Origin of the sequence: Nonomuraea fuscirosea (assembly GCF_035917475.1) — a bacterium.
Lineage (GTDB): Bacteria > Actinomycetota > Actinomycetes > Streptosporangiales > Streptosporangiaceae > Nonomuraea > Nonomuraea fuscirosea.
In genome coordinates this window covers 1,082,893-1,539,789 of the sequence record NZ_CP109074.1, presented here as the reverse complement: position 1 = coordinate 1,539,789, position 456,897 = coordinate 1,082,893, and the positions used below count along the sequence as shown (strand labels likewise).

The window sequence follows — 456,897 nt, the reverse complement described above, 5'->3', positions numbered from 1 at the left end:
GTCTCGACGAGCCGGTGCGCGGTCGGGCCGTACCCGACGACGACGATCCTGTTCACACGGAGATCCCTTCCTGCTCGCACAGCCAGCCGACGATGCCCTCCACGGCGTCGCGGCAGGTACCGCATCCGGTCGTGGCCCTGGTCGCGGCCGCCACTCCGGCCACGTCCCGCGCCCCGGCCTCCCAGCACGCCCTGATCTGGCCCTTGGTCACGTTGTTGCACCGGCAGATCGTGGCCGCGTCGGGCATGAGCGTCGGGCTGTCGGTCACGGGCGCCGACGACAGCCCGGGGAACAGCAGCCCGGCCCGGTCGCCCGGCACCGGACCGCCACGGTCGAAGAGCTGGGTGAGCGTGCCGACGGCGTCGCTCTCGCCCAGCAGGATCGCGCCGACCAGGCGGCCGTCGCGGATGACGAGCTTGCGGTAGGTGCCGCGGGCCCGGTGGCTGAAGCGCACCACCTCGGCGTGCTCCTCGCCGAGATGCGTCTCGCCCATCGCGGCCAGCTCGACGCTCTTGGCCTTGAGCCGGGTGACCAGCCGGGAGCCCCGGTAGCGGGCCTTGCCGCCGGTGATGACCTCGGCAGCCACCACGGCCTGCTCCCAGGCGGGGGCGACCAGGCCGTACACCGTGCCGTCGTGCTCGGCGCACTCGCCGATGGCGAAGATCGACGGGTCGTCGGTGCGCATCTCGTCGTCCACGACGACGCCGCGCCGCACCTCCAGCCCGGCGTCGGCGGCCTGTTTCGTGACGGGGCGCACGCCGCAGGCGAGCACGACCAGGTCGGCCTCGACCAGCTCGCCGTCGTCGAGCCGGACGCCGCCCTCCTCCACCTGGGAGGCGCTGACGCCGGTACGGATCCCCACACCGAGCCCGGCCAGCGTCTCCCCCAGCACGACGCCGGCCTCGCTGTCGAGCTGGCGTTCCATGAGGTGCCCGGCCAGGTGCAGCAGCGTGACGGGCAGACCGCGCCCGGCCAGGCCGCGGGCGGCCTCGATGCCGAGCAGGCCGCCGCCGACGACCACGGCCCCGCGGGCGTGCTCGGCCGCGGCCATGATCCGCTCGCAGTCCTCCAGCGTGCGGAACGGGATCGCCCGCTCCACGCCGGGGATCGGCGGCACGATGGCGTCGCTGCCGGTGGCCAGGACCAGCAGGTCGTACGGCTCGCGCCGGCCGTCCTCGGTCACGACGTGCCTGGTCTCCCTGTCGATCCAGGCGACCGCGCTGCCGAAGGCGGCCTCCACGTCGTGGGCCTCGTACCAGGCGGGGTCGACCAGCCGGACCTGCTCCGGCCTGGAGCTGCCGGCCAGCACGTTCGACAGCAGAATGCGGTTGTAGGGCCGGCACGTCTCCGCGCCGAACACGGTGATCTTCATGTGCGGGTCTCGGGCGCGTACCTCGCTGATCAGCCGCGACCCGGCCATCCCGTTGCCCACGACGACGAGCCTCATGAGTCCCTCTCCACCCTGACGGCGCTGACCTTGAACTCCGGCATCCTCGACGTCGGGTCCAGGGCCGGATTGGTGAGCCGGTTGGCGCCCTCCCAGTGGAAGGGCATGAACACGGTGTCCCTCCTGATCGCGTCGCTGATCCTGGCCACGGCCTTGGCCTCGCCGCGCCTGCTGCTGACGCGCACGACGTCGCCGGGGCCGATGCCGAGCTGCTCGGCCAGGTCGGGGTGCAGCTCGACGTACGGCTCCGGCGCGGCCCGGACGAGCGGCGCGATCCTGCGGGTCTGCGCGCCGCTCTGGTAGTGGGCCAGCACCCGGCCGGTGCTCAGGTAGAGGGGGTAGTCCGCGTCGATCTCCTCGGCGGGCGGCCGGTGCTGGACGGGCACGAACCTGGCCCGGCCGTCCGGGGTGGCGAAGGAGTCGAGGAACGGCCGCGGCGTGCCCGGGTGATCCAGAGTGGGACAGGGCCAGAAGACGCCGGTCTCGGCCGTGATGCGCTCGTACGTGATGCCGGAGTAGTCGGCCGGGCCGCCGGCGCTGGCGCGGCGCAGCTCGTCGAAGACCTTGACCGGCTCGGTCTCGAAGCGGTGGCCGAGCCGTGCGGCGAGGGCGGAGATGACGTCCAGGTCGCTCCTGACGCCCTCGGGCGGCGCGACCGCCCGCTGCCGCAGCAGGACGCGGCCCTCCAGGTTCGTCATGGTGCCGCCCTCCTCCGCCCACTGGGTCACGGGGAAGACCACGTCGGCCAGCGCCGCGGTCTCCGACATGACGAAGTCGCAGGTCACCAGCAGGTCGAGGGCGGCGATGCGCTCGGCCACGTGCTCGGAGGCAGGCGCGGAGATGATCGGGTTCGATCCGAACAGCAGCAGCGCGCGCGGCCCCTCCCTGGTGCCGAGGGCGTCGAGCAGCTCGTACGCCGACCGCCCGGGCCCCGGGATGTCCTCGGCCGCGATCCCCCACACCTCGGCCATGTGCGCCCTGGCGGCCGGGTCGTCGATCTTGCGATAGCCGGGCAGCTGGTCGGCCTTCTGCCCGTGCTCCCTGCCGCCCTGCCCGTTGCCCTGCCCGGTCACGCACCCGTACCCGGAGCCGGGCCGGCCGGGCAGCCCGAGCGCGAGGGCCAGGTTGATGTACGCGGTGACGGTGTCGGTGCCCTTGGCGTGCTGCTCGGCGCCGCGCCCGGTCAGGATGTACGCCTTGTCCACCGCCGCCATGGCCCTGACCGCCTGCCGCATCTGGTGCACGGGCACGCCGGTGATCCGCTCGACCCGCTCGGGCCACCAGGCGGACAGCGAGGTGCGCACCTCCTCGAACCCGGAGGTCCTGGCGCCGACATACGCCTCGTCCACCAGGTCGTCGGCGACGGCCAGGTGCAGCAGGCCCAGGGCCAGCGCCAGATCGGTGCCGGGAGCGGGCTGCAGGTGCAGCCAGGCCAGCTTGGCGGTCTGGGTGCGGCGCGGGTCGATGACGATCACCCGCGGGCCGGTCACGTGACGGACGAAGGGCGGCATGGTCTCGGCCACGTTCGCCCCGGCCAGCAGGACGACGTCGGCCTCGGCCAGGTCGGTGATCGGGAACGGCATTCCCCGGTCCATGCCGAACGCCCTGATGGAGGCGGCGGCGGCCGAGGACATGCAGAACCGGCCGTTGTAGTCGATCTGGCTGGTGCCGAGCGCGACCCGGGCGAACTTGCCCAGCGAGTACGCCTTCTCGTTCGTCAGCCCGCCCCCGCCGAACACGGCCACGGCGTCGGGGCCGTGTTCGGTGCGGATGGCGGACAGCCGGTCCGCCACGTAGTCGAGGGCGACGTCCCAGGCCACCGGCTCGCCGTGCAGAAGGGGCGTGGTCAGGCGCTCGCCGTTGGTGAGCAGCTCGCCCGCCGTCCACCCCTTCTGGCACAGCGCGCCCGAGGCGTTGGCCGGAATGTCGGTCCTGGGGGTGATGGCCACCCCCGGGCCGATCTCCATGCCGCACTGCAGCGCGCAGTACGGGCAGTGGGTCGCCGTCACGTCAGACCCTGGCATGGGCGAGGCTCGCCACCACGTTGACGCCGACCTTGCGGGTGTAGCACCACCAGGTCAGGGCGAAGCAGGACACGTAGAAGACGCCGAAGGCGAGGAAGGCGGGGGCCGGGGTGCCGGCCGCGGCGAACGCCATCCCGAACGCCCGGTTGATCAGGAACCCGCCGAGGGCTCCGACCGCCGAGATGATGCCGATGGCGGCCGAGGCCTGGCGCTTGCCGTACAGCAGCGCCTCCTCGCCCTCGCCGCGTTCGGCCACCGCCTTGGCCTGGAAGATCGCCGGGATCATCCGGTACGTGGAGCCGTTCCCGATGCCGGAGGTGAGGAAGAGCACCTGGAAGGCCAGGAAGAACAGCCAGAAGTTGCCCGACGTGCTGGCCGCCCAGACCAGCAGCACGCCGCCGCCCATCGCGGCGAAGTTCCACAGCGTGACGGGCGCGCCGCCGAGCCGGTCGGCCAGCCAGCCGCCGACGGGCCTGATCAGCGAGCCGATCAGCGGTCCTGCGAAGGCCACCGCGGCGAACGGCGCGCCGGGGAACAGGCTCGCGCTGAGCAGCGGGAAGGCGGTGGAGTAGCCGATGAACGAGCCGAAGGTGCCGATGTAGAGGAACGACATGATCCAGGTCTGGGCCTTGCCCGCGACCGAGAGCTGTTCGCGCGGGTCGGCCTTGGCGCTGGTCAGGTTGTCCATGAAGAACCAGGCGCAGATCGCGGCCACGAGGACGAACGGCACCCAGAACCAGCCGGCCGCGGCCAGCCCGAGCGAGCCGATCACCAGCGGCATGACGAGCTGGACCGAGCTGACGCCGATGTTGCCGCCGGCCGCGTTCAGCCCGAGCGCGACGCCCTGCTTGCCGCGCGGGTAGAAGTAGGTGATGTTGGCCATGCTGGAGGCGAAGTTCCCGCCGCCGAACCCGGCCAGCGCCGCGATCACCAGGAACAGCCAGTACGGCGTGCCCGGGTTCCCCACCGCCACGCCGAGCAGCACGGCGGGGATGAGCAGCAGCAGGGCGCTGACCACGGTGAAGTTCCGGCCGCCGAACCTGGCCGGGCCGAAGGTGTAGGGGACCCGCAGCACCGAGCCGATCAGGTTGGGCAGGGCGACCAGCCAGAAGAGCTGGTCGGTGGTGAACTCGTACGACCCCAGCTTGGTCGCCACGATGCTCCACAGGGTCCACACGGTGAAGCCGAGGTGTTCGGCAACGATGGAGAAGATCAGGTTGCGCCGTGCCACGCGCTTGCCTGAACTCTCCCAGAAGGCTGGGTCATCGGGATGCCACTCGGCGATCCAGCGCGCCATCGACCTCTCCTACGCTCGGCGTCCGGATTCACCACTGTAGGAAGGGCTCGTTACGCACTTTGACCCTGCGTGGCCGTGAGTTCGTTACGGGTGATTCACCGCGGTAACAAGCTCCGCACAAGCGTCACGTACGAAACATGCCGGTAATGATCGGTTACCTGGCCCTGCCTGGGGTAACAGCACTCACAGCAAGGGGGGAAACATGATCAAAAAGCTGCATCAGATGGGCGTGCGATCCGGACACATGTACACCGCGGGGCTGGCGTCCATCGCTCTGTCCTTCGGAACCTGGTTCATGTCCAAGAACACCGAGCGGGCCGGGCTCGACCGGGCCGACCGCTGGGGGATCTTCATCGGGGAGTGGGCGCCCACGTTCTTCGCCCTCGGCGTCGCGCTGCGGATCGAGGAGACGCATCGCGACATGCAGGAAGGCGAGATGGGCGTGTTCGAGCAGGCTGAGAGCACGCGGAGCCGGTCCCACGCCGGCGTTTGAGCGGACGCGTCACGCGGGCCACGCCGTCATGCGTGACCCGCGTGACGCGCGTCCGGGCGTGAAGCCGGACGCGCGTCTGTACGGAAGTCTCAGTCGCGGAGAGTGGCGAGGCGGCGCAGCGGCTCGTCGGTCAGCCGGTAGCGGTACCAGTCGTCCTGGTTGACCGCGCCGAGCTTCTCGTAGAAGCCGATGGCCGGGTTCCAGTCCAGCACCGACCACTCCAGCCGCTGGTAGCCGCGCTCGGCGCAGATCTCGGCAAGACGCCGCATGAGGGCGACGCCGTGGCCGCCGCCCCGGCGCTCGGGGCGTACGTACAGATCCTCCATGTAGATGCCGTGCACGCCGCGCCAGGTGGAGTAGGTGAGGAACCACAGCGTGAAGCCGGCCACCTCGCCGTCCTGCTCGGCGATGTGGGCGAAGGCGGCGGGATTGTCGCGGAAGAGCGTGTCGCGCAGTTGCTCCTCGGTCACGCGCACCTCGTGGGCGGCCTTCTCGTAGGTGGCTAGCTCCCGGATCATGCTGATGATCTCGGGGACGTCGGCGGGTGTGGCAGGACGAATCATGACGTTCAGCGTACGGGCCCTCGAAACGTGCACGGTTTCTTAGAACAGTATTCGGCGGGCCATGCCGACGCTCAATAAGGATGACCGACAGGGGAGCGGAATCGTGAGCGTTGCGGAAGGGCTTGGCGTGCGCCCGCCTTCGAGTGCGGAGCTCAGGCTGTCCCTCGTGCTGGGCGAGCGGGCGTTGTACGTGAACGGGGACCTGCGCACCGCGCGGCGCTGGTTCGACGCGGCCTACCGGCAGGCGCAGGCGTGCGGGGACCCGCCCGCGCTGGCCCGGGCGGCACTGGGGCTGGGCGGGATCTGGGTGCGCGAGCACCGGACGGCGGCCGAGTCGGAGATGGTGCGCGCCCGACAGCGGCACGCGCTGTCGCTGATCGACCCCGGATCCACGCTCGCGCTGCGGCTGCGGGTACGGATGTGCGGCGAGGACGACTACCGCGGCGGCGCCCACGACGAGATCCTGCGCCTGCTGGAGCAGGCCAGGGGCGCGGGAGACGCGGAGATGCTGGCCGAGGCGCTGAGCCTGGCGCACCACTGCCTGCTGGGCCCCGAGCACGGGCGGCTGCGCAAGGAGCTGGCCGCCGAGCTGATCGGCCAGGCCGCCGTCACCCGGCGCAGGGGCGACCTGCTGATGGGGCTCATGTGGCGCACGGCCGATCTGTACCTGGCCGCCGACCCGCACGCGGAGCGCTGCCTGGAGGAGCTGCGCGGCCTGCTGGAGGAGCAGCCGCACCTGGCGGTCGGCTACGTGGCCGCCGCGATGCGGGTCATGCTCGCCATCAGGGCGGGCCGCTTCGAGGAGGCGGAGCGGCTGGCCGGCGAGTGCTACGAGCTCGGCGAGACGGCCGGCGACATGGACGCGACCGGCTGGTACGGCGGCCAGCTCGCCGCCGTCCGCTGGTACCAGGGCCGCGTCGCCGAGCTGCTGCCCGCCATGAACGACCTGGTCAGCTCCCCCACGCTCAGCCCCATCGACAACTCCTACCTGGCCGGGCTGGCGCTGGCCGCGGCCGTCTCCGGCGACCGCCGCCAGGCGGCCGGCCACCTCGCCCGGCTGCGCGGCCGGGATCTGGGCGACCTGCCGAGCTCCAGCACGTGGCTGCTGTCGATGTACTGCGTCGTCGAGACCGCGCACCTGCTCGGGGACGCCGGCACGGCCGCCCGCGCGTACACGCTGCTGAGCCCGTACGCGCACCTGCCGATGGTGGCCAGCCTCGGCGTGGCCTGCTTCGGCTCGACGCAGCACTCGCTGGGCATGGCCGCGCTCACCCAGGGCGACCTCGACCTCGCCGTACGGCACCTGCGCGCGGCCGTGCACGACAATCTGGCGCTGAGCCACTGGCCGGCCGCCACGCTGTCGCGCTGCCGGCTCGGGCAGACGCTGGCCCTGCGTGACGGCCCCGCGAGCGAGGCGGCTCGGGCGGAGCAGGCGGCCGCCGCGCGGGAGGCCAGGGAGCTGGGCATGGTGCTGCCCGCCGCCGGGCGGGCGGGCGGCGCAGGCGGCCCGTGCCGGTTACGCCGTCACGGACGGCACTGGCAGGTCGAGCTGGGCGGACGGATGGCGCTCGTCGAGCACAGCGTCGGCATGGGATACCTGGCCACGCTGGCCGGCAACCCCGGGCGCGAGATCCCGGCCGCCGACCTGGCGGCGGGCGCGTGCCGGCCGGCCGGCCAGGGCGATTCGGCCCAGCCGATGCTCGACGACCTGGCCAGGGACACCTACCGGCAGCGGCTGGCCGGGCTGCAGGCCGAGATCGACGAGCTGGAGTCCATGCACGACCTCGAACGCGCGGCGGCGGTGCGGCTGGAGCGCGAGTGGCTGATCAGCGAGCTGGCGGCGGCGACCGGCATCGGCGGGCGGGCGCGGCCGTTCGCGGACGGCGACGAGCGCGCCAGGATCGCCGTCGGCAAGGCGATCAGGCGGGCGCTGGCCCGGATCGAGGCCGTGGACGCGGTGCTCGGCGAGGAGCTGCGCGCCTGCGTGCAGACGGGGGTGCGCTGCTCGTACCGGCCGCGGTGATCCCCCGGCCGCATCGCGGATGGAACGCCGGTGGAACGGGATGGCACGCCTGAGGGGAGGGGCCACGTTCCGACACTCACTGGGGGATCATCCATGCGTCATCCGCAAGGGCTCAATGTCGCGATCACGCTCGACCGCGACCTGCCGGAGCCGCTGCAGGAGCAGCTCGCCGCCCAGCTCCGCGCGGCCATCCAGCACGGGCGGCTGGCCGCCGGCGCCCGGCTGCCGTCCACCCGCACCCTGGCCGCCGTACTCGGGACCTCGCGCGGCGTGGCCCTGACGGCGTACCAGAGACTGCTGGCCGAGGGGTACGTGAGCGGCCGCCACGGCTCCGGCACCTACGTCTCGCGCCCCACCGGCCGCCCGCCGGTCCGCGAGCCCGAGCGTTCCACCGAGACGGCCATCGACCTGCGCGCCGGCCTGCCCAGCACGCAGGGTTTCCCGCTGGCGGAGTGGCGGGCGGCCTGGCGGCGGGCCGGTGAGCGCGCCCCGCACCTCGGCGAGCCGCCCGCCGCCGGGCTGCCCGCGCTGCGCGCCGCGATCGGCGCCCACCTGCGCGACACGCGCGGCCTGGTGCTCGACGGCCACGACGTGATCGTCACCGCCGGGGCCGCCGACGCGCTCGCGCTGGCCGTACGCGCGCGGGGCGGGCCCGATCCCGTCATCGCCCTGGAGGATCCCGCGCCGCCCTGGCTCAGGGCCGAGCTCGCCCGGCTCGGCACCGTGCTGCCCCTTCCCGCGGACGGCTCCGGCGCCCGCCCCGACCTGATTCCGCGCTCCTGCGACGTCGTGGTGGTCCTGCCGGACCGGGGCGTCCCGTACGGCACCCGCCTGCCGCTCGAACGCCGCCGCGCCCTGGCCGGGTGGGCCCGCGACAGCGGCGGGCTGGTGCTGGAGCCGGCCTTCGACGGCCGGTTCGCCGGCGGGCCGGCGCTCGGGGATCCGTGGTCGACCACCATGACGGGCTCGTTCCGCGATCTCCTCCCGCCGGCGCTGCGGCTGTCGTTCGCGGTGCTGCCGCGCCGGCCGGCCGGAGAGGTGGAGCGGGACCTGAGCGCGGTGCGTTCGCGGCGGCCGGCGGTCACGTGCCAGCTCGCGCTCACGGAGCTGCTGGTTTCGGGCTTCGTTGCCAGGCGGGCGGAGCAGCTGTCCCTCCTGTACGGCGCCAAGCGGGCGCTCGTCCGGCAGGCGCTCGGGGCGTACCCGGGCACCCGCCTGCTGGGCACGCACTCCGGCGCCTCGGCCGCGCTCCTGCTGCCGTCCGCCGTCCCGGCCGAGTCGGTGGTCCGGCTGCTGCGGGCGCGCCGGGTCCACGTGGCCGAGCTGGCCGCGTTCCATCATCCCGGCCGCGTGCCCCGCAACGGGATCGCCTTCTGGTTCGGGCACCTGGACGGTGTCACGCTGCGCCGGGCCGTGCACACGATCGCGCGCACGCTCGACGATCATCGGCTGGCCCGCCGCACCGCCGCCTGACCGCGTCCTGGTCGGCCCGGGTACGTGGCAGCGCCCGCGATCCGCGACACTGGTGCTGCTCACGTACGAGAAAGGGTGACGACCATGGAACAGCGCGTGTTGGGACGTACCGGACGCCAGGTCGGCGTGGTCGGCCTCGGCGCCTGGCAGCTGGGCGCGGACTGGGGCCAGATGACCGAGGACGAGGCGCTCGCCACGCTCGAGACGGCGGTGGACGGGGGCGTCACCCTCATCGACACCGCCGACGTGTACGGCGACGGACGCAGTGAGCGCCTCATCGGCCGCTTCATCGAGGACCGGCAGGGACTGTTCGTGGCCACCAAGATGGGCCGCAGGATGGACCAGGTTCCGGAGAACTATGTGCTGGCCAACTTCCGGGCCTGGAACGAGCGTTCCCGCCGCAACCTGGGCATGGACACGCTCGACCTGGTCCAGCTGCACTGCCCGCCGAGCTCCGTGTTCTCCTCCGACGAGGTCTACGACGCCCTGGACACGCTGGTGTCGGAGAAGAAGATCGCCGCGTACGGCGTGAGCGTGGAGACCTGCGAGGAGGCGCTGACCGCCATCGCCCGGCCCGGAGTGGCGACGGTGCAGATCATCCTCAACGCGTTCCGACTCAAGCCGCTGGAGCGGGTCATCCCGGCCGCGCGGGCCGCCGGGGTGGGCATCATCGCCCGCGTTCCGCTGGCCAGCGGGCTGCTGTCGGGCAAGTACGACGAGCACACCACGTTCGCCGACAACGACCACCGCACCTACAACCGGCACGGCGAGGCGTTCGACGTCGGGGAGACCTTCTCCGGCGTCGACTTCGCCACCGGCCTGGAGGCGGTGCGCCGGCTGGCGCCGCTGGTGCCCGAGGGCCTCACGATGGCCCAGTTCGCGCTGCGCTGGGTGCTCGACCAGGAGGGCGTCTCGGTGGTGATCCCCGGCGCGCGCAACCGGGGCCAGGCCGCCGGCAACACCTCGGCCGCCTCGGTGCCGCCGCTGGACGCCGCCACGCTCGACGCGGTGCGCGACGTCTACGACGAGCTCATCCGGCCGCAGGTGCACGACCGCTGGTAGCCCATTGACGCCGCCGCCCACTTTTAGGAAACTTTCCTAAGCATTCTCGCTCGCTCCACCCATCCCCCATGAGGAGCCACCATGCACGCGAGAAGAAGGTGGGCGGCCGGCGCCGCCTCGGCCACCCTGACCACCGCCCTGCTCATCGCGGCCTCCCCCGCCGCCTCCGCCACCCCCACCGGATGCACGGCCCAGTTCGCCACCGAGACGCGCGGGGCGTACAGCCTGTGCACCTCGGGCACCGGCGAGCACCGGATCCGCGTCCTGCAGCGCCACTTCCTGCCGGAGGTCGGGCTCATCCCGATCGAGGGCCCGTGGCAGCCCGTCGGCACGGTGTCCTACACGGGCATCACGCCGCACACGACGGTCAGCATGTGGGTGGAGACCCGGGGCTGACCCGCACTGATCAAGATCCGGCCGCACTGATCGAGATCCGGCCGCACTGATTGAGATCCGGCCCGGACCAGCAGAGGCACCGTCAAGCGGCGGCAGGTCTGGTGGCCTCTCGGCCACCGCCACCCATCTCGCTGTCCGGGCCGGACCGTCCACCGGGGATCGCGACCCCCGGGGATGCGTACCTCCACATTCGCCTTACTGGCGCGCTCAGGCAAGAGGGAACAGGGGTCGCTGCACGGCGGGGTCGGTCGTTCACGGCGGAGGTCTCGTGCGGCGGAGGTCTCGTGCGGCGAAGGTCGCTTTACGGAAGTGCCCGCCGCGCTCATGATGAGGCCACGCGCGCGTCCTGGGGCACTTCCATGGTGGATGCGCCGCGCAACGGGTTCCTCTTCGCGGGCGTGCACAGCGCGCGTCCGCCCCTTTCCGAGGAGAAGCATGTTACGCATCCCGCGCCACGGCCGCGCGGCCATCGCCGCCGCCATCGCCGCCCTCGCCGCCCTCACCCTGACCGCCGCAGTCCCCGCCTCCGCCGCGGCGCCTCCCGGGGAGTTCACGCTCTACTCCAGCACCACCTACACCAACCCGGTCAAGCAGATCGTGTACGACGAGTGCGCACCGTTCATCGGCTCACTCCTCGGCCGGACCGTGGGCTCCTTCACCAACGCCCCGCTGCCGGACTGCCAGATCGTGCTGCACGCGCTGAACGGCGACTTCGTGCTCTGCGCGGGCCGGGGCGTGGTGCCGCCCGGGTTGCGGCAGGTGTACCTGTACTCGATCCGCTCGGGCACCTCCGTGGCCTGTCCGGTCTAGCGGCGGCGGGCGTTCCCTGCGATTCTGCAACCGGTTGCCGGCCGTTTCCTGGGTGGATGTACGACATGCACCTAGATCACTGCAACGGGTTGGCTTATGCTCCGGGTGTTCCGAGCCGGTAGGGAGCCCTTCGTGTCCGACCCCTCCACGCCCGACCCGCCTTCGCACCCACCTCCTCCAGCAGAGCCGCCTCCATTCTGGGCACCCGGGATCAGTCGCCGTGACGCCATGCGCACCGTGGCCGGCTCCGCCTTCGCCACTCCGCTCCTCTTCACTGGGGCCGCACCTGCCATCGCTCCCGACCCCTGGGCCCGCGCCAACCGGATAGCCGCCCGCGTACGAGGCCCGAAGTTCCCCCACCGTCGTTTCGACATCAGGAGCTACGGCGCCGTCGGGGACGGGGTGACGGACTGCACGGCGGCCATCCGTACCGCGATCAGAGCCTGCCACCAGGCGGGCGGCGGCCACGTGGACGTGCCGGAGGGACGCTTCCGCACCGGTGCCGTCCACCTGCTGAGCAACGTGGACCTGCACGTCACCGCCGGGGCCACGCTGCTGTTCAGCACCGATCCGAAGGCGTACCTGCCGCTGGTCCTGACCAGGTTCGAGGGCGTCGAACTGCTCAACTACTCCTCGCTGATCTACGCGTACGGTCAGCGGAACATCGCCGTGACCGGGTCGGGTGTGCTCGACGGGCAGGCCGGCCCCGACCACTGGTGGCCGTGGAAGGGCTCAAGCGACTACGGCTGGGAGCCCGGCGAACCACGCCAGGCGGAGGCGAGAGCGGCCCTGTTCGCCCAGGCCGAGCAGGGGGTGCCGGTTGCGCGGCGGACGTACGGGGAGGGCGGCTGTCTGCGCCCGTCCTTCATCCAGCCCTACCGCTGCCGGAACGTGCTCATCGACGGCGTCACGATCATCAACTCACCGATGTGGGAGATCCATCCGACCCTGTCGGAGAACGTCCTGGTACGGAACGTCACGGTCTCCAGCCACGGCCCCAACAACGACGGCTGCAACCCCGAGTCCAGCCGGCTGGTCGTCGTGCGCGGCTGCACGTTCGACACCGGCGACGACTGCATCGCGATCAAGTCGGGCCGCAACGCCGACGGCCGCCGGGTGAACGTGCCCAGCGAGCACATCCTGGTCGAGAACTGCACCTTCCGCGACGGGCACGGCGGGATGACGATCGGCAGCGAGATGTCCGGCGGCGTACGCGAGGTCTTCATCAGGGACTGCGCGATGTCCAGCCCGAATCTCGACATCGCGCTGCGCTTCAAGACGAACTCCGTGCGCGGCGGCTTCGTCGAGGGCTTCCACGCCAGGGACCTGGAGATCGGCGAGGTCGGCGGCGCGGTCATCGACATCGACTACTACTACGAAGAGGGGCCTGGACACGGGTTCAACCCGACGGTGAGCGGCATCGACGTACGAAATGTGACCGTACGCACCGCCAAACGCGCACTCAACCTGCGCGGCTACCCGGAGGCGCCGATCCGCGACATCACCCTTACCGACGTGGACTTCGGCACCACCGCCACCGCGAACGTCATCGAGAACGTCGAGAACCTCATCCTCAAGAACGTCACCGCCAACGGCGCCCCCGTCACAACCTGACGCCGCCCCCGTCACGACCTGACGCCCGCCCCGGTCACGACCTGACACCCGTTCCCGTCACGTCCTGACGCCCGCCCTGTCCCGATCTGCCCCCGCCGCCATCCCTACAACCCTACAATCCGTACAATCCGGAGGTCCCTACCCGCACGACGAAAGCGACCTCCAGCATGGCCGTCATCCACCACACGACCCTCACCCCGACCAAGCTGGAACTGCTCACCACCTGGCTCCCCACCCGGCCGTGGTACCGCGGCGGCCCGGCCGGCCCCGAGTTGGCCAAGGGCGGCGGCTTCCGGCTGGACGACCCCGAGGGCGCGGTCGGCATCGAGTTCATGGTGGTCAACGACGTCTCGGACGGGCGGGCGACGGCGTACCTGGTGCCGCTCACGTACCGCGGGGCTCCGCTCGACGAGGCCGGCCACGCGCTCATCGGCACCGCCGAGCACGGGGTGCTGGGCCGGCGCTGGATCTACGACGGCTGCCACGACCCCGTGCTGATCGCCGAACTGACGGCCCTGATCGAAGGCCGCGCCCAACCCCAGGACCAGAACACCACCGACGCCCCCGCCCCCCACATCACCCGCTCCTACACCGCCACCTCGACAGCAGCTCAGCCGAGCGACCCCACCACAGAAGCTCAGGCGAGCGCCACCACGGCACAGACCCCGGCGAACAGCACCTCAACACACGCCTCCGCGAGCGGCACCACAACACAGGTCCCGGCGAGCGGCACCACGGACGACGCGGAGGGCACCATCCTCCCCGGCCCGCCCGGCACAACCCTCCGCCTGCACCGCGTCCTCCACGCCGCCACCCCTCTCCCACCGGAAGCGACCGGCCACGTCTCCGGCGCCTGGTCGAAGCCGGACGGCACCCAGACCCACGGCCCGTTCCTCACCGTGCACCCACACGCCTGACCCCGGCGGCACCGCCGGCGAAACGGGGCGACTCCGGGAACGATCCCGCGCCCTGCACCGTCGAACAGGCCCCCGCCCTCGGCAGCGAGCCCACCACCGGAAAGACCTTGCGCAGACCCAGGGCGGACCTAGGGAAGACAGACCTAGCGCTGCTTGAGGCGGGCGGCTTCCTTGCGGGCCTCGGCCTGGATGCCCCGCTCACGCTCCAGCCATTCCGGCTGCTCCGCCTTCAACTGCTCGATCTCGGCGGTGGTGAGCGGCTCGGTGATTCCACCCCTGGCCAGTCCGGAGATGGAGACACCCAGCTTCGCGGCGACGACCTGCTTGGGGTGCGGGCCGTTGCGGCGCAGGTCGGCGAGCCAGGAGGGCGGCGCCGACTGCAACGCGTTCAGCTCGTCCCTGGAGACGACACCCGCCCGGAACTCCTCGGGAGTGGCGGCCAGCAGCACCCCCAGCTTCTTGGCCGCGGTCTCGGGCTTCATCGTCTGGACGGTCTTCGGCTTGGACGAGGTCATGGCGTCGAGGGTAGCCAGTCAGAAGGGGTTTCATGACATCGATACCCTGACCCCATGACTGATGGGGAGACCGGCACCGAGTTCCGCCTGGCCTACGCGCCCGGGGTGACCCCCGCGAAATGGGTCAACGTCTGGACCGAGCGGATACCCGACATCCCCCTCACTCTCACCACGGCCCCCGCCGCCGACCTGGTACCCCTCCTGCGCGAGGGTGCCGCCGACGCCGCCTTCGTCCGCCTCCCGATCGACCGCGACGGCCTGAGCGTCATCCCCCTGTACGTGGAGACCACGGTGGTCGTCGTCCCCAAGGACCACGCGATAGCCGCCGTAGACGAGCTCACCCTCGCCGACCTGGCCGACGAAGACATCTTCCACCCCCTGGACGACACCCTGGAATGGCCGTCGTTCCCAGGCCACCCCGCCTTCACCCGCCCACCCACCACAGCCAACGCCATCGAACTGGTGGCCTCCGGCACCGGCCTCCTCCTGGTCCCCCAATCCCTGGGCCGCCTCCACCACCGCCGCGACCTCACATACCGCCCCGTCCAGGACGCCCCCCAATCCCAGATAGCCCTGGCCTGGCCCGCAGAAGCCACCACCGACCAGGTGGAAGACTTCATCGGCATAGTCCGAGGCCGAACCCCCAACAGCTCCCGAGGCCGAACCCAACCCACCCCCAAGACCAACACCAAAACCCCCAAACCCCAACAGGCCACCCGCAAGCCCACTCCCCGCCGCACCCCACCCCCTCGCCACAACCGCAAGGGCCGCCAGGGCCGCTGACCCACTTCCCTCCCCCGCGACGACCACCGGAGCAAACCACCGAGCAACAGAACACCACAACACGGACGGCAGAACGCTCACACCACGTGCGGCAGACTGCTCACGAAAGCAGCGGCAAACCGCTCACAAACCGCCCTCGACCCGCGAATACCCGCGGCCTCGTGACGCAGACTCCTCAGCCTCGTGTCGATGTCAGTAGCAGCGCCAGTCCCAGTCCCAGTTGTGAGAGTCGTACGCCTCAACGATGACCCGGCGCCCACCAGCAGAGTTCACCTCTCCGAAATACACCGAGATCATCGCCTTATGCTCGGCCCCAGCAATCGCGGCACCCCGATAATGGCGACGGAATTCCTCCGGCGAGAGCGAGGTCTCCAGCGTGATACGAACCCGATAGTCGCAATAGGAGCCGCTACCTCCCACAAGGTTCTTCCCAAAGGTCACATCCCGATCCTGCAGAAACGCTTCCCGGCTACCAGGCGGAAGCGGATAGGCGGCCACCCGCTCGTAAAAGGCCTCCAGCCGGGCGTCATCACGCCACACCGGATTCATGACCAGCACAAACAACCCGACCAGCGGAATGACCACCAACACGGCCACCACCACCCACACGACCCGCACCACGCCTCCTGCCGCATCAGAACGCTCTTCCGCATGACCCCACCCTTCGGCTACCGCTTCTCCGCCCTGTGGCGTTTGAGCAGCGTCGTGAGTCTGCCGGGATCACGTGCGCCGTTCAGCTCGTCGAGCACTTCGTCCGGGCACAACTCGTAGAGGTCACCCCACCAGCGGCGCGCCTTGTTGTCCCAGATCCGGTATCCACCGGAAACACCCCTGGCGACATAGCGCCTTCTCCCCATAACCCGGCACCGTGCCAGCTACCAGATCAAAGCGCAAGAACGAAGATCAGCCGCGCTGCTCGGTGGGCCGGAGTGAGAAAGACGCCTTGAACCTGCGACCGCCCCTGACCACGTTCGATCGGCCGCCACACCGTGCTTCACCGCCTGCGGCATCACCGTACGCCGGGTCCCGCCGACAACGGCAGCTGCTACCGCTCCCACCTACGGCGCGACACGCCGCACACAGCCGGCATCACCCCCCAAGCGCACCCGCCCCTACCGCCCCCAGACCAACGACAAGGTCGAACGCTTCCACCGCACCCTGACCGAGGAATGGGCCTACGCCCGCCCATATGCCTCAGAAGCCGAACGTCACGCCGCCTTGCCGGCCTGGCCGCACCTGTACAACCATCACTGCGGACACACCGCCCTGGTCGGCCAACCACCCGCCAACCGCGTCACCAACCTCACGGGACAGAACAGCTAGGCGATGGGGAGGCTGCGTCCGCACGAGGCGCGGCGCTGAGGCCGGCGAGTTCCCCCTGGCATGTTGGCAGCGACGGTCGGAGCCTCACGGCCCGTGCTGCCGCCGCCTAGGACCGGCCCCCATATCGCAAAGCAATGTTCGATGAGGCCCATCCCGAAGTGGGCAAACGGCGTGCCGCTGCAGACCCCTACCGCAAATGTAACCAGGATGCAGGCAAATGTAACCGGCTCGTGGTTACATTTGCTCATGAGCCAGCACTGAGCGAATTGGTGGCACGTCTCCGAACGTCCGGGGGCGATGACGACGACGTCGAGGTCAAGTCGGCAGCAGGAGGACTGCCACAGTCGCTGGGCTCGACGCTGAGTGCGCTCGCGAACCATCCAGGCGGTGGGACGATCATCCTCGGCCTCGATGAAGCCACCGGCTTCCGTCCAGTGCACTTGCCAGACCCGCAAGCTCTCAAGCAAGGCCTTGCTCACAAGGCTCGCTCGTTCTCACCTCCTGTCCAGCTCACGATCAGTGACGCTGAAGTGGACGAGATACCGGTCATCGTCGCCAGAGTTCATGAATGTGATCCGTCGGCCAAGCCGTGTCGGATCACAGCCTCGGGCACGGCGTACATGCGGGGGTACGACGGAGATTTCCCGCTATCGGACCTGGAAGAGCAGGCATTCCTTGCCGCCCGGAAGCCGCCGCTCTTCGACCGGCAGCCCGTCACTGGCGCGACCCGCGAGGACCTGGACAACGACCTCGTCACAACGTACCTACGTTCGGTCCGCGAACAGGATCCCCATGGACTGGGCCGTTTCCTTGACGATGCAGAGCTGCTCCGGCGCGCCGGAGTGACTCAGCCGGACGGCACTCCAACCGTCGCGGGGCTGTTGGCTCTGGGGGTTCATCCGCAAGAGTGGTTTCCACGCTTCGTCATCCAGGCTTCGGCCGAGCCGTTGCCGACCGATCCCGCGGGATCGCGGGCTCGGAACCAGACTACGATCACGGGCGCGATTCCACGGATGTTGGAGGAGGCCCTGAGCTGGGCCCATCGAACCTTTGACACCAGTGTCGTATCAGCACCGGACGGTACCGTTCGTGATCAACCGGCCTTTCCATACATCGCATTTCGCGAAATCATCGCGAACGCTCTCCTCCATCGCGATCTCGATCATTGGTCGGCAGGTATGGCAGTCGAGGTGCGGCTCCGGCGTGATCGGCTGATCGTTTCCAACCCGGGCGGCCTGTACGGCATCACGGTCGATCGGCTCGGCCGGGATGCCGTCACCTCCGCTCGTAACGCGCGGCTTATCGCGATCTGCCAACACGCCCGCACACCGGGAACAGGCGCGCGAGTGGTCGAGGCGTTGGCGACCGGCATCCCAATCGTCAGCGATGCGCTGGCCGAGGCCGGACTTCCCCCCGCGCACTACATCGACGCCGCCATCCGGTTCACCGTCGTTCTCAGGCAGCAGGCGGTTGCCGTCATCCACTCGGGCGATGATCTGAACGAGACGGAACTACGCGTCTACGATGCCTTGGCCACCGGCACCCGCACTGTCGCGGAACTGAAGCAAGAACTACAGCTGTCCGCACCCAACATTCGATAGGCACTCCGCGAACTGAGATCGAGAAGGCTCGTCGAGCAACTAGGAGGCAGGGGACGGCCGACGACCTACCGGAAACTCTCGGAGTGACCAGAAGGCGGGGCCTGCGAGCCGGAGGGAGCCCCGAAGCTTCTGGACGCGTACGTCGCCAGGTGATGACCGGGGCAGCGATAATGTCTTGGCGTCACCCACTCTCGCGGGCATCATGGCGCCATGCCGGTGTTCATCGACCCGAGCAGCACATTGCTGACGTCGTTCCTGGCCGCGGTGGCCGAGTTTCGCGCCGACCAGGACTATCCGGTTCCCTGGTTCGTCGACGACGTCGACCCGAAGGCCCTGGTGGATCCGGCGGTCTTCGAGGCGTACACCGCGCGCGTGGTCGACGAGCGGAACCCATCGGGTACGCGCCCCGGATTCGTGCCGATGACCACCCTGTGGTGGGTCGACGGCGAGCGATTCCTGGGCAGACTGGCCATCCGTCACCGGCTCACGCCGGCGCTGGAGCGGTTCGGCGGCCACATCGGCTATGACGTCCGCCCCGGCGCCCGCCGCCAGGGCCACGCGACGGCCATGCTCGCCGCCGCGCTACCGATCGCCCGGTCCCTGGGCATCTCCGAGGCTTTGGTCATGTGCGACAGGACCAACATCGCCTCCCAACGAGTCATCGAAGCCAACGGCGGGCAGTTGCTGGACGTCACCGAGCAGAAACGTCGCTATCGGGTTGCGACCACGAGGTCCGATCCTCACCACCCCCGCTAAGGGCGCGGGATCGGCTGTGAGCTCCACTAACGTACCCGTTCAGATACTCATAGTCATGGCGTGCAGGCGCAGACTAGGGCTCGCGCGGAACGCATCGGGGGCCGAGGACTGCGCCGCGCATGATGAGGAGGTACGCAGATGAGCGATGCCGAAGTCGCGCGCGAAGTGCTGGGCGTCTATAAGGACTTACAGGTCGCCAACCCCCACCTCGGCCAATCGTCACACAGAACTTGAACCGGCCGCTGACAAGACTCGGGGATCGTCCAGCAGGCGGAGTCCGCCAGCGTCGTCCTCTGCCAGCCGCTCAACGCTGAAGCGCCGGCCGCGCAGTTCGCTGGCGGGCAGCCCGGCCGGCTGGGCGATCCGAGCCGCGGGCACATGTGGGCACATTCAACAGCGCCATGGCCGGGTGCAACGGTGTGACGAGCACGGCGAGGTCGCCGACGGTGATGATGACGCAAGCCCCGGGCCTGGTTTCCGCCCACAAGGGCGACCTCCAGCATGACGCCTCACTGCGACGAGGTCGCTGCACAGCGCACGGGCGGGTGTGTCATGGTCCCGGCCAGCGCCGCCGGTGACCGTCGCGACACACGTAGGTCTGACCGTTGGAAGCGATGCCGGCGGTTGTCTCGACCTCGACGATGATGGATAAGGAGGGTGGGATCACGGGATTCTGATGCTCCGAGACGTATCCGGGAGCGGTTCCATACCCACCCTCCCTGAGTTGCGGGCACTGACGGCTCTCCGACCAACTCCAACAACCCAAAGGTTAGATCTTGTGACTTCAGCGCCACAAGAGACGCGCACTGGCCTGCCCCGTTTCCATGATCGGAGACGGGGCCGATGTCGCAGGTGGGCGGTACTGGGTTCGAACCAGTGACCCCTCGCTTGTAAGGCGAGTGCTCTACCGCTGAGCTAACCGCCCCTGATCGGCACTACACCTTACGACACCAACGGCCTCGACCGCACATCCACGACCCAGCCGGGTCCCAGCTCAGGCCGTCCCGCGGCGCGCCAGCCCAGGAGGGCCGCCCCGAGCATGCCGGCGTCCACCCCGAGGGCGGCGGGGATCAGCGGGGGTGCGTCGCGGAAGGCGAGGCGTTTGATCAGGCGGGTGCGTACCGGGTCGAAGAGGGCCGGGCCGGCTTCGGCGAGGCCGCCGCCGAGGACGATGACCGACGGGTCCAGCAGCAGTGTGTACGTGGCCAGCGCCAGTGACAGGGCCTCCACGGCCTCGTCCCAGACCTCTATGGCGATCGGGTCGTCCGAGGAGACCACCTCTTCGGCCTTCACGCCCTCCAGGCCGGCTCGCTGGCTGTAGCGGCGTCCTACCGAGGCCGCCGACGCGTACGTCTCCAGGCAGCCGAACTGGCCGCACGCGCACTCTTCCCCGTCCGGGAAGACCGGGGTGTGGCCGATTTCGCCGGCCCAGCCCGAGGAGCCGCCGTACGGTTCGCCGTTGATGATCGTGGCGCCGGCGATGCCCGTTCCGATGGGCAGGAAGAGGAAGTCGGACAGGCCGCGGCCCGCGCCGAGGATGCTTTCCGCGAGTCCGCCCGTGCGTACGTCGTGGCCGAGCATCACCGGGATGTCCAGGGCGGTGAAGTCGGTGGCGGGGACGTCGCGCCAGCCCAGGTTGGCCGCGTACAGGGCGGCGTTCTCCGACACCAGGCCGGGCACGGCCAGCCCGACGCCGGCCGGGATGCCGTCGCCCGAGTCGGCGAGGTGGCCGATGAAGTCGGAGATGGCGGTGACGACCGCCTCAGGGCCCTCCGTCCGGGGGGTGGGGCGCCGCTCGCTCAGCAGCACCGCGCCGGACTCGCTGACCAGGCCGCCCTTCATGGACGTGCCACCGACGTCGAGCGCGACGACGAACGAACTCATTGCGGACACGAAAGACGACGATAGCGCAGCTCAGTAAATGTCCGGGAAAGGGTGGTGGCTGGGTTCACGTCCAGGTTCAGCGTCATGAGGTCCTCGGCAGGGTTCAGGGTGCATGTTCCGGGTGCCCGTGCGCGGGTTCTCGTCCCGGATGCACGCAGGCGGATCTCAGGTCTCCGTACGTGCGTAGGTCCCGGATGCCTGCTTGTGCGTAGCCGACGCATCGCCCGCTGTCGCGCGCTCCCGTACCCACATGCCCCCAGTCGCCCTCACAGCGCCGCACGGCCCGCGTGAGGCAGGCAAAGGCCGGGAGTGGGTCGCAGGACCCCTAGGCCCGTCCCAGGACCCGGTTGAGCGCTGCCTCGACCTCCGCCGAGAGTCCCGGCGGCGCCGTCACCGGAGCAGGACCGAGGGTTTCCGAGGAGCGCGCCATCCGCACCGCCCCGCAGGAGCGGCATTCCACCTCTCCCAGCCGGCAGATGAGCGCCGTGGACCCGCACGTGGAGCAGGTGTCGAGGTCGAGGTCGTGCAGCCGTTGACAGTCCGGGCAGATCAGCACCTGAGACTCGTGGCGCACCCCGCGCTGCCACGGGCTGGCGCCGCGCACCGGGTCCGTCTGCCTGGCCCCGCAGCGGTAGCAGGGCATCCTTCCCTCCGAGGTCAAGAAATGTCGGCGAGTGCCTTGATGTAGTCGGCGACGTCACGTGCCGCGGAGATCGGATTGACCACCGACCACCGGATCACGCCCTCGCCGTCGATGATGAAGGTCCCCCGGCGAGCGAGCCCCTTCGCCTCATCGAACACACCGTACGCCCGCGCGACCTGTCCGTGTGGCCAGAAATCGGAGAGCAGCGCGAAGGTGTAACCCTCGCGATCCGCCCAGGCACGATGCGTGAAGACGGAGTCGACGGACACGGTGAGCACCCGCGCCCCGGCGATCGGCTGATCGCGCAGGGCGGACAGCTCACCGTGACAGATCCCGCTGAATGCGAGCGGGTAGAAGACCAGCACGACGTTTTCGTCCCGGAACTGAGACAGGCTCACCGGGGTGCCGTGCTGGTCCTGCAGCTCGAAATCCGGAGCGAGGGCGCCGACCTCGGCAGGATGCGCGTTCACAGGCACCATCCTGCCGTACGGCGGGCGCCTCGGGCTCCTACCGGCGGCTGCCCTTCGGCGGGACGAGCCTGGTCCCTGACCAGTCGGGTGCGGCGGAGATGCTGCTGGTCTGCGAGAGACCCGCGGTCGTGGAATCCTCCCCGATGTCGCTCGGCTCCACGTGACCGTCGCGACCGGCCTTGGGAGTCAGCAGCCAGATCTGGCCACCGTCGGCGAGTACTCGCATGGCGCTGGTGAGGACGTCGAACAGGTCCCCGTCGCCGTCGCGCCACCACAGCAGCACGGCGTCGACGACGTCGTAGCTGTCCTCATCCAGCAGCTCGTTGCCGGTCAGGGTCTCGATCGACGAACGAAGCTCGTCGTCGACGTCCTCGTCCCAACCGATCTCCTGCACCACCTGACCCGGCTTGAGGCCGAGTCGTTCGGCCAGGCCGCGCTCGCCCTGCGCCTGACCCGCGGTCGCGCTCACGTTTATCCCTCCTGCTTGAGTGGCCCCGCTTATGCGGTTTATCGCTTCGGCACAGTCCACACGCTGTGACCCTCAGTCGTCAACGGTCGCCACGGGTACGGCCGTAGTCGGCCAGAATCAATCAGACAAAAACGACAGGCGAACCTGGCGTTGCGGGTTGTCGACGTTCAGGTCGACGAGTGCGACGGATTGCCATGTGCCCAGTGCCATTCGCCCGCCCAGCACGGGGATCGTGGCGTACGGCGGGATCACCGCGGGCATCACGTGCGACCTTCCGTGGCCGCGCGAACCGTGGGCGTGAGCCCAGCGATCGTCGGCGGGAAGAAGGTCACGCAGCGCCGCCAGCAGATCGTCGTCGCTGCCCGAGCCCAGTTCGAGCAGGGCCACGCCGGCCGTGGCGTGCGGCACGAAGACGTGCAGCAATCCGTCCTCGCCCTGGGCGCGGACGAATTCCTCGCATTGTGGCGTGATGTTGTGCACCGTCTCTCGTGAACCGGTGGTCACGGAGATGATTTCTGATCTCACGGGCAAATCCTACTGAGGCATGACCACGGCATCAGGGCCTGGAAACACCAGCCCCGTGTGCCCGTCGTCGAACCGCACCACGTATGGAGGCCCGCCGTCCGTGCCCTGGACCTCCGTGATTACTCCGCTCCGGTCCCTTTCGCCGACGGCATTGCCATGCATCAGGAGCCGGTCGCCTACCGTCGCATTCATATCTCCCACATTGGTACGCCGAAGGCCGGAGGAAAAGAGGACAGCACAAGTTTTGCCCCCGCCGGAGGAGAAGGGGAAAAGATGGCCGGATCGTTACGCTGCCCGGAGGTCACGTTTCGGCCGCGGGGCAGGAGACGGCGGCCGGCCGGGTACGTGCCCGGTCCGCGCCCCGGAAGCCGGGAGAGCGTGAGAGCGCGAGACGGGTGGCGACGACACCGGAGCGCTCGCCCGGGAAGCGGTGCGGGTGTCCGTCGTGCGGCCGAGAGCCGGCCGGTGACACTGCTGGAGGCGGCCGAGCAGGCCATCCGGGCTCGTACGGCGCGGCACGTCATCGGGCGTGACAGCAGGACATGACAGGAGGACGTGACAGGAGGCGGCAGGATGGCGGGGTCGCACCCTCTCCCACATCCCGGCCGGCGTCGGCGTGGCAGGCAGGAAACCACGCTCCACAGCGGAGTCCAGGGCCCGTTCGACCAGGCCCGACAGGCCCGCGCAGCCTGGGCGCGGGACAGGGCGGCTAGACTCGCCCGCCGCGGGTGAGAACCATCGTCCGCGCGGAGATCAAGGCTACGGAGGATACATCTCGGACGGCATGCGGATATGAGCGAAATTTCGTTCGTTTTCCCGTCTTGTTAAATTGCTCCCGCGATGTAACCTTTGGTGGCGATTCGTCCTACCATCGGTGGTCTAGGCCATCGGTACGCCCCCTGCCAGCAGGGACACTCTGGTTACCGGCTAGTAGAGATGCGTTTTCTACGGCTAGCGACCAGGATGGAAGACGACCCAGACCAGACATCAGTCCATCTCGGAAGGCGAGACCCAGTGGCTTCCGGACGCCAGCGATTCTCGATCATCAGCGACGGCCTACCCAGCCAGCTGCCTGATGTCGACCCCAGCGAGACCAACGAGTGGCTCGAGTCTCTCGACAACGTCGTCAAGACCGAGGGCCGCACCAGAGCCCGCTACCTCATGCTGCGCATGCTGGAGCGGGCCCGCGAGCACCAGGTCGGCGTGCCGGGCCTGCGCAGCACCGACTACATCAACACGATCCCGCCGGAGCGCGAGCCCTGGTTCCCCGGTGACGAGCACGTCGAACGCCGCATCCGCGCCTACATCCGCTGGAACGCGGCCATCATGGTGTCCCGGGCCAACGCCCGCACCAACGTCGGCGGCCACATCGCGACCTACGCCTCGGCCGCCTCGCTCTACGAGGTGGGCTTCAACCACTTCTTCCGCGGCAAGGACCACGGCGAGTCGGGCGACCAGGTCTTCTTCCAGGGCCACGCGGCCCCGGGCATCTACGCGCGCGCCTTCCTGGAGGGCCGGCTCAACGAGGCCCAGCTCGACGCGTTCCGGCAGGAGCTGTCGCAGGGCTTCCACGGCCTGCCCTCCTACCCGCACCCGCGGCTCATGCCCGACTTCTGGGAGTTCCCGACGGTCTCCATGGGCCTGGGCCCCATTGGCGCGATCTACCAGGCGCGGTTCAACCGTTATCTGCTCAACCGGCAGATCAAGGACACGAGCCGCAGCCACGTGTGGGCCTTCCTCGGCGACGGCGAGATGGACGAGCCCGAGTCGCTCGGCGCGATCGGCCTGGCCGCCCGCGAGGAGCTCGACAACCTGACGTTCGTGATCAACTGCAACCTGCAGCGGCTGGACGGCCCGGTACGCGGCAACGGCAAGATCATCCAGGAGCTGGAGTCGTACTTCCGCGGCGCCGGCTGGAACGTGATCAAGGTCGTGTGGGGCCGCGACTGGGACCCGCTGCTCGCGGCCGACGTCGACGGCGTGCTCGTCAACCAGATGAACACGACGCCCGACGGCCAGTTCCAGACCTACTCGGTCGAGTCCGGCGGCTACATCCGCGACAACTTCTTCGGCGGCGACCCACGCCTGCGCAAGATGGTCGAGCACCTCACCGACGACGACATCCGCAAGCTGTCGCGCGGCGGCCACGACTACCGCAAGGTCTACGCGGCCTTCAAGGCGGCCCGCGAGCACGTCGGCCAGCCGACGGTGATCCTCGCCCAGACCATCAAGGGCTGGACGCTGGGCAAGGACTTCGAGGCGCGCAACGCCACGCACCAGATGAAGAAGCTGACCAAGGCCGAGCTCAAGGAGTTCCGCGACCGGCTCTACCTGCCGATCCCGGACTCGGCGCTCGAAGGCGACCTGCCGCCGTACTTCCACCCGGGCGAGAACGACCCCGAGATCCAGTACATGAAGGAGCGCCGCGCCGCTCTCGGCGGCGTGCTGCCCAAGCGTGTCCTTCGCGCCAAGCCGGTCAAACTGCCCGGCGACGAGGTCTACGGCACCTTCAGCAAGGGCTCGGGCAAGCAGCAGGTCGCCACCACCATGGCGTTCGTCCGGCTGCTGAAGGACCTCATGCGCGACAAGGAGATCGGCCACCGGTTCGTGCCGATCATCCCCGACGAGGCGCGCACGTTCGGTCTCGACGCCATGTTCCCGACGGCCAAGATCTACTCGCCCCACGGGCAGACGTACGAGGCCGTCGACAGGGAGCTGCTGCTGTCGTACAAGGAGGCCACGCAGGGGCAGATCCTGCACGAGGGCATCAGCGAGTCGGGCTCGATGGCCTCGACGATCGCGGCCGGCACCTCCTACGCCACGCACGGCGAGCACATGATCCCGATCTACATCTTCTACTCGATGTTCGGGTGGCAGCGCACCGGCGACCAGATGTGGCAGATGGGCGACCAGATGGGGCGCGGCTTCCTGCTGGGCGCCACCGCGGGCCGCACCACGCTCAACGGCGAGGGCCTGCAGCACGAGGACGGTCACACGCCGCTCATCGCCTCGACCAACCCGGCGGCGGTCTCCTACGACCCGTCCTGGGCCTTCGAGGTCGCCCATATCGTCAAGGACGGTCTGCGCCGGATGTACGGCGACCGGCCCGAGGACGTCTTCTACTACCTGACCGTCTACAACGAGCCCTACCTGCAGCCGGCCCAGCCAGCGGACATCGATGTGCAGGGCCTGCTCAAGGGCCTGTACAAGTTCGCCGACGGCCCCGAGACGCAGGGCCCGAAGGCCAACATCCTGTCCTCCGGCGTGGCGGGCCCGTGGGCCATGGAGGCGCAGCGGCTGCTGGCGGAAGACTGGGGCGTCTCGGCCGACGTCTGGTCGGCGACGTCGTGGTCGGAGCTGCGCCGCGACGCCCTGGCGGCGGAGGAGTACAACCTGCTCAACCCCGACGCCGAGCGGCGCGTGCCCTACGTGACCGAGGTGCTGTCCGGGGCGCGGGGCCCGTTCGTGGGCGTCAGCGACTACATGAAGGCGGTCCAGGACCAGATCGCGCAGTGGGTGCCGGGTGACTGGTCCTCGCTGGGCACCGACGGTTTCGGTCTGTCCGACACGCGTTCGGCGCTGCGCCGCCACTTCCACGTGGACGCGGCCTCGATCACGCTGGCCGTGCTGACCAGCCTGGTCAAGCGGGGCGAGCTCGACGGCGAGGTGCTGCGCGAGGCCATCGCCCGCTACCACCTCAAGAACGGCGTCACCGAGGCGGGCGGCGCCGAGAGCAACGACACCCAGTCGATGGGGATCTGAGTCGTCCGCCGACGGCGCTCCCGCGAATTTCTTCGCGGGAGCGCCGTCATATTCGGCCGTCCGCGCCGTTGGGCCTGTGAGGCGGCACGTTCAGGAGGGGTACGTGCCGCCTCACCCCTATATGGTGCGGGGTCACGTATTGTGGGCACTACTTCCCCCTGAAGACTTGTGAGGGGAAGTTCGTCATGCGTCGCGTCATAGCCGCCACCCTGCTTCTGGCGGCCGCCGGCTGCTCCACCGCACCGGCCGAGCCCGCCACCGACTCCACGGCGGATCCCAGCAAGATCAGCTGGGGGCCCTGTACCGACATCCAGCGCCCGGACGGCGAGCCGCCGGCCAAGCAGGACGCCTCCGTACGGTGCGGCAAGCTCGCGGTCCCCCTCGACTACGCCAAGCCCGACGGCGAGAAGATCGACCTGGCGCTCATCAAGCTGCCGGCCACCGGCAAGGAGAAGAAGCTGGGCTCGGTGGTGTTCAACTTCGGCGGTCCGGGCGCCTCCGGCGTCGACACGCTGGACCAGGCCGCCAAGGCCCTCACCGTGCTGCGCGCCCGCTACGACCTGGTCAGCTTCGACCCGCGCGGCGTCGAGCGCAGCTCCGGCGTGCGCTGCGGCGACGGCGCCGAGATGGACCGCTTCACCTCGCTCGACACACTGCCGCCGAACGAGACCACGCACAAGGCTCTGGAGGCGGCCAACAAGCAGTTCGCCGACCTCTGCCAGCGCGAGTCCGGCAAGATCCTGCCCTACATCGGCACCGCGAACGCCTCGCGCGACATGGACCGCATCCGCGCCGCCCTGGGCGAGCCCAAGCTCAACTACGTCGGCATGTCGTACGGCACCCAGCTCGGCGGCGTCTACGCCACCCAGTTCCCCAAGAACGTGGGCCGCATGGTGCTCGACGCGCCGCTCGACCCCACGGTGACGTTCGAGCAGCGCACGATCGCGCAGACGCGCGGGTTCCAGAAGGCGTACGAGAGCTTCCTGCGCTCCTGCGTCAAGAACACCTGCGACCTCGGCAAGGACCAGGCCGCCGCGGACGCGAACGTCGGCAGGCTGATGAACCAGCTCACCACCAAGCCGCTGCAGGTCAACGGCCGCGAGCTCACCCAGGGCCTGGCCGCGACCGGCGTGGCCGCCGCGCTCTACTCCGAGCTGACCTGGCCGTTCCTGGAGCAGGCGCTCAGTGAGGCGCTGCAGGGCCGGGGCGAGGCCCTGATGTACCTGGCCGACTCCTACACCGGGCGCGCCCAGGACGGCACCTACTCCACGCAGATGACCAGCTTCCCTGCCATCACCTGCGTGGACTCCGCCGAGCGCCCCGACCCGGCCGCGCTGCGGCGCACCGAGGCGGCCGCGCTGAAGATCTCGCCGCTGTTCGGCAGCGAGGGCTCGGGCGGGCTGTGCCGGGTCTGGCCGGCCAAGGGCAGCGACGAGGCCAGGCACGTCGACGCCACCGGGTCCGCGCCGATCCTGGTCGTGGGCGGCAAGGGCGACCCGGCCACGCCGTACGAGTGGGCGCCGAAGCTGACGGCCCAGCTCAAGACCGCGACGCTGGTCACGTACGAGGGCGAGGGGCACGGGGCGTACCTGTCGGGCAGCAAGTGCATCCAGGGGCTGGTGGACTCGTTCCTGATCGACGGCAAGGTCCCGAGCAAGGGCACGAGCTGCCCGGCGGCCTAGTCTTGGCCGGGTGACGGACTACAGAGCACAGATCCAGTCGGAGACCGAGCGCCTCGCGTCCCTGGCCGGCGACCTGTCCGTCCCGGTGCCCACGTGCCCGGGATGGACGCTCGCCGAGCTGGTCACGCACGTCGGGCAGCTGCATCGCTGGGCCACGCACGTGCTGCGTGACCAGGTGCGGGAGCGCATCTGGTCGCGGCAGGTGCCCAGCGGGCTGGCCGAGGGCGCCAGCGGCGACGCGGCCTGGCTCACGGTCGGCGCCGCCGAGTTGCTGAGGACGCTGGAGAGCACCGACCCGGCCACCGAGGTGTGGTCGTGGGGGCCGGAGCAGCGGGCGTCGTGGTGGCCGCGCCGGATGTTCTTCGAGCTGGTGGTGCACCGGGCCGACGCCGAGCTCGCGCTCGGCATCGACCCGGAGATCCCGGCGGGAACCGCGGTCGACGGCGTCGAGGAACTCCTGCACAACCTGTCGTACGCCGCGTGGGTCACCCGGCGACTGGCCGGGACCGGCCTGGAGGGGGCCACGATCCACCTCCATGCCGACGACGTGGACGGCGAGTGGACCATCACGCAGGGTCCCGCCGGGAAGATCGAGTGGGCGCGCGGGCACGCCAAGGGTGACACCGCCGTCCGGGGGCCGGTGCGCGACCTGCTGCTCCTGCTCTACGGCCGCCGCTCCCCCGACGCCCTCACCGTGTACGGGGACCGCGAGCTCCTGGAGCGCTGGCTGTCCGCGGCCGCCCTCTGACCGCACCCTCGCTCCACGCCGCCCTGAATCACGCGCATCACGTCACTGCCCCAGATCACCGCCTCCACATCGCCGGCCCAGATCGCCGGCGCGATCCGGCCCAGATAGTCGGCTCGCGCCGGCGCGATCCGGTGAGGCCCTGGACGCGCCGCCGCTCGGCGATCGGCGGCGTGTCCAGGGCGCGGGTGAGCCACCTCCGGGACGTGATCCCGGACGCGGCCCTCTCGCCTGCCGGGGTGTTCGCGGGGAAGGCGCCAGTTCCCGGCCGGCGAGACAGGTCGTTCACCTGCGGCAGAAGACTCCGATGCCGCCGCGTGGCAAGTCGGCCGGGCGGCCGGTGCCGGCTCCGTCGTCGAGCACCGTATGGTCCATCGTCGTCTCCTCATTTCTCGAACAAGTCAACGATCTAACGCGTTGGCGACAACCCTATGTCGGTGTTTTCGAATCTTTAATCGAGCATCGTGCCGTGCACGACCATCTCGGGCACCTCGGCGGCGAAGCCTTCGAGCGGCCGGTCGGGGCAGCGTTCGGCGGTGACGGTGGCGGCGGCGATGCGATCGAGCCGGAAGACGCGGACGTCGTCGCGCAGCCGGCACCACGCCACGAGATACCAGAACCCGCCCCGGCCGCCCAGGAACACCCCCGGCTCCACGTCGCGCGAGGTCAGCGCGCCCTTGGCGTCGGCGTAGTCGAGCCTGAGCACCCGGCGGCGCAGCAGCGCCTCCTCGATGGCGCGCGAGATGCCCTCGCCGCCCAGCGGCCTGATCTGGTCGGCGCCCTGCTCGGGCACCAGCTTGACCAGTTGCACCCGCCGGGCCAGCTCTCTGGCCAGATCTCCCTCGGGGCCCGGCATCGCGGCCACCACCTTGCGTAACGCGCTGCGCGCCTGCCGGCCGAACGGCTGGTCGCCGGCCCGGCTGAGCGCCACCGCGATGGCCACCGCCTCGGCCGGGCTGAAGTTGAGCGGCGGAAGCGACATCTTCTTGTCGATCGCGTATCCGCCCTTGCGCCCCGGCTCGGCGTAGATGGGCACGCCCGACTCCTGCAACGCGGTGATGTCGCGCTCGATCGTGCGCACGCTCACCTCGAACCGCGCGGCGAGCTCGCGGGCGGAGCGGTGGCGGGGCGCGATGGCGCGCAGGTCCTCGACGAGCGCGTAGAGCCGGTCGGTACGGTTCACAGCCGAGACGCTACGCGGCGCCACCGACAATCGCGGGCCGCCCGGCACCCCGGGAACAGCCCCGTAACCCCGTGGCCACAGGGATCTCACGCTCCGGCGAGCGCTCAGAGCCGCTTTCTGGAGCGCGCGATCCGCCCCGCCTTTCCCTCAGCGCAACGACGGCCCATTTTTCCACGCGAACAGGAGCCTGGCCGGTCAGCCCGCCTCGCCCTTCCCCGTCCACCTGACCAGCCGGTCGAGCGGCCAGGTGTTGACGATCCGGTCCGCCTCGATGCCGCACCGGGCGGCCCGCTCGCACCCGTACCGCTGCCAGTCGAGCTGCCCGGGCGCGTGCGCGTCGGAGTCGATCGCGAACACGCACCCCATCTCGTACGCCAGCCGCATCAGCCGCTTGGGCGGGTCCAGCCGGTCCGGCCTGGAGTTGATCTCGACCGCGACCCCGAACCGCCGGCACGCCTCGAAGACCAGCTCCGCCTCGAACTCCGACTCAGGCCGCTTCGTGCCCCGCTTCCCCCCGGCCTGCACGACCCGCCCGGTGCAGTGCCCCAGCACGTCGACCAGGGGGTTCGCCACGGCGGTGACCATCCGCCTGGTCATCTCCTCGCCGCCCATCCGCAGCTTGGAGTGCACGCTGGCCACCACCACGTCGAGCCGTTCCAGCAGGTCGGGCCGCTGGTCCAGCGAGCCGTCCAGGTTGACGTCCACCTCGATCCCGGTGAGGATCCGGAACGGCGCCAGCCGTTCGTTCAGTTTGGCCACCACGTCGAGCTGCCGTTCCAACCGCTCGGCCGGCAGGCCCCTGGCCACGGTCAGGCGCGGCGAATGGTCGGTCAGCGCCCAGTACTCGTGCCCGAGCGCCATCGCCGCCTCGGCCATCTCCTCGATCGGCGAGCCTCCGTCGGACCAGTCGGAGTGGCTGTGCAGGTCGCCCTTGAGCGCGGTACGCAGCGCCGCCGTCTCCTCGTCCAGCTCCACCCCGGAGGTGGCCCGCATACGCCGCAAATACGTTGGAACCTCACCGGCGAGAGCTTCGTTGACCACCAGTGCGGTGACCTTGCCGATGCCCGGGAGGTCGCCGAGCCCGCCCGTGCGGGCCAGCCGCCCGAGCTCGTCCTCAGGCAGGTCGGCGACGACCGCCGCGGCCCGGCGGAAGGCACGCACGCGATAACCGGGCTCTCCGGCGCGCTCCAGCAGGAAGGCGATCTCGCGCAGGGCATCAACCGGATCCATGCGCTGATTCTTACCCAAACCGATGACAACAGGCAGGCAGTACGGATTGAACGCGTACGAGAGCCCCCGATAGGCTGTTCGGCCGACGAAAGCAGGAGCTAGATGGCACCACCGCCCCGCGAAGAGGCGTCCCCGCGTAAATCGTCCAAGGCCGTTCCGCTGGCCGTGCTCGGCGTCCTCTCCCTGACGCTGGTCGGCATCTGGGCGATCTCCGAGTCCGACGACGACGAGGTCACCGCGGACTGCGTCATGCTCGTAGACGACGACTTCTCCACGACCACGACCCCCACTCCCACGCCGACCCCCGCCCTGACCGCCACCGGATCCCCGACCGAATCCCCGACCGGCACCCCCACGCCGACCGCCACCACCTCCGCGCCCCCGTCCGGCAGCTACCAGGTCGTCGACGACGACTACTGCGACGACGACTCCCATCGCTACTACGGCGGTGGCCACTCCCGCGGCGCGTACGTCTGGTACTACGGCGGCACGAGGATCGGCAACCGCGTCCACCGCGGCACCACCTTCCGCCCGTCCGACGTCAACATCAGCAGCCGCACGGGCAAGTCCATCCAGCGCGGCGGGTTCGGCAGCCGCACGAGCAGCGGGAGCTGACGTGCGCCGCGAGCACCACCCGGCCAGGGACGACTGGGAGAAGACGATCGAGGGCCAGGGCCTGGCCTACCACCGGGCCGCCCATCCCGCCGGGCTGAGCCGGCCCTACTGGGACGAGTCCGTGCACTACGTCTTCTCGATGGAGGAGGTCGAGTCGCTGGAGGAGCAGGTCGAGGAGCTCCACCGCATGTGTCTCGACACCGTCGAGCACGTCGTCTCCACCGGGCGCTTCGCCGACTTCGCCCTGCCCGAATGGGTGTGGGAGGACGTGACGCGCTCGTGGGAGCGCCGCGACCCCCACGTCTACGCCCGCTTCGACCTGCGCTACGACGGCACGGGCCCGGCCAAGCTGCTGGAGTACAACGCCGACACGCCGACGGCGCTGGTGGAGTCGTCCGTCGTGCAGTGGTTCTGGCTGCAGGACGTCTTCCCCGGCGGCGACCAGTGGAACTCGGTGCACGAACGCCTCGTCGACCGCTGGCGCGCGCTGTCCCTGCCGTCCGGCCCGACCTATTTCGCCTTCACCAACATGGACGAGACGGGCGAGGAGGCCATGACGGTCGCCTACCTCCAGGAGACCGCCGAGCAGGCCGGCCTGCCGACGATGGCCATCGCCATGGAGGACATCGGCTGGGACTCGCTCAACCGCCGCTTCGCCGACCTCGGCGGGCAGATGATCCGCTCGGTGTTCAAGCTCTATCCGTGGGAGTGGATGCTGGACGACGACTTCGGCCGCCACGCCGTACGCCACTCCACCTGGATCGAGCCCCTCTGGAAGACGCTGCTGTCCAACAAGGCGCTGCTGGCGATCCTGTGGGAGCGCAACCCGGGTCATCCCAACCTGCTGCCCGCCTACCTCAACGGTCCGCGCGAGCTGACCTCCTACATCGCCAAGCCGCTGCTCGGCAGGGAGGGCGCCTCGATGCGCATCGTCACTCCGGACTCGACGCACCAGACGCCCGGCTCCTACGGTCAGGAGGGCTACGTGTTCCAGGGGTTCGAGGCCCTGCCCGTGTTCGAGGGGCAGCGGCCGGTGCTCGGCGCCTGGGTGGTCGCCGACGAGTCCGCCGGGCTCGGCATCAGGGAGACCACCGGGCTCATCACCGACGACACCTCCTCCTTCGTCCCCCATCGCATCGCCGACTGACGTCCACCCCCATGCTCACCTCCCGTGATTGGAACCCGACGTGACCCTTCTCGAAACCCTCGCCCGCGGCGCGGGAGCCATCGCCGCCTACGCCGCCGTCGGCGTGATCCTGATGATCGTCGGCTTCTACGTGATCGACTGGGCGACGCCCGGCAAGCTGAGCGAGGTCATCCGCACCGAGCGCAACCCCAACGCCACCCTGCTGGCCACCTCCGCCCTGGCCGCCGTGGGCCTGATCGTGGCCGCCTCCATCTGGGCCTCGGGCGGCCGGCTGGCCGAGGGCCTGGCGGGCACCGCGGTGTTCGGCCTGGTCGGCATCGTCGTCCAGACGGTGGCGATGCTGCTGTTCGACCGGGTCGTCGGCATCTCCGTACGCGATCTGGTCCAGGAGCGTGAGCTGCAGCCGGGCGCCCGGCTGCTGGCGGTGACCCATGTCGCGATCGGCCTGATCACCGCCGTGGCCGTGATCTAGCCCTGATCCAGACCGGCGATAACCGCCGTTCCGGTCAGCCTGAGGGACCTGGCACTCTAGAGGGCGTGACAGACCGGACCAGGGAGGACACCACGCGCAGGCTCGAGCGGGCCATGGGCTCGCTCGGCACGGCGGCAATGGCCCGCATGGACGAGCAGCTGCCGTGGTTCCGCGCCCTCAGCGCCGAGGACCGGTCGTGGGTGGGGCTCGTGGCGCAGGCCGGGATCGCCGCGTTCGTCGAGTGGTTCCAGCAGGCGGGCAAGGACACCCCCAGCATCGAGTTCTTCGGCACCGCGCCGCGTGAGCTCAAGCGGTCGATCTCGCTGCAGCAAACCGTGGACATCGTCAGGGTCGTCGTCGAGGTGGTCGAGGCGCAGGCTCACGAGCTGGCCGCCCCCGGCGGCGAGGAGCAGCTGCAGCAGGCCATGTTGCGCTACACGCGTGACGTGGCCTTCGCCGCCGCCCACGTCTACGCCCGCGAGGCCGAGGCCAGAGGCTCGTGGGACGCCCGGCTGGAGGCGCTGATCGTGGACGCCCTCGTCCGCGGCGAGGTGGACGACGGGCTGCACTCCTGGGCCGCCGCGCTCGGCTGGACCTCCTCCCCCGTGGTCGTCATCGCCGGCCACGCCCCCGACGACGACCCTCGCGCGGTCATCGACGGGCTGCGCGAGAAGGGCCGCCGTATCGGCATGGACCTGCTGGCGGGGGTGCAGGCCGACCGGCTGATCGTGATCGTCGGCGGCGCCGGCAGCGTCAACGACGCGGCCAGGCAGGTCGTGGCCCGCTTCGGCGTCGGGCCGATCGTGATCGGTCCCGAGGTGCCCGACCTGCACGCCGCCGCCAGGTCGGCCAGGGCCGCGCTCGCCGGGCTCAAGGCGTCCTGCGGCTGGCCGGACGCGCCCAGGCCGGTGCACGCCGAGGACCTGCTGGCCGAACGGGCGCTCGACGGCGACCTCGACGCCAGGGAGCAGCTCATCGAGAACGTCTACCTGCCGCTGGCGGGCACGCCGCTGCTCGACACGCTGGCCACGTACCTGGAGCAGGGCACCTCGCTGGAGGCGACGGCGCGGCTGTTGTTCGTGCACCCCAACACCGTGCGCTACCGGCTCAAGAAGATCACCGAGCTGACCGGCTACCAGCCGACCGAGGGCAGGTCCGCCTTCACCCTGCAGGTGGGCCTCATCCTGGGCCGGCTCTCGGAAAGTGCCGTAACCTGGCGTGCTCTAACGTAATGCCGCCGAAATCCCCACTGTAGGGTTCCTACAAATCACCCCGGACAAAGTTCGTACGGATCTCCATCCGCGTGTCGGAGTTCTACAGGGCAAGGTGGATTTTGTGCTTGTACTCGTCGCCCCGGGCCAAGGTGCCCAAACACCGGGCTTCCTGACACCCTGGCTTGAGCTGCCCGGTCTGGCCGACAGACTCGGCGCCTGGTCGGAGGTCGTCGGGCTCGATCTGGTCTCCTACGGCACCACGGCCGACGCCGACGAGATCCGCGACACCGCCGTCGCGCAGCCCCTGCTCGTGGCCGCCGCGCTGGCCTCCGCGGAGGCCCTCGGCGCGGCCCCCGACGTGCTGGCCGGCCACAGCGTCGGCGAGTTCGCCGCCGCCGCCCTGGCCGGTGTGATCACGCCGGAGCAGGCGCTCGGCCTGGTCCGCGACCGCGCCCAGGCCATGGCCAAGGCCGCCGCCGTCACCGAGACCGGGATGACCGCCGTGCTCGGCGGCGTCGAGGAAGAGGTGCTGGCCGCCCTGGACAAGCACGGCCTGACCCCCGCCAACATCAACGGCGCCGGTCAGATCGTGGCGGGCGGCACGCTGGAGCAGCTGGCGGCGTTCAAGGAAGAACCGCCCGCCCGCGCCCGCCTCATCCCGCTGTCCGTCGCGGGCGCCTTCCACACCTCCCACATGGCTCCGGCCGTGGAGAGCCTGCGCGAGGCCGCCGCCGGCGTCGTGCCCGCCGACCCGGCGATCACGCTGCTGTCCAATGCCGACGGGCAGGCGGTCGCCGCCGGCGCCGACTTCGTCCAGCGGCTGGTCAAGCAGGTCAGCAGCCCCGTCCGGTGGGACGCCTGCATGGAGACCATGGCCGGGCTCGGCGTCACGAGGATGATCGAGCTGCTGCCCGGCGGCACGCTGACCGGTCTGGCCAGGCGCGGTCTGCGCGGGGTCCAGACCGTGGCGCTGAAGACCCCAGACGACCTCGACGCGGCCAGGGAGCTGATCAAGTGAAGATGCCCGACATCGCCCCCGGCAGCAAGGTGCTGGCCCTCGGCCACTACCAGCCCGCCAACGTGGTCACCAACGACGACCTGGCCAAGACCATCGACACCAACGACGAGTGGATCCAGTCACGGGTCGGCATCAAGGAGCGCCGGATCGCCCCCGACGGCGAGTCGGTCGAGGACATGGCCGCCATCGCCGGAGGCAAGGCGCTGGCCGCCAGCGGCCTGTCCCCCGACGACATCGACCTGGTCATCGTGGCCACCTGCACGCTCGAGACGCAGATCCCCAACGCCGCCGCCGTCGTGGCGCACCGCATGGGCATCAACTCCCCCGGCGCGTTCGACGTCAACGCGGCCTGCGCCGGGTTCTGCTACGCCCTCGGCACCGCCAACGCGGCCGTGCGCGCGGGAGCGGCCAGAAACGCGCTGGTCATCGGCGCGGAGAAGCTGTCGCAGTGGATCGACTGGACCGACAGGTCGACCGCGGTGATCTTCGCCGACGGCGCCGGAGCCGCCGTGGTCGGCCCGTCCGATACGCCCGGCATCGGCCCCGTGGTCTGGGGCAGTTCCGGTGACAAGGCCGACGCGATCAGCATCAAGGACCGCAACGACCACCTCTACCAGGAGGGCCAGACGGTCTTCCGGTGGGCGACCACCGCGCTGCACCCGGTGGCGCTCGAAGCCTGCTCCAGGGCGGGCGTCGACCCGGCCGAGCTGGCCGCCTTCGTGCCGCACCAGGCCAACCTGCGCATCATCGAGTCCATCGCCCGTAAACTGGGCGCCGACAAGGCCGTCATCGCCCGTGACATCGTCACCGCGGGCAACACCTCGGCCGCCTCCATCCCGCTGGCGCTCTCGCGCATGCTGGAGCGTGGCGAGGTTCGCTCGGGTGACCTGGCACTGGTGCTCGGTTTCGGCGCGGGTCTGACCTACGCCGGTCAAGTGATCGAGATTCCCTAGAATCCGCTCGCTTCTTCATGCTTGCGCGGCGCCGTCCGCGCAGAACCCAGAAAACCAAAGGAGAACTAGCGACATGGCTGCCACCGAGCAGGACATCCTCGAGGGCCTCGGCAAGATCATCAACGAGATCACGGGCATTCCGGCCTCCGAGGTGACCCCCGAGAAGAACTTCGTGGACGACCTCGACATCGACTCCCTGTCCATGGTCGAGATCGCCGTGGCCGCCCAGGACGAGTTCGGCGTCGAGATCCCCGACGACCAGCTCAAGAACCTGAAGACGGTCAAGGACGTCCTCACCTACATCCAGAACTGAGCGACGCGGGTCCCGTCCACCACAACTGACCATCTAGCAAGGAGCGCGAAAACGTGAGTGCGAACCGGGTACGTGTCGTCGTCACCGGGCTTGGCGCGACGACGCCCGTCGGTGGAGACGTCACCTCGACCTGGACGGCGCTCCTAGCCGGTCAGTCGGGTGTCGAGACCCTCACCACGGACTGGATCGACACCGTCCCCGTGAAGTTCGCGGGGACGGCCGCGGTCGATCCGGCCGGGGTGTTGCCCCGGCCCGAGGCCCGCCGGCTCGACCGCAGCGAACAGTTCGCCCTGGTCGCCTCCAGGGAGGCCTGGCAGGACGCCGGCGCCCCCGAGGTGGCGCCGGAGCGGCTGGGCGTCGTGGTCTCCAGCGGCATCGGCGGCATCTCGACGACGCTCACGGCGTACGACACCTATCGCGAGCGCGGCTGGAACCGGCTCTCGCCCTTCACCGTGCCGATGCTCATGCCCAACGGCCCGGCCGCCTGGATCGGTCTCGACCTGGGCGCCCAGGCGGGTGTGCACGCCACGGTGTCGGCGTGCGCGTCCGGCGCCGAGGCCATCGGCTACGCGATGGACATGATCAGGGCCGGTCGCGCCGACGTCGTCGTCGCCGGCGGCACCGAGGCCGCCATCCACGGCCTCAACATGGCGGCCTTCGCCGCCGCGCGGGCCATGTCGCAGCGCAACGACGACCCGCAGGGCGCCTCACGCCCGTGGGACCGCGACCGCGACGGCTTCGTCCTCGGCGAGGGCGCCGGCATCGTGGTCCTGGAGTCGGAAGAGCACGCCAGGGCGCGCGGCGCGCGCGTCTACGCCTACTGCTCGGGCATCGGCTACTCCGCCGACGCCCACCACATCACCCAGCCCGAGCCCGAGGGCCGGGGCCAGATCATGGCGATGACGCAGGCGCTCACCGACGCCGACATCACCGGGCTCGACGTCAAGCACGTCAACGCGCACGCCACCTCGACTCCCGCCGGTGACGTCGGCGAGGTGCAGGCGGTGGCCAAGGCCATCGGCAACCACCCGCTGGTCACCTCGACCAAGTCCATGACCGGCCACCTGCTCGGCGGCGCGGGCGGCATCGAGTCCGTCTTCACGATCAAGGCTCTGCAGGAGCGGATCGTCCCGCGCACGATCAACATCGACAACCTCGACGACGGCATCGACGTGGACCTCGTCTACGGCGCGAACCGCACGCTGCCGGCGGGCGATATCGCCGCGGTCAACAACTCGTTCGGATTCGGCGGGCACAACGTGGCCGTCGTGTTTAAGGGGGCATGAATGACCGTGCTCGACAATCGGGTGGTGAGCGACGGCTCCGAACAGGAGCCCCTCGATCCCCGGCATCCAGTCGTCCGCATGACGGCGCTCCTCGACGAGGGCTCGCTGCGGCTGATCACTCCTGAGGACAAGAGCGGCGTCATGGCCGCCATGGGCCGGGTCGAGGGCGTTCCCGTCGTCGTCTTCTGCAGCGACGCCCGCTTCCAGGGCGGCGCGATGGGCAGCGAGGGCTGCGAGCACATCGTGCACGCCTACGACGTGGCGGTCCGCGAGCGGGTGCCGGTCATCGGCATCTGGCACTCCGGCGGCGCGCGCATCCCCGAGGGCGTCGAGTCGCTGCACGCGGTCGGCCGCGTCTTCGCCGCCATGACCAAGGCGTCCGGCGTGGTGCCGCAGATCTCCGTGGTCGTCGGCCCCGCCGCCGGCGGCGCCGCCTACGGGCCCGCGCTCACCGACCTGGTCATCCTGGCCGACTCCGGCCGCATCTTCGTCACCGGTCCCGACGTCGTGCGCAGCGTCACCGGCGAGAACGTCGACAGCGCCTCCCTGGGCGGCCCCGAGCCGCACAGCAAGCGCAGCGGCGTCGTGCACATCGTGACCAAGTCCGAGACCGACGCCTTCGTCCGGGCCCGCCAGCTCGCCACGCTGCTCGGCCACCAGGGCCGGGTGCGCACGGGCAAGGTGGAGGAGGTCGACTTCTCCACTCTGCTGCCCGAGTCCGCGCGCCGGGCATACGACGTCAAGCCGCTGGTCAACGGCCTGCTCGACGAGCCCGGTCTTGAGCTGCACCCCAAGTGGGCGCCCAACATCGTGACCACGCTCGGCCGTCTCGGCGGCCGGACGGTCGGCGTCATCGCCAACAACCCGATGCGACTGGGCGGCTGCCTCGACGCCACGTCCGCCGAGAAAGCTGCCCGCTTCGTACGTATGTGTGACGCTTTCGGGGTGCCGTTGGTTGTCCTGGTGGACGTTCCCGGTTATCTGCCGGGCGTCGGGCAGGAGCACGACGGCGTGGTCCGGCGCGGGGCCAAGCTGCTGCACGCCTTCGCCGAGGCGTCGGTGCCGCGGGTCACGCTGGTCACGCGCAAGGCGTACGGCGGGGCGTACATCGCGATGAACTCCCGCGCCCTCGGCGCGACCAAGGTGTTCGCCTGGCCGACCACCGAGGTGGCGGTCATGGGCGCGGTGGCCGCGGTGCGCATCCTCAAGCGGCGCGAACTCGCCGCCGCGTCCGAGGACGAGCGGGCCGAACTGGAGCAGCGCCTGGCCGAGGAGCACACCAAGCTCGCCGGCGGCCTGGAGCGGGCGCAGGAGCTGGGGGTCATCGACGAGGTGATCAAGCCCGCGGAGACCCGCGGCGCCATCGCCAAGGTCCTCGCCCAGGCCACCCCCGCCAGGGGCGCCCACGGGAACATCCCGCTGTAACACGTCTTACACCGCTCGGGCCCGCACCTGTTCACCAGGTGCGGGCCCTTCGGCTGTCGGGGCACGGTCTTTCGGGCGTGGACGGTCGGACTCGGGAGGTCGGGGACGGTCCAGTGGGCGGCCGGGTGCCACGCGGCGCGGCGGCCTCGACCGGGACGCCCAGCGTGGAGCAGCGGCCTCGACCGGGACGCCCGGCGTGGAGCGGCGGCAGGCCAGGTCAGACGGCCGCGTGCAGCCAGCGGACCGGTGCGCCGTCGCCGGCGTACCGGAACGGCTCAAGCTCCTCGTCCCATGGTCTGCCGAGCATCTTGTCCAGCTCGTCCTCCAGCACGCACCGCCCCTGCGCCGCCGTCATCATCGCGGCGCGGAGCCGGTCCTCGGGGATCATGATGTCGCCGGCGACGCCGATGACCGCCGTGAAGGCGCCGAGCGTCGGCGTGTAGGCATGCCGGGAGCCGTCGACGCCCGGTGAGGCGTCCTCGGTGATCTCGAATCTCAGGCGCTGCCAGCCCATGAGGGAGGAGGCGATGGCCGCCGCGATGCCGGCGCGCCCCTCCCACTCCGCCTGTGCGCGCACGACGTTGGGCGCGGCGGGCTGCGGAGTCCACGTCAGGTCTACGGGCACGCCAAGGACACCCGCGACTGCCCATTCGATGTGAGGGCACAGCGCGGGCTGAGCCGAGTGGACGTAAAGGACGCCACGAGCAGACACCGGACCTCCCGTTTCGGTACGAGGTGCGCCTTCCCCAACGGCCTCGTATCGGGATGATCACAAGTGACTAGGGAGAGACTACCGTCGGTCGCAATCCGACACCAGAGGGGGGCCATACCAAGTTGGTGCGGGAGTGGCGGGTGACAGTTCGCCCACGGCGGAAAGATACCCGCTCATGGAAATCCAATCTGTCGGCGAGGCGTACATCCGCCCAGGTCAGGTCCTGACCGACCGGACCTCCCTCGCCGCCGTGTCCCGCTGGACCCAGGCGGTCTCGGAGGCGGACGGAGTCTGCGTCGTCCATCTGACTCCCGGCGCCGACCCCTGCGAGGTCACCGCCGAACTCCGCGACCAGGGCCTGCGGGCCTCCCCCAACCACGTCCTGCGCGGCCAGCCCCTGTTCTTCGGCGGCCCCGCGTCCCGGCCCTTCCCCACCGAGCCGATCGGCCACAGACGGGCCAGATCCCGCTCCGACGTCGTCGTGGGCCTGCTGGACACCGGCGTGGCCAAGCATCCGTGGTGGTCCGGCAGCGACTGGTACGCCCGCCTCTCCCCCGAGGACGCGGACGCCGCCGAGGGCTCGCAGGCGGGACACGGCACGTTTCTCGCGGGCCTGCTGACCCGCCTGGCGCCCGGCGCGTCGCTGAGCGTGCGCCGGGTGCTGGACAGCGACGGCCTCGGCGACGAGGCGAGCATCGTGCGCGCCCTCAACCGCCTGCGTGAGCGCCCCCCGCAGGTGCTCAACCTCTCCTTCGGCGGCCACACCTTCGACGACCGGCCGCCGCCCCTCCTGTCGGACGCCATCGCCGGCCTGACGAACACGGTGACCGTGGCCTGCGCCGGCAACACCGCCTCCGACCGGCCGTTCTGGCCCGCCGCGCTGCCGTTCGTGGTCGGCGTGGCGGCCGTGGACGCCGGCGAACGGCACCGGGCGCCCTACTCCGGGTACGGCACCTGGGTGGACGCGTGCGCCAGGGGCGACTGGCTGACCAGCAGCTTCCTGGACACCGGCGAGTACGGCGGTTACGCGGCGTGGAGCGGCACGTCGTTCGCCACGGCGCTGGTCGCCGGGACCATCGCCGACGCCGCCGCCCGCGAGCCCGCCAAGGAGTGGATCAGGCGTGTCCTCGACTCCGGGGAGACCCGCGAAATTGCCGATCTGGGGGTTCTCTTCCCGGCGAGTCTGTAGAGTTTACGCACAGTCCCCGGTCAATCACGAGGAGGCATGATCGCCTTTCCGTGCCGGTGGAAAGGAGGCCGTATGCGTGATCCCCGCGAGCCGGCGGAGCTGCTGACGGCCGCCGCCGACGGCGACAGTTCGGCCTGGGACGAGCTCGAACACCGCTTCGGGCCACGCATGTGGGCGGTGGCCCGCGCGTGCGGCCTGGGCCCGGCGGACGCGGCGGACGCCGTCCAGGGCGCCTGGCTCCGCCTGCTCCAGCATCTCCACGACCTGCGGGATCCGGCGAGGGTGGGCGGCTGGCTCGCCACGACCGTGCGCCGCGAGGCCCTGCTGATGCTGCGCAAGGAACGGCTGGGCGCCTCGTCGTTCGAGGTCGCCGACGATCCCGACCCCGCCGCGGCCGTCCTGGAGGCGGACGGCCGCCGCACGCTCTGGCAGTCGGTCTCCGCGCTGCACGAACCCTGCCGCTCCCTCCTCCAGCTGGTCGCCATCGATCTGGGAAACCAGCAGGTGGCGGCCCGGCTCGGACTGCCCACGGGCAGCGTCGGCCCGACCAAGGCCCGTTGCCTGGAAAAACTGCGCACCCTGCTCTCACTACAGGAGACAGCGCAATGATCAACGACGAATACTTTCTCGCGGCCCTCCGGCTGAGCTCGGGCAACGACCCGATCCCCGGCCAGGTGTCCGCGGCCGCCCGCGACGCCTATCGGCTCCGGGTCCCGCGGGCGGTGACCGCCGCCTACGCCGAGTCCGCCACGATCCGCAGCGTCCGCGACGACGACAGCTCCCATCTGGTGCGCTTCGTCGCGGCCGGGCTCACCTTCGACCTGGAGGTGACCGAGGGCGACGGGCTCATCGACGTGGCCGGGCACATCTCCCCCTACCCGGGAGAGGGGGCGCTCGTCGACGTGAGATCACCGCACATGACCCTCACCCGGCGCATCGGCGACACCGGCCACTTCGTCGCCACCGGGCTGCCGCCCGGCTGGCTCAGCATCGTGTGCCACCGGCCCGGTCACGCGCCCATCCAGACGGCCTGGGTACGCATCCGTCCCTGCCCCTGATCCGTTGATCCATCGCCGTACGGCCGGGGAGGCCGCGCCCCTTCTCCCGGTCGTCTTCCGACCGAGACCGACATGAGCGCGTCACGGCACGAACAGGCCCCGTCAGGCGACCTCCCTCCGCTCGTCACGGCGGCGGAGGCCGCGATGACGCGGTCGCTGGTCGATCCCGACCACGCCCTGCGCGCGGCCCGCGTCGTCCTGGCGGCCGCCCGCCGTACCGGATGTGCGGAGGCGGTGGCCGTGGCCCTGCGGGCGATGGCGCTGGCCTCCCGCGAGCTGGGCGACCTCGCCGCCGCCGAGCAGCACCTCCGCGCGGCCATCGGCACCCGCGGCGCCCCGCCGCACCGGATCGCGCAGGCCCGGCTGTCCCTCGTCACCGTACGCACCGAGCGCGGCCATCCGCTGCAGGCCCTCCGTGTGGCCGCCCTGGCCTGGGCCTACCTGCCCCCGCTGGATCGGGCCAAGCTGGACACCCAGCGCGCCGTGGCCCTCGGGCACCTCGGCCGCCACGAGGAGGCCATCGCCGCCTGCGACCGCGCGCTGCGCGCCCTCGTGGACGCGCCCGGCACGATCGACGACCGCAGGTTCCTGGCGGGCGGGCTGCTCAACCGCGGGCTCATCCACTCCTACCGGGGCGACTGGGACGCCGCCCTGCGTGACCTGTCCGCCTGCCTGCGCATCGCCCACCAGGCCGGGCTGGCGCACCTGGCCCGCCTGTCCGCGGCCAACCTGCCCTTCCTCGCGGTCCGCCGGGGCGACCTGGCGGCGGCGTTCAAGCACTACCGCGAGGCCGAGGACACCCTGCTCGGCTTCCCCGAGCGGCTGGCCACCATGCGGGCCGACTTCGCCGGGGCATTGCTCGCCGCGCACCTGCCGGGCGAGGCCAGGGCCATGCTGAGCCTGGCCGTACCCGACCTGGAGGCGTCGGACGCCCACGTGGCGCTGGCCGAGGCGCGGCTGAAGCTGGCCCAGGTGGAGCTGCTGACCGGAGACCCGCACCGGGCCAGGCAGGTGGCCGAGCAGGCCGCCCGCGAGCTGGCCGGCCAGGAGCGGACGTCGTGGCTGCCGCTGGCCGCCGAGGTCGTCCTGCGCGCCCGGCTGGCTCTCGAACCCGTCACCCCCGAGCTGGTCGCCGAGCTGATCGCGTGCGCGGACGAGCAGGAGGCAGGGCTCACCCACCGGGCCGGAGCGGCGGCGCTGCGGCTGGCGGCGGCCGAGGCGGCGCTCACCGTCGGCGACCAGGTGACGGCCCGCGCGCAGCTGGACCGGCTCACGCGCGACGCCGTGCGCGAGCGCCGGACGCCCGCCGGCAGCCGGCCGGCCTCGCTCGCGTCCGAGCCGGAGGCGCGGCGGCTCGGGCAGGCGGCGCAGATCCCCGTCCAGGTGCGCCAGCACGCGCTCGCCCTGCGGGCGGCGCTGCGGGAGGACGTCGCCGGGGCCTTCCGGGCGGTCCGCGACGGGCTGGCGGAGGTGAGCGGGCGGGTGGAGGCGTTCGAGGACCCGTCGCTGCGCGCCCATGCGGCCAGGGCCGGGGAGCGGCTGGCGGCCTACGGGCTGGAGCTGGCGGTCCGCGACGGGTGCGCCGAGGAGGTGTTCGAGTGGGCCGAGCGGTGGCGGGCCGTGGCCGCTCCCGCGCACGCCCGCGCCCTGACCGACCCCGGCCTCGTCCGCGCCGAGCTGGGGGACGGCGCCCTGGTCGAGTACGTGGCCGACCGGGACGCGCTGCTGGCCGTGGTCGTGACCGCCGAACGCCTGGCGCTGCGCCGGCTGGGCGGCGTGCACCAGGTCAAGGAGGCGATCGTGCGGTTGCGCTACGCCCTGCGCCGGCATGGCTGCCCCGGCGACGTGGAGGCCGCGGCCACGGAGCTCGAACGGCTGGTGCTGCTGCCTCTGGCGGCCGAGCTGGGTGACCGGCCGCTGGTGGTGGTGCCGGTGGGCGCGCTGCACACACTGCCGTGGGCCGCGCTGCCCTGCCTGCGTGAGCGGCCGGTCAACGTGGCGTCCGGGGCGACCGCCTGGCTGCGGGCCCGCTGGTCGCGCGGCCCGCGCCCGGACGCCTCGCCGCTGGTGTCGGCCGCGGCCGGGCCCGCGCTGGCCCACGCGCAGGGCGAGGTCGCGCACGTGCTGGGCTGCCATCCCCGCGCTCGGCAGGTGCCGGGACGCGTCGCGCCGGTGCTGGAGGCGCTGGCGACTGCCGACGTGGTGCACCTGGCGGCGCACGGCATGTTCCACGCGCGCAGCCCGCTGGTGTCGGGGATCACCCTGGAGGACGGGTCACTGATGGCGTACGACCTGCTGGACCTCACGCGCTCGGCCGGGCTCGTGGTGCTGTCGGCCTGCAACTCCGGGATGTCGCGTACGCCGATGGAGGGGACGCCGCTCGGGTTGCCCGGGACGTTCCTAGCCAAAGGGGCGTCCTGTGTGATCGCCGGGATGGTGCCCGTGGGGGACGAGACGGCCAGGGCGATGATGAGCGCGTTCCACGAGCTGCTGGCGGCGGGGCAGCCGCCGGACGCGGCACTGGCGTGCGCGGCGGCGAAGACCGGCGAGTACGGCTTCACCTGCTTCGGCGCCGGCGACCAGCCCCTCTACTGAGGATCGCGGTGGGAGTGGTCAGCCGGTGGCGACGGGGCGGGTGGGGTCGGCTACCCAGTTGGACCACGAGCCCACGTACAGGGCCGCGGGCAGCCCCGCCACCTCCATCGCGAGCACCTCGTGCGCGGCGGTCACCCCGGAGCCGCAGTAGGCCCCGGCCTCGACGCCCGCCTCGGCACCCAGCGCGGCGAAGCGGGCCCTGAGCGACTCGGGGTCGAGGAAGCGGCCGTCGGGGCCGACGTTGTCCGTGGTGGGGGCGCTGACCGCGCCGGGGACGTGGCCGGCGACCGGATCGACCGGCTCCACCTCGCCCCGGTAACGCTCGCCTGCCCTGGCGTCCAGCAGCACACCCCGCCGGGCCAGCGCCGACGCCTCGTCGGCCGTCAGTGCCGGCATGCCTCCCGGCCGCGCGGTGAAGTCGCCCTCCTCCGGCTGCGGGATCTCCTTCGTGACCGGCAGCCCGGCCTCGATCCAGGCGGGCAGGCCGCCGTCGAGCACGCGTACGTCCGAGTGCCCGAAGTAACGCAGCGCCCACCAGGCCCTGGCCGCGACGGCGGAGCCTGCGTCGTCGTACACCACGACCGGCCGCCCGTCCGAGACGCCCAGCCGCCGCATCGCGCGCTGGAACGCGGCCGCCCCCGGCAGCGGGTGCCGCCCGCCGGGCCCGGGAGGGGCGGCGAGGTCGGTGTCGAGGTCGCAGTAGACGGCGCCGTCGATGTGACCCTCACGGTAGAACTGCTCCCCGGGCGGGCCGCCGAGCCGCCAGCGGACGTCGAGCACCGTCGCGCCGTCGAGCGCGGCGAGTCCGGCCGGGGTGATCAGCGGGCTGGTCACGTGCGTACCTCCAGGAGCGGGACGTGCTGTTCGGCCGCCGTCAGCGAGCCGTGGTAACCGGTGAACAGGGCCTCGAAGGGGTGGGCCGCGGGAGCGGTGAGCGCCAGGCCGCCGTAGGGCACGGCCACGACGTCGCCGATGCGTCCGAGCCACGCCTCGTGCACGCGGGGCCCGAACCAGCCCGACTCGACCGCCTCCTGCCTGGACACCACCCATGCCTTGCCGCCCAGGATCTCACGCCAGGCCTCCAGCACCCGTGCGGCGGCGCCCTGGTGGGTGTAGACGTGTCGCGCCCTGGCCTCGCCGCCGAGCATCGTCACGCCCTCGGCCAGCTCGGGGGTGCCCTCCACGTCGATCTTCTCGGTGGCGTTGACCATGCCGTGGTCGGCGGTGACGTAGAGGGTGGCGCCCGGCGGGAGCCCTTCGGCCAGGCGCCGCGCCATGTCGTCGACGATTTCGAGCTGGCGCAGCCACTCCTCGCCGCCCCACCCGACCATGTGGCCGGTGGCGTCGAGGTCTCCGTAGTAGACGGTGACGTGTGCGGGGCGCCGCTCGCGCAGCGCCTCCAGGGTGCGGGCGACGCGGTCGTCCACGGAGTCGGCGGCCAGGTAGCGTACGCCGCGGAAGACGGCGCCGGTCAGGCCGGTGCGCTCGTACTCGGCGGGGGCGACATAGGCGGGCTCGACCCCGGCCCTGGCGGCGCGCTGGTAGATCGTCGTCGCCGGCTGCCACTCCTCCGGGTCCATGACCAGGCCGTCGGGCAGCTTCCAGCGCAGGCAGTTGAACAGGTGGCCCGCGCCCGGCACCGCCAGCAGCATCCCCACCATGCCGTGCTCACCCGGCGTCAGCCCCGTGCCCAGGGTGCACAGGCTCGTGACGGTCGTGGCGGGGAAACCGGCGGTCAGCGTCCTGCTCGGCAGGCCGGACAGGAACGGCGCGGTCTCGGGGTGGGCCTGGAGCAGCTCGGCTCCCAGGCCGTCGACCAGGAACAGGCACACCCGGTCGGTGGGCTCCAGGGCCAGCGCGTTGCGCTCGCGCAGACCGAGAGCGGCCATCAGCGAGCCCGGCACATCCGCCAGCGACCCGCCGCCGTAACCCGGCACCAGCATGCCCCTCAGCATAGCCCTCCGTGATCGCCACCCCACCGCCGCGATCGTCGGGGTGCGGCCCGCTCCCGGCCGGGCCCGCGCGGGTGCATGCGGCAGGCGCGCCGCACATGGCTCCCCGTGCCGTCAGCAGCACGGAGCCACAGCAGGTCCACGCCGCGATCACCGCTCCGGGCAGCGCGTCACAGTCTCCGGGACGTCGTATGGCGGGATGCCGAGCGTGGGACGTCGTCGTCAGGCCCCTCGTCAGGCCAGGGCGGATGCCCCGGGGCGTCGCGGGCATCGGACAAGCGGCGGCGCAGGTGCGGGCATCCAGTCGGAACGGTCCCGGCGTGTCGCGGGCATAGGGGCGGGGCGGCCCTGAACGTCGCAGGACGTCGGACGGTCCGGGCAGCGGCTGGGGTGCGGGTTGCGGGGCTCGGGTGGGTGGCCGTTCGTCGCGGGTGCGGGCGGGGTACGCGGCGGCGCGGGCGGTCGTGGCGGGGTGGCGGGCGGGCCTCAAGGGCGGTGGCCGCGTCCGGGGAGAGAGGGAGGGGGCTGGGGTCAGGAGGCGGCGCGGGCGGTGGCCTCGGACAGGGCCTTGGCGAAGGCGAGGACGTGGGTGACCGCCTCGGGGCCGTCGGCCGCCTCGCTGACCCTGAGCGACAGGTCGTCGGCGGTGATGGCGCCCGTGTAGCCGTGGTCGGCCTCGCAGTTTTCGTCGCCGCACGTGGCCGGCTCGAGGTCCACGTGGGAGATGGCGCCCCAGCCGATGGTGAGCGTCACCTCCGTGGGAGGGACGCCGGGGACGTAGGAGGCGGGGTCGGGCACGACGCGGGTGACGGCGACCGACTGGACGCGGCTCAGCCGCACGGCCTCGGTGGTGGTGGAGGCGTGGGAGGCCGAGACGCCCTCGACCGCCGGGTGCTCGTCGGTGTGGCAGACCAGCAGCCGGGTCGCCGTCAGCACCAGCACGGTGACGTGCCGGCGCACCTCCATCGCGGGATCGAAGGTCGCCTCGTGGTGCACCACGAACGCCGTCACGGCCTCCTTGCCCAGCGCGGATTCGACCGCATCGGTGACGAGGTCGGGGTAGTAGCCGCTGCGCTCTATCGCTTCACGCAGGCCCGCGGCTGAGACTCGGGTTTCCCTCATGGGTCCATCCTGCCAGGGCCGGGCAGCACACTCACCCGCCGGACATAACGCTCTATAACACCTTCTGCCGGTGCATCACCGGGCACAGGGTCACCGTCATTCGCTGAGGCAGCCGGGGCATTCGCTGAGGGCGAATCAGGAGAGCCTGCGGGGGCCGCCGTCCAGCCGGGGGCCCGCCGGGGTGCGCAGGGTGGCGCGGGCGCCGAGGATCATGGCGTCCGACTCGCCCACGAGCACCTGGTCCAGGTCGAGGCGGGACACCTCGGGCAGGTCGTGGGCCAGGCGGCCGACGCGTACGAGGACCTCTTCAAGGGCGTCCACGGCCACGGGCGGGTAGCCGTACTCGCCGAACAGCAGCGGCGCGGCGCGTACGGACCGGACCAGCGCGGAGGCGTCCTCGCCGGTCAGCGGGGCCAGCCGGAAGCCCTGGTCGAGCAGGAGCCGCGCGGTCACCTCGCCGAGCCCGAACGACACCACGGGCCCGAACGCGGGATCCTCGATCATGCCCACCACCGTCGGCACGGCGGGCTGCGGCGCCATCCGCTGGACGGCCAGCTCCACCCGCTCGCCGGACAGCTCGGCGTAGGCGTGGCGCACCATCTCGGGGCCGGTCAGCCCCAGGCGCACGGTCCCGGCCCGGCGCGAGGCCCCTGGATCGGCCACCTTGACCACCACGGGCCAGCCCAGGCGTTCGGCGGCGGCCACCGCCTCCTCCGGCGAGCCCACCACCTCGGCGGGCCACACGGTCAGGCCGTAGCAGGACAGCAGCTCGGCGGCGTCGACCTCGACGGGCGGCCCGGCCTCCGCGAACCCGCCGGAGACGACCTCGTTCCCGGCCGGGTCGCCGGCGGACAGGGCCTGGTGGACCAGGGCCTTGGCGCGGGCCGTGTCGATCCCGTCCAGCTCGGGCGGCGGCGCCGCGGGCTGGGCGCGCCACGTCGCGTAGCGGACCACGTACGCCAGGGCTCTGACGGCCTCCTCCGGCGCCGCGTACGACGGGATGGAGCCCCGTGCGGGCGTGGACCCCGTACCGGAGGCTCCTGACACGCGCAGGGCCGGATGCATCCCCAGATGACCCCTGAACGTGGTGAGCACCGGTTTGCCCGCGTCCTCGGCGGCCCGCAGCAGCTCGGCCGCCACCGCCTCGGCCCGGCCGGGGATGGGCGGCATGTCGATCACGACGGCCGCGTCCACGTCGGGCGAGGCCAGCTCACCGGCCAGCGCCGCGCCGAACTCGGCCGGCCCGGCGGCGGGCCCCAGGTTGACCGGCGGGCGCGGTTCGAGTCCTGCGGCCAGGCAGGCGTCGGCGGCCAGCAGGCCGAGCGCGTCGGAGTTGGTGACGAGCGCGACCCTCGGCCCCGCGGGCAGCGGCTGGTAGGCCAGCAGCTGACCCACGTCGAAGAGCTGGATGAGGTCGTCCACCCTGATCAGCCCCGCCTGGTCGAACAGCGAGCCGACCGCGGAGTCCGGCAGGCCGAGCTCCTCGGCCGAGTGACCGGAGGGGGTGCCGCCGCTCTTGACCACCACGACGGGCTTGCGGCGGGAGATGCGCCTGGCCAGCCGGGTGAACTTGCGCGGGTTTCCGAGCGACTCCAGGTAGAGCAGGATGACCTCGGTGGAGTCGTCCTCCTCCCAGTACTGCAGCAGGTCGTTGCCCGAGACGTCGGCCCTGTTGCCGGCCGAGACGAACGTCGAGATGCCCATGCCGCGCTGCGCCACCCGCTGCAGGAGCGCGGTGCCGAGCGCGCCGGACTGGCTGAAGAAGCCCACCCTGCCCCGGCCCGGCACGGTGGCGGCGAGGGTGGCGTTGAGCCGGACGGACGGGTCGGTGTTGGCGATGCCGAGGCAGTTGGGGCCCACGACGCGCAGGCCGTAGGAGCGGGCGATGCGGGCCAGTTCGTCCTGGCGGGCGCGTCCTCGCGCGCCCGTCTCGCCGAACCCGGAGGAGACCACGACCAGGCCGTGCACGCCCTTCTCCGCGCACTCCTTGACGACGTCGATCACGCCTTCGGCGGGCACCGCGACGACGGCCAGGTCGACCTCGCCGTCGATGGCGCCCACGCTCGGGTACGCCCGGACGCCCGCCACCGCCCGCACCTGCCGGTGCACGGGGTAGACGGGGCCGGTGAAGTCGGCGGCCAGGAGGTTGCGCAGCACGGTCTGGCCCACGCCGCCCGGCTCGCGCGAGGCGCCGATGACCGCGACCGAGCCTGGGGTGAGCAGCCTGGCGATCGAACGGGACTCGGCCCGGTGCTCGCGCGCGGTCGTCACCTCGGCGGAGGTGTCGGTGGGGGTCAGGTCGAGCGTCATGCGGACGACGCCGTCCTCGAACTGGCTCTGGGCCGTGTAGCCGGCCTGGCGCAGCAGCCCCGTCATGCGCATGTTGGCGGGCAGCACGTCGGCGACGAAGCGCTCGATGCCGCGCTCGCGGGCCGTGGCGGCCAGGTGTTCGAGCAGGACGGAGGCCACTCCCCTGCCCTGGTGGGCGTCCTCGACGAGGAAGGCCACCTCGGCCTCGCCGGGGCCGGTCCTGTCGTAGCGGATCACGGCCACCATCTCGGTGCCGAGCGTGGCGATCAGCGCGACCCGGTTGACGTAGTCGACGTTCGTGAAGCGCTCGACTTCCCTGTCGGACAGCCGGGGCCTGGGCCCGAAGAAGCGAAAATAGATCGACTCGTCCGACAGTCTGGAGTAGAACGAGCGGAGACGGTCGGCGTCGGCGGGCCTGATCGGGCGGACATGCGCGGTGCCGCCGTCCGCGAGAACGACGTCGGCTTCCCAGTGGGCCGGATATTGTGCCTCCACAACCACGAGCGTAAACCTGCATCCCACATGACAAGACCGGGGGCGCGGTTGGGCAACGCTTGTGCATCGAAGGCGACCCCGTGTCAGGCGTACGCCCCACGGGCAGCCCGGAAGCTGTTAGTTTTGCCGTGGCGTTTCAGCCGTTGGCCAGGCTCGTTCCGAAGGCAGCAAGGTGGTGACATCATGACGCGGGTCGTCGTGGTGGGCGATCTCATGACCGACGCGGTCGCTCGCGCCCGTTATGCACTCGCCCGGGCGAGCGACACCCCGGCGATCGTGACGATGCACGGCGGCGGCTCAGGGGCGAACATCTCGTCCTGGCTCGCCGTGGAGGGCGCCGAGGTGGCCTTCATCGGCCGCAGGGGCGCCGACATCACGGGTCGTAACCGCGACATGGAGCTGATGGGCTACGGCGTCGACGCCCGGCTCGTCATGGATCCTGAGCGTCCGACCGGCACCTGCGTGGTGCTCGTCACGCACAAGGGTGAGCGCACCATGCTGTCCGACCCCGGTGCCAACGCCGCCCTGTCGCCCGAGGACCTGCCGCGTGACCTGTTCACGCAGGGCACCCATCTGCATCTGTCGGGCTACACGCTGATCAACGAGGGCTCGCGTGACGCCGGTCTCGCCGCGCTCGACATGGCCAGGCACAGCGGCATGTCGATCTCGGTCGACTGCGCCTCGTCCGCGCCGCTGGACCGTACGGGGGCCGAGCCGTTCCTCGAATGGACCAACGGGGCCAAGCTGCTGTTCGCCAACATCGACCAGGCGAAGGTGCTGACCGGCCGCGACGACGCCGAGTCGGCCGCCAAGGTGCTCACCGCGTGGTTCCCACAGGTCGTGATCAAGATGACCGCCGAGGGCGCGTTGTGGTACAGCAACGGCCGCCCCGACCCGGTGCGGGTGGCCGCCGAGCCGGTCGACAAGATCGTCGACGGCACGGGCGCGGGTGACGCGTTCTGCGCCGGCTTCCTGCCGCCGTGGCTGGAGGGCAAGCCACCGCACGAGGCGCTGGCCTCCGGCAACCGGCTCGCGGCCAAGGCGATCATGCATCTGGGCGCTCGACCGCCGTTCTGACGGTCTTCGCCGGCGCTGTCGTGGAGAGACATCCGCATAGCGTGTAGACGAGGAGCGTGACAACCGGCGTGCGTCCGTTACGTACCGGCGATCCGTCTTCCATCGGGCCCTACCGGCTGACCGGCTTCCTCGGCGAAGGCGGGCAGGGCAGCGTCTACCTGGCCACCTCGCCGACGTCCGGCGAGCCGGTCGCGGTCAAGCTGCTGCACGCCAGGTTCACCGAGGACGAGCGGGCGGTGCGCCGCTTCCTGCGCGAGGCCGACTCGGTGCGGCGGGTGGCCGAGTTCTGCACGGCGCGGGTGCTGGACGTGGCGGAGGCCGACGGGCAGCCGTACATCGTCGGTGAATACGTGGACGGGCCCTCCCTGCAGCGCCAGGTGAGCAAAGAAGGGCCCCTGCGCGGGCAGGCGCTGATCCGGCTGGCCGTCGCGACCGCCACCGCGCTGACCGCGATCCACCGGGCCGGGGTGGTGCACCGCGACTTCAAACCGGGCAACGTGCTGCTCGGGCCCGACGGGCCCCGGGTGATCGACTTCGGCATCGCGCGGGCGCTGGACGTGAGCCAGAGCATGACGACGAGCGTGGTCGGGACGCCGGCGTTCATGGCGCCCGAGCAGTTCCTCGGGGACGCTCAGCCGGCCAGCGACGTGTTCGCGTGGGCGGGGACGATGGTGTTCGCGGCGACGGGGCGGGGGGCGTTCGGGTTCGGGGCGCTGCCCGTGGTGATGCACCGGATCCTGAACGGGGAGCCCGACCTGTCGGGGGTGCCCGAGGCGCTGGCGCCGTTGTTGTGGGCGTGTCTGGCCAAGGATCATCATCGGCGGCCTACGGCCGATCAGCTCATGCGCGAGCTCATCCGCTCCTCCGGCGGGTCACCGGACGTCCACGGCTCCGGTGGGGTGCCGGGCGCCCACGGCTTCGATGGGTTGCCGGGCTCCCACGCGCCGGCGCCGCCGGGTGGGGCGGCGGGCAGCGGTTTCGCCACGCCCGGGGGGACGCGGCGGCTCGCCGATCCCACCGCCTTCACGGCCGTCCCCTTACCCGGCCAGGACTTACCCGGTCAGAACATACCTGGTCAGGCCTCACCAAGCCGGGACTCACCGCACCAAGGCTTACCGGGTCAGGGACTACCCGGCCAGGGCTCACCGGCCGACGGTGGCGTACCCGACCGGGGAGGAGAGGCGCCGGGACAGGGCGACGCCTCGTTCAGCGGGCCGGGGCAGGGATGGGCGGGACCTGGTTCCGGTGGTGGGCCGGGGCAAGGGTCGGCGGTGCCTGGTTCCGGTGGCGGGCCGGGGCAGGGGTGGGCGGATGCTGGTTTCGGTGGTGGGGCGGGGCGGGAGTGGACGGGGCCTACCGCACCGGGTTGGCGGGGGCGGCGGGGGTTGCTGATCACGGCCGGGGCGGCGGCGACGGCGGTCGTGGTGGGGCTCGTCGCCTGGATGGTCGTGCAGTTCAACGACCGGACCGCCGTCACAGCGACGACGACGCCCGCCCCGGTCGCCTACGGGAGCGCGCTCACCTCCGTCGTACGCCCGTCCGGCAAGAAGGGCGGCACCGTGCGCCTGGCGTCGGCGGCCGGCCTGGACTCCACGGACCCGGCCGACATGTACACGACGCAGGCGTGGAACATGGTCCGCCTCTACGGCCGCGCGCTGACGATGTTCAAACCGGTCCCGGGCGCGGCGGGGACGCAGATCGTGCCCGACCTGGCCGAATCGCTGGGCAAGCCGAGTGACGGCGGCAAGACCTGGACCTACACGCTCCGGCGGGGCCTGAAGTTCGCGGACGGGACGCCGATCACCTCGGCCGACGTCGCGTACGCGGTGCTGCGCAGCATGGACTCCGGTTTCGAGCAGGGCACCAGCTACTTCGACCTCATGCTCGACCTGCCCGCCGGCTACGAGGGCCCCTACAAGTCGCCTGCCGCCGTCACCACGTCCGCGATCGAGACGCCGGACGATCGCACGATCATTTTCCATCTGAAGGAGCCGTTCGCCACGTTCGACCACGTCGTCCAATTGCCCGAGACGATCCCGGTGCCGAAGGCGAAGGACACGCGCGGCGGTTACGCGCTCAACGTGGTCGCGTCGGGCCCGTACCGGTTCGCCCGGGTCGCGGAGAACTCCGTCGTCCTGGAGCGCAATCCCCACTGGTCAGCCGACACCGATCCCAACCGCACGGCGCTGCCCGACCGCTTCGAGCTCACGTACGGGATGGACGCGGCCCAGGCGGCCGGCCGGCTCAAGGCGGGAGAGGCCGAGGTGGGGCCGGTCCTGCCGGACGGCGAGATCGCGGCGGTGCTCGGCGACCCCGCGCGCAAGGCCCAGGCCGACGCGCCGATCACGACCGTGCGCGTGCTGGCGATCAACCCCCAGGTGCCGCCGTTCGACCGGCCCGACTGCCGTCGCGCGGTGGTGCGCGCGCTGGATCTGAAGGCCGTGCGGGCGGCCGACCTGCCGCTGACGGACGAGGTGCCCACGTCGCTGGTGCCGCCCACCGTGCCGGGGCAGCACGCCGCCGTCCCCGGGCTGACGCCGGACGGCGACCCCGCCGCCGCCCGTCAGGACCTGGCGAAGTGCGGCAGACCCGGCGGATTCCCGGCCAAGTACGTCTACCGCGATCTGCCCCAGGAGGCGGCGGTGGCGCAGGCGGTCAGGACCGCGCTGGGCGAGGTGGGCATCGACGTGTCGGTGGAGGCGGCGCCGGTCCCCGAGTTCCACCAGTCCAAGGGCGGCAGCCCGGAGTACCTGAGGAAGAATCAGGTGGGGCTCATCGCCAAGTCGTGGATCTACGACTGGCCCGACCCGTACTCGTTCCTGCCCGAGATGGTGGACAGCAGGCGGATCAGGGAGAAGGACTACTCGTTCAACGTCAGCGTCCGGCTGCCGACCGTGGACGCGGTCCTGGACCGGGCGACGAGCCGGCTCGACCCGAGGATCAGGGCCGCGCTGTGGGCGGAGGCCGAGCGGCGGGTGGCCGGTGAGGCGGTGCTGGCGCCGCTGACCTGGCGCCGATCGCTGCTCCTGCGCGGCGCCGGAGCCACCGACCTCCACGTCAGCCCGATCTACGCCGACTACGACCTGACCACCATCGGCGTCACCACCGGCTCCTGACGCCCAGCCCCGCACAGCGCCCGGGACCGCACGACGCTCAGCGCGGCACGTGACGCCGCGGCGCTCAGCGCGGCACGTGACGCCGCGATGCCCGCCCGCCGTGGGACGGCGCGCCGTGGGACGAGGTCAGCTGGTGACCGCGAGCGCCAGGGGCAGGACGGCGGGGGCGCCGGCGTGCCGGACGAGGGCCGCCGCCAGTGTCATCGTCCAGCCTGTGTCGACCCGGTCGTCCACCAGCAGGACCGGCCCGCCGCAACCGGCGATCGCCGCGCTCAGGTCCTTCGGCATGGCCAGCGTGCCCCTGATCGCCTGCACCCGCTTGGCGCTGTTGAACTGCTGCCCCGGCGACCCGGCCCGGTAGCCCAGCTCGCCCAGGTAGGTCAGCCGCCCGACCTGCGCCAGCCGCTCGGCGAACCCGCGCACGAGCTTCGGCCGCGTCGCCGACGGCACGTTGACCACGGCGACCGGGCGCTCCCGCCAGTCCCAGGCCGACAGGACCTTGATCACGGCGGCGAACATGTCGTCGCCCACCGGCTGGTCCTCCCCGCCGAACAGCTCCCGCAGCCGGTTGCCCCACCCGATGTCGGTCAGCCGCCCGAGCGCCCTGCCGGGCTCCGCGCCCAGCTCGGGCTTGATCCGCCCGGACAGGTCGGACAGCCCGGTCGGCCACTGCCTGCGGGCCTCGATCTCGACGCCGGGCCTGCTCAGGCGTTCGCGGGCGGTCTCGACGGCCTGGGCGGCGATCTCCGGGGAGCGGTGACGGCCGGTGCAGTTGTCGCAGCGCCCGCACGGTGTCGCGCTGTCGTCGTCGAGATGCCGGCGCAGGTACTGCTCCCGGCACTCGGTCGTGGTCAGGTAGGCGAGCATGGCCTGCTGCTCGGCCCCGCGCTCGGCGGCGATGCGGGCGTAGCGCTCGCCGTCGTAGGCCCACTCCTGCCCGGTGGCCTCCCAGCCGCCCTTGACCCGGCGGACGGCGCCGTCGACGTCGAGCACCTTGAGCATCATCTCCAGGCGGCTGCGGCTCAGGTCGACGGCGGTTTCGAGGGCGGGGGTGGACATGACGCCACGCTCTTCGAGGGTCTGCAACGTGGTGCGGACGACGGCCTCGGGCGGGAACGCGAGCGAGGCGAAATAGGCCCAGATGTCGCGGTCTTCGGTGCCGGGCAGCAGGATCACCTCGGCCCGTTCGACGCCGCGCCCGGCCCGGCCGACCTGCTGGTAGTAGGCGACGGGCGACTGCGGCGCGCCCACGTGGATCACGAAGCCCAGGTCGGGCTTGTCGAAGCCCATCCCGAGCGCGCTCGTGGCCACCAGCGCCTTGATCCGGTTGCCGAGCAGCGCGTCCTCGGCGGCCAGCCGCTCGGCCGGCTCGGTCTGGCCGGAGTAGGCGGCCACCTCGAGCCCCTGATCACGCAGGTAGCCGGCGATCTCGTGGGCCGCCGCGACGGTGAGGGTGTAGACGATGCCGGAGCCGGGCAGCTCGCGCAGCGTCTGGGCCAGCCAGGCCAGCCGCTGCTCGGCGCTCGGCAGGCGGACGACGCTCAGGTGCAGGCTCTCGCGCTCCAGCGGCCCGCGCAGGACGAGCGTGTCGTCGCCGTCGGGCCGCAGCTCGGCGGGCAGGCGCAGCTGCTCGGCGACGTCGCGGGTGACGCGCGCGTTGGCGGTGGCGGTGGTGGCCAGCACCGGGATGCCCGGCGGCAGGTCCGCGAACAGCGTGGACAGCCTGCGGTAGTCGGGCCGGAAGTCGTGACCCCAGTCGGAGATGCAGTGGGCCTCGTCGACCACGACGAGCCCGGCGCTCTCGGCCAGCTCGGGCAGGACGTTGTCACGGAAGTCGGGGTTGTTGAGCCGCTCGGGGCTGACCAGCAGCACGTCGACCATGCCCTCGGCGACCTGGCCGTAGATCTCCTCCCAGGCCTCGGGATTGGCGGAGTTGATCGTGACGGCGCTGATGCCGGCCCGCTCGGCGGCGGCGATCTGGTTGCGCATGAGCGCCAGCAGCGGCGAGACGATGACCGTGGGACCCTCGCCGAGCTCGCGCAGGAGCGCGGTGGCGACGAAGTAGACGGCCGACTTGCCCCAGCCGGTGCGCTGCACGACGAGCACCCTGCGGCGGCCGAGCACGAGGGCCTCGATGGCGGCCCACTGGTCGTCGCGGAGGACGGCGTGCTCACCGGCCAGCGCCCGCAGGCGCTCCTCGGCCTCTTCCCGCAGCATCGCGGCATCGGGGGCTTCAATCATGCCCTCTTTGTTACCAGCTCCCCCCGACCAAATGCTCCTCAACTGATGTCGCCGTCGCAGCTTTCTCTCCGCGATGGCGGCTACGACCACCTTCATCCTTTACGGCTGCGCGGCCCCGGCCCCACCCGCCGCCCGTGGCCGGGCCCCGTCCAGGGGAACGCTCCTCCGGTTCACGGGGCGGGCCGCCGTGACGTGCGCCCTGTGGGCCTCCCGCGTGGTGAACCGACGGCCACGCGCACAGGCAGCCATGCGCACGGCGTCCGCGTGGTGACCTGGTCACCACGCGGATGGTCCACGTTGCGCACGTGACGGCGGCCCGCCCTGTGCGGGGTCAGCGGGCGTTCTCCTGGAGGTCCTCAGCCACGTGCGGTGGGTGGCGGTGCCGCCGGCGTGCCGTAAAAGATGATGGTTTGTTCAGATCTTGTCGGCATGCTCAGGGAAAGCGTTGATCGTCACCCTGTGCATGCGGCGGCGCTCGGTGTAGTCCGCGACCGCGTAGTGCTGGGTGGGCCGGTTGTCCCAGAAGGCGAGCGTTCCCGGACGCCAGCGCAGCCGGAGCTGGAACTCGGGCGAGCGGATGTGGTCGATCAGGAACGGCAGCAGCGCCTCGTTCTCCCGGTCGCTCAGCCCGACGAGGCGGGTCGTGGAGGCGCGGTTGACGAACAGCGCCTTGCGGCCGGTCTCGGCGTGCACCCGCACCACGGGACGGACGATGGGCGGCCATTTCGCCTGGATCTCGGCCAGATCGAACGGATGCCCCTTCGAGATCGCCTTCTTCATCGACATCGTGATGTCGTGCTCGGCCGTCAGTTCGTCGCACAGCCGCTGGATGGGCGGCGAGAGCGTCTCGTAGGCCAGGTGGGTGTTGGCCCAGCACGTGTCACCGCCCACAGAGGGCAGCTGGACGCAGCGCAGCAGCGAGCCCATCGGCGGCGTCGGCTCGAAGGTGTTGTCGCTGTGCCATTCGTCCCCGCCCTCACCCTTCGGGGAGGTCTGGTCGAGGACGTGGATGGGGCTGTTCGAGTCCTTCTTGAAGGCCGGGTGGTTCAGCGTGCCGAAGTTGAGGGCGAACTGCAGGTGCTGCTCGTCGTCGATGTGCTGGTCGCGGAAGAACAGCACGTGGTGCTTGAGCCACCCCTCCCGCAGGGTGACGACCTCCTCCTGCGACAGCGGCTTGCGCAGATCGACCCCGGTGACCTCGGCGCCGATGTGCTTGGTCACGGGATGGAACTCGATCATGACGCCTCCGTAATCAGGGGGATCCCATGAGCAGAACGGTAAGACCAAGCAATTGCTTGGTCAAGCTCACCGCGCCGGATCGAACACGTTTGCGATAAACGGCGGATGGCCGCTAGGATCCGTACGTGACCAGCGGGCCGTATCCTTCAAGACAGACAGATCGTTACGGTTCTCCCCGTCTCAGCCGGCCGAGGCGTGAGCGACACTGTGGATACGCCACTGGAGCCCTGGCTCGTGCCATCATCTCCAGGGGCGGACACGTCGCGATCCCTGCCGGTCCGTGGCCGCACGCGCTTCTGTCGACGCCCCACACGCCGATCTGACGCTTGTCCAGCGGGCTGACGGCTACGGTTACTGCTCGAGTACAGAAGGAGGATGCGCTTCCCCTCGGCGCGACGGCCGAGGCAGCCGCGCAGCACAAGATGGCCCGACGCACGACTGCACCCCCACCTGAGGATTTCGAGGAGCGGATCGTCGACATCGACGTCTCCTCCGAGATGCGCGCGAGCTACCTCGAGTACGCCTACTCGGTGATCTATCAGCGCGCCCTGCCCGACGCGCGCGACGGCCTCAAGCCGGTGCAGCGGCGCATCCTCTACTCGATGAGTGAGATGGGCCTGCGCCCCGACCGCGGCCACGTCAAGTCCTCACGCGTCGTCGGCGACGTGATGGGCAAGCTGCATCCCCACGGCGACAGCGCGATCTACGACGCCCTGGTGCGCCTGGCGCAGCCGTTCTCGATGCGCCTGCCGCTGGTCGACGGCCACGGCAACTTCGGCTCGCCCGACGACCTGCCCGCCGCCATGCGTTACACCGAGGCCAGGCTGGCCCCGGCGGCGATGCTCATGGTCGACTCGCTCGACGAGGACACCGTCGACTTCAAGCCCAACTACGACGGCCAGGAGACCGAGCCGGTCGTCATGCCGTCGGCGTTCCCCAACCTGCTGGTCAACGGCACCAGCGGCATCGCGGTCGGCATGGCCACCAATATGGCGCCGCACAACCTCACCGAGGTCGTGGCCGCCGCCCGCCACCTGATCAAGAAGCCGGACGCCACGCTCGACGAGCTGATGAAATACGTCCCCGGCCCCGACCTGCCCACGGGCGGCTCGATCATCGGGCTGCAGGGGGTGCGCGACGCCTACGAGAGCGGGCGTGGCACGTTCCGCATGCGCGCCAAGTGCGAGGTCGAGCAGATCACGCCGCGGCGCAAGGGCATCATCGTCACCGAGCTCCCCTACAACGTCGGCCCCGAGCGCGTGGTCACCAAGATCAAGGAGCTGGTGACCAGCAAGAAGCTCCAGGGCATCGCCGACCTCAAGGACCTCACCGACCGGCACAAGGGCCTGCGGCTGGTCATCGAGATCAAGAACGGCTTCATCCCCGAGGCGGTGCTGGAGGAGCTCTACCGGCTGACGCCGATGGAGGAGACGTTCGGCATCAACAACGTCACCCTGGTCGACGGCGAGCCGCGCACGCTCGGGCTGCGCGAGCTGCTGCAGGTCTACGTGGACCACCGGCTGGAGGTCGTGCGCCGCAGGTCGGAGTTCCGGCGCCGCAAGCGCGAGGAGCGCCTGCACCTGGTCGACGGCCTGATCATCGCGCTGCTCAACATCGACGAGGTCATCCAGGTCATCCGTTCCTCCGACGACTCCGCGCAGGCGCGGGGCCGGCTGATGGAGGTGTTCGACCTGACCGACATCCAGGCCGCCTACATCCTCGACACGCCGCTGCGCCGCCTGACCCGCTTCGACAAGCTGGAGCTCGACCGTGAGAAGGAGACGCTGAGCGACGAGATCGCCAAGCTCACCGAGATCCTCTCCTCCGAGACCAAGCTGCGCTCGGTCGTCTCGGGCGAGCTGGCCGAGGTGGCCAAGAAGTACGGCACGCCGCGCCGCACCGTCCTGCTGGAGGCGCCCGGCATCGCCCGCACCCCGGTGACGTCGCTGCAGGTGGCCGACGACCCGTGCCTGGCCATGCTCTCCTCCACCGGGCTGCTGGCCCGCACCCCCGACGCCACCCCGCTGCCCGGCGAGGGCGACAGGACCGCCCACGACGTGCTGGTCAGCGTCGTGCGCACGTCCGTGCGCGGGGAGGTCGGCGTGGTCACCTCGCAGGGCCGGCTGATCCGCGTCCAGGTCGTCGACCTGCCGACGCTGCCGCCCTCGGCCAATCCGCCGTCGTTGTCGGGCGGGCATCCGGTGTCCGAATACGTCTCCCTGCAGCCCGACGAGAAGGTCATCGGGCTAGGCTCCCTCGATCCCGACGGGCCCGGCCTGGCGCTCGGCACCGCGCAGGGCGTGGTCAAACGGGTGGTGCCCGACTATCCGGCCAACCGCGACGACTTCGAGGTGATCACCCTCAAGGAGGGCGACAGCGTGGTGGGGGCCGTCGAGCTGGTGTCCGAGGCCCACGACCTGGTGTTCATCTCCTCCGACGCCCAGCTGCTGCGCTTCTCCGCCGCCGTCGTACGACCCCAGGGCCGGCCCGCGGGCGGCATGGCCGGCATCCGGCTCGACGACGGCGCCCGGGTGATCTGGTTCGGCGTGGTCGACCCTGAGCAGCCCGCGCAGGTGGTCACCGTCGCCGGCTCCTCCACGGCGCTGCCCGGCACCCAGGTGGGCGGCGGCAAGGTGTCCGACTACGCCGAGTTCCCCGCCAAGGGGCGGGCCACCGGCGGCGTCCGGGCCCAGCGCTTCCTCAAGGGCGAGGACGAGCTGCTGCTGGCCTGGGCCGGCCCGGCTCCGGCCAAGGCGGTCTCGGCGGTGGGGAAGCCGGTGCCGCTGCCGGAGGAGATCGGCCGCCGCGACGGCTCCGGCGTCCGGCTCACCCACACCATCGGCGCGATCGGCGGCGCCCTCGCCTCCGGCCCCGAAGCCCTGCCCGGCGGGGCGTCGCCGGAGGTGACCGGCGCGGACGAGTCATCCGGCGACGAATGACCTTCCCCGCCGACCACGGCATCGACAACTGACCACGCCTACCCGCGGGTCCGGCGCGAACCCATCAGGCGCCCGGACCCGCACGAGGTCGAACTGAAAAGTCCTGATCCGCAGGCGGCTGTACCCGAACGTTTCAGGACCGTAGCCGGCGGGACTCGACAGGACCCCGCCGAGTCGTCGCACCCGACGGACCGCACTCACTGACCGGCGGGTAGTCCCCACTCCAGGTGGCTCATCGAGCGATGGCCGACCCCGCGCGAAGGCGGGGCCGGCCACTCCCCCGGGCCAGGAGCAGTCCCCTTCGCCCAGCCCGGTGGTCCAGGTCAGATCGGTCCGGCGCCCCGGAGCAGGCCGGCCGAAGAGCCCGCTCGGACCAGCCCGGTGGTCCAGGTCGAACCGGTCCCGTGGTGCGGGTCAGTCCCGGCAGAGGCAGAACGGGTGGCCGGCCGGGTCGAGGAAGACGCGGAAGTCGTCATCCTCGCTGGGCTGGTGCGCGTGCTTGGTCGCGCCGATCTTGATCACCTGAGCCTCGGCCTCGTCCAGGTCGTCGACCGTCACGTCGAGGTGGAACTGCTGCGGGCGGTCCGGGTCCGGCCAGGCGGGCGGCTGGTGGTCGGGCGCGAGCTGGAAGGCCAGCCGCTTGGGCGGGCCGCCGTCGCTGACCACGACCCAGTCGTCCTCCACCGAGGTGACCGGCCAGCCCAGCAAGGTGGCGTAGAACTCCGCCAGAGCCCGTGGATCCGGACAGTCCACCACGACCGTTCGGAACTCCGCGATACCGCCCATTACCGTGAACCTCTCTCAGACGAGAATGGATGCCATGGCTGCCAACTCGTTCATGGTCCCGCTCGGCACTCCCGCGCCCGCCTTCGACCTGACCGCCATCAACGGCGGCAGTGTCTCGCTCGAAGACCTCAAGGGTTCTCCCGCCACGCTCGTGGCGTTCCTGTCGAACCACTGCCCGTATGTGCGGCACATCGAAGCCGGCCTCGGCGCGCTGGCCGGCGACTACGGCGCCAGATTGTCGATCGTGGCCATCTGCAGCAATGACAGCGTGAACTACCCCGATGACGACCCGACACACCTGGCCGAGCAGGCGGCACGGGCGGGCTTCTCCTTCCCGTATCTGCTGGACGACACCCAGGACGTGGCCAAGGCCTACCGGGCGGCCTGCACACCCGACTTCTTCCTCTACGACGGGTTCTTCCGGCTCGCCTACCGCGGCGAGTTCGACGGCTCCAGGCCGGGCAACGACGTGCCGGTGACCGGCGAGTCGCTGCGGGCCGCCATCGACGCCCTGCTCAACGGCGAGCCGATGCCGGAGCGGCAGCGCCCGTCCCTCGGCTGCGGCATCAAGTGGAAGCCGGGTAACGAACCCAGCTGAATCGGTGATCTCCATTCACCTCATCACGCACCGCCACGTTCCCTATGATCATGGAGACGAGTCCCGGGCTGGTCGCCGACGACGCGAATGGAGACCGAGATGGTCGCACGATGGACCGCGTTACCCGCCCTGGCCGCGGTGAGCCTGCTCGCCGCCGACTGCGTCAATCCAGGCGCGGAGGGTCCCTCGTCGAGCGCCTCGGCCGCCGCGACTTCGCCGGAGGCGTCCGCCGCGGCCAAGCGGATCGGCTTCTTCGGCTTCGCCAAGGCCAACTCCTTCTCGGCCGCCACGTTCGCCGGCGTCGAGGAGTACGCGAAGGCGAACGGCGCCACCGCGGAGTTCCTCGACCCGAACTTCGACGCCCAGGCCCAGGTCCGCCAGCTCCAGGACGCCGTGACGGCCAAGCGGTTCGAGGTGTTCGTCGTCCAGGCCAACGACGGGGCGGCCGTGGTGCCGGCGATCCGCTCCGCCGTGCAGGCCGGGATCACCGTCGTCGTGCACTTCACCCCCGTCGGCACCCGCTACGACACCGCCGATCCCCAGGTGGACGGCACGATCACGCTCATCGACGTGCCCACGCTGAACGGCGAGGGCCTGGCCGAGCTGGCGATCCAGGCGTGCGCGAGCAAGAAACTGGATCCCTGCGAGGTCGGCTACCTGGAGGGGCTCAAGGCGCTGCCGCTGGACAACGCCCGCACCCAGGCCGCCGTGGCCAAGCTCAAGGCCGCGCCGGGCGTCGAGCTCAAGGCCCAGCTCGAAGGCGGTTACACGCAGGAGAGCGGGCGCAAGGCGATGCAGGACGTGCTGCAGAAGAACCCCGGCATCGACGTGATCATCGGCGCTTCGCAGGCCGTTCTCGGGGCCGAGGCGGTGGCGAAGGGCAAGGACATCTCGTACGTCGCCAACGGCGCCTCCCGCCAGACCGTCAAGGCGGTGCAGGAGGGGCGCTGGTTCGGCGCGTACTACCTGCCGGTGAAGACCCTCGGCGCCAAGGCCGCGGAGCTGGGGCTCCGTAAGGCGCGCGGCGAGCAGGTCCCCGGCACGAACCTCGCGACGGACGTCCAGCCCGGCACCAGCATGGGGACCAAGGACGCGCTGGCCCAGGTGAGCGGCGAATACGACGAATGACGGCCAGGTCGCTGCGGGACCACGGGATCGTCCTGGCGGTCGCGGTCCTGGTGGTGGCGCTCTCCCTGGCCACCGACACGTTCCTGAGCCCGGGGAACCTGGTCAACCTGCTGGATCAGGCCGTGGTCGTCGGCCTGCTGGCGTGCGGGATGACGGTGTGCGTGATCTGCGGCGTCTTCGACCTGTCCGCCAGTGCCGTGCTCGCCGTGAGCGCCATCGTGGCGGTGCTCGTCACCGAGCGGGCCGGCGTGCCCGCCGGGTACGCCGCCGCCGTGGTGACCGGCGGCCTGCTCGGCACCCTGAACGGCGTGGTCGTGGTGCTGTCACGGGTGCACTCGTTCATCGCCACGCTCGCGCTCAGCATCGTGCACCGCGGCCTGGCGCTCGTCATCACCGGCGGCGCGATCGTCTATCCGGGCGCGGCGCGGCTGGAGTCGTTTCAGTCGCTGAGCTGGCCCACCGTGCTGGGCGGCATCACCGCCTCCTCCCTGCTGCTGGTGACGGTGGCCGTGGTCACGTCGCTGCTGCTGGCCCGCACCACGTTCGGCCGCCGCGTGTACGCCGTGGGCGGCAACCCCACGGCGGCCTGGCTGTCGGGGATCGGCGTGCGTTCGGTCCAGGTGGGCGCGTTCGCGATCAGCGGCCTGTGCGCCGGGCTGGCGGGGCTGGTGCTGGCGGCGCGCGGCGGCTCGGCGCAGCCGGACATGGGCACGCTGCTGGAGCTGACGGCCATCGCGGCGACGGTGATCGGCGGCACGAGCATCCTCGGCGGGCAGGGGGCGATCTGGCGCGGCATGGTGGGCGTGCTGATCCTCACGTTGATCGGCAACGGCTTCAACCTGCTCGGCTGGAACTCCACCTACCGGCCGGTCGTCGAGGGCCTGCTCATCCTGGCCGCCGTGAGCGTCGATCATGCTCTGCGAGCTCGCCGATCTTAACGAAAGATCGAAAACTGGGTCACATGAGCGTTACGATCTGTTCTGAGCAGTTTGCGGTGTGGATCTGAAGGGCCGGCATGACCAACCCCTCGCGCGTTCCCGTGGGCATCAACCCCAGTGTTCCCAACGCGGCGCGCATGTACGACTACTACCTCGGCGGCAAGGACAATTTCGCGGCCGACCGCGAGGCAGCCGAGAAGATCATGGCCTTGGGCCCCAGCAGGGACATCTGCCTGGCCAACCGGCGCTTTCTGGGCCGGGCCGTCCGCCACATCGCCGGACTGGGCATCGACCAGTTCATCGACCTCGGCACCGGCCTGCCCAACCAGAACAACGTGCACGAGGTCGCCCGCACCGTCCACCCCGACGCGCACGTCCTGTATGTGGACTACGACCCGGTGGTGATCGTCCACGGCCGCGCCCTGCTGGCCGGCACGGACGCGAACATCACCATGCTGGGCGCCGACGTACGCAAACCCGGCTCGATCCTCGACGCCCCCGAGACCAAGCGGCTGATCGACTTCACCCGGCCGGTCGGCGTGGTCTTCCTCGGGGTGCTGCACTGCCTGACCGACCGCGAGGACCCGTGGGACGTGGTGGCGACCTTCCGCGAACGCCTGGCCCCCGGCAGCGCCCTGATCGTCTCCCACCTCACCGACGACGCCCACCCAGAAGTGGGAGAGGCGGCGCGGAAGGTGTACGACGACGTGGACGCGCCCCTGATCCACCGCGGCCGGGAGCAGGTCGCCCGCATGTTCGACGGCTTCGACCTGGTGGAGCCGGGCGTGACGCACGTGGCCGACTGGCGCCCCGAGGAGGCGTGGGAGAAGGAGCTCGCGGGCAGCGAGTGGTGGTACGTGGGCGTCGGCCTCAAACCGTAGAACCCCGGCCGGAGCGCCCTGGCGCCTCCGTAGGGGCTTTCGAGGATCGCCCGAGCTCAGGTCGCGGCGGTGATGGCGGCGGGCAGGGCGAGCAGCAGTTCGTGCGGCTCGCCACCCTCCCAGAGCCGGATCAGCTTGGTCCCGGCCTCCCCCGGATCGAACTGCTCGCACCCCAGCGGACCGAAGCAACCGGCCTCGTCCAGCATGAGGATCAGCGGATCGTCGTCGGGGAGGCTCGCCGCGTAGGCGGCGGTGTCGAGCAGTGCCAGGGCGCACTTGGCGTTGCGGCCGTCGTCCCTGGACTCCACACGGTCGAGGCGGCGCCGGGCCTGGCCCCGGAGATACGCGGCTAGCGATTCTGACCTGCTCACGACTAACCTTCTCTGGTCACGTACATACGGCTACGACATCATCACTCATGGTGAGTGCTTATCGGGGGACGTTCGCGAAGTTCAGCCAGTCGCCACCCCGGAAGGGGCCGACTACGAGCCGTACGGGAGTATTTGTGCCATGAGTGCGTTCGACGACGTGTACAGCGCAAACGCGAAGTTCGCCGAGAGTTTCGGGAGCTCTGGTCTCACCGGCCGTGCGGCACGCGGATTGGCCGTCGTGACCTGCATGGACTCACGCATCGACCCCCTGGGCCTGCTCGGCCTGCGGCCCGGGGACGCCAAGATCCTGCGCAACGCCGGTGCGAGGGTGACGGACGACGTGCTGCGCACCCTGGTGCTCGCCGTCTACGTGCTCGGGGTGAACCGGGTGCTCATCATGCCGCACACGGACTGCGGCATGACCAAGGTGACGGATTCGGAGGTGCACGCGCTGACCCGCGACCACGGGGTGGACACCAGGAGCCTGGAGTTCCACACGGTGCCCGACCAGAACGAGGCGCTGAAGCACGACCTCACCCGCATCCGCACCACCCCGTTCCTGCCCCCGGGCATGCCGGTGGCCGGCGGCATCTACGACGTCCACACCGGCCGCCTGACCCCGTCCCCCCACTGACCGCGCCCGACCGCGCGGACTCGCGGACTCGCGGACTCGCGGACTCGCGGACTCGCGGACTCGCGGACTCGCGGACTCGCGGACTCGCGGACTCGCGGACTCGCGGACTCGCGGACTCGCGGACTCGCGGACTCGCGGACTCGCGGCTGAGGATGCCAGGCGGCTCCGCCCCTCGCGCAGGGCCGTTCCCTCGCCCGTACAGGCGCTTCCGTCCACCACCCCGGCGGCCGATCCGGCCGCCGGGGCCACTGAAGCCAGGACGCGCACCCCAACAAGGTCAGATGCACCCCAGAAGGCCCTCAAAGCCCACAGGAGAGCCCGGGAGGCCCTGGACCGCCCCAGAACTCCCTCCAGCCCCGACCGGCCGCCTGAGCCCCGCCAGGGGCGCATCTCCTGAGAACACGCCCGAACGACCCGGCGACGAGCCCGCAGCCAGGAGCGGCTCAGGCATCCGACGCCGATCATCGGACACCTGGCGGAGACGAAATACGCCGCGCACCCCGCCGGGTGTCAGACGCCCGAGCAGCAGAGGTCAGGCGTCGATGTGGTCGCGGTCCACCTCGGCCGCGCTGTTGACGATGAACTCCCTGCGCGGCGCGACCTCGCTGCCCATCAGCAGGCTGAAGATGCCCTCGGCCCCTTCGGCGTCCTCGATCCTGACCCGGCGCAGGATGCGGTGGCGCGGGTCCATGGTCGTCTCGGCCAGCTGGTCGGCGTCCATCTCGCCCAGACCCTTGTAACGCTGCACCGGGTCCTTCCACCGCTTGCCGCGCCGTTCGAGATCCCGCAGCGTCTTGTGCAGCTCGGCGTCGGAGTAGCAGTAGATGTACTTCTCCTTGCCCCGCCCCGGGTTGGTCAGCTCGATCCGGTGCAGCGGCGGCACGGCCGCGAACACCCGCCCGGCCTCGACCATCGGCCGCATGTAGCGGTGGAAGAGGGTCAGCAGCAGGCAGCGGATGTGGGCGCCGTCGACGTCGGCGTCGGCCATCAGGATGACCTTGCCGTAGCGAGCCGAATCGATGTCGAACGAGCGCCCCGACCCGGCTCCGACCACCTGGATGATGGCGGCGCACTCGGCGTTCTTGAGCATGTCGCTCACGGACGCCTTCTGGACGTTGAGGATCTTGCCGCGGATCGGCAGCAGGGCCTGGAACTCCGAGTCGCGGGCCAGCTTGGCCGTGCCGAGCGCGGAGTCGCCCTCGACGATGAACAGCTCACTGCGGTCGACGCCGTCGCTGCGGCAGTCGACCAGCTTGGCCGGCAGCGCCGAGCTCTCCAGAGCGGTCTTGCGGCGCTGGTTGTCGCGGTGCTCGCGGGCCGCGATGCGGGCCTTCGCGGCGGCCACGATCTTCTCCAGCACGGCGCGCAGCGGCTGCTTGTAGCCGCGCGGCGGGTTGGCGAACAGCTCCTTGAGCTCGCGCGAGACCACGTGGGAGACAATGCGGGTGGCCGCGGAGGTGCCGAGCACCTCCTTGGTCTGGCCCTCGAACTGCGGCTCAGGCACCCTGACCGTCACGACGCCGGTCAGGCCCTCGGAGATGTCGTCCTTGGTGACGGGGTCGTCACCGTTTTTCAGCAGGCGGGTCTCACGCAGCAGCTCGTTGATCGTACGGACGAGACCGCGCTCGAAACCGGTCAGGTGGGTGCCGCCCTTGTGCGTGGCGATGACGTTGACGAACGAGCGCACGGTGGACTCGTAGCCCTTGCCCCAGCGCACCGCCACGTCGACGCTCAGCTCGCGCTCGACCTCGGTGGGCGTCATGTGGCCCTGGTCGTCGAGGACGGGCACGGTCTCGCGGAAGTGACCGAGGCCCTGCAGCCGCAGCACGTCGCAGACCGGCTCGTCGCGGGCCAGGAACTCGGTGAACTCGGAGATGCCGCCGTCGAAGCGGAACTCCTCCTCGATGCGCTCCTCGTGCCGGCTGTCGACGACCGCCAGGGTCAAGCCGGGCACCAGGAAGGCCGTCTGCCGCAGGCGCACGTGGATCTCGTCGAGCGAGACCTCGGCGTCGGGCAGGAAGATCTGCCGGTCGGCCCAGAACCGCACCCGCGTGCCGGTGGGGTTGGCAGGGCGCTTGGCGCCGATGCGCAGGCCGGACTTCTTCTTGAACTTGGCCGTGGGCCCCTCGCCGTCGAAGATCCCGGGGACGCCGCGGCGGAAGCTCATCTCGTGGACCACGCCGTCGCGGTCGACCTCGACGTCGACCCTGGCGGACAGGGCGTTGACCACGGAGGCGCCCACGCCGTGCAGGCCGCCGGAGGCGCCGTAGGAGCCGCCGCCGAACTTGCCGCCCGCGTGCAGCTTCGTGTAGACGAGCTCGACGCCCGCCAGACCGGACTTCGGCTCGATGTCGACGGGAATGCCCCGCCCGTTGTCGCGCACCTCGATGGACCCGTCGGCGTAGAGCTCGACCTCGATCCTGTCGCAGTGCCCCGCGAGCGCCTCGTCGACGCCGTTGTCCACGATCTCCCAGAGGCAGTGCATGAGCCCGCGACTGTCGGTGGACCCGATGTACATGCCGGGTCGCTTGCGAACGGCCTCGAGGCCCTCAAGCACCGACAGGTGACGAGCCGTGTAACCCGCCTCCACTAGCGTCACTCCAGCTCCTCCGGTCTAGGCATCGAACATGTGTGCGTAGCCTACCGTTCTTCCCCTACGCGCGCGTACAAGCTTGCCACGGTGGCACGTTTGGTGTTACCAACCGGCTGATCGTCATTACTTTCGGACACATTCTGCTCTGGGCGTAGCGAGGGGGCGGTTGGGAACGTCCACGTCCGGTTAGATGTTGTTCCAAGTGACTGACGCCAGATCCTCGCTTCGGCGGGGGTGACCCGAAAGGCGATACGTGACTGGAGCTCTCGCCCCCGTTAAGCCGCTGACGGCCCTCGACCGCTGCGACCGCTGCGGCGCCCAGGCCTACATTCGCGCAACCCTACCCGTGGGTGGGGAGTTGCTGTTCTGCGCTCACCATGGGCGTCAGCACATCGCAGCGTTGCGTGAAAAGGGCGCCGACATCCTGGACGAGTCGGCTCGACTCAGCGAAACCCCTTCAATTGCCCCCAGCGACGAGCGCTGACAACGCCCGTCGTGTGAGATAACCACATATCGCGTGACAGAACGGCGACCCCGGCACGTCCGGGGTCGCCGTTCTGCGTTCAAACCCCTGGTGGCGCCGGCGGTTTCCTAGACCTGGGACGCCGTACGGGCTCTTCCCAGGCATGGGACGCCGTGCGGGACTCTTCCTAGACCTGGGACGCCGTACGGGCTCTTCCCAGGCATGGGACGCCGTGCGGGCTCGCTGCCGCCTGCCCCATGCGGGTCGTCGGCCGGATCCGTGAGAGGGCGCGGACCAGGGCCAATAAGCTAGTGAGCTGTGCTGATCCTGCTGCCGCCGTCCGAAGGCAAGGCGTCCGAGGGCTCCGGCCCGCCCGTCGGCGAGCTGTCCTTCCCCGCCCTCGACCGGTCCCGCCGGCGGGTGATGAACGCGCTCGTCCGCGCCTCCAAGCGCCGCGACGCCCTCGACGTGCTGGGGCTGACCCCCGGGCTGGCCGGCGAACTGGCCAGGAACGTCGGCCTGAAGACCGCCCCGACACTGCCCGCGGCCGAGCTCTACACCGGCGTGCTCTACGACAACCTCGCCTTGGCCACCCTCTCCTCGGACGCCAGAAGACGGGCGGAGGAGTCGCTGGTGATCTTCTCCGGTCTGTGGGGTGTGGTGAAGATCACAGATCTCATTCCGCCGTACCGGCTCTCGATGGGCGTCAATCTGCCGCCTCTGGGCGGACTCGCGGCCTTCTGGCGCCCGCAGGTGACCAAGCAACTCGACCGCGTCCCCGGCCTGGTGGTGGATCTCCGGTCGAGCACGTACGCGGGAGCCTGGCAGCCCGGTGACCGTTCTGTGACGGTACGAGTGTTCCGCGACGGCAAGGTCATCAGCCACATGGCCAAGGCGACCCGGGGCGAGATCGCCCGAGCGCTGCTTTCCCAGGACACAGACCCCACCACGCCGGAAGACCTCACCAAACTCCTCGACGACCTCGGCCACACCGTCACCCTCACCACCCCCACCCGCCCAACCCGCCCCTGGACCCTCGACGTCCACCTCTCCCCCTGACCAGCGGGAAGCCAAGGTCCAGAGACGCGGGGGCCGGAAGGGCCGGGCGGGGTCGTGAGGGGTGCGAGCAGCGCGACGGAGACCACGCATCCGGTGACAGGATGCCGAGTACGGCAGGTCCTTGGACGGCCCTCGGTGGAGCGGCGCGGTTCCCGATCCGTTCGGTGCGGTTCACCCAGGTCGGCGATAGGCGGCACCTTCGGCGTGCCGCTGCTCGACGGGACATCCCCCTGCTGAATGAGAGGCCGAGCGCGCACGGCGAAGGGTCGGCCGCACTGAGGCGCAACCCGCGATCGCCGTGACGTGGGACTTTCGCACGGCCGTGCGCGGAAGCGGAAAGACGAACGCCCCGCCGGGAAGGATCCCGGCGGGGCGTGCCGTTGCGTGCAGGTCAGCCAGAAGCCGACCGGTGACCGTGTCTCAGTCCAGGTAGTCGCGCAGGACCTGGGACCGGGACGGGTGGCGCAGCTTGGACATGGTCTTCGACTCGATCTGGCGGATGCGCTCACGGGTCACCCCGTAAACCTTGCCGATCTCGTCGAGCGTCTTCGGCTGGCCGTCGGTGAGTCCGAAGCGCATCGACACGACGCCCGCCTCCCGCTCCGACAAGGTGTCGAGAACGGAGTGCAGCTGCTCCTGGAGCAGCGTGAAGCTGACGGCGTCGGCCGGGACGATGGCCTCGGAGTCCTCGATGAGGTCGCCGAACTCGCTGTCGCCCTCCTCACCCAGCGGGGTGTGCAGGGAGATGGGCTCGCGCCCGTACTTCTGGACCTCGACGACCTTCTCGGGCGTCATGTCCAGCTCGCGGGCCAGCTCTTCCGGCGTGGGCTCGCGGCCCAGGTCCTGCAGCATCTGCCGCTGGACGCGGGCCAGCTTGTTGATCACTTCGACCATGTGGACCGGGATGCGGATGGTCCGCGCCTGGTCGGCCATGGCGCGGGTGATCGCCTGCCGGATCCACCACGTGGCGTAGGTGGAGAACTTGTAACCCTTGGTGTAGTCGAACTTCTCCACGGCCCTGATGAGGCCCAGGTTGCCTTCCTGGATCAGGTCGAGGAAGAGCATGCCGCGGCCGGTGTAGCGCTTGGCCAGCGAGACCACGAGCCGGAGGTTGGCCTCCAGCAGGTGGTTCTTGGCGCGCCGGCCGTCTTCGGCGATCCATTCGAGCTCGGCCTTGACGTCGACGGGCAGCCCGTCGGTCTCGCCGCCGCCCAGCTGCTCCTCGGCGAACAGGCCCGCCTCGATGCGCTTGGCGAGCTCGACCTCCTGCTCGGCGTTGAGCAGGGGGACCTTGCCGATCTGCTTGAGGTAGTCCTTGACCGGGTCGGCGGTGGCACCGGCGGCGGCGACCTGCGCGACCGGGGCGTCATCGTCGTCGTCGGAGAGGATGAGGACCTCGTCCTCGGTCTTCTCCTTCGTGACGGCCTCGGCGGCGACCTTGGGCTCGTCGGTCTCGGTCTCGGTGTCGTCGTCGGAGTCACCCTCGGAGTCGGCCTCGGCGACGATCTCCTCGTCGTCGACCTCGATGTCCTCGAGGTCCTCCAGCTCCACGTCGCCGTCGAGCTCGAGATCCTCGTCGTCGTCCGACTCGCCCCGCGGGGCGTCGGGTGCCTTCTTGGTCTCGGCAGGCCCAGCGTTCTTCTGCTCGGCCTTCTTGGCGGCGGCGGGTGCCGCGGCCTTCTTGGCCGCGGGGGCGGCCTTCTTGGCAGGGGCCGCCTTCTTGGCGGCCGGCTCGGCTTCAGCGGTGCCCACGACCGCGGTCACGGTCTCGGGCTGCTGCTCTTTGGCGGCCGCCGCCGTCTTGGTCTTGACGGGGGCGGCGGTGCGGCGCTTTGCTGGACCACGAGACTTCTTCGGCGCAGCCGAATCCGCGGCGGTCACCACCACGGTCACGCCCTCTTTGCTGAGGTTCCGCAAGAACGCGGCGGCGTGCGACATGGGGATGTCCGCCTCCTCGAAGGCCTGACGAACATCCTCAGACTCGAGGAAACCCTGCGAGCGCCCACGCTCGAGCAGTCGCTGAATGACGGGCTCGTTCAGCTCTTGTGGCTTCGAGCGAGTCGAACTTGCAGGCGACACGAACACCTCTCGAACGAACGCGTGGCGACAATGGACCCAGATGCCCGCTGGGGGGCTGTTGCCTCTCTCGGAGATCGGTGAGGCCGTGCGGACCGCGACGGACCTGCACAGCATTGTGGCACGACCCCGCACTCCATACGGCCACCTCCCGGCGGTTGAACTCCACCCTAGGCCGACCGAGACAGTAGTGCGTACGTAAGCGGGGCACTGATACCCGAAAGCAACCGTTATGACTGTTTCATTCAGTCACTCTTCGTGGCTGGTGGGACGTGGATTGCGAGCGCGGTAACGTCATCATCCTGTTCATATCCAGACAACATCCGGTCAACCAGGAAATCCAGCAGCATGTGCGGACTACTGACGACCTCAGGCGGCGCTTCGGTCACAACACTGCATATCTCTGCGAGACCGGCATCCAGCCCGCGCTTCCTGTTCTCCACGAGCCCGTCGGAGTAGAGCACGGCGGTATGGCCGGGCGGCACCACGAACCGGAACTGCCTGCGGCTGGTCGGCCAGCCTAGCGGAGTGCCCGGCTCGGCGTCGCACAGGATCGCCGTGCCCTGGGGCGAAACCAGCACGGGTGGCGGATGGCCGGCCATGGCCAGCGTGCCCTCACCGGTGACGGGCTCGACGACCATGTAGGCCAGGGTCGTGACCTGCTCTTCCTCTTCCGTGGCCTCGAAGACCCGGTCGAGGCCGGTGAGCACGGCCGCGGGCGGCGGGTTGGTCAGCGCCAGCGCCCGCATGGCGTTGCGGATGCGGCCCATGCCGGCGGCGGCCTTGACGCCCTTGCCCATGACGTCGCCGACGACGGCCGCGACCCGCCCGTCCTGGAGCACGAACGCGTCGTACCAGTCGCCGCCGACCTGGACGTGGCGGCTGCCCGAGCGGAAGCGCTGGGCCAGCACCAGGCCCTTGACCACCGGCAGGCGGTCGGGCAGCAGGCTGCGCTGCAGCGTCTCGGCCGTGCGGTGCTCACGCTCGAACAGGGTGGCCCGCTCGACCGCCAGCGCGCACTGGCCGGCCAGCGCCTCCAGGAAGACGCCGTCCTCCTGGGAGATCTTCTGCGGGCGCGTGAAGGAGAACCGCAGCGCTCCCAGGGCGCGTCCCGCGGCGAGCAGCGGCAGGCCCACCCAGGCGCGCTCGTCGCCGTGGGCCAGGAACCCGGCCAGGACCTCCTCGTCGCCGCCCGCTTCGAGCAGCTGGGCCTTCAGCGACTCGGGGGACTCGGCGAACACGGGCCGGCGGCTGTTGACCGCCATGGTCATCACGTTGGAGTGGGACAGCGGGATCTCGTCGCCGGTGGCGCCGGACGCCTCCAGGATGCCCTCGCCGTTGATCAGCTTGAGCGCGGCGCGGTCGGTGTCGAGCAGCGCGACCGCCGAGCGGTCGGCGGCCAGGGCGGTGCGGCCGACATCGATGATCACCTGCACCACCTGCTCGACCGTGAGCGCCTCGGCCAGCATGGCGGTGGCGCCCTGGAGCCGGGCGGTGCGCAGGGCGGCGGCGCCGAGCTGGTCGGTCAGCCTGCCGCGCATCTCCTCGGCCTCGCGCTGCGGGGTCACGTCGGTGTTGGCGCCGACCCACTCGACCACCCGGCCGTGGCGGATGATCGGCACCGCGCGCACCTCGAAGTGGCGGTAACCGCTGGCACGGGTGCGCACGCGGTAGTTCCACTCGAACATGGTGCGGCCGCGCAGCGCCTCGCGCCACGCCTCCTCGGTCTGCTGGCGCTCCTCGGGGTGGACGACCTCCAGCCAGCCGCTGGCCAGGTATTCCTCCAGGCCCTGGCCGGTGATGGCACGCCACTGCGGGGCGTCCTCGACGACCGCTCCGGTGGGCGAGGTGATCCAGACGAGCTGGGACTGCGCCTCCACCAGCGAGCGGTAGCGCTCCTCGCTGCGGCGCAGCGCCTCTTCGGTCTGACGGCTCTCGGTCACGTCAAGTCCCACCAAGGCGATGGCGCGCAGCTCGCCGGCATCGTCGTGAACCGGCGAGAACGACAGCGACCAGTGCCGGGTGTCGCCCTCCGCGGACCGGACGCGCACGCGGCCCTCGGTGACCGGCGCGTCGCTCTCGATGACGGCCTGCACGGCGTGAGTGATGATCTGGCTGAGGTCGGCGGCCAGCACCTCGACGGGCGGCCGGCCGACCATGCGGTCCGCGGGCACGTTGACGACATCGCTGAACACGTCGTTGACCCGCTGGATGCGGCTGTCGGCGTCGAAGAAGGCGAAGGCGAACTCCGCCTCCGACAGCATGCCCTTGAAGAGGGCGGAGTCCGAGACGTCCACATCCGACTCCCGGGGACGGGGAACGGAGGTCTCGGCGCTCATGGTCCGCACCTCCGTCGCGTGCCAGGGTCTCCCACGCGGCACATCTCCATAACTGTGTATCGGCGTAGCGCAGCTCCGGGCGACCGGATTCTGCAGTACATCATCGACGATGGGCATGTACGGACGGAAGCCCCCGCCGCGGCCCGGTCGCCTTTAGGGTCTACGCATCCTGTCAAAGTCGCTCCACATTGCGCAGCAAGATCAGGTTACAGCGCCCAATTGCCGGGCCCGTTTCCCGGGCCGCGGGGGCGGCCCCCGGCACGGCTACTGGGCCTTGGCGGTGCGCTTGGCCTCCTGTTTGGCCTCCCGCACGCGGGCCAGGGAGTCGCCGTCGACCACGTCGGCGACCGATCGGTGTGAGCCCTCCTCGCCATAGGCTCCCGCCGCCTCACGCCAGCCTGACGGCTGGACCCCCAACTGCTTGCCCAGCAATGCCAAAAAGATCTGGGCCTTCTGCTCACCGTATCCCGGCAGGGCCCTGAGTCGTTTCAACAACTCTTGACCGTCAGCGGCATCGTTCCATATCCGCTCGGGACGCCCGTCATAGTGTTCGACGAGATGGGCCGCGAGCTGCTGCACCCGGCCGGCCATGGACTTGGGGTAGCGGTGCACGGCCGGCTTGTCGGCCAGGAGGGCGACGAACGCCTCGGGATCGTAGGAGGCGATCTCCTCGGCCGTGAGGTCGTGGCCGAGCCGCTGGGAGATGGTGTAAGGCCCCGTGAACGCCCATTCCATGGGGATCTGCTGATCGAGCAGCATGCCGACGAGCAGGGCGAGCGGGCTGCGGCCGAGGAGCTCGTCTGCCTCGCTCCGCTGGGCGAGCTGGATGCGCATGGAGACAGCTTCGCATGAAAGGGCGCCGGGTGAAGTGAACACAGTCGTCGCGGAGCCTTGACACACGGCGGCAAAAAGGTGGAATGAGAGCGCAAGTCGCCCTGCATGCATTCCTGGGGGTTTGCCCCCCGGTCTCCAGAGGAATCTCACATCTATGCTCGCTCTGGCCACACGGTTCCTGCGGGAACCGGTCAGTCTCAGGCTGGCCGAAGAGTTCCTTACCGTACCCGTGGACACGATCGACCGCTGTGTGGCCGACGTGTGCGCGTGCGCGCAGCATCTGGGCATCTCAGCGACGCCCGAGATCGTGGAACGCATCGCCCGCGAGCACCTGCTCGCGATCGTGAACTCCGCGCCTCCGCCCCGGGGCATCCGCTAGCGCGCCCGGGGAGGTCAGGCCGGCGGCGTACGGAGCGCCCATACCGGCCTGCCCCGGCGAAAACGCCGCTCCCGATAACATCGGGGTCACCGGGCCGAGTTCTACGCACCGTTTGCGCCTGGAATACGAGAGAGTGAGGGTGTGCGCCGACACCGACGAGATCCCCGGGAGAGCACCCCGCCAGACGACGTGTTCAAGGAGATGGTGCAGGCGGCCCGCGAACTGCTGGCCGTACGCACCCCGCTCGACGCGGAGCTGATGGTCTCCGACATGATCGGGGCCTGGTGGGGCAGGCGGGTCCGCGGCGGCGACGTCGAGCAGGTGCTCGGGGAGGGGCTGGTCGACTACGCGGCCAAGGCCGGCACGCCGGCCTCGCTGACGCTGCTGATCTGCCTGGCGTATCTGGGCAACGCCCGCCAGGGCGCCAAGGCCGAGGGCGCGGCGCTGGCCATGATGGAGTCGGGGGTGGCGCGGCCGGGCTGGGCCGACCGGGTGGGCGCGGTGAAGCCGGCCGGCTGCTACGTCTCCCGCGACGCCTACGGCGACGAGGACACGGTGATCTGCACCTTCGCCTACCGCTGGAACGACAGCGAGCAGCCGATCGACCGGCACGCGCTGGTGATGGTGGTCGACTACAACATGAGCGGCATGGCGCGCGACGCCTGGGTGTCCTCCCACGTCGACAAGCTGCTGGAGCAGGCCAGGGCCGAGGCGGCGGGCAACCCGCTGCTGCTGTTCGAGGAGATCCAGCCCGAGCAGGCCAGGGCGCTGCTGGAGTCGGCGATGAAGGCCACCAGGGAGCCGAAGACGCCGCCGCCGGTGAGCGACAGCTACAGCGCCTACCACGCCTTCGCACGTTCCAGGCTCAAGGCGCTGCCTCCCGGCCGCAAGCGGCCGGCGCCGCTGCACATCGAGGCCCCCTACAGCAGGGAGCGGCGGGCCATGCTGGCGGCGGAGTTCCTCGCCTCCGACGCGGCCGAGCACCTGTCCGACCCGTCGGCGGCCTCGCGCTGCGCCGACCACATCATCGACTACGGCTGCGAGCAGGACTTCAACCGCCCGCTGCGGGTGAGCCCGACCAAGTGCCGCACGTTCCTGCTCGACTGGCTGCCGCGCAAGGTGATGCTGAGCGTGGCCGAGCAGGAGGCGATGCCGCACGCGCTGTCGGCGTGGGTACGCTTCGCCGCGGCCCGCACGCAGCTGCCCGAGCAGGGGCTCAAGGCCACGCTGGACGCGGTGTGGGAGGCGATCGGGAAGTTCCCCGAGGCGTACCGGGATCCGACGTCGTTCGGGCTCGACCGGCCGCTGCTGGAGCGGCTGCTGCCGGACGGCGACCTGTCGGCGCTGGCCAGGCGGGCCTTCGCCTTCCCCTATCTCCAGGGCACGCACAACGGGATCGAGCTCGACCGGCTCAACCCGGCCGACCAGGCCGACCGGCGTACGTTACTCGAGATCGACCACGGCGGGGCGATCGACCAGGAGCACCTCGCCTGGCACGAGGAGATCGCCACCCGCCTGTGGGACGGCGATCCGCCGCAGCTCTGGGAGGCCGCGCAGCGCCTGCTCGACCTCGGGCACGACCGTCACGACGTGCTCCACGTGCTGATCGAGATCGCGGAGCGGATCGGCGGCGACCCCGAGGAGCTGGCGGCGGCGCTGGACGACATCGCCGACATCCCCGACGAGATCTGACGGCGGAGCCGCGAGCACGAGGGAAAACGTTCCATGTCGATGTACAGCAGGACCGGGCGGGGCCGTTATCTGGCGTCGGAGCACACGCAGGGCCCGTGGGACCCGCGCACCCAGCACATGGGGCCCGTCACCGCCCTGATCGCGCACGAGCTGGAGCAGACCGCCCCGCGACCGGGGCTGGAACCGTCCAGGCTGGTGGTGGACGTGTTCGCGCCGGTGCCCGTGGCCGAACTGGAGGTCACGACCGGCGTGGTGCGCGACGGCAAGCGGGTGCAGTGCCTGTCGGCGAGCGTGTCGTCGGGCGGGCGCGAGTACGTCAGGGCGAGCGCGTGGCGCATCCGCGCGGCCGAGACGTCGTCCACGCCGGTCCAGGCTCCGCCCGCGCCGGTGCCGCCCCCGTCCGCCGAGCACGCCGGCTCCTGGCTCGGCTCCGGCTTCGGCTACGGCAGGGCGATGGACTGGCGTTTCGTCGCCGGCGGCCCGATGGCGCCCGGGCCGGCCACGGTGTGGGGCAGGCTGACGATGCCGCTGGTCGAGGGCGAGGAGCCGACGCCGGTCGAGCGGGTGGCGGTGTTCGCCGACAGCGGCAACGGCGTCAGCATGGCCCTCGACTTCGGCACCCACCTGTTCGTGAACGTGGACCTGACGATCTCGCTGTTCCGCGCGCCGGCCGGTGAGTGGGTGTGCATGGACGCCGCCACCGTGATCGGCCCGTCGGGCCGCGGGCTGACCCGGTCCACCCTGTACGACGCCGGCGGCGAGATCGGCACCGCCACGCAGACGCTCTTCGTCGCGCCGAGGTAGCCGATGGCGCCATGATGGTGCCATGGTGATCGACCTCAACGCGGACCTGGGCGAGGGTTTCGGCATCTGGCGGCTCGGCGACGACCTCGCGCTGCTCGACATCGTCACGAGCGCCAACGTGGCCTGCGGCTTCCACGCGGGCGACCCCGTGACCATCAGGCGCACGTGCGCGGCGGCCGTCGACCGCGGCGTGGCCATCGGGGCGCAGGTGTCCTATCGCGACCTGGCCCACTTCGGGCGCAGGGAGATGGACGTCGAGGAGGAGGAGCTGTGCGCCGAGGTGCTCTATCAGCTCGCCGCCGTGGACGGCATCGCCAGGGCGATGGGCGGGCGGGTCTCCTACGTCAAGCCCCACGGCGCGCTCTACAACCGGATCTGCCGTGACGAGGCGCAGGCGGCGGCGGTGATCGACGCGGTGGCCGACTACGACCCCTCGCTGCCGGTGCTGACGCTGCCGGGGTCGGTGGTGCACAAGGTGGCGGCGGCCGAGGGCGTGCCGACGGTGAGCGAGGCGTTCGCCGACCGGGCCTACACGCCCCGGGGCGCTCTGGTGCCGCGGCGCGAGCCGGGCGCGGTCGTCCACGACGCCGCCGCGGTGGCCGCCAGGGCGCGTCAGATGGTCGTGGAGGGCTCTGTGACGGCCGCTGACGGCAGTTCCGTCCCGATTTCTGCCCGTTCCATCTGCGTGCACGGCGACACGCCTGACGCGGTCAGGCTGGCGCAGGGGGTACGGGACGAACTGCTCGCGGCCGGAGTGGTTCTGCAGGCGTTCACGTGATCCGCGCGGCCGGCGAGCACGGGCTGCTCGTGGAGACCGGCTCGCTGGAGCTGTCGCACCGGCTCGACGCGGCGCTGCGGGCGGAGCGGCCCGAGGGCGTGGTGGAGATCGTTCCAGGCCCCGAGACGGTGCTCGTGGTGGCTCCCGGGGTGGATCAGGCCAGGTTGCTGGCGCGGGTGGAGGAGCTCGCGGGGCGGGAACGGGCCAAGGCGGCCGGCGGCGCGGACGAGGAGCAGCCGCTGGTCACGATTCCCGTGGTCTATGACGGAGCGGATCTCGATTCCGTGGCGGCGCTGGCGGGTATCTCCGCCGACGAGGTGGTGGCCCGGCACACCGGGCGGGAGCTGGTGGTGGGGTGGCTCGGGTTCGCGCCGGGGTTCGCCTATCTCACCGGGCTGGATCCGGTGCTGGAGACGCCCAGGCTGGACACGCCGCGCACGTCGGTGCCCGCCGGGTCGGTGGCGGTGGCGGGGCCGTACTCCGCGGTCTACCCGTCGGCCTCCCCCGGCGGATGGCGGCTGCTCGGGCGCACCGCCACACGGGTGTGGGACGTCACGGCCGCGCCGCCCTCACTGTTCCAGCCGGGCATGCGCGTGCGGTTCGAGCCGGCATGATCGAGGTTTTGGCGCCCGGCCCGTACGCGACCGTGCAGGATCTCGGCCGGCCCGGGCTCGCCCACCTGGGGGTGCCGTGCTCGGGAGCGGCCGACGCGCCGAGCCTGCGGCTGGCCAACCGGCTGGTCGGCAACCCCGAGGGGCTGGCGGCGATCGAGCTGACGTTCGGCGCGGCGCGCCTGCGGTTCCTGGACGCGGCGTGGGTGGCGCTGGCGGGGGCGCCGCTGGTGTCGGGGGCGGACCTGGGCGTGCCGATCTGGGTGCCTGCGGGCGGCGAGCTGCGGCTGGGCCCGACCGCGTGGGGGTTGCGCACGTATCTGGCGGTACGCGGCGGCATCGTGGTGAAACCGGTGCTGGGCAGCCGGTCCACCGACTCGCTGTCGGGGCTGGGGCCCGAGCCGCTGCGGGCGGGCACGCTGCTGCCGGTCGGACCGCCGTCCGGGGTCATCTCCGTGGACCTCGCGCCGCCGCCGGGGCCGCGGCCCGCCGTGCTGCGGGTGCTGCCTGGGCCGCGCGAGGACTGGTTCGCGCCGGAGGCGGTGGCCGCGCTGTGCGGGGGGACGTACACGGTGAGCCAGGACAGCAACCGCGTCGGCGTGCGCCTGCGCGGGCCCGAGCTGGTCCGGGTCAGGGAGGGCGAGCTGCCCAGCGAGGGGATGGTGACGGGGGCCGTGCAGGTGCCGCCGAGCGGGCAGCCGATCGTCTTCCTCGCCGACCATCCCCCGACGGGCGGCTATCCGGTGATCGCCGTGGTGCGCGGCGCCGACCTGCCCGTCGCCGCCCAGCTGCGGCCGGGCGACGAGGTGCGGTTCACAGCTCGAACAGGCCGGTGACGCGGGTGCGGTTCACGGTTCGACCTGGCCGCCGACGCAGGCGGGGTTCACAGCTCGACCTGGCCGCTGACGCAGGTGCGGACGTCGCCGCCGACCCACACCTCGCCCTCGTCGTCGGCGGAGACGCGGACGCGGCCGGCCCGGCCGATCACGGTGCCCTGGGCCGCGAGGTACGGCGCCTCGGCCCGGCCGGTACGCAGCAGCCACTGCGCCAGCGAGGCGTTCAGGCTGCCCGTCACCGGGTCCTCCACCATGCTGCCCTGAGCGGGGAAGAACGCCCGCACCTCGAACGCGACCGGCGAGCCCGCCGGGTACGGCCCCACCACGCCCACGTCGTGCGGCACCGTCTCCGGGCGCAGCGCCAGCACCTGTTCGGCGTCCTTGAGCAGCAGCCCGACCCAGCCGGGCCCGTTGTCGGCCCATTCCGCCGCCACGACGTCGTCGCGCGTGATCCCGAGCGAGGCGACGATCCGGTCCAGGAACTCCTCCTCCACCGGGCCCGAGCGGATCAGCGGCGGTGCCTGGAAGGCGAGCCCCGCGTCCGTGGCCGCGATCCGGACGAGCCCGGCACCGCACTCCTGCACGACCCGGCCCTCGGTGCGCGGCCGGCCGCCGGACTCCAGCCAGGCGTGACAGGAGCCCAGCGTCGGGTGTCCGGCGAAGGGCAGCTCGGCCTCGACGGTGAAGATCCGCACGCGGTAGTCGGCCTCCGGCGTGGCCGGCGGCAGCAGGAAGGTGGTCTCGGACAGGTTCGTCCAGCGGGCGAAGCGCCGCATCTCCTCCGTGCTCAGCCCTTCGCCGTCCACCACGACCGCGAGCGGGTTGCCGGTGTACGGGCCCGAGGCGAACACATCGACTTGCGTGAATCTGCGCAACATACCCAGGAGTCTCCCAGGAAGGTCTTTTCCCGGTGACATGCCGCCCCCAGACTGGTCGGTGTGGCGGATTTCGATGTGGTGGTCCTGGGTTCCGGACCAGGTGGGCAGAAGGCGGCCATCGCGGCCGCGAAACTTGGCCGGCGCGTGGCGGTCATCGAGAAACGGAACATGATCGGCGGCGTCTGCATCAACACGGGCACGATCCCGTCGAAGACGCTGCGTGAGGCGGTCCTGTATCTCACGGGGCTGAACCAGCGGGAGCTGTACGGCGCCAGCTACCGCGTCAAGGACGAGATCACGGTCACCGACCTGGGGATGCGCACCCAGCACGTGATCGGCCGGGAGATCCAGGTCATCCGCAGCCAGCTCGCCCGCAACCACGTGACGGTGCTGCAGGGCACCGGCCGCTTCCTGGACCCGCACACCATCGGGATCATCCACGACGAGGGCAAGACCGAGGAAACGAAGATCACCGCCGAGAAGGTCGTGATCGCCACGGGCACGTCGCCCGCGCGGCCGTCCAGCGTCGAGTTCGACGACAGGACCGTGATCGACTCCGACGCCATCCTGCACCTCGACCGCGTCCCCGAGACGATGGTCGTGGTGGGGGCCGGGGTCATCGGCATCGAGTACGCCTCCATGTTCGCCGCCCTCGGCACCAAGGTGACGGTGGTGGAGCGGCGCGACCGCATGCTCGAGTTCTGCGACCTGGAGATCGTGGAGGCGCTGAAGTACCACCTGCGCGACCTCGCGGTGACCTTCAGGTTCGGCGAGAACGTGGCGGCCGTCGAGCGCCGCCCGCGCGGGGCGCTGACCCTGCTGGAGAGCGGCAAGAAGATCCCCGCCGACTGCGTCATGTACTCGGCCGGCCGCCAGGGCAAGACCTCCGAGCTGTGCCTGGACGCGGCCGGCCTGGCCGCCGACGACCGGGGCCGGATCAAGGTGGACGAGAACTACGCCACCGAGGTGCCGCACATCTACGCCGTCGGCGACGTGATCGGCTTCCCCGCGCTGGCGGCCACGTCGATGGAGCAGGGGCGGCTGGCCGCCCAGCACGCGTGCGGCGAGCCGGGCGGCGACCTGAACGAGCTGCCGCCCATCGGCATCTACACGATTCCCGAGATCAGCTTCGTCGGCCGGTCCGAGGACGAGCTGACCAGGGACAAGGTGCCGTTCGAGGTGGGCATCTCGCGTTACCGGGAGCTGGCCAGGGGGCAGATCATCGGCGACTCGTACGGGATGCTCAAGCTCCTGGTGTGCTCGGAGACGCGGCGGCTGCTCGGCGTGCACGTGTTCGGGACGGGGGCGACGGAGCTGGTGCACATCGGGCAGACCGTCATGGGGTGCGGGGGGACGGTCGACTACCTGGTCAACGCGGTGTTCAACTATCCGACGCTGGCGGAGTCGTACAAGGTGGCGGCGCTGGACGCGATGAACAAGATGCGGACGATCGCCCGGCTCACCGCGGAGATGTGAGCCGGGCGGTTCACCTCAGGTGAGCGTCCACTTCTGGTTGGCGGCGCCCGTGCAGGTCCAGAGCTGCAGGCGGGTGCCGTCGGCGGAGGTGTTGCCGGTGACGTCGGCGCACTTGCCCGCGGCCGGGTTGACCAGGTCGCGGCCGGCGGTGGCGGTCCACTGCTGGTTGGGCGCGCCCGTGCAGGACCACAGTTGCAGCCGGCTGCCGTCGGCGGTGCCGTGGTCGACGACGTCGAGGCACTTGCCCAGGGCGCGCAGCGTGCCGTCGCCGGGGCGGGTCCAGCGCTGGGCGGCGGTCCCGTTGCAGGTGTAGAGCTGTACGGCGGCGCCGTCGGCGCTGCTGCCGCCGGCCACGTCCATGCACTTGCCGGCCAGCCCGGTCACCTGGCCGCCGCCCCCGCCGGGGTTCTCGCCCGGCGTGCCGTTCCAGGCGAAGGTGGCGGTGGTGCGGGCGGGCAGCGCGTACGTGAAGGACTGGCCGCCCCAGTTCACCCGGACGGACTGGGCCGAGCCGCCGCCGTTGTGGGCGATGAGGGCCTTGGAGCCGTCGGGGTTGCGGTAGGCCACGTTCTGGACGGTCGCGTTGGCGGTCGAGCCGATCCGGTACGCCCCCGGCCGGACGAACTTGGTCAGGTGGCCGGTCGTGTAGTACTCGATCGTGTAGTCCACCTGACCGGCCCGCGGCCCGCCCTCCTGCACGGTGATCAGGCCGGTGCAGGTGCCGCAGCCGCCGTTGTGCGGGCCCATGTTCTGGTTGAGCGCGAGGCTCCACTTGACCAGGCTGCCGCTCCAGTTGCGGGCGTAGGACACGATGTCGGCCATGTCGTCGTTGTGCTGGTTGCCGACCCAGGTGCCGCCCGAGTGCTCGGTGCTGAACTGGCGTACCGACGGGTACTGGTCGTGCACCTGCGTGCCGACGGCCGGGTCACCGAAGTAGCCGTGCCAGGCGATGCCGCCGAACAGCGGATCGTTCCGCACCGCCGGGTCGGCCAGGATCGGGCCGCCGATCTGGGCGTAGTCGCCGTAGTTCCAGTCGTGGACGAGCACCTTGGTGGTGATCCCGGCCGCGCGGAAGGCCGGGTAGACGAAGTTCTTGGTGAGCTCGATCAGGCCGGAGGCGTTCCACGACATGCCGGGGTAGTTCATCGCGGGCGGGTTGGCGGCCTGGCAGCAGTTGGGCTCGTTCTGCAGCGAGACGTAGTCGACCTTGACGCCGGCGGCCTGGTAGCTCTGCACGTACTTGACCAGGTACTGGGCGTACGTGCCGTAGTGCTCGAACTTCAGCCAGCCCATCTGGTCCATCCGGCCGTTGTCCTTCATCCAGCCGGGCGCGCTCCACGGCACGCCCTTGACCCGCAGCGCCGGGTTGAGCTGCTTGGCCTGGACGGTGAGCAGGCGGACGCCGGTGTCGTAGCCGTTGGCGCCGAAGTCATCGAGGTCGCAGCAGGTGTCGTCGAGGGAGACCATGCCGGGCCTGGACAGGTCGGAGGCGCCGATCGGGTTCCGGACGAAGGACAGGCCGATGCCGTCCGCGGGCGAGAACAGCCTGCGCATCACCTCGTCCCTGGTGGCCGCGCTGATCGCGCCGCCGCGCAGCAGGTGCGCGGTCGTGTCCGTGATCGACGCCCCACCGCCCTCGAACTGCTGGTACGTGCTGCTCTCGTCGACGGTGACGCTGTGCCCCGAGCCGCCCGGCGGCCCGAAGGCGATCGGGGACTGCTGCTGGAGGCCACGGGTGACGGCCCGGCCGCCGGAGTCGGAGGTGGTGGTGAGCCAGACGTTCACGGGTTCGCCCGCGGCGAGTGCCGGAGCGGGCGCCGCCAGGCACAGGGCGGCGGCGCAGGCGAGCGCGAGGAGGATCCTGGACACGGCGAGTCCCTTCAGGGCGGGGGGTGATGCCCTTGAAACAAATGAAACAAACTCGTAAAGCGGCTTGCACTGAGCAGAAGAGCACGAGTCAGATCGGCCAGTCAACCGATGTAACAGATGAAACAGATCAGCCGCGGACCGGCCCCGTCGAGCCCCTGACGACCAGCTCGGCGCCGAGCGAGACGTGCAACGCCTCCAGCGTGTGCCTGCTGAGCAGCCTCATCAGCAGCGTGACTCCCATCCGGCCCATCTCCTGCAGCGGCTGGCGCACCGTGGTCAGGGCCGGCGAGGTCGCCCGGCTGACGTCGATGTCGTCGAAGCCCGCCACCGACAGGTCCCCCGGCACGCTCAGCCCGCGCTCGGCCGCCGCCCGCAGCGCGCCGACCGCCGTCTTGTCGTTGAACGCCACCAGCGCCGTCGGCCGCTCGGGCAGGTCGAGCAGCTCGCCGGCCGCCAGGTGACCCTGCTCGATGTTCGGCTCCGGCACGTGGCGCAGCAGCTCGGGGGCCTGCAGCACGCCCGCGTCGGCCAGGGAGGCGGTGTAGCCGGCCAGCCTGGCCTCGCTGGGCAGCCACGTCACCGGGCCGCCGATGATCCCGATCCGGCGGTGGCCCAGCCCCGTCACGTGGGCCATCAGCTTGCGCCCGCCGGCGAAGTGGGCGGCCGACACGGCGGCGATGTCTCTGGGCGGCGGGGTCCGCGGGTCGATCACGACGAAGGGGAAGCCGCGGTCGCGCAGGCGGACGAGGGCGTCGCCGGGCTCGGGCGGCAGGATCAGGATCGCTCCCGCGACGCCAGGCCGGTCGGGCAGGCCGGGCAGCACCGCGCTCTCCTGCGCCGCCTCCCCCGCGCCCAGGATCATCTCCCTGCCGTGCAACTCGATGGTCTCGCCCACCGAGGAGACGATCAGCCCGAAATAGTCGGTCAGCACGTACGGGCAGCGTACGTAGACGGCGCCGCCGTGGACCGGGCCGTGGGCGTCCGGCGCCGCGCGCGGCCGAGGCGCCTGGTCCCCCAGACGGCCGACGGCGCGCAGCACCAGCTCGCGGGTGTGCGGCGCCACGTTGGCCTGGCCGTTGAGCACGCGCGAGACGGTGGCGATGGACAGGCCGGTCTCGGCGGCGACGTCACGCACCGTCGCGCGCGCCCTGCCTTCCCTGGCCGCCATGCACGCTCCCCGCTCGGCTGTGCGGCCAGGATATTCACCGGGCCGAGCCGATCTCCACCCCGCGATGCCGCCGCCGGCCGCGCGGGCCGGCGGATCGCCTGAGCGCACCACCCGCCGGCTCCCGGCGGGAATCGGCGGGAGTCCGGCGCGGTCAGTCGGCGGTGGTGCGGCGGCCGCGGGCCGGGGGTTTCTTGCGGCCCGCCACCAGCGTGTCGCCGGGCGCGGGCGACGGCGACGACGACGGCGACGGCTCCTCGCCGCGCTTGGTGTCCGCCGATCGCGCACGGGGCCGGGGATGCGGGGCCGTGTCCTCGGACGCCTTGGACGCCTTGGACGACTCGGTCTCCTTGCTTGAGGACTCGGACGCGGGGCTCGCGGCCTCGGCCTTCTCGGAGGAGTCGCCGGGTTTGTCGGGGTCGCGCAGTGAGGCGATGACCTGGTCGGCCTCCGAGTCGGCGGCGAACTCGTCCGCCGCCTCCGATTCCCTCCGCCGGATCACCACCATGTGATCGACCGAGACCCGCCCCGCGCCGACCACGGCGAGCAGCAGGGACGCGGCGCCGAGCAGGATGAGCTCGTTCAGGCTGATGGGGTTGAGCGGCGGGGCCACCACGAAGACCGCCAGCGCCTCGGCGAAGAGGATCAGCCCGGTGACGGAGACGGCCAGCCCGGCGATGAGCAGCGCGCCGCCGATGAGCTCGGTGAGCATGGTGACCGTGGCCCACGCGCCGGGGGCGGGGGCACCCTGCTGCGAGAACTTCGCGCCGGTGGTGATGAGACCGTCTTCGAGCTTGGTCCAGCCGTTGGCGAAGAAGATACCGCCCACACCGATGCGGGCGACTAAAGCGGCAAGATCACGAAGGACCTGTTTCACGGTAGTTGTCTGCCCTAATCGGGACATGGCACACCTCAATCACGGCTGAGCAGCATGGCCACCGCGACGGCGGTCAGGCTGAGCAGGACGACGCTCACGACCACTGTCGTGTGCAGGGCGTTGACGAAGGCCCACCGGGCGGCGTCGAGCAGCGCGCCGCCCGCGTTGCCGCCGATCTGGTCCGCGACGTGGGCGGCCGAGGCCAGCGACTGCCTGGCCTGGTCCATGCCGCCCTCTGAGACGCCGGGTACGGCGGGCAGGCCGGGCGCGTACACGATCGTGGTGATGGTGCCGAGCACGGCGACGCCCAGGCCGGCACCCAGTTCGTACGCGGTCTCCTCGATGGCCGCGGCCCCGCCCGCCTGGGCCTCGGGAGCCGAGGCCATGATCGTGTCGGAGGCGGCGAGCAAGGCCACCTGGACCCCGAAGCCGATCCCGACGAAGCAGACCGCCAGCATCACCGGATGCCCCTCGACCCCCCAGGTCAGGGTGGGCGTCAGGGCGAGCGCGACGAGCGCGAGGCCGCCGCTCATGGTGGCCCGCATGCCGACCCTGGGCAGGATGTGGGCGGCGGCGAGGCCGCCGGAGACGGCGGAGATGACCAGGGGCAACATCCGCAGCGCGGCCCGCACGGGGCTGTCGCCTAGGACGAGTTGCAGGTATTGGGCGAGCATGAGCTGCAGCCCCACCAGCGCGAACACGCCGAGCAGCACGCCCGCGACCCCGGTCGTGAACTCGCGCCGCCGGAAGAGCCCGATCTCCAGGAACGGCGCGGGCAGCCGGGTCTGCCGCCGGACGAAGGCGACCAGCAGCCCCAGCCCGCCCGCGAAGACCAGCACCGAGGCCCAGAGCGGCAGCAGGCTGCCCGAGCCCGCCTCCTTGAGGCCGAAGGCCAGCGCCAGGATGCCGAACACCGACAGCGCGGCGCTGACCGCGTCCCACGGCCGGTCGCGGCGTCCGCGCGACTCGGGCAGCAGGCGTCTGGCCGCGGGCAGCAGCACGAGCAGGATCGGCACGTTGATCAGGAAGACCGCGCCCCACCAGAAGCCGACGAGCACGCCGCCGACGAGCGGCCCGATCGCCGCGCCGGCCGCCGCGACCGCGCTCCAGACGCCCAGGGCGATGGCCCGCTCGCGTCTGTCGGTGAACACCTGGCGGATCAGCGAGAGGGTGGCGGGCATGATCATCGCGCCGCCGACGCCGAGCAGGGCCCTGGCCAGGATCAGCGTCAGCGGGGTCGGGGCGCACGCGGCGGCGGCCGAGGCCACGCCGAACAGCACGAAGCCCCACAGGACCAGGCGTTTTCGCCCGTATCTGTCGCCGAGCGTGCCGAACATGATCAGCAGCGGCGCGACCACCAGCGAGTAGATGTCGATGATCCAGAGCAGTTGCACCGCGGAGGGCTCCAGCGCCGCCGTGAGCGCGGGCACCGCGATGTGCAGGACTGTGGCGTCGACCGTGATCAGCAGCAGCGCCAGGCAGAGCAGCACGAGGATGGACCAGCGGCGGTCCTGGTGCTGTCGGTCTGCGGTCCGTACGAGGGGTGCGGCCTGCGTGACGGTCATGGCCCTCCTTGCAGGCCGATCCGTTGTCCAGGGCCCGCACGTGCTGTGGTCGGTGGCGTCGGAAGCCGCGGCTCGGCGCCCGCTCCTCCCGAGCTCTGCCGCCTGACTCCGGCGCTCCGGCTTGCGTGGCAGCTTAGGCCATGCCAGGGACTTGTCATAGCGGTATCGGTCGATCCACGGTCCCCCGCACCTCTCTAGAGAGATACAGCCATATGTCGGTATCTATCCAACGATCACGCGCCAGCCGATCATGGGACGTGTGGGGACCGACGCACGCGGCACCAAAGGCGATCTTCCCGACCGGTCCTCACGCGAATGGTGCGACGAGGCCCTGACCAGGCTCGACGCCGGGCGTCCCGAGTCCGCGCTGGAGGCGGCGCGGCGGGCGGCCGAGCTCGACCCGGTCGCCGAGTGGCCGCAGCGGCTGATCAGCCTGGCCCACGAGCGGCTGGGCCGCGACGCCGACGCGGTGCCCGCAGCCGAGCGGGCCGTGGACCTGGCCGGCGGCTCATGGCCCGCCCGGCTGCGGCTGGCGGGGGCGCTGCGCCGCGTGCCCGGCCGGTGGAGGGAGGCGGCCGGGCACGCGGCGCTGGCCAGGAAGTTCGCGCCGGAACGGGCCGGGCCCCAGGTCATGCTGGGCGACCTGGCCCTGCTGCGGGGCGAGCACGGGGCGGCCGAGCGGGCCTACCGGGCCGCGCTCGCCATCGACCCCGACGATCCGCAGGCCCGCGTCAACCTCGCGCTGGCGCTGCTGCGCTTCGACCCGCCGCGGCCGCATCACGACCCGGCCTGGCCCGTCGACCCGCGCGAGACGGGGCGGGCCAGGCGCGCGCTCGAGGTCTGGTCGCGTCAGGTCCGCCTGCTGGTTGCCGTGGCCACGATCGTGATCGCCGGGGCCGCGCTGCTGCTCGACCGGGGCGCGCAGGCGCGGCTCTGCGGCCTCGCCGTGCTCGTGCTGCTGGTGCCGCTGACGGTCAGGCAGGCGCGGCGGGTGGGTCTGTGGGCGTACGCGGGGGCGATGCTCGGGCGGGACCCGTGGCTTGGCGCCTCCGTGGCATCGGCCGCGCTGTCGGCACTGGCCTTCGCCGGCTGGCTGCTGCTGGGTTCCGTGCACGTGCTGCCGGCCTCGCTCGACCCGGTCTGGGCCGGGCTCGCGGGCATCGCCGTGCTCGGCTGGCCCGCGCTGACCGCGCTGCGCGCCCTGGCCGAGGCCTGGCGCGGCCACCCCCTGCGCGCGCTCGCGGAGACCGAGCGTGCGGGGGAGACGTCGCGGGAGGCGTCGCGGGAGGCGGGGCGGGAGGCCGAGCGGGTGGCGGGGCGGGTGGCGGGGCGGAACGCCGGGGTGGCGTTGTGGCTCGTGCTCGGCAGGACGTGGTCGGTGCTGGTGGCGCTGCTGGCCGTGGCGCTCGCGGTGCGGCCGGGTCTGGCGGTGGCCGCCGTGGTGCTGCCGTACCCGCTGGTGCGCGGCTACCTGCGCGCTCGCAGGCGCGGCGATCGGTGGCTGGCCGCCGCGACCTGGCTCGTCGTGCTGGCGGCCGGCGCGGGCGCGGCCGGCGGGCTGCTCGGGTCGGCCTGGGCCTGGCGGGCCGGTACGGCAGCGCTCGGGGCGGCGGCGGTGGTGTTCGTCGCGCGGGCCCTGCACGCGTGGTGGCGCGGCGGCCCGGGCCCGTGGCGTTCGTCGCTGCTCATGTGCGACCTGCCCATGGGCGCGGAGCCGTCGGTCGCGCTGGACTCTGAGGTGCGCCAGACCTTCTCCTACGCCCGCAGCATCGTCCTGGCCTACGGCGACGCGTACGGCCCCCGCGTCGCCGGGGCGGTGGCCTCGGTGACCTCGTCGGGCGAGCTGCGCCTGATCGCCGAGACCGAGGCGTGGCAGGCCATCGAGGACGACCCCCGGGTGGCGGTGTTCGCCTCCGACCCGCTGCAGCGGCGGTTCTGGGTCGAGGTGCGCGGGATCGCCCTGGCCGACTCCGACGTCATGCGCGTCACGCCGAAGCAGGTGCTGGTGGGCGAGTTCCCCGGCCGCCACCAACGCCGCTGACGGGCCGGAGTCCGCGGACCCGTCACTGGACGCGGCCTCATCCCCCGGTAGAACATTGTTCTATGGACATCCTGCGCACACCGGAAGAGCGCTTCGCGGACCTGCCCGGCTTCCCCTACGAACCCCGCCACGCCGAGGTCGCCGGCGGCCTGCGCATGGCGTACGTGGAGGCGGGCCCCCAGGACGGCCCGCCCGTCGTGCTGCTGCACGGCGAGCCGAGCTGGTCGTTCCTCTACCGGCACGTCATGAGCGAGCTGGCCGCGGCCGGGCTGCGCGCGATCGCGCCCGACCTGATCGGCTTCGGCCGCTCGGACAAACCCGCCGACCAGGCCGCGCACACCTACGGCGCGCACGTCGAGTGGACCCGTTCCCTGCTCTTCGACGCGCTCGGGCTGAAGGACGTGACCATGGTCGGCCAGGACTGGGGCGGCCTCATCGGGCTGCGGATCGCCGCCGAGCACCCCGCGAACATCGCCAGGATCGTGGCCGCCAACACGGGCTTGCCGACGGGTGACATTCCCATGCCCGACGTCTGGCACCGGTTCAGGGACACGGTGCGCAAGGCGCCGGCGCTGGACGTCGCCCGGCTGGTCCAGGCCGGCTGCCGGGCGAAGCTGCCGCCCGAGGTGCTGGCGGCCTACGACGCGCCGTTCCCGGACGAGTCGTACAAGGCGGGACCGCGCGCCATGCCGGGCCTCGTGCCGACCACGCCCGACGACCCGGCCGCGCCCGCCAACCGCGCTGCCTGGACGATCCTCACCACACTCGACCGGCCGTTCCTGGTGGCTTTCTCCGACGGAGATCCGATCACGGGAGGCATGGGGCCCGTTCTGCGGAAGAACATGCGCGGGGCGGCTGGCCTGCGACATCCCGTGATCAAGGGCGCCGGCCACTTCCTCCAGGAGGACGCGGGCGCGGAACTCGGCCGTCAGATAGCCGTTTTCGTGACCTCCGCCTAGCGTGTCAGGACCGCCCAATAGTCGGTCTGGTGCGGTATAACCGGGGGCGGACCGGGGAGGCGTGATGCGTGAGTCCGACAGGGCCCAGGCCGCGGGGCGGGCCGCGGTGCGGGATCTGTTCGAGAAGGTTCGGCAGCGTTATTTCCAGATTCCCCCGGCCGCGCGCCGGGTGCTCTACGTGGTCGCGCTCGTGGCCGCCATGGGCCTGGGCGCAGCACTCGGGTGGGACCTGCTCCAGACCTTCCCCCTCGTGCTGCTGCTGCTCGCGTTCGTCGCGCTGACCATGCGCTATCCCAGGGCCGCCGCCACCGCGCTGGTGGTGGCGGGCTGGGCGGTGCTGGCGCTGATCACGTTCAGCGCGCTGTTCCTCCCCGGCGCGCCGACCGTGCACCTCATGGTCTTCCTCGCCCTGCCCGTCGCCGGGGCGGCCCACCTCATCCGCTGGGTGACGCCGTGGGTGACCACGCTGATGGCGCTGGCCCCGGCCGGGCTGCTGGCCGCCGCACTCTCGCAGGTCTCCGACCGCATCGCCGTCTGGGTGGCCGTCGCCGCCGCCGCGGCCGTCCTCGTCCACCGTTTCCTGCTCGCCCGCAGGGTCAAGGCCGCCAGCGCCGCGGCCGAGGCGCAGCAGGTGCGGGTCAGGGTGCGCGAGGGCAGGCCCGACGCGCCCGGCGACAAGCAGGGCGCGCCGCCGCAGATCTCGGTCGAGGAGGCGCTCGCCGAGCTGGAGGCCATGATCGGGCTGGTGCCGGTCAAGGAGCAGGTGCGCTCCATCGCCGCCTCCATCGAGGCCGGCCGGCTGCGCGCCGAGGCCGGCTACACCACCGGCAGGCCCACCAGGCACTTCGTCTTCGTCGGCCCGCCCGGCACCGGCAAGACCAGCGTGGCCCGCGCGCTGGCCAAGATCTTCTACGCGTTCGGCCTGCTGGAGACCCCCTATGTGGTCGAGGCGCAGCGGGCCGACCTGGTGGGCGAGTTCCTGGGCGCGACCGCGATCAAGACCAACGAGCTGGTGGACCGGGCGCTCGGCGGCGTGCTCTTCATCGACGAGGCGTACGGGCTGGTCAACTCCTCCGACGGGCAGCCCGACCGGTTCGGCGCCGAGGCCGTGCAGACCCTGCTCAAGCGGGCCGAGGACGACCGCGACCGGGTCATCATCATCCTGGCCGGCTACGAGCAGGAGATGGGCGCGTTCCTGTCCAGCAACCCCGGCCTGGCCAGCAGGTTCGCCACCCGGGTGCGCTTTCCCGGCTACTCCCCCGCCGAGCTGGTCGAGGTCACCGAGCTGCTGCAGCGGCGCAGGGGCGACACGATGGACGCCGAGACCAAGCGGGTGCTGCTCGGCCTCTTCGACGACGTGCACCGCCGCGGCCTGATCGACGAGCTGGGCAACGCCCGGTTCGCCCGCAGCCTGGTCGAGGCCGCCGCGCAGGCCCGCGACGTGCGCGTGGTGGGCGCGGGCGGCACGCCGAGCACGCACGACCTGGTGACGACCACCACGCCCGACGTGACCAAGGCGTTCGACGAGCTGACCGCCCGCTTCCGCGGCTACGTGGCCACGCCCACGCTGGAGGAGGCGCTGGCCGACCTGGACAAGATGGCCGGCCTGGCGCCGGTCAAGCGGCAGGTGCACGCCATCGCCGCCCAGCTCCAGGTGGCCAGGATGCGGCAGGAGCGCGGGCTGCCCACCCCGCAGCAGATGCGCCACTTCGTCTTCCTCGGCCCGCCCGGCACCGGCAAGACCACGGTGGCCCGGGTGCTCGGCCGCATCTTCGCCGCGCTCGGCCTGCTGGCCAGGCCCGACGTGGTCGAGGCGCACCGGGCCGACCTGGTCGGCCAGCATCTCGGCTCGACCGCGATCAAGACCAACGAGCTGGTGGACCGGGCGCTCGGCGGCGTGCTCTTCATCGACGAGGCCTACAGCCTGGTCAACCCCGGCTACCAGGGCGGCGACGCGTTCGGCGCCGAGGCCGTGCAGACCCTGCTCAAGCGGGCCGAGGACGACCGCGACCGGCTCGTCATCGTGCTGGCCGGATACGAGCGCGAGATGGACGCGTTCCTGTCCAGCAACCCCGGCCTGGCCAGCCGGTTCAACCAGCGGGTGGGCTTCCCCAGCTACTCGCCCGGCGAGCTGTCGCAGATCGCGGTGCTGCTGGCGGAGAAGGCCGGCGACACCTTCGACGACGAGGCGCTGCGGCGCCTGGACGAGGTCTTCACCTGGGTCTGCGACGACCGGCTGATCGACGGCCTGGGCAACGGCCGCTTCGCCAGGTCCCTGTTCGAGCGGGCTGCCATGCGGCGTGACGTGCGCCTGGCCGCCCACGCCTCGCGCGGCGGGTCCGCCAGCTCGGCCGACCTGACCACGATCACCAGCGAGGACGTGCGCACCGCCGTGGACGAGCTGTCCGGCCGCTGACCTTCTTTGCCGCTTCCGTGCGCGGAGGCGCTCGCCTGGTGTAGCTATATGACTACGATAAGCCACGGGACGGTGGCGGTCGGTGTAGCCGCGCTGCGTACGTGCGGGGTGCGCGCAGGAGGTGGGGCGATGGCGGGGTTCCTGGCCCGCAGACTGCTCAACTACGCCGTGCTCGTCGTGCTGGCGGCCAGCCTCGCCTACCTGGTGGCGGCTACGGCTCTCGACCCGCGCTCCAACTACGCCGACCGCACGCCGAAGCCGCCGCCCGCCGCGGTCGACGCCCAGCTCGACGCGCTCAACCTCAACGACAGGACGCCGCTGCTGCAGCGGTACGCCACCTGGGCCGGCGGCGTGCTGCGCGGCGACTTCGGCAAGACGGTCGCGGGCGCGCCGGTCGACGAGGAGCTCAAGCGCCGGATGGGCGTGACGTTCCGGCTGGTCATCCTGGGCCTGCTCTGCGGCAGCCTGCTGGGCGTGTTCGTGGGGGCGCTGGCGGCGGTGCGGCAGTACGGCTGGTTCGACCGGCTCTCGGCCGGGCTGTCGTTCCTGGTGCTGGCCGTGCCGGTGGTCGTGCTGGCCAACATGCTGATCCTGCTGGCGGCGTGGGCCAACCAGAACGTGTTCGGCCGCCAGCTGCTGCTGGTCAGCGGCGAGTACAGCGACGGGCTGGCCACCGGATGGTGGGGCCAGGTGGTGGACCGGCTGCAACACCTCGTGCTGCCGACGATCTCGCTGTCGGTGGGGCTGATCGCGGTCTTCAGCCGCTACCAGCGCAACATGATGCTCGACGTGCTCGGGGCCGACTTCGTCCGCACGGCCAGGGCCAAGGGGCTCAGCCGGCGCCGGGCGCTGACCCGGCACGCGCTGCGCACCGCGATGATCCCGGTCGTCACCTACTTCGCGTTCACGTTCGGGGCGCTGCTGACCGGGGCGACGTTCACGGAGAAGATCTTCGGCTGGCACGGCCTGGGCGAGCAGCTGATCGACTCGATCTTCGGCAACGACGTCAACACCGTCGCCGCCATCTCCCTGCTGGCCGCCGTCGCCGTGCTGCTCGCCGCGCTGGCCGCCGACCTGCTGCACGCCGCGCTCGACCCGAGGGTCCGGGCCTGATGACGCTGTCCGAGGAGGAGCTGGCCGAGGACCTGTCCACCGGCGCGCCGGTCAGGGCGCCGTCGCGGGCTCGGACGGTGGCCGGGCGCTTCTTCCGCTCCCCGCAGGGGGTGATCGGGTTCGCGGTGCTCGCGCTGATGTTCCTGCTGGCCTTCGCGGGGCCGCTGGTCAGCCCGTGGACCTACACCGACAAGGACTTCACCGCGTTCATGCGGCCGCCGTCGTCGCGGCACTGGTTCGGAACGCTCCAAACGGGCTCCGACGTCTTCGCGGTGACGCTGCGCGGCATGCAGAAGTCGCTGGTCGTCGGGCTGCTGGCGGCGCTGGTGTCCACCGCGCTGGCGGCGGTCGTGGGGGCGTTCGCCGGCTACTTCCTGGGCTGGACCGACCGGGTGCTGAGCTGGGTGACGGACCTGCTGCTGGTGCTGCCGGCGTTCCTGGTCCTGGCGATCCTGTCGCCGCTGTTCGGCTCGGGGCAGTGGCCGCTGTTCGTGATCATGCTGGCGCTGTTCCTGTGGATGGTCACCTCCAAGATCGTGCGGGGGATGGCGATCTCGCTGCGCGAGCGGGAGTTCGTGCAGGCCGCCCGCTACATGGGCGTGCCGCCGGTGCGGATCGTCTTCCGCCACGTGATCCCCAACCTGTCGTCGCTGCTGATCGTGGACGCCACGCTCAACGTCAGCAGCGCGATCCTGACCGAGACCTCGCTGTCGTACTTCGGGTTCGGCATCCAGCCGCCCGACGTGTCGTTCGGGACGCTGATCGCCGAGGGCTCGATGACGGCCGTGTACGCGCCGTGGACGTTCTGGTTCGTGGCCGGGCTGCTGGTGATCACCGTGCTCGCGGTCAACCTCGTCGGCGACGCGCTGCGGGACGCTTTCGACCCGACCTCGGCGAGGGGGTCGCGATGAGCCCGGCCCGCGGGGCCGCGGCGAGGCCGGTCCGCGGTGAAGGAGACGTGGCCGGCCCGGTGCTCGAGGTCAGCGACCTGACCGTGTCGTTCGGCGGCGTACGCGCGGTGCGCGGGGTGAGCTATTCCGTACGTCCCGGCGAGGTCCTCGGCATCGTCGGCGAGTCGGGCTCCGGCAAGTCGGTCACCTCGGCCGCCGTGATGGGGCTGCTGCCGCCGGGGGCGCGCGTCACCGGCTCGGTGCGCCTGCACGGCCAGGAGCTGATCGGTGCCCCCGACCGGCGGCTGAACGCCGTCCGCGGCAAGTCGATGTCGATGGTGTTCCAGGACCCGCTCTCGGCGCTCACCCCCGTCTACCGGGTGGGCGACCAGATCGCCGAGGCCGTCCGCGTGCACCAGCGGATCAGCAGGGAGAACGCCCTGGTCAAGGCCGTCGAGCTGCTCGACCTCGTCGGCATCCCCCACCCCTCCGAGCGGGCGCTGGCCTTCCCGCACGAGTTCTCCGGCGGCATGCGCCAGCGCGTGGTGATCGCGATGGCCATCGCCAACGACCCCGACGTGATCATCTGTGACGAGCCGACCACGGCGCTCGACGTCACCATCCAGGCGCAGGTGCTGGAGGTGCTGAAGCGGGCGCAGGCCAAGACCGGGGCGGCGATCATCATGATCACGCACGATCTCGGCGTGGTGGCCGGGTTCGCGGACCGGGTGCTGGTGATGTACGCCGGCCGGCCGGTCGAGGTGGGCGACGTGGACGACATCTACTACCGGACACGGATGCCGTACACGGTGGGCCTGCTCGGCTCGATCCCGCGGGTCGACCGGGGCGCGCGGCAGCCGCTCGAACCCATCGAGGGCAACCCGCCCTCGCCCGCCGCGCTGCCGCCCGGGTGCCCGTTCGCGCCACGCTGCCCGATGCGGATCGACCCGTGCGAAGCGGCCGAGCCGCCGCTGGCGGAGGTCGGCGGCGGGCATCGGGCCGCGTGCATCCGCTGGGAGGAGGTGCGGCCGCGCGGTCCTGCCGTGCCTGAGGATCCCGGCGGGCTTCCGCCCCTGCGGGTGCGCGGTGAGCGGACGGTGCTGGAGGTCAGCAACCTCGTCAAGGAATATCCGCTGCTCAGGGGCGCGGTGTTCAAGCGCAGGGTCGGCACCGTGCACGCGGTGGCCGGCGTCAGCTTCGACCTGCGGCAGGGCGAGACGCTGGGGCTGGTCGGCGAGTCGGGCAGCGGCAAGACGACCACGCTGACGCAGATCCTGGAGCTGACCGCGCCGCAGGGGGGCAGCGTCGTCGTGCTCGGCCACGACACCGCCCGCCTGCGCCGCTCCGAGCGCACGGAGATCAGGCGCGACATGCAGGTCGTCTTCCAGGACCCGCTCGCGGCGCTCGACCCGCGGATGACCGTGCACGACATCCTGGCCGAGCCGCTGCGCACGCACGGACGGCCCGGCTCCGCGCGGCGGGTGCGCGAGCTGCTCGCCCTGGTCGGGCTCGACCCCTCCCACGCCGCCCGCTATCCGCAGGACTTCTCCGGCGGGCAGCGGCAGCGCATCGGCATCGCGCGGGCGCTCGCGCTGGAGCCCAGGCTGCTGGTGCTGGACGAGCCGGTCTCGGCGCTCGACGTGTCGATCCAGGCCGGGGTGATCAACCTGCTCGACGCGCTCAGGGCCAGGCTGGGGCTGTCCTACCTGTTCGTGGCGCACGACCTGGCCGTGGTCCGGCACATCGCCGACCGGGTGGCGGTCATGTACCTGGGCAGGATCGCCGAGATCGGCCAGGTCGACGCCGTCTACGGCGCCCCCGCGCATCCGTACACGCAGGCGCTGCTGTCGGCGATCCCGCTGCCCGATCCGGTACGCGAGCGCTCCCGCGCGCGGATCCTGCTCGAAGGCGACCTGCCCAGCCCGGCCCACCCTCCGACGGGCTGCCGATTCCGCACCCGATGCCCCAAGTTCCGTGCCGAGCTCACCGACGCCGAACGCGAGCTGTGCGTCGGCGTCGAGCCCGAGGTGCGGCCGCTGGGGGCGGACCAGGGGGCGGCCTGCCACTACGCAGACAGGCGCGAAGTCGTCTAGACCTCGCTCGATCCAGGAGGAAATCCGCTCGATGAAAGCATCACGTCTAGTCGTGTCCGCCGCGGTGACGGGCTCGCTGCTGCTGGCGGGCTGCGGGAACGTCCGGGGAGGCGATTCCGGGCTCCGGGACAGCCCTGGGGACGAGCGTACGATCAGGGCCTTCGACATCAACCCGCAGCCGCGCGAGAACGTCAAGGACGGCGGGACGCTGCGCTGGGGCATCAACGAGTTCCCCACGCAGTGGAACAGGAACCAGGTCGACGGCAACCTGGCGATGGCGGCCGTGATCAGCAACGCGCTGCTGCCCGCGCCGTTCGTGTCCAACGAGAAGGCCGAGATCTCGATCGACCGCGACTACGTGCTCAGCGCCGAGGTGAGCGACCAGCGGCCCAAGCAGGTGGTGACGTACACGCTCAACCCGAAGGCGAAGTGGTCGGACGGGAAGCCGATCACGTGGGCCGACTACGAGGCGCAGTGGCGGGCGCTGAACGGGCGCGATCCGGCCTTCCGCATCGCCTCCTCCACCGGCTACCAGGACATCGAGAAGGTGGCGCGGGGCAAGGACGACTTCGAGGTGGTGGTGACGTTCGGCAAGCCGTTCGGTGACTGGCAGGCGCTGTTCGGGCCGCTGCTGCCGGCCGCGACCAACCGCAGCGCGCAGGCATTCAACAACGCCTGGGTGAACAAGATCCCGATCACGGCGGGGCCGTTCAAGTTCGGCGGCTTCGACCAGACGGCCAAGACGATCACGCTGGTACGGGACGACGCCTGGTGGGGTAACCGCGCCAAACTGGACAAGATCATCTATCGCGCGTCGGAGCAGGACTCGCTGATCGGCGCGTTCGGCAACGGCGAGCTCGACATCATCGACGTGGGCCCGTCCGCGCCCGGTTACGCCCGCGCCAAGTCCACCGTGGGCGCCCAGGTGCGTCAGGCCGCCGGGCCCGACTTCCGCCACTTCACCTTCAACGGCGCCAGTGAGCTGCTCAAGGACCGCAACGTCCGCCAGGCCGTGCAGCTCGGCATCAACCGCCAGGCCATCGCCCAGTCCGACCTCCAGGGCCTCGACTGGCCGATCGCGCTGCTGAACAACCACTTCTTCATGAACACCCAGGAGGGCTACCAGGACAACGCCGGAGCCCTCGGCGCCTACAACCCCGAGCGGGCCAAGCAGCTGCTGGACGCGGCCGGCTGGAAGCTCAGCGGAACCGTCAGGCAGAAGCACGGCAAGCCGCTCGACCTGCGCTTCGTGGTGCCGTCGGGGGTGCAGATCAGCAAGGCCGAGGGTGAGCTGGCGCAGAGCATGCTCGCCCAGATCGGGGTCAAGCTCACCATCAAGGCCGTGCCCAGCGACGACTTCTTCAGCAAGTACGTCATCCCCGGCAACTTCGACATCACGCCCTTCGCCTACATCGGCACGCCCTTCCCCGTGTCCAGCAGCTACGCGATCTACGCCAACGCGGAGGACGGCAAGTCCTGGAACGCGAACTTCGGCCGTACCGGCTCGGCCGAGATCGACCAGGCCATGAGCCGGGCCGCGCAGAGCCTCGACCCCGTCAGGGCCCGCGCGGCGACGAACGCGGCCGACGCGCTGATCTGGAAGGAGGTCAACGTGCTCCCGCTGTACCAGCGGCCGCAGAACGTGGCCGTACGGGAGACGCTGGCCAACGTGGGCGCCCGCGGCTTCTTCGACCTCCAGTACGAGGACATCGGCTTCACCGGCTGAGCGCCGGGCGGGAGGCGGCAGGCGGGGTGTCAGGACGGGGTGCCGGCCATGATGCGGTCGACGAGGCCGCTGTCGCCTTCCTGGCGGGCGCAGTGCGCGCAGCAGTACCAGTGCTCGCCCGCCTGCACGCCGTGCCCGATGACCTTCGTGCCGCAGTGCTCGCAGATGGGCGCCATGGCCTCGATCGCGCACTGGAAGCAGTCGAAGGTGTGCACCGCTCCCTGCGCGTGCACCTCGAACGCCATGTCATAGTCGTTGCCGCAGGTCTCGCAGACAGCCATGATGATCCCCTCACACAGTCGATCCGCCCGAGGGGATACCCGATTCCGGGGTTGTTTTGCCCCAAGAAAGGTCCATTTTCCGCCACCTGTCCGGGTCAGCGGCGCTCGACGGCGGAGCGGGCCGCCAGCGGCAGGCCCAGGAGGCCAAGCGCGGCCAGCGCGGCGGGCAGGCCGAGTACGCCGCTCAGCCCGGCCACGAGCAGCGGGCTGAGCACGAAACCCGTGTAGGAGAGGGTGGACACCCCCCACACCATCGTGCCGCTGGGGTCGTCGGCCGCGGCGCGGCTGAGCAGGGCGGGGACCATCGGGCCGAGGGCCAGCCCGGTCAGCGCGAACCCGGCCAGCGAGACCGCGACACCACCGCCGAGCCCCGCCAGGGCGATCCCGGTGCCGCCCCCGAGCCCGGCCACCAGGCAGAGCACCCTGAGCGACGTCCTGGGCAGCGCCTGGACGATCAGCCGGCCCGCCGTCAGCGCCGCCATGTAGACCGAGGGGGCGGCGCTGGCGACCAGCGGCGTGGCGCCCCGGTGCTCCTCCAGGAGCAGGACCGACCACTGCTCGACCGAGTTCTCGATGATCAGGACGCAGGCGGCCAGCGCCCCCAGCACGATGACCGCGCCCCACAGTTTCCGCCGCTCCGTCCCGGTAGCGGATGGTTCCGGCAGGCCGCGGCCCAGGGGCAGCGCGAGCGGGGTCAGCGCGGTGGCGGCCACCAGCAGGGCGACGACGACCAGCACCGTGCCGACGCCGAGGCCGTACGAGCGGGCCAGGCCGGTGAGCGGGGCCGCCGCGATGACCGCGACCGGGAAGGCGGCGTGCACCGGCTGGAAGAGCCGGCGGCCGCTCTCCCGCTCGGTGCGGCCCGTGGCCAGGTTCAGCGCGATGTCGAGGGCGCCGCTGAACGCTCCGACCAGCAGCAGCGCCAGCGCGAGCTGCCAGGCGGTGCCGGCCAGGCCGATGGCGGCGACGGCGAGCGCGAACAGGCCCGTGGCCGTCATCAGGGCGACCCGTTCCCTGCCTCTGGCCAGCCGACCGGTCAGCGCCATCGCGGGCAGGGCCCCGACCGGCACGGCGCTGAGCGCCAGCCCCAGCTCGCCCGCCGAGATCCCCAGCTCCAGCTTGACGGCGGGCAGCAGGGCCGACCACGACCCCCAGAACACCCCCCACACCGCACAGACCGCGATCAGCGGCATTTACCCGCACCCCTTGATATTTCGGTCAAGTCGCAGTAAAGATCGTCCTTGCCCTTATTACCCCCTTTGAAGGGACGCTCGTGCTCCTCCGTACGGTCATCGCGGCCAGCCTGGTCGCCGCCGGGATCGCCGCCACCCCCTCCGCCGCGTACGCCGCCTCGGCCGCGTACAGCCCGGAAAGGGTCTGTGGCAAGGGCTTCCACCGGGTCAAGGACGGCCACCGGGCGATGCGGACCTCCAGAGGGGCCGTGTTCGGGCACGTGTACCTGATGTACAGCAAGCGCAGCGGCAAGAACTGCGTCGCCGCGATCAAGACGAGGTACACCGGCACCCGTACCCTCACCGGCGCCTCCATAGAGGTCAGGGGCGGCGGCCGGAGCGAGGACCAGCAGAGGTACCGCTACTACGCCGAGACCGGGCACATCCAGGGCGCCTGGAAGTGCGTGCGCTACGCCGGCTGGACCCGCGATCCGCGTGGCCGCGTCGAGGCGTCGGGCGGGCGCGCGAACTGGGGCAACTGCCGAGGCTGATCAGGGGTAGGGGTCTTGGGACGAACCTTTTTCGCCGGAGCCGTCACAACGGGACGCGCTGCTTTGTCCTAGCTGGCATCGACGAGAATACGGAGGTTCCCATGAGTCAGAGGCTCGACGTCTCCAAGCACGTTCCCGAGATCTACCGCCACTTCTTCGCGGTGGAGAAGCTGCTGCACGACAGCGAGGTGCCCGCCGCCACCCTGGGGCTGGTCAAGCTGCGGGCCAGCCAGATCAACGGCTGCGCCTACTGCGTCGACATGCACAGCAAGGACATGAAGAAGGCCGGCGAGAGCGACGAGCGGCTGTGGATGGTGGCGGCGTGGCGGGAGGCCACGGTGTTCACCCCGGCCGAGCGCGCCGCGCTGGCGCTGACGGAGGAGGCGACCAGGATCGCCGACCGTGCCCTCGTGCCGGACGACGTCTGGCGCCGCGCGGCCGAGTTCTACAGCGAGGAGCAGCTCGCGGTGCTGGTCGTGGCCATCGCGATGATCAACACGTGGAACCGGATCAACGTGACCGCGCGGGTCTCGCCGCCGGTGTGAACCTCACCGAGTCCGCAGAAATACATTGAGTGGACGCCCGGGCCCGGTTAGGTTGACGCGCATGGCGGGTGCCGACCGCCCGCCATGCCGTCGCCCGGACGGCGCGCCGAGAAGGGCGCGGTGCGGAAGGGGGAATCCACATGAAGCGCGTCAGAATCAGGAAGTCGGCCGCGAGACGGCGGCATCGGCTGACGGTCGAGCTGGATCTGCGTTCGCCGTCGGGCCGCAGACTTCCCTACTGAGGTGCTCCTTACACCGAACTTACGGGGGTATCTGTAGATAACATAGGTAACAAGAACATCACGGGGGCGCACGATGAAGAGGCTTGTGGCAGTGCCGCCACACATCGCCAGGCACAAGATCCGCGACATCCGCTCAGTGGATCGCCGCAGGCAACCCGCCGATCCCGCGACGGCCGAGCCGGTGGTCGATCTGCGCGCCTACGCGGGCAGGAACGTCATCCGCTTCCCCGGCGGCCCCACTCCGGCCGCCTGAGGACGCGCCGAAGCAGCAGGCGGGGTCAGCGGTACAGGCGCTTGCCGTACGCCTCGCCGTAGTAGGTTTCGAGCTCTTCGAGGCTCTCTTCCACCTTCTGCACTTCCTTGATCAGCTTGGCCTGGGACGGCAGCGTGTCGGTGGTCCAGCTGTCCGGCTTCCACAGGGACGAGCGCAGGAACGCCTTGGCGCAGTGGAAGAAGATCTGCTCGATCTCGACCACCAGCGCCAGGTGCGGCCGGTGCCCCTTGACGATCATCTCGTCGAAGAACGGCGCCTCGCGCACGAGCCGGGCCCGGCCGTTGACGCGCAGCGTCTCGTTGCGGCCGGGAATCAGAAAGATCACCCCGACGTGCGGGTTCTTCAGCACGTTGACGAATCCGTCCGCCCTGCGGTTGCCGGGACGGTCCGGGATCGCGATCGTGGTGTCATCGATGACGTGCACGAACCCGGCCGGGTCACCCTTGGGCGAGACGTCGCAGGAGCCGTCGGCGCCGGACGTGGCGATGAGGCAGAACGGCGAGGCCGCCAGCCACTCACGGTCGCGCTCGTGCAGGCGGGGCCGATCCTTCGTCGCGGCCCTCGGCATGACCTCGCCGAGCAGCTCGCGCAACTCGGCCTCCGACTCGATCTCCGCCCAGCTCATGCGATCTCCATTCGGGGTGTTTCACCTATCTTGTCAGGATCGGAGCCAGCAGCCGATGGGGTTTTCGCAGGGCGAGACTCACCTGGTCCCGCCGCGTGTCGTCGCACAGCCCGGGGCCGGGACGCACCTCGACCTCCTCGATCGGCACGCTCCTGCGGCAGGTGGCGCAGAACGACACGGCGTCGAGCCTGGTGTCGCAGGGCGCGTGGTGGAACAGCCGGCGCGGGCCCTTCCCGGCGAGGTGACGTTCGCCCCACTGGCCCAGTGACAGCACGGGGATCCAGAGCTCGCGGCCGACCGGCGTCAGCACATATTCGTCGCGCGGGGGCGCGTCCTGGTAGCGGCGTCGTTCGAGCAGGCCGGCCGCGACGAGCGCCGACAGCCGCTGGGACAGGACGGCCTTGGGGATGTCGAGGTGGGCCTGGAAGTCGGCGAAGCGGCGCACGCCGTACATGGCGTCGCGGACCACCAGCAGCGTCCACCGCTCGCCGATCACTTCCAGGGCACTGGCCAGTGAGCAGTCCTGGCCGTCGTAGTTCTTGCCGAGCGCCATGGACCCCATGCTAGTTCATTCATTGAACCGTGGTAGCGTGCGCGGCATGAGTTCAATGACCGAACCGACGACGGCGCCCGCGCGCACGCTAGCCGTGGCCTCGTCGGCGCCGCTGCTGGTGCTGACCTGTTTCACGCTGCCGATGGTGACGCTGCCGCAGATCTCCCGCTCGCTCGGTGCCGGTCCGACGGGTCCCGTGTGGATCCTGGGCTCGATCGCGCTCGGGCTCTCCTCGCTGCTGTTGGTCGCCGGCGGTCTGGCCGACGACTACGGGCGCAGGCGGGTGCTGCTGGCGGGCACGGGCGTGCTGGCCGCCGCGAGCGTGGCGGCGGCGTTGAGCGCGAACGTCGCCGTGTTCGTGGCGGCCAGGCTGGTGCAGGGCGGGGCGAGCGCGGCGATGCTGGCCGCCAGCCTCGGGATCGTGGGGCACGCCTATCCGGCGGGGCCCGAACGGGTGCGGGCCACCGGGCGGTACGGGGCCATGATCGGGCTCGGCACGCTGGCCGGGCCGCTGGTGGCGGGGCTGGGGGCCTCGGTGATGAGCTGGCGGGCGACGTACTGGCTGATGGGGTTGTGCGCGCTGCTGCTGGCGCTCGCCTCGGCGCGGGTGCTGGAGGAGTCGGGCTCGGCGGCGCCGCGCCGGTTCGACCTGCCGGGGGTGGTGCTGCTCAGCCTGGGCGTGGCGGCGCTGGTCGCGGGGGTGACCGAGGGACGGACGGGGTGGTCGCGGCCGGTCGTGCTGGGGGCGTTCGTCCTGGCCGCGGCGCTGCTCGCGGCCTTCGTGGCGGTGGAACGGCGGCGGCCGGAGCCGCTGCTCGACCTGCGGCTGTTCGGGCGGCCGGAGTTCCTGGTGGCGACCGGGGGCGCGCTGGTCGTGGGGGCGGCCGTGGTCGGGCTGCTCGGCTACCTGCCGACCGTGCTGGAGGCGGCCCACGGGCTGACGCCGCTGGAGACGGGGCTGCTGCTGGGTGTCTGGGCGGCGGTGTCGTTCGTGTCGTCGCTGCTGACCAGGCACGTACGGCTGGGCACGGCCACGCGGCTGGCCCTCGGGCTCGGGCTCAGCGCGGCCGGGTTCACCGGGCTGGTGGCGACCGGCGCGTCACTGTCACTGCCGCCGGTCGTCGCCGGGCTGGTGGTGAGCGGCGTGGGGTCGGGGCTGATCAACTCCTCGATCACGCATCTGGCCATCGAGAGCGTGCCCGCGCACCGGGTCTCCATGGGGTCGGGGGCGAACAACACCGCCCGGTACGTCGGCTCCTCACTGGGGGCGGCCGGGGTGGCGGCGGTCGTCGGGGGCTTTGGGCTGGCGCAGGGCACGGCCATCGCGGTGGCGGCCTGCGCGACGCTCACAGCCGTAGCGGCCCTCGCCGCCCTGCTCGTCCGTTCCCAGGGCTAGGGCCGGTACGGAGTTGAGATCAGAGGATTCTCCCGCGCTACGGTTTCAGTCCTGACAAGCCGACCCTGGATCCCTGACGTGTGTCTTTATCCTTGAGGGGAACTCTGAGCAGCTTCTGAAGACCGAGGAGATCTACCGGCTGCTCCAGTTCCCAGTCGTCGTCGGGGCTGGGAAGCGCCTGTTCCCGGACGGATCGACGCCCGCGACGTTCACGACCGTGGACGAGAATGCGCGCGTGCTGCCCGGCGGCGTCGTCTCGCTGACCTCAAGCCCGCAAGTCTCGGGGCGATCTCCGCGGGTGCTTACACCGTGGACGAGGGGCGCTCGGCGACGGTCCTCGGCTGACACCGGTGTCCGCCCGGCTTCGGGATGCTGATCGCCGGCCAGAGCGAAGGGCTACCAGGGCCGGAACCCCCGTGTAGCCGGATCCCCTTGGATCTCGACTCCGTACCGGCCCGGGGCCCTCACCAGCGGCGGGACTGGGCCATCGCGCCGAGGAGGGCGTCGCGTTCCAGCGCGAACTTGCGCGGATCCATCCCCTGACGCTCGGCCCGCAGGTGCAGCAGGGTCAGCTCGGTCGCCGCCTGCTGGTAGTCGCCCATCGCCCGGCCGAGCCCCACTCCCCTGGCCCACTTGCGGGCCGCCTTGCGCGCGGGCAGCGTGGTCAGCATCCGGACGTCGGCGTCGGTGACCAGCCCGGTCTGCTGGTAGGCGGGCAGGTAGTAGGCCATCCTGGCGACGAGGTGACGGCGTTCGACGACGGTCACCACGATCAGCAGCACCAGCGCCGCCATGATCACCAGGTAGGCGCCACCCAGCCAGGACAGCGAGTTGGTGGTGGCGGCGCCGTTCCACAGCCCGTGCAGGAAGACCGCGCCGCAGTAACCGAGCGGGATCGCGGCGTACCTGAACGCCGTGCGCCGGGTCAGCGCGTACGCGACGCCGAGCCCGATCATGGAGGTGTAGATCGGATGGCCGAGCGGGTCGATCAGCCCGCGCAGCACGAAGAGCTGGACCGCGCCGCTCGCGCCGTCCTCCCCGAACGCGAGCAGGTAGTAGCCCACGTTCTCCACGGCCGCGAAGCCGAGGCCGGCCATGGAGGCGTAGACGATGCCGTCGGTCAGGCCGTCGATCTCGATCCGGCGGCGGAGCAGGAGCAGCAGGGCCGAGCCCTTCAGCGCCTCCTCGATCACCGGCGCCAGCACGACGGTGCCGATGTTCTCGACCGCGGACGACGCGTAGCCGGCCCGCAGGAACAACTGCTGGCCGGCCAGCGTCAGCGCGATCCCCGCCACGATGGCCACCCCCGCGCCCCACGCGAAGGCGAAGGCGAGGTTGAGCTTCGGCTCGGGTTCGAGCCGGTCGAGCGAGAGCACGGCCGCGAGCAGCACCGGCAGGGGCGCCACGGCCAGCAACGCGGACAGGCCGAACCCGACGGGACCCCCGGCGAGCAACATGACGGCCAGCACGATCAGGGCGAGGACGCCGGAGACGACCAGTCCGATCAGCAGGGCTTTACTGGGACGCTGGACGAGCAACGGAGCAGTCATGGTGGTGCCTCTTTTCCCCTTGGCTCCGCCCACTATGCGTGCCGCGCATCTACAGCCGCTTAACGATCGCTTGATTCGCGGTAGTACGGATCCGCCACCACGGGCTCACCCTCGGTGTAGGCGTAGACCTCCCGGCCGGAGACGAACACCTTCAGCGCCCGGCTCATGACGTCCAGCGGATCGCCGGACCAGATGACCACGTCACCGTCGAGCCCCGGCCGCAGCGCGCCGACCCGGTCGTCCAGGCCCATGATCCGGGCCGGGTTCACGGTGATCGAGCGCAGGGCCTCGTCGCGGTCGAGCCCCTCCTTGACCGCGAGCGTGGCCTGGTGGACGAGGAAGTGGATGGGCACCACGGGATGGTCGGTGGTGATCGCCAGCTCGACCCCGGCACGCGCCAGGATGCCCGGGTTGCGCAGGCTGCGCTGCCGCAGCTCCACCTTCGACCGGCTGGTGAACAGCGGGCCGATGATCACCGGAATGTTCCGCTCGGCCAGCGTGTCGGCCAGCAGGTGCCCCTCCGTGCCGTGGTTGATCACCAGGCGGTAGCCGAACTCGCCGGCCAGCCTGAGCGCGGTGGCGATGTCGTCGGCGCGGTGGGTGTGCTGGCACCACGGCAGCTCGCCGTCCAGCACGCGGACCAGGACCTCCAGCGTGCCGTCACGGTCGAACGGCTTGCCCTCGGACTCGGCGGCCGACCTCTTCGCCTTGTAGTCCTGCGCCTTCATGAACGCGTCGCGGATCACGGCGGCCACGCCCTGGCGGGTGGAGGGCAGCTTCTTCTGGTCACCGTACACGCGCTTGGGGTTCTCGCCGAGCGCGCTCTTGACGCTCACCGGCTCGCGCAGCAGCATCTCGTCCACGGACCTGCCCCAGCACTTGATCGCGACCGTCTGGCCGCCGATCGGGTTGCCGGAGCCCGGTTTGATCACGGCGGTCGTCACGCCGCCCGAGAGCGCGTCGCCGAAGGCCAGGTCGGCCGGGTTGATGGCGTCCAGCGCGCGCAGGCGGGCGCCGTTGGGGTCGGTCATCTCGTTGGTGTCCTGGCCGGCCCAGCCCTCGGCCTCCTCGTAGACGCCGAGGTGGCCGTGGGCCTCGACGAAGCCGGGCAGCACCCAGCCGCCCGCGGCGTCGACGACCGTGGTTCCCTCGGGGACGGCCACGTCCCGGCCGACCGCGGTGATCTTCCCGTCCTGGATGAGGACGGTCCCGCCGTCGATGGGGTCGCCGTCGACGGGTACGACATATCCGCTGGTAATGGCAAGATTCATGACTCGTAACCTATCGGGGAGCGGGTAGCGGCCTACCATGACCTCACATCTGTACCGCCGATGGCTGCTCGAACTCTGGAACGGCGACTTCGGCCTGGCCCGCGAACTGGTCACCCCGTCCTTCGCCGGCCACTGGCCCGGCATGGAGGTGTCCGGGCCGGAAGGGCTGGTCGAGGCGCTGGAGCAGGCGCACGCGCCGTTCACCGACGTCAAGGTCAGCCTGGACGTGGGACCGATCGTGGACGGCGACCTGGTGTCGGCGCGGTGGACCTTCGCGGGGACGTACCGGGGCGGTCTGCCCGGGGCCACGGCGGCGGAGGGGACCAGGATCGCGTTCAGCGGTCACGACATCCTGCGGGCCGAGGACGGCAGGTTCGCCGAGTACTGGGTGATCTCCGATGCCCAGACCTTCATGCGACAGCTCGGTATAGGTTGATATTTCCTGATTTCTGAGCACGAGGGTGGTGCATGTCCTCCGAGATCCACGGCCCCGGCGCGGGCCCGGCCTCACGACCGCTGGGGGACGGGGAGCTGACGGGCCTGCTGGCCAAGCAGCAGTTCGGCGCGCTGTCCACCAACAAGGGCGGCGGGGACCCGCAGCTGTCCACCGTGCTCTACACCTGGGACCCCGAGCAGCGCGTCGTGCGGATCTCCACCATGGCCGACCGGCTCAAAGTCCGCCAGTTGCACGAGGACCCGCGTTGCGCGCTCTACGTGGCCAGCGACGACTTCTGGTCGTACGCCGTGGCGGAGGGCCTGGCGGAGCTGTCGCCGGTGACCGCCGAACCGGGTGACGAGGTGGGCCTCGAACTGCTGTCCATGCGGCCGTCCTTCGCCGCGCCCGCCGACGCGCAGACGTTCCTGCGGCAGATGGTGGCGGACCGGCGGCTGGTGATCAGGCTCCGAGTCTCGAACCTGTACGGCACCGCTCTGTCCGGCCTGCCCGATCAGCCCGGCCTGCCCGACCTTCCTGGCCTGTCGGGCTTTTCCGGCGGGTGAGGCCGCGGCGGGCGCCGTCGTCCGCCTGATCACCGGCTTTCCACCTCGGCCCGGCGGCGGCGCCGCGTGTCGAATGCTCACCCGCACGGCATCCCAGGGCTACTCTTCTCTCAACTTCACGTCACGAGACGGTGTCATCGTCGAGTCGTTGTCTCTCCCCAGTTGAGGAGACCCATGTTCAGGCGACTCGCCGTCACCGTCTCGACCTGCCTCGCCCTGCTGACCACCGCCACCGCCCTGCCCGCCCAGGCGGACACCACCACGGGCGCCCCCGTCGTCGTGGCCCACCGCGGCGCGTCGGCCTACGCCCCCGAGAACACCATCGCCGCCTTCGAGCTGGCCGCCGAGATGGGCGCCGACATGTTCGAGCTCGACGTCCAGGAGACCAAGGACCACGAGCTGGTCCTGATGCACGACACGACCCTGACCAGGACGACCGACGCCGAACAGGTCTTCCCCGGCTCCTCCCCCTGGAACGTCGGCGACCTCACCCTCGCCCAGATCCGCCGCCTGGACGCCGGTTCGTGGCGGTCCAGCGAGTACGACGGCGAGCGCGTCCCCACCCTCGCCGAGGCCCTGCGCGCGATGAGCGGCTCCGGGCTGGGGCTGCTGCTCGAAGTCAAGTCACCCGGGCTCTACCCCGGCATCGAGGCCCGCATCGCCGACGAACTGCGGCGTTCCCCCTGGTGGCTGGAGCCGGGCCGGCTGGTGGTGCAGTCGTTCGACTGGGACGCGATGCGCACCTTCGCCCGGCTGCTGCCCGAGGCGCCGATCGGGCTGCTCGGCACGCCGTCCGCCGGGCAACTGCCCGCCCTGGCGACGTTCGCCGACCACATCCACCCGCCGTACGCCACACTCACGGCCGCGTACGTGCGCCGCGTCCACTCCCTCGGCATGAACGTCCTCACCTGGACCGTCGACAACCCCGCGGCCATGCGCCTCATGCTCTCCCACGGGGTGGACGGCATCATCACCAACAAGCCGGACGTCCTCTACGACCTGATCAGCGCCTGACCCGGCCTGGCCCGGTCCCACGCCTGCCGCAGCGCCACCCAGAACACCACCGCGTACCCGGCGAACATCCCCAGCAGCAGCACCATCAACGCCCGTTCCGGCAGCCCGGTCGCATCCATGGCGTAGTCGATCACGGCCACGTAGTCGCGTTCGGTCCAGTGCCAGATCACGTACACGAAGAGCTGCGACAACGGGCTCACCGCGAACGCGGTCACGGCCACCGTCACGAGCAGCCGGACCCGATCACCTCCGCGCCGGAGCGCCAGCAGCCCGATCGCCGTCCACGCCACGACCTGGGTGGCCAGCACACCGGAGACGGCGACCAGCACGTTGCCCCACGGGTCCGGCGCGTTCCTGTGGTAGTCGACGCAGCAGTCCAGCCCGACGATCATGTCCTCGTCGCCGATCAGCCAGGCCACCGCCACCATCGCCAGCCGGTGCACCCCGTACAGCAGCGCTCAGGACAGCACGGCGTACACCGCGATTCGCCTCATGAACCGGAGCATGACCCGGCACGCTCCTCCCGATCCACCCACTGTCCGCTCCCGGACATCCCCCTCATCCCGCAACACCCGAACGGCTCCCAGCGCCGGCCGCCATGTACGCCCGAGTCGCCTGGCGCGATGATCATGTCCGATTTCCGCCAGCCACGACGACCTGCCACCGGCGATGCTGGCCTGATAGGGAAAGAATCAGGCCCTCACCTCGCGGAACGAAAGGAGGCGGCACGATGACCCTGACCGGACACAGGACGCACACGGTGGTGGACAGCCCCGTCGGCCCGCTCACCCTCGTCGCGGTCGACGGCACCCTCTCGGGCCTCTACATGCGCCGCCAGCGCCACCGCCCGCCCGAGGAGACCTTCGGCGTACCGGACCCGGAGCCGTTCACCGAGGTCGCGGCCCAGCTCCGGGCCTACTTCGACGGCCGCCTGACCAGCTTCGACCTGCCCCTGGTCTTCGCCGGCACCCCGTTCCAGCGCCAGGTCTGGACGGCCCTGCGGGACATCCCGTACGGCGAGACGATCAGCTACGCCGAACTCGCCACCCGAATCGGCCGCCCGACCGCGTCCCGCGCCGTGGGCCTGGCCAACGGCAAGAACCCGATCGGCATCATCGTCCCCTGCCACCGCGTCATCGGCTCCACCGGCGACCTCACCGGCTACGGCGGCGGCCTCCCGACCAAACGCCACCTCCTCACCTTCGAAGCCGCCACCCTCGGCTCCGCCCTCTTCTGAGCTACCCCTCCTGAACCGCCCAGCCATTCGCGCAGCTGATCGTCATCACTGAGGCTGATCAGCTGCACGAGCCCCCAGTTCTCGCGGTGATGGGGAACGTCGAGCAATACTCGGTGGCTGCGGGATTCGGCGTCGTTGATCGGGTGCCGGCACGCAGTGCGAGGGCGGTGGCTCGGTTCGCGGGGAAGTACGCCTCGACTGCGATCTCTTCGAGTGTGACGTCGAAGGCGGCGCCGAAGGTGGTGATCGTGTTGAAGAAGCTCAGCTCGGCCCCGCCATGGCGGATCCGGATGGGCAGGGCGATGTCAGCCGGATCCGGCGGCTCGACCGTGTGCGGAGCACCGTAGGAGACCAGTTCCGCGTACAGATCGCTCAGCTGGGGATTCCCGGTCCGCTGCACCTGCCGTGCCAGCCGTGGCAGCAGGAATCCGCGCACCTGTTCCAGGTTGAGCAGACGGGACGCGAACCCGTCGGGGTGCAGGCCCAGGCGCATCATGTTGACCGGTGGTTCGAGCAGTTCGGGGGCGACACCGTCCAGGAACACGTCCGCGGCGGAGTTGGCGAGGAGCAGATTCCAGCAGTGATCCACCACCAGGGCCGGATTCGGCTCGTGCCCCCGCAGGATCTGCTGGAGGGCTTCGCGCGCCGCGGTCAGATCGGGGTCGTCCAGCGGGCGCGTCCGGAAGACCGGCGCGTGCCCGGCGGCGACCAGGAGCCGGTTGCGCTCTCGCAGCGGCACCTGCAGGTGCTCCGCCAGGTGCAATACCATGGGCCGGCTGGGAATCGTCCGCCCGGTCTCGACGAAGCTGACGTGCCGGCTGGAGATCCCCGCCTGGATGGCCAGATCGAGCTGGCTCAACTGCCGTCGATGACGCCATTCGCGGAGAAGCTCACCGACGGGCCGATCTGCTGACATGGAACGGTTCTATCCCCGCCCGGAGTCCCGTGGCGATTACAGGGCAGGTAATCGACGGCGGCAACCCGGACGTGCGACGGTCGCCGACATGACAGACACCAACGAGACGGAACGCAACAGAAGGCGCGTTCTCGACGGCTTCACCGAGTTCGCCAACGGCAATGTCGACATTCTGCGCACCCTGCTGCGGGAGGACTTCATCGAGCACAGCCCAGGCAACCCCTCCGGCCGGGACGCGTTCGTCGGCTTCATCGCGCACGCCCCGCTCGCGTCCGCGAGGCTGGAGCTCAAGCGCGTGATCGCCGACGGACCGTACGTGGTCCTGCACTACCTCATGGCCCTGCCGGGCGACGAGCGGGGGACCGCTGTCGTCGACATCTGGCGGCTGGAGGACGGACTGATCGCCGAGCACTGGGACGTCGTCCAGCCCGTGCCGGACGCCGCGGAGATCCCCCACGGGATGTTCTGAACCCGGCCCAACGCCGCCGGGCCAAGTCGTCCTTTAAGCGAGGTCCGCACGAGGGCGTAGTCCGTCGAGGATGACGTCGAGCAGGTGGCGGGCTCTGGCGTCCCACTCGTCCTGCTCCAGGCGGGTCAGATAGCCGAGGAGCAGAATGACGTCACGGGCGTCGGCGTCGGAGCGGACGACCCCACCGCCCTTGCCGGCGTCGAGGAGCAGGGTCAGCGCGTCACCGATGGGGCCGAGGCTGTGCGCGGACAGGTCGCGCCAGACTGAGGCCTCGATCGCGGCGAAGACCCCGCGTTTGATCCGCGCGTACTCGACCACCCGGTCGAACCAGCGGGCCAGCGCGGTGAGCGGATCATGCTCGGCGAGCAGCGCAGGAGCCGCCGCCACGAGCTCACCGACGTCCTCTCGGTAGACCTCGACGAGGAGATCCTCGCGGGTCGGGAAGTGACGGTAGAGCGTGCCCTGGCCGACTCCCGCCTGTTTGGCGATCGCGTTGAGCTTGATCTCGTCCGCGTCCGCGATGGCCGCTCGTGCGGCTTGGATGATCCGCGCGCGGTTGTCGGCGGCGTCGGCGCGGCGGCGGGTGGAGTCCATGTTTCCTCTGCTCGTTCCTCTATGCGGACACGTGTCCGGTAAGCTGCCAAGCATGCGGACACGTGTCCACTTTAATGGAGGGATTCCCATGACAGCCATCGACGGCAAGGTCGTCGCCATCACCGGAGCGAGCAGCGGCATCGGCGAAGCCACCGCGCGCCTGCTCGCCGAGCGAGGTGCGGCCGTCGTCCTCGGCGCCCGGCGGACCCAGCGCCTCGACGAGCTCGCCCAGGACATCCGCGAGCGCGGCGGACGCGCCATCGGCTGTGCCACGGACGTCCTCCGGCGGCAGGACCTCGAACGACTCGTCGGCGCGGCCGTGGCGGAGTTCGGCCGGCTCGACGTGCTGGTGGGCAACGCGGGCATCGCCAAGATCGGGCCCGTGGCCGACCTCGACGTCGACGGCTGGTCGGCCATGATCGACGTCAATCTCCGCGGCGTGCTCAACGGCATCGCCGCCGCCCTGCCGGTGTTCCGCCGCCAGGGCCACGGCCATCTGGTGACCACGGTGTCGACCGCCGGTCTGACGATCACTCCCACGATGGCGATCTACGCCGCGACCAAGAACGCCGTCCGTACCCTGCTGGAGGGTCTGCGGCAGGAATCGACCGACGGTGTGCTGCGCACCACGGCCGTGTCGCCGGGCTTCGTCCGCACCGAACTCGCCGGCTCGATCGACGACGCTCAGGTCCGCGAGCAGATCGTGCGCAACATGGGGGAGATCGGCATCGCGCCGGAGGCCGTCGCCCGCGCCATCGCCTTCGCCGTCGAACAGCCCCACGACGTCGAGATCGGCGACATCACCATCCGCCCGACCGTCCAGAACTGACCATGACGAGAGCGGCGGTGCCGATCCACTCGGCCCCGCCGCTCTCAACAGCTCTCGACAGCTCTCGACAGCTCTCGACAGCTCTCAACAGCAGAGACTCACACCTGAAAGGCGCTCAGCCTCAGCTGCAGCCGCTGGTCGAGCCGCAGCCCTCGCAGACGTAGCAGCTGCCGGCCGGTCGCATCTTCGTGCCGCACGTCATGCACAGCGGCGCGTCCGCCGTGAAGCGCTGGTGGCTCTCCAGGGTCAGCTCCTTGACCGGCTGCTCCTCCGTCTTCGGCTGGGCGGCCTCGATCGGCGCCGACTGGGCCAGGGTCTCCCGGTCCATCGTCTCCTGCAGCGCCGCCGGGTCCTCGCCGCGCTGCTGCGCGGCGCGTTCGGCCGCCGAGAAGATGCCCAGCGCCGCCCGCTCGTCGTAGGGCAGGTGGTCGAGCGCCAGGCGGCGGAAGATGTAGTCCATCACCGAGGTGGCCATCCGGATGTCCGGGTCGTCGGTCATCCCGGCCGGCTCGAAGCGCATGTTGACGAACTTGCTCATGTACGTCTCCAGCGGCACCCCGTACTGGAGCCCTATCGAGATCGCCACCGAGAAGGCGTCCATGACGCCCGCGAGCGTCGAGCCCTGCTTGGACATCTTGAGGAAGACCTCACCGAGCCCGTCGTCGGGGTAGGACGAGGCGGTCATGTAGCCCTTGGCGCCGCCGACCGTGAAGCGGGTGGTCATGCTCGGCCGCTGGTTGGGCATGCGCCGCCGGGTCGGCCGGTTGACCTCGATGACCTTGACCTCGGGCTCCTGCGCCTGCTTGGCCTCCTGCTTCTTGGAGCCGTCGCCGGCCGACAGGGGCTGGCCCACCTTGCAGTTGTCGCGGTAGACGGCCAGCGCCTTGAGGCCGAGCTTCCAGCCCTCCAGGTAGACCTGCTCGATGTCGTCGATGGTGGCCGACTCGGGCAGGTTGACCGTCTTGGAGATGGCCCCGGACAGGAACGGCTGCGTGGCCGCCATCATGCGCACGTGGCCCATGGGCGCGATGGCCCGCTCGCCCATCGCGCAGTCGAACACCTCGTAGTGCTCCCTGCGCAGGCCGGGCGCGTCGACGACGTGGCTGTGCTCGCCGATGTACTCGACGACGGCCTCGATCTGCTCCTGCTGGTAGCCGAGCTGCTTGAGCGCGCGCGGGATCGTCTGGTTGACGATCTGCATGGACCCGCCGCCGACGAGCTTCTTGAACTTGACCAGCGCCAGGTCCGGCTCGATGCCGGTGGTGTCGCAGTCCATCATCAGGCCGATCGTGCCGGTGGGCGCGAGCAGGCTGGCCTGGGCGTTGCGGTAGCCGTTCTTCTCGCCCAGCTTGAGGCACTCCGACCACTGCCGCGACGCCTCGTTGTGGATCTTCGCGTCCATGGTGCCGACCGTGCGCAGGTCGTCGTTGGCCGCGGCGTGCTTGCGCATGACGCGCTTGTGCGGCTCGGCGTTCCTGGCATATCCGTCGTACGGGCCCACGACCGCGGCCAGCTCGGCGCTGCGCCGGTAGGACACACCGGTCATCAGGGACGTGATCGCCGCCGCGACGGCCCGGCCGCCGTCGGAGTCGTACGCGTGCCCGGTCGCCATGAGCAGCGCGCCCAGGTTCGCGTAGCCGATGCCGAGCTGCCGGTACGCCCGCGACGTCTCACCGATCTTCTCGGTCGGGAAGTCGGCGAACGTGATCGAGATGTCCATCGCGGTGATGATCAGCTCGGTCAGCTTGACGAAGTCGGCGACGTTGAAGGTGTTGTCGTCCTTGAGGAACTTCAGCAGGTTGATGCTGGCCAGGTTGCAGGAGGAGTTGTCCAGATGGACGTACTCGCTGCACGGGTTGCTGGCCGTGATCCGCCCCGTCTCGGGGGTGGTGTGCCAGTCGTTGATCGTGTCGTCGTACTGGACACCCGGGTCGGCGCACTCCCAGGCGGCCTTGGCCATCTTGCGGAACAGGTCCTTGGCGTCGACCTTCTCGATGACCTCGCCGGTCAGGCGGGCCCGCAGGCCGAAGTCGCCGCCCTGCTCCACCGCGCGCATGAACTCGTCGGACACGCGGACGGAGTTGTTGGCGTTCTGGTACTGGACGCTGACGATGTCCTTGCCGCCGAGGTCCATGTCGAACCCGGCGTCCCGCAGCGCGCGGACCTTGTCCTCCTCGCGCGCCTTGGTCTCGATGAACTCCTCGATGTCGGGGTGGTCGACGTCGAGCACGACCATCTTGGCCGCCCGGCGCGTGGCGCCGCCCGACTTGATCGTCCCGGCCGAGGCGTCGGCGCCGCGCATGAACGACACCGGCCCGCTGGCCGTGCCGCCGCTGCTGAGCAACTCCTTCGACGAACGGATCCGCGACAGGTTGACCCCCGACCCGGAGCCGCCCTTGAAGATCACGCCCTCTTCCTTGTACCACTCCAGGATCGACTCCATCTGGTCGTCCACGGAGAGGATGAAACACGCGCTGACCTGCTGCGGCGACTGCGTGCCCACGTTGAACCAGACCGGCGAGTTGAACGCGAACACCTGGTGCGCCAGCGCGTACTTCAACTCGTGGTCGAAGATCTCGGCATCCTCGTCACCGGCGAAGTAGCCGTTCTCGACGCCGGTCCTGGTGTAGACGCCGACGACCCGGTCGATCAGCTGCTTCAGGCTCCACTCGCGCTGCGGCGTGCCCACGGCGCCGCGGAAGTACTTGGTCGTCACGATGTTGGCCGCGTTGACCGACCAGGACTCGGGGAACTCGACACCCCGCTGCTCAAAGTTGACCGACCCGTCGCGCCAGTTCGTCATGACGACGTCGCGGCGCTCCCACTGGATCTCGTCATACGGGTGCACACCGGGCTTGGTGAAGATCCTCTTCATCTTCAGTCCCTTACGCGGACGCTTACCCCCGCGCGCGACTGAACCGCTGGCCGTCTCCGTCATGACTCCCCCTTCTCCGCCTTCAACTGTGAGATCTCGGCCTCGAAGTCCGCCAGGCTCTCGAAACCGCGATATACCGATGCGAACCGCAGGTAGGCCACCTCGTCCAGCTCCCGCAGCGGGCCCAGGATGGCCAGGCCCACCTCGTTGGAGGGGATCTCGGCCGCGCCCTTGGCCCTGATGGCCTCCTCCACCCGCTGCCCGAGCTGCGCCAGCGAATCCTCGCTGACCGGCCTGCCCTGGCACGCCCGCCGCACGCCCGCGACGACCTTGTCCCGCGAGAACGGTTCCGTGACTCCGCTGCGCTTGCTCACCATGAGCAGTACGGTCTCCTGCGTGGTGAACCTGCGCCCGCATTCGGGACAGGTGCGCCTACGCCGGATGGCCGCGCCGTCGTCCGTGGAGCGGCTGTCGATGACCCTGGTGTCAGGGTGGCGACAGAACGGACAGTGCACGCTTTTCGCCTCCAAGACCTGCGGCCACCACCCGCGCCCTCACCCGCCATGACGGGACGCTCGCGCACACTCCACGGGTGCCCATGGAGCGGTCACAGAAACACAAGGTGTGGTGAACTACATCGGTGTAACTACTAGATGTTGTGGTCCAACCGTAGAAGCGAGCGACCATGAACGCAAGTTGAGCCGGCCCTTCCCGCCGAAGTCGCTGATCAGCCCACTGACCCCATCCGCCCCGGGCGTGTCGGCCGGCCGTAGGTGATCTTCTCGCAGGTGAGGCGTCACATCGGTTGCTCCGGGCCTCGTTCGTGAACAAACCTCACAACGGTACCGAACGACACCTCCACCGCTTCCGCCCCGCCTCATGAGCCTCCCTCACACTTCTCTCCCGTACGTACGCGCGCCACGCCCCGCGTCCCGCGCCGGACGGGCCTTACGTACAACCCCTCCCACCTGCGCTCTCATCCCTCCGCCGGCCGCATTCCTCAGGCCTTCTCCAGCCACTCCCAGAGCATTCGTTCGCGGTCGGCGTCGTACGACTCCGCGGACGAGCGCATGACCCTGGTGCGGTGGACGTAGGAGCCGGTGGACGCCTTCGTCACCCCGAGCACGACGTCGGCCAGCTTGCGCCCCGCGACCGGCCGGGTGTCGACGAGGGGCGTCACTTCGAGGACCGGGATGAGCCACTTCATCACGAACTGCAGCGAACCGCCTGCCTCCCGGGCGAGCCCCGTACCCGTCACGAGGCTCGGGTTGTAGGCCACGATGTCGACGCCCTCGGGGAGCCGCCTGGCCCACTCGTGCACGAGATGGATGCCGCCGAGCTTGCTGGTCGTGTACGCCCGGCGGCCACCGGAACGAACCCGCTCAGAACGGCCGAACGCGCCGGGCCGGGAGAGGATCGCCGGGTCCTGCCAGTGGGGCGCGGGCATGGTGGCGCCGGTGTGCCGGAGGTCGCCGTAGTGGGCGTCGCTGACGGAGACCACGATGCGCGCGGGCGCCTGGAGATGCGGGTGCAGCCGCCTGAGCAGCAGGTGGGTGGCGAGGACGTTGACGGCGAAGGTCAGCTCGTACCCGTCGGCGCTGGTGTGCAGGGCGTCGGACAGGTGCACGCCGGCGTTGCACACGACGCCCCGCAGCGGGGGGAGCGCGCCCGCGTCCACGAGGTCCTCCACCTGCGCGGCGGCGGCCTCGACACTCGCCTTGGCGGCGAGGTCCACGTGGATCGCGGAGACGTGCGGGGAGACGGCCCGCAGCCATGGCAGTACGTGGGCGGCTGAGGCTTCCCTGGCGAGCACCACCAGGTGCGTCTCCGGGCTGCGGCGCAGGATCTCCGCTGCCGCTTCGAGGCCGATGCCTCTGGTCGCGCCGGTCATGACTATGGTGCGGGTGGCTGTGGTCATGTGCTGACTCCATGGTCGTACGAAGGCCGAAATATCGGCACTCGCACGACTCTGCGAGGCCCCGTACGGGCGGGGAAGACCTCGCCGTGCCTGGTACCGGGAGGGCCACGCAGGCGAGCCCGCACGGTCGGCGCCCCACGGCACAATGGTGGACATGCCGCACACCGCCCGGCCCGAACTCGGGGAGTATCTGCGTCGCCGGCGCGCGGCGCTGACGCCCCCCGACCGGCCGGGCATCGCGCGCACCTCACACCGGCGCGTCCCGGGGCTACGCCGCCAGGAGTTGTCCGAGATCGCGGGGATCTCGGTCGAGTACTACACCCGCCTCGAACAGGGCCGAGCACCGCGCCCGTCGCGCGAGGTCCTCACGGCACTCGCGCGAGCGTTCACGCTGACCGACGCCGAACGCGCCCACCTGTTCCGGCTCGCCGGCGAACTGCCTCCAGAACCCCTCTCCCCGGACAGCGAGATCCGCCCCGGGCTCCTCCGCCTGCTGCGCACCCTCGACGACACCATGCCCATCACCGTCCATGACGGACGCCTGGACCTGCTCGCCCACAACGCCGCCGCCGCCGACCTCCTCGGGCCGCTCTCCTGCACCGGTCGCTACGGACGCAACATCGTCTACCAGTGCTTCACGGCCCCGGCGGTCCCCGACGTGCTCGGCGACGACGGTGCCGGGCAACTCGCCCGTGCGGCCACCGCTGAGCTCCGTGCCGCGCTCAGCCGCTACCCGGGCGATGAGTACCTCCAGTCCCTGCACGCGGAACTGTCCGAGACCAGTGCGGCCTTCCGCGATCACTGGGAACGAGGCGAAGTCGGATCATTCCGCTCCCTGACCAAACGCCTCCACCATCCGGCCCGTGGCTGGCTGACCTTCGACAGCGAAGTCCTCCACGACCCGGAAAGAGACCACTGGATCATGCTCTACACACCCCGCGAACCCGCCTGACCTCACCCGACGCATCCGATCCCCAGCCGTGACCAGGTCGCGCAACCCAGACCACCAGACCACCGGGATCAAGCGACCAGGCGACCAGGCGACCAGGCGACCAGGCGCAGGTAATCGGAGGTCAGCCCGCGCTGCCGCGACTGCCCAGATCAGTCGGCCGGATCAGACCACCGGTCTGAGAGCGCCCGGAGTCAGGTGCTCGGATCAGCCGGACGAGGACCAGGCCGCCAGGCTGAGGCCACTCAGAGTCAGGCGGCCGCGATCGGACGGTCGCGACAAGTCATCAGGCTGGAAGCCACCCCGGCTCGGGGCCGCGCACTGCCGCGATCACCGCAATGACCGCAATCCGCGCAAGGCCACAATCCGAGCATTCCGTGCGATGCCTGCGATGCCTGCGATGCCTGCGATGCCTGCGATGCCTGCGATGCCTGCGATGCCTGCGATGCCTGCGATGCCTGCGATGCCTGCGATGCCTGCGATGCCTGCGATGCCTGCGATGCCTGCGATCGTGACCATACCCGTGAGTGCGTAGTGTCTGCGATCCTGGCCATACCCTGTGCCGCGGTGATGCCCGCGATCACCGTAAGGCGGCGGTGTCGTTCGGGACGTACAGCCGGCTGCCGGGTCGGATGAGGGAGTCGGGCAGGCCGTTCAGCCGCTTGATCTCCTCCACCAGGGCGGTGGGAGCGTCCCCCTCGGAGAGTGCGTCAGCGATTTCCCCCAAAGTGTCCCCCTCGTGAACCTCCACCCACGGCAGCCCGGCCTGCCCGGTCACCACGACCTGGACGTCCGCGTGCCCCACCGCCCGCGTACCTAGCCAGAACCCCCCGAGCGCCAGCAGCGCCACCACGATCACCAGCACGACCCGCCCCCGCCGCGTCAACCGCACAGGAGCAGCACCGTTCCGAGTCGGCGGCACAGGAGCAGCACCGTTTCGCGTCGGCCGCGCCGGCACAGCACCGATCCGGCGCAACCGCACCGTGGCAGCACCATCCCGGTTCGGCCGAAGAGACCCCCGGCCCTCGCCACCACGCCCCTCGGCACCCTGCCCCTCGGCACCCTGCCCCTCGGCACCGCGCCACCCGGAAACACTGCGCAGCCCTCCGTTGTCGCGCCGCCTCCCCTCGGCGCCGGGCTTCCTCCCGCCGATGCGCCGCACTTCGGCACCGGCAGGCCGACCGGAAGGGCCGTTCGGACGCGATGCGTCGCCCACCCGGGAGGACGCGCCTCTCCGCCGCAGGAGACGACCACCCGCCCGGAAGAGCAGGCCACCCCGTGCAGCGGCGGCCTCGTCCTGCCGTGAGGTCGAGCCGGTCCGCCACCGTCCACCGGCAGCCGGTGATCGCTTCGTGGCGGATGGCTGCTTGCCGCTGATCGTGGATCTGCTCCCCTCGACAGCGACCGGACCGCGCCCCACCCCTCGTTTACGCCCTACCGCCGATTTACGCCCCACCGCTGGTTCGCGCCCCATCCCAGGCTCGTCGGCTTCCCCCTGCCTGCGGGCAGCACCAAGCTTGTCGGCTCCCCCTTGCTTGCGGGCAGTCCCGGACTTGCGCCCCGCCCCCAACCAGCGGGCCGTCCTAGAGTCGCGGGCCGTCTCAGACCCACCGGCCGTCTCAGACTCGCGAACCACCCCTGGCCCGCGGGCCATCCCCGGCTTTCGTACTGCATCAGACTTTCGGGCTGCCTCAGACTTTCGGACCGCTTCAGGCTTGCGGGTCGACACGGTGTCGTCCGTGCCGTCCGGCGTGTCGCTCCCCCGCCCCCTTCGCGTCCTGACACTCACGGGCGGCACCGTGTCGTCGGAGTCGCCCCCTGTACGCGGAGGCGGGACGAGGCGCAAATGGGATCTTCCCCCACCAGTCGCGCGGGGCCCCAACCTCTTACCGGAATTCGCTCGGACACCGGCCTTCACCCGCGTATTGTCTCCCCGTCGATCCTTACTCTGCGTGGCATCGGCTATCAGTGTGAGCTGGTTGGCATCTTCGCTGGTCGTGTCCGTATTCGTGGGCGTTCGCATGGATGACCTCCTGCCGTGTGGCCTGAGGAAAAGGCCAAATAAAGATCAGCAAATCGAACACGGTGTCGATCGAACTCCCGTACGATGTTGTACACCACACTGGCGACTTTTTCGAGGAAGACTCGAACAATTGTTTGAAGATGATCTTCAACAGCGATACGGTCGCTGTGTGCGACATCAGGACCACGGACCGGGAGGTTCGCCGGTAAGGCGGGCCACCAGGCGAGGAGGAGGAAGAGCATGACCGAGCGGGATGGCACAAACGGGGTCAGCGACCTCGCGGTGCGCCGGCGAGACTCCCTGGGGCTGACCCCCAGGCAGCGCAAGATCCTGGAAGTGATCCGAGACTCGGTGCAGCAGCGCGGATATCCGCCGTCCATGCGCGAGATCGGCGAGGCGGTGCAGCTGACGAGCACGTCCAGCGTGTCGCACCAGCTGACGGCGTTGCAGCGCAAGGGTTACCTGCGGCGCGACCCGCACCGGCCGCGCGCGCTGGAGGTCCGCCTGCCGGGCGAGCCCGTGCTGTGGGTCGACCCCGACGCCGGCGACGAGGAGCCGACGGTCAACCGCCCCACCGCCGCCTATGTCCCGCTCGTGGGCCGTATCGCCGCCGGTGGGCCGATCCTGGCCGAGGAGAGCGTCGAAGACGTCTTCGCGCTGCCGAAGCAGCTCGTCGGCGAGGGCACGCTGTTCCTGCTGCAGGTCACGGGTGACTCGATGATCGAGGCCGCCATCGCCGACGGCGACTGGGTGGTGGTCCGGCAGCAGCCGGTGGCCGAGAGCGGCGACATCGTGGCGGCCATGATCGAGGGCGAGGCCACGGTCAAGACCTTCAAGCGCAAGGACGGGCACGTCTGGCTCGTCCCCCACAACCCCAACTACGAGCCGATCCCGGGCGACGAGGCCAGCGTCCTGGGCAAGGTCGTAGCGGTCCTGCGCCGGCTCTAGCCAGCTAGTGAGGCGTGGCCGGGCGAGTGTCTCGTTCGTTCCACGTCACACCGCCTGGGCTCCGGGATCCGCAGGCTGAAAGGCATGCGTCCCGTTCGTCCCAGGTCAGGCTCCTGAGGTTCAGAGCCACTGGCCGAAGGGCGCAAGTGTCCTGTTCTTCCTGTGTCGCACCGCCTGCGGCGGCAGAAGTCGCAGGCCGCAAGACGTGCGTCCCGTCGCCGCCACCGCGCCGACGGTCGCACCGCATGATTGATCGATGAGGTACGCCGCATCCGCGCCTCCAGGGGCGTTCGGTGCTGCTTGCCTGGTCACCGGCTGACGGGTCCGTCGCCGCTCCTACGCCGACAGCCACGGCGTGGGGGCGGCAGGCCATCTGTCTCGGGCATCCCCGACATACGACCGTAGATCGCTCCCGACGTCCTCCTCCTCCCGGCGAGCGGCAGGGTCACCTCGGGGTGCCCGGCGACAGCGCGTAACGAAAATGGCCGGAATGACGGTGGCCAACGGTGCTGCCCGGACCGGCGCCGGGGCAAGGCAGGGGACGGGCCGCCCCACGCACCGCCAAGGCCCTCCGGATGATCAGCCGCAGCTGCTCGCACCCAAGGACGCGCATCGCCGACGAGGTGCGCGCGGCTCTCGACGGCAAAGGGTCTACGCGTCCGAAGGACGTCGCTGGGTGCGACTGTCCACCTGTTCGACATCCGGGGTGCTCGTGGCCGGGGCGCCAGCCGATGCGGCTGATCATCCGGAGGACCTTGGCGGTGCAGGTAGCCCGTTCCCCGTGCCGGCGGATGTGGCTGCTCATTCGTAGAGCATCGGGAAGTTGAGCTGCGCGTCGCAAGGAGACCAGTCCGTGCGACTGATTGCCCCAAGGCTTCGGCGATGGGGCCGGGCTCTAGGCGCAAGTGGGTGTGGTCGCTCGTTCAGAGGACCGTCGGCGGGGTGGGGCGGCCCGTCACCTCGGGGCCCGTGGATACGGCTGCTTAGCGTAGAGCAGCGGTACGTTGAGTGCGCGTCGCAGGCGGGCCAGTCCAAGGCGACTGATCGTCCGTGAAGCGGTGGCGGGGTGGGGCGCTGTCTTGGTGCAGTGGGGGTGGAGTGGTGTCTGGGTGCGTGTTGGGGTTGGTGCTTGTTTGGGTGGGTCAGGGGGTGCGGTAGAGCTTGTGGGCTGCGGTGATGGTGTGGTCGGCGAAGGTCAGGACGTCTTTTCTGCGTTCGAACGGGGAGCCGTACAGCGAGCGGCGCGGGGTGCCGAAGTGGTCGCCGAGGCCGGCGACTACGCTCGCCACGGTCGGCGTTGCCGTGTCTTCCTCGCGGAGGCGTAGTGCCTCGTTCAGCACGCGGTGCCAGCGTTCTGGGAAGACTTGCAGGGCGTGGCGGCCGGCCTCCGTTTTCGAGGTGATTTCGCCGGTCGCCAGCGTGTAGTGCAGGCGGGATACGCCGGTTACCATCCAGACGGTGCCGTAGCCGCCGAGGCAGGTGAGGCCCCACGGGGAGAGGGGGCGGGCGGCGCGGGTGACCAGGCGGCGCCAGTAGAGGTCGAGGTTGCGGTCGGTCCAGGCGGCCAGGGCGCTGGGATCGTTCCAGATCTTCAGTTCCTCCGGCTTGGGGCCCCGGCAGGTCAGGCCGTGGCGGGCGAGGGTGTGCCAGGTGACGGGGTTGGGGGTGCCTCGCCGGTCGAGCCGCCCAGCGCGGGCCTGGGGGCGTTCACCCAGGTCGGAGGGGTTGTGGCCGAGGTCGTCCCAGGTGAGGTAGACGCCTTCGAGGGGGTGGGCGCCGAGTTTGGTGTGGATGCGCTCCAGCACCCCGGCCGGTGGCGGGTCGGCCGTCACCGCCACGAAGTCGACGTCGCTCGTGCCGGGCCGGTAGTCGCCCAGCGCCGCCGAGCCCTCCAGATAGAGGCCCTCCACCAGACCGGGAGCCTCCGCGTCGGCCAAGATGAGATACGTCTCAACTATCGCGTCGATCTTCGGGTGGGGCATCATGGCCGCCCAGCCTGCCACAATCCGCCGCACCGCCTCATCACAATCACGAATCCTAGAATGGCTGAGTGAAGGACGTATATCCCCCCATAGACCTTAAATCCACTCATGATGGTCTTAAGTGGTCGGCGGTCGAGCCTGGAGTGATCCCTGCCTGGGTCGCCGACATGGACCTGCCCACCGCCCCCGCCGTCACCGAGGCCCTGCTGCGCCGCGCCGCCGGCGACCTCGGCTATCCGAGCTGGCTGGTGGACCCGAACGCCGGCCCGCTGGCCGAGGCCTTCGCCGAGCGCATGGCCGCCCGCTACGACTGGCGTCCGGACACCGCCCACGTACGTCCGTTCAGCGACCTCAACCAGGCCGTCCAGGCGATCCTGCAGGTCTGGACCAAGCCGGGAGACGGGGTCGCCGTGCACGCCCCGCTCTACCATCCGTTCCTGGACACGCTGCAGATCATGGAACGCCCGCTGCGCCCGATCCAGATGGAGCCGGACGGCGCCACGTGGCGCTTCGAGCTGCCCGACCTGTCGGACTGCCGGGTGCTGCTGCTGGTGAACCCGCACAACCCCACCGGCCGGGTGTTCACCCACGCTGAGCTGACCGCGCTGGCCGAGAGCGCCGAACGCCACGACCTGCTCGTCATCGCGGACGAGATCCACGCCGACCTGGTCTACGAACCGCACCGGCACATCCCGTTCGCCATGATCCTGCCCGAGCGCACCGTCACGCTCACCTCCGCCACGAAGGCGTTCAACCTGGGCGGCATCCGATGCTCGGTGGCCCACCTCGGGCATCCTGGCCTGCGCGCGGCCATGGACGCGCAGCCCCCGTTCGTGTACGGCTCCCCGAGCGTCTTCGGCGTCGAGGCGACGGTGGCGGCCTGGCGGCACGGGGACGACTGGCTGGCCGAGACCGTGGCCCTGCTCGACCGGCACCGGCACACCCTCGCACGGCGCCTGCCCGCCGCGTTCGGCTACCGCGTCCCGGAGGCGACGTACCTGGCCTGGCTGGAGGTGGGGCGGCCGGGCATGGCGGAAGTGATCGAGCGAGAGGCCAGGGTCCGGCTGAACGACGGCGCGCCGTTCGGCCCCGGTGGCGAGCACTGTGTACGGCTCAACTTCGCCACCACCGAGGCCATCCTGGACGAGATCCTCAACCGGTTGACCCACATCGGCTGATCCGCGTCATTCGACCGTCAGCATCGCCCGGCAGGCATCGTCTGATCCGCATCCTCGGGCGCGCATGGCCTGATCCGCATCCTCGGGTGCGCGTTGCCTGACGCGCATGGCCTGACGCGCATGGCCTGACGCGCGTCGCCTGATGCCTGGCCCTGGCGATCCGGGCCGGTCCGGGACCCGCCCGGCCCGGTTCGTTCGGGTCCGGGCGGGTCTGCGGCCGACGCGGGGTCAGGTCAGTGGAGGCAGGTCCGGCGGGGTGGCCGCCGGGTGTTCGTCGAGGGCCGCGAGCGCGAGCTCGATCGCCTTGTCGAGCTGCGGGTCCCGCTCCGCCACCCGGTCCTGCGGCGTCATCACCACCTCGACGTCGGGATCGACGCCGTGGTTCTCCACGCCCCAGCCGGGCCCTTCGAGCCAGAACGAGTACCGCGGCTGGGTGACCACGGTCCCGTCCACCAGCGTGTACCGGTTGTCGATGCCGATCACGCCGCCCCACGTCCGTACGCCGACCAGCGGCCCGATCCCGCGATTCTTGATGCCGGCGCTGACGATGTCGCCGTCGGAGCCCGCGAACTCGTCGGCGATCGTCACCACCGGCCCGCGCGGCGAGTCCTCCGGGTAGCGCATCGGCTTGTATCCGCGCGGCAGCGCCCAGCCGGTGACCCGGCGGGACAGTTTCTCCAGCACCAGCTCGGACAGGTGCCCGCCGCCGTTCTCGCGCACGTCCACGACGAGCCCTTCGCAGGCCATCTCGGTACGCAGGTCGCGGTGGAACTGCGCCCACCCGCTGGCCACCATGTCCGGAACGTGCAGATATCCCAGCCGGCCGCCCGACGCCTGCCTGACGTGGGCCCGCCGGCCCTCCACCCACTCGTGGTAACGCAGCTGCGACTCGTCGGCGATCGGGGTGACGACGACGCGGCGCACGTCACCGCCGGAGCCGGGCCGGACGGTCAGCTCGGTGGGCCGGTCCGCGGTGCCGGCCAGCTGGGCCAGCGGCCCGCGTACCGGATCGACCGGGCGGCCGCCGACCGCGATGATCGCGTCGCCGGGGCGGACGGCGACGCCGGGGGCGAGCAGCGGCGAGCGGGCGGCGTGGTCGGACGACTCGCCCGGCAGGATGCGGGCGACGCGCCAGACGCCGTCGTCGTCCCTGGCCAGGTCGGCACCGAGGAGACCCTGGCGGCGTCTCGGGTCGGAGCCGCCACCGGTGGCGTACGCGTAGGCGTGGGAGGTGCCGAGTTCGCCCTGCGCCTCCCAGAGCAGGTCGATCAGCTCGGCGCGGGAGCCGATGCGCTCGACCATCGGCTCGTAGCGGTCGAGCACGGCCTGCCAGTCGACGCCGTTCATGTCGGCGCGCCAGTAGTGGTCGCGCATGAGCCGGCCCGCCTCGCGGTAGGCCTGCCGCCACTCGGCCACGGGCTCGATCCGCACGGCGATGCGGTCGAGGTCGATGGTGACGACGTCGTCGCCCTCGCTCGCGGGCCGGGTCTGCAGGCCGTTCTTGCCGTGGGTGACGAGCCTGGAGCCGTCGCCGCTGACCTCGAACGAGCGCACCTCCTTGCCCAGCTCGGACTTGGAGCGCTTCTTGAGGTCGTAGCGTTCGAGGACGATGTCGGGGCTCTGCTCGCTGCCGTCGCCGAGGCGCCCGGCGATCGGGAAACGCAGCCAGAGCAGCGCGTCCTTCGCCGCGCGCAGGTTGCCGTAGTGGCCGGCCTGCACGGGCACGGGCACCACGCGCGCGAAGATCCCGTCGGGGTCGACCTCGGTGCGCGGCGGCTCGTCGTCCTTCTTCTCCCCCTTCGCGGGCTTGTCGTCCTCACCGTTGAACCCGCGCCCCTGGAGCGAGGGGTCGAACGGGGACGGCGTGGCGGCCTGCAGCGGCACGATGTACGGCTTGTCCCCGTATGCGAAGGCCAGGTCGAAGGCGTGCGCGTCGTAGACGGGATCGAACGTCCGCACCGACAGGAAGGCCAGGTGCTTGCCGTCCTTGGTGAAGACGGGGTCGTGGTCCACGAAGCGGGGCGGGGTCACCTCGATCACCGAGGTGCCGTCCACCCGTCCCATCTTGATCTGCGTCAGGCGTACGTCGTGCGGATGTTCCCAGGCCAGCCAGCCGGAGTCGGGCGAGAACGTCAGGCCGCCCACGTCGCCCTGCTCGGTCCTGTCCAGCTCGCGGATGTTCTCGCTGTCCAGGTCGATGACGAGCAGCCGCCCGTCGTGCGTGGCGGCGGCCACGTGCTTGCCGTCGGGGGCGGCGGCCAGTTCCAGCACCCGCCCGAGCCGGCCGGCGGCCAGCGTGCGGACCTCGCCGCCCGGGGTGCCGATCTCCAGGCCGTCCTCGCCGGTGGCGTCGGACACCCACACGGCCTTGCCGTCGGCGTCGAGCACCTGCGGCAGCCGTACGCGCACGCCCGGCTCGGCCCGCAGCGCACCCGCGGGCCCGTCGCGGTGGGTGACCCAGTGCACGGTGCCGCGGATCTCCACGGCGCTGGCGCGCCCGGTCGCGTCCGGCGCGTACGCCCCCACCCGCAGCGGCGCCGGCCGCCTGGCGCGTCCCGGCCGCGGCCCGCCGAGCGTCACGTCCAGCCGGTACGGCTCCGCGTCCAGGCTCTCCATCAGCCACAGGTCGCCAGCGTGACTGTAGACGACCCGCTCGCCGTCGCTGGTGGCGTGCCTGGCGTAGAACTCCTCGTGGGAGCTGTGCCGGCGCACGTCGGACCCGTCGGGCAGGCAGGAGTAGACGTTGCCGACGCCGTCCACGTCGGACAGGTAGACGATCCGGTCGCCCGACCAGCTCACCGACCAGTACTGCGCCGCGCTGTCGGCGAACAGGCGGGTGAACTCGCCGTCCCCTTCAGCGTCCACCCAGATCTTGGCGGCCGTGCCGCCCCGGTACCGCTTCCACTGCGAGGGCTCGCGCCAGATCGACGACACGGTGACGACCCGCGCACCGCCACCGGCCTCGCTCGCGGTGCCACTCCCGGTCCCGGCCCCAGCTCCGGCACCGTCGATGGGCCCGTCGATGGGCCCGTCGATGCTCACGTCGCTCACCCACCCGTACGGCAACCGCGTGGCGGGCCCGCCGTCGAGCGGCACCGCGTACGCCCACCGCCGGGTGTCGGAGCTCTGCCCGGTCGCGCTGACGGCGAGCACCCGCCCGTCCGCCGTCCATCCGCGGACCGAGGTCGAGCCGCCGCCCCAGTGCGTCAGCCGCTCGCCCTCCCCGCCGTCGATCTCGGCCGCGAACACCTCGGCGGCGCCCTCCCTGGAACCGGTCCACGCGATGCGCGCGCCGTCGGGCGAGAACCTCGGGTACGACACGGAGACGCGGTCGGCGGTGAAGCGCCACGCTCTTCCTCCGGTCAGCGGGGCGAGCCAGACGTCGTCGTCGGCGACGAAAGTGACCAGGTCACCGTGCAGGTGTGGGTATCTCAGGTATGCGCCATTTGTCACAGCTGCACACTAGTGCGCGCGGTCAAGCCCGGCCTATGAATTCTTCCGCCAGCGGACGTCCCCCGCACCTGGAAGCAGCACATCGGAGGTATGGAGTGGTATGTGATTGGATGCCGGATTTTCGGAGAGAGGAGGAACCATGAGGATCTTCGCTCGCGCCCACCAGCTGCCGCCGCGTCTGGCCGCCGCGGCCATCATCCTGGACTCCGGCCTGGGCAAGGCCCACGCGGACGAGCAGGGCGCCGCGGCCACGCACGGCATGGCGACGACCACGTATCCCTTCCTCGGCCGCATGGAGCCGGCCGCGTTCGTCCGGCTGCTGTCGAGGTCCGAGATCGCCCTCGGCGTGGCGCTGGCGACGCCGTTCGTGCCGTCGCTGCTGGCCGGGGCGGCGCTGACCGGCTTCGCGGCGGGACTGCTCGGCCTCTATCTGCGGACGCCGGGGATGCGACAGGAGGGCAGCCTGCGCCCGGCCCCGCAGGGCCTGGCCGTCGCCAAGGACGTCTGGCTGCTCGGCATCGGCCTCGGCCTGGTGATCGAGGAGCTGCGCGAGCGCGACCATCATTGATCTCCGGTCCCTCGACGCTAGTCCACACAAACCCTGGGTAGCCGGGACCCATGGTACAAATCGGCTACACCTTGATGTCCGAGCAGACCCCGGCCCGCGAGCTGGTCGACTACGCCGCCGCGGCCGAACGGACCGGCTTCGACTACGCGGTCATCTCCGACCACTACTTTCCCTGGCTGGAGGAGATGGGGCACTCGCCCTACTGCTGGTCGGTGCTGGGCGCCGCGGCGCAGGTGACTGAGCGGCTGCCGCTCATGACGTACGTGACCTGCCCCATCATGCGTTACCACCCGGCCGTGGTGGCGCAGAAGGCGGCCACGATGGGGGTGCTCAGCAAGGGCAGGTTCACCCTGGGGCTGGGCGCGGGCGAGAACCTCAACGAGCACGTCATCGGCGAGGGCTGGCCGCCCGTGGACACGCGGCACCGGATGTTCGCCGAGGCGGTGCAGATCATCAGGGAGCTGTTCAGCGGCGAGTACATCACCCGGCAGGGCGAGTTCTACGACGTGGACTCGGCCAAGCTGTACGACCTGCCGGAGCGGCCCGTGCCCATCGGCATCGCCGCCTCCGGCGGGCAGTCGGCCGAGCTGGCCGCCGAGTTCGGGGACGTGCTGGTCGTCAACGAGCCGATGCCGGCGGTGGTGCGGCAGTTCAAGGCGGCCGGCGGGGAGGGCAAGCCGATCTACGGGCAGCTGCCGATCGCGTACGACACCGACCGAGACGCCGCAGTGCGGCGCGCCCACGAGCTGTGGCGCTGGTCGGCCGTCGGCGGCTGGAAGGTGATGGCGGAGCTGCCAGGACCGGTGAACTTCGCCGCGGCCGCCGGCACCGTCCGCCCCGAGGACGTGGCGGAGAGCGTACCGTGCGGCGACGACGTGAGCGCCGTGGTGGAGGGCGTCAGGAAGTTCGCCGATGCGGGTTACACGCACGTGGCGCTGGTGCAGATCGGGCACGACCAGCAGCAGCCGTTCTTCGACTGGGCGGAGAAGGAGCTGCTGCCGGCCCTGCGCGAGCTGTGACCGGCCCGACGACCAGGGCCGGCGTACCGGGCCGCCGTCCCGGACGGACGTCCCGGACGGACGACCCGGACGGGTGACTAGGGGACGATGTTGACCAGCTTGGGCGCGCGGACGATCACCTTGCGCGGCATGCCGGTCAGGTAGGGCGAGACCTTGTCCGAGGCCAGCGCCAGCGCGCGCAGCTCGTCCTCGGCGATGCCGGGCGGCACCTCCAGGCGGTCGCGCACCTTGCCCGCCACCTGCACCACGCAGGTGACCGACTCCTGCACCAGCAGCGCGGGGTCGGCCACCGGCCAGCCGCCGAAGGCGACGGGCCCGGTGCGGCCCAGCCGCTCCCAGCCCTCCTCGGCGGTGTAGGGGGCCACCAGCGACAGCATGATCGCCAGCGCCTCGGCGGCCTCGCGCACCGCCGGGTCGGCCGGGCCGGGGCCCGAGTCGATGGCCTTGCGCGCGGCCGAGGTCAGCTCCATCATGCGGGCCACCGCCACGTTGAAGCGGTAGGAGTCGACCAGCTTGGTGACCTCGTCGATGGTGTGGTGGGTCACCTTGCGCAGCTCGGTGTCGCCGCTCTCGAACGCCACCCCGGGCTCGCTGGCGACCTCGGACATCACCCGCAGCGCGCGGGCCAGGAACTTCTGCGAGGCGGCCGGCGACAGGTCGGCCCAGTCGATGTCGTCCTCCGGCGGCCCGGCGAAGATCATGGTCAGCCGGACGGCGTCGACGCCGAAGTCGTCGATCTGCCGGCCCAGGTCCACGCCGTTGCCCAGGGACTTCGACATGGCCTTGCCGCCGTTGATCACCTGGCCCTGGTTGAGCATGCGCACGAACGGCTCGGTGAAGTCCACCATGCCCATGTCGTGCAGGACCTTGGTGAAGAAGCGGGAGTAGAGCAGGTGCAGCACCGCGTGCTCGATGCCGCCGACGTACTGGTCGATCGGGCCCCACTTGCGCACCTGCTCGGGGTCGAACGGGCCATCGGTGTAGCCGGGCGAGCAGTAACGCAGGAAGTACCAGGACGAGTCGACGAACGTGTCCATCGTGTCGGTGTCGCGCCTGGCCGGGCCGGAGCACTTGGGGCACGCGACGTTGACCCAGTCGGTGGCGCTGGCCAGCGGGGAGACGCCCTTCGGCGCCAGCGCCTCGCCGCGCATGTCGGGCAGCGTGACCGGCAGCTGCTCGTCGGGTACGGGCACCTCGCCGCAGTCGGGGCAGTGGATGATCGGGATCGGCGTGCCCCAGAAACGCTGGCGGGACAGCAGCCAGTCGCGCAGCCGGAAGTTCACCGCGCCGGTGCCCCTGCCGTCGACCTCCAGCACCTCGATGATCTTCGCGATCGCCTCGGTCTTGGTCAGGCCGTCCAGCGGCCCGGAGTTGACCAGCGTGCCCTCGCCCGGCGTGGCCTCGCCGGTCTCACCGGGGTCGGCCAGGCCGGTGTGCACGACGACCTTGACCGGCAGGTCGAACTTGCGGGCGAAGTCGAGGTCGCGCTGGTCGTGGGCGGGCACGGCCATGATGGCGCCGTGGCCGTAGTCGGACAGCACGTAGTCGGCGGCCCAGACCTGGATGCGCTCGCCGTTGACCGGGTTGATCGCCCACCGGCCCAGGAAGACGCCGGTCTTCTCCTTGTCGGTGGCCAGCCGCTCGATGTCGCTCAGCTTGGCGACCTCGGCGCGGTAGGCCTCGAACGCCGGGCGCTGCTCGTCGGTGACGATCTCGTCGGCCAGCGCGGCGTCGGCGGCGACGACGAAGAACGTGGCGCCGTAGAGCGTGTCGGGGCGCGTGGTGTAGACGTGGACCGGCTCGTCGCGGCCCTCGATCTCGAACAGCACGTCGGCGCCCTCGGAGCGGCCGATCCAGTTGCGCTGCATGGTCAGCAGCCGCTCGGGCCAGGCGTCCAGCTGGCTCATGTCGTCCAGCAGCCGCTGCGCGTAGTCAGTGATCTTGAAATACCACTGCGTCAGCTCGCGGCGGACGACGTCGGCGCCGCAGCGCTCGCACTTGCCCGCCACGACCTGCTCGTTGGCCAGCACGGTCTGGTCGTTGGGGCACCAGTTGACCAGGCCGCCCTTGCGGTAGGCCAGCCCCCGCTCGAAGAAGCGGATGAACAGCCACTGGTTCCAGCGGTAGTAGTCGGGGTCGCTGGTGTGCAGGCGGCGCGACCAGTCGAAGGCGATGCCGTAGCGGCGGAAGGAGTTGGCCTGCGTCTCGATGTTGGCGTAGGTCCACTCGGCCGGATGGGCGTTGCGCTTGATCGCGGCATTCTCGGCGGGCAGGCCGAAGGAGTCCCAGCCGATCGGGTGCAGGACGTTGTAGCCCTTCTGCATCCAGTAGCGCGCGACGACGTCGCCGATGGCGAACACCTCGCCATGGCCCATGTGCAGGTCGCCGGACGGGTAGGGGAACATGTCGAGCATGTAGCGGCGCTCGCGGAGGTCCGCGGCGTCCTCGCTCGCCCGGTAGGGTTCCTGCTCCTCCCATCGCTGCTGCCACTTGGCCTGCAGCGCCTGCGGGTCGTACTCACTCACGGCTAGTGTCCTTCTGGCTTGACTCGGACCCAATAAGAAAACCCCCCGTGCACACAACGAGGGGTGGAGCCGCGACGGCGGACTCTTCTAGGGCCGTCGCGGCCCGCTAAGAAGCAGGGTCGCGGAACGCACGTGTCAAGCCTAGCGCACCTCTTCGGCTGAATGCAGACACTCGATCGAGGTCCCGGGGCACAATGGATCCTTCAGGCCCGGCGAGACCTGATGGTGATGTATCCGTTGTGACCTCATTCGTCCCAGAAGAATAGCCTTGTCGAAGTGGTGTACCCAGCTGAGCCCCATGGACCGGACGGCGACCTGCCGATGCAGGATCCGCCGACCGATCCTCATGGCTTCGCTCGTTTCGCTGCGGAACCACCTTCATCTCCTGGAAAATCCCATGAGATCATGCGTGAGACGTCAAATCCGGATATAACGGGACATCCGGACACAACCTCGGGAGGGCCGGCAGTAATGGCAACGGAGAATTCCGGACCTCACCTGCCATCCTCCTGGCCTGAGGCACCACGCCGTGAGGCGTCCTCCTGGCCCGAGTCCCCCTCCGAGGTGCCGGCGTCCTGGCCCGACAGTTCGCGGGCCGGCCATCCCGAGCCGTCCTGGCCGGAGCCGCCGCGCAAGGACGCGTCCTGGCCCGACCCGCCCGGCGCCGGGCGCGGGGAGCAGGCCGGCGGGCCGCCGTCGTGGCAGGACTCCCCGAACGGAACGGCGCCCTCCTGGCCCGAACCGCCCCGCCAGGACACCGGCCGCGCTCCCCTCCCGTACGAGCCGGGCCGGCACGAGGGCTCCCAGCAGGACGTGCCGATGTCGTGGCCGGAGGCGTCCCCGCAGGACGCGCCCGGCTCCTGGTCGGGCAACTCCTCGCCGGACGTACGAAGCTCCTGGCCGGACGCGCCGCCGCAGAGCACGGCGGGCCCGGCCGCCTGGCCCGAGGTGTCGTCGAAGGGCATGCCGTCGCCCTCGTCCCCGCCCGGCGGTCCGGCGGTCCCCGACCCGGTGCCCGCGTGGGCGCAGCCGCCCACCCCCTCCCCCGACGCCTGGTCGAACCTGTCCAGCCCCGCCCCGTGGCCGGCCGAGCGCTCCGCGCCCGCCGCCGAGCGCACGACGCAGTACGGCTCCCAGAACGGCCCGGCCGACGCGCCGCCCCGGCCGCAGGTGCATCCGGCCGACGAGCGCACGGTCACCTACGGCCAGCACACGGAGAACCTGCTGAACGAGCGCGCCGTGCCGTCCGCCCCCGGCGACCGCGTGGTCCACCCGGCCTCCCCCGGCGACCGGGTCGTCCACCCCGCCCCGTCCCATCCCGGCGGCGGCCAGCCCGGTGGTCAACACGGTGGTCAACACGGCGGCCAACACGGCGGCGGCCAGAACGGCGGCGGCCCCGGTGGAAATCATCAGGGCGGAAACCACCAAGGCGGTGGCCAGCACGGCCCAGGTCAGCACGGCCCGGGTCAGCACGGCGGCGGTCAGCACGGCGGTGGCCGTGGCGAAGGGCCTCCCGGCGAGGACCAGTCCGCCCGTCCCGGTCACAAGCTCAGCCGCGACCCCTCCGACCCCGAGAACCGCTTCGTCACGGCCGGCCAGATCAGCGGCTCGCGCACCCCTCCGCCCGAGCGCCAGCAGGAGCTCTGGAACACCGTCTTCGGCGACAACTACCAGGCCATGGGCGAGCACGACGCGCTGGACGACGAGGACGCGGGCCGGCCGGTCTGGGTCTTCGCGCTCGGTGGCTCGGTGGCGGTGGCGCTGGTGGTCGCGCTGCTGTGGGCGTTCCTGTGGGGCCCGCTGGCCGGCGAGGACGCCTCCAGCGCCGGCGTGGCCCAGAAGCCGACGGCCGCCCCGAGCAGCCCCAAGAGCACCAAGACCTCGTCCTCGATCGGCGCGCTGCCGAAGTACCCGGGCAAGGCCTCCCCGGTGATCGGCCGCGTCCCCGACGCGGCGGCCGGGATCTCGATGCCGCGCCTGGGCGGCACCTGGCAGCTGGACCAGCGCGCGACGGTCAAGGCCACCTACGGCTTCGACACCCGCCAGTACGTCCAGGTCGCCCCCGAGCGGTACGCCACGGTCATGTCGGGCCCGCTGTCGGCGCGGATGGCCTCGTACTACGAGCGGGACAACCTGGAGCCGGCCATCAGGCAGGTCGTGCTGAACGCGCGCAAGCGCTTCTTCCCGGCGGACAACAAGGTGCGCAAGATCGCCCAGCAGGCGATCAAGGTGGGCGACCAGACGGGCCGGCTGATCGCCTACCAGCTGACGTCGGGCACGGAGAAGGCCACACTTGTGACGATCGCCGTGAACACCGGCGCGGACGTCCCCGCGATCGTCTACATGTCGATCCCGTCGACCAGCAAGCAGCTGCTGCCCGACATCCGCACGGTGATGAACCAGATCAGGCTGAACACGCAGTCGTGACCCGCTGACGGGTGCTCAGAAGGTGCACTCCATGTGCTTGATCCCGTTGATGAAGCTGGAGTGCAGCCGGTCGGGCTTGCCGCCTTCGACGTTGGGGACGCGGCGCAGCAGCTCGCGGAACATCACCGTGATCTCCCTCCGGGCCAGGTGGGCGCCCAGGCAGAAGTGGGGCCCGGGGCCGCCGTAGCCGACGTGCGGGTTGGGGTGGCGGGTGATGTCGAAGCGCAGCGGGTCGTCGAACACGGCGGCGTCCCTGTTGGCCGCCCAGTAGAACAGCACGGCCTTCTGGCCCTTGCGGTAGAGGTGGCCGTTCATCTCGAAGTCCCTGGTGAGCTTGCGGCGCATGAAGTTCACCGGGGAGGCCAGCCGGACGATCTCCTCGACCGCGCCGGGCGCGCGGCCGTCGAGGTCCTCCAGCCACAGGGCGCGCTGGTCGGGGTTCTTGGTGAGCAGGCGCAGGCCGTAGGAGATGGCGTTCCTGGTGGTCTCGTTGCCGGCCACGACGAGCAGGATGAAGAACGAGCCCAGCTCCTGCATGGTCAGCCGCTCGCCGTCGATGTTGGCGTTGACCAGGGACGACGTCAGGTCGGTGGTGGGGTGGTCGGCGCGGTGGGCGGCCAGGTCCTGGACCAGCTGCTGCAGCTCCACGCCCGCGTTGAGCAGGCGCTCGGCGATCTGGTCGAGGTCGCCGCCGGTGTACTCGGGGTCGAAGCCGCCGAGGATGATGTTGGAGCGGTCGAAGACGTAGCCGTAGTCGCGCTCGGAGATGCCCATCATGTCGCAGATGATCTTCAGGGGCAGACGGGCTGCCACCTCGGTGACGAAGTCGCAGCCGGGCCCCTTGGCCAGCAGGTCGTCCACGATGGTGACGGCCGCGGCCTCGACGTCCGCCTCGAACTGTTTGATCATCTTGGGGGTGAAGGCCCTGGAGACGATCCGGCGCAGCCGGGCGTGACGGGGGTCGTCCATGTTGATCATCGAGCCGAAGTACTCGGCGAACTCCGCGGGCATGTCGGGGATGTTCGTCGCCCCGCCGTCGCCCGAGCAGAACACCTCGGGGTTGCGGCTGGCTTCGAGGATGTCGGCATGCCTGACCAAGGCGTAGTAGCCGGGGCCCTTGGGCGCGTACGACATCTCCATCTCCTCGAAGAAGGCGGGGGTGTCGCGGGCGCGCAGCCGCTCGAACGCGTCCTCGCGCTCGCTCATGGGCTTGGCCCAGAAGTCGCGGTCCGACAGGTCGAAGTCCAGGACGCTCATGTGCCAATCATGGGAAAAGCGGGCACTTACGTCAATGGTTTTGACGTACACCGTACGTACGCGGCCGGGAAGGGTACGACTCCCGGCCGCGCGAGCGGCGTACGAGAAAGGGCGGGTCAGGCCGCCGGGCCGAGCCAGTCGAGGATGAGTCGGTTGACCTCGCGCGGTCGTTCCAGCTGCAGGAAGTGCCCGGCGCCCGGCACCACCTCGGTCCGCGAGCCTTCGGGCAGGTGGCTCAGCGCGTCCTTGGTCAGGTCGGCGCTCAGGCAGCCGTCATCGGCGCCGTGCAGGTAGAGGACGGGCCCGGCGACCCCGCCCTCGACGGCCGGATAGCGGCCCGAGGGCGGCGTGGTGCCGAGCATGGCCCGGTAGTAGCCGATGGCCGCGGCGAGGTTCGCGGGGGCGCCGATGCTGCGGCGGACGAACTCCAGGTCCTCGCTCGCGTCGTACCCCGGCGACCAGTCGCGCCACAGGTTGTCGATGAAGCCGGGGGCCGCGGCGGCCGACTCGGCCAGCGCCGTCTGGAAGAGGAAGATGTAGAACGAGCGCTTGAGCTGCTCGTACTCGAAGAAGCCACTCGCCAGCGAGCCCGGCGGCGGCACCGCGAGCGTCACGGCGCGGCGGAAGCGGCCGGCGGTGGCGTAGGTGGGGAAGGCGCCCCAGTCGTGGCCGATGACGACGGCGTCGTCGCCGCCGCCCAGCTCCTCGTGCAGCGCGCGTACGTCGGCGACCAGCGCCGCGTCCTCGTAGGCGCCGTCGGCCGGGACTTCGGTGGGAGCGTAACCCCGCATGAAGGGCGCGACCGCGCGATAGCCGTGCTCGGCCAGGGCGGGCATCAGGTGCCGCCAGGTGTGCGCGGTGTCGGGAAAGCCGTGCAGGCACAGCGCCAGCGGCCCCTCGCCCAAAGACAGATACGCGAACTCCACACCATTGGCGTGGATAGTCCTGATCTCCATGACTGCGAAACCTAGCACGACGGCCGCGCTCCGACCGGGCGCTCAGAAGGTGTAACGCAGGTGCTTGATCCCGTTGATGAAGTTGGACAGCAGGAACTCGGGCTCCCCCACGGCCCTGATGCCGGGCAGGCGGGTGAACAGCTCGCGGAACATCACGGTCATCTCCCTGCGCGCCAGGTGGGCGCCCAGGCAGTAGTGGGGCCCTGGGCCGCCGAAGCCGACGTGCGGGTTGGGGTCGCGGGTGATGTCGAAGCGCTCGGGGTCGGTGAACACCGCCTCGTCGCGGTTGGCCGAGTTGTAGAAGAGCAGCACCTTGTCGCCCTTCCTGTACGCGGTGCCGTTCAGCTCGTGGTCGCGGGTCAGCGTACGGCGGAACTGGATCACCGGCGTGGCGTAGCGGACGATCTCGTCGCAGGCCCCGACGATGCGGCCGTCGAAGTCGGCCAGCAGCAGCTCGCGCTGGCCGGGATGGTCGGTGAGCAGCTTGAGCCCGTGCGCGATCGCGTTGCGGGTCGTCTCGCTGCCCGCCACCACCAGCAGGATGAAAAACGAGCCGAGCTCCTGGGACGACAGCCGCTCCTCGCCGTTGACCAGGAGGCTGACCAGGTCGCCGGTGGGCCTGCGGCGCCGTTCGTCGCCCAGGCGGGCGGCCAGGCGGTTGAGCGAGAAGCCGGCGTGCAGCAGCTTGGCCAGGCCGCGGGCGACGTTGACGCGGCTGAAGTCGGGCGACAGGCCGGTGTACTCGGGGTCGGCGTTGCCGAGGATGACGTTGGTCCGCCGCAACACCATGTCATGAAATTTCGCAGGAATGCCCATCATGTCGCAGATGACCCGTACCGGCAGCCGCGCCGCCACCTGCGTGACGAAGTCGCCTGGACCCTCGGCGGCCGCCCGGTCCACGATCTCGGCGGCGGCCCGCGCCAGGTCCTCCTCCATCTTCGACAGGACCCGCGGCGTGAACGCGCGCGAGACGATCCGGCGCAGCCGCGCGTGCCTTGGGTCGTCCATGTTGATCATCGACCCGAAGTAGACGCTCAGCCAGCGCGGCATGTCGGGGATGCTGTTGGAGCACGGCTCGCTGCTGAACACGGCCGCGTTCCTGCTGGCCTCGGTCACGTCGGCGTGGCGGACCAGGGCGTAGTAGCCCGGCCCGCCGCCGACGAACGGCACGGCCTGCTCCGGCACGAAGGCCGGGCGCTCCAGCTCGCGCAGCTTGCGGAAGGCCTCCATGCGCTCGGCCTGCGGCCGTCCCCAGAACGGGATCTGCGACAGGTCGAGGTCCACGGGCAGCGTCATACCGTCGAGCCTACGCAAGTGACCACTTACGTCAAGCGTCGCCACCCTTGATCAGGTCGGCTCCCTTCTCGCCGATCATGACGGCGGGGGCGTGGGTGTGGCCGCGGTTCAGGGTCGGCATGACGGAGGCGTCCACGACCCTGAGCCCCTCGACGCCGCGCACACGCAGCGCCGGGTCCACCACGGAGCCGTCGTCTGTGCCCATCCGGCAGGTGCCGACCGGGTGGTACAGGGTCTCGCCGCGCTCGCGTACCCACCGGGCCAGCTCCTCGTCGGTCTCCGGCGCCCAGTAGGGCGCCATCGGCCCGCCCGCGAACGGCTTCATCGCCTCGGTGGCGAACACCCGCTTGGCCGTCTTCAGCCCCGCGACCAGCCGTCTGACGTCGGCCTCCGCGCCGAGGTAGGCGGGGTCGATGACCACGTCCGCGCCGTTCAGCCCGACCCGGCCGCGGCTCTCCGGCTGCAGCAGCACCACCCCGACGGTGAGCCCGTGACCGGACGGAGGCGTGAGCCCGTGGTCGATGAACGGCCCCGGCGCGAAGATCAGCTCGATGTCGGGAGCGGGCTCGCCGTCCGAGGTCCTGATGAACGCCACCGCCTCGCCCACGTTCGTGGTCAGCATGCCGGAGCGGGTGACGAGGTAACGCAGCAGGTTGCCGATCGACTCGGCCCCGGTCAGGGTCACCGGTCTGGCGCACTCGACGAACACGCCGCTGGACAGGTGGTCCTGGAGGTTCTTGCCGACCTCGGGCAGCTCGTGCACGAGCGGCACCCCGGCGTCGCGCAACTCGTCGGCCGCGCCCACGCCCGAGCGCATCAGCAGGTACGGCGAGCCGATCGCGCCCGCGGCCAGGACGACCTCCCGCCTGGCTCTGACCTGGGTGCCGCCGCCGTACTCGATGCCCGTCGCCCGCCTGCCGTCGAACGTCACCCGGTCCACCGCGGCGCCGGTGAGGACGGTCAGGTTGGGCCGCGAGGCGGCCGGGCGCAGGTAGGCGTCGGCCGAGCTCCATCTCCTGCCGCGGTTCTGGGTGACGGGGGTCGGGCAGTAACCCTCGTTCGAGCGGCCGTTCAGCTCGCCCAGGCGGGTCATCCCCAGCTCCGCGCACGCCTGGAGGAAGGCGGCCGTCGTGACGTTGGGGCTGCGCAGCTCGGAGACGTAGACGGGGCCGTCGGTGCCGTAGACGCCCCCCTCGTTGCTGCCGACGCGGCGCTCGGCCCTGGTGAAGTAGGGCAGGACGTCGTCGTAGGCCCAGCCGGGGATGTCCCACTGGTCGTAGTCGAGCTGGCAGCCGCGTACGTACATCTGGGCATTGAGCGACGACGAGCCGCCGAGCACGCGACCTCGGGGCCAGTAGAGCTCGCGCCCGGACATCTCGCCCTGCTTGGCGGTGGTGAAGTCCCAGTCGTACTCGGTCTTGAACAGCTTGGCGAAACCGGCCGGCATGCGGATCTCGAGCTTGTCGTCCTTGCCGCCGGCCTCGACCAGGGCCACCGAAACACCGGGATCCTCCGACAGCCGGGCGGCCAGCACACAGCCGGCCGACCCCGCCCCGACGATCACGTAGTCGTACTCCATGACCCCTCCTGGGGAAGTAACGTCCCCCTTGCTTACAAGAAGGCCGCACGCGCGTCCATATCCAGTTGTGACCTGAGTTACCTACCAGTCGGTATGTCCCGCCTGCGAAGATGGCGCCGAAGCCGTTCTAGAGGGAGGAAGGCGTCATGCTGAATCTGTCGATCGTCCTGGAGGACAGCGCCAGAAACACCCCCGACCGCACCGCCGTCGCCTTCGGCGACATGCGGCTGCCGTACTCCATGATCGACGCTGTCGCCAACCAGGTCGCCAGCCTGCTGATCTCGCGCGGGATCACCAAGGGGGACAAGGTCGCGCTGGCCTGCCCCAACCTGCCCTACTTCCCGTTCGTCTACTTCGGCATCCTGAAGGCCGGGGCCACGGTGGTGCCGCTCAACGTGCTGCTGCAGTCACGCGAGATCGCCTACCACCTCGACGACAGCGACGCCAAGGCGCTGTTCTGCTTCGAGGGCACGCCGGAACTGCCGCTCGGCGAGCGGGGCCGGGCGGGCTTCGAGGCGGCGGAGGGGTGCGAGCACTTCTTCGTGCTGCCCGCGACGCCGCTGGCCACCGAGTCCGAGCACGGCGAGTCGATCTGGGCCGCCCTGGGCGGCATGCCGGCGGAGTTCGAGACCGTGCAGACGGCCCCCGACGACACCGCGGTCATCCTCTACACCTCGGGCACCACGGGCCAGCCCAAGGGCGCCGAGCTGAGCCACCAGAACATGCTGCTCAACGCCATGGCCAGCGACAAGATGTTCCCCTCGGACGAGGAGCAGGGCGACACCTACCTCGCGGTGCTGCCGCTGTTCCACTCCTTCGGCCAGACCGTCGTGATGAACACCGGCTTCCTGCGCGGCGCCACGGTGGTGCTGATGCCGCGCTTCGACCCGGGCGAGGCGCTGGCGCTCATGGTCAAGGAGAAGGTGACGTTCTTCGCCGGGGTGCCCACGATGTACTGGGGCATGCTCACCAAGATCCACGCGGACGGCGCGGAGGTGCCCACGTCGCTGCGGGTGGCGGTGGCCGGTGGCGCGTCCTCGCCGGTCGAGGTGCTCAAGGACTTCGAGAAGACCTTCGGCATCGGCATCCTGGAGGGGTACGGGCTCTCCGAGACCGCGCCTGTCGCCAGCTTCAACCAGCTCGGCCGGCCCACCAAGCCCGGCACCATCGGCACGCCGATCTGGGGCGTGGAGATGAAGCTGGTCGACGGCGACTGGAAGACCGTCGAGGGCGAGGGACCCGGCGAGATCGCCATCAGGGGTCACAACATCATGAAGGGCTACTACGGCCGCGCCGAGGCGACGGCCGAGGTGATGAAGGACGGCTGGTTCCGTACGGGCGACATCGCCACGCGCGACGCCGACGGCTACTACTCCATCGTCGACCGGGCCAAGGACATGATCATCCGGGGCGGGTTCAACGTCTACCCGCGCGAGATCGAAGAGGTCCTGATCAGCCACGAAGCCGTGTCGCTCGCCGCCGTCGTCGGCGTCGCGCACGAGTCGCACGGCGAGGAGGTCAAGGCGTACGTCATCCGCACGCCCGGCTCCACGATCACCGAGGACGAGCTGATCGCCTGGGCCAAGGAGAACATGGCGGCCTACAAGTACCCGCGGGTGATCGAGTTCCGCGACTCCCTGCCGATGACCGCCACCGGCAAGATCCTCAAGCGCGAGCTGCGGTAGCCGTCCCGCACCCGAGGCGCGGACCTCTCCGCGCCTCGGCGTGCCTCCAGGCCGGCCCCGTTTGTCGGCGTGCTCGGCCGGGCCGTGGTTCGGTAGCTTGGCTTCCATGCGGGATCGGCCGGACGACTTCGACGAGGGGCTGCTGCGGCCCGCGCTGGCCGCGTGGGGCATCGAGGCCGCCACGCTCGACTACGCGCCGGTCGGGTTCGGCGACTTCCACTGGATCGCGGGCGGCCGGGGCGGGCGGCGCTGGTTCGTCACGGTCGCGGACGTGCGGCGGCAGACCTTCGACGGGCTGCGCCTGGCCATGGAGACGGCGGCCGCGCTGCGCGAGGAGGCGGGGCTCGGGTTCGTGGTGGCGCCGCTGCGCGCCGGTGACGGCACCACTCTGCGCCGGCTCGACGCCCGCCGCTACGCGATGAGCGTGTTCCCGTACGAGGAGGGCCAGGCGGGCGACTTCGGCGACGAGCCGCCGGCCGACGAACGCGCGCTGATCATCGACCTGCTGGCGGAGCTGCACCGCACGCCGCCGCCGCTGCCGACCCCGGCCCGCCCGCTGGAGCCGGCCGGGCGGGCCGCGCTGGAGCAGGCGCTCGGCGACCCGTCCCTGCCCTGGCTGGGCGGCCCGTACGCGCGCCCGGCCCAGGAGCTGATCGCCGAGTACGCGGCCGTGCTGCGGCGCAGGCTGGCGGAGTTCGACCGCAGGGCGGCCGAGCCGGGCGAGCCGGTGGTGACGCACGGGGAGCCGCATCCCGGCAACCTGCTGCGGGCGCCGGGCGAGCGGCTGCTGCTGGTCGACTGGGACACGGTCGGGATGGCCCCGCCGGAGCGTGACCTGTGGCTGGTGGCCAGGGACGCGAGTGACCTGGCCCGCTACGCCGACGCGACCGGCCGCCGCCCCGACGCCGGCGCCCTCGCGCTCTACCGGCTGCGCTGGGCGCTCGACGACGTGGCCGAGTTCGTGGAGTGGTTCCGCTCGCCGCACGCGCGCACTCCGGACGCCGAGCAGTCCTGGGCCGCCCTGACCGGAACGCTCAAGCAGCTCGCGGACGACGACGCGGCCGGGCCGTGACGGCCGCCTCCCGCCTCGGTCAGCCGGAAACTTTCATTCCTGATCGCCGCGTCACGGCAGCTCACGACCGCCCGGCCGGTCCCCCCGCTCACGCGACATTGCGGTCCCGAAATTTTCGCTGGACACTCGCAATATTTCGGCCGCCGAGCGAGAGGACCTCGATGAAGCTGAGAGCACGCATCGCGAGCGCGGTGATCGCCGCCGCGGCGCTCGTGACCGCCGGCCTGATCACCGCGACCCCGGCCGCGTCGGCCCAGCTCACGGAGGTGACCGGCTTCGGCGCCAACCCCACGGGCCTGCGCATGCACCTGTACGTCCCCGACGGCGTCCCCGCCCGCCCGGCGCTGCTGGTGGCCGTCCACTACTGCACCGGCTCCGGCCCCGCCTTCTACTCGGGCACGGAGTTCGCCTCGCTCGCCGACCGGCACAAGTTCGTCGTCATCTACCCGTCCGCGACCAGGAGCGGCTCCTGCTACGACGTCTCCTCGCCGCAGGCGCTGCGGCACGACGGCGGCAGCGACCCGGTGGGGATCGTCTCCATGGTCAGGTACGTGCAGGAGCGCTACAACGCCGACCCCGCCCGCACGTTCGTGACCGGGGCCTCCTCCGGCGGCATGATGACCAACGTCCTGGTGGGCGCCTACCCCGACGTGTTCAAGGCCGGGGCGGCGTTCATGGGCGTGCCCTTCGCCTGCTTCGCCACCACCGACGGCTCCAGCTGGAACAGCGCCTGCGCGAACGGCCAGATCGTCAGGACCCCGCAGCAGTGGGGCGACCTCGTACGAGCGGCGTACCCCGGCTACGGCGGCGCCCGCCCGCGCATGCAGATCTGGCACGGCACCGAGGACGCCACGCTGCGCTACCCGAACTTCCAGGAGCAGATCAAGCAGTGGACGAACGTCCACGGCGTGAGCCAGACCCCCAGCCTCAGCGACCAGCCGCGGGCCGGCTGGGCCAGGACCCGCTACGGCGGCACGGGGACGATGGCCCCGGTCGAGGCGATCAGCCTGGCGGGCGTGGGGCACAGCCTGCCGCAGGGCGGCATGGCCGCCGCGGTCATCGACTTCTTCGGCCTGTCGGACGGCGGCTCCGACCCCACCACGTCACCGACCGTCACGCCGACGCAGCCGGTGGGACAGTGCGCGGTCACGTACACGATGAACACCTGGAACACCGGCTTCACCGCCGAGGTCAAGATCGTGAACACCGGCACGGCCCCGCTCTCCTCGTGGAACCTGGCCTTCACCCTGCCGGCCGGCCAGACCGTCACCTCGGCCTGGAACGCCACGCTGTCACCGTCCAGCGGCCAGGTGACGGCGCGCAACGCCCCCTACAACGGCTCCGTCGCGCCGGGGGCGTCGGCCTCGTTCGGCTTCCAGGCCACCCACGGCGGAGGCACCGGCAAGCCGGCCGCCTTCACCCTGAACGGCACCGCCTGCACCACGACCTGACCGCACGCGGCCCGGCGCCGTCACCCGCAGGGCCGCGTCCGGAAGAGGACTCACCTTTCCCCGCCGGCCGAGAAGGGCTGAGCCGCCGGGGCGGCGGCGCCGGTTCTCCGCGGTCAGCAGGGGCTCTCGTAGAAGTCCTGGTAGCCGCTGCGGACGCCCCACATGTCCACCGACCCGTCGCAGCCCTCGTACTTCTCCCCGACCACGGTGGTGCGGGTGGAGTCGCTGTAGAAGACGGTGGCGCAGGCGTGGTTGTGCTTGCAGGCGCGGGCGTCGGCGGGACCTGTGGTGACGACGGTGACGGCGGCCACGGCGAGGACGGTGGCGGGCAGGAGGCGGCGGATCATGGGTTCCTCCGGAGGGGGGTGAGGAGCGTTGCTCCGATCGTCTGCTCCCGCGGCCGATCGATCAAGAGCCGTGCGAGGGGCCTGGCCGGGCCAGGCCCCTCGCGCACCTCAGGAGGTGACAGGTTCGATCCACACGTTGCGGAAGCGCGGGTTCTCCCCCGGGTCGCCGTGGTCCTGGAGGCGGATGCCGGCGGACGCCGCGTTCTCCGGGATGCTGTCGCCGGTGCCGCCGTCGACGGCGACGTCGTCGTGCACCACCGTCCCGTTCCAGACGACCGTCACCCTGGCGTCGTCGACCTTGACGCCCGCGCTGGTGAACCGGGCCGCGCGGAAGGTGATGTCGTACGTCTGCCAGGTGCCCGGCGCGGTGGCCATGTTGCGGTCGGGCGCGCGCTTGGAGTAGATCGAGCCCGCCTCGTCGGCCGCCGGCGTGGTGTCACCGTGCGACTCCAGCACCTGGACCTCGTAGCGTTCCTGCAGGAAGACGCCGCTGTTGCCGCGCTGCTGGCCGGTCACCTCGGGCGGGTAGTCCGGCTCGTACCACTCGGCGTGCAGGGTGAAGTCGCCGAACGTGCGCCTGGTGCGGATGTCGCCGCCGTACGACTCCATCGAGCCGTTCGCGACCGGCCACGCCGCCGCCCCGCCGGCCCGTCTCTCCCACGCCGCCAGGCTGGAGCCGTCGAACAGGGTGATCCGCTCCCCCTTCGACACCGTGAGGTGGTCGAGCCCGACGTCGCCTCCGTCGCCGGAGTCGTAGCGGTAGACGACGGTGTTCGTCCCGCGCTTCAACGGCAGCGCCTCGGTCTGCACCTCCCAGGCGTCCCGGCCGCCGGTGGCCGCCAGCCGTACCTGCCTGATCTTCTTGCCGTTGACGTGCACGCTCACCGACGTGCCCGCCTCGGCCGCGTAACGCAGGCCGGCGTTGTACGTGCCGGCCGAGCCGGTCCGGACGGAGAACGACGTGCTCGCGCCCTCCTTGGTGTACCCGTCCACGAAGCCCGTGCCGGTGAAGCCCCGGTGGGCGGTGCTGACCGCGGCGCCGCCGCGCAGCGTGGCCCGCTCCGCCTCCAGCACCGGGCTCGCGGCCACGGTGATCGCGTCCAGGTTGACGTTGCCCGTGTCGCCGGTGTCGTAGCGGTAGGCGACGGTGTTGACGCCCGCCTTCAGCACCAGCGGCTCGACCCGGGTGGCCCACAGGTCCCACGTGCCCGTCGACGGCAGCGCCACCTGCCTGACCTTGGCGCCGTTGACGTACACGCTCAGCGACTTGGTGCCGGGCGCGGGGTCGGGGCCGTTGGAGTAACGCAGGCCCACGGGGTACGTGCCGGCCTGCTCCACCTGTACGGCGAACCGTGTCGTGGCGCCCGCGTTCCAGTAGCCGTCCACGAAACCGGACCCCGAGTACGTGGGGTGGTCGGTGTTCAGCTTCGCGCCGCCGCTCTGCGCCGCGCTCTCCGCCTCGTACACGGTGTCGGTGATCTCGCCACCGGGCAGCGAGTTGAGCGTGTACCACGCCTCCGTGCTCCACAGCGGCTCCCCTGAGGCCGAGCTGAACGGGCGCGGCGAGCGCAGGTGCACCACCCGCCCCGGCTTCAGGCCGGCCACCTTCAGCGTGACCTTGCGGCCGGACGCCTTCGCCGAGGTGACGGTCAGCGGCTCCTCGTCCACCTTCGGACCGCCGTACGTGACGGCCGGGACGTAGCGCCACTGGGTGAGCTGGTAGCGGCCGGCCAGCGACGCGATCGTCTCCGCCGACAGCGGCTGGGTGTACTCCAGCTCGAAGCCGCCCTCGATCGCCCGCATCTTCAGGAAGTCGAACGCCTTCTCCTCGCCGGGCGTCAGCTTCTGCAGGCCGTAGGTGAGCTTGCCCGGCTGGCCCCAGTTGCCGCCCGCGCCGAGGCCGCCGGCGTAGATGGCGCCGTCGGGGCCCAGGCTGATCCGGTTGACGCCCGCCTCAAGGCCCTGGGTGAACCGGAACACCGCGCCCTGGTAGGCGCCGTTCACCTTCTCCAGGTAGGCCCGCTGGATCCCGCCGTACGTGACGTCGCCGAACAGGAGTTGCCCCGCGAACCTGCCCTGCTTCATCAGCAGCGGCGTGCTGGGCGAGTTGGCGATCTCGTTGTGCGGCAGCCACAACACCGGCGGGGTCACCACGCCGGCGTCGAACGGGCCCTCCGGCGTCGTGTAGTGGTTGAAGAAGCGGCCCTGCTCGACGTGCACCAGTTTCGAGGCCGGCAGCCAGCCGCCCTGGTTGTCCAGCACGAACAGGTCGTCGTCCGGCCCCCAGCCGATGCCGTTCGGCGTGCGCAGGCCGCCCGCGAGATACTCGACCTTCCCGGTCGCCTTGCTGACCTTGACGGTCACGCCCCGGTCGCGGGCCGGCTGCGGGACGGTGGTGGCGCCGCCGTAGTCGATGGCCACCGACAGGTTGAGGTAGAAGTGGCCGCCCCGGTAGAGCAGGCCGAAGGCGAACTCGTGGAAGTTGCCGCCGAAGGGCCAGGTCGCGACCGTTCTGAGGGAGTCGGTGACCTCGTCGCCGTTCGTGTCGTTCAGCTCCACCAGGCGGGACTTCTCCGACACGTACAGCTTGCCGTCCACGTACGCGATGCCCATGGGCTCCTGCAGCCCTTCGGCGATCTTCTTGGCGGTCACCTTCGCCGGGGAGGTCGTGCCGGTCACGCCGCTCAGCAGGTACACCTCGCCGAGCCGGTTCTCCGAGCCGCCCCAGGTGGTGACCGCCAGCCGGCCGCCGGGCAGCCAGGCCATCGCGGTCACCTGCGGCTCGAACCCGGCCGGCCGCAGGTCGGTGAGGGTGTAGTCGGGGTGCACCGCCTGCAGCGGCAGGCCGTCGCCCGGGGAGTCGGCGCCGCTCTCGCACTCCTTGCGGCCGGGGGCGGTCACCCGCACGACGTCCGCGTCCGTGCTCAGCGCCTCGGTCGGCACGAGCGTGAACGCCTGGGCGCCGGGCGGTTTCCACTCCAGCCTGAGCTGCTGGCCGTACAGGTGCTCGAAGTGGTCGATGCGCAGAGCGTGGTAACCGGCGGTCAGCGTGATCGTGCCGTCCACCGCGATCGGCCCGTGCCGGCCGTCGTTGACGATCACGACGGTGTCGCCGATCCGCAGCCGGGAGCCGTCGTCGCTGATGAGCCGGAACTCGTAGGTGCCGGCGGCGGGGACGGAGAGGTTGCCGGTGACCTCGGTGACGAACAGGTCGGTGAGGCCGAAGTCGGCGTCGGACGTCCAGTCGATGGCGGGCATCAGCTTGTCCACGTTGGGCGTCTGTCCCGGCTTGAGCGTGCACATCGTGGACAGCTCGACCTGGACGTCGTACGTGCGCAGGGTGACGCCCGGCACCTGCGGCGGCACGTCGGCGTGCGCGCGGGCGGGGACGGTCAGGAAGGAGAGTGCGATGATCAGCGACGCGGATAAGAGGGGTAATCTCCGCATGACTAAGCCCATCTCGGTGCGGGCGCCCTGGTGCGGCGCGGGTGGGGGGGCGGCATCGCCGGGCCGGCCGTCGGCGGATGCCGGGTCACATGAGTCGGAGAGCAAGGGGGTAACGCTGCTCTGCGCCGTAATATAAGGCGAAATTTCCGACTTGCCCATACCCTTTCGCCGAAAATCGATGAAAGTCAGGATGCGCCAGGGCGGAAGGCGAGCAGCGCCGGCGGAGAGCGCCGTCGCACGAAAGTACGCGCGGGCCCGCACAAAGCAGACGGCGCGGCGGGCGGGGGCGAACCCCCTTGCCTGCCGCGCCGTGCCGGATCCGTCAGGGCCAGTCGATCGAAGGCCGCAGCGGGACGCCGGAGCGCCCGTTCTGGTCGAGCTTGACGCCCAGCACCTGGTGCAGCTGGACCTTGTTGCGCTCGAAGCCGACGATGCAGCCGGCCATGTAGAGGGCCCACACGCGGGCCGTGCCCATGCCGACCTCCTGCACCGCGTCGTCCCAGTTGGCGTCGAGGTTGTCGCACCAGTGGCGCAGCGTCCTGGCGTAGTGCTCGCGCAGGTTCTCCTCGTGGCGGATCTCGAAGCCGAGGTCCTCCATCTGCCTGATCAGGTAACCCACCGACTCGAGCTCCCCGTCGGGGAAGACGTAGCGGTTGATGAAGCCGCCCTTGTTGAACGTCTTCTCCTTGCCCGTCGGACGGGTGATGCAGTGGTTGAGCAGGCGCCCGCCGGTCTTGAGCTTGCCGTACAGGAACTCGAAGTACGACGGCAGGTTGTCCTTGCCGATGTGCTCGGTCAGGCCGATGGAGCTGACCGCGTCGAAGCCGCTCTCCTGGACGTCGCGGTAGTCCATGAACCGGACCTCGGCCAGGTCCTGCAGGCCCGCGTCGGCGATGGCCTTCTGCGCCCACTCCGCCTGCTGGCGGCTCAAGGTGACGCCGAGGGCCTTGACGCCGTAGTGCTGCGCCGCGTGCATGACCATGCCGCCCCAGCCGCAGCCCACGTCGAGCAGGCGCATGCCGGGCTCCAGGCCGAGCTTGCGCGCCACCAGGTCGAACTTGGCGAACTGGGCCTCTTCCAGGGTGGCGTCCTCGCCCGGGTAGCAGGCGCACGTGTAGGCCATCGACGGGCCGAGCACCCACCGGTAGAAGCGGTTGGAGACGTCGTAGTGGTGGTGGATGGCCTCGGCGTCGCGCTGCTTGGCGTGCCTGGAGCCCAGCCGGGCCAGCGCGCTCTGGCGCATCTCCTGCGGGGGCGGCGGCACGCGCATGAGCAGCGGCTTGACGCCCAGCGCACGGACCGCGGCCACCTTCTCGGAGGTGGTCAGGTCGTTGGTGGTGATGTTCCACATGCGGTCCAGCAGCGTGTACAGGTCGCCCTGGACGTCGAGGTGGCCGGACACGTACGCCCTGGCCAGGCCGAGCTCACCCGGTGCGTGGGCCAGGTAGGCCACCGCTATCGGGGACTTGACCTCGATCCCCAGGTCGGCGCCGTCCGGCCCCGCCTTGCTCCCGTCGTAGGCCGTGAACGCGATGTTCGCGTCGCGGCCGACGATCTTTTCAAAGATGGATGCCAGAGCCATCTGCTCACCTTCCCCGTACACACTTTTCGTACAGGTCCAGCAGGCGACCGTTCGGGTCGTAATCCCGCTTGACCGGCCAATAGGCGTCGCCGTTGTACAGCTGCCAGAACCGCTCACGGGCGTAGAACGAGGTCGAGTAGAGCGACTTGTGGCCGTCGAGCTCGTGCACGGAGTGCTCGATCAGCCGGTTGTAATACCCGTCGAACTGCCCCCGTGGCAGCGGCACCATTCCCCAGAAACCGAAATTGACGTAGAGCTTGCCCGGCTCCAGCGGGTAGAGCGGCCACCGGGTGGCCGCCCGCAGCGGGCACATCCACACCGGGGTCATGCCCACCTTGTCGTGGAAGAACTCCAGGAACTCCGCCCCGCGTTCGACCGGGACCTCCACGTCCTGGATCACCGACTCGCTCACCGGCAGGCCGCGCCACCGGTCGACGCGGGCAGTCAGGCCGTGCTTGCGGTCGAGCGCCACCAGGCGGCGGTAGACGTCGGAGCGCATCCAGCGGCGCGGCATGAGCGAGCGCACCACCGGCTGCTGCACCCCGAACGCGCGCGAGCACCAGAACCAGTCGGTGTCCCAGCGCCACAGGTAGTCGCGCACGGTCAGCCAGTCGCGGCTGCGCTGCCTGATCGACTGGTAGTAGATCCGCATCCCGGTGTAGTCGGAGACGTAGGGAGCGCGGTCGGCGAAGCGGCCGAGCGTGATGTACATCTCGCCCGGCTCGAAGAAGACGCCGTCGATGAAGTCGACGCTCTCCCCGTCGTGGACCATGCTGTCGCTGATCTCCTGCATGGCCAGCATGCACTTGCCCGCGTCGGTGAACTTCAGGTGGGTCACGTGCACGTACGGCTGGACCTTGCGCAGTTTGATCCTGATCCGCAGGGCGTAGCCGAGCGTGCCGTAGGAGTTGGGGAACGCGCGGAACAGCTCGCGGTGCTCGTTGTCCGCACGGGCCACCACCACGCGCCCGTCGCCGGTGAGGATCTCGAGTTCCTCCACCGACTCGTGCGGCAGCCCGTCCCTGAAGCTGGTGGACTCGATGCCGAGCCCGGTCACCGCGCCGCCCAGCGTGATCGTCTTGAGCTGCGGCACCACGTACGGCATGAGCCCGTGCGGCAGCGTGGCGTCCACCAGGTGCTCGTACGTGGTCATGCCCTGGACCTCGGCCGTCATGGTCTCAGGGTCGACGCTGATGACCTCGTCGAGGTCTCTGGCCGAGAGCTTGGCCGTCCTGCCGCCGTCGCGGAACCTGAACAGGTTGGACGTGGACTTGGCCAGGCGGGGCGCGGCGTCGCCGGGAATCTCGGCGTACGACTGCCGGATCTGCTCTACTGCCCGTCGGTGTGTCGACATCTTCGTCGTCACGAGAGCACCCCCTTGAGCTGGTAGAGATCGTCCGTAAGACGGTATCTCCCAAGGCCGGATCGGGCCAGACCGGGGTCGTTAAAGACACGAAAACTGTTCATCGTGCCAGGTGAATCCCCTACGTAACAGGCGATTGGGTAAACTTTCTCAAGATCACCGGCGTTACGCCGTTGACCACGCTGTCCACCTCGCGCCCTTCGACCGCGGCGGCCAGGTTCTCCACGGTGACGGTGAGCAGCCGGCCGCTGGCCTCGGGGGTGACGCCCGCCGCGTGCGGGGAGAGCAGGACGTTCGGCAGGTCGCGCAGCGGATCGCCGGCCGGCAGCGGCTCCACGTCGAACACGTCGAGGGCGGCCCCGTCCAGATGACCCTCGCGCAGAGCCGTGACGAGCGCGCCCTGGTCCACCACGCCGCCCCTGGCCGCGTTGACGAGCAGGGCGCCCCGCTTCATGCGCGCGGGGTCGACCAGCCCTCTGGTCTCGTCCGACAGCGCGATCACGACGACCACGACGTCACTGCCGGCGACGAGCGTGTCCAGGTCGGTGTAGCCGGGGTCCGCGCGCGGGGTGCGCGTCCAGTAGGAGACCTCGCAGCCGAGCGCGCGGAACAGCCGGGCGCAGCTGACGCCGATCGGGCCGTAGCCGACGATCCCGACCCGCCGCCCGTGCAGCTCGCGCGGCTGCAGCCCCTGCTGCGGCCATTCCCCCGCGCGTACGGCCGCGTCCGCGACCCCCAGCTTGCGCGCCAGCGACATGGCGGCGGCCAGGCACCACTCGGAGACGGCCACCGCGCTGACCCCCGGCGTGTTGGCCAGGGGCACGCCCGCGGCGGTCAGGGCGGCGAGGTCGTGGCCGTCCACGCCCACCGACGGCTGCTGCACGAACGCCAGCCGGGGCGCCGCCCCGACCGCCTCGGCGTCCAGGACGAGCGTGCCCGTCCAGTCGCCGAGCACGATCTCGGCCTCCGGCAGCGCCGCGAGGAGCGCCGCACGGTCACGGGCGGCCGGCACGCGTACGGCCACCCGGTCGCCGAGCGGGGCCAGCAGCCGGCGGATGAGCTCCTCGGGGAGGGGCGGCAGGGCGAGCAGGTTCCAGGGACTCATGCCCTCACAGTAAAGCTGGCGATCACCTGGCGCATCAGGGCCCTGCTGCGCACCCACTGCCCCTCGGCGACCGTCCACGACAGCAGGTAGGCGGCGTCCCCCGTCGAGACGACCCGCCGGATCTCGTGGTAGCGGGTGCCGGGCCGGGCCCAGCGCGCGTCGCTCGTCTCGCCCGCGATCCAGGTGAACTCCCACTCCACGGCCTTGACGCCCTGGTGCGAGACGTACCTGCGGCCGCGGTTGATCACGGTCTGGGCCTCGGCCTTGAGCCGCTCCTCCGAGTCGCGCATGACCTGGTTGGCGTCGCGGTTGGCGTAGAAGGCCTCGACCCCGAAGTGGGCGTTGCCGTCTCTGCGGGTCCATCCGGTGTAGCCCTCGCCGAGCGCTCCGCGCCAGCCGATCGGCCGCATGATCGACCAGCCGTCCCTGGACCGCCACGCCCGCACGGCCGGGGCGAGCCTGGTCACGCTCGGCGACGGGGTCGCGGACGGCGTCGCGCTCGGCGTCGGCGCCGCGGTGGGCGTGAGCGGGCTGGTCGCCGCGGCCGGCTGCGTGGTGGCGCGCGGCGCGCCCTCGGCGGGCGAGGCGGTCCTGAAGTAGGCCACCGTGCCGCCGGTGACGACGAGCACCACCGTGGCGGCCGCCGCGAGCAGCGCCCGGCCGGGGCCGGAGCCCTTCTTGCGCTCCCTGGGCGAGTCGAGGTCGGCGCTGGCGGGCTTGGCGGCGAGGATGGCCGCGAGCAGCCGGTCCGCCTCCTCGGCGCCCACCCGGTCCTGGGGCTCCTTGCGGAGCAGGCCCTTCAGGATCGGGTGCATGATCGGCGGGATCCTGCGGTAGTCGGGCTCCTCGGTGAGCAGCGCGTTGAGCGTGGCCATGGCGTCACCGCGCTCGAACGGGGACCGGCCGACCATGCACGCGTACAGCGTGGCGCCCAGCGACCACAGGTCGGACTCGGGGCCGGCGTTCTCGGCGCGGACCCGTTCCGGCGCCAGGAAGCTCGGCGAGCCCGTGACCATGCCGGTCCTCGTCAGCGACGCGTCACCCTCGACGGTGGCGATGCCGAAGTCCATGAGCACGGCCCGGCCGTCGTCGGACAGCAGGATGTTGCTCGGCTTCACGTCGCGGTGCAGGATGCCGGCCTCGTGGGCGGCCCGCAGCGCGGACAGCACCTGCCGGCCCACGCTCGCCGCCTCGCGCACCGGCAGCGCTCCGGTCGTCAGCACGACCTGCTCGACCGAGGGGTGGCTCACCAGCTCCATCACGATCCACGGCCGGCCGCCCTCCTCGACGACGTCGTAGACCGCCACGACCGACGGGTGATTGAGCTTCGCCGCGGTGCGCGCCTCGCGGGCGGTGCGCAGCAGGTGACGCTCCTGGTCGCCCGGCGACAGCCCGTCGGGCAGCAGCACCTCCTTGATCGCCACCTGCCGGTTCAGCAGTGTGTCGCGGCCTTCCCAGACCACGCCCATCCCCCCGCGACCCAGTTCGCGCAGTAACTGGTAGCGCCCTGCGATGAGCCGGTTGCCATCCGAAACCATGTCCTACCCCTGTAGCGGCGCACGCGCCTGCTGCAGACGGACGCTGAACGCGACCGCCTGTAGACCACCCGAACAGTGGGCAAGTTTCCCATACCTCCCGGGACTTCGCGGGAAGGTCGGAAAGGCCGCTTGCACCAGATCACCGAATGTTGTTCTACTGAGGCAGGGTCTGCAACGAGGAGAGTCCGATGCCTGAGGTTCGCCAGGGTCCCCTGTCCGGTGTGCGAGTGCTGGAGCTCGCCGGGCTCGCTCCTGGGCCGTTCGCGGGGATGATGCTAGCCGATCACGGCGCCGAAGTCCTGCGAGTCGACCGGGTCGGAGCGGTTTCCGACCGCCCTCGCGCCGACGTCATGGACCGCGGCAAGCACACGATCGGACTGGATCTGAAGTCCCCCGAGGGCGTGGCCGCGCTCAAGGAGCTGGCCCGCCACGCCGACGTGGTGATCGAGGTGTTCCGGCCCGGGGTGGCGGAACGGCTCGGCATCGGGCCCGCCGACCTGCACGCGGTGAACGAACGGCTCGTCTACGGCCGGATGACCGGCTGGGGCCAGGACGGCCCGCTCGCCTCGACGGCCGGGCACGACATCGACTACATCGCCGTCTCCGGCGTGCTGTCCATGCTGGGGCACGAGGGCGAGCGGCCGACGCCGCCGATGAACATCCTCGGCGACTTCGCCGGCGGCGGGCTCATGCTCGCGTACGGGGTGCTGCTCGCCCTGTTCGAACGGGAGCGCACCGGCGTCGGACGGGTGATCGACGCGGCCATGGTGGACGGGGCGGCGATCCTGTTCTCCATGTTCTACCAGGCGGTGCAGAGCGGCCACTGGGGCCCGCGCGGCACGAACCTGCTCGACACCGGCGCGCCGCAGTACGACACGTACGAGACGGCCGACGGCGAGCACATGGCCGTGGGCGCGCTGGAGCCGCAGTTCTGGGAGGCGATGGTCGGCCTGATGGGCCTGACCGATCTGCCCGACAGGAACGACCGGGCCCAGTGGCCGGCACTGCGGGCACGCCTGACCGAGGAGTTCAGGAAGCGCACGCGGGCCGAGTGGGAGGCCCTCTTCGACGGCTCGGACGCCTGCGTCTCGCCCGTGCTGTCCATGGCCGAGGCCGCCGCCCATCCGCACAACGTCGCCCGGGGCTCGTTCGTCCAGGTGGGCGGCGTGACCCATCCGGTGCCCGCGCCGCGGCTGCTCGGGACGCCCGGCCAGGACCTCTCCCCCGCCACCCGCCTGACCGACCTGTCGGACTGGGGTCTGCCTCGGGAGGAGGCGGACAAACTCCGCGACATGGGGGTGCTCGCCTGAGCCGCCTCCGGTCAGGGCGTGATGCCTGGTCGGCTTCGCGGGCCTTCGTCAGGGGCGCGGCGCCGCGCCCCGTAGCGCCGGGTAGTCCTTGAGCACGATCGAGTCGTGCAGGCGCACACCCTTGCTCGTCGCCTGCACCATGGCCCTGGTCAGGGCGACCGGCAGGCGGTTGACCAGCCGTACGCCCCGGTTGAGCGCCCACAGCTCGAAGCGCCCGCCGGGCACGAGGCGGCGCGCGGCGTTGACCGCGAACGTCCGGCTGCGGCGCACGTACTCGCCGAGCTCGGCCTCGTAGGCGGGAAAGGCCCGCGTGTGGTCGCCGTCGTAGGCGGCCAGCTCGCCCGCCAGCACGTACGCCCCCACCACCGCCAGGCTCGTGCTGCCCCCGACCGCGGGCCCCGGGCAGTAACCGGCGTCGCCCACCAGCGTCACCCGGCCCCGTGACCAGGTGTCGAGGTGGAGCTGGGTGATCGAGTCGAAGTAGAAGGCGGGCGAGCGGTCCAGCTCGGCCAGGATCCTGGGCACCTCCCAGCCGGCGTCGCCGAAGTGCTCGCGCAGCAGCTCCTTCTGCCTGGCGACGTCCCTGTGGTGGTAGTCGAGCGGGCGCGGCGTCCGGAACAGGAACACCGCCCGCGCGTCGTCCAGGTGCCCCGCCCCGTATATGGCGGCCGTCCTGTCCACTCCCATGACGCCCTCGACCCTGCCGTCCAGCCCCAGATGGTTGGGCACCGACGCGACGGCCAGGTAGGCGCCGATCCAGGTGGTGAAGTCCGACTCGGGGCCGAACACCAGGCGGCGCACGTTGGAGTGCAGGCCGTCGGCGCCGATCACCAGGTCGTAGGCGGCCGGCGCGGCGCGTTCGAACATCACCTCGCCCTCCGGCGTGATCGAGGTGATCGAGTCGCCGAAGACGTAGTGGACGTCGTCGCGGGTGAGGTCGTGGAAGATCTCGCTCAGGTCGTCGCGCATGATCTCGACGTGCCGGTCGGAGACGGCCCCCATGATCCGCCTGAACTCCAGCTCGGCCGGTCGCGCGCCGCTCTCGGTGTGCATGGTGAGCGTGTGCGTGCCGGTCGCCCCCGCCATGATCGGCTCCAGCACGCCCATCCGTTCCACGATGTCCATCGCCGGCCGGAACAGGTCGACCGCGTGCCCGCCCGTCTTGCGCGGGGCGGGCGCGCGCTCGACGACGGTGACGTCGAAGCCGGCCCGTACGAGCCAGTACGCCAGCACCGGCCCCGCCACGCTCGCTCCCGAGATCAGGATCCTCATCACCCCTCCTTACCTACCGTTAAGTAAGACGGTAGCACGCGTGCTTACTTAACGGAAGGTAAGCACTAAGGTGGGCTGCATGCCCGGTGACACCAAGGGCCGCATCCTGGCGGTCGCCCGCGAACTGTTCGTCGAGCAGGGCGTGCAGAACACCAGCCTGCGTCAGATCTCCGAACGGCTGGGCATCACCAAGCCCGCGCTCTACTACCACTTCGCCTCACGCGACGACCTGGTGCGCAGCATCGTGCAGCCGCTGATCGAGGACATCGAACGGTTCGTCCGCGGCCGCGAGCCGGCCGGCGATCCCCGGGAGTTGCTCGGCGACTACTTCGACCTGATGTGGCGGCACCGCGAGGTGATCGTCATGATGGTGCGCGACCTGTCCACGCTGAGCCACCTCGACCTGGGCGCGCGCATGTTCGCGTGGCGCCGGCAGATCGTCGCCCTGCTGCTCGGGCCCGACCTCACGCGGGAGCAGCACATCAGGGCGACGGTGGCGCTGGGCGGCATGTCGGACTGCGCGGCTGAATACGCGGAACTGCCGCTGGAGGAGGTCAAGCCGACGGCCGTCGAAGCGGCGGCCGTCGCTCTCGGCATCTGACCGGGTCCGGCACCCGGCCGGCCCGGCCGCCGGCCGGCTCTCCCGGCCGGCCGGCGGGGCTCTCGGTCAGACGGCGATGTAGAGGTCGACGCCGTCGCGGTGGTGCACTTCGAGGTCGGTCGTGAACGCGCGCGAGGGCGTCCCGCCCGACTCGGTGTGCTTCCACACCTGCTGCCACGACTCGACCAGCGCCTGCGGCATCGGGCCGCGCACCTCCAGCTTCAGCACCTGGCCGGCCGGCACCCGCACGGCCACCATGCCCTCGGGCAGCCGCGGCGCCGTGCGCACGCCCGTGCCGACGATCTGCGTGTACGAGCCGTGGTGATCGCTCTCGTAGTCGGTCAGCACCGCGTAGAGGTTCTCGTCCACGCGTCCTGGCACGTGAGCGAAGGCCCCCGGCACCCCCGCGCGCTGCCAGAGCCCGGGCAGCCTGGCCCGGGCCGGATCCATCTCGTCGGCGTTGCTCGTCCGTACAGCGAAGCCGACCACGATCAGTTCGGCCCGTTCGGTGACGTTCACAGACCCTCCCCCTCCCCCAAAAGTGTCCCGGCCGATCATAAGCCCCCGAGAAAGGGGGAAACCCCTTGTTGACCTGTCCGCACATAAGATGGATGAACGTGAAATTTCTCAACGACCTAGAGCCGCAATACGACCTGACCTACAGCGACGTGTTCATGGTTCCTTCACGTTCGGCGGTGGGTTCCCGGCTCGCAGTCGACCTGTCGACGAACGACGGCACCGGCACCACCATCCCCCTCGTCGTGGCCAACATGACCGCCGTGGCCGGCCGCCGCATGGCCGAGACCGTGGCGCGCCGCGGCGGCATCACCGTGATCCCCCAGGACATCCCCCTGGACGTCGTGGCCGACGTCGTCGACTGGGTCAAGAAGCGCGACCTCGTCCACGACACGCCGCTCACCCTGACCCCGCACGACACCGTCGGCGAGGCCCTGCAACTGCTGCCCAAGCGCGCCCACAACGCGATCATCGTGGTCGACTGGGAGAACCGGCCGGTGGGCGTCGTGACCGAGGCCGACTGCCAGGGCGTCGACATGTACACCCAGCTCGCGCAGGTCATGTCCAGCGAGCTGCTCACGCTGCCCGCCGGGCTCGACCCGCGCGGGGCCTTCGACCGCCTGCACGAGGGCCGGCACCGGCTGGCGCCCATCGTGGACGAGGAGGGGCGGCTGGTCGGGATCCTCACCCGTACCGGCGCCCTGCGCGCCACCCTCTACCAGCCCGCCCTGGACGCCCAGGGACGCCTGCGCATCGCCGCCGCCGTCGGCGTGAACGGCGACGTGGCCGCCAAGGCCAAGGAACTCCTCGAAGCGGGCGTCGACTGCCTGGTCGTCGACACCGCGCACGGCCACCAGGAGAAGATGATCAGCGCCCTGCGCGCCGTCACCGCCCTGGACCCCGGCGTGCCCGTCGCGGCCGGCAACGTGGTCACCGCCTCCGGCGTGCGCGACCTGGTCGACGCCGGGGCCGACATCCTCAAGGTCGGCGTCGGGCCCGGTGCCATGTGCACCACCCGGATGATGACCGGCGTCGGGCGTCCCCAGTTCTCGGCCGTGCTGGAGTGCGCCGCCGAGGCCCGCCGCCTGGGCCGGCACGCGTGGGCGGACGGCGGCGTGCGCCATCCGCGCGACGTGGCCCTCGCCCTGGCCGCCGGGGCCTCCAACGTGATGATCGGCTCGTGGTTCGCGGGCACGTACGAGTCGCCTGGCGACACCCACACCGACGCCTCGGGGCGCAAGTACAAGGAGAACTTCGGCATGGCCTCGGCGCGGGCCGTGCGGCTGCGGACGGCCGAGGACTCGGCGTTCGAGCGGGCCAGGAAGGCGCTGTTCGAGGAGGGCATCTCGACGTCCAGGATGTATCTCGACCCGAAGCGGCCCAGCGTGGAGGACCAGATCGACGCCATCGTGGCCGGGCTGCGGTCGTCGTGCACGTACGCCGGGGCGTCGAACCTGGAGGAGTTCCACGCGCAGGCGGTCGTGGGGATCCAGAGCTCGTCGGGCTACACGGAGGGCATGCCGCTGCACCAGAGCTGGTGACCGGACCGCCTGCCCTGGGGACCGCCGGCCTTGGGGACCGCCTGCCCTCGGAACCGCGGGCCTGGGGCGGCGCGGGCCGGCCGGGCGGGGCTCGCGGCCGGTCTCATGCGCGGCGGGCTCGGGTCAGGTTCTGCGCCAGCCGCCCGCCGCGTTGATGCCGCCGTCCACGTGCAGCGTCGTCCCCGTCACGAACCTGGCCAGGTCGCCGGCCAGGAACACGGCCGCCGCCGCGGCGTCGCCGGGATCGCCCAGGTGGCCCAGCGGCGGCACGCGTACCGGCTCGAAAGGCAGCGAGCCGGCCAGCATGCGCGCCCGCACGCCCGACTCCCCCTCCGTCCGGATCGCGTCGGGCGCGATCGCGTTCACCCTGATGCCCCTGGGGGCCAGCTCCAGCGCCAGCGACTTCGTCAGGCTCTCCAGACCGGCCTTCATCGCCGCGTACACCGCGAACCCCGGCGCCGCCTGGTGCGCCTCGCTCGACGTCACGTTGATGATCGACGCGCCCGGCGGCATCAACGGCAGCAACCGCCGGATCATGCCGGTGACCTGGGTGAAGTTCTCCTCGATCAGGATCTGCTCGCCGCGCGCCGAGGTCTCGGCGAAGCCGGCGTGGAAGGTGCCGCCCGCGTTGTTGACCAGCACGTCCACGCGGCCCCAGCGCTCGCGTACGGCCTGGGCGAAGACCTCCACCGCCACGTGGTCGCGCACGTCGAGCGTCATGGCCAGCTCGGCCTCCGGCTTGTCGCGGTCGCAGACCGCGACGTGGGCGCCGAGAGCCGCGAACGCCCTCGCCGTCGCCAGCCCGATGCCTCTGGCCGCTCCGGTGACGACGGCCACGCGGCCGGTGAGCAGGATCGTGTCGGGCGAAAGGGCGGCCATGAACGACGACCATATCCCGACCGCATAGAGTCGTCGGGTCCGTTCTCATCGACAACAATCGTCAACAGGAGCACTTCGTGGCACTCGAAAAGCCCGAGATCGACTTCCCGGGGGGCAACCCGCCCGCCGACCTGGAGATCGAGGACCTGACCGTGGGCGACGGCGCCGAGGCCAAGCCCGGTCAGACCGTCCGCGTCCATTACGTGGGCGTCTCGTTCTCGTCCGGGGAGGAGTTCGACGCGTCGTGGAACCGCGGCCAGCCGTTCGAATTCCAGCTGGGCGCCGGACGCGTCATCGGGGGCTGGGACAAGGGCGTCGCGGGCATGAAGGTCGGCGGCCGGCGCAAGCTCGTCATCCCGCCGCACCTCGGCTACGGCACCCGTGGCGCCCCGCCGCGCATCAAGCCGAACGAGACGCTCATCTTCGTCGTCGACCTGCTCGGCCTGAGCTGACGCCCCGTTCGCCACAGGCGGTGTGACGTCCGACCGACGTTGCATCGCTGCACGCGGCGCGACGTGAACCGGCGTTTCATCGCTCCACGCGGCGCGACGTGAACCGGAGTTCCGTCGCCCTGTGCGGTGCGGCGTGCCCGGCGCCGGTCGGTCTCCACGATCCGGCGCCGGCGCGGCCGATCACCCAGCTTGCTTCGCGCCCGATTTCGCCCGCTGGTTCGAGACACTCCGCGGGTATGCCGATATCGGGTAGGGAAATGTCACCTGCGTGAGGCACCATAGGCGTGTGCTTCTGATCGACGTGGTGCGGGTTTCGGAGGCGGTGACGCGCACGTCCGCCAGGCTCGGCAAGATCGGCCACCTGGCGGAGCTGCTGGGCAGAGTCGGCCCTGACGAGGCGGAGATCGCCATCTCCTACCTTTCGGGCGAGCTGCCGCAGCGGCAGGTCGGTGTGGGCTGGCGCACGCTGGAGGACATCCCCCAGCCCAAGCTGGCCGCCACCGCCACGCTCACGGCGGTCGACGAGCTGCTCAGCCGGATCAAAGCCGTCTCAGGCCAGGGCTCGCAGGCGGCCCGCAAGGCCCTGGTGGCCGAGCTGTTCGCCGGCCTCACCAGCCAGGAGCAGCAGTTCATGCGCCGGCTGCTGCACGGCGAGCTGCGGCAGGGCGCGCTCGACGGCGTCATGATCGAGGCCGTGGCCAAGGCGTCCGGCGCGCCGTCCGCCGACGTGCGGCGGGCGCTCACCCTGCGCGGCTGGCTCCCGGCCGTGGGGGCGGCGGCGCTGGGCGGCGGCGTCGAGGCGCTGCGCGCGTTCCGGCTGGAGGTGGGGCGGGCGGTCTCGCCGATGCTGGCGGGCAGCGCGCCCAACGTGGCCGCCGCCCTGGAGAAGGCCGGCCCGCCGGCGGCGCTGGAGTGGAAGCTCGACGGCGTACGCGTGCAGGCCCACCGCTGCGGCCCTTCGACCGTGACGGTCTTCACCCGTACGCTCGACGACATCACCGCGCAGGTCCCCGAGCTGGTCGAGGCGGTGCTCGCCATGCCCTCCGACGATCTGGTCCTCGACGGCGAGGTGATCGCGCTGCGGCCCGACGGCCGGCCGCACCCGTTCCAGGTGACGGCGAGCCGCGTCTCCAGCAAGACCGGCGTCGAGCGGCTGCGCGAGCGGACGCCGCTCAGCGTGTTCTTCTTCGACGCGCTGCGCGTCGACGGGGCCGACCTGCTCGACCTGCCCTACTCTCAGCGCCAGGAGGCCCTGGCCGGCGCGGTCCCGCCGGGTCTGCTGACGCCGCGGCTGGTGACGGGGGACGTGGCGGAGGCGGAGAAGTTCTTCACCGACGTGGTCAGGGCGGGCCACGAGGGCCTGGTCGTCAAGTCCCTCGCCTCCCCCTACGCGGCCGGGCGGCGGGGAGCGGGCTGGATCAAGGTCAAGCCGCGCCACACGCTCGACCTCGTGGTCCTGGCCGCCGAATGGGGCCACGGCCGGCGCGAGGGCAAGCTGTCCAACCTGCATCTGGGCGCGCGCGACCCTGAGGGCGGGTTCGTGATGCTCGGCAAGACCTTCAAGGGCCTGACGGACGAGCTGCTGGCCTGGCAGACCGAGCGCTTCCTCGAGCTCGCCGAGGGCCCGACGGACGAGTGGACGGTCACCCTGCGGCCCGAGCTCGTCGTGGAGATCGCCTTCGACGGGGTGCAACGCTCGCCCCGCTATCCGGGCGGCATGGCTCTGCGCTTCGCCCGCGTGCTCCGCTACCGGCCTGACAAGCGCGTCGAGGACGCCGACACGGTCGACACGGTGCGCTCCCTCATGCTGTAACCGGCGACCGCCTGTCACGGGCCGCCACTTCCGCTCCCCCACGTCCCCGCCTCTGCCGCGTGCACCGAGTTGTGGTGTTCTCCTGATGCGCGAAGATCCTTGGCCTACGCTTGGCGATCTGGGCACTCTTATGGCATAAGTGAGATATTTCACGGAACATCCCATTAAGTTGCCTTTACCTGGCGTTTGTCGCATATGTTCGTGCTCGCCGCGCGGGGCCTCGCCCCGCCGATGGATCGGCCGCCGCGACGCCCTCGCTCCCCCACGGTCCGGCCTTTCCTCGTCCTTTCCCCTACCTAGGACCGTGGTTTACCTTGGGCCAGCACTCCCGCACGCCGTCCCCCGACGCCCGCAAGCCGTCCGCGAGCAAGCGCCGCTGGACCACCGTCGCGGTCGGCGCCGCCGTCGTGGCGGCCGCCTCGACCACCGCCTGGGCGGCCATCGGCGACGACGACTCCGCCAAGCGGGCGGCGACGACCCCGAACCCGCCCTCCGCCGCCCCCAGCAGCACCAAGGCGGACTCCGTACCCAAGCCGGCGAACCAGGGCTCTCCGCACCAGCCGCCGGCCACGTCGCGGCCGAAGAGCACCCGTTCCCCGCGACCGGCTGAGACCCCGCGCGCGACCGGACCCTCGGCCTCGGCGCGGGGGACGGGCGCTCGGGAGCGGACGGCCAAGACCGTCGAGAACGAGGCGAAGAAGCCGAAGTTCCGCGTGCTCTCGTCCGGCAGGTGCGGCGCCTCGTACTACGGCGACCCTCAAATGACGGCGAGCGGCGAGCGCTTCAACCCCGCCGCCATGACCGCCGCGCACAAGACGCTGCCGCTGGGCAGCAAGGTACGCGTCACGAACCCGCACAGCGGCGAATCGGTGACCGTGCGCATCAACGACCGGGGCCCGTACGTCGGCGGTCGCTGCCTCGACCTGTCCAGGGCCGCGTTCGCCGCCATCGGCAACGTCAGCTCCGGGGTCATGCGGGTGAAGTACGAGGTCCTGGCCCACTGACGGCCCGACAGGCGACCCCTCCTCACCGACATATGCGGCACCACCGCCGCCAGGGTCGTCTCAGCAGCGGCCTGCTTCTGCGGCCTGCTTCTGCGGCCTGCTTCGCTCAGGGCCGATCGGGGCTGCCGGCTTCGGCTCGGGTCAGATCGAAGCGGCCGGCTTCGATGAAGGCTTGGGCGAACGCCGACGGGGCCTCCTGCGGCAGGTTGTGGCCGACGTGCCCACTTCGTGGGAAACGCGCTTCGGGCGGCAATGGGTGGTACATGTTCTACTTCGGCACCGAGCGCGGCAGGAACACCATGGAGGACAGGACCAGGCGCGACGACCTGGCGCGCCACCTCTGGCATCCCGTCTCGCCGACCTGGGACTTCGACGACGCCACCTTCGAGCGCACCGCCGCCGCCTTCGACAACCCCGACCACGTCGCCGTCGTGCTGCACTACTACCGCCGGCGGCTGAGCCTCGCCGACGGCGAACGCTGGTATGACCGGTACGAGGAACTGCTCGCCGCACGTCCGGTCGTCACCGTTCCGACCATCGCCCTGGACGGAGGGAGCGACCCGTTCACGGACCCGCCCGGCGACGGCTCCGCGTGGCGGGACGGAATCACCGGCGAGTACGAGCACCGTCTGCTGAAGGACGCCTCGCCCGGAGCGTGGTTCCGTGGAGTGAGCGTGCTCTGCCCGTGCCGCGACCCCGCCAAGGGTGTGCACGCCCTTCCCGGGTGCCTCTGTCCCCCGCACTGCCGTTCTGCACGGCCGATCCGTACTAGGGGGCCGTGCGCACCTACGGGCGCAGTGCCTACGCGGTGGGCGTGGCCGTCGTGAGCGGTGCCGTGTCGAGCAGGACGGAGGCGGCGGCGCGGGCGGTGGTGGCGGCCGAGGGATCGTGGTCCAGACTCGCGGACTGCGCCGCGCCGTCGTACAGCAGGAGGAGCTGGCGGGCCAGTGTGTCGGGGTCGGCGTATCCGGCCGCGGTGAGCAGCCCGGCGAACAGGTCACGGAGCCAGGCGCGGTAGTCCTCGGCGACCTTGCGGACGGCGCTGTTCTCCGGCGCCTCCGAGGTCGCCCGCGCGAAGGCGCAGCCGTTGTACCGAGAGTCCGTGAAGGTCTGGCCCAGCGCGTCGAAGACGCCGAGCACCTGCTCGCGCGGGGCACGGAAGCGTGTCAGCGTACGGGCGACCCGGGCCCCCGAATACGGCCGTACGGGCTCATGCGGGCGAAGACACCCGCGACATGAGCCCGTACGGCATGCGTCGTAGCCGGCCTGGGCTCGCTCCTCAACCGGTTCGACCAGGTATCTCAACCGGCCCGGCCGTGCGCCTCCACCGACAGGTCCCTCGTACGCTGGGCCGCCGGCCAAAGGATCCCTGTCACGACCTGCACCACCGCACCGTCGCTATGCCTGTCACGACGCGCACCACCGCACCGCCGCCTCGCGTGGTCGTGCCGGCGCGCCGCAGGGCGGTGCGACTTGCGGCACAGCCGAGAGGAAGCCATCTCCCGGCCAGGACCCCGCGGTGAGCGTCCGCTCAACCGGGGACCCGCTGCACCTGGTAGTGATCAGCCGCCGCTGAAGGCGAATGCGTTGTCGTCGGCCCAGTCGGCGAAGGTGAGTGCGGGGCGGCCGAGAAGGTCCTGCACGGTCGTGGTGGTGGGCCCGGAACGGGCGGCGTAGTCGGCCAGGGAGCCGAGCAGGCGGGCCGGAACCTCCTCGGGCAGCCCTTGCGCGAGCATGCCCTGCCGTACCTGCTCGGGCGGAAGCTCCTGGAAAGACAGCGTCCTTCCCGTGGCGGCGCCGATGAGGCGTACCTTCTCGTACTGGTCGAGCGACTGGGGTCCGGTCAGCGTGTACACCTTTCCCGCGTGAGCGCTGCTGCGGAGTGCCTGCACGGCGACCGCCGCGATGTCGGTTTCGTGGATCGGGGACGTGGCCGCTTTGCCGTACGCGCCGCGTACCACGTCACCGGCCCTGAGCTGGGGCGCCCAGGCCAGAGCGTTGGCGGCGAAGTCGGCCAGGCGCAGCACCGTCCAGTCGAGGCCGGAACCGGTGACGAGGTCCTCGGCGAGCTTGAACTGGGCGGCGAAGCGGGCCTCCCCGGCCGGATGCTCCACAGTGGTGGCCGACAGCAGCACCACGCGCCGCACACCCTGCCCGGCGGCCAGCTTCAGCAGGTCGCCGAGGCCGGGCCCGGTGGCGCGCGGGCTGATCTGGACGGCTTCCACACCTTCCAGCGCCGCCTCGATCCACTGAGGACGGAACAGGTCTCCGCTGACGGCTTTCACACCCTCAGGGAACCGGGACTCGGCGCCACCGCGGGTGACCGCGGCGACGGGGACGCCGTCGTCGAGCAGTTGCTTCATCACCTGGCGTCCCACGACGCCGTTGGCTCCGGTGATCAGGATCATGGCGATTGTCACTTTCAGTCGATAGGTAAACACAGCACCAGGTCGGCGGCCCTGGACACAGAAGAAGACTCATGACCGCAGCTGCAGACCGTCCGCCCGACGGCCCCGGCAGGAGCGGAATCTTAAGCCGTCCTCGGATCGGAAGACGGTCCCATCACTGCAGATACAGGCCGACCATCCGAACGTCCCGACCACCCCCGGCAGAACCCGAACGGCCTGACCACCCTGCACCCGGAAGACGACCCTATGCCCGCAGATGCAGACCCGGCCATCCGGTGGCCCTGCCGATCGCCGGCAAGACCGGAATGACCTTGCCCCCCGTACACGCACAAGACGACCCCATCCCTGCCGGCGCAGACCGGCCATCCGGCGAGTCCGCCGATCGCCAGCAGGACAGAAGCGGTCCTGCCGTCCCGGGCAGCGAGCCCGGTACCCATGTCGTCGATCGCGGGCCGGAGGGCGCACCGTGACGGAGCGGTTGCCTGCGGAACCACCGGTGAGACACTCGCTCGAACCCCACAGATCTCCCCACCATCTTGGCGACGACCCGTACACGGCCGATCCCTGCCACCGGCGGCAGTGGCCCGGTGAGCAACCAGGTGGTCCCTCACCCCGCTGGCGCTGTGGAACGCACGCGCCGCGGGCCACGACGCCGAGCAGGTCATCCCGTGAGCTCGTCGCACATCGTCACCGGCGAACCCACCCTCGACGATCACGACTCGCGTTCGGTGCGTCATGGTCTTTCTCCTCGTCCGTTTTCAACGGCACTCCATATGGTGGCTTTGCCACCAATCCGGATCAACGAGGCATTTCGCATTGCTGCGGTAAGCGCGACTTACCGGTAGAAGGCGGACGTGGAACTTTCGCGACATCGAGATCTTCCTGACGCTCGCCGAAGAACTGCACTTCGGGCGAACCGCCGAGCGGCTGCCCCTCACTCACGCGCGAGTGAGCCAAGTGATCAAGAAGCAGGAACGGGCGATCGGCTCCGACCTCTTCTACCGGACCAGCCGCAGGGTACGACTGACGCCGATCGGCGAGCAGCTGGGAACGATCTCCGGCCGGTCTACCGGGAACTGCACGAGAGCCTGCGGCGAGCCGGCCTCGCCGTCAAGGGTTCTCCGCGACGGTACGGCGGACGTCCTGGTCGCCTGGCTGCCCGTCGAGGAGCCCGATCTCATCGTGGGGCCGGTCCTGTTCACCGACCCCCGGGTGCTCGCCGTCTCCGTGGACCACGAACTGGCCACCCGCCCGGCCGCCTCGATCGAGATGCTCGCCGACTTCCAGCACACCGACGCGCCGCAGGTGCCCGACTACTGGGCGGACGGGTTCGTTCCCCCACACACCCCGCGCGGCCACCGGATCGTCCGCGGCCCGCTCGTCACCCACATGGAAGACCTGCTCTCCCTGGTCAGCCTCGGTGAGGTGGTCAACGCCCTGCCCGCCCACTCGGCCCGCTACTGGAACCGCCCGGACATCACCTGGTTGCCCTTCGCCGACTTCGAACCTCTGTCCCATGGTCTGCTGTGGCGCGCCGAGAGCGAGAACGCCGCCATCCGCGCACTCGCCCAGACCGTACGAGACTTCGGCCCGCTCCACCTGTGACCATCACCCGACCAGGCGACACGCTCGAAGGCGAACCATGCCTAGGGCGGGCACGGGACATGGACGGCGCCGAGGCCGACCGTCTCGGTACCGAGGTGGCCTGCAAGACGACGCGCTGGGATGAGCCGGAGCCCAGAGCTGCTCTCAGCCGGCCTGGCCCAAGACCACGGTGCGGGACCCGGAAGTGAAGTCGCCGAAGGACTGTCGCCAGAACTCCCCAGGCCAGTAGTACGTCACCCGGCCCTCGACAGGCCGATAGCAGGCCGTGTAGAGCGTTCTCGACCCTTGCTCGTCGACGGGTCGATACAGCGGCGGCTTCAGCATCGCCGCCACGTCCGCCCCCGCGGCGCGAACGGCGCGCAGCCGCTCCCGCGTCCGCATGGCCCGCTCCTGCTCGTCGGTCACCGGCAGGTGCTGGTGATTGGCGGCGCAGGCATCCGGCGCCAGCGTCGGCGACATGTCCGGCCCGACGAACACCGTCACCGCCTTCGCGGGGTCGACCAGGGTGAGGTTCTGGGGTACGGCGACCGGCAGGGCCCGCAGCCTGCCGACCGCCTCATCAACGGTGTCGCCCGTCTCCAGCAGGTAGCGCACCACGATCAGAATGGCGAAGCCACGTCCGTAGACGGAACGTCCGCCCCAGGTGAGCGAGACCGCGAGACCGGCGTCGTTCATCCCGTCCAGCAAGCCCCACAGCATGTCCTGCATCCCGATCACGGGCCGCAGGAAGCGGGAGGACACGATGGTGCCCTCGCACTGATCGGGCGGGAAATCATAGTTGCGGAGCAGAGTGCCATTCCTGCCGATCTGAGTGCAGGCCGGGGAAAACGGCCGCAGCGCCGCGTGAGTGAGAAACGCTTCCGGCCCGGGCCGATCGAGTTGCCCGGCCAGACGCTCCAGAACCGGGACCAGCTCCGGCATATGCGCACGAAACAACGCCCGAACGCGCTCCGCGCCCTCTGAAGTCCGACCCTCCGCAGTCAGTAAACCCTCCAGGTCCTGCCACAGAGCCCGCGCGTGAGCAGCCCACCGCCCGTCGCCACCATCGCCGACCTCGATCGCCTGAAACGTCTTACGCTGTTGCCGCACGACTGCCACTCCTTGCGAGAATCAGACGAAGTGACGGCAACCTAGCCAATTGTGCAGAAGATTCACCAGGTGACCACGCCCTCAACGACGCAATTGGCGACCAACCCACATCACCCCAGACCCACCTTGATCAACAGCTGATCCGCGTCACCCCAGAGCCGCCACCACCGGTCAACACCGATCCGCATCATCCCCGATCCATCACCGGAACTCGTCATCGCCATCCACCCGCATCCATATGCGGCGCGGACGACGCTCTGCCACCCGAACGTGGGTCGATGTCCCACGACCGACCAGCGCCCGGTAAGAGGAGCAGCCTTGAGGTGGCGCGGCGAAGCGTGAAGAAGGGGTTGCGCCGCGGAACCGCTCGCAACCCCCTCTCCGCCGGGTCAGGTCACTTCACGAGGCGGATCGTCATCGGGTAGCGGTAGTTGCCGTCCGAGAGGGCCGAGACGCCGGCGACGACCGAGAGCACGACGGCCACGACCCAGATGACCGGAACGAGCAGGGTTCCGATGATGGTCAACGGCAGCAGGATCGAAGCGCCGACGACCGTGATCTGGAAGTTGAGCGCCTCGACAGCCTGCGCGCGGATGTACGGCGAGGTCTTGCCGCCGGTGAGCATCAGGAGCAGCGGCCCGAGAATCGGGAAGCCGACGATGGGCAGCATGTGCGCCAGAGCGGCGCCGAGACGCTCGTTGCTCTCCGTCGTACCCTGAGGCCGGGTCGGGGTCGGCGCCGGAGCGACCCGGGGAACGGGCGCCGTGCCGTACAACTCCTTCATGATGGGCATCAGGTCACCGTGAGTGCGCGCGGTCATGGCGCGCTCCAACCGGTCGTCGAACTCGAGCTCGTCGAGGCGGCCCTCCGCGTAGGCGGTCTTGACGTGCTCGACCACGTGTTCACGGTCCTGGTGGGTGACGCGCAGATGAGCTGGCGGCACCTGTCCCGGCCCGGGGGTCTTGGGTACCCCAGCCATAATCGCCATGCCTCTCCTTAGAGAATCGAGCTGTCTCCTCACATACTGCGTCCGCCGAACCTTCGATGCCATCAGGAGAATCCCCGATCTGTCCCCTAGATCATCCCCGACGCGAGGGCTCCAGACGGTATAAAAAGGATTCATGAGATGGCGAGACCGCTACGGCATTCGTCGACTGCGCGGCCGCAAGATCGCGAAGTTCGACCGCGAGGCGACAGACGCCGACATCGAGGCTCTCATCGCCTTCGCCCGTTCGCGGCGTGGTGTCGAGTTTTATGTCGAGCCAGAAACTTTCGCCACCGACACGACCGCTGTGGCGGTGGCCGACGACGGCGAGTGGACCCGGCGCAGGGTGGGTTCGCCCGCAGTGATTCGCAAGGTGGCCCGCGACCTTGCCCTTCCGGTGTACGACGTGCAGCTCACGGGTTACCCGCAGCGCATGCGCGCCTACAACGAACGCCGTAAGAAGGAAGAAGGCAGTCTCTAGGCGGCTCCTTTTCTCTCTTCGGCGTACGTGAGCCGGTCTGGGTGAGGTCGTCAGCACAGGGGTGCCCCAACCCCTGTGCTTCCTTCGTTCTCTTCCTCCCTCGGCTCCAGCTCCGCTCCTCGCTCACCCTGTGACGTCGAAGCCTGCGCCGATTAGCGACTCACTTCGGCCTGTGGTGGGACGCGGCCTTCTCCTGACTCTGCGTTGCGCTCCGGCGATGCGGAGATCTACGCCGGTCAACACCTCGTCCTCGTTCCGTCGTGGCCGCGGCCTCCCCTCAGCTCTGGCCTCCGCTTCGGCGATGCGGAGGTCCTGGCCGGTCAGCACCTCCTCTGCGTTCCGTTGCGTGCTCGGCCTCTCCTCGGCTTCGCTCTTCGCTTCGGTGGTGCGGAGTCGCTCCTTCCTGGGCCTGTGCGGGTGGAGAGGGCCGGCGTTGGACCGGGTGGGCTATTGGAGGGTGGTGGGGGGTGGGTCCTCGTCGTCCAGGAGGTTGACCAGGGGGAGCAACCAGACGGCGGTGGCGGGGCCCATGGTGGCGTCGAGTTCTGCCGGGGTCGGGAGGCGGCCTCGGAGGATGGCCGGGGAGAGCAGGTTCTGCAGGGCGTGCATGAGCAGGTTGGCCATCGAGTAGGTCGGGTCGCAGGCGAGGGCGCGTTCGAGGGCGATGGTGGCCTGAACGTTGTTACCCTCCCGCCAGGCCGCTATGGCCAGCAGGGACGCGGCCGGTGGCACGAAGCGGGGCTCCAGCCGGCGGGTCAGGTCTTTCCAGAGCGGGGCGTGGGAGTCCTCCATGAGGGTCCAGCCCTCATCGCGCACCCGCATGATGACCAGGTCCAGGCCGAGTTTCGCCGCCTCCACATCGTCCAGACGGCCGCCCTCGGTGTGGGTCTTCAGCGCGGCCCGGACCCGTGCCAGGCCGTCGGAGACGAACTGCCCGGCGAAGGCGTCCAGGTCGGTGGCGGCCATCAACCGGGCACGGAAGTCCGCGATCGCTTCGGCCGTGGCCCGGCGCATCGCCATCCGTACCGGACCGGTGATGGGAGCCAGGGTGCGTTCCAGGGATTCGCGGTCCGGGAGGGCGACCAGGCCGCGGACGGTGGCTTCGGCCGCTATCTGGCTGGTGGAGGGGTCGTACGGGGTGCCTTCCGCCGGGCAGCACGTCGCCAGGTCGCAGACGTACGACCAATAGCGGCCCTCGTGGGCTCGCAGCGCCTCGCCCACCCGCACCCCTGACTTGGCCGCGAGCAGCCTGGCTTCGTCGGCAGCCGGGGTGACCAGCTCCCCCGGGCCGTAGCCGATCACGACGATCTCCGTGACGCCCTCGCGTTCGAAGAGGGGTGCCATGGCGTCGAGAGTTCCCGGCGGGAACGGCAGGCCCCACCTGGCCACCATCTTGGCCTGACCGCGTGCGAGGCCCACGACGATGAGACTGCTGGTGGGGTGGAAGCCGACCAGGTAGGGCACGGCGGCCAGGACGTCGGTCGGGCTTCTCAGGGTGAGACAGGCTTCGGTGTCGAAGGTCGAGAAGTCGTGTGGGAGATCGGGAGCGGGATTTGTGTCAGGGGTGAAGGGGTGTGGGTCCTTGCGATGGCGCCCGGGCTGATGGAGATGGTGATGCTGGTGGTGGTCGATGGCAGGCCCGTTGTCGGGATCACCTCCCGGGTTGGCACCATGGCTGCGGCTTCCTAGGGGGTAGGGGGCACCGGCAGTGTTGCCTTGAGTGCCCCGGCCGAGTTCACCACCGGTTCCGCTCTGAGCGAGAGGAGCGGAGCCGGCGGTACGGCTGCCTTGGGCGACAGGACTGGGGCCACCGGGACTACCGCCCTGGGCGACTGGACCAAGGTCGCTGACGGTATCGCCGCGAGCGACAAGGTTGGTGCGGTGGTCGGCAGTTCCGCCATGGGCGAGAGGGCTGGGGCCGCCGACTGGGCTGCCGTCGACGTCGGCCGCCGGGTTGGCGACAGGGCTGGGGGTGGCACTGCGGGCACTGGGGCGGGGACCGCTCTCAAGATCCGGGTTGCCCGTGGGACTGCGGTCGTCGACAGAACCTTTCGGGGTGATGAAGCTGGGGTTGTCGACAGGGCCGCCATAAGCGGTTGAGCCGATCGTGGATACGGAGCCGCCATGGACGGAGCTGCTGCCATGTGCGGGGGCGCCATGGATGGGGCCGCTATGGACGGGGTTGCCATGGACGGGGTTGCCATGGACGGGGTTGCCATGGACGGGGTTGCCATGGACGGAACTGCTATGGACGGAACTGCTATGGACGGAACTGCTATGGACGGGGTTGGTCCTGGAGACGGGACTTATGGGGGCCGGGACGGGCGCAGGTGTGCAGGCGTGGGTTGGGGTGAGGGCTGGGTGGTTGGTCGTCATGGGCCCTGAGGATGCCGTGGATGGGTTGGACGGCGATGGGCCGAACGCGGTTCTGTGGATGACGGAGGGCTGTCCACAGCCGACATGTGCTCATCGTTACGACTCGACCGATGGAGGGCACCAGATGGGCCTCCCCTGAGCCGGATTGGGCCGGTTCAAGCCGGGCCGGTTCAAGCCGGGCCAGTCCAAGCCGGGCCAGTCCAAGCCGGGCCAGTCCAAGCCAGGCCAGTCCAAGCCAGGCCAGTTCAAGCGAGCCCGTTTCAGGCCAGCCCCGGGTGGGTGGGTTCGGGGCGGATCGGTGGGGGCGGGGGTGGGGTGAGGCGGGTTCGTACGAGGAGGGCGGCGCCTGCTACGGCGGCCGGCATGGCTATGACGGCCACGAACGGCACCAGGAACAGCAGGAACACCGCCACCCCGAACCCCAGCGCACTGGCCTTGTTCCTCCTCAGGAGCGCGAAGCGTTGTTTGCGGGCCAGGCCGCGGCGTTCCATGGCCAGCGTGGTGAGCTCGACCGTCAGGAAGAAGCCGGACACGGCGGCCCCGAGCACCGGCACCACCGTCTGTCCCACCACCGGGACGAATCCCAGCAGGAACAGCGGAATGGTGAACATCAGCACGTAGAGGAGCGTGACCAGGCTGTCTCTGATCGAGCGCGGCAGCGTACGCCACCACGGCAGGTCGTCCTCCGTCTCCAGCGGATCCACCGCGGCCGACAGCTTCTCGTAGAACGGCTCTCCGATCGCCAGCGTGAGCGCCGCGAACGTGATCACCGCCAGCGCCAGCCCGCCGAGGAAGAGCAGGATGCCCACCAGCGTGCGGAACAGGTCGCGCCAGCCCCACGTGTCCGCGAACGGCGTCAGGAACTCGGCCAGGTCGGACGCGTTGGTGCCGAGGAAGATCAGCGCCACCACGTAGACGGCGAACGCGATCAACGCCGGAATCAGCCCGAACAGCCACCACCGGGTGTTCTTGGCGACCCACCCGACCCCTTGGAGGAAGAAGCCGATGCCGGCCGTGAAGTCCCGCACTGATCGCATGACCGGCAGGCTAGCGCCAGAACGACGTCACCGCGTAGCCCAGTTCGGCGAACAGATCGCGCACCAGGGGAAGCGAGATGCCGAGCACGTTTCCGTGGTCGCCCTCGATGCCCTCGACGAACCAGCCGCCCCGCCCATCGATGCTGAACGCCCCGGCCAGGTTGAGCGGCTCGTCGCTGGCGACGTAGGCCGCGATCTCGTCCTCGGACGGCTGGCCGAAGTGCACGACCGTGGTGGCCACCTCGGCCACCTGCCGCCCGCCTGGCACGTCGATCACGCAGTGGCCGGTGACGAGGCGGCCCGTGCGGCCGCGCATCAGCCGCCAGCGCTCCACGGCCTCCTCGCGGGTGCCTGGCTTGCCGTACGGGCGCCCGTCGAGCTCCAGGATCGAGTCGCAGCCGATGACCAGCCCCTCTTCGAGCCCGCTCGCGACCGCCTCCGCCTTGGCCTTGGCCAGCACCAGGCTGAGCGCGGCGGGAGAATGGGCGGAGAAGGAGTCCTCGTCGACCCCGCTGACGATCACCTTCGGGTCGAGACCGGCGCTGCGGAGGAGGGCCAGGCGGGCGGAGGAAGCTGAGGCCAGAACGATCACCGGCACAGCCTACCGGTCACCAGTCGGGGCTCGCCGTGCCCGGTGCCGCCCCACGCTCGCCTCCGCCGGCGGCAGGTGTCACGCCGTGCCCGGTCCCGGAGGTTCTGGAGGTGCGGCTGGGGGGTGGTACTTCATGTTCCGTCCTGTACGGCTCGTACGGACCCGCCTGCCGGGGCACACCCCCGCCCAAGATGTCGCCCAGGAGCCCGTCCAGCAGTTCGCCCAGCCCGCCGGGCACCGAGGACCGTTCGCGGTCGAGGTCGTCGGCCAGGGCGACGGGGTCCATGTCGCGGCCGGCGGCGCGACCGGCCAGCAGCGACATGATCATGGGGGCGATGAGGGGCATGAGCTTCATGATGGTCCCCGAGTCGACCCCGGCCAGCCGGGCGAGCCCGGACGCGGCCTGCTCGGTCCCCTGACCGCCCAGTACGTGGCCGAGGATGCTGTGCCCGTCTCTCGTCAGCGAGGCCACGTCACCGTTGAAGGGGTCGGCGTCCATGTGGTCGTCCAGCGCCCCGAGCAGCGCGTCGGCCCCGTCCGGATGCTCGGCGTTGCGGGCCAGGCCGCCGACGATCGTGCCCGACACGGCCTCGATGACCTTGCGGGCCGTGAGGGTGTCGGAGCCGAGCATCCCGGCGATCTGTTCCAGTCCTGAGTCCCCGAGTCCGGCGAGAAGCTCGTCATACAGTGTCACGACGGTCCCCCGATCACAGTTGTCTCGGGTGACCTGCCCCTGGAGGACCACGACCAACGTCCGGATTGTCCTAATTCTCGGAAAAGCCGCGGCCCTGACCGCCGGAAGCGTCCGACGGCCAGGGCCAGGGATCGAGGTGGATCGGGTGGGTTGGGCCGGCTGGGCTGAGGGTCAGCGCTGGTGCTGGGGCTGAGGTCCGGTGGAGGGCCGCTGCCCGGCCTCCGCCGACGGCCCGGAATCGGACGACTCAGACAGCCCGGAGGACGGCCCGGAGGACTGCTCAGAGGACGGCTCAGACAGCCCGGAGGAAGGCTCAGGCTCAGCCGGCCCGGACGCTCCTGAAGGTGACTCGGGCTCAGCCGCAGCAGAGCCCACCGAAGCGACCGGCTCCGACTCCAGGGTCGTCGCCGGGACGCCGTCGATCGGCGCGGCCGGGTGAGCCTGGGTGAAGGCCGTCGGGCGGGCCTCGACGGCCGCCGGCCGCCGGTCGACGGAGCCGCTGGAGCCGGCCGGCGTGGCCAGCCCGGCCGCCGCGTACGCCCCCGCCTCGTCCAGCGTCTCGTGCTCCAGCAGCGCCGCCACGATCGCGTCCAGCTTGTCGCGGTTGTCGCCGAGGACCTGGAGCGCGCGCTCGTAGCACTCGTCCACGATCCGCCGCGCCTCCTCGTCGACCGTGGCGAGCGTGGCGGGCGAGGCCTGCGGCTGCTGGCCGTCGTTGGGCAGGATGGTCAGCGGGCCGACCTTCTCCGACATGCCCCACCGGCCGACCATGCCGCGGGCGATCATGGTGACCTGTTCGAGGTCGTTCTCGGCGCCGGTGGTGATGACGCCGAAGACGACCTGCTCGGCCGCCATGCCGCCGAGCGCGCCGGTGATGCGGCCGCGCAGATACTGCTCGTCGTAGGCGTAGCGGTCGGTGTCGGGGGTGGAGAGGGTGACGCCGAGTGCCCGGCCGCGCGGGATGATGGAGATCTTCCTGACCGGGTCGGCGCCGGGCTGGAGCATGCCGAGCAGCGCGTGGCCGGCCTCGTGGAAGGCGGTGCGGGTGCGCTCCTCCTCCGGCATGACGATGCTGCGGGCCGCGCCGAGCTGCAACTTCTCCAGCGCGTCGGCGAAGTCGGCCATCGTGACCTTCTCCTTGCCGCGCTTGGCGGCGAGGAGGGCGGCCTCGTTGACCAGGTTGGCCAGGTCGGCGCCGGTCATGCCGGGTGTGGTCTTGGCGAGCTGGTCGAGGCTGACCTTGTCGTCCATGGGCACGCCGCGCGTGTGGACGGCCAGGATCGCCGTACGGCCGGCCGCGTCGGGCAGGCCCACCTGGACAGTGCGGTCGAAGCGGCCGGGACGCAGCAGTGCGGGGTCGAGGATCTCGGGCCGGTTGGTGGCCCCGATGACGATCACGCCCTCGGCGCCGGAGAAGCCGTCCATCTCGGTGAGGATCTGGTTGAGCGTCTGCTCGCGCTCGTCGTGGCCGCCGATGCCGCCCGCGCCGCCGCGGGCCCGGCCGATGGCGTCGATCTCGTCGATGAAGACGATCGACGGCGCCACCTTGCGCGCCTCCTCGAACAGGTCGCGCACCCGTGAGGCGCCGACGCCCACGATCATCTCGATGAACTCGGAGGCGCTGGCCGAGAAGTAGGGCACCTTGGCCTCACCGGCGACCGCCCTGGCCAGCAGCGTCTTGCCGGTGCCGGGAGGGCCGGCGAGCAGCACGCCCTTGGGCAGCTTGGCGCCGAGCCTGCGGTATTTGTCGGGGTCCTTGAGGTAGTCGACGATCTCGACGAGCTCGTTCTCGACCTCGTCGATGCCGGCGACGTCCTCGAACGTGACCCGCACCTGCCCGGCCTCGACCGGCTTGGCCGCCTTGGACTTGCCGAGCCCGCCGAGGCCGCCGCCCATCATGCTGGCGCCACGGCGCATGATCCAGATCCACAGACCGGCCAGCAGCAGCACGGGCAGCAGCGACAGCAGCAGGTTGGAGAAGAAGCCGCGGGTGATCGGCTTGCTGGTGATCACGACCTGGCCGGTGGACAGCTGCTGGTCGAGCTGGTCGGTGTTGGCGAAGGCGGGGATCTCGGTGGCGAAGCGCGTGTAGGAGGCGCCTCCGTCGGGGTTCTTCACCGCCGAACGCAGGTCGCCCTCGACCGACAGGCCCTCGGCGTAGATGTCCTTGACGTTCTTGGCGTTCACCTGGTGGGTGAACTCGGTGTACGAGATCGTCTCGACCGATCCGCTGTCGACGAACGACGACACGATGAAGAAGCCCGCGTACACCACGAGCAACGTGACGACGAAGCGCCACCAGTTGATCTTCGGCCGGCCACCGGGCGTGCCCGGCAGCCCTTCGGAGCGCCAGGGCGGCTTGCCTTTGCCCTTGTCCTTCTCCGGAGCCTGCGGCGGTCCAGAGCGTTCCACGGCGTCACTCCCCCACATCGCCGCATACATGATCTTCTAGCCTAGAACACGTACCCCTGAGGCCACGCGGCCGATGTCGCCCCACTGCTTTCGCTGCGCATCCGGCACTGTGACGAACGCAAGTCCCGGCTTGCTCATTCCCCCATCCATGATCACGACGGCGGCGCGCGAGCTGTGCTTCCCGTACGTGACGCGGTAGAGGAGCATCCAGCCGCGCTTGACCGGCTGCGAGGCCAGCCAGGTGATCTTCGAGCCGTGGGGGTGGTGGTTGAGCGTCCAGCGGGCGGCCAGCAGGGCGGTGTCGCGCGGGGACTTCTGCTCCAGGATCGGCAGCGGGCAGGTGACGAGCATGCCGCGCATGTCCGCGCCGCGCTTCCTGGGCAGCACCTGCTTGGTGGTGAACGGCGCCGCCCCGTGCGCCTTCCACGGGCCGGACAGCCGCGGCACCGCGAGCCCGGTCCGCGCGTCCTTGACGAAGCGCTTGCCCGGGGAGCGCAGGGGGATGCGCTTGACGCCGCGGGTGAGCTTGGGGACGCGGGGGTCGGCGTACAGGGCCTCCATGGCCGTGTAACCGGGCGCCAGCGACGCGCCGGGGGACGGCGTCGGCTGCTGCCGCGCGGGAGCGGCGCTGGGAGACGGCCCCGCCGACGGTTCCGCGATCGGTTCCGCCGAAGGCTCGGAAGAGGGTCCCGCGGACGGTTCCTGCGACGGTGCGGAGCCGGACGAGGGCGGTGCGGCCGGCGGCGCGGTGACCGGCCCCGCCGCGACCTCGTCCGGCTCCGACGGGAGCACCATGACCAGCGCAGCGACTACCGCCGCTACGGCGGTGGCCATGGCCAGCCCCCGGTACACGTCCCGCATCCGCAGATCGCCGATGCGGGAGCGTTTGGGCGGAGAGGCAGGGATCCCATGCCTTGCGGCCGTTGTCACTCCGGAACCCTTGATCTCATCTTCCCCATGGAGCACGACGGGAGCGTACGACATATCCCGCCATCGCGTCCGGGAAGCGACCGAAGTGCAATCATGGCGTGGTGGAACAGGTGGAGTTGCGATTCGACCATGCTTCGCAAGTGGCCCAAACGCACACGAATCTCTCAGCGATCCGCCAGAGTTCCACCGGACTCTGGGTCGCCGGCGACGAGACGGCCACCTTCGAACACCTCACGTGGACCGGCGACCACTACGGCGCCCAGCGCACGTTCCGCCTGGCCGACTACGTCAGCCTGCCCGCCGGTCCCGAGGACGAGGCCGACATCGAGGGCCTGGCCAGGGCGGACGGCCATCTGTGGCTGGCCGGATCGCACAGCCTCAAGCGCAGGCGGGTCAAGTCGAAGGACCCGGCCAAGGCCGCCGACCGGCTCGCCACCGTGATCCGCGAGGAGAACCGCTTCATCCTCGTCCGCCTGCCGCTGGACGAGAGCACCGGGACGCCCCTGCCCGGCGCGATCCTCTCCGGCCGGGACAACCTCGCCGAGGCGCTCCGGGACGATCGGCACCTCGCGCCGTTCCTGGCGCTGCCGGGCAAGGACAACGGCCTCGACGTCGAGGGCATCGCCGTCATGGGAGACCGCGTCTATCTCGGGCTGCGGGGTCCGGTGCTGCGGGGCTGGGCGGTGGTGCTGGAGCTGCGGATCGAGGACGCGGCCAGGGGACGGCTGCGGCTGCGCGAGCCGTACCGCAAGCACTTCCTGGACCTGGGCGGGCTGGGCGTGCGGGACATGTGCCCGGACGGGGAGTCGCTGCTGCTGCTCGCCGGGCCCACCATGAACCTCGACGGGCCGGTACGCGTCGTACGGTGGCGGCCGGACGACGCACAGGACGACGCACAGGACGACCGGCGGAAGGACGGGCGGCGGGGCGGCGAACGGACGGGCGTGGTGCCGGAGGGCGAGCTGGAGGCCGTCGCCGACCTCCCCTACGGCGCCGGCTGCGACCACCCCGAGGGGCTGGTGCGGCTGGCGGACGGGCGGCTCATGGTCGTGTACGACAGCCCGTCGCCCGCGCGGATCACCCCGGCGGGCGGCGTGCTGGCCGACGTCTTCACCCTGCGCCCGTAGCGCCGGGATCGCGTCGCTCAAGACGCTCCCGTACGGCCGCGTTCATTCCGCTTGAGACGGGCCGGCAGGCCGCGTTCAGGCGCCGCCGCTGGAGACGCGGCCGTAGAGCCAGGGCCCGTCCGCGACGAACGTGCACGAACCCGGCTCGATCTCCGTGAACCCGGCGTCGCGCACCACCGGTAGCCCCGCCGCCACCAGGGAGTCGAAGTCCTCCTGTGTGCCGGCCGTGCGCACGGACACCGCCAGCCCGCGCTCGCGCCACGCGGCCCGCTCGCCCGCGTCGCTGGCCCACCAGGCGAGCTGGGCGGCGTGCCCGGCCTGGGCCATGGCCTTGCCCGCGGACATCTCCAGCGCCGGGTTGGCCCACAGGATCGGCGGCTCGGCGGGCCCGGGCGCGGCGGTGTCGGTCAGCTCGGTGCCGGAGACCTGCAGCCTGGCCAGGTCGCGCGGCCAGTCGTCGAGCGGCACGGGCGGGTGCACGCGCACCTCGGCCGTACGGTGCTCGATCGTGCGGCCGGGCAGCGCGAGCGCCCTGCGCCACTCGGCGCCCCTGGCCCGGCGCACGACCTTGCGGATCTTGCCGGTGGACTGCCAGGCGTGCAGCTCACCGGTCCACTCCCCCGAGTCGTCGAGGAGGCTCAGCACGGCCATGGCGGCGGCCTCCAGCGCGTCGGTGCGCTCCGGCGGGCCCTGGCGCGGCCCGACGCGCGGTCCCGTCGCGAGGCCGGTGTCCGGTCCCGGGGTCAGGCCGGCGTTCGGGTCGGTGTCGGGTGACGTGTGGCGTGCGGCGCGCTCGATCCTGACGACGAGGGGCAGCACGTAGAGCTCGGCGTTCATCGTCTCCTAGCATGCCCGATGGCCAGGGACATGCCGGCGGCGAGGAGGCAGAGGGCGCCGGAGACGTACCAGGCGAGGTCGTACGCGCCCAGGTGATCGCGGGTGAGCCCGGCGCCGACGGCGGCGAAGGCGGCCCCGACCTGGTGCGAGCCGAACACCCAGCCGAACACCACGGCCCCGTCGGCCCCGTAGATCCGCCGGCACAGCGCCACGGTGGGCGGCACGGTGGCCACCCAGTCCAGGCCGTAGAAGATGATGAAGATCAGCATGCTGGGCTCGGCGGTGGCCGCGAACAGGCCGGGCAGCACCATCAGCGACAGCCCGCGCAGGCCGTAGTAGACGCCGAGGAGCACCTTCGGGTCGATCCTGTCGCTCAGCCAGCCGGACGCGACCGTGCCCGCGATGTCGAAGATGCCGATCACGGCCAGCAGCCCCGCGGCGACGGGCTCGGTCATGCCGTGGTCGTGGGCGGCGGGGATGAAGTGGGTGCCGACGAGGCCGTTCGTACTGGCTCCGCAGATCGCGAAGCCGCCCGCAAGCAGCCAGAACGGGCGCGTCCGCGCGGCGGAGACGAGCACGGAGACGGCCCGCACCGCCGCGTTGACCTTCGCGGGCGGCTCGGCGCGCACCGCGTCGGGATCGGCGCCGAGCGCCGTCGTGCCGACGTCCTCGGGCCGGTCGCGCAGCAGCCACCACACGAACGGCACCACGGCCAGCGCCGCGGCGGCCACGGTGAGCGAGGCGAAGCGCCAGCCGGGACCCTGCGCGAGCTGGGCCAGCACGGGCAGGAAGACGAGCTGCCCGGTGGCGCCGGCCGCGGTGAGCACGCCGGTGACGAGGCCGCGGTGGCGGACGAACCAGCGGTCCACCACCGTCGCGGCGAACACCAGCGCCATCGACCCCGTGCCGAGCCCCACCAGCACGCCCCAGAAGAGCAGCAGCTGCCAGCTCGCCGTCATCAGCACCGTCAGCCCGCTGCCCGCGGCGATCAGCAGCAGGGCCACGGCGACCACGCGGCGCATGCCGAAGCGGTCCATGAGCGCGGCGGCGAAGGGGGCGGTCAGGCCGTAGAGCACCAGGTTGATCGAGACGGCGAGGGAGATCGTCCCCGCCGTCCAGCCGAACTCCTCCTGCAGCGGCGTGATCAGCACGCCCGGCGTGGCGCGGAATCCGGCGGAGCCCAGGATGGCCACGAAGGCGACGGCGGCCACGTACCAGGCTCGGTGGAGACGCCGCGTGGGGGTGGTGCTCAGGGTCATCCGTCAATCCTGAGATATCCCCCTATGGGGCCACGAGTGGCCGGAAAGCCAATATGTGCAACAATCCGGCCATGGTGCATCGCGTCGCGGTCGTCGTGCTCAACCATTTCGCCCCGCTCGACCTCGGCGTGCCCGGCCAGGTGTTCTGGGCGGCGGAGACGGCGTCGGGCGAGAAGCTGTACGAGGTGGTGACGTGCTCGGAGGGCCGCGTGCCGGTCCGGTGCGGCGCGGGCTACAGCGTGCTGCCCGACCACGACCTCGACGTCCTCGACAGCGCGGACACGGTCCTCGTGCCCGGCATCCACGCCGGCCGGGCGCTGCGCGACGGCACGATCTCGGACACGCTGCGGCGGGCGCTGCAGGGGCGGCCGCGGACGATGTCGATCTGCACGGGCTCGTACGTGCTGGCGGCGGCGGGCCTGCTCGACGGCCGCCCGGCCACCACGCACTGGCGCGAGGCGGCTCGCTTCGCCCGCCTGTTCCCCCAGGTCAAGCTGGATCCCGACGTGCTGTTCGTGGACGACGGCGACGTGCTGACCTCGGCGGGCGTCGCCTCCGGCATGGACCTGTGCCTGCACGTGATCAGGCGCGACCACGGCAGCGAGGTGGCCAACAGGACGGCGCGGCGCTGCGTGATGCCGCCGTGGCGGGAGGGCGGCCAGGCCCAGTACATCGACCGGCCGCTCCCGTACGGCGACGGCGGCGGCACGGCGGCCACCCGCGACTGGATGCTCGCCCACCTCGACACCCCGCTCGACCTCAACGCGCTGGCCGGGCACGCCAGGATGAGCGTGCGCACGTTCACCAGGCGCTTTCGCGAGGAGACCGGCATGAGCCCGGCCAGGTGGCTGAACGGGCAGCGGGTGCAGCACGCCAGACGGCTGCTGGAGACGACGGACCTCGGCGTGGAGGAGGTGTCCAGGCGGGCGGGCTTCCGCTCGGCGGTCTCGCTGCGCCAGCACCTGCACGCGGCCGTCGGGGTGGCGCCGCTCGCCTACCGCCATACCTTCCGGCGCACCTGATCGGCCGCTCACCGCATGACCCCCCGGCGCCCTCCGGCGCGGCTCGTAGACTTCGCGAAGGCAGAGCCACCGGGAGGGCGGCAGATGACCGAGGCGGACCGCGCACCAGACGGGATCGACCCCACCGTGCCCAGCGTCGCCCGCATGTACGACTACTACCTCGGCGGCCGGGACAACTTCGCGGCCGACCGCAGCGCCGCCGAGCAGATGATCGAGCTCGGCCGCAGGATGGGCAACGACACCCGGCGGATCGCCCTGGCCAACCGCGCCTTCCTCGGCCGCGCGGTGCGTTCGATCGCCGAGACGGGCGTGCGCCAGTTCATCGACATCGGCGCCGGGCTGCCCACCCAGGACAACGTGCACCAGGTGGCCGCGCGGCACCTCCCCGGCTCCCGCGTCGTCTACGTGGACAACGACACGATCGTGCTCGCCCACGCCCGCGCACTGCTGGCCAGGCAGCCGGACGTCATCGCGCTGGAGGGCGACCTGAGGGACCCCGACGCGATCTTCGACGATCCGCTCGTCACGGGGCATCTCGACCTGTCCGAGCCGTACGCGGTCCTCATGGTGGCGGTGCTGCACTTCGTCACCGACGACGCCGAGGCGGCCAGGATCGTCGCCCGCGTGCGCAAGCGGCTGCCGCCGGGCTCCTACCTGGTGCTCTCCCATCTCTACGCGGGTGACGTGACCGAGGAGGAGGTGCGGGCGGGCCAGCAGGTGTACGCCGCCACCGACTCGGGCGGGCTGGCCAGGCGCGGTTACGACACGATCGCGTCCTACTTCGGGGAGCTGGAGCTGGTCGGGCCCGGCGTCGTGCCGGTGGCCGACTGGACGCCGGACGGCCCGCCCGGCAAGGCGTACAACCTGGTCAGATCGGGCATCCTCGCCGGAGTCGCCCGCGTCTGACCGCTCCTCGCCCGGGTGGCCCGCTCACGCAGGTTCGAGCGCCTCGCCGAACCAGGTGCGCAGGGCCTCCTCCAGCGTCTCGTCCGGCCGGCCCGCCCAGGCCACATAACCGTCGGGCCGCACCAGCACCGCCTCGGCCGCGCCGGCCGGCGCGGAATCCAACGCGTCGCCCCGCACAGGGTCCGGGACGACGTCGACGCGGCCGTGGCGGACGCGCAGGCCGCCGGTCGCGTCGAGCAGCACCGGCCGCGCCCGCTCGGCGGCGCCGGCGGGCAGGTCGGCCAGGAACCGTCCCACCAGCGGATGCGACGGCGCCGGCATCGGATAGACCAGATCGGCGCCGGCCATCAGCGCGGCGAGCCGGCGACGGGCGGGCTCGTCCTCCAGCAGCTCGCCGAACACCTCCCGCAGCGCCGTGATCTCCGGCCCGGGCGCGGTCAGCGCGAGCTGGGCCTGGGAGTGCGTGGCGACCCGCAGCGCGGCCGGCCGGCGTTCGGCGTCGTAGGTGTCCAGCAGACCGTCGGGCGCCCACCCGCGTACGGCGGCGGCCAGCTTCCAGCCCAGGTTGGCGGCGTCCTGCATACCCAGGTTGAGGCCCGGCGCGCCCATGGCCGAGTGCACGTGGGCGGCGTCGCCGGCCACGAACACCCGGCCGGCCCGGTAGCGGTCGGCCACCCGGGTCTCGCGGCCGTTCAGCCGGCGCAGCAGGTGCGGCCCCGGCCCCCGAGGCAGCGCCAGCGGCAGGTCCGCGCCGATCACGCGGGCGAGGCTCTCGCGCAGCTCCGCGACCGTCATCGGGGTCTCGTCGCCGGGCGCGCCGGTGTCGCGCTCCATCGAGGCGATCGTCAGCACACCGTCCCCGGCCGGCATCATCACGTACGCGCCGCGCTCGGTCCTGTGCCAGGCGTACAGGACGAACGTGCCCGCGCCCGGGACCTCCAGCTCCACCCCCTCGGCGCTGATCGTCGCGCCCGGGACGGTGACGTGCCCGGTGCGGCTGACGACGTCGTTCGCGCTCACGCCGGGGAAGCCGATGCCGGCGTGCTTCCTGACCATGCTGTGCGCGCCGTCGCAGCCCACCAGGTAGCGGGTGCGCAGCTCGTAGGGCCCGTCCGGCCCGGTCAGCGCCACGGTCACACCGTCGCCGTCCTGGCCGAAGCCGGTCAGCTCGTGGCCGCGCCTGATCTCGGCCCCCAGCTCCAGCGCCCGCCGTTCGAGCAGTTCCTCCAGGGCGGGCTGCTTGATGCCCATCGCGTGCAGCGGGTTGTCGTCGAGCCCGGTCAGGTCGAGCGGCATCGCGCCGAAGACGAACCTCGGCACGGGCGACTCCTGGTCGGTCAGGCCGCGGCCGCGCAGCAGCCGGACGACCTGGCCGACGATGCCGTTGGCCCTGGGCCGGTCGCTGCGGGCCGGCAGGCGTTCGATCACCAGGGGCCGCACTCCGGCCAGGCTCAGCTCGCAGGCCAGCATCAGGCCGTTGGGGCCTGCGCCGGCGATCACGACGTCCATGAATCGTCTCCTTCTCGGGTGGGGTCGGGCAGCCCTGAGGCCAGGGCGCGCAGGCAGTCGCGCAGCAGCGGAACCAGCGGCACCGGCGGGTCAGAGCGCAGCCAGTGGGCCACGCCGGCCTGCACGGCGGCGGCCGCGGTGACGGCGACCAGGGACGGATAAAGATCGCGGCCGGGATCGATGCCGGTGCGCTCGCCGACGGCCGCGGCCAGCTCGCCGCTGACCGCGAACGCCACCCGCACCGACTCCGCGCGCAGCGCCGGCTCGTCGTTGAGCATGCGGATGGCGGCCAGCAGCTCGGGCGACGGGGGCGTGTCCGTGGTGCCCGCGTGCTCGGCCCACGGCCGCACCATGGCCTCCGTCAGCGCGTCCCACAGCGGCTCGTCCGGCGGTCGGGCACGCAGCGCGGCCACGGAGGCGCGGACGCGGTCGGTGTGGCGGGCGGTGATGGCCTCGTACTTGCTGGCGAAGTAGTTGTTGTACGTCCTGGGCGAGACCCCGGCCGCGGCCGCGATGTCCTCGACCCGCACGTTCTCCAGCCCTCGCTCCAGGGCCAGCCGGAGCGCGGCCGTCATCAGCGCGTCACGGGTGGCCCGTTTCTTGCGCTCCCTCAGTCCGGTCACGGCCCGAGCCTACCGCTAAAGTTGCGTGTCACGCAATTTTTCGGACCACGCAGTATTTTCTCACGGCAGGAGGTCTGGTCAGGCGTTAGGTTGAAGGGGTGTCCCATCTCAGCCTGGATTTCGTCAGCACGGTCAGGGCCGACCGTTCCGGCCTGGTCGACCTCCTGTCGGACGCGGCCGGCCTGACGGCCTGGGCCCGCGAGCACGCGGCCGAGCTGGGCCTGGAGCCCGGCTTCACCGCCTCGGACGAGCTGCGGGACCAGGTCGTACGCCTGCGTCAGGCCGTCCGCGCCCTGTTCGCCAGGGCCGTGACCCCGGAGCCGCCGAGCCGGGCGGACGCGCCGGAGCTGCCCGGGTTCGAGGAGTCGCTGACCCTGGTCAACGCCACCGCCCTGGCGGCCCCCACGGCCGCGCAACTGTTTTGGAACGGAGCACCTTCCCTCGTCGTCACCTCCGCCCCGGGCACGGACGAGCCGGCCCGCCTGCGCGGACGGCTGGCCACGGCGGCCGTGGAGTTCCTCGCCGGCCCGGACCGGGCCCTGCTGCGCACCTGCCGCGCGCCGCGTTGCGTGCTGTATTTCGTCAAGGAGCATCCGCGCCAGGAGTGGTGCTCGACGGCCTGCGGCAACCGCGCCCGCGCGGCCCGGCACTACCGGGAGCACCGAAGCTAACCCCCTTCTAACGCCATAGACGCATTTTTGCCGTTATAGTCCTTCTAACGGCAAAACAGCGCTGCATGCGTTAGAGAGGTGGATTATGTCCTTCCAGACCGGGCATATCGGGCTCAACGTCACCGACGTCGAGGCGTCCACGGAGTTCTACCGGCGCGTCTTCGGGTTCACGGTCGCCCGCGAGTCCGAGGAGGACGGCCGCCGCTACGCGTTCCTGGCCCAGGACGGCACGCTGACGCTGACCCTGTGGCAGCAGAGCGAGGGCCGCTTCGCCACCGCCCGCCCGGGGCTGCACCACCTGTCGTTCCAGGTGGCGGACCTGGAGGCGGTCCGGCGGGCCGAGCAGGTGCTCAGGGAACTGGGCGCGGTCGTGCACCACGGAGGCGTCGTGCCGCACGGAGAGGGCACTGCCTCGGGCGGCGTCTTCTTCGAGGACCCCGACGGCATCCGGCTGGAGATCTTCGCCCCGGACGGCGCCGGCGACCGTCCCGCGCCCACGACCGGCGCGCCGACCTGCGGATTCTTCTAATGCGCGAACACCCGGGCGAGGTCGCGGTGCAGCGGCGCAACGGCGTCGCGCACGATCGCGGCAGTTCGCGGACCAGGCCGGAGGTCCCCGAGGTCGCGGCCGCGTTCCTGAGGCGGCAGCGCATGATCGTGCTCGGCGCCGCCGACGATCTCGGGCGGCCGTGGGCGGGCGTGCTGACGGGCCCCGCCGGGTTCGCCACGGCCGAGGGCGACCGCACGATCGTGCTGCGCGCCCTGCCCGGCGCGGGCGATCCCCTGCACGGGCTGTTCGAAGCCGAGCGCGATGTCGGCCTGCTGGCCATCGAGCCGCACACGCGGCGCAGGATGCGGGTGAACGGCGTCGCCGTACGGGCCGGGGACACGCTCGTCGTCCGGACCGAGCAGGTCTACGCCAACTGCCCGAAGTACATCCAGACCCGCGAACCCACCTCGCCTCCGGGCACGCCGGTCATCCTCGGTCACGGCACCTCCCTCGACCAGAGGCACTCGGACCTGATCGCGGCGGCCGACACGTTCTTCATCGCCACGCGCGCCGAGGGCTTCGGCGCGGACGTGTCACACCGGGGCGGCGGCCCCGGCTTCGTCCGGGTCACCGGACCGCGCTCGCTGGAGTTCCCCGACTATCCGGGCAACAACATGTACATGACTCTGGGCAACCTGGAGCTGGATCCGGCGGCCGGGCTGCTCTTCCCCGACTGGGAGCGCGGCGGGACGCTGCAGCTCACCGGGCGGGCGCGGGTGGAATGGGGCCCGCGGCCGGTGGTGCGGTTCGAGCTGGACGCGTACGCCCATCGCGAGGGGACCCTGCCCGCCGGCTGGACCGCCCCCGGCTACCACCGCTTCAACCCGGCCGTCTAGCGCGGCAGGTGCTTCTCGAACCAGTGATGGGCGTACGGCTCATCATTGAACGCCGCCACCTCCTCGTAACCGGCCGCCCGGTAGAGGGCGACGGCCTCGGTGAGCGCGCGGTTGGTCTCCAGCCGCACCGTACGCGCGCCGTGGCCGGCCGCCCGCGCCTCCGCCTCCGCCAGCAGGCGCCGCCCGAGACCGAGCCTGCGGGCCGTCGGATCCACCCACATCCGCTTGATCTCCGCCCACCCCGAGCCGGCGCCGGCGGCAGGGTGCAGCTTCACTGCGACGCACCCGACCGGCTCGGCGTGCAGCATGGCGACCAGGAACATCCCGGCGGGCAGCCGCATCTCCTCGTCACCGGCCGGGATGCCGCGCGCGGGATCGAAACCGTCGTCGAAGCGGCGGGCCAGCTCGGCGAAGTAGGCCCGCAGGCAGTGACGGGAGTGGGGATGACGGGGGTCGAGCACCTTCACCTCGACCATGGAGGCGACCAGCAGCCGCTCGACCTCCGACATCGCGGCCACCAGCCGCTCGCGCTGGTGGCCGGACAGGGGCCGCAGGATCGACGCGGCCGCCTCGTCGGAGCGCCGGTCGAGCTCGGCCCGCTCGGCGTGCCCGGCGGCGGTGAGGCGGGCCGTGCGGACGCGCCCGTCGGGGCCCGCACTGTCGACCACCACCAGCCCGTCGGCCTCCAGCGAGCGCAGCAGCCGGCTCATGTATCCCGAGTCGAGCTCCAGCCGGGCCCGCAGCGCGCGGATCTCGCTGCCTTCCGCCCCGATCTCCCACAACACCCGTGCCTGGCCGAGGGCCCGCCCCCTGGCCAGGAATCCGTCGTTGAGCGCCCCTATCCGCTGGGTCACGGTCCGCTGGAAGCGGCGGACCCGTCCGATCGCCGTGTCGTCCATTATCTGACCCTAGTCAGTCGGCTGGTTCACAGGAGCGGATCCGCGACGGGGACCGCGCTGTAGTCCTCGCCCGCGACGGGGCGGATCTCCTTCCAGTGCACCCAGCGCGCGCTCGCGTCGTGCCGGGCCCGCGGCGGCCACAGCAGGTATCCCCACCGCGCCCCCTGGGCGTCGTCGCCCCAGGCGAGCAGGTAGCGCTCCGCGCCGTCGCGGATCGCCGGGGCGTGCTCGACGACGGGCGGGCGCCAGATCTCGGGCAGTTCCACAGGGTTCATGCCTTCTATTATACGAACAAAGGTTCGAGAGATCCATCATCTCGGGAGATCCGTCGGGTCTCCGGACACGCGAAAGGCCGCCCCCACCTGGTGGGAGCGGCCTTCGCCGAGAGAGTGGAGCTATGGGGATTCGAACCCCAGACCTCCTCCATGCCATGGAGGCGCGCTACCAACTGCGCCATAGCCCCTCGTGCCTGTCAAAAGTGTAGCCGACTCCGGGACTCCCGGCGCACACTCGCGGATCGGGCTCCGGCCGGCGAAGCGCGGCCCGCGCGGCGGTCAGGACCGACGGGCGCCGGCGCGGCGGACGGGACGGGCGCGCGGCCCGGTCCGGGCCGCGCGCTCCCCTCAGCGGATCGACTTCGCCCGGTCGATCAGCGTGGCCAGTTCCGCCACCATCGGGTCCTCCGACGTGGCGGCCAGCCGGGTGGCGTGCTCGCCGAGCGCGGACAGGTCCATGCCGAACGCCTCCTTGTCGCGCATGTAGCCGGCGAACGCGGCCACCACCACGTCGACCTGCAGCCGTACCGGCGCCTTGTCCCAGACGGAGGCGGCCAGGTCTCCCGAGCGCAGCGACTCGCTCGCCTCGGAGGCGGCCCTGGTGTCGGGGTCCTGCCAGCGCACGGTGGCCTGGGCGAGCTGGCCGTCGGCGCCGGGCTTGAGCTTGAGCGCGTAGAGGGCGGTGACGGAGTGGCCGGGGCCGATCTCGCCGCCGTCGCGGCTGTCGTCGCGGAACTCCTCCGCCGACAGCGCCCGGTTCTCGTAGCCGACGAGCCGGTAGCTCTCCACCACGGCCTGGTTGAAGACCACCTGGGCCTTCGCGTCGCGTGCCCGGAGTTCGATGTTCGCGGGCAGCTGGGTGGTGAAGATCTTCTCGGCCTCCTCCTCGGAACTGACGTACACGGCCATGCCGTCGCCGTTGTCGGCGAGCTGCTCCATCAGCTCGTCGCCGTACTCCCGGCCGACGCCGACCGTCAGCAGCGTGACCTGCTTGGCCGCGTGCTCCTTGACCCGGTCGAGCAGGGCCTGCCACTGGGTGCTGCCCTGGTTGGCCAGGCCGTCGGAGAGCACGATCACCCGGTTGGTGGCGGCCGTCCTGAACGCCTTGGCCGCCTCCTGGTAGCCGGTGACCAGGCCGGCCTCCAAATTGGTGCCGCCGGCCACGGCGAGCTCGTTCACCGCGCGGCGCAGCTCGTCCCTGGCGGTCAGCGGCGTCATCGAGGCCAGCAGGCTCGCCTCGTCGCTGAAGGAGACGATCGAGACCTGGTCGCCGGGCGCGAGCTGGTCGAGCAGCTTCAGCAGGGCGGACTTGACCAGGTCGAGCCGGCCGGCCTCGGCCATCGAGCCGGAGACGTCCACCACGAACGTGAGGTTGGCGGGCCGCCGCTCGGCCGCCTGGCTCGCGCGGGTCTGCAGCCCGACCCGCAGGACGGCCTCGTCACGTGAGGGCAGCCTGGCGCCGTCGACGTGCACGGTGAACCCGTCGTCGGGCGGCTGCGCGTAGTCCTGCCTGAAGGCGTTGACCCATTCCTCGGGGCGGATCTCGGCGGGCGCGGGCCAGCGTCCCTCCTTGAGGGTACGGCGGGCGTAGCCGTACGAGGCGGTGTCCACGTCCAGGGCGAACGTGGAGATCTGCGCCGCGGTCGTGTCCTTCTCGGAGTCCTCCCGCGCGGCCTGGTCCTGCTGCTCCTGCCGCGATGAGGCGCTGGGCACGGAACGCCGCCTCTCGTCGGCCTGGGCGGGAGCGGCCTCTCCGCTGGTGCTGCCCGCGCCGCCACCGCAGGCCGCCAGACCGAGCAGGGCGACCAGGCCGGCGCCGACCATCAATGGGCGAAATCTCATGTCAACCACCTCCGAGTCGTACGACGGAATGGGGTTCGAGGTGGCCGGGTCGGTGACATAAGCGAGCACAAACCGCGATCAACGCGTGATCACTTGTGACAAATGGGGCAATTGGGATAAGCATCTCTATGTGCGTGTCTATCTCGGGCTGGCCGCGAAAGGGGGGGAAATCCCCGCGGGCGTTTTGGACCGGGCCCGTTCCTTGATCGAATTCGCTTTTCCGGTGCCGCCCGAAGTCATCCGCGGGCGTGAATGGCACGGCCGCGGCGTCTCCTTGTTCGCCTGGACCAACGAGCCGGACGACTCCCGGCGGCCGCCGCTGCTCACCGAGCACGACGGCCGGATCATCGGGCTGAACGGCCACCTGGCCGGCCCCGCCGACGTGACCCGGCTGCCCGATGACTCGGTGGGCGGCTGCTTCTCGGCCTGGACCGCCCGCGACGGCGAGCTGTCGGCGAGCACCGCGATCAACCGGGTCTGTCCCGTCTTCCACACCGATACCCCCGACCTGCACGTGGCCGGCAGCCGGGCCCTGCTCGTGCACCTGGCGGCCCGGGAGGACGACCGGGTGGAGCACGACGTGCTCGCCCTCCAGACGATGGTCAGGCAGGGGTTCTTCCTGTCGGACGAGACGCCGTACAAGGGGGTCTCGGCGCTGCGGCCGAGCTCACGCCTGCTGGTACGGGACGGCGCCCGCACCGTCACCGAGACCCCGCTGCCCCGGGCGGAGCCCGTGCCCGCGTCGGCGCGGCGCAGGCGGGCGGCGATCGGCGAGCTGGCCGAGGCGCTGCTGGCCACCGTGGAGCCGCTGCGCGACCTGGCCGAGCCGGTGAACCTGGCGCTGACCGGCGGGCGCGACACCCGGGTGCTGGCGGCGCTGCTGCACGCGGCGCGGGTGCCGTTCCGGGTGACGACCAACGGGCTCGACACGCATCCCGACGTGATCATCGCACGCATGATCGCGGCCAGGCTGGGCGTGGAGCACACGGTCATCGCACCGCCGCAGACCGCGGCGAAGGACGCGGTGCTGGTGGAGCATCCGCTGAGCCGGGCGTGGGAGACGCTGCGCACGTGTGAGGGGATGACCTCGGCGTACGAGACGATCGTGAGTTATCTCCCCTACTCCGGCAAGCCCACCATGTCGGGGCAGAGCGGCGAGACGTTGCGGGCCGGCAGCCTGAACCTGCTGCAGACCGACCTCGGCGACCAGGCACTGCGGCGGCGCATCGAGACGACCTTCGGCAAGGACGCCAAGCTCTTCACCCCCGAGGCCAACGAGCACGCCCGTGAGCTCGCCCGGCCGTGGCTGGCCCGTACGGACCGGCTGGAGGCGCTTGATCACCTTTACATCTGGTACAAAGTCGGCCGCTGGCAGGCGAGCGCGCGGGCGGGTTCGCTGCGGCGCGGTGATCCGGTGCGGCCGTTCCTGGACAATCGGGTGGTGCGTGCGGCGCTGAGCCTTGATCAAGGCTGGCGGCTCTCCGAAGAAGTGATTTATACCCTCATATTGCGGCTGGCCCCGAAATTGCGGGACGTGCCGATCGAGGGAAAACCGTGGCGATTCGCCGCGCAGCGGGCCCCCTCGCGGTGGCGGAGACGCCTGCCCGAGCACCTGCCCACCGCCAGGACCGCGGGCGGGTGGAGCTGGCGGACCAGCCCCGGCCCCGCGCTCACGGACCTGCTGCGCGAGCAGGTGCTCGGCAGTCTCGACGCGCTCGCGCCGATCGTGAACCCCGACGAGGTGCGCGCGCTGTTCGCCGGCCCGGTCGTGGCCAAACCCGCCCTGGCCTGGCATCTCTACACGGTCAGCACGCTGCTGACCGGCCTCTATCCGGGCAAGCCGCCCGAGAACCTGCCGCGGATCACGGTTTCCAGGCCGGATCCCGCCCGATGAGCCCCAGGAACCGGTCCAGCGGGGGTGCGTCGTCCGGCACCGCCACCTCCGCGCCGAACGCGCCGCGCTCGCGGCCCGTGGGCGCCATCCGCGCGGAGAAGGCGAGCACCACGGCGGCCGTCTCCTCGTCCACCGCGTACGGCAGCCCGGTCGCCCGGGACAGGTCCCAGCCGTGCGCGACGAGGTCGGTCAGCGCCATGTTCGCGAGCACGACCTTCGGCAGCCCGCCCATGGCCTCGCTCGTGCCCTCCCAGGCCTCGGGGCGCTCGTAGACGGCCAGCATGCGCTCGACCCGCTCGGGGAAGTCCCCGGTGTACTCCTTCGGCGGCGTGAACGGGCCGCCGGCCGCCACGGACTCGAACAGGGAGGCGCCCCACTCCAGGTGGTTGAGCAGGTCCTTGACGTCGTATTCGGCGCAGGGCGTGGGCAGCCCCAGGTGCTCGTCGCCGACCTTGCGTACGAGTGCGGAGGTGCGGCCGGCCGCCTGTCTCATGAGGGGGAGGATGTCGGTCATGGCCCTAGCCTGCCAGGGCCGCGTTCTCCACGCGTACGCGGACGGAGAGCAGCGCCGCGTTCGCCGCCGTGAACGCGAGCGCGGTCAGCCAGGCCGAGTGCACCAGGGGCAGCGCGATCCCCTCCGCGACCACGGCCACGTAGTTGGGATGCCGCAGCCACCGGTACGGCCCCCGGTCCACCAGCGGCAGCCCCGGCACCACGACCACGCGCGTGTTCCACTGCCTGCCCAGCGTGCCGATGCACCACCAGCGCAGGCCCTGGGCGAGCACGACGACGGCGAGCATGGGCCAGCCGAGCGCGGGCACGAAGGGACGCCCGAGCAGCCACACCTCGGCCGGTGCGGCGATGAGCAGCGCCACGTGGGCCGCGACGATCCAGGGATAGTGCCGCCCGCCGTGCTCGACGCCGCCCCTGGCCTTCGCCCAGGCCAGGTTGCGCCGGGCCACGACCAGCTCGGCCAGCCGTTCGAGCACGACCGCGCCGATCAGGACCAGGTAGGCCGTCACCAGTGCAGCAGGAGCAGTTCGGCGGAGAACCCGGGCCCCAGCGCCATCAGCAGGGCGGGGGTGCCGGGCCGGCCCCGCGTCTCCTGGAGGACGTGCAGCACCGAGACCGAGGACAGGTTGCCGTGCTCGCGCAGCGAGCGCCAGGTGACGTCCAGGGCCTTGGGCTCCAGGTTCAGCGTCTGGAGGATCTTGTCGATGACCTTCGGGCCGCCGGGGTGACAGACCCAGCTCGCGACCTGCTCGGGGGTCAGGCCGTAGTCGGCCAGGAAGGCCTTGATGTCGGCGGCCAGCACCTGCTCCACGAAGTCGGTCAGGTCCGCGTCGAGCACGATGCGGAAGCCGTGGTCGCCGACCTCCCAGCCCATGAGGTGCTCGGTGCCGGGATAGAGGCGGCTGCGGGTGGCCACGACCTCGGGGCCGCGCCCGCGCCCGGTCGCCACGACGGCCGCCGCGCCGTCGCCGAACAGGCCGCTGGCCACCAGGTTGGCGATCGAGGTGTCGTCGCGCTGGATCGTCAGCGAGCACAGCTCCACGCACACCAGCACGGCGACGTGGTCGGGCCAGCCGCGCAGGTAGTCGTGCAGCCGGGCCAGCCCGGACGCGCCCGCCGCGCAGCCCAGCCCGAAGACCGGCACCCGTTTCACGTCGGGCCGCAGTCCCATCCGCTGGGCCAGCCTGGCGTCGAGCGAGGGCGTGGCCAGGCCGGTGGTGGAGCAGAACAGCAGGTGATCAACCTTTTCCGGAGCGATGTCCGCCTTGCGCAGCGCGCCCGCCATGGCCTGCTCGCCGAGTTCCAGGGCCAGCTCGACGTAGGTGTCGTTGGCCCGGCCGAAGGAGTCGAGCTTGGCGTAGTCGGCCAGCGGCAGCGCCAGGTTGCGGCCCTCCACCCCGGTGGCCGCGTGGAAGCGCCGCAGCAGTTCCTCGTCACAGCTGGTCAGCCGGGAGAACGCCTCGGTGATCTCCGCCTGCTCATAGCGGTGATCAGGCAAAACGGTCTGTACTCCCGAGATATGCATACTCCTCTCCTGCCGCTGAGAGGGCCCGGCTAACCTGCGTGCGCGCCGCCGCCCTGTCCGGCCAGGCCACACCGTGCCACCGCGTCGTTCTCGTGGCGGCGGCAGGGCTTCAGCGGGTGAGCCGCCAGAGCGAGGTCACCTCGGCGGCGCGGGCCGCGTGCAGCGGGTCGGCCGTGTCGGCGGGCCGGTTGTGCCGCGGGGCGACGTCCAGGCGGGCGGCCACTCGCAGCCCCGCCCGGTCGAACTCCGCCAGCAGCTCCGCCCGGGTGCGCAGCCCGAGATGCTCGGCCAGGTCGGACAGGATCAGCCAGCCCTCGCCGGCCGGCTCCAGGTGCTCGGCCAGCCCGCCCAGGAAGCCGCGCAACATCCGCCCGCCGGGGTCGTAGACGGCGTGGTCGAGGGGTGAGGCGGGCTTGGCGGGCAGCCAGGGCGGGTTGCACACGACGAGCGGTGCGCGTCCCGGCGGGAACAGGTCGGCCCGCACGACCTCCACCTGCTCGGTGAGCCCCAGCCGGGCGACGTTGTCACCCGCGCACGCGACGGCACGGGGGTCGAGATCGGTGGCCACGACGTGGCGGACGCCGCGCCCGGCCAGCACGGCCGCCAGCACGCCGGTGCCGGTGCCGACGTCGAAGGCCAGCCGGTCGTCCTCCGGCAGCGGCGCCTGGGCGACCAGATCGACGTATTCGCCCCTGATCGGGGAGAAGACTCCGTGGTGGGGGTGGATGCGGGCGCCCAGCGCGGGAACGGGCACGCCCTTCCTGCGCCACTCGTGCGCGCCGATCAGGCCGAGCAGCTCGCGGAGCTGGCCGGCTCCCGGCGGGGCGCCGGGGCCGTACACCTCGGCGCAGGCCGCGCGGACGTCGGGCGCCCTGCGCAACGGCACGACGTTGTCCTCGGCGTAGGGGATGAGCAGCATGCCGAGCGTGCGGGCGCGCTGGGACCTGGCGTGGCGGTGGGCGGGGAAGCCGCCGGCGGGATCGGCCGGCTTGCAGCGGCGGCCCATGGCGCTCAGCAGCCGGCGGGCGTTGTGGAAATCTCCGCGCCACAGCAGCGCGGTGCCCTCGCAGGCGAGCCGGTAGGCGGTGGCGGCGCGCATCCGGTCGTCGGCCACGACGACGCGCCCGGGAGGGGCGACCCCCGACGCCGTACGCCAGACCGCCGACCGTTCCTGCCCCGCCTCGCTCCACCGGATCATGGCAACCGACCGTTTCACGGGCCGCGCGGTCGCGGCCACCTCTTTTACGGTAGGAGCCCCGCGGCCAGCGCGCGAATGCCCTTGGCGTACGTGTCGCGGCCGGTCAGCTCCTCCCACCGGCCGCCCACCTGGCCCAGCCGGGGGAACCGCCCGGCGTCGATCTCGGTGAACACCCGCTGCCTGAAGGTGCTCCCGCCCTGCTCGCGCCGCTTGCGCGCGGCCGCCCGCGCGCCGATCTCGCCGCTTGTGTAGTGCCAGACGATCCGGTACGCGTCCACCGCGTCCTCGAGCGTCAGCCCGCCGCGCATCGCCGCGTCGATGATCTGGTCCGGGTACCACAGCGCCCCGACCGCGAGCAGGTCGTCGGCCCGTAGCACGTCCACGGCCCACGGATGGCGGGCCAGCGCGTCACGCATGGCCGTGGCCGCGGTCACCAGGCGCTCGCCCGGGTCGTCGGGCAGCTCGGGCCGGGGGGTGGCGGCGGCGTGGTCGTCGAGCAGCAGCACGAGCAGCTCGTCCTTGTCGCGGACGTGGTGGTAGATCGCCATGGCCGTGGTGCCGAGTTCTCCGGCCAGCCGGCGCATGGTCAGCGCGTCCACCCCGTCCGCCTCGATCACCCGCAGCGCGGCGGCCACGATGTCGGCCCTGGTGATCTTCGGCGGTCGTCCCGTTCGCGTCGGCATCCTGCCATGCTACTTTTTATACATGTATAAAAACTCATGGGTCGTGGCGGTCCTCGCGTTCGCGGTGGCCGTGGGTTCCCTTCAGATGACCGTGGTCGTGCCGCTGCTGCCGGGTCTCGAACAGCAGTGGCACCTCTCGTCCACCACCGCCTCCTGGGCGCTCACCGCCGGGTTGCTGTCCGGAGCCGTGTCCATCCCGCTGCTGTCGCGACTCGGCGACATGTACGGCAGGCGCGCCGTCTCGCTGGTCGCCCTCGGCCTGCTCGTCGTGGGATCGGTGCTCAGCGCCGTGGCCGGCACGCTGCCCCTGCTCATCGCCGGCCGGGTGCTCCAGGGCGCCGCCGCTCCCCTGCTCGCCCTGGCCATCGGCCTGGTCAGGCAGATCGTGCCCGCGCACCGCCTGCCGGGCGCCATCGGCGTGCTCAGCGCGACCATCGGCGTCGGCAGCGGCGGTGGCGTCATCCTGGCGGGCCTGGTCGACGGCGACCACCGGGCGGTGTTCTGGCTGCTGACCGGGCTCGGGCTGCTGAGCTTCGCCCTGGTCGCGGTCGTCGTGCGGGAGGAGCCCGCGCGCGGGGCCGGGCGGCCCGACCTGGCGGGTGCGGCGCTGGTCACGGTGTGGCTGGTCTGCCTGCTGCTCGCGATCAGCAAGGGCGCGGCCTGGGGCTGGACGTCGCCGCTGACGCTGGGCCTGTTCGCCGCGGCCGCGCTGGTCGCCGCTCTGTGGGTGGTGACGGCCCGGCGCACCGCGGCGCCGCTGATCGAGATCCCCATGCTGCTGCACCGGGGGACGGTGGGGGCGACCGTGGCGTCGTTCCTGCTGGGGTTCGCCCTGTTCGCGGCGCTCACCACGGTCTCGGCGCTGGCCCAGGGCGCGCTCGGGGCCTCGGTGCTGCAGGTCGGGATCTACCTGCTGCCGACGACGGTGCTGATGCTCGTGGTCTCGCTGCTGGCGGGCCCGCTGATGCGCCGGTTCACCGCCTCCGCCCTCGTCGCGGGCGGCTCGGCGCTGGTGGCGGCCGCCGCGCTGTGGCTGGCGCTGTCCGGCCCCTCCAGCCCCGCCCTGTACGGCGCCGCTACCGTACTCGGCCTGGGCATGGGCCTCGGCTACGCGGCGCTCGGCACGATGGCCGTCGAACACGTGGAACCCGCCAAGACCGCCGCGGCCGGCGGCGTGAACGCCCTGGTCAGGGTGATGGGCGGCAGCGTGGCCGGCGCCGTGGGCGCGATGGTCCTGTCGACCGGCGGCGCCGGCTGGAGCTTCGCCGTCGCCGCGGCGGCGGCCCTGCTGGCGGCCCTCTTCGCCGCCGTCTACGGACGACTCTCCAGAAAGGCACTGGCATGACCGGCCGGACGCGCACCCTTCCCGAGAACGTGGAGGCGCGCGAGCGGCCCCGGTGGGTCGTACGGTGGCCTTCATGACCTTCGCCGGCACCCCCCGCCCGCGCCCGCGCTGGTACCACGCGGCCACCGACCTCGACGACTTCGCCATCGTCAGCTACCGGGTGGACGCCGCCGCCCTGGCCGCACACCTGCCGAGGGGGTTCGAGCCGATGGAGATGACCTTCGCGGACGGACCCGGCGCCCTGGTCTCGGCCGTGGCCTTCACCGACCGCGACTTCCACTTCCGGTTCCTGCCCCAGGTGGGCATCGACTGCGGGCAGATCAACTACCGGGCCTACGTCACGGCGTTCGGCCGGCCCGGCGTCTGGTTCTTCGGCACGGCGCTCGACCATCCCGTGGTGGCGATCCCCCAGCACCTGTGGGGCATGCCGTGGCGCCGCGACCGCATCCGCGTCGAGGCCGACTGGGACGCCGCACCCGCACGGTGGCGGCTGACGGCCGGCGACGCCCGCTGCGCGGCGACCGAATCGCCGGAACCAGTCCTGCTCGACGGGTTCACCGGCGAGCAGGACTGGCTCGAACGGCTCACCCACCCCACCCTGGGCTGGTACCGGCGCAGGGACGGGCTGGTCGGCACCTACAGCATCTGGCACCCGGTGATGCGGCCGCGCCACCTGACGGCGACGGAGGCGAGGTTCCCCGTCTTCGAGCGCCTCGGCCTGATCACCGAGGACAGCCGGCCGCACTCGGTGCTGGCCCAGCCCAGCCTGCGGTTCGACATCCACACCCCGCCGCGCCGCTTCCGCCCTCAGATGAGCACCCCCGGGTTCAGCACGCCCTGAGGATCGAGCGCGGTCTTGGCCGCCTTGAGCGCCAGCGCGAACGGGTCGGGCCGCTGCCGGTCGTAGAAGGGCCGGTGGTCGCGGCCCACCGCGTGGTGGTGGGTGATCGTGCCGCCCATGCGCAGCACCGTCTCGGAGACGCGGCGCTTGAGGTCGTCCCACTGCTCCAGCTCGGCGCCCTTCTCCGCGGGCACGATGATCGTGTAGTACGGCGCGGGCCCGTCGGGGTAGGCGAAGGCCAGCCGGCAGGTCGTGGTCCCGGCCTCGCCCTCCGCCATGACGGCCTCGTGCAGGGCGGGGAAGCGGTCCCAGGTGACGGCCGTCTCGATGGTCTCGGCGATCACGCCGAGGCCCGGATAGGCGTTGCGCAGGTACGGCATCCGGGTGAAGGCCCCCTTCCACACCTGGTCCTGGCTCTGGTCCTGACGTGCCGCCCCGACCACGCCACCGTGCCACGAGACGATCTCCAGCGCCCGCGACATCCAGGCGTCCACGGGATGCACGGCCGATTCGAAGCCGACGATGAGCAGGGCGTGCCGTCCGTCGCCGCCGGAGGTCAGCGCGGCCTCGCGGGCGTCGAGCAACCGGCAGTTGGCGGGGTGCAGGCCCGACTGGGCGAGGTCGTGCACGGCCGCCACCCCCGCCACCCACTCGGCGAAGCGCACCGGCACCGAGACCTTGTGCACCGGCCGCCGGTGGACGCGGACCCAGGCGCGGGTGATCACGCCGAGCGCGCCCTCCGAGCCGAGCAGCCAGCGGTCGGGCGACGGGCCCGCTCCCGAGCCGGGCAGCCGGCGCGACTCCCACATCCCGGCGGGGGTGCTGGCCCGGATGGACTCGACCAGGTCGTCGATGTGGGTGTGCAGCGTGGCGAAGTGGCCGCCGGCCCTGGTCGCGATCCAGCCGCCCAGCGTGGAGAACTCGTACGACTGCGGGAAGAAGCGCAGTTGCAGCCCGTCGGGCAGCCCCGCGTTGATCTCCGGCCCGGTCGCGCCCGCCTCCACCAGGGCCGCCTGGGAGTCGCGGTCCACCTCCAGGACGCGGTTCATCCGGCCGAGGTCCAGGCAGAGCGAGGGGCCGTCGAAGCGCGCCTCGACGCCGCCGACGACGCTCGTGCCGCCGCCCCTGGGCACGACGGCCACGCCCTGGCCGCTGGCCCATTCCAGGAGCCGCGCGATCTCGTCCTCGTCGCGCGGCAGCGCCACCAGGTCGGGGGCATTGGCGAAGTCGCCCCGGTAGGCGCGGATCAGGTCGCGGTAGGCCTGACCGTAGGTGCGCACGGCCCGCTCGTACGGATCGGCCGTGCAGAACGGCAGCGCGGGCACCGGCACCCGGGAGGCGGGCACGAGCCCCGGCGAGAACGGCACGGGCGGCTCCCACGCGCCCGGTTCCCCCAGGCCGGTGTGCTCGGTGAACAGCCGGGCGATCTCCCGTAATTCGGGCTCGGCGGGCTCGGGCCCCCATGCCCAGTGACTCTTCGGCATAGGAGGATTGTCGTCCTCCGGGCCACCCCGCGTCAGAGGGTGTAGTCGAAGGTGTAGGAGTGACCTCCGTCGGGGGCGACGACGATGCCGATCTCACCCCTGAGACCGCGTAGCTCCCCCGTCGCCGAGTCGGCGACCACCCGGATGCGCAGCGACCGCTCCCCCTCGTCGGCCGTGGCGTCGTGCTGGACGACGAAGCTGCCCCTGCGCCCGTCGAGGGTTCCTTCGACGCGCTCGATCGCCACGTAGGAGCGTGACTCCTCGACCGGGGTGGTGGCGATCAGCATGGTGACGACGCTGGTGCCGGTCAGGTCGCCGTGCCAGGTCTTGTCCAGGGTCACGAGCCCGAGGGTGACGCCGTCGCGGTCGTCGAAGGGCGGCTGGGGCGTCCAGTTGGCGGTGTCGAAGGTTCCCTTGGCGGTCATGGGACCAGCGTGGCAGCCGTACCTGTCAGAGTGTGTCAGGTACCGGCGAGCCGTTCCACGACGGGCGCGAAGTCCTCCAGGAACTGCGCGTTCACCGAGACGTAGGAGATGCCCAGCCGGTCCCTGCGCCGCCGCAGCGTGTCGGCCATCTCCTCGGGGGTGCCGGTGAGGATCCCGGTGCCGGTGCGGCCGAACCTGCGCAGCGCCCACTCGGGCGGCGCGGTCGCGGCGCAGGCCAGGTTCATGCCGAGCTCCAGGTCGTGGAAGCGGTCGCCGGCCAGTTCGTACAGCTCGTCCACCTTGGCCGCGACCTGCTCCTCGGTGTACTGCGGCGGCACGCCGAGCGCGACCGTGTCGGCCCTGCGCGCGGCCAGCCGCAGCAGCCTGGTGCCGGAGGCGGCCACCAGGATCGGCACGTCCTCGACCGCGTCGATGGTCGCGGCGAGCCGCTCGACGCGCTGGCCGGGGGTGCCGAAGCGGACGCCCAGCGTGGCCGCGTCACGCTCGGCGTCCGGCCGCCCGGCGCCGAGGCCCAGCTCGAACCGGCCGCCGGTGAGCGTGTGCAGGGTGGCGCACTCCCACGCCACGGCGGCGGGGGTGCGGTTGGGGGCGCTCAGCACGTACGTGCCGACGCGCAGGGTCGTCGTGGCCGTGGCGGCGACGGCCGCGGCCGTGAACGGCGACAGCGTGCCCAGCGTGTCGGGCACCAGCAGGGTCGCGTAGCCGAGGCTCTCGGCCCGGCGGGCCAGGCCGGTCCACGCGCCGGCGTCGGGGGCTTGTCCGGCGACCGCGCCGAACCTGAACGGGTGATCGGTCATGCCCTACACGATCGCCGACGGGCGGGCCCGGCACATCGTCCCCCGGACCGGTGAGCGGCTACGCCGGGGGGAGCAAGCCCCTGGCCGCGCCCTACTCCCCCAGCAGTACCCGGGTGAACTCGCCGCCGAACTTGCCCGCCGGGTCGAGGCGGCGCACCAGCGCGCGGAAGTCGTCCGGGCACTCGGGCCAGCGGGTGAACAGCTTGCCCCAGTGCGGCCGCGGATCGAACGGCGCCAGCGTCCGCTCCACCAGGTCCAGCACCGGCAGCACGGCGACGACGTCCTTGACCCAGGTGAAGTGCACGGCCACGCTGTCGCGGCCCCTGAAGGGGCTGAGCCACAGGTCGTCGGCGGCGACCGTGCGGATCTCGGAGATCTGCAGCACCGGGCGGATCCGATCACCGATCGCCCACAGCTCGCGCAGCGCCTTGACCGCGTGCTCCCTGGGCAGCAGCAGCTCGGACTGCAGCTCGTCGCCGGCGCCGCTGGGCGGGAAGTCGGCGCGGAAGTGCGGCAGCCGCTCGTACCAGGGGCCCGGCACCCCCAGCTGCGCGGTGCAGCTGTCGGCCGGCATGTCCGGGAGCGGGTGCTGGGGGGCCTCGGCCGGGGTGGTGCCGTACCAGCCGGGGTCGGTCAGCTCGTCCTCGCGCTTCAGCCAGACGCGGGTGTCGCGGAAGTCGGTGAAGAGGCTGACGCTGTAGCCGCTCGACATGATCGTCTCGAACTCGTCGAGGGCGTCGGCTGACAGGCCCACGCGGACGTACTGGCGCAGGTCGAAGGCGGGCACCAGGTCGAGCGTGAGCGACGTGACGACGCCGAGCGCGCCGACGGCCACCACCGCGCCGGCGAAGTCGGCGTCCTCGCGGGTGAGCGACAGCGTCGAGCCGTCGGCGGTGACCAGGTCGATCCCGGACACGGCGGCGGCCAGGCCGGGGATGGCCGGCCCCGAGCCGTGCGTGCCGGTCGCGACGGAGCCGGCCACGGAGATGTGCGGCAGCGAGGCCATGTTCGCCAGCGCGAAGCCGGCCTCGTGCAGCAGCGGCGCGAGCCGCGCGTACGTCATGCGCGCCCCGACCCGCACCGTGGCCGCCGCGCCGTCGATCTCCACCAGGTCCGGCATCCGGTCGAGCACGACGAGGTCGCCGGTGGTGTCGGCGACGTGGTTGAAGGAGTGTCCGCTTCCCAGCGCCCGCACCCGGGGACTGGCGGCGACGAGTCGCCGAAGCTCGTCGAGCGAGGTCGGATGGTGGACTTCACGTGCCTGAAATGTGGTGTTTCCAGCCCAGTTCGTCAGCGTCACGGCTTTACCTTTTCACAACCTCGCCCCCCGGCCCGCCCGGGGGGCGGACCGGGGACGGTTCCAGAAGCCCTGCTCTAGAAGCCCTGCGCCAGGCGGTAGTACGCCTGGTTCCAGCGCAGCTCCTTGGCGAAGCGCTCGGTCGTGGTGGCCGAGTCGATGACCACCAGCTCCACGCCCAGCATGTCGGCCAGGTCGGTCAGCTCGTCCCGGCCGACGGCCTTGGACAGCACCGTGTGGTGCGGGGCCCCGGCGGTCAGCCACGACTCGGTGGAGGTGCGCAGGTTGGGGCGCGGCCGCCACACCGCGCGGGCCACCGGCAGCTTGGGCAGCGGCTGCGGCGGCGTCACCACGTCGATCTCGTTGGCGACGAGCCGGAACCGGTCGCCCATGTCGGCCAGGCCGACCACGACGCCGGGGCCCGGCTCGGCGTCGAACACGAGCCGGACCGGGTCCTCCCTGCCGCCGATGCCGAGGGGGTGGATCTCGCACGACGGCGTGCCGGACGCGATGGACGGGCACACCTCCAGCATGTGGGCGCCGAGGATGAGCTCCTGGCCCGGCGTCATGTCGTAGGTGTAGTCCTCCATGAACGAGGTGCCGCCGTCGGCCCCAGTGTCAGGCATGGCCTTCAGAGTGCGCAACAGCACCGACGTCTTCCAGTCGCCCTCGCCGCCGAAGCCGTAGCCGTCGGCCATGAGCCGCTGCACGGCCAGGCCGGGCAGCTGGCGCAGCCCGCCGAGGTCCTCGAAGTTCGTGGTGAACGCCTTGAAGCCGCCCGCCTCCAGGAACGCGCGCAGGCCCAGCTCGATCCTGGCCGCGTAGCGCAGCGAGTCGTTGCGCTCACCGAGCAGCTCGGGAGCCACGGTGTACTGCTCGGCGTACTCCTTGACCAGCGCCGTCACGTCGGCGTCCGAGGCCGCGTCCACCGCCTCGACCAGGTCGTTGACGCCGTAGGTGTTGACCGAGACGCCGAAGCGCAGCTGCGCCTCCACCTTGTCGCCCTCGGTGACCGCCACGTCGCGCATGTTGTCGCCGAAGCGGGCCAGCTTGAGCGTGCGCACCTCCGCCAGCCCCTTGGCCGCGCGCAGCCAGGTCAGGATGCGCTCGCCCACGGCCGGGTCGCTCACGTGCCCGGCCACGGTCTTGCGCGGCACGCCGAGCCGGGTCTGGATGTGCCCGAACTCGCGGTCGCCGTGCGCGGCCTGGTTCAGGTTCATGAAGTCCATGTCGATGCTGGCCCACGGGAGCTCGACGTTGGCCTGCGTGTGCAGGTGCAGCAGCGGCTTGCGCAGCGCGTCGAGCCCGGCGATCCACATCTTGGCCGGGGAGAAGGTGTGCATCCACGCGATCACGCCGGCGCACTCGTCGTCCGCGTTGGCTTCGAGCATGATCCGCCGGATGGCCGCGGCGTCGGTCAGGACGGGCTTCCACTCCACCGGCATGGGCAGCTGCTCGGCGATGCGCCGCGACTGCTCGGCCACCTGGCGCAGCGTGTCCTCGCCGTACAGTCCCTGGCTGCCGGTCAGAAACCAGATGTTCAACGCGGGCTCCTCTGTCCGTAGACGTTCTGATAGCGGTCGTACAGGCGGTCGATGTCGTCCTGCGGGATGGGCAGCGGCTCGCCGAGCTGACGGGCCACGTGCACCGTACGCGCCACGTCCTCGCACATCACGGCGGCCTTGACCGCCGCCCTGGCGTCCTTGCCGATGCTGAACACCCCGTGGTTCTGCATCAGCACGGCCTTGGAGCGGTGGCCCTTGAGCGTCTCGACGATGCCCTGCCCGATCGAGTCGTCGCCGATGAGGGCGAAGGGCCCGATCGGGATCTCACCGCCGAACTCGTCGGCCATCGCGGTCAGCACGCACGGGATGGCCTCGCCGCGGGCGGCCCAGGCCGAGGCGTAGGTGGAGTGGGTGTGCACGACGCCGCCCACGTCGGGCATGTTGCGGTAGACGTAGGCGTGCGCGGCGGTGTCGCTGGACGGCGAGTGCTCGCCCTCCACCAGATTGCCGTCGAGGTCGCACACGACCATGTTCGCGGGCGTCAGCTCGTCGTAGGAGACTCCCGACGGCTTGATGACGAACAGGTCCTCGCCGGGGATCCGCCCGGAGACGTTGCCCGCCGTCCAGGCCACCAGGTTGTAGCGGACCAGCTCCGCGTGCAGGCCGGCGACGATCTCTCTCATGGTCATGACGTGTGTGCCTCGTTCCTGATCGCGCGCAGCGCGTGCAGCATCTTTCCGTCTCCGAAGAAGTCGTGGAGCCTGCGGTACTCGGCGTAGAGCCGGTCGTAGGCGTCGGCGCGGGCCTCGTCCGGCACGTACGCGTTCTCGGTGCGCTTGCCCATCGCCGCGGCGGCCTCCTCGATGGAGGAGTAGGCCCCGGCGGCCACGGCGGCGTGGATGGCCGAGCCGAGCGCGGGCCCCTGGTCCGAGCCGATGACCGACAGCGGCCGGCGCAGCACGTCGGCGTAGACCTGCATGAGGAAGGGGTTCTTCAGCAGCCCCCCGGCGACGACGAACTCCTCGACCGGCACGCCCGACTTCTCGAACGTCTCCACGATCATGCGCGCGCCGTACGCCGTGGACTCGATGAGCGCCCGGTAGACGTCCTCGGGCCTGGTCTGCAGGGTCTGGCCGACGATCACGCCGGACAGGTTGTGGTCGACCAGCACCGAGCGGTTGCCGCCGAACCAGTCGAGCGCGACCAGGCCGTGCCCGCCCACGGGCTGCTTCTCGGCCAGCGCGGTGAGCCGCTCGTGGCCGTCGGCGCCGAAGTTGTCGACGTACCAGGCGAAGATATCGCCGACCGCGGACTGCCCGGCCTCGTAGCCCCAAAGGCCCGGCACGATGCCGTCGCGGACCACGCCGCACATGCCGGGCACCTCGGCGAGCTGGTCGCTGGGCATGATGTGGCAGGTGGAGGTGCCCATGATGGCCACCATCTGGCCGGGCCTGACGGCGTCCGCGGCGGCGGCCGTGACGTGCGCGTCCACGTTGCCGACGGCGACGGCGACGCCCTCGGGCAGGCCGGTCCAGGCGGCCGCCCGCGCGGTCAGGCGCCCGGCCAGGTCGCCGAGCGCGGCCAGCCGGACGCCGCCGGCCTCGTCGCCGACCTGGCCGGTGGCCAGCTTGCCGACGAAACCGGCGAAGCCGGGGTTCAGCTCGGCCAGGAACTCCTCCGACGGGTAACTCCCGTCCTGGAAGACGCCCTTGTAGCCGACGGTGCAGATGTTGCGGCTCTCGACGCCGGTGAGCTGCCAGATGATCCAGTCGGCGGCCTCGATCCAGCGCTCGGCCCTGGCGTACACCTCGGGGGCCTCCTCCAGCAGCTGAAGACCCTTGGCGAACTCCCACTCGGAGGAGATCTTGCCGCCGTAGCGCGGCAGCCAGCTCTCGCCCCTGCGCGCGGCCAGCTCGTTGATCCGGTCGGCGTGCGGCTGGGCGGCGTGGTGCTTCCACAACTTGGGCCAGGCGTGCGGCTCGCCGGGCGTCTCGTCGCTCAGCGGCGTGCCGTCGGCCCTGGTCGGCATGACGGTGCAGGCGGTGAAGTCGGTGCCGATGCCGACCACCTCCTCCGGCCGCACGCCCGCGGCGGCGACAGCCTCGGGGACGGCGGTCCGCAGCACGTCGATCCAGTCCTGGGGCGACTGCAGCGCCCAGTCGGGGCCGAGCCGCTCGCCGGTGGGGAGCGTCTGCTCCATGACGCGGTGCGCGTACTCGTGGACGGCACTGCCCAGCTCGGCGCCGTCGCTCACGCGGACGACGACGGCCCGCCCTGAGAGCGTGCCGAAGTCCACTCCGACCACGTAGGTGTTAGCGTTCACATTGAACTCCAGGGTTGTCCGGGGGCATGCCCATCATCTACTGACCGCGGCGGTGCTCGACCGCACCACGAAGCTGGGCCGCACGACCAGCCGCTCGTACGCGGTGGGCCCCACGTCGATCTGCCGCAGCAGCACCTCGATGCAGTGCCGGCCCACCACGTCGAAATCCTGCCTGACCGTGGTCAGCGGCGGCGAGAAGAACTCCGACTCGGGGATGTCGTCGAAACCGACCACGCTGATCCGCCCGGGAACGGGCACGCCCTTCTCCGACAGGGCCCGCAGCACGCCCAGCGCCATCTGGTCGTTGGCCGCGAAGACGGCCGTGACGTCGTCCATCGCGGCCAGGCTCATGCCGGCCTCGTAACCGGCCCGCGGGCTCCAGTCACCGGCCAGCGGCTCGGGCACCGGCCGGCCCGCCTCGATCAGCGCCGCGCGCCAGCCCTCCAGCCGGCCCTCGGTCTCCAGCCAGTCGGCCGGGCCGCTGACGTGCCAGACCGTCTCGTGGCCCTGGTCGAGCAGGTGCCGTACGGCCAGCCTGGCGCCCTCCATCTGGTCGATGCACACCACGGACACGTCGGCGCGGTGCGTGCCCTCGACCGCCACGGCCGGCATGCCGACGGGCAGGTTCTCCAGGGCGCGCCCGGCCGAGCGCTGCGGCGCGACCACCACCACGCCGTCCACCCCCTGCTCGGCGAGGTAGTCGATGGCGTCGCGCACGCTGTTCGTGTCGAGCGACTTCAGGCTGACGATGCTGACGAAGTAGCCCGCGGTCCTGGCCGCCTGCTCGATGCCGTAGATGGTGCTGGCGGGGCCGTACAGCGTGGTGTCGAAGCTGACCACGCCGAGCGTCCTGGAGCGCTTGGTGACCAGGGCGCGGGCTACCAGGTTGCGCCGGTAGCCCAGCCGGGAGATCGCCGCCTCCACCCTGGCGCGGGTGTCGGCCCTGACGTTCGGGTGGTCGTTGAGCACCCGGGAGACCGTCTGATGCGACACGCCCGCCTCCTTGGCCACGTCGGCCATGACCGGCAGGCGGCGCTTGGGGGTCGTCACGGTCTCTCCTTTCGCTGGAGCTCCCGATCACCGGAGCTTCCGGGATCCTACCTAGCGGGCGGCGCCTGCCCTGCGCTTGGTCCACACGTCGAACGCGACCGCCGCCAGCAGCACCGCGCCCTTGACGAGCATGACCCGCTCGCTGGGCGAGCCGATCAGGGACATGCCGTTGTTGATGACCGCCATGATCAGACCACCGGTGATGGCGCCCACGACCTTGCCGACGCCGCCCTGCACGGCCGCGCCGCCGATGAAGGCCGCCGCGATGGCGTCCAGCTCGAACGCGTTACCCGCCGTCGGGCCCGCCTGGTTGAGCCGGCCGGCGAAGATGATGCCGGCGATGGCCGACAGCACGCCCATGTTGACGAAGATCCAGAAGACCACCGACTTGACCTTCACGCCGGACATGACCGCCGCCTGGAGGTTGCCGCCGATGGCGTAGATCTGCCGGCCGAAGACCGTGCGGTTGGCCATCAGCGAGTACGCCAGCACGAGGATCGCCAGCAGCACCAGCACCCACGGCAGGTTCTTGAACCGGGCCAGCTGCACGACCAGGAAGAGGATCAGCGCGGCACCGGCCGCCATCTTCAGCACGAACAGCGCCATCGGCTCGACCGACTGGCCGTAGCCCTTGCGGGCACCCCTGGTGCGCCACTGGGCCGCGACCATGCCGGCGATGGCGACGACGCCGATCAGCAGGCTGAACAGGTCGGCGCCGCCGAGCGCGCCGAGGCCGACGTTGCCGAGATAGCCGTTGGTGAAGCCGTTGGCCAGCGTACGGACCTGGTCCGGGAACGGGCCGATGCCCTGGTTGCCCAGGACGGTGAGGGTCAGCGCGCGGAACAGCAGCATGCCGGCCAGCGTCACGATGAAGGCCGGGATGCCGAAGTAGGCGATCCAGTAGCCCTGCCAGGCCCCGATCAGGGCGCCGGCCACCAGCGTGGCGAGCAGGGCCAGCGGCCACGGCCAGCCCATGTTGACCATGAGCACCGCGGCCAGCGCTCCCGTGACCGCCACCACCGAGCCGACCGACAGGTCGATGTGCCCGGCGATGATGATCAGGATCATCCCGATCGCGAGGATCAGGACGTAGGAGTTCTGGACGATGATGTTCGAGATGTTCTGCGGCGTGAGCAGCGCGCCGTCCGTCAGCACCGAGAACAGCACGATGATCAGCGCGAAGGCGATGTAGATGCCGCTGGATCGCAGGTTGAGCGAGACGCCGCCCAGAGACACCCGGCCCGGCTGCCGCGGCCCTCCTCCGTCGCCCGTGGTGCCGACTTTGACGTCGGCGGGCGTGATGCTGCTCATCGAAGCTACTCCTGTCCCTTGGTCATGAGATGCATGAGGCTTTCCTGGGTGGCCTCCTGGCGGGGAACCTCGCCGGTGATGCGACCTTCCGAGAGCGTGTAGATGCGGTCGCACAGGCCGAGCAGCTCAGGCAGCTCGGAAGAGATCACCAGTACGGCCTTGCCCTGGTCGGCCAGCCGGTTGATGATCGTGTAGATCTCGTATTTGGCGCCGACGTCGATGCCGCGCGTGGGCTCGTCGAGGATGAGGACGTCCGGCTCGGTGAGGATCCACTTCGACAGCACGACCTTCTGCTGGTTGCCGCCGCTCAGCTTGCCGACGACGCTGTCCACGCTGGGAGCCTTGATGTTCATGCTCTTGTGGAACTGCTCGGCGACCCGGTATTCCTCGTTCTCGTTGACCCAGCCGCGCTTGGACAGGCCGGTCAGCCCGGCCGCGCTGATGTTGCGCTTGATGTCCTCGATGAGGTTGAGCCCGTAGCGTTTGCGGTCCTCGGTGGCGTACGCGATGCCGTGCCTGATCGCGTCCTGCACGTTGCGGACGTCGATCGGCTTGCCGTCCTTGAAGAGCTTGCCGGAGATGTGCACGCCCCACGCGCGGCCGAAGACGCTCATGGCCAGCTCGGTGCGCCCGGCGCCCATCAGCCCCGCCAGTCCGACGATCTCGCCGCGCCGCAGCGTGAGCGAGGCGTTGTCGACGACCTTGCGGCCGGGCTGGCTAGGGCTGTAGACGGTCCAGTCCTCGATCCGCAGCGCCTCGTCGCCGATGGTCGGCTCGTGCGGCGGGAAGCGGTTGTCGAGGGCGCGGCCGACCATGCCGGAGATGATGCGGTCCTCCGTGACGTGGTCGCCGGCCATGTCCAGCGTCTCGATCGTGCGGCCGTCACGGATGATCGTGACGGAGTCGGCGATGGCGATCACCTCGTTGAGCTTGTGCGAGATGATCACGCAGGTGATGCCCTCGTCACGCAGCCCGCGCAGCAGGTCGAGCAGGTGCGCCGAGTCGTCGTCGTTGAGCGCGGCCGTCGGCTCGTCGAGGATGAGCAGCCGCACCTCCTTCGACAGCGCCTTGGCGATCTCGACGAGCTGCTGCTTGCCCACGCCGATGTCGGCGATCGTGGTCGTCGGGTTCTCCTGCAGCCCCACCCGCTTCATCAGCGCGGCGGCCTCGTAGTTGGTGCGGTTCCAGTCGATGACGCCGCGCCTGGCGCGCTCGTTGCCGAGGAAGATGTTCTCCGCGATCGACAGCTGCGGGCTGAGCGCCAGCTCCTGGTGGATGATGACGATGCCGGCGTGCTCGCTGTCGCGGATGCCGCCGAACTCGCAGCGCTTGCCCTCGAAAAGGATCTCGCCCTCGTAGTCGCCGTGCGGGTAGACCCCGGACAGCACCTTCATCAGCGTCGACTTGCCGGCGCCGTTCTCGCCGCAGATGGCGTGGATCTCACCGCGCCGGACCGACAGGTTGACGTCCTGCAGCGCCTTGACGCCGGGGAACGTCTTCGTGATCCCGCTCATCCGCAAGATGTGCTCGGTCATATGCCCCTCGCTCAGGGAGAACCCCGGGAACGCGGTCTGCGTCCCCGGGGCGGGCCCTTACTTGAGCTGGTCCTCGGTGTAGTAGTTGCCGCCGATGATGACGTCCTTGTAGTTGCTCTTGTCCACGATCACCGGGTCGAGCAGGTACGAGGGGACGACCTTGTTGCCGTTCTCGTAGTCCTTGGTGTTGTTCACCTCGGGCTGGCCGCCCTTGAGCACGGCGTCGGCCATCTTCACCGTCTGCTCGGCGAGCTTGCGGGTGTCCTTGAAGATGGTGGAGTACTGCTCGTCGGAGATGATCGACTTCACCGACTGCAGCTCGGCGTCCTGGCCGGTCACGATCGGGTACGGCTTGCCGTAGCCGGAGCTCTTCAGCGCCGACAGGATGCCGATGGACAGGCCGTCGTACGGCGACAGCACGCCGTCGACCTTGGTGCTGCCGGTGTAGGTCTTGGTGATGATGTCCTCCATGCGCTTCTGCGCGGTGGCGGGGTCCCACCGGAGGATGGCGGCCTGCTTGAAGTCGGTCTGGCCGCTCTTGATCACCAGGGTGCCGTCGTCGATCTTCGGCTGGAGGACCGACATGGCGCCGTTCCAGAAGAAGGTGGCGTTGTTGTCGTCGGGCGAGCCGCCGAACAGCTCGACGTTGAACGGGCCCTTCTTGCCGTCATCGACGCCGAGGCCCTTGAGCAGCGAGCTGGCCTGCTGCACGCCGACCTTGAAGTTGTCGAAGGTGGCGTAGTAGTCGACGTTCGGGCTGTTGCGGATCAGCCGGTCGTAGGCGATGACCGGGATCTTGGCGTCGGCGGCCTGCTGCAGCTGCGAGGTGATCGCGGTGCCGTCGATCGAGGCGATGATCAGGAGCTTGGCGCCCTTGGTGATCTGGTTCTCGATCTGGTTGGCCTGCGTCGGGATGTCGTTCTCCGCGTACTGGAGGTCGACCTTGTAACCGAGCTGCTCCAGCTGCTTCTTGACGTTGTCGCCGTCGTGGATCCAGCGCTCGGAGGACTTCGTGGGCATCGTGACGCCGATCAGAGCCCCCGCGTTGCCTGCGGCGGCCGAGCTCGAAGCCTCGGCGTCCACGGTCTTGGTGCTGGAGCCACAGGCCGTCATGGTCGCGGCGAGCGCGATGGCTGACACCACGCCCCCGATCCGTCCCAACCTCATGTGCATCCCTTTCCATGGGGGTCGCGGCGGCGCTGGACGTGGCGCCTGCCGGTATAGCGAAGGATTTTCGATCACAGAACGTGACGAATCAGAACAAAGTTCACACCCGGTTCAGGCTGATTGTTATCGCTAACAACGACTGTGTCAACGTTCAACCATAACCCGACGGAAACTTTCAAGTAACTTTCGCGCAGGTCAGCGCCGTGAACGGGCAGAGAACAGGCGCTGCAGCAGGATGAAGACGAACAACAACATTCCGATGAAGATCTTGGTCCACCAAGACAGGAGTGTCCCTTCGAAGATGATAATCGTCTGGATCAGACCGAGCACGAGCACGCCGAGCACGGTCCCGAACAGGAAGCCGCTGCCGCCGGTCAGCAGGGTCCCGCCGATGACCACCGCCGCGATCGCGTCCAGCTCCATGCCCGCGGCGTGCAGCCCGTAACCGGAGAGCATGTAGAACGACAGCAGCACCCCGCCGAGCGCCGAGCAGAACCCGCTCACCGTGTAGACGGTGATCTTGGTCCGGCCCACGGGCAGCCCCATGAGCAACGCCGACTGCTCGCTGCCGCCGGCCGCGTAGACCGAGCGGCCGAAGCGGGTGTAGTGCAGCACGTACGCCGCCACCACCACGACCACCACCGCGATGACCACGCTCGGGGAGATCCACAGATCGGCGAACAGATCGATCCTGGTCTGCGCGAACGCCGTGAACGTCGGGTCGTGGATCGGGATCGAGTCGGTGCCGATCGTGTAGCACAGCCCCCGCGCCAGGAACATCCCCGCCAGCGTCACGATGAACGGCTGGATGTCGAAGGCGTGCACGATGTAACCCATCACCAGCCCCAGCCCCGACCCGATGGCCAGCACCAGCGGGATCACCAGGTACGGCGGCCACCCCGGCCCCTCCATCAGGCTGGCCGAGATCATGGTGGACAGCGCCACCACCGACCCCACCGACAGGTCGATGCCGCCGGTCAGGATCACGAACGTCATCCCGACCGCCACCACCAGCAGGAAGGCGTTGTCGATGAAGACGTTGAGGATCACCTGCCCGCTGGCGAACCCCTCGTAGCGGAACCCGCCGACGGCGAACATGGCCACGAACAGGCAGCCGGTCACCAGCACCGGCAGATACTTGGCCGGCACCGCCGTCCGGCCGCCCAGTGTCAGCGTGCTCACAGGCTCACCCGCACCTTCTCCTCGGACGCCGGGCCCGGCACGGCGGCCCGGCCCCTCCTTCGCAACGCCTTCGCGCGGAAGGACGGGGACTGGATGAGGCACACCGCCGTGACCACCAGCGCCTTGAACAGCAGCGTGGTCTCCGGCGGCACGCCGATCGAGTAGATCGTCGTGGTCAGGGTCTGGATGATGAGCGCGCCCAGCACCGTTCCGCCGAGCGAGAACCGCCCGCCGGACAGCGCCGTGCCGCCGATCACCACGGCCAGGATCGCGTCCAGCTCGATCCACAGGCCGGCGTTGTTGCCGTCGGCGCTGGAGACGTTCGAGCTGATCATCAACCCGGCCACGCCCGCGCACAGCGCGGCGAACGCGTACACCATGATGATGATCCCGCGCGCCCTGATGCCGGCCAGCCGGCTCGCCTCGGCGTTGCCGCCGACCGACTCGATCAGCATGCCCAGCGCCAGCCGCCTGGTCAGGAACGCGGTGACGGCCAGCACCGCCAGCACGATCAGGATGCCGAACGGCACGGTCAGCCAGTAGCCGCCGCCGATCACCTTGTACGCCGGGCTGTTGACGGTGATGATCTGGCCGTCGGTGATGAGCTGCGCCAGCCCGCGGCCGGCCACCATGAGGATGAGGGTGGCGATGATCGGCTGGATCCCGATGCCGGCGACCAGGAACCCGTTCCACGCCCCCAGCACCAGGCTCAGGCCGAGCGCCAGCGCCACGGCGGTGAACAGGCTGGCGTCCTGGCTGATCTGCAGGCACGCCAGCGCGCCCGAGATCGCCACCACCGATCCCACCGACAGGTCGATGCCCCCGGTCGCGATGACCAGCGTCATCCCGAGCGAGACCAGGATCAGCGGGGCGCCGAAGCGCAGGATGTCGATCAGGCTGCCGTACAGGTGCCCGTCGCGCACCTGGATCGAGAAGAAGCCGGGTGAGAAGAACACGTTCAGGGCCAGCAACAGGACCAGCACCACCACCGGCCACAGCAGACGCCTCATGAGGCACGCCCTCCGCTCGCCGTCATTCCGCCCGACCTCCGCTCGCGATCGTCTCCATCAGCACGTCGCTGGTCAGCGCCTCGTCGTTGGGCAGTTCGGCGACGAGCCGCCGGTCGCGCAGCACCTCGACCTTGTGGCTGAGCCGCAGCACCTCCTCCAGCTCGGCGGAGATGAACAGCACCGCCACGCCGCCGTCCGACAGCTCCGCCACCAGCCGCTGGATCTCCGTCTTCGCCCCGACGTCGATGCCCCGGGTGGGCTCGTCGAGGATGAGCAGCCTGGGCTCCAGGATCAGCCACCTGGCCAGCACCACCTTCTGCTGGTTGCCGCCGCTCAGGTTGCGCACCAGGTGCTCGGGGTTGGGCGGGCTGATCTTCAGCGCCTTGATGTAGCGGCCGACCAGCTCGTCCTGCTGCTCGCGCGGAACCGGCCTGGTCCAGCCTCTGGTGGCCTGGAGGGCCAGGATGATGTTCTCGCGCACGGTCAGGTCAGGGATGAGCCCGTCCTCCTTACGGTTCTCCGAGCAGAACGCGATCTTGTGCGTCATGGCCGCGCGCGGCGTGCGTAACGACGCCGGCGAACCGCTCACCGTGATCTCGCCCGTGCCGGCGTGGTCGGCGCCGAACAACAACCGCGCGATCTCCGTACGGCCCGAGCCCAGCAGTCCCGCCAGGCCCACCACCTCGCCCTCGTGCACGGTCAGGCTGAACGGCTCGATCGCACCGGCCCGGCCGAGGCCGCGCGCCTCGATCAGCGGCCGGTCGAACACCTTGGCCTCGCCGTGCAGCCGTTCCAGCGCCGCCAGCTCCTGGCCGATCATCTTGGCGACCAGCTCGACCTGCGGCAGCCGCTCCGTCATGAACTCGCCCACAAGACGGCCGTTGCGCAGGATCGTCATCCGGTCGGAGATCTCGTACACCTGGTCGAGGAAGTGCGAGACGAACAGGATCGCGATGCCCTCCTCCTTCAGCCGCCGCATCACCCGGAACAGCTGCAGCACCTCGTCGGCGTCCAGGCTGGAGGTCGGCTCGTCCAGGATCAGCACCCGCGCGTCCACGTCGATCGCCCGCGCGATGGCCACCATCTGCTGGATGGCCAGCGAGTACGTCGACAGCGGCGCGGACACGTCCAGGCTCAGCTCCAGCCGCGACAGCAGCTCGCCCGCCCTGGCCCGCATCCGCTTCCAGTCGATCCGCCCCCAGCGGCGCGGCTCGCGGCCGAGCAGGATGTTCTCCGCCACCGAGAGGTTCGTGCAGAGATTGACCTCCTGGTAGACGGTGCTGATCCCGGCCTGCTGCGCCTCCAGCGGGCTGCCGAACGCGACCGGCGCGCCGGCCAGCTCGATCGTGCCCGCGTCGGCCGGGTGCACGCCGGTGAGCACCTTGATGAGGGTGGACTTGCCCGCGCCGTTCTCTCCCATGAGCGCGTGCACCTCACCGGGCAGCAGCCGCAGGTCCACACCGTCCAGGGCCTTCACGCCCGGAAACTGTTTACCGATCCCCCGCATGGTCAAGACCGGCACAGGCATATCCATTCGCTATCCCTATCTACTTGCCGCACTTCGTGCGGCGGGCTCGGTCGCCAGATGCCGCCGCCTTCCCCCACTCCGGTCGCTGCGCTCCCTCCGCTCCTCCAGGCGACGGCACTCCCTCGCGAAAAACTCAGTACTGGCGGCTGGGGAGGGCCTGCTTGGCCTGGTCCTGGGTGAACGTGGTCTCCTCGGTCACCACGCGGGCCGGCACCTCCTCGCCCTTGACGACCTTCTTGGCCAGGTCCATGAGCTGCGGGCCGAGCAGCGGGGAGCACTCGACGATGAAGTTGATCTTCCCGTCGGCGAGCGCCTGCATGCCGTCCTTGACCGCGTCCACCGTGATGATCTTGATGTCCTTGCCGGGCACCTTGCCCGCGCCCTCGATGGCCTCGATCGCGCCCAGGCCCATGTCGTCGTTGTGCGCGTAGAGCACGTCGATGTCCGGGGTCGACTTCAGGAACGCCTCCATGACCTCCTTGCCCTTGGCCCGGGTGAAGTCACCGGTCTGCGTGGCGACGATCTGGAACTTCGTGTCCGCCCCGATGACCTCCTGGAAGCCGGCCTTGCGGTCGTTGGCGGGAGCCGAGCCCGTGGTGCCCTGGAGTTCGACGATGTTCACCTTGTCCGTCGAGTCCTTGTACTCCTCGACCAGCCACTGACCGGCCTTCTTGCCCTCCTCGATGAAGTCGGAGCCGAGGAAGGTCTTGTAGAGGGTCGTGTCCTTGGAGTCCACCGCGCGGTCGGTCAGGATGACCGGGATCTTCGCGTTCTGGGCCTCCTTGAGCACCGGGTCCCAGCCCGACTCCACCACCGGTGAGAAGGCGATGACGTCCACCCGCTGCTGGATGAAGGAGCGGATGGCCTTGATCTGGTTCTCCTGCTTCTGCTGGGCGTCGGAGAACTTGAGTGTGATGCCCGCGGTCTTGGCCGACTCCTGCACGGACTTGGTGTTCGCGGTCCGCCAGCCGCTCTCCGCGCCGACCTGGGAGAAGCCCATCGTGACCGTGCTGTCGCCGCCACCGCTGCTCGCGCTCGTGGTACCGCCACTGCCACTGCCACAGGACGTCACCGCCAGGGCGGTGAGCCCGGCCAGCACCAACGCCGAGATCCTCTTTAACACGTGGGGGGTTCCTCTCTGGGTGTGAACGCTAACAACCCTGGTCGGGCGCCAGCGCGTCCTGCCTTCCGTTACGGCGTCAGGCCCGGGCCGTGCTGGCCCTGGCGACGAACACCGGCGGCACCACGAGTCGCTCCCGCTCCTGCGGACCGCCTTCGAGCTGCCGTACGAGAACCTCGATGCTGTGTCTGCCCACCGCGCCGAAGTCCTGTCTGATGGTCGTGAGCGGCGGCGAGAAGAACTCCGACTCGGGGATGTCGTCGAAACCGACCACACTCACCCGCTCGGGCACTCTCACCCCCTGCTCGGTGAACGCCCGCAGTACGCCGAGCGCCATCTGGTCGTTGGCGACGAAGACCGCGGTGACGTTCCTCATGCTCGCCAGGCTGCGCCCCGCCTCGTATCCGGAACGAGGGCTCCAGTCCCCGGCGAGCGGGCGCGGGGCCTCGCGGCCCGCCTGCTCCAGCGCGGCCCGCCAGCCGGCCACGCGACCTTCGGCCTCCAGCCAGTCGGAGGGACCGCTGACGTGCCAGACCGTCTCGTGGCCGAGCGAGAGCAGGTGCTCGGTGGCGAGCCTGCCTCCCTCGACCTGGTCCACGCTGACCACCGGCACCCCGCCCGCCTCCCCGCCCTCGACGGCCACCGTCGGGACGCCGAGCGGCAGGTCGTCGAGGGCACAGGCGGCCGAGCGCTGCGGCGCGACCACCACGATGCCGTCCACGCCCTGGTCGGCCAGGTAGTCGAGGGCGTCGCGCACGCCCGCCCTGTCGATCGACTTGAGGCTGACGATGCTGACGAAGTAGCCGGCCGCCCTGGCCGCCTGCTCGATGCCGTAGACGGTGCTGGCCGGGCCGTACAGCGTGGTGTCGAAGCTGACCACGCCGAGCGTCCTGGAGTGCTTGGTGACCAGGGCGCGGGCGACGAGGTTACGGCGGTAGCCGAGCTTGTCGATCGCCTGGAGCACCCGGGTGCGGGTCTCGCTGCGTACGTTCGGATGATCGTTGAGCACGCGTGAAACCGTCTGATGCGACACGCCGGCCTCCTTGGCCACATCGGCCATGACCGGCAGGCGGCGCCCCAGGGTGGATCCCACGGCCATGCTCCCTTCCTGGCTTGGCCCCGACTGTGAACGCTAACAACCCGTCCCGTCAAGGGTCCGCCGGATTACGGTCGGGTTACACGGAGGGCCCCTTGACGGGGCCCGCGCGTGGTCCTTAACTTGTCGCGAATCGCCGTTGTTAACGCTCACTTATTTGTTAACGCTAACAACAGTTGAGGAGCCCCCCACTCATGTCGCGAATCGTCCTGTCCGCGCTGCTCGTCGCGGGGTCACTGGTGGCGCCGCCATCCCCGCCGCCATCCCCGCCGCCATCCCCGCCGGCCTCGGCCCCGGCTTCCGCTGTGGCGTCCGCGCTCGCGGAGCCGATCCCGGACGGCGCCGTCGTCGACCAGTTCGACGGCTCCACGCTCGGCGCGGACTGGACGGTGCTCTCGCCGGACGATTCCCGCTACAGCCTGTCGGACGGCGCGTTGCGGCTCGACACGCTGACCGGCGACACCCACCAGGGCACCAACAACGCCAGGAACCTCTTCCTCGTGGACGTGCCCGACGGCGACTTCGAGATCGTCACCAAGCTCAGCGCGCCGGTCGCGCTCGACTTCCAGAGCGCGGGACTGCTGGCCTGGCAGGACTGGGACAACTACGTCCGGGCGGGGCCGGCCCACGTCGGGTTCGCCGGGGGGCCGGTGATCGAGACGGCCACCGAGGTCGGCGCGGCCTTCACCTCGGCCTTCGCGGCCAGGCCCGGCTCCGCCGCCGAGATCGTCAAGCTGGCCAGGACCGGCGACGAGTTCGTCTCCTCCTACTGGGACGGCTCGGCGTGGGCGCAGGCGTCCAGGATGACCGCCCGGCTCACGGTGGGGCAGGTCGGGCTCTACGGGCTGTCGGCGCAGAACGGGACGTCCATGCGGGTCGCGTTCGACTACCTCGCGATCAAGGCGGCCGAGGGCGGGCCCGTGGTGCCGGAGGGCACGTTCACGCTGCGGGCGGCGGCGCGGCCGTACCTGTCCGCCGACCGTTCCTGGACGGTGCGGGCCTCGGCCGAGGCGCCGATGACCGGCCTGGCCCTCACGGCCGAGCCCAGCGGCGCGGGGGTCAAGCTCAAGGACGTGACCAGCGGCAGATACCTGGAGGCGTCGGCCACGGTCCGGCTGAGCGCGCGCGGCTCGATCTTCCAGCTCAAGGACGCCGGCGGCGGCAAGGTCACCGTGTCCTCGGGCGGCGGGAACGTCTCGGTCTCCGGCGGGAGACTCGTCATGGGGACGGACGCGGCCAAGTTCCGGATCGAGGGCTACACCGCGGGCGAGCTGACCGTGGACACGCGGGCGAAGGGCACGAAGGTCAGCCCCGACCTGTACGGCGTCTTCTACGAGGACATCAACCACGCCGCCGACGGCGGGCTCTACGCCGAGCTGGTGCAGAACCGCTCGTTCGAGTTCAACGCCACCGACGAGAGCTCCTACACCGGGCTGACCGCGTGGACCAAGGTCGAGCGCGGCGCCACCGCGGCCCTGACCGTCACCGGCGAGCAACCGCTGAACGCCGCCAACCGCAACTACCTGCGGCTGGACGTGACCGGCGAGGGCACGGCCGGGGCCGCCAACGCCGGCTTCAACCGCGGCCTGCCGCTGAAGAAGGGCGCGCGCTACGACCTGTCGCTGTGGGCCAGGCGGGCCCAGGCCGCCACGCTGACGGTCACGGTCGAGGACGGCGGCACGGTGCTCGGCCGGGCCACACTGCGGGTCAGGGCCGGCGGCTGGGCCAGGTACCGGGCGTCGTTCACCGCCTCGGGCGGCACCGACGCCGGCCGGCTGGTCGTGCGGGCGCCCGCCGGGCGGACGGACCTCGACATGGTCTCGCTGTTCCCCCGTGACACCTTCAAGGGGCACGGCATGCGGACCGACCTGGCCACGATGATCGCCGAGCTGGAGCCGCGGTTCCTGCGCTTCCCCGGCGGCTGCGTGACCAACGTCGGCACGTACGAGCCGTACTCCGCGAACCAGGACCGACGCCGCATCTACCAGTGGAAGGAGACGATCGGCCCGGTCGAGGAGCGGCCGGCGAACTTCAACTTCTGGGGCTACAACCAGAGCTACGGCATCGGCTACTACGAGTACTTCCAGTTCGCCGAGGACATCGGCGCCAAGGCGCTGCCGGTGCTGTCGGTGGGCGTGAACGGGTGCGGCGAGAACCGGCCACTGACCGACGAGGCGAAGCTGGCCCGATGGGTACAGGACACGCTGGACCTGATCGAGTTCGCCAACGGGCCGGTCACCTCCGTCTGGGGCGGGAAGCGGGCGGAGCTCGGGCATCCGAAGCCGTTCGGGCTGGAGTACATCGGGCTCGGGAACGAAGAGATCTATCCGGAGTTCTTCGCGAACTATCCCAAGTTCGCCGACGCGATCAGGGCCAGGTATCCGAAGGTAAAGATCATCAGCAACTCGGGGCAGACGTCGCAGGGCGCCTGGTTCGACCGGATGTGGCAGTTCGCCCGCGACCAGAAGGCCGACCTGGTCGACGAGCACTACTACAACAACACCGACTGGTTCCTGTCCAACACCCGCCGCTACGACTCCTACGACCGCGAAGGGCCCCAGGTGTTCGTGGGCGAGTACGCCTCCAGGGGCAACACGTTCTTCAACGCGCTGTCCGAGGCCGCGTACATGACGGGGCTGGAGCGCAACTCCGACGTGGTGCGGCTGGCGTCGTACGCGCCGCTGCTGGCCAACGTCGACTACGTGGACTGGACGCCGGACCTGATCTGGTTCGACAACGACCAGGCGTACGGCTCGCCGAGCTACCACGTCCAGCGCCTGTTCGCCACGAACGCCGGCGAGCGGGTGGTGCCGAGCACGTTCGAGGGCGAGGTCAGGCCGGTCGACGACATCAGCGGCGGCGTCGGGCTGGGCGCGTGGAACACCACGGTCCGCTACGACGACGTCAAGGTGACCGCGGCGGACGGGACCGTGCTGCTGTCCGAGGACTTCTCCGCCGGAGCCGCCGGCTGGACGCCCGGCCTGGGCACCTGGGCCGTGCGGGACGGCGGCTACGAGCAGAGCGCCCAGATCGAGGACGCCAGATCGACGGCGGGCGAGGCCGGCTGGTCGGACTACACGATGGAGGTGACCGCCCGCAAGACGGCCGGCGCGGAGGGCTTCCTGGTGATGTTCGGGGTGCGCGGCACCGGCGACTTCTACTGGTGGAACGTGGGCGGCTGGGGCAACACGCAATCCGCCGTCGAGAAGGCGGTCAACGGCGGCAAGGCCTCCATCGCCACCTCTTCCCACACCGTCGAGACGGGCCGCGACTACCGCCTGAAGGTCCAGGTCAGCGGGCGCACGATCACGACCTGGCTGGACGGGGAGAAGGTCAACGAGTTCGTGGACAGCTCACGGGTGGAGCCGCTGTACCAGGTGGTGTCCAGGGACGGCCGGAACGTGACGGTCAAGGTCGTCAACGCGCAGGACACGGCGGTGCGCGCCCGGGTGAACCTCGGCTCCGCGCGGTTCCGGCCGGCCGCCACGGTGACCTCGCTGACCGGCTCGCCGTCGGACATGAACTCGATCGCCGAGCCGGAACGGGTCGCGCCGCGGCGGCGGCAGGTGGACGGCTTCTCCTCGGCCTTCAGCTACGACTTCCCGGCGTACTCGGTGACGTTCATCGAGCTCACCGAACGCTGACGACGCCCGGGGCGGGCCCTTCACCGAGCCCGCCCCGGACACCGATATGGCTAGGGAACGACGCGGTAGTGGGTGGTCAGCCGGCCGTCGTCGTCGAGCACGTGGAAGGCGAGCATCGGCGGCTGGTCGTAGGAGATGCCGGTGGCGAAGCTGACGGCGCCCTCCCACGGCAGCTTCAGCGTGGACACCACACCCCCGCCCACCAGCAGCGGCCGGCCGGCGAACGTGGTGGCGGCGGCCATGTGGGAGTGGCCCACCAGCACGGCGGGCACACCGGCGCGACCGGCCAGCAGCCGTTCGAGCCGCCCGGTCTCGTGCAGCCTGATGGCGTCGATCGGCGGGCTCTGCAGCGTCACCGGCGGATGGTGGAAGGCCACGAACACCGGCAGGTCCGCGCCGTCCAGCACGCCTTCCAGCCAGTCGAGGGTCTCGTCGTCGAGGTGACCGTCGTCGCGGCCGGGGATGGACGAGTCGCACATCGCGTAGACCGCCCTGCCGGTGTGCAGCACCTGGTTGACCGGTCCTTCCGCCGGACCCCCCGCAGGCTCCTCGCCGAGCAGGAAGCGGCGGAACTCCGGCCTGCGGTCGTGGTTGCCGGGACCGATCACGATCGGATGGCGCGAAGTGAGCAGTTTGGCGGCGGCCTCGTACTCGGCGGGCAGCCCGTGGTCGGCGATGTCGCCGGTGACGAGGACCGCGTCCAGGTCGCCGGGCAGCGCGTCCAGATACCGCATGACGGCGTCGCAACGCCCGGCGCTCTCAGCTGTGGCGCCGATGTGGACGTCGCTCAGATGCGCGATCACGATCATCAGATGGGTCCCTCCTGTCCAGACTGCCCACCACCGTACGCCGGGAGTCCCAACCGCATGTGAGATCGCCGGGCGCCGGGCCCCGACGGCGTGTCACCGGCGCCGGGAACCCGGCCGTCGTCCCGGACGTTCTTCCCGATGAGCGTACGCATGGCGGAGGAGCGACATGGGCTGGCACTACCGCAAGTCAATCAAGGTCGGGCCGTTCCGGATCAACCTGTCGCGGCACGGTGTCGGCTCCAGCTTCGGCAACCGGCGCTTCCACGTCTCGGCCACCCCCGACGGCCGCCGCCACGTGACCGTGCGGCTGCCGGGCGGCTTCCACGTGGGTAAGACCTTCGGCTCCCGCCGGTATCACGGACCTTACTGAATCGCGAGAAAAACGGTAGCCGCGCCGTCTCCGGGGTAGCGGGACCTCCTCGCGATCTCTGGAGGAAAGCGATGGGTTGGAGCTATCGCAAGTCGATCAAGGTCGGTCCGTTACGGCTGAACCTGTCGCGCCGCGGTGTCGGACACAGCTGGGGCAACCGGCTGTTCCGGGTGACGCGGGCGGCGGACGGGCGGCGGACCTTGACGGTCAACCTGCCCGGCGGCTTCCACTGGCGCAGGACCCTCGGCGGTCGCTGACCGCTTGAGATAGAACGGGCCGGAGGGGAAACCCTCCGGCCCGTCCCCTTTCACCCGCCCGAGTCGTCTCGGGGGCGGTTGCGCTCGACCAGTTCGGCGCCGATCCTGGCCAGCTCGGCCCGGACCGTCTCCGGCTCCACGACCTCGACCCGCGCGCCCCACCCGGCCAGCTGCTCGGCGATCGTCAGCGGCATGGGGGCGGCCACCCGCACCCTGACCCGGCCGTCCGCCTCCTCCCCGACGACCTCGCAGTGACGCCCGAAGTGGTGGCTCAGGACGGGCAGGAACCTGGCGGAGATGAGCACGGTCGCCGAGACCGTCGAACGCCGCCGCTCCATCTCGGCGACGACCTCCTCCCACTCCCGCGCGAGGGCGAAGTCGTCCGGCCGCTCGAACTCCAGCTCCGTCACCACGGCCCCGCCGATCCGGTCCACCCGGAACGTACGCCGGCCGCGCTCGGTCCCGGCCAGCAGATACCAGACCTCGTCCTTGGCCACGAGCCCCCACGGCTCGACCAGCCACTCGGTCCGCTCCCGGCTCCCGGCCGCACCCGAGGACCCGTTCCCGGACCGGCCCTCTTGCGTGCCCCCGTTCCCGCCCCGGGACCCTCCCCCCGACCGGCCCTCGTACGCGAGCCTGACCTTGCGCCGCCGTACCACCGCGTCCTGGAGGACGCGCACCAGCGCGGGCCGTTCCTTCTCCGGCTCGCCCCAGCGCACGGGATCGACGACGACCGCCCCCGCCGCGGCCTCGGCGTCCGCCCTGAACGTCTGGGGCAGCGCGCGCAGCAGTTTGCGCAGCGCGGACCTGACCTCGGGGGCGGCGGGCGCGGCCGGTCCTGCGAGCAGGAACAGCGCCTGCGCCTCGTGCGCGGTGAGCCCGCTGAGGTCGGTCCGCGCGCCGCCCAGCAGCGACCAGCCACCGCCCCTGCCCGCCTGCGGATAGACGGGGATGCCAGCCGTGGACAGCGCTTCGAGGTCGCGGCGCGCGGTCGCGACGGACACCTCCAGCTCCTCGGCCAGCTCCGCCGCGGTCACCCGGCCGCGCGCCTGCATGAGCAGCAGGGCGGCCACCAGTCGATCGGCTCGCATGCCCGCCATTCTCCCGGAAAAAGTAGTCATTCGATGAGCACTTTGAAGGCGCATCATCGTCTCGAACCACCGGACAGACCGCCGGACGAGAGGAAACCGAGATGCTCCGCGGATTCGCCACCCTGACCTTCTGGGCCGCCGACCTGGAGGCCGCCACGGCCTGGTACACCGAGTTCCTCGGCGTCGAGCCCTACTACCGCAAGCCCGGCTACGCCGAGTTCCGCCTGGGCGACTACCAGCACGAGTTCGGCCTGATCGACAGCCGGTACGCCCCGCCCGGCACCACGGACCGGCCCGCGGGCGCGGTCATGCACTGGCACGTGGACGACCTCGACGCCACCTTCGAGCGGCTGCTGAGCATGGGCGCGAAGGAGTATCAGCCGATCACGCACCAGGGCGACGGCGAGGGTTTCGTCACGGCGTCGGTGGTGGACCCGTTCGGGAACGTCCTCGGGATCATGCGCAACCCGCACTACCTGGCCGTCCTCGGCGAGTGAGGCGCCAACGCGAAACGGCGGCGCCCCGGGATGGGCACCGCCGTCATATGAAGGGGAGTGGAGCTATGGGGATTCGAACCCCAGACCTCCTCCATGCCATGGAGGCGCGCTACCAACTGCGCCATAGCCCCTTGCGATCAACAAGTGTAACGGAGATCGGCACCGCTCGTGTCACGCCGAAAGCCGCATGATACGTCTTAGGAGTTATGCCGACCTTTGACGACCATCGAAGCCTGCTGACCGGAGTCGCCTACCGCATCCTCGGCAGCGTCGCCGACGCCGAGGACGTGGTGCAGGAGGCGTGGTTGCGCTGGTCGAAGGTGGACGAGGCGGGCGTCGACGATCCCAAGGCGTACCTGATCAGGGTGACCTCGCGGCTGGCCATCGACCGGCTGCGCTGGGCCAGGTCGCGGCGCGAATCGTACGTGGGGCCGTGGCTGCCCGAGCCCATCGGCACCACCCCCGACGCCGCCGAGCACGCCGAGCTGGCCGACTCCGTCGAGATGGCGCTGATGGTGGTGCTGGAGACGTTGTCGCCGCTCGAACGGGCGGTGTTCGTGCTGCGGGAGGCGTTCGACCTGCCGTTCGCCGAGATCGCGGAGATCATCGGACGGGCCGAGCCGGCCACCAGGCAGCTCGCGCGGCGGGCGCGCGACCACGTGCGCGACAAGCGGCCCCGCTTCGAGGTGGACCAGGAGGAGCGGCGGCGGATCACCGAGCGGTTCATCAGGGCCGCCACCGTCGGCGACGTCGACGGGCTGATCGAGCTGCTGTCCGACCAGGTGAACATCATCTCCGACGGCGGCGGCAAGGCCAGGGCGGCGCTGCGGGTCATCACCGGCTCCGACAACGTCAGCCGCTACCTGATGTCGATCAGTTCCCCGGTGAACATCGCCCGTTTCATGACCTCGATCGGCATGGCGGACATCCACGATCTGTCGTTCGGGGTGGCGATGCTGAACAACGCGCCCTCCCTGACCGTCTCGGCCGGCGGGCGCGTGGTCACCGTCATGACGCTGCTGGTGGTGGACGGCAGGATCGAGACGATCTACCTGATCGCCAACCCGGAGAAGATCGCCCACCTGCAACCGGTCCCGCCCGGCGACGACCCGTCCGCCTAGGCGGCGCGGTGGGTGGGGATCTGGGCCTCGCGGGCCAGTTCCCGCAGGTCCACGCCGGTGTCGTGGAGGATCCGGGCGGCGCCGTTGCGGTGGTCGGCCAGCAGGCCCCACAGCAGCCGCTCTCCCGTGACCGGCCCCGGCCGCCACTGCGCCACCTCGATCACCTTCCTGGCGTGCATGGCGAGCGGGATCTCCCCCAGCGGCCCGTACAGGGTGACGCGGAGGGGACGCAGGGCCGAGCGGCGCAGGGTCCACCGTCCGGGGTCGTCCGTGCCGGCCCCGGTGCGGCGGCGTACCTCGTCGAGGTCGATGCCCAGCGTGGCGAGCAGGGCCCGCGCGTCGCCGAGGCCGACGCGTTCGCGCACGCCGTCCGCCGTGGCGGTGAAGGAACTCAGCGAGAACGGCCGGGTCTCGGCCACCCCCAGCAGCATCAGACCGGCGTCGAGCGCGGGCCGCCCGGCGTCGAGGGCGTGGATCCCGGCCCTGACCACGGCCCGGCGAGCGTCCTGGGTGAACCTGGCGAACATGCTCCTACCTCCCCGTCCGCCGGGCGTGCTTGCGGTGCGCCGACTGGCGGCGCACCCCGAGCGCGTCGGCGATCTGCTCCCACGACCAGCCCTGGGCGCGGGCGCTGGACACGTGCACCGCCTCCAGCTCCTCCAGCAGGGCCCTGAGCGCGGCCACCGCCGCCAGACCCGTGCCGGGATCGCTTCCCGCCGCCGCCTCGGCCAGCTCCGTGACTTCCATGGTGTCAGCATGTGCTGACAAGCACCCGCTTGTCAACAGATGCTGACAGAGCGATCAGCTCAGGCGCGTACGGTGGTCCGCATGGTGAGGGCCGACTCCTCCGGCGCGTACGAGAAGGAGACCTCGACCCCGGCCAGCTCTGACGTCCGGCTCACATGGGTGCCGCCGCACGGGATGGACGCCTCGCCCTCCGGCAGAGCGCAGTGCCAGGTCCTGCGGGCCGTGAGCTCGGGCCCCGGCACCTCCAGCCGGACCGGCGCACCGGCCGCCACCCACGCCTGCAACCGCTCGTTGACCTGGCCGGCGACCTCGGCGGGATCGAGGTCCTCGGCCGAGAAGCCCTTTTTACGCAGCGACTTGCCCAGGCGATAGACGTCGACGCTGCCGCCGGGCACGATCCGCGAGGAGGTGATCGCGGCCTGGTCGAAGTCGGGACGGCCGAGCGAGTCGGGCCGCACCTCCTTGCGCCAGCGGCCGGCCAGCGCGGCGTTGAGCGCGAGCGCCGCCAAATGGCAGGCGGTGTGACCCGCCGAGAGCGCCGCCCGGTAGGCCGGGTCCACGGCCAGGTCCGCCTCCGCCCCTTCGGGCAGCGGCTCCTCGCTCACGTGGACGACCAGCCACGCCCAGCCCTCGGCGCCTCTCCGTACCGGAATGTCGGCGCCGAGGAAGACCTCGCCGGTGTTCGACTGGGCCCCTGTCACGCAGTCGACGACCGGCAGGCCCCCGATCGTGCCCCGGTCTGCGGGCTGGTCGGGCCAGGTGTGGTCGAGGGGATGGAACGGCGTCTCGGCGACGACGAGACCGTGCCGGTCCCCCACCGGCACGATCCCGGCGATCGTGGAGCGGCCGCTGGTCAGGCCGCTGGGGAAGGTGACGACGGTGGATTTCACCCGGTCATTGTTCCAGCCGGTCTCCGTTCGTCCTCCAGGTAGCGGTCGCGGCCCGCGTACAGGCCGGTGAGGAGCTGCGCGACCAGCACGACGAAGATCATCGCGTACGGCACCGCCCAACCGCCGGTCGCCTCCCGCAGCACGCCGACCAGCAGCGGCCCCGCGCCCGAGATGAGGTAACCGGCGCTCTGGCCGAACGCCGACAGTGCCGCCGTGGCCTCCGGCGTACGGGTGCGCAGCGCCAGCATCATCAGCGCCAGCGGGAACGAGCCCATCCCGATGGCCACGAACACCACCCAGACCATCGCCGTGGAGGCCGGGGCGAACCACAGCCCGGCGAAGCCGACCGCGTAGAACGCGACGAGCCCCACCACGGCGGGACGCTGATCGCGGAAGCGCGAGGCGACCAGCGGCACGAGGATCGAGACGGGAATGCTCAGCGCGGTGAACACGCCGAGGATCAGCCCGGCCTGCGAGGTGCTGTAGCCGTTGTCGGTGAGGATCGAGGCGAGCCAGCCGAACATGATGTACGCGATCATCGACTGCGTGCCGAAGTAGATCGCCACCATCCAGGCGAGCCTGCTCCCGACCATCCGGCGCATGCCCACGTTCCGGCCGCCTCTGTCCCGCTCCGGCTCACTGCGCAGCAGCGCAAGCCACGGAATGACGGCGACGGCGGCCAGCGCCGCCCACACGCCGAGCGCGATGTGCCAGTCCCCCGACGCGCGCTCGATCGGCACGGTCGCGGCGGCGGCCAGCATGGTGCCCGCCGCCAGGGCCGTGGTGTAGACGGTGGTCATGATCCCGGTACGGGCCGGGAAGTGGCGCTTGATGAGCGTCGGGATGAGCACGTTGCCGACGGCCCCGCCGGACAGCGCGACCGCGCTGCTCAGCAGGAACACCGGGGCCGAGCCGACCATCGACCTGACCAGCAGGCCCACGCCCAGCGTGACCAGGGCCAGCAGCAGCAGACGGTGCTCGCCGAGCCGCCTGGCCAGGCTCGGGGTGATGGCCCCGACACTGGCGAAGGCCAGCACGGGTAGTGTGGTGAGAAGTCCCGTGCCGACGCTCGACATGCCGAGCGCGCCGGCGAGCTGATCGAGCAGCGGGCCGACGCTGGTGACGGCGGTGCGCAGGTTGAGCGCGGCGAGCACGATTCCCAGCACGAGCAGCCAGGCCAAAGGGGCGGTTCTGCCTCGGGACTCTTGGGCGAGCACGGTCATGCTGGGAAGGTCCTCCACTCATCAAGTCATGGGATGAATAACCACCTTAACAGGACCGAAATACGCGTTTATTCCTGGTCATGGCATGAAAAGACCCCCGGATCGCGTTCCGGGGGTCTTCCACGGTCCCGCGACGCCCGCTCGGGACACCGCGGAACCCGTGGCCGGCAGCCCTGCAGGATGGGCCTGCAGGACGGGTCTACAAGGCGGGCCCGCATGAGGAGCCCGCATAAGGAGCCCGCACGAGAGCCCTCGACGACGGGCCCCATGAGGGGCCCGCATGTCGGGAGCTACATGACGGGGCGGGGGCCCTCCGGCGGCTGGCCGCCAGGAGGCACGGACCCGGGAGCGCCGGGGGCCGCCGGGCCGGGGGTGCCGGGAACCGCGGGCCCGGGAGGCGGAAGCGTTCCGCCGGGCCGGGGGTCGCCGCCGCCCACGGTGCCGGGCGGCACGGGCCTGTCGCCCTCGCCGAGGCCGGAGCCGTGCTGATGCGAGCCCTGCTGGTGCGAGCCCTGCTGGTGCGAGCCCTCCTGGTGCGGGCCGGGCACGTCGCCGCGCCAGGCGCCGCTCTCGCCGCCCCGCGACTCGATGAACGTCTTGAACCGCTTGAGGTCACCGACGACCCGCATGCGGACGAGCTGCAGCCAGTCGCCCGCCGTCTCGATGAAGCCGTCCGGGTCGTACTCCATCTGGAGCGTGACCCTGGTCGTGTTCTCGTCGAGGCGGTGGAAGGTCACCACGCCCGCGTGATGCGGCTTGTCGTTGCTGCGCCAGGCGACCCGCTCGTCGGGGTGCTGCTCGGTGATCTCGGCCTCGAATTCGCGGCGCACACCCGCGATCTCCGCCACCCATGCCGTACGGGTGTCACTGATCTGTTTGACCGACTCCACTCCCTCCATGAACTCGGGGAAGCCCTCGAACTGCGTCCACTGGTTGTAGGCGACGCGAACGGGGACATTGACATCTTCGGAGTGTTCGATCGTGCTCATGGGTTCAGTCACTGCCCATGCGGATGGCGCGTTAACGCCTGCGCCACAGCCAGTACAGGCCCACGAGCGGCAGGACGAGGGGGATGAACAGGTAACCCTTGCCGTACGCCGACCACACGGTTTCGTCGGGAAAAGCGGCCGGATCCACCAGGCTGGCCGTACCGATGAGGAGAACCCCGCCCAGTTCGACGCCGAGCGACATCAGCGCGAGCCGGCGCGCCCCGCGCCAGAGCGCGACCGTGAGCAGGATGTAGACGATCGCCGCGAACGCCGACAGCGAGTACGCCAGCGGCGCCTCGCCGAACCTGCTCGCGATCTGCACGGCCGCCCGCGCCCCGGCCGCCAGGGCGAACAGCCCGTAGACCGCGATCAGCGCCCGTCCGGGCCCGGTGCCGATCGAACCCGTCACGCCGTCCCCTGCCAGATCTGCAGCAGCCGGGCCGTCATCACCGCGATGGCGAACCCGGCCACGGTCAGGATCGCGGGCCCCCACCTGCTCCGCTCGGCCAGGGCCAGGAACACCCCCGCGGGCGGGATCAGCACCTGGCCGCCGATGTATCCGAACAGGGTGGCCTTGTCGTCCGGCCCCGCGCCGCCTGCCACGGCCGCGATCACGAAGCCCGCCTGCACCAGGACGGCCACCTCCAGCAGGGCGAAGCCGACCAGCAGCACCATGCCCATCGGCCGGTTGCGGATCGCGACGATCAGGCTCGCCAGCATCAGCAGCAGCGCGCCGGCGATGACGATCGTGGAGACGGTGGTGTTCATCGGGGGTAAGGCTATCGCCCACCCCCGCCGCCTCCGGGAAAGGCCGCCGCCGAACGCGGCCGCCCTCAAGGACCGCCACCTCCGAGGACCGCCGCCCCCGAGGACTGCCACCTCGAAGCCTCAACCCACGGCGGTCACCCGTGCAGGTGGCGCTCGATCCCGTCCAGCACCCAGCCCAGCCCGCGCTCGAAGTTGTCGTCCGCCCCCGGCACGCCCTGCTCGATCATCGGCGCCAGCCGCGCCAGCTCACCACCGTCGACCAGCTCCCTGATGTACGGCTCCGCCACCGCGGCCCGCTCGGCGTCGTCGATCCCCTGCTCCCTCGGCGCCGCCCGCTCCACCGCCTCCCTGATCACGAACCCCGTCATGTAGTCGTTGAACACGGCCAGGAACCGCCACGCCGTCAGCCGGTCGATCTTCAGCCCGTCGAACGCCGCCAGCTTCTGCTCCACGTGCCGCAGCCCGTTGGGGCCCACGGCCACCCGCTGGTGCACCAGGTCCACCCGCCAGGGATGCCGCCGGACCAGCTCGCGCTCCCGCCGGGCGAGCAGCAGCAGCGCCTCCCGCCAGTCCGCCGGCAGCGGCTCGGCGACCAGCACCTCGGCGCTGATCTCGTCGAGCATCAGGGCCAGCAGGTCCTCTTTGCGCTCGATGTAGGAGTACAGCGTCATCGCCCGCGCGCCCAGTTCGGCCGCCACGCGCCTGATGGAGACCGCGTCCAGCCCTTCCGCGTCGGCCAGGGCGACGGCGGCGGCCACGATCGCCTCCCTGGTCAGGACCGGGCGGCGGGGCGGCGAGGGCCGCGACCAGATGGAGCTCACAGCCCCGAGTCTAGACAGCGTACGAAAGTGATACGGTGTACGACATGCGAGACAGCGTACGAACCCCACTCTGGGCCACGAGCCTCGTCGTCCTCCTGGGCGTCGTGATGACGATGCTCGACACCACGATCGTCAACGTCGCCCTGAGCACCCTGGCCCGCGACTTCGGCACCACGCTCGCGACCATGCAGTGGGCGGTCACCGGCTACCTGCTGGCGCTGTCGATGACGGTCCCGGTCACCGGATGGGCCATGGGCAGGTTCGGCACGAGGAAGGTCTGGCTGGTCTCGCTCGTGCTGTTCATCGCCGGCTCCGCGCTCGCCGCCGCGTCGTGGTCGGTCTGGAGCCTGGTCGTCTTCCGCGCCGTGCAGGGGCTGGGCGGGGGCCTGCTGCTGCCGGTCGGCCAGGCGATGCTGGCCCAGGCGGCGGGCAAGGAGCGGATGGGCCGGGCGATGGCGATGATCTCCATGCCGGCGATGCTGGTGCCGGTGCTGGGGCCGCCGCTCGGCGGGCTGATCGTGGCCGGTCTCGGCTGGCGGTGGCTGTTCCTGGTCAACGTCCCGGTCTGCGCGGTGGCGCTGGTGGCCGCCTTCGTCCTGCTGCCCCGCGATCAGGGCGCGAGCGCGCGGGGGCTCGACGTGCTCGGCCTGGCGCTGCTCTCCCCCGGGCTGGCCGGTCTGGTCTACGGGCTGTCGGAGGTGGGCAACGGGGCCTCGGTCCTGCATCCGGCGCTCTGGCTCGGGGCGGCGCTGACGGTGGTGTTCACGGTGCGGACGCTGCGCGGCCGGGGGACGCTGTTGGACCTGCGGCTGTTCGGCGACCGCACGTTCGCGGCGGCGGTCGGCGCGCTCGTGTGCTACTCGGCCGCGCTGTTCGGCTTCACCGTGCTCGTGCCGCTCTACAGCCAACTCGCCCAGGGCGGGACCGCGCTGGACGCCGGGCTGCTGCTGGCGCCGATGGGGATCGGCGCGGCGATCACGATGCCGCTCGCGGGCAAGCTGAGCGACAGCAGGGGGCCGCGCGGCGCGGGGGCGGCCGGCGTGGTCGCCGCGGTGGCGGGCATCGTGGCGTTCGTGCTGCTCGGCGGGGGGCCGGCGCCGATGTTCGTGCTCGGGCTGGGGCACGGGCTGGTGTCCACGTCGCTGATGACGGCGGCGTTCAGAACGCTGGAACGTGACGCGATCCCGGCCGCCACCACGCTGAGCACGATCGCGGTCCGCCTGGCCTCGCCCTTCGGGGTGGCGGTGCTGGCCGGGCTGCTGCAACTGCTCACCACGGCGGGGGTGGCCCGGCCGTTCGCGTACGCGTTCTGGGTGGTGGCGGCGCTGACCGCCGTCTCACTGCTGCCGATCGCGCTCATAGGATCGAAGACGTGCAGAGAATCCTCGTCAGCGCCTGTCTGATGGGTCGCAAGGTGCGTTACGACGGCCGCGCCAAGACCAGCTCCGACGCCTGGCTCGCCACGTGGCGGGAGGAGGGGCGGCTGGTGCCGTACTGCCCGGAGGTGGAGGGCGGGCTGCCGATCCCCCGGCCCGCCGCCGAGATCGAGGGCGGGGCGGGCGGGGCGGCCGTCCTGTCCGGCGCCGCCCGGGTGCTGGCGAGCGACAGGTCCGACGTGACGGCCGCGTTCGTGTCGGGCGCGCGCGGAGCGCTCGCCGTCGCCCGCTCCCACGGCGTGCGGATGGCGGTGCTGAAGGAGGGCAGCCCCTCGTGCGGCGCGTCGTCGATCTACGACGGCTCCTTCCAGGGGCGGCGGACGCCTGGTCAGGGCGTCACGACGGCGCTGCTGGAGCAGCACGGCATCCGCGTCTTCACCGAGGACCGGCTCACCGAGGCCGCCGCCTACCTGCGCACCCTGGAGACGTAGAACGCGCCCGCCAGACCGGCCGTCAGCGCGAGCGCCATCGTGCTGTGATACCAGGTGAGCAGCGTCGTCCCGCCGCCCGGGCCGAACGCCTGCGCCAGCATGCCCAGCAGCACCCCGCCCAGCGCCGTCGCGTGGGCGTAGAGCAGCCGGTCCCACGCCGCCGGCCGGCCGGCCAGCGCGCCGTACGCACCGGCGAGCATGGCCGCGGCGCACAGGGTCTCGACGATCGCGGCCGGCACGATCACCGGCTCGCGCAGGGGGCCGAGCCCGATCCCGGCGTGCAGCAGCGCGAACGTGGCGAAGGTCAGCGCGTACAGCAGCGAGAGCCCGCCCAGCGCCCTGCGGAGTGCGTCCATGCCCCCACGGTCGCATCCCGCGCGGGCCGGGGAATCAGCTCTGGGGAGACGCCCCGCCTACATCGGGAGACGTAGGCAGCAGCCGTCTCACCAGCCGGATCGCCTCGTCGATGGTGACCTCGGCGTCGTGCTCCGACTCGCACGCCGCCACTTCGCGGCCCGCCTCGGCCATCATCGTGGTCAGCAGGACGACGAGCACGTGGCTCTCCCGCGTGTCCGCCAGGCCGAGCAGCCGCTTGTTGCCGCCGATCCAGTTACAGCCGCGCTGCCTGCGCAGGACGGTGAACTCGGCCGGCCCGTCGCTCTCCAGGAACAGCCTGGCCACCTCGCGCTGCTCCCACGAGCCCTCCAGGTAGGCCCTGGCCCCCGCCAGGAAGCGCTCTCCCGCGTCCTGCGCCGCCTTGGCCGCCCGGGAGGTGCGTTCCTCCTGGCCGCGCATGAACTGCTCCCACAACGCCAGGAAGAGTCCCGGTTTGCCGCCGAAGTGGTGGTAGAGGCTGCCGACGCTGATCCCGGACGCCGCCACGATGTCGGCGACCGTGGCCTCGGCGTACCCCTTGGCCAGGAAGACGTCCCTGGCCGCGCGCAGGAGCGTGTCCTGGGTGCCGCTCGACCGGCTCCAGCGCCTGCTCCGCATCAGTACTCCCAGGTGTCGGTGCGCTGTTCGTGGCTGATGCAGAACACGCCGGTGCCGTGCTCGCCCTTGGCCAGGTCCACCCGGATCCAGCCCTCGGCGCGGGCCACCTTGGCGGTGTAGCCGCTGACGGGGGTGGCCGAGACCAGGCGGCAGCCCTCGGGGCCGAGCGTGAACGCCACCTCGCCGCCCTTCACTTTCACCACCCTGAGGTCCTCACCGGCGGTCGGCGTGGGGCTGGGAGCGGAAGTGCGCACCGGTTTCGGCGGCGTCGTGCTCCGCTTCGCGGAAGGCGTAGCAGCAGGGGTCGGCGCCCGGGTTTCCGTGGGAGGCGACGCGGAGTCTGTTCTGGGGGATTTCGTCGGAGTCGGTTTCTTCGTCGTACGACGAAGAGCCGGCGATGAATCGTCCTTGTCCGCCGCGAGCGTCTGGGCGAGAAACGGCTCGACGTTCACCTCGTCCGCGAACTCATTACGCAGCACACCCCGCACGCCGAACCACGAGACCGACACCGCGACCGCGGTGGCACCGCACCAGATAGCGGCATATCTCATTGCTCGACGCATGAGACGCATTATGTACGGCCCCAGTACGGTTGGTGCGCATGGCGACGGTTCTCGTAGTCGAAGACGATGAATTCGTCAGATCGGCGATGATTCACGAGCTCGGCCGGCGGCAGCACGTCGTCCGCAGCGCGGGATGCGCACTCGACGCGCTCAGGGAGATCTCGCAGGCTCCCCCTGACGCCGTCATCCTGGACCTGGGCCTGCCGGACCTGGACGGCTCCGAGGCGCTGCGCATGGTGCGCGGCATCTCCGACGTCCCGGTCATCGTGGCCACCGCCCGCGACGACGAGAGCGAGATCGTCCGGCTGCTGCGCGCGGGCGCCGACGACTACCTCGTCAAGCCGTTCTCCGGCGACCACCTCAGCGCCCGGCTGGACGCCGTGCTGCGCCGGGCCAGGTCCGCGCCCGAGCCGCGCACGCTCCAGGTCGGCGGCCTGGTGGTGGACGTGGACCGGCGCGCGGCCGCGCTCGACGGCGGCCCGCTCGCGCTGACCAGGCGCGAGTTCGACCTGCTCGCCTACCTGGCCGCCCGCGCCGACCGGGTCGTCACCCGCAAGGAGCTGCTGGCCGAGGTCTGGCAGCTGACCTACGGCGACGACCAGACGATCGACGTGCACCTGTCGTGGCTGCGGCGCAAGCTCGGCGAGAGCGCCGCGCGGCCCCGCTACCTGCACACCGTGCGCGGGGTCGGCTTCATGCTGTCGGCGCCCCGGTGAAGGGCGCCGCCCCCGTGGGAGGACACAGGCGAGGGGTTCGATGAGACGGACGCTGGCGGTGCTCATGGTGGCCGTCACCTCGATGGTCGCGCTGGCCTTCCTGGTGCCGCTGGCCCTGATCGTCAGGGAGACCGCGCAGAGCAGGGCCGTGGCCGCCGCCGAGCGGCAGGTGTCCGCGCTGGTGCCGGTGCTGGCGCTGACGACCAGGAGCGACGACCTCGCGCACGCGATGGCGCGCACCGATGCGGGCCGGCGCGGCCTGCTCGCCGTCCACGTCGTGGGCGGCGCCACGGTGGGCCCGACCAGGGCGCCGGCCGCGCAGGTGGCCGAGGCCGCCGCGGGGAGCAGGGCGAGCACGGCGGAGCTGGCCGGCGGCTACGTGCTGCTGCGCCCTGTGGTGCTGGACGGCGACCGGGGCGCGGTGATCGAGGTGTTCGTGCCCGCCGACGACCTCGACCGGGGCGTCTACGCCTCGTGGGCGGTGCTGACCGGGGTGGCCGTGGTGCTGGTGCTCGGCTCGGTGCTGGTCGGCGACCGGCTCGGGGCCAGGGTCGTCCGCGCCGCGCGCCGCCTGGGCACCGCCGCCACCGCGCTCGGCGACGGCGACCTGAGCGAGCGCATCTACCCCGACGGCCCGCCCGAGCTCAAGGCGGCGGCCACCGCGTTCAACGCCATGGCCAACCGGGTCACCCACCTGCTCGCGGCCGAGCGGGAGCTGGCCGCCGACCTGTCGCACCGGCTGCGTACGCCGCTGACCGCGCTCAAGCTCAGCCTGGACCAGCTCGGGCCGCAGGCGGAGCCGAGCAGGCAGGCGCTGGCCCGGCTGGAGGGCGAGGTGACCACGATCATCTCGGCGGCCAGGCGGCCCAAGCGCGCGGCCCGCTCGTGCGACGCCGCCGAGGTGCTGCGCGAGCGGCTGGCGTTCTGGTCGGCGCTGGCCGAGGACCAGGGGCGGCCGTGGCAGCTCGCCGGGGCCACGCTGCCGGTGCGGGCGCCCGTACCGGCGGGCGAGCTGACGGCGGCGGTGGACGCGCTGCTCGGGAACGTGTTCCGGCACACGCCGGAGGGAACGGCGTTCGGCGTCACACTGCACGAGGGCCGGGACGCGATCGCCGTCCTGGTCGCCGACGCGGGGCCGGGCATCGCGGACCCGGAGACGGCGCTGGAGCGGGGCGCCAGCGGGAGCGGGTCCACCGGGCTGGGCCTGGACATCGCGCGGCGGCTGGCGGAGTCGACCGGCGGGGCGCTGCGGCTGGACCGTTCGCCGATGGGCGGGGCCGAGGTGCAGGTGTGGCTGCGTACCGCCGCCCACACTGAAAAGCTCTCTAAGTCAGCCTTAAAGGAGGCTTAACCCCGATATTTCGGGGTTTCTCGTGTTCCAAGGTGATCTGCATGCAGATCAACCGCAAGGCGCTCGCTGCCGCCACCCTGGCCGCCCCCACGCTCCTCGTGCTCGCCGTCGCCCCCGGCACGGCCTCCGCCCACGGCACCATGAGCAACCCGCCCAGCCGCACCATGGTCTGCTACAGCGAGGGCCCGGAGAACCCGAAGTCGGCCGCCTGCAAGCAGGCCGTGGCGATCGGCGGCACGCAGCCCCTCTACGACTGGAACGAGGTCAACATCGCCGACGCGGCAGGACGGCACCGCCAGATCATCCCGGACGGCAAGCTGTGCAGCGCGGGCCGCGACAAGTACCGCGGCTTCGACCAGGCGCGGGCCGACTGGCCGGCGACGAGCATGACCGCCGGCGCCACGCACACCTTCAGGTACCGCGCCACCGCCCCGCACAAGGGCTCCTTCGAGCTGTACATGACCAGGGACGGCTACGACCCGTCCGCCCCGCTGAAGTGGTCGGACCTGGAGGCCAAGCCGTTCCACGTCGCGAACCCCACGGTCGTCGACGGCTTCTACACCATGACGGCCAAGCTCCCCTCCCGGCAGGGACGCCACCTGATCTACGCGATCTGGCAGCGCGGCGACAGCCCCGAGGCGTTCTACTCCTGCTCGGACGTGGTCTTCGGGCAGAGCAACCCCTCCCCCGCGCCCACGCCGACCGGCACCCCGACCGCCACCCCCAAGCCGACGCCCACGACCACCCCCACCGGCAGGCCCACCACGCGTCCCACCACTGGGCCCACCACTGGGCCCACTACTGGGCCCACTACTGGGCCCAGCTCCCCCGGTCCCGGCGGCGGCACGTCCCCCGTCGCGATCAACGCGGGCGTCGGCCTCACCCCCGCCACGGCCAGGGCCGGTGCGCGGGTGCGGGTAATGGCCGTGTGCGGCGGCTCCCAGGTGCGGAACGTCTCCTCGAACGCCTTCTCCCCCGTCGCCTACCGGCCCGCCGCGGCCACCGCCTCCTGGTCGGCGAACGTGCGGGTGCGGCGCCCCGGCACCCACGCCGTGACCGTACGCTGCGCGAACGGCGGAGTGGCGCGTACCGCGTTCACCGTCCGCTGAACGGGAAATCAGGCTGACCGGATGCCGGGAAACTTTCCCGCCCGCTCACGAGTCGTACAGAGTGGGCGCGTCGAATCGACGGAAATGTGTATTCTCCGTGACGCGTAAGGGGGCCCGATTTCTAACGGGAAACGGGGAAAGGACACGGCAGTGCCTGTCGACCTGAACAATGAACGACCCCTGGCCTGGGAATCGGCCACGCTCGACGCGGACACCAAGGCGATGCTCGACAATCTGCAGCCGAACATCCTGCGCGCGCATGTGCGCGAGCACATGACCCTGCTGTTCGTCCGGTTCAACGACGTGGCCGAGGGCAGGGCCTTTCTTCGCGGCATCGCGACCACGAAGATGAAGTCGGCACGCCGGCATCTGGAAGAGGTGCGCGATTTCGCCGCCGGCCGCGGCCGCGGCACCCCGTACGTGGGGATCGGCATCAGCAAGGCCGGCTACCGCGACCTCGGCCACTCGGTCGAGGACGTGCGCAGGTTCGACGACGAGGTCTTCCGCGACGGCATGAAGCGGCGGATCGCGCGGGCCGGCGACCCGCCGGTGGAGGAGTGGGAGCGCGCCTACCAGCGGGAGATCCACGCCGTCGTCCTGATCGGCGACGCCGAGCCCGAGCCGGTGGCCAGGCTGCGCGCCGAGATCCTGGGCGAGCTGCCGAGCAGCGCCAGGCTGCTCGGCGAGGAGAGCGGTCACGGCATGCGCAACCCTGCCGGCGACGGCATCGAGCACTTCGGCTACGTGGACGGCCGCAGCCAGCCGCTGTTCCTGAAGGACGAGGTGGACAGGGAGCCGAAGCAGCACTGGGACCCGGCGTTCCCGCTGAGCAACGTCCTGGTGCCGGACCCGTTCGCGCCGGACCCGTCCCGGCACCACGGCAGCTACCTGGTCTTCAGGAAGCTGGAGCAGAACGTGCGGGCGTTCAAGGAGATCGAGCGGGACCTGGCCGACAGCCTCGGGCTGAAGGGCGCCGACCGCGACCGGGCGGGCGCCATGCTCGTCGGCCGCTTCAAGGACGGCACTCCGCTGACGCTCAAGCCCAGCGGGAGCGGCGGGCCGGTGGTCAACGACTTCACCTTCGACGCCGACGACGGCTCCAAGTGCCCGTTCAGCGGTCACGTCAGGAAGACCAACCCGCGCTCGTTCGGGCGTGAGGTGATCATGGCCAGGCGCGGGCAGACGTACGGCGACCGCGCCGACGACCCGTCGGACGACTCGCCGCCGGAGGTGCGCCCGACCGGTGAGGTGGGCCTGCTGTTCATGGCGTTCAACAGCAGCCTGCTCAGCCAGTTCGAGTTCACCCAGGAGTCCTGGGCCGACTCCCCCGACTTCGAGATCCCGGGGACCGGCCACGATCCGGTCATCGGTCAGGGTGTCCGGGACCTGAAGGTCACCTTCCCCAAGGTGTGGGGCAAGCCGGAGATGTCGCCCCCGCACGCTCAGGTGGCCCAGACGGTCACGATGAAGGGCGGCGAGTACTTCTTCGCGCCGTCACTGGCCTACCTGCGCAGTCTGTAGCACCGCCCGCGAGGGTGAGCAGAAGGATGTACGCCCGGTTCAGCCCGCCGGAGGAGGCGGGCGCGGGCCCGCGTTCAGCATGATTTCCCCATGACGATCGCACTCCTGCTCACCCTCGCGGCGCTGGCGGTGGTCGACAGCACCAGCTTCGGCACCCTCGGCATCCCCGTCTACCTGCTGCTGGCCGCGGACAGGTCGCGGGGATCCCGGTTGCTGACCTACCTGGCCACCGTGGTGGTCTTCTACTTCCTGGTGGGCGTGGCGCTCATGCTGGGGCTGACCGCGGCCATGGACGCCTTCGGCGACCTGCTGGACAGCCGGCCGGTGCGGGTGGTGGAGCTCGCCGCCGGGGTGGGGCTGTTCGCGCTCAGCTACCGGTTCGATCCGAAGTGGCGGGCCAAGCGGGGCCGGCCGGTGCGCACGTTCGAGCCCCGCGTCGGCGGGCCGCGGACGATGGTGCTGCTGGGGCTGACCGCCGGGGTGCTGGAGGTGGCCACGATGGTGCCGTACCTGGCGGCGATCGGCCTCATGACGACCTCCGGGCTGACGACGGCCCAGTGGGTGCCGGTGCTGGCGGCGTACGTGCTGGTCATGATCGTGCCGACGCTCGTGCTCATGGCGCTGCGCGGGATGGCCGGTGGCCGGCTGGAGCCCAAGCTGGAGCGGCTGCGGGCCTGGCTCACCAAGCACTCGGCCTCGATGGTGAGCTGGGGAATGGCGATCGTCGGGTTCCTGCTGGCGAGAGACGCGGCCGTCCATCTGTTTTTCAGCTGACGGATTGATCAATACTTGGGTGCATGCCCCGGTCGCTCCTGGTCGTCCTGCTCGCCTTGACGCCCCTGATCCTTCCTCCGGCCGCGCTCGCCCGCGCTGCTCCCGTCGGCATCCCCGTGACCGGCGGCGCCGACCGGGAGTCCGCCCCGGTGCTCAAGCCCGGCGCCTACCTGGACACGATGCCGCCGGGGCCGGACGTCAAGCGGCACTACGCCTTCGACCTGCCCGCCGGCGCCACCGCGTACGCCGGGATGCGGATCGGCGCGACGGCCCCGGCGGGCGCCAGAGCGGTCATCGGCGCGGGCCTGGTGCTCTGGCCGGCCGGCGGCTCCTCCCCTTGCGACAGCCACGACCTCATCAGCGAACTGCCCACCGGGGGCAGCGCCTTCGTGGTGGGACAGACCCAGATCACCGAAGGCTCCGGCCCGTGCGCGGCGGCCGGCCGCTTCGTGATCGAGGTGAGCAACAAGGGCGACCAGGTCCGCCGCTCCGCCGCGCCGCTGGAGCTGAACCTGGTCATCGAGCCGCCCGTCACGGACGTCGCCGCGCTGCCGGCACCGGCCGATGGCGTGCCGGCCGGGGAACCCCGGGTGGAGGCGGGCGAGCCGGTCGGCGTGGCCGGCAGCGGGTCCTATGGTGACGGGCCGGTGCTGGCCGACGGCCGCTACACCGACACGATGACGCCCGGCGAGGAGGCGTACTTCCGGGTGCCGCTCAACTACGGGCAGCGGCTGTCGTACCGGATCGAGGTGCCGGCGCTGTCGGAGGCCGACCGCAAGGCGCTGGGCGACGCCCGGCTCAACGTGTCGAGCTCCATCCTCAGCCCCGAGAACCCGCGGGTGCTCGGCGGCGTCCGCGACTACGCCTGGAAGGCGGCGCTCGGGGACCGGCCGCAGTCGTACACCGGCACGTCGGTGCCCGTCGCCTACCGCAACAGGGAGTCGGGCGAGGACTACATACGGGACACGACGCTGCCCGGCTACTACAAGGTGTGGGTGCGCCTGTTCACCGACCGGGGCTCCGCCGACGTCGAGGTGCCGGTCACGCTCACCGTGGACGTGCAGGGCGAGCCCGCCGGTGTGCCCACATACCGCGATGTCATGGGCTACGGGCCGCCCGACCGGCAGCAGGGCCTGACCCTCACGCCAGGGGCCGGTCTGGAGCCGCCCGTGCCCCCTGCCACCGCCGGCTCCGCTCCGTCCGCCGCGCCCGTGACGACGGCCGCCGCGGCCGGCACCACGGGGTCCGGCGGCCCGCTCCCGTTGTTGCTGGCCCTGAGCACGGCGGCACTGGCCCTGGTGACGGCGTTCGCGATCTGGATGGTCCGGCGCACCGGGCGATCAGGGGGACGCCCCGACGGACAAGTGCCTGACCAGCCGTAATATCGACACCTTAGGGGGAGAGCTGTCATGTTGCGGGCGTTCCTGAGGACCGAGGCCGGCAGCACGAGCGTCCTGCTCGTGGCGACCGTGCTGGCACTGCTGTGGGCCAACTCGCCGTGGAGCGAGACCTACGAGGCGTTCTGGCACACCCCCATGGGGATCTCCTTCGGCGACGCGTCGTTCTCGCTGGACCTGCGGCACTGGGTCAACGACGGCCTCATGTCCGTGTTCTTCTTCCTCATCGGGCTGGAGGTCTCCTACGAGGTGCGGCTCGGCCAGCTCAGGGACCGGCGGCTGATCGCGGTGCCGGCCGTGGCGGCCTTCGGCGGCATGCTGGTGCCGGCCGGCGTCTACCTGCTGCTGAACTTCGGCGGTCCCGGGGCCGGCGGGTGGGGCGTGCCGATCGCCACCGACACCGCGTTCGTCCTGGGCGTGCTCGCCGTGGTGGGGGCGCGCTGTCCCGATCCGCTGCGGGCGTTCCTGCTGACGCTGGCGATCGTGGACGACGTGCTCGCCATCATGATCATCGCGCTCTTCTACACCGCCAGCCTGTCCGTGCCCGCCCTGCTCACCGCGGCGGTGCTGCTGGCGGCCATCCTGACGCTGCGGTGGCTGAAGATCTGGCGGGCGCCGGCGTACATCGTGCTGGGGTTCGCGCTGTGGGTGGCCACGCTGGAGAGCGGGATCCATCCGACGCTGGTCGGCATCGCGCTCGGCATCCTCGTCTTCGTGTACGCGCCCACCGACCACAAGCTGCTGCTGGCCGGGGAGGCCGTCCAGGGGTTCACCAGCGAGCCCAGCGCGCAGGCGGCCAGGGAGGCCGCCCGGCGCGTGCAGCGGGCCGTCTCCGTGAACGAACGCCTGCAACTGCGGCTGCATCCGTGGAGCAGCTACGTGATCGTGCCCGTCTTCGCGCTGGCCAACGCCGGCGTGACCCTCAACGGCGAGACCCTGCGCGCCGCCGCCACCTCGCCCGTCGCCATCGGCGTGGCACTGGGGCTGCTGGTGGGCAAGTTCGTCGGGATCTGGCTCGGCACCTGGCTGCCGCTGCGCCTCGGCTGGGGCGTCCTGCCGGGAAACCTGGTGTGGGGGCAGCTGTTCGGCGGGGCGGCCGTGTCGGGGATCGGGTTCACGGTGGCGCTGTTCATCGTGGACCTGGCCTTCGACGACCCGGCCCTGCACGACCAGGCGAAGATCGGGATCCTGGCCGGGTCGCTGCTGGCCGCCGTACTGGGCTGGGTGATCTTCCGGATGGCGTGGGACCGCGGCGGGGTGTGCGCGCCACCCGACGCCGAGCCCGCCGAGGAGCTGCCGAACACGCTGACCGTGCCGGTCGGCCCCGGCGACCACGTGCGCGGGCCGGCGAAGGCCCGGGTGACGATCGTCGAGTACGGCGACTTCGAGTGCCCCTACTGCGGCCGGCTGCACCCGATCCTGGCGGAGATCCTGCGTAAGAACCCGGACGTGCGGCTGGTGTTCCGGCATTTCCCGCTGCGCACCCTGCATCCGCACGCCGCCTCCGCCGCCATCGTGGCCGAGGCCGCCGCGGCCCGCGGCACGTTCTGGGAGATGCACGACCTCCTCTACGACAACCAGCGCTTCCTCACCGACGCCGACCTCGAACGCTACGCGGCCCAATTGGACGTGGAGCCGTGGGAGGAAATCCCCCAGCGGGTGGCCAGGATCGCGGTGGACGAGGAGTCGGGCCGCGCGAGCGGCGTGCGCGGCACGCCGACCCTCTTCATCAACGGCGTACGCTACGAGGGCGGCCACGACCTCGCCTCGATCACCCGCGCGGTGGAACAGCAGCGCCAATCCGCGTAACGTCTTCGCGTTGCCCGTCTAACCGCTGGAGCTCCCCTTGATGTCCACGCTGTCCAACGTCATCAACATCATCACGATGATCGTGATGGTCCTGTTGCTGCTCGGCGGCGCCATTCTGATGGCGACCCGCCGGGCGGAGCACGGCCGGGGGAGCGTGCTCGGCATGATCGGGTGTGTCGTGCTGCTCGTGGGGGTGGTGATCAACGGCGTGTACATCCTCATGGCCCCCGAACTGGTCCGTTCCCTCGGCTTCGCCCAGTACGGGCCGATCGCGCTGGTGATGAACCTGCTGTCCCTGCTCATCCAGGTGAGCGGCACGGGGCTGCTGATCTTCGCGGTGATCGCCCGCAGGAACCCGCCGCAGCAGGCCGCCCAGCACGCTCAGCAGGGCTGGCAGCAGCAGCCCGGGTGGCAGCAGGGCTACCAGCAAGGTCCGCAGCACGGCTACCCGCAGGCGCCGCCGCAGCAGCCCGGCTGGCAGCCCCAGCAGCCGCCGTTCGGTGAGGGGCAGCCGCCCGCCCACGGCTGACGCGGAAGTCGTACCGCCGGGAGACACCGTGCCCAGGCGTGTGACAATGTTGGCGTATCAGACACTCCGCAGCGTGCCTGAGGGAGTCATGACGCCAGAGCAGCCCCGCCGGCCGGATCCCGACCAGACGGTCCGGCACCGCTACCCCCATCCAGGTCAGCCGTCCGACCAGGGCCCTCCCGAGGCGCCCTACACGCAGCGGCTGCCGTACACGCCGGACATGCTGCCCGACGTGCCCCTCTACGAGGCGAAGCCGGCGCGGTCCGGATGGTGGTGGGTGATCCTGGTCGGCGGCATCCTGCTGCTCATCGCGGCCGTGGCCGTCGGCGTGATCCTGTGGGTGCGCGGCAACGCCGACGCCGTGGCGCTGGCGTACGGCGCGCTGGGCGTCACGCGCGGGTGAAGTCCATCGTCCAGTTCGTCTCCCAGGTCCGCCCGTCGTCCTCCGAGAACGCCTGCTCCCAGCGGGCGGTGCCGGCGCCTTCGCCGACCGTCCAGACGAAGCGGCAGCGCACCGGCCGGCCCTCGCAGGTCTCCTCCCCGTAGAACTCGCCCCGGCCCCCCTCGAACGCGCCCACCATCGGCCGGGTGTCGAGGACGCCGGTCGCGCTGCTGGCCCAGTAGATGGACCACAGCCCGCTGTCCACGTCGCGCAGGCGCACGGTCATCCCGCTGCGGCCCTTGGTCGGGAACTCGATCTCGTCGAAGCTGGCCGCGCCGCCGAAGTGCCTGCTGGCCGTGCAGACGCCGGGGAACTCGTCCCATTCCGCGCTGCCGGACAGAGGCTTGAGCAGCCGGCGGTTGACGACGTTCCAGCGGCCGGCGAAAAAGTCGAAGTCGTTCATGGCTGAGACCGTAGGGCAGGGTCACTGACAGGTAGTGTCAGTGATATGCGAGCTTCGCGCCTGGTCTCGGTCCTGCTGCTCCTGCAGACGCGCGGCCGGATGACCGCGCAGGAGCTGGCCGACCGGCTGGAGGTCTCCGTCCGCACCATCTACCGCGACGTCGAATCCCTCCACTCCGCCGGCATCCCGCTCTACGGCGACGCCGGCCCGAAGGGCGGATACCAGCTCCTCGACGGCTACCGAACCAGGCTCACCGGCCTGACCGCCGACGAGGCCGAGTCGCTGTTCCTGGCCGGCCTGCCAGGGCCCGCGGCCGAGCTGGGGCTGGGCGCGGTGGTGACCGCCGCGCAGCTCAAGCTGATGGCCGCGCTCCCGGTCGAGCTGCGCGACCGGGCCGGCCGTATCCAGGAGCGCTTCCACCTCGACGCGCCCACCTGGTACCGCGACCGGGAGCCGGTCACCTACCTGCCCGCCGTGGCCGACGCCGTCTGGAACGAGCGCCGGGTGCAGGTGCGTTACCGGCGGTGGAAGGCGCCGCAGGAGGTGGAGCGGCGGCTGGAGCCGTACGGGCTGGTGGTCAAGGCCGGGCGGTGGTATCTGGTGGCGCGCTCGGGCGAGCAGGTACGCACCTACCGCGTCTCCCAGATCCTCGACCTGCATCCGCTGCCCGAGACGTTCACCCGGCCGGAGGGGTTCGACCTGGCCGCGTACTGGCGTGACTACCTGGCCGCGTTCGAGAGCAGGCTGAGGTGGGGCCAGGCGGAGGTGCGGCTGTCGCCGCGCGGCATGCAGCGCCTGGCCGACCTCATGACGCCGGGCTTGGTGGAGGCGGCGCGGGAGAGCGCGCGGGACCCGGACGAGCAGGGCTGGACGCTGGTCACGGTGCCGATCGAGTCGATCGAGCACGCGACGGGCGAGTTCCTGCGGCTGGGCACGGACGCCGAGGTGCTCGCCCCGGACGAGCTGCGCCGGCGGATGGCCGCGACGACCGGCGAGCTGGCCGAACGCTACCGCGCCTCATGAAGCGTCTCTCGAAACTCCGCCCGCACCTCGTCACCGCGCCTCATGAAGCACCTCCCCGGCCTTCCAGCAGTGCGTCCAGTGCTTCTCACCCAACTCCGTGCGCCCCGGCACCTCGGTCGAGCACACCGGCAGCGCCACCGGGCAGCGCGGATGGAACCGGCACCCGCCCGGCGGGTCGATCAGGCTGGGCGGCTCACCGTGCCGCCGTCCCTCCGGCGCCGCCACCCGGTCGGGATCCGGCGCCGACTCCAGCAGCAGTTGCGTGTAGGGATGCCGCGGCGACTGCGTCAGCTCCTCGCTCGGCCCGCTCTCGATCAGCCGCCCCGCGTACATGACCGTGATGTCCTCGGCGAAGTAGCGGGCGCTGGCGATGTCGTGCGTGATGTAGAGCAGCGCCAGATCGTTCTCCCTGGCCAGCCCCTCCAGCAGCCGCAGCACGCCGAGCCTGATCGACACATCCAGCATCGAGACGGGCTCGTCCGCGATCAGCGCGACGGGCCGCACCGCCAGCGCCCGCGCGATCGCCACCCGCTGCCGCTGCCCGCCGGACAGTTCGTGCGGCATCTTGTCCATGAACTGCTCGACCGGCGTCAGGCTGACGCGTTCCAGCAGCTCGGCGACCTGCTCGCGCTCCTCGGCGTCGGTACGGGCGTGCCCGTGCAGGCGCAGCGGCCTGGCCAGGTGGTAGCGGACCCGGTGGAAGGGGTTCAGCGAGGCGAAGGGGTCCTGGAAGATGAGCTGGACCTGACGCCGGTACTCCCTGAACGCGGCGCCGCGATGGGCGCGTACCGGCTCGCCGCGCAGCAGCACCTCACCGGACGTGGGCGGATAGACCTGGGCCAGCAGCCGCGCGACCGTGCTCTTGCCGCAACCGCTCTCGCCGACCAGCGCCGTCACCGCGCCGGCCCGCAGCGCGATCGAGACGTCCTCCACCGCCCGCACCGGCGGCCGCTTGCCGAAGCGGCCGCGCGGGCCGCGGGCGGCGGTGAAGTGCTTGGTGAGGTCGCGCCCCTCCAGGATGTTCATGACACTCCCCTCCCGTCGTTGAGCAGGCACGCGACCTCGCCGTCCGCCTCCGACGTGAGCACGGGCAGCGTCCGCGAGCACGCGTCGAACGCCATCGCGCACCTCGGGTGGAACGCGCAGCCGGGCGGCGGCGAGCGCAGGTCCGGCGGCGTGCCGGGGATGCCGAGCAGCTCCTCGCGCGCCCCGCGCAGACGCGGGAACGAGCGCAACAGCCCCAGCGTGTAGGGATGCCGCGGCGTCCGGTGCAACGCCTTGGCCGTCCCGGTCTCCACGACCCGGCCCGCGTACATGATGGCGATCCGGTCGGAGATCTCCATGAGCAGCGACAGGTCGTGGGTGATGAAGACGACCGCGAAGCCGTACTCCTCACGCAGCGCCTTGATCTCGGCCAGGATGTCGCGCTGCACCACCACGTCGAGCGCGGTCGTCGGCTCGTCCATGATGATGATCTCGGGGTTGAGCGCGAGCGCGATGGCGATGGCGGCGCGCTGGCGCATGCCCCCGGACAGCTCGTGCGGATAGGAGCGGCGGCGGTCGGCGCTGATGCCGACGCGCTGCAGCAGCTCCACCGACCGCTCGGTGCGCTCGGCGCGCGACATGCGCGGCGCGTGGATGCGCAGCACGTCGTCGATCTGGGCGCCCACGGTGATGACCGGGTTGAGGGAGTTCATGGCGCTCTGGAAGACGACCGCCAGCTCCTTCCAGCGGAAGGCGCGCAAATCGTTCCTGCCGAGGCCGAGCACGTCCACGGCCGAGCCGTCCTGGCGCCGGTAGACGACCGACCCGGACGTGATCGAGGCGGGCGGGCGCAGCAGCCGGGCGACGGCGTTGGCCAGCGTGGACTTGCCGCTGCCGCTCTCGCCGGCCAGGCCCAGGATCTCGCCGCGGCGCAGGTCGAGCGAGACGCCGGACACCGCGTGCACGGCTCCCGTGCCGGACAGGTAGTCCACGCCGAGGTCGCGGATCTCCAGGACGTTCATGCGCGTGCCTTCCTGGGGGCCTTGATCGTGCGCAGCCGCGGGTTGGCGATCTCGTCGATGCCGAAGTTCACCAGGGCCAGGCCGGTGCCGATGAGCGCGATGCACAGGCCGGGCGGGATGAACCACCACCAGGCCCCGATGAGCAGCGCCTGCCCGTTCTGCGCGAAGTACAGCATGCTGCCCCAGCTCACGGTGGACAGGTCCGCCAGGCCCAGGAACGAGAGCCCGGCCTCGGCCAGGATCGCCGCGACCACGGTGGCCAGGAAGCTGGTGGCGATGACGGGCAGCAGGACCGGCAGGATCTCGTAGAAGACGATCCGCAGCGGCCCCTCCCCGCTCGCCCTGGCGGCCTGGACGAAGTCGCGCCGGCGTACCGAGAGGGTCTGGGCGCGCAGCACCCGGGCGCCCCAGGCCCAGCCGGTCACCGCGATCACCACCGCGACCGAGGCGACGCCGCGCTGCGGCAGGTAGCCGGCCAGCACGATGATCAGCGGCAGGGCGGGCAGCACGAGGAAGATGTTGGTCAGCACCGACAGGGCCTCGTCCACGGCGCCGCCGACGTAGCCGCCGACCAGGCCGACCGCGACGGCCAGCACCGTGGCGATGAGCGCCGACAGCACGCCGACGCCGAGTGAGATGCGGGCGCCGTACACGATCTGGACGAGGATGTCCTGCCCGGTCTGCGTGGTGCCGAGCCAGTGCTGCGCCGACGGGCCCTGCAGCCCGTCCTCGCTGGTGGCGGCGGGATCGGCGCCGATGAGCAGCGGCCCGAAGATCGCCATCAGCGCGAAGAAGACGAGGATCCCGGCCCCGATCTTGATCTTCATTCCGACTCCTGCCTGGTCCGGGGGTCGAGCACCACGTACGCCAGGTCGGCCAGGAAGTTCGCGACGAGCACGGCCAGCGAGATGACGAGGAAGATGCCCTGCATGAGCGGGAAGTCCTCGTTCTCCACGCCCTTGAGGAGCATCGATCCGATGCCCGGGTAGGAGAAGACGATCTCCGTCAGCACCGAGCCGCCCACCACGAAGCCGAGCGAGAGCGCGAAGCTGGTGATGTTCGGCAGGATCGCGTTGCGGGCGGCGTAGGACCACATGACCCGGCGCGAGGTCAGCCCCTTGGCCTCGGCCATCACCACGTAGTCCTCGCCGAGCGTGGTCACCATGACGTTGCGCATGCCGAGGATCCGGTCGGCCATCGAGGCCACCACAATCGTGACCGCCGGCAGCGCCGCGTGGTAGAGCACGCTCTGCGCGAACTCACCGCTCAGCTCCGGCATCACGTCCAGCCCGTACGCCCGGCTGACCGGGAACCACTGCAACGTCACCCCGAAGACGAACACCAGCGCCAGCGCCACCCAGAAGTAGGGCACCGCGTGCATGAACGTGGCCGCGGGCAGCACGCCGTCCAGCCAGGTGCCGCGCTTCCACGCCATGATCACGCCGAGCGCGGTGCCGATCAGGTAACTGATCAGCGTGGCCACGCCGACGAGCCCGACCGTCCACGGCAGGCTGTCGGCGATCACCGTGGAGACCTCGGTGGGGAAGAACGTGATCGAGCGGCCCAGCTCGCCGTGCGCCAGATTGCCCAGATAGTTCAGGTACTGCTGCCACAGGCTCGCGTCGCTGATGCCGAACGCCCTGCGCATCGCGTCGATGGCGGCCGGGTCGACGTTCCCCTTCATCCGGGCCACCAGCAGCTCCACCGGGTCCCCCGGCATGAGCCGGGGGATCAGGAAGTTGAGCGTGATGGCGGCCCAGGCCGTCAGGAGGTAGAAGCCGAGCCGCCTGGCCAGGAACCTCACTTGCCGGCCGGTTTCAGGTGCAGCAGCACCACGGCCGCGTCGGGCGAGGTGTAGGGCGACGGCATCGCGTACGGGTCCTGCTCGGACGGCCAGCCCACGTACTTGTTCGTCCGGTACTGCGCCCACGACGGGCTGTAGAACAGCGGCAGCGTGGGCATCTTCTCCACCATGATCTTGCCCAGGCCCTGGGTGGCCTCCTGCTGCTCGGTCTCGTCCTCGGTGGCGGCGTACGCGTCGATCAGCTTGTCGGTCTCGGCGTCCTTCCACCGCTCGTAGTTGCCGGTGGCGGCCTCGCCCACGGGCTCGGCCAGCCCGCCGAAGAGCATCGAGCGCATCTGGAAGTACGGCGTCGGCCCGGCCGCGGTGGCCCTGATCGACAGGTCGTAGTTGCCCTTGCCGACCTTGGACACCCAGTCCTGGAACGCCACGCCCCTGGTCTCGACGGTGATGCCGATCTTGGCCAGGTCCTCGCGGATGAGCTGCGCGGCGTTCACCCAGTCGGTGAACGGCGAGGGCACCAGCAGGGTGAACTTGAGCTGCGCCGGGTCCACGCCCTTGAGCAGCTCCTTGGCCTTCTCGATGTCCATCTTGTAGGAGAGCGCGCGGTATTCAGGCGGGATGTACGCCTCCCCGCCCGGCATCGGCACGCCGGTCGGATGCGCGACCTTCGTGTACCCCCGCTCGGCCACCCGGACGATCTTGTCCCGGTCGATGGCCAGGCTCATGGCCGCGCGCACCTCGGGCTTGGCCAGCACCGGATCGGTCAGGTTCGGCAGCAGCGTCACCACGCCCTCGGGCGGGAAGAAGAACTTGTTCTGCTCCGGCTTGCCCTGCACGTAGATCTTCTCGATGTCCGGCACGAACGCGCCCGCCCAGTCCACCTCACTCTGCTGCAGCGCCGTCTGGAGGGCGTTGGCCGTGTACGCGGGGAAGCGCAGCACCGGCACCTCCGGCTTGCCCGGCTGCCAGTAGGACGGGTTCTTGACCAGCTCGTACAGCTGGGCCGAGAACTTCGACAGCGTGTACGGGCCCGTACCGACCGGCTTGGGGTTGGTGAAGGTGGACGGGTCCTTCTCCTTCTCCCATACGTGCTTGGGCACGATGGGCGAGTTGCCGGCGATGTTGAACAGCTTGGCGTAGGAGGTGTTGCCGAAGTCCACCCGCACCTTGTCGGGCGCCAGCGCCTCGGCCTTCTCGATCTCCAGCGCGTTCCTGTTGAGCTGCGGATACTTCTTCAGCATCTGGAACGTGAAGGCCACGTCGTCGGCGGTGAACGGCTGCCCGTCGGACCACTTCACGTTCTGCCGCAGCGTGAACGTCACCGACTTGCCCTTGTTCGACCACTTGTGGTCCAGCGCCAGCCAGGGCGTGATCTCCCCCGGCTTCAGCTTGTTGAAGTACATGAGGGTCTCGTGGATCATCCCGCTGGTCCCGAAGTTCACGCCTTCGAGGTGGTACGGGTTGAAGTCCTCCTGGAACGTGCCCGCGTCCACGGCGTGGATCACCAGCGGCGGCGCGTCCGCCTCGGCGGTGCCACCACCGCCGCCACCGCCGCCATCGCCGCCGCCCGAGCACCCGGCCAGCACCAGCGCGGCCAGCACCACCGCGACCCGCCCCACCGGCCGTCTCATCTCGCGCCGTCTCATGCGGAGGCCCCCTTTCCGAAGTACTTCGTGCGCAGTTGCCGCGACCCCTTCGGGGCGGCGAAGGCCTGGGCGCGGCCGAACCCGGCCGGCGCGCCGCGCACGATCGTCAGCGCGCGGTAGTAGTCCACGTACGGGAAGCCGTAGGTCTCACCCCTGGCGTAGGCGTAGCCGGTGATCGCCTGCGACCACAGCTCGTACGCCTCCTCGCTCAGCTCGACGAACACGTCGGGCGCGTAGCCCTCGGCGTCCTCCCAGTTGTCGGCGTAGTAGAGCTCGCTCGCCCAGTAGGCCGGATGCTCGCGCTCCAGCGTCTTCAGGCCGCCGTAGAAGCGGGCGTCCTCGACGATCCGGTGCGTCCGCGCGTGGTCCTTGTGGATGGAGGCGCTCCAGTGCGTCAGGATCACGTCGGGGCGCAGCTCCCTGATGACGTCGCCGACGCGCATCTTGGTCTCGTCGTCCTCGGGCAGCAGGCCGTCCTCGTAGTCGAGGAACCTGACGCCGGCGCCGATCCGCTCGGCGAACGTCTCGGCCTCCTCGCGCTTCTGCTTGGCGTAGTCGGCGACGGTCATGCGCGGATGGCCGCGCTCGCCGAGCGTCAGGTGCAGCAGCGTCGCCCGGTCGCCGCGCAGGACGTGCTGGGCGAGCACGGCGCCCGCGGTCAGGTCGAGGTCGCCCGCGTGGGCCCCGATGGCGAGAACGTGTGTCATGCGGATCGCCTCATCACGTGGAACTTTCTGGTGATCTCGTAGCCCGCCTTGGCGTAGAGGTGGCCGGCCGGGCTGGCGGCGCCGGTCCACAGGAACCAGGACGAATGCAGCCCTTCGGCGCGCATCCGGGTCATGGTGAGATGGAGCAGGATCTTGCCGAGGCCGGTGCCGCGCTGGCCCGGGTCGACACCGAAGGGGCCGAAGCGCTCGGGGATGCCGCGATAGGCCGCGTACAAGGCGAAGCCGACTATGTGCTCCTTTTTCGCGATCACGATGCGTTCGGGATCGCGATGCTGCCGGATGGCCTCCCCCCAGTCGGGGTTGAAGGCGTCGGCCGCGAACCGGATCAGCTCGGGCAGCTCACCGACCTCGGGACTGCGGAAGACGTACCCCTCGCGCTCACGCTCGCGCAGCAGCTCGTGCACCTCGGGCGGCGTCCGGTAGCCGACGAGGGCGCGGTCCATGGCGACCGGCGAGTAGAGCGTCCTGAACCCGAGCTCCTCCAGCAGCCGGTGGCCGTCAGGATAGAGCTCGGCGTCCGCGCCCGGCAGGACGTAGTTGGGGGTGTACGACGAGAAGTCCACCTTCGTCCGGCCGAGGCGCTCCAGGAACTCCACCGCCTCACCCACCAGCCGCCGCCCCACCCCGCCGCCGCGGTGCTCGGGGACGACGAAGAAGAACGGGATCCAGCCGGTGTCCGGCTCCAGGTCGGTGCCCGGCGCTAAGGGGATCAGGCGGCGGACGGCGTACGCGCAGCCCACCACGTCGTCCCCGGCCACGGCCACGCGCAGGCCCTCGGGGTCGAAGTTGGGGTCGAGCAGCACGCAGTCCCTGAACCAGCCGGCCGTCGTGGGGTCGGCGGGCATGCTGCGGTTCCAGGCGTCGACCAGCGCGGTCTCATCGCCGGACTGGAAGGGGCGGACGGTGACCATGAGGGGAGCGGTCCTTTCACCTTTCGGCACTCCCGCCACAGCTTTCCCACCGTCAACCCCCAAGGTCAAGGAGATTTCGGAAGAAATTTTCTAACAAGTCGGACATCTAGAAAATTGTTTTCGTCTGCGGTATCTATGGATGGTTGCCCCTGTCCCAGCTCTGCGCAGCGCTGTGGCGAACCTCACACCACGCAATCCCACGCCACCGCACGGACCCGGGAATCACCACCCCTCCCAGGGAGTTTCACCTGATCGACTGACCAAAAGGCCAGCCTCTCGCACAAGCCACACGCGGAGGTCCTCATGAAGGCATGGTCACGCTGGCAGGACTGGGCAACCCTGGTCGCCGGCCTCTACGCGGCACTCTCCCCGATCTGGGTCGCCGGCGCCTCGGGCGCCGCCCCCTCACTGATCGTGCTGGGCGCCCTCATCGTGCTCACGTCCATCGCCGCCCTCGCCGGCCCGGGCGCCGTGGCCACGGAATGGCTCAACGCCCTGTGGGGCGTCCTGCTGTTCATCGCACCGTGGGCCATCACGTACACCCAGGGCCAAGGGGCGTCGTGGACGTCCTGGATCATCGGCGTCCTCACGGTCGCCCTGAGCCTGACCGCCCTCCCGGCCAGCAGAGCAGCCCACCACCAAGCCATCCAACACTGACCCACCCAAAGGGCCGGGCCGCATTTGCGGCCCGGCCCTCACCCTTCCCACCCACAACCAGCAACCACCCACCCGGGGCAACCCAAAGCCCCCCACCCCCACGAAGCCACCCGCACGAGCACACCCGAAGAGCCGCCCTCCACACGCAACCCCCCGAAGAGCTACCACCCACACGAAGCCGTCCACATGGGATGTCCGCACACAGACGCCCGAAAAGTCGCGATCCGCACGGGATCCCCAGCGCCACCACCCAAATGGGAAGCGCCCGCGAGGTGAGGCCCGGTCACATCCAGCAGACCAACGCCGCTCCCGCCCACTCAGCCCTGTCGCCCCAGCCATGCCGACGATGCGCAACAAGCTCATCCACCCACCACCCAGCGCACCCCAACCGGCTACGAGGCCCCGGACCACAAAGCGGACCACTGCCCTAACCGACGGCCGGCACCGTCCACCCACTCCAGCCCTACGCCTCCCAACTCCCCCTTCCCCGCTCACCGCGCGCACTGTGACGCCCCCGCAGCCGTCACTCCTTCACGCTGCATCACCCTGACCTCCCACCCACCGCGCCCGCCACGCAATGCCCCACAGCCGTCACTCCCCCACCCCACCATCACCCCGACCCAGCGCACCCGCAGTGAGGCCCCCGCAGCCGTCACTCCCTCACGCTGCCATCACCCAACCCCCACCCCCCATCATCCCGACCTCCACTCGGCGCGCCCGCGGTGACCCTCTGGCGTTACTTACAGGCCGCCATCCCGGACCTCGCCCACCTCAACCAGCTCCGACCCTCCCCAGTCATCACCCCACGCGGCCACCCACGCCACCACCAGATGACTGACCGCCCGCCTCGGCCCCCTCCACCGCCTGCCACCCCGGCACCCGCTGTCCACAGGCGACAGCCACCGCAGACCCTCCATCCACAGAACCCGATTCGGCCCCATTCAACCCGACCACCGAAGTGCATCCTCATACCCGCACGGCGGCACCACGCCGTCCCATCACGACAAGGGAGACACGAGGATGCCCGGAGGCCCGCCCACACTCGGCTTCAGCCTGCTCATCTACGCAGCAGTAGCGCTGATCGCCCTGATCGCGCCCAAGCTGAGGAGGCGTCGCGACAGATGAGCGCCCAAACCCCGCCCACCATGCCACCCCCACCCCTACCGACCCCGCAGCTCCCACCGAGCCTGTCCATCCCACCGACCTTGCCGACCCCACCGACCCCGCAGCCCTTGCCGACCCCGCAGCCCCTGCCGATTCCCCAGACCAGGCCGATCACAGAGACCGGGCCGTTCCCGCAGCCCCGGCCGATCACACAGACTCTGCCAACCACCGAGCCATCACCAACCCGACGAACACCATCGACACAACCCGCACAATCTGCACATCCGTCACAAGCCACACAACAAACACAAGCCGCACACCAGACAGACCCCGCTGTCGGCGCCGCCCCGCTGACCCTCACCATGACCGTCATCGTCCCCGCCCACAACGAGGAGCAGGGCCTACCCGCCACCTTGCGCTCCATCCAGGCCCAGTCGACCCCACCAGAGAAGATCATCGTGGTGGACGACGGCTCGACCGACCGCACAGGCGAGATCGCCGCCTCCTACAACGTCACAGTGCTCCGCCCACCGCACAACCTGGGCAGCAAGGCCAGGGCCCAGAACCACGCGCTCCCCCACTGCGACACCGACCTGATCCTGGCCGTGGACGCCGACACCGTCCTCGCCCCCGACTACATCGAGCGCATCAAGCCCGCCTTCGCCGACCCGGCCGTCAACGTGGCGGCGGGCAACGTACAGACGAGGTTCGCCCGCACACCATGGGAGCGAGGCAGATCCACCGAATACCTCTTCGGCTTCCACTGGCACCGGCCGATCCAGCAACTCGCGAACAGTCCCATGGTCTGCTCAGGCTGCTGCTCGGCGTTCAGACGCACGACCCTCACCGAATCCGGCGGCTTCCCCGAGCGCACCATCGTCGAGGACATGGACTACACCTGGAGCCAGCAGGGCGCCGGCCACCGGGCGGTCTACGTCTCCAGCGCCGTCGCCTGGGCCGCCGACCCGGAGAGCCTCACCTACCTCCGCAAGCAGGTCTGGCGCTGGATGGCCGGCTTCATGCAGAACGTCCGCCTCCACCTCCCGCGCCTGCTCGTCCACAAGCCCATGCTCGCCACCTGGATCGTCATCGCCCTGCTGGAAATCGTCCTGGCCCCGCTGTGGTGGGCGACCCCGCTGGTCCTCACCCTGGCGCTGCACGAGCCGCCGACCCGCACGCTCGCCTGGTGGGCGGGCGGCGAACTGCTCCTCACCGTGCCGATCCTCTTCTACGCGGCCAAACGCCGCCGCCTCCCTGTAGGCAGCGTCCTGCTCAACCTGCCCTTCGTCTACCTCAATAAGGCCGTGAACCTCTACTACGCCTGGAAGGCCCTCCTGGTCGAGCTGATCCTCGTACCCCTACACCTGTCCCGAGGCCTGCTCGTCTACGAAAAGGGCCGCTGACCACGCCTCAGTAGCAGCACAGTCACTCTCAGTAGTCATAGGATGTGGGCTCGTCCAAAGCCTCCACACCACCGAAGGGACGAGCCACATGATCGCTCGCACCGCCACCACCGCTCTCGCCGCCCTCACCCTGACCCTGGCGCCATGCTTCCCGGCCGTCGCGGCCACCGGCACGTTCGCCTACAGCTTCCCCGCCCCGTACGGCACAGACACCGGCCACCTGCACAACCCGAGGAGCGGCGCGTGCATCGACATCCCTGAGATCCGCTACTCCGACGACAGCGCCCACACCCCACGCAACGACACCGACTCCACCGTCACCCTCTTCATGGGCCCCGACTGCTCCGGCCCCTACTACTCGCTCCGCCCCGGCGGCAGGGCTTCCGACAGGCTCTTCCTCAGGTCAGTCGTCTTCTCCTGACCACCACGAAAACCAGAAAGGGCGGGCACCAAGCCCGCCCCCATCAAAGCAGCAACCCTGAACGAGCTCACCCCACCTCGCCACGCTTGAAAAGCTGAGCCCCCCACCACCGAGCCCCCAATGAACCCCACCTATGAACCCGGTGGGCTCATTCCAGCACTAGCCACACTTGAGACAGCTGGCCCCGCCGCTGAGCCCGACAATGAACCCAGCACCGGACCCGGCACCGGACGGGGTATTGCGCCCGGCGCTGGACCGGACGCTGGATCGGGCACTGTGCCCGGCGCTGAGGGTGCCATTAAGCCGCCACGGGACCTGACCCTGAACCCTAGACCACCAAGTGGACGGCGGCATGAGCACACCAGCTCTCCGCCGACCAACTCGCAGGCAAGGGCGTCACCTCGCTCACGTGACCACCAACCAGGACCGCCATAGCCATCAGCCTGGATCTCTGACGGCCACCTTCAGGATGATTCCCATCCGGCCACCCACCCTCGCAGGCGTTCTTCAGCGAGCACGGATCCGATCTGATGGTCGGAGTGTTTCCGACGGAGAACGGACGGCCTCCACCGGAAACGCCCCACCTCAGTTGTCCGTCGGCCGTCTGGTCACCTTCACCGGCTTCACCCTGCAGATCCTGACAGACATGACACACTCCCCATTCTTGTTTCCAACTGCGCACACGCCTTGCCCGGGGGTGAGGACGCCCGTCGCGTCGCGGCAACCATGCGACGTGATCCCATGGCGCTGCATCCGGCCCTGCGTCCTTGCTGCTCACAGCAGACACCGCCGACCAGCACTCATCGAACCGAGAAAAGCGCAGGCCAATGAATCGGCACTCTCCGCGCAGAGGCCATCCTGTTTCCCACGCCCGTCCCCGCCCCCCAGAGGGAGATTAATGTCAGGCCGCCGACGGCAATATCCAGTGAACGTCCGATCGATTGCGTTTTATGGAGACAGGTATGGAGGCGAAACTGACCGCCGACAACGAACACGCCCGGACAGTCACAGATAGCGGCGTCGAAGCCGTCCCCGTCCAGATGAGCACGAGTGCCGTCCAGACGGGCACAAGGTACGGCGCCGTCCAGGTGAGCACCAGACCCGACCCCGTCCAGCCGGGCATCAGGCCCAGCACCATCCAGATAGGCACGGGGTGTGATGCCGACGGCCCAGCGCCACGCAGGCGCGCACGAGGCCCGGCGCCGTCCAGACGGGCACGGGGTGTGACGCCGACGGCCCAGCGCCGGAACAGCCGCCCATAGACACCGGCGACCCGCCACACCGAAGGAGGGCGACACCAGCAGCAGGCTCGACTTCGGCCCGCCCTTCGCTTCCGCCGCTGCAGCACACCCAGGGCCGTGAGAGGCAGCGTGCGACCCTGGGCCCCACCCTCCGCAGCTTCTCTGTGCGCGGTCCTCGCGGAGCGGCCTGGGCGACGGTGAGCGTCCGGCGTCGAAGCCCACGTCGCACACCCGCAGGACGGTCAGCCGGCGCAGCCCAGCGGAGGGCACAGCAGCGTGACATTCGCCGGTGCCCGTGTCTTGATCGGCATCGCCGACTTACCGGATCCACAGGCCGACGATCGCGTTGACCGCCCAGGCCCCCTCTCGGGACCCGCTGGCACACCGTGACCCGAGGGCCGCGAACGCGGACACCTACCAACGCTCAAGCCCGTTCGAGGCCCATACGTCCTCGAACAAACAAAACCGCCCCTGCCTGTCACCAGGCAGAGGCGGTTCATTTTGTGGAGCTATGGGGATTCGAACCCCAGACCTCCTCCATGCCATGGAGGCGCGCTACCAACTGCGCCATAGCCCCTGGTCACCGCTTCGAGTCCACCCGTTGCGGCGCTCCGAGAGCATATAGCCATCCGCCCCGATTCACCTAATCGCCCGCCCCGGCCTCACGGCAGCCAGACAACCACACGGGAGCGGGACGGCACAGCACGAGAACGCGACGGGCCAGAGAAAGCAACGCAAGCAGGGGTCGTAGCGGCGCGGAAGCCCGTACGGCCCCCGAGCCGTACGAACCGCGCTCAGACCTCGGCTTCGGGCTTGTCGTCGCTGTGCACCGGCTCCGGCAGGGTGCCGGCGTTGTGCTCCAGCAGCCGCCACCCTCTGCGCCCTTCATGCAGCACAGACCAGGAGCAGTTGCCCAGCCCGCCCAGCGCCGGCCACAGCTCCTCGGGCAGCCCGAGCAGTTCGCAGATCCCGAGCCGCAGCGCGGCCCCGTGCGAGGCCACGACCAGCAGCCCGTCGTCGTCGAGCCGCGAGGCCCAGCGGCGCATCGCGCCGGCCACCCTCCCGGCCACGTCGGTGACGGGTTCGCCGTCCGGCGCCTCCCACGCCGCGTACTCGTGGGGCCAGCGCGCGGCGATCTCCTCGCGCGTGAGCCCCTCCCACTGACCTCCGCCGCGCTCGCGGAAGTCCTTGTCGACGGCCACCTCCAACCCGACGATGCGCCCCAGCGCCAGCGCGGTGTCGTTGGCCCGCTGCAGGTCGGAGGAGACGATCAGCGTGGGCCGGAGCGAGGCGAGCAGCGAGGCCGCCCTCGCGGCCTGCGCGACGCCGGTTTCGTCGAGGGGGATGTCGGAGTGACCTTGGAATCGCTGCTCGACGTTCCACAGTGTCTGCCCATGACGCAGACACACGATCCTCTTACTCATGCAGATTCCTCGCCGGGACGCTCGAAATCCGGATGAGTGTCACTACCGGGTCCGGTGATGGTCGGTTCGCTCACGCGCGCGCCCGCTGGAGGTTGGCCTGCAGGACGCTCTCCGGCAGCGCGATGGCCGGGCAGTCCTTCCACAGGCGCTCGAGCGCGTAGAAGGTACGGTCTTCTTCGTGCTGGACGTGCACGACGATGTCGATGTAGTCGAGCAGCACCCAGCGCCCTTCGCGCTCGCCCTCACGGCGGACGGGCTTGGCGTCGGCCTCGGTGCGCAGCCGTTCCTCGATCTCGTCGACGATGGCGCGGACCTGGCGGTCGTTGGTGGCGGAGCAGAGCAAGAAGGCGTCGGTGATGACGAGCTGTTCGCTCACGTCGTACGCGAGGATGTCATCGGCCAGCTTGTCGGCCGCGGCTTCCGCGGCGATGCGCACGAGCTGGACGGATCTGTCAGATGCGGTCACGATGCGGGTCTGTCCTCCTGTGTCGGCAGCATGCCCATATGTTGAGGGTACCCTTCCAGCCCGAAACCCCTCACCTACGCCACGACAGGCTTGTTCAGCCTCCCTGATAGAGGCCGCGTTTGTTGATGTACTGGACGATTCCATCGGGCACCAGATACCAAATGGGCTCGCCCTTTGCCACCCGCTGACGGCACTCTGACGAGGAAATGGCCAGCGCGGGGATTTCCAGCAACGTCACGCGGCCTTCCGGCAGGCCAGGATCGTGCAGGGTGTGCCCGGGACGCGTACAGCCGACGAAATGCGCGAGCTCGAAGAGCTCGTCGGCCTCCTGCCAGCCGAGTATCGCGCCGAGCGCGTCGGCGCCGGTGATGAAGTACAGGTCGACCGCAGGTCCGTAGATTTCCGCGATATCCCGCAATGTGTCGATCGTGAACGTCGGCCCCGGCCGATCCACGTCCACCCTGCTGACGGAGAACCGGGGGTTCGACGCGGTCGCGATGACCGTCATCAGATAGCGGTCCTCCGGCGCCGACACCTCACGCCCGGACTTCTGGTACGGCCGTCCGGTCGGTACGAAAACGACCTCGTCGAGTTGAAAGTGGTGAGCCACCTCGCTGGCGGCGACGAGGTGCCCGTGGTGGATGGGGTCGAAAGTCCCACCCATCACACCTACTCGCCGCTTCCCCTGCACACCAGGCGCGTTCATCATGAAACGGACCTTACGCGGGGGCTGTATCACAACATGATGGGACCCCCCTTCGTGATGACCGCGCATCACTTCAGTTGCGGACGTAGCATGCCGGGCATGACGACCACCCCGGACCGCAACCGCGTCCAACTGCCCGGCATCTCGTCCCGAGCCTACGAACACCCCGCAGACCGGTCCGCCCTGGTCGCTCTGCGTAAGTTGAGTGGGTTCGACACGGTTCTCAAGCAGATGTCCGGTCTCGTCAGCGAGCGCCGCCTGCGCCTGATGTACCTGGCCTCGGCGGTGCGCGTCAGCGAGACCCAGTTCCGCTCCCTCTACGACATGGGGCGCGACGCCGCCTACACGCTCGACCTGCACCGGATCCCCGAGATCTACGTCCAGCAGGACTCGCAGGTCCAGGCCAAGGCCATCGGCTTCGACGACCCGTTCATCGTCGTGACCACCGGCCTGCTCAACCTCATGAACGAGGAGGAGCAGCGCTTCGTCATCGGCCACGAGACCTCGCACATCCTTTCGGGGCACGCGGTCTACCGGACGATGCTCGACATCCTCACCCGCCTCGCCGCCCGCGTCGCCTGGATCCCGCTCGGCTACATCGGCCTGCGCGCGATCGTCGCGGGCCTGGAGGAGTGGTACCGCAAGTCCGAGCTGTCCTCCGACCGCGGCGGCCTGCTGACGGGGCAGGACCCCGAGGCGGCCAAGCGCGCGCTGATGAAGCTGGCCGGCGGCGACTACACCCACGAGATGAACATCGAGGCGTTCCTGGAGCAGTACCAGGAATACGACACCGCGGGCGACCTTCGCGACGGCTTCCTCAAGGTCCTCAACCTTCTCGGCACCACCCACCCGTTCGCGGTCGTGCGTGTCGCGGAGCTGGACAAGTGGCAGCGCAGCGGCGAGTACGAGCGGATCATCGGCGGCGACTACCCGCGCAGGGAGGACGACCCCAACGCCAGGGTCACCGACGAGATCAAGGCGGCGGCCGAGTCCTACCGCGCGTCCTGGTCCCAGTCGCAGGACCCGTTCATCGGCGTCCTGCGCGACGTGGCCGAGGGCGCGGTCAACGCGGGCGAGCGCATCTTCAACCGCTTCTCCCGCCGCGACGGCGGCCAGGGCTAGCCGGATCGCCACGCGCGGCCGATCCACTTGATCGCCGCGCCGGCCCGCCGCACGCGGCGGCGGGCCGCGGAAAACCCCCGCGATCCGCAGGCTGGACCGCAGGCCAGAGCTGAAGCATCACGGGCGCGTACGGCAGGTCAGAGCAGCAGCGCGATGGCGCGTACGGCGGCCGCGCACAAGGCGACGAACCCGCCCAGCACCGCCAGCGCCCGCAACCCTTCCCTGCGCAGGTCAGGCAGCCGCTGCCCGATCCGTTCGATCTCGCGCCCGGTGATACCACCGCACAACATCCCGAACACCACGCCCGCCACCGTCACGGGCGCGGCCTGCTGCCACCAGTCGGCGTCGATCTGCCCGCCGCCGGTGGCCCAGAGCGCTCCGCCCGCGGCCACCGCGACGGGCACGCCCGGCCACACGACGGCGGTCGCCGCCGCCCCGGTCAGCGCGACGGGGAAGGACAGCACGCGTAGCGTCACCCGGGTACGCCGGGAGCCGCGCTTGCGCACCATCCAGTGCCCCATCCACAACGTCCTGGTCAGCACCACGAACACGGTCGTGATCGCGATCGACGCGATCGGCCAGATGACCGAGGCCACCACGCACGGCACGGCCAGCACCGCGAGCAGCAGCAGCGCGCCGTTGCCCGCGGGCAGGGTCGTGGCCGACTGCCCGCGCAGCCCGGTGCCGCGCCTGTCCTGCGGCTTGACGGCGGCCGTCCGGCTCCGTACGGCCGCGGCCGTACGCTGCCGGGAGGCGACCATCTTGGCCCGAGGCCCGGTGTTCTTCGCCTCGCCGCCCGCCCGCCCGCGCGGCACGGGCACCTTGCCCTCGGCCCGGCTGCGAGCCGGCACCGAGCCCTTGCCGTCGGCCGCACCCCGGCTCCCGGCGCCACGCCCCGTGCCTTCCGGCGCGGCCCGGCCACCGGTCCGCCCGCTACCCTCCTGAGCAGCCCTGCCACCGGCCCGTCCAGCGGCGTCGGGAGCGGCCCTGCCGCCGGTACGTCCAGCGGCGTCAGGAGCAGTCCGGCCACCGGTACGCCCGTTGCCTTCAGAAGCGACTCTGCCGCTGGCCCGTCCAACACCGTCGGGTGCGGTCCGGCCACCGGTACGCCCACGCGGCGGCGGCACCTTCCCCTCGGCCGACACCACGTTGGGCCGGCTACGCGCCTTGGCCTCACCGCGCGCCGAGCCCGGTTCCTCCGCCGCACGCCCGCGTGCGTTGCCGGCCTCCTCCGCCGCATCGGCGCGCCCTCCGCCCGCCGGCGGCTCCGTCTCGGTCGCGTTGGTGGCCCGCGCCAGCCTGGACAGCCGGTCGGCCAGCAGCGCCGCCGTCGGCCGCTTGCCCGGCTCCCGGTTGAGCGCGGCCCGTACCAGCGGCAGCAGTTCCACCGGCACGCCCTTGAGGTCGGCCTGCCCGTTCAGCACCGCGTACATCTGCGCCTCGGCCGTGCCGCGCCCGAACGTCGGCCGCCCGGTCGCCGCGAACGCCACCGTGGCCGCCCAGGCGTGCACGTCGGCGGGCGAGTCGACGTGCTCGTCGGCGAAGATTTCCGGCGCGGTGTAGCCGGGCGTGCCGAGGAACGTGCCGGTCATGGTGAGCCGGGTCGCGTCGAGCACCTGGGCGATGCCGAAGTCGATCAGCACCGGCCCCTGGCCGCCCATGATGATGTTGCCCGGTTTGAGGTCACGGTGGACGACCCCGGCCGCGTGGATGATGGCGAGCGCGGCGGCGATGCCCTGGGCCATGTCGACGAGCCCGGCCACGTCGAGGGGGCCGCTCTGGCGCACCTGGTCGAGCAGCGTCACGCCCTCGATGTGCTCCATGACCAGGTACGGCCGGGCGCCGTCCAGGTCCGCGTCGAGGACCTTGGCGACGTAAGGGCTCTCGACCCTGCGCAGCGCGCGCACCTCACGCTCCAGCCGGATGCGTGAGGTCTCGTCCTCGGCCAGGTCGTGCAGAACCTTGAGAGCGACCTGCTCGCCACGGCGGGCGCTGGCGAGGTAGACCTCACCCATGCCGCCGCGGCCGAGCCGCTCGATCAGGGTGTACGGCCCGACCTTGCCGAGCTTGCTCACCGTCCCTCCCCGCCCGGCGCAGCCATAAGGGACACAACCCTAGCGCCGGTACGCGAGTTGCCGCTTGAGGCACGCCGATGGATTATCCGCGAGTGTGATCGGTGAGCATGCTGTCCAGCCGGGCGGTGGGCTCCTCCGACAGCCGTCGACGGCCTTTCCTGCGCCAGTTGACGTGACCCCGGCGCTCCAGCCAGAGCAGCAGCCGATCGGCGCCGAACAGCACCACCACGGAGAAGACGAGGGCGACGACGATTTCCATGGCCCCCAGTCAACCTACGGCGCATGGCGCCGGTCAGGCCGACACGCCGACTAACCGGCCACCACCGTACCCTCTGACGTGCGCAAATGCCCCTCACCCGTATAGATCCACTTGGTCGAGGTGAGCTCGGGCAGCCCCATCGGGCCACGCGAGTGCAGCTTCTGCGTCGAGATGCCGATCTCCGCCCCGAACCCGAACTCGCCGCCGTCGGTGAACCTGGTGGAGGCGTTGACCGCCACGGCCGCCGAGTCGACGAGCGTGACGAACCTGCGGGCGGCCCGCTGCGAACGGGTGACGATGGCCTCGGTGTGGGCGGAGCCGTAGCGCCTGATGTGGGCCACCGCCTCCTCCAGCGAGCCGACGACGGCGGCGGCGATGTCGAGCGAGAGGTATTCGGCGTAGAAGTCGTCCTCGGTCACGGGCACGACGCCGGGCCCGTGCGCGGCGATCCGCTCGTCGCCGTGCACGGTCACGCCCGCCTCGCGCAGCGCCTCCAGGGCCTTCGGCACGAACGCGGCGGCGACGTCCTCGTGCACCAGGAACGTCTCGGCGGCGTTGCAGACCGACGGCCGCTGCGTCTTGGAGTTGAGCAGGATCTGCACGGCCAGGTCGACGTCCGCCTCGGCGTCCACGTAGACGTGGCAGTTGCCGACGCCGGTCTCGATCACCGGCACCGTGGACTCCTCGACCACCGAGTTGATCAGGGACGCGCCGCCGCGCGGGATCAGCACGTCGACCAGCCCTCTGGCCCGCATGAGCTCCTTGACGGAGTCGCGGCTCCGGCCGGGCACGAGCTGGACGGCCCCGGCCGGCACCTCGGTGCCCTCCAGAGCCTCCTGCATGATGCGGACGAGGGCGGTGTTGGAGGAGTAGGCGCTGGACGAGCCGCGCAGCAGCGCCGCGTTGCCGCTCTTGAGGCAGAGCGCGGCCGCGTCGACGGTGACGTTGGGGCGACCCTCGTAGATGATGCCGATCACGCCCAGCGGTACCCTGATCTGGCGCAGCTCCAGCCCGTTGGGCAGCGTCGAGCCGCGCACGACCTCGCCGACCGGGTCGGGCAGGTCGGCCACCTCGCGTACGGCGTCGGCGATGGCGGCGACCCTGGCCTCGTCGAGCCGCAGCCGGTCGACCATGGCCTCGGACGTGCCCTGGGCCCTGGCCCGTTCGACGTCCTCGGCGTTGGCCGCGACGATCTGGGACGTGTGGGCGACCAGGGCGTCGGCGATCGCCCGCAACGCCCGGTCCTTGGGCGCCCGCGGCAGCGGGGCCAGCTCGGCGGCGGCCTCTCGCGCCGCCTGGGCGACCTTCAAGAACTCTGTGCTCATCGCTCTTCCCTCATCACCATGGTCGTCCCGCTCCTCCGCGTGCGCCGGCCGGGAGCGGGGCGGGCCCTCGTCGGGCGTTCAGTTGTGGGCTTCCAGTATGACGATGTCGTCGCGGTGGATGAGCTCGCGTTCGTATTCCGGACCGAGCGTGCTCGCCAGCTCCCTCGTGGAGCGCCCCAGCAGGCCGGGGATCTCGACGGCGTCGAAGTTCACCAGGCCGCGGGCCACCACGAGCCCCTGCGGGCCGCACAGGTCGACCGGATCGCCCGCTGCGAACTCGCCCTCCACCGACGTCACCCCGGCGGGCAGCAGCGACTTGCGCCGCCCCACGATGGCCTCCACCGCGCCTTCGTCGAGGTGCAGCCGGCCGCGCCCGGTGGTGGCGTGGGCGAGCCAGAGCAGGCGCGTGCCCGGATGGCGGCCGCCGGGGTGGAAGTAGGTGCCGACGTCGGCCCCGCCGAGCGCCTGGGCGGCGTGCGCGGCCGCGGTGAGCACCACGGGCACGCCGGCGCCGGTGGCGATCCTGGCCGCCTGCACCTTGGTCACCATGCCGCCGGTGCCGACCGCCGCGCCGTTCTTGCCCAGCTCGACCCCGACCAGGTCCTCCGGGCCGCGGATCTCGGCCAGCCGGCGCGAGCCGCTGCGGCTGGGCGGGCCGTCGTAGAGCGCGTCGACGTCGGACAGCAGCACCAGCGCGTCGGCGTGGATGAGGTGCGCCACCAGCGCCGCCAGCCGGTCGTTGTCGCCGAAGCGGATCTCGTCGGTGGCCACGGTGTCGTTCTCGTTGACGATCGGCACGATGCCCAGCTCCAGCAGCCGCGCGAGCGTGCGCTGGGCGTTGGCGTGGTGGGCGCGCCGCATCATGTCGTCGGCGGTCAGCAGCACCTGCCCCACGCGCAGCGAGTAGCGGGCGAAGGAGGAGGTGTAGCGGGCCACCAGCACGCCCTGCCCGACGGAGGCGGCGGCCTGCTGGGTCGCCAGGTCGCGCGGTCGCGCGCTCAGCCCGAGCGGGCCGAGGCCCGCCGCGATCGCTCCCGAGGAGACCAGGACGATCTGCGTCCCGGTACGGCGCCGCGCCGCCAGCACGTCGACCAGGGCGTCGACGCGATCTACGTCGATCATGCCCTGAGGGGTGGTGAGCGAGGAGGAGCCGACCTTGACGACGACCTTCGACGCTGAGCTGATCTGTTCCCGCACGTCTGGCAGCCTATCCGCTCCCCGAACGCGCCTCGCTACCAGCCGACGATCTTGGCTGCGCCGTCCGCGTAACTTCCTCGACGCGCCACCCTCAAGACAGTCGCGTCCTGACCGTCACGCCTACCCCAGCCGGTTGTCCGACCCGCGCGGCCCCTGCCGCACCGTCTCGGCGCTCAGCGTGGGCTGCCAGTCGAAGACGTAACCGCCCTCCATGGGCCCGATGACCACCTCGGCCCCGGCCTTGGCGCCGAGCTTGGCCAGCTCGACCTCGACCCCGAGCCGTTCGAGCCGGTCACCGAGGTAACCCACCGCCTCGTCGTTGCTGAAGTCGGTCTGCCTGATCCACCGCTCCGGCTTCTCCCCGGTGATCTGGAACAGGTTTTCGTTGACCCGGCGCACCTTGAACCCGGCCGCGCCGAGCTGCTTGGGCCTGATGACCAGCCGGGTCGGCTCCTCGACGGGCTTGTTGGCCCGCGCCGCCGCCACCCATTCGCCCATCTCGTACGACAACTCCCGCAGCCCGTCACGCGTGGCCGCCGAGATCGTGAACACCTTCAGCCCACGCGCCTCGAACTCGGGCGCGACCATCTCGGCCAGCTCCCGCGCGTCGGGCACGTCGGCCTTGTTCAGCACGACCAGCCGCGGCCGGTCCTCCAGCTTCCCGTACGCGCGCAGCTCCGCCTCGATCACCTCGTAGTCGGTGACCGGGTCGCGCCCCGGCTCCATGGTGGCGCAGTCGATGACGTGCACGAGCATGTCGCACCGCTCGACGTGCCGCAGGAACTCGTGCCCGAGCCCCTTGCCCTCGGACGCGCCCGGGATCAGCCCGGGGACGTCGGCCACGGTGAACACGTTGTCGCCCGCCGTCACCACGCCCAGGTTGGGGATCAGGGTGGTGAACGGATAGTCGGCGATCTTCGGCTTGGCCGCGCTCAGCGCCGCGATCAGCGAGCTCTTGCCCGCGCTGGGGAAGCCGACCAGCGCCACGTCCGCGACGCTCTTGAGCTCCAGCATGACGTCGAGCTCGTCGCCCGGCTCGCCGAGCAGCGCGAACCCGGGCGCCTTCCGCTTGGTGGTGGCCAGCGCCGCGTTGCCGAGCCCGCCGTGCCCGCCCTCGGCGATCACGTAGCGGGTGCCCGCCCCCACCAGGTCGACCAGCACCTCACCGGTGGCGGAGTCCTTCACCAGGGTGCCGTTGGGCACGGCCAGGACCACGTCCTCACCGTTGGCGCCGTCGCGGTTGGAGCCCTGCCCCTGCTTGCCGTTGGGGGCCTTCCTGTGCGGCCGGTGATGGTAGTCGAGCAGGGTCGCGGTGTTGGGATCGACCTCGAGGATCACGTCGCCCCCGCGCCCGCCGTCACCCCCGTCGGGCCCGCCGAGCGGCTTGAACTTCTCCCGGTGGATGGAGGCGCACCCGTTCCCCCCGTCACCGGCCTTGATGTGAAGGACCACCTGGTCCACAAAGTCCGGCATCCCGCATTCCTCCATCGCCCCACCAGGGGCCTCTCATGTCTGACAACCCATCGCCGACCGGCCCGGGAAACACCAAGGGGTGGATCGCATCCGAACGGATCGATCCACCCCTGAAGCGACGAGCCCGAGGCCGAAGAGCAGGAAATACCTACTCGGCGGCGACGGGGACGATGCTCACGGCCCTGCGGCCGCGCTTGACACCGAACTGCACGTGACCCGCGGCCAGCGCGAACAGCGTGTCATCGCCACCGCGGCCGACGTTGTCACCGGGGTGGAAGTGGGTGCCACGCTGACGGACGATGATCTCGCCCGCGTTGACCAGCTGACCACCGAAGCGCTTGACGCCCAGACGCTGGGCGTTGGAGTCACGACCGTTCCGGGTGGACGACGCGCCCTTCTTGTGTGCCATCTCTCAAACTCCCGTTCAGGCCTGCTCGATACCGGTGATCTTCACCTGGGTGTACCGCTGGCGGTGACCCTGGCGCTTCTTGTAACCGGTCTTGTTCTTGTACTTGAGAATGCGGATCTTCGGGCCCTTGGTCTCACCGAGGATCTCGGCGTTGACCGTGAACTTGCCCGCCTCCGTGGTCACATCGCCGTCGTTGACGACGAGCACCGTCGGCAGCGATACCGAAGAGCCGACCTCGCCGGCGACCTTGTCCACCTCGAGGACGTCACCGACGGAGACCTTCTGCTGCCTGCCGCCGCAACGAACGATCGCGTACACCGCGGAACCCTTCTACTGACTCACTGTTGCTGTTCGAACATCAGCTACCTCATCGGAGGTGGCCGCCGAATGCTGCGCCTATCATTCGGCCTGTCTGAAACCCGACGAACCGAGTAAGCGCGCCAACAGGGCACGTCACCTGACGCACCGATTCACCAGGGTACCGGATGAACGGTGCCCCGGCGAACCGGACGGATCGTCGGAAGTCAGCCGAGGTTAGTCGGCCGACTTGGCTCGGCGGGAGCGTCTCCGCCCTCTGCCGGAAGTCTGGCTTGCCTGGTCGTCCTCGGCCGGGACGTCTTCAAGCGCACCGGTCACGGTATCACGGCTGGCGGAGTCCTTGGCCGCGGAAACCTTGTCCGCCACCGCCTTCTCGACCGCCATCTTGCCCTGCGTACCGCGCGGCTCCGGCTTGCTCTCCACCGGCTCGGTGGAAACGAGCAGGCCGCGCCCGTTGCAGCAGTCGCACGGCGTCGAGAACGCCTCCAGCAGCCCCTGACCGACCCGCTTACGCGTCATCTGGACCAGGCCCAGCGAGGTGACCTCGGCCACCTGGTGCTTGGTCCTGTCGCGGGCCAGGCACTCCAGCATCCGCCGCAGCACCAGGTCGCGGTTGGACTCCAGCACCATGTCGATGAAGTCGATGACGATGATGCCGCCGATGTCGCGCAGCCGCAGCTGGCGCACGATCTCCTCGGCCGCCTCCAGGTTGTTCCTGGTGACGGTCTCCTCCAGGTTGCCGCCCTGGCCGGTGAACTTGCCGGTGTTGACGTCGACGACGGTCATCGCCTCGGTACGGTCGATCACCAGCGAGCCGCCGCTGGGCAGCCACACCTTGCGCTCCATCGCCTTGCTCAGCTGCTCGTCGATCCGGTAGGAGGCGAACACGTCGCCGTGCTCCCCGTCGTCCCACTTCGACAGGCGCTCGGCCAGGTGCGGCGCGACGTACTTGACGTACTCGTCCACCGTCTCCCAGGCGTCGTCGCCCTGCACGACCAGGTTCGTGAAGTCCTCGTTGAACACGTCGCGCACGACCCGGATGGTCAGGTCGGGCTCGGCGGACAGCAGCTCCGGCGGGCTGGCCGACTTGGCCTTCTTCCGGATGTTCTCCCACTGCGCCGACAGCCGGGCCACGTCGCGGGCCAGCTCGTCCTCGGAGGCGCCCTCGGCCGCGGTGCGCACGATCACGCCGGCGTTCTCCGGCATGACTTTCTTCAGGATGCTCTTCAGCCGGGTACGTTCCTTGTCGGGCAGCTTGCGGCTGATGCCGGTCATCGACCCGTCGGGCACGTAGACCAGGTAACGTCCCGGCAGGCTGATCTGCGAGGTCAGGCGGGCGCCCTTGTGGCCGATCGGGTCCTTCGTGACCTGCACGAGCACCGACTGGCCCGACTTGAGCGCCGACTCGATCCGCTTCGGCTGACCCTCCAGCCCGGCGGTGTCGAAGTTCACCTCACCGGCGTACAGGACGGCGTTCCTGCCCTTGCCGATGTCGACGAACGCCGCCTCCATCGAGGGCAGCACGTTCTGCACCTTGCCGAGATAGACGTTCCCGACGTAGGACTGGCTGGCCTCGCGGTTGACGTAGTGCTCGACGAGCACGCCGTCCTCCAGCACCGCGATCTGCGTACGGTCGCCCACGCGCCGCACGACCATCATGCGGTCGACGGACTCGCGGCGGGCCAGGAACTCCGACTCGGTGATGACCGGCGGGCGCCTGCGGCCGAGCTCGCGACCCTCGCGGCGGCGCTGCTTCTTCGCCTCGAGCCGGGTCGAGCCGCGCACGCTCTGCACGCCGTCGGTCGCGGTGTCGAGCGAGGCGGAACGGCCCGAGCGCGGCGCGCGGATGCGCACCACCGTGTTCGGCGGGTCGTCGCCGGCGGGCTCGGAGCCCTCGTCACCGCCCCTGCGGCGACGGCGGCGCCGGCGGCGCGAGGAGGTGGCCTCCTCTTCCTGCGCCTCTTCGCCCTGCTCGTCGGAGTCGTCCTCGTCGGACTCCTCGCCGTCCTCGGCGTCGTCCCGCTCGCGCGCCTTGCCGCGGCCCCTGCCGCCCCTGCGGCGGCGCCGACGGCGGCTGCCGCCCTCTTCCTCGTCCTGCTCGTCGGAGGTGTCGAGGTCGGTCTCCTCCTCGGCCGGCGTCTCGTCGACCGGCTCCTCGGCCTCCTCGGCCTCGGGCTCGGCGACGGGCTGCGGCGCCTCTGCCTTACGGGTCACGGCGGGCTTGGCCTTGCTGGGGTCAGGCGCCTGGAACAGCGGCGCGAAGATGGCGGCCGGCCGCTGGAACGCGGCTCCCGGCTCGTCCTGCCTGCGGGCGGTCATCCCGAACGGGTCGGCGAGCAGGCTGGGGCGCACGTTGTCCTCGTCCAGATCCTCGCCGGCGGGCTCGTCGTCGAGCGGCTCGTCCTCGGGCAGGATCTCCATGATGTCGTCGTCGGCCTCATCGGCCCCGCCCTGCGCCGCCTTCTCACCGGAGACCTCCACGTCCCCGCCAGAAACGGCTCCCGCAGCGACTTCGGCAGCCGCCTCTGAAGCGGCCTCAGCGCCGGCCCGCCGGCGCGAACGCCCGGCCCGGCTCGCACGTCCGCCGGTAGCGCTTTCGCCCGCGCCGCCGTTCTGGCCTCCCGCCTCCGTGCCGTCCGCGGCACCGGCGGCCTGCGCCGCCGCACTCACACCGGAGGACGCCTCGTCACGGCCGGGCGCGCCGGAACGCACGTCGCGCTCCCCCGCCTCGTCACCGGCCTCACCGGCGAGCGCACCGGCGTCCGCCTCGGCGGCGGGCGCGACCGCCTCATCCGCCTTCTTGCGGGTCCTGCGCCGCTTCACGGGCTCCTCTGCGACGGGCTCACCCTCCGGGAGCGCTCCCGAAGCAGCCGCCTCAGCCTCAGCTTCGGCCGTCTTCTTCGTCGTACGCCGCCGCGTCGTCGTGGCGGTGGACCGCGTCCGCGTGGCCCGCTTCGGCTTCTCGGCCGCGGTCTCACCGACGGCCTCACCGACGGCGTCGGCCATGGCGGCCTCGGCCGGGCTCTCCACCGGTGTCGCGCCGCTTGCTTCCGGCACACCGCCGGAAACCGCACCAGCCGGACTCGTACCGGCATCGATCACGTCACCGGCCCCCGCGCCGGTGGAAACCGGCGCCGCGGCGGCCGTACCGCCATCAACGGTATCGGCATGAGTAGTGGCGGCGGCGGGCTCACCCGCGGCTCTCTGAGCCGCGGTGCGCTGCACCGGCCGCACCTCGGCCACCGACGGCGCCGTCTGCGCCGCCGCGACCGTGACCGGAACGGAAGCCGGCTCCTCGGGCAGCTCCGGCGGAGGACCCGCGGGGCGGCTGGCGGAGCGGCGACGCTTCGTCACCTCTGGCTGTTCAATTGTCTCCCCGTCAGGGCCAGTGGCCCCGGCGTTGGGCTCGTTGTCGAGCATGCGGGCGTTCTCCCGTCAGCTCCCGGGCGCGTCACCGCGCCGCGCAGGAGCCCTCGTGTCTCGTTGTCCGCCGGCTCTCCCGAGACGGAAGCGCCGGCGCCAAGTCCTGTCAGCAGTCGTGCCCGGCTCGCGCCGGGCATGTCCCTAACCGGCGACGTGCTCACCCGCCGGTCCCGCCTCGCCGCCGCGCGTGATGTCGCGGTCCAGGTCGAGCGGGTCGGCAAGCGCACCGGTGCTGGCGTCGAGCGGCCCCTGCGCCAGCCTGGTCACCTCGGGGGGAACCGGCGGCGCGAAGTCGGCCACAAGGCGCAGCCCTGTGAGCACATCGTCGGGTCGAACGGCAGGCGTCATGTGCCGAACAACCATGCGCAGTATGACACACGGCTCTCCTCGCACCTGAGCTGCGGTTCTGTCTGTTCCCTCGGACACCGTGAGCCCCAGTACGGCCTCCCGCGCGTCGAAGCGGCGCAGACCCTTCTTGGTCAGGCGCTCGACTTCCACCGTGCCCGCCGCGAGAAACTTCTCCGCCGCCACCTCGGCGAGCTCGCGATCGGCACCGGGCAGCCGCACCTCCCACTCGGAGACCTCCAAGCGGTCGGCCAGCCCCCCCGGACCCGCCTCCACAACGTCGAGCACATCGAGCCCAGGCGGCAACGACTCGTCCAGGTCCTGTCTGACCTGGCCGGGGTCGCACGGCGTGGTAACACCGATCTCGAGGTATTCGGCTTCGCTGGCGACGCCGGTCGGCGCCGCGCCCGCGTAGGAGATCTTCGGGTGGGGCGAGAAACCCGCGCTGTAGGCCACCGGAATGCCGGCACGGCGAACCGCTCTCTCAACGGCTCGCGAGATGTCGCGGTGGCTGGTGAAGCGCAGGCGGCCGCGCTTGGCGTAACGCACACGCAGGCGCTGCACCGTAGGCGCGGGCGGGGGCCCTTCGGGAACAGGTTTCAGAGCTTGTCGTCCTTCCCTTGTAAGAGTTCCTTCGTCTCAGGATAAGCCGCTCCGGCGTATGAACGTGTACGCCGTGACACGGCTCGCCCACTGAGCGCGCTAGACCACCGTAAGAGGAAGGAGTTTCCGCCCCGTCGGGCCGATCTGAATTTCCGTGCCCATGGTCGGGCATACGCCGCAGTCGTAGCACGGAGTCCAGCGGCAGTCCTCGACCTCAGCGCCGGAGACGGCCTCCTGCCAGTCCTGCCACAACCATTCGCGGTCGAGCCCGGCGTCGAGGTGGTCCCAGGGCAGAACCTCGTTCTCCTCGCGCTCGCGGGTGGTGTACCAGCCGACGTCGACGCCCGCCTTCTCCGCCGCCGACATCCAGCGTTCGTAGGAGAAGTGCTCGCTCCAGCCGTCGAACCGGCCGCCGTCCTCCCAGACGGCTCTGATCACGGCGCCGACCCTGCGGTCGCCGCGCGACAGCAGGCCCTCGACGATGGACGGCTTGCCGTCGTGATAGCGGAAACCGATCGCCCGGCCGTACTGCTTGTCGCCTCTGAGCGAGTCGCGCAGCGCCTTGAGCCGCCGGTCGACGGTCTCGTGGTCGGCCTGCCCGGCCCACTGGAACGGGGTGTGCGGCTTGGGCACGAAGCCGCCGATGGAGACCGTGCAGCGGATGTCGCGGCTGCCGGTCGCCTCACGGCCCGCCTGGATGACCTTCTTGGCCAGGTCGGCGATGCCGAGGACGTCTTCGTCCTCCTCGGTGGGAAGCCCGCACATGAAGTAGAGCTTGACCTGCCGCCACCCCTGCGAATAGGCGGTGGAGACGGTGCGGATCAAATCTTCCTCGGTGACCATCTTGTTGATCACCTTGCGCATGCGCTCCGACCCGCCCTCGGGCGCGAACGTCAGCCCCGAGCGCCTGCCGTTTCTGGAGAACTCGTTGGCCAGGTCGATGTTGAACGCGTCGACCCTGGTCGAGGGCAGCGACAGCGAGGTGTTGGTGCCCTCGTACCGGTCGGCCAGCCCCTTGGCCACGTCGCCGATCTCGGAGTGGTCGGCGGACGACAGCGACAGCAACCCGACCTCGTTGAAGCCGGACTCCTTGATGCCGTTCTCGACCATCGCCCCGATCGTGGTGATCGACCGCTCACGCACCGGACGCGTGATCATGCCCGCCTGGCAGAACCGGCAGCCGCGCGTACAGCCGCGGAAGATCTCCACGCTGAACCGCTCGTGCACCGTCTCGGCCAGCGGCACCAGCGGCTTCTTCGGATAGGGCCACTCGTCGAGGTCCATCACCGTGTGCTTGTGCACCCGCCACGGCACGTCGGCCCGGTTGGGCGCGACCCGCTTGATGCGGCCGTCGGGGTGGTAGTCGACGTCGTAGAACTTCGGCACGTAGACCCCGCCGGACTCGGCGAGCCGCATCAGCAGCTCGTCGCGACCGCCCGGCCGGCCCTCCGCCTTCCACTCACGGATGACCTCGCTGATAGCGATGGAGATCTGCTCCCCGTCACCGAGCACGGCCGCGTCGAGGAAGTCGGCGATCGGCTCGGGGTTGAAGGCCGCGTGGCCACCCGCGAGCACGATCGGGTCGTCCTCACCGCGATCCACGGCCAGCAACGGAATGCCGGCCAGGTCGAGCGCGGTCAGCATGTTGGTGTAGCCGAGCTCGGTCGAGAACGACACCCCCAGCACGTCGAAGGCCCGCACCGGCCGATGCGCGTCGACCGTGAACTGCGGAACCCCCTCGGCCCGCATCAGAGCCTCCAGATCGGGCCAGACCGCATAGGTCCGTTCGGCCAGCGTGGCGGGCAGCTCGTTGAGGATCTCGTAGAGGATCGCCACACCCTGGTTCGGCAGCCCGACCTCGTAGGCGTCCGGATACATCAACGCCCAGCGCACGTCGGCGGAATCCCAGTCCTTGACGGTCGAGTTGAGCTCACCCCCGACGTACTGGATGGGCTTCTGCACCTTGGGCAGCAGCGCTTCCAGGCGGGGAAAAATCGACTCGACAGACATACGCTCCAGCGTAGCGGCGATCAGACGGTGACACGTCCCCGACCACCACACCGCCCCAGCTCCTACCAGACCACCTCCATCCCTCCACCCCACCCGAAGCCCATCCCTCCACCCCGCACCACCCCCGAAACCCGTCCCCCACCCCCACCCAGGCTTCCATCCCTCCGCCCCGAACCGTCTCGGAACCGTCCCTCCACCCCCACCGAGGGCATCCACCCCTCCACTCCCGCCGCCGGCACCTATCCCTCCACCCACTCAAGGAACCCGTCTCCACCCCTCGGGAATGCCTCTTGTCCCTCCCCTCCACGCCCAGCCCACCTCAGAAACGCCGTCCCTCTGCACACCTCGGAACGCCTTCCACCCCTTCCCTCCGGACCTCCTCCCTCACCCCAGACCCACACAGAACGCCTAACCTCCACCATCCATACAGAGCGCACTACCTCCACCCCAGAAAGCACTCCTTCCACCCAGCCCCACTCGACAAGAAGCGCCCGCTCCCAAGGGACCCAACCCACCGACGACACCCCACAACGCCAGAATCCGCACTGTCCAGAGTCGCGACGACCAGCATCGAGGGTGCTCAGCGAACGGTGGACCAGGCCAAATAGCAGGCCACCCGCAAGCACCGCCGCTTGCGCTCTCCCGGAAGGACCGCCACCTGCGGCCTCCGCCGAAGGACCGTCTCTTACGGCAGCCGGCAACCCCGCACTGATCAACGCCCCCCGATCACCGACCAAGCGTCGACCGCCATGAGCCCGGTCCAGTTGCGGCGGCGCTGAGGATGGTGTGCAGACCCCTCCGACGCGCCCTCACATCCTCAATAACGGGATGAAGCACTACGCAAGTTAGTACGCCCTGGACCAGCACGGGGGACGGGTGCACTACACACGCCAGGAGTGGGCACTGACACGCACCAGTCCGCCCAGCCCGCAGCAGGTTGGTACCGACGGACATTACGGCCAACTCCCCCGCCTACACCCATCACGCCCCTGCAGAGGCTCTAAATCACCACGCGCCCTCTCAGCACGCCGAACCTGCGACAGGTCCCCAGTCCGCACCAATCGTCCACGCACGCGTCACGTCCGGACGTCACGACGTGCACTATCGCGATCCCCTAGCAGACGCCTCAACGACTCCACGCCAATCCGCCCGGCAACGCGCCTACAGACCCCGCCCCAAGCGCCCCGTCAGCACCCATGGCACGCCGTCGCCGGACAAGCACCCAGCCAACTCCCCCACCGATACCCCCACACCCGCCACCCCGGCCCCCAGACGCCCTTGCAGACACCACAACAAGCGCCGCCCTAAGCACCCGCAGCAAGCACCCTCAGCGACACCAGCCCCCCGTAGACGAGTAGACGACCTCACCGACACCGCAAGAAGCGTCCCCAGAGGCGCCCCGGAGGCATCGCGGTACAGACACACGGCAACCACCCAGCAGACGCCCTCACCACTGCCACGCGGGACCTCACGGACTCCCTCACCGACACCACGGCGAACCACCGACACCACGCCGAACCCCACAGACGTCACCACCGACACCACGCCGAACCCCGCAGACGTCCTCACCGACACCGCGACAAGCGTTCACGCAGGGTTCCTCACCGACCTCGGCAGGCGTCACCGCAAAGTTCCCCACCGACACCGCGACCGGCATCACCCCCAGGACGGCGCCAAGGACCTGCCTCGTCACTCGAACGACTGTCTTCGCACTCTGATGGCCTGCAGCAGCCCGACCGCGATCAAGTTCGCGAACGTGGCGGTGCCCCCGTAGGACACGAATGGGAGCGGCAACCCCGTGATCGGCATGATCCCGATCGTCATCCCGACATTGATGAACGTCTGGAACGCGAACCAGCACACGATCGTGCCCGCCACCAGCGTCCCGAACCTGTCCTCGCACTGTCTGGCGATCTTCAGCCCGCGCAGCAGCACCACACCGAGCAGCAGCACCACCGTGACCGACCCCAGGAAGCCGAATTCCTCGCCCGCCACCGTGAAGATGAAGTCCGTGTGCTGCTCGGGCACGAACCGGCCGGTCGTCTGCCCGCCTCCGAGCAGCCCCTTGCCCAGGAGCTGTCCCGAGCCGATCGCGATCATCGATTGCGTGCTGTTGTAGCCCACCCCGCGCGGATCCACGCTCGGGTCGACGAACGCGGTGAACCGCGCCACCTGGTAGGGCTCCAGCATCTGGAAGTAGAACACCGAGAACATCCCGGCGCACGCCACCAGCGTCAGCGCTCCGATCAGCCGCTTGCGCACGCCCGCGATGATCAGCCCCGCGGCCGTGATCACCGCCAGCACCATCGCCGTCCCCAGGTCGGGCTGGAGCATGACCAGCCCGATGGTGAGCGCGGCGGCGAACAGCGCGAGCGTCACGTCCAGCGCCCGTGGCCGATCGGTCCCCTCGGCCGGCTGGGCCAGCAACATCGCGATGATGAGCAGCAGCCCCACCTTGGCGAACTCGGACGGCTGCACCGCGAACCCGCCGCCGAGCAGGATCCACGAGTGTGACCCGTTGATCGTCGCGCCCAGCGGCGTGATGACCAGCACCAGGCCCACCACCGACAGCAGGAACACCACCGGTGCGTACGCCCGCATCGCCCGATGGTCCACCATGGCCACGAGCCCGCACAGCACGAGACCGATGGCCTCGTTGAGCATGTGCTTCTTGACCAGCCCCGTCGCGCCCGGCGCCCAGGTTCTGGTGGACGACCACACCAGCAGCGTGCCGATCACACACAGCCCCGCCACGGCGACGAGCATCAGCCCGTCGAGCCGCCGCACCGTCGAGTTCTCGCGAGCCATCCGCCGAAACAGCGAGGGCCGCCGTACGGCCACCGTCCGCGCGTTCACCGGCCACCTCCCGTCAAGTCCGCGCCACCCGACCGCCCCCACCCACGCCCACGTCGCGTCACATCCGCGACGGCCGATCCCCCACGCCCGCCTCCCACCACTCTCGCGACAGCCGACTGCCCACGCTCGCCTTCCGCCAAGTCAGCCAAGTCAGCCACGCCAGCGACGTCAGCCACGCCAGCGACGACCGACCGACCACACCCAATCCCCACCACGTCCGTGACGACCGGCCGCCCGCGCCCGCTCATCCTCCGGCCACCGTTCCGTCAGGGGCGAACTCAGGAAGCCGGGTGCTCAACCGCCCGCCCGGCACCGCGGGCTTGCGTTTGATCCCGTAGATCCCCTCGTAGATCTCCCGTACGGCCGGAGCCGCCGTCTGCGCGCCCATGCCGCCCTGCGACACCATCGCGACCACCACGTACTGCGGGTTCTTCGTCGGCGCGAACGACGCGAACCACGAGGTGTCCTTCTTGCCCCATACCTCCGCGGTGCCGGTCTTGCCGCCCACCCGTACCTTGTTCATCGGGAATCCGGCGAAGGCCCCGGCCGCGGTGCCGTCCGCGGCTACCTGGCTGAGCGCGTTCTTGATGTAGAGGCGCTCCTTCTCGCTGAGCGGCAGCTTGCCCACCACCGGCACCGGAATCTTTCTGACCACCTTGCCGTCAGGCCGCACCTGCGCCCACCCGATGCGCGGGCTGCGCACCTTGCCGTCGCTCACCAGCGCCATGTAGGCCCTGGCCAGCTGCATGGGCGTGACGAGCACGTCGCCCTGCCCGATGGAGAAGTTGGCGGAGTCGCCGGGCCGCAGCAGGAAGCCCTCGGTGCAGTTCTCCAGCGCCAGCCGCTTGAGGAACTCGGCCCGCGCCTTGTCCTTGACCTCCGGGTAGCCCTTGCGGGAGCGCTCGCAGTTGATCGCGCTCGTCCTGTTCCACAGGTCCTTCTTCCACGCCCGGTCGGGGATGCGGCCGGCCGACTCGCCGGGCAGGTCGACCCCGGTCGGGCTGCCGAACCCGAAGGCCCTGGCCATGTTGGCGAAGATCTCCTTGGGCGGCTTCTTCGGCGTCCGCCCGCCGTCCTTGATGTACTGCTCGTACGCGGCCCGGTAGAAGATCGTGTCGCACGACTTGACCAGCGCCGTGTGCAGGCTGAGCGTGCCCAGCGCGATGCCGCGGAAGTTGTTGAAGGCCCGGCCGCCCACGTTGTAGGAGCCGGGGCACGAGTACGTCCCGTTGAGCGGATAGCCCGCGCGCAACATCGCCGACACCGACGAGACCTTGAACGTCGAGCCCGGCGCGAACTGGCCGTTGATCGCCCGCGACACGAGCGGCTTGCCGGACTTCTCCGACAGCAGCCACTGGTAGCCGCGCGCCGAGATGCCGCCCGCCCAGATCTCGGGGTCGTAGTTGGGCGCGCTGGACAGGGCCACGACCCGCCCCGTACGCGCGTCGAGCACCACCGCGGCCCCGCCGTCGGCGCCGGGCGCGGACTTCATCGCCTTCGCCAGCGCCTTCTCGACAACCATCTGCACCCGCGAGTCGATGCTGGTCACCAGGTGATCGCCGGGGATCGGGGTGATCTGCTCCTCGACGCCGAGCGCCTTGCCCATCCGATCGACCTGCACCCTGCGCAGCCCGGCCTTGCCTCGCAGCGCGTCGTCGTAGACGTATTCGAGCCCGTCGCGCCCGGCCAGGTCGACCCCGGAGAAGCTGGCCTTCAGCCCTTCCCGCTTCTCCAGTTCAGCCTCGGTGACGGGTTGCAGGTAGCCGAGCATCTGCGCCCCGGCCCTGCCGCCGGGATACTGCCTGACGGAGTGGATCTCCGCGGTCACCCCGGGGAACTCCTCCTGCCGCTCCAGGATCTGCAACGCCTCGCGCGTGTCCACCTTCTCGTCCAGCGGAACCGGCTGGTACGGCGACCCCGTCCAGCACGGCTTGCCCACCCCGGGTCCGCAGGGCGTGATGCGCTGCTGCAGGTCGGCCACCGGTCGCCCGAGCACCTGGGACAGCTTGGTCAGCACCTTGACGCCGCCGTCCTTCATCCGCGACAGCCGGGTCCTGTCGACGGACACCACCAGAGCGGTCTTGTTGCGCACCAGCGGCCGGCCCTTGGAGTCGAGGATCTGACCCCGGACCGCCGGCACGATCACCACCCTCGTCCTGGTCTCGGTGGCCCGCGTCACGAACTCCTGCCCGCGCACCACCTGCACCTGCCACAGGCGCACGGCCAGCACGACGAGCAGCGTCAGCACGAGTACGTGGAGCACCAGCAGCCTGGCGCGCATCCTGATCATGTCGAGAACCTCGCCTGTCTGCCGCGCGTGGTCAGCCAGATCACGATCGGCGACACCAGCAACGTGTAGACGATCGTGACCGGCACCTGTTCGGTCAGGGTGGACAGTGTCACCCGCGGATCACCGATCAGCCCGCCCACGGCCGCGGCCAGCAGTGGCGCCATCAGCACGCACAGCACGACGGTGGTGACCGGCCCTCCCGCCCCTCGCCCGGCGACGTAACCGGCCAGCGCCAGCACGAACGCGTACTGGCCCACGAGGTGCGCCGAGGGCGGCATGACGTCGACCAGCAGCCCCGTGCAGAACCCCAGCACGGCCCCGGACGACGGCCCCCGGACCAGCGACGCCCCGATGACGGCGAGCAGCACGAGATCAGGCGCGCCCCCGGCGGGCAGCGACACCCGGTTGACGAGCATCACCTGAGCCAGCAGCGCCAGCACCACGGAAACCCCGCCGATCACGCCGCCCCCTCCCCACACGCGGAAAACCGCCCCACGTCACCACCCGGACACCCCCGCCAAGCCCAACCTGCGGACCCCACCCGAACCCGCCCAACCCCGTCGCCCCACGTCAACTGCTCACGCCCCACCCGACCGCCCCGCAGCACTTGCTCACGCTCCGCCCGACCGCCCCACGGCCCCTGCTCACGCCCCACCCGACCACTCCGCCGTACCTGGTCACACCGCACCCGACCACCCCGCCGCACCTGGTCACGCCACCCCCGGCCACTACTCCGCCTCGATACACCGTCCGGCCTCGCGCGACCACCGCTCCCCGCCCCGACGCCCCCGGCACACCGCGCGCGACCGTCCCGGCTGCCGATCACCGCGCCCGCTCCTTGGCCGGCAGCACCGCGTCACGCGGGTCCCGCTTGGGCGCTTCCACCACCACGCCGACCGCGTCGAGCGCCGTCAGGTCCGCGTACGGGCGCGCGTACGCGATCCGCGTCAGCTCTCCAGGCGTCGACTCCACCCGTTCGATCACCCCGATGGGCACCCCGGGCACGTACGGCCGCCCGTGCTGCGACCCGAAGCTGACGATCCGTCCGCCCCTGCTCAGCGACGCCGTGGAGTCGAGCAGCCGGAACTGCACGAGCCGGCCGTGCTCCCCCACCCCGTGGACGACGCCGATCTCCTTGCCGCCTTCCAGCCGCGCCCCCGCGGCCGAGGCGGGATCGCTCAGCAGCACCACGGTCGAGGTGCGGGACGACGCGTGCAGCACCCGGCCGACCAGCCCGTCTCCGTTGAGCACGGTCATCTCGGACCGCACCCCGTCGTTGGTGCCGACGTCGATCTGCACCGCGTCCTCGAACCCCGGCTGCCCCCGCCGCGCGATCACGTTGCCGGTGACCACCTTGTATCCCCCGGTCCCGGCCAGCCCGAGCAGCTGCTTGAGCTGCTTGGCCCGGTCGGCGTCGAGCTTCCCGGCCAGCAGGCCGGCCCGGAGCTCGGCGTTCTCCTCCTTGAGCGCCTCGATGCGCTGCTTGGCGGCCGGCGCGGTCAGGATCGCGTGCACGAACCCGCCCACCGGGCGGACCACACCGCTGCCGAACTGCTCCGCCGTGCCGAACAGGTAGGCCCCGGCCGCACGCAGCGGGCGCAGCGGCGAGCTCTCGCCGGTGCGGTGGTCGACGGTCAGGATGACCAGTGCGGCGGCGAGCAGCACTCCCAAGATCAGCCGAGCTCGGCGCGAGTCTCTCATCAGTGCCGCGACTCCGGCACCAGGACCTGCTGGAGTGCCTCGAACTCCTCGGCGCACTTGCCGGAGCCGATGGCGACGGAGTCGAGCGCGTTGTCGACCAGGTGGACCGGCATGCCCGTCTCGGCCTTGACCCGCTCGCCCAGCCCCTTGAGCAGGGCGCCGCCACCGGTCAGCGCGATGCCGCGGTCCATGATGTCGCCGGACAGCTCGGGCGGGCACTTGTCGAGCGTGGTCTTGACGGCATCGACGATGGCGTTGACCGGCTCCTCGGTGGCCTTCCTGATCTCCTCGCTCGACACGATGATGGTCTTGGGCAGCCCGCTGACCAGGTCACGCCCGCGAACCTCCGCGTGCGACTCCTCACCGAACGGGCACGCCGAGCCGATGGCGATCTTGATCTCCTCGGCCGTGCGCTCGCCGAGCATCAGCGAGTATTCCTTCTTGGCGAACGCGATCACGGCCTGGTCGAGCTCGTCACCGCCGATCCTGATGGACTGGCTCGTCACGACGCCGCCCATCGAGATGATCGCCACCTCGGTGGTGCCGCCGCCGATGTCGACCACCATGTTGCCGGTCGGCTCGTGCACCGGCAGCCCGGCCCCGATGGCGGCGGCCATCGGCTCTTCGACGATGTAGACCCGCCTGGCTCCCGCCTGGTATCCGGCCTCTTTCACCGCCCGCTGCTCGACGCTGGTGATGCCACTGGGTACGGCGATGATGATGCGCGGCTTGGCGAAATGACGCCGTCGATGCACCCTTTGGATGAAGTATCGCAACATCCGTTCGGTGACGTCGAAATCGGCGATCACGCCGTCCTTCAACGGACGGATCGCGATGATATTGCCAGGCGTGCGACCGATCATCCGCTTGGCCTCGATGCCGACCGCCACGATCTTGCCGGTCACGGTGTTGATCGCGACGACTGACGGCTCATTGAGTACGATGCCGCGGCCACGCACGTAGACCAACGTGTTGGCGGTGCCAAGGTCGACCGCCATGTCACGGCCGAGGAACGCGAGCTTGCTGCCCATGGGGAACGGAGCCCTCCGTAACGTCGTTCGCGAATGACTACGGATCGAATTCGAATCGTAACGTGACGTACCCACCGATGCGCGCAATGAGCCATCGCGCCCGTCAAAAATCTCCAGCCCCTAGCTCAACCGCAATTTTGCCCGGATTGCACCACAACATCCGACAGCGAGCTGGAACGATCCAACATCCAATCCAAAGAAACCCTACGGCAAGCCCCCGACAAAAACCGGCTCAAGAATCGCGGTCACAGACCAGGAAATCCGCGCGAGCCCACCCTGGAACCCTACGAGAAAGGACCGACAGAAAAACAAGCGCGCCCGCACAGCCGAAGCTGCGCGGGCGCGAAGGGGCCGGAGGCGACTAGAACCTGTCCGGGAAGAAGATCTTGATCTCCCTCGCGGCCGACTCGGGCGAGTCGGAGCCGTGGACGACGTTCTCGCCGATCTCGAGGGCGTGGTCGCCGCGGATCGTGCCGGGCGCCGACTTCACCGGGTCGGTGGCGCCGGCCAGCGCGCGGAAGGCCTCGACGGCGCGCGGGCCCTCCAGCACCAGGGCGACGAGCGGCCCCGAGGTGATGAACTCGACGAGCTCGCCGAAGAACGGCCGCTCGGAGTGCTCGGCGTAGTGGGCCTTGGCGGTGTCGGCGTCGAGGGTGCGCAGGTCCATCGCCACGACCTTGAGGCCCTTGCGCTCCACACGGGCGATCACGTCACCGATGAGGCCGCGCTTAACCCCGTCGGGCTTGATCAGGACAAGAGTGCGCTCGGACACTTGGAGTTCTCCTTCGAACATGGTGGGGTCACGGCGGCAGGCACCGGCCTGGCCGCGAGGACGCTTCGCGGGGCACGCGCCCGCACGTCGCCGTAGCAGGGCCCTCAGCTTACCGTCCCGAGCCCTCGCCCTAGCTTCCGTACGCTGGAAGCCTAAGCGGAGCCGTAAGCCACACGACCGTCGGAAGATACGCAGAAGCCGGAGCGGCGCAGAAGCCGCAAGCTACGCGGCCGTCGGAAGCCGCACAAAGCCGGAAGCTACCCACAAAGCCGGAAGCTCCACAGAGAGCGGCAACCGCGCAGAAGCCGGAATGCTACGCGGAACCGGCGTCCTCGGGCGACTGCCCCTGCGGCGGCACCGCGGGCGTCACACCACCCACCCCCGCCACCGGCTCCACGATCGGCCCGGCCATCACCGCACCGACCCGAGGGATCGCCACGGTGGACGGGTCGTCATCGTCGCCATCAGGCCGCACCACTTCGTCACCGTCCGGCCCCGCCTGATCGGCTCCCCGTACGAGCAGCACGTCCGCGGGAGGCAGTCCCGCGCAGGGAACGTCCGGCGGCGTCCCCGGCCCCTCCGGCACGACCGGAACCCCGCGCCCAGGGCGACGGGCCATCACGGCCGCCAGCACGATGATCATCACCAGCAGGAAGCCACCGGCCAGCGCCCACCAGTGCAGCGCCCCCACGAAACTGTCGACGAGTTCCTGCGCCGACCGCACGCCGTGCAGCATCGCCATCTGCACCCCGGCGCCGAGCAGGAACCCCGCCAGCACCCCCGCGCAGCCCAGCGACAGCCCGGACATCGCCACACCGGCCCCGACCCCTTGCAGGGCCGCGGTCACCGCCACCGCCGCGCCCACCGCGAGCAGGCTGAACGGCACCGTCAGCACCATCCCGTCGGCGGCGGGCACCACGAGCCGCACCGAGCAGAGCCCGGCCACCATGGCCAGCAGCCCCAGCGACGCCACCCGGCGCCCCACGCCCTGCGCGAACAACCGCACGGCCACCGCCGCCACGATCGCGAGCACCCCGGCCACCGCGTACGGCACCCACAGCCCTCGCAGCCCCGGCCCGCCGAGCCCGCCCATCTCCACCAGCGTCACCTGCGCGGCGCTGGGCAGCAGCACCGCGCCGACCGCCACCATCGTGTACGCCGAGGTACGGCTCTCGGAGGAGCCGATCGAGGCCAGCGCGAGCAGACCCAGGATCGCGACCACCGCCAGCACCATGACGGGAACGGCTCGCCAGCCCTCGGTCGCCGTGCTGATCGCCAGCGCCGCGATGCCCGCCGCGGGCACGGCCGTCAGCAGCAGCCGCCCGCGTTCCCCGACGCTCGGCACGGGCCCGGCGGGCCGCCCGCCCAGCGTCCACGCGACGAGGTGAACCGCCGCCAGCCCGAGCGCGACGCCGGTCACCAGCGGGTACGGCTGCAGCGTGACCCGCCAGCTGCTCACCGCGTCGAGCGGCCACAACGCCAGTGCCTGCGCCGTGAGCAGGCTCAGCCCGAACATGCCCGCCCACAGCGCCCGCAGGACGGCGGCCCGGTGCCACACCGCCGCCAGCGTGGCGGCCAGGATGACGCCCGCGCCGACGCCGCGCAGCACGCGGACCACGCCGACGAAGAACTCGGAGCCCGCGTAACCGCCGGCCGCCTCGGACAGCGCCACCAGCACCAGCCCGCCGAGCAGCAGGTGGGGCGCGGGAACACGGCGCAGCGCGGCGGCCACGAGCGGGACGGTCAGCATCAGCGCGGGCAGCGAGAGCCCGTTCGTCCGCATGAGCCCGGCCTGGTCGAGGTCGTCGGGCAGCAGCCTGGCGACCACGGAGAGCGTATTGGGGATCGAGACGACCGCCAGCGGCAGCGACGCCACGACCAGTAGCCCGAGCACGATGTCGAGCAGCCAGGAGTTACTGAGGCGCGCCTGATGCGGCGGCCGTTGAATCGGGGGGACGGCCATGTAGGCCGACTTTAGCGGGTAGTAGCGCCCTCGACACGGCGAGCTACGATAATCGCCGTGATCCACAGCGCGGCGAAGATCACGCCGAGGAAGAACATGGTCGGCACGAGGAAGCCCGTGGCGATCGCCAGGACCTGTACGACGCTGCCGACGATGTACCCGACAGGCCGCTTGAGCATGCCCGCGGCGACCACGCACAGCACGAGCAGACCGATGCCGACCGCCACAGCGAGCCCGGGCTCGACCCCGCCCACGCTGATCGCCACGGGGGTGATGAGGCCGGCCACGATGGCCTCCATGCCGAGCACGCTCGCGCCGAGCCGGCGCATGCCCGGGGTGACCTCGAAGTCCATCATGCGCCATCCGCCTTCAGCAGCTGCCGGGCGTCGCCGGCCGTGACGACGGACCCGGTGATGAGCACGCCGGTGCCGCTGAACTCGCCCTCGGCGTCGGCGATCCCGATCGCCCGGTCGATGGCGTCGTCGAGCCGCTCGACCACGTGCACGCGGTCCTCGCCGAAGAGCGGCTCGGCCAGGGCCGCGAGCTCCTCGGCGGACAACGACCTGGGCGAGGAGTTCCGCGTGACGACGATCTCGTCGAGGATCGGCTCCAGCAGCTCGAGCAGCCCCTCGACGTCCTTGTCGCGCATGACACCGACCACGCCGATCACCTTGGCGAAGTCGAACGCCTCGTGCAGCCCGTCGAGGGACGCCTGCATGCCACCGGGGTTGTGCGCGGCGTCGATCACCACCGTGGGGGTGCGCCGCATGACCTCCATCCGCCCGGGCGAGGACGCCTGCGCGAACGCCTGGCGGACCAGCTCGACGTCGAGCGGATCGTCGCCTCCGGTCAGCGCTTCGACCGCGGCCAGCGCGGAGACCGCGTTGCTCGCCTGGTGGGCGCCGTACAGCGGCAGGTAGACGTCGTCGTAAACACCTTTGAGCCCGCGGAGCGACAGCAGTTGCCCGCCGATCGCGACCTCGCGGTTGAGCACCCCGAACTCCAGCCCCTCACGGGCGACGACCGCGCCGACCTCGGCCGCGCGCCGCATCAGCACCTCGGCCGCGGCGAGCTCCTGCTGCGCGAACACCGCCGTCGCGCCGGGCTTGATGATGCCCGACTTCTCCGTGGCGATGCTGGGCAGGTCAGGGCCGAGCCGGTCGGTGTGGTCGAGCGAGATGGGCGTGATGACCGACACGGTGCCGTCGGCCACGTTGGTCGCGTCCCAGGAGCCGCCCATGCCGGTCTCGACGACGGCGACGTCGACCGGGCTGTCGGCGAACGCCGCGAACGCCATGGCCGTCAGCAGCTCGAAGAACTGGATCCGCCGCCCCTGCTGGTCGGTCAGGTCGACATAGGGAATGATCTCCTCGTAGACCTGCGCGAACCGCTCCTCACTCAGCGGCTCTCCGTCCACGGTGATGCGCTCACGCATCGAGACCAGGTGCGGGCTGGTGAACCGCCCCACCCGTAGGTTGCGCTCCTTCAGCAGCGCCTCGGTGAGCCGCGCCGTGCTCGTCTTGCCGTTGGTGCCGGCGATGTGTATGACCGGGTACGCCCGCTGCGGCGAGCCGAGCAGGTCAAGAAGGGCCGCGATCCGATCGAGCGTCGGCTCGAAATCCCACTCGACGCCACGATCCAGGATCGCGCGTTCTACCGCACGATAATCCACCCCTCAACCCTACTGACCGTCATCACCAGTCCGTACCCGGGGCGAACCTCTCCCCGACCCACAGCCGGCCGCACGACCCCTCACAGCGGGCCCGCCCAGGCAGGAGACCGTCCCCAGGAACGTCCTCAGCGAGGCCCACCCGAGCCCTCACAGGCCAGCAGCCCGCCAAGCTGCCCCGAAAGGCTGCGCGGCGGCAGGACCCTGAGAAAGAGTCCGGACATGCAAGAAGAGGGCTCCGACGCTGTGAAGCGTCGGAACCCTCCTCGAGAAAGATTGTCCGGCGGTGACCTACTCTCCCACACCCTCCCGAGTGCAGTACCATCGGCGCAGAGAAGCTTAACTTCCGGGTTCGGAATGTAACCGGGTGTTTCCTTCCCGCCATAACCGCCGTAACCCTCTGAAACACACAAACAACACACGCTGTTTGCTGCCTCAGAATTGCTTAGTGGACGCGAGCAATACTCCAAACCCATCGAGTGCGGCGCAGCTCTGGACCCGGCGAAGAGAACAGAACGCAGCACACACCCCACAGAGCAAAGAAGAGTTGCTTTGTGGTCAAGTCCTCGGCCTATTAGTACCGGTCAGCTCCACACGTTACCGTGCTTCCACCTCCGGCCTATCAACCCGGTCGTCTACCGGGAGCCTTACCCCTGTTACAGGTGGGAGACCTCATCTCAAGGCGAGCTTCCCGCTTAGATGCTTTCAGCGGTTATCCCTTCCGAACGTAGCCAACCAGCCGTGCACCTGGCGGTACAACTGGCACACCAGAGGTTCGTCCGTCCCGGTCCTCTCGTACTAGGGACAGCTCCTTTCAAGTCTCCTGCGCGCGCAGCGGATAGGGACCGAACTGTCTCGCGACGTTCTAAACCCAGCTCGCGTACCGCTTTAATGGGCGAACAGCCCAACCCTTGGGACCTACTCCAGCCCCAGGATGCGACGAGCCGACATCGAGGTGCCAAACCATCCCGTCGATATGGACTCTTGGGGAAGATCAGCCTGTTATCCCCGGGGTACCTTTTAGCCGTTGAGCGACACCGCTTCCACACGCCGATGCCGGATCACTAGTCCCAGCTTTCGCTCCTGCTCGACCCGTCAGTCTCACAGTCAAGCTCCCTTGTGCACTTACACTCAACACCTGATTGCCAACCAGGCTGAGGGAACCTTTGGGCGCCTCCGTTACTCTTTAGGAGGCAACCGCCCCAGTTAAACTACCCACCAGACACTGTCCCCGATCCGGATCACGGACCAGAGTTAGACGTTCAAAACGACCAGAGTGGTATTTCACCAATGACTCCACCCGAACTAGCGTCCGAGCTTCCCAGTCTCCCACCTATCCTACACAAGACGCTCCAAACGCCAATGTCAAGCTGTAGTGAAGGTCCCGGGGTCTTTCCGTCCTGCTGCGCGTAACGAGCATCTTTACTCGTAGTGCAATTTCGCCGGGTCTGCGGTTGAGACAGCGGGGAAGTCGTTACGCCATTCGTGCAGGTCGGAACTTACCCGACAAGGAATTTCGCTACCTTAGGATGGTTATAGTTACCACCGCCGTTTACCGGCGCTTAAGTTCTCACCTTCGCCCAGCCGAAGCTGAACTAAGCGGTCCCCTTAACGTTCCGGCACCGGGCAGGCGTCAGTCCGTATACATCGTCTTACGACTTCGCACGGACCTGTGTTTTTAGTAAACAGTCGCTTCCCCCTGGCCACTGCGGCCCCCACCAGCTCAGGATGCAAAACCCATCACCAGCAGAGGCCCCCCTTCTCCCGAAGTTACGGGGGCAATTTGCCGAGTTCCTTAACCACAGTTCACCCGATCGCCTTAGTATTCTCTACCTGACCACCTGAGTCGGTTTAGGGTACGGGCCGCCACAACACTCACTAGAGGCTTTTCTCGGCAGCATAGGATCATCCACTTCACCACAATCGGCTCGGCATCACATCTCACCCTCAAGTGTTGCGGATTTGCCTACAACACGGGCTACATGCTTACCCCAGGACAACCATCGCCTGGGCTGGACTACCTTCCTGCGTCACCCCATCGCTTACCTACTACCCGATCGGATCGAGCGTTCACTCTGACGGCCATCCCGAAGGACAACCCGAGCTAAGGACTCTTAGCATCACGAGGTTCAGTATGGGCGCATTGAAGCGGGTACGGGAATATCAACCCGTTGTCCATCGACTACGCCTGTCGGCCTCGCCTTAGGTCCCGACTTACCCTGGGCGGATTAGCCTGGCCCAGGAACCCTTGGTCATCCGGCGCGAGGGTTTCTCACCCTCGATTCGCTACTCATGCCTGCATTCTCACTCGTGTACGCTCCACGGCTAGATCACTCTGCCGCTTCACCGCATACACGACGCTCCCCTACCCATCAACCCCCCTCGAAAGGAGGATCAATGCCACGACTTCGGCGGTGTACTTGAGCCCCGCTACATTGTCGGCGCGGAATCACTTGACCAGTGAGCTATTACGCACTCTTTCAAGGGTGGCTGCTTCTAAGCCAACCTCCTGGTTGTCTCTGCGACTCCACATCCTTTCCCACTTAGCACACGCTTAGGGGCCTTAGTCGGTGATCTGGGCTGTTTCCCTCTCGACTACGAACCTTATCGCCCGCAGTCTCACTGCCACGCTCTCACTTACCGGCATTCGGAGTTTGGCTGACGTCAGTAACCTTGTCGGGCCCATTAGCCATCCAGTGCTCTACCTCCGGCAAGAAACACGCAACGCTGCACCTAAATGCATTTCGGGGAGAACCAGCTATCACGGAGTTTGATTGGCCTTTCACCCCTACACACAGATCATCCCCCAGGTTTTCAACCCTGGTGGGTTCGGTCCTCCACCCAGTCTTACCTGAGCTTCAACCTGCCCATGCGTAGATCACTCCGCTTCGGGTCTACAGCATGCGACTCAAACGCCCTCTTCAGACTCGCTTTCGCTACGGCTCCCCCACACGGGTTAACCTCGCCACACACCATAACTCGCAGGCTCATTCTTCAAAAGGCACGCAGTCACATCACACACCAGCAAGCTGATGTAAGCTCCTACGGCTTGTAGGCACACGGTTTCAGGTACTATTTCACGACCCCTCACCGGGGCACTTTTCACCTTTCCCTCACGGTACTCGTGCACTATCGGTCATCAGGGAGTATTTAGGCTTACCAGGTGGTCCTGGCAGATTCACACAGGATTTCTCGGGCCCCGTGCTACTTGGGATCCCCTCAAGAAGCCCTCAAGGTTTCGCTTACCCGGCTCTCACGGTCTACGGCAGCCCTTCCCAGAGCTTTCAACTACCTCAAAGGTTTATCACTTCTTGTGGTTCCGGCAGAAACCACCAGAGGGTCCCACGACCCCGGACATGCAACGCCCGCCGGCTATCACACACGCCCGGTTTAGCCTCATCCGCTTTCGCTCACCACTACTCACGGAATCACTCTTGTTTTCTCTTCCTACGGGTACTGAGATGTTTCACTTCCCCGCGTTACCACCAACCGCCCTATACATTCAGGCGGAGGCAACACCACATGACTGGTGCTAGGTTTCCCCATTCGGACATCCCCGGATCAACGTCTGGTTGGCGACTCCCCGAGGCTTAACGCAGCCTCCCACGTCCTTCATCGGCTCCTGATGCCAAGGCATCCACCGTGTGCCCTAAAAAACTTGGCCACAAAGATGCTCGCGTCCACTATGCAAATCTCAAACAACAAACAGCAACCGGCTCCCACCCCACAACCCGCAGGATGTTCACCGGCCCTGTACCGAGGTCAAACAAGCAAACCCTAAAGGCTGCCCGTTTCCTCAGGACCCAACAGTGTGTCCAACCAGCCCGGATCCCCGACACGCCCGTTCCCACTCCACTGTCTCCAGTGGCGGTACCAGAACGCCGGCCATCCGGCCAAGCTGAGTAGCCAGTGCTCCACTAGTGAGCTGTCACCCCACCACACATTCGGTGGTGACGGGTGAGAGTGCTCCTTAGAAAGGAGGTGATCCAGCCGCACCTTCCGGTACGGCTACCTTGTTACGACTTCGTCCCAATCGCCAGCCCCACCTTCGACCGCTCCCCCCAGCAAGCTGGTTGGGCCACGGGCTTCGGGTGTTGCCGACTTTCGTGACGTGACGGGCGGTGTGTACAAGGCCCGGGAACGTATTCACCGCAGCGTTGCTGATCTGCGATTACTAGCGACTCCGACTTCATGGGGTCGAGTTGCAGACCCCAATCCGAACTGAGACCGGCTTTTAGGGATTCGCTCCGCCTCACGGCATCGCAACCCTCTGTACCGGCCATTGTAGCATGTTTGCAGCCCAAGACATAAGGGGCATGATGACTTGACGTCATCCCCACCTTCCTCCGAGTTGACCCCGGCAGTCCCCCATGAGTCCCCAACCACCAAAACGGTGTTGCTGGCAACATGGAGCAAGGGTTGCGCTCGTTGCGGGACTTAACCCAACATCTCACGACACGAGCTGACGACAGCCATGCACCACCTGTCACCCAGTCCGAAGAAGGATCTATCTCTAGACCTGTCCGGGTGATGTCAAACCTTGGTAAGGTTCTTCGCGTTGCGTCGAATTAAGCAACATGCTCCGCCGCTTGTGCGGGCCCCCGTCAATTCCTTTGAGTTTTAGCCTTGCGGCCGTACTCCCCAGGCGGGGCGCTTAATGCGTTAGCTCCGGCACGGAACCCGTGGAAGGGTCCCACACCTAGCGCCCAACGTTTACAGCGTGGACTACCAGGGTATCTAATCCTGTTCGCTCCCCACGCTTTCGCTCCTCAGCGTCAGGTAAGGCCCAGCAAGCCGCCTTCGCCACCGGTGTTCCTCCTGATATCTGCGCATTTCACCGCTACACCAGGAATTCCACTTGCCCCTACCTACCTCTAGCCGGCCCGTATCCACCGCAGACCCGCAGTTAAGCTGCGGGCTTTCACGGCAGACGCGACCAGCCACCTACGAGCTCTTTACGCCCAATAATTCCGGACAACGCTTGCGCCCTACGTATTACCGCGGCTGCTGGCACGTAGTTAGCCGGCGCTTCTTCTGCAGGTACACGTCAACTTCGTCCCTGCTGAAAGAGGTTTACAACCCGAAGGCCGTCATCCCCCACGCGGCGTCGCTGCGTCAGGCTTCCGCCCATTGCGCAATATTCCCCACTGCTGCCTCCCGTAGGAGTCTGGGCCGTGTCTCAGTCCCAGTGTGGCCGGTCGCCCTCTCAGGCCGGCTACCCGTCGTCGCCTTGGTAGGCCACTACCCCACCAACAAGCTGATAGGCCGCGAGCCCATCCCCAACCGAAAAACTTTCCACCACCACCCGATGCCAGGGGCGGTCATATCCGGTATTAGACCCAGTTTCCCGGGCTTATCCCAGAGTCAGGGGCAGGTTGCTCACGTGTTACTCACCCGTTCGCCGCTCGAGTACCCCGAAGGGCCTTTCCGCTCGACTTGCATGTGTTAAGCACGCCGCCAGCGTTCGTCCTGAGCCAGGATCAAACTCTCCAAACAATGTCTGGAAACAATCCCAACAAAAATCCATCAAGCAAACAATCACTTGACGAGGTGTTGCATGAAAATCATGCACTGGCTTTTAACACACTGTTGAGTTCTCAAGAAACGGACGCGTACATCCGCACCAGAATCTCTGGGAGACCCCGGTGCGCGAGGCGCACATTTCATTTCCTTCAGTTTACCAGATCCGGACGATCCTTGTCAAACCGCCCGATCCGGGAGCTTCCGGACTCGCCTCTCTTCGAGGCAACCCTGCTAACTTACTCCAACTTTCGGCTCTTGTCCAACCGCGCGGCTGGAGTCGCCCGAAAGTCGGGGTTCGTTCACTGGGATGTCAGGACCAGATCGGCCCCGCGTTGAAAACTGTAGCAGTCTCGCGGGCGTGGAAGGTCCATCTTCGGTAACGAATGGACCTTCCCCTCGTGCGGACTGTTCAAACCCTGAGCGCGGCGAGCTGGGCCTCGAGGCGCGCGATGTCCGCGTCAGCCTGTTCTGCCCTGCCCCTGACCTTGGCCACCACGTCCTGCGGCGCCTTGGCCATGAACTGCTCGTTGCCCAGCTTGGCGGTCGCCTGGGCGGCCTCCTTGCGCGCGACGGCCAGATCCTTCTCCAGCCGCTTGCGCTCGGCCACGACGTCGATGGCGCCCGCGGTGTCGATCTCCACGGTCACCTCCCCCACCGTGAACCGCGCGGTCGCGCTGAACGACTCCTCCGGCTCCGTGAGCCGGAGCAGGGCCCTGATCGCGCTCTCCTGGCCGGCCAGCGGCGTGCCGCCCAGCCCGAGTCGCGCGGCCACCTTCTGGCCCGGCTTGAGCCCCTGGTCCGAGCGGAACCTGCGGACCTCGGTCACCAGCTCCTGCAGCGCCTCGATCTCCGCCTCGGCGCCGGCGTCGGCGTAGCGCGGATCGGCCACCGGCCATGGCGCCACCACGAGCGACTCGCCCCCGGTGACGGCCCGCCACAGCTCCTCGGTCACGAACGGCACCAGCGGATGCAGCAGCCGCAGGATCGCGTCGAGCACGTGGCCGAGCACCAGCCTGGTGTGCTCCAGCCCCTCACCGAGCTGGATCTTCGCCAGCTCCAGGTACCAGTCGCAGACCTCGTCCCACGCGAAGTGGTAGAGCAGGTCCGAGGCCTTGGCGAACTCGAACTCCTCGAACGCCGCGTCGGCCGCCGTGATGACGGTCTGCAGGCGGGACAGGATCCACCGGTCGGCCGCGGTCAACTCGGCGTCGTCGAGCGAGCCGACGGCCGCGCCGTTCATCAGGGCGAAGCGGGTGGCGTTCCAGATCTTGTTGCAGAAGTTGCGTGAGCCGGCCGCCCATTCCTCACTCACCGCCACGTCGGCGCCCGGGTTGGCGCCGCGCAGGAGAGTGAACCGGGTGGCGTCGGCGCCGAAGCGCTCGATCCAGTCGAGGGGGTCGACGACGTTGCCGAACGACTTCGACATCTTCTTGCCGTACTGGTCGCGGACCATGCCGTGCAGGGCGACCACGCGGAACGGCGGTTCGCCGTCCATCGCGTAGAGCCCGAACATCATCATCCGCGCGACCCAGAAGAACAGGATGTCGTAGCCGGTGACCAGCACCGACGTCGGGTAGAAGCGCTCCAGCTCGGGAGTGCGGTCTGGCCAGCCCATCGTCGAGAACGGCCACAGCCCGGAGGAGAACCAGGTGTCGAGGACGTCGGAGTCCTGGGTGTAACCCGCCGGCGGCTCCTCGTCGGGCCCCACGCACACGACCTCGCCGCCGGGCCCGTACCAGACCGGGATGCGATGGCCCCACCACAGCTGCCGGGAGATGCACCAGTCGTGCATGTCGTCGACCCAGTCGAAGTAGCGCTTGGCCAGCTCCGGCGGATGGATGCGGGTGCGCCCGTCGCGCACGGCGTCGCCGGCGGCCTTGGCCAGCGGCGCGACGTTCACGAACCACTGCAGCGAGAGCCTGGGCTCGACCACGGTCTTGCACCGCGAGCAGTGGCCGACCGAGTGCACGTAGGGACGCTTCTCCGCGACGATCCTGCCCTCGGCGCGCAGCGCGGCGACGACGGCGGGGCGGGCCTCGAAGCGGTCGAGCCCCTCGAACGGCCCGTGCGCGGTGATGACGCCGCGCTCGTCCATGACGGTCAGCGACGGCAGCGAATGACGCCGGCCGATCTCGAAGTCGTTGGGGTCATGGGCGGGGGTCACCTTGACCGCGCCGGTGCCGAACGCCGGATCGACGTGCTCGTCGGCGACGACGGGGATCATGCGCCCGGTGAGCGGGACCTCGACCATCGTGCCGACCAGGTGGGCGTAGCGCTCGTCCGAGGGATGCACGGCCACGGCGGTGTCGCCGAGCATGGTCTCGGCGCGCGTGGTGGCCACCACGATCTCGTCGGAGTAGCGGATGGAGACGAGCTCGCCCTCGTCCTCGCTGTGCTCGACCTCGATGTCGGACAGCGCGGTCAGGCAGCGCGGGCACCAGTTGATGATCCGCTCGGCGCGGTAGATCAGGCCCTCGTCGAACAGCTTCTTGAAGATGGTCTGCACGGCGCGCGAGAGGCCGGTGTCCATGGTGAAGCGCTCGCGCGACCAGTCGACGCCGTCGCCGAGCTTGCGCATCTGGCCGAGGATCCGTCCGCCGGACTCCTCCTTCCACTCCCAGACCCGCTCGACGAACGCCTCGCGCCCGAGGTCGTGGCGCGACTTGCCCTGCTTGGCCAGCTCGCGCTCGACGACGTTCTGGGTGGCGATGCCGGCGTGGTCCATGCCGGGCAGCCAGAGCGTCTCGTGGCCGCGCATGCGGGCGCGGCGCGTCAGCGCGTCCTGGATGGAGTGGTCGAGAGCGTGCCCGATGTGCAGCACTCCCGTCACGTTGGGCGGCGGGAGGACGATGCTGTACGGCTCGCGAGAGCTGCCCGGGTCGGCACGGAAGTAGCCTTCGGACACCCAGCGCTCGTAGCTACGGGTCTCGACGTCGGCCGGGGTGTACTGGGTAGGCAGCTCTGGCGTTGTCACAGTGACCAATTCTAGGGAGACGGGAAAGCGGAACGCCCCATGGTTGGTGACCACGGGGCGTCCGGATGAACAGGTGGGCCGCTCAGGCCGACTTCTCGCGTGGTGTGCGCTGCTGCTTGGCGGCGAGCTGGTCACGCGGGACGAGCGTCGGGATCGCGTGCTCCAGGACCGACTCGCGGGTGATGACGACGCGGGCTACGTCTTGCCTCGACGGCACCTCGTACATGACGGACTGGAGCACCTCCTCCAGGATGGCGCGCAGTCCGCGGGCGCCGGTGCCGCGCAGGATGGCCTGGTCGGCGATGGCCTCGAGGGCGCCGTCGGTGAACTCCAGCTCGACACCGTCGAGTTCGAGCAGCTTGCGGTACTGCTTCACCAGCGCGTTGCGCGGCTCGGTGAGGATCTGGATGAGCGCCTCGCGGTCGAGGTTGTGCACCGAGGTGATGACCGGGAGCCGGCCGACGAACTCGGGGATCATGCCGAACTTGAGCAGGTCTTCGGGCATCACGTCGGAGAAGACGTCGACCGTGTCGACCTCTTCCTTCGACCGGATGACGGCGTTGAAGCCGATGCCCTTCTTGCCGATGCGCGACTCGATGATCTTTTCCAGACCGGCGAACGCACCACCGCAGATGAACAGCACGTTGGTGGTGTCGATCTGGATGAACTCCTGGTGCGGGTGCTTGCGGCCGCCCTGCGGAGGCACCGATGCCGTGGTGCCCTCCAGTATCTTCAGCAGCGCCTGCTGCACGCCTTCGCCGGAGACGTCGCGCGTGATCGACGGGTTTTCGCTCTTGCGAGCGATCTTGTCGACCTCGTCGATGTAGATGATGCCGGTCTCGGCCTTCTTGACGTCGTAGTCGGCGGCCTGGATGAGCTTGAGCAGGATGTTCTCGACATCCTCGCCGACGTAGCCGGCCTCGGTCAGCGCGGTGGCGTCGGCGATGGCGAAGGGCACGTTGAGCATCTTCGCCAGGGTCTGCGCCAGCAGCGTCTTGCCCGAGCCGGTCGGGCCGAGCAACAAGATGTTGCTCTTGGCCAGCTCCAGACCGTCGTCTCTGCCCCGGTCACCGGACTGCACCCGCTTGTAGTGGTTGTAGACCGCCACCGAGAGGGCCTTCTTCGCCTTGTCCTGACCGATGACATAGGCGTCGAGGAACTCGTAGATCTCCCTCGGCTTGGGCAGGTTGTCCCACTTGAGCTCGGAGGACTCGGAGAGCTCCTCCTCGATGATCTCGTTGCAGAGATCGATGCACTCATCGCAGATGTAGACGCCTGGACCGGCAATGAGCTTCTTGACTTGCTTCTGACTCTTTCCGCAGAAAGAGCACTTCAGCAGGTCTCCCCCGTCGCCGATGCGTGCCACCCCAGATACTCCTTTGCGTGGGACCGCCCTGCTTGCTCACGCGAGCAGTGTCTCCGGACATTCTCCGGACTAGGCCGAACCGCTCAGGTTTCGACGTTACCGTCTTCTGGGCCCTCAGTGAGCCCCCTAGCGGCGAGTCGCACCGGAACGTGCCCTATTGGGCAGCGCTCCGGCGCGTCACGTCTCGTCTAGGAAGCTACGGCCTGAGCCCGTTTCTTCCTGGACGGGATGATGTCATCGATCAGACCATACGCCTTCGCCTCGTCCGCGTTGAGAATTTTGTCGCGTTCGATGTCTCTGCGGACTTCGGCGGAGGGCTTGCCGGTGTGCCGGGCCACGATGTCCTCCAGCAGCGAGCGCATGCGCAGGATCTCGCGGGCCTGGATCTCGATGTCGCTGCCCTGGCCGCCACCCTCGGTAGACGGCTGGTGGATCAGCACCCGGGCGTTGGGCAGCGCGAAGCGCTTGCCCGGGGTGCCGCCCGCCAGCAGCACGGCCGCGGCCGAGGCGGCCTGGCCGAGGCAGACGGTCTGGATCTCCGGCCGGACGAACTGCATCGTGTCGTAGATCGCCGTCATGGCGGTGAAGGAGCCACCGGGCGAGTTGATGTAGATGCTGATGTCACGGTCGGGATCGAGCGACTCCAGCGTGAGCAGCTGGGCCATCACGTCGTTGGCCGACGCGTCGTCGATCTGCACCCCGAGGAAGATGATGCGGTCCTCGAAGAGCTTGTTGTACGGGTTCATCTCCTTCACGCCGTAGGACGTGCGCTCGACGAAGGAGGGGAGAACGTAACGGCTCTGGATGTTCATGTCAGCTCCCCCTTAGGAGACCGGGCCCGCGGAGGGCACCTGCCGCGCACTGCGCACGACGTGGTCGATGAAGCCGTAGTCCTTGGCCTCCTCGGCCGTGAACCAGCGGTCACGGTCGGAGTCGGCCTCGATCTGCTCCAGCGGCTGCCCCGTGTGGAAGGCGATCCGCTCGGCCAGCGTCTTCTTCACGTAGAGCATCTGCTCCGCCTGGATGGCGATGTCGGCGGCGGTGCCACCGATGCCACCCGACGGCTGGTGCATCATCACCCGGGCGTGCGGCAGGCCGTAACGCTTGCCCGGCGCCCCGGCGGTCAGCAGGAACTGCCCCATGGAGGCGGCCATGCCCATCACCACCGTGGACACGTCGTTGGGCACGTATTCCATCATGTCGTAAATCGCCATGCCCGCACTCACCGAGCCCCCCGGCGAGTTGATGTAGAGCGTGATGTCCCGCTCGGGGTCATCGGCGGCGAGCAGGAGGAGCTCGGCGCAGATGCGGTTGGCGATCTCGTCGTTGACCTCCTGCCCGAGCACGATGATGCGCTCGCGGAGCAGGCGCTGGTAAAGCTGGTCCTCAAGCCGGAAGGACGAGCCGTTCTCACGGCCTCGCGACTCAGGCTGATAGAAGGTCGGCGGGCTGGTCACAGCGTCACCTTCCGATGCGTCGTAATCGATTGGCTTTGCTTGTGACCTTAACGCGCGCCACCCACAGGTCATGCCCGCTCACCCGGGCTGTTCGCTGACGGCGCATGTTCGGGCGAATGTACGGCCGCAGCTCTTTGCGGTGTTTATACAGCTTTCGCCCGGGAAAGCGCGCCCTCTCTGGAGCGCTGAAAGGGCGGTCCCGCGCCCGCGGACGGCTTCCGGGCCGGAGGTTCGCCGTATCGCCTCCGATCCCCTCAGAAGCCCGCTGAGCGCCCCCAGCGCCGCGTAGCCGGCGCCAAGGGCGAGCCCGCGCGACGGAGGCGGGCTCGGGAACGACGAAACCCCCGGACACCAGGATCCGGGGGCTCGCGGGTGGTTCGGCGGAAGCTTACGCCTCGGCCTTGTCGTCGGCCTTCTCCTCGGAGGACTCGTCCTCCTCCTCGACGACCTCGGCACCGTTGATCTCGGTGTAGATGGCCTTGAGGTCGACCTCGTTGCCGTCGCTATCGACGACCTTGGCGGCGTCGCCCAGCACCGACTTGGCCTTGTCGCGGACGATCTCGACCATGGCCAGCGTGAGCTGGTCGTTGTCGGCGAGGTGCTTGGCCAGCTCGTTGGGCTGGACGCCCATCTCCATCGCGCGGCGGACCACGAAGTTGGTCAGCTCCTGCTCGGAGACGCCCAGCTCCTCGGCCTTGACGATCTTGTCGAGCACGAAGCCGACCTTGATCGCCCGGGCGGAGTTGGTCTCGAACTCGGCGAAGCGCTCCTCCTCCGTCGTCTGGTAGAGACGGAAGAAGGCGTCGCGGCTGAGGCCGCTCTCGGCCACCTGGTGGTCGAGGTTGTGCTTGCGGGCGTCGACCTCGGCCTTGAGCGCGCTGTCGGGCAGCGGGATGTCGATCTTGTCGAGCACCGCGTCGAGCGCGTTCTCGCGGGCCTGCACGACCTGGTCGATCAGCTTGTTGCGGCGGGCCTGCTCGCGGATGCTGTTCTTCAGCTCCTCCAGCGTGTCGAACTCGCTGGCCAGCTGGGCGAACTCGTCGTCGAGCTCGGGCAGGACCTTCTCCTTGACCGACTTGACGTTGATGATCACGTCGGCCTCCTCGCCGGCGTTCTCGCCGCCGACGAGCTCGGTCTTGAAGGTCTTCTCCTCGCCCGCGGACATGCCCTCGAGCGCGTCGTCGAGGCCCTGCAGCACGGAGCCGGCGCCGACCTCGTAGGAGACCTCGTTGGCCTGCTGCTCCTCGATGTTCTCGCCGTTGATCTCGGCGCGCAGGTCCATGACGACGAAGTCGCCGCCGGTCGCGGCGCGCTCCACGCCGGTCAGCGTGGCGAAACGCTGGCGCAGGGCGTCGAGCTGGCTGTCCACGTCCTCGTCGGAGACCTCGGCGGAGTCGACCGTGACCTCGACGCCCGCGTAGTCGGGCACCTCGAAGTTGGGCCGGATGTCGACCTCGGCGGTGAACTCGATCTGCTCGCCGTCGTCGATCCTCGTGACCTCGATGTCAGGCTGGCTGACCGGGAAGACGTCGACCTCGTCGACGGCCTGGCCGTACAGCTTGGGCACGGCGTCGTTGAGGGTCTCCTCCAGCACTACCGCCCGGCCGAAGCGCTGCTCGATGATGCGGGCCGGAACCTTGCCAGGCCGGAACCCGGGGACGCGCACCTGCTGCGCGACCTTCTTGTACGCCGCATCCATGCTCGGGCGCAGCTCGTCGAACGGCACCTCGACAGTGAGCTTGACCCGGGTCGGGCTGAGCTCCTCGACAGCGGTCTTCACGGGAATGGTCTCCTTGATCAAGCTACGAGTGATCGCGGGCGCGTCCATCGGTACGGCTCACGCGCCGCGCCCACATAAAGCGCTGGGCATGCTCCGCCACGGCGGGTTCCAACGCCGATGGCCAGTCTAGGGCAGATGCGTACCCAACCACGACGCCGCCGCGTTCAGAACTCGTCCGCGATCGTCCTCAGCAGCTCGATCGTCTCATCCGGAGTGGTGCTCACGGCGCACAGCCGCTCCATCACCTCGGTGTATCGGTCCACGTCCTCACGCTTGTCAAGATAGAGCGCGCTCGCCAGCTGTTCCACATACACCACGTCGGGCAGATCGCTGTCGGGGAAGCGCAGGATGCTGAACGCGCCGCCCTCCGCGCTGTGCCCGCCGAAGCTGAACGGCATGATCTGAATCGTGATGCTGGACTGGCGCATCAGATCGATGAGGTGCTCCAGCTGGGCCCGCATCACTTCGGCGCCGCCGATCGGCCGCCGCAGCGCCGCCTCGTCGATCACCGCCCAGAAGATCGGCCCGTCCGGCCTGTCCAGCATCCTCTGGCGCTCCAGCCGGAGATCCACCCTCCTGGCGATCTCCTCCGCCGCGATCCCCGCCGAACCGGCGGTCACGACGGCCCTTGCGTACTCCTTGGTCTGCAGCAGTCCTGGCACGAACTGGACCTCGTAGGTCCTGATCCTGGCGGCGGCCTCTTCAAGGCCGACGTACGCCTGGAACCACGTGGGCAGGACGTCGTTGAACCGGTGCCACCAGCCAGGCTCGTTGGCGGTGGTCACCAGGTCGAGCACGGCGGAGCGGGCCTGGTCGTCGACCACCCCGTACAGGGTCAGCAGGTCCGCCACGTCGCGTTCTTTGAACCCCACCCGGCCGAGTTCCATTCGGCTGATCTTGGATTCCGACCCCCTGATGAGGTGGCCGGCCTCCTCACGAGTGACGTTCTTCGCTTCCCTGAGCTTGCGCAGCTGGGAGCCCAGGAGGATGCGCAGCGCCGTCGGCCCGGAACCCGGCTGGTTCTGCGTCACTTTGCCTCCTATCAAGGTCCGCACACACAGTGACACCACATTGCCGGGTATGACAAGGTCTCAACCTCGTGTCCGATTCGGATACCTATGCGCCAAAACGCCGCTTGCTCCTGCACATTGCAACTGCACGTGCATTTGGGTCTTGCAGGTGCAGCGTTCGTAACCCATGATGGCTTAGTGCATATTGGGCCAAACATGCACTAACCAAGGTTGAACGGGGAGGTATCAGCGGCATGGTGGAGGATCCTCTGGCCACTGCCGACTGCCTCCAGATCACGCGTGACGTGGGCTTCGACCGTCTGCTCATGGGCGGTAAGCCGGGCACTACCGCGTGTCCGCTGCCTTTCCAGGCCGACTCGGTCAAGACCGCCAGGGATGTGACCCGCTCGACGCTGCGCGCGTGGGGCCTGCACGACCTGAGCGACGACGCCGCGCTGGTGGTGTCGGAGCTGGTGACGAACGCGGTCAGGTACGCGATGTACGCCGCCGGGCGTCGTGAGATCGAATTGTTGCTGATGCGGGTCGCCCCGCACGTGCTGCTCGCGGTGGCCGACCCCAGCGACGAGGTGCCGCGGCCCAAGGAGCCCGACTTCATCTCCGAGAACGGGCGCGGCCTCTACATCGTCGAGACCTACAGCCAGTGCTGGGGATGGGACCCGCTGGCCCGCGGCGGCAAGGCCGTCTGGGCGCTGTTCCGCGCCGACGGCTGAGGCCCGCTCGCTTTCACGCCGGCGGCTGAGGTCCGGTCGCTTTCAACCCATCGTCCTCGCGTCAGCCGCCCATTGTCCTCGCGTCAGTCGCCCGTCGCGCCGTCGATCCGCTCGCGCAGCAGATCCGCGTGACCGTTGTGCCGCGCGTACTCCTCGATCACGTGCACCAGGACGTAGCGGTGCGAGCACTCCCGCCCGTTGCGGTCGCCCACCGCGTCCAGTGACTTGGCCGCGGAGATGGCCCGCGCCCGCTCGATCTCCTCCTGCCACACCTCGAACGCCTCCTTGACCGAGGCGGTGTCCACGTCGTTGAAGTCGGCGTCGTTGTCGCGGTCCTTGTCCCAGAGCTTGGGCAGGTCCTCGCCGTCGAGCACGCGGCGGAACCAGGACTGTTCGACGTGGGCCATGTGCCTGACCAGGCCCAGCAAAGACAGGGACGAAGGTGGCGCCGAACGCACGCGCAGCTGCTCGTCCGACAGGCCCGCGCATTTGAAGGCCAGGGTCGCGCGGTGCCATTCGAGCCAGTTGCCGAGCACGGTTCGTTCGTCACCGGTGAGGGGAGGGGGAATCCGGGTGTCTTTCACGGAGCCCGACCCTACCGGCGCCCGTCCGGTGTTCCGCCTGGAGGATGCGAGAGGCCTCGGCGCGTACGGTGTCGTCCCCGACGTTGGCCACGAAGTCCTCCGGGGTGTCCCCGCACACGTGGCGCAGGGACGAGGAAGCGTCCAGGAGGGACTGGACGAGGGCTCTCTGGGACGTGAGGCGGCGCGGCCGGCCGTGGCCGTCGGCGACGCAACCGTGCCTGCCCTCGTACACGAAGACCCCGGTCAGCGGCGCGCCCGCGGCCACGACGACCCGGGCGGCCAGGCGGCGGCGTACATAGTTGGGCTCGGTGAGGTCGAGCGCGGCGAGCTGCTCCTCGTTCAGCCAGAGCACGAAGAGCCCTGCGGTCTCGCCGGGCGCCGCGATCGGCGCGGCCGGCACGTATCCCCACCTGCTCACGTGCGCGGAGACGCCAGGGACGACGCCGGTCACGTCCGCGGCCGTCATGGGGACGAGCGGGCGTACACCGTGATCGCGGAACTTCGCGCGCAGCTGGCCGGGGGCGGCGTTGGAGCCGACCGCGACGACGCGGTGGCGGCCGCGCATCGGCTCGGCTCCCTCGCGCGCGAGCAGCGCGCCGAGGCTCACGCCGTCCGCCCGCCACCGGTCCTGCTCGCCGCCCTCCACTCTCAGCGGTACGTACGCGTCGTCCATCAGGACGCCCGAGCCGGCGGGGACGCGGCCGGGGTAGGTGAGCGGGCGGGCCATCGGATCATCGGCGAAGAGGTCCACGGCCCCACCTTGCCCCACCCCGCCCACCCCCGTCCTGTGACCGGCTCGTCCCGCGACCGGATCACCGGGCGACTCACCAGCCGTCTTCCTGGCCGTCTCCCTGGCCGTCTCACCGGCCGTCTCTCCGGCCGTCTCTCCGGCCGGAGACCGCCGCCCACAAACGCGCCGTACCGTCCCTGCGCCCCCAGGCGACGACGGCGCACAGCACGAGCACGGTCAGCGGCAGGAAGACGCCGCCCCCGGACACGAACGCCTCCACCAGCGCCGCGCACGCCGTCAGCCCCACGAACGCCAGCCCCGCCGCCCCGGCCAGCCGCGGCACCAGCAGCGCCACCGCCCCGGCCACCTCCAGCGCCCCGGTCAGGTTCCTGAACCAGCCGCCCCACCCGATCGCCGCGAACGTGGACGCGGCCGGCTCGGCGTTGCCGAACTTGCCCAGGGCCGACATGAGGAAGAACCCGGCCAGGACGATCTGCAGCCCCCACAGGGCGATGTTCCCGACCCGGCCGATGGCGCCGCGTCGCGTCGAGGTAGTCATGCTGTGCCGCCTCCTGGATGATCGAACGGTCCTTCCGACGCTAGGAAAGCGGCCCCCTCCCCCACCATCGGGCCAGCTGCCGTACCGACCTGCACCTAGGTACACCCTCACGCTCCTTCATGGTCATCGCGGTGGTCGCCGCGCTTGCCACGCGGTGCCGTTCGTGGGTCCTCCCGGCGGGATGGCGGGGCGGCGCCACGGCGCCACCTCTCGTCTGCTGGTGTCACCCGTGCTCGCGTCTCGCGATGCGATGACCTGTGCGGGAGGCCGAGTGGATCAAATGTGCCTATTGATGAACCTTTCCGATTTAAAGACACATTAGACCGATTGACTACCTTAAGTATCAGGAATATCACTTTCTGTGACTTTCGATCGATCCTGATCGGAGCCCAAGAAAGATAGAGGAGCGCAAGATGAAGGCACGTCAGATGAGCGGGGCATGCGCCGCGGCCGTCGCCCTGCTCGCGGTCGGGGCGATCACGGGTCCCGGCGCGGCGATGGCCGATGACCGTCAGTCGCCGAACGTGTTCACGGTGTGCGGCACCGGTCCGGTATACCGCTCTGCCCACGTCCACATCGACACCAAGTGCTACATAAAGATCAGCGTCGAACGGTCCAGGCGCATGCAGCACAGCGCCGACCACACCGCCGACGACGTCATGCTGGAGAACATGGGCGCACCGGACGACCAGTGAGCCCCTCCTGCCAAGGGGGACACCCCAGCGCGCCGGCAGGGCGCCGGGCCCGCGGCTCGTCGCCCTGCACATAACCCCCGGAAACACGAAACAGCCGTCCCCCGGTCGTGCACCAGGAAGAGGTGTACGACCGGGGGCGGCCCCCGCGATGCCTGGCGCCCCTGCCACAGCCGTGCCGACTCCGGCACGTGCTCGCCCACCACCGTCCAGCCGACGGCCACATCGCCCGACGTGATCCTGCGGCCCCGGGCGGGGAGACAGGCAGCGGTAAGGCCCTGTCTCACCGAAGTGAAACAGGACCTTGACGTGTATCTCTCTGTCGGGGCGACAGGATTTGAACCTGCGACTTCTTGCTCCCAAAGCCACTTGATCGTGATCCCGAAGGGGCCAACGACGGGGCTCTGCCTGCAGAAACAGTCAGACAAGGTCCGTGAACGTCCGCGCTCGCACGCCTCGATCGTCACCCAGTTGGTCACCCGCACCGCAGCACTTGAAAGGGCCGGCTCATCCTTGCCCGCAGTCTGCCGACCAGGTCCCGACGTTCTCGGCTTCGATGGCATGTCGGGCGAGCCCTCTCATCCGGTGGCAAGGACCGACGGAGTCGGTCCGCGGCAGCCGATCGCCCCAGCCACGTACGGTGAGCAAAGAAGTCAGCGATCGTCACGGCCTCGGCCATTCCGGCGCGGTGCATCACGGCCGTAATCCCAGCCAAAGCGCATGGATGCCAACTCGCCTTGCAGCACGCCCCTGAGCAGGGTGAAGGAGGGAGGCGGGCCGTTTCTTAAATGGACTTGACCCACGAGCGAGCCACCTTGGGCGGCATGGCGAGTTCGTCCTGGACGAGCTGTATTGCCTGCTCTTCGTGACCGCGCACCTTGAGTTGCCGAACGCGGCCCACGAGTTCCGTGGCCCTTAAAGCGTCCGTGTACTTGAGTACGCGACGCTGCCGGAAGGACTGGACCAGCTTGAAGATGAAAAAGATCCAGAATGCGATGAAGATCGCGGCGATCAGCCCCGGGACGACGACGGGGATCAGATCAGTGAGGCTGGACATGGCGTGATCTTAGATGAGACAGGTCGGACGACTGGGCCGCTACAAGCCCTCTGGTTATGGCGACGTTTGATGGTGCGGCGGGGTGGCCGGGCGGGACCGGCCCGGAGAGGCCGCACGCCCGCCCGGACCGCCCGGCCGCCCGCCGCCCATCGGGCGGCGGCTTGATGACGTAGGGAAGGTTTGAATCACGCCTCGCCCTGCGAGCTTGCCGATCTTGCCCTGCTACTGCTGCTCGACCAGCGCGCCGTGATCGACTGGCTGGCCTACGTATCCGGACCTTGCAGATCATCAGGTCATGCCTGAACCGCTCGGTCAAGCGGGCGATGGCCCGCGACAAGGTCAAGCGGAACGTCGTCGAGCTCTGTGGAAAGGCCGGCCGACCGTCCAAGGCCCTGACGTACGCCCAGGCGACCGCGATCCTGACCGCCTCGGAGGGGTCACGGACGCACGCCTTCGTGGTGGTCTCGCTGCTCACCGGAGCACGCACGGAGGAACTCCGAGCGCTGACGTGGGACCACGTCGACCTGGAGGGAACACCGGACGCCGCTCCTCCTGTGCCGCCTCACGTCGCGGTGTGGCGGTCCGTCCGAGCGGGAGGAGACACCAAGACCCGGAAGTCCCGGCGCACGCTCGCACTGCCGAGACGCTGCGTCGACGTACTCCGGCTGCACCGGGACGAGCAACGCAGGGAGCAGGGCGACACGTGGCGTCCTGACGGACTGGTCTTCGCCTCGGCGGCCGGAACACCCTTGGACGCCTCCAACGTCCGCTGTGCCTTCCGCAACGTCGTCAGAGACGTTCCGGGACTCGACCCGGCACAGTGGACGCCACGGGAGCTGCGCCACAGCTTCGTCTCGCTGCTCTCGGACAACGGCATCCCGCTGGAGGAGATCTCCCGGCTCGTCGGCCACAGCAGCACAGCCGTCACGGAAGCGGTCTACCGGAAGCAGATCCGGCCCGTACTCCAGGCCGGTGCCGTGGTCATGGACCGCATCTTCGAGGGCGGTTCGGAGCCTTAGTCACTCACTTAGTCACGCAGAAGGCCCCTTCCGATTCGGAAGGGGCCGTCGAGCTGGTCGGGGCGACAGGATTTGAACCTGCGACTTCTTGCTCCCAAAGCAAGCGCGCTGCCAAGCTGCGCCACGCCCCGTCTCGTCGAGTGCGCATGCGGTCCGCGACTCCGGTACGCTTTTGCCCTGACGACCGGATGAAGTCTAGACCAGAGTTCGACCGGTTCGCGCGGACGTAGCTCAATGGTAGAGCCCTAGTCTTCCAAACTAGCTACGCGGGTTCGATTCCCGTCGTCCGCTCTCAGGTGGTGCAAGGCCAGGTCAGCCGCGTTTCGGAGGCCTGGCCTTCGTCGTCTCCCGGGCTGGCGAGGATCCGTAGGTCTCCAGGGTCGCGCGGGCGATGGTGTCGATCCGGTCGCCGTACGCCGCGTGTCCGTCCGTGAGGAAGCTGTCGTCGTGGAAGGGCAGGTCGCTGAACGTGGCGCGGAAGCCGCCGGCGGGCCGGGTCGCGGGAAGCGGGGCGTACGGGGCCAGCGGGCCAGGGTCGTCGGTGACGCGGGCTCTGTGGTTGTTGCGGGCCACGCGGTAGGCCTGGAGGCGGGTCAGGGCGTCGAGGCCCTTGTCGGCGTAGAACTGCAGCAGGCGGTACTGGCCGTCGAGATACGCGCCGGGGCCGGCAGGCGGATGTTGCAGGAGGTAGGCGCAGACCACGACCGCGTGCCAGCGGTACATCTCCGGGTCGCGCTGCTCCTCGGACAGCACCTCGTGGTAGTAGTCCGCGCAGACGCCGAGCGGGCCGGCGGTCGCGCCGCAGTCGCAGTGACTCATGGCGGGCAATCTAGGCGGCGCCCGGCCGCGCTGTCGAAGGCTTTCCGTGCGCTCGTAAGCTGAGGGAGATGCGTGCGCGACCGATCTCCCGTGAGGCCCTCGTCGAGGAACTGGCCGAGCTGATCTCCGCCGGACCGCCGGGTTCGTGGGTGCGGGTGGCCGTGGACGGCGCCCCCGCCGCGCGGCCCGGGTCACTCGCCGACGACCTGGTCGCGCCGCTGCGCCTGCGCGGGCGGCCGGTGCTGCGGGTGTCGGCCGGCGACTTCCTGCGGCCCGCCTCGCTCCGGCTGGAGTACGGCAGGACGGATCCCGACGCCTTCTACGACGACTGGCTGGACGCCGGGGCGCTGCGCAGGGAGGTGCTGGAGCCGCTGGATCCAGGAGGGTCGGGGCGGGTGCTGCCGGCGCTGTGGGACAGCGCGATCGACCGGGCGTACCGGGTGCCGTACGAGGAGCTGGCTCCCGGCGGGGTGGTCCTGCTCGACGGGACGCTGCTGCTGGGGCGGGGGCTGGCGTTCGAGGTGAGCGTGCACCTGTGGCTGTCGCCCGGCGCGCTCGAACGCGGCACGCCCGAGGACGAGAGGTGGCGGCTGCCCGCCTACCGGCGCTACGAGCGGGAGGTGCGGCCGCAGGAGACGGCGGACGTAGTCGTACGGGCCGATCATCCGCGGCGGCCGGCCGTCCTGGTCGAAAACGCGGCCGGAACCTGATCAGCCACCGGGAAGAGCCGTGGTGGCCGCCTCGGAAGGGGAAGGTCGGCGGCCACCCGGCCGTCATCGCGCGGTAGGGCGCTTGCCGTGGTTCGCCTTCTTCTTCTTGCGTGCCTTGCCCTTGCGTGCGCGCCTGGCCATGAGCTCGCCTCCCGGTGATCGAGAACGGGTGATCCGGTACGGGCATGAGTTCCCAACGTCTCTCCCCGCGCTGACCAGCGCAAGTGGTCCCGGCGAACTAACATTCCCCAACAATTCCGTGTCATAATTTGGTGGAATCTGTTGGAAGGAGCGGGCGTGCTCGCACAGCAGCGTCAGCAGGCGATTCTCGAACGCGTGCGCAGCCACGGCGGCGTCCGGGTGGCCGATCTCGTACGCGAGCTCGGCGTCTCCGACATGACGATCCGCCGGGACCTGGAGGTGCTCGCCGAACGCGGGCTCCTGGAGAAGGTGCACGGCGGCGCGACCGCGCTCGGCCCCGGATCGACCGAGGAGCCGGGCTTCACCGCCAAGTCCGCCCGCCAGCAGCAAGAGAAGGAGGCCATCGCGCGGCAGGCGGCGGGCCTCGTCCGGCCCGGCACGGCCGTGGCGCTGTCGGCGGGGACGACCACGTGGGCGCTGGCCCATCATCTGATCGGCGTGCCCGACCTGACCGTGATCACCAATTCGATCCCGGTCGCGGAGGTCTTCCACCGCAACCCGCGCGCCGATCGCACCGTGGTGCTGACCGGCGGGGTGCGTACGCCGTCCGACGCGCTGGTGGGGCCGGTCGCGGTGGCGGCGATCCGGCGGCTGCACGTGGACACGCTCTTCCTCGGCGTGCACGGGATGAGCGTGCGGGCCGGGTTCACCACGCCCAACCTGCTGGAGTCGGAGACCGACAGGGAGCTGGTGACGGCGGCGACCCGGCTGGTCGTCCCGGCCGACCACACGAAGTGGAACACGGTCGGCATCAGCACCATCGCCGAGCTGAGCGAGGCCCACGTGGTCATCAGCGACGCGGGGCTGCCCGAGGACGCACGCACGGACCTGGCCGAACGGGCCGGGCAATTGATCATCGCGGAGGGCTCGCAGTGAAGCGCACCATCACCCACCTGGCCGACGGCCGAGAGCTGATCTACTTCGACCGGCGCGACGACGCCGACAGGAGCGCGATCGACCGGCGGCCGCTCGACCCCCGGCCGGTGGCCTCCGAGTTGCGCTACGACCCGCTGACCGAGGAGTGGATCGCGGTCGCCGGGCACCGGCAGACGCGGACGTTCCTGCCGACCGGCGGCGCGTCCGAGTGCCCGCTGTGCCCGTCGACGGACGAGCGGTCGACGGAGATCCCGTCGTACGACTACGACGTGGTGGTGTTCGAGAACCGCTTCCCCTCTTTCTCCACAAATTTCGGGACTTATCAGGAAGTGGGCGGGCTGAGTGAGGTCCGTCCGGGTGTGGGGAGGTGTGAGGTGGTGTGCTTCACCTCCGACCACTCCTCCTCCTTCTCCCGGCTCTCCGACGCCCAGGTGGAGCTGGTCATGGAGGCGTGGGCCGACCGCACGGCCGAGCTGTCCGGGATCGAGGGCGTGGAGCAGGTCTTCTGTTTCGAGAACCGGGGCGAGGAGATCGGCATCACGCTCGCGCATCCGCACGGCCAGATCTACGCCTACCCGTACGTCACGCCCAAGACCAAGCTGCAACTCGGCGCGGCTGCCCGCCATCGGGGGCCGGGCAACCTCTTCGCCGACGTGCTGGCCGCCGAGCGGGAGGCGGGGACTCGGGTGGTGGCCGCCAACGAGCTGTGGACGGCTTTCGTGCCGGCCGCCGCCCGCTGGCCGTTCGAGGTGCACGTGTATCCGCACCGGCAGGTGCCCGATCTGGCGGCGCTCACGGAGGAGGAGCGGGCGGCGTTCGCCCCCCTCTACACCTCGGTGCTGCGGGCCTTCGACGGGCTGTTCGGCGTGGTGATGCCGTACATCTCGGCCTGGCACCAGGCGCCCGTACGCCAGGACAGGGAGCTGGCGTACCTGCACCTGGAGCTGTTCAGCATCCGGCGGGCGCCGAACAAGCTGAAGTTCCTGGCCGGCTCGGAGTCGGCGATGGGCGCCTTCGTCAACGACGTGCTGCCGGAGGAGGCGGCGCTCATGCTTCGGTCACAGGTAGATCACTAATTGATTTCTGCTTAAGGTCGCATGACTCGTGATCTACCACTAATATCCCCATAAGCACCGGCCACAACAGCCGTAGCTTGCCTAATCCCGGGCGCGTGGCCCGGGAGCCGGGGACCCGAAACCGCACCTGGGGTGAATCCGCTTCGGTGGTAGGGCGCACTCCCATGCCCGAACCCGTCAGCTAACCCGGCCGGCAGAGGGAGAGGAACACCTACGTGGCGGCTTCGTCCCCCGCGACTCTTGCCATCGGTCTGATCACCGCCGCCGCCGTCGCCGTCATGCCGGCGATGCCGGCGTCCGCGGCCCCCAAACCCTCGGAGGCGAAGCTCCGGGCGCAGCTCAAACAGCTCAACACCAAGGTCGACAAGCTCATCGAGAAGTACAATCTCAAGCGCGTCGAGCTGGCCAAGGCCCAGCAGGCCGCCGAGGCGGCCAAGGCCAGGGTGGCCGCCGCCGAGCAGACGCTGGTCACGGCCCAGCAGCGGGTCGCCGAGATCGCCCGCCTGCGCTACCAGAACGCCGATCCGTCGCTGCCCGTCTTCCTGACCCCCGAGAACGGCAGCAGCGCCGCCATGCTCGAACAGCTGACGGCCGAGCAGCAGGCGATCGTGCAGAGCGTGGCCAAGGCCAAGGACGACAAAGTGAAGGCGAGCAAGGAGGCCGCCGCGCTGGCGACCAAGATCAAGACCGACGCGGCCGCGGTGGACGAGCAGCGCGACGACGCCGAGGACCTCATCGACGACATCGAGGACAAGCTCAAGGACCTGGTGCCGTTCGGGTCGGGCCGCAACTCCGACGGCTCGTGGGCGCCCCAGTTGCCGTCCGGCGCCGAGCACATCACCCCGCGTACCCAGCTGATGAAGGAGCAGGTGGCGAAGAACTTCGCGCTGCCGTTCTCCGTCGGCTGCTTCCGCGCGGGCTCCAGCGGCGAGCACCCACTGGGCCGGGCCTGCGACTTCATGATGAGCACGGGCGGCTCGATGCCGTCGGCCGCCAACAACGCCCTCGGCGACCGGCTCGCGGACTGGGCGCTGGCGAACAAGGGCAAGCTGGGCGTCAAGTACGTGATCTGGAAGCAGCGGATCAACCAGGGATCGGGCTGGCGCACAATGTCCGACCGCGGCAGCATCACCGAGAACCACTACGACCACGTGCACATCTCGATGAACTGAAAAGGGGACGAATAGCATCTGATGAGCTATTCGCGCTCTTGAAGAAGGCGTTTTAGCCGGTCGTCGGTCTGCAGGGTGACGCACTCCAACGGGTCTCAGTGGAGGGTGCCGCACACCTGGTGCTCGTGGACGGTGTCGTGGTGCCGTTGCACCCGCAGGACGCGGTGTTCACCGGGATGCTGACGGAGTGGGAGCGGCAGCAGCGGGCGCGGCTGCCGGCGGCCTCGACGATCAAGACGCGGGTGGATCTGGTGCGGCGGTTCGCGGCATTCACGGCAAAGGTAACCTGCTCCGACTGCGGCGAGCCGGCGCCGCCCGTCGTGGTTCCGGACGGCCGCAGCGACACCAACCGCGTCCTCTGCTCCCGGTGCTATGCACGTCCTCGTCGCCCCTGCGGGGTCTGCGGACGATCCCGCCGTGTCGCGCTGAAAGCCACTGACATCAGCCCTGACATCTGCCCTGCGTGCTATCAGGCACCCGAGGTGTCCTGCGCGATCTGTGGTCGGCGCGACCGTGGTCGGCACACCGGCATCGGTGATGTTCCGGCGCGCTTCGGTTGCATGCTCGCCGTCCGCGTGGACACCCTGCTCACGGGGCCTGACGGGAGCATCGCAGGGACACTGATGCCGCTGCGCGAGGCCATTCTCGCGACGAACAACGCCCAGGCCGCCCTCTCCAACTTAGAGGTCCTAACAGAAAGATCAGCAGACGAGGCGTCGCCAGCAGATGATCGCCGCGGCGAGGGTCATGAATGCTTCGTGGATGTCGTCGCGGATTTCCCAGCGGATGCGCAGGCGGCGGAACCAGTGCAGGAGCGCGATCGTCCGCTCGACCACCCACCGGTGAACGCCCAGGCCAGTGCCGTGTGGGGTGCCGCGCCGGGCGATGATGGGCTTGATACCGGTGCGCCAGACCAGGCGGCGGTACTTGTCGTGGTCATAGAATCGCCCGACTCACACGCAGCCACACCCACCATCGCGACGACCGTCGCCCCGGCCAGCCCCTCCACCCCACCAGCTTGTCCCGCCGCCCAACCCAGCTCGGCATCGAGGCCCGTCCCGACCGCAATAGCGCCCTGCTCGATGACGCCCATCAGCTCCCTCCACCCGTGATCGGCAGACTCCTCGGTCTCGCGCCGGGAACCGTCGACCGGTGGGCAACGATCCCCGGTGGGCGATGGGCCCGCTACAGCAACGTGGCAGGTCGCACACCCGACCGGGCTTGACGGGCCGCAAGGAGTCAAGAACCGGCACCGGCTCCTGTCGTGAACAGCCAGGCCGTCGAGAGCTCAGGGCCTGAATTACCCCAGCTCGTGGACATATGCGCCTTGGCTCCTGCAGGATTCGAACCCGATCACTCGAGGAGGCGGCCCTCATGCGTGAGCGGCATATGAGGTGGTCAGGACTGAGTAGAGGTGGATGACGTGGCCGAAGTGCGCGAGACGCTGCTGTCTGTCTTTGAAAGCCAGTTACGAGGCCTGGTTCCGCAGGACTTGCCATGGGGGCCGTCGTCGAGCGCGACGGGTCGCTGGTTCGCACCCACTATGGCACCCACGGGACCGTCGACCACACCGGTCCAGCCGGCGACGACCTGGCGGAGTTGATCCGTCGACTAGCAGGACCTCTTCGCCGCGCGCCACAAGCCAATCGAGTGGAAGGTTTACGCTCACGACCCCCCGCTGCTCGGCGAATCGCTGCGGGCCGCGGGGTTCGTCCCGGGGCCGGAGCGCTCCCTTCTCGTGGCTGACATCGCGGACGTTCCGTCGCCCGAAGTCCTCCGGACGGGCATGAGGGTACGGCACCCCCTCTCCGGAGAACGTGAGCGACTGCTCCGCAGGGCCGTGGCCACACCCGAGCAACGACGACCGCTCTCCGAGATGGAGGCCGACGGGACGGGATCGGAGATGGAGATCCTGGTGCTGGAGCACGACGGGCGAATCCTGGACACACTCTGGATCGAACGCGTGGGCGGCACCGACTTCGCAGCCATCGGAGGCATCACCGGCCCCCGCCGCGAACTGCTCCAAGCCGCGGCCGCCTGGGCCGAATGGCGTGATCTACGCGTGTTCCGGCCCCGTACGCCGCGATATGGGGTGCCGGTAAGAAACGTGTCATGAGCCCCAAACGGCGTTGATTTTGCTGTGACTTGCCTGGTCAATGCTGGTCGGTCATGAAACACCCCCAATGCACATCGACGATCTGGTCGAGCACTGGACGATCCTGGACGAAGAGCGCGACCTGATCGCAGGAAGCGCGACGCCACTCGACTCGGATTCGCGATCTTGCTGAAGTTCTACACGCAGCACGGCCGGTTCCCGCGCGGCCGTTCAGAGCTGCCGGACGACGTGGTCGAGCACGTGGCCAAGCAGGTCCGGGTTCCTGCCTCGGAGTTCGGCTTCTACGAGTGGTCCGGCTCCACGATCGAGTACCACCGCCATCAGATTCGTACGCACCTGGGCTTTCGTACCTGCACGACGGAGGACGCGACGAAGCTGGCGGTGTGGCTGGCCGAGGAGGTCGCGCACGCCGAGCGACGGCCTGAACGGGTCCGGGAGGAACTGCTCAAGCACCTGCGCGAGGAGCGGATCGAACCGCCGGCGCCTGGACGGGATCTCGCGGATCGTGGCCTCGGCCCTGCACAACGCGGAGGTCGCCTGGTCGGTACGGATCGCCTCCCGGTTGAGTTCCGAGACCACGCAGCGCATCTACGCGCTGGTCGGTATCGACGATGCCGGCCGCGCGGCAGCCGAGGGGCCGGTGACCGTCACGATCCCGCAGGTGAGGCGCCTTCCGAGGACGATGACGACACCGACTCCGACCTGCTGGCGTTGATCAAGTCCGCGCCGGGCAACGTGAGCCTGGAGTCGATGATGACCGAGATCCGCAAGCTGGCGGCGGCGCGCTCTATCGAACTGCCGCCCGGATTGTTCTCCGACGTGGCGCCCAAGGTGCTGACCGCCTGGCGGGCCCGGGCAGCGGTGGAGGCGCCCTCCCACATGCGCACACATCCGCGCGAGCTGACGGTGCTCCTGCTGGCGGCGCTGGTCCAGGAGCGAGAGCGGGAGATCACCGACGCGCTGGTGGAACTGCTGATCGCCACCGTGCATCGGATCAAGGCGCGGGCCGACAGCAAGGGTGACCAAGGAGCTGATCAACGCGTTCAAGCGGTGAACGGAAAGGAGAACATCCTGTTCAAGGTCGCCGACGCCGCGCTCGGCCAGCCCGACGATTCGGTCCGCCAGGTCATCTTCCCCGCCGTCAGCGGCGGTGCGGATGGTGTACGAGATCGTCACCTTCCAGGCACTGCGCGACGCCCTGCGGTGCAAGGAGATCTGGGTGGTCGGCGCCCATTCCTTTCGCGACCCGGAGGAGGACCTGCCCGCCGATTTTGCCGCGCGCCGCGTGGAGAACTACGCCGAGCTGCGCAAACCCCTGGACCCCAAGGACTTCATCGCCGAAATGCAGGCCGAACTGGAGGCCTTGGACACCGCTTTGCCCAAGCTGGACTGGGTGGAGATCAAGGACCGCAAATCCGGCGCGATCAAGCTGACGAAGATCGAGGCTGCAGACGAGCCACGGAACCTGCGCAAGATCAAGAACGAGGTGGGCCGGCGCTGGGGTTCGGTCCCGCTGATCGACATGCTGAAGGAGGCGGTGCTGCGCACCGGCTGCCTGAACGCCGTCACCTCCGTGGTGGGCGGATCCAACCTCAAGCCCGAGGTCCTGGCCGAGCGACTCATACTCACCATCTACGGGTACGGCACCAACACCGGGATCCGGGCCGTGGCCTCCGGTGGCCACGACCACCGCGAGGACGACATCCGGTACGTGCGGCGCCGCTACCTGACCCCGCAGATCGCCACCGACATCGCGATCGCCATCGCGAACGCGACGTTCACCGCTCGGGATGTGGAGTTGTGGGGCGAGGGCACGACCACCGTCGCCTCCGACTCCACGCATGTGCGCGCCTACGACCAGAACATTTTCACCGAGTGGCACTCGCGGTACGGGGGTCGCGGCATTCTCATCTACTGGCACATCGAGCGCGGGTCCATGGTCGTGCACTCCCAGACGTTGCGTGCCTCGGCCTCGGAAGTGCACGCGATGATCGAGGGCGCGGTACGGCACGGCACCACCATGAAGGTCGAGGGCAACTATGTGGATTCCCACGGCCAGACCGAAATCGGGTTCGGCGTGTCCAGGCTGTTGGGCTTCGACCTGCTGCCGCGCATCAAGCAGATCAACAAGGTCAAGCTGTACCGGGTGGAGAGCGGCGAGAGCGACCTGCATTCGCGGTTGGCGCCGGCGATGACCCGGCCGATCCGGTGGGAGCTGATCGAGCAGAACTACGACCAGATGAGTAAATACGCCACCGCGATCAAACAGGGCACCGCCTCCACCAAGGCCATCTTGCGCCGCTTTACCGAGTCCGCCTCCCACCCGACCTACCAGGCCATGCTGGAGGTCGGCCGCGCGCAGAAGACCATCTTCGTGACCCGCTACCTGCGCCTGCGCGAACTGCAGCGGGAGATCCAGGAAGGGCTCAACGTGGTGGAGTCCTCCAATGGCGCGAACTCGGTCATCTTCAACGGCAAGGGCGGCGACATCGCCACCAACCGGCGCGAGGAGCTGGAGATGAGCGTGTTGTGCCTGCGCATCCTGCAGGCCGCGCTCGTGTACATCAACACCCTGATGCTGCAGGACGTCCTAACCGAGCCGGAATGGGTCAAGCTGCTCAAACCCGCCGACCGGCGCGGACTGACCCCGCTGTTCTGGCAGCACGTCCAGCCCTACGGTGAGGTACGGCTGGACGTCGCCAAGCGCCTGCCGCTCGGCCGCACTGCGCGGGCACCGAAGGAGGGCAACCCGGCGGAGAGGCCGGAGTAGAAGTGCGCAGCAGGCGCTGCAGGGATCGTCTGGATCGGCCGTGCCGGGGCCCAGCCATGGTGGGTGGTGTCAAGGTTTCTGCCGGGAGGTGGCACGGCCGTGCTCGGGCGAACGCCCATCCGCTCCAGTGGAGGGTGTTTGCGGCGGGTGCACGGCGGGGCGCGGACGAATGCGTGCGGGTGGCAGTGATTTCGGACCCGGACCCGGGCGGTGGTGTGCGCCGAAGCGGTTCTGAAGGGAAGCGGGCCGGCGCTCAGCGGCTGCGCGATGCGGTGGCAACCACCGGCACGATGACCAGCGCCAGGATGCCGCCGCCGATGGCAAGGAGAGGGTAGCCCGCAACGGCGACGACGAGGCCCGATGCCATGCCGCCAGTGGCGCCGGCGATGGCGATGGAGACGTCGACCAGGCCCTGGGTTTTGGCGCGGGTGACCAGTGGGACGGCGTCGGTGATGATTGCGGTGCCGGTGACGAGGCCGAGGTTCCACCCTAGACCCAGCAGCGCGAGGGCCACCGCGAGCGGGGCGATGGAGTCTTCGGGGGCGTTGGCGGCAACGATTCCGGCGGCCAGCAGGGTCAGCGCGGAGGCGGCGGCGATCGTGAGGCGGCCGTAGCGGTCGACGAGCCAGCCGGTCAGGGGCGAGGGCAGGTACATCGCGCCGATGTGGATGGCGATGACAAGGCCGGAGGCGGCGGCGCTGTGGCCGTGGTCGTGCATGTAGACGGGTGTCATCGTCATAATCGCGACCATAACCAGCTGGGTGACCACCATGACCAGCGTGCCGAACAGTGCGCCCGAGCGGCGTCCTTCCCCCGCCGGGCGCGGCCGGTCGCCGACGTCGCCCTGTTGCGCGTTCGCCGCAGCGGTGTGTTCGTCCTCCAGAGTGCGGGCCAGCAGCAGCGGGTCGGGGCGCAGCCAGATGACCAGGACCAGAGCGGCTGTCGCGTAGGCGGCCCCGGCAAGAAGGAACGGCCCGGCTAGGTAGGGGATGCCGAGCACATCAGCGAGGCCGCTGGTGGGCGCGGTGAGGTTGGGGCCGACCACGCCGCCCAGGGTGGTTGCCACCAGCACGGTGGACACGGCGCGGGCACGGTGCGCGGGGGCCGCCAGGTCGGCTCCGGCGTAGCGGGCCTGCAGGTTGGTGGCCGTGCCGGCGCCGTATACGCATATCGCGATGAACAGCAGGACGGGGTTGCCGACGACGGCGGCAGCGATGACGCCCGCGCTGCCGATGGCGCCGGCGAGATACCCGGCGGCAAGGCCGGGACGGCGGCCGCGCGCCTGAGAGATGCGCCCCACCGCGACGGCCGCCAGCGCGGAACCGGCGGTGCCCAGGGCACTGAGCACACCGGCAAGGCTGGTGGCGCCGAGCATGTCCTGCGCGAGCAGGGCACCGACGGTCACGCCGGCAGCCAGTCCGGCGCCGCTGAGGATCTGGGCGGCGATCAAGGCGATCAGGATGCGGCGCTGCGCCTGAGAGCGCGGAGGGTGATCGATCAGGGCAGGAACGGGAGTCGTCACGAAGTCAGCCCCGGTCGCCCAGGTCCAGGTAGTCAAGCAGCCCAGCGGCGGTGAAAGCGCCCACCAGTTCGTCGCGGCCCTCGGTGAAGTGCGCCCAGCTGTCGTAGTGGACGGGAACCACCCGGCGGGCGTCGAGTATCTTGGCGGCCTCGGCGGTCTGGGTGCTGTCGAGGACGATCAGCGCGCCGTCGAAGAGGACGTCGAAGCGGGGAGCCCCGGCGAAGAGGATGGCGGTGTCCACTGGACTGAAGCGTTCGGCGATCTGCTTGACCAGGTCGAGCGAGGCGTTGTCGCCGCTGACGTAGACCGTGGGCAGGCCCTCCCCGGTCAGGACGAATCCGACGACTTGACCAGTTATCGGTTCGACCTCCTCGCGTGCGCCGGGCCCGTGGAGGGCGGGCACGCCCGTAACGGTGATCGTGCCGTCACCGGGACGGTCCAGCTCGATCGACTCCCAGTCGGCCAACCCCTTGGCCGCCTTGCCCAGGCGCTGCCCGCCCCCGGGCGTGGTGAGAGTCAGCGGGACGTCGGCGAGCAGTGCCCGGCCGGAGTCGTCGAGGTTGTCGGGGTGCTCGTCGTGGGAGAGCAAGACCACGTCGATCCGGCCGAGGTCGGCAGGCTCGACAGAGGAAGGTGCCGTCTTGGTCAGCCGGCCACCCGGCACATGATAGTCGCGGGGAGCGTCGAAGGTCGGGTCGGTCAGAAATCGCAGGCCACCGTATTCGAAAAGGGCGGTCGGGCCGCCGAGGACGCGGATGGGGATCTGCTCAGTGCTCGCGCTGGTACCAGCCATCAAAAGACCTCACGGATGAGAAGCGGATTATCCGTGAAGTACGGTAGCGGTGTCTCACGGATCAACGCAAGCCGTACCATGAGAGCTATGAGCAAGCTCCTGACCGCCGAGTCTGTGTTGCCGCCCGCGCCAGGGGCGGCGGACTATCTCGCCCTCGATTTTGTCAACAGCGCCATCGCGCTACCTGGTGGGCGGTTCATCGATCTTCTCGGCACTCCGGCGACGACGAATCAGTGGCTCACCGAACGCAGCCTGGCTCCGGCCCATGCCGGTGTGCAGGAAATGTGCGCGGCGCAACTGCGCTCACTGCGCGAACACCTCAGGGCGTTGTTCGCCGCCCGCGTGTCCGGGCTGCCAGCCTTGCCCGCCTCTCTGTCCGCCGTCAATGACGCGCTGAGCGGGGCCCCCACAGCCGCCCTGCTGTATTGGGACGAAAAGCATGGCCCCTATCGCTCAGCGCCGTGCCCCACCAACGCGATCCTCGACCGGGCTCTCGCGGCCCTTGCGGCCAACGCGGCCGACCTCCTCACCGGTCCAGACGCCGACCGCCTCACCCCCTGCGGGTCCGCCCCCTGCAACCGCTTCCTGCTGTGCCACGGTCGCCGCCACTGGTGCTCCACCCGTTGCGGCGACCGCGCCCGCGCCGCCCGCGCCTACACCCGACGCACCCAGTCGAAGCCCCGCTGACAGACCCCACATTTCCCGATTCAGCTGCCGGAGCATCCGACCAGAAGAGCCACGTCCAGGGGGCTAGTGGTGGCGCAATGGGCCCGGCACCGGTATCGGGAGAACGCGCTCCTCTACGCCGAGACCGGCTTGTCGGGATCGAGGTGGCGGTAGATGGTCGCGCGGCTGACGCCGAGGCGGTCGGCGATCTGCTGGACGGTGTAGCGGCGTTTGCCGTCGTCGCCCTTCATCTCGTACAACGCGCGGGCCATCTCCACGCCGTGGGCGTCCAGGGCCGGCGGGCGCCCGCCGACGCGGCCGCGCGCTCGGGCCGAGGCGAGCCCTTCCAGGGTGCCCTCGACGATGAGTTCGCGGAGAAACTCGTCGAAGGCGCCGAACATGTGGAACTGCAGGCGCCCGGACGGCGTGGAGGTGTCAATGCCCTGCTTGAGCACCAGGAGGTCGACCTCGCGCCCACGAAGGTGCGCCGCCAAGTCCAGCAGGTGGCGCAGGGACCGTGCGGCGCGTGACAGGCGGGTGATGACGAAGGTGTCGCCGGGCCGGAGGTAGTCAAGCGCCTTGTCGAGCTCAGGGCGTCGATCGATCTTCCCGGACGCCTTGTCGACGAAGATCCGGTCGCATCCGGCCGCGGCGAGGGCGTCGCGCTGACTATCGGGGTTCTGGTCCCGGGTGGACACCCGCCCGTAGCCGATCCTGCTCACCATCTCAGTGTTTCATAAACGGCCTGGATTCGGGATAGTGATACATAGTTTCCGTACGCAGGTTATGGGACATGATCGCGAGACTAAAAACCAAGGGGGAAGCTGTGTTGCCGAGCATCTCAGAAATGATCGATTTCGTACAAGATCAAACTGGGGCGTCGTCCGAGTAGCCGCTCGCTTGGGGCTCATGACACGTCTCTTACTGGCTCCCCTTGTTGACGCAGGTGGGGGAGGTCATCAAGCGCGGCATACGCGCCAGCGCTCAGCCTGGAGATCGGCTCTACCGTCTCAAGTGGCACATCAGCGGGTCCCGAATAGATCCGCTCCGTGCCGGTGAGCCAGGTCAACCACGCTGGGCAAGTGACGCCTACCTCGTCGATGAACACGTCATCCAGGTCACCGAGGACCTCAGGATGGGCACGTTCGGCAACTGGCGCGAAGCCTCGCTGTGCGTGTTCGGCGAGGAACTCCTGGCGCACGTGGACGAAGAACTGACCGCGCTGCTCGGCACCGTCCTGCGACGCGGCGGGCGCCCGACCGGCAACGTCTGGAGCTTCGGACCCTGACGACACGCTGCCAGGGTGGATTCAACCCGGCATAGGCCGATCAGTACAGCTGTCATTCACACACTCTGAAAAAGACTGTTCACCGCTACGCGGGAACGCCGACGGGGCCCGGCCGGGTATGGCACGGGCCCCGTCGGCGTTGCAGGCGTCAGTTCGTCAGCGTGAGCGGGTTGACCAGATCGGCGTAGACGAGCAGGCCCGCCATGATCATCATCACGATCGCGAGCGCGTACGTCAGCGGCAGCACCTTGGCGATGTCGACGTAGGCCGGCTCCGGCCGCTTCATCACCCTGGCGTACGCCCGCTTGATGCCCTCCCACAGGCCCCCGGCGACGTGACCGCCGTCCAGCGGCAGCAGCGGGATGAGGTTGAACAGGCCGATCGCCAGGTTGAAGCCGGCCAGCAGGTTGACGAAGATGGCGATCTTCTTCTCGGTGGACAGGTCGGAGGCGAGGATCTCGCCGCCCATGCGGCCCGCGCCGACCACGCCGACCGGGCCCTCGGGGTCGCGCTCGTCGCCGGAGAAGGCCGCGTGCCAGACGCCGACCATCTTCTCCGGCAGGTTGAGCAGCGAGCCGGCCACCCGGGCGGTCAGCTCGCCCATGTAGCCGACGACCTGGCCGAGGCTCTGCTTCTCCATGACCTCGGTGGGCAGCACACCGAGGAAGCCGACGTTCTTGTCGATCTTCTCGGGGTCTTCGAGGTTGGGCCGGTCCTGGGCGATGAGCGTGACGTCGAGCGTCATCGGCTTGCCGTCGCGCTCGATGCCGAGCTTGACCGGGCCGGCGCCGTGGGAGCGGATCAGGCGGGTGGCGTCGTCCCAGGAGCCGATCTTCTGGCCGTCGAAGGAGACCATGTGGTCACCGGGCTTCATGCCGGCCTGGGCGGCGGGCGTCAGCCGGTCGTTGGGCGCGCACTGGGCGCGCTGCTCGGAGATCGGGATCACGCAGGTGTGGGTCTCGGGCGAGACGATCGGGGCCCAGGCGGGCAGGCCGATGCCGACCAGCAGGATGCTGAAGAAGACGAACGCGAGCACGAAGTTCATCGCCGGGCCGCCGGACATGATGATGACCTTCTGCCACCACTTCTTGCGGTAGAAGACGCGGTCCTCGTCGCCCGGCCGCACCTCTTCCTGGGCGGCGTCGCGGGCCGACTCGATCAGGCCCTGCCACGGGCCCGTGGCGGTGCTCCTGAGCTTGCCCGGCTCGTCGCCGGGGCGCGGCGGCAGCATGCCGATCATGCGGATGTAGCCGCCGAAGGGGATCCACTTGATGCCATATTCGGTCTCGCCCTTGCGCCGCGACCACGCTGTGGAGCCGAAACCCACCATGTACTGGGTCACTCTGACGCCGAAGATCTTGGCCGGCACCAGGTGGCCGAGCTCGTGCAGCGCGATGGAGACCATCAGCCCGAGGAGGAAGAGGATGATCCCCACGACGTAGAGCCAGTTCATCGAGGTGTGCTCCCGGCAGACGACAGGACAGACGAAGGGTCCGACCACCCCAGAGTAGTCGAACTCGCCACACCGTACGGCTTACCGGTTCCGACGGGCATTGACAGTCCGCGATCAAGCGATCACGCTGAGATAACGACGAAGGGGGACGTCTTGATCCGCATACTGATCGCCGAGCACCTGCCCTTGGTGCGCCGTGGCCTGCTCGTCACCCTGGCGGCCGAACCAGGGCTGCGGGTCGTCGCCGAGGCCGGGCACGCCCGGGAGGTGGTGAGCGCGGCCCGGGCCGCCGAGGCCGACGTGGCCGTGGTCGATCTCGACCTGCCCGGGGAGCCGGCGGCGGGGCTGCTGGCCGCGCACGTGCCGAGGTGCCGGGTGCTGCTCCTTTCCGCCGCGCCCAACCCCGCGCAGGTGCGCGAGGCTCTGGCCGGCGCCGCGCTGGGGTTCATGAGTTTGTGCGTGCCGCCCGAGCGGCTGGCCGACGGCATCCGGCAGGTCGCGGCCGGGCGGCGGGCCATCGAGGCCGAGCTCGCCGTGGCCGCGCTGCAGTGCGCGACCAACCCGCTGACCCGGCGGGAGCTCGACGTGCTGCGGGCCGCGGCGGGCGGGGCGCGTTCGACGGAGATCGCCGACGAGCTGTTCCTGTCGGTGGGGACCGTACGCAATCATCTGTCCCGCATCATGTGCAAGACCGGAGCGCGCAACCGGCTGGACGCGGTGCGCATCGCCAGCGACTCCGGCTGGTTGTAGGCGGCGGACGGATGGGCTCGGGCCTGTGCGGGACCCGGTGGAGCCGCGCCGCTCCGCCGGGACCCGAACACGTAGAGCCTGTCAGCCGTACGCACCCGCTGCCAGTGAACGCCGTCACGACCGCACCGTGTAAAAGGTCACGGGTCGGGGCGGCTCAAGGACGCCAGATGAGCACCAGCGCGCAGTCGTCGTTGTGCCCCGAGGCCATGGCGTTGACCAGCGCCCTGGCGCCGTCGCGGAACCCCGAGGGCAGCAGCCGCTCGGCCTCGCCGAGCAGCCGGTCGAGCCCGGCGTCGATGTCGCGCCCCGGCTGCTCGATCAGCCCGTCGGTGTAGAGCAGCAGCGCGTCGCCCCGGCGCAGGGTGCCGCTGTCGGGCTCGCAGTGCAGGTCGGGCACCACGCCGAGCACCACGCCCTTGGCCGTGGCGACCTGCCAGTTGCCCGTGCCCGCGTCGAACTTGACCACCGGCGGATGACCGGCCGAGGTGATCGTGTAGTCGCCGGTGTCGAGGTCGAGGCGTACGTGCACCGCGGTCACGAAGCCCTCGTCGCCGCGCTGCCGGTGCAGGTAGGCGTTGCACGCGGGCAGGAAGTCCCCGACCGAGCCGAGCAGCCCGCCGAACGTGCCGGACAGCAGCAGCGCCCTGGTGCCCGCGTCGACGCCCTTGCCGGAGACGTCGACCAGGGCGATCTCGACCGAGTTGCCGTCGCGCATGGAGACCAGGAAGTCGCCGCCGAACGACGAGCCGCCCGCCTGCTTGAGCACGACCTTGCCGCCCCAGTCCTTCGGCAGCGGGGGCAGCTCGCCCTGGCTCCTGAGCCGGTCGCGCAGCTCCAGCAGCATCGCGTCGCCGCGCAGCCCCTGCACGCCCAGTTTGCCCCTGGTGCGGGCCATCAGCACGGCGAGCACGGTGGTGAACACGATCGTCACGGTGAGCCCCAGCCCGACCCGGCCCGCGCCCAGGTTGACCGCGATGTAGCCGAGCGCCACCCCTACTCCGACGAGCAGCTTGACCAGGCTGCCCAGCCGGAGCTGGAGCCCGCCGATCAGCGTGACCAGGATGAGCAGGGCGGGTGAGAACCACTCGGTCGACACCTCGGCCGCGAGGAACCCGATGACGAGCGCGAGCACGATCAGGGTGATGAGCAGGTTGCGGTCGCGGGCCAGCAGCACCCTCCGGACGAACCGGACGACAGGCACCAGGAAGGGCACCCGTATCAGGGCCGCACGGACCCGTGGCGGGATCAGCGGCGCTGGTCGGGAACTCATGATGCGCCTGACTGTATCGGTCTGACCCCTGTTTGGGCAGCCCACTTGACCAACGCCTTGATCATTAAGCACGGATATTGGGTGGCCGTCCCCCTTTGCCCGCTCCTACCTTGGACGGATGACGTATCCGATCCGTCCGATTGATGAATCAGAGTGGCCGGCCTACACGCGGGTGCTCGAGGAGGGGTTCGGCTGGACGCCACACCCCACGCAGGCCGAGCGGTGGAAGGCCGAGACCGAGTTCGACCGTACGCTGGCCGTCTTCGACGGCGATCAGATCGTCGGTGTCACCGGCATCTACAGCCTCCCGATGACCGTTCCCGGCGGGCAGCTCCCCGTGGCGGGGGTGACCGCGGTCAGCGTGCTTCCCTCGCATCGCCGCCGCGGCGTCCTGTCCGCGATGATGCGCAGGCAGCTCGACGACATCCGTGAGCGCGGCGAGTCCGTGGCCGCCCTCTACGCCTCCGAGGCCCTCATCTACGGCAGGTACGGCTACGGCCGGGCCTCCAGCGAGCTGTCCTTCCAGATCGACACGCGGCGCTCGGCGTTCGTCCCCGGCGCTCCTTCCGACCCGTCGCTGCGGCTCAGGGTGGTCAAGCCCGCCGACGAACGGGCCGAGCTGGAGAAGCTGTTCGCCTCCGTCGTCCCCCGCCGCCCCGGCCGTTACGAGCGCAACGCCCACTTCTGGAACGGCCTCCTGGCCGACGAGGAGGCCGACCAGCACGGCGCGGGGCCGTGGCGCTCGATCCTGGCCGAGGACGACCGGGGCGTGCGCGGCTACGCGCTGTTCCGGATCAAGTCCTCCTGGGACGACAACGGCATCCCGAACGGGACCGTGAAGCTGCAGGAGCTGGAGGCGGCCGACCCGGCCGCCTACGCCCTGCTGTGGCGCAGCGTGCTGGACCGCGACCTGGTCTCCAAGGTCCAGTCGGGCGGCAGGCCGGTGGACGACCCGCTCATCGCGCTGCTCGCCGACTCCCGGCAGCTGCGCGCGAGCTGGGCGGACGAGCTCTACGTCCGCCTGGTCGAGGTCGGCGAAGCGCTGTCCGCGCGGTCGTACAGCACGCCCGTCGACCTGGTGATCGAGGTCGAGGACGAGACGTGCCCGTGGAACGCCCGGCGCTGGCGCCTCACCGCCGGCTCTTCGGGCGCCGAGTGCGTGCCGGTCGAGGACCAGCCGGACGTGACGCTGCCGGTGGTCGCGCTGGGATCGGCGTACCTCGGCGACGGCCTGCTCGGCCAGCAGCTCGACGCGGGGCTGCTGCGCGAGCACACCGTGGGCGCCGTCCGCGGGCTGGCCACCGCCATGGCGTGGAGCCCGAAACCCTGGGCGGGCATGACCTTCTGACGTCGCGGTCCGTGACGTAGGCTCGACGGCATGGCGTTGCAAAGCCTGCAGATCACGGCCGTCGTGGCCATGCGTGCCCGCGATGTCTCCAAGCCGTCGAAGGAGCAGCAGGAGGCCGCCGACCGGCGGCCTCTGCGCGACGAGATGCCCAGGCGCGACCCCAAGCGCAAGGGCTAGGGAAGCGAGGGCAGCTGGCCGATCGTCTCGTAGGCGGCCAGCTGCGCGATGCGCCTGCTGTGCCGCTCGCTGCCGGAGAACGACGTGGCCAGGAAGACCTCCACGAACCGGGTGGCGTCCTCGGTGGAGTGCATGCGCGCGCCGACGCTGACGACGTTGGCGTTGTTGTGCTCACGCGCCAGCTGGGCCGTCTCCTCGCTCCAGGCCAGGGCCGCGCGGATGCCGCGCACCTTGTTGGCGCCGATCTGCTCGCCGTTGCCCGACCCGCCGATGACCACCCCCAGGCTGCCGGGGTCGCCGGCGACGCCCTCGGCCGCGCGCAGGATGAACGCCGGATAGTCGTCCTCGGCGTCGTAGACGAAGGGACCGCAGTCGGTCACCTCGTGCCCGTGATCCTTCAGCCAGGACACGAGGTGGTTCTTGAGCTCATAGCCGGCATGGTCGGCACCGATGTAGACACGCACCCGTCCAGTCTTCCACAGCGCCGCGGATCGGGCTCGCCGACAGGGGTAAGGACCGCTAACCTTGTCGAGTCCTTACGCAAGCGAAAGCAGAGATTCATGCGAGAGATCCGTGTCGTCGGCGACCCGGTCCTGCGCACGCCCGCCGAGCCGGTGACGGACTTCGACCGCGAGCTGCGCCGGCTGATCGACGAGATGTTCCAGGTCATGTACGCGGCCGACGGCGTCGGCCTGGCCGGCCCGCAGATCGGCGTCTCACGGCGGCTGTTCGTCTACGACATCGCGGGACGCAAGGGGCACCTGGTCAATCCGCTGCTGACCGTCGACGACCCCGAGGAGGTGCCCGACCAGGAGGGCTGCCTGTCGGTGCCCGACCGAGGGACGGGCCGGCCGATCTACGCGCCCGTGGCGCGGGCGGCGGGCGTGACGGTCGAGGGGCTGGACCGGTTGCAGCGTCCCGTGCGCGTCAAGGCCCGCGGCTCGCTCGCGCGCTGCTTCCAGCACGAGACCGACCACCTCGACGGCAGGCTGTTCGTCGATCGCCTGCCGCGAAACGAGGCGCGTACCATCCTGCTGCGGGCATAGCGTGGCCGGGTGAGCGTACTCTCCGGCAAGGGCGCGTTGGTCACCGGCGGTTCCAGGGGCATCGGCAGGGCCGTCGTGGAGCGGCTGACCGGCGACGGCGCGGACGTGGTCTTCTGTTACCAGCACGCGGAGCAGGCGGCCGAGCGGGTCGCCGCGGCGACGGGCGCGCACGCCGTGCGGGCCGACCTCGGCAGCAGGCAGGACCTCGATCGGCTGTTCGCCGAGGCGCAGGCACGGCTGCCCGGGATAGACATCGTGGTCAACAACGCCGCCACCGTCGAAGGGCAGAAGACCTTCGACGCGATCACGGACGACGACTACGAGCGGGTCTTCGCGGTCAACGCCCGTTCCGTCTTCCTGGCCATCCAGTGGGCGGCGCGGGTGATGCGCGACGGCGGGCGCATCATCAACATCTCCTCGCTCAACACGCGGATCCCCGCGCCGGCCCTGGCGCTCTACTGCGGCAGTAAGGGAGCGGTGGAGCAGTTCAGCAAGGTCGCGTCGCGGGAGCTGGGCGGGCGGGGCATCACGGTCAACGTGGTCTCCTCCGGCGCCACCGACACCGACATGCTCAGAGCCGCCAACCCGCCCGAGGCGCTGGAGACGACGCCGGCCTACACGGCGCTGGGGCGGCTCGGCCGGCCCGACGACATCGCCGCGGTGGTCGCGTTCCTCGCCGGTCCCGACGGGCGGTGGGTGACCGGGCAGAACGTGCTGGCCACCGGCGGGCTGTACCTCTGACCGGGGGCGCGGCGCGCGGCCGCGCCCTCCGGTGATGGCCGCTCGGTGGCCGTTCAGGGGCCGTTCAGGGGCCGTTCAGGGGCCGTTCAGGGGCCGTTCAGGGGGCCGCTCGGTGCGGTCAGAGCTGGAGTGACTTGACTTCGAGGTACTCTTCGAGGCCCTGCTCGCCGAGCTCGCGGCCCACGCCCGACTGCTTGTAGCCGCCGAACGGCGCCAGCGGGTTGAACCGGCCGCCGTTGACCGCCACCTGGCCGGTACGCAGCCGCCTGGCCACGTCGAGCGCGCGTTCCTCGGTGCCTGCCCAGACGGCGCCGGCCAGGCCGTACCTGGTGCCGTTGGCGATCTCGACCGCCTTGTCCTCGCTCGTGTACGGGATCAGCGACAGCACCGGCCCGAAGATCTCCTCCTGCTCGATCGTCATGCCCGGCTCCACCGCGGCGAACACCGTGGGCTCGACGTAGTAGCCGCGCTCGTGCGGCCGCTCGGTGCCGCCGGCCACCAGCCGGGCCCCTTCCTCCTGGCCCCGGTTGATGTAGTGGACCACCCGGTCGCGCTGGGCCGCGGACACCAGCGGCCCGATCTTGGTGGAGTCGTCGAAGGGGTCGCCGACCCGGTAGCCGCGGGCGGCCTGGACGGCCAGGTGGACGGCCTCGTCGTACTGGTCGCGCTGGACGAGCATGCGGGTCTGCGCCGAGCAGGTCTGGCCGGCGTTGACGAAGCAGTTGGCCACGCCGACCTTGACCGCCAGCGCGAGGTCGGCGTCGGGCAGGATGACGTTGGCCGACTTGCCACCCAGTTCGAGCGCGACCCGCTTGACCGACTCCGCGGCCAGCGCGGCCACCCGGCGGCCGGCGGCGGTGGAGCCGGTGAAGGAGACCATGTCCACCGCGGGATGGGCCGCCATCGCCTCGCCGACGACCGGCCCCCGGCCGCTGACCAGGTTGAACACGCCCGGCGGCAGGCCCACCTCGTGGAAGATCTCGGCCAGCGCGTACGCGGCCAGCGGCGCCACCTCGCTCGGCTTGAGCACGACCGTGCACCCGGCGGCCAGGGCGGGCGCGACCTTGCACACGATCTGGTGCAGCGGGTAGTTCCACGGGGTGATCGCGGCCACCACCCCGATCGGCTCCTTGACCACCAGCGAGTTGCCGACGCGGGCCTCGCGCGGGTATTCGGCGGCGAGCGCGGCGTAGGAGGTCAGGACGCTCACCGGCATGAGTGTCTGCACTCTGAGCGCGAAGGCCAGTGGCGCGCCCATGTCGGTGGCGATGATCCCCGCCACCTCTTCTGATCGCTGTTTCAGCAGATCGGCGGCGTCGGCGAGAAGTTTCGCCCGTTCGGTGGAGGCCGTCGCGGACCATTCGGGGAAGGCTCGCGCGGCGGCGCCGGCCGCCGCTTCGACATCGTCGGGGACACCCGCGGGCACCCAATCGATGATCTCTTCGGTGGCCGGGTTGACGACCTCGATGGAGTCGTCCGATGCCGAAGCGGTCCAGGAGCCGTCGATATACAGCTGACGCATGGCCCCATCTTGACAGTGCGCCACGCCTGAGGGCGAGGGCTCATCCTGAGTGAGGGATAAGCCCTTTCCTCCGCGGCCTGGTTTTCTTCCCCTCGGGGATCAGTCGAACTGCGGGCGCCTGGTGCGGGTGCGCTTCAGTTCGAAGAAGTCGTCGAACTGCGTGACGGCCAGGACGCCGTCCCACAGCTTGCCCGCGTCGTCGCCGCGCAGGATCCTGGTGATGACCGGCCCGAAGAAGGCGTTGTCGCCGACGCGGATGACCGGGGTGCCGACCTCCTGGCCGACCAGGCCGATGCCCTCGTCGTGGGAGGCGCGGATGGTGGCGTCGTACTCCTCGGAGTGCATGGCCTCGGCCAGGCTCCGCTCGAGGCCGGCGTCGTCGAGCGCGCCCTCGATGACCTCGCGCAGGCGCTCGGGCTCCTTGCTCAGGCCCTGGTTGTGCAGGCGGGTGCCGAGCCCGGTGTAGAGCTGGCCGATGACGTGCTCGCCGTGCTTGGCCGCGGCCGCGGCGATGACCCTGACCGAGCCCATGGCCTTGGCGGCGCGCTCGAGGTAGTCGGCGGGTACGTCTTTCTCCTCGTTGAGGAAGTAGAGCGACATCTGCCGCCAGCGCGGCTGGATCGGCCGGACCTTCTCCACCTCCAGCAACCAGCGCGAGGTCACCCACGCGAACGGACAGGAGGGGTCGAACCACAGGTCCACGGGAATCTTCTCTGTCATGTCTGCCCGTAACCTGAGGTGGTTCGGGTCCTATTCCCGGCATGGCAGGATACGGACAACCCCGACGAAGTGGTGAAAAGGAGCGCAACTTGGCAGGCAACCTGACCCGGGACGAGGCTCGTGAGCGCGCCCGGCTGTTGAAGGTCGAGTCGTACGAGGTCGCACTCGACCTGACCGAGGGAGAGGAGCGCTTCGAGAGCGTCACGACGGTCCGGTTCACCAGCACCCGGCCGGGCGAGTCCACCTTCATCGATCTGCACGGGGCCACCGTCCGCAAGGTCACGCTCAACGGCGACGACCTCGACGTGTCGGCCTACGACGCCGAGCGGGGCCGCTTCCCCCTCTCCTCGCTCGCCGAGTCCAACGTGCTGGTCGTCGACGCCGACTGCTCCTACATGCGCACGGGCGAGGGCCTGCACCGCTTCGTCGACCCGGTCGACCAGCAGGTCTACCTGCACAGCCAGTTCGAGACGGCCGACGCGCACCGCATGTACGCCTGCTTCGACCAGCCCGACCTCAAGGCCACGTTCCAGCTCACGGTGCTGGCCCCGGCCGGCTGGGAGGTCGTCTCCAACGCCGCCGCCTCGCAGGTGACCGAGCTGCCCGAGCAGGCCGGCCGGCACGGCACGGTCCAGGCGGCCAGGCGCTGGGAGTTCCCGGCCACGCCGGTGCTGTCCACGTACATCACCGCGCTGGTCGCCGGGCCCTTCCACAAGGTGACCTCCGAGCACGACGGCATCCCCCTCGGCGTCTACTGCCGCGCGTCGCTGGCCGAGCACCTCGACGCCGACAACATCCTGGAGGTCACCCGCCAGGGCTTCGACTTCTTCCACCGCGTCTTCGGCGTGCGTTACCCGTTCGGCAAGTACGACCAGCTCTTCGTGCCCGAGTTCAACGCGGGCGCGATGGAGAACGCGGGCTGCGTGACGTTCCTGGAGGACTACGTCTTCCGCTCCAGGGTCACCGACGCGGTCGTCGAGCGGCGCGCGGAGACGATCCTGCACGAGATGGCCCACATGTGGTTCGGCGACCTCGTCACCATGCGCTGGTGGGACGACCTGTGGCTGAACGAGTCGTTCGCCACCTACATGTCCGTGCTGGCGCAGGCCGAGGCGACGCGGTGGGGCAAGGGCGCGTGGACCACGTTCGCCAACGTGGAGAAGTCCTGGGCCTACCGCCAGGACCAGCTCCCCTCCACCCACCCCATCGCCGCCGACATCCCGGACATGCAGGCGGTCGAGGTCAACTTCGACGGCATCACGTACGCCAAGGGCGCCTCGGTGCTCAAGCAGCTCGTCGCCTATGTCGGCCTGGACAACTTCCTGGCCGGGGTACGCGACTACTTCGCCGAGCACGCCTGGGGCAACACCGAGCTGAAGGACCTGCTCACCGCCCTTGAGCGGACCTCGGGCCGCGACCTGTCGTCCTGGTCGAAGGAGTGGCTGGAGACCTCCTGGGTCAACACGCTGCGGCCGGCGTTCGAGGTGTCCGGCGGGCGCTTCACCAAGTTCGAGGTGCTCCAGGAGGCGCCCGCGGACTATCCGACGCTGCGTTCGCACCGCGTCGCGATCGGCCTCTACGCACTGGCTGACGGCAAGCTGACCCGGACCAAGCGGGTCGAGCTGGACGTGGTCGGCGCCCGTACGGACGTGGCCCAGCTCGTCGGCGAGGAGCAGCCCGACCTGGTGCTGCTCAACGACGACGACCTCACCTACGCCAAGATCCGGCTCGACGAGACCTCGATGCGGACGCTGGTCGAGGGCGGCATCGCCGCGTTCACCGAGTCGCTGCCGCGCGCGCTGTGCTGGTCGGCGGCCTGGGACATGACCCGCGACGGCGAGATGTCCACCCGCGACTACGTCAAGCTGGTGGTCTCGGGGGCGGGCACGGTCAGCGACATCACCGTGCTGCAGGCGGTGCTGCGTCAGGCGCGCATGGCGGTGCAGCAGTACGCCGACCCGGCCTGGCGGCCCGAGGGGCTGGCGCTGCTGTCCGCCGAGCTGCGCTCGCTGCTCGGCTCGGCGCAGCCGGGCTCCGACCAGCAGCTCGCCTACCTCCAGGCGTTCGCGCAGGTGGCGGGCGCCGACGAGGACCTGACCCTGCTGGAGCGGATCCTCGACGGCACCTCGGTGCCCGAGGGGCTGAGCGTCGACACCGACCTGCGCTGGAGCCTCGTGCACGCGCTGGTCTCCGGCGGCCGGCTGGCCGAGGCCGGCATCGACGCCGAGCTCGAACGGGACCCTACGGCGACGGGTGAGCGCCAGGCCGCGCTCTGCCGGGCCGCGCTCCCGTCCGCCGAGGCCAAGGCGGCGGCGTGGGAGCGGATCGTGGGCGGCAAGCTGGCCAACCACATCGCCCGTACGACGATCGGCGGCTTCCAGGACCCGCACCACGCCGAGCTGCTGGCGCCGTACCGCGAGAAGTACTTCGCGGAGGTGGGCCGAATCTACCGCGAGTGGACGTTCGACCAGGCCTCGACGTTCGCCGTCGGGTGTTTCCCCTCGCTGCTGATCGAGCCGGAGACGGTTCAGGCGGCGCAGGACTTCCTGGCCGGGGAGCAGCCGCCGCAGGCGCTGCGCCGGCTCATCCTGGAGGGCGCCGACGGCGTCAGCCGCGCTCTGCGCAACAGGGAGAAGGACGCCGCTTCCGGCTGATCTCATCCCTGATCACGCATCCGATCGGCCCTCGCGGGAACGCGGGGCCGATCGGCTGCGCGGACTTGACGTGGGCATCCTGGGCGCGGTGTTAGCCTCGAAACCGTGCTAGGCCAGGGGACCACCCTCAACGACCGCTACGTGCTCGGCGACCGCCTCGGCGGCGGGGGCATGGGCGAGGTCTGGCGTGCCGACGACACGGTTCTCGGGCGTACGGTCGCGGTCAAGGTGCTCATGCCCGCGCTCTCCGAGGACCCGAGGTTCACCCAGCGCTTCCACAACGAGGCCAGGGCCATGGCCACGCTCAGGCATCCGGGCGTGGTCGACGTCTACGACTACGGCACCTGTGACGTCGCCGGCCGCCAGGTGAGCTTCCTCGTCATGGAATACGTGCAGGGCGAGTCGCTCGACCGCGTCCTGCGGCGCGGCCCGCTGCCGGTCGAGACGACCATGCGCCTGGTGGCGGAGGTCGGCGACGCGCTGGCCGCCGCGCACGCGCAGGGCATCGTGCACCGCGACGTCAAGCCGGCCAACCTCATGGTCAGGCCCGACGGCGGGGTGGTGCTCACCGACTTCGGCATCGCCCACTCGGCCTCGGCCGGGCAGCTCACGGCCACCGGGACGATGTTGTGCTCGGCCGGCTACTGCGCTCCTGAGATGGCCACGGCCAGCGACGTGACGCCGGCGGTCGACGTCTACGCGCTGGGCGTGGTGGCGTACGAGTGCCTGAGCGGGCATCTGCCGTTCCAGGGCGACACTCCCGTGCAGATCATCTTCAAGCACCTCAACTCCCCCATCCCGCGGCTGCCCGGCGACGTGCCGCCGGGGCCGCGGCAGGTGGTGGAACGGGCGCTGGAGAAGGCGCCAGACGCGCGCTGGCAGACGGCGCCGGAGATGGCCCAGGCCGCGCGCCAGGCGCTGAGCGCCCCCGACACGCTGCCCATGCCGCGCAGGCGGCCCGTGACGCGGGCGGCGCTGACCATCACCGCCGCCGTGGCGGTGTCGCTGGCCGTGGCGGGCTTCGTCTGGCTGCGGCCCTCGGGGCCGGCCGCCAGCGAGGAGGTGCCGCCGCCGGTGATCGGCAGCACCACGATCGAGTTCACCCCCGCCTCGCCGCCGGTCACCGGCCGCGACCTGACCTCGCCGCCCCCGGTCAAGCGCACGGCGGTGCCCAGGCCCACTCGCTCCGCGCCCGTGGCGACGACGTCGGCGCCCACCACGCCGGCCGAGCCCACCACCACCACGCGGCCGGGTACGACGCCGCCCACCACGCCGGCCACGACGGAGCCCGAGGAGCCGACGCCCGAGCCGACCACGCCGGGGCCCGAGGAGCCGACCGCCGAGCCCACGGTCACCCGGCCGCCCGGCGAGATCCAGTGCATCCGCGCTCCCTGCCCGGGTTGATCGGCTCAGGACGCCCAATGTGTCCGGGCTGGTGGCAGGGACGTCGCCGGCCTTGGCGGCGGTTCTGGAGGGCCGTGCCCGACACCGACATCCCTGGGCCACATGTCCTTGTCCGGTCGCCGATCGTGAGAAAGTCGTCGCGTGGACTCGACTCGTGACCTGTTCATCGCCCTCGCCCGCCGTTACGCCTTCGCCGATCTGGGCGCGCTCGCGCCGGACGACGAGATCGCGGAGGTGTGCGAGTTCGGGCAGCGGTTGCTCTCGCTCGACGCCGAGGACTTCGCGGCCGAGGCCCGGGTGGTCCCCGCCGACCTGCGGCGGCGCGCGCGGGCCTGCCACATGCCGCAGACGCCGCGCGAGCAGCCGCGCGGGGCGCTGGAGTCGCTGCGGCCCGCGTACGGGCTGCTGCTGGAGGTCATCGCCGTACGGTGGCACCGGCGCGAGCTGAGCCCGATGATCGCGGCGGTGCACATCGCCAGCGAATACCTGCCGCTGCTGGCCTTCGAGCCGCAGCTCGGTCACGCCGGCGACCCCGCCAGGTGGCCCGCGGGGCTGAGCGCGTCGGGGAGCAGGTTCGGCGTGATCGGCGACCGGGAGTGCGACCACACCAAGTCCGAGCAGTCGGCCACGAACCGGACCCTGCGCGTGTCCGGGGAGCCGGCGGAGGGTTGGCGGGCCTACTTCGACCGGCAGCACAGCCAGGTCGCCGGGGCCGTGGCGGTGTGTGTGGCGACCTGCCGCAACCCCTGCACGGCCATGGACTGGATCGATCCCGAGCCGCGCGCCGACCTGCAGTCGCGGGCGCGCACGGCGCTGGCCTTCGCCGAGACCCCGCTCGTCCGGCTGCGCCACGCCGCCCCCGTGGGCCACGGGTTCGGGGTGCCCTCGCCCGAGGAGGTGCTCGACGCCTGGGAGCGCAGCCGGGCGACGCTGGACAAGAACGCCGTCGGCACGGCGGCGCTGAAGGACGACGGGTTCCCGCTGCCCGGCCTGCCGTCGCTGTTCTCGGCCGTGGCCGACGCCCCGATCGAGCCGGCGTCGCTGCTGGCCGGGGTGAGCGAGCACGTCGTACGCCTGCTCGAACGGCACTGACGGGCTAGCGGCGGGCGGTCGCCTGTTCGCCCAGGGCGGCGATGCCGTACAGCAGGCCGCCGATCAGGTCGCCCACGCTGAACGCGGTGGCCATCGACATCGCGGTCAGCCGGCACGCGCTGTCGCTCAGCCGCCGCCGCGCGTCTTCGCCCGTGACGATCTCCAGCCCCCGGCCGGCCAGGTCGATGAAGATCACCACGGCGCGGTCCGCCTCCTCGCCGAGGGCGGCGTGCAGGCGTTCGGCGAAGTGGCGGCGCCCGCCCACCGGCTCGCCGATGAAGACGCCGAACCGCAGCCCGCTGCGGCGCTCGGCGGTGTGCAGCGCCTTCCTGACGTCGTCCGCCTGAGCGGCGGTCAGTCCCTTCATGCTCACCTCACCATCCCGCGGAGGCGCCGCCGACGCGCCTGCCCGGCTCGGCGGTCTCGGCCGCGGCCACCCAGTCGTGCTCGGGCACGTCCGCCCATGAGGGCACGCGGTCGGCCAGCACCAGCCCTGAGGTGCTCACCCCGCGCTCGCTCCTGGAGGGGCCGCCCAGCCACACCGGGCCCGCCTCGATCCGGCGGCGCGATCCGCGCCCCGGCACCATGACGAGCAGGCTGATCAGCACGAACAGCCCCATGGACACTCCGATGAGAAAGAGCAGGATCTCTGCCGCGCTGTTCACACCAAGACCGTAATCCTCGTGGGCGGGTCCGGCCAGACCCGATGCCGGCCGCGGCTCCGCGTCTTTTCCCGGTAAGATCGTTTAACGGGGCTTCTCTAGAGAAGAACAGTAGACATACCCCGATATCAGGCGTGGAACACGATGAGCTGGGCCATAAAACTATGGACGCGGCAACACTAGGAATCGATCGAAATCCCGGGCTACGGTGAGTGACGTGGACTCCGACAACCAGCGAGAAGACGGTCTCAACACGTCTCCCATCTGGGTGAGCGACCGACCAGAAAGCGAGCAGACCGCCGCCGCCAAGCCTTCGGCGCCCACCTCCACGTACGCGCCGCTCCAGCGCGCGTCCGTGCGCAACCTGCTGCAAGAACCCCGTTTCCGCCGCCTGCGCAACCGGCTGCTCGTGGCGGTCGCCGCGGGTCTGGTGGTGGGGTTCCTCGTGCGCGACTGGCGGGTGGGCGTGACCGCGGGCGTGATCGCGGCCGTGCTCGAGGCGGTCTACCGGGCCCGCTCCAACTCCTCCGTACCGGCGTGGCGGCGGTCGTCCGTGGCGGAGCGGCGCACCGAGGCACAATTGCGCAAGCTCGAACGCAGCGGCTATCGCACGCTGCACGCGAGGGCGATCCCGGGCAGCGAGGCCCAGATCGACCATCTCGTGGTGGGCCCGACGGGCGTCTACGCGGTCGACTCGGAGAAGTGGGACCGCCGGCTGCCCGTACGCGTGCAGATGGGCAAGAAGCTCTTCCACGGCCCGTTCGACATGAAACCCCGCCTCACCGAGGCCAAGTGGGAGGCGTCGCAGGCCAGCGAGCTGATCAGCGAGTCGTTCGGCCGCGAGATCGCCGTGGTGCCGTCGCTGGCCATCTACGGCCCGCCCGTGCCCTGGAAGATCATGACCATTCGCGGCGTGGACGTCTACCAGGGCGACCGCGCGCGCAAGTGGATCACCAAGCGGGAGCGGGCGCTGACGAGCACGGAGATCGACCGCATCTACGACATCGCCGCCCAGGCACTGCCCGCCCGCTACGGCGAAGACTGACGCCGGGAGGGCTCGTCCGGCACGGCCGCCAGTCTCGCGCCGAACTCGTCGAGACGGGCGGCCAGCTCCTTGCTCGGCGGCAGCGTGCCGGGCAGCCGCGAGTACACCGCCGCGCCGAAGCCGGCCTGGCGCACGATGTGGTCGATCAGCGCCTCCCGGTCGCGGGGCCACGGGAACGCCGGCTGCGCGATCAGCAGGGAGACGCAGCCGTGCACGGCCGACCAGAGGCCGAGCGCGAGTTCCTCCGGGTCGCCTTCGAACACGCGCGTCTCCACGCAGGCGGCGACGGCGGCCACCATGTGGCGGAAGGCCGTCTCGGCGGCCGGCGGCACGCCCGGCGCCGCTGACGGGCGCAGCATCAGCACCCGGTACTGCACGGGGTGGTCGAGGGCGAAGCGGGCGTAGGCGCGGGCGCACCTGCCGAGGGCGAGGAACGGGTCGCCGCCGAGGTTGAGGGTGAACAGGCGGCCCAGCTCGTCCCACACCCGCATGCACACGGCTTCCACGAGCGCGTCCTTGTCGGCGAAGTGCAGGTAGACCGAGGGCGTGGACACGCCGGCGCGCCTGGCCACGGCGCGCAGGGTGAGCGCGTCCTCGGTGCCCGCCTCGGTCAGCAGGTCCTCGGCCGCGCGCAGGATCTCCTCGCGGAGCAGGGCTCCTTCTCCGCGCCTGGCGCGTACGCGTCTGGTGCTCATGGATCTCACATTGACGCCGTCAAGTTGACGATGTCAATCTGAGGTTCTGCGGAAGGGGCGTACCTAATATGGGGACTTTTCAGGAAGCGACCGCTGTGACGGCGTACAGGGAGGGCGAGTTCGCCGCCACCCTGGACGCGCAGTGGAGTGTGGGCAGCCGGCTGCACGGGGGTTACCTCCTGGCCGTGCTGGGCCGGGCCGCCGGCGAGAGCGTGGCCGGCGGCGGGCATCCGCACGTCACGGCCGTCAGCGGCACGTTCGTCGAGCCGCCGGAGCCGGGCCCGGCCGTCGCGCGGGTCGAGACGCTGCGCGTCGGCAGGACCGTGGCCCAGGTCAGGGCCGCTCTCGTACAGGAAGGCCGGCTCCGGGTCGAGGCGCACATCACGCTGGGCCTGCTGGACGACGCGGACCCGTGGTGGTCGGCGCACGAGCCGGTACGCCTCCCGCCCGAGCAGGACTGCTTCCTCGTGCCCGTCGATCCCCCCGGCGCGAGCTTCAGCGTGCCGCTGATGGGCGTGATCGAGGAGCGGCTGGACCCCGAGCACCTGGCCTTCGCCGCCGGCGCCCCCTCCGGGCGCGGGGTGATGGCGAGCTGGCAGCGGCTGGCCGACGGCTCCGACTGGGACCCGCTCAGCCTGCTGGTGGCGCTGGACCCGGTGCCGCCGGTCTCGTTCGACCTGGGGCTGTCGGGATGGGTGCCGACGATCCAGCTGTCGGCCTATCTGCGCAGGCTGCCCGCCCCCGGGCCGGTCAGGGTGCGGCTGGCGGCCACGGACATCGCGGGTGAGAGGATGGACGAGGTGGCGCACGTCTGGGACGACAAGGGCCGCCTCGTGGCCCAGGCCACCCAGCTCGCCGCCGTCCGGCTCCCGGACCGGAAGTAGCCGGGGACTCACGCGTACGCGGTCCTGCCGACGGGCGGGGGCGGGGCACGATCCGGTAACGGCCGTCCGACACATGGACAGTTGTCTCAGTTGCCGGGCGGCGGCCGTAACATGTGAGGACTCGCTAGCGATGGGAGAAGCCCAATGCCCGCCCTCAGGTCACGTACAGTCACCCACGGCAGGAATATGGCCGGTGCCCGGGCCCTGCTCCGGGCGACCGGCGTAGCCGGGAGCGATTTCGGCAAGCCCATCATCGCGGTGGCCAACAGCTTCACCCAGTTCGTGCCGGGCCATGTGCATCTGCGCGAGGTCGGCGACGTGGTGTCCGCGGCGATCAGGGAGGCCGGGGCGATCCCGCGCGAGTTCAACACGATCGCGGTCGACGACGGCATCGCGATGGGCCACGGCGGCATGCTCTACTCGCTGCCGTCGCGCGAGCTCATCGCCGACGCCGTCGAATACATGGTCGAGGCCCACTGCGCGGACGCGCTGATCTGCGTCTCCAACTGCGACAAGATCACGCCCGGCATGCTGCTCGCCGCGTTCCGGCTGAACATCCCGACGATCTTCGTCTCCGGCGGGCCCATGGAGGCCGGCAAGACGCCCGGCAAGAAGCTCGACCTGATCGACCCCATGATCGCCTCGGCCGACGACTCCGTCTCCGACGCCGACCTGCTGGCGATGGAGGAGAACGCCTGCCCGACGTGCGGCTCCTGCTCCGGCATGTTCACCGCCAACTCGATGAACTGCCTGGTCGAGGCCATCGGCCTGGGGCTGCCCGGCAACGGCACGATCCTGGCCACGCACAAGGCGCGCAAGCAGCTGTTCGAGGACGCCGGGCGTCAGCTCGTCGAGATCACCCGCCGCTACTACGAGGACGGCGACGAGTCGGTGCTGCCGCGCTCGATCGCCACCCGTGAGGCGTTCGAGAACGCGATGACGCTCGACGTGGCCATGGGCGGCTCGACCAACACGATCCTGCACATCCTGGCCGCCGCCCGCGAGGCCCAGGTCGACTTCGGGCTCAAGGAGATCAACGAGATCTCGCTGCGGGTGCCGTGCCTGTGCAAGGTCGCCCCGGCCACGGACAAATACCACGTCGAGGACGTCCACCGCGCCGGCGGCATCCCCGCCATCCTGGGCGAGCTCGACCGGGCCGGGCTGCTGCACCGCGACGTGACCACGGTCAACGGCGGCACGCTCGCCGATCTGCTGACCACCTGGGACGTGCGCTCCCCGTCGGTCAAGCCCGAGGCCGTCGAGCTGTGGCACGCCGCCCCCGGCAACGTGCGCACGGTCAAGGCGTACTCCCAGGACAACCGCTGGGACGACCTCGACCTCGACCGCGAGGCCGGCTGCATCCGCGACCGCGAGCACGCCTACACCGCCGACGGCGGCCTGGCCGTGCTCTACGGCAACATCTCGCGCGACGGTTCCGTGGTGAAGACGGCCGGGGTGGACGAGTCGATCTGGACGTTCAGCGGGCCGGCCGTGGTGTTCGAGTCGCAGGAGCAGGCGGTCGACGGCATCCTCGGCGGCCGGGTCAAGGCCGGCGACGTGGTCGTCATCCGCTACGAGGGCCCCAAGGGCGGGCCCGGCATGCAGGAGATGCTCTACCCGACGTCCTTCCTCAAGGGCAAGGGCCTGGGCAAGGTGTGCGCGCTGGTCACCGACGGGCGCTTCTCCGGCGGCACCTCCGGGCTGTCGATCGGGCACACCTCTCCCGAGGCGGCCGAGGGCGGCGCGATCGCGCTGGTCGAGGACGGCGACATCATCGACATCGACATCCCCAACCGGCTGCTGGAGCTGCGCGTGCCCGAGGCCGAGCTGGCCGCCCGGCGCGAGAAGCTGCTGGCCGAGCTGGGCGGATACCGGCCGCGCGACCGTGACAGGAAGGTCAGCGTGGCGCTGCAGGCGTACGCGGCGATGACCACGTCCGCCTCGACGGGCGCCTCCCGCGACCTGACCCAGCTCTCACAGTGACGCGCGCCTGATCAGGGTGATCCGTGACCCCGTTCAGAGTGACGCGGTGATTCGTTGACCTGTGCGGCAGGTGACAGGAATGTCGCCGTCTGCCGCACAGGTTTTCGAAAATTGTCGGTGGTCGTCCGTATTCTTTGGGTATGACGACAGTCGTGAAGCACGATACTCGCCCGCTGACGACCGCCGAGATCGCCGCACTCGCACTCTCCCTCGCCCACCTCGGCGCGGGGCCGCAGGCCGTCACCGCCCGGCGTGGCCTGCAACACGCGTTCGAGCACCTGGAGCTCGACGACGACGTCATCGCCACCACGCTCGAGACCCTCACCGAGCCGCTGCCCACCGACGTGGCCTCCCGGGCCAGGCTCATGGCCGACGCCATCACGAGCCGGCTCAACATCCGCCTGCACTACCGCGACGCGTCGGGCAGCATCACCGCCCGCGACGTCGAGCCGGTGACGTGCCTGGTCCACCGCGAATACTGGTATCTGGTCGGGGTGTGCAGGATGCGCCGGGCGATCAGGGCGTTCCGGTTCGACCGGATCATCGCGGTCGAGCCGACGCTCACCCCGTCCCGCCCGCACCTGGCCGACCGCTTCCTGCCCTTCCAGCGCCGCAAGCGGCGCGCGATCACGGCCGCATAACCGATCCGGCCTCCGCCCGGACGCTCCCGGCCGCACTCGCCGGCCGGGGGTCGGACGACCTCTGGCCGCATCCGCCGGTCGACGGGCCGGAGGGTGGATCCGGGGTCGGACGTCCCCTTTTCGCGCCCGGCGAGCGGGAGAAGTGGGTGAAGTTTGACCGGGTGGTCCCCGGGCGTTGGGGTGGCGGGTGGCAGGCTCCCGGGCATGCGCGTTCGGCAGCTCTCGCTCTTCGCCGCCCTGCTGATCACCTACGTCGGCGGTCCCGTTCCGCCGCACAGGCCACCGGACACGGCGTCGGCCCCAGCACCGGACAGGGCAACAGGCAGGGCATCAGGCAGGGCGTCGGGCACGACATCGGACGTGGCGCCGCGTCCGGCGGCCCTGGCGCGGCTGCTGCCGGGGCCGGACGACGGGAGCGCGCTGCCGCCGGTCGAGCGGCGGGCTCTGGACCGGGCCCTGGGGCGCTACCTGCGTGAGCGCCCCGGCCGCGCGGCCCTGGCCTTCTACGACCGCACGACCGGCATCCGGTACGCCTTCCGCGAGCGGGTCCCGTTCCTGCTGGCCAGCGTGGCCAAGGTGGACATCCTGCTGGCGCTCCTGCTGGGCAAGGACGGCGAGCGGCTGAGCGGTCACGAGCGGGAGCTGGCCTCGCGGATGATCCGGCACAGTGACAACGACTGCGCGCACGACCTCTACCTGACCATCGGCGGCCGGGAAGGGCTGGACCGGATGCTGCGTCAGGTCGGCGCCCTGCACACCCGGCCCGGCGCCGGCACCTCCTGGGGGATCACCCACAGCCGGCCGTCGGACCAGGTCAGGGTGCTGGAGCAGCTCACCGACCCCGAGGGGCCGCTGACCGCCCGCAGCCGGCACTACGTCATGGAGCTCATGTCCTCGGTGGAGCCGGCGCAGGCGTGGGGGATCAGCGCCGCCGCCCCCGAGGGTGAGGCCGCGCTCAAGAACGGCTGGCTGCCCGCCGACGCCCACGACGGGTTGTGGACGGTCAACAGCGTGGGGCGGCTCCAGGTAGGCGGGCACGAGCTGCTGCTCGCCGTACTGTCAGAGCGCAGCCCCGACCTGGAGACGGGCGTCACCACCGTCGAGCGGCTGGCCCAGCTGACGGTGGACGCGCTGACCCGGCCGGGCGACACGACCGTCCTCGATCGGTGGCCGGCGGTGGCCGGCGCCTGACCGCGCACGCGGGAGGCTTCCTCGGCCTGGCGGATCGGCCGGCCTGGACGACCGGCGCCTGACCGCCGGCGCCGTCAGCCCGTCGTCACGGCCGGTGCGACGGAAGACCGCCCCACGGGTCAGGAGGCGCAGCAGCCGCCGCCGCAACAACCGCCGCCGCCGCCCTTCGGGGCCGCGGCGCCGCCGGTCATGGCGACTGTGGACAGGAGTTTGACGGTGTCGCCGTGCCCTTCGGGGCAGGTCGCCGGGTCGTCGGAGGCGGACATGGGGCGGGACACCTCGAACGTGGAGCCGCAGGCGCGGCAGCGGAAGTCGTAACGCGGCATGGCACAAGCCTAGCCCGCTCAGCCCGGCCGGTCAGTGGTAGGTGAGGTGGGCGTAGTCGGCCACGGGTTCGTAGCCGATCGCCTGGTAGATGGCGTTGCTGGTGGGGTTGTCCAGGTCGGTGAAGAGCACCACCTGCTCGCAGCGCTCCGCCAGGCCGGTCTGGCTGGCGAAGGCGGTGACGGCGGCGCCGTAGCCGCGCCGGCGGCGGGACGGCGGCGTGTAGACCGGGCCGATGCGGCAGACGCCCCCGGCCGCCGGGGAGAGCGCGGCGAGCGAGACGGGCGCCTCGCCGGACTCCCAGACGAACAGCTCGCGCCCGGCCAGCCGCCGCGCGACCCGTTCGACGACGTCGCCCTCGCCCATGGCGACCTCCTCGCCGAACGCCTGGTACCAGCTCACCAGCAGCGGGAAGTCGGCCGGCACGGCGAGCCTGCCCCGGCCGGGCACGTCGGGGACGGTGAGCGTGCCGAGCCGGTAGAGGCGTTCTGAGACCGTCCTCGTGGGCGGCCCGAGCAGCCGGGTGACCTCGGCGGTCACGTCGAGCGGGCCCACCAGCGCGGCCAGGCCGCCGGGACGCGCCCGTACGAACGCCTCGACCGCCTCGACGGGCACCCCGAAGAGCCCGACGGGATGCGGCGGCGTGTGGAAGACCGCCCCGCGAACCTCACCGTCCACCGTCCACCAGCCGAACAGCAGGTCCTTCGCCGGCATGCCGGCCCGCAGGTTGGCCAGGATGGTCAGCGGCACGGTGTTGCGCACCGGGTCGCCGAGCAGGAACGGCTCGGCGACCGCGGCGTACTCCTCGACGTCTGAGGTGAAGGTCCACATGCCTGGCATGGTGTCAGGCGGTGGCACTCCGGCTCAATGCGGTCGGCTCAGGCGGCGGCCTCGAGGTAGGGCGCCCATTGCGGGTCGCCGATGAGCGAGGCGCCGATGAGCCGCCAGTGGGCGCCTCTGGGCACCGCGGGGCTGACGCGCAGCGTCCACCCCAGCTCCTCAAGGTATTTGTCAGCCTTACGGTGGTTGCAGGTGGTGCAGGAGGCGACGCAGTTTTCCCAGGTGTGGGTGCCGCCCCTGGACCGGGGGATCACGTGGTCGATGGTCTCGGCCCGCTGCCCGCAGTAGGCGCAGCGGTAGTCGTCGCGCCGCATGAGGGCGGCCCTGGTCAGCGGGATGCGGGACCGGTAGGGAATGCGGACATATCTGCGAAGTCTGATCACCGACGGCACGTCGAGCGTGCGGCTCGCGGAGCGCAGCACCGCGCCCCTGCCGTCACGGTGGACGACGTCGGCCTTCTCCCGCAGCACGAGCACGACGGCGCGGTGCAGCGAGAGGGTGGTCAGTGGCTCGTAGGTGGCATTGAGCAGCAGGACTTGGCGCGTCATCGGGCCTCTCCCTGCTGCGCGCGTATCAAAGGGGACATGCCGCGGCATGTCCCGACTGTCGGCCCCTCCTGGGGCACTAGTGCTTCCGTCACGTGGACCTCCGCCGGACGGCCCAGCGGATGGTCACCACGGCACCGTCCTGTCACCAAGTCTGGCGTTTGCACCGTGGTCCCCGCCACCCCAAAAAATCCTCCTGCCGGAATGACCAGAGGGACTCACGATACGTTTTATGCCCGCTCTACCAGCGCTTTACGCATGCCCGTTGGCAGTAGGGTTCGAGACATGACCCGAGAGCCGTACCCGACCGCGCGCCGCGACGACGTCGTCGACATCATGCACGAAACGCCTGTTCCCGACCCTTATCGGTGGTTGGAGGATCCGGACAGCCCGGAGACGAAGGGCTGGCTGCTCGGGCAGGCGGACCTGTTCGCGAAGGAGCGCGGGCCGCAGCGGTTCAAGAGCCGCATCGCCGAGCTGCTCAGGTCCGGCTCGGTCGGCGTTCCGGCCTGGCGTGGCGGGCGTCACTTCTTCTCGCGCCGCACCCCCGACCAGGAGCACGCCGTCTACTACGTGGCCGAGCCCGACGGGACCGAGCGGGCGCTCGTCGACCCGATGGCGATCGACTCCTCCGGGCTCACCACGCTCGACGCGGTGCAGCCCGACAAGGAGGGCAGGCTGCTGGCGTACCAGATCTCGGTGGGCGGCGACGAGGAGTCGGTGCTCTACGTCATCGACGTCGCCACCGGCGCGCGCGTCGAGGGTCCGATCGACCGGTGCCGTTACTCCCCCATCGCCTGGCTGCCGGGCGGTGAGGCGTTCTACTACGTGCGCCGGCTGCCGAGCACCGAGGTGCCGGAGAACGAGTCGCAGTTCCACCGCCGGGTCTACCTGCACCGCGTCGGCACCTCCACCGAGGACGACGTGATGATCTTCGGCCAGGGCCTGAAGATGACCAACTACTACGGCGTCTCCGTCTCGCGCGACGGCCGCTGGCTGCAGGTGTCCGCCCACGAGGGCACGGCGCCGCGCAACGACCTGTGGGTGGCCGACCTGACCGAGTCGCCGATCGACCGGCCGGCGCTGCGGGTCGTGCAGGAGGGCGTGGACGCGCAGACGGGGCTGGTCTTCGGCCGCGACGGCAGGCTCTACGTCCACACCGACCGCGACGCGAGCAGGGGCCGGGTGTGCGTCAGTGACCCGGCGGAGCCCGGGTTCGACCACTGGCGCGACCTGATCCCCGAGGACCCCGAGGCGGTGCTGTCCGACTTCGCGATCCTCGACGACCTGGAGCGCCCGGTCATGCTGGTGGGCTGGACCCGCCACGCCATCAGCGAGATCAGCGTGCACGACCTGGCGACCGGCGAGCGCCTCGGCGAGGTGCCCACACCGGGGCTCGGCACGATCGGCGGCATCTCCGAGCGTCCCGAGGGCGGCCACGAGGCGTGGTTCGGCTACACCGACAACACCACGCCGCCGACCATCCAGCGTTACGACGCCAGGACGGGCGAGACCACGCTCTGGGCGGCCTCCCCCGGCGCGGTCGAGGTGCCCGACGTCCGCACCGAGCAGGTGGTCTACCGCTCGAAGGACGGCACCGAGGTCCGCATGCTGATCATCTCCCCGGCTGATGCGGCCGAGGGCCCGCGGCCGACCATTCTGTACGGCTACGGCGGCTTCGGCCTGTCCATGTCCCCCGGCTACTCGGCCTCGATCCTGGCCTGGGTGGAGGCCGGTGGCGTCTACGCCATCGCCAACCTGCGCGGCGGCGGCGAGGAGGGCGAGGAGTGGCACCGCGCCGGCATGCTGGCCAACAAGCAGAACGTGTTCGACGACTTCCACGCGGCGGCCGAGCACCTCATCGCCACCGGCGTCACCACGCCCGAGCAGCTCGGCATCTCCGGTGGTTCCAACGGCGGCCTGCTGGTGGGCGCCGCGCTGACGCAGCGGCCCGAGCTGTACGCGGCCGTGGTCTGCTCCGCGCCGCTGCTCGACATGATCCGCTACGAGAAGTTCGGGCTCGGCGCCACCTGGAACGTCGAGTACGGCTCGGCCGATGATCCCGAGCAGTTCGGCTGGCTTCTGGGCTACTCGCCGTACCACCACGTACGCGAGTCGGTGGCCTATCCGGCGACGCTGTTCACCGTCTTCCAGTCCGACACGCGGGTGCATCCGCTGCACGCGTGGAAGACGTGCGCGGCGCTGCAGCACGCCTCGACGTCCGACCGGCCCGTGCTGCTGCGCAACGAGGCCGAGGTCGGGCATGGGGCGCGCTCGGTGAGCAGGAGCGTCGACCTGTCCGCCGACACGCTGACCTTCCTCGCCCGGCACACCGGCCTGTGAGGCCGGCCCGCTGACGTCCTCGCCCGCCGTGCTGTGACGGCGGGCGTGCCGGCCGGTAGCCTGGAGGGCATGGAGTCGCCGGGGCTCGCCATGGTCGAGGCCGTGCCCAGTGCCGCGTTGCGGCCGTACGTGACCAGGCTGTGCGCCTATCGCGAACACTACGCCGCGCCGGTGACCCGGTCGGAGATGGCGCTGCCCGGAGCCGTGCTGATCCTCGCCTTCGGCAACCCGATGGAGGCCGGCGGGCAGCGGGTGACGGCGTTCGGCGGCGGGCTGGGCGACCGATTCACGGTCACGCGCACGGCGGGCCCGACGGAGGGCGTGGAGGTCTTCCTGACGCCGTTCGGGGCCCGCCGGCTGTACGGGCTGCCGATGCGGCAGCTGCGCAACCAGGTGCTCCCCGTCGGCGACCTGCTCGGGCCGTGGGCGGAGCTGCTGGTGGAGCGGCTGGCCGGGACGCCGTCGTGGCACGCGCGGCTGGCGCTGGCCGACCGGCTGCTGTGCGAGCGGATCGCGGCGGGCCCGGCCCTGGGGCCCGAGCTGCCGTGGGCGTGGGCGCGGCTGCTGGAGTCGGGCGGGCGGCTCGGGGTGTCGTCTTTGGCCGAGTCGCTGGGCTGGAGCCATCGCCATCTCGTGGCCCGCTTCCAGGACCAGGTCGGGCTGCCGCCGAAGACGGCCGCCCGGGTGATCAGGTTCGGCCGGGCGGTACGGCGGCTGCGCTCGGGAGCGGCTCCGGCCGAGGTGGCGGCCGACTGCGGCTTCTACGACCAGGCGCACATGAACCGCGAGTTCAGGACGCTGGGCGACACGACGCCCGGTCAGATTCGTCCAAGACCCGGAGCCGGGATCCGGGCATCGTGAACCCCATGACACGAACCGTTTACGCACTCGCCCGCTACCAGGACTGCCAGGCCGCGATCGATTTCCTGACCGGCGCGTTCGGCTTCGGCGTACGCGAGACCTCGAAGGACGACGCGGGCGTCGTCAACCACGCCGAGCTGCTCGTGGGCGACGACATCATCATGATCGGGCGGGGCCGGCCGGGCGGCCCCGGGATCTACGTGGCCGTGGACGACGTGGACGCCCACCACGACCGGGCGAAGGCGGCGGGGGCCTCGATCACCATGGCGCTGGTCGATCAGCCGTACGGGTCGCGCGAGTACGGCTGCGCCGACCCCGAGGGCAACCCCTGGTTCTTCGGCACCTACCGCCCCTGACCTGATCTATCGCTCCGGGCCGGGCTCTCCCCCCGGAGCGAGGGAAGCCGGTGCCAGGGAAGCCGGAGCGAGGGATGGCGGGGCGGGGACGGGGAGCGGGCGGGCGGCCTCTGGGCGCAGGCCGTCGAAGACCATGCTGAGATAGCGGCGCCACAGGCCGGGAGCCGTGTCGCCCAAGGGGATCGTGGCCTGCGTGACGGCGTTGATCAGCAGTACGATGTCCGGCCCGCCCACGTCGTCGCGTACGTCGCCCGCCCGCCTGGCGCGCGCCGTCAGCGCGTCAGCGACCGCGACCAGCCGGTCACCGGCCGCCCGCACCACCGGCTCCCTGCGCATGGCGGCGGTGACCGCCTGGCACAGGGAGCGGTCGGCTAGCTGCAGCTCGACGGCGGCGGCCATGAACTCCAGCAGCGCCTCCGCCGGATCGGGCCGCTGGAGCAGGGTCTCGCCCCTGGCCGAGATGCCGTCGAGCTGATCGCTGAAGATCGCGAGCAGCAGTTGCTCCTTGGTGGCGAAGTGGCGGAAGACCGTGCCCTTGCCGATCCCGGCCCGCGCCGCGATGCGCGCGATGGAGACCTCGGTGCCGTGCTCGGCCAGCTCGGCCGCCGCCGCGTCCAGCAGCAGCCGCCGGTTGCGTACGGCGTCGGCTCTCATCGCTCCCACGACAGGGACCCTACCGTAACCGGACCGTGCGGTCATAATATGCTGCCGATCAGCAACCTGACCGCATGGTCCGTTTAGTGGAGGTCTCATGAAGGCATTGACGGCGATCCGGTACGGCGGGGCGGACACCTTGCGCCTGGCCGACCTGCCCATCCCGAAACCCGGCCCCGGCCAGGTACAGGTGCGCGTCGCGGCGGCCGGGCTCAACCCCGCCGATCTCCGGCTGGTGAGCGGCACGTTCAAGGAGCGGGCTCCCTTGACCTTTCCGCATGTCCTCGGCAGCGACTTCGCCGGCACCGTGACGGCCACCGGCGCGGGCGTGGACCGGTTCGCCCCCGGAGACGAGATCTTCGGGCTGGGCCTCTCACGGTCGGCGGGCGCCCTGGCGCGCCTGCTCTGCGATCCCCCGCCCTTCACGACGGGGACGATGGCCGAGTACGCCGTCTTCGAGGCCACCACCCCCGCGCTGGCCCCGCGCCCCTCCGGCCTGCCCGTCGAGCACGCCGCCACCCTGCCCATGGCCGCCCTGACCGCGCTGCCGCTGCTGCGCGCCTGGGACTTCGCCGCCGGGACGAAGGTCCTGGTCGTCGGCGCCACCGGCGGGGTGGGCGGCGCCGTGGTGCCGCTCCTCGCGGCGCGCGGCGTCCACGTGATCGCCACCGCGAGCCCGGCGGACGAGACGTACGTGAAGGGTCTCGGTGCGGCGGAGACCATCGACCACCGGTCGGCCGACGTCGGCGCCGAGACCCTGCGCCGCCATCCCGGCGGCGTCGACGCGCTGGTCAACCTGGCCCTGCCGGGCGGCGACCTGCCGGCGCTGACCCCGGTCGTGCGTCCCGGCGGCGGCCTGTTCACCGTCGCCTTCCCCAGCCCCGCGCCGGGGACGGGGTTCGAGACCCTGTACGCGACGGTCAGGCCCGGCGACCTGGAGGAGGTGGCCGGGCTGGCGGTGCGGGGCGTGCTGCCCTCGACCGCCGGGCGCCGCTACCGGCTGGACGACGCCGCACGCGCTTACGCCGACTGGGAGCGGAAACACGTGCGGGGCAAGCTGGTGGTGACGACCGCCTGACGCCGGCCGGTGGTGGCCGTCTAACGCGGGAAGATGATGGTCTTGTGCCCGTCGAGCAGCACCCGCTGCTCGGCGTGCCACCTGACCGCCCTGGCCAGCGCCACGCACTCCACATCGCGCCCCATCGCCACCAGGTCCTGCGGGGAGTGGCTGTGGTTGACCCTGGCCACCTCCTGCTCGATGATCGGCCCCTCGTCCAGGTCGGCGGTCACGTAGTGGGCCGTCGCGCCGATCAGCTTGACCCCGCGGCTGTGCGCCTGGTGGTAGGGCTTGGCGCCCTTGAACGACGGCAGGAACGAGTGGTGGATGTTGATCGCCCGGCCGGCCAGCTTCGCGCAGAGGTCCTCCGAGAGCACCTGCATGTAGCGGGCCAGCACCACGAGGTCGACCTGGTAGTGCTCGACCAGCGCGAGGACCTCGGCCTCCTGCTTCGGCTTGGTCTCGGGGGTGACCGGCAGGTGGTGGTAGTCGATCCCGTTGGACTGGGTGAGCGGGCGCAGGTCGGGATGGTTGGAGACGACGGCGACGATCTCGATGTCGAGCGCCTTCGACCGGACGCGGTAGAGCAGGTCGTTCAGGCAGTGGTCGAACCTGCTCACCATGATCAGCACGCGCGGCTTCCTGGCCACGTCGCGCAGCTTGAACTCCATGGCGAAGTCGGGCGCGAGGGCGGCGAAGGCGGCGTTGAGGTCGTCCTCGCCCAGCGGCGCCGCGAACTGCACCCGCATGAAGAAGCGCTGCGCGACCCGGTCGCCGAACTGCTGGCTCTCGATGATGTTGCACCCGTGCCCGGCGAGCAGGCCGGAGACGGCGGCGACCACACCGGGCCGGTCGGGGCAGGACAGCGTCAGGATGTATTCGGCGGGGCTGATCATGGCTTCACTCTCGCGGGCTCGGACGTGGCGGCGCCATGCGGCTGCTGGGCAGCGTACCGGTCTGCGGGCACGGTCGAGCGTACCGGGAGCGTGGGGTAAGCGAGTCCTCCTCCTTCTGTTGTCCATCATTAAGCAGGTCTAGGGTACTTATTAGCTATAACGCGGTGTCAGAACGTATTCGGGGGGCCTTTGGACGCGGTCATACTCGTGGTGGTCGCCGGTCTGTTCGCCGTCGTCTCCGGGGTCAACGACGGTGGTGCGCTCCTCGTGACGGGGCTCAAGCTGCCCACGGTGCGCCCGGCCACCGGCATTCTCACTCTGGTCACGCTGGTGGCCGTCGTCCCGCTCTTCACGCACCAGGTGGCGCTGACGTTCGTGACGCGGCTGGCCTCGTTCGACGCGCCGGGCGGGCGGATCGCGATGACGATCGCGGTGGTCTCGTCGCTCGGCGTGGTGACGGTACTCAGCGCGAAGGGCCGCCCGACCAGTCTCACCCTGGCCGTCGTGGGCGGTCTCACCGGCGCCGGGCTGGGGTGGGGGCTGCCGGTCTCGCCCGGTTCGGTGTCGCTGGTGCTCGCGTTCGGCGTGGCGGCGCCGTTCGTGGGCGGGCTACTGGCCTGGATGATCATCCGGCTGCTGGTCAAGACGACGACGGCCCGCCGGCTGTGGCGCTGGCACTGGGTCGGGTTCCTCCTGCAGACCGTCGCGTACGCCGCCAACGACGGGCAGAAGATGCTGGCCGTGTTCATGATCGCGGTCGGGTTCACCGGCGCGCCGGCCATGTACACGGTTCTGGTGGCCGTGCTGTTCGGGCTCGGCACCCTCTACGGCCTGCCCAGGGCGGGCCGCACGCTGGGCCGCGAGATCATCGTCTCCCGTCCGCCGCACGGGGTCGCGGCCGAACTGGCCGCAGGCGCGGCGGTGATCGGCTGCGCCGCCGCGAGCATGCCGGTGAGCATGACCCAGGCCATCGCCGGCGCCCTCATCGGCGCGGGCGTCTCCCAGGGCGGCGGCCGGGTCCGCTGGTACGCCACCGTCAAGATCGTCATGGCCTGGCTGCTGACGCTCCCGGCCAGCGGGCTGCTGGGCTGGGGCCTGGCCCTGCTGGTCAAGGGATTCGCTAGCGTGAGACTCTCGTGAAAGGGGCCCCGGTGGTGAAGCGGCTGCGGCGGATCAAGGACCTGATGACCGGTCGCATGGACAGCGCGCTCACGGAGGCGCTGCTCGGCCAGCTCGAAGCGACCAAGGAAGGCGCCTGGCTGGCCATGGCCATGATCGGCGGCGAGGTGGGCAGGACGGGTGCGCACGAGCAGATGCGCACGATCGAGCATCTCGGCGACGAGGAGCGGGGCCGCCTGATCGACGAGCTCAAGACCGCCCTCGTCACGCCCATCGACCGGGAGGACCTGTTCCGGCTCTCCCGCTCGATCGACGACGTGCTCGACTCGCTGCGCGACTTCGTCCGCGAGTCGCACCTCTACCGGGTGCCCGACCAGATGCGCTTCACCCCGCTGCTCGACCAGGTCATCGTGGGCATCGACGCGCTGGAGAACGCCGTGCGCGACCTCGCCTCCCGCCCGTCCGTGGTGGCCCAGGACGCGCTGGAGGCGAAGAAGGCGGGCGGCGCGATCCGGCGGATGTACCAGTACGAGATCTCGCGGATCTTCTCCGGGGAGATCACGCCCGAGGCGATGAAGGAGCGGGAGCTCGTCCGCCGCCTGGAGATCGTCGGCGTGGCCATCGGCGACGCGGCGGACGCCATCGCCGACGGCGCGATGAAGCGCTGACGCCCCCAAGCACTGACGGACGGGGACGTTCAGCGGGACGCGAACGCGTCGACGCCCGTGAGGTCCGCCGACAGCGCCCACAGGCGGGCGGCCTCCGCGGGGTCGGTAGCGTAGGGGCGCACGCCTGACGGGGCGTCCGGCTCGGTGGTCGGCTCGGCGATGTCGCAGTCCTCGCAGTAGACGCCGCCCATGCCGTCCAGCTGCGGTGACGTCGCCGCCCAGACCTGGGTGGCCGCGCCCTGCCCGGGAGTCTTGAGACTGGCCAGCAGCGCGTTGCCCTCCTCGTCGATCCAGCCCAGCGCCATCATCTCCTCCTTGGGCAGGTGCCGCTGGAGCGGGGTGAGGATGCCACCCGGGTGCACGGCGAACGCGCGGACGCCGGCGGCCTGGGCGAGCCCGTCGAGGTGCACGGCGAACAGCACGTTCGCGGTCTTGGCCTGCCCGTACGCCTGCCACTTGTCGTAGCTCCGCTCGGACATCACGTCGTCCCAGCGGATGCCGGAGCGGCGGTGGCCGCCGGACGAGACGGCCACCACCCGGCCCCGGCCACGGGCGATGGCCGTCCAAAGCAGGTTGACCAGCGTGTAGTGGCCGAGGTGGTTGGTGGCGAACTGCGCCTCCCAGCCGGGGCCGACGCGCGTCTCGGGGCAGGCCATGACGGCCGCGTTGCAGATGACGACGTCGGCGTCGCGGCCGGTGGCGAGGAAGCGTTCGGCGAAGCCGCGTACGCTCGCGAGGTCACCGAGGTCCAGCTCGTCCACCTCGACCCCGTCGAGGTCGCCGACCGCCTCCCTGGCGGCCTCGGGGCGGCGGGCGGGCACGACGACACGGGCGCCGGCGCCGGCCAGCGCGCGCGTGGTCTCCAGGCCGATGCCGGAGTAGCCGCCGGTGACGATCGCCAGCTTCCCGGACAGGTCGATCCCGCGCAGGACCTCCTCAGCGGTGCTCCTGGCGCCGAACCCGGACCCGATCTTGTGCTGTGGTGTGGTCATGCCTGCACGGTACGAATTGGAGCGCACTCCAGGTCAAATGCCGGCTCCGGGCGATCACAGGCCGAGTTCGGGGGCCAGGCGGGTGAGCTGGGCGACGGCGTCGGCGAGGTCGGGGCCCTGCGGCGAGAGCGGCTGGAGCAGGACGTGGTCGGCGCCCGCGTCGAGGTGGGCACGTACGCGTTCAACGACGGCCTCCGTTCCGCCCCATGCCACGATGGCGTCCACCACGCGGTCGTTGCCCCCGTCCGCGAGGTCGTCGTCGGTGAAGCCGAGCGTGCGCAGGTTGTTGACGTAGTTCGGCAACTGCAGGTAGGTGGCCATGTGGGCGCGGGCGGTCGCGCGGGCGCGGGCCGGATCGCTCTCCAGGACGATCGCCTGCTCCGGGATGAGCAGCCGGTCGGTGCCGAGGATCCCGCGAGCCTGCGCGGTGTGCTCGGGCGGCACGAAGTAGGTGTGGGCGCCGTCCGCCCGCTCTCTCGACAGCTCCAGCATCCGCGGCCGCAGCGCGGCCAGGAGCCGGGGGCAGTCGCTCTTGGGCAGCATGCGCTCGGCCTCGTCCATGGCGTCCAGGTAGCCGCGCATCGCGGTCAGCGGCTTGCCGTAGTCGTGGCCGCGGCGGGCGACCAGGGGGCCGTGGCTGACGCCGACGCCCAGCAGGAAACGGCCGGGGAAGGCGTCGGCCAGCGTCACCGCGCCGCCCGCCATGGCCATGGCGTCCCTGGCCCACAGGTTGGCGATGCCGGTGCCGACGGTGACGCGCTCGGTGGCCGCCAGCAGCACGGCGGCGCTCGCGAACGGCTCCTTGCCGGCGTAGCCCTCGTTGACCCAGATCGAGCCGTAGCCCAGCCGCTCGATCTCGGCCGCCGCCCGCCGCCCCTCCGCCGCGGGCGCCTGCCCGACCATGGGATGCCACACTCCGACGCGCCCGATCTCCACGGCCGCCCCCTTCGCCTGTGCTGTCCGCGTACGTGATCGATAAGGGACCGTACCCAGGAGCCCCGGCCGCGTCCCCGGCGGGGGCAAGAATTGGAGTGATCTTCCCGAACTTGGTCGCCCGCTGCCCCGCTTCGGGGCAGGAAGGAGAGGTGAGCACGACGTCAGGAGCGAGCGAGCGTCCCCGGGTGGGCGTGTCGTCCTGCCTGGTGGGTGAGCTGGTCAGGTACAACGGCGGGCACAGCCGCGACCGCTTCCTGACCGACGTCCTGGCCCCGTACGTCGACTGGGTCCCCGTCTGCCCCGAGATGGAGGCGGGTCTGGGCACGCCGCGCGAGACCCTGCGCCAGGAGCAGTCGGGCGACGGCCCGAGGCTGGTGACGCGGGGGACGCACGAGGACCTGACCGACCGCATGACGGCGCTGGCCGAGCGGCGGGCGGCCGAGCTGGACGTCGACGGATACGTGTTCAAGTCCAAGAGCCCCACCTGCGGCATCCACGGCGTGCCCCTTTACCCCGAGGAAGGGCCGCCGCTCGACCGGCGCAACCGGGGGCTGTTCGCGGGGATCGTCATGGAACGTCACCCGCTGCTCCCGGTCGAGGACGAGGGCCGCCTGCACGACGCGCTGCTGCGGGAGAGCTTCGTCGAGCGTGTCTTCGCGCATGCCCGGCTGCGTACGCTGCTCGACGGCGACTGGCGGCCGCGCGACCTGGTCGCCTTCCACTCCCGGCACAAGATGCAGGTGCTCGCGCACGATCCTCAGCTCTACCGGGAGGCCGGCCGCGTGGTCGCGCGGGCGGGGTCGATGGAGCGCGAGGAGGTGGCCGCCCGTTACGCCGAGGTGTTCCAGCGCGCGCTCGCCACCAAAGCCACGCCGGGCAGGAACGTCAACGTGCTGCAGCACTGTCTCGGCATGCTCGCGCTAGACCCGGTCCGGCGGGCCGATCTGGTCGAGGTGATCGACTCCTACCAGGCGGGTCTGGTGCCGCTGAGCGTGCCCACGACGCTGTTGCGGCATCACGCGCGGGGGGAGGCGGCGGCGTACGTACGCGACCAGACGTACTTCTCCCCCTACCCCGATGACCTGCGCCTGCGTAATCACGTCCCCGCCCGGGGATAACGTTCACCCCGTGGATTCCCTGAACGACCCGAATGCCCTGAACGACCGGCTCGCCGCCCGCGTCGTGTGCCTGGACCGCGACGGCAGGGTGCTGCTGATGCACTGGTACGACCCCGTCGACCGGGTGGACGTCTGGGAGCCGCCGGGCGGCGGGGTCGAGGCGGGAGAGACCCCGCTGGAGGCCGCCAGGCGGGAGCTGGAGGAGGAGACCGGGCTGCCGGGCGCGGCCGTGGTGGCCGATCGGTGCGTCGAGGTCGGGCGGGACTTCCGCTGGCTGGGCGTGCGTTACGTCAAGCGCGAGCCGTTCTACCTGGCCAGGTTCGCCGAGGCCCGGCCCGAGGTGCGGCCGGGGCGGCTGACCGAGGAGGAGCGGGGCGCCTTCCGCGGCCATGTCTGGGCCGAGGAGCTGCCCGGGGACGTGCAGCCGCCGGAGCTGGCTGCGGTCGTGGCGGAGCTCGTGGGAGAGCCTTCCTGACCGCACGACCCCGGCCGCGCGCCGGCCCCTGGACACGCGCCGCCCCTGGACGGCCCTGGACACGCGCCGCCCCTGGACACGCGTCGCCCCTGGACACGCGTCGGCCCCTTGGACGCCCGGTTCCGTCAGCTCTTGTGGCCCAGCTCTTCCAGCGTCGTGGCCATCAGGTCGCGCAGCAGCGCCCCCGACACCTTCTCGTGCTCCTCCTCCACCGGCAGCCCCTGGCCGATCCGGTCGCGGTAGACCTCGCGCGCGTGCGCGTCCACGTACGGCAGCGCGGTCATCGCGACGACCACGGTGACCCTGGTGCCGCCGCGCGGCAGGACGGCCACGGCGTGGGTGCGCAGGCAGGTCTCCTCGGGGGAGCCGTACCAGCCGCACTTGACCGCGGCCTTGGGCGAGCGCAGCGCGTCGCGGGCGCCGAACGTCTGCGCGTCGACCACGTCGCCCATCCAGCCGAGCACGGTCCCGGCCACCGGATCGCCCGCCGCGGCGGCCTGGGCGAGCACCGCGTAGGCGGTGGCCACCTCCTCGGCCGCGACCTCGACGGAGCCGAACCTGGACGGGTCGCCGTTCGGCGGCGTCCAGGCCACGCCGGTGCGTTCGCGCAGGTCGTCGAGGATGACGCGGGGGCCGACGGAGAGCCACAGGTTGAGCGTGTCGGCGTTGGAGGAGTAGACGACGGCGGGCTCGGCGTGCCGGCGCCACTGTTCGGCGTCGGGTACGTGGGCGGCGCTCATCCAGGCGTAGAGCGGTTTGAGCAGCGAGGCGCAGCGCAGCCGGGTCAGGCCCGACCTGGCGTTGACGGTGCGGGCGGGCGGCCCGCCGTAGCCGCGTCTGATGCCCGCGGCCTGGACACTGGCGCTGTGGTCGAGGTCCCGGAACAGATCGTTGTAGCCCACGCACCCACCGTAGCCCTACGGGGCCTGTCCCCAGCGCCGTTCGTACCACTCGGGACTCGGCGGTTCGCCCGGCAGGCCGGTCGCGCCCGGCGCGCGCAGGCCGTCGAGTGCGACGGCGAGCAGGCGTTGTTTGACCTGGTCGTGCTCGGGAGCGGGCGGCCCGGGGGCCGGGCGGCTGAACTGCTCGATCAGCAGCGCGATGTCGAGCCGGGTCACGTCGTTCCTGAGCACGCCCGCCTCGTGCGCCCTGGCCACGAGCCGGGTGGCGACCTCGCCGGCCCTGCGGGCGACGCGCCACATCTCGTCGGTGACCTCGATGGTGCCGGCGACCGGCGCCAGCGCGCCCGACCGGTCGGCCACACCGGCGCGGACGAAGAGCGCCAGCCCCTCCCACGGATCGGCGTGGGCCAGCCCCGCCTCGGCGCTCTCCAGGCTGCGTTCCATGGCGATCAGGCACAGGCGCTGGAGCAGCTCCTCCTTGGTGCGGTAGCGGCGGTAGAGGCTGCCCATGCCGACGCCCGCCTCCTTGGCGATGGCCGACACGGGGGCGTCGAAGCCCTGTGTGGTGAACACCTCATGGGCCGCCCGCAGCAGGGCCAGGTCATTGCGTGCGGCCTCGGCCTGCCTGCCGCGTGTGCTCATGACGTACAGGATATTGCGGAGCGCAGCGCTCCGTTAATCTTATCGGAGTGATTCGCTCCGATAAGAGATGAGGTACGGCATGCGCGCGGTGGTCCTGAGGCGGTACGGCGGGCCGGAGACGCTGGTGATGGAGGAGGTGCCGGATCCCGTGCCCGGCTCCGGGCAGGTGCTGGTGGAGGTGGAGGTGGCGGGCATCACGTTCGTCGAGACCCAGCTGCGCGCCGACCGGGGGCCGCGCCGCGTCGAACTGCCCGCCGTGCTCGGCAACGGCGTCGCCGGTACGGTCCGCGCGACGGGTGACGGCGTGGACTCCTCGATCGTGGGCACGCGCGTGGTCAGCACGCTGGGCGGCCTCGGCGGCTACGCGGAGCTGGCCGTTGCTGACGCCGGCGACCTCATCCCCATCCCCGGGGACCTGTCGCCCGAGGTTGCGGTGGCCCTGCTCGCGGACGGGCGTACCGCGCTGGGGCTGGCGAGCGCCGCCGCACCGGCACCGGGCGAGTGGGTGCTGGTCGAGGCGGCCGGCGGCGGCGTCGGCAGCCTGCTCGTGCAACTCGCCCGCCGGGCGGGGGCACGGGTGGCCGGCGCGGCGGGCAGCGCGGCCAAGCGCGAACTGGCCGCGTCCCTCGGCGCCGAACTGACCGTGGACTACACCGACCCGGGCTGGACCCGGATCGTCCGCGAGGCCACGGGCGGGCTGGACGTGGTCTTCGACGGGGTCGGGGGCGAGATCGGCGCCGCGGCCCAGGGGCTGCTCAAGGACGGGGGCAGGCTGAGCGTGTACGGGATGGCGGGCGGCCCCATGACCACCCCCGGCCCCCGGGTGACCGCCGTGCCCTGGCCCGCCACGGATCTGCGCGAGCTGGCCAGGAAGGCGCTGGAGCTGGCCTCCGCCGGGCAGCTGCGCCCGGTCATCGGGGCCACGTACCCGCTGGAGTCGGCCGCACAGGCACACGCCGCCATCGAGGCCCGCACGGTCACCGGCAAAAGCCTGCTCAGGCCGTCACGGCCGTGAACCCGGCGCACAAACCCGCCAGACACTTAATCGACCCACACTCAGGCCAGCGCGGCCGCGAACCGGGCGCGGAGCTCCGACAGGCGTTCGACGGGCTCGGCGCTGAAGACCAGGCGCACGTAGCGGCGTGCGACCTGCTCCCCCCACGCCGTCATGGGCGTGGCGGCCACCCGTCCGCGTTCGAGCAGGCGGGCCGAGAGGTCGTCCGCCGTCAGCCCCATGGCCTCGGCGTCCACCAGGCACGACCAGCCGCCTCCCGCCCGTACCAGCGGCAGGTCGGCGAGCTGGGCGGCCACGGTCTCGTGACGGGCCTGGTATTCGGCCACCGCCTCCGCCACCCCCGACGGCTCCCTGAGCGCGGCGGCGGCGCCGATCTGGTGGAAGCCGCTGGCCACGGTCGTGTTGTAGATGGTCGCCACCATGATCCGGGACATGATGTCGGCGGGGCCCGCCACCCAGCCGATCCGCCAGCCGATCATGCGATATTCCTTCGACATCGACCCGATGACGATCGTGCGTTCACCCAGACCCTCCACCCGGCACGGGTTGATCCGCGGGTGGCCGTCGAACACGATGCGCTCCATGGCCGCGTCATAGATCAGGTAGGCGCCGGTGCGCTCGCAGACCCGCGCCACCGCCGTCCAGTCCTCCTCGTCGAGGACCACGCCCGACGGCATCGACGGGCTCATCAGCAGCAGCGCCGCGGCCGAGCGCACCTCACCGAGCGCGTCACGGTCCAGCCGCCAGTGACCGCCCTCCACGCGCAGCGGCACCAGGTGGGGGCGGGCGCCGGCCAAGCGTACGCGCTGGAGCAGGCCCGCGTAGGTGGGGTCGGTGAGCACGACCGGGTCACCGGGCTCGGTGGTGGCCAGCAGCACGGGCATGACCGCCGAGGTGCCGCCCGAGGTGACGGCGATCTGGCGTACGGGGTCGTAGTCGAGCCCGGTACGCAGCCGCAGGTCCGCCGCCACCGCCTCACACAGCTCCGGCAGCCCGGTGAACGGCAGCCAGCTGTTGCCCGTCCCCTCCGCGAGAGACCTGGTCGTCGCGGCCACGGCCGCCGGCGGGGGCGGGACATCGGTGTCGAGGTTCTCCATGCGCAACACCTCGGGATCGGCCCCGGCCGCGGCGGCGACCTTGTCGATGTCGAACGGCTGAACCTGCGCGAATCGGGAGTTGGACCGCATGACAGCACCTCCGTGAAGCCTGTTCCGTATACGGAACGCTCCCTCACCCCTGAACACCTGTCAAGCACCCCAAACCAAAGCACCGCGTCGAAACGACGAGCGTCCCAGGCGAACCCGGAGGCGGACAGACGAGACAACGCGACCGACCGGGCAGGCGGACAGGCAGGCAGTCGGTCGGACAGTCGGCGGGCGGACGCGGGCGGAGCGAGGCGAGGGATGGGTCGGGTGGGCGTCCGGTGGGGCTGGCGGGTGGCAGCATGGGCGACATGAGGGGGCGAATGGGGCGGGCGGCAGCGGTGTGTGCCGCGCTCGGCGTGCTGTGGTGGGCCTCCGTGCGGCTGGCTTGGGCCGGGGTCGGTTGCGAGGAGTGGGGCTGCTTGCCGCCGGCCCTGGGCGTCGTCGTGGTGATCAGCCTGGCTCTGCTCGCCGGGTTCGCCTTGGCGCTGGAGCGGGTGGGCGTGCGGCCGGGGCGGCGGGTGGCACTGGTGGCCGCGGGCGTGCTGGTGGTGCTGCGGCTGGCCGGCGAGTCGTTGCCCTCCTGGACGTCGCCGCTGGCGAACGCGGTCGCGGCAGGGACGGCGTTCGCGGGCGCGGGGGCGCTGGCGGCGTTCGTAACGGAGCCGCAGGTGGCGCGGCGGTGGAAGGTGGTCGCCGCGCTGGGGTTGGCGGCCCTGGTGCCCCTCGCACTGATCGCCTCCCTGGCCCGCTACGGCCTGTGAGATCGCGCGGATCACCTTCCCCGGCTACAGCCCGTGAGTCCGCGCAGATCGCCTCCCCTGGCACGCAGCGGCCTGCGAGACAGCGAGCGACACCTCCCCCGGCTCCAGCCAGTGAGACCACGTAGGCCGCCCCCGGCACGACAACCTGCGAGAACGCCGTCGCCGGCTCGCTTCGACAGCGAAGGTTGTTCCGACGCGCGCCCCAGAGACGACCCCGTGCGGCGGGCAGGGCCCGGTCGTGCTTCGCTCAAGCCAGGCGGGTTGCGTGGTGGTCGTCGGCGGCGGCTTCGGCCGTGCGGCCCAGGGCGCGGAGGGCGACCGCGCGGTTGGCGTACAGGTCGGCCTGAGGTTGTAGTTCGATGGCTCGGGTGAGGTCGGCCACCGAGCCCTCCAGGTCGCCCATCGCGTACCGCAGCACCCCCCGGTTCCCCCAGGCCGCCGGCAGGTCGGGGGCCCTGTCCACGGCGAGGTCGAGGGCCGTCTGTGCCTCCGTGTGGCGGCCCGCCGTCGTCTCCAGCTGGCCCAGCACCGTGAGCAGGTGAGGGCTGTCGGGCGCCAGTGCCAGCCCGGCCTCGACGTCGCGGGCGGCCTCCTCGTCCAGCCCGGCCCCGGCCAGCAGCCCGGCGCGGTTGATGTAGGCGTCCACGCTGCTAGGGTCGAGCTCGATCACCCGGCCGAGGTCGGCCAGCGCTCCTTCGACGTCACCCCGTACGGTACGCAGCTCCGCCCGGTTGTAGTACGCCTCGGGCAGCGGCGGCCCGGCCGCGATGGCCCGCTCGAAGTCCGCCAGGGCGTCGTCGTGGCGTCCGAGCTTGAACAGCAGGTTGCCCCGTTCCAGGTAGTGATCGGGAAAGCCGGGATCGATCGCGATGGCCGCCCCGTAGTCCTCCAGCGCCTCCTTGGCGTGCCCGAGCCCGGCCAGCAGTTGCGCCCGGTTGGCCAGCAGCACCATCCGGTGCAGCGGATGCCGCTCCCCCAGCTCGCCCGCCAGCTCGATGGCCGACTCCACCAGCTCCAGCGCGGCGTCCAGCCGGCCGTGCCGCAGCTCGATCAGGGCCAGGCCGTTGCGGTCGAAGCCGAGCTTGAAGGCCCGCTCGGCCGGGTCGGGCAGCAGGGTCGAGATGGCGATGGCCAGGTTGACCCAGGCCCTGGCCCGGACCAGGTCGCGGCGGGCGGGGTCGGGGTGGCGGGCGTCGAGCATGCCGGTCCCGTACGCCGCCGCCGCGTGCATGGCCGGATCCTGGCTGTTCAGGCGCACCCGGTCCCAGACCGCCCGCGCCTCGGAGGTACGGCCGAGCCCGCCGAGCGCGGTCGCCGTGCGCTGGGCGAAGCGCCACCAGCGGGCGCCGCCCGGCTCGGTCCGCGCCATGCCCCGCTCCCCCAGCTCGGCGGCGGCGTGCAGGAAGCCCTCCCGCATGCAGCGGTCGACCAGCGTCCACAGCTCGGCGGTGTCCCGGGTGTCGGGCGGGGGTTCGGGGCCGCCGGAGTACACCGTGATCGACAGCGTCACGGGCGGGATGCGCCGCATCATGACCTCGACCAGTTCGGTGTCGGTCGGGTCGGCCGCGTCGCCGTTGCACACGGCCAGCGCCGACCCGGGGGGCACGGCGTCGCGTACGTACTCGGCCAGGCCGTTGGCCAGCCGCAGCGTCCGGCGCGGGGCGGGCACGAGAATGCGTTCGTCCTCGGTGAGCCCGGCCTCGATCGTGCCGCGCTCGGCCCGTACGAGTCCGGCCAGTTCGGGCGCGGCGGCGAGGATCTCGATGTCGTGGGCCGCCACCAGGGCGGGCGAGCGACGCAAGGTGCCGGGCACCAGGGCCCGCAGCAGGGCCGCGGCCACGGTGTAGGGGCCGCGCGGCCGCCGGTGTGCGTCGATCATCGGCGTGATCAGCCGCGCGGCCCCCGGTCGGGCGGACGGTGAGCCCTGAACCCTGAGGTGGGACCTCTCCTCGATCACCCCTTGTGAATGACGCTGGAGGTCCCTGCCAGCCTCGCGGTTCCAGGCTTGCGGACGACGATGCGCTTCATGACGTGCCTCTCCACTTGAGGTTAATTACCCATTATTGGGTCACCCCGCCGAATATCAAGGTTTATTCCGATTAAGTGGGAGGCTAATGGATAAAAAGCACTTGCCTTTTGAATGGTATATCTAACCTATTTGGAGCGAAACCACCGCCGCAATCCTGTGGTATGAGGTGCCGAATCCTCCATCAGGTCGCACAGGCACCGGCCGAGCAGTGTGACCGACTGGCAGCACCCGGGCCCGTGTCCCCCCTTCGCCCGGACGATGAACGTCGCCCGCTCGATCAGCCGCTCCAGGCTCGGCTCCGCGCCTCCCTTGAGCGATCGGGTCTGCCAGGGACACGACCCGGCGTCCCGGCAGGCGCTCTTCACCAGGTACGTGGCCGCGCCGCCCTGCAACCCCAGCGGATCCTCCCGTCTGGCCCGCCGCCCGTCCAGCGCCCTGGCGGCCCGGCCCGCCACCTTCAGCAGGTCACGGCGGCCGAGCTCCTTTCCCGTTCGGCCGGTCCTGGCCGGCAGCGCCAGCAGCGAGGCCCCCGCCATCAGCACGCCGCCCACCACCATGCCCCAGCCGATCTCCTCGTGGAACCAGACCACCGCGATCACGGCCACCCAGACCGGCTGCGAGGACATGAGGATCTGGCTCGGCACCGCGGGCACGTGCGCCTGGGCGTAGGAGCGGGCCAGAAAGCCCAGCGCGCACGCCACCACCGACAGGTGTGCCAGGATCAGCCAGTCGGGCAGGCTGCCCGGCACGGAGATCCCGTCGCGCACGGCGGCGCCCCCGGTGCAGACGCCGATGGTGAAGAGCTGGATCACGGTCAGCGCGTACGCCGGGAAACCGGACGGACGCCTGGACAGGCGGGCCAGCATGAGCGTGTGGCCGGCGTACAGGGCGGCGGCGGTGAGCGTGACGCCCAGCGCGAGCACCGACACCTTGTGCCCCTCGACCCCGCGCAGCAGCGTGAAGACGGCCATGCCGGCCAGCGCGAGCAGTACCCCGGCCCAGATCCGCCGCCGCACCGGCTCCCGAAACAGCACGAGCGACAGGATCGGCGTCACGATCACGGTGCAGCCGACGGCGAACCCCGACACCGCAGACGGCAGGTGGTCCAGCGCGAGCGCCTGACCGACCTGCCCCACCCCGAACATCACCCCGAGCGTGATCCCGTGGATCCACGTCTCCCGGGGCAGCCCCCGCAGGCTCTTCGGCCGGAACAGGAACAGCGTCGTCGCCGCGATCAGATAACGCTCGGCGAGCAGATCCTCCACAGGTAACCGAGGAATGAGATCTTTCATCAGCGGAAAGGCCGACCCCCAAGCGGCACTGACGAACAACAGAAGCACGGCTCCCAGAAGGGGGCGGGGAGCGGGTACGCCTGCCATGAGAAAAGCATGGCACTACTATTCGCAGCCGTAGATGTACAGGGAGCAGCCGGTGAGGCTTAGCTACACCTGGGTGGTAAGACCCTCACCCAGAGGCTCGGACATCCTTATCCCCGGGATCCGAAAAGTGCGCGGGCGTACCATATCTTCCGGCGGAATCGATCTCCGGCCTGGAGCGGGAAAAACGAAGATCGGCGGAACGGTCACGCCGGGAGCCTGCCGGGAACGGTCACCGGAAGGGACGGAAGGGGGCGGCCCCAGGAGGAGGGGGCGGGGCCGTGCGTGGTTCAGCGGTCGAGGACGGCGGGCGGGATCAGGCGTTTCTCCCCGTAGACGACGACCAGGTCACCGACCCGCTCGCGGGAGAGTTCGCGCCACCCCTGGCGCGCGTAGAGTGCCAGCGCGGCCTCCTGGTTGAGCGTCGTGTCACCTCTGACGCGGTGGAAACCGAGCTCGACCGCGCGGCGCTCCAGCGCGCCCAGCATGGCCGTGCCGAAACCACGGCCCTGGAACTCTGGATGCACCCGTAACCGGCACACCTCCGCGGTGCCGGTGTCGACGGGTCTCAGCCCGCCCATGGACACCACCCGCGAGGCCGCCTCCCCGACCAGGAAGTCGCCGCCGCAGGCCAGGTAGATCTCCTGGATGCGGGGGAAGTCGTCGTCGTAGTAGACGCCGTCACCGGGGACCAGGCCCACCTCGGCCAGGCAGATCTGGTGGAGGGCGAGGATCGTGTCGAGATCGGACCAGCGATAGCGCCTGATCGTCAGTTTCATTTATCAACGCCCTTCAGACCGGGCTTGGCCCGCCGCCGGACCAGCGCCTTGAAGTCCTCCAGCCCGGGAGCGTTGGGATCGGCCGCGATGATGGCCTGTTCGAGCCGCAGCGCGGGCCGCACGATGAAGTCGGTGAGATAGTCGTCGGTGATCAGGCTGAGCGCGTTGGTGGCGACGGTCACCGCCTCCTTGACGTCACCGTCGATCAGCCGGCAGTGGGCCTGGTCGAGCCTGATCAGCGTCTGGTCGAAGATGTGGTCGTCGTACTTGCCCAGGGCCTGGTCGAGCACCACCTCGGCCTCGATCGTCTGGCCGAGCTTGGTGAGCACGTCGCCCTGGTAGAAGTAGAGCTGCCGCTCGGTGTAGCCGAACGCCACGTCCTCCTTCTCGTCGGGCTTCATGTGGGAGAAGGCGTTCCTGGCCCGGGCCAGCGCGCGTTTGGCCTGGTCGACGACCTCCTTCTTGCTCTCGCCTCCCGACAGCATGGCCAGCGCCCTGGCCTCGACGACCGGCGCCATGGCCTGCGCCGGGCACGGCATGGAGCCGGCCATGTCGCGGCTCTTCTTGGCCAGGGTGAGCGCCTCGCGGGCGTCGCCGAAGTAGAGGGGGACGAGCGACTCGCGGGCCGTGATCCACGCCCGCAGCGCGCGGTCGCCGGTCTCGTCGGCCGCGGTGCGCCCGGTGCGGAAGAACGAGCGGGCCAGCCGGTGGTCACCCAGGTTGATCATGATCATGCCGCTCAGCCCGGACAGCTGCGCGGCCATCCTGCACAGTCGTTCCTGCAGGTCGATGGGCTGGCGGCGGGACATGGCGGTGCGTACGGCGCTCAGTTCGAGCAGCACGTCGCAGAGCAGCCGCAGCGGGGCCGTGGTGGTGTACTGGCGGCCGAAGCTGACCGTCGCCTCCTCCCACTGGTCGAGCATCGCGGCGGACACGGTGGACGACACCAGCGTCTCGTCCAGCCTGCGCTTGATGCCCTCGCACGCGCCCAGCACCGGCCCGTCGAGCGGCACCGAGCCGTTGCCGTCGGTGTTGAGCAGCGTTAACAACGTCCGCCGCAGGACGTTCTCGTCCTCCTCCGCGGCGGGGTCGCTCTCCACGGGCTGCATGAGCAGCTCACGCTCGGGGGGCGGCGGCGGGCGCTCCTTGGTCTCGGTGGTCACGATCCCCGGCATCCGGTGCCCGTGGCCGCAGATGCACGGCGCGTCGTAACCGAGCGCGACCGGCTCGACCCGGTAGACCGTGCACAGGTAGTGGAGGTATTCGGGTCCCGGGCGTTTCAGCCCGCTCTCGTACGCCGACAGCAGCGTCTCGCCGATGCCGGGCTGGGCTTTGGCGTCGCGCTCGAACAGGGCCCGCACCTGCTCGATGACGTCGGCCAGCGCGATCCCGTAGGACAGGCGGTGCGCCTTGATCCTGGTGGTGCCGAACGGGCCCGTGCACGCTTCGTGGATCTCTTCCGCTATCTGGGCGGACGTGCGCCCGACGGCCAGGCCCTTGGCCCTGATCCGCCGGGCGATCTCCGTCTCCCTGTGCTGTCTGCCGGACATCCCGGCCCCTCTCCCGCATGTCTCGACCGGTCCGCAACTGGTGACTTAGCGTAGTCCTCAGATTGCTGTGCGCCTACCCATGACTATGAAGCAATGCCGGATGGATGGGAAACGCCCGCAACCAGCCTACGGTTAAGGATCGTCCTCCCCGGGACTGTTTCTTACAACCCATGAGTGAGAAGCCACTCCCCGTGAGCGGAACGGGCCGTTGCGCGCGCCCTTGACTTGAGCCATCTTTGGCCCACCAGCACAGATTCCTGAGGGAGGAACGAACGGTGGGGGACGACAACTTCGAGCTCTTGGAGCGCCTCGTGGCCGAACTCGGCGCTCGCGGATTGCTCGCACGAGTGGTCCAGACCCAGAGCGGTCGCAGGTTCGTCCGGGTCATCAACCCGCAGGCGACCAGCCTGTCCGAGAACGTCACCTGTCGGCCGGCGTCCTCCGATCTGCCGGACTGGTGGTACTGCTGGTCCTGGGGCGAGCGGATGCACACCGCCGACGACCCGGCCGGCGCCGCGACGAAGGTCGCACGCGTGCTCGCCGCCGTGGGGGAGTGATGACCGCGGTGATCCGGGTGGAGCGCAGCCACCACGGCTCACCGCGACCCACGGCGGCTCCTGGGGGCCGGCGGAGTGGCCGGTGCGGAGGGTCTCCCTTTCGCGGGGCCCTGGTCACTCCGCCGGTTCCGGCCCGGCCGCGCATGACGCCCCTGGCGTCCATGCCGGACATGCCGCACATGACGTACGGGCGCGCGCCCGTACGCGACAAGCCACCCTCCCGGTACGCCGGGTGGGTGTTCGGGGGATCCCTCCCGGAACCGGCACGGGACATGCTTCCGGGTGTGTGTCCCGGTCCGAGCCGTCCGTCATCGGAGCGCCGGCTCTCTCCCTCCGCGGCCCAGAGAACCGGCGTCCCCGTCTTCCCCGGCGTGATGTGACGGCGGGCGGTTCGGTCGGCTGTATTTTTGGATCGAATCGGTCCATAGAGTCGACCGAACCGCTTCCGGAGGGGGATCCACCATAGTGTTACTGCTGGTGACAGCGGAGCCACCGACAGCTTCTCCGTCGGTGATGCCCAGCATCGACCAGATGGCCTCACAGATGTCCGCCCTGTGTGAGGGCGACACCGTGATTTGCTCTACCCTGGTCAAGATGTTCGGCGACGCGCCTTGGGCGCCACTGGTCTCCAGTGCGATCACGATCGTGCTCATCCTCGTGCTGGCCTTCATCATCAGAAGGTTCGCGCACCGGGTCATCACGAGGGTGGTCAACAGAGCGGCGACCGGCGGGTCGATCACGAGCCGGTTCCGCAAGGGCGCGGCGACCGACGGGATCGACGCGCTGCTGCACGAGCGCCGCAAGCAGCGGGCCGAGACGATGGGGTCGGTGCTCAAGCACGTCGCCTCGATCGTCATCCTCGGCACCGCGGTGCTGACCGTGCTCGATCGGCTGACGATCCCGATCGCGCCGCTGCTGACCAGCGTCGGCATCCTGGGCGTGGCCATCGGCTTCGGCGCCCAGGAGCTGGTCAAGGACTTCATCGCCGGCATGTTCATGCTCCTCGAGGACCAGTACGGCGTGGGCGACGTGATCGACGCGGGCGCCGCGGTCGGCACGGTCGAGGCGGTCACCCTGCGCGTCACGAGGCTGCGCGACTCCGACGGCCGCGTCTGGTACGTGCGCAACGGCACGATCACCCGGGTGGGCAACGAGTCGCAGGGCTGGTCACGGGCCTACATGGACGTCCCGGTGGCCTACGACGCCGACATCGTCGGAGTGCGGGTGCTGCTTGAACAGGTGGCCGAGGAGATCTGGGCCGACCCTGAGCTGCGCGAGTCGAAGATGGTGGAGGAGCCGCGGGTCTACGGCGTCGAGCAGCTCTCCGACAGCTCGCTGGTCTTCCGCATCTCCGCCAAGACGTTGCCGTCGGCGCAGGCGGAGGTGGCCAGGGAGCTGCGGCTCCGGGTGAAGACGGCCCTGGACACCGCGGGCATCCCCATGGTCGCCAGCGCCTAAGCTAGGAATCGTGACAGAGACCTCCTTCTATGACGCCGTCGGAGGCGAGGAGACGTTCCGCCGCCTCGTGCACCGCTTCTACGAAGGGGTCGCGGACGACCCGCTACTGCGGCCGCTCTACCCGGAGCCCGATCTGACGGGCGCCGAAGAGCGGCTGCGGGGCTTCCTCATCCAATACTGGGGTGGTCCCAAGGACTACAGCGAGCAGCGCGGCCACCCCAGGCTGCGCATGCGGCACATGCCGTTCGTGATCGGCGAGCCCGAGCGTGACGCGTGGCTGCGGCACATGCGCGACGCGGTCGACTCGCTCGATCTGCCGGAGGAGCAGCAGACCCGGCTGTGGGACTATCTGGTCTACGCGGCCCACAGTCTGGTGAACTCCCCCACATAACGGGGCATGAGACGCCACATGGAGATCCCCTGGTGGCGTGACGCAGTCGTCTACGAAATCTATGTCCGCAGTTTCGCCGACGCCTCGGGCGACGGCGTCGGCGACCTGGCCGGGGTGCGCGAGCGCCTGCCCTACCTGCGGCGGCTGGGCGTGGACGCGATCTGGCTGACCCCGTTCTATCCCTCGCCGATGGCCGACGGCGGCTACGACGTGGCCGACTACCGCGGCGTCGACCCGCTGTTCGGCTCGCTCGCCGACTTCGAGGCGCTGGTCGCCGACGCGCACGAGCTCGGGCTGCGGGTGCTGGTGGACGTGGTGCCCAACCACAGCTCCGCGGCGCACCCGTGGTTCCAGGCCGCGCTACGGGGCGAGGGGCGTGAGCGCTACATCTTCCGCGACACCACCAACAACTGGCAGTCCACCTTCGGCGGCCCGGCCTGGACACGGGTGGCCGACGGGCAGTACTACCTGCACCTGTTCGCACCGGAGCAGCCCGACTTCAACTGGCGCAACCCCGAGGTGCACGAGGAGTTCCTCGACGTGCTGCGGTTCTGGCTGGACCGGGGCGTCGACGGGTTCCGCATCGACGTGGCGATGGGTCTGTACAAGGCCGAGGGGCTGCCGAACGTGGGCGACCAGTCCTTCACCTCGGTCTCTCCCGTGTGGGGGCAGCCCGAGGTGCACGGCGTCTACCGCGACTGGCGCCGGTTGCTGGACGGCTATCCGGGCGAGCGGATGGCGGTGGGCGAGGTGTGGACCGACAGTCCCGAGGACCTGGCCCAGTACGTGCGCCCCGACGAGCTGCACCAGAGCTTCAACTTCGCCTGGCTGCAGGCGCCGTGGTCGGCGCCGGCGTTTCGGAAAGTGATCGAGGAGACCCTGTCCACGGTGCCGTTCGCGACGTGGGTGCTGTCCAACCACGACGTCGTACGCCACCGCACCCGCTACGAGGGCACCGAACCCGGCACGGGCCTGGCCAGGGCCAGGGCGGCGCTGCTGGCGATGCTGGCCCTGCCCGGCTCCGCCTACCTCTACCAGGGCGAGGAGCTGGGGCTGCCCGAGGTGACCGACCTGCCGGACGAGGCCAGGCAGGACCCGGTGTTCTTCCAGTCGAAGGGCGAGCTGCCGGGGCGCGACGGGTGCCGGGTGCCGATCCCGTGGACGGTCGATCCGCCCTCGCACGGGTTCTCCGCCGGCGGGGCCGAGCCGTGGCTGCCGCAGCCGGAGTCGTTCGCGGAGCTGAGTGTGGAGAAGCAGGAGGGGGTGGCGGACTCGACGCTGGAGTTCTACCGCCGGGCCCTGGCCTGCCGCCACGAGCTGGCGGGAGAGATTCCTTACTCCTTGGAGTGGCTGGAGTCTCCTGAGGGAGCGCTTTTCTTCACCCGGGGCACGCTGGTGTGCGCGATCAACTGCGGCGCGCACGCCGTGCGTCTGCCCGGCCATGAGGAGGTGCTGCTGTCGAGCGGGCCGCTCAGGAACGGATTGCTGCCGCCCGACACGACCGTCTGGCTCCGCCGTCCGGCCTCGTGAGCCGTCCGGCCTCGTGAGTCGCGTGGCGCTCGAAGCGGTGGTCATCGCTTCGAGCGCTCGCCGCGTAACGGGATGACCGGCAGCGAGAGCAGGGCCGCGGCGGCGCCCGCGGCGAAGCCGGCCCAGTAGCCGGTGCTCAGGATGAGCGCGCCCGCCAGCGGCGTCACGGCCAGGGAGACGCTGTTCTGCACGGTGTTGTGGGTGCCGAGCACCTTGCCCGCCCAGCCGGGCCCGGCCAGCTCGCCCGCCGACAGGTAGGCGAGCCCGTTGCCGGCCACGGTCGTCACCGAGGCCACCGCGACCATCGCGGGCCCGAGCGCGGTGCCGGTGTAGGTGCCGGCGACGAGCAGTGCGAGCACGGCCAGGCACCAGAGGGTGAGCAGCAGGAGGGGCCGCATGCGCAGGCCGGTCCGGTCGGACCAGCGCCCGACCGCGACGCGCACCACGGCCCCGCCGATGGCCGCCACGCCGAACAGCCGCCCGGCCGCCACCGCGTCCCAGCCGTACAGCCTGACCAGGCAGTCGACGCCGTACGTGCTGACCACCACCTGGGGCACCACGTGCAGGGCGCTGGTGGCGTGCACGCGCCAGAGCGCGGGCTGCCGGTACGGCGAGCGCGCCCGCGCCGCGCCGGCCGCGCCGATCTGGTGCGGCGGCTCAGCCAGGAACAACGCGGCCAGCACGGCGGCCACCAGGCTCGCGCCCGAGCAGAGCAGCAGCACACCGGTCAGCCCGTACGCCTGCGCCATCGGCGGCAGCGCGAAGGCGGCGACGGCCATGCCGAGGGTGAAGGAGACCTGGCGCACGCCCATGGCCAGGCCGCGTTCCGGCGGGCGGAACCAGCGCAGCACGATGCGCCCGCCGCCCACCATCGCGGCCGAGCCCGCCGCCCCGGCCAGCGCCAGCAGCCCGATGACGGCCCAGGTGTCCTCGACGAAGGCGACGGCGGCGAAGATGACCGCCGCGAGCCCGACGCCGGCGCCCAGGACCAGGCGCTCGCCGTACCGGTCGGCCAGGGCACCCCAGGCGACGAGCGTGCACAGAATCCCCAAAGCCGGGGCGTTCCCTATCAGCCCACCCATCGGAAGAGAGACGTTGAAATGTCGCAGAATCTCGGGCATGACCACGGGCAGGCCGAACAGGCCTAAGGTGACGCCGGCATGGGCGTTGACGCCCAGCGCCAGCATCAGCCAGCGTCTCATTCCGCGAAGCGTTTGAGGTAGGTCAGTTCGCTCTCGGTGAGCCTGCGGGGCGCCGCCCGATCGACGTCGTAGGCGGCCAGGACGGACATGGCGGTGACGTAGACCGCCTCGTCGTCGAGGATCTCGTAACGCAGGGTGAAGCGTACCGATCTGATCTCCGTCACCCAGGTCTCCACCCGCACGGGCTGGGCGCGGAAGCCCAGCGGGCGGCGGTAGTCGATCTCGTGGCGGGTCACGACCAGGCCCTTGAAGGGCTCCTCCCCCGCGTTGTACGGATCGATGTGGAACATGCCGAACCGGGCGTCCTCCAGGTAGTCGAGGAAGCGCACGTTGTTGACGTGCCCCTGGGAGTCGACGTCGCCGAATCTCACCGTGCGGGGATAGATGTGCCGTTCGGCAGGAGTGCGTTCAACCACGTCCGCAACCGTACCCGTCCCGGTCAGGTGGCCTTGCGCCGGGCCAGGCAGGCCAGCACGGTCAGTACGGAGATCGTGGCCATGGTGCCCAGCGCCCACCGGTAGCCGGTCACGAGCTGACCGACCGCCTCGCCGGAGAGCTGGGCGAGCGTGCCGGCGAAGACGCTCTGGTGCAACGCGGCGGGCAGCGGGGCGGTGATGATCGACAGCACCAGGCCGGTGCCGACGACGTTGCCAGTGTTCTGCACCATGAGGCGCATGGCGTTGACGATGCCGAGCCGGTTGGAGGGCAGACCGTCGAGGATGGCGGTGGTGTTGGACGGCAGGAACACGCCGGAGCCGAGCCCGATGAGCACGAGCCCGGCCGCCACGGCGGGGTACGGCGTGTCGGCGGACATCACCGCGAGCATGACCGTCAGCCCGCACGTGGTGGTGGCGGCCCCGGCCACCGCCAGGGTGCGCGCGCTGAGCAGGCGCTGCAGGAAGCCGGAGGTCACCGAGGCGATCATGGCCGCCACGGCCAGCGGCAGCACCTTCAGCCCGGCCTGGACGGGATCGTCGCCGCGTACGGCCTGGAAGTAGAGCGCGACCAGGAAGACCATGCCCATCCTGGCGACCGCGTTGAGGAACGAGGCGAGCGTGCCGAAGGCGAAGGCCCGCTCCCTGAACAGCCCCATGTCCACGACCGGGTACGCGGCCCGCCGTTCCCGCAGCACGAACAGCGGCAGCCCCACGACGAAGGCGGCCAGCCCGCCCAGCACCACCGGGTGCTGCCAGCCGAGCCGGCTGAACTCCGACAGCGCCAGCAGCAGCCCGCCCAGGGTGAGCAGGACGAGCGCGCTGCCCGGCGCGTCCAGCCCGCTCTCGCGCCGGCCGGGCGGAGGACGGCGCAGCACGACGGCTCCCCACACCAGGCAGATCACCCCGATCGGCACGTTGAACCAGAACACCCAGCGCCAGCCGAGGCTCTCGGCCAGCACGCCGCCCAGTGTCGGCCCGATCAGCCCGGCGATGGAGAACGAGGCCACGTAGACGCCCATCCCCTCCCCCAGCCGCTCGCGCGGGAAGGCGTCGCTGACCAGGGCGGCGCTGTTGGTGAGCAGCATGGCGGCGCCGGCCGCCTGGAGCACCCGCAGGGCCACGATCACCCAGGCGTTCGGAGCCAGGCCGGCCAGCAGCGCGGCTCCGGTGTAGGTGGCCAGGCCCAGGAGGTACAGCCGGCGCCGGCCGAACAGATCGGCCAGCCGCCCGAACACCACCATGAGGACCGTTGTGGTCAACTGATAGCCGAGGAGGATCCAGCCCGCGGCCGTGGCGCCGGCTCCGGTGTTCCTGGCGATCTCCGGGAGCGCGACGTTGATCGCGCTGCCGCCGAGACCGGTCAGCACGCTGGCCATGCTCACGACCGACAACGTGCGCCAGGCGTAGCCGAGGGAGGAGGTCGTACTCGTCGCCGCCAAGGGCCTGTCCTTTCTAGATTTTGATACTAGAATCCAATTCGCATCGTCAGCCGGTCAAGGATCGAGGTGTCGGATGAGCGGGATCGTCGAGGGCCGCGTGGTGATCGTCACGGGTGCGGCCAGAGGCATCGGACGAGGTCACGCGCTGGAGTTCGCCAGACAGGGCGCGAAGGTGGTGGTGAACGACCTGGGCGCGGAGGTGGACGGCACCGGCTCCTCGGGAGCGGCGGCCGAGGTCGTGGCGGAGATCGAGGCCATGGGCGGCCAGGCCATCGTCAACGGCGAGGACGTCTCCGACTTCGACGGCGCCGAACGCCTGGTGCGCTCCGCCGTCGACCACTTCGGCACGCTGGACGTGCTGGTCAACAACGCGGGCATCCTGCGGGACCGGATGCTCGTCAACATGACCGCCGACGAGTGGGACGCCGTGATCAGGGTGCACCTGCGTGGCACGTTCGCGCCGCTGCGCCATGCCGCCGCCTACTGGCGGTCCAAGGCCAAGGCGGGCGAGCGGGTGGATGCGCGGATCATCAACACCACCTCGTCCTCCGGCATCTACGGTAACCCGGGACAGGGCAACTACGGCGCGGCCAAAGCGGGCATCGCGGGCCTGACCGTGATCGCGGCCAGGGAGCTGGAGCGCTACGGCGTGACCGTCAACGCGGTCGCCCCCGCCGCGCTCACCCGGATGACGGAGAACCTGATGCCGAAGGGCGCGAGCCTCGCCGCCGACCCCGACGACATCGCGCCGGTCGTCGTCTGGCTGTCCAGCGCGGAGGCGCGGGCGATCACCGGGCGGGTGTTCAACGTCCGGGCGGGCGTGATCAGCGTGGCCGAGGGCTGGCACGCGGGGCCCGGCGTGGACAAGGGCTCGCGCTGGGACCCGGCCGAGCTGGGCTCGGTCATCCCGGCCCTGGTCGAGAAGGCCGCGCCCAACGCGCTGACCAACGGCCGCATCCCCGGGCAGGAGGACTGACATGGCACTCGACCACACCCTGATCGGCGTCGAGACCCCGCCGCACGAGCGCACCTGGACCTCGAAGGACACCATGCTGTACGCGCTCGGCGTCGGCGCGGGCACCGACGAGCTGGCGTTCACCACCGAGAAGGACCAGCGGGTGCTGCCGACCTTCGCCGTGCTGGCGGCGCAGGCCCTGGGGCGGCGGCTGGGCGACTACGACCCGGCCCTGCTGGTCCACGCCGAGCAGGCCTTCGAGCTGCACAGGGAGCTGCCGGCCGCGGGCGGCGTACGCACCACCTCGAAGGTGACCGGCATGTACGACAAGGGCTCGGGGGCGCTGGTGACCGTGGAGGCCACGGCCGTCGACCTGGACACGGGTGAGCCGGTCATCGCCTCGCGCAGCTCGGTGTTCATCAGGGGCGAGGGCGGCTTCGGCGGCGACCGGGGGCCGAAGGACACCTGGGCCGCGCCGGACCGGGCGCCCGACCACAAGGTGACCTACTCGACCCGGCCCGAGCAGGCGCTGATCTACCGGCTGTCCGGCGACTACAACCCGCTGCACAGCGATCCCGCGTTCGCCGCGCGGGCCGGGTTCGACCGGCCGATCCTGCACGGGCTGTGCACGTACGGGGTCACCGGGCGGGCGTTGCTGCACGCGGTGGCGGGCTCGGATCCCGCGCGGTTCAAGGCGATGGCGGGGCGCTTCTCCAGCCCGGTCTTCCCCGGTGAGTCGCTGACGGTGTCGATCTGGGCGGACGGCGCGGACGTGCTGTTCAGGACCGCCAAGGACGACGGGACCGTGGTGATCGACCGGGGGCGGGCGACGATCGCCTGAGCCGGCTTCCGGCCGGCTCAGCTTTCGGCCGGCTCAGCTCTCGGCCGGCTCAGCTCTCGGCAGGCTCAGCTCTCGTCGAGCGATCGAAGGGGGTCGAGGCGGTGGATCAGGGTGACCGCCGCCTCGATGACCTCCTGGGCCTCCTGCTCGTTGTCCGAGGTGGCGACCTCGCGCGCGGCCTCGCCGATGACGCTGGTCAGCACGGCCACGGTGAACCGGTCGAGCGGGTCGCCCCCGGCCCCCAGCAGGACCGCGTTCTGGCGTACCCACTCGCGCCCCCGCGTACGGCGGATCAGCTCGAAACCGGGCGGCCCGTCGCCGTCGATGAAGAGCCGGACCAGGTCGCGCCGCTCCCACGCCCCTGCCAGGTAGGCCCGCGCGCCCGCGATCAGCAGCTCCACGGGGTCGGAGACGCCGTCCTTGCGCGCCTTGGCGACGCTGGCGGCCGACGCCTGCTCGTGGGCGGCCTGGTGGTCCTCGTACAGGGCGAGGAAGAGCTCGGTCTTGCCGCCGAAGTGGTGGTAGAGGCTGCCGACGCTGGAGCCGGCGCGGGCGACCACCTCGGACACGTTGGAGTCGGCGAAGCCGTGCTCGCTGAAGACCTCGCGAGCCGCCTGCAGCATGCTGTTGCGGGTCTGGGCCGTCCGGCTCCACTCCCACGAGGACTTGCGTGCCATGCCCGCCATCCTAGCGCCAGGAATTCTAGAATCAGATTCTTGACATCGTTCCGTAACGGCTAGAATCTATTCCTAGAGAACGGTTCTAGAAATTGCCCCAGGAGGCGGCTGTGGACTTCTCGCTCACCCCCGAGGAACGACAGATCCGCGACACGGTCAGGTCCTTCATCGAGAAGGAGGTCATGCCGCTGGAGCCCGAGGTGCTGCGCAACGAGCGCGAGGGCCGCCCGGGGCTGGCGCCCGACGTGCTGCGCGACCTGCGGGCCAAGGCCAGGAAGTCCGGATTCTGGGGCATCAACACCCCCGAGGAGTACGGCGGCGCCGCGCTCGGCCCGATCATGTCGGCGATCATCGCCATGGAGACCGGGCGTACCTTCGTGCCGTTCACCTTCGGCGGCAGCGCGGACAACATCCTCTACGCCGGCACCGACGCGCAGAAGCAGCGCTACCTGATCCCCACGATCGAGGGGGAGCGCCGGTCCTGCTTCGCCATCACCGAGCCCGGCGCCGGCTCCGACGCGCGCAACATCCGCACCAGGGCCACCCGCGACGGCGGCGAGTGGATCATCAACGGCGAGAAGACGTTCATCACCGGCGGCAACGAGGCCGACTTCGTCATGGTGTTCGCCGTGACGGAGCCGTACGGCGTCACCTGCTTCCTGGTCGACCGCGACATGGGCTGGACGTCCGACCCGATCCCGACCATGGGCCAGTGGGGCCCGGCCTCGCTCGTGTTCGAGGACGTCCGGGTGCCGGAGGAGAACATCCTCGGCGAGCTGGGCAAGGGCTTCGAGCTGGCCATGCAGTGGATCGGCCAGGGCCGCTACATGATCCCCGCGCGGGCCATCGGCGCGGCCGAGCGCATGCTGGGCATGGCCATCGAGTACGCCAAGATCCGCAAGTCCATGGGCCAGACGATCTCCAACTACCAGGCCATCCAGTGGATGATCGCCGACTCCCAGGTGGAGATCGAGTCGGCGAAGTGGCTGACGCTGTACGCGGCCTGGCGGGTGGGAGAGGGCATGGACGCCCGGCACGCCTCCTCCATCGCCAAGCTCAACGGCGCCGTCATGGCCAACCAGGTCGTCGACCGGGTGCTGCAGATCCACGGCGGCATGGGCTACACCAAGGAGCTGCCGATCGAACGGTGGTATCGCGAGCTGCGCCTGCTGCGCATCTTCGAGGGCACCGACGAGATCCAGCGGCGGACGATCGCCCGCAACCTGATCAAGGGGCACGCGCGGCTGGGCCTGATCGGGGAGTGAACGCGATGCCGGTCGGGGAACTGTTCAACCCGGGCTCGATCGCCCTCGTCGGCGCCACCGACAAGTCGGGCTGGTCGATCAGCACGCTGTCCAACCTGCGCACCCACGGCTTCACCGGCTCCGTCCACCTGGTCAACCCGCGCGGCGGCGTGGTGCACGGCCTGCCCGCCCATCGCAGCCTGACGGAGATCGCGCAGCCGGTCGACCTGGCGTACGTGATGGTGCCGACGGCGGCCGTGCTCGGCGTGCTGCGGGAAGGGGCCAAGCTGGGCATCCGGTGCTACGTGATCCTCACCGCCGGGTTCGGGGAGGCCGGCGAGGAGGGGGCGCGGCTGGAGGCCGAGATCACCGCCTTCGCCGCCGAGAACGGGCTGACCATACTCGGGCCCAACGGCAACGGCTACATCAACGCCGCCGCCGGCGTGACCCCGTACGGGCTGCCCATCGCCCAGCCGCTGCTGCGCGGCGGGGTCGGCGTGGTGCTGCAGAGCGGCGCGCTGGCCAGCTCCGTCCTGTCCTTCGCGCAGGCCCGCAACGTGGGCGTCAGCCTGCTCACCTCGATGGGCAACGAGTCCGTCGTCACCGTCACCGACGTCGTCGACTATCTGGTGGACGATCCCGCCACCAAGGTCGTCGCGCTGTTCCTGGAGAGCATCAGGAACCCGGCCGAGTTCGCCCGCGTGGCGCGGCGGGCACTGGAGGCGGGCAAGCCGATCGTGGCGCTCAAGATCGGCCGCAGCCGGCTCGCCTCCCACACCGCCCAGGCGCACACGGGGGCGCTGGTCGGCGACGACGACGTCATCGACGCCGCGCTGCGGCAGCTCGGCGTGATCCGGGTGCGCTCGCTGGAGGACCTCATCATCACGGCGGGGCTGCTGGCGGCCACGGGGCCGCTGCCGGGGCGCCGCGTCGGGGTCGTCACCCCGTCGGGCGGGGCCTCGGAGATCATCGCCGACCGGGCCGAGGACGAAGGGCTGGAGCTGCCGCCGTTCGCGCCCGCCACGGTGGCGCGGCTGGCGGAGATCGTGCCGTCCTTCGGCACGGTGCAGAACCCGCTCGACGTCACCGGCTACGTGCTCATCGACCGCACCCTGCTCGGCCGTGCCCTGGAGGCGGTGACCGCCGATCCGGGCATCGACCTGGTCATGCTGCTGTCCGAGCCGCCCAAGACGGCGCCGCCCGACCCGGCTCCCGTGTTCGCGACGTACGCCGCCAGTGCCCGGCGCATCGACGCCTCCCCCGTGCCGGTCGTCGTGGTGAGCAACGTGCTGACCGACGTCACCGAGTTCGGGCGGCAGGTGCAGCGGGAGACCGGGTTCCCGTACGTGGCGGGCGGGATCGAGCACGGCCTGCACGCCATCGGCGCGGCCGTGCGCTGGTCGGAGCTGCGGGCCAGGGCGCTCTCCCGGCCGCCGGCCGCGCCCGTGACCCCTCGGGCCGTTCCGTCCGGCGCGACGGGGGTGTGGGCCGAGCACCGCGCCGCCGCCCTGCTGGCCTCGGCGGGGCTGCCGGTGGTGCCGTCGGAGCTGGTCCGCGAGGAGGCGGAGGCGGTCGCGGCGGCCGAGCGGTTCGGCTATCCCGTGGTGCTCAAGGCGGCGGCCGAAGGGCTCGGGCACAAGAGCGACGTGGGCGGGGTCCGGCTCGGGCTGGGCTCCGGCGAGGAGGTGCGGCGGGCCTGCCGGGAGGTGGCCGCCGCCGTGCCCTCGCTGGCCGGCATGCTCGTCCAGCCGCAGCGTGGAGGCGGGGTCGAGCTGCTGGTGGGCGTCGTACGGGACCCCGCGTGGGGGCTGACGCTGGCCGTGGGGCTCGGCGGGATCTGGGTGGAGGTGCTGCGTGACACCGCGCTGCGGGTGCTGCCGGTGGACGCCGCCGAGGTACGCGCGGCGCTGGCGGAGCTGCGGGGCACGGCGCTGCTCGACGGGGTCAGGGGCGGGCAGCCCGCGGACCTGAACGCGGTGGCCGACGTGGTGACCCGGATCGCCGCGTTCGCCGGGTCGCTGGGCGACGCACTGGAGTCCCTGGAGATCAACCCGCTCCTCGTGAACGGCTCCCACGTCGAGGCCCTGGACGCCCTGATCACCTGGCGCTGACCCGGCGCCTGATCACCCGGAGGCGGGGCGGTCGTCCGGAGGGAGCGGTACCCGTACCGTGACATGGGTGCCCTCTCCCGGCGTCGTCTCGACGACGGCGGCGACCGTGCGCACGGCGTCCACGACGAGTTCGGCCGGGGCGTCCTAGATCGAGGACGAGCACGTCGTGGTCGAGGTGCGAACCGCGCAGGGCGCCGAGGTCCGCGCCCTGGAGCACCACCTTGAGGTCGTCGGAGCGGTGCAGGAGGTACTCCAGGCCGTGCCGGATGAGCTCGTGGTCGTCGATCACCGCGATGCGAATCACGTCGGGTTCCCTGGGGGCTCTGAACGCGGAGGCATGCCGGAAGGGTGGGCAAAAGCAGGCAGGGCCGACAAGTCCCGTAAAAGTACTACAAGCGGAAATGGGCCGCCCAGAGGCCGCCCATCCCGCTGAAACCGGGGACTCGACCTGCACCGATCCGGCTACCGGTCTCTGCCGATCCCGGCAACCCGGTCCGCACCGATCCGGCCGATCGCCGCCGGCTACTCCACCTCCACCGGCAGCTCGTAGATCTCCGTCGTCGGATGCCCCGCCTTCTCGTGCACGCTCAGCACCGCCTCCTTCGACGGCCCCGACGACAGGCAGAACACCTTCCCGGAGTCCGGATCGAGCCAGGCCCGCTCGAAGTGCACCCCCTCCGCCTCCTCGACGGCCAGGTCACGCTCGTGCGCCGCGCGCAGCTGCTCCTCGGTCGCGCCGACGAATCCGCTGTGCACGTCCATGAACTTCGGCATGACGCACCCCCTCCTCCTCCCTCCAGTGTCCCTCCAGGAGTGCCGGCTCAGGGAAGGCGGTTCGACAGGACCAGCGTGGCGGCGGAGGCGAACATGCCGCCGTTGCCCAGCACCACGCTCACTTCCACGTCCGGCACCTGCGCCGCGGCCTCGCCGCGCAGTTGCCGCACCGCCTCCTGGATGGCGAACATGCCGTACATCCCGGTGTGCGTGTACGACAGGCCGCCGCCGTTCGTGTTCATCGGCAGGCGTCCGCCGGGCGAGGTGTGGCCCTCGGCGATGAACGCGCCCGCCTCTCCCCTGCCGACGAAGCCGAGGTCCTCCAGGCCGTAGATCGGCACGTGGGCGAAGGCATCGTACACCATGAGGTGGTCCACGTCCTCATGGCCGATCTTGGCCTCGGCGAAGGCCGCCTCTCCGGAGAGCCGGAAGCCCTTGGAGGTGGTGAAGTCCTCCATCTGCGAGATCATCGGCGACTCCGCGGACTCGCCGGAGCCGAGCAGGTAGACCGGGGAGCGGCGGGCCCGCTCCTCGCTGGTGACGATCAGCGCGCCGCCGCCGTCGGTGACCAGGCAGCATTCCAGCAGGTGGAACGGGTAGGCGACCATGCGCGAGTCGAGCACGTCCGCCACCGTGATGAGATCCCGGTACATCGCCCGCGGGTTGAGGTGGGCCCAGCGCCGCTGCGCCACCGCGACCTCGGCCAGCTGCTCGTGCGTGAGGCCGGTCTCCTTCATGTAGCGCAGCGCCGTGATGGTGAACGACGTGGGCGGCCCGACCACTCCGTACGGCAGCTCGAACTGCCCCAGCAGCGAGTCCGGCCCCATCCCGAAGCGACCGGCGCCGACCCGTGAACGGCCCGACTCCCCGTGGGTGATCAGCACGGTCCGGCACAGCCCGGCCCGGACGGCCGCGGCCGCGTGGCGTACGTGGAACAGGAACGACGAGCCGCCCACCCCGGTGCCGTCCAGCCAGGCGGGCGTGATGCCGAGGGCGTGAGCGATCTGGACCGGGCCCGGCGTCCCGACGGTGGCGATGCCGTCGATGTCGTGGATGGTCATGCCCGCGTCCGCGAGCGCGTTCCTGGCCGCTTCCAGGTGCAGCTGGGTCGTGGAGTGGCCGGGGAGGCGACCGACCTCGTCGGTCTCGGCGGCGCCGGCGATCACGATGGTCATGCGGCGCCTCCCGCCGGCTCGAAGAGCGGCACACTGACGTCTCCGCGCCGCTCGAACACCACCCGCAGCTCCATGTCCAGCGGCAGGTGCTCCGGTACGTTCGGCACGCCCACGATGTTCGTCATCATGCGCACGCCCTCCGCCAGCTCCACGACCGCGATCGCGTACGGGGCCTCGTCCTCGAAACCGGGCGCGGGGCGGTGGTTGATGACGTAGGAGTACAGGGTCGCGCGCCCGCTGGCCCGGACCCATTCGACCTGGTCGCCGCCGCAACGGGGGCAGTTGGGCCGGGGGTAGAAGTAGTGCCGCTCACACGTCAGGCAGCGCTGGATCCGCAGCTCGCCCGCGGCCGTGCCGTCCCAGAAGGGCTGGGTCTCGGGCGTGGGCTTCGGTACCGGCTTCATCGGCCTCCCCAATCCTAGTTCTAGAATCACACTCTAGTTCTAGGTTCTCCACGGACTCAAGAGCTCGGGATGCCGTTGCCGTACCTCCCCCGCCCGGCCAGCACGTCCTCCAGCGAGGGCCGCAGGTCGCCCGGCTCGCGCGGGCCCGGCTGGGCGAGCTGGATGAGCACGCCGTGCGCCTCCTTGGGATGCAGGAACACCTCCTGCCAGCGCGCGTCGCTCCGGTTGAGCCCGTGCAGGCGGTAGCCGCGGGCCGTCAGCCTGGCCACCGCCGCGCTCAGGTCGTCGACGTGGAAGTTCAGGTGGTGGACGCCTCCCCTGCCGCGGGTGAGCTCGAAGAAGCTGTCGAAGAACGTGGATCCGGCCAGCGGCTCCATGAGCTCGACCTTGCCGCCGTTGGCGTAGGTGAGCTGCAGGGTGCGATATCCGGCGATCCTGTTGTCGCCGCCGCCGCCCAGATGACGTCCGCCGAGCAGGTCGCGGTAGATGGGCAGCAGGTCCGTGATCCGGGGCGCGGCCACGGCCGTGTGATCGAAGGACACCTCTAGGCCGTCGAGTTCCAGGTCCACGCGGGGGGCTCCTCACTTCGGGAATCCTAGAATTTCATTCTAGCGGCTCACTCTTGACGCCGCCGCAAGTGAGGAGCAGCATCGCAGAAGTAGATTCTAGAGCTAGCTTCTAGAACAGTACCCGGGGGGGTTCGGCCCGACCAAGAAAGGCTGGCCATGAGGCTGTCCTACGCCCGCGAGCTCGACGAGTATCCAACCGGCGCCCGCCGCATGAAAATCCTCACGATGGCCGTGCTGGCCATCCTCATCGGCTCCTACGAAGGGCAGATCGCGCCCGTCGTTCCCCTGCTGCTCAAAGACCTCGACATGTCGCTGGCCACGTACGGCGCCGTCTCCGGCACGGCGGCCGTGGCGGGCGCCATCGCCTCCATCCTGGGCGGCCGGCTCACCGACCGGCTCGGCCGGGTACGCCTGCTCATCCCGCTCATGGCGCTGACCGCCATCTGCTGCTTCGGCATGACCCTCGTGCACAGCCCACGCGACCTGCTGATCGCCCGCATCGTCCTCGCGTTCGTGGACGGGGTGGCCATGGCCAGCACCGCACCGCTGATCCGCGACTTCTCCCCGCGCATGGGCCGGGCGCAGGCGTTCGGCTTCTGGACCTGGGGCCCGGTCGGCGCGAACTTCCTGGCCGCCGCCGTCGCCGGCTGGACCCTGCCCATCTTCGACAACTCCTGGCGCTCCCAGTTCGTCATCATGGGCTGCTTCTCCCTGGTCATCTCCGTGGTCATCGCGCTGAACATCGCCGACCTCTCCCCCGAACTGCGGGCCAGGATCCAGCACACCGAACGAGCCGGCACCCAGGTCGTCGACCTCGGCCGGCCGCCGCGCCTGCGGTCGCTGTTCAGCCGGCCCAACATCTGGGCGCACGTCGTCGGGATCTCGCTCTGGCTCGTCCTCTACATCACACTGTCGCTGTTCGGGCAGACCATGCTGGTCGGAGCCCTGGGCATCAGCAGCGCCGAAGCCTCCACGATCATGGCCGCGTTCTGGAGCCTCAACCTCATCACGCTCATCGTGACGGGCCGGCTCTCCGACCGCACCCAGCTGCGCAAGCCCTTCTCCCTGGCCGGCACCATCGCCGCCGTCCTCGTCACCGCCTACCTCGCCGTCTCCCTCGGCCAGGAAGGCGTCTCCACCGGCACGCTGATGGTGATCGGCGCCCTGCTCGGCGGCTCACTCGGCATCGCGTACGCCCCCTGGATGGCCAACTACTCCGAGGACGCCGAGGACGCGGACCCGCGCCTGCAGGGCACGGCGTGGGGTCTGTTCGGCTTCCTCAGTAAGGGCATCGCGGTGATCGGCCTGCTGGTCATCCCGCACGTGGTGGAGGCCACCAACTGGCAGACGTGGCTGTTCGTGGCCCTGGGCTGCCTCGTCCTGTTCATCCCGGCCATCCTCCTCTTCAACGGCCCCTGGCGCCGCCCGTCCCCCGCCCCCACCACCAAGGTCACCGCCGGCAAGGCCGAAGCCTGACCCGCGGCCTCGAAGCCCCACTCCCCAACCTGCGCCACATCCCCCACCTTCACCCTCCGAACTGGACGATTGATCCCAAGGGGTGCCTGCGGAGGGTGTGGGGCGATCAGACGCCGGGGTCGACTTCGGGGTGCGTGAACCGTACAGGCTTGCCCAGCGACCGGGCGTAGGAGATCTCGGCTCGGGTGCTGTCTCCGATGTAGTCGCCGACTACGAGCACCTCATCAGCGAGCCGGATCTTCGCCCGGTGCAGCTCGTCGAGCCGAACCTTCAGCGCCTCGGCTTCGACCGGATCGGACCAGAGTTCGTGCGGAGACTTCATGTCGCAACCCGGCTTGACGACGATCTTTCCGGCAATGGTCTCCCGCAGATCGGCCTCGACCATCTCGCTCATGAAACGGGTGGAGCCACAGATCACGACGATACGCGGAAGGCTCAGCTGCCTCTTCGCGTCGGCGAGCCCCTCCTCGGGGGTGAGCGGTTGCGGGTATGACACCGAATCCTCCTGGTGATGTGCTCCAAGAAGTGCCTACAGAGACGAGAACGAGAATGTCCAAGATCGTCTCATGGCGAACGACGCGGACTCCCTCACAACAGCGCTCCAGGCGACAACCGACGACACGCTACAGAAAGATTGCGACCTGCTGCCGCGGCACCCGCCCACCAGCAGTACACCCCACCTGAACGACGCCGATCACGCCCCACCTGAGCATTGCCGATCACGCCCCACCCGAGCGACGCCGATCACGCCCCACCTGAGCGACGCCGAACTGGTCACCCTCGCCATGATGGAGGCCATGCTCGGCTTCACCTCCGGGGCCAGACGACTCCGCCAGGCCGTGCCCACCTGCGCTACCTCTTCACCTGCCTGCCCCAGCAGCCCGGCTACAACAAGCGGCTGCGCAAGGCCGCCGCCCAGATGTGAAGCATCAACCGGCCCTGGCCACCCCCACCTCGGCGTGGAGCGACGACGTCTGAGTCATGGACTCCGGCGAAATACGGCCGCTCCCACGAGACCGTCACACGCTCCGACCTGGCAGACCGAGCCGAATACGGCTACTGCGCCAGCCATAGACGCTTCTCCCAGGGCCCGCACCCTTCAATGCTTGCCCATCACCCAACCCACCAGACACCTGCGCCGCCCAACCGACCGAACAACCCCCGCCACCCAGTCCGGCCGATCCAGCGCTTCTCCTGGACCGGCCGATCTGCTGAATCAGTCGCCGTCCGATCAGTCAGGTGACCAACCAAGTCACCTGGCTGATCAGCCGATCGTGGTCGTCCAGCCGATCAGTCGCGGTGCAGCTTGCGGTAGGTCACCCGGTGCGGACGGGCCGCGTCGGCGCCCAGGCGCTCGATCTTGTTCTTCTCGTAGTCCGCGAAGTTCCCCTCGAACCAGAACCAGTTCGACCCTTCCTCCCACGCCAGGATGTGGGTGGCGATGCGGTCGAGGAACCACCGGTCGTGCGAGGTGATCACGGCGCAGCCCGGGAAGTCGAGCAGCGCGTTCTCCAGCGACGACAGCGTCTCGGTGTCGAGGTCGTTGGTGGGCTCGTCGAGCAGCAGCACGTTGCCGCCCTGCTTGAGGGTGAGCGCCAGGTTGAGCCGGTTGCGCTCGCCGCCCGACAGCACGCCCGCCTTCTTCTGCTGGTCGGGGCCCTTGAACCCGAAGGCCGCGATGTACGCCCGCGACGGCATCTCCACGTTGCCGACCTTGATGTGGTCGAGCCCGTCGGAGACGACCTCCCAGACGTTCTTGGTGGGGTCGATGCCGCCACGGCTCTGGTCGGCGTAGGAGATCTTGACCGTGTCGCCCACGATGATCGAGCCGGAGTCGGGCGTCTCGCTACCGGTGATCATGCGGAACAGCGTGGTCTTGCCGACGCCGTTGGGGCCGATGATGCCGACGATGCCGTTGCGGGGCAGGTCGAACGTCAGCCCCTCCATCAGCAGCCGGTCGTCGAACCCCTTGGTCAGCTTCTCCGACTTGATCACCGTGGTGCCCAGGCGCGGGCCCGGCGGGATCTGGATCTCGTCGAAGTCGAGCTTGCGGTGCTTGTCGGCCTCGGCCGCCATCTCCTCGTACCGCTGAAGCCTGGCCTTGCTCTTGGTCTGGCGGGCCTTCGGGTTGGACCGCACCCACTCCAGCTCGTCTTCGAGGCGCTTCTTGCGCTTGACGTCCTTCTGCCCGTCCACCTTGAGCCGCTGTGCCTTGGCGTCCAGGTAGGTGGAGTAATTGCCCTCGTAGGCGTAGGCGCGGCCCCGGTCGAGCTCAAGGATCCAGCCGGCGACGTTGTCGAGGAAGTAGCGGTCGTGGGTGACGGCCAGGACCGTGCCCGCGTACTTCTCCAGGTGCTGCTCCAGCCACTGCACGCTCTCGGCGTCGAGGTGGTTGGTGGGCTCGTCGAGCAGCAGCAGGTCGGGCGCCTCCAGCAGCAGCTTGCACAGCGCGACCCGGCGGCGCTCACCACCGGACAGCGTGGTCACGTCGGCCTCGGGCGGCGGGCAGCGCAGGGCGTCCATGGCCTGTTCGAGCTGGCTGTCGAGATCCCAGGCGTTGCGGTGCTCCAGCTGGTCCTGCAGCTTGCCCATCTCCTCCAGCAGCTCGTCGCTGTAGTCGGTGGCCATCTGCTCGGCGATGTCGTTGTAGCGCTGGAGCATCGCCATGGTCTCGGCGACGCCTTCCTGCACGTTGCCGAGGACCGTCTTCTCCTCGTTGAGCGGCGGCTCCTGCTGGAGCATGCCGACCGTGAAGCCCGGCATGAGTTTGGCCTCGCCGTTGGACGGCTGCTCCAGGCCGGCCATCATCCGGAGCAGCGTCGACTTGCCTGTGCCGTTCGGCCCTAGAACACCGATCTTGGCTCCGGGCAGGAACGACAGCGTGACGTCGTCAAGGACAACCTTGTCGCCGTGCGCCTTGCGCACGCGCTGCAGCGTGTAGATGTACTCCGGCATGTCCTCTAGCTTAGGGGCTCCCAGGCCAGGCTTCCGACGCTCCACCGGAGTATGACTTGGAACCGCCTTTGCCCACCTCCTCCATATCCCCCACCGCCCCCACCATCCCGCCTACTCACCGAACTCAGAGCGACCGGGAATGCAGGGTCGTGGCGGTGCAGGCCGGCAGCGGTTGCTTCCTTTGGAGGGCAGGTCGAGGGGATCGCGGTGTCGCCGAATTGCAGAGCCATGATGCCCCTTGATCCCGTTCTCGCGTTCCTGCCGGACACCCGGGAGACGGGAACCCGAAGCTTGGGCTCGGGCACTCGACACCGAGCTCAGCGCTCGGACTCGATACTCCGCGTTCCGCTCCGAGCTGGGGCTCGACGCTCGACTCGGGGATCGACGCTCGGGGATTGACGCTCGGGGATCGACGCTCGGAGATCGACGCTCGGGGATTGACTCGGCACTCGACGCTTGGGGGTAGGGGCTCGGGAATCCGGGCTCGGCACTCGACGCTTGAGGCTCGGGCTGCGCGATCACCTTGATGTCATGCCGCCAGAGCAGGAACGCCGCCGCGCCGACGTGGACCGACGAGCGTCGGTTTCCGCGCAAGCTGCTTGTGCGAAGACCACACTCAAGTGAGCATCGGTAAGTATTCGTCCGGCTGCTTCTTCGGTAGAGGAGTGACCGCTGTCGCCTACACGGCCAGCACGGGCGGCGATGAGAACCTCGTGGACAAATTCCCGCCATCGTGTCGGTCCGACGGAAATTTCTCCGACAAAGCGTGATATCGATCTACACTCTTGATCCTGGAATCTCGTATTGTCGCCGCATGACGACTGCACTCTGCGTGCCCCAATGGCAAGGATCGGCGTCGAGCAGGGCGCCGCAACTGATGGCCGGAGCTCGCCGCGCCGCCGAACTCATTCCAGCCGACACGGTGGTGACCGTGCCGGTGCTTGAAACGGGCGGCGACAAGGCCGCCGGGATCCGCGCGTACGACGTGCTCGTGGAGAACCAGCGGCTGACGCGGGAGGCACTGGTCGGCATCGGCGACCGAGTGATCACTGTCGGCGGTGATTGCGCGGCCGACATCCCGCCGATCGCCGCTGCCCACACCCGCTACGGGGACGCCCTGACGGTGCTGTGGATCGACGCCCACCCGGACGTCTACAGCCCGCAGACGCTCCCATCGGGCGCCTTCCACGGGATGGTGGTACGCGCACTACTCGGAGACGGGCCGACCGGCCTCACCCTGGAGCATCCGCTGGCACCACATCAGGTGATCATCACTGGAGAGCGAGCAGGTGACACGTCCGAGCACGAGTACCTCGCGAAGACCGGCCTGCGCAGGTACGGCGTCGACGACCTGGAGCGCGCACTCGACGGTTTGCGCGGCCCCGTATACGTCCACATCGACCTCGATGTCCTGGAGCCCACCGCCTTTGGCGCCACCTGCTACCCGGAGCCGAACGGCGTGCAGCCGCAGCGACTGATCGACCTCATCTCCCACGTGGACGACATCATCGGGGCAGCCATCACCGAACATGCGCCATCCAGCGACGACGTCAACCTCGACGAATCCGAGGTGATTCGCCAACTGGGCACCGCGCTGACGCGCTGACGGCCGACTTATCCCGGTGCCTCCATCGCCCCTCGTCGCGACGGAGGTGACGTCTTCAGGCCCGGAGCATGATCCAAAGATCCTGACAGGATCGAAGACAACTCCTCAGCATCACGACCGCTCAACCCTCACAGTCCAAGGCCCCGCAACCCCTCACGCCCCAGCCACTCACTACAGCACCCCAGCTCACAGCACCACGGCGCTCAGCCCTCCCCAGACCATGGCCCGCAGCCCCCTTTTGTCGCAGCCACTCACCGCAGAGCCCCAGCTCAGAGCACCACGGCCGCTCAGCCTTCTCACCGCACCACGGTTCCGCGACCCGCACGTGGCAGTCCCTCACCCGCACCACGGCACCCCAGCCCTCAGCACCCGCTCAGCCGCCCACCTCAGGACGGACACAGCCCCACGTTCCGCCCCCAGCAACACACAGCCACAGGTCCACATTCATCGACATGCAGCCGCACGTCTTCACGCGCCATGGACACGCTGCCTCGCCCTCTGCGCCAGAGGCATATGCCACGCCACCGTCTGCGCCATGGGCAGACACCGCCCTCGCCCTCTGCACCATGGGCACATGCCACCCTCGCCCTCTATATGCGCAATGGACGCCCACCTGCCCGGGCAGGACCAGCGGGAGTGGCGCCCGAGGACTGCTCAGCGTGCCCCCTTGGGCGAAGATGCCGATCAGACGGCGGAACCTTGAGGAAGGCCACCCCAGCATGCCGCCCAAGGAGGGCCGCCCGACACGCCATCCGAGGAAAGCCGCCTGGCATGCCGTCCCGGGGAAGGCCGGGTGGCATGCCCCTTGGGCGAAGGTTTCGATCAGGCGGCTGGGTCGTTGGGGAGGGCAGGGGGTGGGGGTTGGACGGCGGGGATGCAGACGCGGTCCCGGCCCAGCTCCTTCGCCCGGTAGAGGGCCAGGTCGGCCGCCGCCAGCAGGTCGATCAGGTCGTCGCCGTGGACGCTCATCAACGCCACTCCGATCGAGATCGTCACCCTGATCAAGGTGGCGTCGACGGGGACGGCCATGTGGCCGATGCGTACGCGCAACCGCTCGGCCACCCGGCGGGCCTCGTCGATGTCGGCCCCCGGCAGCAGGACCACGAACTCCTCGCCGCCGAACCGGCCCACCACGTCGTAATCGCGGAGTTGGCTGCGCAGCGTCGACGCCACCCCTACCAGGACCTGATCACCGACCAGATGGCCGTGAGCGTCGTTGACCCGCTTGAAGTGGTCGATGTCGATGATCAGAAGTGCCAGGGTGTCGCCGGTGCGACGGGCCCGGACGATCTCGGTGTCGGCCTCGCGCTGCCACGCGGCCGCGTTGAGCAGGCCGGTCTTGGCGTCCGTACGGGCCGCCGCCTGCAACTGCGCATGAAGGAGACTGCGCTGGAGCAGCACCACGGGGGGCAGCGCGAGGAGCAGCAGGGCCAGATTGAGACCGCAGCCGACGGACACGGTCACGCCCAGGCACAGCTCGACGATGTCCAGCAGCAGGCTCTCCCTGTCCCAAAGTACCTCCCGCCACGTGCTGTCGGGGTTGGCCGTGTGGGCGGCGATGGCGATGAGCGCGATGTTGAGCAGGGAGAACAGCACGGCGGACGCCACGGCCATCATGATCGGCAGTCCGCCGCCCTGCGACAGGATCCACGGATCACTGACGAACTGGTGGAACACGGCGGACGCCGTGCACCCGGCCAGCCCGATGGCGGCCGAGCTGAACACCCGGCGGTAGAGCACCGTCGCCCGTACCCGGACCTGGAGGAGGACCTGCAGCACGATCGGCGCGAACAGGGCGTAGACCGGGGGCAGGAGCAGCGCGACCGGCAGCCACCACGCGGACAGCAGGTCGCGGGACACCCCGGCGGGCATGCCGAGGCGCCTGGTCGCTTCGATGCACACGGCGCCGCATCCCATGAGAGCGCCGAACATGAGCAGGTCGCGCCATTCGAAGACGGTGGACGTCGCGAACACGATGATCGCGGCCACGTCAAGTGCGACGATCGCGCACAAGTAGACCACGAGCGGGCGACGTTGCCCTAGCAATGGCCAGCGGTCGGCCAGTGTTGACACACCGTCGCGTGACTTGATCGGGACGTGACTGGTCACCGCCATCTCGTCTCCTCCCTGACTAACGATGTGTAACACAATAATTGCGGAGTGTGCGTTGTGCGATGGGAACCGATACGTTGGCAATGAACCCAACACCCGCTCACTCCACGAGCGGGCCCGTGATGCAGAGTCGTGCTGGAAAGGAGCAGCCCATGGTGCGGGGCGTGACCTGGACATGACAGATGCTCTAGCCGCCTGAGGCGGCCAACCCACCATCGGCCGCTCATCGGGGTGTCTTCAGGACCCGGCCGATGCCCCCCTCCCCCTCCATTCCGCCTCTCCATTCCGCCTCTCCCTCGCGCTCCCGCCACACCAGCTACCGGTACGCGACTCGGCCCCGCTCCAGACCTCGCTCAGCGTCCGCCTCCTGGCCCAAACGTCCAGCCCGTTCCCCCACTGCTCAACGCCCCAGCCTCAGGACCAGCACCGTTCCCGCTTCCGCTGACCGCCCCCAGCCTCGGTGACCCATACCGTTCCTCCACCGCCCGCCGCCCCCGATCTCGGGGACCCGCACCGTTCCCCCACCGCGCGCCGCCCCCGATCTCGGCGACCCGCACCGTTCTCCTCTTCTGCTCAGCCCTTCAGCTTCAGTGGTCGGCACCGCCCTCCCCTCCCGCTCGCCGCCCACAACCTCGGTGGCCTGTGGCGTCCTGATGTGGCTGGCTGGTCGGGGAGGGTGTGGGGGCACCGTCGTGGTGGTCGGTGTCCCCACATGTCGGTCGTCCTGTGCTGGTCTGCGTTACGCCGCTGCTCGTTCCCTCACCTTCCGCTGTGTCTTCCCGCCGGCGGCTGCCTGGCCTTCGTCGGCGCGATCGGCCGCGTCGTCGGCTTCGGTGCCGTTCAGAACGCGGATGGTGGCGTCGTCGGCCTCGGGCTTCGGCGTGCGGGCGGTGTCGCTGGTCGCGCGGCGGGTGCGTGGGGTCTTGCCTCCCATCGAGGTCGGCGTAGGTGCGGCGGCGTCCGCGGTCGGACGGTGGGTGGTTCCGTCGGCCCAGCCCGGTAGGTGAGCGGCGCCGTCGTCGGGGTCCAGCGGGTGGACGGCTCCTTCGGCCGGGCTCTGGGTGCGAGTCGCCATGTTGTTCGAGCTTGACCCTTCTGCGGTCGCGTCGAAGGGTGCAGGCGTTCGCCTGGTTTCGTCGTGCGGGAGCAGCGTGTGTACGCCGCCACCGTCCTGGACCAGGGTGCGCATGTCTCCGGCGCCTGCGGCCAGCGGGCGCGCACCACCATCCGGGCCCAGTGTGCGCACATCTCGGCCATCCGAGACCGGCGGCCGTACACCGTCGGCGTCCGAGAACAGCGTGCGGGGGTCGCCGCCGTCTGCGGCCAGCGGGCGCGTGTTGCTGCCGTTCGGGAGCGGGGGGCGGGTGTTGCTGTCAGCCGGGGACGAGTGGCTTGCGGGGTGGCGGTCGGTGGCGTAGGTGGAGGGCTGCTCGTTGTCGTCGCGGAATCCGGGGCGGCCGAGGGGGCGCTGCGGGCGGGTGCCCATCGCCCAGTCTCGGGTCTCCTCGTCCAGGCGTTCGCGCATCTCCCTGCTCACCAGGGCGTTGCCGCCGCGCTCGGGCTTGGTGAAGACTCCGGTGCCCCACCGCAGGTCGTGGCCCACCGAACTGGCCTCGATCTCGGGCATGAAGCGGCGATCTCCGTCAGTGCCGAACTCGCGGATGCGCAACCTGCCGGACACCACCACGGGATGGCCGGAACGTACAGAAGCCGCGACGTTGTCTCCCAGGGCGCGCCAGCAACGCACCGTGAAGCAGACCTTGTCGCCGTCGGTCCACTGGCCTGTCTTCCGGTCGAAGTAGCGGTGTGAAGTGAGGACTTTCAGCGAGGTGACCTTGGTGCCTTCGTCGAAGCTGTACTGCCTCGGCTCTGCCGCGACGTTGCCGGTGAGTGTGATGTAGATGTCGTTCATCCCATGCCTCCCAGTGCGGCGGGCCGGCTGCCCGCGATCTGGGGACCACGGTGCCGTGTGCGGGTGGGGAGAAGGGTTGCCGAACGGGGTTCTGTGGATGAAGGAGTGGGGGGAGGTTGGGGCTGTGGATAGTCGGCCGTGTCGTACGCACTGTGGATAGCCGGTCGTGTCGTACGCGCTGCGGATTCGTCCAGCTCATGGGTTCGTCCCGGCCATGGGTTCGTCCCGGCCCATGGGAGGGAAGTGGTTGGCATGGTGATGGCGGGCCCCGAGGGAGCCCGCCATCATCGTTCATCTCGCCCTAGGTGGTCTCACACTGCGTCGTCTCGCACTGCGGGTCGTTCTGGGGCAGGGCCGTTCTGACCTGGTGTACGTGGCCGTGGTGGCGCAAAGGCCGTTCTGGCGTGGCGCGTTCTGGGAGAGGGCGTTCTGCTTGAGGGTGGGCTCGAGGTTGGGTGCTTTTTAGACGGACAAGTCCCGCATAGCCGTATAAAACGCGTGATGGCGGCCCAGCTCTCGTTCCACCGGCTCCACCACCATGGTCGTCGACACCGCCGCGACCCTGCGCCTCATCTCCCGTTCGAGCCGTTCCCGCTCCCTGGACGCCCCGAGCTCCACGAAGTTGCGGGACGCGATGCCGGACAGGGCCCCGAGCCCCAGGACGGAGGCCATCATCAGCCCCACCCACGGCAGCGTCGCGCTCTCGCCCAGCAGCTCGAAGGCCGGCGGGAGCTGGCCGGGCATGAGCAGGCCCACCACCAGCCAGGCCAGTCCGGCCACGAACGCCACCACCAGGAAGTACTGCCACACCTTCAGCGCCCGCCACCATCCCGGTACGCGGTCCAGCTGCGGCGCCACCTCCGTGAGGTCCTCCGTCAGGGCCTGCGGCAGCTGGCTGGAGCGCGATCGGGCCGCCTGGTGCACCGCCGTGCGCCACACCGGGTGCATGCCCATGGACAGCCCGTCGGCCAGCGCCTGCACCGCGTTGGCGACCTCGGCCGACTGAGCGCTCACCGAGGTGGTCGTGATGCCGCGGATCTCCTGGCCGACGTCGTCCAGGCGCAGGCTCTTCAGCGGGTCGGTACGGAGCTTCCCGATCCACCGCGGGTACGGCCACCCGACCCACTGGTCGGACCGCTCCGCGTAGACGTTCTCCATGGCCTCGCCCACGGCCGGCACGCCCACCGCGTCACACAGCGCGTCGGTCAGCCCCATCCTGCGGGCCTCGTCGACCGTGGACGGCGCGGACAGCGCCTCGCCCATCGGCATGGCCTCGCTGAGCTTCTGCTCCAGCCGGTGCAGGTCGGCCTCGAGTTTCTGGATGGCCGCGCGCCGGCGGCTGACCGCGGTGGCGATGACGCTCCTGAGGCTCTCGACGCCGCGACCGGTGACCGCCGAGGTGGGTACGACGCTGGGATGCTCCACGCCTTCCCTGCGCAGCAGGTCGTTGAGGTCGATGACCAGCTCGGCCAGTTCCTCGGTGGTGAGCCGGTCGGCCTGGTTGAGCGCGAACACCGTCACCGCGTCGTGCCCGGCCAGCTCCGTCACGTAGCGCCGGTGGGTGGAGGCGTCGGCGTACTTCTGCGGGTCGAGCACCCACACGACCAGGTCGGCCAGCCCGATGAGCCGGTCGGCCTCCGTGTCGGTGAGGGCCCGGATCGAGTCGTGGTCGGGCAGGTCGAGCAGGATCAGCCCGTGCAGCTGGCTGTCGCCCTTGTCGAGCGCGCTGGCCCGGGAGAAGCGGTGCCGCCACTGGATCTGCAGCCAGTCGAGCAGCGGCCCCGCGCCCTCCAGCCCCCACACGCAGGCGTGAGTACGGGCGGTGGTCGGACGGCGTACGCCGGTGGGCGAGAGCTCCAGCCCCGACAGCGCGTTGAACAGCGACGACTTGCCGCTGCCCGTGCCCCCCGCGAGGGCGACGACGGTGTGCTCCGACGACAGCTTGAGCCGGTCACCGGCCCGCTTCAGCAGCCCGCCGGCCTCGTCGAGCAGCTTCTTGTCCAGCCGGCCCGGGCCCAGCTCCACCACCTTGGTGAGCGCGGCCAACCGCGGAGCGAGCCCCGGTCTGGTGGTCATGGTGGTCATCGCGCGACCTCAAGGTTGTACGTAGCCTGATAGAGGCGGGTGGCGACGGATTCGTCCGGAATGCCGGCGGAATCGAGCGCTTGCACGTAACGCATGGCCTCCTCGTCGAACAACATGCCGATCCTGGCCCGCAGGTCACTGAGCGCCTTGGCGCCGATGCCGCGCAGCGACTCCGCGCCGAGCAGGGCGTTGACCAGCCGGTGCGGCACCCCTTCGCCGTTGCTCCCGCTGAACATGGCGACCATGAAGATCAGCGAGAGCGACTCGGGATCGAACGAGACGAGCTTCGACACCGACCGTTTGGCCACCCCCTCCGTGCGGACGAGCTCGCCCAGGTGATCCTGCCAGGAGGCGATGGCCCTGCTGGTGTGGCGGACGAGGTCGTCGGACGGCCGGTCGAGGTTCTCCCCGAGCTTGGCGCCCAGCTCGGAACGGTGCCGCCAGCGCGCCGCCACCTCCTCGGAGGCCCGGTTGGCGGCGGCGACGATGACCGATTCGAGCCCGGTGCGGACCGCCGCCTTGAACGCCAGCACCCGCTCCGGCGCCTGCTTGGCCGCCCGGCCGCGCCTGCGCAGCTGCAGCGAGCGCATGAGGTCGCCGGAGCCGGCGAAGTCCTGCCAGCGGGCGAGCACCTCGCCGTGCAGCAACGAGCCGTTCTTGGAGGCCTTGTCGATCGTGCTGAGGGCGCTCAGGTAGGCCGCCTCCACGTCGCTGCGCAGCTCGGCCCGGAACGCCACCTGCGACTCCAGGTGCCGGGCCAGCGCCGGTACGCGGGTGCGGAAGCTGTTGAGCACGCCGTTCAGCGTCTCGCGTACGGCCTGCGCCCGCCGATCCTCGTCCACGGACAGCTCGGCCAGCCACAGCCGCAGGTCGGTCACCTCGCTGTCGGGCAGCCTGCCGTCGGCCACCTCCGCCTCGTGGATGACGAACCGGTCGATCTCGCCCAGCCCGTACTCGCTCAGCATCCGCCCGAAGTGCTTGAGCACCACGTCGGCGGACTTCTGCTGCACCCGGGACAGGACGATCGCCAGGCGGGCGCCGCGCTCCTTGGCCAGCCGCAGCAGGTTCCAGGCGGGGGCGTCGGCGTAGCGGGCGGCCGTCGTCACGAAGATCCACAGGTCGGCTGCGTCGAGCATGCGGTGCGCGATCTCGTGGTGCTCCTCGACCACCGAGTCGATGTCGGGGGTGTCGAGCAGCGCGACGCCCTGCGGCAGCTTCTCGGTCTGGACGATGACCAGGCTGCCCATCGTGGCTTCCTGGGTCGGCTTGTCGAGCCGCTGGAGGGCGCCGAGCAGCTCGCCCTCCGCGAACCACTTGTGGTCCTCGGGGTGACAGGCCAGGACCGGGGTGCCGGTGGTGGGACGCCGTACGCCCGTACGCGAGACGTTCTTCTCGGCCAGGCTGTTGACCAGGGTGGACTTGCCCGCGCCGGTCGAGCCGGCGATCACGATGAGGGCCGGGGCGGTGCGGGTCTTGATCCGGGGCAGCACGTAGTTGTCGAGCTGGGCCAGCAGGTCGGCCTGCGTGCGCTTGGCTTCCTCGGAGCCGGGCAGGGCGAGGCCGAAGCGCAGGTCGGCGACGCTCGTGCGCAGCGCGTCGAGCGCCGTCGTCAGCGCCTCGACCGCCTCGGGGGGCAGGTCCTCCAGCCGTTCGCCCTGGCGCAGGGGTACGGCTTCGGGGGTGCCGGACGGGCTCGCGGACTGGTCGGAGGCGCTGGGTGAGGTCGCAGGCTGGTCGGAATCGTCGGATGGGGCCGGCTGGTCAGGGGCTTCGGGCGTGGCCGCCACCTGGTCGGAGGCTTCGGATGTGACCGCCACCTGGTTGTCGGCGGTTTTCGCGGCCGTGTCCTCGCCGTCGGTCTCCGCGGAGCCGTCTTCATCGGCCCTCACGCTTTCGGAGGCCTCGCCGCCGGAGCTCACGTCGTTGGAGCCCTCGCCATCGGGACCCTCGTCGTCGGAGCCCTCGCCGCCGGAGCTCACGTCATCGGAGCTCACGTCATCGGAGTCCTCGTCGTGCGCCGCATCGGCGAAGGTCTCGTCGGTCTTCGCATCCTCGGCGGCCTCGTGGGCCTCCGGAGCCGCGGCTGTCTCAGCGGCCTCGCCGGCCGTTGCGGCCGCAGCGTCGCCACGGGTGTCCGCGGGCTCGGATTCAGGTGCCTCCTGCTGAAGGTCCGCAGGTTCTTCGCCGCCGTCCGCGAGCTTCTCGCCGCTGTCGGCGGGTGTCCGGTCGGTGGTCGTGAGCGCGTCGCCGGTCTCAGTGTCCGTGTCGGCGAGCACGTCGCCGGCTTCCGCCGCCGCGAGTGCGTCGCCGCCTGATGCCTGTACGTCCGCGAGTGCGTCATCGGCCGATGGACTCGGGGCCTTGAGCGCCTCCTCAGCCGACGGGTCGGCGTCCGTGCCGGTGCGGGACTCCTCTTCCGAGGCTTCGCCGGTTTCTGGGACGAATGCGCCGGCAGCGGTGTCGCCGGCTTCTGCGTCCGCGGGTTCGGCAGGGCGGGTGGCGGCTGCGGGCTTCTTGACCCACAGGCTCTCGCCCTGTTCCCCGACCGGCTCGGCAGGAGGGTCGGGGCGGGCGCCGGGGCCGCCGAGGGAGGCGGGCTTGACGAAGAGTGAGGGCCGCCCCGAAGGAGGCCCAGGGTCGTCGAAGCCGGCCGGCGGGCGCAGGGCCTCAAGGTCCTGGGGTGTCGTGGGGCGGCGTAGCGCGGCGGGCTTCTCGAACAGGGACGGCCTGCCGCTGGGCGCCTCTGAAGGGGGCTGAGCCGGCGCGGAAGGAGCCTGGGTCGGCGCGGGCGCGTCGCGGAACCACTGGCCGGGCTCCCGGCTGTTGCTCCCGCTCTCCCGGGCGGGAGGCTCGGGGGCCTGCTCGCGGAAGGAGGGCCTGCGCGGCTTGCGGACGGGCAACCGCCCGCCCGGCTGCGCACCGGACCCCTCACGAGCCTCGCCCCCACCGGAGCCGCCGTCCGAAGCGGAGCCGCCGCGGGCCGCCGCATCGCCGCCGGCCGGAGCCGGGCCGCCCAGCCGGCCGGAGCCGCGCCCCGCGTCGTCGCCGGTCGAAGCGGGTTCGCCCCGTCGGCCGGGGTCGCCGTCAGCCGGAGCGGAACGGTCCGGACGGCCTGAGGCGCCGGGGCGTTCCGGGGTCTCGCGGGTGCCGGCGCCGTTGCGGGCGTCATCGCCCCGGCCCTGATCAGAGCCCTGGTCGAGGCCCTGGTCAAGGCCCTCGTCAGTCACCGCGCGGAAGCTCAACGTCTGCTCCCCGGCTGACTCGTTCCGTCCGTCATCCCTGGCCGTGTTCACGGCAAGCGCTCCGCTCGAACCATTGCGACCTCCTGGCCGACCCTCACGACATCGCCGACGATGACGATCGCCGGCGGCCGTATCCCAGCCGCGGACACGCGGTCGGCCACAGTGGCAAGGGAAGCGATAACCGCCCGCTGGGTCGGAAGGGTACCGTCCTGCACCACCATTGCGGGAGTCTCCGGAGCACGTCCGTCGCGAAGGAGTGCCTCGGCCACCTTCGCCAGCCGTTCGACGGCCATCAGCAGCACCAGGGTGCCCTGGGAACGGGCCAGGCCAGGCCAGTCGACGGTGGATTTGGGGTCGTCGGGAGCCACGTGCACGGAGATGACATGAAATTCCTGACTTACCCCGCGATGGGTCACCGGCACCCCGGCCGCGGCGGGCACCGCGACGGCGCTGGTGATGCCGGGGACGACGAGGACGGGGATGCCGGCGTGGGCGCAGGCGATCATCTCCTCGCCGCCGCGCCCGAACACGAACGGGTCGCCGCCCTTGAGCCGGACCACGAACTTGCCCTGTCTGGCGCGGTCCACGATGAGCTCGTTGATCGTCTCCTGGGACAGCGAGCGGCCGTAGGGCACCTTGGCCGCGTCGATCAGCTCCACGTCGGCGGCGAGCTCGTCGAGCAGCCCCCGGGGCGCGAGGCGGTCGGCGACCACCACGTCGGCCTGGGCGAGCAGCTGGCGCCCGCGCACCGTGATGAGGCCGGGATCGCCGGGGCCGCCGCCGACGAGGGCGACGCCGACCGGCTTGGTGCGGTTGCGCCGGGCGTCGACGGTGCCGTCGCGCAGCGCCTCGACGACCGCGTCGCGAATGCCGGCGGCCCGGCGCGGGTCTCCGCCCGCGGTGACGGCCACGCTGATCTCGTCGACCCGCCCGCTCGCCGGGGTCCAGGCGGCGGAGGCGTCCTTGTCGTCGGCGCGCACGCACCAGACGCGCTTGGCCTCAGCCTCGCCGGCCACCGCGGTGTTGACGGATCTGTCGTCGGTGCAGGCCTGGACGAGCCAGGCGCCGTCGCAGTCGCCGACCTCGTAGGGCCGGGCGTGCCAGGTGACCCTGCCGGCGGCGATCAGGTCGTCGAGCGCCGGCGTGACCGACGGCGACACGACGGTGACCTCCGCACCGGCCTCTAGCAGCGCGGGAACCCGGCGCTGGGCGACGCGGCCGCCGCCCACGACGAGCACCCGGCGGCCGGAAAGCCGCAGGCCGAGGAGGTAGGGGCCCATGGGGGGAATCTCCCGTTCGCGAACGTTGTGTTAAGAGGTAAACCTACCGGCTTCGCCTGTGTCATTTGCTGCGCACGGTCAACGACCGTCGAGAAGAGGCTGCCGGGGATCCCAGCGAGGCCCGCCCTCATCGTCCTTACGGCGTCTGGCCATCGCTGACAAGGCCTCAAGGATAACCCGGTTCCCGAGGTAGGCGGTGATGTCGGCGTGATCGTACGGCGGCGCCACCTCGACCACCTCCATCCCCGCGACCGGCAGCTCGTAACAGATCCGGCGGACGGCGTCGAGCAGTTGCCTGGCCGTCAGCCCGCCCGGCTCGGGGGTGCCGGTGCCCGGGGCGTGGCCGGGGTCGCACACGTCGATGTCGACCGACAGGAAGACCTGGTCGCAGTCGTCGAGCGCGATCCCGAACGACTCCGTCAGGCACTCGTCGAGCCCGCGGGCCACGATCTCGGTCATCTCGTAGGAGCGCATGTTCTGGGCGGCCATCCAGCCGAGCGTCTCGGGCTCGGGCCAGTAGCCGCGCAGCCCGAGCTGCAGGAACCGGTCGCCACGGATCGCCCCCGACTCGATCAGCCGCCGCATGGGCTGGCCGTGGCCGTGCAGGTGGCCGAAGGAGATGTCGCCGGTGTCGGCGTGGGCGTCGAAGTGGATCATCGAGGTGCGCCCGGCCGGGTGTGCCCGCGCGGTGCCCCGCGCGTCCGGCAGCGCCACCGTGTGGTCGCCGCCGAGCACCAGCGGGATCGCCCCCGACGCGGCCACCCGGTGCACGGTCTCCTCGATGGCCGCCAGCGAGCCCTCGACGTCGCCGGAGTAGCACTCCACGTCGCCGGCGTCGAGCACCCGCAGGTCCCGCAGGGCGTCCACGCGCAGGGCCAGGCTGGGCCTGGAGCCGTCGTGCGGCAGGTAGCAGGCCTGGCGCAGCGCCATCGGCCCGAACCTGGCGCCGGGCCGGTTGGAGGTGCCGCCGTCGAACGGAGCCCCGATGATCACCACGTCGGCGTCGGCGTAGGTCGCCGGATCGCCGGCGTCGCACCGCCCGACGCCGAGGAACGTGATGTCGGGCCCGTACATGGGTCCGTAACGCGCCATGGTCCGCACCTCCCGTGTCCCCATCATCACACGGGTTTCTCGGTCACCCCCGCGGAGTCGAACGTGGCCACCTCGTGCAGCACGCGTACCGCGGCGCAGACCATCGGATGGGCGAGCAGGCCGCCGGTGCCCTCGCCGAGCCGCAGCTCCAGCTCCACCAGCGGGCGCAGCCCGAGGTGGGTGAGCGCGGCGGTGTGGCCGGGCTCGGCCGAGCGGTGGCCCGCCACGCAGTGGTCGATCGCGGCGGGGTCGAGCGCGGCGGCCACGAGGGCGGCGGCGCCGGCGATGACGCCGTCGAGGACCACCGGCACGCGCTCCGCGGCGCCGCACAGGATGAGGCCGGCGATGGCCGCGTGCTCGAACCCGCCGACGGCGGCCAGGGCCCGCAGCGCCTCGCTGGGCGAGGAGGAGATGTCGGAGACCGCGTTCACGCGCAGGGCCGAGCGGACGAGACCGACCTTGCGCTCGTACGTCTCGTCGTCGATCCCCGTGCCCCTGCCGGTCACCTCGGCCGGGTCCATGCCGGTGAAGGCGGAGATCAGCGCGGCCGAGGCGGTGGTGTTGGCGATGCCCATGTCGCCGGTGATCAGGCAGCGCGCGCCCGCGGCGATGAGCTCCTTGCCGACGAGGATGCCGGCCTCCAGCGCTCTGACGGCCTGGTCGACGGTCATGGCGGGGCCCTGCGACAGGTCCGCGGTGCCGTACGCGATCTTGTGCTTGATCAGCTGGGGCGCGTCGGGCAGGTCGGCGGCGACGCCGACGTCCACCACGGTCACCGTCGCGCCCGCCTGCGCGGCGAAGGCGTTGGCGACCGCGCCGCCCGCCAGGAAGTTGCCCACCATCTGCACGGTGACCTCCTGCGGCCACGGGGTGACGCCGCGCGCGTGCACGCCGTGGTCGGCCGCGAAGATGGCCAGGGCGGCCGGCTCGGGCATGGGCGGCGGGCTGACCCCGGCCGCGCCCGCGAGCCGGACGGCGACGTCCTCCAGCACACCGAGCGAGCCGCGCGGCTTGGTGAGGCGGTCCTGGTGGGCGCGGGCCTCGGCGAGCGCCCGCGGGTCGGCGGGACGGATCGCGGCGAGCGTCTCGGCGAGCACGGCAAACCTCCGGTTAGGGGACGAGCTGGAGGGCTTCCTCGTAGCGGTCGATCACGACGTCGGCCAGGGTCTCGCAGTCGCCGATCACCTCGGCGCAGCGGATGTCGAGGTCGGGATGCCCCGCCCCGTACGCGAGCGCCTGCGCCCAGACGCGCTCCAGCATGCCGCCCGCGAACAGCAGGTACGGCACCACGATCACCCGCTTGGCCCCGAGCCGCCGGCAGCGTTCGAGCCCGCCGGGCACGCCGGGCGGGGTGACCGACACGAAGGCGGTCTCGACGGTCATGTAGTCGTAGGCGTACGTCTCCCAGAACAGCCGCGAGACGCGGTGGACCTCGGCGTTCGCGGTCGCGTCCGTGGAGCCCTCGCCGACCAGGACGACGGCGGTCTCGCCCGGCTCGACGTGCGCGTGGAAGTCGTCGGCGGGCGGCGCGTCCACGGAGCGGAGCCTCGGCCTGGCGCCGACCAGTTCGAGGGCGCGCGGCCTGGAGATCTCGGCGGCGGCCTCCTTGAGCCGCTCGGCCAGCAGCGACAGCACGCGGGGGTCGGGGCCGAGCGGGCGGCCGTAGTCGTACATGAGGGTGGGGTGGCGCTGCTGTTCGAGCGCCATCGCGGCCGGGAACTCCTCGTCCACCCTGCTGAGGCTCAGCGGCAGCGCGACCAGCCGGTGGTGCCCCCTGGCGACCAGGGAGGCCACCGAGTCGCTCAGCCGGGGAGTGGCCCGCTCCAGGTAACCCCCTGACACGTCGGCGCCCGTCTGGTCGAGGCGGCAGCGGAGGCGGTGCACGAACCTCCCGAACTCCGCGGCGTAGGCGTCGTCCTGTGAGCCCTGCCCGATCAGCAGGAGCGGCGGCTTCATTGAGGGATTCTCCGGTGCGGTAGACAAAGTCACGCGAGGATAACCGATGCGCACCGGTACGGAACAGGTCACCCTGTGTGTGCGGGTGTCGCGTGGACCACGAACACGGGGTCGGAGGCGGTCAGGCGGTGTGAGCCGTCGGGGTCGAGGGTCAGCTTGGAGGCCATGATCTGGGTGCCCTCACCGTGGTAGCCCTGCTCGCGCAGCCGGTCGAGCACGGCCGCGACCTGCTCGACCTTGCTCAGCGCGGACACGAGCGAGCGGGGGCGCCGGGCGGCGCAGGCCATCACCACGTCGAGGCCGCCGCCGCCCACGAAGACCGCGTCGGGGTCGGGCAGCGGCTCCAGCGCGGGCGGCGCCTGTCCCCTGGTAAGAGCCACTTTGACGCCGTGGGCGAGCACGTTGGCGCGCAGCTCGGCGCAGCGGCCCTCGTCGCGTTCGACGGCCACGACGGCGGCGCCGAGCCGGGCGCACTCGACGGCGATCCCGCCGGTGCCCGCGCCCACGTCCCAGACCAGGTCCCCGAGCCGGGGGCCCAGCTTGGCCAGCACGTACGCCCGCACCTCAGGCGGCAGCCCGCCCCCGGCCGGCAGCGCCCACTCGGCCGGCCCCGGCCGCGCACCCGCCACCCAGCTCGGCTCCTTGGGCTGGTGCAGCGGGTCGATGACGAGGACCACGTCGGGGTCCTTCCACGGCCTGGTGGTGGCCTCGCCCATCCGGCTGTGGGTGACGCGTTCGTCGGGCCCGCCCAGGTCCTCGCAGACGATCAGCGCGCGCGGCGTGGTGGGGGCCAGCTCCCTGGCGATCTCGCCGGGGCCGACACCGGGCGCGACCAGCAGCGCGACCTTGGGGTGGGCGCGGCAGGCGTTGACGACCCGGTTGAGCTGGGCGGGGCCGGAAGGGGCGACGACCAGGGCGTCCTCCCAGTTGAGCCCGGCGCGGGCGAAGGCGCGGCCGACGAGCGAGACGGCCGGTAACACGTCCGGCTTGAGCCCGTGTGCGCGCAGCGTGCGTACGACGCCGAAGAAGCCGGGATCGCCCTCCGCGACGACGACCGCGGGGCCCTCGCCGTGTTCGAGATGACCGTCGATGGCCTCCAGCAGCGACCCGTCCACCGCGGTCGTCGCGTTGAGCTGGAGCCTTCCGAGCACGGCCGCGGGCGCCACCACGAGCCCGGCCTCCTGCAGTTTGCCCACCGCCCTGGCCGAGAGCTCGGACCCGTCCCAGCCGACCACCGTGATCATTGAGCCTCACCGTCCTCACCTCAAGGGTGACGGGTGCGGGGGTGTTTCACAAAGGGTGGGACGGTCAGTCCGGCGTGCCCTCAGGCCAGGTCGGACGGGATGAGGCTGTAGACGACCAGGTCCTCGCCGCCGAGCGAGGCGCGGGCGACGCCCTCGCGGACGAAGCCGGCCTTCTCCGCCACCCGCTGCGACGCGGTGTTGGAGGGGGAGGCGCGCAGCTGGAGCCGGGTGAAGCCGTGCCGCTCGAACAGCCAGCGGGCGACGGCCAGCACGGACTCGCCCGCGTACCCCCTGCCCCTGGCCCAGGGGGCGGTCATGTAGCCGACCTCGGCCGTGCGGCTGTTCCAGTCGACGTCGCGCAGGTCCACGTTGACGGCGAAGCGGCCCGTCTCCAGTTCCTCGGCCGTCCAGATGATGCCGGCGCCCCTGATCCTGTTCCGCTCGGAGCGTTCGATGTAGGCGCGCGCCTGCTCCTCGCTGTAGTCGCGCGGCACGCCCGTGCCGGCCTGGGTGAGCGCGTCGGCGCCGGTGGCGGCGAGGTCGGGCACGTCGCCGGGGGACGGCCGGCGCAGCAGCAGGCGCGGTGTGCGCAGGTCGGTCCTGGGCAGGGAGTCGGCGGGCAGGCGGCCGTCCTCGCGCAGGAGGCCGAACATGACCAGGTCGTGCGTCCCGTCCTCGTCGAGCACGGCGGAGCGCAGCACGCCCTCCCAGGTGAAGCCCGATTTGAGCGCGACGCGGAGCGAGGCCGGGTTGTCCAGGTTGGCCGTCAGGTCGATCCGGCGCATCCGCGTGGTTTCGAACACCCAGTCCGTCAGCCCGCGTACGGCCTCGGTGGCGAAGCCGCGGCGGCGGTAGAGGGGGTGCACGCCGTACCCGACCTCGGTCGTGCCGGCCTCCCACGAGGTCTTGAACAGGCTGATGGCCCCCACGACGACCTCGTCGGCGTCGGCCATGGCCAGATGGACGCCCTGTCCTGAGCGGCGCAGCTCGTGCACGCCGTGGGTGAGCCAGCGCGCGATGCCGGAGGTCCTGTCCGGGGCGCCCGGCGGGAGGAAGCGGACGCCGGACTGCACGACGGACCGGATCCGCGCGGCGTCCCCGGGGCTGAAGGGGCGGAGCGTCAGCCGTGCGGTGGCGATGCTCACGTCGGGATCGAACACGCTGGGCAGGGTACACAGTCGCGATGTTTGCCCACGAAAGCGGGGGTAAGGGGGCGCAGGGAGAGGAGTGAGAGAACCATGGAACGTGGGAGCGACAAGCACGGCCCCCGTCTGGACGAGCAGCAGAAGCACGAGACCGAGGGCATGGTCCGCGGCGGCGGCACGACGCACGCCGAGGAGTGGAAGGAGCCCGAGTCCATGCCGTCGGCCGGTGAGGAGCCCCAGCGGTCGTACCCGCCCGGTCACGAGCCAGGCGTCCCCGAGGGCATGACGCAGGGTGACGTCGATCTCCGCAGCGACCTGGCCAAGTGGCTGAGCGACACGCACTGGCCCGCGTCCAAGGCGGAGCTGCTGCGGCGCGCCGAGCGCCAGGGCGCGCCCGACCGGGTGGTCGACCTGGTCGAGTCGCTGCCCGACCGTGATTTCAGCAACATGGCCGACATCGCCAAGGCCCTGGGCATCGGCGTGGAGCAGCGGAGGTGGTGACGGGTGCGGCTGGACTTCATCAGGCGCCTGTACGAGCGCCCGGGACCGTACGCGTCGGTCTACCTGGGCGCCTTCACCGGCCCCGAGCGCCGGGCCCACTGGCGCGGCGCGCGTGACCGGCTCGACCGGCTGGCCGAGAAGACCCTGGACGCGCTGGAGGAGGAGGCCCTGCGGCCCGCCGCCGGGCGGGCGCTGTTCGCCACGGACGGTGACGTGGTGCTGGCGGAATCGCTCGATCGCCAGCCCGGCGAGATGACCACGTGGACGCCTCTGCCGCACGTCACGCCCATGCTGATGCTGCGCGGTGAGAACGTGCCGCACATCCGGGTCATCGTGGACCACGCGGGGGCCGAGGTGACCGTGTTCGCGGGCGGGTCCCCGCGGACGACCACCGTGGAGGCCGCCTCCTGGCCGCTGCAGAAGACCGCGCAGGGAGGCTGGTCGCAGAAGCGCTACGAGCAGGCCGTGGACGAGACCTGGGAGAAGAACGCGGTCGCCGTGGCCCATGAGATCGACGAGCAGGTACGCCGCGTCGGGGCTGAGCTGGTGCTGATCGCCGGCGAGCCGAAGTCGCGCTCCTACCTGCTGCGCCACCTCGGCACCAAGGCCGCCGACCGGGTGACCATGGTCGAGCACGGCAGCCGCGAGAACCACGGCCGGTTCGAGCAGGACGTGGAGCGGGCCCTCGACGACTGGCTCGACCACCGGCGCGCGGAGCTGCTGGAACGGCACCAGGAGTCCGCGGGACCCACCGGCATGGCCTGGGTCTCGAAGGCCCTGCGCGAGGGCCGGGTGCACGCCCTGCTGGTGCCCGGCGAGATGCCGAAGCCGGTCTGGATCGGCGAGGGCGGCACGCAACTGTGCACCGACCGGGCCGAGCTGCACCGGTGGGGCGTGGCCGAACCGGTGCAGGAGCGCGCTGACTCCGCGCTGGCCAGGGCCGCGGCGATGACGGACGCGGAGCTGTGGTTCACCGACGCGGTCGACGACGTGGCCGCGGTGCTCAGGTACTGACCGTCACGTACTGATGATCACTTCGAGGGTACGGGGACCGTGCACGCCCTCGACCCGGTTGAGCTCGATGTCGCTGGTGGCCGAGGGACCACTGATCCAGGTGAGCGGACGGGCCGGGTCGAGCCGGGCCACGGCCTCGGGGACGCCGGCCACGATCTGGTCGGCCCGGACCACGCACAGGTGGTAGTCGGGGACCAGCGTCTGCGCCCGCGTCCCCTGGCCCGGCCCGTGGTCGAGCACGATGGTGCCGGTCTCGGCGATGGCCACGGCGCAGTTCGTGACCACGCCGTCGGCGCTCTTCAGATCGCTCCAGCCGCCCGGCCGGTCGAAGCCGTCCGGGACGATCATGCGGCGCTCGCCCAGGCAGGCGTCGATCGTGGCGGGCAGGTCTGCCGCCGGCACGACGTGGACGATCGCCCGGTAGTCGTCGACCCGCTCGGCGAACAGCCCGACGAGGTCCTCCACCTGCCGTTCCGTCCGGTAGTGGCGGGGGATGTCCACCTCCGCGCCGCCGGCGACGGCCCGGCCGATCCGGGCGAGGATCTCCTCACGCGCGCTCATTCCGCTCCCACCAGTCTCTGAACGATTCTTCGGGAATATCGGGCAGGTCCCGGGTGTCGGTCCAGGCCGACAGCGGTCCCGGCAGCCGCTTCGGCACCAGCTTGCGCAGCTTCCCGGCCGCCCGCTGGGCCTTGGCCAGCCGCTCGTGGTCGCTGAGAATCCACCCGGCCACCTTCATGCCCGCCTGCTCCGCCACCGCGTGCGGCGCCTTGGCCCGCAGGTCGACCAGCACCTCCGGGATGTCGATGGCCACCGGGCAGGCCTCGTAGCAGGCCCCGCAGAGGCTGGAGGCGAACGGCAGCGAGGCGTCGAGCTCGGAGGACATGCCCCTGAGCTGCGGGGTGAGGATCGCGCCGATCGGTCCTGGGTAGACCGAGCCGTACGCGTGACCGCCCGCGCGCTCGTAGACCGGGCAGACGTTCAGGCAGGCCGAGCAGCGGATGCAGCGCAGCGCCTGGCGGCCCACCTCGTCGGCGAGCACGTCGGTGCGGCCGTTGTCGAGCAGCACGAGGTGGAAGTCCTGCCCCTCGACCGCGCCCGTCCACATGCTCGTGTACGGATTCATCCGCTCGCCCGTGGAGCTTCTGGGCAGCAACTGGAGGAAGACCTCCAGATCCCGCCAGGAGGGCAGCAGCTTCTCGATCCCGACGACGCTGATGAGGGTCTCGGGCAGGGTCAGGCACATCCGGCCGTTGCCCTCCGACTCCAGCACCACCAGCGTGCCGGTCTCGGCCACCATGAAGTTGGCGCCGGAGATCGCGACCTTGCTCCGCAGGAAGCGTTCGCGCAGGTGCAGCCGGGCCGCCTCGGTCAGCGCGGGCGGGTCGTCGGTGAGGTCGGGCGAGACCCCCGGCATCTTGTCGAGGAAGATCTCCCTGATCTCCGACCTGTTGCGGTGGATCGCGGGGACCAGGATGTGGCTGGGGAAGTCGTCGCCGAGCTGGACGATCAGCTCCGCCAGGTCGGTCTCGTACGCGGTGATGCCGTGCTCGGCCAGCGCCTCGTTGAGCTGGATCTCCTGGGTGGCCATCGACTTGACCTTGACCACCTCGCGCTCGCCGGTGGCCTGGACCAGGCCGGTCACGATGCGGTTGGCCTCGGCGGCGTCCCTGGCCCAGTGGACGGTGCCGCCCGCCCTGGTCACGGCCGCTTCGAGCTGCACCAGGTAGCGGTCGAGGTGGCGCAGGGTGTGGTCCTTGATCGCCTTGCCGGCGGCCCTGAGCTCCTGCCAGTCGGGCAGCTCGCCGACGACGCCCGCGCGCTTGTCGCGGATGGTGTGCGTCGCCTTGCGAAGGTTGAAGCGGAGCTGGGAGTCCTGTACGGCCTTGCGGGAGTTCTCCGGAAAGCTGCCGGGCATGCCGAGAAAGGTGGAGCTCATGGGGCCTCCTCCGTCGATGCGAGGATTTCGGCCAGGTGCATGGTCCTGACGCCGGTCTTCTGGCGGTGCAGGGTGCCGCCGATGTGCATCAGGCACGAGTTGTCGGCCGCGCAGAGCACCTCGGCCCCGGTGTCCTGGATGTGGCGGACCTTGTCGGCGCCCATCGCGGCCGAGACGGCGGGGTTCTTCACCGCGAACGTGCCGCCGAAGCCGCAGCACTCCTCCGAGCCGGGCAGCGGCACCAGCTCCAGACCGCGGACGTGGCGCAGCAGCCGGGCGGGCCGGTCGCCCAGGTGCAGGCCGCGGAGCGAGTGACACGTCGGGTGATAGGTCACCCGATGCGGGAAATATGCGCCGACGTCCTCGACCTTCAGGACGTCGATCAGGAACTCGGACAGTTCGTACACCTTCGGCGCGACCTCGGCGATGGCCGCCGCTCCCCTGCTGCCCGGTTTCGCCAGCTTCGGGTACTGCTCGCGCACCATGGCCGCGCACGACCCCGACGGTGCGACGACGGCGTCGTAACCGGCGAACACCTCGGTGAAGTGGCGGGCCAGCCGTACGCCGTCCTCCCGGTAGCCGGTGTTGACGTGCATCTGCCCGCAGCAGGTCTGCGCGGCGGGGAAGTCGACCTCGCAGCCGAGCCTGCGCAGGAGCGACACGACGGCCTTGCCGGTGCCCGGGAAGAGCGTGTCGTTCACGCACGTGATGAACAGGGCGACGCGCACGGCTCTCCTTCCGCTAATGGTCGGACCACAGTATGGTCAGACCATATCGAACCATCATGAATCAGGCCAGCATCCATCCCGGCACCAGGAGGCTCCGTTGGACGGCTCCGGCTGGCGTCCCGTCAAGCGAACGCGGACGTTCGAGGACGTGCTCGCGCAGATCGAGCGCCGCATCACCGAGGACGGCCTCACCGCGGGCGACCGGCTGCCCGCCGAACGCCAGCTCGCCGAGCAGCTCGGTGTGAGCCGCTCGTCGGTACGCGAGGCCATGCGCGTGCTGGAGACCCTCGGCGTGGTCTCCTCCCAGGCGGGCCGTGGCCCCGACGCCGGCGCCGTGCTCACCTCGCGGCCCGACTCGGCGCTGACCGACCTGCTCCGGCTGCACCTGGGCCTGGCCGGTCTGGAGATGCGCGAGGTCATCGGCACGCGGCAGATGATCGAGCAGTGGGCGGCGGCCCAGGCGGCCGGCGCCCGCGCCGACACCTCCGCGCTCGCCGCCGCCCTGGCCGGGATGGACGCGGCGGGGTCGGCCGAGGAGTTCGTCGAGCACGACACGGCCTTCCACTGCGCCATCGCGGACGCCTCGGGCAACCGGCTCATCGCCGCCATCATGCGCTCGCTGCGCGACTCGATGCGGATCTACTCGGTGGAGGCGGTGCGGCGGCTCGGGGACACCTCGATCCTGCGCGCCGACCACGTCCGCATCCTCGCGACCATCGAACGCGGCGCGGCGGACGAAGCCGTCGCGGCCGTCTCCGAGCATCTGGCGCACGCGTACCCGTCGCTGTTCACCTGAGCTCTCCTCAGGAGAGGGCCGGACGGACCGCCGTCACTCCTGGCGGTCGGCCTCGCGGCAGCCGGCCCCCGTGCAGCGCACCATCCCGTGCAGGAGCGCGTCCAGCCGCGACACGAGCGCCGGATCGGCGCTCATCGCCAGGTTGCGCAACTGGTACGGGTCGGCCTGCAGGTCGTAGAGCTGCAACTCCCCGGTCTCGTACCGGACGTAGGTGTACCGATCGGTGCGCAACGCCCGATAGGCCGGCACCGGCGTCTGGGCCGCCGACGACCGGTTGAGCGGCCGGTTGAACTCGACCAGCACGTGCTTGCGCCACTCCCCCAGCGACCGGCCGCGCAGCAGCGGCACGAGCGAGCGCCCCTCCGCGAACGGCGGCACCGTGGCCCCGCCGAGCTCGGCGAACGTCGGCGCCAAATCGATCGTGGCCCCCATCTGCGTGATCGCCGAGGCGGCCGGCACGCCGGGACCCCTGACGACGAGCGGGATGTGGATGGCCTCCTCGAACGGCGTGGTCTTGCCCTGCTTGAGCCGGTGCGTGCCGAGATGGAAGCCGTTGTCGGAGGTGAAGAAGATGTAGGTGTTGTCGAGCTTGCCGGCGTCCTGGAGCGCCTGGACCACCGTCCCGACCAGGTCGTCCACGCCGAGCATGGAGCGCAGCCTGGTGCGGTGGCGCTCGTCCACCTCGGCCACGATCTCCGGCGGCAGCGGCGGCCTCTCGCGCAGCCAGAGCGGCTCGGCGGAGACGTCGGCCTGGTTGAAGGAGGGCGTGCGCGGCGCCGTGGCCGTCGGGAAGGCGTCGGCGTGCCGGTAGGCCGGGTTGGCCGGGTTGTGCGGGCCGATGGGCGCGAGGTAGAGGAAGAACGGCTCGTCGGAGCCGGCGATGAAGTCGCGCGCCTTGCCGGCCAGCACGTCGGCCAGGTAGTCCTGCTCCGACCAGCCGTAGTCGAACAGGCCGCCGTTCTCGTTGAGCCGGTAGCCGTACTCCTGGTAGAGCTGGCGCACCGGCACGTCCCACTCGTCCCAGCCGGGCGGCACGTACCCCTCGGGAGCCGAGTTGCCCGGATAGTGGTTGAGGAACTTGCCCATGAGCGCCGTGCGGTAGCCGGCCTCCTGCATCCAGGTGCCGATCGTGGAACGTTCCAGATCCTGCTCGTGGAAACGGGCGAAGCCGCCTTCCGGCGCCGTGTTGGTCAGGACGCCGTGGCTGTGGACGTGCTGGGAACGCAGGATCGAGGCCCTGGAGGGGCAGCACCAGGAGTTGGTGACGAAGAAGCGGTCGAACGAGGCGCCCTGACCGACCAGGTGCTGGGTGATGTTGGGAAAGTTCTGCAGCGTGCCGTTCTCCAGGTCGTCGGCCATGATGAGGACGATGTTCGGCCGGGAGTCGCCCTCGGCCATCGTCGGTCCGGCCGCCGGCAGCAGAAGCAGCAGGCAGGCGGCGAGACGACACAAACCCTTGAGCACAGAGTGTGACTACCCAGGATGATCCGCCATTGACACGCAGACCGCCCACCGCCGTAATAGAACTTAATTCCGGAGGTGTCTTATGAAGCTCGGCCTGAACCTCGGCTACTGGCAGCGCAACGCCGACGACGCGACCGAATCGGTGCTCGCCGCCGAGCGGCTCGGCTACGACTCGGTGTGGACGGCGGAGGCGTACGGCAGCGACGTGTTCACGCCGCTGGCCTGGTACGGCGCGCGGACGACCCGCATCAAGCTGGGCACCTCGATCGCCCAGATGTCGGCCAGGCCACCGGTCACGACGGCGATGACCGCCATGACGCTCGACCACCTCACCGGCGGCCGGCTGCTGCTCGGGGTCGGCGCCTCGGGGCCGCAGGTGGTGGAGGGCTGGTACGGCCAGCCGTTCGCCCGCCCGCTGGCCAGGACGCGCGAGTACGTCGAGATCATGCGCAAGGTCTGGCGGCGCGAGGAGCCGGTCACGTCCGAGGGGCCCCACTACCCGCTGCCACTGCCGGGCGGGCTGGGCAAACCGCTCAAGTCCATCACCCATCCGCTCCGGCCCGACATCCCCGTCTATCTCGGGGCGGAGGGGCCGAAGAACGTCGCGCTGGCCGCCGAGCTGGGGCAGGGCTGGCTGCCGCTGTTCGCGTTCCCGGAGAAGATCGAGCAGATGTACGGCGAGGCGCTGTCGGCGGCACGACCCGGCTTCGACGTGGCGGCCATGGTGATGGTGGTGATCTCCGACGACGTCAGGTCCGCGCTCGACGGCGTGAAGATGATGCTCACGCTCTACATCGGCGGCATGGGGGCCAAGCAGCGCAACTTCCACGCCGACATCATCGGCCGGATGGGCTACGCCGAGGCCGCCGAGCACATCCAGTCGCTCTACCTGGCGGGGCGCAAGGACGAGGCGTTCAAGGCGATCCCGGACGAGCTGGCCGACGGCATCTCGCTCGTCGGCCCGCCCGGCCGGATCAAGGAGCGGCTGGAGCTGTGGCACCGCAGCCCGGTGACGAGCCTGCTCGTCATGGGACCGCAGGACGAGCCCTCGCTGAAGCTCGTCCGCGACCTCGTCCTCGGCTGAGAACCCTCTCCCCCGGTCCCCGCGCGGGTGTCAGTCCGGGCGGGGGGCCGGGTCGGCGGTGACCGAGCGGAGCAGCGGGCGGCTCAGGGCGCCCGCCCCGATCACGCCGGCGAAGCCGGCGACGACGCAGGCCCCCAGCGTGATCGCCCCCGTCGCGTTGACGCCGCCGATCATGAACGGCATCGCGCAGAACGCCCCCACCAGGATCGCGCCCCCGCCCATCACCGCCAGCGGGATGAGCGTCTCGGAGCGGCGGGCCCGGTCCAGCACCGACAGCGGCGTGCCCGCCAGGCGCAGCAGCCCGTACGTCTGCCGCCGGTCCAGCACCGACGACATGGCGGTGATCCCCGAGCTGGCGATGGCCACCAGGAACGACACCGACAGCACCACGATCGTGCCCACGCGCACGTCGGCGAGGATCTCGACGCCGAAGCGCCCGTCGTCGGCCTTCGTCGTGGGCGTGCGGCCCGCCACGAGCCCGGTCAGCGCCGTACGGGCCCGGTCCACCTCCGCCTCGCCCGCCGAGCTGCCCAGAGCCGCGACCACGACGTCCTGCACCGGCTTCACCTCGGCCGTCACCCCCGCCTCGCGCAGCCGCTCGCGGGCCTGCCGCACCACCTGGTCCGCATGCCCGGCGGGCGCGGTGATCCGCAGCTGGGGCGGCCCGCCGGCGTCCTGGTCGAACGTCGCCGGGCTGAGCAGGCCGAGGAAGCCCGCCACGAACCCGGTCAGCGCCACCCCGCTCACCGTCCGCCAGGCCGAGCGCGGGTCGTCCACCAGCCGGCGGCCCGCGAGCAGCCGGGCCGGGCTCCGCGCCGTCCCCGCCGTGATCCGGCCGATCAGGCCGACCACCCAGGGGCCCGCCAGGTTCACGCAGAGGAACGCCAGGGCCAGCGCCACCGCGATGATCGAGACGCTGGTGCCCCTGGTCAGCATCGGGAACACGGCCAGCACCGCCAGCAGGGCGAGCACCCGGACGAACCGCATGGCGGGCGGCGTCTCGCGCTTGGCCACGCCGAGCGGGCTCACCACGACCCGCCGCAAGCCGGCCACCGCCGACAGCCCCACCAGCAGCGGCACCGCGACCAGCACCCCCGCCAGCACCAGCGGTCCTGGGAACAGGTCGGCGGCGAACCACCGGCCGCCCTGCATCTCGATCCCGGCCAGCAGCGGCACGGCCAGGGCGAAGGCGGCGGCGCCCGCGAGCGCGCCGGCCAGCGCGACGATCACCGCCTCGGTCACGGTCATGCCCACGACCTGGCCCGGCGTCGCCCCCACCAGCCGCAGGGCCGCCAGCCGCTGATCGCGCCTGGCCACCGTGAGCCGGGCCGCCGCGCCCCCGAAGACGAGCAGCGGCACCGCCATCAGCACGCTGGCGACGAGCGAGAGCATCCGGTACGCCTCCGCGTCCTCGCTCGGCGTCCCCGCCAGGCTCGCGACCTTGACCGGCGGCTTGCCGAGCAGCCAGTCGTCGGAACGGGCGGCGGTCATCTCGGGCGCGTCCGCCTGCCGGCCGACGACGGCGACGAGTTCGTCCGGATGGATGAGGGCCTCGTCGCCGAGCACCCCCTTGGGCGCGGGGTAACGCTCGGCGAGCTGGTCGGCGGGCAGTTCCCTGGCCAGCTCGGCCAGCGCCGGCGACAGCCACACCTCGCCTGGCGCGGGGAAGCGGGGCAGGCCGGGCGGTGGCTCCGGGGTCCTGCCGTCCAGCGCGGCCAGGTCGACGACGGTGATGGCCCGGTCGCGGACGAAGTCGAAGCGGGACGCCTCGATCGCCACGGCGCTGGACGTGGCCGGGACCGGGTTGCGCCAGGCGCCGCGCTCGGCCCTGGCCTGGAAGGCGGAGTTCGCGGCCACCGCGAACAGCAGCAGCGCCGTGGACACGGCGACCGCGCCCAGCGTCAGCCAGGCGCCCAGCAGGCCCCTGCGTCCCCCACCCTTGAGCAGCCGCCAGGTCAGGTCGAGGTTCATGCCAGCGCGCCGCTCGTCAGGAGCCGGCCGTCGCGGACCTCGACCGTGCGGTCGCACCAGGCGGCCACGTTCGGGTCGTGGGTGACGACGATCAGGCAGGCGCCGTTGTGCTTGGTCGCCTCCACCAGCAGCCGCATCGTCTCCTGCCCCGTCTGCTGGTCGAGTGCCCCCGTGGGCTCGTCGGCGAAGACCACGGCCGGCTTGCTCACCAGAGCCCTGGCGATGGCCACCCGCTGCGCCTGGCCGCCGGACAGCTCGCCCGGCCGCCGGCTCTCCATGGACTGCAGGCCGAGGGGCCCGAACCACTCGCGCGCCTGCCGTACCGCCTGGGCCCTCGGCACCCCGCCCAGCATGAGCGGGAGCGCCACGTTCTCCTCGGCGGGCAGCTCGGGCAGGAGCTGGCCGAACTGGAAGACGAAGCCGAAGCGGGTGCGGCGCAGCGCGCTGCGCCGCCGCTCGCCCAGCGCGTCGATGCGCTGGCCGAGCAGGTGCACCTCACCGCCGTCCGGCTTCATGATCCCGGCCAGGCAGTGCAGCAGGGTCGACTTGCCGGAACCGCTCGGCCCCATGATCGCCACCGCTTCGCCGGCTCGCACCGCGATGTCCACGCCGCCGAGGGCGACCGTCTGCCCGAACCGTTTGACCAGGGCCCGTCCAACAAGCACGTCGTTCATGCCGTCCAGCGTGGCCGGGGCCGGGGGTGCGCCGGATCGGCCGTGCGTCCATTTCCGCCTCAGCCGAACGGCCGATCCTCGGCGCCGGGGCCGTGACAGAGTTGGGGCCGTGACTATTCGGGTTCTCATCGCCGACGACCAGCAACTCGTACGAACCGGCTTTCAGATGATTCTGGACGCGCAACCGGACATGGAGGTCGTGTCCGCGGTCGCCGACGGCGCCGAGGCCGTGGCGCAGGCCAGGCGGCTGCGGCCGGACGTGTGCCTGCTCGACATCAGGATGCCCAAGCTCGACGGGCTGGAGGTGACCCGCGCGCTGGCCGGGCCCGGCGTGGAGAACCCGCTGCGCGTGGTCATCGTCACCACCTTCGACCTGGACGAGTACGTCTACGGAGCCCTGCGCTCCGGCGCCATCGGCTTCCTGCTCAAGGACAGCGGGCCGACGCTGCTCATCGAGGCGGTCAGGGCCGCCGCGGCGGGCGACTCGCTGGTGTCGCCGTCGGTGACCGTACGGCTGCTGCAGCACCTGTCCAGACCTCAGCGCGGCGCGCTGCCGGTGGAGGACCCGCTGACGGACCGCGAGCTGGACGTGGTGCGGCTGGTGGCCAAGGGGCGCACCAACCAGGAGGTGGCCGCCGAGTTGTTCGTGTCACTGTCGACGGTGAAGACGCACCTGGGCAGCATCTTCGCCAAGCTCGGTGTCCGCAATCGGGTTGAAATCGCAGCTTGGGCGTGGGAATCCGGCGTGGTGAGCTGATTAACAGCGCGGCCGGCGGGATACAAGTGAATCAGAACCTCAGCGCATGGCCCGGGGGGAGAACAACGTGCGCTACACCCAGGCATCGCCCGCCAGAGCCGCCACCGCCGTCTACGTCACCCTCACCGCCCAGGTCCTCTCCCTCGGCGCCCTCGTGATCTTCGAACAGTCCATGGGCCGCGAGCTCGCCGCCCGCCTCGCCGCCTTCGGCGGTCGTCCCGTGGGGGCCGACGCGGAGGCGGTGGTCGGGGCGGTGACCACGTTCGCGGTGCTGATGATGACCGTGGCCGGCACCTCGATCGCGGCCGCGGCCGCCTATGTGACCTGGCTCGTGCGGGCCAGGCAGGCCAACGACCGCTCGGCCGCGACCGGCCCGGTGGCGGCGGCCTGGCTGGTGCCCGGCCTCAACCTGTTCGCTCCGGCCGTGCTGGTCGACGAGGTCTGGCGCGGCACCCGCCCGCCGGCCGGGCGCCGGGGGCGGTGGCTGGCGCTGCTGACGGGATGGTGGCTGAGCTGGCTGGCCACGCTCGCGCTGGTGACGATCCGGCTGCCGCTCGACAGCTCGGCCGGTGGCCTGACCGGGGTGGGGGCGCCGGAGCTGGTGTGCTCGCTGGTGGCGGCCCTGCTGTGCGCGGGGACGGTGCGCGAGCTGACCCGGCTGCAGCGCGAGGCCCGCGACGCCCGGCTGCCGGGCACGGCGCCCGCCTTCGCCGCGGCCCCGGCGGCACCGGGAGCCGAGGCCTCGCCGCCCGCCACGATCTCGGCAAGCGCCACCGTCCCGTCAAGCGCCACCGTCTCACCGCCGGCCACGATCTCGCCGCCGTCCTCGTTCTCACCGAGTGCCGTGATCGAGGGGCCGCTGGCGACCGACTCCCACTGACGGCGGCGGCCCGCCCGCACAGGGCGGGGGCTCAGGCCGCGGTCGGGCCCGAGCTGCCCTGGCTGGCGTGCCAGAGCTTTCTGGGCGGGTCGGCGAGAGCGGGGGCCAGGTCGGCGTAGGGCGAGAGCCGGAAGCCGTTGGCGTACTCGATCGCACGTCCTCCGACGCCCGCCAGCTCCTCGGGCGTGCGATCGAGGACGGCGCGCACCGCCTCGACACCCCGGGAGCGCCAGAGCGCGTCGAGGTCGGCCAGGTTCCAGCAGTCGACCGCCCGCATCGTCACCGCGCGGGTCCCCGTGCGCCTGACCACCCCCTTGGCCAGCATGAGCCACGAACCGAACACGGTCGAGGCGCAGTGGCCCTGCACCGACTCGAAGAAGGTCAGGTCGATCGGCCCCGTCGAGTCGTCGAGAGTGGTGAAGATGACGCGCTGCCCCGAGCGCACGGCCGGCGTCTGGGTCGCCACCTTGACCCCCGCCACCAGGATCTCCGCCCCGTTGCGCTGGGCCAGCAGGTCACGGGACCGGACCACGCCGAGCGCGTCGAGCAGCTCGTCGTGGAAGCTGATGACGTGCCGGCTGACGTCGATGCCGAGGATCTCCAGCTCGGCCTCGACCATCTCCGTCTCGGTCATCTCGGGCAGCTCCCCCGGCGGCAGGTGCTCGCCGAACCCCAGCGGCAACTGGACCGCCGGAGGAGCCGCGTTCTGGGCGGAGGACAGGTCCATGTGGGAGCTGTAGCGCCTGGACTTGCGCGGCCCGGCCCGCACGCCGATCGCCGAGGCCCGGTCGAGCGCTCCGACCTGGGCGATCAGGTCACGCCTGGTCAGCTCGCCCGGCCGCCAGCGGGGCCCGCCCGGGTGCAGGTCGTGCACCGCGTCCAGGCCGCCGACCTGGACGATCCGCTCGATCGTGGGCCGCGAGGGCCTGGCACGGTCCCAGAAGTCGGCCAGCGACGTGTACGGCTGCCCGGCCACCATGCGCTCGACCTCCGCCTCGCTCACCCCCTTGACCGCCGAGAACGGCACGCGCAGCGCGTACCCCTTGCCGATGTCGCCGGCCCTGAACTCCCTGCGCGGCCCGCCCCGACCCTCCAGCGCCGCCGGGCGCACCCGCACCTGGACGCGCGGCCCGAGCCGCTCCACCCGCCAGTCCTTGCCCGACTTGTTGATGTCCAGCGGCAGGATCTTCACCCCGCACTGCCGGGCCTCGTCGATGATGACCCGCGGCGGGTACATGCCGGGCTCATGCGTGAGCACCCCGGCGAAGAACGCCGCCGCGTGGTGCCGTTTGAGCCAGGCCGACTGGTAGGTGGGCAGCGCGAACGCGGCCGCGTGCGCCTTGCAGAAGCCGAACGCCCCGAACGCGTCGAGCACCTGCCAGGCCCGCTCCACCTCCGCGTCGCCGAACCCGTTGGCCCTGGCCATGGGCATGAACGTCCGGCGCACCCGCGCGCGCCCCTCCGGCGTGTCCAGCGTGCGGCGCAGCTTCTCGGCGAACGACAGGTCACGCCCGGTCATCACCGAGATGATCTTCAGCACCTGCTCGTGGAACACCACGACGCCGTGCGTCTCCTTCAGCGCCTCGCGCAGCCTCTCGTGCGGATAGTACGGCTGCCGCCACCCGTGCCTGGCCTCCAGGTAGGGCGTGACCATGTCGGAGTTGACCGGCCCGGGCCGGAACAGCGAGATGTCCACGATCAGGTCGTGCATCCGGCGCGGCTCCAGCTTGGCCACCAGCTCGCGCTGGCCGGGGGACTCGATCTGGAAGCAGCCGAGGGTCCTGGACGCGCAGATCATGTCGTAGGTGTCCTGGTCGTCGTGGGGGACGTACTGGACCTCCGGGTCGTCGCCACGCTGGGCGTCCAGCTCGACCACGACGTCGTCGACCCGCTTGACCTCGCTCAGCGCGTACGCCAGCGCGGACTGCATCCGCACGCCCAGCACGTCGAGCTTGAGCAGCCCGGCCTCCTCCACGTCGTCCTTGTCGAACTGCGACATGGGGAACTCCAGCAGGCTGCGCTCGACCGGCGTGCGGTCCCGCAGGCCGCTGTTGCCGATCAGCACGCCGCACGGGTGCAGCGCGATGTGCCTGGGCAGCCCGTCGAGCTTCTCCGCCAGCCGGAACACCCGGTCCAGGCCCGCCTCGCCGAGCCGGCTCTCGCGCAGCTCGGGCAGGTCGCCCAGGGAGGCGGTGATCTGCCTGGCCCTGATGTGCGGGAACGCCTTGGCGATGGCGTCGATCTCGTGCGGCGGCAGGCCCATCGCCCCGGCGACGTCGCGGATGGCGCTGCGCGCCCGGTAGGTCTCCATCATGGACACGCAGGCCACGCGGGCCTCGCCGTAGCGTTCGAAGATGGCCTGGTAGCAGTCGAGCCGGCGGGCCGACTCCACGTCCACGTCGATGTCGGGCAGCCCGATGCGGCCCTCGGACAGGAAGCGCTCCATGAGCAGGCCGTGTTCGAGCGGGTCGACCTCGCCGATGCCGATGAGGTAGTTGACCAGGCTGCCCGCGCCCGAGCCGCGGATGGCGCAGCGGACACCCATGCCGCGGATCATGTCGGTGATGCCGGCCACGGCGATGAAGTATCCGGACAGGCGCTTGCGCTCGATGACGGCCATCTCGTCCCTGAGGCGCTCCCTGGCCTCACCGGAGCGGTCGAGGCCGCGTCTGATCAGCCCGTCCTCGACGCGGTGGCGCAGCAGCGGCACCGGGTCGCGGCCGACCTCGGGCAGGTGCAGGGCGGGCGGGTCGTTGCGGAGCGCGAGCAGGTCGAGCGGCTCCATCGCGCACGCCTCGGCCAGCCGCCTGGTGGTGTGCAGCAGCCGGGCCACCCGCTCCTGGTCGGCGCCGCACACCTTGGTCGCCACCTGCCACATCTCCTTGGTGCTCTTGAGGTAGGCGTGGGAGGTGGTGCGCTCCAGGTGGCGCGGGTGCAGCGGGACGAGCTGGCGGGCCGCGTCGAGCACGTCGCCCACCTGGTGGTCGGCCGGATCGAGATAGCGCGCCGCGTTGGTCAGCACGGCGGGCACGCCCATGGACTCGGCCAGGCCGAGCATGCGGACGGCCGTGATGGCGTCGCGGAAGCCGTACTGGTCGACCAGTTCGACGACCACGCCGGGCACGGCGGCGCGCCACAGGCCCAGCAGCGTCCTGGCCTGCTCGTCGCGCCGGTCGGCCATCGCGCGGCCCACGTCGGAGCGGGGGCCGAGCAGCACCACGAGCCCGTCCTCGGCGCCGAATCCATGATCGCCAGGACCGCCGGCCCATTCGCCGATCAGCTCCCTGGTCACCTTGGGCGCGCCGCGCTCGCCCGCGTGGTGGGCGGCCGTGACCAGGCGGCACAGGCGGGACCAGCCCTTGCCCCTGGACAGCACGGTGACGCGGTCCTCGGCGCCGGGGCCGGTCCTGGGGCGCCGCGGGCTCGCCCCGGGCACCGGGGCGAAGGGCGAGGCGGGGGCGTCGAGGGCGAGGTCCACGCCGAGCACCGGCGCGATGCCGGCCTCGGCGCACGCCTGGACGTGCTTGATCGCGCCGTAGAGGCCGTCGCGGTCGGTCAGCGCGAGGATGTCCATCCCGTGCTCTGACGCCCGGCTCACCAGGGCGCGCGGGAAGGCGGTGCCGTAGCGCATGGAGTAGGCGGAGGACACGTGCAGGTGCGGGAACGGGGGCGCCATCAGTCCCACGCCCTCAGCAGCAGCCAGCCGTTGCCGGCGGTGTCGTAACGCAGCTCGTACGAGCCGGTCTCGCGGCCCGGGCTGGCCTCGACCCGCCAGAACCGGCGCTCGCCGGGATCGCCCTCCCCGGTCTTCCACCACTCGCGCGCGACCACCCAGTGATCGAGGACGCTCCGGACGAGGTAGAGCCGGTCACGCCAGACGAACTGGGTCGGCTCCCCGTCTCGGGTCCACACCTCTATCGGATCGCCATAGAGTCTGCTCAAGACGCTTCTCCCCGCCGGCTCTGGTCCGTATGCTGAGCCGCCCGGGGGAAGACGGGCGCTTATGACTCGAACATATGTTCTCTGCGCTCGAAACGCAAGTCGCCGGGCTCCCGTACGAGCGGGTTGGCCCCGATCGAGTTGCGGATGCTGAAGGCCACGCTGCCCGCCCGGTACCGGTCGTCCGACGACTCCACCGGCCGGCCCTCGTGCGTGGTCGTCACCCGTCTCTGGCGCAGCAGCGGGCTGCCCCTGCGCACGCCCAGCAGCCGGGCGTCCTGGGCGCCGGCGGGGACCGCGTCGATGAGGTGCTCGCCGTAGGCGAACACCAGGCCGACGGACTCGTACAGCGCCTCGGTGACCGACTCGCAGTCGGCGGGCAGGCCCTCCACGGCGGCGGCCACCCACCCGGCGTAGACCGTGCGCTCCAGCAGGACGGGCTCGTCCTCCAGTGAGCGCAGCCGCAGCACCTCCAGCACCTCGCCGGAGCCGAGCCGGGCGGGTTCCGAGCCGCTCGCGGGCCGGCGGCGCTGGGCGATCACCCGGCCGCCGTAGCGGTAACCGTTCGCGCGGGCCCATTGGGCGAAGCTGTGCAGCTCGGCGAAGCTCTGGCTGCGCGTCCTGCCGAGCACGATGCGCCTGGCGCCCTGCCGGGAGCCGACCAGGCCCTCGGTGGCCAGCACCGCGACCGCCTGCCGTACGGTGCCGCGGGCCGCGGAGAAACGCCCGGCCAACTCCGCCTCGCTCGGAAGCTGGGAACCGACCGGATGGGCGCCGGACAGGATCTCGTCCCGCAGCTCATCAGCGATCCGTTCATAGCGGGCAACCATCCCCGACCCTTCCCATTCATGAAAGAGCAACACTTATGCGACTTACTGGTGCTCGCTTGTTTGTACAAGTTCCCCTACGTTCTTGCCACACCCCCTGGAAAGTGGAGGCGTCGTGCTCACACCTCGCGCCCGCGCGGCCGGCATTGTCGCAGTCCTGACCGTAGTCACCGCGGCGTGCGGCGCCGCCCCGAGCTCCCAGACCACCCAAGCCTCACAAGGCGGAGTGAACGCGGCCACGGCCACGTCCGCCGCCGACTTCGGCGGATTCGACCAGCTGGTCGCCGCGGCCAAGAAGGAAGGCGCCCTGCACGTCATCGCCCTGCCGCCCAACTGGGCGAACTACGGCGAGATCATCGAGAAGTTCCAGGCCAAGTACGGCATCAAGATCGAGAGCGAGACCCCCGACGCGGCCAGCGCCGACGAGATCAACGCGGTCAAGACGCGCAAGGGCCAGGACCGCGCCCCCGACGTGCTCGACCTGGGCCAGGCGTTCGCGATCAGCGGGGCCAAGGAGGGGCTGTTCGCCCCGTACAAGGTGCAGACGTTCGACAAGATCCCCGAGGGCCAGAAGGAGCCCACCGGGCTCTGGGTCAACGACTACGGCGGCTACGTGTCCATCGGCTGCGACGCCAAGCAGATCAAGACCTGCCCGACGAGCTTCGCCGACCTGCTCAAGCCCGAGTACAAGGGCCAGGTCGCGATGAACGGCAACCCGACCGAGGCCGGCTCCGCCTTCGCCGGCGTGTACGCGGCCGCCATCGCGAACGGCGGCTCCTTCGCCGACATCCAGCCCGGCATCGACTTCTTCAAGAAGCTCAAGGACGCCGGCAACTACAACCCGGTCGAGACCACGCCCGCGACCATCGAGAAGGGCGAGACCAAGATCAGCATCGACTGGGACTACAACAACGCCGCCTACGCGCCCCAGATGACGGCCAACGGCATCGACTGGAAGGTGAACATCCCCGCCGACGGCCAGTACTTCCAGATGTACGCCCAGGCCGTCAACAAGGACGCCCCCCACCCGGCCGCCGCCCGCCTGTGGCAGGAGTACCTCTACAGCGCCGAGGGCCAGAACCTCTACCTCAAGGGCTTCGCCCGCCCCGTCCTGCTGCCCGCGATGACCGCCGACGGCACCGTGGACAAGGCGCTGGCGGACAAGCTGCCCGCGGTCCAGGGCGAGCCTGCCTTCCCGACGACCGAGCAGGTGGACGCGGCCAAGGCCAAGCTGGCCTCCGGCTGGGACGCCGCGATCTCCGGATGACCCGCACCCGTTCGAGGGGCTGGCTCGGCGCGCTCCCGCTGCTGGCGTTCTTCGCCTTCGTGTTCGGCGTCCCCGCCGTCGCGCTGGTGGCAGGGGCGTTCACGGCGCAGGGGCGGCCGAGCCTGGCCAACCTGACGCAGAGCCTCCAGGGCGGCTACCTCACCGCCATGGTCGGCAGCGTCAAGCTGTCGGCCGTGGTCGCGCTGCTCGGCGCCGTCCTGGGCACGTTCCTCGCCCAGGCGGTCGTGGCCTCGCGCGGCACGCTGCTGCGCGAGGCCGTGCTGACCGCCTCCGGCGTGCTGGCCAACTTCGGCGGGGTGCCGCTGGCCTTCTTCTGGATCGCCACGCTGGGCAACTCCGGCGTGATCAGCGGCCTGGTCGGGCTGCCCTCCGGCTCCCTCTACACGTTCTGGGGGCTGGCCGTCGTCTACCTGTACTTCTCCGTCCCCCTCATGGTGCTCGTCATGGCACCGGCGCTGGACGGGCTGCGGCCGCAGTGGCGCGAGGCGGCCGCCAGCAGCGGGGCCACCTCGTGGCACTACTGGCGCTTCGTCGCGCTGCCGGTGCTGGCCCCGGCCATGCTGGGCGGCGTGGTGCTGCTGTTCGGCTCCTCCTTCTCCGCCTACGCCACCGCCAACGCCATGGTCGGCACCGTCGTCCCGCTCGTCACGCTGAAGATCGCCAGCGCGCTGACCGGCGACGTGCTGATCGGCTACGAGAACATCGCGCTGGCGCTCAGCCTCGACATGGTCGTGGTGGCCGGGCTGGTGATGGCGATCTACCTGCCGCTGCAGAGGAGGACCTCCCGATGGCTGCACTGACCGGCCTCGAACGGGTCTCCGGCACCGTCACGCGGCGGCCGAAGGCGTGGCGCGGTGTCGTGTTCGCGCTGGCCGCGGCCTACTTCCTGGTCCCGCTGGGCACCTCGGTCTGGTACACGATCTACACGCCCACGGCCGGGGTGTCGCTCTCCGCGTACGGGGAGCTGCTCACCGCCGACGGCTTCGTGCGCTCGCTGTCGCTCTCCCTCGGGCTGGCCGTGGCCACGATCGCGGTGGTGCTGCTGCTCGCGCTGCCCGCGATGCTGGCCGTACGGCTCTTCGCGCCCGGGCTGCGGGTGGTGATGGAAATCCTGTGCACGCTGCCGCTGGTGGTGCCGCCGATCACGTTCGTGGCGGGGATCGGCACGTCGCTGCGCAACGGGACGGAGGTGCTGGCGCCGACGCCGTTCTGGGCCACGCTCATCGCGGTGCAGGACCCGGCCTTCCCCGTCGTGCTCGTGCTGGCGTACGTGGTGCTGGTGCTGCCGTTCGTGTACCGGTCGCTGGACGCCGGGCTGCGCACGATGGACGTGCGCACGCTGGTCGAGGCGGCCCGCAACCTGGGGGCTTCGTGGCCGTACGTGCTGGTGCGGGTGATCGTGCCCAACCTGCGTTCGGCCCTGGCCAGCGCGTCGTTCCTGACGCTGGCGCTGGTGCTGGGCGAGTACACCGTGGCCAGCCTGCTCGGGTACGAGCCGTTCGCGGTGTGGATCGTGACCGTCTCGGGCTCCAAGGGGCAGCTCTCCGTCGCGGTGTCGATCCTCAGCCTGCTGCTCATCTGGCTGTTGCTGCTCGCCGTGTCCACGGTTTTCGGCAGGAAGAAGGGGAAATGACGGCATCGGTGGAGTTCCGCGGGCTGCGGCGCGCGTACGGCAGGACGGTCGCGCTGGACGGACTGGACCTGACCGTGGCCCCCGGCGAGTTCGTCGCCCTGCTGGGGCCCTCGGGCTGCGGCAAGACGACGGCGCTGCGCTGCGTGGCCGGCTTCGAGCGGCCCGACTCGGGCGCCGTGCTCGTGGACGGCAAGGACGTCACCGACGTCCCGGCCAACAAGCGCGACGCGGGCATGGTCTTCCAGTCCTACTCCCTCTTCCCCAACCTGAACGCCCGCGACAACGTCGCCTTCGGCCTGCGTGTGCGCAAGGTCCCGGTGGCCACCAGGCGGGCCAGGGCCGACGAACTGCTCGAACTCGTCGGCCTGCCTGCCCACGCCGACCGCTACCCGCACCAGCTGTCCGGCGGCCAGCAGCAGCGGGTCGCGCTGGCCCGCGCGCTCGCCCTGGAGCCGCGCGTCCTGCTGCTGGACGAGCCGCTGTCGGCGCTGGACGCCAAGGTACGCGTCAGTCTGCGCGAGGAGATCCGCCGCCTGCAGCTCGACCTGGGCATCACCACCGTCTTCGTGACCCACGACCAGGAGGAGGCCCTGTCGATCGCGGATCGCGTGGCGGTGCTGCGCGACGGGCGGCTCGAACAGGTCGGCGCCCCCGCCGAGGTGTACGACCGGCCCGCCACGCCCTTCGTCGCCGAGTTCGTCGGCACCATGAACCACCTGGCCGGGCAGGTGTCGGGGGACCAGGTGACGGTGCTGGGGCAGATCCTGCCGGTGGACGGGCCCGTACCGGAGGATCCGTCCGTGGACGTGCTGGTGCGTCCGGAGGCGGTCAAGGTCGTCCCCTCCCCCGACGGGCCCGCCGAGGTGGTGGCCGCGTCGTTCAGGGGCGCCTCCGTGCGGCTCAGGCTCGCGGTGGAGGGCGGGGAGGTGCTCGCGGACGTCCCCGGCCACGAGGCGGCCCAGCTCGGCCCGGGGACGCGGGTCACGGTGCGGCTGGTGGAGCGGCCGGTGCTGGTGGCCGAGCGCACGGTCACCGTTCCCGCGCCCGTCGTGGCGGCCGATGCCGTCTGAGCTCGCCGTGCCGTCCCGCCGCGCCGGCCCCGACGCGGTCCTGCTGGACATGGACGGCACGCTGGTGGACACCGAGGGCCTGTGGTGGCAGGCCGTCGCCGCCGTCGCGGGCCGTCCGCTGACCGACGCGGACACGCCGTACGTGCTGGGGCGCACGATCGAGGACGTCGCCCGGCACCTCGGTGAGCCGGGGCTCACCGGCCGGCTCACCGAGGCCTTCGGCGAGCGCGTCGCCCGTGACCTGACGGTCGTGGCCGGAGCGGCGGAGCTCCTGGCCGGGCTGGCCGCGGCCGCCATCCCCACGGCCCTGGTCAGCGCGTCGCCCCGGAGCATCGTGGAGCTGGTGCTGCCGCGGCTGGGGCACACGTTCGACCTGGTCATCGCGGACGAGGACACACCGCGGGGCAAGCCGTGGCCGGACCCGTACGTGGAGGCGGCCCGGCGGCTCGGGACCGTGCCGTCACGCTGCGTGGCCGTCGAGGACAGCCCGGCCGGGATCGCGGCGGCCAGCGCGGCGGGGTGCCTGGTGCTGGTCGCAGGACCGGAGCACGGGCTGCCCTCGCTCGACCACCTGCGCGCCTGTTTCCCCTGGTCCCCCGGGCCGGACGACGGGGGAACCCGCGACGAGCCCTGAGGGGTGCTCGTGTGGCGCGACTGCGGCGGCGGGCCTTGTATCGGTAAGCTTGCGCGGCGTGAGCGGTGAAACCTCCCACATCGGGCGCTACAGGCTACTTAGCGTGCTGGGGCGAGGCGGGATGGGCACGGTCCATCTCGCCGAGGACGCCGCTGGGCAACGGGTCGCGGTCAAGGTGATCAACCCCGAGCTCAGCCAGCACGAGCAGTTCCGCATGCGCTTTCGCAGGGAGGCCGACGCGGCGCAGCGGGTGCGCAGGTTCTGCACCGCCGCCGTGATCGAGGCCGCGCTGGCCGGCGACCAGCTCTACGTGGTCACCGAATACGTGCCGGGCCCCAACCTCGAAGAGGCCGTGCAGCAGTCGGGCCCCCTGCGCGGCTCCAGCCTGGAGGCGCTGGCCGTGAGCGTGGCCACCGCGCTCACCGCCATCCACGGGGCCGGGGTGGTGCACCGCGACCTCAAGCCGTCCAACGTGCTGCTGTCCCCCGTCGGGCCCCGGGTGATCGACTTCGGCATCGCGCGGGCGCTCGACACGCTCGGCGGCGTCACGAGCACCGGCGAGATCGTCGGCACCCCCCGGTACATGTCGCCCGAGGTGCTGCGCGGCGACCCCGTCTCGCCGGCCTGCGACGTGTTCTCGTGGGGCTGCCTGGTGGCGTACGCGGCCAGCGGGCGGGCGCCGTTCGGCGGGGAGACGCTGCCGGCGATCGTCTACCAGGTGCTCAACACCGAGCCCGACCTGCAGGCCGTCGACCCCGGCCTGCGCGAGCTGGTCGCCGCCGCCCTGCGCAAGGATCCCGCCGCGCGGCCCACCTCCCAGCAGCTGCTCGACCACCTCATCGGGCGCTCGGCCGGGCCCGAGCACGCGGCGCAGACCGTACAGGTGGCCTGGCAGCGGGCCACGTCGCCGTACACGATCGTCCCGACGGGCGCCGGGCCGCCGCGCAGGGGCCGGCTCTACACGGCGCTCGCGGCGGCCGGGGCGGTCGTGCTCGCGGCGGGCGTGGGCGCCTGGATGCTGTTCGTCCCCGGCGGGCCGCCCGACGACCTTCCCGTGCTGTACCAGGAGGACTTCACCACCTCGGGTGACTGGAGCGGCACGTACGACCCGTCCATGAGCGGGAGCTACTACGGATACCGTACGGACGGGACGTACGGGATCGACGTCGGCTCGGGGCACGAGGAGAAGTGGGCCAGAGCGCCCGTCCCCTTCACCATCGACAAGCCGACGAGCACGCCCGAGCCCTCCGCGACGCCCACGCCGATGCTGCCCGCGTCCGTGCTCATCTCCGTCACCGCCGACGTCGAGAAGTCCTCGGGCAGCGCCGACTACGGCATCTACTGCCACAACTCGGAGGACGACAAGTCGTACTACGAGTTCGCGTTGGACACGACGGGCAAGGCCAAGATCCGGCGCATCTCGAACGGCGCGGGCGGCACGGTGGCCCAGCCCGTGGAGGCGGAGGTCGAGCGCGGGGGCAAGGCGCGGATCGCGGTGTCGTGCGAGCAGTCGGGCAAGACGGTCCGGCTGACGATGTGGGTGAACGGCAAGCGGGTGCACGACGTGGAGGACCCGAACGGGATCGGCAGCGGGTCGCTGGGGGTGTTCGCGCGCACGGTCAAGGACGGCAGGTCGCAGCTGCAGACGACGTGGGACGACTTCGAGCTGCGCGGCCGCCCGGAGTCCTGACCCCCGGCCCGATTTTCGCGGCCGTCAGCCGGGCTGGGCGATCGGCGCGGAGCCGGCGTCGAGCGCGTCGAGGACCGCGTCGCCGTGCTCCCTCGCCCACTCGGTCAGTACGTGGATCGGCTCGATCAGCGTCGCCCCGAGCGGCGTCAGCTCGTACTCGACCCGGGGCGGCGCCTCCGCGTACGCGTGACGGCGGACGAGCCCGTGTGCCTCCAGCCGCCGCAGCGTCTGGGTGAGCACCTTGCGGGAGATCCCGCCGATCAGCTCGACCAGCTCGCCATGACGCACCGGGCCCTCGCTGAGGCCCGCGAGCACCACCACCGTCCACTTGTCGGCGATCAGCTCGACCGCCAGCCGCCCCGGGCAGTCGGCGAGAAAGAACCCGCAGGGACCGGAACCACTCATGGAGCCCAAGGTACCTGGTGGTTCCTGTCGCATACCTAGGGTTGAACTCTCCCCCTTACCTGAAGAGCAGGAGAGTCATCATGCGCGTCATCACCCAGCAGGAGTTCGGCGGTCCGGAGGTGCTCACCATCGTGGACGCGCCCACGCCCCGGCCCCTTCCGACCGAGGTTCTCGTCCGGGTCGAGGCGATCGGGCTGAACCCGGTGGAGGCGCGGCTGCGCACCGGTGAGTTCCCGCTGCTGGGCGAGCCGCCGTTCATCCTCGGCTGGGACGTCAGCGGCGTCGTGGAGGAGGCGAACACCGGGCGGTTGCGGCCCGGCGACGAGGTGTTCGGCATGCCGCTCTTCCCCCGGGCGGCGAACGCGTACGCCGAAGCCGTGGTCGCTCCCGCGCTGCACCTGGCGCGCAAGCCGGCGGCGCTCTCGCACGTCGAGGCGGCGGCGCTGCCGGTGGTCGGGCTGACGGCGTGGCAGGGCCTGGTCGACCTCGCCGGCGTGACCGAGGGTGACCGCGTCCTGGTCCACGGCGGTGGCGGCGGGGTCGGCCACGTCGCGATCCAGATCGCGAAAGCACTCGGCGCGTACGTGATCACCACCGCCGCCGGGAGCAAGCGGACGTTCGTCGAGGAACTCGGCGCCGACGAGGTGATCGACTACACGACGGCCGACTTCGCCGAGACGGTCCGCGACGTCGACATCGTGCTCGACACGATCGGCGGCGACTCCGTCGAGCGGTCGCTCGGCGTACTGCGCCCAGGGGGTCACCTCGTGACAGCGGTCGCCGACGAGGACACGCGGCTCATCGCCAGGTATGAGGCGGCCGGCCTGCGCTTCAGCGGCATCGCCGTCGGCCCCGATCCGGCCGGTCTGCGCGGGCTCGTCGAACTCGTCGAGCAGGGGCGGCTCCGGGTGCGCGTGCAGGAGACGTTCCCGTTCGAGCGCGTGGCCGACGCCCACCGCCTGCTGGAGGCCGGCCACCTGCGCGGCAAGCTCGTCCTCACCCTTTGATCCCCCATCACGGCCCGGCGGCTGGTCAGACGCCGTCGAGGACTGCGGCTGGTCAGACGCCGTCGAGGACTCCCGCGCGGGCAGCGGCGAGGGCGGCGTCGGCGGCCCGGTCGGCGTCGCGCTCGGTCACCGGCTCGTGGGCGACGAACAGCCGGTAGTAGACGGGCGCGACCGCCACCCTGATCACCTCCTTGACGTCCACGACGTCGGGCAGCTCGCCCCGGGCGACGGCCCGCCGCACCACCTCGGCCGACTGCTCGTGCCTGGCCACGAAGAACTCGTGCAGCGCCCGCGCGGCCGAGGGATTCTGCATGGCCGCCGCCACGAACGCCGACGATACGGGGCCCAGCTCGGGATCGTCGAACCCGGTGCGCACGAGCTGGACGATGCCCCGCAGATCACCCTCGACAGAACCGGTGTCGGGAATGGGCCACGGCTCGTCGCCGGCCAGCTCAAGGGCGTCGGAGATCAGCCCTTCGACGCCGCCCCAGCGCCGGTAGACGGTCGTCTTGTGCACACCTGACCGCTCGGCGACGTTTTCCACCGTCAGGCCCGTGTAGCCCCGGTCGAGCAGCTCCGCGAGCGTGGCCTGCCGCACGGCGTCGCGCACGCGGGCGCTCCGCCCTCCGGGGCGCTTGTTGGATTCCAAAAACTACTCCAGTTGCGTTAAGCCCCACACCCATGGCACACTAACGCTACAACAGTCGCGATTGGAGTTCCATCCTGATCCACGTTCACCAGATCACCAAGTCCTACGGCGAGCGGGCCGTCCTCACCGACGTCTCCCTCTCCGTGAGATCCGGCGAGCGCGCCGGCATCGTCGGCGAGAACGGCTCCGGCAAGTCCACGCTGCTGCGCCTGATCGCGGGAGTCGAGCGGCCCGACGACGGCGAGGTGCGCGTCGAGGGCGACTTCGGCCACCTCGGGCAGACCCTCGGCCTGCCGCCGGAGCACACCGTCCAGCAGGCCGTCGACGCCTCCCTCGCCGACCTGCGCGCGATGGAGCGCCGGATGCGCGAGCTGGAGTCGGCGCTCACCGACGAGGTCATGGACGAATACGGGCAGCTCATGACGGCCTACGAGCTGCGCGGCGGCTACGAGGCCGACGCCCGCGTCGAGCGCGCCTTCCACGGCCTCGGGCTCGCCCACGTGAGCCGCGACCGGCGGCTGTCGAGCCTGTCCGGCGGCGAGCAGGCCCGGCTGGGCCTGGCCTGCGTGCTGGCCGCCGCGCCGCGCGTGCTGCTGCTCGACGAGCCGACCAACCACCTCGACGAGGCGGCGCTGACCTGGCTCGAAGAGCGCCTGCGCGAGCACCGGGGCACGGTGGCCGTGGTCTCCCACGACCGCGTCTTCCTCGACCGGGTCGCCACGGTGATCCTGGAGGTCGAGCACGGCACGGTCACCCGCTTCGGCGGCGGCTACACCGGCTACCTCACCGCCAAGGCCGCGGCCAGGGCCCGCTGGGAGCAGGCGTACGCGGCCTGGCGCGAAGAGATCCGCCAGGTCCGCGAACACGCCGCCACCACCGCCCACCGCGTGGCCGCCGGCCGGCTGATGCGCGACAACAACAAGATGGCCTACGACCGCAACGCCGGCCGAGTCCAGAGCTCAGTGGCCAGCCGCGTCCGCAACGCCCACGAACGCCTCCGCCGCCTGGAGGCCGACCCGGTCCCCCGCCCCCCGACCCCCCTCCACTTCCAAGCCACCTTCACCACCACCGACCCCCCACCCCCGGCCGCACAGAGCACGACGCGGGAGGCCACGACCGCACCCGTGCTGGTGGAGCTGCGTGACGTCCAGGTGGCCGATCGGCTCCAGATCGACTCGCTGACCATCAGGGCCGGTGACCGGCTGCTGCTCCGGGGCGCCAACGGCGCGGGCAAATCGACGCTGATGCGCGTACTCGCCGAACGAGCCGGCTGCCGCGTCGGCTACCTCCCCCAGGAGGTGACCTTCGACCCGGACCAGAGCGTGCTGGAGGCCTATGGCATCGGATACGCCGACGAACGCAGGTCGGCGCTGCTGAACACCGGCCTCTTCCGGCCACACACCCTGTCCCAGCGAACCGGCGAGCTGTCAGTCGGACAGCGGCGCAGGCTGGCGCTGGCCAGACTGCTGGCCGAGCAGCACGACCTGCTGCTGCTCGACGAGCCGACCAACCACCTGTCACCGGTGCTGGCGGAGGAGCTGGAGCGCGCCCTCGACGGCTACGACGGCGCGATCGTCGTGGTCTCCCACGACCGCGCCCTCCTGCGCCGATTCCGGGGCAAGGAGATCGAGCTGGTACGAGGCCGCCTTCGATGACCGACACCACGCCATCACATGCCTACGCCGGGGAAGGCAGCGTGACCCGCATCCGTCGGGGACGGGAAATGCCGACCACACCTACCACCATCGGGGAGAAGCATATGTTGACCATGATCGATGCGGGCGCGCCCTACGGCATCGCCACGGGAGCCGACGGAACCCTCTGGTTCACCCTCGCCCACCAAGGCCGCGTCGGCAGGCTGGTGCCGGGCGAGAAACCGGTGATCCACCAGCTCGACTCCGCAGACGGGCAGCCGACCCTCATCGTGCGTGGTCCGGATGGGGAGATGTGGTTCTCCGAGTACAAGGGCGGCCGGATCAGCCGCATCACCGCTGAAGGCCGGCTCACGACGTACGAGGCGAACACCCCGTACGGGCTCGCCGCCGGCCCGGACGGGGCCCTGTGGTTCACCGAACTGGAGGCCGGCCGGATCGGGCGCATCGGCGCCGACGGGGTGACGACCACGTTCGACGTGCCGGTCGAAGGCGGGATGCCGTCATTCATCGTGGCGGGGCCGGACGACGCGCTCTGGTTCACCCTCAACCAGGGCAACGCCATCGGACGCATCTCCCTGTCGGGCGAGATCACCCTCCACCCGCTGCCCACGGAGGGCGCCGCCCCGGTGGGGATGACGCTGGGACCGGACGGCGCCCTCTGGTTCGTCGAGATCGGCGCGGGCCAGATCGGCCGGATCGACGTCTCGGGCGCGATCACCGAATATCCCCTGCCCGACCGGGCCGCCCGTCCCCACGCGATCATCGCCGGCCCTGACGGCGCCCTCTGGTTCACCGAGTGGGCCGTCGGCCGCGTCGGCCGCATCACCACCGACGGCGTCATCGACGAGCACCCCCTGCCCGTCCCACCGGCCAAGGAGGACACCGAACCCGCCAAGGCCGAGCCCCACGGGCTGACGATCGGCCCGGACGGAGCACTCTGGGTAGCCCTGGAAGCAGGAGCCCTGGCCCGCGTCCCTGTCTCCTAACCCGACCTCACCACCCGCGTCTGAGGGGGCGCTGGGCCGTGTCCCCGACCGCCCTGCCCGCCCGTTGCCCATCCGACCGCTTGCCCCTCGACGCCTGAGCGAGCGCTGACCTGCGTCCCTATCCCCCAGCTCGATCAAGCCTTGGGAGCAACTGAACTGCGGCCGCCGAGGCGGAGACCGGTGGGCCATGGTTGGCGGGGCCGGGGACTTGGGCGTGCCCGCCGATGGGAGGGGACGGCTGCGTCATCGCGTCGGCGCGAAAGCATGACCCGGGGTGGCATGGCCGGAGGGAGGCGGAGTTGACTAGGGGCATGCATGCCATCGTCATCTCCGCCCAGGGCGGTCCAGAGGTTCTCGAATACGTCGAGCGTCCCGACCCGGCACCAGGAGAGGGGGAGGTCGTGGTCGACGTCGCCGCCAGCGGCGTCAACTTCATCGACATCTACCAGCGCTCCGGCGCGTACCCACTCGATCTGCCCATCGTCATCGGCAGCGAAGGCGCGGGAACGGTGTCGGCCGTGGGACCGGGGGTCCGGGACGTCTCCGTGGGGGACACGGTGGCGTGGGCGAGCGTGCTCGGCAGCTACGCCGAGAAGGCCGTGCTGCCGGCCGATCGGGTGGTGCCGGTGCCCGACGGCGTGTCGGCCGAGGTGGCGGCCGCGACGATGTTGCAGGGCATGACGGCCCACTACCTGACGCACTCCACGTACGCGGTGCAGGAGGGCGACCAGGTCCTCGTCCACGCGGGCGCCGGCGGCATGGGCCAGTTGCTGATCCAGCTGGCCAAGCTCAAGGGCGCCAAGGTCTACAGCACGGTCTCCACCAGCGAGAAGGAGAAGCTCGCCAGGCAGGCCGGGGCGGACGAGGTGCTGGGGTACGACGACTTCGCCGATGCCCTGCGCGGCAAGCTTCACGTCGTGTACGACGGCGTCGGCAAGACCACTTTCGAAGGCGGCCTGGAGGTGCTGCGCCCGCGCGGCCTCATGGCCCTGTACGGCGCCGCCAGCGGACCCGCCCCGCTGCTCGACCCCCAGGCGCTCCAGCGAAAGGGCTCCCTCTTCCTGACCAGGCCCACGCTCGGCCACTACATCGCCGACCGCGAGGAACTGCTCCAACGCGCCTCCGACCTGTTCGGCTGGATCGCGGCCGGTCAACTGACGATCAACATCTCCCACCGCTACCCCCTGGCCGACGTACGCCAGGCCCACGAAGACCTCGCCGGCCGCCGCACCACCGGAAAACTCCTGCTCATCCCCTGACCCCGCCCCACTGAGACGCGACATCCTCAGACATCACAGCATCCATCCGAGCCCGGGACCGTGCCGGGCCGGGTCCAGGCCCAGGCCCAGGCCCAGGCCCAGGTCCGAGTCCAAGTCCGGGTCCGGGTCCGAGTCCGAGTCCGGGTCCGAGTCCGGCACGGTCCCGGGCTCGGGTCCGGATCGGGAACAGGAGCCGAGGCCGGGTCGGGTCCGGGTTGGAACCGGGTCCAGGTCCGGATGCGGCTTGGGTCGTTCGTCGGGTCCGGTCCGGGTTGGGTCGTCTCGCCGCCGTGGTCGCAACCAGCATCGCCGATGGCCCGCCCGGCGCCCGGCCCCGACGTGGCCCCTCGTCCTGCCCTAGGTCGGCCATACAGCCGGCGCGCCTACCTAGGTGTACGCGCGCCCTGTGGGAGTCACGGGTCTGGGCGTGGGGTGGGGCGGGGGAAGGTGGTGGGCCAGCCCAGCAGGCGGGCGCCGAGTACCGCTGTTTCCAGGGTGAAGCGTTGTGTGGGTTCGTCCGGGGAGAAGCCTGTCAGGCGGCGGATGCGTTCCAGGCGGTAAGTGATCGCCCGTGGGCTCACTCGCAGTCGCCGGGCCGCGGCTGTCTGGTTGCCCTGGGAGGCGAAGATCGCTTCCAACGTCTCCAGCAGCGGCTCGTGGCCGCCCCGTGCCTCCAGGAGCGGGTTGAGCACGCTGGTCACCAGGTCTTCGATGGCGCTTCTGTCGCGCAGCAGTACGGGGAAGACGAGGAGGTCGGCCGCCTTGACGACGTCCGGTTTGAGACCGAGGCTGTCGGCCAGCTCAAGGGACTGGGCCGCCTCCCGGTAGGAGGCCACCACTCCGCCGGGACCCCGGTGCGGCCGGCCCACGCCGACGCGCCAGCCGGTCGGGAAGCGGGCGCGTACGTGGTGGGTGAACTCGCCGACGGCGGCCGGCAGCATCGCCGGGGCGACGCACACGAGCAGCCCGTCGCGTACGGCCACGAGCACGTTGTGGGAGCCGAACCTGGCGATCAGCTCCCGTTCGATCCTGTCCTGGTCGCCGTCGCGCATGCCGCGAGCCACCGCCACCACGTACGACTCGGCCAGTCGCAGCCCGAAGTGCTCGGCCCGCTCCGCCAGCCGCTCGGCCCGGCCCTGGAGCAGGTCGTCCACGAACTCCCTGCGCGCGTCCTCCTCAGCACGCAGGGCCGCCTGCTGCGCCCGTTCGTACCCCTCCATGAGCGCCGCGACGGCCTTGCGGAGTGCCGGCAGTACGCCGGGCAGACCTTCGCCGGCGGCGAGGGCGGCGTCCACGAGGGCCCGCAACGGAACGCCCTCCTCGGCCGCCCTGGTGCCGGCGGCGCGATAAGCGTCCGTGACCTGCCTGCCGGGTAATCGGCCGGTCGCCGCATGGTCTGCCAGCCGCTGCCGGTGCCCCCCGAGCAGCCCCGCCACCCCACCCATCGACCCATCCGCCCGCAACTCCTTCGGCCGGTTCACGCCAAACGAGCCCGCACCGGACGGGCCCACGCCAGACGAGTCCACGCCAGACGAGTCCACGCCAGACGAGCCCACTCTGGACGGGTCCACGCCAGACAAGTCCGTGCCAGACGAGTCCGCATCCATCGACCCGTCCGCCTGCGGCGCTCCAGGCAAGTCCGCCCCTACCGGTCCGTCGGCCCGATGGCCGCCAGGTCCCTCCGCCCGCAGGCCGGTGCGCGGCTCCGTGGGCAGACCCGCGGGCACGTCCCCCGGCAGACCCTCACGCATGTCGGCAGGCGCCGCCGGCCGCGGATCCGCAGGTCCGTCGACGGAGGCACCTGTCCGCCGACCGGGAGGCGGCTGGGCGTACGGCCTCCGCTCGGAAGGCGAGCCGGCGGTCCGCCGACCGGGAAGCGGGTCAGTATCCGGCCTCAGTGCGGGAAGAGAGCCGGCGTCCGACCGTAGCGCGGCGGGCGAACGAGCCTCCGACGGCGGGCAAGCGGGCAGGTCGGCGTCCGACCGTAGACCAGCAGGCAGGTTGGCGTCCGACCGTTGGCCAGCAGGCGGGTCAGCCTCCTGCCCCCGTCCAACGGGCGAATCGGCCTCCGACCGCGGACCAACGGGTGGGACGGCGTCCGATCGTGGACCAGCGGGCGGGACGGCGCGCGAGGCAGCGGGCGGGTCGGCGTCCGGTGCCCGTTCAGTGGGTGGGTCAGCGTCCGGGCGCTGGTCAGGGCGGGGCATCAGACTCCTATGTCACGCCTGTCGAAGGCGAGCACCGCGGTGAGTGCGAGCACCACCGTCGCCCCCGCCAGCACAAGGTAGTCCCCCACCGGCAGTCCCTCATAGATGGGCCGCCCCGAGGAGTAGTAGTGGAAGGGTGAGACCCACTTCAGCCAAGCGATCCCCTCCACCGACCGTCCGATGGTGGTGACGGCGTACCCGGCCACCACCCACACCCCCACCACGGCCGAGGCGACGATCCGGCGGCCGGTGGCGGCGCCGACGGTCAGGGCCACGGTGCCGTAGAAGAGGGCGATCAGCAGGACGCCGGTGTGCCCGGCGAGGATCCGGCCGAACGGCACGCCGGCGGAGACGAGTGTGACCATCCCGGCGGCGACCAGCAGCGTCACGGCGGTCAGCAGGAGCAGGCTCAGGACCAGCGCGGCGAACCTGGCGAGCACGAGCCGCCGCCGGTCCACCGGCAGGGTGACGATCAGCTCCAGCGTCCCCGTCTCCTCCGGCGTCGCCAGCGCCCGGTTGGCCAGGAGGGTCGCGCACGCGATGCACAGCATGGGAACGAACAGCTGGTAGACGACCGTCTGCAGGAAGCCGGCGCCGGAGGTCATGTCCTCCAGCCCGCCCATGAGGTCGCGCAGCGGGCCGGGGAACTTGGCCAGCATCGCGGGGCCGTACAGCTCGGGGCTCTGCTTGATGTTGCCGTAGACGGACAGGTACAGAACGATGAAGGCACTGACGCCGGCGGTCCACCAGGTGAGCACCCAGCGGACCTCACGCAGGCTGCGGGCGATCATGGTGCGCCTCCTCGTGGCTGTAGTAGGTCAGGAAGATCTCTTCCAGGTCCGGCTCCGCGCTGACCAGGTGCACCACGGTGAACCGGGCCGCGGCCTTGATCAGCGCGTCGGGCCGGCCGTCGATGGTGCAGCTCACGCCGGCGCCCTCGACGCGCAGGTCCCGTACGCCGGGCAGATTGTCGAAGGCGTCGCGCGGCACGGGCGACTCGAAGTGCAGCTCGACCCGGCGGACCGCCTTCTCGCGCAGGACCGCGACGTTCTCCACGGCCACCAGCCGGCCGGCGCGGACGATGCCGACCCGGTCGGAGACGTTCTCCACCTCGGCCAGCACGTGGGAGGACATGAGCACGGTCCGGCCGGAGGTGCGCACCTCGCGCACCAGCGCCAGGAACTCCTGCTGCACCAGCGGGTCGAGCCCTGCGGTCGGCTCGTCGAGGATGACGAACTCCGGTTCGTGCATGAACGCCTGGATCAGCCCGATCTTCTGCTTGTTACCCTTGGACAGTTTGCGCATCGGCACCGACAGGTCGGCGTCGAAGCGTTCGGCCAGGGCCTCGATGCGGGCGGCCGGCACGCCGCCGCGGGCGTGGCCGAGGAAGCGCAGGTAGTCGATGGCCCGGTCGCGTTCCTCCAGCACCAGGTCTCCGGGCAGATAACCCATCCTGGCGCGGGTCGCGGGCTCGCGCGGGTCGCCGCCGAGCACGCGTACGGTACCTCTGGTGGGCCTGATCACGTCCAGCAGGAGCCTGATCGTGGTCGTCTTTCCCGCGCCGTTGGGGCCGAGGTAGCCGAAGACCTCGCCCGGCTGGATCTCGAGCGTGAGATCCTCCAGGCCCCGGCGTTTGCCGTAATACTTGGTCAGCCCTTCGGTCTGCACCACTGCTGTCATGGCCGAATCGTCGCGCCCCGCCGGGCGGCTCGTCACGAGGCGGGCCCGGCAGGTTGGCGCCCGGTTGGCTTCCGGAACCCGGCAAGGAGAGGGTGAGTCGCGTGGAGACCGCGTTCGTGCTCGGTGGCGGCGGCGTGCTCGGCGCGCACGAGGTCGGCATGCTGCGGGCGCTCGACGAGGCGGGCATCCGTCCCGACCTGGTGGTGGGCACGTCCGTCGGGGCGCTGAACGGCGCGGTCGTGGCCGCCGCGCCGGGCGAGGCGGTCGGCCTGCTGGCGGACCTGTGGAGCTCCGACATCGTCCGTACGGCCTTCGCCGGCTCATGGGTGGCCCGGCTGTCGACGCTGGCCAGGACCGGCACCCATCTGCACCCGATCGGCCCGCTGCGCGGGGTGCTGACCGAGACGCTGCGGGCTTCCCGGATCGAGGAGTTGCAGGTGCCGTTCCAGTGCGTGGCGGCCTCGGTCGAGCGCGCGGCGGCCCACTGGTTCACCGGCGGGCCGCTGGTGGAGGCGGTGCTGGCGTCGTGCGCGGTGCCGGGGCTGCTGCCGCCGGTCGTGATCGGCGGTGAGCACTTCTACGACGGCGGCCTGGTGCACAGCATCCCGATCGGGCGGGCCGTGCTGCTCGGAGCCAGGCGCGTCTTCGTGCTGCACGTCGGCAGGATCGAGCAGCCGCTGTCGCCGCCCAGGCGGTTCTGGGAGGTGGGCATGGTGGCGTTCGAGATCGCTCGCCGGCACCGGTTCGCCGAGGACCTGGCCACGCTGCCGCCGGGCGTCGAGGTGCACGTGCTGCCGGCCGGGCTGACCGAGCCGCTGTCGCCGCTGCGCTACCGCGACGTGTCGCAGATCTCGGCCTCGATCGAACGCGCCTACCAGGCGTCTTCCCGCTATCTGCGGAACGGGGGAGGATGGGAGTAGACCTCTGAGGGAGGCCGCGGTGCTTCCACCACGTATTCTGCGCAGGCTCGTGCTGGCTCCTCTGGTCATCGTGATGACCCTGTTCATGCTGGTGACGCTGCCGTTCTGGCTCGTCGTCACGGCCGCCGCCTCGTTGCGGCTGCCGCCGCCGCAGCGCAGGGGCCCGAGGTTCGTCTGGTTCGGGATCGTCTGGCTGACGCTGGAGTCGGCGGTGCTGATCGCCTGCCTGTGGTTGTGGGTGGCGGGCGGGGCGCGCAGGCAGGAGCGGCATTACGCGCTGATCGGGTGGTTCCTGGCGAAGGTGTACGCCGCCGCGGTGCGCATCTTCCGGCTGACCCTGGACATCGAGGAGCCCGAGCCGACGGCGGAGGAACGGGCGGCCCGGCTGACGCGGCCGGTCATCGTGCTGTCACGGCACGCGGGACCCGGCGACTCCTTCCTGCTCATCCATCACCTGCTGGCGCGGTATCACCGGCGGCCCCGCATCGTCATGAAGGCCGCACTTCAGTACGATCCCTCGCTCGACGTCGTCATCAACCGGCTGCCGAACGCGTTCGTCCCCCGGAGCTCCGCCGAGCAGAGCCGGGTCGTCGACGAGATCCGCCGCCTGGCCGGCACGATGGGCGACGAGGACGCCCTGGTGATCTTCCCTGAGGGCGGCAACTTCACCCCGCGCCGCCGCCGGCTGGCGATCAGGCGGCTGGAGGAGAAGGGCCTGGGCGCGCAGGCGGATCGGGCGCGCGGCCTCGACCACCTGCTGCCGCCCCGCCCGAACGGCGCCATCGCGGCGATCGAGGCGTGCCCGGGTGCCGACGTCATCTTCGTCGCGCACACCGGCCTGGACGACCTGATCACCCTCGGTGACGTCTGGCGCAAACTCCCCCTTCGCGCACACATCACCGCGAAGTGGTGGCGGGTGCCGGCCGCCGAGGTGCCCGGGGAGCGCGAGGCCAGGATCGGCTGGCTCTACGACCACTGGGAGCAGATCGACGCCTGGATCGGCGCCCAGCGCCAGGCCAGAACCCCCGACCGGGCCGAACACGGCTGAGCGCGGTCAGCGGGGTTCGCCCATCTGGGAGCCCGGCGGCAGGAGCGCCAGGCCGGGTGGCGGGCCGTGCTGGATGAGGTGGAGCAGGGCGGCGGTGTCCAGGTGCTGCTCGACCAGGTCCCCGAGCGCGTCGAGCCGCTCCTCGCGCAGCGCGGCGAAGTCGGTGGCGGGATCCGGTACGAAGTCCCGTCCCGCCCGCGCGGCCACGTCCGCCAGGAACGCGCGCCGGAAGCCGTCGTTCTCCAGGGCGCCGTGCCAGGTGGTGCCCCAGACGTTCCCCTGGCGGCAGCCGTCGAGGAACGGCTCGCCGCCCTCCACCGTGGCCACCCCGTGGTGGATCTCGTACGCCCGCACCCGCTCCCCGTACGCCTGCCCCTCGGGTCTGGCCAGCCGCTTGTGGCGCTCGAACGTGATCCGTACCGGCAGCAGACCCAGCCCTTCAACCCGGCCCGCCCCTGACTCCACCTCGTCCACGATCTCCCTGCCCAGCATCTGGAAGCCGCCGCAGATGCCCAGCACGGGCCCGCTCCGCCCGCGCAGGGCCGCCGCCAGGCCGCGCTCGCGCAGCCAGGTCAGGTCGTCGACGGTGGCGCGGGAGCCGGGCAGCACGACGAGGTCGGCGTCGTCCAGTTCGGCCGGATCGCTCACGAAGCGCACCAGCACGCCCGGCTCGGCGGCCAGCGCGTCCACGTCGGTGAAGTTCGAGATCCTGGGCAGCCGCACGACCGCGACCCGCAGGGTCTGCCTGCCGTACGGGGGCCGCGCGGCGACCTGGCGGCCGTCGAGAGCCAGGGAGTCCTCGACGTCCAGCCATGGGCCTTCGAGCCAGGGCAGCACACCGTACACCTCGCGCCCGGTCAGCCGCCCGATCATGTCGAGGCCAGGTTGCAGCAGCTCCTTCGCGCCCCTGAACTTGTTCACCACGAAACCGGAGACGAGGGCCTGGTCGGCGGCGTCCAGCAGGCCCACCGTGCCGTAGAACGCGGCGAACACCCCTCCCCTGTCGATGTCCCCGACCACGAGCACGGGCAGGTTCGCGGCCCTGGCCAGGCCCATGTTGGCGATGTCGGAGCGGCGCAGGTTGATCTCCGCGGGGCTGCCCGCGCCCTCGCACACCACCACGTCGTACTGCTCACGCAGCCGTTTCAGAGCCTCCAGGGACGTGGTGCGCAGCAGGTCCTTCAGCGCGCCGTACTCCATGGCGTCCACGTCCGCCACCGGGCGGCCCATGAGCACGACCTGGCTGCGGCGGTCGCTGCCGGGCTTGAGCAGCACGGGGTTCATGTCGGCGACGGGTTCCAGGCCCGCCGCCCGCGCCTGGGCGGCCTGGGCGCGGCCGATCTCGGCGCCGTCGGCGGTGACGTACGAGTTGAGCGACATGTTCTGCGCCTTGAAGGGCGCGACGCGGACGCCCTGACGGGCCAGCCAGCGGCAGATGCCGGCCGTCACCACGCTCTTGCCCGCGTCGGACGTGGTGCCCGCGACCAGCAGTGCCCCCTTGACCATGCGACCACCGTACCGAAGGCATGAGTGACGAAATTTCGCGGTAATCACCCATTTACGAACGCTGTGACTTCTGCCACTCTGACTAGAACATCGCCCTAGAACAGAATTCTAGATTTTCCTACTGGAAAGGGTGGGCATGGTCGGGACGTTCGGTTCTCCGCGTGCTGGCTTGATCGACGCGCACTCGCGCGCGCCATTCGGATGGGCGCCCCTCGTGGTGCTCTTCATCGTCGGACTAGTGGACCGGATCGAGCACAACCTCCTGTCCGGGGTGCTGCCGCTCATCCAGCGGGAATGGGGTTTCAGCGACACCGCGGCCGGCTCCATCCCGACCGCCGCCGCGCTGGCGGCGGCCGTCGTCTCCCTGCCCGCCGGCTATCTGGCCGACCGGTTCAGCCGTACGCGCATCATCGCGATCGTCGTCTTCTGCTGGGCGATCGCCACGCTAGGCTCGGGCCTGGCCACCGGATTCGCCCTGTTCTACCTGATGCGGGTGTTCCTGGCGGCGGCCGAGAACATCGACAATCCGGCCGCGGGCAGTCTGCTGGCCGACTACTACCCGCCCGCCAGCCGGGCCAAGGCGTACGGGCTGACCCGCGTCACCACCTACCTGGGCGGCGTCGGCACCCTGCTCGGCGGCGTGCTGGCCGGGAGCTTCGGCTGGCGTACCGCGTTCCTCATCATGGTCGTGCCCGGCGTGCTCACGGCGGTGCTCGTCTGGTTCCTGCGCGAGCCGCGCCGCGGCGAGCTCGACCGGCTGGTGGCCGGGGCCGAGTCACCGCCGAAGGACTCCCCGGCGGTCGAGGCGGCGGCCAAGCCGCCGTTCCGGGCCCAGCTCCGCCAGGTGGTGGCGATCCCGACGCTGATCTTCGTCTGCGTCGGGCTGGCCCTGCTCAGCCTGGGCCTGGCCGGCGTCTTCTTCTGGCTGCCCACGCTCATGGTGCGGACCTTCGGCGTCGACGTGGCCACGGCCGGCTCGCTCAGCGGCCTCATCACCGTCGCGGGAACCCTCACCGGCACCCTGGTCGGCTCGTGGCTGGGCCGGAAATGGCACGGCACCCGCCAGGGCGGCCGGCTGCTCGCCGGTGGCGGCGGCATCACGGCGGGCTCCGTGGTCCTCGCCGTCGCGCTGTCCATGGACTCGATCGCCGCGCTCACGGTGCTGGTTCTGCTCGCCTGCTCGCTGATGTCGATCGCGATCCCCAACATGACCGCCTGCGTCGCGGACGTGGTGCCCGCCGGCGCCCGCGGCCTCGGCTTCGCGGTGCTGCAGCTGCTGCTCACGGCGGGCGCCGCGTTCGGCTCGCTGGTCGTCGGCATCGCCTCCGACCAGTTCGACTCGCTGCTGTCCGGGATGTACGTGCTGGTGGTGCCCATGGTCGTGGGCGGGCTGCTCACGCTCGGGGCCAGGGCGTCGTTCGAACGGGACGCGAACAAGGTCCTGGAGGACGCGCGCCGGTGACGTGCGGGGACGGTGCCGGTGGTGTGGCCACCGGCACTCGTGCCCCGTCGTGAGCGGTCCCGCGTCTCTCGCGCCGAGGGCTCAGCCCTGCGGCGGCATGCGCCGCTCGCGCTCCTCCTGCGTCTCCTGGCCAGCCGGCTGACCCGGCTGCTGCTGGCCCTGCTGCTGACCGGACTGGCCGCCGCCGTAACGCTGCTGCACGGCGTCGGCGCCCTTGCTGATCTGGTCGTCGTACTTGTGTCCGGTGCGTTCCTTCGCGAACTCCTCCGCGCGGTCCAGCACCTGGTCTGCCTGCTTGGAGTGCCCACGGGCCAGGTTCTCGGCTTTCTTCAGCCACTCCGCTATGCGGCTCATGACCGTATCCCCCTCGTTCGTCCTGTCTTCCGGCCCCTACCCCGGCTGCCGCGGATGATGTGCCACCCGCCGACCCCGCGTGAGCAGCCACAACACCCACGCCTGCAGCAGGCCGACCCCCACGAGCAGCGCCAGGTACACCTCCGGCGGCAGCACGTCCGCCACCGGGAGCAGCATGACGAGCCACGAGGTCGGCGCCGTGACGATGAAGAGGTAGATGCCCTCAAGCCCCTGGCTGTCCGCCGCCAGCCGGGTACTGATCTCGACGTAGGCGGCGACCAGCAGGACGAGCAGCGCGTACGCCCCCGCGATCGCCAGACCGCGCCGCCCCCGGTCGTAACGCGACACGTACTCTCTCAGCGAAGTCATTCCCCCAGCCTGTCAGGAGCGCGCCCGCGCCGGCCTGAGCACTCGTCCCCAGGCCCGCTGAGTACGGCGGCTCATTCTTCGCGAGGGCGGCTTGAGTCTCCAGTGAGGGGAGACGCGAGAGTGGGGTCATGGACGGGGACACGCTCTACTCGATCGGCGACCTGGCCCGGCTCACCGGGCTCACGGTCAAGACCATCCGGTTCTACTCCGATCAGGGCATCGTGCCCCCCGCCGGCCGCAGCCCCGCCGGCTACCGCCGTTACGACCCTACTGCCCTGGCCCGGCTCGATCTCGTACGCACGCTGCGCGACCTCGGGCTCGACCTGGCCACCGTCCGCGGCGTCCTGGACCGGGAGATCTCCCTGGCCGAGGTCGCGGCGGCGCACGCGGCGGCCCTGGAGACCCAGATCCGCACGCTGCGCCTGCGGCAGGCCGTGCTGACGGCGGTGGCCAGGCGCGGCTCCACCCCAGAGGAGATGGAACTGATGCACGAGCTCGCCAAACTGTCGGAGGCCGAGCGGCGCCGCCTGGTCGGCGACTTCCTCGCCGCCGCCTTCGGCGACCTGACCGGGGATCCGGCCTTCGCCGGCGTCATGACGTCGATGACGCCCGAACTGCCGGACGATCCCGATCCGGAGCAGGTGGAGGCTTGGGTGGAGCTGGCGGAACTCTCCCGCGACCCGGACTTCCGCGCCTCCATCCGGCGCATCGCCGAACACATAGCCGATCACGTGGCCGAGCACACGGCCGAGCACACGGCCGAGCGCATGAGCGATCACACGGCCGGTCACACAGGCGATCACATGGGCGAGCGCATGGGCGAGCGTGGCCGGGGTGTGGCGCGGGTCGCCGTCGTGCGGCCGGATGCGGCGGCCATGGCTCGGGCGCTGGCCGCGCCCGCGCTCGCCGCCGGCGTCGGCCCGGCTTCCGCCGAAGCCGAGCCGTACGTGACGGCGCTGCTCACCGCGACCGGTCTCAGCGGCTCGACGCTGCTGGACCGGCTGGAGGCGGCCGGCGATCCGCGCAGGGAGCGGTACGCCGAACTGCTGGCCGTGATCAACGGCTGGCCACCGCCGGAGAGCCTGGCCCCGGCCCTCACCTGGTTCATCACCGCGCTACGCACCCACCTGCCCGGCCGGACCCACGCCGCCCACCCGAGCGGATGAACCGGCCACGGCATCAGCCGCCGGCGCTGAAGCCCGTTCGCCAGGTGGGGTGGATGGGGTGCCAGCCGCGTGAGCGGGCCAAGGTGTTGTCGGCGCCGCGCTGCCAGCCCAGCCGCCCGCCCGCCGGAGCCGGAGCGGGAGCCCCCACGGCGGCGGCGAGGGCCGGCAGCCACTCGCGGGCGGGCGCGGGTTCGTCGTCCACGATGTTGACCGGTCCCGACGGCCAGCCGAGCGCGGCGACGGCGGCCAGGGCCGCGTCCTCGACGTGGACGAAGGACGACACCGCGTCGTTCGCGGCCAGGTCGCCGAGCATCCGCGCGGCGGGGTCGCCGGTGTCCCCGCGCAGCACGTCGGCGACCAGTCCACCGCGCCGGTACCAGGTGCCGGGGCCGTAGAAGAGGCCGTACCGCAGGATGACGTGCCGGTCGAGGCCCGTGACGGCGTCTTCGAGCGCGCGGACCGCGGCGACCATGCCGGCCCTGGGTTCCGGCGCCCGCTCGTCCAAGGGGGTGCCCTCGGTGGCGGGAGCGTCGCCGGGCTCGTACACCCAGGAGATGGACTGCGCCACGATCGTCCCCACGGAGGCGTGCCGGGCGGCGTCCACCAGGTTGCGGGTGCCGATCCTGCGGATGCGCCCGTTGTCGGCCGGGTTGCCGTCGCTCAGTGCGGTGAGCTGGTGGATGATCGCGTCGGGCGCGGCGGCGGCCACCGTCCCCCTGACGGCCTCGGCGTCGAAGACGTCGAGGCGCACACCGGCCGCTCCCTGGCTCTCCAGCAGCGCGAGCCCCGCCTCCGTCCGGCTGGTCGCGGTGACCTCGTGGCCGGCCTTCACCAGCGCCGGGACGAGGTGGCGGCCGACGGCGCCGGTGCCGCCCGCGACGAAGATGCGCATGTCCGTTCCCCTGCCTGTCCGATATCTGTCCTGCCGTCGCCGAGGCGCCGGCGACGGTGATCGCCGCCCGGTCCTGAGCGGCGCCTACCATACGCCCATGCCCACACACGGATTCACGATCACCGCCGAAGGTCCCTTCGACTTCGCCGAGACCCTGCGCTTCGTGGAGGACTGGCCGGCCACGACCGCGCTGCCCTCCGACGGCCGGGCGCTGCGTTTCGCCTACTGCGCGGAGTCGGACTGGCGGCCGGTCGGGGTACGCGTGACGGCGGCGCCCGGCGGGGTGTCGGTGGCGACGACGCGGGCGGCGGGACCGGGCATCAGGGGCGAGGTGGCGCGGATCCTCTCCCTCGACGTGGACGGCGCCGGATTCGCCGAACTGAGCGAGGCCGACCCGGTGCTCGGCGACCTCCAGCGGCTGCGGCCGGGGTTGCGGCCGGTGTGCTTCTGGAGCCCGTGGGAGGCGGCGTGCTGGGCGGTGATCGTGCAGCGCTCGTCGATGCTGGTCGCGGCCCGGATCAAGCAGCGCATCGCGGAGCGCTACGGCGCGCGGGTCGAGGTGGACGGGCAGCCGTACACGGCCTTCCCGCCGCCGGTCTCGCTGCTGGACGCGGGCGGTCTCGGGCTGCCCACGCAGAAGGAGGAGTGGGTACGCGGGCTGGCCAGGGCGGCGCTCGACGGGCTGCTCACCACGGAGCACCTGCGCTCGCTCGCCCCTGAGGAGGCGCTGGCCGAGCTGCGCGGGCTGCCCGGGGTGGGACCGTTCTCGGCAGGGCTGATCCTGATCAGGGGCGCGGGGGCGCCGGACGCGTTCCCCGGCGACGAGCCGCGGCTGTTCGCCATTCTGCGCGAGGCGTACGGGCTGGCGGAGGACGCCCCGCCGTCGGCGTACCGGAGGCTGGCGGACTCGTGGCGGCCCTACCGCTCGTGGGCGTCGTTTCTGTTCCGGGCGACCGCGTACGGCGTCATGAACGACGACGAACCGCGCGACCGGCCCCCTGGCGACGGATCCTGACCCACCACCGGCTGCCGGATCCGGCCGGGTCTAGCCGGTGCGGCCCGCGGGCCTGCGGTGCACGCCCACCAGGTGACCGTTGTGCCGGATCTGGGCCTCGTCGTAGGGGCACATCGGACGGGTCACGTACGTCTCCGCGATGCTGTCGGCCTCTCCCCTGCCGACGCCCCAGCCGATCGTGTGCCAGCGCGGCCGGCCGTCCTCGCTCGTGGTGTCCAGGACGGCGATCTCGAACAGCGCGGCGGCGGCGGGAGGTGTGCAGCGGACGTGCGCGGGCTGGTGGCCCGCGGCGGTGCGCTCATGCCGGTCGCCGGATCCCCGCTGGTCCATGTGGATCTCCTTTCGATGTCGCACATTCCCGGTCCGGAGATGCATTCCCGATCTCCGGCGGGTCAGTCATCCCGCAGGCGGCGGCCCTCGCGAACGTCATGGACGGGCATGCGTTACGCCAGCACTCGCCGTTCCGCCCGCCCCGGCGCCGGGTCCGGGGCTAAGAACAGGGCCGTGAGATCGAACGAGACTCAGCCGCCGTGGCGGCACGGGGCGGCCGGGCGGGCGTGGCTGGTTCTGGTGGCGGTGGGGTACGCGGCCGTCCAGCTGGTCGCGGTCGCTCCCGGGATGGGGCTGGGCTGGGACGAGGTCGTCTATGTCAGCCAGGTCGACCCCCGGGTGCCGGCGACGGAGTTCATCGCGCCGCGCGCCAGGGGGATCACGCTGCTGGTCGCCCCCGTGGTGCTGGTCACCTCGTCCACCGAGGCGCTGCGGGGGTATCTGTGCCTCCTGTCCGCCCTGGGGCTGTACGCGTCGTTCGGCGTCTGGCTGCGGGTGCGTCCCGGCCCTGTGGTGCCTGTCGCCGCGCTGCTGTTCGCGTCCACGTGGCTCGCGCTGTTCTACGGGAACGAGGCCATGCCGAACCTGTGGGTGGCCTTCGGCGCCGTGGCCGCCACGGGGTTCTTCCTGCGCTGCGTACGTCCGGAGGCGGGGCGTGGCCCGGCGGCCGGGCTGGCGCTGAGCGTGGCGGCCGTGGCGCTGCTGCGTCCGCCGGACAGCGTCTGGCTCGTGCTGCCGCTCGCGCTCGCGCTGGCCAGGCCCGGGTGGAGGTGCCGGCGGGCCGGGATCGCCCTCGTGGCCGGGCTGGTGGTGGGCTGGGCGGACTGGATCGTCGAGGCGTACGTGCGCTTCGGCGGCCCGGCGGCGCGCTGGCACGCGGCCGGCGCGGCGAACGAGACCGGCCTGCACGTTTCGCTCCTCGATCACGTCAGGGCGCTCGACGGGCCGCTGCTGTGCCGCCCTCCCGCGGACTGCGGGCCGGTCGTGACGGCGTGGCTGCTCTGGCTGGTCGCGGTCCCCGCCCTCGCCCTGCTCGGCCTGTACGCCGCCCGCCGCCACGACCGATCATCCACGACCCGGCACCGCGCTCACCCGGTCTCGGTCCTGCACCCCGGCGGCCCGCGCGTGCCCGGGGGCGTTCCCGGTCTGGCCGGATGTGTGCTGGCCGCTGTCTGCGGGCTGGCCATGGCCGTGCCGTACGCCTTTCTCGTCGGGTACGCGGCTCCCCGGTTCCTGCTGCCCGCGTACGCGCTGCTGGCCCTGCCCGTGGCGCACGCCGTGTGGTCGCCGGGCCGGCGTCCCGTCCTGGCGGGGCTCGTGGCCGCCGGTGTGGTGGCCCAGGTCGTTCTTCAGGGGATCACGCTGGACAAGGTCGTCGCGGGCGGGCTGGCCAGGCGCGGGGCCGACGGCCGGGTGGCGCGAGCGCTGCTGGCCATGGACGTCCGGCCGCCCTGCCTGGTGTACGGCGAGCGCGCGGTGATGATCGCCTACCGGATGGGCTGCCACGGGTACCCGGTGCTGAGTTGGCCGGCGGAGGCGCCGGCCCAGGTGCGCGGGGCGCCGGCTGCGGGGACTCGGGTGGTGGCCGTGGACCGGGGAGATCCGACGCCCGCGCCGTTCCTGCGGCCCTGGGAGGCGGCCGGGATGCCGCGCCGCTGGCACGCCTACGAACTACGCTGACCACCCACCAGCCACGCTGATCCGAGACCGGTCAGTCCTCTGAGATCGGGATCCGGAGGACGAAGCGGGCGCCGACGTCGGAGTCCTCCAGGGTCAGCGTGCCGAGGTGGACCGAGGCGATCTCGCGGGCGATGGCCAGGCCGAGCCCGGTGCCGCCGGCGTCGCGGCTGCGTGAGGCGTCGAGGCGGGTGAAGCGCTGGAAGACGATCTCGCGCTGGTCGGGAGCGATGCCGGCGCCGTCGTCGACCACCTCGATCACGGCGTCGTCGCCGTCCTGCCGCGCGCTCACGAAGATCTTCGACTCGGCGTGCCGTTCGGCGTTGTCCAGCAGGTTCGTCAGCAGGCGGGCCAGCTGGAGCCGGTCGCCCATGACGCGCAGGCCGGACTGCAGCGTGGTGATGATCTGCTTGCGGCGCGGCCTGGCGGTCTCGGCGGCGACCAGCTCGCTGATGTCGAGCGGCTCGCGGTTGTCGGCGGCGCCGGCGTCCAGCTTGGTCAGCGTGAGCAGGTCGGTCACGATGGCCTGGAGCCGGTCCAGGCTGGCCAGCACCTCGGTGCCGGTCTCCCGCCAGTCGGTGTCCTCGGGATGGAGCAGGGCGTCCTCGATCTGGGCGCGCATCGCCGTGATCGGGCTGCGCAGGTCGTGGGAGGCGTCGGCGGCGAACCTGCGCTGCCGTTCCATCAGCACCCGCTGCTGCTCCAGCGCCTCCTCCAGCCGTCCCAGCATCTCGTTCGCGGTCTCCGACAGATCCTTGATCTCGTCGTCGGTCTCCGGCACGGGTACCCGCATGCCGCCGCCGCCCGCGCTGATCAGGGCGAGCTGCCTGGTGATGTCGCCGACGGGCGCGAGCGTCCGGGCCACGACCCGCGACACCCCGAACCAGGTGAGCGCGACCAGCGCCACCGCCAGGCCGATCAGGAACATGAGCACCTGCGGGCTGACGTACCAGGGGACGGCCGGGCCGAAGCCGTAGATCGTCCACTCGCCGTCCGGCTGGTACGCGATCAGCACCACCGCGATCTCGCACTTGCCGCCGAAGGCGGGCAGGTCGCACAGCCTGGTGTAGTCGTTGGTCTGGCGCAGGTGGGGGATCTCCGCCGTCACCCTGGGCCGGCCGGCCAGATTGGGGGTCCAGGCGACCGGCTCCCCGCGCGGGTTGATCACCTGGAGGCCGTCGAGCCCGGCCGGGTCCAGCACCTGGGGCAGCCTGCCGCGTTTGATCATGAGCAGCACCGTGATGGTCTTGCCCCTGATGTCGTGCGCCCTGGCGTCCGAGGCCTCGTTGCGGATGCCGTACAGGACGGACGCGCTGACGACGATGTACAGCAGCAGCATCGCGATGCCGGCGAACATCGCCAGCCGTGTCCGCAACGAGCGGCCCAACCGTGTGCTCACGCAGTCTCCCCCGAGGATCAGCAGAACACAGTCGTCGCCTTCGCCGCCAACCTCGGGAGATTCCCCGACAAATCCGTTTTAGGGTCCCTAATGGTGCATAACCGCCGCATGGTCGCGCCTCAGCGGCTCAGTGAAGCGACTCAGCGACGCGGCTCAGTCGACGGGCGCGGGGCCGACCGACTGGCCCGGCTCCAGCGCGCACGGGATCAGAACGTGCGGCGGCGCGTCCTGGACGCCCTCGAGCTGGTCGATCAGGGCGTCGGCGGCCAGCCGCCCCAGCTGGGGTGCCGGCGCCGCCATGACGGTCAGAGCCGGCTCGATCATCTCGCCCAGCTCCCGCGTGGTGGCCGCCGAGATGATGGACAGATCCTCGGGCACGCGCCGCCCGAGCGCCCGCGATCCCTTCACCAGCCCCGCCGAGGCGCCCTCGTTGACCAGGATCACGGCCGTCGAGGCGGGGAAGTCCGCGCCGAGCACGCTCGCGGCCTCGCGGCCGCCGGCCGAGGTGCCCTCCACCGCGACGATGGCGGGCGGAGCCCCGAGGGGCGCGATGGCGTCGAGGTAGGCGGACTCGACCCGCATGATCCGGCCCGGCTCGTGGCCGGCCTGCGCCTTCGTGCGCTGCGTGACCAGCGCGATGCGTTCGTGGCCGAAGGAGCGCAGGTGCGCGACCGCCAGCTCGATCGTGGCGGCGAAGTCGATGTCGACGTACGGCAGATCGTCCTTCTCGGTCCGGCCGATCAGCGCGAACGGCACCCCCGACGCGAGCAGCCGCTCGACCCGCGGGTCGCTGATCTGCACCTCCATCAGCAGCACGCCGTCCACGAGCCCGCCGGCCAGCAGGTGGGACATCTGCTCGTCGTCGTTGACCGGCCACAGCACCAGGTCGTAGCCGCGCTCCCGCGCCCCGTGGGCGGCCCCCATGACGAACTGGATCACCGTGGCGTTGGGCCGGGACTCCAGGTCGGGGTGGAGCAGGGCGAGGATGCGCGTGCGCGAGCTGGCCAGGGCGCGGGCGACGACGTTGCGCCGGTAGTTGAGCTCCTGGATGGCCGCCTCGATGCGGGCGCGGGTCTCCGGGGCGACCCGCTTGCTGCCGTTGATGACGAACGAGACCGTGGCGATCGAGACGTTGGCCCGCTCGGCGACGTCGCGCATCGTGACCATCGAGGCCGCCTCCCCATCAGGCGCGGGTGTGCGAAGCACTGGCGACTATATCGCCCCGGGGACTTCCATAAAACGCTTGACTTGTTGTTGACATCACCGACAGAACGGCGCAACATACTTCACAAGTGAGCGCGGTAAAGCGCTTTGATAGATCAGTGCCGGCCACGCCGCGCGTGGCGCCGTAAACACCTCGCGGCAGGCCGCCTCCGCCTGCCCTCCTCCTCCGATCCGCAGCTCCGACCCTTCGTTCACGCCGTGGCCGACCCCCGAACCCCCACACGTGGTGCACAAGGAGTAGCTCATATGGAGACAGCACAGAAGCGCCGGAGAAAGGCGCCCAAAGTGGCTGTCGCGGCAGTGGCCCTGTTCCCGCTCAGCCTCACCGCGTGCGGCGGAGCGGCCGCTTCCGGCCCGAAATCACCGAACACGCTGACGATCCAGGATTACTACGACGACGCCTTCGACCCCATCTACGACGCGTGCGCGAAGAGCACCGGCGTGCGGGTCGAGATCAACCACGTGCCCGGCCCCGGCCTGATCCCCAAGGTCCTCCAGCAGAGCTCCTCCCGCACCCTGCCCGACGTGCTCATGCTGGACAATCCCGACGTGCAGCAGATCGCCGAGTCCGGCGCCCTCTCACCGCTCGGCGACTACGGCCTGCGCGGCGAGGGCATGGGCCCGGCCGTGGTCAAGGCGGGCACCTACGACGGCACCCTGTACGGGCTCGCCCCCGCCGTGAACACGCTGAGCATCTTCTACAACAAGGAGCTGTTCCGGGCCGCCGGCATCACCGCCCCGCCCAGGACGTGGGACGAACTGCGCGCGGCGGCGAAACGGCTGACCACCGGCGACCGCTACGGCTTCGCGATGAGCAACATCAACACCTACGAGGGCTCGTGGCAGTTCCTGCCGTTCATGTGGGGCAACGGCGGCACCGAGCAGGACATCACCACCCCCGAGACCGTGCAGGCACTGCAGTTCCTCGTCGATCTGCAGGCGGACGGCTCGATCTCCAGGAGCTCCATCATCTGGAGCCAGGACGACGTGATCGACCAGTTCCTGGCCGGCAAGGCCGCGATGGTGGTCAACGGCCCGTGGCAGATCCCCACGCTCCAAGAAGACAAGAGCATCGACTGGGGGACGTTCGCCATTCCCACCCGGCTGGCCACGCAGCCCACCGTCGCCCCGCTCGGCGGTGAGTTGTTCACGGTGCCGCGCACGGGCGACCGGGCGCGGATGTCCCGGGCCGGGCAGTACGTGAAGTGCCTCGTCTCACCGGACCGCCAGCTCCAGACGGCGCAGGTCAGGCAGACCGTCCCGGCGGACCCGGAGGTGGCCGAGCGGGCGGGCCGGGCCAATCCGGCGATGGCCACGTTCGTCACGACCATGCGGACCGCGCGCTCGCGTACCGCGATCCTCGGGCCCGACTGGCCGAAGGCGGCGACGAAGATCTACAACGCCGTGCAGATCGCGCTGACCGGCAAGGCCGCGCCGGCGCGGGCGCTGCGGCAGGCGCAGGGCGAATAGCCGCGCGCCGAAGACCGTCCGGCGGGACCGGTGCCGGCCCGTCCCCCCGCAGCCGACCGACCCAGACCTCGCAAAGGAGTGGCCAGGTGACCTCGGCCGACCTCAGCCTTCCCGCCACGGCGGGCGACCGGCGCGCGACCGCCCTCAGGCAGCTGCTCCGCCGCGCCACCCCGTGGCTGTTCTCCCTGCCCGCCGTCGTCTTCGTGGCGATGTTCTTCGGCTATCCGATCGTCCAGAACGTCGTCATGAGCTTCCAGGAGTACACGACCTCGACGTTCTACAGCGGCCAGGCCCCCTGGGTCGGGCCGGCCAACTACGTGACGATCCTGTCGAGCTACCTGTTCACCACGACCATGGTGAACACGGCGCTGTTCACGATCGGGTCGATCACCTTCCAGTTCGTGATCGGGCTCGCGCTGGCGCTGTTCTTCCGGCGCAACTTCCCGCTGAACGGGTTCCTGCGCTCGATGCTGCTGCTGCCCTGGCTCATCCCGCTGATCGCCTCCAGCGCGGTCTGGAAGTGGCTGCTCGACCAGGAGAGCGGCGCGCTCAACCAGTTCCTCGGCCTGTTCGGCGTGCCGGCCGTGCCCTGGCTGGTCGACCCGACGCTCGCGCTGATCGGCGTGATCGGGGTCAACATCTGGCTGGGCATCCCGTTCAACGTGGCCATCCTCTACAGCGGCCTGCAGGCGGTCCCGAAGGAGCTGTACGAGGCGGGCTCGCTGGACGGCGCGATCGGCTGGCGCGCGTTCCGGCACATCACCTGGCCGAACCTGCGCTCCGTGGTCACCGTCGTCCTGGTGCTCGGCGTCGTCTACACGCTCAAGGTCGTCGACATCATCCTCGGCCTGACCGGCGGCGGCCCGGCCAACTCCACCCAGACGCTGGCCACGAACGCGTACAACAAGTCGTTCGTCGAGTTCAACTTCGGCGAGGGCGCGGCGATCAGCAACATCCTCATCGTGGTCTCGCTCGTCTTCGCCCTGGTCTACCTCTTCATCTCGCGCCGGGAGCCCACCGCGTGAGTCCCGCGACGAGCCGCTGATCGGAAGCCGAACCATGAACCACCCATCGACCGCGCGCCGGCTGCCCATGACGGTGCTGGGCGTCTTCTTCCTCGCCGTGATGATCTTCCCCGTCTACTGGATGGTCAACAGCAGCCTCCAGGCCGGCTCGGGGGCCGCGACCAGTGACTTCTTCCCCGTCCACGCGACCTTCGAGGGTTATGCGACGGCGCTCACCGAGCAGGGCGGCAACTTCGTCACGAGCCTGCTCATCGCCCTCGGCACCGTCGCGCTGACGCTGGTCATCGCCACGCCCGCGGCCTACGGCCTGGCCCGCTTCCGCACCCGCGGCGGCACCGCCTTCCTGCTGGTGCTGCTGATCACCCAGATGATCCCGGCGATGGTCATCGCCAACGCGCTCTATCCCCTGTTCAACTCGCTCTTCCTGATCAACAACGTCTTCGGTCTCATCCTGGCCAACACCGCCGCGGGCATCCCGTTCGCGATCCTGCTCATCCGCGCGTTCATGGGCTCCATCCCCCAGGCGCTGGTGGAGGCGGCGCTGGTGGACGGCGCGGGCAACCTGCGGGCGTTCGTCTCGATCGTCGTGCCGATCAGCAGGAACGCGATCGTCACCGCGGCCCTGTTCACCTTCCTGTCGGCGTGGAGCGACTTCCTCTTCGCGCTCACGCTGACCAGCACGCCCGAGGTCCGGCCCATCACCCTCGGCATCTACGACTACATCAGCGCGAACTCGCAGGACTGGGCCACGGTGATGGCCACCGCGGTGCTCGCCTCCATCCCGGCCGGCCTGCTGCTGATCTTCGCCCAGCGCTACATCGCGGCGGGAGCCGTCAGCGGCGCCGTCAAGTAATCATCGAAGAAGGGACTGTCATGGGAGCCATTCACGTCACGGTCTGGGGTGAGAACCGGCACGAGCAGGTCGAGCCGAAGGTCGCCGAGATCTACCCGGACGGCATGCACCACGCCATCCGGCGCGGCATCGAGGCCCGTCTGGGCGAGCGGGCCACCGTGGGCACCGCCACGCTCGACGATCCCGAGCACGGACTGACCGAGGAGGTACTGGCCGGCACCGACGTGCTCACCTGGTGGGGGCACGCCGCGCACGGCGAGGTGGCCGACGAGGTGGTGGAGCGGGTGCACCGGCACGTGCTGTCCGGCATGGGGCTGCTGGTGCTGCACTCGGGCCACTGGTCGAAGATCTTCACCAAGCTCATGGGCACCACCTGCACGCTGCGCTGGCGCAGCGAGAACGATCGCGAGCTGGTCTGGACGGTCGCCCCCGGCCATCCCATCGCCCGCGGCGTCCCCCACCCCATCGAGATCCCCGCCCAGGAGATGTACGGCGAGCAGTTCGACATCCCGGCGCCCGACGAGCTCGTCTTCATCAGCTCCTTCACCGGCGGCGAGGTGTTCCGCAGCGGCTGCACCTTCAGGCGCGGCAACGGCAAGATCTTCTACTTCAGCCCCGGCGACCAGGACTACCCGGTCTACCACCATCCGGACGTGCTCCAGGTCATCGCGAACGGCGTCGAGTGGGCGGCCGGCGACCGGTCCAGGCGTGAGCTGCCGACACTCCTGCGCTACGACAGCGGCGACTTCTTCACCGGGCACGGCTACCGCGGCGCCATGGAGAACAAGGAGGCCGGGTGAGCACGGTCCGGGTCGTGCAGGTCGGGGCGGGCTCGATGGGGATGGCCTGGCTGCGTACGCTGACCGCCTCCCCTGACGTCCAGGTGGCCGGGGTCGTGGACCTCGACGTGGCGCGGGCGGCGGAGGCCGTGCGCTCGGTCGGCGGCGCGGCCGAGGTGAGCGCCTCGCTCGGCGACCTGCTGGCGGCGACCCGGCCGGACGCCGTCGTGAACGTCACCGTTCCCGAGGCGCACACCGAGGTCAGCGTCGAGGCGCTGTTCGCCGGCGTGCCCGTCCTGTGCGAGAAGCCGGCCGCGCCGACGCTGGCCGAGGCGCTCGTCCAGGCCGCGGCCGCGCAGGCGTCCGGGCGGCTGCTGATGATCAGCCAGTCGCGCCGCTACTACGCCGCCCTGGCCGCCTACCGGGAGCGGATCACCGCGCTCGGGCCGCCCGGCCTGCTCACCACCGGCTTCTACCGGGCCCCGAGGTTCGGTGGCTTCCGCGACGAGATGCCGCAGCCGCTGCTCGTGGACATGGCCATCCACGCCTTCGACGCGGCCCGCTACCTGCTCGGCACGGAGCCGGCCTCGGTCGTGTGCGAGAGCTGGAATCCCTCGTGGAGCTGGTACCGCGGGGACGCCGCCGCGACGGCGACGTTCCGCTTCGACGGCGGCGCCCGCTACGTCTACAGCGGCAGCTGGTGCGCGGACGGGCTGGAGACGTCGTGGAACGGCGAGTGGCGGGCGGCCGGCACCGGCGGGAGCGCGACGTGGGACGGCGAGGCCCGGGTCACCTCCAGCGTGGACGGCGTCACCGACGTGCCGCCCGGCTCCAATGAGCAGATCGCCGGGGCGCTGGCGGAGTTCGTCACGGCGCTGCGGACCGGGGCGGAGCCGTCCGGGTCCATCGCCCGCAACCTCGGCAGCCTGGCGATGGTCGAGGCGGCGGTCTGCTCGGCCGAGTCGGGCGGGGTCCGGGTGGAGCTCGCCGACCTGCTGGAACGCGCGTACCGCGACGCGCTGGCCCTGCCCGTCCGGCCGGAGATCCGCGAGCGGCTGGCGTCCTGGGGGACGGCCGCGCCCGCCCGCACGCCCGCCGGGACGGGCTGAGAGCACCCGGCCGCCGCCCGCCTTCCGCCGGAACGGGAGGCGGGCGGCGGCCGGCGGGTACGGCGGTCAGCGGGTACGACGGTCGGGCAGCATGTCGTCATCGGGCAGGCTCGCCGCCTCCGGCAGCCGCCGCGCCTGCGGCACCTCCGCCCAGCGCAGCAGCGTGGCGGTCGCCGCCTGCCGGTCCGCCTCACTCAGCCGCGCGATGCTCGCCCCGTGGTTGGAGCCGGGCGCGACGTAGAGGTAGGAGTCACGCCGGCTCGGGGTGAACCGTTCCGCGCTCCACGGGTCGTTCTGCCCGTAGACGAAGAGCATGCGCTCCGACCGCGTCCGCACCCAGTGGTCCACGTCGAGCATCGGGCGCGGATCGTGCCGGGAGCGCAGCTCGGCGGGCAGCACCGAATTGGGCTGGTAGAGGCCGCGGTGGCGGATCAGCCCGCGCAGGTGCGCGAACTCCAGGTCGGGCCAGCCGAGCTGGGTGGCCGCCTGGTAGTAGTACGGCCAGTAGTACTCTAGGCCCTGGTCGGTGTAGAAGCCGAAGAAGGTGACCGCGTCGATCCAGGCGTACAGCTCCTCGTCCGTGGCGCTCGCGGGCGGCACGGCGGCGCAGTCCGCCTCGGACATGTACTGCCAGAACGCCCACGCCGTGTCGAGGATCGTCATCTCGAACCCGCGGTCGGCGCTGCCGAGCGTCCTCGTGAACGTGTAGCCGTTGCGCGCCGCGTCGGCCTCCAGCAGCGCCACCATGCGGCCGCGGCGCTTGAGCGCCTCCCGTTGCACGGTCCGCAGCGCGGCGCGGCAGGCGGGGGTGCCGACGCGGTCGAAGAAGCGGTCGTAGGTCTGGTCCGCCTGGTTCACCGGGTCGTCGGGCGCGACGTAGGCCACCACGCCGTCCACGTCGCCGGGGTAGAAGCGGCGGTGGTAGACCGACGTCATGCCGCCCTTGCTCGCTCCGGTCTGTAGCCACTTGCCCGAGTAGACGGTCTTGAGCGCCTGGACGATGCGGTGCTCGTCGGTCGCCTCCTGCCAGATCGTCAGGTCGTCCCAGTCGGCGGGCGACGGGCGCGAGGGGGTGAAGAAGCGGTGCTCGACGGAGACCTGGTTGCCGTCCACCAGCCGGGTCGGCTCGGTACGGGAGGCCGTGGGGGC

The 456,897-nt window shown here is 70.8% G+C and carries 406 protein-coding genes, 6 tRNA genes, 3 rRNA genes, 3 pseudogenes and 1 riboswitch (2 of these 419 cut by a window edge); of the genes and pseudogenes, 183 read left to right on the top strand and 235 right to left on the bottom strand.

Annotated features, from left to right (window positions below):
* The 4 genes in view from nirB to OIE67_RS06895 are tightly spaced (at most 1 nt apart) and all read right to left on the bottom strand, a layout consistent with a single transcriptional unit that may run on beyond the window.
* Positions 1-56: the 5' end (the start) of a nitrite reductase large subunit NirB gene (nirB, locus tag OIE67_RS06910; RefSeq protein WP_326637735.1), read on the bottom strand. 2,374 nt of this gene lie to the left of the window's left edge; the window shows 56 of its 2,430 coding nt (coding positions 1-56); it begins with the start codon at positions 54-56; the stop codon falls past the left edge of the window.
* Positions 53-1,447 carry an FAD-dependent oxidoreductase gene (locus OIE67_RS06905; protein ID WP_326637733.1) on the bottom strand — a complete coding sequence of 465 codons (1,395 nt, stop codon included), beginning with the start codon at positions 1,445-1,447 and terminating at the stop codon, positions 53-55. Before OIE67_RS06905 ends, nirB begins: the two co-directional genes overlap by 4 nt.
* Entirely contained in the window at positions 1,444-3,456 is a 2,013-nt protein-coding gene (locus tag OIE67_RS06900; RefSeq protein WP_326637730.1) for a molybdopterin oxidoreductase family protein, read from the bottom strand. Before OIE67_RS06900 ends, OIE67_RS06905 begins: the two co-directional genes overlap by 4 nt.
* A gap of 1 nt (position 3,457) precedes the next feature.
* On the bottom strand, positions 3,458-4,768 hold the full coding sequence (locus OIE67_RS06895) for an MFS transporter (protein WP_326637728.1): 1,311 nt from the start codon (positions 4,766-4,768) through the stop codon (positions 3,458-3,460).
* Positions 4,769-4,970: 202 nt separating this feature from the next.
* On the opposite strand from OIE67_RS06895, the gene OIE67_RS06890 reads away from it, so the two are divergent.
* Positions 4,971-5,261 carry a hypothetical protein gene (locus OIE67_RS06890; RefSeq protein WP_106233909.1) on the top strand — a complete coding sequence of 97 codons (291 nt, stop codon included), beginning with the start codon at positions 4,971-4,973 and terminating at the stop codon, positions 5,259-5,261.
* 89 nt (positions 5,262-5,350) lie between these two features.
* Here the strand turns inward: OIE67_RS06890 and OIE67_RS06885 are convergent, their stop codons facing one another.
* A complete protein-coding gene (locus tag OIE67_RS06885; RefSeq protein WP_326637726.1) occupies positions 5,351-5,824 on the bottom strand; it encodes a GNAT family N-acetyltransferase in 474 nt (157 codons plus the stop codon).
* Between the two features lie 103 nt (positions 5,825-5,927).
* Here OIE67_RS06885 and OIE67_RS06880 point away from each other — a divergent pair, with 103 nt between their 5' ends.
* The 7 genes from OIE67_RS06880 to OIE67_RS06850 all read left to right on the top strand — a co-directional run bounded on the left by OIE67_RS06880 (position 5,928) and on the right by OIE67_RS06850 (position 14,119).
* Complete coding sequence (locus OIE67_RS06880; protein ID WP_326637724.1) at positions 5,928-7,847, top strand: hypothetical protein; 1,920 nt, start codon at positions 5,928-5,930, stop codon at positions 7,845-7,847.
* 93 nt (positions 7,848-7,940) lie between these two features.
* Positions 7,941-9,320: an aminotransferase-like domain-containing protein gene (locus OIE67_RS06875; protein ID WP_326637722.1), complete on the top strand. Its 1,380-nt coding sequence runs from the start codon at positions 7,941-7,943 to the stop codon at positions 9,318-9,320.
* A gap of 84 nt (positions 9,321-9,404) precedes the next feature.
* Complete coding sequence (locus OIE67_RS06870; protein WP_326637720.1) at positions 9,405-10,382, top strand: aldo/keto reductase; 978 nt, start codon at positions 9,405-9,407, stop codon at positions 10,380-10,382.
* Positions 10,383-10,463: 81 nt separating this feature from the next.
* Positions 10,464-10,778 carry a hypothetical protein gene (locus OIE67_RS06865; RefSeq protein ID WP_181306868.1) on the top strand — a complete coding sequence of 105 codons (315 nt, stop codon included), beginning with the start codon at positions 10,464-10,466 and terminating at the stop codon, positions 10,776-10,778.
* 435 nt (positions 10,779-11,213) lie between these two features.
* On the top strand, positions 11,214-11,588 hold the full coding sequence (locus OIE67_RS06860; RefSeq protein WP_326637716.1) for a hypothetical protein: 375 nt from the start codon (positions 11,214-11,216) through the stop codon (positions 11,586-11,588).
* A gap of 228 nt (positions 11,589-11,816) precedes the next feature.
* On the top strand, positions 11,817-13,202 hold the full coding sequence (locus OIE67_RS06855) for a glycoside hydrolase family 28 protein (protein WP_326637714.1): 1,386 nt from the start codon (positions 11,817-11,819) through the stop codon (positions 13,200-13,202).
* A 167-nt stretch (positions 13,203-13,369) separates the two neighbouring features.
* Entirely contained in the window at positions 13,370-14,119 is a 750-nt protein-coding gene (locus tag OIE67_RS06850) for a maltokinase N-terminal cap-like domain-containing protein (protein ID WP_326637712.1), read from the top strand.
* A 143-nt stretch (positions 14,120-14,262) separates the two neighbouring features.
* Here OIE67_RS06850 and OIE67_RS06845 read toward each other — a convergent pair whose 3' ends face one another.
* Positions 14,263-14,634, bottom strand: coding sequence for a DUF5997 family protein (locus OIE67_RS06845; RefSeq protein ID WP_326637710.1), 372 nt, complete (start codon positions 14,632-14,634; stop codon positions 14,263-14,265).
* A gap of 54 nt (positions 14,635-14,688) precedes the next feature.
* Between OIE67_RS06845 and OIE67_RS06840 the strand changes: the two genes are divergently transcribed.
* A complete protein-coding gene (locus tag OIE67_RS06840; protein ID WP_326637708.1) occupies positions 14,689-15,417 on the top strand; it encodes a LysR family substrate-binding domain-containing protein in 729 nt (242 codons plus the stop codon).
* Positions 15,418-15,609: 192 nt separating this feature from the next.
* Here the strand turns inward: OIE67_RS06840 and OIE67_RS06835 are convergent, their stop codons facing one another.
* Positions 15,610-16,038: a hypothetical protein gene (locus OIE67_RS06835; RefSeq protein ID WP_326637705.1), complete on the bottom strand. Its 429-nt coding sequence runs from the start codon at positions 16,036-16,038 to the stop codon at positions 15,610-15,612.
* A gap of 47 nt (positions 16,039-16,085) precedes the next feature.
* Entirely contained in the window at positions 16,086-16,274 is a 189-nt protein-coding gene (locus OIE67_RS06830; RefSeq protein WP_326637703.1) for a hypothetical protein, read from the bottom strand.
* 136 nt (positions 16,275-16,410) lie between these two features.
* On the opposite strand from OIE67_RS06830, the pseudogene OIE67_RS06825 reads away from it, so the two are divergent.
* From OIE67_RS06825 to OIE67_RS06815, 3 genes and pseudogenes are all read left to right on the top strand, one after another.
* Positions 16,411-16,740: pseudogene (locus tag OIE67_RS06825) on the top strand (integrase core domain-containing protein); the annotation flags it as partial.
* A 134-nt stretch (positions 16,741-16,874) separates the two neighbouring features.
* On the top strand, positions 16,875-18,341 hold the full coding sequence (locus OIE67_RS06820) for an ATP-binding protein (RefSeq protein ID WP_326637701.1): 1,467 nt from the start codon (positions 16,875-16,877) through the stop codon (positions 18,339-18,341).
* A 210-nt stretch (positions 18,342-18,551) separates the two neighbouring features.
* On the top strand, positions 18,552-19,097 hold the full coding sequence (locus OIE67_RS06815; protein ID WP_326637699.1) for a GNAT family N-acetyltransferase: 546 nt from the start codon (positions 18,552-18,554) through the stop codon (positions 19,095-19,097).
* Positions 19,098-19,950: 853 nt separating this feature from the next.
* Here the strand turns inward: OIE67_RS06815 and OIE67_RS06810 are convergent.
* From OIE67_RS06810 to OIE67_RS06780, 7 genes are all read right to left on the bottom strand, one after another.
* Positions 19,951-20,022: transfer RNA gene (locus OIE67_RS06810), tRNA-Val, on the bottom strand.
* A gap of 17 nt (positions 20,023-20,039) precedes the next feature.
* Complete coding sequence (locus OIE67_RS06805; protein WP_106233886.1) at positions 20,040-20,981, bottom strand: ROK family protein; 942 nt, start codon at positions 20,979-20,981, stop codon at positions 20,040-20,042.
* A 325-nt stretch (positions 20,982-21,306) separates the two neighbouring features.
* On the bottom strand, positions 21,307-21,624 hold the full coding sequence (locus tag OIE67_RS06800) for a hypothetical protein (RefSeq protein ID WP_106233884.1): 318 nt from the start codon (positions 21,622-21,624) through the stop codon (positions 21,307-21,309).
* A gap of 14 nt (positions 21,625-21,638) precedes the next feature.
* Complete coding sequence (locus OIE67_RS06795; RefSeq protein ID WP_326637696.1) at positions 21,639-22,103, bottom strand: peroxiredoxin; 465 nt, start codon at positions 22,101-22,103, stop codon at positions 21,639-21,641.
* A 28-nt stretch (positions 22,104-22,131) separates the two neighbouring features.
* Entirely contained in the window at positions 22,132-22,563 is a 432-nt protein-coding gene (locus OIE67_RS06790; RefSeq protein ID WP_106233881.1) for a DUF3052 domain-containing protein, read from the bottom strand.
* Between the two features lie 117 nt (positions 22,564-22,680).
* Positions 22,681-23,088 (bottom strand): secondary thiamine-phosphate synthase enzyme YjbQ, encoded by a 408-nt coding sequence (locus tag OIE67_RS06785; protein WP_326637694.1) that lies wholly within the window; start codon positions 23,086-23,088, stop codon positions 22,681-22,683.
* A 9-nt stretch (positions 23,089-23,097) separates the two neighbouring features.
* Entirely contained in the window at positions 23,098-23,280 is a 183-nt protein-coding gene (locus OIE67_RS06780; RefSeq protein WP_106233878.1) for a DUF1918 domain-containing protein, read from the bottom strand.
* An 822-nt stretch (positions 23,281-24,102) separates the two neighbouring features.
* On the opposite strand from OIE67_RS06780, the gene aceE reads away from it, so the two are divergent.
* The 3 genes from aceE (at position 24,103) to OIE67_RS06765 (ending at position 29,280) form a co-directional block, all read left to right on the top strand.
* Positions 24,103-26,850, top strand: a complete 2,748-nt coding sequence (gene aceE / locus OIE67_RS06775; RefSeq protein WP_106233876.1) for a pyruvate dehydrogenase (acetyl-transferring), homodimeric type — start codon at positions 24,103-24,105, stop codon at positions 26,848-26,850.
* Between the two features lie 185 nt (positions 26,851-27,035).
* Positions 27,036-28,532 (top strand): alpha/beta hydrolase, encoded by a 1,497-nt coding sequence (locus tag OIE67_RS06770; RefSeq protein WP_106233875.1) that lies wholly within the window; start codon positions 27,036-27,038, stop codon positions 28,530-28,532.
* Between the two features lie 10 nt (positions 28,533-28,542).
* A complete protein-coding gene (locus OIE67_RS06765) occupies positions 28,543-29,280 on the top strand; it encodes a maleylpyruvate isomerase family mycothiol-dependent enzyme (protein ID WP_326637690.1) in 738 nt (245 codons plus the stop codon).
* A gap of 448 nt (positions 29,281-29,728) precedes the next feature.
* Here the strand turns inward: OIE67_RS06765 and OIE67_RS06760 are convergent, their stop codons facing one another.
* Together OIE67_RS06760 and OIE67_RS06755 are read right to left on the bottom strand one after the other, a co-directional pair.
* Positions 29,729-30,460 (bottom strand): helix-turn-helix transcriptional regulator, encoded by a 732-nt coding sequence (locus OIE67_RS06760; protein WP_106233871.1) that lies wholly within the window; start codon positions 30,458-30,460, stop codon positions 29,729-29,731.
* Positions 30,461-30,655: 195 nt separating this feature from the next.
* Positions 30,656-31,690, bottom strand: a complete 1,035-nt coding sequence (locus OIE67_RS06755) for a PHP domain-containing protein (RefSeq protein ID WP_326637687.1) — start codon at positions 31,688-31,690, stop codon at positions 30,656-30,658.
* Positions 31,691-31,792: 102 nt separating this feature from the next.
* Here OIE67_RS06755 and OIE67_RS06750 point away from each other — a divergent pair, with 102 nt between their 5' ends.
* The 9 genes from OIE67_RS06750 (at position 31,793) to OIE67_RS06710 (ending at position 40,133) form a co-directional block, all read left to right on the top strand.
* Positions 31,793-32,305, top strand: a complete 513-nt coding sequence (locus OIE67_RS06750; protein ID WP_326637685.1) for a hypothetical protein — start codon at positions 31,793-31,795, stop codon at positions 32,303-32,305.
* A gap of 1 nt (position 32,306) precedes the next feature.
* A complete protein-coding gene (locus tag OIE67_RS06745; RefSeq protein WP_326637683.1) occupies positions 32,307-33,452 on the top strand; it encodes a glutathionylspermidine synthase family protein in 1,146 nt (381 codons plus the stop codon).
* A gap of 40 nt (positions 33,453-33,492) precedes the next feature.
* Positions 33,493-33,924, top strand: coding sequence for a DUF350 domain-containing protein (locus OIE67_RS06740; protein WP_106233868.1), 432 nt, complete (start codon positions 33,493-33,495; stop codon positions 33,922-33,924).
* Between the two features lie 113 nt (positions 33,925-34,037).
* Positions 34,038-35,156 carry a PucR family transcriptional regulator gene (locus OIE67_RS06735; RefSeq protein WP_181306948.1) on the top strand — a complete coding sequence of 373 codons (1,119 nt, stop codon included), beginning with the start codon at positions 34,038-34,040 and terminating at the stop codon, positions 35,154-35,156.
* 103 nt (positions 35,157-35,259) lie between these two features.
* Positions 35,260-36,156 (top strand): ACP S-malonyltransferase, encoded by an 897-nt coding sequence (locus tag OIE67_RS06730; protein WP_326637680.1) that lies wholly within the window; start codon positions 35,260-35,262, stop codon positions 36,154-36,156.
* A 2-nt stretch (positions 36,157-36,158) separates the two neighbouring features.
* Positions 36,159-37,109: a beta-ketoacyl-ACP synthase III gene (locus OIE67_RS06725; protein WP_326645240.1), complete on the top strand. Its 951-nt coding sequence runs from the start codon at positions 36,159-36,161 to the stop codon at positions 37,107-37,109.
* A gap of 73 nt (positions 37,110-37,182) precedes the next feature.
* Positions 37,183-37,422: an acyl carrier protein gene (locus tag OIE67_RS06720; RefSeq protein WP_106233862.1), complete on the top strand. Its 240-nt coding sequence runs from the start codon at positions 37,183-37,185 to the stop codon at positions 37,420-37,422.
* 53 nt (positions 37,423-37,475) lie between these two features.
* On the top strand, positions 37,476-38,708 hold the full coding sequence (gene fabF / locus OIE67_RS06715; protein WP_106233860.1) for a beta-ketoacyl-ACP synthase II: 1,233 nt from the start codon (positions 37,476-37,478) through the stop codon (positions 38,706-38,708).
* Positions 38,709-40,133, top strand: a complete 1,425-nt coding sequence (locus tag OIE67_RS06710; RefSeq protein ID WP_326637677.1) for an acyl-CoA carboxylase subunit beta — start codon at positions 38,709-38,711, stop codon at positions 40,131-40,133. It begins immediately after the preceding gene.
* Between the two features lie 217 nt (positions 40,134-40,350).
* Here the strand turns inward: OIE67_RS06710 and OIE67_RS06705 are convergent, their stop codons facing one another.
* The gene (locus tag OIE67_RS06705) at positions 40,351-40,845 is read right to left on the bottom strand and encodes a DUF3145 domain-containing protein (protein WP_106233856.1); all 495 of its coding nucleotides are present in this window, start codon (positions 40,843-40,845) and stop codon (positions 40,351-40,353) included.
* Between the two features lie 175 nt (positions 40,846-41,020).
* On the opposite strand from OIE67_RS06705, the gene OIE67_RS06700 reads away from it, so the two are divergent.
* The 4 genes from OIE67_RS06700 to OIE67_RS06685 all read left to right on the top strand — a co-directional run bounded on the left by OIE67_RS06700 (position 41,021) and on the right by OIE67_RS06685 (position 45,687).
* Entirely contained in the window at positions 41,021-42,034 is a 1,014-nt protein-coding gene (locus OIE67_RS06700) for a S8 family peptidase (RefSeq protein ID WP_326637674.1), read from the top strand.
* A 72-nt stretch (positions 42,035-42,106) separates the two neighbouring features.
* Positions 42,107-42,643: an RNA polymerase sigma factor gene (locus OIE67_RS06695; RefSeq protein WP_326637672.1), complete on the top strand. Its 537-nt coding sequence runs from the start codon at positions 42,107-42,109 to the stop codon at positions 42,641-42,643.
* Positions 42,640-43,092, top strand: a complete 453-nt coding sequence (locus OIE67_RS06690; RefSeq protein WP_106233852.1) for a hypothetical protein — start codon at positions 42,640-42,642, stop codon at positions 43,090-43,092. The genes OIE67_RS06695 and OIE67_RS06690 overlap by 4 nt, the downstream gene beginning before the upstream one ends.
* Positions 43,093-43,236: 144 nt before the next feature.
* Entirely contained in the window at positions 43,237-45,687 is a 2,451-nt protein-coding gene (locus OIE67_RS06685; RefSeq protein ID WP_326637669.1) for a CHAT domain-containing protein, read from the top strand.
* Positions 45,688-45,705: 18 nt separating this feature from the next.
* Here OIE67_RS06685 and OIE67_RS06680 read toward each other — a convergent pair whose 3' ends face one another.
* From OIE67_RS06680 to OIE67_RS06665, 4 genes are all read right to left on the bottom strand, one after another.
* Positions 45,706-46,521 carry a sulfurtransferase gene (locus OIE67_RS06680; protein ID WP_326637667.1) on the bottom strand — a complete coding sequence of 272 codons (816 nt, stop codon included), beginning with the start codon at positions 46,519-46,521 and terminating at the stop codon, positions 45,706-45,708.
* Positions 46,518-47,630 (bottom strand): alkaline phosphatase family protein, encoded by a 1,113-nt coding sequence (locus OIE67_RS06675; protein WP_326637666.1) that lies wholly within the window; start codon positions 47,628-47,630, stop codon positions 46,518-46,520. Before OIE67_RS06675 ends, OIE67_RS06680 begins: the two co-directional genes overlap by 4 nt.
* Before the next feature lie 540 nt (positions 47,631-48,170).
* Positions 48,171-48,761 (bottom strand): DUF5998 family protein, encoded by a 591-nt coding sequence (locus tag OIE67_RS06670; protein ID WP_106233845.1) that lies wholly within the window; start codon positions 48,759-48,761, stop codon positions 48,171-48,173.
* 135 nt (positions 48,762-48,896) lie between these two features.
* Positions 48,897-51,566, bottom strand: coding sequence for a bifunctional acetate--CoA ligase family protein/GNAT family N-acetyltransferase (locus OIE67_RS06665; protein WP_326637663.1), 2,670 nt, complete (start codon positions 51,564-51,566; stop codon positions 48,897-48,899).
* A 183-nt stretch (positions 51,567-51,749) separates the two neighbouring features.
* On the opposite strand from OIE67_RS06665, the gene OIE67_RS06660 reads away from it, so the two are divergent.
* The gene (locus OIE67_RS06660) at positions 51,750-52,643 is read left to right on the top strand and encodes a carbohydrate kinase family protein (RefSeq protein WP_106233841.1); all 894 of its coding nucleotides are present in this window, start codon (positions 51,750-51,752) and stop codon (positions 52,641-52,643) included.
* Between the two features lie 68 nt (positions 52,644-52,711).
* On the top strand, positions 52,712-55,759 hold the full coding sequence (locus OIE67_RS06655; RefSeq protein WP_326637660.1) for an ABC transporter substrate-binding protein: 3,048 nt from the start codon (positions 52,712-52,714) through the stop codon (positions 55,757-55,759).
* Between the two features lie 126 nt (positions 55,760-55,885).
* Here OIE67_RS06655 and OIE67_RS06650 read toward each other — a convergent pair whose 3' ends face one another.
* Together OIE67_RS06650 and OIE67_RS06645 are read right to left on the bottom strand one after the other, a co-directional pair.
* Positions 55,886-58,000 (bottom strand): RecQ family ATP-dependent DNA helicase, encoded by a 2,115-nt coding sequence (locus tag OIE67_RS06650; protein WP_326637658.1) that lies wholly within the window; start codon positions 57,998-58,000, stop codon positions 55,886-55,888.
* A gap of 414 nt (positions 58,001-58,414) precedes the next feature.
* Positions 58,415-59,239 carry a TauD/TfdA dioxygenase family protein gene (locus tag OIE67_RS06645; protein ID WP_106233834.1) on the bottom strand — a complete coding sequence of 275 codons (825 nt, stop codon included), beginning with the start codon at positions 59,237-59,239 and terminating at the stop codon, positions 58,415-58,417.
* Positions 59,240-59,661: 422 nt separating this feature from the next.
* Here OIE67_RS06645 and OIE67_RS06640 point away from each other — a divergent pair, with 422 nt between their 5' ends.
* The gene (locus OIE67_RS06640) at positions 59,662-62,178 is read left to right on the top strand and encodes a DNA gyrase/topoisomerase IV subunit A (protein WP_326637655.1); all 2,517 of its coding nucleotides are present in this window, start codon (positions 59,662-59,664) and stop codon (positions 62,176-62,178) included.
* Between the two features lie 414 nt (positions 62,179-62,592).
* Here the strand turns inward: OIE67_RS06640 and OIE67_RS06635 are convergent, their stop codons facing one another.
* Positions 62,593-62,964, bottom strand: a complete 372-nt coding sequence (locus OIE67_RS06635; RefSeq protein WP_326637653.1) for a VOC family protein — start codon at positions 62,962-62,964, stop codon at positions 62,593-62,595.
* A 34-nt stretch (positions 62,965-62,998) separates the two neighbouring features.
* Between OIE67_RS06635 and OIE67_RS06630 the strand changes: the two genes are divergently transcribed.
* The 4 genes from OIE67_RS06630 (at position 62,999) to OIE67_RS06615 (ending at position 66,509) form a co-directional block, all read left to right on the top strand.
* On the top strand, positions 62,999-63,562 hold the full coding sequence (locus tag OIE67_RS06630) for a thioredoxin family protein (RefSeq protein ID WP_326637651.1): 564 nt from the start codon (positions 62,999-63,001) through the stop codon (positions 63,560-63,562).
* A gap of 99 nt (positions 63,563-63,661) precedes the next feature.
* Entirely contained in the window at positions 63,662-64,690 is a 1,029-nt protein-coding gene (locus OIE67_RS06625; RefSeq protein ID WP_326637648.1) for a sugar ABC transporter substrate-binding protein, read from the top strand.
* The gene (locus OIE67_RS06620; protein ID WP_326637646.1) at positions 64,687-65,628 is read left to right on the top strand and encodes an ABC transporter permease; all 942 of its coding nucleotides are present in this window, start codon (positions 64,687-64,689) and stop codon (positions 65,626-65,628) included. The genes OIE67_RS06625 and OIE67_RS06620 overlap by 4 nt, the downstream gene beginning before the upstream one ends.
* Positions 65,629-65,705: 77 nt before the next feature.
* Positions 65,706-66,509, top strand: coding sequence for an SAM-dependent methyltransferase (locus OIE67_RS06615; protein ID WP_326637644.1), 804 nt, complete (start codon positions 65,706-65,708; stop codon positions 66,507-66,509).
* A gap of 56 nt (positions 66,510-66,565) precedes the next feature.
* Here OIE67_RS06615 and OIE67_RS06610 read toward each other — a convergent pair whose 3' ends face one another.
* On the bottom strand, positions 66,566-66,880 hold the full coding sequence (locus OIE67_RS06610; protein ID WP_106233826.1) for a hypothetical protein: 315 nt from the start codon (positions 66,878-66,880) through the stop codon (positions 66,566-66,568).
* 139 nt (positions 66,881-67,019) lie between these two features.
* On the opposite strand from OIE67_RS06610, the gene OIE67_RS06605 reads away from it, so the two are divergent.
* Positions 67,020-67,514 (top strand): beta-class carbonic anhydrase, encoded by a 495-nt coding sequence (locus tag OIE67_RS06605; protein ID WP_326637640.1) that lies wholly within the window; start codon positions 67,020-67,022, stop codon positions 67,512-67,514.
* Between the two features lie 532 nt (positions 67,515-68,046).
* Here the strand turns inward: OIE67_RS06605 and OIE67_RS06600 are convergent.
* On the bottom strand, positions 68,047-70,113 hold the full coding sequence (locus OIE67_RS06600; protein WP_326637638.1) for a DNA gyrase/topoisomerase IV subunit B: 2,067 nt from the start codon (positions 70,111-70,113) through the stop codon (positions 68,047-68,049).
* A gap of 247 nt (positions 70,114-70,360) precedes the next feature.
* On the opposite strand from OIE67_RS06600, the gene OIE67_RS06595 reads away from it, so the two are divergent.
* Both OIE67_RS06595 and OIE67_RS06590 read left to right on the top strand, forming a co-directional pair.
* A complete protein-coding gene (locus OIE67_RS06595) occupies positions 70,361-70,591 on the top strand; it encodes a DUF7455 domain-containing protein (RefSeq protein ID WP_106233820.1) in 231 nt (76 codons plus the stop codon).
* A 297-nt stretch (positions 70,592-70,888) separates the two neighbouring features.
* Positions 70,889-71,629, top strand: a complete 741-nt coding sequence (locus OIE67_RS06590) for a YaaA family protein (RefSeq protein WP_326637634.1) — start codon at positions 70,889-70,891, stop codon at positions 71,627-71,629.
* 420 nt (positions 71,630-72,049) lie between these two features.
* Here the strand turns inward: OIE67_RS06590 and OIE67_RS06585 are convergent, their stop codons facing one another.
* The 3 genes from OIE67_RS06585 to OIE67_RS06575 all read right to left on the bottom strand — a co-directional run bounded on the left by OIE67_RS06585 (position 72,050) and on the right by OIE67_RS06575 (position 76,878).
* On the bottom strand, positions 72,050-73,708 hold the full coding sequence (locus OIE67_RS06585; RefSeq protein WP_106234784.1) for an RNA polymerase sigma factor: 1,659 nt from the start codon (positions 73,706-73,708) through the stop codon (positions 72,050-72,052).
* Between the two features lie 242 nt (positions 73,709-73,950).
* Positions 73,951-76,044 carry a SpoIIE family protein phosphatase gene (locus tag OIE67_RS06580; RefSeq protein ID WP_326637631.1) on the bottom strand — a complete coding sequence of 698 codons (2,094 nt, stop codon included), beginning with the start codon at positions 76,042-76,044 and terminating at the stop codon, positions 73,951-73,953.
* A gap of 264 nt (positions 76,045-76,308) precedes the next feature.
* Entirely contained in the window at positions 76,309-76,878 is a 570-nt protein-coding gene (locus OIE67_RS06575) for an HhH-GPD-type base excision DNA repair protein (RefSeq protein ID WP_106250247.1), read from the bottom strand.
* A gap of 154 nt (positions 76,879-77,032) precedes the next feature.
* On the opposite strand from OIE67_RS06575, the gene OIE67_RS06570 reads away from it, so the two are divergent.
* The 6 genes from OIE67_RS06570 (at position 77,033) to OIE67_RS06545 (ending at position 81,978) form a co-directional block, all read left to right on the top strand.
* Entirely contained in the window at positions 77,033-77,257 is a 225-nt protein-coding gene (locus OIE67_RS06570) for a hypothetical protein (RefSeq protein WP_106250249.1), read from the top strand.
* 201 nt (positions 77,258-77,458) lie between these two features.
* On the top strand, positions 77,459-78,949 hold the full coding sequence (locus tag OIE67_RS06565) for a hypothetical protein (RefSeq protein WP_245956517.1): 1,491 nt from the start codon (positions 77,459-77,461) through the stop codon (positions 78,947-78,949).
* Positions 78,950-78,982: 33 nt separating this feature from the next.
* Positions 78,983-79,753, top strand: a complete 771-nt coding sequence (locus tag OIE67_RS06560; protein ID WP_326637625.1) for a thioesterase family protein — start codon at positions 78,983-78,985, stop codon at positions 79,751-79,753.
* Between the two features lie 22 nt (positions 79,754-79,775).
* Positions 79,776-80,531 carry a LamB/YcsF family protein gene (locus OIE67_RS06555; protein WP_106250254.1) on the top strand — a complete coding sequence of 252 codons (756 nt, stop codon included), beginning with the start codon at positions 79,776-79,778 and terminating at the stop codon, positions 80,529-80,531.
* A complete protein-coding gene (locus tag OIE67_RS06550; RefSeq protein WP_326637622.1) occupies positions 80,528-81,145 on the top strand; it encodes a 5-oxoprolinase subunit B family protein in 618 nt (205 codons plus the stop codon). Before OIE67_RS06555 ends, OIE67_RS06550 begins: the two co-directional genes overlap by 4 nt.
* A complete protein-coding gene (locus tag OIE67_RS06545; RefSeq protein WP_326637620.1) occupies positions 81,142-81,978 on the top strand; it encodes a 5-oxoprolinase subunit C family protein in 837 nt (278 codons plus the stop codon). The genes OIE67_RS06550 and OIE67_RS06545 overlap by 4 nt, the downstream gene beginning before the upstream one ends.
* 47 nt (positions 81,979-82,025) lie before the next feature.
* Here OIE67_RS06545 and OIE67_RS06540 read toward each other — a convergent pair whose 3' ends face one another.
* Complete coding sequence (locus tag OIE67_RS06540) at positions 82,026-82,856, bottom strand: PhzF family phenazine biosynthesis protein (protein ID WP_326637618.1); 831 nt, start codon at positions 82,854-82,856, stop codon at positions 82,026-82,028.
* Positions 82,857-82,916: 60 nt separating this feature from the next.
* Between OIE67_RS06540 and sthA the strand changes: the two genes are divergently transcribed.
* Positions 82,917-84,332: a Si-specific NAD(P)(+) transhydrogenase gene (gene sthA, locus OIE67_RS06535; RefSeq protein ID WP_106250260.1), complete on the top strand. Its 1,416-nt coding sequence runs from the start codon at positions 82,917-82,919 to the stop codon at positions 84,330-84,332.
* 15 nt (positions 84,333-84,347) lie between these two features.
* On the opposite strand, the gene OIE67_RS06530 is transcribed toward sthA, so the two are convergent.
* The 4 genes from OIE67_RS06530 to OIE67_RS06515 form a co-directional block, all read right to left on the bottom strand.
* Positions 84,348-86,201 (bottom strand): ricin-type beta-trefoil lectin domain protein, encoded by a 1,854-nt coding sequence (locus OIE67_RS06530; protein WP_326637615.1) that lies wholly within the window; start codon positions 86,199-86,201, stop codon positions 84,348-84,350.
* Positions 86,202-86,328: 127 nt separating this feature from the next.
* A complete protein-coding gene (locus tag OIE67_RS06525; protein ID WP_326637614.1) occupies positions 86,329-87,369 on the bottom strand; it encodes a LacI family DNA-binding transcriptional regulator in 1,041 nt (346 codons plus the stop codon).
* Between the two features lie 151 nt (positions 87,370-87,520).
* Positions 87,521-88,270, bottom strand: a complete 750-nt coding sequence (locus OIE67_RS06520; protein ID WP_326637612.1) for a DoxX family protein — start codon at positions 88,268-88,270, stop codon at positions 87,521-87,523.
* A gap of 8 nt (positions 88,271-88,278) precedes the next feature.
* Complete coding sequence (locus tag OIE67_RS06515; RefSeq protein ID WP_106250264.1) at positions 88,279-89,808, bottom strand: MFS transporter; 1,530 nt, start codon at positions 89,806-89,808, stop codon at positions 88,279-88,281.
* Between the two features lie 250 nt (positions 89,809-90,058).
* Between OIE67_RS06515 and OIE67_RS06510 the strand changes: the two genes are divergently transcribed.
* From OIE67_RS06510 to OIE67_RS06480, 7 genes are all read left to right on the top strand, one after another.
* Complete coding sequence (locus tag OIE67_RS06510) at positions 90,059-91,849, top strand: hypothetical protein (protein ID WP_407674830.1); 1,791 nt, start codon at positions 90,059-90,061, stop codon at positions 91,847-91,849.
* A gap of 62 nt (positions 91,850-91,911) precedes the next feature.
* Complete coding sequence (locus tag OIE67_RS06505) at positions 91,912-92,808, top strand: haloalkane dehalogenase (protein WP_326637607.1); 897 nt, start codon at positions 91,912-91,914, stop codon at positions 92,806-92,808.
* 64 nt (positions 92,809-92,872) lie between these two features.
* A complete protein-coding gene (locus OIE67_RS06500; protein ID WP_326637605.1) occupies positions 92,873-95,224 on the top strand; it encodes an AAA family ATPase in 2,352 nt (783 codons plus the stop codon).
* 129 nt (positions 95,225-95,353) lie between these two features.
* Positions 95,354-96,337: an ABC transporter permease gene (locus OIE67_RS06495; protein WP_106250272.1), complete on the top strand. Its 984-nt coding sequence runs from the start codon at positions 95,354-95,356 to the stop codon at positions 96,335-96,337.
* Positions 96,337-97,248, top strand: coding sequence for an ABC transporter permease (locus tag OIE67_RS06490; RefSeq protein ID WP_326637602.1), 912 nt, complete (start codon positions 96,337-96,339; stop codon positions 97,246-97,248). Before OIE67_RS06495 ends, OIE67_RS06490 begins: the two co-directional genes overlap by 1 nt.
* A complete protein-coding gene (locus tag OIE67_RS06485) occupies positions 97,245-99,320 on the top strand; it encodes an ABC transporter ATP-binding protein (protein ID WP_326637600.1) in 2,076 nt (691 codons plus the stop codon). The genes OIE67_RS06490 and OIE67_RS06485 overlap by 4 nt, the downstream gene beginning before the upstream one ends.
* Before the next feature lie 31 nt (positions 99,321-99,351).
* Positions 99,352-101,046: an ABC transporter family substrate-binding protein gene (locus OIE67_RS06480; protein WP_326637597.1), complete on the top strand. Its 1,695-nt coding sequence runs from the start codon at positions 99,352-99,354 to the stop codon at positions 101,044-101,046.
* A gap of 29 nt (positions 101,047-101,075) precedes the next feature.
* On the opposite strand, the gene OIE67_RS06475 is transcribed toward OIE67_RS06480, so the two are convergent.
* Positions 101,076-101,327 (bottom strand): hypothetical protein, encoded by a 252-nt coding sequence (locus OIE67_RS06475; protein ID WP_106250277.1) that lies wholly within the window; start codon positions 101,325-101,327, stop codon positions 101,076-101,078.
* 95 nt (positions 101,328-101,422) lie between these two features.
* Positions 101,423-102,520, bottom strand: a complete 1,098-nt coding sequence (locus tag OIE67_RS06470; RefSeq protein ID WP_326637595.1) for an MFS transporter — start codon at positions 102,518-102,520, stop codon at positions 101,423-101,425.
* Between the two features lie 80 nt (positions 102,521-102,600).
* Here OIE67_RS06470 and OIE67_RS06465 point away from each other — a divergent pair, with 80 nt between their 5' ends.
* From OIE67_RS06465 to OIE67_RS06455, 3 genes are all read left to right on the top strand, one after another.
* Positions 102,601-103,050, top strand: a complete 450-nt coding sequence (locus tag OIE67_RS06465) for a hypothetical protein (RefSeq protein ID WP_106250280.1) — start codon at positions 102,601-102,603, stop codon at positions 103,048-103,050.
* A gap of 101 nt (positions 103,051-103,151) precedes the next feature.
* Positions 103,152-103,595 (top strand): carboxymuconolactone decarboxylase family protein, encoded by a 444-nt coding sequence (locus tag OIE67_RS06460; protein WP_326637592.1) that lies wholly within the window; start codon positions 103,152-103,154, stop codon positions 103,593-103,595.
* A gap of 333 nt (positions 103,596-103,928) precedes the next feature.
* Entirely contained in the window at positions 103,929-104,090 is a 162-nt protein-coding gene (locus tag OIE67_RS06455) for a hypothetical protein (protein WP_326637590.1), read from the top strand.
* 25 nt (positions 104,091-104,115) lie between these two features.
* Here the strand turns inward: OIE67_RS06455 and OIE67_RS06450 are convergent, their stop codons facing one another.
* Both OIE67_RS06450 and OIE67_RS06445 read right to left on the bottom strand, forming a co-directional pair.
* On the bottom strand, positions 104,116-104,736 hold the full coding sequence (locus OIE67_RS06450) for a pyridoxamine 5'-phosphate oxidase family protein (protein ID WP_326637588.1): 621 nt from the start codon (positions 104,734-104,736) through the stop codon (positions 104,116-104,118).
* A 25-nt stretch (positions 104,737-104,761) separates the two neighbouring features.
* Positions 104,762-105,289, bottom strand: coding sequence for a winged helix-turn-helix transcriptional regulator (locus tag OIE67_RS06445; RefSeq protein WP_326637586.1), 528 nt, complete (start codon positions 105,287-105,289; stop codon positions 104,762-104,764).
* 46 nt (positions 105,290-105,335) lie between these two features.
* On the opposite strand from OIE67_RS06445, the gene OIE67_RS06440 reads away from it, so the two are divergent.
* Positions 105,336-106,685, top strand: coding sequence for an MFS transporter (locus OIE67_RS06440; RefSeq protein ID WP_326637584.1), 1,350 nt, complete (start codon positions 105,336-105,338; stop codon positions 106,683-106,685).
* Positions 106,686-107,149: 464 nt separating this feature from the next.
* Here OIE67_RS06440 and OIE67_RS06435 read toward each other — a convergent pair whose 3' ends face one another.
* Positions 107,150-108,235 carry a PrsW family intramembrane metalloprotease gene (locus OIE67_RS06435; RefSeq protein ID WP_326637582.1) on the bottom strand — a complete coding sequence of 362 codons (1,086 nt, stop codon included), beginning with the start codon at positions 108,233-108,235 and terminating at the stop codon, positions 107,150-107,152.
* 59 nt (positions 108,236-108,294) lie between these two features.
* Positions 108,295-109,506: an amidohydrolase gene (locus OIE67_RS06430; RefSeq protein WP_326637580.1), complete on the bottom strand. Its 1,212-nt coding sequence runs from the start codon at positions 109,504-109,506 to the stop codon at positions 108,295-108,297.
* Positions 109,507-109,543: 37 nt separating this feature from the next.
* Between OIE67_RS06430 and OIE67_RS06425 the strand changes: the two genes are divergently transcribed.
* The 3 genes from OIE67_RS06425 (at position 109,544) to OIE67_RS06415 (ending at position 111,519) form a co-directional block, all read left to right on the top strand.
* Complete coding sequence (locus OIE67_RS06425; RefSeq protein ID WP_326637578.1) at positions 109,544-109,942, top strand: ester cyclase; 399 nt, start codon at positions 109,544-109,546, stop codon at positions 109,940-109,942.
* Between the two features lie 32 nt (positions 109,943-109,974).
* Positions 109,975-110,505: a PPOX class F420-dependent oxidoreductase gene (locus OIE67_RS06420; RefSeq protein WP_326637575.1), complete on the top strand. Its 531-nt coding sequence runs from the start codon at positions 109,975-109,977 to the stop codon at positions 110,503-110,505.
* A gap of 174 nt (positions 110,506-110,679) precedes the next feature.
* Positions 110,680-111,519 carry a glycerophosphodiester phosphodiesterase gene (locus tag OIE67_RS06415; RefSeq protein WP_326637573.1) on the top strand — a complete coding sequence of 280 codons (840 nt, stop codon included), beginning with the start codon at positions 110,680-110,682 and terminating at the stop codon, positions 111,517-111,519.
* Here the strand turns inward: OIE67_RS06415 and OIE67_RS06410 are convergent.
* The gene (locus OIE67_RS06410) at positions 111,498-111,962 is read right to left on the bottom strand and encodes a hypothetical protein (protein ID WP_326637571.1); all 465 of its coding nucleotides are present in this window, start codon (positions 111,960-111,962) and stop codon (positions 111,498-111,500) included. The genes OIE67_RS06415 and OIE67_RS06410 overlap by 22 nt on opposite strands.
* Positions 111,963-112,249: 287 nt before the next feature.
* Between OIE67_RS06410 and OIE67_RS06405 the strand changes: the two genes are divergently transcribed.
* A complete protein-coding gene (locus tag OIE67_RS06405; RefSeq protein ID WP_106250296.1) occupies positions 112,250-112,756 on the top strand; it encodes a methylated-DNA--[protein]-cysteine S-methyltransferase in 507 nt (168 codons plus the stop codon).
* Positions 112,757-112,814: 58 nt separating this feature from the next.
* Here OIE67_RS06405 and OIE67_RS06400 read toward each other — a convergent pair whose 3' ends face one another.
* Positions 112,815-113,672 carry a helix-turn-helix domain-containing protein gene (locus OIE67_RS06400; RefSeq protein WP_326637568.1) on the bottom strand — a complete coding sequence of 286 codons (858 nt, stop codon included), beginning with the start codon at positions 113,670-113,672 and terminating at the stop codon, positions 112,815-112,817.
* Positions 113,673-113,760: 88 nt separating this feature from the next.
* On the opposite strand from OIE67_RS06400, the gene OIE67_RS06395 reads away from it, so the two are divergent.
* Complete coding sequence (locus OIE67_RS06395) at positions 113,761-114,141, top strand: nuclear transport factor 2 family protein (RefSeq protein ID WP_326637567.1); 381 nt, start codon at positions 113,761-113,763, stop codon at positions 114,139-114,141.
* A gap of 33 nt (positions 114,142-114,174) precedes the next feature.
* Here the strand turns inward: OIE67_RS06395 and OIE67_RS06390 are convergent, their stop codons facing one another.
* A complete protein-coding gene (locus OIE67_RS06390) occupies positions 114,175-114,735 on the bottom strand; it encodes a TetR/AcrR family transcriptional regulator (RefSeq protein ID WP_326637565.1) in 561 nt (186 codons plus the stop codon).
* Between the two features lie 88 nt (positions 114,736-114,823).
* Between OIE67_RS06390 and OIE67_RS06385 the strand changes: the two genes are divergently transcribed.
* A complete protein-coding gene (locus OIE67_RS06385) occupies positions 114,824-115,564 on the top strand; it encodes an SDR family oxidoreductase (RefSeq protein ID WP_326637563.1) in 741 nt (246 codons plus the stop codon).
* A 121-nt stretch (positions 115,565-115,685) separates the two neighbouring features.
* Here OIE67_RS06385 and OIE67_RS06380 read toward each other — a convergent pair whose 3' ends face one another.
* The 3 genes from OIE67_RS06380 to OIE67_RS06370 all read right to left on the bottom strand — a co-directional run bounded on the left by OIE67_RS06380 (position 115,686) and on the right by OIE67_RS06370 (position 120,357).
* Positions 115,686-118,502 (bottom strand): vitamin B12-dependent ribonucleotide reductase, encoded by a 2,817-nt coding sequence (locus tag OIE67_RS06380; RefSeq protein WP_326637560.1) that lies wholly within the window; start codon positions 118,500-118,502, stop codon positions 115,686-115,688.
* Positions 118,499-118,954, bottom strand: coding sequence for a transcriptional regulator NrdR (nrdR, locus tag OIE67_RS06375; RefSeq protein WP_090941385.1), 456 nt, complete (start codon positions 118,952-118,954; stop codon positions 118,499-118,501). The genes OIE67_RS06380 and nrdR overlap by 4 nt, the downstream gene beginning before the upstream one ends.
* Positions 118,955-119,439: 485 nt before the next feature.
* A complete protein-coding gene (locus OIE67_RS06370) occupies positions 119,440-120,357 on the bottom strand; it encodes an SDR family NAD(P)-dependent oxidoreductase (RefSeq protein ID WP_326637555.1) in 918 nt (305 codons plus the stop codon).
* A gap of 154 nt (positions 120,358-120,511) precedes the next feature.
* Here OIE67_RS06370 and OIE67_RS06365 point away from each other — a divergent pair, with 154 nt between their 5' ends.
* A complete protein-coding gene (locus OIE67_RS06365; RefSeq protein WP_326637553.1) occupies positions 120,512-121,309 on the top strand; it encodes a helix-turn-helix transcriptional regulator in 798 nt (265 codons plus the stop codon).
* A gap of 327 nt (positions 121,310-121,636) precedes the next feature.
* On the opposite strand, the gene OIE67_RS06360 is transcribed toward OIE67_RS06365, so the two are convergent.
* Together OIE67_RS06360 and OIE67_RS06355 are read right to left on the bottom strand one after the other, a co-directional pair.
* Positions 121,637-121,825, bottom strand: a complete 189-nt coding sequence (locus OIE67_RS06360) for a hypothetical protein (RefSeq protein ID WP_326637551.1) — start codon at positions 121,823-121,825, stop codon at positions 121,637-121,639.
* A gap of 61 nt (positions 121,826-121,886) precedes the next feature.
* Positions 121,887-122,198, bottom strand: coding sequence for a LysM peptidoglycan-binding domain-containing protein (locus OIE67_RS06355; RefSeq protein WP_326637549.1), 312 nt, complete (start codon positions 122,196-122,198; stop codon positions 121,887-121,889).
* A 1,371-nt stretch (positions 122,199-123,569) separates the two neighbouring features.
* Between OIE67_RS06355 and lexA the strand changes: the two genes are divergently transcribed.
* Positions 123,570-124,277 carry a transcriptional repressor LexA gene (gene lexA / locus OIE67_RS06350; protein ID WP_106250306.1) on the top strand — a complete coding sequence of 236 codons (708 nt, stop codon included), beginning with the start codon at positions 123,570-123,572 and terminating at the stop codon, positions 124,275-124,277.
* Between the two features lie 1,142 nt (positions 124,278-125,419).
* On the opposite strand, the gene OIE67_RS06345 is transcribed toward lexA, so the two are convergent.
* Positions 125,420-126,262 (bottom strand): nucleotidyltransferase domain-containing protein, encoded by an 843-nt coding sequence (locus tag OIE67_RS06345; RefSeq protein ID WP_326637547.1) that lies wholly within the window; start codon positions 126,260-126,262, stop codon positions 125,420-125,422.
* Between the two features lie 140 nt (positions 126,263-126,402).
* On the opposite strand from OIE67_RS06345, the gene OIE67_RS06340 reads away from it, so the two are divergent.
* Positions 126,403-127,437 carry a MalY/PatB family protein gene (locus OIE67_RS06340; RefSeq protein ID WP_326637545.1) on the top strand — a complete coding sequence of 345 codons (1,035 nt, stop codon included), beginning with the start codon at positions 126,403-126,405 and terminating at the stop codon, positions 127,435-127,437.
* Positions 127,438-127,665: 228 nt separating this feature from the next.
* Here the strand turns inward: OIE67_RS06340 and OIE67_RS06335 are convergent, their stop codons facing one another.
* A complete protein-coding gene (locus OIE67_RS06335) occupies positions 127,666-130,890 on the bottom strand; it encodes a S41 family peptidase (protein ID WP_326637543.1) in 3,225 nt (1,074 codons plus the stop codon).
* Positions 130,891-131,029: 139 nt separating this feature from the next.
* Between OIE67_RS06335 and OIE67_RS06330 the strand changes: the two genes are divergently transcribed.
* Both OIE67_RS06330 and OIE67_RS06325 read left to right on the top strand, forming a co-directional pair.
* Complete coding sequence (locus OIE67_RS06330) at positions 131,030-131,458, top strand: hypothetical protein (RefSeq protein WP_326637541.1); 429 nt, start codon at positions 131,030-131,032, stop codon at positions 131,456-131,458.
* Positions 131,459-131,508: 50 nt separating this feature from the next.
* Entirely contained in the window at positions 131,509-132,477 is a 969-nt protein-coding gene (locus OIE67_RS06325; RefSeq protein ID WP_326637539.1) for a TIGR03557 family F420-dependent LLM class oxidoreductase, read from the top strand.
* 77 nt (positions 132,478-132,554) lie between these two features.
* Here OIE67_RS06325 and leuS read toward each other — a convergent pair whose 3' ends face one another.
* Positions 132,555-135,002, bottom strand: coding sequence for a leucine--tRNA ligase (gene leuS / locus OIE67_RS06320; RefSeq protein ID WP_326637537.1), 2,448 nt, complete (start codon positions 135,000-135,002; stop codon positions 132,555-132,557).
* A gap of 564 nt (positions 135,003-135,566) precedes the next feature.
* On the opposite strand from leuS, the gene OIE67_RS06315 reads away from it, so the two are divergent.
* Positions 135,567-137,429, top strand: coding sequence for a hypothetical protein (locus OIE67_RS06315; RefSeq protein WP_326637535.1), 1,863 nt, complete (start codon positions 135,567-135,569; stop codon positions 137,427-137,429).
* Between the two features lie 15 nt (positions 137,430-137,444).
* Here OIE67_RS06315 and OIE67_RS06310 read toward each other — a convergent pair whose 3' ends face one another.
* The 4 genes from OIE67_RS06310 to OIE67_RS06295 all read right to left on the bottom strand — a co-directional run bounded on the left by OIE67_RS06310 (position 137,445) and on the right by OIE67_RS06295 (position 142,517).
* Positions 137,445-138,686 carry a cytochrome P450 gene (locus tag OIE67_RS06310; protein WP_326637533.1) on the bottom strand — a complete coding sequence of 414 codons (1,242 nt, stop codon included), beginning with the start codon at positions 138,684-138,686 and terminating at the stop codon, positions 137,445-137,447.
* A gap of 116 nt (positions 138,687-138,802) precedes the next feature.
* A complete protein-coding gene (locus tag OIE67_RS06305) occupies positions 138,803-139,642 on the bottom strand; it encodes an alpha/beta fold hydrolase (RefSeq protein WP_326637531.1) in 840 nt (279 codons plus the stop codon).
* A 42-nt stretch (positions 139,643-139,684) separates the two neighbouring features.
* Positions 139,685-140,938 (bottom strand): cytochrome P450, encoded by a 1,254-nt coding sequence (locus OIE67_RS06300; protein ID WP_326637529.1) that lies wholly within the window; start codon positions 140,936-140,938, stop codon positions 139,685-139,687.
* A 31-nt stretch (positions 140,939-140,969) separates the two neighbouring features.
* Entirely contained in the window at positions 140,970-142,517 is a 1,548-nt protein-coding gene (locus OIE67_RS06295; protein ID WP_326637527.1) for a GMC family oxidoreductase, read from the bottom strand.
* 146 nt (positions 142,518-142,663) lie between these two features.
* On the opposite strand from OIE67_RS06295, the gene OIE67_RS06290 reads away from it, so the two are divergent.
* The 3 genes from OIE67_RS06290 (at position 142,664) to OIE67_RS06280 (ending at position 146,725) form a co-directional block, all read left to right on the top strand.
* Positions 142,664-144,202, top strand: a complete 1,539-nt coding sequence (locus OIE67_RS06290; protein ID WP_326637525.1) for a long-chain-fatty-acid--CoA ligase — start codon at positions 142,664-142,666, stop codon at positions 144,200-144,202.
* A gap of 106 nt (positions 144,203-144,308) precedes the next feature.
* A complete protein-coding gene (locus OIE67_RS06285; RefSeq protein ID WP_326637523.1) occupies positions 144,309-145,274 on the top strand; it encodes a phosphotransferase enzyme family protein in 966 nt (321 codons plus the stop codon).
* Positions 145,275-145,435: 161 nt separating this feature from the next.
* Complete coding sequence (locus tag OIE67_RS06280; protein ID WP_326637521.1) at positions 145,436-146,725, top strand: extracellular catalytic domain type 1 short-chain-length polyhydroxyalkanoate depolymerase; 1,290 nt, start codon at positions 145,436-145,438, stop codon at positions 146,723-146,725.
* A gap of 113 nt (positions 146,726-146,838) precedes the next feature.
* Here the strand turns inward: OIE67_RS06280 and OIE67_RS06275 are convergent, their stop codons facing one another.
* The 6 genes from OIE67_RS06275 to OIE67_RS06250 all read right to left on the bottom strand — a co-directional run bounded on the left by OIE67_RS06275 (position 146,839) and on the right by OIE67_RS06250 (position 156,107).
* Positions 146,839-147,072 carry a DUF6289 family protein gene (locus OIE67_RS06275; protein ID WP_106250329.1) on the bottom strand — a complete coding sequence of 78 codons (234 nt, stop codon included), beginning with the start codon at positions 147,070-147,072 and terminating at the stop codon, positions 146,839-146,841.
* A gap of 108 nt (positions 147,073-147,180) precedes the next feature.
* Complete coding sequence (locus OIE67_RS06270; protein ID WP_326637517.1) at positions 147,181-150,519, bottom strand: family 16 glycoside hydrolase; 3,339 nt, start codon at positions 150,517-150,519, stop codon at positions 147,181-147,183.
* Positions 150,520-150,841: 322 nt separating this feature from the next.
* On the bottom strand, positions 150,842-152,101 hold the full coding sequence (locus OIE67_RS06265) for an SAM-dependent methyltransferase (RefSeq protein ID WP_106250517.1): 1,260 nt from the start codon (positions 152,099-152,101) through the stop codon (positions 150,842-150,844).
* A gap of 4 nt (positions 152,102-152,105) precedes the next feature.
* Positions 152,106-153,455 carry an FAD-binding oxidoreductase gene (locus OIE67_RS06260; RefSeq protein ID WP_106250519.1) on the bottom strand — a complete coding sequence of 450 codons (1,350 nt, stop codon included), beginning with the start codon at positions 153,453-153,455 and terminating at the stop codon, positions 152,106-152,108.
* A gap of 130 nt (positions 153,456-153,585) precedes the next feature.
* Positions 153,586-154,569: an NAD(P)-dependent oxidoreductase gene (locus tag OIE67_RS06255; protein WP_326637515.1), complete on the bottom strand. Its 984-nt coding sequence runs from the start codon at positions 154,567-154,569 to the stop codon at positions 153,586-153,588.
* A complete protein-coding gene (locus OIE67_RS06250) occupies positions 154,566-156,107 on the bottom strand; it encodes a serine/threonine-protein kinase (RefSeq protein ID WP_326637514.1) in 1,542 nt (513 codons plus the stop codon). Before OIE67_RS06250 ends, OIE67_RS06255 begins: the two co-directional genes overlap by 4 nt.
* A gap of 188 nt (positions 156,108-156,295) precedes the next feature.
* Between OIE67_RS06250 and OIE67_RS06245 the strand changes: the two genes are divergently transcribed.
* Positions 156,296-157,417: a CaiB/BaiF CoA transferase family protein gene (locus tag OIE67_RS06245; RefSeq protein ID WP_326637513.1), complete on the top strand. Its 1,122-nt coding sequence runs from the start codon at positions 156,296-156,298 to the stop codon at positions 157,415-157,417.
* A gap of 48 nt (positions 157,418-157,465) precedes the next feature.
* On the opposite strand, the gene OIE67_RS06240 is transcribed toward OIE67_RS06245, so the two are convergent.
* The gene (locus OIE67_RS06240) at positions 157,466-158,689 is read right to left on the bottom strand and encodes an FAD-dependent monooxygenase (protein ID WP_326637511.1); all 1,224 of its coding nucleotides are present in this window, start codon (positions 158,687-158,689) and stop codon (positions 157,466-157,468) included.
* 79 nt (positions 158,690-158,768) lie between these two features.
* Here OIE67_RS06240 and OIE67_RS06235 point away from each other — a divergent pair, with 79 nt between their 5' ends.
* On the top strand, positions 158,769-159,290 hold the full coding sequence (locus OIE67_RS06235) for a TetR/AcrR family transcriptional regulator (RefSeq protein WP_326637509.1): 522 nt from the start codon (positions 158,769-158,771) through the stop codon (positions 159,288-159,290).
* A 66-nt stretch (positions 159,291-159,356) separates the two neighbouring features.
* Here the strand turns inward: OIE67_RS06235 and OIE67_RS06230 are convergent, their stop codons facing one another.
* Positions 159,357-159,809: a GyrI-like domain-containing protein gene (locus OIE67_RS06230; protein WP_106250341.1), complete on the bottom strand. Its 453-nt coding sequence runs from the start codon at positions 159,807-159,809 to the stop codon at positions 159,357-159,359.
* 98 nt (positions 159,810-159,907) lie between these two features.
* Here OIE67_RS06230 and OIE67_RS06225 point away from each other — a divergent pair, with 98 nt between their 5' ends.
* The gene (locus OIE67_RS06225) at positions 159,908-161,347 is read left to right on the top strand and encodes a GuaB1 family IMP dehydrogenase-related protein (RefSeq protein WP_326637507.1); all 1,440 of its coding nucleotides are present in this window, start codon (positions 159,908-159,910) and stop codon (positions 161,345-161,347) included.
* Positions 161,348-161,470: 123 nt separating this feature from the next.
* Here OIE67_RS06225 and OIE67_RS06220 read toward each other — a convergent pair whose 3' ends face one another.
* A complete protein-coding gene (locus tag OIE67_RS06220; RefSeq protein ID WP_326637505.1) occupies positions 161,471-162,226 on the bottom strand; it encodes an SDR family NAD(P)-dependent oxidoreductase in 756 nt (251 codons plus the stop codon).
* 77 nt (positions 162,227-162,303) lie between these two features.
* Here OIE67_RS06220 and OIE67_RS06215 point away from each other — a divergent pair, with 77 nt between their 5' ends.
* The 4 genes from OIE67_RS06215 to OIE67_RS06200 all read left to right on the top strand — a co-directional run bounded on the left by OIE67_RS06215 (position 162,304) and on the right by OIE67_RS06200 (position 166,322).
* Positions 162,304-162,678, top strand: a complete 375-nt coding sequence (locus OIE67_RS06215) for an FKBP-type peptidyl-prolyl cis-trans isomerase (protein ID WP_106250344.1) — start codon at positions 162,304-162,306, stop codon at positions 162,676-162,678.
* 286 nt (positions 162,679-162,964) lie between these two features.
* Positions 162,965-164,491 carry an ATP-dependent DNA ligase gene (locus OIE67_RS06210; RefSeq protein ID WP_326637501.1) on the top strand — a complete coding sequence of 509 codons (1,527 nt, stop codon included), beginning with the start codon at positions 162,965-162,967 and terminating at the stop codon, positions 164,489-164,491.
* A gap of 314 nt (positions 164,492-164,805) precedes the next feature.
* The gene (locus OIE67_RS06205) at positions 164,806-165,495 is read left to right on the top strand and encodes a septal ring lytic transglycosylase RlpA family protein (RefSeq protein WP_326637499.1); all 690 of its coding nucleotides are present in this window, start codon (positions 164,806-164,808) and stop codon (positions 165,493-165,495) included.
* A 263-nt stretch (positions 165,496-165,758) separates the two neighbouring features.
* Positions 165,759-166,322 carry a hypothetical protein gene (locus OIE67_RS06200; RefSeq protein ID WP_326637497.1) on the top strand — a complete coding sequence of 188 codons (564 nt, stop codon included), beginning with the start codon at positions 165,759-165,761 and terminating at the stop codon, positions 166,320-166,322.
* On the opposite strand, the gene OIE67_RS06195 is transcribed toward OIE67_RS06200, so the two are convergent.
* Both OIE67_RS06195 and OIE67_RS06190 read right to left on the bottom strand, forming a co-directional pair.
* Positions 166,297-166,635: a hypothetical protein gene (locus OIE67_RS06195; protein WP_326637495.1), complete on the bottom strand. Its 339-nt coding sequence runs from the start codon at positions 166,633-166,635 to the stop codon at positions 166,297-166,299. The two genes, OIE67_RS06200 and OIE67_RS06195, sit on opposite strands and share 26 nt — an antisense overlap.
* Positions 166,636-167,057: 422 nt before the next feature.
* Entirely contained in the window at positions 167,058-167,915 is an 858-nt protein-coding gene (locus tag OIE67_RS06190; protein ID WP_326637493.1) for an NAD(P)H-binding protein, read from the bottom strand.
* Positions 167,916-168,773: 858 nt separating this feature from the next.
* On the opposite strand from OIE67_RS06190, the gene OIE67_RS06185 reads away from it, so the two are divergent.
* Positions 168,774-169,508 carry a LysR family transcriptional regulator gene (locus OIE67_RS06185; RefSeq protein WP_326645238.1) on the top strand — a complete coding sequence of 245 codons (735 nt, stop codon included), beginning with the start codon at positions 168,774-168,776 and terminating at the stop codon, positions 169,506-169,508.
* Between the two features lie 144 nt (positions 169,509-169,652).
* On the opposite strand, the gene OIE67_RS06180 is transcribed toward OIE67_RS06185, so the two are convergent.
* The gene (locus OIE67_RS06180) at positions 169,653-170,597 is read right to left on the bottom strand and encodes a C45 family peptidase (RefSeq protein WP_326637490.1); all 945 of its coding nucleotides are present in this window, start codon (positions 170,595-170,597) and stop codon (positions 169,653-169,655) included.
* A 394-nt stretch (positions 170,598-170,991) separates the two neighbouring features.
* A complete protein-coding gene (locus tag OIE67_RS06175) occupies positions 170,992-171,576 on the bottom strand; it encodes a DUF1707 and DUF4870 domain-containing protein (RefSeq protein ID WP_326637488.1) in 585 nt (194 codons plus the stop codon).
* A 142-nt stretch (positions 171,577-171,718) separates the two neighbouring features.
* Between OIE67_RS06175 and OIE67_RS06170 the strand changes: the two genes are divergently transcribed.
* On the top strand, positions 171,719-172,063 hold the full coding sequence (locus OIE67_RS06170; protein ID WP_106250354.1) for a hypothetical protein: 345 nt from the start codon (positions 171,719-171,721) through the stop codon (positions 172,061-172,063).
* 447 nt (positions 172,064-172,510) lie between these two features.
* On the opposite strand, the gene OIE67_RS06165 is transcribed toward OIE67_RS06170, so the two are convergent.
* From OIE67_RS06165 to OIE67_RS06140, 6 genes are all read right to left on the bottom strand, one after another.
* Positions 172,511-173,557, bottom strand: coding sequence for a DUF4192 domain-containing protein (locus OIE67_RS06165; protein ID WP_326645236.1), 1,047 nt, complete (start codon positions 173,555-173,557; stop codon positions 172,511-172,513).
* A gap of 1,142 nt (positions 173,558-174,699) precedes the next feature.
* Complete coding sequence (locus tag OIE67_RS06160; RefSeq protein WP_326637486.1) at positions 174,700-175,476, bottom strand: EI24 domain-containing protein; 777 nt, start codon at positions 175,474-175,476, stop codon at positions 174,700-174,702.
* Positions 175,477-175,486: 10 nt separating this feature from the next.
* Positions 175,487-176,068 carry a Maf family protein gene (locus OIE67_RS06155; protein WP_326637484.1) on the bottom strand — a complete coding sequence of 194 codons (582 nt, stop codon included), beginning with the start codon at positions 176,066-176,068 and terminating at the stop codon, positions 175,487-175,489.
* A 16-nt stretch (positions 176,069-176,084) separates the two neighbouring features.
* Positions 176,085-176,762, bottom strand: coding sequence for a DUF937 domain-containing protein (locus tag OIE67_RS06150; protein ID WP_326637481.1), 678 nt, complete (start codon positions 176,760-176,762; stop codon positions 176,085-176,087).
* Positions 176,763-176,933: 171 nt separating this feature from the next.
* Positions 176,934-179,174: an ATP-dependent zinc metalloprotease FtsH gene (gene ftsH, locus OIE67_RS06145; RefSeq protein ID WP_326637479.1), complete on the bottom strand. Its 2,241-nt coding sequence runs from the start codon at positions 179,172-179,174 to the stop codon at positions 176,934-176,936.
* 36 nt (positions 179,175-179,210) lie between these two features.
* The gene (locus OIE67_RS06140; protein WP_326637477.1) at positions 179,211-180,035 is read right to left on the bottom strand and encodes a hypothetical protein; all 825 of its coding nucleotides are present in this window, start codon (positions 180,033-180,035) and stop codon (positions 179,211-179,213) included.
* Between the two features lie 209 nt (positions 180,036-180,244).
* Here OIE67_RS06140 and OIE67_RS06135 point away from each other — a divergent pair, with 209 nt between their 5' ends.
* Entirely contained in the window at positions 180,245-181,231 is a 987-nt protein-coding gene (locus OIE67_RS06135) for a DUF3616 domain-containing protein (RefSeq protein WP_326637475.1), read from the top strand.
* Positions 181,232-181,306: 75 nt separating this feature from the next.
* Here the strand turns inward: OIE67_RS06135 and OIE67_RS06130 are convergent, their stop codons facing one another.
* Together OIE67_RS06130 and OIE67_RS06125 are read right to left on the bottom strand one after the other, a co-directional pair.
* Positions 181,307-182,068 (bottom strand): peptidyl-tRNA hydrolase, encoded by a 762-nt coding sequence (locus OIE67_RS06130; RefSeq protein WP_326637473.1) that lies wholly within the window; start codon positions 182,066-182,068, stop codon positions 181,307-181,309.
* Positions 182,065-183,327 (bottom strand): MFS transporter, encoded by a 1,263-nt coding sequence (locus tag OIE67_RS06125; RefSeq protein ID WP_326637472.1) that lies wholly within the window; start codon positions 183,325-183,327, stop codon positions 182,065-182,067. The genes OIE67_RS06130 and OIE67_RS06125 overlap by 4 nt, the downstream gene beginning before the upstream one ends.
* Before the next feature lie 71 nt (positions 183,328-183,398).
* On the opposite strand from OIE67_RS06125, the gene OIE67_RS06120 reads away from it, so the two are divergent.
* Positions 183,399-184,349 (top strand): GlxA family transcriptional regulator, encoded by a 951-nt coding sequence (locus OIE67_RS06120; RefSeq protein WP_326637470.1) that lies wholly within the window; start codon positions 183,399-183,401, stop codon positions 184,347-184,349.
* Positions 184,350-184,433: 84 nt separating this feature from the next.
* Positions 184,434-185,255, top strand: a complete 822-nt coding sequence (locus OIE67_RS06115; protein ID WP_326637468.1) for an SAM-dependent methyltransferase — start codon at positions 184,434-184,436, stop codon at positions 185,253-185,255.
* 24 nt (positions 185,256-185,279) lie between these two features.
* Here the strand turns inward: OIE67_RS06115 and OIE67_RS06110 are convergent, their stop codons facing one another.
* Complete coding sequence (locus OIE67_RS06110; RefSeq protein ID WP_326637466.1) at positions 185,280-186,764, bottom strand: FAD-dependent monooxygenase; 1,485 nt, start codon at positions 186,762-186,764, stop codon at positions 185,280-185,282.
* Positions 186,752-187,387 (bottom strand): TetR/AcrR family transcriptional regulator, encoded by a 636-nt coding sequence (locus tag OIE67_RS06105; RefSeq protein WP_326637464.1) that lies wholly within the window; start codon positions 187,385-187,387, stop codon positions 186,752-186,754. Before OIE67_RS06105 ends, OIE67_RS06110 begins: the two co-directional genes overlap by 13 nt.
* A gap of 98 nt (positions 187,388-187,485) precedes the next feature.
* Here OIE67_RS06105 and OIE67_RS06100 point away from each other — a divergent pair, with 98 nt between their 5' ends.
* The 3 genes from OIE67_RS06100 (at position 187,486) to OIE67_RS06090 (ending at position 189,444) form a co-directional block, all read left to right on the top strand.
* Positions 187,486-188,058 (top strand): CGNR zinc finger domain-containing protein, encoded by a 573-nt coding sequence (locus tag OIE67_RS06100; protein ID WP_326637462.1) that lies wholly within the window; start codon positions 187,486-187,488, stop codon positions 188,056-188,058.
* Positions 188,059-188,143: 85 nt separating this feature from the next.
* A complete protein-coding gene (locus tag OIE67_RS06095) occupies positions 188,144-188,587 on the top strand; it encodes a VOC family protein (RefSeq protein WP_106250372.1) in 444 nt (147 codons plus the stop codon).
* Positions 188,587-189,444, top strand: a complete 858-nt coding sequence (locus OIE67_RS06090; RefSeq protein ID WP_326637459.1) for a pyridoxamine 5'-phosphate oxidase family protein — start codon at positions 188,587-188,589, stop codon at positions 189,442-189,444. The genes OIE67_RS06095 and OIE67_RS06090 overlap by 1 nt, the downstream gene beginning before the upstream one ends.
* On the opposite strand, the gene OIE67_RS06085 is transcribed toward OIE67_RS06090, so the two are convergent.
* The 4 genes from OIE67_RS06085 to OIE67_RS06070 all read right to left on the bottom strand — a co-directional run bounded on the left by OIE67_RS06085 (position 189,441) and on the right by OIE67_RS06070 (position 192,460).
* A complete protein-coding gene (locus tag OIE67_RS06085) occupies positions 189,441-190,343 on the bottom strand; it encodes a MarR family winged helix-turn-helix transcriptional regulator (protein WP_326637458.1) in 903 nt (300 codons plus the stop codon). The two genes, OIE67_RS06090 and OIE67_RS06085, sit on opposite strands and share 4 nt — an antisense overlap.
* 26 nt (positions 190,344-190,369) lie before the next feature.
* Complete coding sequence (locus tag OIE67_RS06080) at positions 190,370-190,618, bottom strand: hypothetical protein (protein WP_326637456.1); 249 nt, start codon at positions 190,616-190,618, stop codon at positions 190,370-190,372.
* Positions 190,619-190,733: 115 nt separating this feature from the next.
* A tRNA-Ala gene (locus tag OIE67_RS06075) sits at positions 190,734-190,806 on the bottom strand.
* Positions 190,807-190,966: 160 nt separating this feature from the next.
* The gene (locus tag OIE67_RS06070) at positions 190,967-192,460 is read right to left on the bottom strand and encodes a vWA domain-containing protein (protein ID WP_326637454.1); all 1,494 of its coding nucleotides are present in this window, start codon (positions 192,458-192,460) and stop codon (positions 190,967-190,969) included.
* 223 nt (positions 192,461-192,683) lie between these two features.
* Here OIE67_RS06070 and OIE67_RS06065 point away from each other — a divergent pair, with 223 nt between their 5' ends.
* Positions 192,684-194,354: an asparagine synthase-related protein gene (locus OIE67_RS06065; RefSeq protein ID WP_326637452.1), complete on the top strand. Its 1,671-nt coding sequence runs from the start codon at positions 192,684-192,686 to the stop codon at positions 194,352-194,354.
* On the opposite strand, the gene OIE67_RS06060 is transcribed toward OIE67_RS06065, so the two are convergent.
* From OIE67_RS06060 to OIE67_RS06040, 5 genes are read right to left on the bottom strand one after another with little or no spacing between them, the layout of a single operon-like run.
* Complete coding sequence (locus tag OIE67_RS06060) at positions 194,323-194,868, bottom strand: TIGR03086 family metal-binding protein (protein ID WP_326637451.1); 546 nt, start codon at positions 194,866-194,868, stop codon at positions 194,323-194,325. The two genes, OIE67_RS06065 and OIE67_RS06060, sit on opposite strands and share 32 nt — an antisense overlap.
* 4 nt (positions 194,869-194,872) lie before the next feature.
* A complete protein-coding gene (locus OIE67_RS06055; protein ID WP_106250384.1) occupies positions 194,873-195,376 on the bottom strand; it encodes an isoprenylcysteine carboxyl methyltransferase family protein in 504 nt (167 codons plus the stop codon).
* The gene (locus OIE67_RS06050; RefSeq protein WP_326637447.1) at positions 195,373-196,464 is read right to left on the bottom strand and encodes a type III polyketide synthase; all 1,092 of its coding nucleotides are present in this window, start codon (positions 196,462-196,464) and stop codon (positions 195,373-195,375) included. The genes OIE67_RS06055 and OIE67_RS06050 overlap by 4 nt, the downstream gene beginning before the upstream one ends.
* A gap of 37 nt (positions 196,465-196,501) precedes the next feature.
* Entirely contained in the window at positions 196,502-197,590 is a 1,089-nt protein-coding gene (locus OIE67_RS06045; protein WP_326637445.1) for a class I SAM-dependent methyltransferase, read from the bottom strand.
* A gap of 44 nt (positions 197,591-197,634) precedes the next feature.
* On the bottom strand, positions 197,635-198,273 hold the full coding sequence (locus tag OIE67_RS06040; protein WP_326637443.1) for a TetR/AcrR family transcriptional regulator: 639 nt from the start codon (positions 198,271-198,273) through the stop codon (positions 197,635-197,637).
* Between the two features lie 22 nt (positions 198,274-198,295).
* Between OIE67_RS06040 and OIE67_RS06035 the strand changes: the two genes are divergently transcribed.
* Positions 198,296-199,618: an MFS transporter gene (locus tag OIE67_RS06035; protein WP_326637440.1), complete on the top strand. Its 1,323-nt coding sequence runs from the start codon at positions 198,296-198,298 to the stop codon at positions 199,616-199,618.
* Between the two features lie 73 nt (positions 199,619-199,691).
* Positions 199,692-200,459 carry a DUF2071 domain-containing protein gene (locus tag OIE67_RS06030; protein ID WP_326637439.1) on the top strand — a complete coding sequence of 256 codons (768 nt, stop codon included), beginning with the start codon at positions 199,692-199,694 and terminating at the stop codon, positions 200,457-200,459.
* Here the strand turns inward: OIE67_RS06030 and OIE67_RS06025 are convergent.
* The 16 genes from OIE67_RS06025 to OIE67_RS05950 form a co-directional block, all read right to left on the bottom strand.
* Positions 200,426-201,943 carry an FAD-binding oxidoreductase gene (locus OIE67_RS06025; RefSeq protein ID WP_326637437.1) on the bottom strand — a complete coding sequence of 506 codons (1,518 nt, stop codon included), beginning with the start codon at positions 201,941-201,943 and terminating at the stop codon, positions 200,426-200,428. The genes OIE67_RS06030 and OIE67_RS06025 overlap by 34 nt on opposite strands.
* A 32-nt stretch (positions 201,944-201,975) precedes the next feature.
* Positions 201,976-202,368 (bottom strand): DUF3224 domain-containing protein, encoded by a 393-nt coding sequence (locus OIE67_RS06020; protein ID WP_106250396.1) that lies wholly within the window; start codon positions 202,366-202,368, stop codon positions 201,976-201,978.
* A gap of 35 nt (positions 202,369-202,403) precedes the next feature.
* Positions 202,404-203,186 (bottom strand): LLM class flavin-dependent oxidoreductase, encoded by a 783-nt coding sequence (locus OIE67_RS06015; RefSeq protein ID WP_326637434.1) that lies wholly within the window; start codon positions 203,184-203,186, stop codon positions 202,404-202,406.
* A 91-nt stretch (positions 203,187-203,277) separates the two neighbouring features.
* Positions 203,278-204,486 carry an FAD-binding protein gene (locus OIE67_RS06010; protein WP_326637432.1) on the bottom strand — a complete coding sequence of 403 codons (1,209 nt, stop codon included), beginning with the start codon at positions 204,484-204,486 and terminating at the stop codon, positions 203,278-203,280.
* Between the two features lie 74 nt (positions 204,487-204,560).
* Positions 204,561-206,027, bottom strand: a complete 1,467-nt coding sequence (araA, locus tag OIE67_RS06005; RefSeq protein WP_326637430.1) for an L-arabinose isomerase — start codon at positions 206,025-206,027, stop codon at positions 204,561-204,563.
* Positions 206,024-206,671 carry an L-ribulose-5-phosphate 4-epimerase gene (locus OIE67_RS06000; RefSeq protein WP_106250404.1) on the bottom strand — a complete coding sequence of 216 codons (648 nt, stop codon included), beginning with the start codon at positions 206,669-206,671 and terminating at the stop codon, positions 206,024-206,026. Before OIE67_RS06000 ends, araA begins: the two co-directional genes overlap by 4 nt.
* 2 nt (positions 206,672-206,673) lie before the next feature.
* Positions 206,674-208,293 carry a ribulokinase gene (araB, locus tag OIE67_RS05995; protein ID WP_326645233.1) on the bottom strand — a complete coding sequence of 540 codons (1,620 nt, stop codon included), beginning with the start codon at positions 208,291-208,293 and terminating at the stop codon, positions 206,674-206,676.
* 51 nt (positions 208,294-208,344) lie between these two features.
* Complete coding sequence (locus OIE67_RS05990; RefSeq protein WP_245956510.1) at positions 208,345-209,361, bottom strand: LacI family DNA-binding transcriptional regulator; 1,017 nt, start codon at positions 209,359-209,361, stop codon at positions 208,345-208,347.
* Positions 209,362-209,412: 51 nt separating this feature from the next.
* The gene (gene mmsB, locus OIE67_RS05985; RefSeq protein ID WP_326637428.1) at positions 209,413-210,672 is read right to left on the bottom strand and encodes a multiple monosaccharide ABC transporter permease; all 1,260 of its coding nucleotides are present in this window, start codon (positions 210,670-210,672) and stop codon (positions 209,413-209,415) included.
* 5 nt (positions 210,673-210,677) lie between these two features.
* Positions 210,678-212,207, bottom strand: a complete 1,530-nt coding sequence (gene mmsA, locus OIE67_RS05980) for a multiple monosaccharide ABC transporter ATP-binding protein (protein ID WP_326637426.1) — start codon at positions 212,205-212,207, stop codon at positions 210,678-210,680.
* Between the two features lie 57 nt (positions 212,208-212,264).
* Positions 212,265-213,374: a multiple monosaccharide ABC transporter substrate-binding protein gene (gene chvE, locus OIE67_RS05975; protein WP_326637423.1), complete on the bottom strand. Its 1,110-nt coding sequence runs from the start codon at positions 213,372-213,374 to the stop codon at positions 212,265-212,267.
* Positions 213,375-213,569: 195 nt separating this feature from the next.
* A complete protein-coding gene (gene yjfF / locus OIE67_RS05970; RefSeq protein WP_326637421.1) occupies positions 213,570-214,556 on the bottom strand; it encodes a galactofuranose ABC transporter, permease protein YjfF in 987 nt (328 codons plus the stop codon).
* On the bottom strand, positions 214,553-215,566 hold the full coding sequence (locus OIE67_RS05965) for an ABC transporter permease (protein ID WP_326637419.1): 1,014 nt from the start codon (positions 215,564-215,566) through the stop codon (positions 214,553-214,555). Before OIE67_RS05965 ends, yjfF begins: the two co-directional genes overlap by 4 nt.
* Before the next feature lie 22 nt (positions 215,567-215,588).
* Positions 215,589-217,043, bottom strand: a complete 1,455-nt coding sequence (locus tag OIE67_RS05960; protein WP_326637417.1) for a sugar ABC transporter ATP-binding protein — start codon at positions 217,041-217,043, stop codon at positions 215,589-215,591.
* Positions 217,044-217,227: 184 nt separating this feature from the next.
* Positions 217,228-218,217, bottom strand: coding sequence for an ABC transporter substrate-binding protein (locus OIE67_RS05955; RefSeq protein ID WP_106250411.1), 990 nt, complete (start codon positions 218,215-218,217; stop codon positions 217,228-217,230).
* A 76-nt stretch (positions 218,218-218,293) separates the two neighbouring features.
* The gene (locus tag OIE67_RS05950) at positions 218,294-219,274 is read right to left on the bottom strand and encodes a LacI family DNA-binding transcriptional regulator (RefSeq protein WP_326645231.1); all 981 of its coding nucleotides are present in this window, start codon (positions 219,272-219,274) and stop codon (positions 218,294-218,296) included.
* A gap of 230 nt (positions 219,275-219,504) precedes the next feature.
* On the opposite strand from OIE67_RS05950, the gene OIE67_RS05945 reads away from it, so the two are divergent.
* On the top strand, positions 219,505-222,954 hold the full coding sequence (locus tag OIE67_RS05945; RefSeq protein WP_326637414.1) for an alpha-L-arabinofuranosidase C-terminal domain-containing protein: 3,450 nt from the start codon (positions 219,505-219,507) through the stop codon (positions 222,952-222,954).
* 50 nt (positions 222,955-223,004) lie between these two features.
* On the opposite strand, the gene OIE67_RS05940 is transcribed toward OIE67_RS05945, so the two are convergent.
* The gene (locus tag OIE67_RS05940) at positions 223,005-223,763 is read right to left on the bottom strand and encodes a metallophosphoesterase (protein WP_326637412.1); all 759 of its coding nucleotides are present in this window, start codon (positions 223,761-223,763) and stop codon (positions 223,005-223,007) included.
* 166 nt (positions 223,764-223,929) lie between these two features.
* Between OIE67_RS05940 and OIE67_RS05935 the strand changes: the two genes are divergently transcribed.
* Together OIE67_RS05935 and OIE67_RS05930 are read left to right on the top strand one after the other, a co-directional pair.
* Positions 223,930-224,133, top strand: a complete 204-nt coding sequence (locus OIE67_RS05935) for a DUF4236 domain-containing protein (protein WP_106250416.1) — start codon at positions 223,930-223,932, stop codon at positions 224,131-224,133.
* 71 nt (positions 224,134-224,204) lie between these two features.
* Positions 224,205-224,390, top strand: a complete 186-nt coding sequence (locus OIE67_RS05930) for a DUF4236 domain-containing protein (RefSeq protein WP_106250418.1) — start codon at positions 224,205-224,207, stop codon at positions 224,388-224,390.
* Positions 224,391-224,440: 50 nt separating this feature from the next.
* Here OIE67_RS05930 and OIE67_RS05925 read toward each other — a convergent pair whose 3' ends face one another.
* A complete protein-coding gene (locus OIE67_RS05925; RefSeq protein ID WP_326637408.1) occupies positions 224,441-225,481 on the bottom strand; it encodes a helix-turn-helix transcriptional regulator in 1,041 nt (346 codons plus the stop codon).
* 101 nt (positions 225,482-225,582) lie between these two features.
* Here OIE67_RS05925 and OIE67_RS05920 point away from each other — a divergent pair, with 101 nt between their 5' ends.
* Entirely contained in the window at positions 225,583-225,978 is a 396-nt protein-coding gene (locus tag OIE67_RS05920; RefSeq protein ID WP_326637406.1) for a VOC family protein, read from the top strand.
* 58 nt (positions 225,979-226,036) lie between these two features.
* Here the strand turns inward: OIE67_RS05920 and OIE67_RS05915 are convergent.
* Positions 226,037-226,109, bottom strand: a tRNA-Ala gene (locus OIE67_RS05915).
* A gap of 75 nt (positions 226,110-226,184) precedes the next feature.
* On the opposite strand from OIE67_RS05915, the gene OIE67_RS05910 reads away from it, so the two are divergent.
* On the top strand, positions 226,185-227,099 hold the full coding sequence (locus OIE67_RS05910; protein ID WP_326637404.1) for an RNA polymerase sigma-70 factor: 915 nt from the start codon (positions 226,185-226,187) through the stop codon (positions 227,097-227,099).
* Here the strand turns inward: OIE67_RS05910 and OIE67_RS05905 are convergent.
* The 8 genes from OIE67_RS05905 to OIE67_RS05870 all read right to left on the bottom strand — a co-directional run bounded on the left by OIE67_RS05905 (position 227,096) and on the right by OIE67_RS05870 (position 232,537).
* Positions 227,096-227,626: a Clp protease N-terminal domain-containing protein gene (locus OIE67_RS05905; protein ID WP_326637402.1), complete on the bottom strand. Its 531-nt coding sequence runs from the start codon at positions 227,624-227,626 to the stop codon at positions 227,096-227,098. The two genes, OIE67_RS05910 and OIE67_RS05905, sit on opposite strands and share 4 nt — an antisense overlap.
* A gap of 4 nt (positions 227,627-227,630) precedes the next feature.
* Entirely contained in the window at positions 227,631-227,846 is a 216-nt protein-coding gene (locus OIE67_RS05900; protein WP_326637400.1) for a helix-turn-helix domain-containing protein, read from the bottom strand.
* A 59-nt stretch (positions 227,847-227,905) separates the two neighbouring features.
* A complete protein-coding gene (locus OIE67_RS05895) occupies positions 227,906-228,736 on the bottom strand; it encodes an alanyl-tRNA editing protein (RefSeq protein ID WP_326637398.1) in 831 nt (276 codons plus the stop codon).
* The gene (locus tag OIE67_RS05890) at positions 228,733-229,959 is read right to left on the bottom strand and encodes a CynX/NimT family MFS transporter (protein ID WP_326637396.1); all 1,227 of its coding nucleotides are present in this window, start codon (positions 229,957-229,959) and stop codon (positions 228,733-228,735) included. Before OIE67_RS05890 ends, OIE67_RS05895 begins: the two co-directional genes overlap by 4 nt.
* Before the next feature lie 290 nt (positions 229,960-230,249).
* On the bottom strand, positions 230,250-230,948 hold the full coding sequence (locus OIE67_RS05885; RefSeq protein WP_326637394.1) for an SRPBCC family protein: 699 nt from the start codon (positions 230,946-230,948) through the stop codon (positions 230,250-230,252).
* A gap of 31 nt (positions 230,949-230,979) precedes the next feature.
* Positions 230,980-231,357, bottom strand: a complete 378-nt coding sequence (locus OIE67_RS05880; RefSeq protein WP_326637391.1) for a hypothetical protein — start codon at positions 231,355-231,357, stop codon at positions 230,980-230,982.
* Positions 231,354-231,716: a hypothetical protein gene (locus OIE67_RS05875; RefSeq protein ID WP_106250431.1), complete on the bottom strand. Its 363-nt coding sequence runs from the start codon at positions 231,714-231,716 to the stop codon at positions 231,354-231,356. The genes OIE67_RS05880 and OIE67_RS05875 overlap by 4 nt, the downstream gene beginning before the upstream one ends.
* A 134-nt stretch (positions 231,717-231,850) precedes the next feature.
* A complete protein-coding gene (locus OIE67_RS05870; protein WP_326637389.1) occupies positions 231,851-232,537 on the bottom strand; it encodes a TetR/AcrR family transcriptional regulator in 687 nt (228 codons plus the stop codon).
* A gap of 44 nt (positions 232,538-232,581) precedes the next feature.
* On the opposite strand from OIE67_RS05870, the gene OIE67_RS05865 reads away from it, so the two are divergent.
* Together OIE67_RS05865 and OIE67_RS05860 are read left to right on the top strand one after the other, a co-directional pair.
* Positions 232,582-233,940, top strand: coding sequence for a DHA2 family efflux MFS transporter permease subunit (locus OIE67_RS05865; RefSeq protein WP_326637387.1), 1,359 nt, complete (start codon positions 232,582-232,584; stop codon positions 233,938-233,940).
* Positions 233,910-234,404 (top strand): DUF523 domain-containing protein, encoded by a 495-nt coding sequence (locus OIE67_RS05860; protein ID WP_326637385.1) that lies wholly within the window; start codon positions 233,910-233,912, stop codon positions 234,402-234,404. Before OIE67_RS05865 ends, OIE67_RS05860 begins: the two co-directional genes overlap by 31 nt.
* On the opposite strand, the gene OIE67_RS05855 is transcribed toward OIE67_RS05860, so the two are convergent.
* From OIE67_RS05855 to OIE67_RS05845, 3 genes are read right to left on the bottom strand one after another with little or no spacing between them, the layout of a single operon-like run.
* A complete protein-coding gene (locus OIE67_RS05855) occupies positions 234,380-234,760 on the bottom strand; it encodes a hypothetical protein (protein ID WP_326637383.1) in 381 nt (126 codons plus the stop codon). The genes OIE67_RS05860 and OIE67_RS05855 overlap by 25 nt on opposite strands.
* Before the next feature lie 34 nt (positions 234,761-234,794).
* On the bottom strand, positions 234,795-235,397 hold the full coding sequence (locus tag OIE67_RS05850) for a TetR/AcrR family transcriptional regulator (RefSeq protein ID WP_326637381.1): 603 nt from the start codon (positions 235,395-235,397) through the stop codon (positions 234,795-234,797).
* Positions 235,397-235,600, bottom strand: coding sequence for a hypothetical protein (locus tag OIE67_RS05845; RefSeq protein ID WP_106250441.1), 204 nt, complete (start codon positions 235,598-235,600; stop codon positions 235,397-235,399). The genes OIE67_RS05850 and OIE67_RS05845 overlap by 1 nt, the downstream gene beginning before the upstream one ends.
* 398 nt (positions 235,601-235,998) lie before the next feature.
* Here OIE67_RS05845 and OIE67_RS05840 point away from each other — a divergent pair, with 398 nt between their 5' ends.
* From OIE67_RS05840 to OIE67_RS05800, 9 genes are all read left to right on the top strand, one after another.
* Entirely contained in the window at positions 235,999-236,676 is a 678-nt protein-coding gene (locus tag OIE67_RS05840) for a response regulator transcription factor (RefSeq protein ID WP_326637378.1), read from the top strand.
* Positions 236,677-236,716: 40 nt separating this feature from the next.
* Positions 236,717-238,027: a sensor histidine kinase gene (locus OIE67_RS05835; protein WP_326637377.1), complete on the top strand. Its 1,311-nt coding sequence runs from the start codon at positions 236,717-236,719 to the stop codon at positions 238,025-238,027.
* A 41-nt stretch (positions 238,028-238,068) separates the two neighbouring features.
* A complete protein-coding gene (locus OIE67_RS05830; RefSeq protein ID WP_326637375.1) occupies positions 238,069-239,136 on the top strand; it encodes a lytic polysaccharide monooxygenase auxiliary activity family 9 protein in 1,068 nt (355 codons plus the stop codon).
* Between the two features lie 150 nt (positions 239,137-239,286).
* Positions 239,287-240,657 (top strand): Dyp-type peroxidase, encoded by a 1,371-nt coding sequence (locus tag OIE67_RS05825; protein ID WP_326637373.1) that lies wholly within the window; start codon positions 239,287-239,289, stop codon positions 240,655-240,657.
* A 90-nt stretch (positions 240,658-240,747) separates the two neighbouring features.
* The gene (locus OIE67_RS05820; RefSeq protein WP_326637371.1) at positions 240,748-241,431 is read left to right on the top strand and encodes a GAP family protein; all 684 of its coding nucleotides are present in this window, start codon (positions 240,748-240,750) and stop codon (positions 241,429-241,431) included.
* 23 nt (positions 241,432-241,454) lie between these two features.
* Complete coding sequence (locus OIE67_RS05815) at positions 241,455-242,813, top strand: hypothetical protein (RefSeq protein WP_326637369.1); 1,359 nt, start codon at positions 241,455-241,457, stop codon at positions 242,811-242,813.
* Positions 242,814-242,840: 27 nt separating this feature from the next.
* A complete protein-coding gene (gene nhaA / locus OIE67_RS05810) occupies positions 242,841-244,637 on the top strand; it encodes a Na+/H+ antiporter NhaA (RefSeq protein WP_326637367.1) in 1,797 nt (598 codons plus the stop codon).
* Positions 244,638-244,677: 40 nt separating this feature from the next.
* Positions 244,678-245,166, top strand: coding sequence for a hypothetical protein (locus tag OIE67_RS05805; RefSeq protein WP_326637365.1), 489 nt, complete (start codon positions 244,678-244,680; stop codon positions 245,164-245,166).
* Positions 245,167-245,254: 88 nt separating this feature from the next.
* On the top strand, positions 245,255-245,569 hold the full coding sequence (locus tag OIE67_RS05800) for a hypothetical protein (protein ID WP_106250455.1): 315 nt from the start codon (positions 245,255-245,257) through the stop codon (positions 245,567-245,569).
* Here OIE67_RS05800 and OIE67_RS05795 read toward each other — a convergent pair.
* Complete coding sequence (locus OIE67_RS05795) at positions 245,556-246,011, bottom strand: hypothetical protein (protein ID WP_326637361.1); 456 nt, start codon at positions 246,009-246,011, stop codon at positions 245,556-245,558. The two genes, OIE67_RS05800 and OIE67_RS05795, sit on opposite strands and share 14 nt — an antisense overlap.
* A gap of 45 nt (positions 246,012-246,056) precedes the next feature.
* On the opposite strand from OIE67_RS05795, the gene OIE67_RS05790 reads away from it, so the two are divergent.
* Positions 246,057-247,034, top strand: coding sequence for a helix-turn-helix transcriptional regulator (locus OIE67_RS05790; RefSeq protein WP_326637359.1), 978 nt, complete (start codon positions 246,057-246,059; stop codon positions 247,032-247,034).
* A 30-nt stretch (positions 247,035-247,064) separates the two neighbouring features.
* On the opposite strand, the gene OIE67_RS05785 is transcribed toward OIE67_RS05790, so the two are convergent.
* From OIE67_RS05785 to OIE67_RS05755, 7 genes are read right to left on the bottom strand one after another with little or no spacing between them, the layout of a single operon-like run.
* A complete protein-coding gene (locus tag OIE67_RS05785; protein ID WP_326637357.1) occupies positions 247,065-248,060 on the bottom strand; it encodes an ABC transporter ATP-binding protein in 996 nt (331 codons plus the stop codon).
* Complete coding sequence (locus tag OIE67_RS05780) at positions 248,057-249,040, bottom strand: ABC transporter ATP-binding protein (protein WP_106250462.1); 984 nt, start codon at positions 249,038-249,040, stop codon at positions 248,057-248,059. The genes OIE67_RS05785 and OIE67_RS05780 overlap by 4 nt, the downstream gene beginning before the upstream one ends.
* Entirely contained in the window at positions 249,037-249,867 is an 831-nt protein-coding gene (locus OIE67_RS05775) for an ABC transporter permease (RefSeq protein ID WP_106250464.1), read from the bottom strand. Before OIE67_RS05775 ends, OIE67_RS05780 begins: the two co-directional genes overlap by 4 nt.
* A complete protein-coding gene (locus tag OIE67_RS05770; protein WP_326637352.1) occupies positions 249,864-250,844 on the bottom strand; it encodes an ABC transporter permease in 981 nt (326 codons plus the stop codon). Before OIE67_RS05770 ends, OIE67_RS05775 begins: the two co-directional genes overlap by 4 nt.
* Positions 250,841-252,490, bottom strand: coding sequence for an ABC transporter substrate-binding protein (locus OIE67_RS05765; protein WP_326637350.1), 1,650 nt, complete (start codon positions 252,488-252,490; stop codon positions 250,841-250,843). Before OIE67_RS05765 ends, OIE67_RS05770 begins: the two co-directional genes overlap by 4 nt.
* Positions 252,487-253,197 carry a PIG-L deacetylase family protein gene (locus tag OIE67_RS05760; RefSeq protein WP_326637349.1) on the bottom strand — a complete coding sequence of 237 codons (711 nt, stop codon included), beginning with the start codon at positions 253,195-253,197 and terminating at the stop codon, positions 252,487-252,489. The genes OIE67_RS05765 and OIE67_RS05760 overlap by 4 nt, the downstream gene beginning before the upstream one ends.
* Positions 253,194-254,129: a GNAT family N-acetyltransferase gene (locus OIE67_RS05755; protein WP_326637347.1), complete on the bottom strand. Its 936-nt coding sequence runs from the start codon at positions 254,127-254,129 to the stop codon at positions 253,194-253,196. The genes OIE67_RS05760 and OIE67_RS05755 overlap by 4 nt, the downstream gene beginning before the upstream one ends.
* A gap of 303 nt (positions 254,130-254,432) precedes the next feature.
* On the opposite strand from OIE67_RS05755, the gene OIE67_RS05750 reads away from it, so the two are divergent.
* From OIE67_RS05750 to OIE67_RS05740, 3 genes are all read left to right on the top strand, one after another.
* Positions 254,433-254,786 carry an SPW repeat domain-containing protein gene (locus tag OIE67_RS05750; RefSeq protein ID WP_326637345.1) on the top strand — a complete coding sequence of 118 codons (354 nt, stop codon included), beginning with the start codon at positions 254,433-254,435 and terminating at the stop codon, positions 254,784-254,786.
* A 1,466-nt stretch (positions 254,787-256,252) separates the two neighbouring features.
* A complete protein-coding gene (locus OIE67_RS05745) occupies positions 256,253-257,293 on the top strand; it encodes a glycosyltransferase family 2 protein (RefSeq protein ID WP_326637344.1) in 1,041 nt (346 codons plus the stop codon).
* An 88-nt stretch (positions 257,294-257,381) separates the two neighbouring features.
* Positions 257,382-257,714, top strand: a complete 333-nt coding sequence (locus tag OIE67_RS05740) for a hypothetical protein (protein WP_326637341.1) — start codon at positions 257,382-257,384, stop codon at positions 257,712-257,714.
* Between the two features lie 1,745 nt (positions 257,715-259,459).
* Here the strand turns inward: OIE67_RS05740 and OIE67_RS05735 are convergent.
* The 4 genes from OIE67_RS05735 to nadD all read right to left on the bottom strand — a co-directional run bounded on the left by OIE67_RS05735 (position 259,460) and on the right by nadD (position 261,554).
* Positions 259,460-259,532 (bottom strand) — tRNA-Ala (locus tag OIE67_RS05735).
* Positions 259,533-259,749: 217 nt separating this feature from the next.
* A complete protein-coding gene (locus OIE67_RS05730; protein ID WP_106250476.1) occupies positions 259,750-260,379 on the bottom strand; it encodes a histidine phosphatase family protein in 630 nt (209 codons plus the stop codon).
* A gap of 70 nt (positions 260,380-260,449) precedes the next feature.
* Complete coding sequence (gene rsfS / locus OIE67_RS05725; RefSeq protein ID WP_106250478.1) at positions 260,450-260,845, bottom strand: ribosome silencing factor; 396 nt, start codon at positions 260,843-260,845, stop codon at positions 260,450-260,452.
* Positions 260,846-260,939: 94 nt separating this feature from the next.
* Positions 260,940-261,554, bottom strand: a complete 615-nt coding sequence (nadD, locus tag OIE67_RS05720; protein WP_106250480.1) for a nicotinate-nucleotide adenylyltransferase — start codon at positions 261,552-261,554, stop codon at positions 260,940-260,942.
* Between the two features lie 87 nt (positions 261,555-261,641).
* On the opposite strand from nadD, the gene OIE67_RS05715 reads away from it, so the two are divergent.
* Positions 261,642-262,673 (top strand): M48 family metallopeptidase, encoded by a 1,032-nt coding sequence (locus OIE67_RS05715; RefSeq protein WP_326637336.1) that lies wholly within the window; start codon positions 261,642-261,644, stop codon positions 262,671-262,673.
* 137 nt (positions 262,674-262,810) lie between these two features.
* Here the strand turns inward: OIE67_RS05715 and OIE67_RS05710 are convergent, their stop codons facing one another.
* The 28 genes from OIE67_RS05710 to OIE67_RS05575 form a co-directional block, all read right to left on the bottom strand.
* Entirely contained in the window at positions 262,811-264,748 is a 1,938-nt protein-coding gene (locus OIE67_RS05710; RefSeq protein ID WP_326637334.1) for a serine/threonine protein kinase, read from the bottom strand.
* An 82-nt stretch (positions 264,749-264,830) separates the two neighbouring features.
* The gene (locus tag OIE67_RS05705) at positions 264,831-265,007 is read right to left on the bottom strand and encodes a hypothetical protein (RefSeq protein WP_181308516.1); all 177 of its coding nucleotides are present in this window, start codon (positions 265,005-265,007) and stop codon (positions 264,831-264,833) included.
* A 50-nt stretch (positions 265,008-265,057) separates the two neighbouring features.
* Positions 265,058-266,332: a glutamate-5-semialdehyde dehydrogenase gene (locus tag OIE67_RS05700; protein WP_326637331.1), complete on the bottom strand. Its 1,275-nt coding sequence runs from the start codon at positions 266,330-266,332 to the stop codon at positions 265,058-265,060.
* Between the two features lie 78 nt (positions 266,333-266,410).
* Entirely contained in the window at positions 266,411-267,529 is a 1,119-nt protein-coding gene (proB, locus tag OIE67_RS05695; protein ID WP_397026670.1) for a glutamate 5-kinase, read from the bottom strand.
* Positions 267,530-267,649: 120 nt separating this feature from the next.
* The gene (gene obgE, locus OIE67_RS05690) at positions 267,650-269,002 is read right to left on the bottom strand and encodes a GTPase ObgE (RefSeq protein WP_326637329.1); all 1,353 of its coding nucleotides are present in this window, start codon (positions 269,000-269,002) and stop codon (positions 267,650-267,652) included.
* Between the two features lie 148 nt (positions 269,003-269,150).
* On the bottom strand, positions 269,151-269,411 hold the full coding sequence (rpmA, locus tag OIE67_RS05685; protein ID WP_106250486.1) for a 50S ribosomal protein L27: 261 nt from the start codon (positions 269,409-269,411) through the stop codon (positions 269,151-269,153).
* Positions 269,412-269,426: 15 nt separating this feature from the next.
* Positions 269,427-269,729, bottom strand: coding sequence for a 50S ribosomal protein L21 (gene rplU / locus OIE67_RS05680; protein ID WP_080046162.1), 303 nt, complete (start codon positions 269,727-269,729; stop codon positions 269,427-269,429).
* 216 nt (positions 269,730-269,945) lie between these two features.
* The gene (locus OIE67_RS05675; protein WP_326637319.1) at positions 269,946-272,786 is read right to left on the bottom strand and encodes an Rne/Rng family ribonuclease; all 2,841 of its coding nucleotides are present in this window, start codon (positions 272,784-272,786) and stop codon (positions 269,946-269,948) included.
* A 507-nt stretch (positions 272,787-273,293) separates the two neighbouring features.
* The gene (locus OIE67_RS05670) at positions 273,294-274,061 is read right to left on the bottom strand and encodes a TIGR03936 family radical SAM-associated protein (RefSeq protein ID WP_326637317.1); all 768 of its coding nucleotides are present in this window, start codon (positions 274,059-274,061) and stop codon (positions 273,294-273,296) included.
* A 138-nt stretch (positions 274,062-274,199) separates the two neighbouring features.
* Positions 274,200-276,110: a TIGR03960 family B12-binding radical SAM protein gene (locus tag OIE67_RS05665; protein ID WP_326637314.1), complete on the bottom strand. Its 1,911-nt coding sequence runs from the start codon at positions 276,108-276,110 to the stop codon at positions 274,200-274,202.
* 1,689 nt (positions 276,111-277,799) lie between these two features.
* Positions 277,800-278,966, bottom strand: a complete 1,167-nt coding sequence (rodA, locus tag OIE67_RS05660) for a rod shape-determining protein RodA (protein WP_326637313.1) — start codon at positions 278,964-278,966, stop codon at positions 277,800-277,802.
* Between the two features lie 244 nt (positions 278,967-279,210).
* Positions 279,211-281,256: a penicillin-binding protein 2 gene (mrdA, locus tag OIE67_RS05655; protein ID WP_326637311.1), complete on the bottom strand. Its 2,046-nt coding sequence runs from the start codon at positions 281,254-281,256 to the stop codon at positions 279,211-279,213.
* On the bottom strand, positions 281,253-281,717 hold the full coding sequence (gene mreD, locus OIE67_RS05650; protein WP_106250493.1) for a rod shape-determining protein MreD: 465 nt from the start codon (positions 281,715-281,717) through the stop codon (positions 281,253-281,255). The genes mrdA and mreD overlap by 4 nt, the downstream gene beginning before the upstream one ends.
* 361 nt (positions 281,718-282,078) lie before the next feature.
* A complete protein-coding gene (gene mreC, locus OIE67_RS05645; protein WP_106250494.1) occupies positions 282,079-282,957 on the bottom strand; it encodes a rod shape-determining protein MreC in 879 nt (292 codons plus the stop codon).
* Positions 282,957-283,988, bottom strand: a complete 1,032-nt coding sequence (locus OIE67_RS05640) for a rod shape-determining protein (RefSeq protein WP_106250496.1) — start codon at positions 283,986-283,988, stop codon at positions 282,957-282,959. The genes mreC and OIE67_RS05640 overlap by 1 nt, the downstream gene beginning before the upstream one ends.
* Before the next feature lie 361 nt (positions 283,989-284,349).
* Entirely contained in the window at positions 284,350-284,781 is a 432-nt protein-coding gene (gene ndk, locus OIE67_RS05635) for a nucleoside-diphosphate kinase (RefSeq protein WP_106250498.1), read from the bottom strand.
* A gap of 292 nt (positions 284,782-285,073) precedes the next feature.
* The gene (locus OIE67_RS05630) at positions 285,074-286,723 is read right to left on the bottom strand and encodes a hypothetical protein (RefSeq protein WP_326637304.1); all 1,650 of its coding nucleotides are present in this window, start codon (positions 286,721-286,723) and stop codon (positions 285,074-285,076) included.
* Positions 286,724-286,734: 11 nt separating this feature from the next.
* The gene (locus OIE67_RS05625) at positions 286,735-287,079 is read right to left on the bottom strand and encodes a DUF4233 domain-containing protein (RefSeq protein ID WP_326637302.1); all 345 of its coding nucleotides are present in this window, start codon (positions 287,077-287,079) and stop codon (positions 286,735-286,737) included.
* A complete protein-coding gene (locus OIE67_RS05620; RefSeq protein ID WP_326637300.1) occupies positions 287,076-288,395 on the bottom strand; it encodes a bifunctional folylpolyglutamate synthase/dihydrofolate synthase in 1,320 nt (439 codons plus the stop codon). The genes OIE67_RS05625 and OIE67_RS05620 overlap by 4 nt, the downstream gene beginning before the upstream one ends.
* Before the next feature lie 275 nt (positions 288,396-288,670).
* Positions 288,671-288,787: ribosomal RNA gene (gene rrf, locus OIE67_RS05615) — 5S ribosomal RNA — on the bottom strand.
* A gap of 159 nt (positions 288,788-288,946) precedes the next feature.
* Positions 288,947-292,056 (bottom strand): 23S ribosomal RNA (locus OIE67_RS05610).
* Positions 292,057-292,366: 310 nt separating this feature from the next.
* Positions 292,367-293,888 (bottom strand): 16S ribosomal RNA (locus tag OIE67_RS05605).
* Together the 16S, 23S and 5S rRNA genes form the textbook arrangement of a ribosomal RNA operon.
* Positions 293,889-294,324: 436 nt before the next feature.
* Positions 294,325-296,889, bottom strand: coding sequence for a valine--tRNA ligase (locus OIE67_RS05600; protein WP_326637298.1), 2,565 nt, complete (start codon positions 296,887-296,889; stop codon positions 294,325-294,327).
* 82 nt (positions 296,890-296,971) lie between these two features.
* Positions 296,972-298,255, bottom strand: a complete 1,284-nt coding sequence (gene clpX, locus OIE67_RS05595) for an ATP-dependent Clp protease ATP-binding subunit ClpX (RefSeq protein ID WP_106253530.1) — start codon at positions 298,253-298,255, stop codon at positions 296,972-296,974.
* Positions 298,256-298,443: 188 nt separating this feature from the next.
* The gene (locus tag OIE67_RS05590) at positions 298,444-299,067 is read right to left on the bottom strand and encodes an ATP-dependent Clp protease proteolytic subunit (RefSeq protein ID WP_326637296.1); all 624 of its coding nucleotides are present in this window, start codon (positions 299,065-299,067) and stop codon (positions 298,444-298,446) included.
* Positions 299,068-299,079: 12 nt separating this feature from the next.
* A complete protein-coding gene (locus tag OIE67_RS05585) occupies positions 299,080-299,712 on the bottom strand; it encodes a ClpP family protease (protein ID WP_106253533.1) in 633 nt (210 codons plus the stop codon).
* Between the two features lie 388 nt (positions 299,713-300,100).
* Entirely contained in the window at positions 300,101-301,492 is a 1,392-nt protein-coding gene (gene tig, locus OIE67_RS05580; protein ID WP_326637293.1) for a trigger factor, read from the bottom strand.
* 164 nt (positions 301,493-301,656) lie between these two features.
* Positions 301,657-302,523, bottom strand: coding sequence for a helix-turn-helix domain-containing protein (locus OIE67_RS05575; protein ID WP_106253535.1), 867 nt, complete (start codon positions 302,521-302,523; stop codon positions 301,657-301,659).
* A gap of 233 nt (positions 302,524-302,756) precedes the next feature.
* Between OIE67_RS05575 and OIE67_RS05570 the strand changes: the two genes are divergently transcribed.
* Positions 302,757-303,233, top strand: coding sequence for an ATP-binding protein (locus OIE67_RS05570; protein ID WP_106253536.1), 477 nt, complete (start codon positions 302,757-302,759; stop codon positions 303,231-303,233).
* Positions 303,234-303,316: 83 nt separating this feature from the next.
* Here OIE67_RS05570 and OIE67_RS05565 read toward each other — a convergent pair whose 3' ends face one another.
* The 3 genes from OIE67_RS05565 to OIE67_RS05555 all read right to left on the bottom strand — a co-directional run bounded on the left by OIE67_RS05565 (position 303,317) and on the right by OIE67_RS05555 (position 305,106).
* Positions 303,317-303,817, bottom strand: a complete 501-nt coding sequence (locus tag OIE67_RS05565; protein ID WP_326637288.1) for a DinB family protein — start codon at positions 303,815-303,817, stop codon at positions 303,317-303,319.
* Entirely contained in the window at positions 303,780-304,568 is a 789-nt protein-coding gene (locus tag OIE67_RS05560; RefSeq protein ID WP_326637286.1) for a hypothetical protein, read from the bottom strand. Before OIE67_RS05560 ends, OIE67_RS05565 begins: the two co-directional genes overlap by 38 nt.
* A gap of 109 nt (positions 304,569-304,677) precedes the next feature.
* The gene (locus OIE67_RS05555; RefSeq protein ID WP_326637284.1) at positions 304,678-305,106 is read right to left on the bottom strand and encodes a DoxX family protein; all 429 of its coding nucleotides are present in this window, start codon (positions 305,104-305,106) and stop codon (positions 304,678-304,680) included.
* A gap of 413 nt (positions 305,107-305,519) precedes the next feature.
* Here OIE67_RS05555 and OIE67_RS05550 point away from each other — a divergent pair, with 413 nt between their 5' ends.
* Positions 305,520-305,801 (top strand): hypothetical protein, encoded by a 282-nt coding sequence (locus tag OIE67_RS05550; protein ID WP_326637282.1) that lies wholly within the window; start codon positions 305,520-305,522, stop codon positions 305,799-305,801.
* A 781-nt stretch (positions 305,802-306,582) separates the two neighbouring features.
* Here OIE67_RS05550 and OIE67_RS05545 read toward each other — a convergent pair.
* Positions 306,583-306,855, bottom strand: a complete 273-nt coding sequence (locus tag OIE67_RS05545; RefSeq protein ID WP_326637280.1) for a hypothetical protein — start codon at positions 306,853-306,855, stop codon at positions 306,583-306,585.
* A 278-nt stretch (positions 306,856-307,133) separates the two neighbouring features.
* Here OIE67_RS05545 and OIE67_RS05540 point away from each other — a divergent pair, with 278 nt between their 5' ends.
* Positions 307,134-307,874: a tyrosine-type recombinase/integrase gene (locus OIE67_RS05540; RefSeq protein ID WP_326637278.1), complete on the top strand. Its 741-nt coding sequence runs from the start codon at positions 307,134-307,136 to the stop codon at positions 307,872-307,874.
* A 54-nt stretch (positions 307,875-307,928) separates the two neighbouring features.
* On the opposite strand, the gene OIE67_RS05535 is transcribed toward OIE67_RS05540, so the two are convergent.
* A tRNA-Pro gene (locus OIE67_RS05535) sits at positions 307,929-308,005 on the bottom strand.
* 89 nt (positions 308,006-308,094) lie between these two features.
* Here OIE67_RS05535 and OIE67_RS05530 point away from each other — a divergent pair.
* Positions 308,095-308,165, top strand: a tRNA-Gly gene (locus tag OIE67_RS05530).
* Positions 308,166-308,186: 21 nt separating this feature from the next.
* On the opposite strand, the gene OIE67_RS05525 is transcribed toward OIE67_RS05530, so the two are convergent.
* Positions 308,187-308,693: a DUF5946 family protein gene (locus OIE67_RS05525; RefSeq protein WP_326637276.1), complete on the bottom strand. Its 507-nt coding sequence runs from the start codon at positions 308,691-308,693 to the stop codon at positions 308,187-308,189.
* A gap of 68 nt (positions 308,694-308,761) precedes the next feature.
* Between OIE67_RS05525 and OIE67_RS05520 the strand changes: the two genes are divergently transcribed.
* Entirely contained in the window at positions 308,762-309,403 is a 642-nt protein-coding gene (locus OIE67_RS05520; protein WP_326637273.1) for a nucleoside/nucleotide kinase family protein, read from the top strand.
* Between the two features lie 63 nt (positions 309,404-309,466).
* Here the strand turns inward: OIE67_RS05520 and OIE67_RS55360 are convergent, their stop codons facing one another.
* Positions 309,467-309,544: a 50S ribosomal protein bL37 gene (locus OIE67_RS55360; protein WP_371252575.1), complete on the bottom strand. Its 78-nt coding sequence runs from the start codon at positions 309,542-309,544 to the stop codon at positions 309,467-309,469.
* A 156-nt stretch (positions 309,545-309,700) separates the two neighbouring features.
* Here OIE67_RS55360 and OIE67_RS05515 point away from each other — a divergent pair, with 156 nt between their 5' ends.
* The 3 genes from OIE67_RS05515 (at position 309,701) to OIE67_RS05505 (ending at position 312,728) form a co-directional block, all read left to right on the top strand.
* Entirely contained in the window at positions 309,701-310,480 is a 780-nt protein-coding gene (locus OIE67_RS05515) for a DeoR/GlpR family DNA-binding transcription regulator (protein WP_106238343.1), read from the top strand.
* Positions 310,477-311,556 (top strand): galactose-1-phosphate uridylyltransferase, encoded by a 1,080-nt coding sequence (gene galT, locus OIE67_RS05510; RefSeq protein ID WP_326637269.1) that lies wholly within the window; start codon positions 310,477-310,479, stop codon positions 311,554-311,556. The genes OIE67_RS05515 and galT overlap by 4 nt, the downstream gene beginning before the upstream one ends.
* Before the next feature lie 68 nt (positions 311,557-311,624).
* Positions 311,625-311,766: riboswitch (cyclic di-AMP (ydaO/yuaA leader) on the top strand.
* Positions 311,767-311,771: 5 nt separating this feature from the next.
* Positions 311,772-312,728, top strand: a complete 957-nt coding sequence (locus tag OIE67_RS05505; RefSeq protein WP_326637267.1) for a coiled-coil domain-containing protein — start codon at positions 311,772-311,774, stop codon at positions 312,726-312,728.
* A gap of 701 nt (positions 312,729-313,429) precedes the next feature.
* Here the strand turns inward: OIE67_RS05505 and OIE67_RS55355 are convergent.
* Positions 313,430-313,675, bottom strand: a pseudogene (locus OIE67_RS55355) (IS5/IS1182 family transposase); the annotation flags it as partial.
* An 839-nt stretch (positions 313,676-314,514) separates the two neighbouring features.
* Here OIE67_RS55355 and OIE67_RS05495 point away from each other — a divergent pair.
* Complete coding sequence (locus OIE67_RS05495; protein ID WP_326637265.1) at positions 314,515-314,844, top strand: hypothetical protein; 330 nt, start codon at positions 314,515-314,517, stop codon at positions 314,842-314,844.
* Positions 314,845-315,009: 165 nt separating this feature from the next.
* Positions 315,010-315,270: pseudogene (locus tag OIE67_RS05490) on the top strand (DUF4158 domain-containing protein); the annotation flags it as partial.
* Positions 315,271-315,432: 162 nt separating this feature from the next.
* On the opposite strand, the gene OIE67_RS05485 reads toward OIE67_RS05490, so the two are convergent.
* Positions 315,433-316,020, bottom strand: coding sequence for a hypothetical protein (locus OIE67_RS05485; RefSeq protein ID WP_326637263.1), 588 nt, complete (start codon positions 316,018-316,020; stop codon positions 315,433-315,435).
* On the opposite strand from OIE67_RS05485, the gene OIE67_RS05480 reads away from it, so the two are divergent.
* Positions 316,001-317,614 carry a transposase gene (locus tag OIE67_RS05480; RefSeq protein ID WP_326637261.1) on the top strand — a complete coding sequence of 538 codons (1,614 nt, stop codon included), beginning with the start codon at positions 316,001-316,003 and terminating at the stop codon, positions 317,612-317,614. The genes OIE67_RS05485 and OIE67_RS05480 overlap by 20 nt on opposite strands.
* Positions 317,615-317,867: 253 nt before the next feature.
* On the opposite strand, the gene OIE67_RS05475 is transcribed toward OIE67_RS05480, so the two are convergent.
* Complete coding sequence (locus tag OIE67_RS05475) at positions 317,868-319,136, bottom strand: MFS transporter (RefSeq protein WP_326637259.1); 1,269 nt, start codon at positions 319,134-319,136, stop codon at positions 317,868-317,870.
* Positions 319,137-319,140: 4 nt separating this feature from the next.
* On the bottom strand, positions 319,141-319,929 hold the full coding sequence (locus OIE67_RS05470; RefSeq protein WP_326637257.1) for an MBL fold metallo-hydrolase: 789 nt from the start codon (positions 319,927-319,929) through the stop codon (positions 319,141-319,143).
* Between the two features lie 87 nt (positions 319,930-320,016).
* Here OIE67_RS05470 and OIE67_RS05465 point away from each other — a divergent pair, with 87 nt between their 5' ends.
* Complete coding sequence (locus tag OIE67_RS05465) at positions 320,017-320,616, top strand: ABATE domain-containing protein (protein ID WP_326637255.1); 600 nt, start codon at positions 320,017-320,019, stop codon at positions 320,614-320,616.
* Positions 320,617-320,729: 113 nt separating this feature from the next.
* On the opposite strand, the gene OIE67_RS05460 is transcribed toward OIE67_RS05465, so the two are convergent.
* Positions 320,730-321,320: a recombinase family protein gene (locus OIE67_RS05460; RefSeq protein WP_326637253.1), complete on the bottom strand. Its 591-nt coding sequence runs from the start codon at positions 321,318-321,320 to the stop codon at positions 320,730-320,732.
* A gap of 221 nt (positions 321,321-321,541) precedes the next feature.
* Here OIE67_RS05460 and OIE67_RS05455 point away from each other — a divergent pair, with 221 nt between their 5' ends.
* Complete coding sequence (locus OIE67_RS05455; RefSeq protein ID WP_326645228.1) at positions 321,542-321,883, top strand: DUF2716 domain-containing protein; 342 nt, start codon at positions 321,542-321,544, stop codon at positions 321,881-321,883.
* Between the two features lie 148 nt (positions 321,884-322,031).
* Here OIE67_RS05455 and OIE67_RS05450 read toward each other — a convergent pair whose 3' ends face one another.
* Entirely contained in the window at positions 322,032-323,336 is a 1,305-nt protein-coding gene (locus OIE67_RS05450; protein ID WP_326637250.1) for a M50 family metallopeptidase, read from the bottom strand.
* Between the two features lie 153 nt (positions 323,337-323,489).
* Between OIE67_RS05450 and OIE67_RS05445 the strand changes: the two genes are divergently transcribed.
* A complete protein-coding gene (locus tag OIE67_RS05445; RefSeq protein ID WP_326637248.1) occupies positions 323,490-324,086 on the top strand; it encodes a response regulator transcription factor in 597 nt (198 codons plus the stop codon).
* A 154-nt stretch (positions 324,087-324,240) separates the two neighbouring features.
* On the opposite strand, the gene OIE67_RS05440 is transcribed toward OIE67_RS05445, so the two are convergent.
* On the bottom strand, positions 324,241-325,356 hold the full coding sequence (locus tag OIE67_RS05440) for a PP2C family protein-serine/threonine phosphatase (protein WP_326637246.1): 1,116 nt from the start codon (positions 325,354-325,356) through the stop codon (positions 324,241-324,243).
* 118 nt (positions 325,357-325,474) lie between these two features.
* Between OIE67_RS05440 and OIE67_RS05435 the strand changes: the two genes are divergently transcribed.
* Together OIE67_RS05435 and OIE67_RS05430 are read left to right on the top strand one after the other, a co-directional pair.
* A complete protein-coding gene (locus OIE67_RS05435; RefSeq protein ID WP_326637244.1) occupies positions 325,475-326,704 on the top strand; it encodes a GNAT family N-acetyltransferase in 1,230 nt (409 codons plus the stop codon).
* Between the two features lie 30 nt (positions 326,705-326,734).
* Entirely contained in the window at positions 326,735-326,881 is a 147-nt protein-coding gene (locus OIE67_RS05430) for a hypothetical protein (RefSeq protein ID WP_181307332.1), read from the top strand.
* Here OIE67_RS05430 and OIE67_RS05425 read toward each other — a convergent pair.
* A complete protein-coding gene (locus OIE67_RS05425) occupies positions 326,878-327,345 on the bottom strand; it encodes a ribose-5-phosphate isomerase (protein WP_106238366.1) in 468 nt (155 codons plus the stop codon). The genes OIE67_RS05430 and OIE67_RS05425 overlap by 4 nt on opposite strands.
* Positions 327,346-327,441: 96 nt before the next feature.
* Here OIE67_RS05425 and def point away from each other — a divergent pair, with 96 nt between their 5' ends.
* Positions 327,442-327,927 (top strand): peptide deformylase, encoded by a 486-nt coding sequence (gene def / locus OIE67_RS05420; RefSeq protein ID WP_326637240.1) that lies wholly within the window; start codon positions 327,442-327,444, stop codon positions 327,925-327,927.
* 9 nt (positions 327,928-327,936) lie between these two features.
* Entirely contained in the window at positions 327,937-328,668 is a 732-nt protein-coding gene (locus tag OIE67_RS05415; protein WP_326637238.1) for an SDR family oxidoreductase, read from the top strand.
* 118 nt (positions 328,669-328,786) lie between these two features.
* On the opposite strand, the gene OIE67_RS05410 is transcribed toward OIE67_RS05415, so the two are convergent.
* Positions 328,787-330,190 carry an aldehyde dehydrogenase family protein gene (locus tag OIE67_RS05410; RefSeq protein WP_326637236.1) on the bottom strand — a complete coding sequence of 468 codons (1,404 nt, stop codon included), beginning with the start codon at positions 330,188-330,190 and terminating at the stop codon, positions 328,787-328,789.
* Positions 330,191-330,289: 99 nt separating this feature from the next.
* On the bottom strand, positions 330,290-330,910 hold the full coding sequence (locus OIE67_RS05405) for a mycothiol-dependent nitroreductase Rv2466c family protein (RefSeq protein ID WP_106238375.1): 621 nt from the start codon (positions 330,908-330,910) through the stop codon (positions 330,290-330,292).
* Between the two features lie 89 nt (positions 330,911-330,999).
* Between OIE67_RS05405 and pepN the strand changes: the two genes are divergently transcribed.
* From pepN to OIE67_RS05390, 3 genes are all read left to right on the top strand, one after another.
* Positions 331,000-333,564 (top strand): aminopeptidase N, encoded by a 2,565-nt coding sequence (gene pepN / locus OIE67_RS05400; RefSeq protein WP_326637233.1) that lies wholly within the window; start codon positions 331,000-331,002, stop codon positions 333,562-333,564.
* 105 nt (positions 333,565-333,669) lie between these two features.
* Positions 333,670-334,968, top strand: a complete 1,299-nt coding sequence (locus tag OIE67_RS05395; RefSeq protein WP_326637231.1) for a serine/threonine-protein kinase — start codon at positions 333,670-333,672, stop codon at positions 334,966-334,968.
* Positions 334,969-335,109: 141 nt separating this feature from the next.
* Entirely contained in the window at positions 335,110-336,060 is a 951-nt protein-coding gene (locus tag OIE67_RS05390; RefSeq protein ID WP_326637229.1) for a hypothetical protein, read from the top strand.
* A gap of 4 nt (positions 336,061-336,064) precedes the next feature.
* On the opposite strand, the gene OIE67_RS05385 is transcribed toward OIE67_RS05390, so the two are convergent.
* Both OIE67_RS05385 and OIE67_RS05380 read right to left on the bottom strand, forming a co-directional pair.
* On the bottom strand, positions 336,065-336,427 hold the full coding sequence (locus OIE67_RS05385) for a DUF5130 family protein (RefSeq protein WP_146178141.1): 363 nt from the start codon (positions 336,425-336,427) through the stop codon (positions 336,065-336,067).
* A 7-nt stretch (positions 336,428-336,434) separates the two neighbouring features.
* Entirely contained in the window at positions 336,435-336,725 is a 291-nt protein-coding gene (locus OIE67_RS05380) for a hypothetical protein (RefSeq protein WP_106238383.1), read from the bottom strand.
* Positions 336,726-336,939: 214 nt separating this feature from the next.
* Between OIE67_RS05380 and OIE67_RS05375 the strand changes: the two genes are divergently transcribed.
* The gene (locus OIE67_RS05375; protein ID WP_326637226.1) at positions 336,940-337,767 is read left to right on the top strand and encodes a nuclease-related domain-containing protein; all 828 of its coding nucleotides are present in this window, start codon (positions 336,940-336,942) and stop codon (positions 337,765-337,767) included.
* Here OIE67_RS05375 and OIE67_RS05370 read toward each other — a convergent pair.
* Positions 337,752-338,462 carry a TetR/AcrR family transcriptional regulator gene (locus OIE67_RS05370; protein ID WP_326637224.1) on the bottom strand — a complete coding sequence of 237 codons (711 nt, stop codon included), beginning with the start codon at positions 338,460-338,462 and terminating at the stop codon, positions 337,752-337,754. The genes OIE67_RS05375 and OIE67_RS05370 overlap by 16 nt on opposite strands.
* A 95-nt stretch (positions 338,463-338,557) precedes the next feature.
* On the opposite strand from OIE67_RS05370, the gene OIE67_RS05365 reads away from it, so the two are divergent.
* From OIE67_RS05365 to OIE67_RS05350, 4 genes are all read left to right on the top strand, one after another.
* Positions 338,558-339,346, top strand: coding sequence for a thioesterase family protein (locus OIE67_RS05365; protein ID WP_326637221.1), 789 nt, complete (start codon positions 338,558-338,560; stop codon positions 339,344-339,346).
* A gap of 144 nt (positions 339,347-339,490) precedes the next feature.
* Complete coding sequence (ilvD, locus tag OIE67_RS05360; RefSeq protein WP_106238392.1) at positions 339,491-341,329, top strand: dihydroxy-acid dehydratase; 1,839 nt, start codon at positions 339,491-339,493, stop codon at positions 341,327-341,329.
* A 140-nt stretch (positions 341,330-341,469) separates the two neighbouring features.
* Positions 341,470-341,970: a WYL domain-containing protein gene (locus OIE67_RS05355; RefSeq protein WP_181307336.1), complete on the top strand. Its 501-nt coding sequence runs from the start codon at positions 341,470-341,472 to the stop codon at positions 341,968-341,970.
* Positions 341,971-342,330: 360 nt separating this feature from the next.
* Positions 342,331-343,161: a serine hydrolase gene (locus tag OIE67_RS05350; protein ID WP_326637216.1), complete on the top strand. Its 831-nt coding sequence runs from the start codon at positions 342,331-342,333 to the stop codon at positions 343,159-343,161.
* Between the two features lie 119 nt (positions 343,162-343,280).
* On the opposite strand, the gene OIE67_RS05345 is transcribed toward OIE67_RS05350, so the two are convergent.
* The 3 genes from OIE67_RS05345 to OIE67_RS05335 are packed head-to-tail and all read right to left on the bottom strand — an operon-like array spanning position 343,281 to position 344,873.
* Positions 343,281-343,487 carry an FmdB family zinc ribbon protein gene (locus OIE67_RS05345; RefSeq protein ID WP_326637214.1) on the bottom strand — a complete coding sequence of 69 codons (207 nt, stop codon included), beginning with the start codon at positions 343,485-343,487 and terminating at the stop codon, positions 343,281-343,283.
* A gap of 31 nt (positions 343,488-343,518) precedes the next feature.
* Positions 343,519-344,316 (bottom strand): GNAT family N-acetyltransferase, encoded by a 798-nt coding sequence (locus OIE67_RS05340; protein WP_326637212.1) that lies wholly within the window; start codon positions 344,314-344,316, stop codon positions 343,519-343,521.
* Positions 344,317-344,363: 47 nt separating this feature from the next.
* Positions 344,364-344,873, bottom strand: coding sequence for an HNH endonuclease (locus OIE67_RS05335; RefSeq protein WP_106238406.1), 510 nt, complete (start codon positions 344,871-344,873; stop codon positions 344,364-344,366).
* Positions 344,874-345,155: 282 nt separating this feature from the next.
* Between OIE67_RS05335 and OIE67_RS05330 the strand changes: the two genes are divergently transcribed.
* The 3 genes from OIE67_RS05330 (at position 345,156) to OIE67_RS05320 (ending at position 348,430) form a co-directional block, all read left to right on the top strand.
* Entirely contained in the window at positions 345,156-347,213 is a 2,058-nt protein-coding gene (locus tag OIE67_RS05330; RefSeq protein WP_326637209.1) for a prolyl oligopeptidase family serine peptidase, read from the top strand.
* Positions 347,214-347,282: 69 nt separating this feature from the next.
* Positions 347,283-348,074, top strand: coding sequence for a helix-turn-helix domain-containing protein (locus tag OIE67_RS05325; RefSeq protein ID WP_326637207.1), 792 nt, complete (start codon positions 347,283-347,285; stop codon positions 348,072-348,074).
* Between the two features lie 5 nt (positions 348,075-348,079).
* Entirely contained in the window at positions 348,080-348,430 is a 351-nt protein-coding gene (locus OIE67_RS05320; protein WP_326637205.1) for a VOC family protein, read from the top strand.
* A 6-nt stretch (positions 348,431-348,436) separates the two neighbouring features.
* Here OIE67_RS05320 and OIE67_RS05315 read toward each other — a convergent pair whose 3' ends face one another.
* Complete coding sequence (locus OIE67_RS05315; RefSeq protein ID WP_326645225.1) at positions 348,437-349,084, bottom strand: TetR/AcrR family transcriptional regulator; 648 nt, start codon at positions 349,082-349,084, stop codon at positions 348,437-348,439.
* A gap of 97 nt (positions 349,085-349,181) precedes the next feature.
* On the opposite strand from OIE67_RS05315, the gene OIE67_RS05310 reads away from it, so the two are divergent.
* Positions 349,182-350,162: an NADP-dependent oxidoreductase gene (locus OIE67_RS05310; protein ID WP_326637203.1), complete on the top strand. Its 981-nt coding sequence runs from the start codon at positions 349,182-349,184 to the stop codon at positions 350,160-350,162.
* A gap of 20 nt (positions 350,163-350,182) precedes the next feature.
* On the opposite strand, the gene purU is transcribed toward OIE67_RS05310, so the two are convergent.
* Positions 350,183-351,037, bottom strand: coding sequence for a formyltetrahydrofolate deformylase (gene purU, locus OIE67_RS05305; RefSeq protein ID WP_181307339.1), 855 nt, complete (start codon positions 351,035-351,037; stop codon positions 350,183-350,185).
* 189 nt (positions 351,038-351,226) lie between these two features.
* On the opposite strand from purU, the gene OIE67_RS05300 reads away from it, so the two are divergent.
* Entirely contained in the window at positions 351,227-352,177 is a 951-nt protein-coding gene (locus tag OIE67_RS05300; RefSeq protein ID WP_326637200.1) for an inorganic phosphate transporter, read from the top strand.
* Positions 352,178-352,188: 11 nt separating this feature from the next.
* The gene (locus OIE67_RS05295; protein ID WP_245955796.1) at positions 352,189-352,824 is read left to right on the top strand and encodes a DUF47 domain-containing protein; all 636 of its coding nucleotides are present in this window, start codon (positions 352,189-352,191) and stop codon (positions 352,822-352,824) included.
* A gap of 29 nt (positions 352,825-352,853) precedes the next feature.
* Here the strand turns inward: OIE67_RS05295 and OIE67_RS05290 are convergent, their stop codons facing one another.
* Positions 352,854-353,816, bottom strand: a complete 963-nt coding sequence (locus tag OIE67_RS05290) for an SDR family NAD(P)-dependent oxidoreductase (RefSeq protein ID WP_326637197.1) — start codon at positions 353,814-353,816, stop codon at positions 352,854-352,856.
* Between the two features lie 54 nt (positions 353,817-353,870).
* Positions 353,871-354,752 carry a TIGR03620 family F420-dependent LLM class oxidoreductase gene (locus OIE67_RS05285; protein WP_326637196.1) on the bottom strand — a complete coding sequence of 294 codons (882 nt, stop codon included), beginning with the start codon at positions 354,750-354,752 and terminating at the stop codon, positions 353,871-353,873.
* A gap of 149 nt (positions 354,753-354,901) precedes the next feature.
* Here OIE67_RS05285 and OIE67_RS05280 point away from each other — a divergent pair, with 149 nt between their 5' ends.
* On the top strand, positions 354,902-355,870 hold the full coding sequence (locus OIE67_RS05280) for a YbgA family protein (RefSeq protein WP_326637194.1): 969 nt from the start codon (positions 354,902-354,904) through the stop codon (positions 355,868-355,870).
* A 10-nt stretch (positions 355,871-355,880) separates the two neighbouring features.
* Positions 355,881-356,345: an NUDIX domain-containing protein gene (locus tag OIE67_RS05275; RefSeq protein WP_281262592.1), complete on the top strand. Its 465-nt coding sequence runs from the start codon at positions 355,881-355,883 to the stop codon at positions 356,343-356,345.
* Positions 356,346-356,470: 125 nt separating this feature from the next.
* On the opposite strand, the gene OIE67_RS05270 is transcribed toward OIE67_RS05275, so the two are convergent.
* Both OIE67_RS05270 and OIE67_RS05265 read right to left on the bottom strand, forming a co-directional pair.
* A complete protein-coding gene (locus OIE67_RS05270; RefSeq protein WP_326637190.1) occupies positions 356,471-357,247 on the bottom strand; it encodes a hypothetical protein in 777 nt (258 codons plus the stop codon).
* Between the two features lie 15 nt (positions 357,248-357,262).
* Complete coding sequence (locus OIE67_RS05265) at positions 357,263-357,889, bottom strand: TetR/AcrR family transcriptional regulator (protein WP_326637188.1); 627 nt, start codon at positions 357,887-357,889, stop codon at positions 357,263-357,265.
* Positions 357,890-357,968: 79 nt separating this feature from the next.
* Between OIE67_RS05265 and OIE67_RS05260 the strand changes: the two genes are divergently transcribed.
* Positions 357,969-358,904, top strand: a complete 936-nt coding sequence (locus tag OIE67_RS05260) for a zinc-binding dehydrogenase (RefSeq protein ID WP_326637186.1) — start codon at positions 357,969-357,971, stop codon at positions 358,902-358,904.
* Between the two features lie 41 nt (positions 358,905-358,945).
* Here OIE67_RS05260 and OIE67_RS05255 read toward each other — a convergent pair whose 3' ends face one another.
* Positions 358,946-360,091 carry a pyridoxal phosphate-dependent aminotransferase gene (locus OIE67_RS05255; protein WP_326637184.1) on the bottom strand — a complete coding sequence of 382 codons (1,146 nt, stop codon included), beginning with the start codon at positions 360,089-360,091 and terminating at the stop codon, positions 358,946-358,948.
* A gap of 266 nt (positions 360,092-360,357) precedes the next feature.
* Here OIE67_RS05255 and OIE67_RS05250 point away from each other — a divergent pair, with 266 nt between their 5' ends.
* Entirely contained in the window at positions 360,358-360,810 is a 453-nt protein-coding gene (locus OIE67_RS05250; RefSeq protein WP_326637183.1) for a hypothetical protein, read from the top strand.
* A 247-nt stretch (positions 360,811-361,057) separates the two neighbouring features.
* On the opposite strand, the gene OIE67_RS05245 is transcribed toward OIE67_RS05250, so the two are convergent.
* The 4 genes from OIE67_RS05245 to OIE67_RS05230 all read right to left on the bottom strand — a co-directional run bounded on the left by OIE67_RS05245 (position 361,058) and on the right by OIE67_RS05230 (position 366,544).
* Positions 361,058-362,689, bottom strand: a complete 1,632-nt coding sequence (locus OIE67_RS05245; RefSeq protein WP_326637181.1) for a tetratricopeptide repeat protein — start codon at positions 362,687-362,689, stop codon at positions 361,058-361,060.
* A gap of 275 nt (positions 362,690-362,964) precedes the next feature.
* Complete coding sequence (locus OIE67_RS05240) at positions 362,965-364,218, bottom strand: DMT family transporter (protein WP_326637180.1); 1,254 nt, start codon at positions 364,216-364,218, stop codon at positions 362,965-362,967.
* A 287-nt stretch (positions 364,219-364,505) separates the two neighbouring features.
* Entirely contained in the window at positions 364,506-364,994 is a 489-nt protein-coding gene (locus OIE67_RS05235; protein ID WP_326637179.1) for a GNAT family N-acetyltransferase, read from the bottom strand.
* Complete coding sequence (locus OIE67_RS05230; RefSeq protein ID WP_326637178.1) at positions 364,991-366,544, bottom strand: XRE family transcriptional regulator; 1,554 nt, start codon at positions 366,542-366,544, stop codon at positions 364,991-364,993. Before OIE67_RS05230 ends, OIE67_RS05235 begins: the two co-directional genes overlap by 4 nt.
* Before the next feature lie 275 nt (positions 366,545-366,819).
* On the opposite strand from OIE67_RS05230, the gene OIE67_RS05225 reads away from it, so the two are divergent.
* From OIE67_RS05225 to OIE67_RS05210, 4 genes are all read left to right on the top strand, one after another.
* The gene (locus tag OIE67_RS05225; RefSeq protein ID WP_106238446.1) at positions 366,820-367,101 is read left to right on the top strand and encodes a hypothetical protein; all 282 of its coding nucleotides are present in this window, start codon (positions 366,820-366,822) and stop codon (positions 367,099-367,101) included.
* Between the two features lie 594 nt (positions 367,102-367,695).
* Entirely contained in the window at positions 367,696-368,559 is an 864-nt protein-coding gene (locus tag OIE67_RS05220) for a mechanosensitive ion channel family protein (protein ID WP_245955798.1), read from the top strand.
* Between the two features lie 10 nt (positions 368,560-368,569).
* Positions 368,570-368,950: a globin gene (locus OIE67_RS05215; protein ID WP_106238450.1), complete on the top strand. Its 381-nt coding sequence runs from the start codon at positions 368,570-368,572 to the stop codon at positions 368,948-368,950.
* 18 nt (positions 368,951-368,968) lie between these two features.
* Positions 368,969-370,480, top strand: a complete 1,512-nt coding sequence (locus OIE67_RS05210; RefSeq protein WP_326645223.1) for a glycoside hydrolase family 13 protein — start codon at positions 368,969-368,971, stop codon at positions 370,478-370,480.
* Between the two features lie 41 nt (positions 370,481-370,521).
* On the opposite strand, the gene OIE67_RS05205 is transcribed toward OIE67_RS05210, so the two are convergent.
* From OIE67_RS05205 to OIE67_RS05195, 3 genes are read right to left on the bottom strand one after another with little or no spacing between them, the layout of a single operon-like run.
* Positions 370,522-371,682 (bottom strand): MFS transporter, encoded by a 1,161-nt coding sequence (locus OIE67_RS05205; protein ID WP_326637175.1) that lies wholly within the window; start codon positions 371,680-371,682, stop codon positions 370,522-370,524.
* Positions 371,679-372,098, bottom strand: coding sequence for an acyl-CoA thioesterase (locus OIE67_RS05200; RefSeq protein WP_326637173.1), 420 nt, complete (start codon positions 372,096-372,098; stop codon positions 371,679-371,681). The genes OIE67_RS05205 and OIE67_RS05200 overlap by 4 nt, the downstream gene beginning before the upstream one ends.
* Before the next feature lie 23 nt (positions 372,099-372,121).
* Positions 372,122-373,558 (bottom strand): MFS transporter, encoded by a 1,437-nt coding sequence (locus OIE67_RS05195; protein ID WP_326637171.1) that lies wholly within the window; start codon positions 373,556-373,558, stop codon positions 372,122-372,124.
* A gap of 73 nt (positions 373,559-373,631) precedes the next feature.
* On the opposite strand from OIE67_RS05195, the gene OIE67_RS05190 reads away from it, so the two are divergent.
* Entirely contained in the window at positions 373,632-374,534 is a 903-nt protein-coding gene (locus OIE67_RS05190) for an SDR family oxidoreductase (RefSeq protein WP_326637169.1), read from the top strand.
* A 1-nt stretch (position 374,535) separates the two neighbouring features.
* Complete coding sequence (locus OIE67_RS05185; RefSeq protein ID WP_326637167.1) at positions 374,536-375,354, top strand: MaoC/PaaZ C-terminal domain-containing protein; 819 nt, start codon at positions 374,536-374,538, stop codon at positions 375,352-375,354.
* Positions 375,355-375,419: 65 nt separating this feature from the next.
* On the opposite strand, the gene OIE67_RS05180 is transcribed toward OIE67_RS05185, so the two are convergent.
* Positions 375,420-376,031 (bottom strand): TetR/AcrR family transcriptional regulator, encoded by a 612-nt coding sequence (locus OIE67_RS05180; RefSeq protein ID WP_326637165.1) that lies wholly within the window; start codon positions 376,029-376,031, stop codon positions 375,420-375,422.
* Between the two features lie 110 nt (positions 376,032-376,141).
* Here OIE67_RS05180 and OIE67_RS05175 point away from each other — a divergent pair, with 110 nt between their 5' ends.
* Complete coding sequence (locus tag OIE67_RS05175) at positions 376,142-377,296, top strand: acyl-CoA dehydrogenase family protein (RefSeq protein WP_326637163.1); 1,155 nt, start codon at positions 376,142-376,144, stop codon at positions 377,294-377,296.
* Positions 377,297-377,301: 5 nt separating this feature from the next.
* Positions 377,302-379,386 (top strand): acetate--CoA ligase family protein, encoded by a 2,085-nt coding sequence (locus OIE67_RS05170; RefSeq protein ID WP_326637161.1) that lies wholly within the window; start codon positions 377,302-377,304, stop codon positions 379,384-379,386.
* On the opposite strand, the gene OIE67_RS05165 is transcribed toward OIE67_RS05170, so the two are convergent.
* The 5 genes from OIE67_RS05165 to OIE67_RS05145 all read right to left on the bottom strand — a co-directional run bounded on the left by OIE67_RS05165 (position 379,373) and on the right by OIE67_RS05145 (position 382,308).
* Positions 379,373-379,690, bottom strand: a complete 318-nt coding sequence (locus tag OIE67_RS05165; RefSeq protein WP_326637159.1) for a helix-turn-helix domain-containing protein — start codon at positions 379,688-379,690, stop codon at positions 379,373-379,375. The two genes, OIE67_RS05170 and OIE67_RS05165, sit on opposite strands and share 14 nt — an antisense overlap.
* Positions 379,691-379,908: 218 nt before the next feature.
* A complete protein-coding gene (locus OIE67_RS05160; RefSeq protein ID WP_106238472.1) occupies positions 379,909-380,160 on the bottom strand; it encodes an SCO4226 family nickel-binding protein in 252 nt (83 codons plus the stop codon).
* A 47-nt stretch (positions 380,161-380,207) separates the two neighbouring features.
* Positions 380,208-381,335, bottom strand: a complete 1,128-nt coding sequence (locus OIE67_RS05155; protein WP_326637156.1) for a thiolase C-terminal domain-containing protein — start codon at positions 381,333-381,335, stop codon at positions 380,208-380,210.
* Positions 381,332-381,739, bottom strand: coding sequence for a Zn-ribbon domain-containing OB-fold protein (locus OIE67_RS05150; RefSeq protein ID WP_326637154.1), 408 nt, complete (start codon positions 381,737-381,739; stop codon positions 381,332-381,334). The genes OIE67_RS05155 and OIE67_RS05150 overlap by 4 nt, the downstream gene beginning before the upstream one ends.
* A 56-nt stretch (positions 381,740-381,795) precedes the next feature.
* On the bottom strand, positions 381,796-382,308 hold the full coding sequence (locus OIE67_RS05145) for a VOC family protein (RefSeq protein WP_326637152.1): 513 nt from the start codon (positions 382,306-382,308) through the stop codon (positions 381,796-381,798).
* Positions 382,309-382,464: 156 nt separating this feature from the next.
* On the opposite strand from OIE67_RS05145, the gene OIE67_RS05140 reads away from it, so the two are divergent.
* Positions 382,465-383,784 carry an MFS transporter gene (locus OIE67_RS05140; RefSeq protein ID WP_326637150.1) on the top strand — a complete coding sequence of 440 codons (1,320 nt, stop codon included), beginning with the start codon at positions 382,465-382,467 and terminating at the stop codon, positions 383,782-383,784.
* A 106-nt stretch (positions 383,785-383,890) separates the two neighbouring features.
* Here the strand turns inward: OIE67_RS05140 and OIE67_RS05135 are convergent, their stop codons facing one another.
* Together OIE67_RS05135 and ettA are read right to left on the bottom strand one after the other, a co-directional pair.
* Positions 383,891-384,280 (bottom strand): hypothetical protein, encoded by a 390-nt coding sequence (locus OIE67_RS05135; RefSeq protein ID WP_326637147.1) that lies wholly within the window; start codon positions 384,278-384,280, stop codon positions 383,891-383,893.
* A gap of 794 nt (positions 384,281-385,074) precedes the next feature.
* The gene (gene ettA, locus OIE67_RS05130; RefSeq protein WP_326637145.1) at positions 385,075-386,739 is read right to left on the bottom strand and encodes an energy-dependent translational throttle protein EttA; all 1,665 of its coding nucleotides are present in this window, start codon (positions 386,737-386,739) and stop codon (positions 385,075-385,077) included.
* An 814-nt stretch (positions 386,740-387,553) separates the two neighbouring features.
* On the opposite strand from ettA, the gene OIE67_RS05125 reads away from it, so the two are divergent.
* Positions 387,554-388,345 (top strand): arginase family protein, encoded by a 792-nt coding sequence (locus OIE67_RS05125; RefSeq protein ID WP_326637142.1) that lies wholly within the window; start codon positions 387,554-387,556, stop codon positions 388,343-388,345.
* A gap of 822 nt (positions 388,346-389,167) precedes the next feature.
* Here OIE67_RS05125 and OIE67_RS05120 read toward each other — a convergent pair.
* The 10 genes from OIE67_RS05120 to OIE67_RS05075 all read right to left on the bottom strand — a co-directional run bounded on the left by OIE67_RS05120 (position 389,168) and on the right by OIE67_RS05075 (position 404,428).
* The gene (locus OIE67_RS05120; RefSeq protein WP_326637140.1) at positions 389,168-390,460 is read right to left on the bottom strand and encodes a GGDEF domain-containing protein; all 1,293 of its coding nucleotides are present in this window, start codon (positions 390,458-390,460) and stop codon (positions 389,168-389,170) included.
* A gap of 736 nt (positions 390,461-391,196) precedes the next feature.
* On the bottom strand, positions 391,197-392,369 hold the full coding sequence (locus tag OIE67_RS05115; protein WP_326637139.1) for a single-stranded DNA-binding protein: 1,173 nt from the start codon (positions 392,367-392,369) through the stop codon (positions 391,197-391,199).
* A 462-nt stretch (positions 392,370-392,831) separates the two neighbouring features.
* Entirely contained in the window at positions 392,832-394,445 is a 1,614-nt protein-coding gene (locus OIE67_RS05110; RefSeq protein ID WP_326637138.1) for a YfjP family GTPase, read from the bottom strand.
* Positions 394,446-394,450: 5 nt separating this feature from the next.
* Entirely contained in the window at positions 394,451-397,681 is a 3,231-nt protein-coding gene (locus OIE67_RS05105; RefSeq protein WP_326637136.1) for a dynamin family protein, read from the bottom strand.
* A 62-nt stretch (positions 397,682-397,743) separates the two neighbouring features.
* Entirely contained in the window at positions 397,744-398,976 is a 1,233-nt protein-coding gene (gene cobA, locus OIE67_RS05100) for a uroporphyrinogen-III C-methyltransferase (RefSeq protein ID WP_326637135.1), read from the bottom strand.
* Positions 398,977-399,054: 78 nt separating this feature from the next.
* Positions 399,055-400,068 (bottom strand): agmatinase, encoded by a 1,014-nt coding sequence (gene speB / locus OIE67_RS05095; RefSeq protein WP_106239158.1) that lies wholly within the window; start codon positions 400,066-400,068, stop codon positions 399,055-399,057.
* 26 nt (positions 400,069-400,094) lie between these two features.
* Entirely contained in the window at positions 400,095-401,165 is a 1,071-nt protein-coding gene (cobT, locus tag OIE67_RS05090) for a nicotinate-nucleotide--dimethylbenzimidazole phosphoribosyltransferase (protein WP_326637132.1), read from the bottom strand.
* Between the two features lie 13 nt (positions 401,166-401,178).
* Positions 401,179-402,024, bottom strand: coding sequence for a sirohydrochlorin chelatase (locus OIE67_RS05085; RefSeq protein ID WP_106238508.1), 846 nt, complete (start codon positions 402,022-402,024; stop codon positions 401,179-401,181).
* 68 nt (positions 402,025-402,092) lie between these two features.
* Positions 402,093-403,268 (bottom strand): bifunctional cobalt-precorrin-7 (C(5))-methyltransferase/cobalt-precorrin-6B (C(15))-methyltransferase, encoded by a 1,176-nt coding sequence (locus tag OIE67_RS05080; RefSeq protein ID WP_326637129.1) that lies wholly within the window; start codon positions 403,266-403,268, stop codon positions 402,093-402,095.
* Positions 403,269-403,348: 80 nt separating this feature from the next.
* Positions 403,349-404,428 (bottom strand): GNAT family N-acetyltransferase, encoded by a 1,080-nt coding sequence (locus OIE67_RS05075; protein WP_326637127.1) that lies wholly within the window; start codon positions 404,426-404,428, stop codon positions 403,349-403,351.
* A 78-nt stretch (positions 404,429-404,506) separates the two neighbouring features.
* Here OIE67_RS05075 and OIE67_RS05070 point away from each other — a divergent pair, with 78 nt between their 5' ends.
* Complete coding sequence (locus tag OIE67_RS05070; RefSeq protein WP_106239160.1) at positions 404,507-404,914, top strand: DUF2795 domain-containing protein; 408 nt, start codon at positions 404,507-404,509, stop codon at positions 404,912-404,914.
* Positions 404,915-404,917: 3 nt separating this feature from the next.
* Positions 404,918-405,928, top strand: a complete 1,011-nt coding sequence (locus tag OIE67_RS05065) for a baeRF2 domain-containing protein (RefSeq protein WP_326637122.1) — start codon at positions 404,918-404,920, stop codon at positions 405,926-405,928.
* Between the two features lie 3 nt (positions 405,929-405,931).
* Here OIE67_RS05065 and OIE67_RS05060 read toward each other — a convergent pair whose 3' ends face one another.
* Genes OIE67_RS05060 through OIE67_RS05050 form a run of 3 tightly spaced genes read right to left on the bottom strand, consistent with a single transcriptional unit; the run spans position 405,932 to position 408,595 of the window.
* Entirely contained in the window at positions 405,932-406,489 is a 558-nt protein-coding gene (locus OIE67_RS05060) for a LutC/YkgG family protein (protein WP_326637120.1), read from the bottom strand.
* Entirely contained in the window at positions 406,476-407,867 is a 1,392-nt protein-coding gene (locus OIE67_RS05055) for a lactate utilization protein B (RefSeq protein ID WP_326637119.1), read from the bottom strand. Before OIE67_RS05055 ends, OIE67_RS05060 begins: the two co-directional genes overlap by 14 nt.
* Complete coding sequence (locus tag OIE67_RS05050; RefSeq protein ID WP_326637118.1) at positions 407,864-408,595, bottom strand: (Fe-S)-binding protein; 732 nt, start codon at positions 408,593-408,595, stop codon at positions 407,864-407,866. The genes OIE67_RS05055 and OIE67_RS05050 overlap by 4 nt, the downstream gene beginning before the upstream one ends.
* Positions 408,596-408,692: 97 nt before the next feature.
* On the opposite strand from OIE67_RS05050, the gene OIE67_RS05045 reads away from it, so the two are divergent.
* On the top strand, positions 408,693-409,391 hold the full coding sequence (locus OIE67_RS05045) for a FadR/GntR family transcriptional regulator (protein ID WP_326637117.1): 699 nt from the start codon (positions 408,693-408,695) through the stop codon (positions 409,389-409,391).
* A gap of 33 nt (positions 409,392-409,424) precedes the next feature.
* Here OIE67_RS05045 and OIE67_RS05040 read toward each other — a convergent pair whose 3' ends face one another.
* The gene (locus OIE67_RS05040) at positions 409,425-410,855 is read right to left on the bottom strand and encodes a sulfatase family protein (protein WP_326637116.1); all 1,431 of its coding nucleotides are present in this window, start codon (positions 410,853-410,855) and stop codon (positions 409,425-409,427) included.
* Between the two features lie 82 nt (positions 410,856-410,937).
* Here OIE67_RS05040 and OIE67_RS05035 point away from each other — a divergent pair, with 82 nt between their 5' ends.
* Complete coding sequence (locus OIE67_RS05035; protein ID WP_326637114.1) at positions 410,938-411,939, top strand: LLM class F420-dependent oxidoreductase; 1,002 nt, start codon at positions 410,938-410,940, stop codon at positions 411,937-411,939.
* 30 nt (positions 411,940-411,969) lie between these two features.
* On the opposite strand, the gene OIE67_RS05030 is transcribed toward OIE67_RS05035, so the two are convergent.
* Positions 411,970-413,910, bottom strand: a complete 1,941-nt coding sequence (locus OIE67_RS05030; protein ID WP_326637112.1) for an FtsX-like permease family protein — start codon at positions 413,908-413,910, stop codon at positions 411,970-411,972.
* Positions 413,907-414,584: an ABC transporter ATP-binding protein gene (locus OIE67_RS05025; protein WP_326637110.1), complete on the bottom strand. Its 678-nt coding sequence runs from the start codon at positions 414,582-414,584 to the stop codon at positions 413,907-413,909. The genes OIE67_RS05030 and OIE67_RS05025 overlap by 4 nt, the downstream gene beginning before the upstream one ends.
* A gap of 109 nt (positions 414,585-414,693) precedes the next feature.
* Here OIE67_RS05025 and OIE67_RS05020 point away from each other — a divergent pair, with 109 nt between their 5' ends.
* Together OIE67_RS05020 and OIE67_RS05015 are read left to right on the top strand one after the other, a co-directional pair.
* Complete coding sequence (locus OIE67_RS05020; RefSeq protein WP_326637108.1) at positions 414,694-415,341, top strand: response regulator transcription factor; 648 nt, start codon at positions 414,694-414,696, stop codon at positions 415,339-415,341.
* A 46-nt stretch (positions 415,342-415,387) separates the two neighbouring features.
* The gene (locus OIE67_RS05015; RefSeq protein ID WP_326637106.1) at positions 415,388-416,221 is read left to right on the top strand and encodes a DUF4328 domain-containing protein; all 834 of its coding nucleotides are present in this window, start codon (positions 415,388-415,390) and stop codon (positions 416,219-416,221) included.
* A gap of 31 nt (positions 416,222-416,252) precedes the next feature.
* On the opposite strand, the gene OIE67_RS05010 is transcribed toward OIE67_RS05015, so the two are convergent.
* From OIE67_RS05010 to OIE67_RS05000, 3 genes are read right to left on the bottom strand one after another with little or no spacing between them, the layout of a single operon-like run.
* Positions 416,253-419,897, bottom strand: a complete 3,645-nt coding sequence (locus OIE67_RS05010; protein ID WP_326637104.1) for a DNA polymerase III subunit alpha — start codon at positions 419,895-419,897, stop codon at positions 416,253-416,255.
* Complete coding sequence (locus OIE67_RS05005) at positions 419,897-420,163, bottom strand: DUF6504 family protein (protein ID WP_106238537.1); 267 nt, start codon at positions 420,161-420,163, stop codon at positions 419,897-419,899. The genes OIE67_RS05010 and OIE67_RS05005 overlap by 1 nt, the downstream gene beginning before the upstream one ends.
* A 59-nt stretch (positions 420,164-420,222) precedes the next feature.
* A complete protein-coding gene (locus OIE67_RS05000) occupies positions 420,223-420,990 on the bottom strand; it encodes a GntR family transcriptional regulator (protein ID WP_326637101.1) in 768 nt (255 codons plus the stop codon).
* Between the two features lie 112 nt (positions 420,991-421,102).
* On the opposite strand from OIE67_RS05000, the gene OIE67_RS04995 reads away from it, so the two are divergent.
* Genes OIE67_RS04995 through OIE67_RS04970 form a run of 6 tightly spaced genes read left to right on the top strand, consistent with a single transcriptional unit; the run spans position 421,103 to position 427,302 of the window.
* Entirely contained in the window at positions 421,103-422,254 is a 1,152-nt protein-coding gene (locus OIE67_RS04995) for an ABC transporter substrate-binding protein (RefSeq protein WP_326637099.1), read from the top strand.
* Complete coding sequence (locus OIE67_RS04990; protein ID WP_326637097.1) at positions 422,251-423,075, top strand: ABC transporter permease; 825 nt, start codon at positions 422,251-422,253, stop codon at positions 423,073-423,075. The genes OIE67_RS04995 and OIE67_RS04990 overlap by 4 nt, the downstream gene beginning before the upstream one ends.
* On the top strand, positions 423,063-423,908 hold the full coding sequence (locus OIE67_RS04985; RefSeq protein WP_326637095.1) for an ABC transporter permease: 846 nt from the start codon (positions 423,063-423,065) through the stop codon (positions 423,906-423,908). The genes OIE67_RS04990 and OIE67_RS04985 overlap by 13 nt, the downstream gene beginning before the upstream one ends.
* The gene (locus tag OIE67_RS04980) at positions 423,905-424,978 is read left to right on the top strand and encodes an ABC transporter ATP-binding protein (protein WP_326637093.1); all 1,074 of its coding nucleotides are present in this window, start codon (positions 423,905-423,907) and stop codon (positions 424,976-424,978) included. The genes OIE67_RS04985 and OIE67_RS04980 overlap by 4 nt, the downstream gene beginning before the upstream one ends.
* Positions 424,968-425,612, top strand: coding sequence for an HAD family hydrolase (locus tag OIE67_RS04975; protein WP_326637091.1), 645 nt, complete (start codon positions 424,968-424,970; stop codon positions 425,610-425,612). The genes OIE67_RS04980 and OIE67_RS04975 overlap by 11 nt, the downstream gene beginning before the upstream one ends.
* Positions 425,613-425,670: 58 nt before the next feature.
* Positions 425,671-427,302 (top strand): serine/threonine-protein kinase, encoded by a 1,632-nt coding sequence (locus OIE67_RS04970; protein ID WP_326637089.1) that lies wholly within the window; start codon positions 425,671-425,673, stop codon positions 427,300-427,302.
* Between the two features lie 24 nt (positions 427,303-427,326).
* On the opposite strand, the gene OIE67_RS04965 is transcribed toward OIE67_RS04970, so the two are convergent.
* Entirely contained in the window at positions 427,327-427,707 is a 381-nt protein-coding gene (locus OIE67_RS04965) for a winged helix-turn-helix transcriptional regulator (RefSeq protein ID WP_106238556.1), read from the bottom strand.
* An 80-nt stretch (positions 427,708-427,787) separates the two neighbouring features.
* Between OIE67_RS04965 and OIE67_RS04960 the strand changes: the two genes are divergently transcribed.
* Positions 427,788-428,714, top strand: a complete 927-nt coding sequence (locus OIE67_RS04960) for an NADP-dependent oxidoreductase (protein ID WP_326637086.1) — start codon at positions 427,788-427,790, stop codon at positions 428,712-428,714.
* 52 nt (positions 428,715-428,766) lie between these two features.
* Here the strand turns inward: OIE67_RS04960 and OIE67_RS04955 are convergent, their stop codons facing one another.
* A complete protein-coding gene (locus OIE67_RS04955; protein WP_106238560.1) occupies positions 428,767-429,324 on the bottom strand; it encodes a TetR/AcrR family transcriptional regulator in 558 nt (185 codons plus the stop codon).
* Positions 429,325-429,434: 110 nt separating this feature from the next.
* Here OIE67_RS04955 and abc-f point away from each other — a divergent pair, with 110 nt between their 5' ends.
* The 3 genes from abc-f (at position 429,435) to OIE67_RS04940 (ending at position 433,263) form a co-directional block, all read left to right on the top strand.
* The gene (abc-f, locus tag OIE67_RS04950; protein WP_326645221.1) at positions 429,435-431,018 is read left to right on the top strand and encodes a ribosomal protection-like ABC-F family protein; all 1,584 of its coding nucleotides are present in this window, start codon (positions 429,435-429,437) and stop codon (positions 431,016-431,018) included.
* A 104-nt stretch (positions 431,019-431,122) separates the two neighbouring features.
* Positions 431,123-432,004, top strand: a complete 882-nt coding sequence (locus OIE67_RS04945) for a Vgb family protein (RefSeq protein WP_326637084.1) — start codon at positions 431,123-431,125, stop codon at positions 432,002-432,004.
* A gap of 311 nt (positions 432,005-432,315) precedes the next feature.
* On the top strand, positions 432,316-433,263 hold the full coding sequence (locus OIE67_RS04940; protein WP_326637082.1) for a quinone oxidoreductase family protein: 948 nt from the start codon (positions 432,316-432,318) through the stop codon (positions 433,261-433,263).
* A 413-nt stretch (positions 433,264-433,676) separates the two neighbouring features.
* Here OIE67_RS04940 and OIE67_RS04935 read toward each other — a convergent pair whose 3' ends face one another.
* The 3 genes from OIE67_RS04935 to OIE67_RS04925 all read right to left on the bottom strand — a co-directional run bounded on the left by OIE67_RS04935 (position 433,677) and on the right by OIE67_RS04925 (position 437,150).
* Positions 433,677-434,744 carry a PucR family transcriptional regulator gene (locus tag OIE67_RS04935; RefSeq protein WP_326637080.1) on the bottom strand — a complete coding sequence of 356 codons (1,068 nt, stop codon included), beginning with the start codon at positions 434,742-434,744 and terminating at the stop codon, positions 433,677-433,679.
* 725 nt (positions 434,745-435,469) lie between these two features.
* On the bottom strand, positions 435,470-436,261 hold the full coding sequence (locus OIE67_RS04930; RefSeq protein WP_326637078.1) for an ABC transporter permease subunit: 792 nt from the start codon (positions 436,259-436,261) through the stop codon (positions 435,470-435,472).
* A complete protein-coding gene (locus tag OIE67_RS04925; RefSeq protein ID WP_326637076.1) occupies positions 436,239-437,150 on the bottom strand; it encodes an ABC transporter ATP-binding protein in 912 nt (303 codons plus the stop codon). Before OIE67_RS04925 ends, OIE67_RS04930 begins: the two co-directional genes overlap by 23 nt.
* Before the next feature lie 92 nt (positions 437,151-437,242).
* On the opposite strand from OIE67_RS04925, the gene OIE67_RS04920 reads away from it, so the two are divergent.
* Both OIE67_RS04920 and OIE67_RS04915 read left to right on the top strand, forming a co-directional pair.
* On the top strand, positions 437,243-438,070 hold the full coding sequence (locus OIE67_RS04920) for a patatin-like phospholipase family protein (protein ID WP_326637074.1): 828 nt from the start codon (positions 437,243-437,245) through the stop codon (positions 438,068-438,070).
* 19 nt (positions 438,071-438,089) lie between these two features.
* Positions 438,090-439,118: a 1-acyl-sn-glycerol-3-phosphate acyltransferase gene (locus OIE67_RS04915; RefSeq protein WP_326637072.1), complete on the top strand. Its 1,029-nt coding sequence runs from the start codon at positions 438,090-438,092 to the stop codon at positions 439,116-439,118.
* Positions 439,119-439,124: 6 nt separating this feature from the next.
* Here the strand turns inward: OIE67_RS04915 and OIE67_RS04910 are convergent, their stop codons facing one another.
* Complete coding sequence (locus OIE67_RS04910; RefSeq protein ID WP_326637070.1) at positions 439,125-440,624, bottom strand: cobyric acid synthase; 1,500 nt, start codon at positions 440,622-440,624, stop codon at positions 439,125-439,127.
* A gap of 136 nt (positions 440,625-440,760) precedes the next feature.
* On the opposite strand from OIE67_RS04910, the gene OIE67_RS04905 reads away from it, so the two are divergent.
* Positions 440,761-442,086: an MFS transporter gene (locus OIE67_RS04905; RefSeq protein ID WP_326637069.1), complete on the top strand. Its 1,326-nt coding sequence runs from the start codon at positions 440,761-440,763 to the stop codon at positions 442,084-442,086.
* An 81-nt stretch (positions 442,087-442,167) separates the two neighbouring features.
* Here OIE67_RS04905 and OIE67_RS04900 read toward each other — a convergent pair whose 3' ends face one another.
* Entirely contained in the window at positions 442,168-442,440 is a 273-nt protein-coding gene (locus OIE67_RS04900; RefSeq protein ID WP_326637066.1) for an antitoxin, read from the bottom strand.
* A 36-nt stretch (positions 442,441-442,476) separates the two neighbouring features.
* Positions 442,477-442,809: an SCO4225 family membrane protein gene (locus tag OIE67_RS04895; RefSeq protein WP_326637065.1), complete on the bottom strand. Its 333-nt coding sequence runs from the start codon at positions 442,807-442,809 to the stop codon at positions 442,477-442,479.
* Positions 442,810-442,937: 128 nt separating this feature from the next.
* Between OIE67_RS04895 and OIE67_RS04890 the strand changes: the two genes are divergently transcribed.
* Positions 442,938-443,975 carry a MerR family transcriptional regulator gene (locus tag OIE67_RS04890; protein WP_326637063.1) on the top strand — a complete coding sequence of 346 codons (1,038 nt, stop codon included), beginning with the start codon at positions 442,938-442,940 and terminating at the stop codon, positions 443,973-443,975.
* Positions 443,976-443,988: 13 nt separating this feature from the next.
* Here OIE67_RS04890 and OIE67_RS04885 read toward each other — a convergent pair whose 3' ends face one another.
* Positions 443,989-444,867: an NAD-dependent epimerase/dehydratase family protein gene (locus tag OIE67_RS04885; RefSeq protein WP_326637061.1), complete on the bottom strand. Its 879-nt coding sequence runs from the start codon at positions 444,865-444,867 to the stop codon at positions 443,989-443,991.
* Positions 444,868-444,964: 97 nt separating this feature from the next.
* On the opposite strand from OIE67_RS04885, the gene OIE67_RS04880 reads away from it, so the two are divergent.
* Positions 444,965-445,882 carry a DNA-3-methyladenine glycosylase family protein gene (locus OIE67_RS04880; protein WP_326637059.1) on the top strand — a complete coding sequence of 306 codons (918 nt, stop codon included), beginning with the start codon at positions 444,965-444,967 and terminating at the stop codon, positions 445,880-445,882.
* 30 nt (positions 445,883-445,912) lie between these two features.
* Here OIE67_RS04880 and OIE67_RS04875 read toward each other — a convergent pair whose 3' ends face one another.
* Positions 445,913-446,212, bottom strand: a complete 300-nt coding sequence (locus OIE67_RS04875) for a hypothetical protein (protein ID WP_106238593.1) — start codon at positions 446,210-446,212, stop codon at positions 445,913-445,915.
* A gap of 174 nt (positions 446,213-446,386) precedes the next feature.
* Between OIE67_RS04875 and OIE67_RS04870 the strand changes: the two genes are divergently transcribed.
* On the top strand, positions 446,387-447,892 hold the full coding sequence (locus OIE67_RS04870) for a hypothetical protein (RefSeq protein ID WP_326637056.1): 1,506 nt from the start codon (positions 446,387-446,389) through the stop codon (positions 447,890-447,892).
* Between the two features lie 31 nt (positions 447,893-447,923).
* Here the strand turns inward: OIE67_RS04870 and OIE67_RS04865 are convergent, their stop codons facing one another.
* Both OIE67_RS04865 and OIE67_RS04860 read right to left on the bottom strand, forming a co-directional pair.
* Positions 447,924-449,288 (bottom strand): sensor histidine kinase, encoded by a 1,365-nt coding sequence (locus OIE67_RS04865; RefSeq protein WP_326637054.1) that lies wholly within the window; start codon positions 449,286-449,288, stop codon positions 447,924-447,926.
* A 153-nt stretch (positions 449,289-449,441) separates the two neighbouring features.
* Complete coding sequence (locus tag OIE67_RS04860; RefSeq protein ID WP_326637052.1) at positions 449,442-450,455, bottom strand: LacI family DNA-binding transcriptional regulator; 1,014 nt, start codon at positions 450,453-450,455, stop codon at positions 449,442-449,444.
* 342 nt (positions 450,456-450,797) lie between these two features.
* Here OIE67_RS04860 and OIE67_RS04855 point away from each other — a divergent pair, with 342 nt between their 5' ends.
* The 5 genes from OIE67_RS04855 to OIE67_RS04835 all read left to right on the top strand — a co-directional run bounded on the left by OIE67_RS04855 (position 450,798) and on the right by OIE67_RS04835 (position 455,748).
* On the top strand, positions 450,798-451,982 hold the full coding sequence (locus tag OIE67_RS04855; protein ID WP_326637051.1) for a sugar ABC transporter substrate-binding protein: 1,185 nt from the start codon (positions 450,798-450,800) through the stop codon (positions 451,980-451,982).
* An 86-nt stretch (positions 451,983-452,068) separates the two neighbouring features.
* Positions 452,069-453,007: a carbohydrate ABC transporter permease gene (locus OIE67_RS04850; RefSeq protein ID WP_326637049.1), complete on the top strand. Its 939-nt coding sequence runs from the start codon at positions 452,069-452,071 to the stop codon at positions 453,005-453,007.
* A 34-nt stretch (positions 453,008-453,041) separates the two neighbouring features.
* Positions 453,042-453,860, top strand: coding sequence for a carbohydrate ABC transporter permease (locus tag OIE67_RS04845; RefSeq protein ID WP_326637046.1), 819 nt, complete (start codon positions 453,042-453,044; stop codon positions 453,858-453,860).
* Positions 453,861-453,880: 20 nt separating this feature from the next.
* Entirely contained in the window at positions 453,881-454,660 is a 780-nt protein-coding gene (locus OIE67_RS04840; RefSeq protein WP_326637044.1) for a ThuA domain-containing protein, read from the top strand.
* Positions 454,657-455,748 (top strand): Gfo/Idh/MocA family protein, encoded by a 1,092-nt coding sequence (locus OIE67_RS04835; protein ID WP_326637042.1) that lies wholly within the window; start codon positions 454,657-454,659, stop codon positions 455,746-455,748. The genes OIE67_RS04840 and OIE67_RS04835 overlap by 4 nt, the downstream gene beginning before the upstream one ends.
* Before the next feature lie 66 nt (positions 455,749-455,814).
* Here the strand turns inward: OIE67_RS04835 and OIE67_RS04830 are convergent, their stop codons facing one another.
* Positions 455,815-456,897, bottom strand: partial view of a S28 family serine protease gene (locus tag OIE67_RS04830; protein ID WP_326637040.1) — the 3' portion only. The gene runs 300 nt beyond the window's last position; the window shows 1,083 of its 1,383 coding nt (coding positions 301-1,383); its start codon lies beyond the right edge, outside the window; its stop codon occupies positions 455,815-455,817.

What these genes read in the sequence shown, in the direction of transcription:
- OIE67_RS06570 (WP_106250249.1), top strand. Translation starts at nt 77,033, where the DNA reads ATGCTCGCTCTGGCCACACGGTTCCTGCGGGAACCGGTCAGTCTCAGG.
- OIE67_RS05240 (WP_326637180.1), bottom strand. Translation starts at nt 364,218, where the DNA reads ATGGCAGGCGTACCCGCTCCCCGCCCCCTTCTGGGAGCCGTGCTTCTG.
- OIE67_RS06415 (WP_326637573.1), top strand. Translation starts at nt 110,680, where the DNA reads ATGTTCAGGCGACTCGCCGTCACCGTCTCGACCTGCCTCGCCCTGCTG.
- OIE67_RS05185 (WP_326637167.1), top strand. Translation starts at nt 374,536, where the DNA reads ATGGCACTCGACCACACCCTGATCGGCGTCGAGACCCCGCCGCACGAG.
- OIE67_RS05625 (WP_326637302.1), bottom strand. Translation starts at nt 287,079, where the DNA reads ATGATGGACTTCGAGGTCACCCCGGGCATGCGCCGGCTCGGCGCGAGC.
- OIE67_RS06735 (WP_181306948.1), top strand. Translation starts at nt 34,038, where the DNA reads ATGGGCTCGCTCGGCACGGCGGCAATGGCCCGCATGGACGAGCAGCTG.
- def (WP_326637240.1), top strand. Translation starts at nt 327,442, where the DNA reads ATGCGAGAGATCCGTGTCGTCGGCGACCCGGTCCTGCGCACGCCCGCC.
- OIE67_RS04885 (WP_326637061.1), bottom strand. Translation starts at nt 444,867, where the DNA reads ATGCGCATCTTCGTCGCGGGCGGCACCGGCGCCGTCGGCCGCCACCTC.
- mreC (WP_106250494.1), bottom strand. Translation starts at nt 282,957, where the DNA reads ATGAGAGACTCGCGCCGAGCTCGGCTGATCTTGGGAGTGCTGCTCGCC.
- OIE67_RS05460 (WP_326637253.1), bottom strand. Translation starts at nt 321,320, where the DNA reads ATGGTGAGCAGGATCGGCTACGGGCGGGTGTCCACCCGGGACCAGAAC.
- OIE67_RS05015 (WP_326637106.1), top strand. Translation starts at nt 415,388, where the DNA reads ATGGCCCGGGGGGAGAACAACGTGCGCTACACCCAGGCATCGCCCGCC.
- OIE67_RS06015 (WP_326637434.1), bottom strand. Translation starts at nt 203,186, where the DNA reads ATGACCGATCACCCGTTCAGGTTCGGCGCGGTCGCCGGACAAGCCCCC.
- OIE67_RS05250 (WP_326637183.1), top strand. Translation starts at nt 360,358, where the DNA reads ATGAGGGGGCGAATGGGGCGGGCGGCAGCGGTGTGTGCCGCGCTCGGC.
- OIE67_RS06720 (WP_106233862.1), top strand. Translation starts at nt 37,183, where the DNA reads ATGGCTGCCACCGAGCAGGACATCCTCGAGGGCCTCGGCAAGATCATC.
- OIE67_RS05890 (WP_326637396.1), bottom strand. Translation starts at nt 229,959, where the DNA reads ATGACCGTGCTCGCCCAAGAGTCCCGAGGCAGAACCGCCCCTTTGGCC.
- OIE67_RS05750 (WP_326637345.1), top strand. Translation starts at nt 254,433, where the DNA reads ATGAAGGCATGGTCACGCTGGCAGGACTGGGCAACCCTGGTCGCCGGC.
- OIE67_RS04945 (WP_326637084.1), top strand. Translation starts at nt 431,123, where the DNA reads ATGTTGACCATGATCGATGCGGGCGCGCCCTACGGCATCGCCACGGGA.
- OIE67_RS06865 (WP_181306868.1), top strand. Translation starts at nt 10,464, where the DNA reads ATGCACGCGAGAAGAAGGTGGGCGGCCGGCGCCGCCTCGGCCACCCTG.
- OIE67_RS05775 (WP_106250464.1), bottom strand. Translation starts at nt 249,867, where the DNA reads ATGAAGATCAAGATCGGGGCCGGGATCCTCGTCTTCTTCGCGCTGATG.
- OIE67_RS05245 (WP_326637181.1), bottom strand. Translation starts at nt 362,689, where the DNA reads ATGATCGACGCACACCGGCGGCCGCGCGGCCCCTACACCGTGGCCGCG.
- ettA (WP_326637145.1), bottom strand. Translation starts at nt 386,739, where the DNA reads ATGCCGGAGTACATCTACACGCTGCAGCGCGTGCGCAAGGCGCACGGC.
- mmsA (WP_326637426.1), bottom strand. Translation starts at nt 212,207, where the DNA reads ATGACCGAGCACATCTTGCGGATGAGCGGGATCACGAAGACGTTCCCC.
- OIE67_RS05125 (WP_326637142.1), top strand. Translation starts at nt 387,554, where the DNA reads ATGACGACTGCACTCTGCGTGCCCCAATGGCAAGGATCGGCGTCGAGC.
- OIE67_RS05140 (WP_326637150.1), top strand. Translation starts at nt 382,465, where the DNA reads ATGAGGCTGTCCTACGCCCGCGAGCTCGACGAGTATCCAACCGGCGCC.
- OIE67_RS06275 (WP_106250329.1), bottom strand. Translation starts at nt 147,072, where the DNA reads ATGATCCGCCGCCTCCTGCCCGCCACCGTCCTCGCCGTGGCCGCCGTC.
- OIE67_RS06650 (WP_326637658.1), bottom strand. Translation starts at nt 58,000, where the DNA reads ATGATTGAAGCCCCCGATGCCGCGATGCTGCGGGAAGAGGCCGAGGAG.
- OIE67_RS06565 (WP_245956517.1), top strand. Translation starts at nt 77,459, where the DNA reads ATGGTGCAGGCGGCCCGCGAACTGCTGGCCGTACGCACCCCGCTCGAC.
- OIE67_RS05310 (WP_326637203.1), top strand. Translation starts at nt 349,182, where the DNA reads ATGAAGGCATTGACGGCGATCCGGTACGGCGGGGCGGACACCTTGCGC.
- OIE67_RS05940 (WP_326637412.1), bottom strand. Translation starts at nt 223,763, where the DNA reads ATGATCGTGATCGCGCATCTGAGCGACGTCCACATCGGCGCCACAGCT.
- OIE67_RS06885 (WP_326637726.1), bottom strand. Translation starts at nt 5,824, where the DNA reads ATGATTCGTCCTGCCACACCCGCCGACGTCCCCGAGATCATCAGCATG.
- OIE67_RS06035 (WP_326637440.1), top strand. Translation starts at nt 198,296, where the DNA reads ATGTATAAAAACTCATGGGTCGTGGCGGTCCTCGCGTTCGCGGTGGCC.
- OIE67_RS05700 (WP_326637331.1), bottom strand. Translation starts at nt 266,332, where the DNA reads ATGAGCACAGAGTTCTTGAAGGTCGCCCAGGCGGCGCGAGAGGCCGCC.
- OIE67_RS06480 (WP_326637597.1), top strand. Translation starts at nt 99,352, where the DNA reads ATGAAAGCATCACGTCTAGTCGTGTCCGCCGCGGTGACGGGCTCGCTG.
- lexA (WP_106250306.1), top strand. Translation starts at nt 123,570, where the DNA reads ATGACCGAGCGGGATGGCACAAACGGGGTCAGCGACCTCGCGGTGCGC.
- OIE67_RS05430 (WP_181307332.1), top strand. Translation starts at nt 326,735, where the DNA reads ATGGCGTTGCAAAGCCTGCAGATCACGGCCGTCGTGGCCATGCGTGCC.
- OIE67_RS06380 (WP_326637560.1), bottom strand. Translation starts at nt 118,502, where the DNA reads ATGACGGAGACGGCCAGCGGTTCAGTCGCGCGCGGGGGTAAGCGTCCG.
- ilvD (WP_106238392.1), top strand. Translation starts at nt 339,491, where the DNA reads ATGCCCGCCCTCAGGTCACGTACAGTCACCCACGGCAGGAATATGGCC.
- OIE67_RS06300 (WP_326637529.1), bottom strand. Translation starts at nt 140,938, where the DNA reads ATGACGCTGCCCGTGGACCTCGACCTGTCGCAGATCCCGTTCTGGGGA.
- OIE67_RS06875 (WP_326637722.1), top strand. Translation starts at nt 7,941, where the DNA reads ATGCGTCATCCGCAAGGGCTCAATGTCGCGATCACGCTCGACCGCGAC.
- OIE67_RS05345 (WP_326637214.1), bottom strand. Translation starts at nt 343,487, where the DNA reads ATGCCGCGTTACGACTTCCGCTGCCGCGCCTGCGGCTCCACGTTCGAG.
- OIE67_RS06580 (WP_326637631.1), bottom strand. Translation starts at nt 76,044, where the DNA reads ATGAGCGCCGAGACCTCCGTTCCCCGTCCCCGGGAGTCGGATGTGGAC.
- OIE67_RS05155 (WP_326637156.1), bottom strand. Translation starts at nt 381,335, where the DNA reads ATGACCATCGTGATCGCCGGCGCCGCCGAGACCGACGAGGTCGGTCGC.
- OIE67_RS06510 (WP_407674830.1), top strand. Translation starts at nt 90,059, where the DNA reads ATGGGACGTGTGGGGACCGACGCACGCGGCACCAAAGGCGATCTTCCC.
- OIE67_RS05265 (WP_326637188.1), bottom strand. Translation starts at nt 357,889, where the DNA reads ATGAGCACACGCGGCAGGCAGGCCGAGGCCGCACGCAATGACCTGGCC.
- OIE67_RS04925 (WP_326637076.1), bottom strand. Translation starts at nt 437,150, where the DNA reads ATGACAGCAGTGGTGCAGACCGAAGGGCTGACCAAGTATTACGGCAAA.
- OIE67_RS06020 (WP_106250396.1), bottom strand. Translation starts at nt 202,368, where the DNA reads ATGACCGCCAAGGGAACCTTCGACACCGCCAACTGGACGCCCCAGCCG.
- OIE67_RS06630 (WP_326637651.1), top strand. Translation starts at nt 62,999, where the DNA reads ATGGCTGCCAACTCGTTCATGGTCCCGCTCGGCACTCCCGCGCCCGCC.
- OIE67_RS06110 (WP_326637466.1), bottom strand. Translation starts at nt 186,764, where the DNA reads ATGGACGTCGTGATCGCCGGCGCAGGCCCCAACGGCCTGATGCTGGCC.
- OIE67_RS06250 (WP_326637514.1), bottom strand. Translation starts at nt 156,107, where the DNA reads ATGGTTTCGGATGGCAACCGGCTCATCGCAGGGCGCTACCAGTTACTG.
- OIE67_RS06725 (WP_326645240.1), top strand. Translation starts at nt 36,159, where the DNA reads ATGCCCGACATCGCCCCCGGCAGCAAGGTGCTGGCCCTCGGCCACTAC.
- OIE67_RS06130 (WP_326637473.1), bottom strand. Translation starts at nt 182,068, where the DNA reads ATGAACGCCGAGCTCTACGTGCTGCCCCTCGTCGTCAGGATCGAGCGC.
- OIE67_RS06770 (WP_106233875.1), top strand. Translation starts at nt 27,036, where the DNA reads ATGCGTCGCGTCATAGCCGCCACCCTGCTTCTGGCGGCCGCCGGCTGC.
- nadD (WP_106250480.1), bottom strand. Translation starts at nt 261,554, where the DNA reads ATGATGAACGCGCCTGGTGTGCAGGGGAAGCGGCGAGTAGGTGTGATG.
- OIE67_RS06325 (WP_326637539.1), top strand. Translation starts at nt 131,509, where the DNA reads ATGGTACAAATCGGCTACACCTTGATGTCCGAGCAGACCCCGGCCCGC.
- OIE67_RS05665 (WP_326637314.1), bottom strand. Translation starts at nt 276,110, where the DNA reads ATGTCTGTCGAGTCGATTTTTCCCCGCCTGGAAGCGCTGCTGCCCAAG.
- OIE67_RS06405 (WP_106250296.1), top strand. Translation starts at nt 112,250, where the DNA reads ATGACCCTGACCGGACACAGGACGCACACGGTGGTGGACAGCCCCGTC.
- OIE67_RS04965 (WP_106238556.1), bottom strand. Translation starts at nt 427,707, where the DNA reads ATGAGTGGTTCCGGTCCCTGCGGGTTCTTTCTCGCCGACTGCCCGGGG.
- OIE67_RS06690 (WP_106233852.1), top strand. Translation starts at nt 42,640, where the DNA reads ATGATCAACGACGAATACTTTCTCGCGGCCCTCCGGCTGAGCTCGGGC.
- OIE67_RS06115 (WP_326637468.1), top strand. Translation starts at nt 184,434, where the DNA reads ATGACCGAGGCGGACCGCGCACCAGACGGGATCGACCCCACCGTGCCC.
- OIE67_RS04860 (WP_326637052.1), bottom strand. Translation starts at nt 450,455, where the DNA reads ATGGTCACGATGCGCGACGTCGCCGAGCGGGCCAACGTCTCGATCGCC.
- OIE67_RS06365 (WP_326637553.1), top strand. Translation starts at nt 120,512, where the DNA reads ATGCCGCACACCGCCCGGCCCGAACTCGGGGAGTATCTGCGTCGCCGG.
- OIE67_RS06095 (WP_106250372.1), top strand. Translation starts at nt 188,144, where the DNA reads ATGTCCTTCCAGACCGGGCATATCGGGCTCAACGTCACCGACGTCGAG.
- OIE67_RS06780 (WP_106233878.1), bottom strand. Translation starts at nt 23,280, where the DNA reads ATGAATGCGACGGTAGGCGACCGGCTCCTGATGCATGGCAATGCCGTC.
- OIE67_RS06840 (WP_326637708.1), top strand. Translation starts at nt 14,689, where the DNA reads ATGACTGATGGGGAGACCGGCACCGAGTTCCGCCTGGCCTACGCGCCC.
- OIE67_RS06870 (WP_326637720.1), top strand. Translation starts at nt 9,405, where the DNA reads ATGGAACAGCGCGTGTTGGGACGTACCGGACGCCAGGTCGGCGTGGTC.
- OIE67_RS04980 (WP_326637093.1), top strand. Translation starts at nt 423,905, where the DNA reads ATGACGGCATCGGTGGAGTTCCGCGGGCTGCGGCGCGCGTACGGCAGG.
- OIE67_RS05480 (WP_326637261.1), top strand. Translation starts at nt 316,001, where the DNA reads ATGGTGTACGAGATCGTCACCTTCCAGGCACTGCGCGACGCCCTGCGG.
- OIE67_RS05315 (WP_326645225.1), bottom strand. Translation starts at nt 349,084, where the DNA reads ATGAGAGCCGACGCCGTACGCAACCGGCGGCTGCTGCTGGACGCGGCG.
- OIE67_RS06330 (WP_326637541.1), top strand. Translation starts at nt 131,030, where the DNA reads ATGAGGATCTTCGCTCGCGCCCACCAGCTGCCGCCGCGTCTGGCCGCC.
- OIE67_RS06200 (WP_326637497.1), top strand. Translation starts at nt 165,759, where the DNA reads ATGTTCTACTTCGGCACCGAGCGCGGCAGGAACACCATGGAGGACAGG.
- OIE67_RS05640 (WP_106250496.1), bottom strand. Translation starts at nt 283,988, where the DNA reads ATGGGCAGCAAGCTCGCGTTCCTCGGCCGTGACATGGCGGTCGACCTT.
- OIE67_RS06310 (WP_326637533.1), bottom strand. Translation starts at nt 138,686, where the DNA reads ATGAGCGTCCTGGACTTCGACCTGTCGGACCGCGACTTCTGGGCCAAG.
- OIE67_RS05210 (WP_326645223.1), top strand. Translation starts at nt 368,969, where the DNA reads ATGGAGATCCCCTGGTGGCGTGACGCAGTCGTCTACGAAATCTATGTC.
- OIE67_RS05830 (WP_326637375.1), top strand. Translation starts at nt 238,069, where the DNA reads ATGCAGATCAACCGCAAGGCGCTCGCTGCCGCCACCCTGGCCGCCCCC.
- OIE67_RS05815 (WP_326637369.1), top strand. Translation starts at nt 241,455, where the DNA reads ATGCCCCGGTCGCTCCTGGTCGTCCTGCTCGCCTTGACGCCCCTGATC.
- OIE67_RS06525 (WP_326637614.1), bottom strand. Translation starts at nt 87,369, where the DNA reads ATGGCGGCCAGGGAAGGCAGGGCGCGCGCGACGGTGCGTGACGTCGCC.
- cobA (WP_326637135.1), bottom strand. Translation starts at nt 398,976, where the DNA reads ATGGGCCCCTACCTCCTCGGCCTGCGGCTTTCCGGCCGCCGGGTGCTC.
- OIE67_RS06280 (WP_326637521.1), top strand. Translation starts at nt 145,436, where the DNA reads ATGAAGCTGAGAGCACGCATCGCGAGCGCGGTGATCGCCGCCGCGGCG.
- OIE67_RS05160 (WP_106238472.1), bottom strand. Translation starts at nt 380,160, where the DNA reads ATGCCGAAGTTCATGGACGTGCACAGCGGATTCGTCGGCGCGACCGAG.
- OIE67_RS06430 (WP_326637580.1), bottom strand. Translation starts at nt 109,506, where the DNA reads ATGAATCTTGCCATTACCAGCGGATATGTCGTACCCGTCGACGGCGAC.
- nhaA (WP_326637367.1), top strand. Translation starts at nt 242,841, where the DNA reads ATGTTGCGGGCGTTCCTGAGGACCGAGGCCGGCAGCACGAGCGTCCTG.
- OIE67_RS06625 (WP_326637648.1), top strand. Translation starts at nt 63,662, where the DNA reads ATGGTCGCACGATGGACCGCGTTACCCGCCCTGGCCGCGGTGAGCCTG.
- OIE67_RS06370 (WP_326637555.1), bottom strand. Translation starts at nt 120,357, where the DNA reads ATGACCACAGCCACCCGCACCATAGTCATGACCGGCGCGACCAGAGGC.
- OIE67_RS05335 (WP_106238406.1), bottom strand. Translation starts at nt 344,873, where the DNA reads ATGACGCGCCAAGTCCTGCTGCTCAATGCCACCTACGAGCCACTGACC.
- OIE67_RS05110 (WP_326637138.1), bottom strand. Translation starts at nt 394,445, where the DNA reads ATGACCACCAGACCGGGGCTCGCTCCGCGGTTGGCCGCGCTCACCAAG.
- OIE67_RS06490 (WP_326637602.1), top strand. Translation starts at nt 96,337, where the DNA reads ATGACGCTGTCCGAGGAGGAGCTGGCCGAGGACCTGTCCACCGGCGCG.
- OIE67_RS06175 (WP_326637488.1), bottom strand. Translation starts at nt 171,576, where the DNA reads ATGGCTGGGGTACCCAAGACCCCCGGGCCGGGACAGGTGCCGCCAGCT.
- OIE67_RS06890 (WP_106233909.1), top strand. Translation starts at nt 4,971, where the DNA reads ATGATCAAAAAGCTGCATCAGATGGGCGTGCGATCCGGACACATGTAC.
- OIE67_RS06795 (WP_326637696.1), bottom strand. Translation starts at nt 22,103, where the DNA reads ATGGTGCCTGTGAACGCGCATCCTGCCGAGGTCGGCGCCCTCGCTCCG.
- OIE67_RS05170 (WP_326637161.1), top strand. Translation starts at nt 377,302, where the DNA reads ATGCCGGTCGGGGAACTGTTCAACCCGGGCTCGATCGCCCTCGTCGGC.
- OIE67_RS05230 (WP_326637178.1), bottom strand. Translation starts at nt 366,544, where the DNA reads ATGTCCGGCAGACAGCACAGGGAGACGGAGATCGCCCGGCGGATCAGG.
- OIE67_RS05205 (WP_326637175.1), bottom strand. Translation starts at nt 371,682, where the DNA reads ATGAGACGCTGGCTGATGCTGGCGCTGGGCGTCAACGCCCATGCCGGC.
- OIE67_RS06240 (WP_326637511.1), bottom strand. Translation starts at nt 158,689, where the DNA reads ATGAGGATCCTGATCTCGGGAGCGAGCGTGGCGGGGCCGGTGCTGGCG.
- OIE67_RS05950 (WP_326645231.1), bottom strand. Translation starts at nt 219,274, where the DNA reads ATGGCCGATGTGGCCAAGGAGGCCGGCGTGTCGCATCAGACGGTTTCA.
- OIE67_RS05325 (WP_326637207.1), top strand. Translation starts at nt 347,283, where the DNA reads ATGGAGTCGCCGGGGCTCGCCATGGTCGAGGCCGTGCCCAGTGCCGCG.
- OIE67_RS55360 (WP_371252575.1), bottom strand. Translation starts at nt 309,544, where the DNA reads ATGGCCAGGCGCGCACGCAAGGGCAAGGCACGCAAGAAGAAGAAGGCG.
- OIE67_RS06475 (WP_106250277.1), bottom strand. Translation starts at nt 101,327, where the DNA reads ATGGCTGTCTGCGAGACCTGCGGCAACGACTATGACATGGCGTTCGAG.
- OIE67_RS06815 (WP_326637699.1), top strand. Translation starts at nt 18,552, where the DNA reads ATGCCGGTGTTCATCGACCCGAGCAGCACATTGCTGACGTCGTTCCTG.
- OIE67_RS06545 (WP_326637620.1), top strand. Translation starts at nt 81,142, where the DNA reads ATGATCGAGGTTTTGGCGCCCGGCCCGTACGCGACCGTGCAGGATCTC.
- OIE67_RS05525 (WP_326637276.1), bottom strand. Translation starts at nt 308,693, where the DNA reads ATGAGTCACTGCGACTGCGGCGCGACCGCCGGCCCGCTCGGCGTCTGC.
- OIE67_RS06270 (WP_326637517.1), bottom strand. Translation starts at nt 150,519, where the DNA reads ATGCGGAGATTACCCCTCTTATCCGCGTCGCTGATCATCGCACTCTCC.
- OIE67_RS06675 (WP_326637666.1), bottom strand. Translation starts at nt 47,630, where the DNA reads ATGCTGGTGCCGGGTTACGGCGGCGGGTCGCTGGCGGATGTGCCGGGC.
- OIE67_RS06850 (WP_326637712.1), top strand. Translation starts at nt 13,370, where the DNA reads ATGGCCGTCATCCACCACACGACCCTCACCCCGACCAAGCTGGAACTG.
- OIE67_RS05900 (WP_326637400.1), bottom strand. Translation starts at nt 227,846, where the DNA reads ATGGAAGTCACGGAGCTGGCCGAGGCGGCGGCGGGAAGCGATCCCGGC.
- OIE67_RS05320 (WP_326637205.1), top strand. Translation starts at nt 348,080, where the DNA reads ATGACACGAACCGTTTACGCACTCGCCCGCTACCAGGACTGCCAGGCC.
- OIE67_RS05220 (WP_245955798.1), top strand. Translation starts at nt 367,696, where the DNA reads ATGTTCGGCGACGCGCCTTGGGCGCCACTGGTCTCCAGTGCGATCACG.
- OIE67_RS06090 (WP_326637459.1), top strand. Translation starts at nt 188,587, where the DNA reads ATGCGCGAACACCCGGGCGAGGTCGCGGTGCAGCGGCGCAACGGCGTC.
- OIE67_RS06070 (WP_326637454.1), bottom strand. Translation starts at nt 192,460, where the DNA reads ATGAGATTTCGCCCATTGATGGTCGGCGCCGGCCTGGTCGCCCTGCTC.
- OIE67_RS05180 (WP_326637165.1), bottom strand. Translation starts at nt 376,031, where the DNA reads ATGGCACGCAAGTCCTCGTGGGAGTGGAGCCGGACGGCCCAGACCCGC.
- OIE67_RS06520 (WP_326637612.1), bottom strand. Translation starts at nt 88,270, where the DNA reads ATGTCCCGATTAGGGCAGACAACTACCGTGAAACAGGTCCTTCGTGAT.
- OIE67_RS05945 (WP_326637414.1), top strand. Translation starts at nt 219,505, where the DNA reads ATGTCGCGAATCGTCCTGTCCGCGCTGCTCGTCGCGGGGTCACTGGTG.
- OIE67_RS05550 (WP_326637282.1), top strand. Translation starts at nt 305,520, where the DNA reads ATGAAGGCACGTCAGATGAGCGGGGCATGCGCCGCGGCCGTCGCCCTG.
- OIE67_RS04840 (WP_326637044.1), top strand. Translation starts at nt 453,881, where the DNA reads ATGGGAGCCATTCACGTCACGGTCTGGGGTGAGAACCGGCACGAGCAG.
- OIE67_RS06080 (WP_326637456.1), bottom strand. Translation starts at nt 190,618, where the DNA reads ATGAACCCTGTGGAACTGCCCGAGATCTGGCGCCCGCCCGTCGTCGAG.
- OIE67_RS05405 (WP_106238375.1), bottom strand. Translation starts at nt 330,910, where the DNA reads ATGACAGAGAAGATTCCCGTGGACCTGTGGTTCGACCCCTCCTGTCCG.
- OIE67_RS06345 (WP_326637547.1), bottom strand. Translation starts at nt 126,262, where the DNA reads ATGATGCCCCACCCGAAGATCGACGCGATAGTTGAGACGTATCTCATC.
- OIE67_RS05740 (WP_326637341.1), top strand. Translation starts at nt 257,382, where the DNA reads ATGATCGCTCGCACCGCCACCACCGCTCTCGCCGCCCTCACCCTGACC.
- OIE67_RS05355 (WP_181307336.1), top strand. Translation starts at nt 341,470, where the DNA reads ATGACGACAGTCGTGAAGCACGATACTCGCCCGCTGACGACCGCCGAG.
- mrdA (WP_326637311.1), bottom strand. Translation starts at nt 281,256, where the DNA reads ATGATCAGGATGCGCGCCAGGCTGCTGGTGCTCCACGTACTCGTGCTG.
- OIE67_RS06830 (WP_326637703.1), bottom strand. Translation starts at nt 16,274, where the DNA reads ATGGGGAGAAGGCGCTATGTCGCCAGGGGTGTTTCCGGTGGATACCGG.
- OIE67_RS05745 (WP_326637344.1), top strand. Translation starts at nt 256,253, where the DNA reads ATGACCGTCATCGTCCCCGCCCACAACGAGGAGCAGGGCCTACCCGCC.
- OIE67_RS05370 (WP_326637224.1), bottom strand. Translation starts at nt 338,462, where the DNA reads ATGAGCACCAGACGCGTACGCGCCAGGCGCGGAGAAGGAGCCCTGCTC.
- OIE67_RS06390 (WP_326637565.1), bottom strand. Translation starts at nt 114,735, where the DNA reads ATGGACTCCACCCGCCGCCGCGCCGACGCCGCCGACAACCGCGCGCGG.
- OIE67_RS05470 (WP_326637257.1), bottom strand. Translation starts at nt 319,929, where the DNA reads ATGGCTGGTACCAGCGCGAGCACTGAGCAGATCCCCATCCGCGTCCTC.
- OIE67_RS06800 (WP_106233884.1), bottom strand. Translation starts at nt 21,624, where the DNA reads ATGCCCTGCTACCGCTGCGGGGCCAGGCAGACGGACCCGGTGCGCGGC.
- OIE67_RS06255 (WP_326637515.1), bottom strand. Translation starts at nt 154,569, where the DNA reads ATGAGTCCCTGGAACCTGCTCGCCCTGCCGCCCCTCCCCGAGGAGCTC.
- OIE67_RS06515 (WP_106250264.1), bottom strand. Translation starts at nt 89,808, where the DNA reads ATGACCGTCACGCAGGCCGCACCCCTCGTACGGACCGCAGACCGACAG.
- OIE67_RS05570 (WP_106253536.1), top strand. Translation starts at nt 302,757, where the DNA reads ATGGTGGAGGATCCTCTGGCCACTGCCGACTGCCTCCAGATCACGCGT.
- OIE67_RS06445 (WP_326637586.1), bottom strand. Translation starts at nt 105,289, where the DNA reads ATGGCGCTCGGCAAGAACTACGACGGCCAGGACTGCTCACTGGCCAGT.
- OIE67_RS05905 (WP_326637402.1), bottom strand. Translation starts at nt 227,626, where the DNA reads ATGTTCGCCAGGTTCACCCAGGACGCTCGCCGGGCCGTGGTCAGGGCC.
- OIE67_RS04875 (WP_106238593.1), bottom strand. Translation starts at nt 446,212, where the DNA reads ATGGACCAGCGGGGATCCGGCGACCGGCATGAGCGCACCGCCGCGGGC.
- OIE67_RS06895 (WP_326637728.1), bottom strand. Translation starts at nt 4,768, where the DNA reads ATGGCGCGCTGGATCGCCGAGTGGCATCCCGATGACCCAGCCTTCTGG.
- OIE67_RS06555 (WP_106250254.1), top strand. Translation starts at nt 79,776, where the DNA reads ATGGTGATCGACCTCAACGCGGACCTGGGCGAGGGTTTCGGCATCTGG.
- OIE67_RS05935 (WP_106250416.1), top strand. Translation starts at nt 223,930, where the DNA reads ATGGGCTGGCACTACCGCAAGTCAATCAAGGTCGGGCCGTTCCGGATC.
- OIE67_RS06085 (WP_326637458.1), bottom strand. Translation starts at nt 190,343, where the DNA reads ATGGACGACACGGCGATCGGACGGGTCCGCCGCTTCCAGCGGACCGTG.
- OIE67_RS06860 (WP_326637716.1), top strand. Translation starts at nt 11,214, where the DNA reads ATGTTACGCATCCCGCGCCACGGCCGCGCGGCCATCGCCGCCGCCATC.
- OIE67_RS05495 (WP_326637265.1), top strand. Translation starts at nt 314,515, where the DNA reads ATGAGGGTACGGCACCCCCTCTCCGGAGAACGTGAGCGACTGCTCCGC.
- OIE67_RS06635 (WP_326637653.1), bottom strand. Translation starts at nt 62,964, where the DNA reads ATGGGCGGTATCGCGGAGTTCCGAACGGTCGTGGTGGACTGTCCGGAT.
- OIE67_RS06235 (WP_326637509.1), top strand. Translation starts at nt 158,769, where the DNA reads ATGCCCGGTGACACCAAGGGCCGCATCCTGGCGGTCGCCCGCGAACTG.
- OIE67_RS05730 (WP_106250476.1), bottom strand. Translation starts at nt 260,379, where the DNA reads ATGAGTAAGAGGATCGTGTGTCTGCGTCATGGGCAGACACTGTGGAAC.
- OIE67_RS06845 (WP_326637710.1), bottom strand. Translation starts at nt 14,634, where the DNA reads ATGACCTCGTCCAAGCCGAAGACCGTCCAGACGATGAAGCCCGAGACC.
- OIE67_RS05235 (WP_326637179.1), bottom strand. Translation starts at nt 364,994, where the DNA reads ATGAAACTGACGATCAGGCGCTATCGCTGGTCCGATCTCGACACGATC.
- OIE67_RS05120 (WP_326637140.1), bottom strand. Translation starts at nt 390,460, where the DNA reads ATGGCGGTGACCAGTCACGTCCCGATCAAGTCACGCGACGGTGTGTCA.
- OIE67_RS05800 (WP_106250455.1), top strand. Translation starts at nt 245,255, where the DNA reads ATGACGCCAGAGCAGCCCCGCCGGCCGGATCCCGACCAGACGGTCCGG.
- OIE67_RS05850 (WP_326637381.1), bottom strand. Translation starts at nt 235,397, where the DNA reads ATGCGGAGCAGGCGCTGGAGCCGGTCGAGCGGCACCCAGGACACGCTC.
- obgE (WP_326637329.1), bottom strand. Translation starts at nt 269,002, where the DNA reads ATGCCGGACTTTGTGGACCAGGTGGTCCTTCACATCAAGGCCGGTGAC.
- OIE67_RS06120 (WP_326637470.1), top strand. Translation starts at nt 183,399, where the DNA reads ATGGTGCATCGCGTCGCGGTCGTCGTGCTCAACCATTTCGCCCCGCTC.
- OIE67_RS05290 (WP_326637197.1), bottom strand. Translation starts at nt 353,816, where the DNA reads ATGACCACACCACAGCACAAGATCGGGTCCGGGTTCGGCGCCAGGAGC.
- OIE67_RS06575 (WP_106250247.1), bottom strand. Translation starts at nt 76,878, where the DNA reads ATGCGCATCCAGCTCGCCCAGCGGAGCGAGGCAGACGAGCTCCTCGGC.
- OIE67_RS05055 (WP_326637119.1), bottom strand. Translation starts at nt 407,867, where the DNA reads ATGAGCTCCACCTTTCTCGGCATGCCCGGCAGCTTTCCGGAGAACTCC.
- OIE67_RS05035 (WP_326637114.1), top strand. Translation starts at nt 410,938, where the DNA reads ATGAAGCTCGGCCTGAACCTCGGCTACTGGCAGCGCAACGCCGACGAC.
- OIE67_RS06470 (WP_326637595.1), bottom strand. Translation starts at nt 102,520, where the DNA reads ATGCCGCTGATCGCGGTCTGTGCGGTGTGGGGGGTGTTCTGGGGGTCG.
- OIE67_RS06040 (WP_326637443.1), bottom strand. Translation starts at nt 198,273, where the DNA reads ATGCCGACGCGAACGGGACGACCGCCGAAGATCACCAGGGCCGACATC.
- OIE67_RS06360 (WP_326637551.1), bottom strand. Translation starts at nt 121,825, where the DNA reads ATGGTCACGATCGCAGGCATCGCAGGCATCGCAGGCATCGCAGGCATC.
- OIE67_RS05520 (WP_326637273.1), top strand. Translation starts at nt 308,762, where the DNA reads ATGCGTGCGCGACCGATCTCCCGTGAGGCCCTCGTCGAGGAACTGGCC.
- rpmA (WP_106250486.1), bottom strand. Translation starts at nt 269,411, where the DNA reads ATGGCACACAAGAAGGGCGCGTCGTCCACCCGGAACGGTCGTGACTCC.
- OIE67_RS06685 (WP_326637669.1), top strand. Translation starts at nt 43,237, where the DNA reads ATGACGCGGTCGCTGGTCGATCCCGACCACGCCCTGCGCGCGGCCCGC.
- OIE67_RS05840 (WP_326637378.1), top strand. Translation starts at nt 235,999, where the DNA reads ATGGCGACGGTTCTCGTAGTCGAAGACGATGAATTCGTCAGATCGGCG.
- OIE67_RS06485 (WP_326637600.1), top strand. Translation starts at nt 97,245, where the DNA reads ATGAGCCCGGCCCGCGGGGCCGCGGCGAGGCCGGTCCGCGGTGAAGGA.
- OIE67_RS05340 (WP_326637212.1), bottom strand. Translation starts at nt 344,316, where the DNA reads ATGTGGACCTTCACCTCAGACGTCGAGGAGTACGCCGCGGTCGCCGAG.
- OIE67_RS05070 (WP_106239160.1), top strand. Translation starts at nt 404,507, where the DNA reads ATGGAACGTGGGAGCGACAAGCACGGCCCCCGTCTGGACGAGCAGCAG.
- OIE67_RS05010 (WP_326637104.1), bottom strand. Translation starts at nt 419,897, where the DNA reads ATGGCGCCCCCGTTCCCGCACCTGCACGTGTCCTCCGCCTACTCCATG.
- OIE67_RS06805 (WP_106233886.1), bottom strand. Translation starts at nt 20,981, where the DNA reads ATGAGTTCGTTCGTCGTCGCGCTCGACGTCGGTGGCACGTCCATGAAG.
- OIE67_RS05755 (WP_326637347.1), bottom strand. Translation starts at nt 254,129, where the DNA reads ATGGTCACCGTCCGCCCCTTCCAGTCCGGCGATGAGACCGCGCTGGTC.
- OIE67_RS06170 (WP_106250354.1), top strand. Translation starts at nt 171,719, where the DNA reads ATGAGATGGCGAGACCGCTACGGCATTCGTCGACTGCGCGGCCGCAAG.
- OIE67_RS06425 (WP_326637578.1), top strand. Translation starts at nt 109,544, where the DNA reads ATGACCTCACATCTGTACCGCCGATGGCTGCTCGAACTCTGGAACGGC.
- OIE67_RS06290 (WP_326637525.1), top strand. Translation starts at nt 142,664, where the DNA reads ATGCTGAATCTGTCGATCGTCCTGGAGGACAGCGCCAGAAACACCCCC.
- OIE67_RS05440 (WP_326637246.1), bottom strand. Translation starts at nt 325,356, where the DNA reads ATGAGTTCCCGACCAGCGCCGCTGATCCCGCCACGGGTCCGTGCGGCC.
- OIE67_RS05030 (WP_326637112.1), bottom strand. Translation starts at nt 413,910, where the DNA reads ATGAACCTCGACCTGACCTGGCGGCTGCTCAAGGGTGGGGGACGCAGG.
- OIE67_RS06505 (WP_326637607.1), top strand. Translation starts at nt 91,912, where the DNA reads ATGGACATCCTGCGCACACCGGAAGAGCGCTTCGCGGACCTGCCCGGC.
- OIE67_RS06260 (WP_106250519.1), bottom strand. Translation starts at nt 153,455, where the DNA reads ATGTCGACACACCGACGGGCAGTAGAGCAGATCCGGCAGTCGTACGCC.
- OIE67_RS05780 (WP_106250462.1), bottom strand. Translation starts at nt 249,040, where the DNA reads ATGAACGTCCTGGAGATCCGCGACCTCGGCGTGGACTACCTGTCCGGC.
- OIE67_RS04985 (WP_326637095.1), top strand. Translation starts at nt 423,063, where the DNA reads ATGGCTGCACTGACCGGCCTCGAACGGGTCTCCGGCACCGTCACGCGG.
- OIE67_RS06400 (WP_326637568.1), bottom strand. Translation starts at nt 113,672, where the DNA reads ATGTCAGCAGATCGGCCCGTCGGTGAGCTTCTCCGCGAATGGCGTCAT.
- OIE67_RS04940 (WP_326637082.1), top strand. Translation starts at nt 432,316, where the DNA reads ATGCATGCCATCGTCATCTCCGCCCAGGGCGGTCCAGAGGTTCTCGAA.
- OIE67_RS05785 (WP_326637357.1), bottom strand. Translation starts at nt 248,060, where the DNA reads ATGAACATCCTGGAGGGGCGCGACCTCACCAAGCACTTCACCGCCGCC.
- OIE67_RS04890 (WP_326637063.1), top strand. Translation starts at nt 442,938, where the DNA reads ATGGACGGGGACACGCTCTACTCGATCGGCGACCTGGCCCGGCTCACC.
- OIE67_RS05435 (WP_326637244.1), top strand. Translation starts at nt 325,475, where the DNA reads ATGACGTATCCGATCCGTCCGATTGATGAATCAGAGTGGCCGGCCTAC.
- mmsB (WP_326637428.1), bottom strand. Translation starts at nt 210,672, where the DNA reads ATGAGCAGCATCACGCCCGCCGACGTCAAAGTCGGCACCACGGGCGAC.
- OIE67_RS04900 (WP_326637066.1), bottom strand. Translation starts at nt 442,440, where the DNA reads ATGAGCCGCATAGCGGAGTGGCTGAAGAAAGCCGAGAACCTGGCCCGT.
- OIE67_RS04880 (WP_326637059.1), top strand. Translation starts at nt 444,965, where the DNA reads ATGCCCACACACGGATTCACGATCACCGCCGAAGGTCCCTTCGACTTC.
- OIE67_RS06000 (WP_106250404.1), bottom strand. Translation starts at nt 206,671, where the DNA reads ATGAGAGAGATCGTCGCCGGCCTGCACGCGGAGCTGGTCCGCTACAAC.
- OIE67_RS05805 (WP_326637365.1), top strand. Translation starts at nt 244,678, where the DNA reads ATGTCCACGCTGTCCAACGTCATCAACATCATCACGATGATCGTGATG.
- OIE67_RS05255 (WP_326637184.1), bottom strand. Translation starts at nt 360,091, where the DNA reads ATGCGGTCCAACTCCCGATTCGCGCAGGTTCAGCCGTTCGACATCGAC.
- OIE67_RS05190 (WP_326637169.1), top strand. Translation starts at nt 373,632, where the DNA reads ATGAGCGGGATCGTCGAGGGCCGCGTGGTGATCGTCACGGGTGCGGCC.
- OIE67_RS06855 (WP_326637714.1), top strand. Translation starts at nt 11,817, where the DNA reads ATGCGCACCGTGGCCGGCTCCGCCTTCGCCACTCCGCTCCTCTTCACT.
- OIE67_RS06220 (WP_326637505.1), bottom strand. Translation starts at nt 162,226, where the DNA reads ATGGCCGCCCTTTCGCCCGACACGATCCTGCTCACCGGCCGCGTGGCC.
- OIE67_RS05790 (WP_326637359.1), top strand. Translation starts at nt 246,057, where the DNA reads ATGCGAGCTTCGCGCCTGGTCTCGGTCCTGCTGCTCCTGCAGACGCGC.
- OIE67_RS06645 (WP_106233834.1), bottom strand. Translation starts at nt 59,239, where the DNA reads ATGATCGAGTTCCATCCCGTGACCAAGCACATCGGCGCCGAGGTCACC.
- OIE67_RS06440 (WP_326637584.1), top strand. Translation starts at nt 105,336, where the DNA reads ATGAGTTCAATGACCGAACCGACGACGGCGCCCGCGCGCACGCTAGCC.
- OIE67_RS05025 (WP_326637110.1), bottom strand. Translation starts at nt 414,584, where the DNA reads ATGAACGACGTGCTTGTTGGACGGGCCCTGGTCAAACGGTTCGGGCAG.
- OIE67_RS06820 (WP_326637701.1), top strand. Translation starts at nt 16,875, where the DNA reads ATGTTCGATGAGGCCCATCCCGAAGTGGGCAAACGGCGTGCCGCTGCA.
- OIE67_RS06160 (WP_326637486.1), bottom strand. Translation starts at nt 175,476, where the DNA reads ATGCGATCAGTGCGGGACTTCACGGCCGGCATCGGCTTCTTCCTCCAA.
- OIE67_RS06420 (WP_326637575.1), top strand. Translation starts at nt 109,975, where the DNA reads ATGTCCTCCGAGATCCACGGCCCCGGCGCGGGCCCGGCCTCACGACCG.
- OIE67_RS06450 (WP_326637588.1), bottom strand. Translation starts at nt 104,736, where the DNA reads ATGAGCTGGGCGGAGATCGAGTCGGAGGCCGAGTTGCGCGAGCTGCTC.
- OIE67_RS06125 (WP_326637472.1), bottom strand. Translation starts at nt 183,327, where the DNA reads ATGACCCTGAGCACCACCCCCACGCGGCGTCTCCACCGAGCCTGGTAC.
- OIE67_RS05150 (WP_326637154.1), bottom strand. Translation starts at nt 381,739, where the DNA reads ATGAAGCCGGTACCGAAGCCCACGCCCGAGACCCAGCCCTTCTGGGAC.
- OIE67_RS06265 (WP_106250517.1), bottom strand. Translation starts at nt 152,101, where the DNA reads ATGGCTCTGGCATCCATCTTTGAAAAGATCGTCGGCCGCGACGCGAAC.
- OIE67_RS05060 (WP_326637120.1), bottom strand. Translation starts at nt 406,489, where the DNA reads ATGAGCGCGCGTGAGGAGATCCTCGCCCGGATCGGCCGGGCCGTCGCC.
- OIE67_RS05965 (WP_326637419.1), bottom strand. Translation starts at nt 215,566, where the DNA reads ATGAGGCGTCTGCTGTGGCCGGTGGTGGTGCTGGTCCTGTTGCTGGCC.
- OIE67_RS06060 (WP_326637451.1), bottom strand. Translation starts at nt 194,868, where the DNA reads ATGACCGACATCCTCCCCCTCATGAGACAGGCGGCCGGCCGCACCTCC.
- OIE67_RS05715 (WP_326637336.1), top strand. Translation starts at nt 261,642, where the DNA reads ATGCCGGGCATGACGACCACCCCGGACCGCAACCGCGTCCAACTGCCC.
- OIE67_RS05760 (WP_326637349.1), bottom strand. Translation starts at nt 253,197, where the DNA reads ATGACACACGTTCTCGCCATCGGGGCCCACGCGGGCGACCTCGACCTG.
- OIE67_RS05835 (WP_326637377.1), top strand. Translation starts at nt 236,717, where the DNA reads ATGAGACGGACGCTGGCGGTGCTCATGGTGGCCGTCACCTCGATGGTC.
- OIE67_RS04960 (WP_326637086.1), top strand. Translation starts at nt 427,788, where the DNA reads ATGCGCGTCATCACCCAGCAGGAGTTCGGCGGTCCGGAGGTGCTCACC.
- OIE67_RS05085 (WP_106238508.1), bottom strand. Translation starts at nt 402,024, where the DNA reads ATGAAGCCGCCGCTCCTGCTGATCGGGCAGGGCTCACAGGACGACGCC.
- OIE67_RS06615 (WP_326637644.1), top strand. Translation starts at nt 65,706, where the DNA reads ATGACCAACCCCTCGCGCGTTCCCGTGGGCATCAACCCCAGTGTTCCC.
- OIE67_RS05795 (WP_326637361.1), bottom strand. Translation starts at nt 246,011, where the DNA reads ATGAACGACTTCGACTTTTTCGCCGGCCGCTGGAACGTCGTCAACCGC.
- OIE67_RS06025 (WP_326637437.1), bottom strand. Translation starts at nt 201,943, where the DNA reads ATGCCGAAGAGTCACTGGGCATGGGGGCCCGAGCCCGCCGAGCCCGAA.
- OIE67_RS05555 (WP_326637284.1), bottom strand. Translation starts at nt 305,106, where the DNA reads ATGACTACCTCGACGCGACGCGGCGCCATCGGCCGGGTCGGGAACATC.
- OIE67_RS05545 (WP_326637280.1), bottom strand. Translation starts at nt 306,855, where the DNA reads ATGTCCAGCCTCACTGATCTGATCCCCGTCGTCGTCCCGGGGCTGATC.
- OIE67_RS06385 (WP_326637563.1), top strand. Translation starts at nt 114,824, where the DNA reads ATGACAGCCATCGACGGCAAGGTCGTCGCCATCACCGGAGCGAGCAGC.
- OIE67_RS05115 (WP_326637139.1), bottom strand. Translation starts at nt 392,369, where the DNA reads ATGAACGACATCTACATCACACTCACCGGCAACGTCGCGGCAGAGCCG.
- OIE67_RS05705 (WP_181308516.1), bottom strand. Translation starts at nt 265,007, where the DNA reads ATGGAAATCGTCGTCGCCCTCGTCTTCTCCGTGGTGGTGCTGTTCGGC.
- OIE67_RS06030 (WP_326637439.1), top strand. Translation starts at nt 199,692, where the DNA reads ATGACCTTCGCCGGCACCCCCCGCCCGCGCCCGCGCTGGTACCACGCG.
- OIE67_RS04930 (WP_326637078.1), bottom strand. Translation starts at nt 436,261, where the DNA reads ATGATCGCCCGCAGCCTGCGTGAGGTCCGCTGGGTGCTCACCTGGTGG.
- OIE67_RS06285 (WP_326637523.1), top strand. Translation starts at nt 144,309, where the DNA reads ATGCGGGATCGGCCGGACGACTTCGACGAGGGGCTGCTGCGGCCCGCG.
- OIE67_RS05865 (WP_326637387.1), top strand. Translation starts at nt 232,582, where the DNA reads ATGCGAGACAGCGTACGAACCCCACTCTGGGCCACGAGCCTCGTCGTC.
- OIE67_RS05875 (WP_106250431.1), bottom strand. Translation starts at nt 231,716, where the DNA reads ATGAACACCACCGTCTCCACGATCGTCATCGCCGGCGCGCTGCTGCTG.
- OIE67_RS06245 (WP_326637513.1), top strand. Translation starts at nt 156,296, where the DNA reads ATGCCTGAGGTTCGCCAGGGTCCCCTGTCCGGTGTGCGAGTGCTGGAG.
- OIE67_RS06750 (WP_326637685.1), top strand. Translation starts at nt 31,793, where the DNA reads ATGGCACCACCGCCCCGCGAAGAGGCGTCCCCGCGTAAATCGTCCAAG.
- OIE67_RS05000 (WP_326637101.1), bottom strand. Translation starts at nt 420,990, where the DNA reads ATGGTTGCCCGCTATGAACGGATCGCTGATGAGCTGCGGGACGAGATC.
- OIE67_RS06700 (WP_326637674.1), top strand. Translation starts at nt 41,021, where the DNA reads ATGGAAATCCAATCTGTCGGCGAGGCGTACATCCGCCCAGGTCAGGTC.
- OIE67_RS05465 (WP_326637255.1), top strand. Translation starts at nt 320,017, where the DNA reads ATGAGCAAGCTCCTGACCGCCGAGTCTGTGTTGCCGCCCGCGCCAGGG.
- OIE67_RS06305 (WP_326637531.1), bottom strand. Translation starts at nt 139,642, where the DNA reads ATGGAGATCAGGACTATCCACGCCAATGGTGTGGAGTTCGCGTATCTG.
- OIE67_RS05330 (WP_326637209.1), top strand. Translation starts at nt 345,156, where the DNA reads ATGACCCGAGAGCCGTACCCGACCGCGCGCCGCGACGACGTCGTCGAC.
- OIE67_RS06560 (WP_326637625.1), top strand. Translation starts at nt 78,983, where the DNA reads ATGTCGATGTACAGCAGGACCGGGCGGGGCCGTTATCTGGCGTCGGAG.
- OIE67_RS06640 (WP_326637655.1), top strand. Translation starts at nt 59,662, where the DNA reads ATGGCCCGACGCACGACTGCACCCCCACCTGAGGATTTCGAGGAGCGG.
- OIE67_RS05925 (WP_326637408.1), bottom strand. Translation starts at nt 225,481, where the DNA reads ATGCGAGCCGATCGACTGGTGGCCGCCCTGCTGCTCATGCAGGCGCGC.
- OIE67_RS06710 (WP_326637677.1), top strand. Translation starts at nt 38,709, where the DNA reads ATGACCGTGCTCGACAATCGGGTGGTGAGCGACGGCTCCGAACAGGAG.
- OIE67_RS06435 (WP_326637582.1), bottom strand. Translation starts at nt 108,235, where the DNA reads ATGACTGCTCCGTTGCTCGTCCAGCGTCCCAGTAAAGCCCTGCTGATC.
- OIE67_RS04990 (WP_326637097.1), top strand. Translation starts at nt 422,251, where the DNA reads ATGACCCGCACCCGTTCGAGGGGCTGGCTCGGCGCGCTCCCGCTGCTG.
- OIE67_RS06140 (WP_326637477.1), bottom strand. Translation starts at nt 180,035, where the DNA reads ATGCGGGACGTGTACCGGGGGCTGGCCATGGCCACCGCCGTAGCGGCG.
- OIE67_RS04910 (WP_326637070.1), bottom strand. Translation starts at nt 440,624, where the DNA reads ATGGTCAAGGGGGCACTGCTGGTCGCGGGCACCACGTCCGACGCGGGC.
- OIE67_RS05260 (WP_326637186.1), top strand. Translation starts at nt 357,969, where the DNA reads ATGCGCGCGGTGGTCCTGAGGCGGTACGGCGGGCCGGAGACGCTGGTG.
- OIE67_RS06045 (WP_326637445.1), bottom strand. Translation starts at nt 197,590, where the DNA reads ATGATCCGGTGGAGCGAGGCGGGGCAGGAACGGTCGGCGGTCTGGCGT.
- OIE67_RS05930 (WP_106250418.1), top strand. Translation starts at nt 224,205, where the DNA reads ATGGGTTGGAGCTATCGCAAGTCGATCAAGGTCGGTCCGTTACGGCTG.
- OIE67_RS05910 (WP_326637404.1), top strand. Translation starts at nt 226,185, where the DNA reads ATGCCGACCTTTGACGACCATCGAAGCCTGCTGACCGGAGTCGCCTAC.
- OIE67_RS06460 (WP_326637592.1), top strand. Translation starts at nt 103,152, where the DNA reads ATGAGTCAGAGGCTCGACGTCTCCAAGCACGTTCCCGAGATCTACCGC.
- OIE67_RS05450 (WP_326637250.1), bottom strand. Translation starts at nt 323,336, where the DNA reads ATGAACTGGCTCTACGTCGTGGGGATCATCCTCTTCCTCCTCGGGCTG.
- OIE67_RS05765 (WP_326637350.1), bottom strand. Translation starts at nt 252,490, where the DNA reads ATGAGACGGCGCGAGATGAGACGGCCGGTGGGGCGGGTCGCGGTGGTG.
- OIE67_RS05410 (WP_326637236.1), bottom strand. Translation starts at nt 330,190, where the DNA reads ATGCGTCAGCTGTATATCGACGGCTCCTGGACCGCTTCGGCATCGGAC.
- OIE67_RS06695 (WP_326637672.1), top strand. Translation starts at nt 42,107, where the DNA reads ATGCGTGATCCCCGCGAGCCGGCGGAGCTGCTGACGGCCGCCGCCGAC.
- OIE67_RS05820 (WP_326637371.1), top strand. Translation starts at nt 240,748, where the DNA reads ATGACGATCGCACTCCTGCTCACCCTCGCGGCGCTGGCGGTGGTCGAC.
- OIE67_RS05630 (WP_326637304.1), bottom strand. Translation starts at nt 286,723, where the DNA reads ATGGCCGTCCCCCCGATTCAACGGCCGCCGCATCAGGCGCGCCTCAGT.
- OIE67_RS05385 (WP_146178141.1), bottom strand. Translation starts at nt 336,427, where the DNA reads ATGAAGGGACTGACCGCCGCTCAGGCGGACGACGTCAGGAAGGCGCTG.
- OIE67_RS04975 (WP_326637091.1), top strand. Translation starts at nt 424,968, where the DNA reads ATGCCGTCTGAGCTCGCCGTGCCGTCCCGCCGCGCCGGCCCCGACGCG.
- OIE67_RS04845 (WP_326637046.1), top strand. Translation starts at nt 453,042, where the DNA reads ATGAACCACCCATCGACCGCGCGCCGGCTGCCCATGACGGTGCTGGGC.
- OIE67_RS06755 (WP_326637687.1), bottom strand. Translation starts at nt 31,690, where the DNA reads ATGGATCCGGTTGATGCCCTGCGCGAGATCGCCTTCCTGCTGGAGCGC.
- OIE67_RS05920 (WP_326637406.1), top strand. Translation starts at nt 225,583, where the DNA reads ATGCTCCGCGGATTCGCCACCCTGACCTTCTGGGCCGCCGACCTGGAG.
- OIE67_RS06905 (WP_326637733.1), bottom strand. Translation starts at nt 1,447, where the DNA reads ATGAGGCTCGTCGTCGTGGGCAACGGGATGGCCGGGTCGCGGCTGATC.
- ndk (WP_106250498.1), bottom strand. Translation starts at nt 284,781, where the DNA reads ATGTTCGAAGGAGAACTCCAAGTGTCCGAGCGCACTCTTGTCCTGATC.
- OIE67_RS05590 (WP_326637296.1), bottom strand. Translation starts at nt 299,067, where the DNA reads ATGAACATCCAGAGCCGTTACGTTCTCCCCTCCTTCGTCGAGCGCACG.
- OIE67_RS06500 (WP_326637605.1), top strand. Translation starts at nt 92,873, where the DNA reads ATGCGTGAGTCCGACAGGGCCCAGGCCGCGGGGCGGGCCGCGGTGCGG.
- speB (WP_106239158.1), bottom strand. Translation starts at nt 400,068, where the DNA reads ATGGCGCGTTACGGACCCATGTACGGGCCCGACATCACGTTCCTCGGC.
- purU (WP_181307339.1), bottom strand. Translation starts at nt 351,037, where the DNA reads ATGATCAGCCCCGCCGAATACATCCTGACGCTGTCCTGCCCCGACCGG.
- OIE67_RS05855 (WP_326637383.1), bottom strand. Translation starts at nt 234,760, where the DNA reads ATGGACGCACTCCGCAGGGCGCTGGGCGGGCTCTCGCTGCTGTACGCG.
- chvE (WP_326637423.1), bottom strand. Translation starts at nt 213,374, where the DNA reads ATGAGGTTGGGACGGATCGGGGGCGTGGTGTCAGCCATCGCGCTCGCC.
- OIE67_RS06660 (WP_106233841.1), top strand. Translation starts at nt 51,750, where the DNA reads ATGACGCGGGTCGTCGTGGTGGGCGATCTCATGACCGACGCGGTCGCT.
- OIE67_RS06605 (WP_326637640.1), top strand. Translation starts at nt 67,020, where the DNA reads ATGAGTGCGTTCGACGACGTGTACAGCGCAAACGCGAAGTTCGCCGAG.
- OIE67_RS05080 (WP_326637129.1), bottom strand. Translation starts at nt 403,268, where the DNA reads ATGATCACGGTGGTCGGCTGGGACGGGTCCGAGCTCTCGGCCAGGGCG.
- OIE67_RS06495 (WP_106250272.1), top strand. Translation starts at nt 95,354, where the DNA reads ATGGCGGGGTTCCTGGCCCGCAGACTGCTCAACTACGCCGTGCTCGTC.
- OIE67_RS06395 (WP_326637567.1), top strand. Translation starts at nt 113,761, where the DNA reads ATGACAGACACCAACGAGACGGAACGCAACAGAAGGCGCGTTCTCGAC.
- OIE67_RS06620 (WP_326637646.1), top strand. Translation starts at nt 64,687, where the DNA reads ATGACGGCCAGGTCGCTGCGGGACCACGGGATCGTCCTGGCGGTCGCG.
- OIE67_RS04905 (WP_326637069.1), top strand. Translation starts at nt 440,761, where the DNA reads ATGGTCGGGACGTTCGGTTCTCCGCGTGCTGGCTTGATCGACGCGCAC.
- OIE67_RS04895 (WP_326637065.1), bottom strand. Translation starts at nt 442,809, where the DNA reads ATGACTTCGCTGAGAGAGTACGTGTCGCGTTACGACCGGGGGCGGCGC.
- OIE67_RS06540 (WP_326637618.1), bottom strand. Translation starts at nt 82,856, where the DNA reads ATGTTGCGCAGATTCACGCAAGTCGATGTGTTCGCCTCGGGCCCGTAC.
- OIE67_RS06295 (WP_326637527.1), bottom strand. Translation starts at nt 142,517, where the DNA reads ATGGAGTACGACTACGTGATCGTCGGGGCGGGGTCGGCCGGCTGTGTG.
- OIE67_RS06670 (WP_106233845.1), bottom strand. Translation starts at nt 48,761, where the DNA reads ATGAGGGAAACCCGAGTCTCAGCCGCGGGCCTGCGTGAAGCGATAGAG.
- OIE67_RS05885 (WP_326637394.1), bottom strand. Translation starts at nt 230,948, where the DNA reads ATGAGCACGATCGAACACTCCGAAGATGTCAATGTCCCCGTTCGCGTC.